This is a genomic window from Micromonospora sp. NPDC053740, from assembly GCF_040677775.1.
Classification (GTDB): Bacteria; Actinomycetota; Actinomycetes; order Mycobacteriales; family Micromonosporaceae; genus Micromonospora; species Micromonospora alfalfae.
Genome location: NZ_JBFASO010000002.1, coordinates 31,754 through 486,841, shown reverse-complemented (window position 1 = coordinate 486,841; position 455,088 = coordinate 31,754). Strand labels below are relative to the sequence as shown.

Below are 455,088 nucleotides of genomic sequence, written 5' to 3'. Positions count from 1 at the left end.
TGGGACCTGACCTGCCGAGGGCTGCGGCATGAAGCTCAAGCTGGACCTGCACGAGATCTTCAACAAGGGCCAGGACATCGACCGCGCCCTGCGCGGAATCATGGACGAGGCGGTGGCGAAGAAGGCGACCCTCGTCGAGATCATCCCCGGCAAGGGGTCCGGCCAGCTCAAGAAGCGGGTGCTGCGGTTCCTCGACCAGAAGGACGTCAAGCAGCTCTACCACCGCGTGGAGAAGGACTCGAAAAACTTCGGCCGCCTCTTCGTCCACTTCCGCTGGAAGTGACGAGGGCACGCCGTCCGTGCCAGCGGTCGGATACTGGGCTGGTGACGGAGGAGCAGGGTACCGAGCCGACGCGGTGGACGATTCACGGTGAGCGGGTGGTGGATGGCAGCCGGCGAGCGCGGTTGAGCATCGCCGACGTGGAACTGCCGGACGGGGTCCGTTTCGAGCAGTATGTGATCAGGGGCCCCCGGTCGGCCATGGTCGCGGTGCTTGACGAGCAGGAGCGCCTGCTGCTGATGCGGCGGCACCGGTTCGTGTTCGACAGGTGGGTGTGGGAGCTGCCTGGGGGTTACGTCGACGACGGTGAGCAGCCGGCGAGCTGTGCGGTCCGTGAGGTCGAGGAGGAGACCGGGTGGCGTCCGGGTGCGGTGGAGCCGATGCTGTCGTTCCAGCCGTGGGTAGCGACCGCGGACGCGGAGAATCTGTTGTTCCTTGCGCGCGAGGCGACACATATCGGTTCGCCGGTGGACGTCAACGAGGCCGAGCGGGTGGCCTGGATGCCGTTGACGGAAGCGCGGGACCTCGTGTCCCGGGGTGAGATCGTGGGCTCCGGCACGGTGATCGCGGTGTTAGAGCTGGTCGCGCGCAAAGCCCGAGGTGAGCTGTAGTCAGCGGCGTTGACCGAGAGTCACGTCGACACGGTTGATGAAGTGTCGAACGGCTGGCCGGCGGCGGTGCGCTGTGAGTTCCGTTTGCAGGTCGCGTAGGTACCGGACGGCTCGGGCTGACCGCAGTTGAGAGGTCAACGTGAGCGCTTGTGCCCCGATGGCGCTGGCGCGATCGGGTTCGCCGTGGTGGGCGTGGATGGAGGCGAGGAGAGTGAGGTTGAAGGCCTTGCCGCGTATGTAGCGTTCGTCCATGTGCAGTGAGCGGACGGTGAAGCGTTCGGCCTGCTGGTGGTGGCCGAGAGCATGGAAACAGTGGCCGAACTTGGCTGACAGGTATGCCTCGTCGAAGTAGCCGAGCCATTGCGGGTCGCTGCTGCGGTCGGCCCGGTCGAGGGTCTGTTCTGCCTGGTGCAGTGCGCTGGTGCAGGCGCGTTCGTTGCGCGCGGCGGCGTGGGCATGAGCTTCCATGACCAGCGCCTCGGCGGTCAGCACCGCGAGGCCGGCGCGTCGTGCCGTCTGCCGGGCGGCGCGGGCGAGATCGACGCCGGTGGCATTGTGGCCGAGATAGGTGGCTTGGTGGCTCATCGCGGCGAGGATTTCGGCGCCGAGCCCAGCATCGTCGGCAGCTCGGGCGAGGTCGAGGGCGTGGGTGAGGTAGCGCTGGGCGAGGCCGTGTTCGGCCGTGTCGTATGCCTGCCAACCAGCGAGCTGCGTTAGCTCGGCGACGGCGGCGAGCAGCTTTCGGCCGGTCGCCGGATCGTAGCGACCCTCGGTCAGCAGGGGCGTGACCTCGTGGTTGAGGTAGCGGGCGAGGTTTTTGCGGGCGTGGCCGCCACCGTGCTGGTTGTCGAGTCGCCGGTAGGTGGAGGTCATCTCGCGGATGGTGTCGATGTCGGGTTGACCGACTGACCGGTGACCTTTCTGCGTGACGGGTTGTGTGGTGGGGGCGGTGAACCAGCGCAACGCGGGCAGGGTGTAGCCAGCGGAGCTGAACACTGTCTGACGGAGCATGTCTCGACGGTTCACGTCGCCTTCCCACAGTTGCGTGGCGGCGCGGACGTCCTCGCGCCAGGATCGGTCGTTTGGCACATCCCCTCGAGGGCTGCCGAGGGTCGGGCGACGTGCTTGTTGGCCCGGTGCAAGGCCGAGTGACATTCGGGTCTCGTCGGGCATGCCGCAGCCGTCGGCGATCCGCTCCAGCACGTCGATGGAGGTCACCTTCCGGCCGGCGATCACCCGACTGACGTAGCCCTGTTCCAGGCCGACCACGGCCCCGATACGCGTCTGACTCGCCCCCGTATGCCGGGCAAGCAGCCGGAAGAAAGTGCCGATGTCGCGGACACGCACGGCGGTCCTGACGTCCTCCCGGGCCCAGAAGCCGTCGGGAATCCGAAGATGGTCGAGTAGCACACCGCTCCCACCGTCGTCGAGTGACTACGCATCGTGCTCAACCTGGAGCTTAAGTCTGGTGCCCGTGCAGGTCGAGCCCGCTCATGTCACCGTGACATGGCTAGCGGACATGGTCGCGAGACCGCAGCCGGCGGGACCGTCTTGGGCATGTTGTTCGATGTCGAGAACCCGCCGGTCGAGCCGCCTGACGGCTGTCGCCATCGGCTGCTGTGGCGCCTGTGCCGAGCGTTGTGGGAAGACCACCGGCCCGACCGTGCCGGCCACTACCTCATCGTCGGCTGCGTGCACGGAGACCAACTTGTGTCGTGCCGCCTGGCACGCCTCGCCGTAGAAGGGCTGCGAACCGCCAGCGGCAAGCAGGACGTCGCATCACCGCTGTGGCTCTCACTTGCCCGGAGCCGCATCGTCATGGGCGACGTCAATTTCGCGGCGGTCATGGCGGAGGCACGCTGGCACCGTAGCCGTGCAGGCCTGACGAAGTGAAGATGGCTGCTATTCACGGCCTGGAAGCCCTCATCGACCACGCCCAGGCTCAAGTCGACGCTGCCGACGAACTCCTGAACCACCACGACGAGGTCGGACTCGACCTGTGCCGGTGCGGCCGGCCCCACCCTTGTCCAGAGCGACTGCGGTGGCTCCAGAGGCGAGCGCACTTCGTACACCTAATCGGTGGCCTGCAGTGACCACCCACGGCCCGGTGATGCCGATCTGGACCTGCGGAGGCTGCAATGCGGCCTGGCCCTGCCGGACCCGACAGCAAGAATTACGCGCTGAGTACGAGGGCGCAGCCGTTTCGCTGGCGCTCTACATGGGCGCTCAACTGGTCTGTGCCTCGCAGGACCTGACCTGGGTGCCGGCAGGGGTCCTGCACCGTCGCTTTCTCGGTTGGACCCGATGAGCATCCTTCATGCGGGTGACGAGAAGTTCCACTACAGCGACGGCTCCCACAAGTGGATCCCGCCGGACCCCGACTACGATCAGGACGTCTGGAACGAGCAGATTTGCAGCACAAACATGGTCACCTGCGAAACGAGCGTCCGAAGGTCCGCATCCAGCGGCTGATCTGATGGGAGCAGCGGCGGTCAGAGGCTGGCGATGAGGAGTCCGCACACAGCCAGCGGAAGCACCGCGGACAGGCTGCCCAGCATGGCCGACGAGCGGATCCGGGTACGGGCGACGAGGACCGCGAGCATTGCCAGGCTGACCAGCAGCGCGAGGAACAGCGCGGGCGTAGCCACATAGAGCCCGAAGAGCAGCGCCCGCGACCGTTGCGAATCGCATACCTCGCCGCAGCCAGCCGGGACCGACCCGGAAAGCGTGCTGAGGAACAGGCCGAACGACACGACAACGGCGACGTACCAGCCGACCAGCACCAGGAAGGATGAGCGCGCATCAACGAGATGTGTGCGTGACGGTGCCAGAGTCATGACGGAAGTATCCGCCATTGCGCGAGCTGGATCAGCCCTCGAAGGTATGGGCGCGGGAGCCGTGGCCTGGCCGGGCGGCGGACCAGCACTGCGGTCGGCCAGCATCAACGCCAGTTGATCGTTACGCCTGCCCAGAAGTGACTTGGCTGTGGCACTACACGCGTCAGGCCCCGATCTCAGCGACCATCGTGTCCGCGTCCTCGAACGACTCGACAGTGCGAAACCCTTCAGCGGCGTACAGCCTTGCAGCGAAGTTCGCCCGCTCCACGCTCAGCGACACCGTGCGGATGCCACGCTCTCGTGCGGCCTGCAGAACGGCGCGCAGAAGTGCCCGACCCACACCTCGGCCCCGCCAGGTTTCCACCACGCCGACAGTCAGCTCGGGCACGTCGTCCCTCACGTATCCGTAGCCCGGATCGGCGGAGGTCAGGAATCGGAACCAGGCCGCCCCGACTGGACGATCAGTCGGGTCGACCGCAACCAGGCCGAAGTCGTCTGGCCGCATCCAGCCGGTGACATAGTGGGCCAGCGCAGGGTTCGCCAGGATCTGTTCGTGCGACCAGTTGCGCTCAGGCAGCCAGTTCACGGCCTCCACGAGCATGTCGACCAGGAATTCGGAATCAGCCGAGGTGGCCGCGCGGATGTCGAGGTCAGTCACCGCCGAAGCCTCGCACAGAGATCGAACAGAGCCAAGATCATGCCGTCTCCGGGCCGGCCGGCGGCAACGGAGATGCGTGGGAGCGGGCATGGGAAGCCCGATCGACCTACGAGCAGGAGGCGGCGATTGGTTGGTTCATGGCCGCAGGCGTATCAGACCGCTGTGCCGTCGCGGGCGTCGACGTGATCGTTGACCCGTAGGGTGTCCTGATGTCGACGGTGAACCTGCGGCGATCGGCGCGTGCGGTCGTCGTCGATGAGGACGACCGTGTTCTGCTGCTACGACTCGCCATTCCCGATCCCGCTGGCACGATCGCCGTGTGGATCACTCCCGGGGGTGGCGTCGAAGACGGCGAGACGCCACTGGCCGCCCTGCGGCGAGAGCTGCGCGAAGAGGTCGGCCTTGCTCTCGATGCCGACCCGCCTCAGGTCTGGCGCCAGGAGATAGTCGCCGCCGGGTTCGCACCCGGTCACGATGGCATCGTGAACGCATACTTCCTCGTTCGGACCGCCTCGTTCACGCCGCGCGGTGCGATGAGCGATGAGGAACTCGCCGCCGAGCACGTCATCGGCTGGCGTTGGTGGTCGCTGTCGGAGATCAGCGAACACCGCGGTCCGGAACTGTTCTCGCCCCCGAGACCTCGCCACGCCGTTGGCCGCATTGATCGCTGACGGAGCACCAACCCAACCCGTCCCGCTTGGCCTGTAGGCAGAGCGAAGCGGACCGGACGTGGAGACAGACTGGGATGCGGTACGAAGCCGCACACTTCGGGTGCGTAGTGCCCTGACGGACCGATCCGGTTCCCGCCTCTTGCCCGGTCATCGCCCGCCGGCTCCTCTGACCGACCGCGAACTCACCGACGCGGAGCAGCAGTTCGGTGTCACCTTGCCCGACGGATACCGGGAGTTCCTGCTGCATGTCGACTCCGGGGGGATCGGGCCGGTAAACCTCCGCCGGTTATCGCGCAGCTCCGGCTGCTGGGCATGGGAGGACGACCAGGAGACGGACCATGGGGCTCTGACGACGCCGTTTCCAGACCAGGACTCGTACGAAGGTCAGTGGGACGAGCTCGAAGCTATGAAGCCGCAGCTCTCAGACGAGGCCGGCTGGGCAGCGTGGAACCGGCGCAGCAACGACCTTGAGCGGGCACAGACCACTGGGGTGGTATATCTCAGCGACAACGGATGCGGCTTCTACACGCTGCTTGTCGTCTCCGGCACCGAACGCGGCAACATCTGGTTCGATCGGCGCGCCACGAGCGACGTGATCGTGCCTCTGCGCCACCAGGACGGCAGGCACGTCACCTTCACAGACTTCTACCTCGACTGGCTAAGCGCTGCGGACCAGACGCTGGCGGCACGTGGAGAACCTTTGCGCAGCTACGACATTGCGGCACCGATCTGGGAAGGACGCTTCGACGACTGAACCGGCCCTCATTGGTGCGGATCGGCGGGCGACGAACTCGGCGTCCAGTAGATCGACTGCTTCCTCGACATTGGTCGCGAAAGTGTCCCCCATGCCGTCATCATCAAATGGTCAGCCGAGCGCGGTCAGGGGATCGTGGCGAGGAGGCCGCACGCGACCAGCGGGAGCAGCGCGGCGAGGGTGCCCACCAGGGCCGACGAGCGGAGCTGAGTGCGGGAGATGAGGACCGCGAGCGTCGCCAGGCTGACCAGCAGTGCGAGGAACAGCGCCGGCAGGGCCACGTAGAGCCCGAAGAGCAACGTCCTCGATCGTTCGGAGTCGCACACCTCGCCGCAGCCCGTCAGGACCGACCCGGAGAGCGTGCCGAGGAACATGCCGAATGCCACGACGACGGCCACGTACCAGCCGGCGAGCACCAAGAACGAGGAGCGAGCGTCGATGCGCGGCGGTGACAGGGTCATCGCCGGAGTATCCGCTGTTGCGCGAGGAAGCGTCAGCCCGCGAGGGCGTCGGCGCGGGTGCCGTGGCCGGTGGGGCGTCGGGACCAGCACTGTGGGCGCTGTCGGACGGCGAGCTCCAGAGCCTGATGATCGGACTCGATCATTTCCCGGGCTATTCGACGCGCCATTTCCAGGCGGTCGACGTGCATGTCAAGATCCGTCGGGCCGGCGCCTGCCATCTCGAACTCCTTGTCAGCGTTCGAACTAGTCGCATCATGCGTCACGCCGAGAATCGTCACCATTCCCCGATCGGTGGAAAGCTTCCGCCGTACGGTTCGGTGCCGCGTACCCCGGTTGCGCCGATGGTAGCGGTGGCCGCGCCAGATCGCCGGGAACTGCGGATACCTCGTCTTGCCCGCGCTTTGTACATTGCACGGTGCACGGTGCGCGGGTCGGGGGGCGCGACAAGTCCGGTGAGGGATCTTCGTTACGGGAGGACCGCCGTGCAGCATTCGAGCACTACCGATCCCTTGTTCGTCGCCGTCGAATCAGAATCGATCACCCGTGCGGATGTCGCCGGGCTCATCGCGGGGCGGCTGGCCGCCGTACGGGTGCCGGGGTTGCTCTCCGCGGCCCGCTGCCAGGCGATCACCGCGGCGCTCGCGAACGCGCCGATGGACCGCTACGACGAGAGCCGGGTCTTTCCCGTCGTCGCCAAGTTCGGTCCGGCCATCAACGACCACCGGGCCGCCGGTGAACTCCGCGAGGACTACTGGGAAGCCGCCCACACGGCCGAGAAGAACTGGTCGACGCTGGGCCTGTCGGACTCCCCCCGGGACCTGTGCCTGGCCGCGTTCCGAGGTGCCTGGCCGAACGTGGCACCCGGGCGGCGGCAGGGTCGGGAGAGGCACGTCGGCATCGTCCGCGAGATCAACGCGGGGCTCCAGGTGCACTTCGACGACGCGGTACGGGAGTACGCGGGCCGGCTGCTCGACAGCGAGGTGGTGGCCCAGTTGGCGTTCAACATCTACATCCGGGTGCCACCGGCCGGTGGGGAGACGGTGCTGTGGCGGCGGCGCTGGCAGCCGGACGACGAGCCGTTGCGGGTCCCCGGCGGGTACGGCTTCCAGGAGGCGGTGGCGGCCGACACGCAGTCGCTGACGTTGCGCCCCACGCTCGGGGAGGGCTTTCTGTTTGATCCGCGGCACTATCACACGGTGCGTCCCGCGTCGGATGGCCGACGGATCTCCATAGGATGTTTCGTCGGGCTCACCGACGACGGTCGACTGGCCCTCTGGTCGTAGTGAAGGGCGTTTCCCCATGGTGGACAGAAGCGACGTCGAGGCGGCCGCGGCTCTTGTCGAGGGGCGGGTCCGGGAAACCCCGGTCATCGCCGTCGACGGCGCCGATCTGGGTGTGCCCGGGCAGCTCAGCCTCAAGTTGGAGCTGCACCAGCACACCGGCTCGTTCAAGCCGCGTGGCGCGTTCAACCGGATGCTCCAGGGGTCGTTGCCCTCGGCCGGGGTGATCGCCGCATCGGGTGGCAACCATGGCCTCGCTGTCGCGTACGCGGCCCGGTCGTTGGGCGTGCCGGCGGAGGTCTTCGTGCCGGTCACCGCCTCGCCGGTGAAGGTGCAGCGGTTGGCCGGGTTGGGCGCACAGGTGCGCCAGGTGGGCCAGCACTACGCCGAGGCGTTGGCGGCGAGCACCCAGCGGGCCGGGGAGACCGGCGCGTTGGTGGTGCACGCGTACGACCAGCCGGAGGTGGTGGCCGGTCAGGGCACCGTCGGCCGCGAGCTGGAGCGGCAGGTGGGCGGGATCGACACAGTGCTGGTGGCGGTCGGTGGCGGCGGGTTGGTGTCCGGTATCGCCAGTTGGTTCGGTGGCTCGGTACGTGTCGTGGCGGTCGAGCCGGAGCAGATCCCCACCCTGCACTCGGCGCTCAAGGCGGGTCGGCCGGTCGACATCGAGGTGGGTGGCATCGCCACCGATTCGCTGGGTGCCCGGCGGATCGGCGAGATCGCCTTCGACACCGCCCGCCGGACCGAGGTGGTGTCAGTGCTGGTCCGCGACGAGGACCTGGTGCGGGCGCGCCGGTTGCTCTGGTCGGAGCTGCGGGTCGCGGCCGAGTTGGGTGGTGCCGCCGCGTTGGCCGCGCTGGTCGGCGGCGCGTACGTGCCGCAGCCGGGGGAGCGGGTGGCAGTGATCATCTGTGGTGGCAACACCGACCCGAGCGACCTGGGCCCGGCCGCGCCGCACTGACCGGTCAGTCGCCGTCGCGCAGCCGGCGCAGCGCGTGCTCGACCTGGAGGGTGTCCAGGTGGGTGTCGCCGAGGAGTCGCCGACAGTCGGCCAGCAACCGCTCGTACACCTCGATCGCGGCGTCGACCTGCTCGTCGAGCAGCAGCACCAGGGCCAGGGTGGAGCGGATGGCGAGCACCTCGCTGCGGTCGGCGTGCCGGGGTTCCACGGTGGCCAGTGTGGCCCGCAGCTCGGCCTCCGCCTCGGCGAGCCGGCCCTGCGCCTGCATGCATCGGGCCAGCGTGTGCCGGGCCTGCCAGGTCTCCGGTTGGTTGAGCGGCCACAACCGGTAGCGGACCTCCAGGATGGCGTGCAGCATCTCCTCGGCTTCGGGCGCCCGTTGCTGGGCCAGCACCGCCAGCACTGCCGACACAGTTCTGGTGGACCTGACCTTCACCGACCACGACGGTAATCGTTGGCACCGGATCGGTGCCGGCCAACCCGAACCGGTGGGCTGACCGAATCGACGCCAGATGGCTTTCCGGTCGCGAGGAAAGGTGGTGGTCCGGCGGATGAGTCGCTCCGCCGGACCACCGGGCCGTCCGTCAGATGGGATAGGTGCGGGCGACCGCCAGCATCTCCGAGCTGTGCGACCCGACAACGCCGACGGCCGGCGGTCGGGGGCGGAAGCCGGGCAGCGCGTCCAGCCCGTCACTGGCGTCCATGACCCGCAACGCCACCTGCCCGGCGATGGGCCGCACTGTCAACGTGACCTCGATGCCCTCGGTGGGCGGGGCGTGGAACACCAGCCCGAAGCCCCACTTGCCCTCGCGGGGCTCCACCGGCACCGGCCGCCCGGCGACCTCGGCCCGCAGCACGGTGGCGGTCGACGTGTCGACGTGCAGGGTGGCGAGCCGGGCGGCCCGCTGCGGGGTGAGCCGCAGTCGCAGCGTGCGTTCTCCACCAGTCGTGGCGTCGGCCACCACGTCCAGCTTCGGGGCCGGCAGGTTCGCCGGCTGCGCCGGCCCGGTCCGCAGTTCACCGTCGCCGAGCCCGGGGAAGTCGTCGCCGACGTCGGCCGTCCCGTCCACGTAGCCGTCCGTCCACGACTGCGGGTCACTCTCGTGGCTGAGCCAGCGGGCCTGGCCGGTGCCGGCGTCCATCGCGTACATCAGGTGCGTCGGGGCGGGATGGGCGGCGTCGAAGCGGTCGACGGCCAGGCCGACCCCGGCGAGCACCACCGCCGCCACCGCGGCGGCGCCGGCCGGCAGCACCGCGAGCCGCCGGGCCCGCAGCGCGAGCAGGCCACGCTGGCCGCCGGCCTGCGGGTGCAGCAGGTCGACCACCGGCAGGGCGACCAGGCCGAGCAGCACCGCGACCAGCGCGGCCACCCCGCCCATGCCCATCCCCAGCGCGGGGAAGAGCAGCACCACTGTGGGCAGCAGGATGACCACACCCACGGCCGCTGCGGCCGTCACCGCCACCACCGGCCACGGTCCGGTCTGCCGGGTACGCAGCGCGACCAGCCCACCGAGCGCGCCGGCCAGCGCCGGCAGTGTGGTGAGGTACGCCCCACCCGGCACCGCCACGGCGAGCAGCACTCCGAGCAGCGCAAGCCAGGCCAGCCCACCGATCGCGAGCGCGGCCGGGCCGATCCGGCGGCGGGTCAGCGCGTACCAGGTGAACAGGATGGCGGTGGCGAGCGCCAGGACGGCCAGCCGGTACCAGATCGGTCGGTACGGGTCGAGCAGCTCCGCGTACCCCGGTCGGATCGTGGTGATCGCCAGCCAGAGCAGTTGGGCGGCGACCGGCGCGACCACGATCGGCACCAGGGCCAGCCCGAAGCCGGCGGCCATCCGGCCGATGCTGGCCCGGCCCTGCCGACGGGTCAGCCAGCCCAGCGCGGTCACCGCCGCCACCGCGAGCAGGGCCAGCGGCAGTGTGAGCGTGCCCGGGTAGCGGACCAGGCCGCCGGGGACCGGGAAGTAGGTCGCGTCGTGCCCGGAGCGCAGCTCGGTCAGGTCGGTGCCACCGAACTCCCGGGCCAGCCCCAACGCGTTGTCCCCGTGCTGCTGGAGGCTGCCCCGGTCCATGGCGGCCGGGGTGTCCAACGGCGTGTGGTAGATCGCGCCCCCGTCGATGTACGCCGAGTTCAGCCCGACGAACTTGTGATCGAGGAAGGCGGTGAAATCGGTGTCGTTCGGCAGCGCGCGGTAGATCTCCACAGCGAACGAGGTGCCGACCGGGTGAGGGGCGGCCCGGCCGAAGATGTCCACCAACTTCGCGTTGTTCCGGGACGTCTCAAACATGATCACCGGCCCGGTGGAGCCCCGCGCCTCCAGGTTGAGCACCACACCGCCGTCGGCGGCCAGCGGGTGGCTGGCGGCGAACGCGGCCGCGCCGCACAGGCACGCCTCCTCGGCGTCGGTCAGCACGAAGACGATGTCGTTGCGCGGCCGAGGGCCGGTGGTCAGCGCGCGGGCCACCTCCAGGATGGTCGACGTGCCGGCCGCGTCGTCGTTGCCGCCCGGCCCGGTCTGTACCGAGTCGTAGTGCGAGACCAGGAAGACCCGACCCGTCGAGTCGGTGCCGGGCAGCCGGGCCACCACGTTGCGGACCCGGGCCACTGTCGCCCCGCCCGCCGCCCCGCTGAGCTGACCGGCCTCCGGTGCCACAGTGTCCTGCACCTCGGTCTCCAGGCCCAGCCCTCGCAACCGCTGCTCCAGGTGCGCGCGGACCTGTTCGTTGGCCGGGCTGCCGGCGACGTGCGACCGGGCGGCGATCACCTGGACGTCCTCGTACGCGCGGCCGGCGCTGAACGCGTCAGCCGGCGCGTCGGCCGACTTCGGGGCCGGGGTGCGCAGGTCGAGCAGACTGCCGGCGGCGACCGCGGCCAGCGCGGCCAACGCCGCCGCGGCGGCCACGAGCCGCCGACGCGGCCGGGTCAGCGCGCGGCTGGCAGGGGGTACGCCCGGAATCGGACGGGTCGGCGTGCCCGTCGTGGCCGGGGTGGTGGGTGCGCCCACGGGGACTCCTCGGGGGGTGGTGGGGCCTGGGGTGGGATCATCCTGCCCGTCGGTGGCTGCGGATGGGATGGCCGGTACGTCCCGTGTCCGTCAGCCGCCCGGTTTGTCCACGGCCGAGCAGTGACGCGCCCCATCCCCGCCCGCGCCGCAGGCATCGTGTTGTGTGCGACCGTTGTCTAATACAGGATCAGCAGGGCACTCGGAAGGAGCCCGACATCACCAGCGAACTCCCGCGTCTCGCGGCGGTGACCCGGCCGCACCGGGGGGCCGGCTTGGCCGGTTCCCCAGTTGTGCCGTACCCGCACGGTGGCCTGGCGCGGCACGCCAACCTGCCGCCGGGTGAGCGGTTGCGGGTGCTGCTGGTGGAAGACGACGAGGGCGACGCCTTCCTGGTGGGTGAGCTGCTCGCCGAGACGAACTCGATGATCGACCTGCTGGTCGCGACCAGCCTCCGGGAGGCGCGGCAGCGGATCAGCGGCGTCGACTGCGTCCTGCTCGACCTGGGCCTGCCCGACGCGCAGGGGCTGGACGGGCTGCGCCAGGTGTTGGACATGTCCAGCGGCGCCGCGGTCTGCGTGCTGACCGGCCGCACGGACGAGCACCTGGGCGTCGTGGCGGTCGCCGAGGGCGCCCAGGACTATCTGGTCAAGGGCCAGGTCGACGGGGTGCTGCTGACCCGGGCGCTGCGCTACGCCGTGGAGCGTAAGCGCGCCGACGAGAACGCCCGCCGGTTGCGCGAGGTCGAGCTGCGCCAGGCCGAGTCGGCCCGACTCGAACGCGGCCTGCTGCCCCAACCGCTGATGACGACCGACCTGGTCGCGGTGCACACCTTCTACCGGCCGGGCCGGCACGCCGCGTTGATCGGCGGAGACTTCTTCGACGTGGTGCAGACCCACCCGGACCGCCTCGACCTGATCGTCGGCGACGTCTGTGGGCACGGGGTGGACGAGGCCGCGCTCGGGGTCGAGCTGCGGGTGGCCTGGCGGGCCCTGGTGCTCGCCCGGGTGCCGGACGACGAGGTGCTGCCCGCCCTGGAGCAGGTGCTGATGAGTGAGCGCCGCCTCCAGGAGATCTTCGCGACGGTGGCCACCGTCAGACTGGACCTGGACGCCAACCGGGCCACCGTCCGACTGGCCGGGCACCCGCCACCGCTGCTGCTCTCCGGCGGCCGGGTCGCCCCGGTGCCCGCGCCCGGCGGCCTGCTGCTGGGCGTACGACCTCGCCGGCCGATTGCCTACGACCTGGAGTTCGACACCGATGACTGGTCCCTGTTGATGTACACCGACGGCCTGATCGAGGGGCGGGTGGGCGCCGGCAACGAACGGCTCGACGTGCCGGGCCTCAGTGGCTTGCTGGGCGAGCCGGCCAACCATTCGGTGTCCCTGCCCGAGCTGCCGGCGTGGCTCGTCGGGCGGGCCGAGCGGCTCAACGGTGGCCCGCTCGCCGACGACGTGGCCATGCTGTTGGTCAGCCGGGGCGGTGGCCGGTGAAGCCGGTGGTCGGCGGCTGGAGTCTGCGCCGCCGGGTGATCACCCTGCTCGCCGTCGTGGGTTTCCTGTTGGTCGGGCTGGCCGGCGCGGAGGCGGCGATGGCCGCCCGCAACCGCACCCAGATCGACGCGGTCCTGAACGAGACCGGCCCGTTGCGGGTGCAGTCCCAGGAACTGCTCAACGCGCTGCTCGACCAGGAGACGGCGATCCGCGGGTACGCGGTCAGCGGCGACCGGGACGACCTGAACCCCTACCGGGAAGGGCTCGCCCAGGAGCAGAGCGTCGTCGCCTCGATGCGGACGCTGCTCGACGACTATCCGGAGATCAGCCAGGAGCTGCGGACCGTCGAGGAGCGTGTCACGCAGTGGCGACAGTCGGTTGCGGAGCCGGTGATCACCACTACCGAGCAGAGCGGCACCAACGCCGGCCAGGCGTTGGTCACCGAAGCGGCCCGGCAACAGTTCGACGAGGTGCGCTTGGCGGTGAACGACCTCCAGGAGGAGGTCCTGGCCGCCCGGGAGCAGACCGCCACCAACGTCCGTACCAGCAGCAACATCCTGGTTGTTCTCCTGATCGTCGCCGCGCTGGTGGTGGTCGTCGCCGGGGCGGTGCTGCTGCTCTCGCTGGACCGGATGGTGGTCCGGCCGCTGACCGGCCTCGCCACCCAGGTCCGCGAGGTCGCCGAGGGCGACTACCAGCACCGCATTGCCCCCCTCGGTCCGCCGGAGTTCATCCGGCTCGGTGAGGACGTGGACGCGATGCGGCAGAAGATCGCCGCCGACCTGGCCGAGGTCCGGGCCGCCCGCGAGCGCATCGAGTGGGTCAACAGTCAGCTCCAGAAGCAGGCCGAGGAGCTGACCCGGTCCAACCGGGACCTGGAGCAGTTCGCGTACGTGGCCTCACACGACCTGCAGGAACCGCTGCGTAAGGTCGCCAGCTTCTGCCAGCTGCTCCAGCGCCGTTACGCCGGGCAGCTCGACGAGCGGGCCGACCAGTACATCGCCTTCGCTGTGGACGGCGCGCAACGGATGCAGCGCCTGATCAACGACCTGCTGGCGTTCTCCCGGATCGGGCGGCTCACCACCGGCTTCGTCGAGGTCGACCTCAACAAGGTGATGGGCGACGTGGCCGGCCAGACCGAGGCCGCCCGGCAGTACGCGGACGCCGAGTTGACCTGGACCGATCTGCCGGTGATCTCGGGTGAGGAACCGTTGCTCACCAACCTGCTGGCCAACCTGGTCAGCAACTCGATCAAGTTCCGCCGCCCGGACGTGCCGTCGAAGGTGCACGTCTCGGCCCGCTTGGTGGGTGCCGAGTGGGAGATCACCTGCCAGGACAACGGCATCGGGATCGAGCCGGAGTTCGCCGACAAGATCTTTGTGATCTTCCAGCGGCTGCACTCGAAGGACGCGTACCCGGGCACCGGCATCGGGTTGGCGATCGTCAAGAAGATCGTCGAGTACCACGGCGGCCGCGTCTGGGTGGACACCGACGTGCCGGAGGGCACCGCGATCCGGTTCACCCTGCCGGCACTTCCCGAGGACGTCGCGGCGGCGGAAGCCGCCGACTCCGCCGGGGAGCCGAACGCCCCGACAGCGGGCGACGCGACGCCCACGACCGAGGCTCCGGCAGCGATGACGGAGCAGGCCGACGGGCCGGACCAGCCGGACCGGGCCGACGAGACGCTGGAAAGCGGTAGAACGGGTGACATGAGGGAGACGGTGGGATGACCGCGCCGGCGGATGGCAAGAGCCCGATCGAGGTCCTGCTCGTCGAGGACGACCCGGGTGACGTGCTGATGACCCAGGAAGCGTTCGAGGAACACAAGCTGCGTAACCGGCTGACCGTCGTCTCCGACGGGGCCGAGGCGCTCGCCTACCTGCGCCGGGAAGGCCAGTACACCGACGCGGTGGCGCCCGACCTGATCCTGCTCGACCTCAACCTGCCCCGGCGCGACGGCCGGGAGGTGCTGGAAGAGATCAAGAAGGACCAGGAGCTGCGCCGGATCCCGGTGGTGGTGCTCACCACCTCGCAGGCCGACGAGGACATTCTGCGCAGCTACCAACTGCACGCCAACGCCTACGTGACCAAGCCTGTGGACTTCGAGCGCTTCATCTCGGTGGTCCGTCAGATCGACGAGTTCTTCGTCAGCGTGGTCAAGCTGCCGCCGCGTGGCTGACACCCTGTTGGACGACGTCGGCGGCCTGCTCTGGGAGGCCGCCGATCAGGTCGTGCTGCCACTGTTCCGCAAGCTCGACGACGATGACGTGTCGGAGAAGGCACCCGGCGAGGTGGTCACGGTCGCCGACCGCCGGGCCGAGGAGTTGCTCTCGGCGGGGCTGCGCCGGCTGCGGCCGGGCTCGAAGGTGGTCGGCGAGGAGGGTGTCGCCGACGATCCGGGGTTGCTGCGGCACCTACGCGACAGCGGGGACGTCTGGCTGGTCGACCCGGTCGACGGAACCGCCAACTTCGCCGCCGGTCGCCGACCGTTCGCCCTGATGGTGTCGCTCCTGACCGACGGGCAGCCGACCGCCGGCTGGATCCTGGACCCGCTCGCCGGCACTCTCGCCGCCGGCTCGGCGGACGAGGGCACACTGCTCAACGGTCGACCGGTGGACGGCGCCGGCTCGGTGCCGCCGCTCGGCGAGCTGCGCGGCGCGGCGATGACCCGGTTCCTGCCGCCGGAGGCCCGCGACCGGGTCCGCGCCGGCGGGCGGCGGCTCGGTGAGCTGCTGCCCGGCCTGCACTGCGCCGGTCGGGAGTACCTGGACATCCTCACCGGCGAGCAGCAGTTCGCCCTCTTCTGGCGCACCCTGCCCTGGGACCACGCCCCGGGCACCGTGCTGGTCCGTGCCGCCGGGGGTGTCGCCCGCCGATTCGACGGCGTCGACTACCACCCCGCCGACGACGGCCGGGGTCTGCTCGTCGCGGCCAACGAGCAGGTGTGGGCCGAGGTGCGCGACGCGCTTCTGAGCACCTGATCCGCGCGCTGCGCGACCGTGTCGGGACGCTCCGTCGACATCGAGGCGGCCAGCGGGTCAGCGGGCTGGTCACCGGCCCGCGATCCGGTATCGTGACCGGCGGTCTCCGCCAGCAGGCCGCCGACCGGCGCCGCCGTGCAGTGTTCATCGGGGGCCGGCGGTCGACGGAAGGACGCTTTCGTGCCCAGGACCAGGCTCAGCCCGCGGCTCGGTCGCGGCGCTCTGTTCGCAGTGCTCGCCGCCGTCGCGTTGGTGCTCGGCGGTGCCGCCGTGCCCGCGTACGCGGAGCCTGGCGAGGGCGGCAGCAAGAAGTTGCAGGACGCGCTGGAGTTGACCGCCAAGGGTCACATCGAGGCCAAGGCCAAGCTGGACAACTCCAAACGTCGCCAGACGGCGCTGACCGGCGAGCTGGCCACGCTTGAGGGTCGGCTGGTCGGGCTCAGCAGCCAGGTGGGCGAGGTGGCCGCCCAGTCGTATCGGGTGGGTCGACTGAGCGCTGTCTCGATGCTGCTCAACACGGCCACACCGGAGGCGTTCCTGCAACGCGCGGGCGACCTCGACCTGATGGCCCAGCGGGACAGCAAGCGGCTGCGTGACCTCACCGACGCCCGGCAGCAGGCGCAGCAGGCCAAGGTCGCCATCGACGCCGAGGTCCGCGAGCAGCAGAAGCAACTCGCCGTGATGGCGAAGAAGAAGAAGGAAGCCGAGGAGGCGCTCGCCGAGGTCAGCTCCGGCGGCAGCAACGGTTTCAGCGGTGGCAGCTCCACCTCGGCGAAGCCGGCGCCGCGTAACTCCGACGGGTCCTGGCCGTCGGAGTCCTGCTCGGTGAAGGACCCGACCACCTCCGGGTGCATCACTCCGCGGACCCTCAACGCGCTCAAGCAGACCCAGGCGGCCGGCTACAAGCGGCACGTCTCCTGCAAGCGCAGTGGTGGCAGCGGCGAGCATCCGAAGGGCCGGGCCTGCGACTTCTCGGCCGCCACGAACGGCTTCGAGGACAAGAACGCGACCGGCGGCGACAAGGCGTACGGGGACAGCCTGGCCGCCTGGCACGTGCGCAACGCCGACCGGCTCGGCGTGCTCTACGTGATCTGGTACCGGCAGATCTGGCATCCCGGCACCGGTTGGCGTTCGTACAGTGGAAGCGGCTCTCCGGCGGCCTCCCACACGAACCATGTTCATCTCTCTATGTACTGACCCGAAGCACCAGCTTCGCTGCGTACCATCGCGACGATGAGCTCCCCACCGTCCGACGTAGCGGCCCTGCCGGCGCCCCCGGCTCCGCCCGTGCCGGTCACCGGCCGGGCGCTGCCCAACGGCCTGGCCGCATTCCTGGTGTTCTTCTCCAGCGGTGCCGTGCTGGTGCTGGAGACAGTCGCGCTGCGCCTGGTCGGCCCGTACGTAGGGGTGACCCTTCAGGTGACCAGCTCGGTGATCGGCATCGCGCTGGCCGCGATCGCGTACGGCGCGTGGTCCGGCGGTTGGCTGGCCGACCGGCGTAACCCGCGAGGCCTGCTGGCGCCGGCGTTGGTGCTGGCCGGCATCGCCACCGCCGTCACCCTGCCCGTCGTCCGGTACGCCGGTGAGGTGCTGCGCGGTGGCGCGGCCAGCGGCATCCTGCTGCTTGTCGCGTTGGCGGTGTTCGTGCCGGCCGCGCTGCTGGCAGCTGTCACCCCGCTGGTGGTGAAACTCCAGCTCGCCGACCTGCGCCGCACCGGCCAGGTGGTCGGTCGACTCTCCGGGATCGGCACCCTGGGCGGCATCACCGCAACCCTGCTGACCGGGTTCGTGCTGGTCGCCGCGCTTCGCAGCACCGTCATCCTGCTGGCCCTGGCGCTCGCGCTCGGGCTGGTCGGCATCGGCCTCGGCTGGTACCTGCGCCGGCAGGAGCCCACCGAGCTGCCCGGTCCGGCCCGGGCCCGAGCCGCGTTGGCCGTACTCGGCCTGGCCGGGGCGGGGCTGACCACCGTGGCGCCCAACCCGTGCGACATCGAGACGGCGTACCACTGCGCCCGGGTCACCGCGGACCCCGCCCGGCCCAGCGGGCGGACGCTGCTGCTCAACTCCGCCCAGCACTCGTACGTGGACCTCGCCGATCCGAAACACCTGGAGTACGCGTACACGAAGTGGATCGGCGCGGTCGGCGACGTCGCCGCGCCGGCCGGTCAGCGCCTGGACGCGCTGCACCTGGGCGGCGGTGGCTTCACGGTGCCGCGCTACCTGACCGCGACCCGACCGGGCACCGACAACCTGGTGTTCGAGATCGACGGCGGGCTGGTCGAGCTGGGTGAGCAGGAGCTGGGCGTACGGCCGGGGCCGGACCTGCGGGCGGTGGTGGGTGACGCCCGGATGCTCGTTGCCGGCGAGCCGACCGACAGCCGTGACCTGGTGGTCGGGGACGCGTTCGGGCACCTGGTGGTGCCCTGGCACCTGGCCACCCGGGAGATGGCCGCCGACGTCCGGCGGGTGACCCGCCCCGGCGGCGTGTACGTGCAGAACGTCATCGACTACCCGCCGCTGCGGTTCATCCGCGCCGAGTTGGCCACTGTGGCAGCCGAGTTCGGGCACGTCGCGTTGATCGCGCCGCCGGAAGCGCTCGCCCAGGAGCAGGGCTCCAACTTCCTCATCGTCGGCTCCGACGCGCCGTTGCCGCTGGAAGCTGTCCGGGCCCGGCTGGCCGAGGTGGATCCGAAGGTCAGCCTGCTGTCCGGTGCGGCGCTGACGGACTTCGTCGACGGGGCGATGGTGTTGACCGACGACTACGCCCCGGTGGATCAACTGCTGGCCACCGCCTGATCGGGTGACAATCCTGACCGAATCCGATACTCCAGGTGTAGGCGGGCCGTTCCTGGGCAACATCGCTCACCATGGGTGGTGGGGACCGGAACGGCGCGCAGTTGCTCGATGAGCGGTACCGGCTGATCGAACAACTCGGCGCGGGCGGCATGTCGGTGGTCTGGCGTGGCTACGACGAGGTGCTCGGTCGTCAGGTCGCGGTGAAGGTGTTGGCCTCCCGGCTGGCCAGCGACCGGGCCTTCCGCCACCGCATCCGGATCGAGGCGCAGGCCGCAGCGCGGCTCTGCCACCCCAACATCACCAACGTGTACGACTACGGCGAGTCCGAGCAGGTCGGTCTGACGGTGCCGTACGTGGTGATGGAGCTGGTCGACGGCGCTTCGCTGGCCAGCCGGTTGGGTCGGGAGAGCCAACTGCCGTGGCGGGAGGCGGTGACCATCGGCGCCGAGGTGAGCTCCGCGCTGGCCACCGCGCACGCCCGTGGGGTGGTGCACCGCGACGTCACCCCGGGCAACGTCATGCTCACCTCAACCGGGGTCAAGGTGGTCGACTTCGGCATCTCCGCGCTCGTCGGGGAGAGCGAGAAGGGCCCGGACGGCACGCTGTTGGGCACTCCCGCGTACCTCGCCCCGGAGCGGCTGGACAACGGCCAGGTCTCCCCGGCCACCGACGTGTACGCCGTTGGACTGCTGCTGTACCGGATGCTCACCGGTCGACTGCCGTGGCTCGCCAGCACGACCACCCAGATGCTGCGCGCCCACATGTACAACGACCCGGAGCCGATGCCCACCGTCGCGGGGCTGCCCGACGGGGTGGCCGACCTGGTCGGACGTTGCCTGGCCAAGCGGCCCGCCGACCGACCGGCCACCGCCGAGCTGACCCGGACGCTCGCCGAGGCGGCCGGCATGCTCGCGGCGGTGCCGGTGTCCCCGGCCGCCGGGCCGCTGGACGCGACCATGCTCGGCAGTGCGCGTACCACGATCCTGCCCTGGTCGGCGGCGACCGACGCGTTGCCGTTGTCGCGGACCCGCAACCGGGACCGTCGGACGCAGCAGCGGGTGACCCGGCGTCGACGGGTGGAGGCCGGAGTGGCCGCCGTCGGGCTGATCGCGGTCACCGGGGCGATGTGGGGGTTCACCTCGCGCAGCCCGGCCAGCGGAGGGGACCGGCCGACGACCGAGGCGCGGATGGGTCTGCCGGCGGCGGTGCCCTGCGAGGTGGCGTACGCGTTGCGCTCCGACTCCGGCACCGAGTTCTCCGCCGAGCTGACGTTGACCAACACCGGTGGCCGTGAGCTGCGGGACTGGGCGATGAGCTTCACCTTCCCGGGGCAGCAGAAGGTGACGAAGGCGGAGCCCGCGCCGGTGCACCAGCAGGGGAGCACAGTGCTGATCCGACCGGCGGCCCAGCGCACCACGCTGGCCGCTGGCGCGGCCGAGAAGGTGACCCTCACGGGTAGGTACAGCGGGGCGAACCCGTTGCCTGTGGAGTTCCGGCTCGGCGAGGCGACCTGCGGGGTTCGGGTTTCCGGCGTCGCCGGCAGCGCGCCGTCCACGGCCCCGCCGAGCAAGGCCGCCACGCCGAAGGCTCCGCCCAAGGCAGCGAAGGTGCGCAGCGGCTCCGGTTCGGGCGGCGGCGCGTCGAAGGCCAAGCCGCCGAAGCCGGCGAAGGCCCCGGCGAAGCCCGCGAAGGCTGCCGGTGGTGGTCCGGGAAAAGTGTGAAGGTGACCAAGGGGCCGGGTGGTCACCGGAAGTGAGCAGGCCACACCGTTTCGCCATGCTTCGGGGCCGTCGGACCAACTGGTTCGACGGCCCCGGTCGATCTCGCCCTGCGGAGCAGTTCAGCGCAACCCCGCGAATCGCTGGACCTGGTCGATCCCACCTTCGACGATGAGCACCCCGTTCTGGGGAAGCGTGGTGTCGTCGGAGGTGTACCGGAAGCGTTCGCCCGGCAGCTTGGCACCGACCACGCGTACCCCGAAGCGCTCCTCCGGTTTCAGGTCGAGCAGTGTGCGCCCGACCAGGGACTCCGGCACCCGGACGGTGGCGATGGCGAAGTCGTCGTCGAACTCGATGAAGTCGAGCAACCGGCTGACGATCAGGTGCGCGACCCGGTCCCCGGTCTCCGCCTCCGGGAAGATCACGTGGTGCGCGCCCACCGACGCCAGGATCTTGGCGTGCTTCTGCGAGGTGGCCCGCGCCCAGATCTGGGGCACACCCAGCTCGACCAGCGCCAACACGGTGAGCACACTCGCTTCCACCGAGGCCCCGATGGCCACCACCGCCCGCCCGAAACTGGTGATGCCCAGCTGCCGCAGCGCCCCCTCCTCGGTCGCGTCGGCCTGAACCACCCGGTCGAGCTGCGCCGACCAGCGCTGCACCTTCGCCGGGTTGCGGTCGATGGCCAACACCTCGCGGTTCATCCGGGTCAGCGACCCGGCCAGGTGGCAACCGAATCGACCCAGCCCGATCACCACGACGCCGCCGCTGTCCGCTCGTCTAGCCGACACCTCGGCCCTCCCTGCTCCCAAGGGCGTGGTCCCGGCGTGCGGGCCGGCCGACACTTCTGAAACACGCCCTAGCCGACAATGGGTTGCTCCTGGGGATAGCGGTAGAGGCGGCGTCGGGTGTTCAGGGCGATCGCCGACCCCAGGGTGAGAGTCCCGACGCGGCCGATGAACATCAGCACGGTCAGCACCAGTTGGCCGCCGGCCGGCAGTTCGGCGGCCAGACCGATGGTCAGACCGGTGGTGCTGAACGCCGAGGTGATCTCGAACAGGGCCGCGACGAAGCGGACGCCCTCGGTGAGCAGCAGCAACAGCATGGTCCCGGCGGTCACCAACGCGACGCTGAGCAGCGCCACGGTGACCGCCTGCCGCTGGCTCGCGGTGGCCACCCGCCGGTGCCCGATCGTCACGTCGGGCTCGCCCCGCAACTCCGCCCAGATGGTGAACGCCAGGAGGAAGAACGTGGAGACCTTGATGCCACCGGCCGTGCTGGCACTGCCGCCGCCGATGAACATCAGCACGATCAACAGGGGATAGCTCTCCTCCTGCAGGTCGGCGATGTTCAGGACGCTGTAGCCGCCGGTGCGGCTCAGCGCGATCTGGGTGAACGACGCGAGGATCTTCCCGGGTACGTCGTACTGGCCGATGGTGCTCGCGTTGGTCCACTCGGCGGCGAGCAGGCCGGCGAAGCCGACCAGCAGCAGCGCCGCGCTGCCCCAGATGGTCAACTTCGTCGCCACCGCCCAGTGCGCCGGCTGCCGCCACTCGCGGACCGCCTCGAAGAGCGCGGGAAAACCGAGACCGCCGATGATCGCGCCGATCGCCAGGGGCAGCGACACCCACGGGTCACGGCTGAAGGCCAGCAGCCCGTCGGTGTAGAGCGCGAAGCCGCCGTTGTTGAACCCCTGCACGGCGTGGAAGGCGCCCGACCAGAGGGCCCGCCCGAACGGATAGTCGTAGGCCAGCCAGAGCCGACCGGCGATCAGCACTGTCATCACCGCCTCGCAGGCGAAGACGGTCAACGCGATCCGGCGGAGCAACCGGCCCACCTCACCGATGCCGAACTCGGCCGTCTCGGCCTGCACCAGCAACCGGTTGCGCAGTCCGAGCTGGCTGGAGACCACCAGGATGACCAACGCCGCGACAGTGAGGATGCCGAGACCGCCGAGCTGGGTGAGCAGGGTGATCACCACCAGTCCCGCGCCGGACCAGTAGTTCGGCGTGTCGGTGATGGCCATGCCGGTGACCGACACGGCCGAGGTGGCGGTGAAGAGCGCTGTGACCACGGGTGGGCGTTCGTGTTCCACTGTCGCCCAGCGCGCCATGAGCAACAGGGTGCCGAGCAGTATCGGGACCAGGAACGCGAACGGCACCAGTCGCACGGGATTGCGGAAGAACTGGCGCACCAGACAATCTTCCTGTCCGCCAGCGGCCCTGGAGTGGGAACGGACATTCCGGAGATTCATCTGCCAGCCCGAATCGCCTGTCGTGGGTGCGAGATCGCGCTCGATCCAGGATGTAGTGGCGTGGCGGTGCTCCGAGGCCACTACATCCTGGATCGAGCACGATCTTGAGGGGAGGAGATGTTCGCCAGCGTCTGGGGGCCGAGGCGGCAGACCCATCGCGGGTTCCGCTGACCGAAGCGGACGAATGGCGCGGGGCGACACACGGTTCGGGTGGTCCGTGGGGGTTCGGGCCATCGAGGGCGGGCGCTTCCGGCTGGTAGTGCGGCCCGCTGTAACCTCCGGCCACCTCATTCCTGTTACTTGTGTGTTTCCGCCACATAGCTCGTGGGTGACGTCACTTCTAGCGTGAGCCGTCACGAAGAAGTTCTCTCCCTCTGAGTCCTCATGTGGAGTCGCAATGACGGTCCGGACGACGCGGCGGGCGTTCCTCTCCGCCGCCACGATGATGGCCGCGGCGCTGGCCGCCACGGCCTGTGGCAGCCCGCAGGACACCGCCACCGGCGGCGGCGACAGTGCCGCCCCGGTCAAGGTCGGCCTGGTGTACTCCCAGTCGGGAGCCCTGGCCAGCTACGGAAAGCAGTACATCGAGGGGTTCAAGGCGGGGCTGGACTTCGCCACCCAGGGCACCGGCAAGGTCGGTGACCGCAAGATCGAGTTGACCGAGGTCGACGACGCTGGCGATCCGGCCAAGGCCGTCTCCGCGGCGAAGGACCTGATCGGCAAGGGTACGAAGATCATCGCCGGCTCCACAGCCTCCGGTGTGGCGCTCCAGGTCGCGCCGATCGCGGCGCAGAACAAGGTCCTGTTCATCTCCGGCCCGGCCGCCACGGACGCGGTGACCGGCGCGAACAAGTACACCTTCCGCTCCGGTCGGCAGTCCTACCAGGACGTGGTGACCGCCAAGTCGTTCATCGGCGACCCCACCGGCAAGAAGGTGGTGGTCTTCGCCCAGGACGGCGCGTTCGGTGACGCCAACGAGGCCGCCGTCAAGGCCGTCATCGGCAGTGCGGGCGCGACGGTGAGCAGCGTCCGGGCCCCGGCCAGCGCCACCGAGTTCACCCCGTTCGCCAGCCAGATCAAGACCGCGAAGCCGGACCTGCTCTTCGTGGCGTGGGCGGGCACCACCGCCCCGGCCATGTGGCAGACCCTCGACCAGCAGGGCGTCCTCTCGTCCACCACTGTCGTCACCGGCCTGGACATCCGCGCCTCGTGGCCGACCTTCGGTGCTGCCGGCGCGAAGATCTCCTTCCTGTCGCACTACTTCGACGGTGCCAGCGACACCGAGGCCAGCAAGGCCCTGAAGGCGAAGGTCACCACCATCGACCTGTTCCACCCGGACGGCTTCGCCGCCGCGCAGATGGTGGTCCGGGCCGCGCAGGAGGGTGGCGACGACGTCGACAAGATGGTCACCGCCCTGGAGGGCTGGAGCTTCGACGGGGTCAAGGGCAAGATGACGATCCGCGCCGCCGACCACGCGCTGCTCCAGCCGATGTTCCAGGCCAAGCTGACCGGCAGCGGCACCGCGTTCACGGCGACCGCGCAGAAGAGCCTCACCGGTGACGAGACCGCGCCGCCGGCCGTGGCCATGAAGGGCTGACCATGCTCGCCACCCGCGGTCTGACCTGGCGGATCGGTGAGGTCGCCATCGTCGACAGCGTCTACCTCGACCTGGCGCCCGGGGAGTTCCTGGGCGTCATCGGGCCCAACGGCGCCGGTAAGACCTCACTGTTCAACCTGATCACTGGCCTGCGCCGGGCCACGGAGGGCCGGATAGTTCTGGACGGTCAGGACATCGGGGCGCTCCCGCCGCACCGGCGGGCCCGCCTCGGACTGGGCCGTACCTTCCAGGCGTCCTCGGTCTTCGGCTCGCTCAGCGTGCGGGAGAACGTCCGGCTCGCCGTGCAGGCGCACCGCGGGGGCTCGATGGCACTGTGGCGGCGGGCGGCGGCCGACCGGGAGGTCGCCGCCGCCGCCGACGCGGCGCTCGACCGGGTCGGCCTCGCCCACCGGGGTACGGCCCTCGCCGGCACCCTGGCCCACGGCGAGAAGCGCAAGCTGGAGATCGCCCTGCTGCTCGCCGGTGAACCGCGGGTGATGCTGCTGGACGAGCCGATGGCCGGGGTCAGCGCCGAGGACGTGCCGGAACTGGTGGCCGTCATCAAGTCGCTGACCGGCGACAGTGGCCGGGCGGTGCTGATGGTCGAACACCACATGGACGTCATCCTGGAACTGGCCGACCGCATCGCCGTCATGCACCACGGCGCGCTGCTGGCCTGCGACACCCCGGAGACGGTGATGGCCAACCCCACAGTGCAAGAGGCCTACCTGGGGGAGTCGCTGTGAACGCGAGGAGTGAGCCGGGTCTGCCAGCCCCGCAGTCGCGAACTGAGGAACCGATCCTCAGTGTGGAGGACCTGTCGGTCCGGATCTCCGGGCTGCACATCCTCCAAGGGGTGTCCTTCACTGTCGCCCCGACCGGCGTGACAGTCCTGCTCGGTCGCAACGGCGTCGGCAAGACCACCACGCTGCGCGCGATCGTCGGCCTCACCCCGCCCGCCGGGGAGGTCCGCGGCACCATCCGGATGGGCGCGCAGAGTCTGCTGGCCCGGCCGACGCACCGGCTGGTCCGCGGTGGGCTCGGCTACGTGCCCGAGGACCGCTGCGTGTTCGCCGGGCTCACCGTCGCGGAGAACCTGCGCCTCGCCGAGCGGCGCGGCACCACCCCGGCGTACGACAAGGTCTTCGCGCTCTTTCCGGAGCTGGACCGACGCGGGCGGCAACGGGCCGGTTCGCTCTCCGGCGGGCAGCAGCAGATGCTCGCCATCGGTCGGGTGCTGCTCAACGACAACCGGCTGCTGCTCGTCGACGAGCCGACCAAGGGGTTGGCGCCGAAGGTGGTGACCGAGGTGGCGGAGGTGCTGGAACGGGTCGCGGAGTCGGTGCCGGTGCTGCTGGTCGAGCAGAACCTGGCAGTCGTACGCCGACTGGCCCGCGACGCTGTCGTGCTGGCCGCCGGCAAGGTGGCGTGGACCGGCGACGCCCACGAGTTGCTGTTGGAGACCGCGTTGACGAAGTCGCTGCTCGGTGTCGGCTCGGCGGAGGTGTCCACGCCGAGCGCGAGGAGTGAGCTTGCGAGCCCCGCAGTCGCGAGGAAGGACCAGCTCTGATGGGCACCGTGATCCTGTTGGCGTTGACCGGCCTCGGCCTGGCGGCGCTGTACTTCCTGGTCGCCTCCGGCCTGTCCCTGGTCTTCGGCCTGGCCGACGTGCTCAACTTCGCGCACGGGCTGTTCCTCGGCGTCGGCGCGTACGGCACCTGGTGGGCGGCGGGCAACCTGCCGGGCGCCGGGCCGGACGGGTTCGGCTTCGTGATCGCTGTCGCCTTCGGGGTGGCCGCCGGCACGCTGGTCGCGATCCTGGTCGAGCTGGTGCTGATCCGCCCGCTGTACTCCCGCACCATCGAGCAGGTGCTCGTCACCGTCGGGCTGTCGCTGGCCGGGGTGGCGTTGCTCCAGGCCACCTGGGGTGCGGACGCCCGGCCGTTCCCGCGTCCGGACTGGACCCGGCAGGTGACCGGGATCCTCGGCGCGCAGGTGCCAAACGGTGGCCTGCTGCTGATCATCGCGGCGGTGCTGGTGCTCGGCGCGATCCTGGCGTTCCTGCGCTGGACCCGGTACGGCCTGGTGATCCGCGCCGGGGTGGAGAACCGGGAGATGGTGACAGCGCTGGGCATCGACGTCCGCAAGGCGTTCACGCTGGTCTTCGCGATCGGTGGGGCGGCCGCCGCGCTCGCTGGCGCGCTCGGCGGGGTCTACTTCGGCACCGTCTCGCCCGGGCAGGGCGGCTCGCTGCTCATCTTCGCGTTCATCGTGGTGGTGATCGGCGGGATGGGCTCGGTGGTCGGCTCCGCGTACGCGGCGGTCGTGGTCGGGCTGGTGCAGCAGTTCGTCAACTACTACGGCACGTCCGGGCTGGGCGACATCTGCGTGGTCGGGCTGCTGGCCGTGGTGCTGCTGCTGCGTCCGCAGGGCATCGCCGGAAAGGTGGCAACGGCATGACGGTGATCGACGCGCCTCGCGCACAGGTGCCCGACGAACTGAGTCCGCAGCGGGGGCGGTGGCACCGGGTCCGCCCGTTCCTGCCGCTGGTCGCGCTGGTGGTGCTGGCGATCCTGCCGTACTCGACGATGTCCCTGCCGGGGGTCTTCGAGGGGCCGGTCAACTCACCAGGCACCCTGCAACTGCTCGCCATCTGCCTGATCTTCGGTGGGTTGGCGGCCGGGTACGACCTGCTCTTCGGCCGGACCGGGATGCTCTCCTTCGGGCACGCGCTGTACTTCGCCGCCGGTGTCTACGGCACCGACATCCTGATCACCCGGGCCGGTCTGCCGCTGTGGCAGGCGGGGCTGCTGACCATCACCGGCGGCACCATCCTCGCCGCGCTGCTCGGCGCGGTGGCGCTGCGGACGGTGGGCATCGCGTTCGCCATGGTCACTTTGGCCTTCGCCCAGGTGGGCGCGATCCTGGTGGCCCGGGACTTCGGCGGGCTCACCGGTGGCGAGGAGGGCCTGCCGCTGGACGTGTCGGGGCTGCCCGCCGGACTGGTGGGGGTGACAAACACGGTCAACCTGTACTGGTTGGCGCTGGCGTACCTGACCCTTGTGGTCTTCGTGGTGCACCGGGTGAGCGGGTCACCGACCGGTCGGGTGCTCGCCGGGCTGCGTGACGACGAGCGGCGGATCGGCGTGCTCGGGTTGGACCCGTACCGCTACAAGCTGGTGGCGTTCACCCTGGCCGGCGGGTTGGCGTCGGCGGGCGGGGTGGTCTACGTCCTGATCGTCGGCGGCGCGTCGCCGCACATCACGTCCTCCGAGCTGACCCTGTCGCTGCTGGTGATGGTGGTGCTCGGCGGGCCGGGCACCCGGTGGGGTCCGGTGCTCGGTGGTGTCCTCTACATGTACCTGGACCACCGGCTCACCGCCTTCGGCACGAGCGACGCGGTGGACAACCTGCCGGCCGTCCTCAGCCGTCCGTTGAGCCAGCCGCTGTTCGTCCTGGGCACTGTCTTCATCCTGGCCGTCTACTTCTTCCCAGGTGGCCTGACCAGCCTGGCCCCCCGCCTGTCCCACCTGACCCGCGCCCTCCGCCCCCGCCCCCGCCCCCGCCGCTGACCAACGTTGACTCGGTTGATCAAGAGGTTTGCGTCAGAATCAGGCCGAATGGTGACGCAAACCTCTTGATCAACAGGGGGATGACGGACGGCGCTGGTAGAAATGCCGGGTGGAGACAGCAGAGCGGGCAGCGGTACGCGAGCGGGCCGAGGCGGTGCTGCGCCGGCTGGCCGGTGACAACGCCCGGCTGCGCGAGGATCAGTGGCGCGCCATCGAGGCGCTGGTCGTCGACCGGCGGCGGGTGCTCTGCGTCCAGCGCACCGGTTGGGGCAAGTCGGCTGTCTACTTCGTGGCCACTGCACTGCTCCGCGACCGCGAGCAGCGCCACCAGGCCGGGCCGACAGTCATCGTCTCGCCGCTGCTGGCGTTGATGCGCAACCAGGTCGAGGCCGCCGCGCGGGCCGGCATCCGGGCCCGCACGATCAACTCGGCGAACCTCGACGAGTGGGACGAGATCACCGCCGAGATCCAGACCGGCGCGGTGGACGTGCTGCTGATCAGCCCCGAACGGCTCAACAACCCGGATTTCCGCGACGGCGTCCTGCCGAAGTTGGCCGCCACCACCGGCCTGCTGGTGGTCGACGAGGCGCACTGCGTCTCCGACTGGGGGCACGACTTCCGGCCGGACTACCGGCGGCTGCGGACGTTCCTCGCCGAGCTGCCCGAGCGCACCCCCGTGCTGGCGACCACCGCCACCGCCAACGCCCGGGTCACCCAGGACGTCGCCGAGCAGCTGGGCGACGCCCTCATCCTGCGCGGCACCCTGGACCGCGAGTCGCTGCGCCTCGGGGTGCTCGACCTGCCCAGCCCGGCGCACCGGCTGGCCTGGCTCGCCGACCACCTGGACCAGCTGCCCGGCTCGGGCATCGTCTACACGCTGACCGTCGCGGCAGCGGGGGAGACCGCAGAGTTCCTGCGCTCCCGGGGCTACCCGGTCGCCTCGTACAGCGGGCAGTCCGACGACGCCGACCGGCGCGCCGCCGAACAGGACCTGCTCGACAACAAGATCAAGGCGTTGGTCGCCACCAGCGCCCTCGGCATGGGCTTCGACAAGCCCGACCTGGGCTTCGTCGTCCACCTCGGCGCGCCACCCTCGCCGATCGCGTACTACCAGCAGGTCGGCCGCGCCGGCCGCGCCGTCGAGCACGCCGAGGTGCTGCTGCTGCCCGGCGTCGAGGACGCCGCGATCTGGCGGTACTTCGCCTCGCTGGCGTTCCCGCCGGAGCAGCAGGTCCGGGCCGTGCTGGCCGCCCTGCACACCGACCGCCCGCTCTCCACCCAGGCACTCGAACCCCTCGTCGACCTGCGCCGGGCCCGGTTGGAGCTGATGCTGAAGGTGCTCGACGTGGACGGCGCGGTCCGCCGGGTGCGCGGTGGTTGGCTCGCCACCGGCGAGCAGTGGGTCTACGACGAGGCCCGGTTGCGCCGCGTCGCCGAGGCGCGCACCGTCGAGCAACAGGCAATGCGGGAGTACGCGACGACGTCCGACTGCCGGATGCGATATCTACGGGAACGCCTGGACGACACCGAGGCGGCTGACTGCGGCCGATGCGACAGGTGCGCCGACCCACTCTTCGCCGCTGACGTGTCGACCGCCGCGCTCTCCGCCGCACAGACCTTCCTGGGTCGACCCGGCGTGGAGATCGCACCGAAGAAGCTGTGGCCGACCGGGCTCGACGCGGTGGGCGTACCCCTCAAGGGCCGGATCGTCCCCGCGGAGCAGGCGCTGCCGGGCCGGGCCGTCGGGCGCCTCTCCGACCTGGGCTGGGGTGGCAGGCTGCGCGCCCTCGTCGGCCCGGAAGCGCCGGACGCGCCGGTGCCCGACGACGTCGCCGGCGCCGTCGTGGAGGTGCTGAAGGCATGGGCGCACGGTGACGACCCGTGGCCGCGCCGGCCGGTGGCGGTGGTCGCGGTCGGTTCCCGTCGGCGGCCCCGGCTGCTCGGCTCGCTGGCCGAGCGGATCGCCACAGTGGGCCGGCTGCCGCTGCTCGGCGAGGTCACCGCGTCCGGCCCCGACGGCCCGGGTGGGCCACGGGGCAACAGCGCCCAACGGGTACGCGCCCTGCACGACACCTTCACCGTGCCGACCGACCTGGCCGACGCCCTGGCCGGGCTGGACGGCCCGGTGCTGCTCGTCGACGACCTGATCGACTCGGGCTGGACGATGACGCTGGTGACCAGGGCCCTACGCCGGGCCGGCGCGACCGACGTGCTCCCGCTCGCCCTCGCCGTGGCCGGCTGACCCGCTGCCGTCCGGTCGGGTGGGAAAGTTCCCGGGCGGTGTCGAATGCGACAGTCGCCACGCTCTCCGGGCGTCGGCCAGACCCGGCCGGGCGCGGCGGTACCGTGGGCGGCATGACCGACCACCAGCCCGTCACCCGTGCGTGCGCCGTTGCGGGCACTACCGTCGGCGGCGAGGCCGGCCAGGCGCTGGGCGTCGGTAGTGGCTGACCAGGGTCCCGCCGAACTGGACCGGAGCACTCTCCGGCTGGCGCTGGTGGTCGGCGGGCTGGTGCTGGCGGTGCTGCTCGGCTTCGGCCTCGGCCGGCTGAACGCCAACGGCACCGTCACCGGCAGCCCGTCGTTGGCCGCCGAGCACACCGACCCACCGGGCGTCGCGCCGCACAACCACGGCAGTGCCGCGGCCACCGATCAGGGCGCGCCCACCGAGCCAGGTGGTCTGGCGGTCAGCTCGGCCGGGTTCACACTGGTGCCGGTGGCCACCGAGTTCGCGGCGGGTCGCCCCGATCAGCTCCGCTTCCAGGTGCGCGACGCGCAGCGCCGGCCGGTGACCCGGTTCGCCATCGTGCACGACAAGCCGATGCACCTCATCGTCGTCCGGCGGGACCTGACCGGCTACCAGCACCTGCATCCGACAATGGCGGCCGACGGCACCTGGTCGGTGCCGTTGACCCTCACGCAGCCTGGCCTCTGGCGCGCGTACGCCGATTTCACAGTGGTCGCCGACAACGGCGCGCAGACCGCTGTGACCCTCGGCACGGACCTGGTGGCGCCGGGCGACTACCGACCGCGTCCACTGCCGGGTCCGGCCACCTCGACGACGGTGGACGGCTTCACCGTCGGCTACCAGGGCACTGCGCAGGCCGGGGCGACAGTGCCGCTGACCTTCCGGGTCGACGGCGTTGGCGGCGCAGCCCCGCTGGAGCGCTACCTCGGGGCGTACGGGCACCTGGTGGCGTTGCGCGAGGGCGACCTCGGCTATCTGCACGTGCACCCGGAGACCGAGTTGGTGGACGGTCAGATCAAGTTCTGGTTGACCACCCCCGGCCCGGGCCGCTACCGCCTCTACCTCGACTTCCAGGTGAACGCCGAAGTCCGAACCGCCGAGTTCACCCTCACCGTCCCCTAACCCACCCCCACCCCCGTCCCCCCACCCCTTCCCCCGTTGATCATGAAGTTATTGCCCTTCGCTGCGGCGTGTCGTGGCAATAACTTCATGATCAACGCCCGCAGAGGGTGGGGGTGGGGTGGGGGTGGGGTGGGGTGGGGTGGGGGTTAGCTGGCTCGGCGGATGGGGCGGCGGGCCAGGTAGCGGAGCAGGTCGCGGATGTGGTGCTTCTCCTCGGCGGGGACCGTAGGGTCGGCCAGCCGGTCCAGGATGGCCCGGACATCGGCCTCGACCGGGCCGTCGTCGTGGCGTCGGCGGGGCGCGGGACCGGCGTCGGGCAGCCCGAGCGCGCGGAACGCGGCGGCGACCGGCAGATCCAGTGCGGCGCAGAAACCGCGCACCTTTGCCAACTCGGGATAGTCCTGCCAGTCGCCGGCCAGCCAGCGGAACACTGTGGAGCGGCCCACGCCCGTGTGTGAGGCAAGATCAGTCACGGTCCAGCCGCGTTCGTCGCGAGCGTCATCGATGGCGCGCCGGACGAAGCGGGCGAAGGCCATCTGCGGTGATACGTCGGCTGATCCCATCCCTGTGTGTCTTCCCCCCTGCCGGAGCACCGGGACGATGCGCCTTCCGAGGGTAGTACGCCAGGAGCCGGAAACAATTGACTGACCGCACAAACTGTCCCGTGGACGAGACTTTTCTCTGGAAGCGTGTGTGCAGAACGAAAATTGCATCGAGCGATCTTCATCGTTCTTCAATTAAGCTCGGTGCCCGTCCCGACATGGCGTCTGTCGCCTGCCGCCTCCGACCGGACCATCGCCGAGGAGCACCATGGCCGAATCGAGCCGCCCCCAGCCGTACCAGCCCGGTGCGGTGAGCCTCTTCTTCGTCGCCAAGGCAGGCGTCTTCGCCGCCGCGTTCTGGATCTGGTTGCTGGTCCTGGTGCTCCGCACCGACTCCGCGACCGGCCTCCAGGTGCTGGCCGCCACCGGCACCATCACCACCACGCTGGTCGCGGTCCTGCTCGGCGCCCGGATGACGTTGCAGCACAACGCCGCCATCCGGCACGCCGAGGTGAAGAAGCTGTTGGTCGACATCTCCTGGAACGCCTTCGCGGCGGCCGGCAACGCCGAGACCGGGGGCACTGTCGTGCCATTCCCGACCGCCCCGGCCGACGGTGATTGGGCTGGCCAGCGGACGGCCGCCGACCGGGTGTCGGTCCTCGACCGCGGTGTCAGCGAGCGCAACGGCGGCCGGGATCGGCGACGCTAGCCACCCACCCCCTAGGAGACGGACGCCTCGCCGGCGGCCAGCAGGGTCTCCAGCCGGGGAGTGACCTGCCACTGGTCTACCAGCTCGCGGTACTCCGCGCGCTGTGGGTCGGTCGCCCCGGCACCGGTACGACGGGCGCGGATCAGCAGGTTACGCGGGGTGTGCTGCGAGTCCACGAACTCCACCACCTCGGTCCGGTACCCGTGCACCCGCAGCAGCCCGGCGCGCACCGCGTCGGTGAGCACGTCGGCGAAGCGCTCGCGCAGGATGCCCTGCCGGGTCAGCAGCTCGTACGGGGCCGGGGTGGGGTGGGCGCGGAGCTGCTTCGCCAGATCGTGGTGGCAGCACGGCGCGGCCAGCACCCAGCGGGCCTCCCAGCGCACCGCGCGGGCCAGCGCCTCGTCGGTGGCGGTGTCGCAGGCGTGCAGCGCCAGCACCAGGTCGGGGGCGGGGTCGACGACGGCGTCGGCGATCGTCCCGGCCACGAAGCTGACCTGGTCGGCCCAGCCGAGCCGTTGCGCCAGCTCGGTGTTTCGTCGCCGCTGGTCCTCCCGGACGTCCACGCCGACCAGCTGGACGTCGAGCCCCCGACGTGTCAGATAGCGGTACGCGGCGAACGTCAGGTAGGCGTTGCCGCAGCCCAGGTCGACCACCCGTAGCGGACCGGTCAGGTCGTCGGGCAGGGTCGCGGCCAGGGCCCGCAGGAACGCGTCCACCTGGCGGCGCTTCGCCGCCGAGCCGCCGATCTCCGCGAAGATCGGGTCACCGGGGTCGAGCAGGTATTCCTTCGTCCGGTCGTTTCCGGTGGGCGTCGCCACCGGACGGGACGTCGCGGCCCTGTGCACCTGCGCCTCGCCGGATTTGGTCACCCGCAGTTGAAGGGTCGCGTCGGCCGTCTCGACGTGCCAGTTACCGAACGGCTCGGCGAGCAGTTCGTCGATCGCCGCAGCGGCCTCCGGACCGGAGGCGAGGTTGCGGGTGTAGGGGCGAGCACCGTCGGACGTGGTGATCTGCATCCGGGGCCCGGCCTTGAGCCGCACCGGCCGCAGTTCGGCCCGTTCGACTGTGGGGCGGCGACCGCGTCGACGTCCGGCGGCGACCGCCCGGGTCAGCGCGGGGTCGAGCAGCAGCGCCCGAACCTCGGTCAGGGCGGCGTCCAGTGGTTGCGGCATCGTTCCATCTTCGGCAGGTGGGGTGGGAGAAGGGAACATCCCCCGTACCGCGCGAGGCGGTGCGGGGGATGTCAGATGTGGCTGGTGGTCAGTCCGCTGTCGCCTCGGCCGGAGTGTCCGCGCCGGAACCGCCACCACGGCGGCGGCGTCGGCGGCGCGGCTTGGACGCCTCGCCGTCAGACGCGGTGGCCGGCTCGGAGGGGCCGGCGTCGGCGGAGATCACGGCTGTCGCCTCGGCCGCGACCACCTCGCCGGCACGGCGGCGACGCCGGCGGCGGGGGGTACGGGTGCCTTCGTTGCCTTCGTCGGCGGCGTCGGCCGCAGGTGCCTCGGCGACGGCCGGCGTGGCGGCGTCGGAGCGGTCGCGGCGGCCATCGCCCCGACCACGGCGCTCGCCGCGACCCTCACCACGGCTCTCGCCGCGTCGGGGGCCCCGACCGCCGCTGTCGCCCCGACGGGAGCGGGTCGTCCCACCCAGATCCTCTTCGATCTCGGCGGACAGCCCGGCCCGGGTGCGCTCGGCGGTGGGCAGCGTGCCGCTGACCTCGGTGGAGATGTGCAGATCGGTGTAGAGGTGCGGCGACGTGTGGTACGTCTCCGGCGGCTCCGGCATCTCCAGACCGAGGGTCTTGTCGATGATCCGCCAGCGCGGCATGTCGTCCCAGTCGACGAAGGTCACCGCGACACCCGTCGCTCCGGCCCGGCCGGTACGACCGATCCGGTGGGTGTAGGTGTCCTGGTCTTCCGGGCAGTCGTAGTTGATGACGTGGGTGACGCCGGTGACGTCCAGCCCACGCGCCGCCACGTCGGTGGCGACCAAGATGTCGATCTTTCCGGCCCGGAAGGCCCGCAGAGCCCGCTCGCGGGCACCCTGGCCGAGGTCACCATGCACCGCGGCGACCGCGAACCCGCGGAAGTCGAGGTCCTCGGCGACCCGGTCGGCGGCCCGCTTGGTACGCGTGAAGATCATGGTCAGCCCACGCCCCTCCGCCTGGAGGATGCGCGCCACCACCTCGACCTTGTTCATCGAGTGGGTGCGGTAGACCAACTGCTGGGTCTGCGGCGACGGGCCGGTCTCGGCGGTGTGCCCGGCGTGGATCGTCATCGGCTGACGCAGGAAGCGGCGCGACAATGTGACGATCGGGTCCGGCATGGTGGCCGAGAAGAGCATCGTCTGCCGGTCTTCCGGAAGCATCGCCAGGATCTTCTCGACGTCGTCGAGGAAGCCCAGGTCGAGCATCCGGTCGGCCTCGTCGAGGACGAGTGCGTGCACCCGGTCGAGCCGGAGGTGCTTCTGCTTCTGCAGGTCCATCAGTCGGCCGGGCGTGCCGACCAGGATTTCGACACCCTTGCGCAGCGCGTCGATCTGCGGCTCGTACGCCACGCCGCCGTAGATCGGCAGCACGCGGACGCCGCGCGTCCGGCCGGCGGCGGCCAGGTCCTTGGCGACCTGGATGCCCAGCTCGCGGGTGGGAACGACGACCAGGGCCTGGGGGACACCGTCGCTGCCCTCGCCCGGGGCGAAGACCCGGTCGAGCAGGGGTACGCCAAAGCCGAGGGTCTTGCCGGTGCCGGTGGGCGCCTGACCGATCAGGTCGACGCCGCGCAGCGCGATCGGGATAGCGTATTCCTGGATGGCGAAGGCGCGGGTGATGCCAGCCGAGGCCAGGGCCTCGACGGTCTCGGCGCGGGCGCCGAGTGCGGCGAACGTGGGGGCCTCCGGTCGAACCGGGGCGGTGGGGGCCAGTTCCTGGCCGTCCAGCAAATCTTGAGTCAGGTCGCTCATGTGGATGTGGGGGTGCCCTCTCGTGGGTGCGCCCGTCATGTCCTCAGGGCGCGTTCGGTATGACGCGGGCCACACGGTCGGCGGCAGATTGCCGAGCCGGACCGGGCCGCACGCGCGCCGCGGGCTGAGCTTCGATCAGATCGGCGCCCACGGCAACTGCTCCATGTTACCTGAACAGGCATGCCCCCGTCCCGATTCCCAGGCGGCCACTCGCCACGCGGGGCAAGCAAATGTGACCTAAGCCACACTCCGCGCCGCGCCCGACGTCGCGCCCCTCGCTCCCGCCGACGTCGATCATGGACTTGTGCTGGGGTACAAAGTTCGCAAAGTGGGTTAAGGCAGGCGGCATCACTCCATGATCGGCCAGGACGGCGCGGGACGCGGTCGAGGGCCGCTACGCGATAGCCTGCCGCTCGTGTCCGCCTCCGGTTCCGCGTACGCCGACCTGCTGGGTCTGGTCGCCTTCGGTGAGCTGCTCGCCTTCGAGCGGATGGCGGGCGATGCCCGGCTCGCTCCTGACCTGCGCCGCCGGGCCGCACTGAACGAGATGGCCGCGGCCGAGATCGCCAACTACCGGCGCCTCGCCGACCGGCTCAGAGTGTTGGGCGTACCGCCCGAGGACGCGATGGCGCCCTACGTCGAGCCGTTGCAGGCGTACCACGATTCGACCGAGCCACGGGACTGGGCGGAAGTGGTCACCAAGGCGTACGTGGGCGACGCGATCACCGACGACTTCGTTCGCGAGATCGCCGACGCGCTGGAGGAACCGGACCGGGCGTTGGTGCTGGACGTCCTGCACGACTCCCGGTACGCGGACTTCGCCGCGGTGGAGATCCGGGCGGCCGTCGCCGACGACCCCCGGGTGGCCGGTCGGCTCTCCATGTGGGCCCGGCGGCTGGTCGGTGAGGCGTTGTCCCAGGCCGGCCGGGTCGCCGCCGAGCGGGCCACCCTCACCGCGCTGATCGCACGCGACGGCCGGGTCGACGTGCCGGGGCTGTTCGGCAGGCTCACCACCGCGCACACCGCGCGAATGGCCGCCGCCGGGCTGAACAACTGACCACCCGGGCGGGTCGGCCGGCGCCGGCCTGCGGCAGGTGGGCCGAGTGCCGACCTGCCGCGATGGCCGGACCGGTCAGCGGACGGTGAACCCGACCGCCCGCGACGACGCCTCGGCGATCTCGACGTAGGCGACCTTCTCGACCGGAACGATGACCCGCCGGCCCTTCTCGTCGGTCAGGGAGAGCGTGCCGCCGTTGCCGGCGAAGGCGTCGGTCACGATCTGCTCGATCTCGGCCGGCGACTGCGCGCTGTCCACTACCAGCTCGCGTGGCGCGTACTGCACGCCGATCTTGACCTCCACTGTGCCTCCTCAACTGGGGCGAAAGAACCGCCCTGCGAAGGCTATCCGATCACGGGGCCAGCGGTCAGGCTGACTCACCTTGCAGCGGGAAGCTCGCGATGCCCCGCCACGACAGCGCGGCCACCAACGCCTCGGCCTCGGCCTTCGGCACCTGCCGGCCGCCCGCCAGCCAGAACTGCGCGGCCGTCTCCGCCGCGCCGACCAGCCCGGAGGCGAGCAACTCGGCGTGCGCCCGACTCACTCCGGTGTCGGAGATGATGGTGTCGGTGATCGCCGCGATGCAGCCCTGTTCGACCCGTTCCACCCGCTGGCGCACCGCCGGGTCGTTGCGCAGATCCGACTCGAAGACGAGCCGGAACGCCTCGCTCTCGTGGTCGACGAAGTCGAAGTACGCCCGTACCGACGCGCTGACCCGCTCCTTGTTGTCGCTGGTGCCGCGCATCGCATCCTGCACCTGAGCGACGATGGCGTCACAGTGCGTGTCGAGCAGCGCGAGGTAGAGATCCATCTTTCCGGGAAAGTGTTGGTAGAGCACCGGCTTCGAAACCCCGGCCCGCTCGGCGATGTCGTCCATCGCGGCGGCGTGGTAGCCCTGCGCGACGAACACCTCCTGCGCCGCAGCGAGAAGCTGCTTACGGCGCGCGGAGCGGGGCAGGCGGGTGGGCCGGCCGGCGGTCTGTGCACCGTTCCCCGCAGCGGTCATGGGATCCTCCGAGTTCTCCGTACGAGCCGGCATTTTCCCCCCAGACCGGGCGAGGCCCGTGACCTCGGTCGTGGAAATGGCCCGCCGCTGTAACTTATCGCCACTCTCGGCACACGGTAGCCTCAGCGGGGGCGACCAAGGAGCGCGCGGTGAGTGAAACAGGGCAACCCGGAGCCGCCACCCCGGGAGAGCACGGTGACGGAGCGGGTCAGCACGACGACCCGAGTCGTTCCGTCAGTGGGTGGGCGCCTCCGGCGGGTGGGTGGCCCCGAGCCGCCGACCGCGAGGACGCCCGGGATGAGGCGCCGCGCTGGCAGCCCGACCCCGCGTCGGGTTGGCGGACCTCCTCGACACGGCACGGTGACCTGCCATCGCCGCTGGTCGGGCGGTCGGGCGACCCGGAGTCGCCGGCCCGCGCCAACGGCCACCACGTCAACGGCGCGCACCACCCGGACGACGTCAACGGCGTCCCTCACCCCGGTCTCGAACCGCCCGCAGGACGCCCCACGCCGGTGAGCGCCCCGCCCGGGCTGCCCGCTGAGGGGCGTCCCGGGGCGGCCAGCGACCGGCTCGTGGTGCCCGCCCAACGTCCCGCACCGCCGACGGAGCAGAGTGCCGTCGAGCCCGACCCGGGCTCCTCCCCACAGTTCACAGTCGATCCGGCTGCCGCGCACCGTGCCCGCTGGGCCGAGCCCGGGTTGCCCACCCCGGCCCCGCCGGCCGTCCAGGTGCCGCCCGTCGGCACCGCGGCGTCGGGCTTTGAGGTGCCGCCCGGTTTCCACGCGCCGACCGGCGAGCGGCTGGCCGCCGACGAGAATCCGACCGCGCCACGCGACTGGCGGGACCCGCTCGCACCCGAGCCCGCGGCGACCGCGGGACGCACCCCGGGCCCGACCGCGTCCGCCGACGAGGGCGAGCCCGGTCGCGCTAGCGAAGGTTCCCGGCCGGCGGAGACGCATCGCGCCGGAGAGGCGCACCGCAGCGGCGACGCGCACCGCGCCGGCGAAACGCACCGGGCCGGGGAGTCGTCGGCCATCGAGCCCGACTGGTCGGGGCCGAACTGGAACCGTCCGAGCTGGGGTGGCGGGTGGGCCCCGCCCTGGTCCCGCCAGGACGACGAGCCGGCTGGCCCGGCAGCACGGGACGAGTCGGCACCGGACTGGGTCGGCGAACCCCACCAGCCGTACGAGCCGGTGCGCGCCGAGGTGCCCCGTCCGTACGAGCCGGTGCGCGCCGAACCACCCCGGGCGTACGAACCCGCCCGGGTCGAATCCGAGTCCACCCCGGAACGCCCCGCCGAACCGACCACCGTACCGCCTGTTGATCGTCCGTCGTGGGCTGGTGGTGTGACGCCGACCAGTGGTCCGCCTGTTGATCGTCCGTCGTGGGCTGGTGGTGTGACGCCGACCAGCGGTCCGCCTGCTGACCGTCCGTCCTGGGCGGGGTCCGGGGCGACCGGTGGCCCCCGGGCCGACCGCCCGTCCTGGGCTGGCGGGGCCGATCCCGACCCCACCAGCGCGTCACCCGCGCGGCCCTCCTGGGCTGGGGGGTCCGATCCGACGCCGACAAGCGTGCCGCCGGTGCGGCCGTCCTGGGCCGGCGGGTCCGAGGCGGCGACCAGCGTGCCGCCGGTGCGGCCGTCCTGGGCTGGCGGGTCCGAACCGCCTGCGACCGGCGCGGCGTCGACGCGGCAGTCAGTGACCGGTGGTGCCGATCCGGCGCCGGCCGCTTCGCCGCCGACGCGACCCTCCTGGGCCTCCAGCCCGGCACCGGCCGACCCACCCGCACCGCCCGAGGCGATGCCTCCGGCACCCGCCGGACCGCCTCCGGCTCCGGCCGGGCCACCTCCCACGCTGACCGACGCGCCACCGGCTCCGGCAGGCCCGTCGCTGGTCGCGGAGCGCTCGTCCTGGACCGGCGGTTCGCCGACGGCGAGCAGTTCCCGGGCCGAGCGGCCGGACTGGTCCGAGGGCCGGCTTCCGGCCACCCCGGTCGAGCGCCCGTCGTGGCCGGCCAGCCGGTCGGCCAGCGCTGGTGAGGGCGAGACGCCCGGCCGGTCCCGGCCCGACGTCCGACCGACAGCACCGTTCCGGCTCCGGCCGGCGACACCCGAGCCTGGTCCGTCACCCGTCGAGCCGTCCCCACCGGTCGCGCCGGTCAACGGTTCGCCATCGACTGACGCCACCCCGTCCTCCACCACAGCGGTCCCGCCCACCGCCACAAAGGGTTCCGGCCGCCGCGATCAGCCCGCACCGGCGTCCGCCTCCGCCTACGCGGCGCGCCGATCCGCTCCCGACCCGACGTCGCCGGCCGACGATGGCCGGGAGTCGACTGCGAGCGCTGTGGTGCTGCCGCAGCGCGTCCCCGCAGAACCGGACGTGCCCGTCGTGCCGGAGCCGCCAGCCGTGGAGCCACCCGCCGAAACCCCGGAACTTGCCCGCATCGCCACTCACCTGCGCCGGGACGACGAGCCAGCCCCACTGCGCGAGCGCCCCGAGGGGTTCGATGTCAACGCCATCCTGGACGCCGTCCGGGAGGTGGCCGGTGTCCGCGACGCGGCCCTGCGCCGCACGCCGGCGGGGGCGCACAGTCTGCGACTCGACCTCGCCGACGGTGCCGACCCGGCCGAGGTGAGTCGGCAGGTGGCCCGGCTGCTCCAGGAGCGGATGGGGTTGGCCGCAGCCCCGCAGAACGTGCCCGGCCTGCCCAGCACGCCGCCTCCACCGGTTCGCCGTCGCGCGGCTGAGCCCGCCGAGCGGCGTACCCCGGAGACTCGAAACGCGGCTTCGCGCGACCCAGGCGAGGTCCGGTCGGCCGACTCGCCGACGGTGGCCCGCCCGTCCGTCGGTCGGGTCGATTCCCCGCCGGCCGGGCCGGAGCAGCGGACCGGCACGGACCCGATGCGCCGCCGCCGGTCGAACGCTCCGCACCGGGGGCGCGCCACGGTGGAGGAACCCGGGTCGGTCTCGTCCGCGCCGACCGGCACCGCGACCGGTAGCCCGGCGACGCTGGGTACGTCGTACTCCGGTGGCCAGGTGACCACGACGGAGTCGGCGCCGTCCCGGCCGCTGGAGACCGGCGGTGCGCCGGGGCCCCGAGTGGTGCTCGACCACGTGCAGGTCAGCACCTTTGGCCTGGACGCGAACGTGGAGGTCCGGCTGCTGGCCGGGGGTGACAGCGCCTCCGGGTACGCCACCGGGCCGGCGGTGGACGGCTACGTGTTGCGGCTCTGCGCGGTGGCGGCGGCGGCCGCGGTGGACGAGTTGCTGCGCGGTGCCGAGAACGCCGAGCGGGGGCGCTGTTTCGTCGAACACGCTGCTGTGGTGCCGTTCGGCAATTGCGAGGTGGCCACAGTGGTGGCGCTGCTGGTCTGTGAGGGCTGGGTCGAGCAGCTCGCCGGGTCGGCCCTGGTCGCTGGTGATCCGCGTCAGGCGGTGGTCCGGGCGACGCTGGCGGCGGTCAACCGTCGGCTGGAGGCGCTGCTGTCCTGAGTGGTCCGAGGCAGACTGGAGCAATGAGACGCGCCACCCTCTGGCCGGACCACCTGCTCCCCGACGACTCCGTTCCGCCGCCATGGCCGGGCCGGGAAGTCCGCCTCGACGGACGGGTCACCTACGTGCGGGACACCCCGGCCACCGCCGCTGGCGCGGAGCCGGCGCTGTACGTGCACGGGTTGGGCGGGTCGTCGCAGAACTGGACCGACCTGGCCGGGCTGCTCGCCGACCGGCTGGACGGTCAGGCCATCGACCTGCCCGGCTTCGGCCGTAGCGAGCCGGGCCCGAGCTACACGATTCCGGCCTTCGCGGATCTGGTGGTCCGCTGGATCGAGCATTCCGGTCGAGGGCCGGTGCACCTGTTCGGCAATTCGCTGGGCGGGGCTGTGGCGGTCCAGGTCGCCGGGCTCCGGCCGGATCTGGTCCGCACCCTCACCCTGATCTCCCCGGCGCTGCCGTTCCTGGATTTCCGGCGCTCGTTGCAGGGGCGGATGCTGCCGGTGCTCGCCATTCCGCGAGGGGAGCGGCTGGTCGCCCGGCACCTCACCCAGCTCGCTCCCGAGGTGATGGCTCAGCAGGTGCTGGAGGCGTGCGTTGCCGACCTCAGCCGGATCTGCGATCAGCGCCGGGCCGAGGCGCTGGAGGAGATCCGGGTGCGGTACGAGGCCGAGCACTACGCTGCCGCGTACGTCCGGACGTTCCGTGGGCTGGTCTCCAGCTTCCTGCGGGCGTACCTGCCGGGGCCGGGGTCGCTGTGGCGCCTCGCCGAGGCGGTACGGGCTCCGACACTGGTGGTGGGCGGTCTGCAGGACCGTCTGGTCGACGTGCGGGTCGGGCCGCAGACCGCCCGGGTCATTCCGGACAGCCGATTGATGATGCTTGAGGGCGTCGGTCATGTGGCGCAGTTGGAGGTTCCCCGGCTGGTTGCCCGCGCGGTGGTCGGCCTGCTCGCCGAAACGGAGGACACCGCGGGGCGGTCTGATCTGGCAGGCTGACCTGGATGCCCAGCTCAGCCCGCCATCCTGCTCGCCGTCGGCGACGTTTCGCGCTGTTCGCCCAACTGGTGGCGGTGGTGGTGGCCGTCGGTGCGGTGGTGACCGTGATCGCCGAGGGGCCGGGTGGGCGTCCCGGCGCTGACCGGTTGGCCGCCGAGGAGATCGGCCCGCCGCCGCTGGTGGCTGGGCCGCTGCCGCCCGACCCGTCGCCCTCTGCCGCGGTTCCGTCCAGCCCGGCCCCGGTGTTGCGGGTGCCCGGCGCGGTCCCGAGCGCCGGTACTGGCGGGTTCGGCTACGACGCCCGCTCCGGCCCGGTACTGGGTCGGGCGGGTGAGCTGCGGCGTTACCGGGTCGCTGTGGAGTCGGGCAGTGCCGAGGGCGTCACCGGGTTCGCCCAGGCGGTTGAGGCGGCGCTCGCCGGGCCGGGCAGTTGGGTCGACAGCGGCAGGTTGCGGTTGCAGCAGGTGCCGGGGGCTGCGCCTCGGGACTTCACCGTCTACCTGGCGACCGCCCGTACCGCGGGTCGGATGTGCGCGAAGGGTGGGGTGGACATCCGGATCGGCGGTCGCCCGTACACGTCCTGTCGGGCACCCGGCCAGGTGATCATCAACCTGGATCGGTGGCGGTTGTCGGTGCCGCACTTCGTCTCGGCCGGTGTGCCGTTGGCTGTCTACCGGACGTACGTGGTCAACCACGAGGTGGGCCACCAGCTCGGGCATCGGCACGAGCGCTGTCCCGGCGCTGGCCGGCCCGCGCCGGTGATGATGCAGCAGACGCTCTTCCTCAACGGCTGCCGGGTCAACCCCTGGCCGTACCTGAATGGGCGTCGATACACCGGTCCGGCGCTGTGAGTGGATTGGCCCGACACGCCGACGAATGACTCCTCCATCAGGCGTCTTGCGGCAATAGCTATAAAAACGGAGAAATGCCCGAATAATCTGGCACGCTTGATCCCATGACGCCGTCGTCCCCTTACGGCCCGCCCCGGCCGCCCGAGCCCCGGTCGGCGTCGCAGGGTGTGCGTCCCGCGTTCGTCCGGATGCACAGGCGTCGTCGTCGCAGCATGCTGCTCGGCCTGCTCGTGCTCGCAACCGCCATCGGGGTGACGGTGAGCCGGGGCGGCGAGCCGTCGGTCGAGCCTCCGGCCACCACGCAGGGTGGCATGGGCCACGGAGGTGGGGTGGCCGCGCACCCCGCGCCCACCGGCTATCCGTCGGTCGGAGCGGGACGCTTCACGGCAGCCGACGGCGAGACATCAGTGCACGGCACGGACGGACCGCTGCACCGGTACCGGGTCGTCGTCGAACGAGGCGCCGGCCAGGACGCCGAGGTGTTCGCCGCCACGGTGGACGAGGTGCTGGCCGACCCGCGCAGTTGGATCGCGTCCGATGAGCTGCGGGTGCAACGGGTGGCCGACGCCCGGGCCGCCGACTTCACCATCTACCTGGCCACCCCTGTCACGTCCGAGCGGATGTGCGCCGAGGGCGGCCTGACCACCGAGCGCTACACCTCCTGTCGTCTGCCCGGTCAGGTCATCATCAACCTGGCCCGCTGGATGGAGGCGGTCCCCGACTACGGCGCCTCGCTGGACACGTACCGGACGTACGTCATCAACCACGAGGTGGGCCACGAGTTCGGCGAGGAGCACGAGGCGTGCCCCGGCCCGGGGGAGCCCGCCCCGGTGATGCAGCAGCAGACGTACGGCCTGCAAGGGTGCGTCGCCAACGCCTGGCCGTACCTCGACGGTCGTCGTTACGCGGGGGACATCGTCCCCTGATCTGGCGGGTCGTCGGTTATTCCCGCTCCCGCATAGCGGACCACGTGTCGTCCCTCATGGCCGAGGAGGGCTCCCGCGAGCAACAATGGCGCGGTTCACACCGCCGATCCCGGGGAGTCCACCGTGTCGTTGCCCCCGCTCGTCGAGCCCGCCGCCGAGCTGACCGTAGACGAGATCCGCCGCTACTCACGTCACTTGATCATTCCGGACGTCGGGGTGACCGGCCAGAAGCGGCTGAAGAACGCCCGGGTGCTCTGTGTCGGTGCCGGTGGCCTCGGGTCGCCCGCCCTCTTGTACCTCGCTGCGGCGGGCGTCGGCACGCTCGGCATCATCGACTTCGACACCGTCGACGAGTCGAACCTCCAGCGCCAGGTCATCCACGGCGTGTCCGACGTCGGCCGGTCCAAGGCCGAGTCCGCCGCCGCGTCGATCCGCGAGATCAACCCCCTGGTCAACGTGGAGATCCACAACACCGCGCTGGACCGGGAGAACGTCCGCGAGATCTTCGCCCAGTACGACCTGATCGTCGACGGCACCGACAACTTCGCCACCCGCTACATGGTGAACGATGCGGCGGTGCTGCTGGGTAAGCCGTATGTCTGGGGCTCGATCTACCGCTTCGACGGCCAGGCGTCGGTGTTCTGGGCCGAGCACGGCCCCTGCTACCGCTGCCTCTACCCGGAGCCGCCGCCGCCCGGCATGGTTCCCTCCTGCGCTGAGGGCGGCGTGCTCGGAGTGCTCTGCGCGTCGATCGGTTCGATCCAGGTGAACGAGGCGATCAAGCTGCTCGCCGGCATCGGAGAGCCGTTGGTCGGCCGCCTGATGGTCTACGACGCCCTGGAGATGGAATACCGCAAGATCAAGGTCCGCAAGGACCCGAACTGCGCGCTCTGCGGCGACAACCCGACCGTCACCGACCTGCTGGAAGACTACGAGGACTTCTGCGGCGCGGTCTCCGAGGAGGCCCAGGAGGCGACGCTCGACTCGACCATCACCGCCCTGGAGCTCAAGGAGTGGCAGGACGCCGGCAAGGACATCTTCCTCGTCGACGTACGCGAGCCGGCCGAGTACGAGATCGTCCGGATCCCCGGCGCCACCCTGATCCCCAAGGGCGACATCATCTCCGGTGAGGCCCTCGCGAAGCTGCCGCAGGACCGGCAGATCGTGCTGCACTGCAAGTCCGGCGTCCGCTCGGCGGAGGCGCTCGCCGCGCTCAAGGCGGCCGGTTTCAAGGATGCCGTGCACGTGCAGGGCGGCGTGCTCTCCTGGATCAAGCAGATCGACCCGTCGCTGCCCGCGTACTGACCGATCGAGCCGGGACGGCCCTGGCGCGGCCACGCCGCCGCGCCGGGGTGGCCCAGGCGACCGCCCCCGGCAAATCGACGCAGATGACGCCGAGCGGCCGTCCCGCCGGAGCGACGCAGCCACTCCGGGCTGGCCGATTCTCCGAGGCGGCATCGCGTCTGCGCAGGTAGCGTCTCCGCCGTGGTCGACTTGGAAGCCGCGATCGGGTTCGTCGTGGCGCATGGGGATGCGGTGGAACGCGCCCGTCTCTCCTGGCTCCGCAACGGCACCGCCGTGCCCGCCGAGTTGCTGGAGACGGCCGAGGTCGGCCAGTCGCCGGACGGCGGCTGGCCGGCCACCTGGGGCGGCGAGGTCGCCTCGATCGACGCCACCTGCTTCCGGCTCGTCGAGCTGGACGACCTGGGCGGGCTCGGGCGTCCCGCCGCCCGCCGCGCGCTGGACTGGCTGGCGTCCCGGCAGCAGGCCGACGGCGGTTGGGAAGAGGACGCGTCGCTGGCCGACTCGGCACCGGAGTGGGCCCGTCCCGGCGACCCGGAGGCCGGGTTCCTCGTGACGGCCAACGCCGGCTTCTGGCTCACTGTCGCTGGCCTGGACGCCCGGGCCTCGGGTCCGCTCGACCATCGGGTCGGTGGGGCGTACGCCGGGGTGGTGCAGGCCGCTGCCCACTCGCTCGCCGTGCGGCTGCGCCCGGACGGTAGCTGGCCGTCGTACCTCGCCGCGGGCTGGCTGAGCGCGGCCGTGCTGCACCGGCAGGAGATGTTCCAGGAGTCCGCCCGGATCCAGGTGGTGCTCGCCGAGCGGATGCCGAAGATGCCCCCCGGGGACGTGGCGTGGCTGGCTGCCACGTTGCGCCGCGCCGGCGTCGACCCACAGGACTGGATCATGGTGCGGGCGCTGCGCCGGCTGACCGAGACCCAGCGCAGCGACGGCGGGTGGGAGAGCGAGGACGGCCACCAGTTCGACGTGCACGCCACGCTGGCCGCGATCCGGGCGGCCCGCCCCGCGCCGCCGGGCTGACCCCGGGCCCCACCTCGCCGATCTTGCAGTTCCTGTCACGGATTTGCGGCCACATGCCCCTTATGTCGAGACAGCAAATGCAAGATCGCGGAAGTGGGGGTTGGCTCTAGCGCACGTGCCCGTCGCCGGTGACGACGTACTTGGTGCTGGTCAGCTCGGGCAGGCCCATCGGACCGCGAGCGTGCAGCTTCTGGGTGGAGATGCCGATCTCCGCCCCGAAGCCGAACTCGCCGCCGTCGGTGAACCGGGTCGAAGCGTTCACCATCACCGCCGCCGCGTCCACCCTCGCGACGAAGTCGCGGGCCGCGCTCGCCGAGTCGGTCACGATCGCCTCGGTGTGCCCGGTGCCGAAGCGGCGGATGTGCGCGACCGCCGCGTCCAGCGAGTCGACCACCGCCACCGAGATGTCGGCGGACAGGTACTCGGTGGCGTAGTCCTCGTCGGTCGCCGGGACCACAGCGGCGGAGTGGGCGGCCACAGCGGGAGAGCCGTGCACTGTCACCCCCGCCTCGGCGAACGCGGCCAGCACCAACGGCAGGAACGCGTCAGCGATGCCCGCGTGCACCAGCAGCGACTCGGCGGTGTTGCAGGTGGACAGGCGTTGCGTCTTGGCGTTCAGCGTCACCGCCACGGCCTTCGCCAGGTCGGCGGCGGCATCGACGTAGACGTGGCAGTTGCCCACCCCGGTCTCGATCACCGGCACTGTCGACTCCTCGACCACGGTCCGGATGAGCGACGCGCCACCGCGCGGAATGAGCACGTCGACGAGACCCCTGGCGCGCATCAGCTCCTTCACCGAGTCACGGGAGCTGGCGTCGAGCAACTGCACCGCGTCGGCGGGCAGACCGGCCCCGGCGACCGCGTCGCGCAGCACCGCGACCAGCGCGGCGTTCGAGTGCGCGGCCGACGACGACCCGCGCAGCAGCGCCGCGTTGCCGGACTTGAGGCAGATCCCGGCGGCGTCCACCGTCACGTTGGGCCGCGCCTCGTAGATGATGCCGACCACCCCGAACGGCACCCGGATCTGACGCAGCTCCAGGCCGTTGGGGAGGGTCGACCCCCGGACCACCTCGCCGACCGGGTCGGGCAACGCCGCCATCTCACGCAGCGCGTCGGCGATGCCGGCCACCCGACCCGCGTCGAGCGCGAGCCGGTCCAGCACTGCCGCGCTCAGCCCGGCCTCACGGCCAGCCGCCAGGTCCGTCTCGTTCGCGGTCAGGATCTCCGGGGTACGCGCCACCAGCGCGTCGGCCATCGCCACCAGCGCGGCGTCCTTGACCGTACGCGTGGCCACTGCCAACTCCGCGGCGGCGTCCCTCGCCCGTCGCGCCTGCTCGGTAACGCTCATGCCGGCACTCCTCAGATGGTGTGGGAAGGTCCTCGGTTCACAGCAGCACCAGGTCGTCGCGGTGGACGACCTCTCGTTCGTACGCCGGGCCGAGCGCCGCGGCGAGTTCGGACGTGGAGCGGCCGAGCAGCCCGGGTAGCTCCACCGCGTCGTAGTTGACAAGCCCTCGGGCGACCGATGCGCCGGCGGTGTCCACCAGGTCCACCGGGTCGCCGGCCGTGAACGTGCCGTCCACGGCTGTGATGCCGGCCGGGAGCAGCGACTTGCGCCGCCCGACGACGGCGGCGACCGCGCCCGGGTCGAGGTGCAGCCGCCCCCGGGGTGAGGTGGCGTGGGCCAGCCAGAACAGCCGGGCCGTCGGGCGTCGCCGCTGCGGGTGGAAGAGCGTGCCGACCGGTTCGCCGGCCAGCGCCTCCGTGGCCAGGTCGGCGGCGGTGAGCACCACCGGGATGCCGAAGCCGGTGGCGATCCTCGCGGCCTCGACCTTGGTCACCATGCCACCGGTGCCGACGCCGGACCGGCCGGCCCCGCCGATGGTGATGCCGGCGAGGTCCGCTTCGTCGCGCACCTCGGCGATCCGGGTCGAGCGCGGGTTGGCGGGGTCACCGGTCCAGAGCGCGTCCACGTCGGAGAGGAGCACCAGCAGGTCGGCGTGCACCAGCGCGGCCACCAGGGCGGCCAGCCGATCGTTGTCGCCGAACCGGATCTCCTGGGTGGCCACCGTGTCGTTCTCGTTGACGATCGGCACCGCCCGCAGGTCGAGCAGCTTGCGTAGCGTCCGGTACGCGTTGCGGTAGTGCGCTCGCCGGGTCACGTCGTCGACTGTGAGCAGCACCTGCCCGACGGTGCGGCCGTGCCGGGCGAAGCTGGCCGCGTACCTGCCGATCAGAAGCCCCTGCCCGACGCTGGCGGCGGCCTGCTGGGTGGCCAGGTCGCGCGGGCGTCGGGACAGCCCGAGCGGGGCGAGCCCGGCGGCGATGGCGCCGGAGGAGACCAGCACCACCTCGCGCCCTTCGGCGGTGAGCCGACCGAGGGTGTCGACCAAGGTGTCGACGCGCTCGTCGGCCAACCCGCCGGTGGCGGTGGTCAACGAGGAGGATCCGATCTTGACGACGACCCGCCGGGCCGTCGTGACTGCGTCGCGCACCCGACCATTCTGCGTGGTCACGGCCGCACCGCCCGGCGGCCTTCCCATATGGTGGCGGATTGTGACTCCAGACGAGTACGTCGAGGCGGTGCTCGACCTGGTCGAGCGGATCCCGGAGGGCCGGGTCATGTCGTACGGCGGGGTGGCCGACGCGCTGTCCGAGCGTTCCGGACGTGCCTCGGCCCGGTTGGTCGGCAACATCATGGCTCGGCACGGCGGCTCGGTGCCCTGGCATCGGGTGGTGACCGCGAGTGGTCGACTGCCGCCGGGGCACGAGCGCGAGGCCCGGGCCCGGCTGCGGGCCGAGGGAGTGCCGCTGCGCGGCGAGGGCGTGGACATCGGGGCGGCGGGTTGGTCGCCTGATGAGGGGATGTGACCGCCGTTCAAACGTGAGTAACATTCGGCCCCATGAAAACGCCGCCGGGCGCCGGCTCATCAGCCACCGGCTCGCTGCCCCGCTCGGTGCACGCCGGCTACGCGCTCGGTTCACTGGCGACCGGAGCGTTCGGCACAGTGCCCGGCCTGCTGCTGCTGCCGTACCTGACCGACACCCTGGGCGTGGCCGCCGGGCTGGCCGCCCTGCTGGTGTTGCTGCCCAAGGCATGGGACGTGCTGGTCAACCCGGTCGCCGGGCGGATCTCCGACCGGACCCGGTCGCGGTGGGGTGCCCGCCGGCCGTACCTGCTCGTCGCCGGCCTCGCGCTCGCCGTCCTGTTCGCGTCGATCTTCGCCGCGCCCTTCGGTAACGGTCCGGCGGCCGTGGCGTACGTGGCCTTCGCCTTCCTCGCCACCGCCACCGCGTTCGCCTTCTTCCAGGTGCCGTACGTGGCGATGCCGGCGGAGCTGACAGGCGACTACGCCGAGCGCACCCGGTTGATGACCTGGCGGATCGCGGTACTGGCGTTGGCCATCCTGGTCTCCGGCGCTGTCGCGCCGCTGGTGGTGAGCGCCGGTGGCGACGGCGTGGCCGGACACCGCTGGATGGGCCTGTTCGTGGCGGTGCTGATCGCCCTCGGCGCCCTCGGCGCGTTCCTGGGCACCCGGTCCGCGCCGACCGGCACTGTGGGCGAGAGCGAGCCGACGCTACGCGCCCAACTCGCCGTGGCCGGTGCCAACCGTCCGTTCCGGGCACTGCTGATCTGCTTCGTGGTGCAGTCCGCCGGGGTGGCCACGATCCTGGCCGGGGTCAACTACTTCGCCGGGCAGATCCTGCGCGACGAGGAGAGCGGGCCGACACTGCTCTTCGTCTGCTTCGTCGGGCCGGCGCTGCTGGTGATGCCGATCTGGAGCCGGATCGGTGCCCGGCTGGGCAAGCGCACCGCGCTGGTCGTCGCCTCGCTGATCCTCGCCGTCGGGGCGTTCGCCCTGGTCGCCGCGCCGGTGCTGCCGGCGGTGGCTGTCTATCTCGTGGTGGCGCTGATCGGCGTGGGGTACGCCGGACAGCAGGTCTTCGCACTGGCCATGTTGCCGGACTGCATCGCGCACGAGACGGCGCGTACCGGCCGACGGCAGGCGGGCGTCTTCACCGGGCTGTGGACCGCCGGGGAGACCTTCGGTCTGGCGCTCGGCCCGGGAATCTACGGACTGGTGCTCCAGCTCTCCGGCTACGTGTCCTCCGACACCGGCTCGGCGGCGGCCCAGTCGGACACGGCGAGACTGGGTGTCCTCCTCGGTTTCACGCTGATCCCGGCCCTGCTGATCGCCCCTCCGATCCTCCTGCTCCGCAGGTACACCCTCACCGCCCAGAGCGACCGGGTCGACCATGGAGTTGTGCTGGGGGACGAAAGCCGTTGACCGTCACGAGAAGGGCACCATGACTCCATGATCGACGAGAACAGGGTTGAGGCTGGGGCGCTTTCCGCCACCGGGGTTCCGGCGGAACGGGTTCTTGACGAGGTGCGGGAGCTGCGGGCGAGTGACGCGCCCACCCACGGGGGACGGCTGTTCGCGTACGTCTACGACCCGGCGGTGCCCGGGCTGGACGAGCTGGCCGCCGCCGCCCACCGGGAGAGCGCGCACGTCAACGGCTTGGACCCGACCGCGTTCCCGTCCCTGCTGGCCATGGAGAACGCGCTCGTCGCCGCCGCCGGCCGGGTGCTGGGCGCCGGCCCCGGGACCACCGCCCCGGACGTCGTCGGCAGCGTCACCAGCGGCGGCACCGAGTCGCTGATCCTCGCCGTCAAGACCGCCCGGGACGCCCACCCGGAGATCGCCGCACCCCGGATCGTGGTGCCGTCGAGCGCGCACGCGGCGTTCGCCAAGGCGGCGCACTACCTGCGGGTGGCGCTGGACGTCGTACCCGTCTCCCCAGAGACGCTGCGCCCCGACCCGACCGCGATGGCCGCCGCGATCCGCCCGGAGACGGTGCTGGTCGCCTGCTCCGCGCCGTCGTACGCGCACGGGGTGGTGGACCCCGTCATGCAGATCGCCGCCGCCGCGGCCGAGGCCGGCGTGCGCTGCCACGTGGACGCCTGCTTCGGCGGCTGGACCCTGCCGTACCTGCGCCGTCTGGGGGAGCCGGTGCCGCCGTTCGACTTCGCGGTGCCCGGGGTCACCTCCATCTCGGTCGACCTGCACAAGTACGCGTACGCCCCGAAGGGGGTGTCGGTGCTCCTGCACCGCGACGCCACGCTGCGCGCCCCGCAGTACTTCGCGTACGCCGACTGGCCCGGCTACACCATGATCAACCCGGTTATCGCGTCCACCCGCTCGGGCGGTCCGATCGCCGCCGCGTACGCCACTGTGCGGCACGTCGGCGACGACGGCTACCTGCGGCTGGCCGCGATCACCAGGGACGCGGTCGTCGGTCTGGCCGACGCGGTCCGGGCCGTCGACGGCTTGCGGCTGATGGCCGAACCGGAGTCGACTGTCGTCTGCTTCACCGCCACCGAGGGCGGCCCCGACCTGTTCGTCCTGGTCGACGAGCTGACCGCGCGCGGCTGGCACACCCAACCCCAGCTGTCGTACGACGGCCTGCCCGCCAGCGTGCACCTCACCGTGACCGCCGCTGTCGCCCCCCGGGTAGCCGAGTTCGGGCCGGACCTGGCCGAGGCGGCGGCCGCGGCCATGGCCGCCGGCCCGGTGCGGCTGCCCGCCGAGCTGGCAACCCTTGTCGGCGCGCTGACCCCCGAGGCGCTGACCCCGGACCTGATCGTCGGCCTGGCCGCCGGGCTGGGCCTGAGCGGCGAGGCGGGGTCGGACGCGGCACCGCTGCCGGAGCGGATGGCGCTGGTGAACACACTGCTCGACGCCGCGCCGTCGGCGCTGCGCGAGCGGTTGCTTGTCGAATTCGTCAGTCTGCTGCAACGCCCCAGCTGGGCGCCGAGCTGACAGTGCGGCAACGGGCCCGGCGGTCGGTACCGGCCGCCGGGCCCGTTGGCCGGATCACGGAGCCACCCGCACCTCCACGAAGTTGTTGGTGCGGGTCAGGTCCTGCCAGCGCCGGTCCTGGTCGTCGAAGTGCACCACCCGAACGCTGGGTTGGTTCAGCGCTGTCGGATCGACGAGCAGGTGGAACGTGTACGCCCGGCGCTCCCCGGCCCGCAGGCCGGCTGTGCGGCAGGTGGCCCCCGACTCGTCGCCTCCCCGCCACGGCACGCAGATCGACGAGTCGGCCTTGCTCATCGCCCCGATCTGGTCAATTCCGGCGAAGCCGATGTGCGCCACGTCCACCGGCCCCGTGTTGCTCAGGCTCAGGCTCAGGATGCCCGGACGCTTCCCGTCGGTGCCGGCCGGCCCGAGTACGAGGTCGCCACCGGTCAGCACCAGGTCGGTCAGCCGCGGGTCAGTGCCGAAGGACCTCGGCCCGTCGCTCTGGGTGAACCGGCCGTCGTGCCAGCGGTACGTCCGCCACTGGTTCTGCGCCCAGTAGCTCGGCATCGAGCAGCAGGGCTGGAGGTCGGCCACCTGAGCCCGCACCTTCCCGTCCTCTGTGACGGCGGCGTCGGTGATGTCGTCGAGCCCTTCGGCCGTGCCGATGACCCGGGCCATGGTCACGATCCGGCCGTGCCCGTCGCGGTCGAACGCCACGAGCTGTTTCGCCGAGGCCTCGCCGATCGGACAGCTGAGCAGGGCGACCGTCTCGGTCGCGCCATCGCTGTCCAGGTCGGTGTAGTTCAGGTCCAGGTCCTCCAGTGCCGGCACACCCATGGTGTGCGTCGGCGGCCGCAGCCGAACGTCCGAGGTGGCGCAGTTCCGCGCGTACGAGGGCCAGGCCGGCAGGTCGACGCGGGCGGCCAGCAGCTGGGCGCGGCTGATCCGGCCGTCCGGCGCGGCCGGACTCGTGGTCGTGGTGGTGCCGGGGGTCAACGGGGTCGACGGCGTCGGTGCGGGAGCACTCGGCGGCGGTGTGGTCGGCTCGCCGGTCTGTGCCGGCGTCGGAACCGATCCGTCATTTCGCAGGGCGGCGTTGGCGACGATCGGTGCGACCGCCAGGACGATCGCCGTCACGGCCACCGTCACAGCCTTCGCCTGCCGACGCCGACGAAGGGTACGCCGTGCCTGGTCAGGTCCCGGACCTGCGATCTGGGAGATCGTCTCGGCGCGGTACGCAGCGAACCGTTCCCGTAGCCGCGGGTCGACGTCAGACATTGCCCATCCCCTCGGTGCCCTCGTCGAGCAGCCCCGCCAACGCTGCCCGGCCGCGGTGCAGCCACGACTTGACGGTGCCCTCGGCCACCCCCTCCTGACTCGCTATCTCAGTGACCGGCAGATCGGCGAGGTAGTGCAGGATGACTGCCCGCCGGTGGTGGGCGGGCAGTTGGGCCAGCGCGGCGTCGATCGCCACCCGATCGGGCGTCGGCCCGGCCATCGTGGCCTCGGCCCGCCGCTGCCGGAGCAGGTGGTCGCGCGCCGTCCGGAGCCGCCGCCACCGGCTCCGGGCGAGGTTCCAGGCGACCTGCCGGACCCAGGCGACCGGATCGTCGTACCGGGCCAGCCGGTCCCACCGGGCCAGGGCCCGGCAGAACGCCTCCTGCGCGAGGTCCTGGGCCTGTGAGAGGTCGCCCACGTAGGCGCCCAGTTGGCTGGTCACGTTGCGAAAGTGCGCGTGGTAGAAGTCGTCGAAGCTCACAGTCGTGGTGCGCTCCCCGCCCCTCGCGGCAATCGCCCCCGGTGGCTCGTTGGCACGGGCTCCCGTCATCACTGTCACTGCCCCTCCCCCGTTCGCCGTCGGGCCCGTACCCGAGGCGGTCGTACCACTCGCTCATCGGGGTCGTTCCCGTGCTCCCCGACGTCGGCGCTCCTGCTCGGCGTGCCGTACCCCCTTAGAAGCTCCGAACGGGTCTCGGGGTTGCAGCCCGACGCTGTGGTTCGACTGTCGTATGGGGGACTGAGTGGCGAGGCGGGGTCGGACGCGGACCACCGCCGGGGCGGATGACGCCGGTGGACACGCTGCTCGACGCCGCGCCACCGACGCCGGTCAGCGGTACGTGATCACGACGGTGTTGTCGGGGTCGTAGACCTCCTCGACGAAGTCGAAGCTGGCGTCCATCGGCCGGACGTCCACCTCGGCCTTCCCGGTTCCGACGGTGGCACCCGCCGCCACCCGGAAGCCCAGCGTGAGCCGGCGTTCCTTGCCCCCTTCGAGCCGATTCAGATCACAGGTGACCGGCTCACCGGTCGATTCCGGGTCGTTGCGGCAGACCGCCCATCCGTCGCCGTCCGGGCGGATCGCCGCCGGCAGGCCGAGCCGCAACGCCACATAGGCGGCCGGACCCGTGGCTCCGTTGCGGATGCGTACTGTCACAGTGCCGGTCCGGGAGCCGTCCGATGCGTCGGTCAGCGTCAGATCAGTCGAGGTGACGACCAGGTTGACATCGTGCTTGTTGGTGCCGAAGCTCGTCGGCCCGGAGACCTGGGCGAAGGCGTCGCCCTTCCAGCGGTAGCCCCGCCACTGCCGCTGTGACCACTCGGCTGGCCAACCGCCCCCGGGAGCGATGTCACCGACCTGAACGCGGACCGTGCCGTCGCCCACCACATCCAGCGCGAACAGCCACTGCGGCTTGTCGATTGTGGTCGCTACCACCCGGCCGACAGTCGTCACCTTTCCTTCCTTGTCCCTGTCGAAGGCGACCACCTGCATCGGCCCGCGGGTGCCCAGTACGCACTGCACGAGAGCCACCGTCTCCACCGCGCCGTCCCCGTCGATGTCGCCGTGGTCGAGCGCCAGGAGCCAGTTCGCGCCTTCCCGGGCATCGGCGGTAAGCCGGGTCTGCGACGTCGGGCAGCCTCGACCGGCCCGCCACGCCGGCACTGTCACAGGCACCCCCAGCAACTGTGCCCGGCTGAACCGGCCGTCCGGCACTGTCGTGGTCGGGCTGGCACTGGTCCCGGCGGGGCTGGGGGTTGAACTCGGCGGTGGCGTCGGCGACACCGACACGCTCGGCGTCGGCTCGACCGGACCGGGCCGGTGCTCATTGCCGCTCATCGCCGCGTACCCGACGGCCGATCCGCCGAACAGGGCGAGCGCCGTCGTGGCGGTGGCAGCCAGCCGTCGTCGGCTGCGGCCTCGTACCGTCCGCCGAACGGCGGCCGGCCCCGGTGCCTCGACCTCCGGCAGCGCGCTGCGGCGGTATCGGGCGAACTCTTCGGCGAGGTCGAGAACCTCCTGCTCAGACATCTCGCACCTCCTCGTTTGTGTCGCGCAGAAGTGTGGCGAGAGCGGCCCGGCCCCGGTGCAGCCAGGACTTGACAGTCCCCTCGGCTACCTGTTCCTGGGCGGCGATCTCGGCGACCGTCAGGTCGGCGAGGTAATGCAGCACGACGGCCCGCCGCTGCTTCGGCGGCAGTTTCGCCAGGGCGGCGTCGACAGCGACCCGGTCAGGGTTCGGCTCGGCCACGTGTGTCTCCCGTTGCCGCAGCAGCCACAGTTGCGCGGTCCGCAGCCGCCGCCAGCGGTTGTGGCCGAGGTTCCAGGCGACCCGACGGACCCAGGCCAGCGGGTCCTGGTAACCGACGAGCTGGTCCCAGCGGGCGTACGCCCGACAGAACGCCTCCTGAACCAGTTCCTGCGCCTGCCCACGGTCACCCGTGTACGCGGTCAACTGCACCACCAGCCCCCGGAAGTGGGCGTGGTAGAAGTCGTCGAAGACCAGCTCCGCTGGTGTGGAGGTTGCGCCTCCCGGCAGGTCCGGCGGGCGTCCGCCCTCCCGCACATCTCGTGTCACAAGCACTCGTCCTCCCCGTGGCGGCTGCGGGCGGTGTGTTCGCCAGCACCGGTCACACAAGCGAGCGCGCCAGTAGGTTGCGCGTCAGTCGCTGCCGATCCTTGTCGGCTCCGGGACAGTTGGTGGACCCCTCGCGCCGATCACCGCCGGACCGCACGGACGTCGTCTGTGATTCACTGTCGGTGAGGAGAGGGGGCGGTCGTGCAGCTACCGGCAGTGCTCGGGGAGCCGATCCGGTTTGTGCTGAACTGGGGCCGTCGCTACTCGCTCTGGGTCTTCAACTTCGGTCTGGCCTGCTGTGCCATCGAGTTCATCGCCACCAGCATGGGACGGCACGACTTCATCCGACTCGGCGTGATCCCGTTCGCCCACGGCCCCCGCCAGGCCGACCTGATGGTGGTCTCCGGCACCGTGACCGACAAGATGGCCCCGGCGATCAAGCGGCTCTACGATCAGATGCCCGAGCCGAAGTACGTCATCTCGTTCGGCGCCTGCTCCAACTGTGGCGGCCCCTACTGGGATTCGTACTCGGTGACCAAGGGCGTCGACCAGCTCATCCCGGTCGACGTGTACGTGCCCGGCTGCCCGCCCCGGCCGGAGGCGCTGCTGCACGGCATCCTGCGCCTGCAGGAGAAGATCGCCGCCGAGCAGTCCGGCATCGGGGGTGTGCCGCAACGCGACGTGTTGGCCGCGCCGTTGGACGCTCCGCCCCGCGAGGCCGCCGCCCCGCGCTCGGTCGACTCGCTCACCGCTCCGCCGGTACGCCCACCCACCGCGACCTGACAGCGTGAGTCACCACCCTGTTGTGGACCCGCCGCACTAGCCTGCGCACTATGAGCAGCTCAGCGGACCAACGGTCCACCCACATCGTCGATGTGCTCACCGACGAGTTCGGCGCGTCGATGGCGATCGACCCGGCCGCCTTCCGCCGCAAGTTCCGCAAGATGGCGGCGTCGCCGTTCGCCTTCTACCGGGGCAGCGCCGCGCTGTTCTACGCCGACCAGCTCGGCGACTTCGCCGACGACCGGTTCTCCGACGAGCAGACCAGCCGGGTGTGGATCCACGGCGACCTGCACGCGGAGAACTTCGGCACCTACATGAACGCCTCCGGGCAGCTCGTGTTCAACGTCAACGACTTCGACGAGGCGTACGTCGGGCCGTTCACCTGGGACCTGCGCCGGCTCGCGGCCAGCGTGGCGCTGCTCGGTTACGGCAAGGCGCTCTCCGACACGGCGATCGGGGAGTTGGTGGCCGGGTTCGCCCGGTCGTACCTGACCGAGCTGCGGGCCATCGCCGCCGGTGGTGACGACGCGATCGGCTCGATCACCCTGGACAACGCCGACGGGGTGCTGCGCCGGGTGCTCCAACGGGCCCGGCTCAACACCCGCGTGGACCTGCTCGCCGCGCAGACCACAATTGACAACTACGAGCGACGTTTCTCCATCGGCGACGGGGTCTTCGAAATCGACGACGCCACCTGGGACCTGGTCAGCGCCGCCTTCCAGGACTACCTGGGCACCCTGCCAACCGCGTCGACGCAGCTGCGCCCGGTGGCGGCCCGGATCAAGGACGTGGTGCTGCGCAAGGGGGTCGGCATCGGCTCGGCCGGGCTGCCGTCGTACAACCTGCTGCTGGAGGGGCACACCCAGGCGTTGGAGAACGACGTCGTCATCTACATGAAGCAGGCGCAGGTGCCGGCGGTGGCGCGGTACGTCACCGACGAGACGGTCCGCGGCTACTTCCAACACCAGGGGCACCGGACCGCCGAGTCGCAGCGGGCGTTGCAGGCGCACGCCGACCCGTGGCTGGGCTTCACCGAGCTGAACGGGGCCGGTCAGCTGGTCGCCGAGGTCTCCCCGTACGCCGCCGATCTGGACTGGTCGGACGTGAACGAGCCGGAGGAGCTGACCGGGGTTCTCGTCGACCTTGGCCGCGCCGTCGCCCGGATGCACTCGGTCGCCGACGATGAGTCAAGCCACGACCTGGTGGACTACTCCACCGAGGAGGCGATCGTCGCGGCGGTGGACGCCGACGAGTCGGGATTCGTCGACCACCTTGTGGATTTCGCGCACGCGTACGGGGTGCGCGCCCGCCAGGACCATCAGCTCTTCGTCGACCTGTTCCGCAACGGTCGACTGCCGGGCATCTGATCGGGCGCGGCGTCGCTCAGGACGCGAACTCCAGCACCACCTTGATGTCGTCCGGTCCGGGCGTGTACGCGTCGGCGTACCTGTTCACCGGCACCCGTCGGGTGATCAGCGACTCCAGCCAGACCTGGTCGGCGCGGGCGAGCGCCTGCGCGGCCATGTTCCAGTGTCGTCGGTTGGCGTTCACCGAGCCGAACACCACGTTGTTCTCCAGCACCAGCGCCCGATTCAGCGCCCCGGCGTCGAAGTCGATGCTCCGGCCACCGCTGGACACCCCCGCCAGGCAGACGATCCCGGTGGGGGCCGCCTTGCACATGACGTCGAGGACCACTGTGGGAGCGCCGGTGCACTCGATCACCACGTCCGGCTCGAAGGGCAGGTCGTTGACCGGCACCGTGTGGTAGGTGGCGCCGAGCCCGGCGACCAGCTCCGGCTTCGGCCCCTCGGTGTTCCGGTCCAGCACGTGGACGGTGAGCCCACGCTGGGTGCCGAGCAACGCGGCCAGCAGACCGATCGGCCCGGCCCCGGTCACCAGGACGGTCTGCGGCTGCCACTCGGCCCGGTGCCCGATCCGCTCGATGTGGTCCCACGCCTTCGCCACCACACTTGTCGGCTCCAACAGCACGCCCACCTGGGCCAGCGTCGGGTCGAGCGCGACAGCGAACCGCGGCTCGACCCGCCAGCGGTCCCTGGCGAACCCGGCCAGTCCCTTGATGCCGTGCTCGGTGTACCGACCGTTGCGGCACATGTCCCACTCGCCGACCGCGCAGTTCGAGCAGGGCACCGGGTCGGGGTACCGGACGATCCCCGCCACCAGGTCACCGGGTTGCAGGGTGCCGCTGGAGTCCTCGATCACCCGGCCCAGTGACTCGTGCCCGATGACCAGGCGGTCGGCACCCGGCGGCGCCTCGCCGTACTCCCCGGCGATGATCTCGTGGTCGGTGCCGCAGATCCCCACCGCCAGCGCCTCGACCAGGACAGAGCCCTCCTCGGCAGCCGGCTCCGGCTGATCCTCGACGAGGCTCAGCGAGTTGGCGACCCCTGGTCTTACCGTCACAGCGCGCACGCCCTCATCTTTCCCCGCCGAGGCGTGCGCCGCGCCCAAAGCCGGCAGATCGCTGGGCATCGGCGGCGGCCAGGTGCGGGCCCGGCCGGCACTAGGATCAGCGGCATGACTCCCGAAGAGGTCGGCGCTCGACTGGTCGCGCTGCTCGCGCCGGTCGAGGCGACCCCGTCGGTCTCCGGCGGGCAACGTTTCGCTCGGGCCACAGTCGACGTGCCACCCGCGAGTTGGCTGACAGCGGTTTCCGCCGCCCGCGACGACACCGAACTGGCCTGCGACTTCTTCGACTGGCTCTCCGCCGTTGACGAGCTGGCCGAGGGCTTCGACGTGGTGGCGCACCTCTGGTCGACGCGACTGCGTCACGGCCTGCTGCTGCGTACCCGGTTGCCGCGCGGCGCGCCCACTGTCGCCTCGGTGGTCGACGTCTACCCCGGTGCCGCCTGGCACGAGCGGGAGACGCACGAGATGTTCGGCATCGACTTCGCCGGGCACGGGGAACTGCTGCCGCTGCTGCTGCCACCGGAGTTCGAGGGTCACCCGCTGCGTAAGGAGTTCGTGCTGGCTTCCCGGGTGGCCAAGCCCTGGCCGGGCGCGAAGGAACCGGGCGAGTCCGAGGCCGGCGGCGGACGTCGACCGATCCGCCCGCCGGGCGTTCCCGCTCCAGGCGAGTGGGGGCCCACGCCCACCCCGGCTGGCGCCGGTGGGGTGGGGGAGGGCCCGCGTGGCGGCACCCCGGCCAGGCCGGCCCGTGAGCGTCCGGCGCGGCCCGCCCCGGGGGCCCGTCCGGCGCGTACTCCCCGACCGGCCGGCGCCACCGACGGCCCGGCACCTGCCGACGAGCCTGCGCCCGACGCAGGCTCGGCCGCACCTGACCAACCCGGCGTTGGCCCGGCCGCCGAGACCGTGCCCGGTGTTGGTCCGGCTGCCGAGGCCGTGCCCGGTGTTGGTCCGGCTGCCGAGGCCGTGCCTGGCGTTGGTCCGGCTGCCGAGGCCGTGCCTGGCGTTGGTCCGGCCTCCGAGACCGTGCCCGGCGTCGACGGGGCCGACCAGATCGCGCCCGGCTCGGCCGCACCGGGCAGGCCCGGCGAGGGCTCGGCCGCGTCGGGTGGCGAGCCGATCGCGGACCCGCCGGGCCGCGACGACCGGAGCGACCACGACGGGGGTACGGCCTGATGCCGCTCTGGGTGGAGTTGGTGCTCCGGATCGGCGGCGTGGTGGTCGCGTTCCTCACCCTGCCATTGCTTGTCGGCCAGGCCGAGCACAAGGTGATGGCGCACATGCAGGGTCGGCTCGGCCCGATGTACGCGGGCGGCTTCCACGGTTGGGCGCAGCTCGTGGCCGACGGGGTCAAGTTCGTGCAGAAGGAGGACATCACTCCGCGCGAGGCGGACCGGGCGGTGTTCCGGTTGGCGCCCGCGGTGGCCCTGGTGCCCTACCTGCTGGTGTTGCTCGTCATTCCGCTCGGTCCGAACGACCTGGTCGGGCAACCGTTGGACATCGGCCTCTTCTTCGTGCTGGCCGTGGTCGGCGTCGGGGTGGTGGCGGTGCTGATGTCGGCGTGGGCGTCGGCCAACAAGTACAGCCTGCTGGGCGGGTTGCGCGGGGCGGCCCAGTTGCTCGGTTACGAGCTGCCGCTGGTGCTGGCCGCCGCGTCGGTGGCGACGGCGGCCGGCACGCTCAGCCTGTCGGGCATCGTCGAGGCGTGGCAGCCGTGGTGGCTGCTCTGGCAGGCACCCGCGATGATCATTTTCTTCGTCGCCGGGCTGGCCGAGATCCGTCGGCCACCGTTCGACATGCCGGTGGCCGACTCGGAGCTGGTCTTCGGCTACATGACCGAGTACACCGGTCTGCGGTTCGCGTTCTTCCTGCTCGCCGAGTACGTCGGCATTGTGGTGATCGCCGCGCTGACCACTGTGCTGTTCCTGGGTGGTTGGCAGGGCCCGTTCGCCGACGACCAGCTGGGCTGGCTCTGGACGCTGCTCAAGATCTTCGCGGTGTCCTTCGTGATCATCTGGCTCCGGGTTTCCTACCCCCGGCTACGCGAGGACCAACTCCAACGCCTCTGCTGGCTGGTCCTCGTACCCGCATCCCTCGCTCAACTGGTCCTAACCGCAGCCGTCCGCATAGCCCTGTAACCCAACCCCGCCCCGCAGCCCGGCCCCGCCGCGCCCCCGCCCCGCCGTGCCCCGCCGCGTCGATCAAGGAGTTGTGGTGGGTGACAAATCACCCGGACACCCGTAATTCAGGCACCACAACTCCTTGATCGACGGGGTAGGGAGGTCGCCGACCCGCGATCTTGCACTTACTGTGCCGACAAAAGGGGCGTAGTGCTCGAATCGGCAACCAAAACTGCAAGATCGGCGGGGCGGACGGGTGAGAGCGCGGGCGGGCGGGGCGCGGTTGGGCGTGCGTCGGCGGGCGGGCGCGAGTCGGCGGAGCGGACGGGTGAAAGCACGGGCGCGGGGCGGGCGGGGGGTTGTTCGTTTAGGGCAGCGGGGTGTGTTCGGGGTTGACTGGTTCAACCGGGGGTGGGGGCGGGGTGCCGTCGCCGAAGGGGCGGCCACCCAGCGCTTCCCGACCGTGTGGGGTGAGCCAGTTGGACAGGTCGGGGCCGAGCGGAACGATCCCGGTCGGGTTGATGTCGCGGTGCACCTCGTAGTAGTGCCGCTTGATGTGGTCGAAGTCGATGGTGTCGCCGAACCCGGAGGTCTGGAACAGGTCCCGGGCGTACGCCCACAGCACCGGCATCTCGCTCAGCTTCTGCCTGTTGCACTTGAAGTGGCCGTGGTAGACGGGATCGAAGCGGACCAGGGTGGTGAACAGTCGCACGTCGGCCTCGGTGATGGTGTCGCCGACCAGGTAGCGCTGGTCGGTCAACCGCTCGGTGAGCCAGTCCAGCCGGTCGAAGAGCTGGTGGTACGCCTTGTCGTACGCCTCCTGGTTGCCGGCGAACCCGCACCGGTAGACGCCGTTGTTGACGTCCCGGAACACGACGGCGTTGACCTCGTCGATCTGTTCCCGCAGGTGCTCGGGGTAGAGCTGCGGGGCGCCCTCGCGGTGGTACGCCCTCCACTGCGTGGACAGGTCAAGGCTCATCTGCGCGTAGTCGTTGGTCACCACCTGCCCGGTCGGCACGTCCACGATCGCCGGCACTGTGATGCCGCGCTCGTAGCCGGGGAAGCGCTTGAAGTACGCCTCCTGGATGCGCTCGATGCCGAGCACCGGGTCCCGGCCGTCCGGGTCGAGGTCGAAGGTCCAGCTCCGGGCGTCGTGGGTCGGGCCGGCCACCGCCATCGAGATGGCGTCCTCCAGGCCGAGCAACCGCCGCACGATGATCAGTCGGTTGGCCCACGGGCAGGCCCGGCTGACCGCCAACCGGTACCGGCCCGGCTCGACCGGGTATCCGTCGCGCCCGTCCTCGGTGATCCGGGTGGCGATGTACCGCTGGTCGCGGGTGAACTCGCCGCCCGGCTCGACGTACTTGCCGCCTTTTTCCTCGCCCACGTCGCCCTCCCGGTCTGGTCAGTGTCTCTACCCAATCCTCGCGGATCTACGGCGCACCGTGGTCCCGGTTACCCTGCCGGCATGACGGACGTGGAGGCGGCGGCCCGGCGGTTCATCGCCGATGTGTGGAATGCCCGCCAGGAGGAGTCGGCGTACGAGCTGGTCGCCGAGGAGTGCCCGGGGCTGGGCGGCACCGGGCCGGAGGCGACGTTGGCCTGGCATCGTGAGCGCCGGGCGGCCTTCCCGGACCTCCGTTACAAGATCGTCGACGTGGTCGCGGCCGGTGAGCGGGTGGCGGTGCACTGGCGGGCCGCCGGCACCCACGTCGGGCAGTTCGGGCCGGTGCCGCCGACCGGGCAGGTGGTCAGCTATTCGGGTGCGACGTTCCTTCGCTTCGACGCGGCGGGCCGGATCGTCGAGGTGTGGAGCTGCAACGAGCTGTTCCAGTTGCTGCAACAGCTCGGCGTCGAGATGCTCCCACCGGTGGTCGGCGGGCCCGCTGCGTGATTCGGCTGATCCGCAGGTGACAGTGCTCCTCGGGTAAGCCCTAGGGCCGTAGACCTGTGGGTGGTGGTCGCGCGCGCCGTGGCCACAGGGCAGGATGGTCGACATGAGTGACCCCAGCGAGCGCGGTGCCACCGGCGAACGCGGCCTTCCCGGCGCGGGCCTGGTGAAGGGGCTGGCGGTCACCCTCAAGACGATGACCAGCCGTTCGACCACCCAGCAGTACCCGGACACGGCTCCTGATCTGCCGCCGCGCTCGCGTGGTGTGATCGCGCTGTCCGAGGAGAACTGCACTGTCTGCATGCTCTGCGCCCGCGAGTGTCCGGACTGGTGCATCTACATCGACTCGCACAAGGAGGAGGTGGTGGTGCCCGGCGCCGCCCGCCCCCGCCAGCGCAACGTGCTCGACAAGTTCGACATCGACTTTTCGCTCTGCATGTACTGCGGCATCTGCATCGAGGTCTGCCCGTTCGACGCGCTCTACTGGTCACCGGAGTTCGAGTACGCCGAGTACGACATCAAGGACCTGCTGCACGACAAGGACCACCTCGGTCAGTGGATGGCCACCGTTCCGCCGCCGCCCGCGCACGACCCGAACGGCGAGCCGGCCAAGGAGGAGACGTCCGCCGCGCGCAAGGCGGCCGCCTCCCGTCCCGCTCCGCCAGCGGTACGTCCCGACGCCGACCAGGATCCGGCGTCGTGAGCGCCCGAGCCGGAAGGGCGCCGCGGTGACCGGCGCGGATGTGCTGCTGGTCGCCCTCGGCGCGGTGGCGGTGGGTGCCGGCGTGCTGGTGGTGACCACGAAGCACCTGGTCCGGGCCGGGCTCTACCTGGTGGTGTGCCTTGGCGCGTTGGCCGGTGACTTCCTGGTGCTCAGCGCCGAGCTGGTGGCCTGGGTGCAGGTGCTGATCTACGTGGGCGCGGTGGTGGTGCTGCTGTTGTTCGCGGTGATGCTGACCCGGGCCCCGATCGGCGCTTCCGACGACCTGGACCGGCCTGGCTGGCCGGCCGCGCTGATCGGTGGCGGCGCCGGGCTGGGGCTGACGGCCCTGCTTGTCGACGCGTACCGCTGGAGCACTGTCACACTGCCGCACGCCGGCACCGCCGAGCGGTTGGGCGAGCAGATCTTCCAATCCTGGGTGCTGCCGTTCGAGGTGCTCTCGGTGCTGCTGCTCGCCGCCCTGGTGGGCGCGATCGTGCTGTCCCGCCCGGACATCGGCCGAGCCGCCCCGCAACGCGACGGCCGGGCGGCCGACCTGGTCGACAGCGAGCCCGGGGGTCGCCGGTGAGGCCGGTCATCCCGTACGTCACCGCCGCGCTGCTGTTCGGCCTCGGCGTGTACGGCGTACTGCGCCGCCGCAACGCGGTGCTTGTGCTGATGTCTGTCGAGTTGATGCTCAACGCGGTCAACCTGATCCTGGTCACCGCGGACACCACGGCCCGCGCCGTGCTGCCGCACTCGGGGCAGGTCTTCGCGCTGTTCGTCATCGTCCTGGCCGCCGCCGAGATCGGGGTGGGGTTGGCGATCGTCCTTCAGCTCTACCGGCTGCGGGCGACAGTCGCGGTGGATGACGTGCCGCTGACCGAGTCGCCGGATCCCGTCGGTGGGCGCGAGCCGGCCGTCGGAGACTCGGAGGCGGTCCGGTGACCGGGCTGCTCGGGGCGCTGCTGCCCGCCGTACCGCTGGTCGCCGGGCTGCTCGGGCTGCTGCTGCCACCGGCCCCTCGGCGCGACAGCGCGACCGGCGGCGACCGCGCCCGGACGGCCGCCGTGACGCTCGGCGTCGCCGGTGCGGCCGGTGCGCTGGCGCTGGCCGTCGCGCTGCTGCTCACTGTCGACGGGCCGATGGAGACGTCGGCCACCTGGGTCGACTTCGGTGGGCTGGCGGTGACCCTCGGCGTACGGCTGGACGGGGCCGCCGCACTGGTCGCGGTGGCGGTCACCGCTGTCGCCCTGGCCGTGCAGGTCTACTCGATCGGTTACCTGCGGCGCGGTCCGCACGACGACGTCGACGTGGATCACCGCTACCCGCCCTACGCCGCCCAGATCAGCCTCTTCACCGGTGCCATGTTGCTGGTGGTGGTCGCCGGGGACCTGATCATGTTGTTGGTCGGCTGGGAGGTGATGGGCCTCTGCTCGTACCTGCTGATCGCCCACGACCGCCGACTGGCCGGCGCCCCCGCCGCGGCCATGAAGGCGTTCCTGGTGACCCGGGTCGGCGACGTGGGGTTCCTCCTCGGCATCGCGCTGCTGGGTGTGTCGACGGGCAGCTTCCGGATTGCCGACGTGCTCGCCCACGACCACTCCGGCGCGACCTTGACCGCCGCTGGCCTGCTGCTGCTCGCCGGTGTGGCGGGCAAGAGCGCTCAGTTCCCGCTGCACACCTGGCTGCCGGACGCGATGGCCGGCCCGACCCCGATCTCCGCGCTGATCCACGCCGCGACGATGGTCGCCGCCGGGGTGTACGCGGTGGCCCGGCTCTACCCGCTGTTCACTGCCGCGCCGGTGACGCTGACAGTGCTGGGGGTGCTCGGCGCGGTCACGCTGCTGCTCGGCGCGCTCGCCGCCACCGCCCAGGACGACATCAAACGCGTGCTGGCCTGGTCGACGGTGTCCCAGTTGGGTTACATGACCGGCGCGCTGGCGGTCGGTTCACCGTCGGCAGCGCTGTTCCACCTGCTCACCCATGCCGCCTTCAAGGCGCTGCTGTTCCTCGCCGCCGGCGCGGTGATCCACGCCGTCGGCACCACGCTGATGTCGGAGATGGGCGGGCTGCGGCGCAGCATGCCTGTGACGTTCTGGTGCACCGTGGTGGGCCTGGGCGCCCTGGCGGGGGTGCCGCCGTTGGCCGGTTTCTGGAGCAAGGACGGCGTGCTGACTGTCGCCGAGTCGGCCGCGCTGGAGGGCACCGGCCCGGCCCCGTCCTGGGTCGGCTGGATCGTCTGGATCGCCGGGCTGGTCGGCGTGGCGGTCACCGCCTGGTACGCAGGTCGGCTGCTGTTGCGCGCCTTCTTCGGCGCACCGCGCCTGCCCCTGGTCCAGCCGCACGACCCGCCGGCGGTGCTGCGCTGGCCGGTGCTGCTGCTGGCCGTGCCGGCCGCGCTGCTCGGTCTGGTCGGGTTCGTCGGGGCGTTCGCCGACCGTCTGCGGTTCCCCACCGTCCCGGTGGCGGGCTCCGAGGACGGCCTGGTCCACCTGGGGTCGGGGGTGCTGCTGCCGCTTGCTTTCCTGCTGTTCGGCGCCGCGCTGGTGCTGCTGGGCTGGCGGCGCGACAGGGCCGCCGACCCGGCGGCCGCGCTGGGTCCGCTGCGGCCGGTCTTCGCCCGCGCGTTCCGGCTCGACGACGTCCAGCACACCCTTGTCGTACGCCCGGTCCGCGCGCTGGCCCGTGCCGCGCGAACGGGTGACGAGGTGGTGGTGGACGGCGCTGTCGAGGGCAGCGGGCGAGCCGCGTCCGGTCTGGGCGCGGGGCTGGCCGCGCTGCACCGCGCGGCGCTGCCCCGGGCCGCCGCCGGTGTACTGGCCGGCGCGCTGCTGATCGGCCTGGCCGCCGCACTGGTGGGAGTCAACCGGTGAGCGCGAGGAGTGAGCCGGGTTTGCGAGCCCCGCAGTCGCGAACAGAGGCGGTCCGGTGAGCGCGAGGAGTGAGCCGGGTTTGCGAGCCCCGCAGTCGCGAACAGAGGCGGTCCGATGACGCTTGGGCAGGGGTTGCTGGTCGCGGTGCTGGCGGTGCCGGCGCTGGGTGCGGTTGCGGTGGCGGCGACGCCCCGGGACCGGGTGGCCCGGCTGGTCGGCACTGTCGCGGCGGCGTTGACCCTGTTGGCCGCGGTGCCGCTGGTGTTCGGCGGTCGGGGCTGGGTCGCCTGGTCGGGCAACGAGCCGGCGGTGCGCCCGTGGCACCAACTGGACCTTCAGTGGGTGCCCGGTCTGGAGTTGCGCTTCCACCTCGGCGTCGACGGCATCTCCTGGCCGCTGGTGGTGTTGACCGCGCTGCTCACGTTGCTCTGCTGCGCGTACACGATGTGGCGGGTTCCGGACGGCGGCAGCGGCCGGGCGCTCGTCGCGCTGCTGCTGGTGGTCGAGGTGGGCATCCTGGGCACCTTCCTCGCCCTGGACCTGGTGTTGTTCTTCCTCTTCTTCGAGGTCGTCCTGCTGCCGATGTACGCGATCATCGCCGGCTGGGGTGGCGCGGAGCGGCGTCGGGCGGCCCGGAAGTTCGCGCTCTACACGCTGTTCGGTTCGGTGTTGCTGCTGGTCGGCGTGTACGTGGTGGTCGCCGCCGCCGGCACCGCCGACCTGGTGACGTTGACCGGTGGCGCGGGGATGTCCCGGGGTACCCAGTTGGCAGCGTTCACACTGCTCGCGTTGGCGTTCGCGGTGAAGAGCCCGCTGTGGCCGTTGCACTCCTGGCTGCCTGATGCGCACACCCAGGCACCCACTGTGGGCAGTGTCGTGTTGGCCGGTGTGCTGCTCAAGATGGGCACGTACGGCCTGATAAGGGTCGCGGTGGGGGTGGCGCCGGAGGGCGCCCGTTGGGCGGCGCCGGTGCTCGGCGTGCTCGCCGTCGCCGCGATCCTGATCGGATCGCTGGTCTGCCTGGCCCAGTCGGAGGTGAAGCGGCTCATCGCGTACTCAAGCGTGGGGCACATGGGCTTCGTGCTGCTGGGCGTCGCCACGCTGACCGCCACCGGCATCCAGGCGGCGTTGATCGGCAACGTCGCGCACGGGGTGATCACCGGCCTGCTGTTCTTCCTGGCCGGGGCGGTGAAGGACCGTACCGGCACGGGTACCCTCGCCGAGCTGTCCGGGTTGCGGGAGACCTCGCCCCGGTTGGCGGGTCTGCTCGCGTTCGCGGCGATCGCGTCGCTGGGCCTGCCCGGGCTGGCCGGTTTCTGGGGTGAGGCGTTCGCGGTGATCGCCGCAGTGCAGGTGGGCGGTCCGCTCTGGACCACCCTCGGGGTGCTGGCGGCGGTCGGTGGGGCGCTCACCGCCGCGTACTTCCTGCGGTTGTTGCGTCAGGTCACCCACAACCGGCCGAGCCCCGCCGTCGGTCGGGTCGGCCCCGGTCTGGCCGGTGCGGAGTTGACCGCCTGGGTGCCGCTGGTGTTGCTCGCGTTGGCCATCGGGCTGGCGCCGACTCTGGTCCTCGGCGTCGCTGAGGCCCCTGTCGACGCCCTGATCGGGGTGGTCAAGCCATGAACGTCGTGCAGAGCGTGGACAGCGTCGCGCTGCTGCCGGCCTACCTGGCCGCCGGCACGGCCGTGCTCGTGCTCATCACCGACCTGCTCGTGGCCCGGCCACGGGCCACCATCGCCGTGGCCGCGCTCGGCGCGCTCGGCACCGCCGTCGGCTCCGCGCTGGTCGGGATGAGTGCCGAGCGGCGGACGTTCTGTGTGGGCGCCGACTGTTCCTGGATCTTCGGCGGTCGGGCGGCAGTGGTCGGCGTGGTGGTCGCGCTGCTGACGCTGGGCGTGCTCGGGCTGTCGGTGCCCGCGCTGCTGGCCGGACGGTCACCGACCGGGGAGTATGCCTTCCTGTTGGCGTGCTCGATGACCGGCGGTGTGGTGCTCGGCGCGGCCGGCGACCTGATCACGCTGATCGTCGCGCTGGAGACGCTGACCCTGCCGCTGTACGTGCTGGTCGGCCTGCGCCGGGGGAGCCTCGCGAGCGCCGAGGCGGCGGTGACCTTCTTCGTGGTCAGCGTGGTGGCGACCACGCTGACCCTGCTCGGCGCGGCGCTGCTGTACGCGGTGACCGGTGGGCTGCACCTGGACCGGCTCGGCGCGTTGCTCGCCGCGCAGCCGGAGCTGCGGGACCTGCCGTTGACCACAGCCGCGGTGGCGGTGCTGCTGGTCGGTCTGGCCTTCAAGGTGGCGGCGGTGCCGTTCCACGCCTGGGCGCCGGCCACCTACGACGGCGCGCCGCTGCCGGTGGCCGCGTACCTGTCCACCGCGTCGAAGCTGGGCGGCCTGGTCGCCCTGCTCGCCGTTGTGCAACGGGCGCTGCCGGCGGACCAGACCGGTCCGGTGCTGGCTCTGCTCGCCGTGCTCACCATGACCGTCGGCAACCTGGTCGCCCTGCGTCAGCGGCGGACCGTCCGGCTGCTCGCCTGGTCGTCAGTCGCGCAGGCCGGGTACATCCTCGCGCCGTTGGGAGCGTTGGCGCTGGCCGCCGGACGCACTGACGAGGCACTGTCCGCCGCGTACGCGGCCGCCCTGGCGTACGCCGTGTTCTTCGTGGTGTTGGAGCTGGCCGCGTTCGCCGGGGTGACAGCGCTGCGGCCGGCGGGTGCGGACGGGGGCACGCTGGACGACCTGCGCGGGGCAGCCCGGCGGCACCCGTGGCGGGCTGCGGCGTTCGGTCTCGCGCTGGTGGGTCTGGCTGGTCTGCCGCCGGGGCTGGCAGGCCTGTTCGCGAAGGTGACGGTGGTCCGGGCGCTGCTGGACGGTGGCGCGGCCTGGCTGGCGCTGGTGGTGGCGCTGAACGCCGTGATCGGGCTCGCCTACTACCTGCGGGTGACCGCCGCGCTCTGGGCGCCGAGCACGACGCCCGGCCCGGCCGCGGCGCTCGCCGGTGGCGGAGCGTCGGGCGTACCCGTGGTGGGTGTGGTGGCGGTGGTGCTCGCGGTGGCGACGGTGGCCGCCGTGGTGCTCGGCGTCGCCCCGCAGTTGGTGCTCGACCTGGCCGGTCGCTGACCCCACCTGGGCTTCGGTCTCAGTCAACTCTCAGCGTTGAGACGGATGGTTGGTGGGTACCGGGTTGTTACACCGGTCAGCGGATCCCGGCGATCCGTGCACCGAAGGAGACATCGTGCACCACAACCGTCTGAAGACCGCAGCGCTGCTTGGCCTGCTCAGCGCCCTGATCCTGGCGGTGGGCTACTGGTTCGGCGGCAGCGGCGGCCTGGTCATCGCCGTCGTCGTGTCTCTGGTCATGAACGGCGTCACCTACTTCTACTCCGACAAGCTCGCACTCCGCTCGATGGGGGCGCAACCGGTCACCGAGGCACAGTTCCCCGAGCTGTACCGGATGGTCCGGGAGTTGGCCACCGACGCCCGGCAGCCGATGCCGCGGCTCTACGTCAGCCCCACCGCGCAGCCCAACGCGTTCGCCACCGGTCGCAATCCGCAGCACGCGGCGGTCTGCGTGACCCAGGGCATCACCGAGATCCTCGACTACCGTGAGCTGCGCGGCGTGATCGGGCACGAACTGTCCCACGTCTACAACCGGGACATCCTGATCTCCAGCGTGGCGGCCGGCCTGGCCAGCATCATCACCCTGCTGGCGAACCTCGCCTTCTTCATTCCGCTGGGCGGCGGGGACGACGAGGACCGACCCAACCCGGCTGTGCTGCTGCTCACCCTGATCCTGGGCCCGATCGCCGCCACTGTGATCCAGTTGGCGATCAGCCGGAGCCGCGAGTTCCAGGCGGACGCCTCCGGCGCTGAGCTGAGCCGCGACCCGCTGGCCCTGGCCAGCGCGCTCCGCAAGATCGACGCGGTCGCCCGACGTCGGCCGTTGCCGGCTCAGGGCCAGCTCACCAGCACCGCCCACCTCATGATCGCCAACCCGTTCCGGGGCGGCGGCATGGCGGCGCTCTTCTCCACCCACCCGAAGATGGAGGACCGCGTCGCCCGGCTGGAGCAGATGGCCCGCAACTCGGGGCCGGTGCAGTTCCAGCGCTGACCCGCTGATCCACCGCCTCCGCCCGTACCCGGCCGCGCCGGGTACGGGCGGATCGCTGTGTCGGAGACTATTCCGCTGTCCTCCTGTCAGGCAGCGGCGTTAGGGTCATAACGGCTCACGCTCGTTACATCCTCGGGAGGTTCACGGTGTCCGCGCTGCGTCAGTACCTGGGTGTCTGGCGGATCCCCGGCGCGCCCATGCTGCTGATCACCGGCATCATTGGGCGGCTCGGAATCGGCATGACCCCGCTGGCGCTGCTCCTGGTCGTCGAGCAGGTGACCGGGCGCTACTCGCTGGCCGCCATCGCCGGTGGCATCTACGCCCTCGCCGGGGCCGCGCTCAGCCCGGTGGCCGGACGGATCGCCGACCGGATCGGCCCCAGCCCCGTCCTGCTGCTCACCGCCGTGGCCCACCCGCTGGCACTCATCGGGCTGCTGCTGGCCAGCCGCTCCGGCGACGACGCGCTCCCCGTCATCTACCTGACCGCAGGCGTGGCTGGCGCCACCTACCCGCCGCTCAGCGCCGCCATCCGAGGCGCATGGAACGACCTGACCGGTCCCAACTCCGGCCGATACCACCTCCGCAACACAGCGCTCGCCGCCGAGACCACGCTGTTCGAAATCGTCTTCGTCCTCGGCCCACTGCTCGTCGCCGGCTTCGTCCTCGTCGCCGACGCGGCGGCCGCGCTGATCGGCGCGGCAGTGGTCACACTGGTCGGCACCACCGCCGTGGCCCTCGGCCGGGTCATGCGCGGCTGGCGTCCGCACCCACAGGAACACCACGCCCGTGGGCTCGGCCCACTGAGGGTCCCCGGCTTCCCGGCCCTGCTGATCTGCGTCGCCGGCCTGGGCATTGCATTCGGGGCCGCCGGTGTGATCGTCCCGGCGTTCGCCAGCGACCACTCCACCGGCGACCCGGAGAGCCTCGCCGGCGTCCTGCTCGCGGTCTGGGGAGTCGGCAGCGCCCTCGGTGGGCTCTGGTTCGGCGTCCGCAAGCCAGCACCGAACATGACCCGGCAGTTCGCCCTGCTGCTCGCCGCGCTGGCCGCCACCTTCGCCGTGTTCGCGGTGATGCCCACCCCGCTCGCGCTGGGCGTCGCGCTGGTCGCCGGTGGGGCCACCATCGCGCCCGCGCTGACCCTGGAGAACACCCTGGTCGGCCGGATCGCCCCGACCGGCATGTTGAACGAGGCGTACACCTGGGTGGTCACCGTCGCGGTGGCGGCGAGCGCCGCCGGCGGCTCGCTGGCCGGCGTGATCGTGGACCACGCCGGCGGTGTCCGCTGGGCGTTCCTGTTCGCCGGGGCGGCGGTCGCCATCGGGGCCGCGGTCGCCGCACTACCCGCCGGGCCCATCGCCCGCGCGGAAACCGCAGCGGTACGCGCCGAACACCCCGTCCCGGTCTGACCTGCTCGCTTTTGCCTGTCTTCAGTGCGGCTTCCGGTCGGCTTGATCCACCCGGCGGCCGTGCCGCCTGATCCACCCGGCGGCCGTGCGCGCTTGATCCACGTGGCGGCCGTGCGCGCTTGATCCACTCGGGTTCCTGGAAGTCGGGGTGTCCCTGCGCGGCGGACGCCCCGACTTCCAGGAACCCGAGTGCCGTCCGCCTACCCTGGGCTCATGGCCAAGCTTCTATATTCGGCGACGGCGTCGCTCGACGGCTACATCGCCGGCCCCGGCGGCGACATGTCGTGGCTGAGCGACCACCTGGGCGGCGAAAACCCGACGGCGGAGCGCCTGCTCAACAACGTCGGCGCGATCCTGGCCGGCAACGGCACATTCGGCGGCGACGACCCGAACCGTGGCACCGACAGCGAAGGCGCGTTCGGCGGCCAGTACCACGGGCCGGTGTTCGTCCTCACCCACCGGCCACCGGCCGAGCCACCCGCGGACGTCACGTTCGTCGGTGACCTGCACACCGCCGTCGCCCAGGCCAAGGAGGCCGCCGGGGACCGGTATGTCAACATCCTCGGCGCCAACGTCGCCAAGCAGTGCATCGAGGCCGGGCTGCTCGACGAGGTCCTCATGTTCTTCGCCCCGGTCCTGCTCGGCGACGGGGTCCGCATGTTCGACCACCCCGGCGGCACCAAAGTGAGGTTGGAGTCGCTGCCCGGCGAGACCGAGCACTGGTACCGCGTCGTCTACTGAGCCCGCGTACGGATGGGGTGAGCCACATGGAACACGTCGACGACCCAGATCGAGCCTTCGGCCTGCGCATGACCACCCGGCAGTGGCGCCACCTGGATGGCGCGGTCGACAGCGAGGTCAGCGTTGCGGCGGAGAGCGGCGATCCTCACCAGCTCGTGCAGACAGGGTCAGGCATCCGCGAAGCGGGATGGGATCAGATCGCGCATTGGACCCCCGGTGTCGCCGGCTCGGGGAACTGGCCGACCGACGACGAGGAAGTCGCCGTCAAGCTGTCGCGCAGACAATGGGAGCTGGCTGCCCAGTGCGCCGCGCACTGGGCAGCTGTCGCCGGCGACGTGGGCCACGAGCAGGAAGCGGCCGTGCTGCGCTCTGTCCACGCACTCGTGGTCGACGGACTCCGTGCGGAATCAGCCTGACCAGCGGGCGAGCCGACGCGCAGGGCGACGACCACCGCGTCGACGGTGACCTCGACCGGGCCGCGCCTCCTCGGTCTGGCGGTTGTCCCGGTTCGCTTGCCAGGCGGCCGACGCCGGCCCGGGCGGTTGATGCCGGCTCGGGCGGTGACGTCGACTCGGATGGTTGATGCCGGTCTGAGGGACGGCGCCGGCCCGAGCGGATGACGTCGGCTCGGGTGAGGTCGACGCTGGCGAGCGGATGGCGCGCAAGCCGAGGTGCCCGGGCGACGGCAACCAGGCGGCCTCCGGGCATGCCGGGAGTAGGTCCGGGTACCTCCCAGGCGTGACCTTCTCGATCGCCGCACGGTGCCGGCGTACCGGCCAGCTGGGGGTGGGAGCCCTGACAGCCAGACCTGCGGTCGGCAAGCTCGTCGCACACGTCCAGTCGGGCGGCGGTGCGGTGGCGACCCAGGCCACCCCCAATCCGTTTCTGGCCTATCACGGCCTGCCGTTGCTCGACGAGGGCCGCCCGCCGCAGGAGGTCCTGACCGAGCTGCTGGCCCATGACCCGGGCCGGGAGGTGCGGCAGGTCGGCATGGTCGATCACCACGGCCGCTCGTACGCCTTCACCGGCTCCCGCACAAAGGGCTGGGCCGGACACCGCACCGGGCCGGGTTACGCGGTGCAGGGCAACCGCCTGGTAGGCCCGCAGACCCTCGCGGAGATCATCCGAGTGTTCGAGGAGAGTGCGGAACTCGACCTGGCGGAGCGGCTCGTCCTGGCCATCGGGGCCGGCGAGGAGGCCGGCGGTGACCGGCACGGCGCGCGTTCGGCGACCGTCGTGGTGATCGGGGATCAGCCGTACCCGCTCTGGGACGTGCGAGTCGACGACGCCGAGCATCCGGCGCGGGAACTGCACCGGCTGCACGGCGTCTTTCGGGAAGAGGTGCTACCGACCATCCGCGGGATGCCGACCCGCGACGATCCCATGGGCGAAGCCGCCCGGCAGGCGCTCGGGGCGCAGATGGTGGGCAGGACACCGGCAAACGCCGTCCACCAGCAGACAGCAACGCCGGGAACCGACGAAGCCCTGTGAGTAGGCGTCCGATGCATCCAGCGGTCCCCGGTCTCGCCGCACCCAGCCAGGCCCCGCGCCTGCCTGACTTCGATGTCGTAGAGCCCCGGCTGGTCGGCGACGGCTTGAGCGGCGGTCGCCGTCCTACCTGTAGTTGTTGAACTGGAGGGCGACTCCGAAGTCCTCGCCCTTGAGCAGCGAGATGACCGCCTGCAGGTCGTCGCGCTTCTTGCCGGTCACGCGCAGTTGGTCGCCCTGGATCTGCGCCTGCACGCCCTTGGGGCCCTCTTCGCGGATCTTCTTGCTGATCGCCTTGGCCTTGTCCGTCTCGATGCCCTGGATCACCTTGCAGTCAATCTTGAAGATCTTGCCCGACGGGCGCGGCTCCCCGGCATCCAGCGACTTCAGCGAGATGTTCCGCTTGACGAGCTTCTCCTTGAACACGTCCAGTGCGGCGCGGACGCGCTCCTCGGTCTCCGCCTGAAGACCGATCGCCTCCTCGCCAGACCAGGAGATCTCAGCGCCGGTGCCGCGGAAGTCGAACCGCGTCGCAAGCTCCTTCTCCGCCTGCCGAAGGGCGTTGTCGACCTCCTGACGGTCAACCTTGCTCACGATGTCGAACGACGGGTTCGCTGCCATGTTTCTGCTCCTGCTGTCCGGCGGTCTGGGCCTGCCGTCGGCCGCCGACCAGCGGCACGACCCCCTGACCGTACCCGGTTGCGTAGGTGCCGGGGGGAGCCGCTATCCTTGCTTCCGCCGCCGCGTTACGACGCGGTGGGGTGCCCTGGCGGGTTGCCCGAGCGGCCAATGGGAGCGGACTGTAAATCCGTCGCGAAAGCTTCAGAGGTTCGAATCCTCTACCCGCCACCAGGTGCAGACACAGCCCCTGACCAGCAGAGATGCTGATCAGGGGCCGTTGTCGTTTGTCCGGCCGAGTCCAGCCGTTGACGACTGGTTGTGGGCAGATGGTGGGCAGGTCGATCTTGCCGCTGGTAGCGCGTTTGAGAGATGTCCGAATGCCGCCCTACGCTCGTCGGGTGGAGACAATCGTGGCAACGGGCCACTGGATCTACGGTGGGGTCACTCCCACGGCGGTCTGCGTAGTGATGCTCGACTACGACTTCTGGCACGCCGTCGGAGAGGCTGACAACGACCTCGACGAAGATGAGTCTCCGCAGCTGAACCCGGAGGGCCGGCTCTACTACGTGAGGTATCGGCCAGGGTGGCCTGTTGGAGGGCAGTCCTTCTGGCCAGACTCTCAGGGCTTCCATACGGTTGATGATGCGATCGCTGCCGCGGAGGCCGGTGTCCCCGGCCCAATCACCTGGCGGTAGGTCAGCCATCTGTTGGACCTACTCCCCAGCATCTCGATCACGTTCTGGGCTGCGAATGCTGGTGATGCTCCGAATTGCCAGGGTGGCGCGGACCACGGGTGCAGCGACTGGCTGAGGGCTCTGCGTTGGGGCGTAGCCGGCTGAGGGAGGTAGGCCGGGGGCAAGCCAGTCCAGGGGTTGGACTGGTGCGGCAGTCGGAAGCCGCCTCCCTCGATCAGGGCGACACGTCCGGCTTCCGTACCGCCTCGCCGTGAACGTGCGCTTCCGGGATCAGCCGTGAACGTGCGCTTCCGGGATCAACACCATGAACGACAAGATCGGCGACGCGCTCGGGTGACGTTGCAGCTGGCCCGGGCAGCCTCTTGTTGAGCGTTGTTGTGGACGAGGTGCGCTAGAAGGAGGGGGTGGAGTTGCCCGCACCGCACGACTCAACCCGGTCCGAAGTCCGCGTCACGGTTGGTTCGATTCCAGCCAGTGAAGGTCGCGTGCCAGAGCTGCGCCTCTGGGGCATCCGTCGGTCAATCGCCTTGGCTGTCGCAACTGCGTTGCTGCTAGTCGGGGGACTAATAGCTGCGGCGCTCGGCTTCGCTGGTTGGCCTGGCCTTGAGCGGGGCGCAACCGTCACCGCAGCCACGCTGTTCGACCTCTTGAAGCTCGTCTTCGCCGTTGTGGCGGGCATCGGCGGTGTCGCCGCCTTAGTGGTTGCCTACCGTCGGCAACGGGTAGCGGAGCACACGAACGCGCTGGCGGAATTCGCTCATCAGCTGGCGCAGGCTGCTGATCTGCGTGCCGAAGTGACCAAGGCTCTCGCTGAGGCGGCCGATGAACGGGCAAAGATCGAGACTGACCGCAACGGCATCCGGCTGTTCAACGAACGCTTCGCCAAAGCATCCGAGCAGCTCGGGTCGGAGAAAGCGGCCGTACGCCTGGCGGGCGTTTACGCCATGGCCGGACTCGCTGATGACTGGCGAGAAGGGCGGCAGACCTGCATTGACGTCCTCTGCGCCTACCTCCGGATGCCATACATTCCACCCTCGGATGCCCCGAGCGAGATGCCGACACAGGCCGACAGTCAGGTGCCGATGGTGGATGCGGAGACGGTCCGGGCCGCTCGGGAGGAGCGGGAAGTGCGCCACACTGTCATACGCCTCGTCGGCAGACATTTACGTCCTGCCGAAGCTGACGCGACCTCATGGAGCGGCTGCGACCTCGACTTCACGGGCGCCGTCTTCGATGGCGGGGACTTTTCGGGTGTGACGTTCAGCGGCGGACGGGTGTCCTTCGTCGGGGCGACGTTCAGCGCCGGGGTTGTGGCCTTCGACGAAGCGACGTTCAGTGGCGGGCGAGTGTTCTTTGACTTTGCGACGTTCGATGGTGGGCAGGTGTCCTTCGAGGGGACGACGTTCAGTGGTGGGCGTGTGTCCTTTGACTATGCGACGTTCGATGGTGGGCAGGTGTCCTTCGAGGGGACGACGTTCAGTGGTGGGCATGTGTCCTTTGACCATGCCACGTTCGATGGTGGGCAGGTGTCTTTGGAGCGGACGACGGTCAGTGGTGGGCGCGTGTCCTTTTACGCGGGGACGTTCAGTCGTGGATGGGTGACCCTTGGTGGGGCAACCTTCAGCGGCGGGGAGGTGTCCTTTAGCGGAGCGAATTTTAGCGGTGGGGACGTGGTCTTTGATGGGGTGACGTTCAGTGGTGGGGTTGCATCGTTTGCTGGGGCGAAGGTCAGCGGTGGGGAGGTGTCCTTCGGCGTGGCGTCGTTCAGCGGTGGGGAGGTGTTCTTTGGCGGGGTGAAGTTCAGTGGTGGGTTAGTGAACTTTGACGAGGCGACATTCAGCGGTGGGAAGGTTGTCTTCGACAAAGCGACGTTCCTTGCCATGCCCGCATTCGCTCACTGGCCAGGCGGGCGTACGCCAGATGGTCTGGTCCTGCAAGAGTCGTGAGTTCTGTGGGCGTGGGCAGATGGTGGGCGATGAGTCAGCCGGCACCGGGCTGCGGGACAGAGATAGCAGTTCAGGTGCGCTGAGGCTGGCAAGATCGCCGACGCCCTGTAAGTCCGTCGCGAAGCTTCAGAGGTTCGAATCCTCTACCCGTCACCAGGTACGAAAGAGGCCCCTGAACAGCGAGAACGCCGGTCAGGGGCCTCTTTCGTGAGTCTCACTCAGTCCCGCTTCAGCCCGCTCAATCTCGCTGGCCGTGTCGTATACGTGTCGCCAGCCGACGTTGGGTTGCAGCGCGGCTGCACCATGGTCGGATGGCATGGGAGTGGTTGCCCCCGGCAGGGACAGTTGCAGCATCAATAGTCGGGACAGTCGGCCTCGTGGCCGTATCAGTGCGCGCTGCGGCTGCCGGCAGGCAAACGCAAGTCGATGTTGCCAAGGTCCAGGCTGACGCAGCGTTGACGAAAACCCTTCTTGACGAAAAGCGTGCGCTATACGCCAAGTTTCTCGGTTTGGCGGACACCGCCAGAAACAAGGTCGCTGACGAGCGTAAGCGCAAAGCCGCTCTCGTCCAGTTGGTTGGGCATGACGAGCCGGACGGTGACGAGGTTGAGCTTGAGGGTGAGACGGCTGACGTGGAGTGGTCTGCTGAACTCAACGAGCTACTCACCGAGATGTCTGGCCTACGCATGCAGATCATGATCCTTTCCGGTCCTGAGATGGCCCGCAAGGCGGGCGACCTATTCGCCGTCGTGCGCGACTTCGCAAGGCGTAAGGCCACCGAAAGCGACGTCGAGGTTGAGTTGGTCGCTGTTGGAGATGCGATGCACGTGGACGCAACCCAGCCCTAGGCTGTGCCTACTCGGTTAGGTGCTCGCCTAGGGCGGCGTCGATCCGGCGGCGAGCTGTTTCCTCCTGGCCGTAGACGCACTTCGCGTACACCCGCACCAGGACGTAGACGCTGTGTCGGCCCACTTGGCGACCGGGGTAGCTGGCACCCCTGCATTGAGCCAGAGCGACACGGCGGCGCGCTGCACGTCGTACGGTCGCCGGCCAGGGGGCGTTGCTGCGCCGGGGTGAGCACCTTTGCCCGCGCGTCGCGCCACGCCTTCCCGTAGGTGTTGTTCGGGATCGGCTGACCGTCGGTGGGCACGTACCGGCCACCGGGGGCAGCGCCGGGTTACGAACAGCCCCGTTCGATCCGGGCGGGTACTTCTTCACGTGGTGGTCGAGCAGCCGCGCGAGCGGGTGGCGCCGGCACGTCCCGCGTTGGGGCCTTCGCTCGGTGCTTCAACCCTCGTTCCTTGGCTGCGTCGCTGCCCTCGCCCCAGTCTCGGCCGCCGGCCACGGGCGAGCCGGTCAGGTGCAGTACGCCCCACCCGTCAGGCTCCGCGGGCCGCTCGTTCTCGTCTTCGCGCAGGTGAAGAACGTCTTCAGGCGTGGGGCGTTGTAAGACATTCATCCGAAGAACGCTTCCAAGCCGGGGATGGATGGCATGGGCGGCTCCCTTCGCAGCGTTGCCGGACGAACCCGGCGCACAGGGTGGGCGCATCCCGTCGCTCCGCCAGAGTGCCGTCACATGGCTGGCAGCCTCGCCGTCCTGCCCACGAACGGCACTGTTGTTCGATGGCGCTCCGACGGGCGGTCCAACGCGAGTCCCTTGTCGACACCGGGACGCTGTGGTGGCTGACCGTTGCCGTCACCTCGTTCGCCCGGTGGTGCTGGGAGTTTTCGGGCGATTTGAGGCCGCGGCCCAGGCGGTTGGCCGAGCCCCGCCGCCGGTATCGGTTCCGGTCGGCTCCACCAAACTCGCCGGTGAGGTCTGGGCCGCTTCGCGGAGCTGGCCGAGTCGGCCTACCCGGCCTCTCGTACTTCAACGAGGTTCTTCGCGGCCGCGGCGGCCACTTCGCGACCTGAGAGAAGCCGTGTGGAGTTCGCCGATCGGTCGCGAAGGCTACAGAGTCTCGAACCGTCCGTCTCCGGCGGTGATAATCGAGAGACTCCGATCCTATGGATCCGAGAGGATTGTTGTGTTCAACTGGTCACCGGTTGCGAACCCGGCCAACCGGCGCCCGTCGTCCTGGGGAGTTTCGGTGGTCGGGAAGGTCCGGTGCCGCCCATACCTGCCGGCTTTGCGTTCGCGGCGGGCTTTGCTACTGGAAGCGGCTTCCATGACGTAGATCCAAATTGTGGCTATAACTTGAACACGCATCATCTGCGCGTCTCCTGGGACCAGCCAACGACCTTGCAGGGCTTCCGTCGTTGAAGCGTTCGGGCCGGCTGGACGGGCCTGCGCCGCTCAGCCGTCTGACCGCTTTGCGGGCTGCCTCGTGTGTGGCACCATCGTGGAATCTTGCCTTCCCGACACCCCTGCCATGAGGAGCACACGATGTCTGGTCAAAGGCTGGCCCGGCGGGTCGGCATGGTGTTCGCAGCACTGGCTTTCGTTGTGATGGCAGGCGGGGCTTCCGGAAGTTTCGGGGAGTTCCAGGCTTTTGACTACGTCTGGACGGCGCCGCAGCGCTAGCCGAGGCTGGTGACACCACTGTCGTATCGGACGGTGTCGTCAGCTTCGTTTCCGGCCGTGCGTCCTTCGCAGCAGTGACCGGTAAGGAGTGGGATGGCTGGCCGCCGGTCCGCGTCGGGTGGCTCGGGGTCTCCTCGGCGCCCGGCCCAGTACGCATGGTTCATCACCGGCCCGTTGATGTTCCTGGCCGTCGTCTTCTCGATGACGATCGGGCTGGTGACCCCGAACCGGCCGCACCCCTCCGGGTCCTGGGGGCTCGCCGCCGTCCTGCTGGGCGTGATGGTGATCGCCGGCCTGCCGATGCTGAACTTCGTCATCGGGCGGCAGTCCTTCGGGGTGCGGCTCGTCGAGATCCCGCTGGTGCCGGCGTTCGTCTTTCTTCCGCCGTTGATGGTCGTCCTGGTTTACACCCTCTCCACGCTGATAACCCACCTGCGGTACCGCTTCGGGGTGGAGAAGCTGGCCTTCAACGTCGCCAACGCCGCCGCTGCCGTATCGCTGGCCGGCCTCGTGTTGCTGGCGCTGCCGCCGGTCGTGGGTGTCGGACCGCGGACGTGGGGAGTGCTCTTCGCGTCCGTCGGTACCGTCGTGGTGTCGACCCTCGCCGGCGTGGCCGGGGTGATCGCGATCATGCACGGCCGGCATGCCGCGCTGGGTGTGCTGCGTAGCGGGTTGCCGTCTCTGCTGGCCAACGGTGTCAACCTCGTAGTCGGGTTGATCGTCCTGATCGCTGTGGACAGCACCTGGTGGTCGGCCGTGTTGATCGTCGTGCTCGGGGTCGCGCTCGCGAAGGTCTACCGGTCGTACGAGCAGTTCTTCCGGCAGCACCGGACACTCGGCGACATGTACGAACTCACCCAGGCGATGACCGCCAACGGGCAGAGCGGCAACCTGGCTGACGTTCTCCTCGGTCGGATCCGGGGGTTGATGCAGGCCGAGTACGCGACGCTGTGGCTGCCGGCCCAGGGGCGTCACCCGGAGGTGATGCTGACCGCGCGGGTCGACGACGCCGGCCTGTTGGACACGTCGCCGACGCCGCTGGTCGTTCGCGAGGAGGCCCGCCGTCAGCGGCGCAGTCTGGCCATGGGTGTTCGCCTCGGCGACGAGGAGAGCCTGCGGGGGTCGCTGCGCGCCACCGGTGTGAAGGACATCATCGTGGTGCCGCTCTACTCGGGTCAGGCGGTGATCGGCACGCTCGAGGTGGTCAACCGCCTCAGCGACGTCGGTCATTTCACCCCGGGCGACATCCCCGTCTTCGAGACGGTCGCCGCTCATGCGGCCGTGGCCCTGGAGAATTCGCGGTTGGTCGACCGGCTTCGGCACGACGCCCACCACGACACGTTGACCCGACTGCCCAACCGGCGGCGGATCACCGGAGCGCTGGACGAGTCGGTCAAGATCCGCGCACCGGGCGAGGTCGTGGCGCTGCTGCTCTTCGACGTCGACGGGCTGCGCCAGGTCAACGAGTCCCTGGGGCACGCGGCCGGGGACAAGGTCCTCACCGAGGTCGCCACTCGGCTGCGGGCCAGCGCGCCGTCGTCGGCTCTGGTTGGCCGCGCCGGTGGGGACGAGTTCCTGGTGACACTGCGGTTGGAGAGCGCCGAGGCCGCGCTTGAGTTGGCCGCCCAACTGCGCGACCAGATCCGCGACGAAATGGTCTTCGACGCGCTCACCCTCGACGTGGACACTGCCGTCGGGGTGGCCGTACACCCGGATCATGGCAGCGACGCGGCGACCCTGCTGCTCCGGGTCGACCTCGCCGCCACCGCGGCCAAGTCGGTGCCGGGCAGCGTGCAGCTGTTCAATCCCGCACTGGAGTCCCGTTCACTGCGCCGGTTGGGTCTGGCCGGCGATCTGCGCCGAGCGCTGGACCAGAACGAGCTGGAGGTCTACTTCCAGCCCAAGGTGACTCTGCGGGACCGGCGCCTGGTGGGTGTGGAGTGTCTGGCCCGCTGGGAGCATCCGGCGCACGGCACTGTCGCGCCCGAGGACTTCGTGGCGGTGGCCGAGCACACCGGCCAGTTGAGCCGGCTCACCGAGGTGGTGCTCCGGGAGGGCCTTCGGCGCAGCCGGGACTGGGCGCTGGCCGACCAGCCGCTGCCCATCGCTGTCAACCTCTCGGCTCGGACGCTCATCGACAGGCACTTCCCGGACCGGGTCCAGGAGTTGTTGACCGAGTACAAGGTGCCGGCGCAGCGCCTCACCCTGGAGATCACCGAGTCGGGGGTGCTGGACGGCACGGACCGGCCGATCCCCACCCTGCAACGGCTTCGGGATCTCGGCGTACGGCTGTCGGTGGACGACTTCGGCACTGGTGACTCGTCTCTGGCGCACCTGCGCCGGCTGCCGGTGCACGAGGTGAAGGTGGACCGGTCCTTCGTGCAGGGCATGGCGACCGACCCGGGGGACCTGGCGATCGTCAACGCGGTGGTCACTCTTTCCCAGCAGTTCGGCCTGGCGGTGGTGGCCGAGGGGGTGGAGAGCGAGTTGACCCTGGAGCTTCTCCAGGACATCGGCTGCGAGATCGGGCAGGGTTTCCTGTTCAGCCGGCCGCTGCCGTACGAGCGGTTGGCCGCCTGGTTCGGTGCCCAGGTCGAGCCGGAGACGACCTCGAACGGGGAGCTGCCGCGCCTGCGTGTCGTGCCCTGAACAGGGCGCGGACGATCACCGGGGATCCGATTTCACCTGTCGACCCGGGCCGTGTACTCTTACTCCTGCGCGCCCCACGGGGAGATCGCGCAGGCCCCCTTAGCTCAGTCGGCAGAGCGTCTCCATGGTAAGGAGAAGGTCTACGGTTCGATTCCGTAAGGGGGCTCGAGGGTTCAGCTGGACCCATCGCAGCGGTGTAGCTCAGATGGTAGAGCAAGCGGCTCATAATCGCTGTGTCGCCGGTTCAAGTCCGGCCACCGCTACTCTCGTCTTCCGGGCTCGTTGCCGGTGGTCGTAAGAATGGGCGCTTCTGGCGCCCACTTTGCATGTCCGCGCTGTCAGCGTCTAGGCTGGCGCGTCGTAGTTGTTTCCGTTAGCGAGGAAGGCACTCCGCCGTGGCGAAGGCTACCGATGTCCGGCCGAAGATCACTTTGGCGTGTGTGGAGTGCAAGGAGCGCAACTACATCACGCGCAAGAACCGGCGCAACGACCCCGACCGCATCGAGCTGAAGAAGTTCTGCCCGCGTGACGGTCGGCACACGGTCCACCGCGAGACCCGCTGACTGCTGGTCGGCCTCAGGGCCGGCCGTTGTCGAAGCTTTCCGATCGCCGATCTGACCGGTTTGGTGCGGCTCCGCCGCCGCCTACCGATCAGGTCGGCGATTGGGCTTTCCGTGTAGGTTCGCGGCATGCCTCTGGACCCTTCCTTCGTCGGCCGGACGTATCCGCCGACCGCCCCCTACCAGGTGGGCCGAGAAAAGATCCGCGAGTTCGCCAGCGCCATCGGTGCCACTGACCCGGCTCACCACGACCCGGAGGCCGCGCGGGCGCTGGGTCACCCCGACGTGGTCGCCCCGCCGACCTTTCCGGTGATCGTGACGATGGCCGCGAGCAGTCAGATCATCGAGGACCCGGCCCTGGGTGTCGACTACAGCCGGCTGGTGCACGGCGACCAGCGGTTCGCGTACACCAGGCCGGTGGTCGCCGGCGACGAGCTGGTCTGCACCAACACCATCGAGGACGTCAGCACCAGGGGTGGGCACGGCTTCCTGACCACGCGCACCGACGTGAGCACCGTCGGCGGGGAACCGGTGGTCGCGGTCTGGGCCAGGTACGTCATTCGCGGGGAGGCCTGAGATGGAGTTGCCAGCACAGACGTTTCAGGTGACCCGCGCGGACCTGGTCCGCTACGCCGGCGCCTCGGGCGACTTCAACCCGATCCACTGGAGCGACCGGGTCGCCACCGCTGTGGGTCTGCCCGGGGTGATCGCCCACGGCATGTTCACCATGGCGCTGGTCGGCCGGGCGGTCACCGAGTGGGCCGGGTCGCCGGACGCGGTGGTCGAGTACGGCGTGCGTTTCACCCGGCCGGTGGTGGTCCCCGACGACGGCCAGGGGACTGAGATCGAGGTGACCGCGCGGGTCCGCGAGGTGACCGAGGACGGTCTCACCCGACTCGAGGTGACCGCGACCTGCCTGGGTGACAAGGTGTTGTCGCAGGCGCGGGCAACCATCCGGACGGCACGCTGAACCGAGCCCGCCACGCGTGGCGGAGAGACCGGTTGGGAAAGTCGGGCGGCTACCCGTACACTGGTCCGCCGTGGGGCAAGTGACCCCTGCTCGGTCGTCTGTGGCCGCGTGGGGCGAGTGTTGCCACATAGGGGTGTAGCTCAATTGGCAGAGCAGCGGTCTCCAAAACCGCAGGCTGCAGGTTCAAGTCCTGTCACCCCTGCGCCTCAGGCCTGACCGTTCCCGTGGGTCGCGCCGCCAGCTTGGCGGCGTCCGGCCCGTGGTGGTGGCATCGGCGGGGTGGCTCCGAGGCAATCGGGGCCCTCCGGGCGATCCACCGGCCGCGGCCCGTCGCGGGACGGTTGGGTCCGGCCGGCGTGACCAGCGCCGCGTACGCCACTCGGCGTGCGACCCCAGATTCCGCGACGGAGGGCGAAGTGGCCGACAACAAGCGGCGCGACGACGACGGCGACGATCGTCTGGACGACGAGATCGTCGACGACGTGGCCGACGACGACGCCTCCGGCGCGGACGAGCCGGTTTCCCGGGGGGGCACCGCCACGCGGTCCCGTGCCCGGGCGGAGTCGGCGGACAGCCGGCCGACCACGCGGTCGGAAACGGGTCGGGTGGGCGTCTTCGGCCGCATCGCCCGGTTCTTCCGCGAGGTCGTAGCTGAACTGCGTAAGGTCATCTGGCCGACCCGCAAGGAGTTGCTGACCTACACCGCCGTGGTGGTGGCGTTCGTCGCGGTGATGCTGACGATCGTGGGTGTGCTGGACTTCGGCTTCGCCAAGGTCGTGTTGTTTGTCTTTGGCAACTCGGACTGACCGGCTGCCTCCAGCCATAGTGACGGAAGTGAGCGAGCGTGCCTGAGTACGACGAGACCGCCGGACCGGTGGACGAGCAGTCCACGGTCGCGACGGCGGCTGGTGACGAGTCGGTTGAGGCCGCCAGCGAGCCGGAGTTCCCTACGACCGAGCCCGCCCCGGACGAGGACTACGACCCCGTCGCGGAGCTGAGGCAGAAGCTGCGCTACGCGCCGGGTGACTGGTACGTGGTGCACTCGTACGCCGGCTACGAGAACAAGGTCAAGACCAACCTCGAGACCCGGATCACGAGCCTCGACATGGAGGACTTCATCTACCAGGTCGAGGTGCCGACCCGGGAAGAGGTCGAGGTCAAGAACGGTAAGCGTTCGCAGATCCAGGCCAAGGTCTTCCCGGGTTACATCCTGGTTCGGATGGAGTTGACCGCCGAGTCCTACTCCTGTGTCCGGAACACTCCGGGTGTGACAGGCTTCGTCGGCGCGACCGACAGGGCCGACCGGCCTGCTCCGCTCTCGCTCGACGAGGTGCTGAAGTGGCTGGCGCCGGCTGTCGAGACCGAGCAGAAGAAGTCGAAGCCGGAGATCAAGGTCCTCGACTTCGAGGTGGGCGACTCCGTCACCGTCACCGACGGCGCGTTCGCGTCGCTGCCGGCCACGATCAGCGAGATCAACGCCGACCAGCAGAAGCTCAAGGTGCTGGTGTCGATCTTCGGTCGTGAGACTCCGGTGGAGCTCAACTTCAACCAGGTCGCCAAGATCTGATTGGTCGTCGGCGGCGGGCCCGACCCGCCGCCGACGTCGGCGTACGCGCTCTCGCTCGACCTCGGCGGACGAGTGGGCTGCGGCCTGCGCTACTCTTGAATGTCGCCGCTGTCGCACCGCGCTGACCGTGCGCGCCCGAGGGCGGCGACAGCCGCATTTTCCCAGCTCCAAGCCCCAGGAAGTGACATGCCTCCGAAGAAGAAGCTCGTCAAGACGTTCACGCTTCAGTTGCCGGCGGGCCAGGCCACGCCGGCGCCGCCGGTCGGCCCCGCGCTCGGCCAGCACGGCGTGAACATCATGGAGTTCTGCAAGTCCTACAACGCGCAGACCGAGTCTCAGCGGGGCGACATCGTCCCCGCCGAGATCAGCGTGTTCGAGGACCGGTCCTTCACGTTCGTGCTGAAGACCCCGCCCGCTGCCCGGCTGCTGATCAAGGCCGCCGGTGTGCAGAAGGGTTCGGGTGTTCCGCAGTCCGAGAAGGTCGGCTCGGTCAGCCGCGCCCAGCTGCGTGAGATCGCCGAGAAGAAGATGGCCGACCTCAACGCCAACGACATCGCCCAGGCCGAGAAGATCATCGCCGGCACCGCCCGGTCGATGGGCATCACCGTCAACGACTGACGTCGGCCCCGGCCTTCGACCCGACAGTGGGAGGGCTCGCGCCGAGCGGCCCGCCAGAGACCACAGGAGTAATCAGTAATGCAGCGCAGCAAGAGCTACCGCAAGGCCGCCGATGTCATCGACCGGTCGAAGCTCTACACCCCCACCGAGGCCGTGAAGCTGGCCAAGGAGACCACCAACGTCAAGTTCGACGCCACGGTCGAGGTCGCCATGCGCCTCGGCGTCGACCCCCGCAAGGCGGACCAGATGGTCCGCGGTGTGGTCAACCTGCCGCACGGCACCGGTAAGACCGCCCGCGTGATCGTGTTCGCCAGTGGCGCGAAGGCCGAAGAGGCCGCCGCCGCGGGTGCGGACGAGGTGGGCACCGATGAGCTGGTCGCCCGCATCCAGGGTGGTTGGCTCGACTTCGACGCGGCGATCGCCACGCCGGACCAGATGGCCAAGATCGGCCGGATCGCGCGGATCCTGGGCCCGCGCGGTCTCATGCCGAACCCGAAGACCGGCACGGTGACCATGGACGTCACCAAGGCGGTGTCGGACATCAAGGGCGGCAAGATCACCTTCCGGGTGGACAAGCACTCCAACCTGCACCTGATCATTGGCAAGGCCTCCTTCACGGAGACCCAGCTGGTGGACAACTACGCTGCGGTGCTCGACGAGGTGCTGCGCGCCAAGCCGTCCGCGGCCAAGGGCAAGTACCTCCGCAAGGTCATCCTGACCACCACGATGGGCCCGGGCGTCCCGGTCGACCCGAACCTGGTGAAGAACCTTCGGGAGGACCAGGCCGACGCCTGAGTCGACAGTTCGCTCCGCCGGGGCGCCGCCACGACCGTGGCGGCGCCCCGGCGCGTTTCAGGTGTGGCAGGCTCGACGCCATGCGGCTGGAGAATGTCTGGTTGCGGTACCACCGGCGGGGGCCGTGGGTGCTGCAAGGCATCGACGTGCGGATCGGTCCCGGCGAGGTGGCGATCGTGTTGGGTCGCAACGGGGTGGGCAAGTCGACACTGCTCCAGGTGGCCGCGGGGGTCCTCCGCCCGGGCCGGGGCCGGGTCACCGACCGTCCGACGCGGGTGGGCTGGGTGCCGGAGCGTTTCCCCGCGGACCAACCGTTCACTGTCACCCGCTATCTGACCGGGATGGCCCGGGTGGCGGGGCTGGGCAGGGCTGCGGCCGACGAGGCGGTGGCCTCCTGGACGGACCGGCTCGGGCTGTCCGCGTTCCGCTCGGTCCGGTTGCCGGAACTGTCCAAGGGCACCGCGCAGAAGGTCGGTCTCGCCCAGGCGCTGCTGCGCCCACCGGGCCTGCTGGTGCTCGACGAGCCGTGGGAGGGGCTGGACGCCGCCACCCGTGAGTTGGTGCCCGAACTGATCGCCGAGGTGCTCGCGGCCGACGGGTCGGTCCTGGTCAGCGACCACCGCGGCGAGACGGTCCGGCTCCCCGCCGCGCGCCGCTGGTTGGTGGCCGACGGCTCGCTCTGCGAGGAGACGTCGTCGACGGACGAGACGATCGCTGTGGTCGAGGTCGCGGTGCCGGCCGCGCGGGTCGCCGGCACCGTCGCCCGGTTGCGCGCCGAGGGCCACCAGGTGCTGCGGGTACGCTCCGACGCCTCCACCGCCGCATCCCAGGCCCTACCCGTCGAGCCGCCCCGGTCGGTCGGTGCCGCCCGACCCGCCGAGCCGCCCCTCGGGATGGCCGGGGAACTGGCAGCCGAGCAGCCCGACGCCGTTGACGCCGCGGTCGAGTCGGCAGCGGGGGAGACCCGGTGAGCGCCCTGGTCCGGATGCGGTTGGCCGGTTTCCTGCGGACCGGCCGGGCGTTGGCGCCGTTGCTCGCCGGCCTGATCACGCTCGGCACCCTCTACGGCGGTGGCCGCGCCCAGCCGGCGGAGGCGTACGGGGTCTCCGCGGTAGTGCTCTTTCCGGTGCTCGCCTGGCAGACCAAAATCCTGTTGGACGTCGAGCCGGACGTGCAGCGTCGGCTGGCGCAGGTGACGGTCGGGGTGGCCCGGGAGCGGTTGGCCGGGCTGCTCGCCGCCGTGGTGACGGCGCTGGTGACGGTGGCCGTCGCGCTGCTCTTTCCGTGGCTGGTCGGCGGGGTGTCCGGCCCGGTCGACCCGGGGGACCGGTCGATTCCGGTCGGGCTCGCCCTGGGATTGTGGGCGCATGTGCTGGTCGTACCCGCTGCGGTTGCTCTTGGGGCGCTGGCCAGCCGCGCGTCGGTCGGCGGCGCCGGGTACGGCGTCGCGGTGTTGGCCCTCGGAGGGGTCGGCGCTGTGGTGCTCGGTCTGACCGGCTCGGTGGCCCCCTGGCTGGCACCGCCGATCATGGCGGCCGCTCGCACCACCGCCGGCGACGCCGCCGCGCTGACAATGCTGGGGCTGAGCGGGTGGGCGCTGGCCTGGAGCGCCGCTGTCGTCGGCGGCTACCTGTGGCGTCGGCGGGCCCAGGGCTGACCGGCCCTGGCGAGGGTGACGCGGCTCACCGGACGCGATTTGGCGCTGCTGGTCGGGGCGCGTAGTCTTCAACAGTCATCCGTGTTCTCATGGATGAGGAACCACCCAGAGACCGCTGGTCACCGTGTTTCGGCACGGTCGAAGGTCCCGCGACAACGGGCGACCCGCGTAGGGCGGCAAGCGTAACTCGGCAGTGAGCATGGTCCGCCGACCATGACGATCCGCCGGCCCTCGCCCCGTGCGCCCTGCGCCGGGGCTTTTTCGTTGTCGCGCTGCCTCCGCCCCCGTTCCGGCTTCGGCCGAGACGGGGACCAGCCTCGAGTAACGAGAGAGGAGGGACATGGCGGACAAGCCGATCCGGGCCGACAAGGCCACGGCCGTCGCTGAGCTGACCGAGAGCTTCCGCAGCTCGGGCGCCACCGTGCTGACCGAGTACCGCGGTCTGACGGTTTCCCAGCTCACCCAGCTTCGGCGCTCGCTCGGCGCCGATACCAGCTACACGGTCGCGAAGAACACGCTGGCCAAGCGTGCTGCGACGGACGCGGGCATCACCGGCCTCGACGAGCTGTTCACCGGTCCTACCGCGCTGACTTTCGTTTCGGGCGACGTCGTCGAGGCGGCGAAGGGGCTTCGCGACTTCGCGAAGGCCAACCCGAAGCTCGTCATCAAGGGCGGTGTCTTCGAGGGCAAGGCCATCACCGCGGCCGAGGTCACGAAGCTCGCCGACCTTGAGTCCCGCGAGGTGCTGCTGGCCAAGCTGGCCGGCGCGATGAAGGGCAACCTGAGCAAGGCCGCGGCCCTGTTCCAGGCCCCGCTGTCGAAGACCGCCCGTCTGGCGGCTGCACTGCAGGACAAGCGCGAGAAGGAGGGCGCCGAGGCGGCCTGAGGCCCCCACGGCGCACCAGTTCTTACTTAACAGAATCAGGAAAGGACGCCAGATATGGCGAAGCTCAGCACCGACGAGCTGCTCGACGCGTTCAAGGAGATGACGCTGATCGAGCTCTCTGAGTTCGTGAAGCAGTTCGAGACGACCTTCGAGGTCACCGCTGCCGCTCCGGTCGCGATCGCCCAGGGTGGCGGCGGCGGCGGCGCTGCTGCCGAGGCCGAGCCGGAGCAGGATGAGTTCGACGTCATCCTCGAGGCTGACGGTGGCAAGAAGATCCAGGTCATCAAGGTCGTGCGTGAGCTGACCGGCCTGGGCCTCAAGGAGGCCAAGGACGCGGTCGAGTCCGCGCCGAAGGCCATCCTGGAGAAGGTCAACAAGGAGACCGCCGACAAGGCGAAGGCCAAGCTCGAGGGTGAGGGCGCCAAGGTCACCCTCAAGTGACCTGACGTTCCACCAACGCGTACCCGGCTCGTGAGCTGGGACACCATCGCGTCGCGGCGGGCGGTGATCCGACACGGATCACCGCCCGCCGTATTGGTGGATCTGGCTGCGACCGGTCCTGAGCTGGGCTCCGACAATGGGTACCCTTGACCCGAACGAGCGTGGCGGGTCGCCCTCCAGTGGGAAACAAGGGACAACCCGGATACCGGCCCTTGACGCGGCCCGGGGCTGCCAGGCACGCTGACACCAGCAAGACACCGCGCTTGCGACGGCCACGACGTGGGTATGACAGCGGCGGCACCATCAGCCGCTGTAACCCGAGCGGCCCAGTGGGGAGTTGCGTTCTGAGCGGCCCGGCAGACCCCGGTTGACGGGGGCCGAGGCGCGCTCCGCAAACAACCTGCGGGGTGGGCTGGACAGCGGTTAGCCTCTCGGCTACACTGCTAGTTTGCGCTGCCTTCCGACTTGACCCCTGCTCGGAAATGTCCGTTTACGGATATTTCTGGTGGGGTCATTGGAGTGCACGCGTACCAGCCGTTCTGCAGCACCGGTCCTCGGAAGGACGCATCTTGGCAGCTTCCCGCCCTGCGAAGACCAGTCGTACGTCGAGCGCATTCGCTCCCCGCCGAGTTTCATTCGGCAGGATCACCGAACACCTCGAGGTCCCCAACCTCCTTGCCATTCAGAACGAGTCCTTCGACTGGCTCGTCGGCAACGAGGCTTGGCAGGGCCGGTCGGCGGACGACCCGCACGCACGATCGGGTCTCGCGGAGATCCTTGAAGAGATCAGTCCCATTGAGGACTTCTCCGGCACCATGTCGCTCTCCTTCTCAGCGCCGCGCTTCGACGAGGTCAAGGCCTCGATCGAGGAGTGCAAGGAGAAGGACCTGACCTACTGCGCTCCGCTCTTCGTGACCGCGGAGTTCACCAACAACACCACTGGCGAGATCAAGAGTCAGACGGTGTTCATGGGTGACTTCCCGATGATGACGCCCAAGGGCACCTTCGTCATCAACGGCACCGAGCGCGTCGTGGTCAGCCAGCTCGTCCGGTCTCCGGGCGTGTACTTCGACAAGCAGCCGGACAAGACCTCCGACCGCGACCTCTCCAGCGTCAAGGTCATCCCGAGTCGGGGTGCCTGGCTGGAGTTCGACATCGATAAGCGCGACACGGTCGGTGTACGTATCGACCGCAAGCGTCGGCAGGCCGTCACCGTCCTGCTCAAGGCCATCGGATGGTCGGCCGAGCGGATCCGTGAGAAGTTCGGCTGGTCCGAGCTGATGATGACCACGCTCGAGAAGGACCACATCGCCGGCGCCGACGAGGCTCTGCTCGACATCTACCGCAAGCTGCGCCCTGGCGAGCCGCCGACGCGCGAGAACGCCCAGACCCTGCTCGACAACCTCTTCTTCAACCCGAAGAGGTACGACGTCGCCAAGGTCGGGCGCTACAAGTTCAACAAGAAGCTCGAAGTCGGCGTTCCGATCACCACCGGCACGCTGACCGAGGACGACATCGTCGCCACCGTGGAGTACCTGTGCCGGCTGCACGCCGGTGAGGACGGCTACGAGGCCGACGACATCGACCACTTCGGCAACCGGCGTCTCCGTACCGTTGGCGAGCTGATCCAGAACCAGGTTCGGGTCGGCCTGTCCCGGATGGAGCGGGTCGTCCGCGAGCGGATGACCACGCAGGACGTCGAGGCGATCACCCCGCAGACCCTGATCAACATCCGCCCGGTGGTGGCGGCGATCAAGGAGTTCTTCGGGACGTCCCAGCTGTCCCAGTTCATGGACCAGACCAACCCGCTGGCGGGCCTGACCCACCGGCGTCGGCTGAGCGCGCTCGGCCCGGGTGGTCTGTCCCGGGAGCGGGCCGGCTTCGAGGTCCGCGACGTGCACCCGTCCCACTACGGCCGGATGTGCCCGATCGAGACGCCGGAAGGCCCGAACATCGGCCTGATCGGCGCGCTGTCCACCTTCGCCCGGGTCAACCCGTTCGGCTTCATCGAGACGCCGTACCGGAAGGTCGTCGAGGGTCGGGTCACCGACCAGATCGACTACTTGACCGCGGACGAGGAGGACCGGTTCGTCAAGGCCCAGGCCAACGCGCGCCTGAAGGCTGACGGCACGTTCGCCGAGGAGCGGGTGCTCTGCCGTCGTAAGGGCGGCGAGACCGAGGACGTCCTCCCCGGCGCCGTCGACTACATGGACGTCTCGCCCCGGCAGATGACCTCGGTCGCGACCGCCATGATCCCGTTCCTCGAGCACGACGACGCCAACCGGGCACTGATGGGCGCGAACATGCAGCGCCAGGCGGTGCCGCTGGTCAAGGCTGAGGCGCCGCTCGTGGGTACGGGCATGGAGTACCGGGCCGCTGTCGACGCTGGCGACGTGGTGGTCGCCGAGGTCGGCGGTGTGATCGAGGATCTCTGCGCCGACTACGTCACCATCCACCAGGATGACGGCCACCGCCGGACGTACCTGCTGCACAAGTTCCGCCGCTCCAACGCCGGCTCCTGCGTCAACCAGAAGCCTGTCGTCTTCGAGGGCGACCGCGTCGAGGCCGGTCAGGTCATCGCCGACGGTCCGTGCACCGACGAGGGCGAGATGGCACTCGGACGCAACCTTCTGGTGGCGTTCATGTGCTGGGAGGGCCACAACTACGAGGACGCGATCATCCTGTCGCAGCGCCTCGTGCAGCAGGACGTGCTCACCTCGATCCACATCGAGGAGCACGAGGTCGACGCCCGGGACACCAAGCTCGGTCCGGAGGAGATCACCCGCGACATCCCGAACGTCAGCGAGGAAATGCTCGCTGACCTCGACGAGCGCGGCATCATCCGGATCGGCGCCGAGGTCGTCCCCGGTGACATCCTGGTCGGCAAGGTCACGCCCAAGGGTGAGACCGAGCTGACCCCGGAGGAGCGTCTGCTCCGCGCGATCTTCGGTGAGAAGGCGCGTGAGGTTCGGGACACCTCGCTGAAGGTGCCGCACGGCGAGACCGGCACGGTCATCGGTGTGCGCACGTTCTCCCGCGAGGACGGCGACGAGTTGCCGCCGGGTGTCAACGAGCTGGTCCGGGTTTACGTCGCCCAGAAGCGGAAGATCCAGGACGGCGACAAGCTCGCCGGCCGGCACGGCAACAAGGGTGTCATCTCGAAGATCCTGCCGATCGAGGACATGCCGTTCCTCGAGGACGGCACCCCTGTCGACATCGTGCTCAACCCGCTCGGTGTGCCGAGCCGGATGAACATCGGCCAGGTGCTGGAGACCCACCTCGGTTGGGTCGCCAAGACCGGTTGGAAGGTCGAGGGTGACGACGCCGACTGGAAGCGTCAGCTGCGCTCGATCGACGCGCACGAGTCCGAGGGCGACACCAACGTGGCCACCCCGGTCTTCGACGGTGCTCGCGAGGAGGAGATCTCCGGTCTGCTCGAGTCGACCCTGCCCAACCGGGACGGCAAGCAGCTCATCGGTCGTACCGGCAAGGCGCAGCTGTTCGACGGTCGTTCCGGTGAGCCGCTGCCGGACCCGATCGCGGTCGGCTACGTCTACATCCTGAAGCTCAACCACCTGGTCGACGACAAGATCCACGCTCGTTCGACCGGCCCGTACTCGATGATCACGCAGCAGCCGCTGGGTGGTAAGGCGCAGTTCGGTGGTCAGCGTTTCGGTGAGATGGAGTGCTGGGCGATGCAGGCGTACGGCGCTGCCTACGCCCTGCAGGAGCTGCTCACGATCAAGTCCGACGACGTGCTCGGCCGAGTGAAGGTCTACGAGGCCATCGTCAAGGGCGAGAACATCCCGGAGCCGGGCATCCCGGAGTCGTTCAAGGTGCTGCTCAAGGAGCTGCAGTCGCTGTGCCTCAACGTTGAGGTGCTCTCCAGCGACGGTGTGGCCCTGGAAATGCGCGAGACCGACGACGAGGTGTTCCGGGCCGCTGAGGAGCTGGGCATCGACCTGTCCCGGCGCGAGCCGAGCTCGGTCGAAGAGGTCTGAGGTGAGCGGTCGGGGGCCGGCTCGCCGGCCCCCGACCTCACCCGAGAATTAGCAGTACAGACGACGACATAGGGGACATAGTGCTCGACGTCAACTTCTTCGACGAGCTGCGCATTGGTCTCGCCACCGCCGACGACATCCGTCAGTGGTCGCACGGCGAGGTCAAGAAGCCTGAGACGATCAACTACCGCACCCTGAAGCCGGAAAAGGACGGGCTCTTCTGCGAGAAGATCTTCGGTCCGCAGCGGGACTGGGAGTGCTACTGCGGTAAGTACAAGCGCGTCCGGTTCAAGGGCATCATCTGTGAGCGCTGCGGCGTCGAGGTGACTCGCTCCAAGGTCCGCCGTGAGCGGATGGGGCACATCGAGCTCGCCGCTCCGGTGACCCACATCTGGTACTTCAAGGGCGTTCCGAGCCGGCTGGGTTACCTGCTGGACCTCGCTCCCAAGGACCTCGAGAAGATCATCTACTTCGCCTCGTACGTCGTGACGAGCGTGGACGCGGAGTCGCGTCACCGCGACCTCTCGACGATCGAGAACGAGATCCTGGCCGAGAAGCGGCAGTCCGAGAACAGCCGCGACTCGGAGATCGAGAAGCGGGCCGCCAAGCTCGAGGCCGACCTGGCCGAGCTGGAGGCCGAGGGTGCCAAGGCGGACGTCCGGCGCAAGGTCAAGGAGGGCGGAGAGCGCGAGATGCGCCAGATCCGCGACCGGGCCCAGCGCGAGATCGACCGCCTGGACGAGGTGCTGGACACCTTCCGCAAGCTGGAGCCGAAGCAGCTGGTCACCGACGAGCTGCTCTACCGCGAGCTGCGCGACCGGTTCGGTGAGTACTTCACCGGTTCCATGGGCGCCGAGGCGATCAAGGCGCTGGTCCAAAACATGGACCTCGACGCCGAGGCCGAGAGCCTGCGGGAGACCATCCGGTCCGGCAAGGGCCAGCGGAAGATCCGGGCGCTCAAGCGACTCAAGGTCGTCGCGGCGTTCCTGAACACCCGCAACTCGCCGCTCGGCATGGTGCTGGACTGCGTCCCGGTCATCCCGCCGGACCTGCGCCCGATGGTGCAGCTCGACGGTGGCCGCTTCGCGACCTCCGACCTGAACGACCTGTACCGCCGCGTGATCAACCGGAACAACCGCCTCAAGCGGCTGATCGACCTCGGCGCGCCCGAGATCATCGTCAACAACGAGAAGCGGATGCTCCAGGAGGCCGTCGACGCGCTGTTCGACAACGGCCGTCGCGGCCGGCCGGTCACCGGCCCGGGTAACCGCCCGCTGAAGTCGCTGTCCGACATGCTCAAGGGCAAGCAGGGCCGGTTCCGCCAGAACCTGCTGGGCAAGCGCGTCGACTACTCCGGCCGTTCGGTCATCGTGGTCGGCCCGAAGCTCAAGCTGCACCAGTGCGGTCTGCCCAAGCAGATGGCGCTGGAGCTGTTCAAGCCCTTCGTGATGAAGCGGCTGGTCGACCTCAACCACGCACAGAACATCAAGTCCGCCAAGCGGATGGTCGAGCGTCAGCGCCCGGTCGTGTGGGACGTGCTGGAAGAGGTCATCGGCGAGCACCCGGTGCTGCTCAACCGGGCGCCGACCCTGCACCGCCTGGGCATCCAGGCCTTCGAGCCGCAGCTGGTCGAGGGCAAGGCGATCCAGATCCACCCGCTGGTCTGCACCGCGTTCAACGCCGACTTCGATGGTGACCAGATGGCGGTGCACGTGCCGCTGTCCGCCGAGGCTCAGGCCGAGGCGCGGATCCTGATGCTGTCGTCGAACAACATCCTCAAGCCGGCCGACGGTAAGCCGGTCACCATGCCTACCCAGGACATGGTCATCGGTCTGTACCACCTCACCCACCTCACCGCCGGTGAGAAGGGCGAGGGCCGGGCGTTCAGCTCGGACGCCGAGGCACGGATGGCCTTCGACAACGGCGAGCTGCACCTCCAGGCGCCGGTGAAGATCCGCCTGCGCGGCGTGGTCGGTGTCGACAACGGCAACGGCTCCGAGGCGTGGAGCGCCCCGGAGGGCTGGGTCGAGGGTGACCCGCTGACCGTGGAGACCACGCTGGGTCGGGTGCTGTTCAACGAGACGCTGCCGCAGGGCTACCGCTTCGTGAACTACGAGATCCGCAAGGGTCAGCTCTCCGCGATCGTCAACGACCTCGCCGAGCGCTTCCCCAAGGTGGCGCTTGCCGCCACCCTGGACGGGCTCAAGGAGGCCGGTTTCCACTGGGCCACCTGGTCCGGCGTGACGATCGGCATGGAGGACGTCATCGCTCCGCCGCGCAAGGCGGAGATCCTGGCGCGGTACGAGAAGGACGCCGACCAGATCGACAAGCAGTACCAGCGTGGTCTGATGACCGCCGAGGAGCGTCGCGGCGAGCTCATCGAGATCTGGACCAAGGCGACCAACGAGGTCGCCAAGGAGATGGACACCGCGCTGCCGCAGGAGAACCCACTGTGGAAGATGATCAACTCGGGTGCTCGCGGTAACCTGCTCCAGCTCCGGCAGATCGCGGCGATCCGTGGTCTGGTGGCCAACCCCAAGGGCGAGATCATCCCGCGGCCGATCAAGGCCAGCTACCGGGAGGGTCTGTCCGTGCTGGAGTACTTCATCTCCACGCACGGTGCCCGTAAGGGTCTTGCCGACACCGCGCTGCGTACCGCCGACTCGGGTTACCTGACCCGTCGTCTGGTGGACGTCTCGCAGGACGTCATCATCCGCGAAGAGGACTGCGGCACCGACCGGGCGATCCCGATGCAGATCGGCGAGAAGCTGGACGGCAAGCTCGTCGTCCACACCCACGCCGAGACCAGCGTGCACGCCCGGACCCTCGCCGACGACATCAAGGGGCCGGACGGCACCGTGGTGGCCGAGCGCGGTCAGGACATCAACTCCATCGGGGTCGACAAGATCGTCGCCGCTGGTGTGGAGACGGTCCGGGTGCGCAGCGTGCTCACCTGCGAGTCGAAGCTGGGTGTCTGCGCGGCCTGCTACGGCCGGTCGCTGCCGACCGGTAAGTCGGTCGACATCGGCGAGGCGGTCGGCATCATCGCCGCCCAGTCCATCGGTGAGCCCGGTACGCAGCTGACGATGCGTACCTTCCACACCGGTGGTGTCGCGGGTGAGGACATCACCCAGGGTCTGCCGCGTGTTCAGGAAATCTTCGAGGCTCGGGTTCCGAAGGGTAAGGCGCCCATCGCCGACACCCCCGGTCGGATCCGGATCGAGGATGGCGAGCGCTCGCGCAAGATCATCGTGGTGCCGGACGACGGCAGCGAAGAGATCGTCTACGACAAGATCTCGAAGCGGGTCAAGCTCCGTACCCACGACGGCGGTCACGTCGCTGTCGGCGAGAAGCTGACCGAGGGCACCATCGACCCGCACGAGCTGCTGCGGATCATGGGTCCGCGGGCGGTCCAGGTCCACCTGACCAGTGAGGTCCAGGAGGTCTACCGCTCGCAGGGTGTGCTCATCCACGACAAGCACATCGAGATCATCATCCGCCAGATGCTCAAGCGGGTGACGGTCATCGACTCCGGCTCGACCGAGTTCCTGCCGGGTGTGCTCGTCGACCGGGCGCTGTTCGAGTCGGAGAACCGCCGACTCGTCTCGGAGGGCGGCGAGCCCGCCGCTGGCCGTCCGGTGCTGATGGGTATCACAAAGGCCTCGCTGGCCACCGACTCCTGGCTCTCGGCGGCCTCCTTCCAGGAGACCACCCGGGTGCTGACCGACGCTGCGATCAACTCGCGCAGCGACTCGCTGGTCGGCCTCAAGGAGAACGTGATCATCGGAAAGCTCATCCCGGCCGGTACGGGCATCAGCAAGTACCGCAACGTCCGGGTCGAGCCGACCGAGGAGGCCAAGGCCAAGGTCTACTCGATGACCGGTTACCCGGAGACCGACTACGGGTTCGGGCCGGCCAGCGGGCAGGCAGTGCCGCTGGACGACTTCGACTTCGGGTCGTACCGCTAAGCACCAGTCACACGACGAGGCCCCCGGTGAAAGCCGGGGGCCTCGTCGTGTCCGTGCCCACCCACCCCTGCGCCGGGTTCGGCATGATGGGGAGATGACGACAGCACCCGGGCAGGTGTCCGTCGCCCAGCAGGGCATGCGCCACCCGCTGGACCCGGACCCGGCCCGCGCCACGAAGGCACGGGCGGTCTTCGCGCTGGGCCTGCTCGGCATGTTGACCGGGCTGTTCATCGGTGGCGTGGTGCCGGCCACGGTGGCCCTGCAACTGGCCCGGCAGGCGCGCCGGGAGGCGTACGCCTCCGGGGGTTTCCTGACCGGCGGCGTCTGGCTGCGACGGGGGGAGTGGATGGCCTGGACCGGCCTGGTGCTGGTGGCGGTCAGCGTGGTGGCCGCGGTGGTCATCGGGGTGGTCCGGTTGGCCGGCGCCCCGTTCGGCCACGACTACCCGGCGAACATGGACTGAGCCACCGGTGGCCGCGCCCGGCGCGGGCGGCGGTGCTCGCGGCGGTAGCCTGGCCGGTGTCCGCCGAGTGGCGGTGGCGGCCTTTCGACAGGAGGACCTCGTGACGGAACCGGCGCGGCCCCCTGCGGACGAACCGGCCGGCCCGCCGGACCCCCCGGCTCCGCCATCCGAGCCGAGCGACTGGGCGCGACCCGGCCCGAGCGGCGAGACGCACCAACCGGTCTCCAACCCGGGCCCGCCGCCCCCTGCGGCGCCGCACCCCGGTTGGGGTCCGAACGGCTGGGGCACCACCGCGACGCCCGGCTCCGACCAGCCGTACCCGGTCTCCAGTGCACCGACCTCGACGCCGCAGGGCTGGGGTCCGTCGTCTTCTGCGCCGGCTGCGCCGTACGGCTGGGGTCCGCCGTCGTCTGGGCCTGGGGCGCCGCCCGGCTGGGGTCCGCCGTCGTCTGGGCCCGGGGTGCCGCCCGGCTGGGGTCCGCCGTCGTCTGGGCCTGGGACGCCGCCCGGCTGGGGTCCGCCGTCGTCTGGGCCCGGGGTGCCGCCCGGCTGGGGTCCACCGCCGCCGGGGCACGGCCCGGGGTGGGGTGGCCCACCGGGGCGTTCGGTACCGCCGCCCACCGACGACCAGCGTCGGCCTCCGAAGCGGGTGGAGGCGGTTTCGGGTACGCCGTTCGGCGTCGTGCACCTGGACGTGGCACCGGTCACCTCCGGGCTGGCCATCGGGGCGCTGGTGGCGGGGATCGCCTCACTTCTGGTCTCACTGCTGGTGATCTGCTTCGGAGTGGCCTTCAAGAACGACGGCGGGGCCTGGGCCTCCGGGGCGTTCGCCGCGCTGGGTGTGCTGGCCGGCGGGGCGGCGGTCGTCATCGGGCTGCTCGGCCGGCGGCAGATCGGGCGGCCCACAGCGCCCTCCGCGGTCCAGTTCACCGGCCGCGGGTTGGCGATGGCCGGGATCAGCTGCGGCGCGGCGGGGGCACTGCTCAGCCTGCTGGGCCTGGGTCTTGCCCTGCTTCTCACACTGACGTGAGGGTCGTCACCGAGAGATCCGGCACCTGACGGGGGTTTTCCGCGGAAGGCTTCCGGTCACCCCGGGGGCGATGGGTGCTTCTGCGGGGAAGCCGGTACACTTGCATTCGTAGGTGCCCATCGCGGGCGACGGGGCAGGACGAGATCCGGCCGGCGGGTGTGAGACAGTCGCCGGGCCATTCCGTTTTGACCTGGGCGGTTGTGGTAGGTACTCTTTCCCCTTGTGCCCGGGCATGCCCGGGCAACTCGTGCGTGCGCTGTTTCCGGCTTACGGGCGGCGGCACGACAAGCCAAAGATCCGGGGCGGGGCGACCCGCGTGCCGGTGACAAAACCCGGTACGAGCGCGAGAGCGTCGCAACGGGGCCGTGACGAGGGCGACACGCCCGACCGCGGGTGCCGGGGTCTCCGCAAGGCGACCCTGGTCGGAATGTAGGAGAGCCGGTCATCAGGCCGGCTAACGAGCAGACGGCGCGGCCGCGGATGCGGCCGAAGGGAGCGGAGAAACCCGGTGCCCACGATCCAGCAGCTGGTCCGAAAGGGCCGCCAGGCGAAGACGACCAAGACCAAGACCCCGGCGCTGAAGGGTTCCCCTCAGCGGCGCGGCGTGTGCACCCGCGTGTACACCACCACCCCGAAGAAGCCGAACTCGGCGCTGCGCAAGGTCGCTCGCGTGAAGCTCAGCAGCCAGATCGAGGTGACCGCCTACATCCCCGGCGTCGGTCACAACCTGCAGGAGCACTCGATCGTGCTCGTTCGCGGCGGTCGGGTGAAGGACCTCCCCGGCGTGCGTTACAAGATCGTTCGCGGCTCGCTGGACACCCAGGGTGTCCGCAACCGCAAGCAGGCGCGCAGCCGGTACGGCGCGAAGAAGGAGAAGAGCTGACATGCCGCGTAAGGGACCCGCTCCGCGGCGGCCACTGGTCGCTGACCCGGTGTACAACTCGCCGCTGGTCACCCAGCTGGTGAACAAGATCCTGCTCCGCGGCAAGCGTCAGCTCGCCGAGTCCATCGTGTACGCGGCCCTCGAGGGCTGCCGCGAGAAGTCCGGCACCGACCCGGTCGTCACCCTCAAGCGGGCGATGGACAACGTCAAGCCGACCCTCGAGGTGCGCAGCCGTCGTGTCGGTGGCGCCACCTACCAGGTTCCGGTCGAGGTCCGCCCGACCCGGGCGACCACCCTGGGCCTGCGCTGGCTGGTCACGTACTCCCGCGCCCGGCGCGAGAAGACCATGGTCGAGCGGCTGATGAACGAGCTGCTGGACGCGAGCAACGGCCTCGGTGCCGCCGTCAAGCGGCGCGAGGACACGCACAAGATGGCCGAGTCGAACAAGGCCTTCGCGCACTACCGCTGGTAACACCCTGGTTCCGGCGCCTCCGGGCGCCGGAACCGCCACCAGTTGAGTCGAGACGACGATAAGTAGGGATTGAAGTGGCCGCCGCAGACGCGCTCGCCAAGGTACGCAACATCGGCATCATGGCGCACATCGATGCCGGTAAGACCACGACCACCGAGCGAATCCTGTTCTACACCGGCATCACGTACAAGATCGGTGAGGTCCACGAGGGCGCTGCCGTCATGGACTGGATGGAGCAGGAGCAGGAGCGTGGTATCACCATCACCTCCGCTGCTACCAAGTGTGAGTGGAAAGACCACACGATCCAGATCATCGACACGCCTGGCCACGTCGACTTCACGGTCGAGGTCGAGCGGTCGTTGCGGGTCCTGGATGGTGCGGTAGCGGTCTACGACGGTGTCGCCGGCGTGGAACCGCAGACGGAGAACGTCTGGCGGCAGGCCGACAAGTACAACGTCCCGCGTATGTGCTTCGTCAACAAGCTCGACCGGACCGGCGCCGACTTCTTCCGCTGCGTGCAGATGATGATCGACCGGTTGAACGCCACCCCGCTGGTGCTCCAGATCCCGATCGGGCTCGAGGGTGACCACATCGGTGTCGTCGACCTGATCGGCATGCGCGCGCTCACCTGGCGTGGGGAGACCCAGAAGGGTGAGGACTACGCGGTTGAGGAGATCCCGGCCGAGCTGGCCGACTCCGCGGCCGAGTGGCGCGAGAAGCTGATGGAGACCCTCGCCGACGTCGACGACGCGGTGATGGAGAAGTACCTGGAGGGCGACGAGATCTCCGTCGAGGAGGTCAAGGCCGCCATCCGGCGTGCCACCATCGCCGGTAAGGCCAACCCGGTGCTCTGCGGCTCGGCGTTCAAGAACAAGGGCGTTCAGCCCATGCTCGACGCCGTTGTCGACTTCCTGCCGTCGCCGCTGGACGTTCCGGCGATCGAGGGTACGGCCACCGACGGCGAGACCCCGCTGCTGCGTAAGCCGTCCAACTCGGAGCCCTTCTCCGGCCTGGCCTTCAAGATCCAGACGGACAAGCACCTGGGCAAGCTCACCTACGTGCGGGTCTACTCCGGCACGCTCGATTCCGGTTCCCAGGTGGTCAACTCCACCAAGGACCGCAAGGAGCGGATCGGCAAGATCTACCAGATGCACGCCAACAAGCGGGAAGAGCGTCCGTCGGCGCAGGCCGGCGACATCATCGCCGTGCAGGGTCTCAAGCAGACCACGACCGGCGACACTCTCTCCGACCCGGCGAACCCGGTGATCCTGGAGTCGATGACCTTCCCGGAGCCGGTCATCTCGGTGGCGATCGAGCCGAAGACCAAGTCCGACCAGGAGAAGCTGGGCACTGCCATCCAGCGCCTGGCCGAGGAGGACCCGACCTTCCGCGTCCAGTTGGACGAGGAGACCGGTCAGACGGTCATCTCCGGCATGGGTGAGCTGCACCTGGACATCCTGGTCGACCGTATGCGCCGCGAGTTCAACGTCGAGGCGAACGTCGGCAAGCCGCAGGTGGCGTACCGCGAGACCATCCGCCGCAAGGTGGACAAGGTCGAGTACACCCACAAGAAGCAGACCGGTGGTTCCGGCCAGTACGCCCGCGTGATCGTGAGCGTCGAGCCGCTTCCGCTGGACAACGACTCGCCGACCTACGAGTTCGCCAACGCCGTCAGCGGCGGCCGCATCCCCCGGGAGTTCATCCCCTCGGTGGACGCCGGTGCGCAGGACGCGCTGCAGTACGGCATCCTGGCGGGCTTCCCGCTGGTCGGCGTGAAGCTGACCCTGCTGGACGGCCAGTACCACGAGGTCGACTCGTCGGAAATGGCATTCAAGATCGCCGGCTCGATGGTGATGAAGGACGCGGCCCGCAAGGCCGATCCGGCACTGCTCGAGCCGATGATGGCCGTTGAAGTCACCACTCCTGAGGAGAACATGGGTGACGTCATCGGTGACCTCAACTCCCGCCGCGGCATCATCCAGGCGATGGAGGAGCGCAGCGGCGCCCGCATCGTCCGGGCCCTGGTGCCGTTGTCGGAGATGTTCGGCTACGTCGGCGACCTGCGGTCGAAGACCCAGGGCCGGGCTAGCTACAGCATGCAGTTCGACTCCTACGCCGAGGTTCCGCAGAGCGTCGCGAAGGAGATCATCGCCAAGGCAACGGGCGAGTAACGCTCTGAGCAGGTGATTCGTGGTTGGTCGCGGGAGGGTTCACCCGCCCGCGGCCACCACGATCGGATCGCGTGAGACCGGGCCTGTAGGCTTCATCGCCGCAGAACCCACAAAGGCTCTCCGGCCGTCAGGCCGGAAAGGCTGTCGACAGAGTCCTAAGCGCCGACCGGCGCGCCGGGCGTACGAACCAAGAAGTCCACAGGAGGACACCAGTGGCGAAGGCTAAGTTCGAGCGGACTAAGCCGCACGTCAACATCGGCACCATTGGTCACATCGACCACGGTAAGACGACGCTGACGGCGGCCATCACCAAGGTCCTGCACGACCAGTACCCGGACCTGAACCCCTACACGCCGTTCGACGAGATCGACAAGGCGCCGGAGGAGAAGGCCCGCGGCATCACGATCTCGATCGCGCACGTCGAGTACCAGACCGAGTCGCGGCACTACGCGCACGTCGACTGCCCTGGGCACGCCGACTACATCAAGAACATGATCACCGGTGCCGCGCAGATGGACGGCGCGATCCTGGTGGTCGCGGCGACCGACGGCCCGATGCCGCAGACCCGCGAGCACGTGCTGCTGGCCCGTCAGGTCGGTGTGCCGTACATCGTCGTGGCGCTCAACAAGAGCGACATGGTCGATGACGAGGAGCTCCTGGAGCTCGTCGAGCTCGAGGTCCGTGAGCTGCTCTCCTCGCAGGAGTACCCGGGTGACGACCTGCCGGTCGTTCGGGTTTCGGCGCTGAAGGCCCTCGAGGGTGACCCCGAGTGGACCGGCAAGCTGCTGGACCTGATGACCGCTGTCGACACCTCGATCCCGCAGCCGGAGCGCGAGGTTGACAAGCCGTTCCTGATGCCGGTTGAGGACGTCTTCACGATCACTGGTCGTGGCACCGTCGTCACCGGTCGCGTGGAGCGCGGCGTTCTCCTGCCGAACGAGGATGTTGAGCTCGTCGGTATCAAGGAGAAGAGCTTCAAGACCAAGGTCACCGCGATCGAGATGTTCCGGAAGACCCTGGACGACGCCCGCGCAGGCGAGAACGTCGGCCTGCTGCTGCGTGGTACCAAGCGCGACGAGGTCGAGCGCGGCATGGTCGTCGTGAAGCCGGGCTCGAACACCCCGCACACGGAGTTCGAGGCGACGGTCTACATCCTCTCCAAGGAGGAGGGTGGCCGTCACACCCCGTTCTTCCAGAACTACCGTCCGCAGTTCTACTTCCGGACCACTGACGTCACCGGTGTCGTCACCCTCCCCGAGGGCACCGAGATGGTCATGCCGGGTGACAACACGTCCATGTCGGTGAAGCTGATCCAGCCCATCGCCATGGAGGAGAACCTCAAGTTCGCGATCCGCGAGGGTGGCCGCACCGTCGGCGCCGGGTTCGTCACCAAGATTAACAAGTGAACTAGGTAACCCCGATTAGACCCGCCGCCGGTCGTGCGGCATACTAGTCAGGTTGCGTAACGACAGTTCGTCGCCTGTGTTCGGCTTTCGCTGAACCTCCGGGTGGCGAGGCAGTCGAGCGTAGGGTGGTTGGCGGCCCAGTCGCCAACCACCCTCGTACGGCGTTCAGGTCGCGGTAATGCGATCGGCGCCTTGACCCCCCGTGCGGTCAGCACCACTCCGGTACCTAGGGGCGGAGCTCGGCCCGAGGGCGCGACACGCCCGACCGCGGGGGTCGGCGAAGTGGGCCTGTGCCAGCCGGTACAGGCGCCCGCAACACAGCGGCATCGAGAGAAGGAACAGAAGCCACCATGGCGGGACAGAAGATCCGCATCCGGCTCAAGGCCTATGACCACGAGGTCGTCGACTCCTCGGCTCGGAAGATCGTCGAGACGGTGACGCGCACCGGGGCGCAGGTCGCGGGCCCGGTGCCGCTGCCCACGGAGATCAACCGTTTCTGCGTTATCCGCTCGCCGCACAAGTACAAGGACTCGCGCGAGCACTTCGAGATGCGCACGCACAAGCGGCTGATCGACATCATCGACCCGACCCCGAAGACGGTCGACTCGCTCATGCGCCTCGACCTGCCGGCTGGCGTCGACATCGAGATCAAGCTGTAGGGACCGGACAAATGGACAGGCAAGTCAAGGGGATCCTGGGCGCCAAGCTCGGCATGACCCAGGTCTGGGAGAACAACCGTGTTGTTCCCGTGACCGTGGTCGAGGCCGGCCCGTGCGTCATCAGCCAGGTTCGTAGCGCCGAGAAGGACGGTTACTCCGCGGTCCAGCTCGCGTACGGCACCATCGACCCGCGCAAGGTCAAGAAGCCGATCAGCGGGCACTACGCCAAGGCGGACGTGGCGCCGCGCCGGCACATCGTCGAGCTGCGCACCACTGACGCTGGGGAATACTCGCTCGGCCAGGAAGTCACTGTCGAGGAGTTCCCGGCCGGCGTCACCATCGACGTCACCGGCAAGACCAAGGGCAAGGGCTACGCCGGCCCGATGAAGCGGCACGGCTTCCACGGTCTGGGCGCCGGGCACGGCGTCGAGCGCAAGCACCGCTCGCCCGGCTCCATCGGCGCCTGCGCCACTCCGGGTCGTGTCTTCAAGGGCACCCGGATGGCCGGTCGTATGGGTGGCGTGCGGTACACCGTGCAGAACCTCACCGTCCAGGCGGTCGACACCGAGAACAACCTGCTGCTCGTCCGGGGTGCCATTCCTGGTCCCAAGGGCGCGCTCGTTCTGGTCCGTACCGCGGCCAAGAGCAAGGTGAAGAAGGGCGGTGCGGCCAAGTGACCACCGTTGACGTGCGCACCGTCGAAGGCACCACCAGCGGCTCCGTGGAGCTGCCGGAGGACATCTTCGACGTGCAGGCCAACGTCGCGCTGATGCACCAGGTCGTGGTGGCCCAGCTCGCGGCGGCCCGACAGGGCACGCACAAGGCCAAGACCCGCGGCGAGGTCGCCGGTGGCGGCAAGAAGCCGTACAAGCAGAAGGGCACCGGTCGCGCCCGGCAGGGCTCGATCCGCGCGCCGCAGTTCGCCGGCGGTGGCGTCGTGCACGGTCCCGTGCCGCGCGACTACAGCCAGCGGACCCCGAAGAAGATGAAGGCCGCCGCTCTGCGGGGTGCCCTCTCCGACCGGGCCCGCGCCGGGCAGGTGCACGTCGTCGAGGCGTTCGTCTCGGGCGAGAAGCCGTCGACCAAGGCGGCCCTGGCCACGCTGACCAAGCTCACCGAGGCCCGTCGGGTCCTGGTCGTGCTGAGCAGCACCGACGAACTGAACTGGGTGTCGCTGCGCAATGAGCCGCGGGTGCACCTGATCGAGTCCGGCCAGCTGAACACGTACGACGTGCTCGTGGCCGACGACGTGGTCTTCACCAAGGACGCCCTGGACGAGTTCCTGGGCGTGCCCGCCGAGACCACCGAGGAGGGTGGCAAGTGAGCACGATCGCCGACCCGCGCGACATCATCGTGGCGCCGGTCGTCTCGGAGAAGAGCTACAGCGAGCTGAACCGGAACTGGTACACCTTCCTGGTGCACCCGGACGCGAACAAGACCGAGATCAAGATCGCTATCCAGCAGATCTTCAACGTCCGCGTCCTGACGGTCAACACGCTCAACCGCCAGGGTAAGCGCAAGCGCACCAAGACCGGTTTCGGTCAGCGCAAGGCGACCAAGCGGGCGATCGTGAAGCTGGCTGACGGTGACCGCATCGAGGCCTTCGGCGGCCCGGTCAGCTGAGGGGTGTAGACAATGGCTATCCGTAAGTACAAGCCGACGACGCCGGGCCGACGTGGCTCCAGTGTCGCTGACTTCGCCGAGATCACCCGGTCCACGCCGGAAAAGTCGCTGCTGGCTCCGTTGCCGAAGAAGGGCGGGCGTAACGCCCACGGCCGGATCACCACGCGGCACCACGGTGGCGGTCACAAGCGTCAGTACCGTCTGATCGACTTCAAGCGGGTCGACAAGGACGGCGTGCCGGCGAAGGTCGCTCACATCGAGTACGACCCGAACCGCACGGCGCGCATCGCGCTGCTGCACTACGCCGACGGCGAGAAGCGGTACATCCTCGCGCCGAAGGACATGAAGCAGGGCGACCGCGTCGAGTCCGGCCCGGGCGCCGACATCAAGCCGGGTAACAACCTGCCGCTGCGCAACATCCCGGTCGGTACCACGATCCACAACGTGGAGCTGCGTCCGGGTGGCGGGGCCAAGCTGGCCCGTTCCGCCGGCGTCGGCATCCAGCTGCTCGGCCGCGAGGGCGCGTACGCGACCCTGCGTATGCCGTCCGGCGAGATCCGGCGGGTGGACGTGCGCTGCCGCGCCAGCGTTGGCGAGATCGGCAACGCCGACCAGTCGAACATCAACTGGGGTAAGGCCGGCCGGATGCGGTGGAAGGGCAAGCGCCCGACCGTCCGTGGTGTCGCCATGAACCCGGTCGACCACCCGCACGGTGGTGGTGAGGGTAAGACCTCCGGTGGTCGCCACCCGGTCAACCCGCAGGGTAAGCCCGAGGGCCGCACCCGCCGTAAGGGCCAGCCGAGTGACCGGCTGATCGTCCGCCGCCGCTACGCCACGCGTAAGCGCGGCTGAGGGAGATAAGACATGCCTCGCAGCCTGAAGAAGGGCCCGTTCGTAGACGACCACCTGCTCAAGAAGGTGGAAGTTCAGAACGACAAGGGCTCCAAGAACGTGATCAAGACCTGGTCGCGGCGCTCGACGATCATCCCCGAGATGCTGGGGCACACGATCGCCGTGCATGACGGACGCAAGCACGTCCCGGTGTTCGTGACCGAGGCGATGGTCGGGCACAAGCTCGGCGAGTTCGCGCTGACCCGCACGTTCAAGGGTCACGAGAAGGACGACCGGAAGAGCCGTCGGCGCTGACGCCGCGGGCATACGGATAGAGGGAACAAGGGGTTACAGCGATGCCAGGAAAGGGCGACGCTCCGGTGCTTCCGGGCGCGCGGGCGGTTGCGCGGCACGTGCGCATCTCGCCGATGAAGGCGCGCCGGGTGGTCAACCTCGTCCGCGGCCTGCCCGCGAAGGAGGCGCTCACGGTGCTGCAGTTCGCGCCACAGGCTGCGAGCGAGCAGGTGTACAAGGTGCTCGCTAGCGCGATCGCCAACGCGGAGAACAACGAGCGGCTGGACCCCGACGCGCTGCTCGTCAGCGAGGCCTTCGTGGACGAGGGCCCGACGATGAAGCGGTTCCAGCCGCGGGCGCAGGGTCGGGCGTACCGAATCCGCAAGCGCACCTGCCACATCACTGTGGCGGTCGAAGCGGTCGCGCCGGCAGCGCCGAGGAAGGCCGCGGCGAAGAAGGCCGCCCCGGCCACGGAGGCCGCACCGGCCGAAGCGCAGAGCAAGACGGAGGACGCCGAGTAATGGGTCAGAAGGTTCACCCCACTGGGTTCCGGCTCGGCATCTCGACCGACTGGAAGTCCCGCTGGTTCGCGGACAAGCTCTACAAGGACTACATCGGCGAGGATGTCAAGATCCGCCGCATGATGTCCAAGGGCCTCGAGCGTGCCGGGATTTCCAAGGTCGACATCGAGCGCACCCGCGACCGGGTCCGGGTCGACATCCACACCGCCCGGCCGGGCATCGTCATCGGCCGTAAGGGTGCGGAGGCCGACCGGATCCGCGGCGAGCTTGAGAAGCTCACCGGCAAGCAGGTTCAGCTGAACATCATCGAGGTGAAGAACCCCGAGTCGGACGCTCAGCTGGTCGCGCAGGGCGTGGCCGAGCAGCTGTCCAGCCGGGTCAGCTTCCGTCGGGCGATGCGCAAGGCCATGCAGTCGGCGATGAAGAACCCGGTCTGCAAGGGCATCCGGGTTCAGGTCTCGGGTCGCCTCGGCGGCGCCGAGATGAGCCGGACCGAGTTCTACCGTGAGGGCCGGGTTCCGCTGCACACGCTGCGGGCCAACATCGAGTACGGCTTCTTCGAGGCCCGTACCACGTTCGGTCGGATCGGTGTGAAGGTCTGGATCTACAAGGGCGACGCCGTCCCGGGCCGGGAAGCTCCGGCCGAGGCCGGTCCGTCCCGCCCGCGTCGTGGTGAGCGCGGCGACCGTCCCGAGCGTCCGCGCCGTGGCCGGTCGGGTTCGTCCGGCACCACGGCTGGTGGCACCGAGGCCGGTCGGGCTGCTGCGACCACCATCGCGCAGCAGGCCGAGACGCCGAGCGGCGAGCCGGTGGACAGCGCAGCTGTCGCCGCCACTGCTGCTCCGGCAGAAACGCAGCAGGAGGGCTGACAGATGCTGATGCCGCGCAAGCCCCCGAAGGGCTTCCGCAAGCCGCACCACCCGGACCGCAGTGGCGCGTCCAAGGGTGGTAACCGGGTGGTGTTCGGCGAGTTCGGGATCCAGGCTCTCGAGCCGGCGTACGTGACGAACCGGCAGATCGAGTCGGCACGTATCGCGATGACTCGCCACATCAAGCGTGGTGGCAAGGTCTGGATCACGATCTTCCCGGACCAGGCCCTCACCAAGAAGCCTGCCGAGACCCGGATGGGTTCCGGTAAGGGTTCGCCCGAGTGGTGGGTTGCCAACGTCAAGCCGGGGCGGGTTCTCTTCGAGATGTCCTTCCCCAACGAGCAGACCGCGCGAGAGGCCATGCGTCGCGCGATCCACAAGCTCCCGATGAAGTGCCGCATTGTTACGCGCGAAGTGGGTGAATCCTGATGGCAGCGGGCGTTAAGGCGACCGAGCTGCGTGAGCTCTCCGAAGAGGAGCTGGTCACGAAGCTGCGGGAGGCCAAGGCGGAGCTGTTCAACCTCCGCGTGCAGGCCGCAACCGGGCAGCTGGACAACAACCGGCGGTTGCAGGTCATCCGTCGGGAGATCGCCCGGATCTACACGATCATGCGTGAGCGCGAGCTGGGGCTCTCGGCCGCGCCGACTGAGGTGACTGCATCATGACCGAAGAGACCGCCACCGCCGCCGCGCGGTCGCGCCGCAAGGTCCGCGAGGGCCTGGTGATCAGCGACAAGATGGACAAGACCGTCGTGGTCGAGGTCGAGGACCGGGTTCGGCACGCGCTGTACGGCAAGATCATGCGCCGCACGGCCAAGCTGAAGGTGCACGACGAGCAGAACGCCGCTGGCACCGGTGACCGGGTTCTCATCATGGAGACCCGGCCGCTGAGCGCCACCAAGCGTTGGCGGATCGTGGAAATCCTGGAAAAGGCCAAGTAGCGAAGGCTCGAGCTCGCCCGGCGTTGCGTCGGGCGTAGGTTCCGCCAGGCTCCGGCCGCTACGGCGGCCGGAGAACCGGCAGACATAGGAGATAGACGTGATTCAGCAGGAGTCGCGACTGCGCGTCGCCGACAACACGGGTGCTCGGGAGATCCTGTGCATCCGGGTTCTCGGTGGCTCGGGTCGGCGCTACGCGAGCATCGGCGACGTCATCGTGGCCACGGTCAAGGACGCGATCCCGGGTGCCGGTGTGAAGAAGGGCGACGTCGTCAAGGCTGTCGTCGTTCGCACGGCCAAGGAGAGGCGTCGTCCGGACGGCTCGTACATCCGCTTCGACGAGAACGCCGCCGTCATCATCAAGGACGGCGGGGACCCGCGTGGAACCCGTATCTTCGGCCCGGTGGGCCGGGAGCTGCGGGACAAGCGGTTCATGAAGATTATTTCCCTCGCGCCGGAGGTGTTGTGACCGTGAAGGTCAAGAAGGGCGACACGGTCGTCGTCATCGCCGGCAAGGACAAGGGTGCCAAGGGCAAGGTCATTCAGGCCTACCCGCGGCAGGACAAGGTCCTTGTCGAGGGCGTGAACCGGGTCAAGAAGCACACCCGCATCAGCACCACCCAGCGTGGCGCCAAGACCGGCGGCATCGTCACTCAGGAGGCCCCGATCCACGTCTCGAACGTGCAGGTCCTGGACTCCGACGGCAAGCCGACCCGCGTCGGTTACCGGATCGACGACAACGGCCAGAAGGTCCGCATCGCGCGTAGCACCGGTAAGGACCTGTGATGACCACGGCTACCGAAAAGACCCTGCCGCGCCTCAAGGAGCGGTACCGCAACGAGATCGTGGCCCAGCTGCGTGAGCAGCGCAGCTACGGCAACCCCATGCAGGTGCCGCGGCTGGTCAAGATCGTCGTCAACATGGGTGTCGGCGAGGCTGCTCGCGACGCCAAGCTGATCGACGGCGCGGTCCGCGACCTCGCCACGATCACCGGCCAGAAGCCGCAGGTGCGTCGGGCGACCAAGTCCATCGCGCAGTTCAAGCTCCGCGAGGGCATGCCGATCGGCGCGAAGGTCACCCTTCGCGGCGACCGGATGTGGGAGTTCATGGACCGGCTGCTCTCCATCGCGCTGCCGCGTATCCGCGACTTCCGCGGCCTGGACGGGCGCAAGCTGGACGGGCACGGCAACTACACGTTCGGCCTGACCGAGCAGTCGGTGTTCCACGAGATCGACCAGGACCGGATCGATCGCCAGCGGGGCATGGACATCACGGTGGTCACGACCGCCACGACCGACGACGAGGGCCGGGCGCTGCTCAAGCTCCTGGGCTTCCCGTTCAAGGAGAACTGAGATGGCCAAGAAGGCGCTGATCATCAAGGCGGCCGCGAAGCCGAAGTTCTCGGTTCGCGCGTACACCCGCTGCCAGCGGTGCGGGCGTCCGAAGGCGGTCTACCGCAAGTTCGGGCTCTGCCGGGTCTGCATCCGGGAGATGGCTCACCGCGGTGAGCTGCCGGGCGTGTCCAAGGCTTCCTGGTAAGGGCGACCGCGTCCCGGCCGTCGGCCGGGAACTCCTGCACCGATTAGGTATTGCTCTTCGCCGTAGGCCCGGGGCTGATGCCCCGGGAACCCCGGCGAGAAAGGCTGACGAAATCCATGACGATGACCGACCCGATCGCAGACATGCTCACGCGTCTGCGTAACGCCAACCAGGCGTACCACGATCAGGTGAAGATGCCCTACTCCAAGATCAAGGCGAACATCGCCGAGGTCCTGAAGGCCGAGGGTTACATCTCCACCTGGTCGGTCGAGGAGCCCGAGGAGGGCGCCGTCGGCAAGCGACTGGTCGTCGAGCTGAAGTACGGCCAGAGCCGCGAGCGGAGCCTGGCCGGCATCAAGCGCGTGTCCAAGCCCGGTCTCCGGGTGTACGCCAAGTCGGACGGGCTCCCGCGGGTGCTCGGTGGGCTGGGCGTGGCGATCATTTCGACGTCCCAGGGGCTGCTGACCGACCGGCAGGCCCGCAAGCGGAGTGTTGGCGGGGAAGTCCTCGCCTTCGTCTGGTAACGGGAGACAGGTAGAAATGTCGCGAATTGGACGTAAGTCGATCCCGGTGCCAGCCGGCGTCGACATCACGATCGACGGGCAGACCGTCAAGGTCAAGGGCCCCAAGGGCCAGCTCCAGCACACCCTCGCCGAGCCGATCACGGTCGAGCGGGCCGAGGATGGGCAGCTGAGCGTCAACCGGCCGAACGACGAGCGCAAGGCCAAGGAACTCCACGGCCTGAGCCGTACGCTGGTTGCCAACATGATCGTCGGGGTCACCGAGGGCTACCGCAAGAGCCTGGAGATCGCCGGCACCGGTTACCGGGTCACCGCCAAGGGTTCGGACCTCGAGTTCGCGCTCGGGTTCTCGCACCCGGTGGTCGTCCCCGCCCCGGCGGGCATCACCTTCACGGTGGAGCGGCCGACCCTGTTCCACGTGGCTGGCATCGACAAGCAGCAGGTCGGTGAGGTCGCCGCCAACATCCGGAAGATCCGCCCGCCGGAGCCCTACAAGGGCAAGGGCGTCAAGTACCAGGGCGAGGTCATCCGCCGCAAGGCTGGAAAGGCAGGTAAGAAGTGAGCGCCACGCTGCTCAAGCGCCGCCGCGGTGTCGCCGCCAAGCGCGCCGTTGGGCGTGCGCGTCGACACTTCCGCGTCCGCAAGAACGTCAGCGGTACGGCCGAGCGTCCGCGCCTGGTCGTCACCCGCTCGCTGCGGCACATGGTCGCCCAGATCGTCGACGACACCAAGGGTCACACCCTGGCGTCGGCGTCGACCCTGGACGCCTCGCTGCGCGGTGCGGAGGGCGACAAGAGCGCCCTGGCTGGCAAGGTGGGCGCGCTGCTCGCCGAGCGGGCCAAGGCCGCCGGCGTCTCCAAGGTCGTCTTCGACCGCGGCGGCAACCGGTACGCGGGGCGAGTCGCCGCGCTTGCCGACGCCGCCCGCGAAGCCGGGCTCGAGTTCTAACAACCCCGTCACGAGAGAGAAGGAAGGCTGCTGATGCCAGGTCAACAGCGCCGTGGCGGCGGGTCCGGTGGCAACGAGGGTGGTCGCCGCGACAACCGCCGTGAGGGCGGCCGCGGAAACGCGCCCGTCGAGAAGACCCCGCACCTTGAGCGGGTCGTCGCGATCAACCGCGTCGCCAAGGTCGTGAAGGGTGGTCGTCGCTTCAGCTTCACCGCCCTGGTGATCGTGGGCGACGGCGACGGCACGGTCGGCGTGGGCTACGGAAAGGCCAAGGAGGTGCCCGCGGCCATCGCCAAGGGCGTCGAGGAGGCCAAGAAGCACTTCTTCAAGGTCCCGCGGATCGGTCAGTCGATCCCGCACCCGGTGACGGGTGAGGACGCCGCTGGTGTGGTGCTGCTCAAGCCGGCCTCGGCCGGTACGGGTGTCATCGCCGGTGGACCGGTGCGTGCCGTGCTGGAGTGCGCTGGGATCCACGACGTGCTCTCCAAGAGCCTCGGTTCGTCGAACCCGATCAACATCGTGCACGCCACGGTGGCGGCCCTGAAGGGGCTTGAGTCCCCCGAGCAGGTCGCGGCGCGTCGTGGTCTGCCGGTGGAGGACGTCGCGCCGGCCGCCATGCTGGCGTCGCGTGCGGGGGTGGCGCACTGATGGCACGCCTGAAGGTCACCCAGCTCCGGTCCGGTATCGGGACCAAGCACAACCAGCGTGAGTCGCTGCGTTCGCTCGGTCTCAAGCGGATCAACGACGTGGTGGTCAAGGAGGACCGGCCCGAGATCCGCGGCATGATCTTCACTGTGAGCCACCTCGTGAAGGTCGAGGAGGTCGAGTAATGACGATCAAGGTGCATCACCTGCGCCCGGCACCCGGTTCCAAGACCGCGAAGACCCGTGTGGGTCGCGGTGAGGGTTCCAAGGGCAAGACCGCTGGTCGCGGTACCAAGGGCTCCAAGGCCCGCAAGAACATCTCGGCGGCGTTCGAGGGTGGGCAGATGCCCATCCACATGCGCCTGCCGAAGATGAAGGGCTTCAAGAACAAGTTCAAGGTGGTCTTCCAGGTGGTCAACCTGGACCGACTCGCTGAGCTGTTCCCGAATGGTGGTCAGGTCGGCCCGCTGGAGCTCGTTGAGTCCGGCGCGGTCCGCAAGGGTCACCCGGTCAAGGTCCTCGGCACCGGGGATCTCGGCGGTGTGGCGCTCCAGGTGTCCGCGCACGCGTTCAGTGCGTCGGCCAAGGAGAAGATCGCTGCTGCCGGTGGCTCCGTCACCGAGCTGTAAGGCCTACGACCATGGCGCCCGTCCAGTTGAGAGCAACTGGCGGGCGCCGTGGTCTGCCTGAGGCCTGAGCGCCCGGTAACATCGGAATCGATTTATGTAGTCGGGCGCATCTGCCCGGACCGGGGTGAGGCTGTTAGAGTCCCATCCCAGCCATGGATTGCGGGCACTCGCTCGTGATCCACCCCGACCCGCCAGGGATCACCGGCGGCCCGCCGCGCGCAGGAGGAAGAAGTTGCTGTCCGCCTTTCTCAGTGCGTTCCGTACGCCTGACCTGCGCAAGAAGCTGCTGTTCACAGTAGGCATCATCGCGGTCTACCGGCTGGGTGCAACGCTCCCCAGCCCGGGCGTCTCGTACGGCAACGTGCAGAAGTGCCTCGACACCATCCAGGGTGACACCACCGGGGTGGTGAACCTTCTCAACCTCTTCTCCGGCGGAGCGCTGCTACAGCTCTCGGTCTTCGCGCTGGGCATCATGCCCTACATCACCGCGTCGATCATCCTGCAGCTGCTGACCGTCGTGATCCCCCGCCTGGAGCAGCTCCGCAAGGAGGGCCAGGCCGGTCAGGCGAAGATCACCCAGTACACCCGCTACCTGACTCTTGGTCTCGGTGTGCTGCAGGCGTCCGCGTTCGTGGCCCTGGCCCGCTCGGGCCAGCTGTTCCAGAACAAGTGCGACCAGTTCCCGATCATCCCCACCGGCACCGGCATCCCGGACTGGCTGACCCTGGCCATCCTGGTGATGACGATGACCGCCGGCACCGGCATGGTCATGTGGCTCGGTGAGCTGATCACCGACCGCGGCGTCGGCAACGGCATGTCCGTCCTGATCTTCACCTCGATCGCGGCGCGGCTGCCCAGCGAGGGCTGGCAGATCAAGACCAGCAAGGGCTGGGACATGTTCGCCTTGGTCATCGCGCTGGTCCTGGTGGTCATCACGGCGGTCACCTTCATCGAGCAGGCGCAGCGCCGGATCCCGGTGCAGTACGCCAAGCGGATGATCGGCCGGCGGATGTACGGCGGCACGTCGACCTACATCCCGCTCAAGGTCAACCAGGCGGGTGTGATCCCGGTCATCTTCGGCTCGTCGCTGCTCTACCTGCCGCAGTTGGCGCTGCAGTTCTTCGACCAGACCGACAAGAGCAAGACGCAGATCTGGATCGAGAACAATCTGGCGGCACCAGACAGCCCAATCTACATCTCGGTCTACTTCCTGCTGATCATCTTCTTCACGTACTTCTACGTCTCCATCACGTTCAACCCGACCGAGGTCGCTGACAACATGAAGAAGTACGGCGGATTCGTGCCGGGCATCCGCCCGGGCAAGCCGACTGCCGACTACCTCGACTTCATCCTCAGCAGGATCACCCTGCCGGGCGCGCTCTACCTCGGCGTCATCTCGATCTTGCCGAACTTCTTCTTCATCTGGCTGGACAACCAGCAGTACCAGAACTTCCCGTTCGGCGGCACCGCTGTGCTCATCATGGTCGGCGTCGGTCTGGAGACCGTGAAGCAGATCGAGAGCCAACTCATGCAGCGGAACTACGAAGGGTTCCTGCGGTAGATGAGACTCGTTCTGGTTGGCCCGCCGGGCGCGGGCAAGGGCACGCAGGCCGAGTTCATCGCCGCGCACCTCTCGGTGCCGAAGATTTCGACCGGAGACATCTTCCGGTCGAACGTCACCCAGGGCACGCCGCTCGGTGTCGAGGCGAAGCGGTACATGGATGCGGGCGAGCTGGTTCCGGACGAGGTCACCATCAACATGGTCCGGGACCGGCTGGCCGAGCCCGACGCCAGCGAGGGTTTCCTGCTCGACGGCTTCCCGCGGACGACTCCGCAGGCGGCCGCTCTGGACAAGCTCCTGGCCGATCTGGGCACCGCCCTGGATCTGGTCCTGGAGCTGGTCGTCGACGACGACGAGGTGATTCGGCGGCTCTCCGGCAGGCGTACCTGCCGGGGCTGCGGCAAGATCTGGCACGTCGAGTTCGATGCCACCACCCGGCCCGGCATCTGTGACCGGTGCGGCGCCGAGCTGTTCCAGCGCGACGACGACAAGCCGGAGACCATCGCCACGCGGCTTCGTGAGTACAGCGAGAAGACCGCACCCCTGGTCGACTACTACGGCGCTCAGGGCAAGCTGGTCGGGATCGACGCCACCGGGCCGGTGGAGGACGTCACCACCCGGGCCATCGACGCGTTGCGGTCGTACGGCGGCTGAGGTCCGGCCGGGCCACGGCGGATAGAGTGCGAACAGCGGGGTACGCGTTATGTGCCCCGCTGTTCGGCAACGAAAGGTAACCGCTCCATGCGTCGTCCCCAGCTGGACATCCAGCTGAAGACCCCTGACCAGATCGAGAAGATGCGGGCCGCCGGGCTGGTGGTGGCCGAGGCGTTGCGCCGGATGCGGGAGGCTGTCGCCCCCGGTGTGAGCACCGCCGATCTGGACGCCATCGCCGAGGCGACTATCCGCGAGGCGGGCGGCGTTCCGTCGTTCAAGGGCTACCACGGTTTTCCGGCGTCGATCTGTTCCTCGGTCAACGAGCAGATCGTGCACGCCATCCCGTCGCCGAAGCAGGTGCTCCAGGCCGGTGACCTGATCTCCATCGACTGCGGCGCGGTGCTGGACGGGTGGCACGGCGACTCCGCGATCACGGTCGGGGTCGGTGACGTCGACCCGGCGCTGCTGAAGATGGCTGAGGTCGCCGAGGACGCGATGTGGGCCGGCATCGCCGCCGCCGCGCGTGGTGCGGCCAGCGGCAAGGGCCGCCTCACCGACATCTCGCACGCAGTGGAGACCGCTGTCCGCAAGGGCGGCCGGTACGGCATCGTCGACGGCTACGGCGGGCATGGCATCGGCACCGAGATGCACCAGGACCCACACGTGCTCAACCACGGTCGGCCGGGCAAGGGTCCGCGTCTGGTCCCCGGCATGGCGTTAGCCATCGAGCCGATGATCACGATGGGCTCGCCCCGCACCGTAGAATTGTCCGACGGTTGGACAGTGGTGACCAGAGACGGGTCCGTGGCTGCGCATGTCGAGCACACCCTAGCCATTCTTCATGATGGCGCCTGGGTGCTTACCGCAGCGGATGGGGGCAGGTCGAGGCTCGGGCAGTTGAGTTCCGAGGAATTCTGTGAGCGTTAAGGAACGGGGCTGTCTAACATCTTCCCGCGAATGTGGGTAAGATCGCCTGAATGGATAGAAGTCGGGTTTCGCTGAGAGGGCTCTAGGGCGCTCACTATTATCTACGGATCCGTAATCCAATGCGCGACTGCTGGGATCGTTGTTTGAGGGGCCGCCTCCGAAATACGGCCCCTCCAACAGGTCAACTTTTACGCGTAGTACCAAGACGTGCAGTCGTTGGCCTCACAGATTCGGGCCCGATCCACGGTGCCCCCGTCAAACGGATTCTCGCCGCCGCAGCCGCCAGCGCTTCCGTTTCCGTCTCCCACGCTGTCCATGCCGCCCTTGTTGGTGATGTACTCGACCCTAACGCCGTGGTTGTCGGCTTCGTTATCGCAGACGCCAATGTACGTGTGCGTTGAGGTTACCCATCCGTAATCAGTTCCGTGGTTCAGGCCGAGCTGATGGGCGTAGGCCGCGGTCGACGTCAGGGTCATTGTCGCCACTACCGCGCCTACTCCGAGGGCGGCAGTGGTCATGACCTTAGATCGCAACGAACTCATAAGATCCCCCTACATGTCATTGGCGATTACCGCCATCTTGCGCCTTACGCTATAGCTGTCTCTCAATGCGAGTCAAGGCCCAGTCGGAATTGACTGGCGGGCTGCAGGGAGATGTGCTGACACTCGTTGTAGCCAATGCAACTTACTCAAGGACTTTCTCGGTGTCTGCCCCACCTCGCAATTGCCACATACCTCCGTTGGGGGAGCCGCGGATGGTTGTTGCTGTTGAGTGCTCTCGTGCCTCCCGCCCGCTTCGAGCTCAAGTACCGGGTGAGGGGTGGTGCTGGCCGGAAGTCGCTGCTTTGCCGGGATGGATGGTCGGCCTGCTCGCTGGCCAATCCTGTAGCTGCTGGACCCGGGGTACGGTCGGCTGGTGTCGGGTGGCCGGTTTGGCAGCGACCCGCAGGCCGGCGTATACTTTCAGATCGGCGCACAGCGTCCACTCCGGCATGCCCACCCTGCGCTTCGGTGGGAGCTGGAGCCGCGGCTGGCGCGGGCTTCTGATTCTGATCAGATTTCCGTGTAAGACGTTGTGGGCCGCCCGGAGCAATCGACGTCAGGACAGCGGAGGACATGCCGAAAAAAGACGGAGCCATTGAGATCGAGGGTCGGGTCATCGAGCCCCTGCCGAACGCCATGTTCCGGGTGGAGCTCGCGAACGGCCACAAGGTGTTGGCTCACATCAGCGGCAAGATGCGGCAGCACTACATCCGCATTCTTCCGGAGGACCGGGTCGTCGTCGAACTTTCGCCGTACGACCTGACCCGCGGGCGCATCGTCTACCGCTACAAGTAGTCCTGACGACGGCCGGGAAGTCCCGTGTCCGTCTTCGACGTCCGGCGTCGCGCTGAGCGCGTAGCCGGGCCAGATGGGAAGTAAGGCAACCGTGAAGGTCAAGCCGAGCGTCAAGAGGATCTGCAACAAGTGCCGGGTTATCCGCCGGCACGGCCGGGTCATGGTCATCTGCAGCGACCCGCGCCACAAGCAGCGCCAGGGCTGACTCAGCCCGTCCGGCCGGAGCACGGCCGGGTGGCGTTGGTCCAGGCAGATCCCCAGCGACACACACATCACACATGCTCGTCCCAGCCGCGAGCGGTACGCCAGACGTACCTCTGCGTGGTTGACCCCCGGTCGGAGGCCGGGGCCCGCTCGGGCAGCGACCGATCCCGGTCGCCGGCGCTCACCGCGTCGGAAAGACGGGACGGCCGGTAGCGGGGTGGGACGGGTCCACACCTCCGCCACACATCACGAGGAGTACGCCCGCACATGGCACGTCTAGTCGGCGTGGATCTCCCCCGCGAAAAGCGGTTGGAGATCGCGCTCACCTACATCTTCGGGGTCGGTCGCACCCGCGCCCTGGAGACACTCGCCGCTACCGGCATCTCGCCGGACAAGCGCGCTCGGGACCTCACGGACGAGGAGCTCGTGCAGCTCCGCGACCACATCGAGGGCAACTACAAGGTTGAAGGCGACCTGCGCCGCGAGGTCGCCGCTGACATCCGCCGCAAGGTTGAGATCGGCTGCTACGCCGGCATCCGGCACCGCCGGGGCCTGCCCGTGCGTGGCCAGCGGACCAAGACCAACGCACGGACCCGCAAGGGCCCGAAGCGGACCGTCGCCGGCAAGAAGAAGCCCGGCAAGAAGTAGTTCTTGACCGGATGACGGGGTCGGCCGCCGCCGAGGTGGGTCAGGCCGCAACCCAATCCGGAAAGTCAACTAGGAGCGCACAGACTTATGCCACCGAAGGCTCGTGCCGGAGCCGCTGTAAAGAAGGTCCGGCGCAAGGAACGCAAGAACGTCGCCCACGGGCAGGCGCACATCAAGAGCACGTTCAACAACACCATCGTGTCCATCACGGACCCGACCGGTGCGGTCATCTCCTGGGCCTCCGCTGGCCAGGTCGGCTTCAAGGGCTCCCGCAAGTCGACTCCGTTCGCTGCGCAGCTGGCCGCCGAGGCTGCCGCGCGTCGCGCCATGGAGCACGGCATGCGCAAGGTCGACGTGTTCGTCAAGGGCCCCGGCTCCGGCCGGGAAACCGCCATCCGTTCGCTGCAGGCAGTGGGCCTTGAGGTCGGGCAGATCGCCGACGTCACCCCGCAGCCGCACAACGGGTGTCGTCCGCCGAAGCGTCGCCGGGTCTGAGAGGTAGAGAGAGATGGCTCGTTACACCGGTGCAGACTGCCGCCGTTGCCGGCGGGAGAAGATGAAGCTGTTCCTCAAGGGCAGCAAGTGCGATGGTCCGAAGTGCCCGTTCGAGTCCCGGCCGTTCCCGCCCGGGCAGCACGGCCGCGGCCGCACCAAGGAGACGGAGTACCTGCTCCAGCTCCGCGAGAAGCAGAAGGCCCGTCGGGTTTACGGCGTGCTGGAGAAGCAGTTCCGCGGTTACTACGAGGAAGCCGTTGGCAAGCAGGCCAAGACCGGTGAGGTCCTCCTGCAGATCCTCGAGTCGCGGCTGGACAACGTCGTTTACCGGGCCGGCTACGCCCACTCGCGGGACATGGCCCGCCAGCTGGTCAAGCACGGTCACTTCACTGTGAACGGCAAGAAGGTCGACATCCCGTCGTACCGCGTCAAGGAGCACGACATCATCGAGGTTCGGGGCAAGAGCAAGGAGCTCACCCCGTTCATCGTCGCGCAGGCTCAGGCCGGCTCGAAGACGGTTCCGGCGTGGCTTGAGGCCATCCCGAGCCAGATGAAGGTGCTCGTGCACTCCCTCCCGGCCCGGCAGGTCATCGACACGCAGGTCCAGGAGCAGTTGATCGTCGAGCTCTACTCCAAGTAGTCCGAGCTCGTTCGGTGGCCCGCCCTTCGGGGCGGGCCACCGGAACAGTTTGTGTCGTGGGCGTCAAATAGCGGGCGCCCCGGAAGAGAAGAGAAAAGATGCTCATCAGCCAGCGACCCTCCCTCTCCGAGGAGTCGATCAACGAGACCCGGTCCCGGTTCGCCATCGAACCGCTGGAGCCGGGCTTCGGCTACACCCTGGGTAACTCGCTGCGGCGTACGTTGCTGTCGTCGATCCCGGGCGCGGCCGTCACCTCGATCAAGATCGACGGTGTGCTGCACGAGTTCACCACGATCCCCGGTGTCAAGGAGGACGTGGTCGAGCTCGTCATGAACATCAAGGAGCTGTGCGTCAGCTCCGAGCACGACGAGCCGGTCAGCATGTACCTGCGCAAGCAGGGTCCGGGCGACGTGACCGCGGGCGACATCCAGCCCCCGGCCGGCGTCTCGGTGCACAACCCGGATCTCAAGCTCGCCACCCTGAACGGCAAGGGCCGGCTCGACATGGAGCTGACCGTCGAGCGGGGCCGGGGCTACGTGACGGCTGCGCAGAACAAGCAGTCCGGCGCCGAGATCGGCCGGATCCCGGTCGACTCGATCTACTCGCCGGTGCTGAAGGTGACCTACCGCGTCGAGGCAACCCGTGTCGAGCAGCGCACCGACTTCGACCGGCTGATCATCGACGTCGAGACCAAGCCGTCGATGGGTCCGCGTACCGCGCTGGCCTCCGCCGGTTCGACGCTGGTGGAGCTGTTCGGGCTCGCCCGGGAGCTGGACGAGACCGCCGAGGGCATCGACATCGGGCCGTCCCCGCAGGACGCCCAGCTGGCGGCGGACCTCGCTCTGCCGATCGAGGAGCTGGACCTCACCGTCCGCTCCTACAACTGCCTCAAGCGCGAGGGCATCAACTCCGTTGGTGAGCTCATCGGGCGTACCGAGGCCGACCTCCTCGACATTCGCAACTTCGGTCAGAAGTCGATCGACGAGGTCAAGATGAAGCTCGCTGGGATGGGTCTCGGGCTGAAGGACTCGGCTCCGAACTTCGACCCGGCGAACGTCGTGGACACCTTCGGCGAGGCCGACTACGACACCGACGACTACCGCGAGACCGAGCAGCTCTAGTCCGCGCTGCCGCCACAACTGAGGAGCACCAAAAATGCCCACGCCCACCAAGGGCCCCCGCCTCGGCGGCAGCCCCTCGCACGAGCGGCTGATGCTGGCCAACCTGGCGACCGCGCTGTTCCAGCACGGGAAGATCCAGACCACCGAGACGAAGGCCCGGCGGCTGCGCCCGCTGGCCGAGCAGCTCATCACGAAGGCCAAGCGCGGTGACCTCGCCTCGCGGCGTCGGGTGCTGGGTGTCGTCAAGGACAAGGACGTGGTCTACGCCCTGTTCGACCAGATCGCGCCCCGGTACTCCAACCGCCCCGGCGGTTACACCCGGATCGTGAAGACCGGTCCGCGCAAGGGTGACAACGCGCCGATGGCCATCATCGAGCTGGTGGAGGAGCTTCAGGTCGCCGAGCCGAAGGCGAACAAGAAGACCGCCGCCCGCAAGGCCGCGCAGCAGGACAAGGTCGAGGCGCTCGCCCCGGCCGACGAGGCCCCGAAGTCGGCTCCGGCCGACCAGGACTCCGAGGCGCCGGTGTCGGCGTCCGGTGACACCGACGCCGCCCGCGAGGACAGCGACGAGGCCACCGAGAACAAGGCCTGATCAAAGGGCATTGTCGGGCCCGGCACCCCATCGGGGTGTCGGGCCCGACCCGTAACGGGAGGTACGAGGTGGACGAGCGGATCCGGCTGCGGCTGGACGTCTCGTACGACGGCACCGACTTTTCCGGCTGGGCAGCCCAGCCGACCAGGCGCACCGTCGCGGGGGTGCTCGTCGAGACCCTGGACCTGGTCCTCGGCGTCGGTACGGCCACCGGGCTGACGGTGGCCGGGCGAACCGACGCGGGAGTGCACGCCACTGGGCAGGTGTGCCATGTGGACCTGCCGGTGGACGTGTGGCGGCAGCACGAGGGACGGCTGCTGCGTCGCCTGGCCCGGCTGCTCCCCACCGACGTGCGGGTACGGGCGATGACCGAGGTGCCGGCCGACTTCGACGCCCGGTTCTCGGCCACCTTCCGGCGCTACGAGTACCGGGTCACCGATGCGCCGTTCGGCGTCGAGCCGTTGCGCCGCCACGAGGTGCTGGCCTGGCCGAAGCCGTTGGAGTTGGCCGCGCTGAACGCCGCCGCGGCCGGGCTGGTGGGGGAGCACGACTTCGCCGCGTACTGCCGGCGCAAGGAGCACGCCACCACGCTGCGCGAGGTGACCCGGCTGGACTGGCGTCGCGACCCGGACGGCATCCTGGTCGCGACCGTGCAGGCCGACGCGTTCTGTCAGGCGATGGTGCGCAGCCTGGTGGGTGCGATGCTGGTGGCCGGGGACGGCCGCCGCCCGGTCGAGTGGCCGGGAACTCTGCTCACCCAGCGGGAGCGCTCCAGCGAGGTGACTGTGGCCCCCGCACGCGGGCTGACGCTGGTCGCCGTCGGCTACCCGGCAGATCCGGCCGAGTACGCCCACCGCGCCACCCTCACCCGCCGGTTGCGGGTCCCGATCGAGGGTTGACCGTCGGCGGGGTCAGTCGCCCGGCAGATCGCCCTGGTCGGCGTTGCTGCCGGTAGGTGCCGTCGTCGGTTGTGCGGCGGTGCCACCGTCGGCCCGGCTCTGCAGCACGCCCCGGCTGAGGTGCAGCTCGATCATGTCGAACAGGATCTCGCGGACCTTGGCGTCACCCGCCTTGACCGCCGCCCCGTCCTTGCGGACCACCAGCGCGTACGCCAGGTAGTGGCCACGGACCTGCCAGCCGACGCGTGCCGGAGCGTTGGCCAGGACGTCGGTGCCGTCGCCGTCGTTGGCGGTGAGGCCACGGAAACGGCCCTGCCGCTCGTCGAGCAGTTGCCGGAGCCGGTCTCGGGCTCGTTCCGCGCTGACCTTGTCGGTGAGGTTGAACAGGCCGGTGGTGACCAGGTGGCTGTCGTCGGGCGTACTCAGCGTGGCCCGGACGATCTGGTTGCAGCCGAGCCGGACCAGCAGGTCGGCGACCTCGTCGGTGGCGGCGACGGCGCAACTGCCGCTGGACTGTGTCTTGAGCACCTGGTAGCTCGGCTGGCCGTCGGTGAGCTTCAGCTCCTTGCCGGGAAAGAGTTCCTTGGCGGTGAGCGGGGCCTGGTCGGTGTCCCGGGAGTCGAGGGCCAGCCGTTCCGCCGCTGCCGACGTCGGGGCGGCGTTCGGCTGGTACGTCGGGTTGCTCTGCGGCTGCTCGTCGCGGTTGATGAGCAGCGCGGCGGCGCCGAGGCCGCAGAGGGCGAGCAGCACCAGGACGGCTGCGCCGCCGATCAGTACCTGCCACAGCCGGCCGCCGCCGCGCCGGGTGGGCGGCTCCGCAGACGTGGCCGAGGTGTAGATCTGGCTGCGCGGCGGGGCGGGCGGGATGTCGGCACGCGTCGGCAGTGGCTGCGGCGCATCGGCGCGGGCGGCCTGCCCGAGCTGCGGACGAGCCGGCGCCGGCTGCGACGAGGGCAGCGAGAGCTGGTTCGGTCGGGGCAGCGACGGCGTGGGGAAGCGCGACGGAGAGGGCCCGGCCGCTGGGGGCGGACCGGCGCCGAGCACCGACAGGTCGGACCCGGGCTCCGGGTACTCCTCGAAAGCGTCCTCATCGGACTGGTACCGATACACCATGTCGCCCAGAGTAGGAGTCATTGTCCCTTTAGGGGGTAATATCGGGGAAATGTGCGTGTGGGCCGTGTTAGGTCCGCCCCGGACCGGTGCGAGAATTGCCGGGTGACCGGCGACCACTACTTCACCGCTCAGCCCACCAGCGACGCCCCGGCGCGCGAGGTCGAGTTCTCCGTCGCCGACCGCGACTACCGGCTCACCTCGGCCGGCGGGGTCTTCTCCGCCAGCCGCCTCGACCCCGGCACCGCGGTGCTGCTGCGCAAGGCCGAGCTGCCCACCGTCGACACCACCGGCGACCTGCTCGACCTCGGCTGCGGGTTCGGGCCGATCAGCTGCGTGCTGGCCGACCTCGCGCCCGCCAGCACCGTCTGGGCCGTCGACGTCAACGCCCGGGCCCGCGAGCTGACCGCAGCCAACGCGGCTCGGGTCGGCGCCGCCGACCGGGTCCGGGTCAGCGCGCCGGACGACGTTCCGGACAGCGTCCGCTTCGCCCAGATCTGGTCGAATCCGCCCATCCGGATCGGCAAGGACGGGCTGCACGACCTGTTGCTGCGCTGGCTGCCCCGACTCGCCCCGGACGGCGTCGGCTGGTTGGTCGTCGCCCGGCACCTCGGCGGCGACTCGCTGCAACGCTGGCTCACCGAACAGAGCTGGCAGGTCGAGCGGTACGCCAGCCAAAAGGGCTTCCGGGTGCTGCGCGTCACCCGGTAATTGGATATACCCCCCGACCCTCACTGGGGCAGGATCCCGGCGTGGGATACGTGGACGTGGCAGCGGTCGGGCACATCCTGCCCGACGGTCGGGAACTCTTCGCCGACGTGTCGTTCCGGGTCGGGGAGGGCAGCAAGGTCGCCCTGGTCGGGCCGAACGGCGCGGGAAAGACGACGCTGCTGAGGATGGTCGCCGGCGACCTGCCGGTGCGCAGCGGCGTCGTCGCGCGGGCCGGCGGGCTTGGTGTGATGCGCCAGTTCATCGGCATGATCGGTGACGAGTCCACCCTCGCCGACCTGGCGTTGTCGCTGGCCCCGCCGGCGCTTCGCGATGCCGGCCGGCGGCTCGGCGAGACCGAGGCGGCCATGCGGGCGGCCGAGGCCCACGGCAAGTTCAGCAACGCCGCCGGCAAGGCCCAGCTGGCGTACGCCGACGCGCTCGGCGCCTGGGGTGAGGCCGGCGGGTACGACGCCGAGGTGCTCTTCGACACCGTCGCGACCATCGTGCTCGGCCAGCCGTGGGACGCCGTACGGGACCGTCCGGTGCGTACCCTCTCCGGCGGCCAGCAGAAGCGCTTCGCCCTGGAGTTGCTGCTGCGCGGCCCGGACGAGGTGCTGCTGCTCGACGAACCGGACAACTTCCTCGACGTGCCCGGCAAACGCTGGCTGGAGGCGCGACTGCGCGAGTCGACGAAGTCGGTGCTCTACGTCTCGCACGACCGCGAGCTGCTGGCCCAGAGCGCCGACCGGGTGGTCGCCGTCGAGGGTGGCAGTGCCTGGGTGCACCCGGGCGGCTTCGCCAGCTGGCACGAGGCTCGGGTGGCTCGGCACGCCCGCCTCGACGAGCTGCGCCGGCGCTGGGACGAGGAGCACCAGAAGCTGCGCGAGCTGATGCTGATGTACAAGCAGAAGGCCGCGTACAACGACGGGTTGGCCTCGCGTTACCAGGCCGCGCAGACCCGGTTGCGCAAGTTCGAGGAGGCCGGGCCGCCGCCCGTACCGCCGAAGGACCAGGACATCCGGATGCGCCTGGCCGGCGGACGGACCGGCAAGCGCGCTGTCGTCTGCGAGCAGCTCGAGCTCGACGGCCTGACGTTCCCCTTCGACCTGGAGATCTGGTACGGCGACCGGGTGGCGGTGCTCGGCGCCAACGGCACCGGCAAGTCGCACTTCCTGCGGCTGTTGGCCCGCGGCGGCACCGACCCGGACCCGGCGAACGGGCCGGTCGACGGCGCGGGCGCGCTCGCCCCGGTGGTGCACGAGGGCACGGCTCGCCTCGGTGCCCGAGTCCGCCCGGGGCACTTCTCCCAGACCCACGACCGGCCTGAGCTGATGTCGAAGACGCTCGTCGAGATCCTCTGGCGGGGCGACGAGCACCGCACCGGGATGGACCGGCACGCGGCGATGGGTGTGCTCAGTCGCTACGAGCTGGCCGCGCAGGGCGACCAGCGCTTCGGCACGCTCTCCGGCGGGCAGCAGGCCCGGTTCCTGGTGCTGCTGTTAGAGCTGTCCGGGGCGACTCTGCTGTTGCTCGACGAGCCCACCGACAACCTCGACCTGGCCAGCGCGGAAGCGCTCGAAGCGGGCCTGAACGCCTTCGAGGGGACGGTGATCGCTGTCACCCACGACCGCTGGTTCACCCGCTCGTTCGACCGGTTCGTGCTGTTCCGAGGTGACAGCGAGGTGGTGGAGACCCCGGAACCGGTCTGGGACGTCGGGTGATCCCCACCGGCGCAGGCGTTGCTCGGTGGCGTCGGCAGAAGTCCGGCCGAGCTGGCCGCGACCATCAACGCCGCCCGTGAGCTGGTCACCGAGGTGGTCGGCTGAGCCGCCGCCGCAGTGGCCCGCGCCGGGCCGGCATAGGGTGGATCTCGTGACTGAGATGACCTATCGCCGGCTGGGCGACTCCGGGCTCGTGGTGTCCGTGGTCGGCATCGGCTGCAACAACTTCGGCCGCAAGCTCGACCTCGACGGCACCCGGGCGGTGGTGGACGCCGCCCTGGACGTCGGGATCACGTTCTTCGACACCGCCGACATCTACGGTGAGCCGCAGGGCAGCTCCGAGGAGCTGCTCGGGCAGGCGCTCAAGGGTCGCCGGGACGACGTGGTGGTGGCCACCAAGTTCGGCATGGACATGAACGGCCTCAACGGGCCGGACTACGGCGCGCGTGGTGCACGGCGTTACATCGCCCGCGCTGTGGAGGCGTCGCTGCGCCGGCTCGGCACCGACCACATCGACCTGTACCAGATGCACGAGCCCGACCCGGGCACCCCGATCGACGAGACCCTCGCCGCCCTGGACGACCTGGTCCGCGACGGCAAGGTGCGCTACCTGGGCAACTCCAACTTCACCGGCTGGCAGATCGCCGACGCGGACTGGGTCGCCTCGTCCAACGGCCGGTCCCGCTTCATCAGCGCGCAGAACCACTACAGCCTGGTGGAGCGCTCGGTGGAGGCCGAGGTGATCCCGGCGTGTGAGCGGTTCGGCCTCGGCATGCTGCCGTTCTTCCCGCTCGCCAACGGTCTGCTCACCGGCAAGTACAGGCGTGAGGCCCAGCCGCCGGCCGGCAGTCGGCTCTCCGGCGGTGGCCGGTACGCGGAGCGGCTCGCCGCAGCCGACTGGGACACCATCGAGGCGATCGAGGCGTACGCGGCCGAGCGGGGGCTGACGATGCTCCAGGTGGCGATCGGTGGGCTGGCCGCTCAGCCGGCGGTGACCTCGGTGATCGCCGGTGCCACCACGCCCGAGCAGGTGCGCGCCAACGCCGCCGCCGGCACCTGGGAGCCCAGCGACGACGACCTGGCGGCGCTGCGCGCCATCCTCTGAGCGCGGCGGGACAGGGCTCGGCGCCTTGATCCACTCGTGTTCCCGAAAGTCGGGGTGACCCGGGGGCCGGGAAGGCGCGGCTTCATGAATGTCGAGTCGATCACGCCCGGGTCAGACGACAACGGGCCGGGCCGCTCGTCGCGGCCCGGCCCGGTCGTTGAACGCGCGTTGGTTGATCAGTCGGTGCGGCGGCGGCCGAACAGCATGGCCACCCCCATCGCCGCGGCCACCAGGACGAGACCGGCCGCCGCGAACGGCCACCAACCGGCGCCCGCCCCGCCGGCCCCGTCCGTCGCCTTGTTCACCGCGACCGGCTCGGGCACCGGCGGCGACTGCGCCGCGCGGGCCTGCACCGTGGCGGTGGCCTTGCTCTGCAACGGGGCGGGGGAGTTCACAGTCACCTTCCAGGTGCCAGTGGAGAGCACCGGACCGCTGCTGTAGAAACCCTGCCCCTCGGGCTGCGGTTCCAACTGCACAGGCCCGACCTTCTGCCCGTCGGGGCCGGTGGCGGTGAGGACCAGTCGCACCACCTGCTCCAGCCGGCGACCATCGGCGTAGCTGGCCTGGATGGTGACGCCCTGAGCCCCGTCGCCGGCCACAGCGAGCTTGAGCTTGTCGGCCTGAGCCGCCGGGGCGGCCTGAGCGGTCCGCGCCGCCGCCGGGGCGGCGGCGGACACTGTCACTGCCAGTCCGACGAGGACGGCGGCAAACACCTTGCGGATACCCGTCACGGACATCCCCTCCCTACCAAATGAGGGAAGCCCCTCCCCGACGCCGCAGCGTCGGGGAGGGGCCTCGTCGGATCAGAGCTGACGACCGGGAGCCAGCCGGGTGGCGTCGCCACCGAGCCGCCCGGTGCCCTTGACCGAGTCACCGTCGTTCGCCTTGACCCCGGCCTTGCTGGCCGCGCCGCCGAGCCGAACGATCATGGCGTCGGCGTCCCGGACCAGGACGTCCCGGACCTCCGCCTCGGGCACCAGCGTGGCGTCGCTGGCGAGCGTCCGGAACGCGGTCAGCTGCCGGACGGCAGCCTTGTCGTCGCCGGCCGCCTCGGACGCGCGAACAGCGTCGAGCTTGTTCGACAGCTGCTTGTGCGCCTTGGTCGAGAGCCGCCCCGTCGCCTTGAACCGGTCCAGCAGACTCTGCATGTCCCGGAACGAGGTGGTGACGAAGAACCGGACCGTCGAGGTGGTCTTGTTGCCCGCCTTGTCGGTTGCGGTCACTGTCAGCTCGTGCAGGCCGAGTGACAGGTCGTACATGGCCTGCAGGGTGCCACTGGTGTACGCCTGGCCGTCGAGCTGACCGACCACGCTAGCGATGCCCGAGGACGGGTCGACGGCCTGCCAGGCCACCCGGACGTCCTGGCTGTCGCCGTAGAGCTGGCCGTCGGCCAGCCCGGACACCAGCAGCGTCGGCTTGGTGCCGTCGATGCGCAGCACCGCCGACTTCAGCGTCTCGACGTTGCCCGCCTTGTCCGCCGAGCGGAACAGCAGCTCGTGCTGCCCGTCACCGGTCACCTCGATCGGCGTCGAGTACGGCGCCCACGCACCACCGTCCAGCGACCACTCCACCGTCTTGACGCCGGAACCGGCGTCGGTGGCGGCCAGCACGACCGGGATGGTCCCGTTGTGCCAACCGGCGTCGTTCGCCGGAGCGAACGTCGCCGAGGTCACCGGCGCCGTGGCGTCGATCTTGACCGAGACGGTCTTGGTCGCCTCCACGTTGCCGGCCTTGTCCGTCGAGCGGAACCGGAGCTCGTGCTCGCCGTCCCCGCTGACCGCCACCGGAGCGGTGTACGCCGCCCAGGTGGTGGCCCCGTCCAGCTGGTACTCCGTACCGGCGAGCCCGCTACCGCCGGCCTCGTCGGCACCGGTGAGCGTGATCGTCACCGGCCCGGTGTGCCACCCGTCGGTCGGGGTGCCGGAAACCGCCGCGGTCGTCACCGGCGCCGTCTCGTCGGCCACCTTCGTGCTGAGCCGGAAGTAGTCGAACGAGGCGGTCTTCGACGCCGTCTGGTTGGCGCCGAGGGTGAACAGCCCGACCTTCGGGGTTGCCCCGACCGCGCTGTTGGTCAGCGCCGTCAACGCGGTCCAGGTCGTCCCGTCGGCCGAGTACGACGCGGTGAACGTGTCGCCCGTGCGGGCCAGCCGCAGGTGCCACACCGCCGAGGTCAGGTTGCCCGCCTCGGGCTGCGGGTTCTGGACCACCCCGGCGATCTCGCTGCGGAACTCGATCCGCCGCGTCACCGCCTGGCCGGCCTGGTTGTCCGCGATGAAGTCGAGCTTCAGGTAGTTGTCGTCGTCCGCCTGCACGAGCAGACCGGCCTGCTGGTACTGCTCGTTCAGCAGGCTGCCGTCGACCTTCGTCTCCAGGGTCCAGTCGCCGGACGGCGCGGTCTGGAGGATGAAGTTCTTCGGCCCGGTGTTGTCGGTGCCGTAGATGTCACCGTTGGGCACGTCGATCCGCAGCGCGCCATCGGTGACCCGGTAACCGCTCGGGTCCTCCCGCGTCACGGCGTCCCACCGGCACTTGTCCAGCGTGCTGCCGGTGAACTCGTCCGACGGGTCGACCGGGCCGGCCGGAGCGTCCGGCGTGACCTGGAAGGAGTCGAACGCGGCGTCGACAACCGGCGCCTCGGTGCCTCCGTTGAGCGCGAAGACCCCGATCCGCGGGTTGGTGATGCCCTCGAGCGCTGCCGAACGGCCGACCGGGGTGAAGGTCTGCCCGTCGCCCGAGGCGGACGCGGTCAGGTTCGTCCCGTCGCTGGTGATCCGCAGGTACACGGTGTCACCGGCAGGTGCGGCGGTGGCGTCGGCGGCCTCGTTGCGAGGCGTCGCCGCCGTCTCCCGGATGAACTCCACCCGACGGCTGCCGTTGTACAGCAGGTCCACCTTGGCGTAGTTGTCGTCGTCGCCGTAAACCAGCAGGCCGGCCTGCTGGTAGTTGGCAGTCACCGGCAGGGTGACCTTGGTGGTCATCTCCCACGCGCCGGTCGGGGCCGCCTGGAGCACCAGGTTGGTGGCGTCGTTGCGAGCACCGTAGAGGTCACCCACGCCGGTGGGCAGCCGCAGCGCACCGCCACTGAGCGAGTAGAGCTGGTTCTCCCGGACGATGCTGGTCCAGCGCTCCTTGTCGAGGCTGTTGCCGTTGAAGTCGTCCGAACGCGCCCCGAAGCAGGACGTGTCAGGTGCGTCGACCCTTACCGGCACCGTGGCGTACGACTTGGCGCCCTTGCTGTCGGTCACCGTGAGGGTGGCCGTGAAGGTGCCCGGGCTGGTGTAGGTGTGGCTGGCGTCCAGTGTGGTCGCCGAGCCTCCGTCACCGAAGTCCCAGGCGTACGTCAACGGGGTGTCGCCCTCGGCGTCGGTGGCAGTGCCGTCGAAGGCGACGGTGACCGGTGCGGTGCCGGTGGCCGGGGTGGCCGTGGCGCTGACCACCGGCGGCCCGTTCTCGGTGACACCGCGGCCGACGAAGTCCATCCAGTTGACGTTGAACAGCGAACCCGTTCCGCCGTTCGGATCGCGGGCCACGAAGTACAGCGAGCCGCTCGCGGCACCGGTGACCGGTGCGCTCACGTCCGTGTACGTCTGCCACGCGCCGGTCGACGGTACGACGGCAGTGGCGACCACCGGTCCGTCGACAGCACCCGCGCGAACCTCGATCCGACCGCCAGCGGCGGCGGAGGCGGCCCGGAAGCGGATCTCGGTGATGTTGGTCAGGTCCGCCGGAGCGACCGACCACCAGTCACCGTCCTCGATGAACGCGATGCTCTGGCCGCCACCGGCGGTGTCGGCGCCCGCCTCCCGCTGCACGCCGGGGTCGCCACCGCCGGTGCTCACCGGGGCGCGCCCGCTGGCGGTGAAGTACTCGGCCTGCTTCTGCTTCGGCTGGAGGACCTCGATCTGCCGGCCGGTCAGGGCGCCGGCGCCGCCGGCACCACCCTCGTCGGTGTAGGTGGCCTCGAAGACCGCGAAGACGTTCGCCTCGGCGCCGTGCCCGGAGGCGAGCGACGTCTGGACGGTGCCGGTGCAGCCGGTGTGCTGCTCCAGCGGGTGGGCGTGCTCGTCGTGACCGAGCAGCACCTGAAGCTGCACCCGGTCACAGTCGATCTGCCCGTCCTCGGGGTCGGTCACCTTGATCGAGTAGCGGACCTGGTCACCCCAGTTGAAGAAACCGCCGTCCGGTGGGAACTCGATGGAGACCGTCGGCGCGGTGTTGCCCACTGTGACCGGCACGTTGGCCACAGCGGTCCGACCCTTGGGGTTGGTGACGGTGAGCTGGGCGGTGTAGTTGCCCGCCGTGGCGTACGTGTGGGTCGGGTTGGCCTCGGTCGAGGTCTGCCCGTCGCCGAACGTCCAGGCGTAGGTGAGCGTGCCACCGTCCGGGTCCCGGGAGCCGGCACTGGAGAAGGTCACCGTCAACGGCGCCGGACCCGAGGTCGGGTTGGCGGACGCCGCGGCGATCGGGGCGCGGTCACCGGCGGTGTAGTCGATCCGGTAGACGCCCGAGTTGTCGTTGTTGCCGCCGAAGCCGCTGCCCCACTCGATCAGGTACAGCGCCCCGTCCGGGCCGAACTCGAAGTCCATCGGTCGGATCATGCTCATGCCGGTGAGCAGCTGGTTGATGTCCACCAACGACTTGCCGTCGGGGGTCACCTGCATGGTGTACATCTTGTTCTGGTTCCACTCGCCGAGCAGAGCCTTGCCGTCGTAGTACGCCGGCCACTTGCGGTTCGAGTTCACGTCGGCGTCGTAGCGGTAGACCGGGCCGCCCATCGGAGCGCCACCGCCACCGATCTCCGGGTAACGCGCGTCACCGGCGTACCCGTAGTCGACAGTCGCCGGGACCACCGGCGGGAGGTTGGTCAGGCCGGTGTTGTTCGGCGAGTTGTTCACCGGCGCCGCGCAGTCGAACTTCGCGCCGCTCGGGCCGGACGGGAACGTGTAGTCGTTGTACGCCTCGTTCGTCCCGGTGCAGTACGGCCAGCCGTAGTTGCCCGGGGTGACGATGTTCCACTCGACCAGACCGCGGGGGCCCCGGTTCGGGTTGTCCGTGTTGGCGTCCGGCCCGTAGTCGCCCACGTACAGCGTGTTGGTCTTCGGGTCGGTGCCGATCCGGAACGGGTTGCGGAAGCCCATCGCGTAGATCTCGGGACGGGTCTTCTCGGTGCCCGGCGCGAAGAGGTTGCCGGTCGGAACGGTGTACGTCCCGTCGTCCTCCGGGTGGATCCGGATCACCTTGCCGCGCAGGTCGTTGGTGTTGGCGGAGGTGCGCTGCGCGTCGTAGTCCTGGCGGCCCGACCGCTCGTCCAGCGGCGAGTACGAGTTCGACTCGAACGGGTTGGTGTTGTCACCGGTGGCCAGGTAGAGGTTGCCGTCGCCGTCGAAGGTCATGCTGCCGCCGGCGTGGCAGCAGGTGTTGCGTTGGGTGTCGACCCGCAGCACCTGCTTTTCGCTGGCCAGGCTGATGGTGTCTCCGGTCACTGTGAACCGGGACAGCAGGTTGCGGGTGACCCCGTCGTTCGGGGCGTAGTACAGGTACACCCAGTTGTTTGTGGCGAAGTCCGGGTCGAGCCGGATGCCGATGAGGCCGTCCTCGTTACCGGTGAAGACGTCCAGGTCGACGGCGGTGACGGTGTTGCCGGTGTCCGGCTTCACGATCTGCACCCGACCGTCGCGCTCGATGTAGAAGACGCGCCCGTCGGGGGCGATGTCCAGCTCCATCGGGTTGCTGGTGTTGCTGTCCAGCGTGACCTTCTCGAAGTTCGAGGTCTTCGAGGCGCCGCAGTCGGCGTTCTCGACGCCGGCCGCGGTGCGGATGCCGCCGAGCAGGTGGGAGAGGAACTGGGGCTCGGCGTACGACTCCCGGGTGTGCCCCAGGCCCGTGTACCAGGAGCGGCCACCGTCGTAGTCCTGACACCAGGCGACCGGGTGGTCCGCGCCCATCGCACCGGCGCCGGGGGTGTAGCTCTTCTCGTCCAGGCTGGCCAGCACGTGCACGTCCGGCCGGGGGTTGCTCTGGTAGTTGTACCACTCGTCGAACCGGGACCACCGGTCCGGCAATCCGGCCGTGGACGGGTGGGCGTGGTCCTCCACCTTGACGGTGGCCTGCTGGTTCTGCGGGTGGTTGGCGAAGTACGCGCCGACCAGGTCGCCGTACCAGGCCCAGCTGTACTCGGTGTCCGACGCGGCGTGGATGCCGACGTAACCGCCGCCGGCCTTCACGTAGCGCTCGAACGCCGCCTGCTGGTCGGCGTTGAGCACGTCACCGGTGGTGGAGAGCCAGATCACCGCCTTGTACTTCGCCAGGTTGGCGTCGTTGAATGCGGCGCCGTCCTCGGAGTTGTCCACAGTGAATCCGTTGTCGACGCCGAGCTGCTGGATGGCGGCGATGCCGGTGGGGATGGAGTCGTGCCGGAAGCCGGCGGTCTTGGAGAAGACGAGGACGGAGAAGGGATCGGCCGCGGCCTTTGGCGCCTTCGGCGCCACCTGGCTGACCGGGGCTGCGGCTTTCGCATCCCGTGGGGGAACCTGGGCGGCCGCCTGCGCGGGCGCGCCGAACAGGGTGGTCGAGGCCATGGCCAGGGAGATCAGGGTTGCGGTGATGGGTACGCGGGCACGACGAGAACGGGACACGCCGCCTCCTGTGTCGTAGTGACAGAGCTCGAGGGAGTCGGCTCGCCGAAGGCCCTCCCTGATGGAGCCGGTGGTCACACCGTGCCAGGGTGCCCCCACCGACATTTTGTCGAATCGCTGAACAAATTAATTCGGCTGGCTCGATGTCGGGCAAGATGCGGACGGGTAACGGTTCTGCAACGGGGGGCGACATTCCGAACAGGACTGTATGAAGTGCCCCATTGGATCTCGCTTGTTTTGACGCGGCCCGGCCGGCCGGCCACCGCCGACCCCACGCCTTGGCAGGCCGGCGGATCTGTCGTACGGTGACACGCAAGTAACCCACGGGAGCCCGGTGTACCGGGCTGAGAGGGGGGCTGACAGCCCCCGACCGTCGAACCTGATCCGGGTAATGCCGGCGCAGGGAGGAGCGTTGCCGTGCCGTCCCTGGGGCGATTGCATCTCATCACCGACACCCGACCGGGTCGCGACCCACTCGCAGTGGTTCGCGCCGCCCTCACAGTGGCCCACGCCGACCTGGTGGTGCAGGTGCGGGTCGAGGATTCCGCCACCGACCGCGAGGCGTACGACCTGACCCGGCGGGTGCTGGCGCTCTGCGCGCCGTACCAGGCGACCTGCCTGGTCAACGACCGGTTGCACGTGGCGCTGGCGGCCGGCGCCGCCGGTGGACACGTCGGCGCCGACGACCTGCCGGTCGCCGCCGCCCGCCGGGTGCTAGGCCCCGCCGGTGTGCTGGGCGCCACCGCTCGCGCGCCGGGCCCGGCGCGCGAGGCCGTCGCGGCGGGCGCCAGTTACCTGGGCGTCGGGCCGTGTCACACCACAAGCACCAAGTCCGGCCTACCGGACCCCATCGGGCCCGCCGGAGTACGCGCCGTCGTCGACGCCGTCGACGTCCCGGTCATCGCGATCGGCGGAGTGACAGCCGCCCGGGTGCCGGCGCTGCGGGCCGCCGGGGCGTACGGGGTGGCGGTGGTCGGTGCCGTCTCCACCGCCGCCGACCCGGCACTGGCAACCGCCGAACTGATCGAGGCCCTGACGTGCTGACCGGCCGGTCCCCGTCACCGCCGTCGCGCGACCGGGTCCGGCCGGACGTGGCAGTGGTGGGGGCGGGGCCGATCGGGCTGGCGATCGCCTGGCGTTGCGCCGCCCGCGGGCTGCGGGTGGTGGTGCACGATCCGGCGCCCGGCTCGGGTGCGTCGGCGGTGGCCGCCGGCATGCTCTCCCCGGTCGCCGAGGCGTACTTCGGTGAGCGGGAGCTGACCGGGTTGCTGCTGGCGTCCGCCGCCCGCTGGCCGGCGTTCGCCGCCGAGTTGACCGGGACGACGGGAGTCGAGATCGGCTACCGGACCGAGGGCACAGTGATGGTCGGGCTCACCGGCGACGACCTGGCCGAGGCGCGCCGACTGTGGGCGTACCAGCAGGGGTTGGGTCTGCCCGTGACGCCGCTGCGCCCCAGCGAGCTGCGCGACCGCGAACCGGCGCTCGCCCCACGGGTGCGCGGTGGCGCGTTCGCGCCCACCGACCACCAGGTCGACCCACGGCTGCTGGTGCCGGCGCTGCGCACTGCCGCGCAGCGGGCCGGCGCGGTGCTCGTGCCGCAACCGGTCCGCTCGCTGTCCGATGTGGACGCGCCGGTCACTGTGGTCGCCGCCGGCTGCGGGGCGGCCGCGCTCACCGGCCTGCCCGTGCGGCCGGTGAAGGGCCAGATCCTCCGGCTCCGCGCGCCCGACGGCGTCGCGCCGGGCTTCCGGCACGTGATCCGGGGGTACGCCGACGGCGAGCACGTCTACCTGGTGCCCCGCGCCGACGGTGAGGTGGTGCTCGGCGCGACCGTCGAGGAGCGCGCGGACACCACTGTCACCGCCGGTGCCGTGCAACGGCTGCTGCGTGCCGGAGTCGACCTGCTTCCCGAACTGGCCGAGTACGACCTGGTCGAGGCGGTCGCCGGGCTGCGCCCGGGCACCCCGGACAACGCGCCGATCCTCGGGCCGCTGCCCGGCCGACCGGACGTCCTGGCCGCCACCGGGCACCACCGGCACGGCATCGTGCTCACCCCGATCACCGCCGACCTGATCGCCGACCTGGTGCTCGGCGGCATACCCGACCCGCTGCTCGCGCCCTTCCGGGCCGACCGCTTCGGCGCTGCCGCCGCGGTGGCCGCGTCGGGCGGCCCTGAACCGACGTTGGAGGGGGACCTGTGGAATTGACTGTGAACGGGGCCGGGCGCAGCGTCGCCGTCGGCGCGTCCGTGGCGGACCTGGTCCGCGACATCGTGGCGCACCCACGTGGGGTGGCGGTCGCGGTCAACGGCGAGGTGGTGCCCCGGACCGGCTGGCCGGCCCGAGCACTGCGCGACGGTGACCGGGTCGAGGTGCTCACCGCGGCGCAGGGCGGGTGAGCGGCGTGCCCCTCGAACTGGGTGGGAAGACCTTCACCTCACGGCTGATCCTCGGCACCGGCGGCGCCGCGAACCTGCACGTCCTGGAGCAGGCGATCCGGGCGTCCGGCACCGAGCTGGTCACGCTGGCCCTGCGCCGGGTGGGCACCGCGCCGGGCTCCACCGGTGGGCTGCTGGAGTTGCTGGACCGGTGCGGCGTACGCCTGCTGCCGAACACCGCCGGCTGCCACACCGCCACCGAGGCGGTGACAGTGGCCCGGTTGGCCCGGGACGCGTTCGACACCGACTGGGTCAAGCTGGAGGTGATCGGCGACGAGCGGACGCTGCTGCCCGACGGGGTGGAACTGCTCCGCGCCGCCGAGGAGCTGGTCGCCGATGGCTTCACGGTGCTGCCGTACACCAGCGACGACCCGGTGCTCGCCCGTCGCCTCGCCGACGTCGGCTGCGCCGCGGTGATGCCGGCCGGCTCGCCGATCGGCTCCGGGCTCGGCATCGGCAACCCGCACCACATTCGACTCATCAGGCAGGGTGTGGACGTGCCGGTGATCCTCGACGCCGGCATCGGCACCGCGTCCGATGCGGCGCTGGCAATGGAGCTGGGCTGTGACGGGGTGCTGCTGGCGAGTGCTGTCACCAGGGCGGCCGACCCGGTGGCGATGGCCACCGCGATGCGGTACGCGGTCGAGGCGGGCCGACTGGCGGCCCGGGCCGGTCGGATCGAGCGCCGCTTCCACGCGCTCGCCTCCACCCCTGACGAGGGAAGACCCGAGCTGTGACCCCGCCGTCAGGGGTTGTCGTGTTGACCGACCGGCTCGTCGCGCGGGGCGGGCTCGACCGGGTGGTGGCGGGGGCCGTGGCCGGGGGAGTGCGCTGGGTGGTGCTGCGGGAGAAGGACCTGCCGCGCGCCGAACGCGCCGCCCTCGCCGCCGACCTGCGGGCGATCCTCGCCGACGTCGGCGGAACCCTCATCGTGGCCGGCCCCGACCCGCTCGGTGGCGACGCAGTGCACCTGCCCGCCGCCGGCCCGTACCCACCGCCAACCGTCGGCCTGGTCGGCCGCTCCTGCCACCACCAACCCGAGCTGGACCGCCTGACCACCGAGCACTACGCCACCATCTCCCCGGTCTGGCCCACAAAGACAAAACCGGGCTACGGCCCACCCCTGGATGTTGCTGGGCTCGGCAGCCTGGTCCGCTCCAGCCCGGTGCCCCTGCTCGCCCTCGGCGGCGTCGAAACCCCAGAACAGGTAACCGCTTGCGTCGAGGCGGGAGCCACCGGAGTAGCAGTCCTGGGCGCACTGATGCGAGCCAACGACCCCGCCGAAACAGCGGCCACCCTGACCAGCGCTTATGTCGAGGCGGTCACCCCTGAGCTTCTTGAACCCGGCGCGGGGTCACCCAGGTCCCCACGACGAGGGCTGCGACCGACAGTGCCCACGCAGGGATCAAGCCTGACCGCCCGGAGTGGGCACTGCCGGCCGCAGCCCCAAACCGCAACCAAGGGGGAGAAGTGACACCGCGCACCGTCCTCACCATCGCCGGCTCGGACTCCGGCGGCGGCGCAGGCATCCAGGCCGACCTCAAGGTCTTCGCCGCGCTGGGCGCGTACGGCACCAGCGTCCTCACGGCGGTCACCGCGCAGAACACCCGCGGTGTCGACGCGGTGCTGCCGCTGCCCCCGCGCACTGTCACCGAGCAGTTGGACAGCGTGCTCACCGACTTCACAGTCTGCGCCGTGAAGACGGGGATGCTCGGCACCCCGGCGATCGCGGACGTGGTGGCCGAGGCCGCCCGGGACGGTCGCCTACCTCACCTCGTCGTCGACCCGGTGCTGGTCGCCACGAGTGGTCACCGGCTCGGCGTGGTGGGCGCTGTGGAGCGGCTGCTGCCGTACGCCACTGTGGCGACCCCGAACTGCGCGGAGGCCGCCGCGATCACCGGACGCCCGGTGGACGACGTGGCCGCGATGGTCGTGGCCGCCGAGGCCCTGGTGGCCGCCGGCCCGGAGTACGTGGTGGTCACGGGCGGTGACCTGGACGGGGGCGAGGCGGTCGACGTGCTGCACGGCGGCGGCGTCACCACAGTGTTGCGCGCACCCCGGGTGGCCACCCGGCACACCCACGGCACCGGGTGCTCGTTCTCGGCGGCGATCGCGGTGCGGCTCGGTCTGGGCGATGCGGTGCCGGCCGCCGTGGGGGCCGCCAAGGAGTACGTGCTCCGTGCGCTGACCGGCGCGCGGGGCTGGGAGCTGGGCGCGGGGCGCGGACCGCTGAACCACTTCGGCTGGTCCGCTTGATCACCAGGGAGGCTGTCATGCACGCACGAGGCAAGGTGTACGTCGAGGGTTCGCGGCCGGATGTCCGGGTGCCGTTCGCGGAGGTGGGGCTGACCGGGGACCTGCCGCCGGTGCGGCTCTACGACACGTCCGGACCTGGTTCGGACCCGGAGGTGGGGCTGCCGCCGCTGCGCGGGCCGTGGATCGCCGAGCGGGGTGACGTGGCCCCGGTTCGGGGTGCGGGCACGCCACTCGCCGGGGTGGACGGCCGTCGGCCCACCCAGCTCGCGTACGCACGGGCCGGTGTGGTGACACCGGAGATGGAGTTCGTGGCGATCCGGGAGAACGTCGACCCGGAACTGGTGCGGGCCGAGATCGCCGCCGGCCGGGCGGTGCTCCCGCTCAACGTCAACCACCCGGAGTGCGAGCCGGCGATCATCGGCAAGGCGTTCCTGGTCAAGGTGAACGCCAACATCGGCACCTCGGCGGTCAGCTCGTCTGTCGCCGAGGAGGTGGAGAAGCTGACCTGGGCCACCCGCTGGGGCGCGGACACAGTGATGGACCTGTCCACTGGTAAGCGGATCCACGAGACCCGTGAGGCGATCGTGCGGAACTCGCCGGTGCCGATCGGGACGGTGCCGATCTACCAGGCGTTGGAGAGGGTCGGCGGCGACCCGGTGAAGTTGAGCTGGGAGGTGTTCCGGGAGACCGTGATCGAGCAGGCCGAGCAGGGCGTGGACTACATGACAGTGCACGCCGGGGTGCTCCTGCCGTACGTGCCGCTGGCAGTGGACCGGGTCACCGGGATCGTGTCCCGCGGCGGTTCGATCATGGCGGCGTGGTGCCTGGCGCACCACGAGGAGAACTTCCTCTACACCAACTTCGAGGAGCTGTGCGCGCTGCTCGCGCGCTACGACGTGACGTTCTCCCTCGGCGACGGGCTGCGCCCCGGGTCGATCGCCGACGCCAACGACGAGGCGCAATTTGCCGAGCTGCGGACCCTCGGTGAGCTGACGAAGATCGCCTGGGCGTACGACGTCCAGGTGATGATCGAGGGCCCCGGTCACGTACCGATGCACAAGATCAAGGAGAACGTGGACCTTCAGCAGGAGTGGTGCCACGAGGCGCCCTTCTACACGCTCGGTCCGCTGACCACCGACATCGCGCCCGCGTACGACCACATCACCTCGGCGATCGGCGCCGCGATGATCGGCATGTTCGGCACCGCGATGCTCTGCTACGTCACGCCGAAGGAGCACCTCGGCCTGCCGGACCGGGACGACGTGAAGGCGGGCGTGATCGCGTACAAGATCGCGGCACACGCGGCGGACCTGGCCAAGGGGCACCCCGGCGCGCAGGCCTGGGACGACGCCCTGTCGAAGGCGCGGTTCGAGTTCCGCTGGGAGGATCAGTTCAACCTCTCGCTGGACCCGGAGACGGCGCGCTCGTACCACGACGCGACACTGCCCGCGGAGCCGGCGAAGACAGCGCACTTCTGCTCGATGTGTGGCCCGAAGTTCTGCTCCATGAAGATCACCCAAGAGCTCAAGGAGTACGCGGCGCGCGGCATGAAGGACAAGTCGGAGGAGTTCGTCTCCGGCGGAAGCCGGGTCTACCTGCCGCTCGCCTGACCCCTGCCCAGGCGGGGCTGTCCCGGTGGGTCCCGGTGTTGCGGGGGCGACGCCGGGACGGCCGGCGTGGCTTGGTGCGCATGGCCTCGCGGGGTCGGCCGGCGTGGCGCGGGCCTCGCAAGGACGGCCTGCGTGGCACGGCACGTGGGAGTGTCACAGGGGTGATCGACTCGGGTTCTTTGATCTCGGGGTGTCGGGCCGCGTGGGACAGCCCGTTATCAGTGAACCCGAGTCGATCAAGCGACCGATCGGTGCTTCTGTGCGCCGTGTGGTGCGGGTCAGCCGCTGTGGGTCAGTCGCGGTGGTGTCGACCGGTGGAGCGCAACGACCGGCGGCCGTTCTCCTGCTCGGGCTCGTTGTCCGACACCGGCTTGCTCAGACCGGCGACCCAGTCGACGAACTCCTCGTCCTGGGACGCCAGCGGCTCGGTTGCGTCCGACGTCTTCGGGCTCTCCTCGTCGGCGCGGGCCCGGTTGCGGCGGAACAGCCCACCGAGGCGCCCTCGCCGGGAGGGCTGCTCTGCCACCTTCGGGTGCGTCGGAGTTGCCGACGTGGCGTCGGTAGCCGCCACATCGCCGGTGCCGGTGGTATCGATGGTGCCGGTGGTATCGGTGGTGCTGCCGGTGGTGGCACTGGCGGTGGCAGCGGAGGGCGCGCCCACCGTGCCGGGGAACTCCGGCCGGCCCTGGGATTCGGCCGGAGCGGTCGCCTCGCCGGCTTCGGCCGGAGCTGTCCGTGCCGTTGAGCTGTCCTGCGATCCCGCCGACCCGCGGCGCCGAGAGGTGTCGAACGCATTCCAGGTGCCGGCCCGGCTCAGGTCCGGCAACGGTGCCCGATGCCGGGGCCTGGGCGTCGGCCCGGTCGGCGCGTCGGGCCTGCTCGACCCCTCCGATGCCGTCGCCTCCGGCTCGGCGGCCTGCGGTGGCACCGTCCACGTCGCGGTGACAGGCCAGGCCGACGGCGCTGGCGTCCACCGGTCGCCGTCCGGGTCATTGGCGGCGGTGGCTCCGAACAACCCGGCGACGGGAACGTCCTCGGCGGCGGCCCGCTCGCCGTCGGTGCCACGAGCGTCGGCGATTGCAGAATCACCGGTCGTAGAGGTCGTAGAGGTCGTAGAGGTCGTAGAGGTCGTAGAGGTCGCAGAGGTCGTAGAGGTCGCAGAGGTCGCGGAGGTCGCGGAGGTCGCGTCGGCCGGTGCCGCAGTGCTGCCCGTGCCGGCCTTCGGGACGCGCGAATTGGCGTCCGCGCCAACCTGGCTGGCCGCGGTGGTCGGTGCTGGTGTCGCCCCACTCCCGCTGGTCGGGGTCTGTGCGGCGTCGGTTGCCGTGGTCGGCGGCTCCCTGTCGACCGGCACCTGCGTCGTGCCGGTTTCGGCGGCTGTCGAGGCGGCCGGTGCTTGCTTCGCGGCGGTGGCGGGGGTGGCCGGTGTTCGCTTCGCACCGGTAGTGGTTGTCCGGGATGCTGCCGCGCCGGAGGTGGCAGCCGAGGTGACCTCGGAGGTCGAACTCGACAGTTCACCCACGCTTCCCCGGCTGGGCGCCGGAGTGTCGGTGCCCGCGTCCGAGGCGGTGGTGTCGGCGGACCTGCCCGGCCGGGTGCCCTTCGCGACGAGGCCGGTGGGCGTTGCGTCGGTGGTCGTCTCGCCTGTGGTTGCCGGGCCGGCAGGGGAGATGTCGTCAGCCACGTCGGAGGCGGTGGCGTCCGGCTTGGCTTTGGACTTCCGGCCGCGTCGCGGCTTGATCGTCAGCGGCGCCTCAGGCGTGCCGTGGTCGGCCGTGCCCGCACTGCTCGCCTCCGTGTTCGTGCCTGACTCCGTGCCCGTCGAGGCTGTGGCTGCGGGACTGGGAGTGTCAGTGCCAGTCGGTGCTGTGCTGGTCGCCTCGGTGCCGCTGCCCGTACTGGTCGCGGCCGCGCTGGTCGTGACAGAACCGGGTGTGCCAGTGCCGCTTGGAGTGTCGACGGACTTGCGTGTGGCGCGCCCACCGGTCGGCCTGCCACCGGTCGCCGTGCTGCCGCTCGTGTCAGTCGCTGTGCTGCTGGTCGGCTCGTCGACCGCTCGGCCGCCGGTCGGGGTCGCAGTCGCTGTGCTGCTGGTTGGCTCGTCGACCGCTCGGCCGCCCGTCGGGGTCGCGGCGTCGACGCGTCCGGCCGTTGTGCCGGTCGCTGTGGCGTCGGTGTCGATGCTGACGTCGGTGCCGGCCGAGGGCTCGGTAGTGGCCGGGACATCATCCTGGGGCGGGGACGTCTGCCCGGCGGCGGTGAACTCACCGGTCGGCGCGGTCAGCCAGGCCGCGGGCTGAGTCGGGGCGGCGGGCTTCGGTGCGGCGGGAGTCGCGGTGGCGGGCCCCGGACCGTGCTGTCCGCTCGCTGTGGTCTCCGGCCAGTCCCAGTGGGCCGGGACGGTGCGTACGGCATCGGGGTCGCCCGTCGCCCACGGACCCGCGACGACGCCGGCGGGCTTCGTGCTGGTGGCCAGCTCGGCGTTTGTCGTCTCGGTGTCGGTGCGCTCGGCGCCGTCTCTGTCGTTCGCCGCGCCGTCCCGGTCGTGCGCCGCGCTGGGCAGCGCCGGGCCGGCCGGCAGCGGGCGCAGGATGGCGGTGGGCTCGATCGCCTGCGGATCGGCGGTACGGGTGCCCGTCGGCCAGCGCAGCAGCGCGGCGGCGGCCGCGCCGAGCGCTCCGGCGAGGATCGCGATCAACGAGCCGTAGTAGGGGGCGGCCTGGTAGCGGTCCACAGCGTCACCCGGACCGGCCGTCAGGTAGGCGAACGCCAGCAGCACCGGACCGGCCACCCCGGTGGCCCCGCTGACCAGTGGAGCCTGGCCCCGCCAGCGAGCCAGCCCGGCGGTCGCCGCGCCGGCCAGCAGCGCCACGATGGGCAGCAGGAGCAGCGCCAGCCGCTGCGCGGCGGCGTCGTCGAGCCAGCTCGGCTCCAGTACGCCGAGCCGGACAGTCGGCAGTGGGCCGGCCGTGCCGAGCGACGGGAGGACGGAGATCAGCGCCAGTAGCCAGACCGCGCCGGCCACTGCCGCCATGTTCCATCCCAGCTCGGGCCGGAACAGGACGGCGATCGCCGCGCCCGCCCCGATCACCGCACCGACAATGGCGCAGATGCCCACCGCCCAGACCGGGTCAACGGAGATCAGCTCCGCGGCGCGGGCGGGCTGCATGCAGAGCGGGGCGATGACTGTGGCGCCGAGCGCTGCCGCGCCGCCGACCGCCAACTGCCGGCCGGTGCTGACCGCCGGGGCGTCGCGGCGAGCGAGGCGTCCGGTCAGGACGGCGCCGGCGACTGCTGCGTTAGCGGCGAACCAGCCCACCCAGACGAGCTGGGCCGGCCACTGGTTGACTGTCGTACCGGTGAATGCGCCGGTCAGGCGGACGATGCCGAAACCGTACGCGACGCCGAGCTGGCCGGCTCCGGCCAGCACGCTCACCCCGAGCGCCGTGAGCAGCAGTCTGCCCCAGGTCCGAAAGGCCATGTCCGGCACGTTACGCACCTGGTACACCCGATCGCCACCGGCGCGCCGCGAGGCACGCCGGTGGCCCTCGGCGGGTCTACTTGAGTTCGACCAGCCGTGCCAGGTAAGTCGTATCCCCGACATTGGTCAGCATGTGCACAGCGCCCGGGTCCCGGTAGACCACTCCGCCGGTGGGCTCGTCGGCGTCGATCCGGGTGCCGTCGATGGTCTGCACGACGTTCTTGGCGCCCTCGATCGCCACCACCAGGTAGGGGTGGTCGTGCCGGTGCAGCGGCTGCCGCTCGCCCGGCTGAAGGCGGATGTGCCAGACCCGGACCCTGTCGTTCTCGAAGACGATCTCCTGGCCGACCGGCCCGAGTTCGGTTCCGTCGATCACGTCGGTCATAGTGCTCCGTCCAGTTGGGGCAGCACCTCGGCGGCGATCAGCTCGAGGTGGTCGAGATCGTCGAAGTCGATCAGGCGCAGGTGGACCCGGGTGGTGCCGATCGCGGCGAACTCACCGAGCCGCTGCGCGAGCTGCGCGGGGGAGCCGACCACCGGGTCCTCCGGTGGCAGCGCGCTCTTCTCGTGCAGAGGCGCGGCCCGACGCTGGGCCTCCGCGTCGGTCCGGCCGATGGCGACGACGATCCCGGCGGAGAGCACCAACGGCGCACGCCCGGAAGCCGTCCGTCCGGTGCGCTCACACGTCTCGCGCACCCGGTCGTACGCCTCGGCGGTGGCGGCCACGGACTTGAACGGCATGTTGAACTCGTCGGCGTACCGGGCGGCCAGTTCGGGAGTGCGCTTGGGGCCACGCCCGCCCACGATGATCGGCGGGCCGGGCACCTGCACCGGCTTGGGCAGGGCGGGAGCGTCCACCAGCCGGTAGTGGTCGCCGGTGAAGCTGTAGGTCTCGCCGGGCGGGGTTCCCCACAATCCGGTGATCACCTCAAGCTGCTCGGCCAGCCGGTCGAAGCGCTCGCCGACAGCCGGGAACGGGATGCCGTACGAGGTGTGCTCGCGCTCGTACCAGCCGGCGCCGATGCCGAGGTCGACCCGACCACCGCTCATCTGATCGACCTGCGCGACCATCACCGCGAGCGGGCCGGGCAGGCGGAACGTGGCCGACGTCACCAGGGTGCCGAGTCGGATCCGCTCGGTCTCCCGGGCCAGCGCGGCGAGGGTCAGCCAGGCGTCAGTGGGGCCGGGCAGGCCCGGATCGGCGCCCATCGACTGGTAGTGGTCGGCGCGGAGGAAGCCCTCGTAGCCACAGGCCTCGACCAGCCGGGCGAACCGGAGCTGGGTGTCGTAGCTGGCGCCACGGTTCGGCTCGGTGAAGACCGACACCCGCATGGTCAGTGTCCTTCCGCGCCGGCGGTGGCCGGCTGTTCGCGTTCCATCAGCAGTTCGTGCAGGTCGGCGCTGACCTGGGCGACGTCGGCCAGGTGGGCGTTGCGGCCCAGGGTGCGGGGCCGGGGGATGGTCACGTCGACGACCTTGCGGATCCGGCCGGGGCGGGGGCTCAGCACGACCACCCGGTCGGCGAGCAGCACCGCCTCGTCGATCGAGTGGGTGACGAAGACAATTGTCGGCTTGTTCTCCATGTGCACCCGCTGGAGTTCGCCGGACAGTTCCTCGCGGGTGAGCGCGTCCAGTGCGGAGAACGGCTCGTCCATCAGCATCACCCGGGGCTCACCGATCAACGACCGGCACAGCGACACCCGCTGCTGCATGCCGCCGGAGAGCTCGTGGGGCAGCCGCTTCTCGAAGCCGGCCAACCCGGCGACGTCGAGCAGTTGCTGGGCCCGCTCCCGGTGCTTGGCGCGGCTCCAGCCGAAGATCTCCACGGGCAGCAGGACGTTGTCCAGCACGGTGCGCCAGGGCAGCAGCGCCGGCTTCTGGAACAGCATGGCGATGTCCTGGCGGGGGCGGGCGATCGGCGTACCGGCGACGGTGATCTCCCCGGCGCTCAGCGGGAGCAGCCCGGCGATCAGCCGCAGCAGTGTGGACTTGCCGCAGCCGGAGCGGCCTAGCACCGCGACGAACTCGCCCTCGGCGACGTCGAGGTTGATGCCGCGCAGCGCCTCCACCCGGCCGGATCGGCCCTCGAAGGTACGGGACACCCCGGACAGTCGGATCATCTCCGGCGCACCTCCGCTGAGTGGACGGTCAGGAATCCGACAAAGGCTAACCGCCCTGTCGAGGTATGGGACCGGCTGGGGTGGTCGTCAGGTTGTTTCCGTTCCGCAACCCGATGCGCCTGGCGTCGGGAGTGTGGGTTTCTCGTACGCTGTGCCCGCGAAGAGTCCCCCCACGACGGCGGAGCCGGCTTCCACCCCTCCCGCCGGCCCGTCATAACAACCCCCTCCGGTGGCCTGCCGGCCCCGGTCGGAAAGGACATGGTGCAACTGATGAGAAGGCTGACCCGTACGGTCGCTACGGCCGCGCTGGCCACCGCCCTCGCCCTTGTCTCCGCCTGCAGCAGCGGGTCGGATTCGGCCGACGATGCCAAGGGCGGCGACGGGGCGACGCTGACGAAGGTGACCTACCTCACCTCGTTCGGCAACTTCGGCCGTGACTCCTACGCCTGGGTGGCGAAGGACAAGGGCTTCTTCAAGGAAGCCGGATTCGACGTCGAGATCAAGGCCGGTCAGGGCACCGGTGGTGTGATCCAGACCGTCGTCGGCGGCCAGGCCGACTTCGGCCCGATCGACCTCACCGGCGGCCTGCTCCAGCTCGGCAACGGCCAGGCGAAGGACTTCACCGCGGTGGCCGCGATCCAGCAGCGCACCATGGCGGGCATCGCCACCGTCGAGGGCAAGAACATCAGCTCGCCGAAGGACCTGGAGGGCAAGAAGCTCGCCGACACCCCCGGGTCCGTGGTGCGCAACCTCTTCCCGACGTACGCCCGGCTCGCCGGTGTGGACGCGAGCAAGGTGACCTGGGTCAACGGTGAGGCGCAGAACCTGATCGGCACGCTGGCCGCGGGTTCGGTCGACGGCATCGGTCAGTTCGTCGTCGGTCAGCCGACCATCGAGGCGGTGGCCAAGAAGAAGGCAGTCATGCTGCCGTACAGCAACGTGATGCAGGACCTCTACGGCAACGTGCTGATCACCTCCTCGAAGATCGCCAAGGAGAAGCCCGAGATGGTGAAGAAGTTCACCGCGGCGCTGCTCAAGGGCCTGGAGTACAGCCTGGCGAACTCCAAGGAGGCCGCCGACATCCTGAAGAAGAACGTCGACGCCACCAACCCGGTCTCCGCCGCCGCCGAGCTGGAGCTGATGGCCGCGTACGTCCGTTCCGGCAACACCGGCACCGCGATCGGCACCCTGGACAGCGGTCGGGTCGCCAAGAGCATCGCCATCCTGCAGGGCGCTGGCGCGCTGAAGCAGAACATCACCCCCGAGCAGATCATCGACTTCAGCCTCGCGCCGAAGGCCTGATCGTCCGGTCGTCATCAGGGGGTACGTCCCGCCGATCCCGGTGGGGCGTACCCCCGTCGCTCGTCGGCCCCCGGCGGGCCGTGGGATTTCGAGGAGGACAGAGATGACCGACGTCCGGTCAGCGGACCCGGCGGTGGCGGAACCCCCGCCCCCGAGTGGCGGCCCTGAAGCGGGACGCGTGGGTCGAGGTGCCGGTCTTCGGGCCGGGGCCGACGCCGTGCTGCCCGCTGTCGGCATCCTGGTCGCGCTGGCGGCGTGGTGGCTGATCGCCCGGCTGGAGCTGGTCCACCCCGCCGCCCTGCCGCCGCCCGGCGACGTGCTCACCGCGTTCGTCGACAAGCCGGCGCAGCTGCTGGAGCACACCTGGGACACCACGTTGGAGATCCTGACCGGGTTCGCCCTGTCGGTGGCCGCCGGTGTGTTGATCGGGCTCTCCCTGGCCAGTTCCCGCACTGTGGAGCGGATGTTCACGCCGCTGCTGGTGGCGGTGAACGCGGTGCCGAAGATCACGCTGGGCCCGCTGCTGGTGGTGGCGCTCGGCTGGGGCCAGAAGCCGATCCTGACCATGGTGTTCCTGCTCTGCTTCTTCCCGATCGTGCTCTCCACGGCGACCGGGTTGACCACCACGCCGTCCGACCTGGCCGAGCTGGTGCGTTCCTGGAACGCCTCCCGCTGGCAGGCGTTCCGCAAGGTACGTTTCCCGGCCGCGCTGCCGCAGATCTTCGTCGGGCTCAAGGTGGCCATGCCACTGGCCGCGATCGGTGCGGTGATCGGTGAGTTCCAGGCGGGCGAGAGCGGCCTCGGCTACGTCATCACGCAGTACGCCGGCGTCGGCGACACCGCCACCGCCTGGGCGGCGATCATGCTGGTGGCGCTGGTGAGCATCCTGCTCTACTCGGCGCTCCTGCTGATCGAGCGGTTCGCCCTGCCCTGGGTACGCGAGACCACAAGCAGCCGCTGACCCACCAGCGCCAAGGCAGGATCAACACCAGGAAACGCGAAGGGCCGGCCTCCCGTTGAGGAGGCCGGCCCGTTTCATCGACACCCGACCCGGCACCCCGACGAACCCGCCAGATGCAAGGCCCGAGCGTTACCCAGCCAACCGCCAGCGACCGTTGCGGGCGACCAGCGTGGTGAGCGCCTGCGGCATCAGGCCGCTGTGGTTGTCCGGCGTCATGCGGATCGGGCCGGAGAGGCCGTCCATCTGGGACGTCTCCAGCACGTCCCGGAGGCCGTTGCGGTCCACCTTCCCGATCTCACCACCGGCGCGCAGTTCGGCGTCGGCGATCAGCTGGACGGCGTCCGCGGCGAACGACGAGGACCCGTTGTAGCCACCGAAGCGGGCCGTGTAGTCCTGGAACCACTGCCGCCGCGCCGCCTTTGCCGGCGTGGTCGCGATCACGTCATCGATCACCATGGTCTGCGTGAAGATCAGCGTGGCCTTCTCGGTCGCCTTGGCCGCCGCGCCGAGGAAGAGGTCCCCGGCCGCCGCCGCGTCGAAGTAGATCGACCCGCGGAAGATGGTCTGCTGGACGCTGGTGGCGGCGAGTGTCGCCTGCTCCGGCGGGGTCCAGAAGACCATGGCGTCGGGCTTGCCCGACGCGAGCTGCTGGACCTGCCGGCTGACGTCGGTGTCGGTGGTCTTGATCCGCTGCTGTCGGAGTGTGATGTTGGCCTTGTCCAGCTCGTTCTTGAGCGCGGTGGCGCCCTCCTGGCCATAGTCGTCGTCGCTGACCAGCATCCCCACCTTGCGGATGTTGTTGCGGCGCAGTTCGGTGGTCAGCGCGGCGGCGCTGTCCGGGGCGTTGGGGCCCAGCTTGAACACGTAGCGCCGTTCGGCGGCCGGCGCGGCGATCGCGCCGGAAGCGGCTAGCGCAATGGTGGGAATCCGCTTCTCGTTGATGGTGCCGACCGCTCCGACAGCGCATTCGTTGCAGCCGCCCATGATGATGGCGCTGACCTTCGAATCGCTGCTGAAGTCGACGATGTTGCGAAGTGACTCGGCCGAGTCGGAACGGTTGTCCTTCACCTTCAGGTCGATCTTCCGGCCGTTCAGTGCTCCGGAGGCGTTCAACTGATCGACCTTGAGTTTGAGGGCTCGCTGGTATGTCCGGCCAACAGTGGCCGCGGCGCCGGAGAGTTCGAGATCGGCAGCGATCACGATCGGACTCGTGTCCTTCTCCGCCTCGCCAAACTGGCAGCCGGTGAGCGTGGTGGCCACTACGGCCGATGCGAGCGCCGCGATGGTCGCGGAGCGGATGGGGCTCAACTCAGTCCTCCAGGTGCGGGCGCGGGCGCTGCCCGGTCACCGCCGCTAATCCGTCCTCAGTGGAGGACGGGATCTCCTCTGCCGTACGGTGTGCGCGAAGCCTGCAAAACCTTGCCAATGGCCGGCGCTGTGGTCAAGCGCGGACCCCGGCAGCATTTTCGGGACGGCCATCCCACATGCTGGGGTAACGCAATGTTTGCAAAAGCTCACTTTGCATACACGCGTGACCACTCTGGAGTTACATGCCCTGTTCAGGGGCTTGCGGAAATGAAGGTATCAGTTGCCCGGATCACGGGATGCGCTCCGTCCGACCGTTTCCTACCTCACTGCGGCTTCCCAAACACGATCATCTCTGATGAAATCGCGGCCGTGCCGCGCGTGGTCCCCTCCGCTTACGGCATGGCTCGGCGGCTCAGGCGGGGAAGAAACGACGGAGGCGATGTCGTGAGCACCGGACCGACGACCCTGCCCGCGCTCGGCGACAGCGGTCGGCCTGCGCGCCGACGGATGCCGAGACTGCGCGATGCCCGGATCCGGTCCAAGTTGGCGTTGATTCTGGTCGTCCCGGTGGCGGCGGTGATCGCGCTGGCCACGGTCCGCCTGATCTCCGTCGGCGAGGGCGCGTTCGACGCCACCCGGGCCCGGTCACTGACGGCCCTTTCGGTCGACGTCAGTGCCCTGACCCAGGACCTCCAGGCCGAACGGATGGCCGCGGCCGCCTACCTCGCCGCTCCGCAGCAGCCGGCCGACGCGTACAACCTGCGGGTCCGCCAGACGCAGCAACGGGTGGACGAGTACCGCGCCGAGCGGGGCCGGATCGGCGACGTGCCGACCGCCCTGCGGGACCGGCTGGCCGCCATCGACGACCACCTGGCCACCCTGGACGGCACCCGTCAGGAGGTGCTGGACCGCCGGCAGATGGCGGTCGCCGAGGCGGTGCTCCGCTACGGAGTCATCCTCACCGACCTGGTCTCGTACGGTGACGGCCTGGCCCAACTGCCCGGCGACGAGAGCCTGGCGGACAGCCGCCGCGCGGTCGCCGCGTTCGCCCGCGCCAAGGCTTCCGTCGCCGAGGAAGAGGCCGTCGCCTTCACCGCGCTGACGGCCGGCCAGCTCGACTCGGAGCAGTTCTCCTCCTTCGTGGCGACGTTGACTGGTCAGCAGGAGGCCCTGGTCGCCTTCTCGCTGGCCGCCGACCCGGTGCAGCGCGCCCTGGTCGACAGCACCGTCTCCGGCGACGCGGTCGGCCTGGCCGACCGGGTGGCCACCGACATCACCCGCTCGGTCGGGCAGCGTCCGCTGGTTACCGCTCAGGACGCCACCGCTGCGATCGGCGCGGTGAACGACCTGATGCGCTGGGCCGAGATCCAACTGCAGGACCGACTGTTCCAGCAGGCCGACCAGGCCCGCTCGGACGTCATCCGGCAGGCGGTGGTCGAGTCGGTCCTGGTGCTGTTGACCCTGATCATCGCCGTGTCGCTGGCAGTGGTGCTGGCCCGCTCGCTCAACCACTCGCTGCGCCGACTGCGCGAGGGCGCTCTCTCGGTGGCCAACCACGACCTGCCCGACGCCGTGCAGCGGCTGCAGAACATGGGCAGCGTGGGTGACGGCGGGGTGGACGAGATCGTCCGCCAGGTCCGGGACCCCATCCAGCTCAACACCCGCGATGAGGTCGGTCAGGTGGCGCTGGCCTTCAACGTCGTACACCGGGAGGCGGTGCGGGTCGCCGCCGAGCAGGCGGCACTGCGTACCAGCGTTTCGGCGATGTTCCTCAACCTGGCCCGCCGTAGTCAGACCCTGGTCGACCGGATGATCGGCGAGCTGGACGCGATCGAGCGCGGCGAGGAGGACCCGAAGCGGCTCGCGCAGCTCTTCGAACTGGACCACCTGGCCACCCGAATGCGCCGCAACGACGAGAACCTGCTGGTCCTGGCCGGCGCCGACTCCGCCGCACCGCGTCACGACAACGCGCTGGTGGTGGACGTGCTGCGCGCCGCCCAGTCCGAGGTGGAGCTCTACAACCGCATCGAGTTCGGCACCGTGGACACGGACATCTCGGTGGCCGCGCACGCCGTCAACGACGTGGTACGCCTCGTCGCCGAACTGCTCGACAACGCCACCCGGTTCTCGCCGCCGAACACCACGGTGGTCGCCGACGGTCGCCGGATCCGCGACTACGTGCTGATCCAGATCGAGGACCGCGGGCTCGGCCTCACCGACGACCAGCTCGACTCGCTCAACCGGCGGCTGGCAGCCCCGCCGAGCGTCGACGTCGCCGCGTTCCGACTGATGGGTCTGGCCGTCGTGAGCCGGCTCGCCTCCCGCTACGGCATCCGGGTGGAGTTGCGCCGCAACGTCGAGGGCGGCACCGTCGCCCAGGTGACGTTGCCCGCCGCCACCGTGGTGCTACCCACCAACCGGGGCCGCGAGCAGGTCCTCACCCGGCCGCGTCAGCCGATGGCAGTGGAGCAGGCGCCGCTCTCCCCGGCCGGCCACGCCGAGCAGTTCGCCGGTGCCGCCACGGCGGCGGCGACGCTGCCCGACCAGTGGCGGACCAGCACGCCGGCACCCGCCCAGTGGCAGTCGCCGCTGAACTCGCGGGACACCACCCCGGCCGTGCAGGCGGGTGGCTACACCGGTCCGCGCTCGACCATGCCACCGGCCCCCGCCGCCCCCGCACCCGCCGCCCCGCTCCCACCGGCCCAGCCGGCCTACGGCAACGGCGCGGGCGCCTCGCTGGGCAGCCCGACAGTGGCCTACCCGACCGTCGACCCGCTGCCCCGACGCGGCTCCGCCCCGGACACCGCTGACACTGCGGATGGACGCGGTGCCCAGGGCCTCCCGGTCGGACCGGTCGCCGGGCCGAGCACCGTGGCACCGCCGGCCGTTCCGTCGGTGCCCGCCGCTCCGGTCAGCACGCGGCCCGACTTCCCAGCCGAGGCGCCGATCTTCCGGGAGATGGAGGCGGTCTGGTTCCGGTCGCACGGCGACGACGCCACCGCGATCTTCACTCGGCCCAACTTCGATGAGCCGCCCGCGCCCGCCACCACCGCGGCGGCCGACGCCGGCCTGCGTACCGGCTACGGCGGCTCACCCAGCGCCGGGTCGGTGCCGGCCGCGTCGCCGGCCCGACCGAAACTGCCGACCCGTACCCCGGGCAGCTCCGGCACCGACGGGACGGCAACCCCGGGCGCCGACGGCCTCGGGGCCACAATGGACGGGTTCGGGGCACGGACGTCGGCACCGCCGACGTACACCCCGGCCCCGGCCGGCCGGACGGCTCCGCCCGCGCCCGCCCCCGCGCCCGCCCCCGACCCGGCGGCCTGGCGTACGGCGGCGGACGAGGGCTGGTCCCGGGCCAGCCGGGCTGCCGAGCCGGCTCCCGCCGGGACCACCCGCTCCGGGTTGCCCAAGCGGGTGCCGCAGCAACAGCTCGTGCCGGGTGGCATCGAACCGAAGAGTGGCCGGGACCGCAGCCGGCGGACCCCGGATGAAGTACGTGGTCTGCTGTCGGCCTACCACCGCGGTGTGCAACGCGGCCGCACGGCCGGAACGGACCTGAACAGCACCTCGACCAAGGAGAGCCGATGAACAGGCCAGCTGCCATGCAGGACATGGGTTGGCTGCTCACCAACTTCGCCGACAGCGTGGCGGGCATCGCCCACGTGGTGGCGGTGTCCGCCGACGGGCTGCTGCTCGCGTCCTCCCGGGATCTGCCGGGAGACCGGGCGGACCAGCTCGCCGCGATCACCTCCGGGGTGGTGAGCCTGACCGAGGGCGCGGCCCGGATGTTCAGCGCGGGCGGGGTGTTGCAGACAGTCATCGAGATGGACAGCGGGTATCTCTTCCTGATGTCGATCAGCGACGGCTCCTCGATGGCAGTGCTGGCCGCCCGCAGCTGCGACGTGGGCCAGGTCGGCTACGAGATGGCGCTGCTGGTCGAGCGCGTGGGTGCCGCGCTGGTGCCGCTGCCGCGCGACGCGGTGCGCTCTTAGGACCGGAAGGCGGCGCTCGTTCCGAGCGCCGGACCAGGGACGAGAGGCGGCGCAGTCCGGCTCAGCAGGGGACGAGGAGGTGATCGGGAATGGACCAACGACGCGCTGACCCGCGTGGCGCGCTGGTGCGTCCGTACGCGGTCACCCGTGGTCGTACCGAGCCCCGGCAGGACATCGCTCTCGAGGCCGTCCTGACCGCCTCTCCCACCCAGGTCGCCGAGTCCCGCTTCGCTGGGCACGACAAGCACCGCATCGCCACGGTCTGTGAGGGCCGAGCACAGTCGCTGGCGGAGATCGCCGCGTATACCCGGATGCCGCTGGGCGTCGCCCGGGTGTTGGTCGCCGACATGGTGGCCGAGAGCCTGCTGACGTTACACACTGCTGCTCCCGCCGAGGGGTTCGAGGAGCGGATGGAACTGCTTGGAAGGGTGCTAAGTGGACTTCGCAGGCTATGACCCCGCAGGGGGGCGGCCGGGCCGGGGAATCGTCTCCGCGAAGATCGTCGTCGCGGGCGGCTTCGGCGTCGGTAAGACAACACTGGTCGGGGCGATCTCCGAGATCACACCCCTGACCACCGAGGCGTTGATGACCGCGGCGGGTGTCGGCATCGACGATCCGTCCAAGGTGCCGGGCAAGGAGACCACCACGGTCGCCATGGACTTCGGCCGCATCACGATGGCCCAGGACCTGATCCTGTACCTCTTCGGTACACCGGGTCAGACTCGGTTCTGGTTCATGTGGGACGAGATCATCCGGGGGGCGGTGGGTGCCGCCGTGCTGGTGGACACCCGCCGGATCACCGACGCCTTCGCCCCGCTGGACTACTTCGAGAACCGCAACCTGCCGTACGTGGTGGCGCTGAACAAGTTCGACGGCGCACCGCAGTACGAGGCCGAGGAGGTCCGCGAAGCGCTGGCCATCTCGCCGCAGGTGCCGCTGGTGATGACCGACGCCCGGCAGCGGGACTCGGTCAAGCAGGTGCTGGTGACGGTGGTCGAGCACGCCATGCTCCGGCTCCAGTCGGAGCACGGGCGGGGCTTCCCGACGCCGGTCGGCTGAAACGTCGCGTCACGGCCGGCTCGCGACGGCCGGCCGTGACGCCTTCAGGGCGTGTGGCGAAGCCCTCTGCCGGACAGCCGTCCGGCCTCGACCGGGGACACTCCCTAGTCGACCCGGAGTCGGTAGCCGCGCTTCACCACTGTCTGCACCACGCGGGGTGCGCGCAGGCCGGCCCGTAGCCGGGCGACGGCCATCTCCACGGCGTGCTCGTCCGCGCCCCGGGGCAGCGTCCTCAGCAACGCCGTGCGGGACAACACCCGACCCGGGGTCTGGGCCAGCGCCCGCAGCACCGCCATCGGCGCGGGCGCGAGTGGCCGCAGCTCGCCGTCGATCACTGCGGCGTGCCCGCGCAACGTGAGCAGGTGCCCGCCGGCCTTGAACGTCACTGTCCGGCGGGGCAACTCGTCGACGATGGTCCGCACCAGCGCGCCCAACCGGGCCCGACCGGGCGCGCTCACCGGCACCCCGTGCCGCAGCAGCGGCTCGGCGGTCACCGCCCCGACGCAGCTGGCGAGCACGTCGCTGCGCAACGCGGACAAAACCGCGTCGGTGCGGTCCCCGGCGGCCCGCAGCAACGCCTCGGCCGCCGGCGCCGAGGTGAACGTCACCGCGTCCACCAGCCGACCGGCGATCAGGTCGATCAGCCGGTGCAGCGGCGCCGGATCGGTCGGCGGCGCCCAGCGGTAGACCGGCACCTCGATGACAGTGGCGCCCGCAGCCTCCAGCGCGAGCGTGCACTCGGGCTGCCGCTCGCCGTGCAACTGCATGGCGATGACCTGCCCGGCCACGCCGCGCCGACGCAGGTGATCGACCACCTCGTCGCAGCTTTCCGAGGCGGGCGACCACTGGTCGTGCAGCCCGGCCGCCCGGATCGCGCCGCGTGCCTTCGGGCCGCGCGCCACCACGTACGAGCTGGCCAACACGGAGCGCAGCGGCTCGGCCAGCCCCCAGCCCTCGGCCGCCTCCAACCAGCCGCGCATGCCGATGCCGGTGTTCGCCATCAGGATGTCCGGCGGCTGGTCGAGGCAGGCGCGGGTCGCCTCGCGCAGCTCGGTGTCGTCAGACAACGGCACGATCCGCAGCGCCGGGGCGAGCACCACCCGGGCGCCCCGGCGTTCGAGCAGCGCGGCCAACTCGTCGCGCCGCCGGTCGGCGGTCACCCCGATGGTGAAGCCCGCCAGTTCTTCCCGCATCAACCCTCCTGTCGCAGCCGCACCTCGACCAGCCCGTTGCGGCAACGTGCGTCGTGTCGGGCCACTGCCACCCCGGGCAGGTCGAGGCAGTGTCCGCTGCGCAGGTCGTACACCTGCTTGTGCAGCGGTGACGCCACAGTCGGCACTCCGCCACGGCTGCCGACGATGCCCCGGGACAGCACGTACGCCCCGGAGACCGGATCGCGGTTGTCGATGGCGAACAGCTCGTCGGCGGTCCGGAAGAGGGCGATCTGTACCCCGTCGACCAGGGCGGCGACGCCCCGGTCCGGTTCCAACCTGTCGAGCAGGCAGACGGTGGTCCAGGTCAGCGTGAGGGTCTGGGTCATCGCCGTACCTCCGGTAGGCCGAGGGTGACCGGTTGCCGACGGTGACCGTTGGTCGGCTCAGATCCGGTCGGGGACTGGTCGCGTAGGGGAACCGGCTGGCCGCGTTCCCGGGTGAAGGTGATCGACGGGTCCGGTACGTCGGGGGCGTTGACGAAGGAGGTGTAGCGGCGCAGCCGATCCGGGTCGTCCAGGACGTCGCGCCACTCGTCGGAGTACGACGACACGTGGTGGGCCATCGCCGCGTCGAGGTCCTCGCAGAGTCCGAGCGAGTCGTCCACGATCACCGAGCGCAGGTGGTCCAGGCCACCGTCCATCGCCTCGATCCAGCCGGCGGTGCGTTGCAGCCGGTCGGCGGTGCGGATGTAATAGATCAAAAATCTATCGATCATTCGAATCAGTGCCTCTGTCGAAAGATCAGTGGCGAACAGGTCGGCGTGCCGGGGGCGGAACCCGCCGTTGCCGCCGACGTAGAGATTCCAACCGGTCTCGGTGGCGATGATGCCGAAGTCCTTGCTGCGCGCCTCCGCGCACTCCCGGGCGCAACCGGAGACCGCCGACTTCAGCTTGTGCGGGGCGCGCAGCCCGCGATAGCGCAGCTCCAGCGCGACGGCAAGCCCCACCGAGTCCTGCACCCCGTACCGGCACCAGGTCTCGCCCACGCACGACTTCACGGTGCGCAGCGCCTTGCCGTACGCGTGCCCGGACTCGAAGCCGGCGTCGACCAGCCGCCGCCAGATCTGCGGTAGCTGCTCCACCCGTGCCCCGAACAGGTCGATCCGCTGCCCACCGGTGATCTTGGTGTAGAGCTGGAAGTCCCGGGCGACCTCGCCGATCACGATCAGCTTCTCCGGGGTGATCTCGCCGCCCGGGATCCGAGGCACCACCGAGTAGCTGCCGTCGCGTTGCAGGTTGGCCAGGAAGTGGTCGTTGGTGTCCTGCAACGACGCCTGTTCACCGTCGAGCACGTGCCCGCTGCCCAGCGAGGCGAGGATCGACGCCACCACCGGCTTGCAGATGTCGCAGCCGCGGCCCCGACCGTGCTCGGCGACCAGCCGGGAGAAGGTGCGGATGCCACGGACACGGACGATTTCGAACAGCTCCCGCCGGCTGACGTCGAAGTGCTCGCAGAGCGCGCTGGACTGCGCCACCCCGGCCGCGTCCAGGAGTTGCTTCAGCATCGGCACGCAGGAGCCGCAACTGGTGCCGGCCCTGGTGCACGCCTTCAACGCCGGCACGTCAGCGCAACCGTCGGCGATGGCGGCGTCCACGTCGCCCCGGGTCACCGCGTTGCAGGAGCAGACCTGCGCGGCGGCGGGCAGCGCCCCGGCGTCCGCGCCGCCGCCGTCGGGGGCGAGCAGCGCCAGCGGCGCGGCCGGCAGCGGGCCGCCCACACTGGCCCGCAGCGTCGGGTACGCGCTGGCGTCACCCACCAGGACCCCGCCGAGCAGGGTGTGCGCGTCGTCGGAGAGAACCAGCTTCGCGTAGACCCGGGTGGCCGGGTCGGTGAACGTGACGTCCAGGCAGCCCTCTGTCGTACCGTGGGCGTCGCCGAACGAGGCCACGTCGACGCCGAGCAGCTTGAGTTTGGTGGCGGTGTCCGCGCCCGGGAAGGTCGCCGCGCCGCCGACCAGCCGGTCGGCCACCACCTCGGCTGTCGCGTACCCCGGAGCGACCAGACCGTGGCAGGTGCCCTCGACAGCCGCGCACTCGCCGACCGCCCAGATCCGCTCGTCGGCGGTACGACAGGTCGCGTCGACAAGCACGCCGCCGCGCGGTCCCAGCGGCAGACCGGCGTCCCTGGCCAACTGGTCCCGGGGCCGGATGCCGGCGGCCACCACCACCAGCTCGGCGTCGAGGGCGGTGCCGTCGGAGAGTTCCAGGGCCGCAACGCCGCCGTCCGGGCCGGAACGGATCGCCGTGGTCGCCACCCCGAGATGCGTCCGTACGCCCAACTCGTCGACGTAGCGGCGGAGCATCGCGCCGCCGGCCTGGTCCACCTGCACCGGCATCAACCGGGGCGCGAACTCGACCACGTCGGTGCTCAGGCCGAGCAGCCGCAGGGCGTTCGCGGCCTCCAGACCGAGCAGCCCGCCACCGATCACCGCGCCGACCCGCCGGCCCCGCGCGTACGCCCGGATCGCCGCCAGATCGTCGAGGGTCCGGTAGACGAAGACCCCGGGCAGCTCCGTGCCGGCCACCGGCGGCACGAACGCGTACGACCCGGTGGCGAACACCAACGCGTCGTAGCGGTATTCGCCGACGGCTGTGGTCACCACCTGCCGGTCCCGGTCGATGGCGGTGGCCGGCTCGCCGAGTCGCAGCCGCACCCCGTCGTGCGGGGTGTGCAGGTTGAGTTCGCCCTCGCTCACCCCGTCGAAGTACGCCGAGAGCCGCACCCGGTCGTACGCCGGGCGCCCCTCCTCGGCCAGCACTGTCACCCGCCAGTTGCCGTGTGGGTCACGGGCGCGCAGCGCGTCCACGAAACGCTGCCCGACCATGCCGTTGCCGATGACGACCAGTTCGCCGCCGCTCATCGCGTCACCTCCACCGATTCCGCCTGGCTCAGCCAGTCGACAATGCCGCTCACCGCGTCCCGGCATCCGCCGCATCCGGTGCCGGCCCTGGTCGCGGCCACCACCGCATCGACAGTCCGGGCGCCGGAGCGCCAGCTTCTGACCAGTGCGCCCTTGCTCACCGTGTTGCACTGACAGACCGTTGCCGCGTCCGGCATCAGCGCCGGTGAGGCGGCCGGGGTCGCGCCGACCGCGCCCAGTGCCCGGCCGAGCAGCAGTGCCCGTCGGTCACTCGGCACCGGCTGACCACGGTCGAAGAGTTGGATCACAGTGCCGACCGCCGGGTTGTCGCCGAGCAGGATCGCGCCGATCAGCCGCTCGTCCCGGATCCGCAACCGGGCGTAGGTGCCCCGGGTCGGGTCAGCGAAGGTCAACTCCTCGCCCGGCCCGCCACTGGCAGCCTCACCCATGGAGGCAAGGTCGATCCCGGCGGCCTTCAGCCGGGTCACCACCGGCCGGGGCCGGTACCGGGCCAGTGGGTCCGTCCCGGTCAGCACGTCCGCGAGCACCTGGGCCTGGGCCCAGGCGGGCGCGACCAGCCCGGTGAGCACGCCGTCGTGCTCGGCGCAGTCGCCGATCGCAGAGATGGACCGGTCGCTGGTGCGCAGCCGGTCGTCCACCACCACGCCGCGCCGCACCGTCAGGCCGGCGGCCTGCGCGAGGGCGGTGTCCGGGCGTACGCCACAGGAGAGCACCAGCAGGTCGGCGCGGAGCGACGTGCCGTCGGCCAGGTCGAGGCGGACACCGCTGGCATCCGCGGCCACTCCGGTCGCCGACACCCCCAGTTGGACGGTGACGCCGAAACCGGCGAGCGTGCCCGCGAGCACAGCGCCGGCAGCCGGGTCCAGTTGCCGGTCCATCAGGTGCTCTTTCGGGTGCACCACAGTGGTGGCCAGCCCTCGGGTGGCCAGCCCTCGGGCGGCCTCCAGGCCGAGCAACCCGCCGCCGAGCACCAGCGCGCTGCGGGCGCCGTCCGCTGCGGCGAGGATCCGCCGGCAGTCGTCAAGGGTCCGGAAGGGGACCACCCGCTCCGGCAGGTTCGCCGGGTCGAGGCCGGGCAGTGGCGGCACCACCGCACGGGCGCCGGTGGCGAGCACCAGGTGGTCGTACCCGATTCGTTCGCCGTCGTCGGTGCGGACCTCCCGGGCGGACCTGTCGACGGCGATCACTGGTACGCCGCTGCGCAGGTCGACGCCGTGCCCGGCGGCTTCGGTCAGCTCCACGTCGGGCTCGTCGATCCGGCCGGCAAGCAGGGTGGAGAGCAGGATCCGGTTGTACGCGCGGTGCGGCTCGGCCCCGAGCACTGTGACCTTCCGGTCTCCCTCCCGGGCGTGCAGCTCACCGGCGAGGCGCGCGCCCGCCATCCCGTTGCCGACGATGACCACCCGCGCGGTCATGCCTTCTCCACCCGGACCGCACAGATCTTGAACTCGGGCATCCCGGAGATCGGGTCCACAGCGTCGTTGGTCACCGAGTTGGCGCGTCCCGCCCCGGCGTAGTGGAACGGGGCGAACACGGTGTCGGGTCGGATCCCGGCGCTGAGCCGGGCCGGCGCGCTGAACTCACCTCGGCGCGAGGTGACCCGCACCGGGTCGCCGTCGTCGATGCCCAGCCGGGTGGCCAGGTCGGGGTGCAGTTCGACGAACGCCTCCGGGGCGGCGCGCCGCAGCGCGGCCACCCGTCGGGTCTGGGTGCCCGACTGGTACTGCGCCAGCACCCGACCGGTGGTGAAGTGCAGCGGGTACGTGGCGCAGACCTCCTCGGCGGCCGGCCGATGGTCGACGGGGTGGAAGCGGGCCCGGCCGTCCGGGGTGGCGAACCGGTCGGCGAAGAGTCGGGGTGTGTCCGGCCCGTCCTCCGTCGGGCAGGGCCAGTAGACCCCGTCGTCGGCGTCGATCCGGTCCCAGCTGATGCCGGCGTAGTCGGCGGCCCCACCGGCGGAGGCGCGGCGCAGCTCGGCGAAGACGGCCGCCGGGTCGGCCGGGAACCGAGCCGCCGCGACGGCGGCCGGTCGCACGCCGGTCGGGTTGGCGTCGGTCGGGTCGGCGTCGGTCGGGGTGGCGTTCGGCGACTCGGCGTCGGCCAGCCGCGCCGCCAGGTCGGAGATGATGGCGAGGTCGGTCCGGACGCCCGGCGGGGGCGGCCGTAGCGCGCGCCGACGCAGCACCCGACCTTCCAGGTTGGTCATGGTGCCGTCCTCCTCGGCCCACTGCGCGGTGGGCAACACCACGTCCGCCAGCGCGGCCGTCTCGGAGAGCAGGAGGTCCGCGACGACCAGCAGGTCGAGGTCGCGCAGTCGGCCTTCGATCCGGGCCGCCCGGGGTGCCGAGACCACCGGGTTCGACCCGAACACCAGCAACGCGCGCGGGCCACCCGGGGTGCCGAGCGAGTCGAGCAGTTTGTAGGCGGGCACTCCCGGGCCGGGCAGTTCGTCGGCCGACACGCCCCAGACCCCGGCCACGTGCTCGCGGGCCGCCGGGTCGTCGATCCGTCGGTAGCCGGGCAGTTGGTCGGCCTTCTGCCCGTGCTCGCGCCCGCCCTGGCCGTTGCCCTGGCCGGTGAGGCAGCCGTACCCCGAACCGTCGCGGCCGGGCAGGCCGAGGGCGAGGGCGAGATTGACGTACGCGGTGACGGTGTCCACCCCCTTGGCGTGCTGCTCGGCGCCGCGCGCGGTCAGGATGATCACGCGACCGCCGGTGCCCAGCGCTCGGGCGGTCGCCTCCAGGTCGGCCACCGGCACCCCGGAGAGCTGTTCCGCGCGGGCCGGCCACCAGGCGGCGACGCCTCGGCGGACCGCGTCGAATCCGGTGGTGCGGTCGGCCACGTAGGCTCGGTCGACCCAACCTTCGGTGAGGGCGATGTGCAGCAACGCGTTGGCCACCGCGAGGTCGGTGCCGGGCAGCGGTTGCAGGTGCAGGTCGGCCTGGCGGGCGGTGGCGGTGACCCGGGGGTCGATGGCGATCAGTTTTCCGCCGTCGCGGCGCTGCTCGGTGAGCCAGCGCACCAGCGGCGGCATGGTCTCCGCCGGGTTCGCTCCGACAAGCAGCAGGGTGTCGGCCCGACCCAGGTCGGCGAGGGGGAACGGCAGCCCACGGTCGATGCCGAAGGCGCGCATCCCGGCGGCTGCCGCCGAGGACATGCAGAACCGTCCGTTGTAGTCGATGTGCCGGGTGCGCAGCCCGATCCGGGCGAACTTTCCCAACGTGTACGCCTTCTCGTTGGTCAGGCCCCCACCGCCGAAGACGGCGACCGCGTCCCGGCCGGCGTGGTCCTGGACGGCGCGGATGCCGGCGACCACCCGGTCGAGCGCGGTGTCCCAGCTCGCCGGGTGCAGTTCGCCGGTGGCCGCGTCACGCACCAGCGGGGTGGTCAGTCGCTCCGGGTGGTCGAGCAGTTCGGCGGCGGTCCAACCCTTCTGGCAGAGCCCGCCCCGGTTCGTGGGGAACTGGCGCGGGTGGACCGTCACCCCGGCGTCGTCCGCGCGCAGCGTCATCCCGCACTGCAATGCGCAGTAGGGGCAGTGCGTCGCCACTTCCCGGGGCGTCAGCCCCGGCGGAGTCGCCGACCGTGCACCGTCTGTCATGTCGGGAAAGCGTGCCGCCGGGCGGTTTCCGGTCCGGGTCCCTTCTGTTTCGGTCCTGTCAAGTGGGGCTCACACCGCACAGGGGCAGCGCGCGCGTTGGAGGGTGCGCCTCGGAGCCTTTGGAGCTGAATCGCTGACGACATCGGCGGTTGATTCGTTTGCGACATCAGCTCCAAAGGGCAGCGCACTTCCTCCTTGGAGGTGGTCAGCGCAGATCGGCCCGGCGTGGTCGGCGGGTCAGAGACAGCCAGCCCAGGAAACGGGCGTGCAGTGCTCGCGGGTCAGGACGAAGGCCCAGGGAGTACAGGTCGTCGACCGCGTCCTGCATGTTCGCTGCCAGATAGAACGCCAGGGCGATCGAGTGGCCGTAGAACTCGGTCGCGAAATGTAGCTGAGCCGGCGGGCAAGGCCAGGCAGCGGCGCAGTTACGGCAGAGCCACGCCGGGCGCATCGGAAGGTGCGGGCGAGGGCGGCGCGTCATCCGACCCTCGCCGGGCCGCGCTTGACGGTCGGGTGCGTGGTCGGGCGACGAGCCACCGGGGCGAGCAGGTCCGGCCAGATCAGGCCCGAGGGCATCACGAACAGGGACCGATGCGCGACCGCGTCACCATTCGCGGCCAGCTCGTAAGCGTCGATCCACAGCCACCCGTTGTATGTCGGCCAGTCGAGAACGCGAATCACGCGGACGAAGATCGGGCGCAGGAACTGCACACTCGCGGCGCGGGTCAGATGCAGGACGTCACCCGCTTGCGGCTTCCGCGGTGTGGGCTTCGGCGTGGGTCTCCGATCAGGCGGCTTGTCCGGCACGGTGCTCTCCCCTGGTCGTCACTGTGGGAAGGGGCCGCCCCGTGGTGCTCACCCGCTCAGATCTTGGACAGTTTCCGTTCTGACATAACGGAAACTGTCCAAGATCTGCGCAGGTCCAGGGCGGCCCCGGTACGAACGCGTCCGCCGGGCCTCGGATCCCTACCGGCCGCGCCGTCTGCCGACTACATTGCCGAGAGCGATGGGATCAGTACACGACGTAGCTCTATTCCCAGGGACGTTCGGGACGTTCATCGTGGAGGCAGGATGAATCATGCACTTCGAACGGCCATGGCCGAAGCTGGCGAGACAGCCGAGAGCCTGGCAGCTCAGACGGGTGTAGACCCGAAAACGGCAGCGCGTTGGATTAGCCCGGGACGCGTGCCGCAGCCCCGTTGACGCGCAAAGCTGGCCGCGCTCCTCGGGAGGGACGTTGGGGACCTCTGGCCGGATGTCCTCAGGCGGCGGGAGCCGCAATGGTTGCGCGAGTGGGTCGACTGGGAACGTGAAGCCCTTGCGATTCGCTGGTTCGAGCACACCTGGGTGCCCGGCCTCTTGCAGACTGAGGCGTACGCGCGGGCGACATTGGCAGGCGAAGCGTTGACGGTGAGCGAAGTTGATGATGTGGTCGCGTCCCGCATCGACCGACAGGCGATTCTCCGCCGTGAACGCCCACCCCTGCTGACCGCAGTCGTACACGAACTAGTCCTGCACCAGTCGGCATACGGCGATCGACCGCTGATGCGTGAGCAGGTTGCTCACCTCGCCGAGTGCGCGCTTCTGCCCGCTGTGCAGGTGCTCGTCGTGCCGCAGGACGTCGGGATGTATCCGGGCCTTGGCGGGGGCTTCATCGTGGCCGAGCTGCCCGACGGCGAGCAGGTCGCACATATTGACAGCCAGGTGCGAGCGCAGATCGTAAATGGAGCCGCGGACGTTGCTACGCTGAGTCGCAGATGGGAGCGCATCAGAAGCGATGTCCTTTCCCGTCAACAATCCCTCGACCTGATCAGGAAAGCAGCGGGATCATGGACATGACCGGCGCGCAGTGGCGTAAGAGCACGAAGAGCGGAAACAACGGCGGCTCGTGCGTCGAGGTTGCCGACAACCTCCCCGGCATCGTCCTTGTCCGCGACACCAAGGACCGCGACGGCGGGACGCTGACCTTCGGGCCGGCAGCGTGGGCCGGCTTCGTCGACCTGGCGAAGGCGATCGGCCCCGTCGGCTGACCAATGCAGTACGTACGGCCCCCGGTGTCCTGGAGATCCCAAGGAACCGGGGGCTTTCGTGTGTCCAGGAGCAGCGGACCGCATCTCGCAGCGCCTATAATGTGGGAAATCTGTCTCACTGGATGGGAGTCCACGATGAGCGTGACTGACGTCTTCGACGCGGTGGCCGGCACGTACGACGAGTCGCGTAGGCGGCTGATCCCGTGCTTCGACGCCTTCTACGGCACCGCCGTCCAGGTGGCCGCGCCGCCGTTGCGGGCCGCGCTCGCCGCCGGACGTACCCCGGAGGTGTTGGATCTGGGTGCCGGAACCGGCCTGCTCTCCCTGCTGCTGTCCGCAGCGGTGCCCGGGGTCCGGCTGACCCTGGTGGACGGAGCGCCGGCGATGCTCGCCCGCGCCACCGACCAGTTGGACGCGCGGTCCGTGCCACATCGAGCGGTCCACGCCGACCTGGCCGACGACCTGCCGCCGGGCCGGTACGACGCGGTGGTCAGCGCGCTGGCGATCCACCACCTGGACGACGCCGGCAAGCGTGCGCTCTACCGGCGGGCCGCCGCCGCGCTGGCACCGGGCGGGGTGTTCGTCAACGCCGAGCAGGTCGCCGGCCCGACCCCGGAGCTGGACCGCCGATACGACGAGGTGTGGCAGGAGCGGATCACCGAGCTGGGTGCGTCCCCCGACGAGATCGCGGCCTCCCGGGAGCGGATGCGCCACGACCTCCCGGCCACCGTGGCCGACCAGTGCCGGTGGCTCGCCGAGGCGGGCCTGGCCGATGTCGACTGCTACTTCAAGGAGTGGCGCTTCGCGGTGTTCGGCGGCCGGGCCGGGTAAGCCCCCCGGAATGTGCGTTTCGCCGCCCGGGGGTGAGCTGGTGAGCGCACTGATGACTGTTGGTCATACCCGTGGGTAGTCTGCTCGGCATGACTGCCAAGGTGACTCTCTCGTTCACGGACGAGACGATCGAGGAGGCGCGGCGGTTCGCCAAGCGCGAGGGGCTGTCGCTCTCCGCGTGGATGGACCAGGCCGCCCGGGAGAAGGCGCTGCGCGAGGTCTTCACCGCGCATGCCGCTGCCGTGGGCCGCGCCAGCCTGGATCTTGAGTCCGCCGCGCTCGCCGACGCCCGCGAGGTGGGCATGGTCAACGACCTGTTCTCCGGCGGACGGCCGCGTGCTGCGTAGGGGTGAGATCTGGCGCATCGAGGGCGCCCGGGAACGCCTCGGCCTCGTGATCAGCTCGGACGTCTACAACTCCACAGACGTGCCCATCGTGATCGTGGTCGAGGTGGTCGAGGAGTCGCTCCTGCGGGACTCGCCGCTCGCCGTGTCGATGGACCGGTACGTGGTGATGCCCGACCGGATCTCCTCGCCAATGAAGAAGTGGTTCACCGCGTGCGTGGACGTCGCCGACACCGACACCATGCTGAGGGTCGGCCGAGCGCTGCGCATCCTCCAGCAGCTCTGACCGCAACGGCAGCTCTGAGCACGCCGCCCCGGTGGCGTGCTCACCATCGCCACCGGGGCGTGGTGCGATCCCCGTTTCCGGCCCGACCCGCGACGGGCACTGCCAGGTAACCGGGTGTTCCTAGCGTTTCCCCTCGTCACATCGACGAGGAGGAGCCGCCGTGAGCACGCTCACCAGCACCGTAGTCACCGCCGAGCCGCCTGCCGTCACCGGTCGCCGGCAACCGCTGCACGACTGGCGCCCCGAGGACCCGGATTTCTGGCAGGCCACCGGCGCGCCGATCGCCCGGCGCAACCTCTGGGTCTCGATCTTCGCGGAGCACGTCGGCTTCTCGGTGTGGAGTCTCTGGTCGGTCACCGTGCTCTTCCTCGGCCCCGCGTACGGCATCGACCCGGCCGGGAAGTTCCTGCTCACCGCAGTGCCGGCCGCCCTGGGCGCGGTGCTGCGGCTGCCGTACACGCTTGCGGTGGCCCGCTTCGGCGGACGACGCTGGACGATGATCAGCGCACTGCTGTTGCTGGTGCCCGCGGTCCCGATGACGGTGCTGCTGGAACCCGGGGTCTCCTACACCACCCTGATGGTGCTCGCCTGCCTCACCGGCGTCGGCGGCGGCAACTTCGCCTCCTCGATGGCGAACATCAACCTGTTCTACCCCCAGCGGCTCAAGGGACGGGCGCTCGGGCTCAACGCCGGTGGCGGCAACCTGGGCGTACCCGCCGTGCAGCTGGTCGGCCTGGCGGTCCTCGCCACGGCGGGCGCCGCGTACCCCCGGTTGGTGCCGGCGGTCTACCTGCCGCTGATCGTGCTGGCCGCGCTGGCGGCGGCCCGCTGGTTGGACACGGTGCCCGGGGCGCGCAACGAGCCGGGCGCGTTGCGGGAGGCGGCCCGCGATCCGCACACCTGGGTGATGTCGCTGCTCTACATCGGCACCTTCGGCTCGTTCATCGGCTTCGGTTTCGCCTTCGGTCAGGTGCTCCAGCTCCAGTTCGCCGAGCGGTTCCCGACCCCTGTCGACGCCGCCTGGCTGACGTTCCTGGGCCCGCTCGTCGGCTCGCTGATCCGGCCGCTGGGCGGGCACCTCGCCGACCGGTTGGGCGGGGCACGGGTGACCTTCTGGAACTTCGTGGCGATGGCGGCCGGCGCGAGCACCGTGCTGTACGCGGCGCGGGAACGTTCGTTCGGGCTCTACCTCGCCGGGTTCCTCGCCCTCTTCGTCTTCTCCGGCGTCGGCAACGGCTCCACGTACAAGATGATCCCGGCGATCTTCCGGGCCCGGTCGGCGGACGCGGTGGCCAGGGGTCAGCGTGATCCGGAGGCCGCGGCGCGGTGGGCGCGGCGGATGACCGGCGCGTTGATCGGCATCGCGGGGGCGATCGGCGCCTTCGGCGGAGTGCTGGTCAACATCGCGTTCCGCCAGTCGTTCCTCAGCTCGGGCAACGCCGACGCCGCCTACCTGGCCTTCATCGGCTGGTACGCGTTGTGCTTCGCGGTCACCTGGGTGGTCTTCCGCCGTCCGAGGGCCGGTCGACTCGCCAACGTGTGAGCTGAGACACCCTCGGCGCGTCGCCGCGCGGGACCGCACCCCCGTTTTGACCTGCGGACGGGGCGCCGGGTATCGTTGCCTGCTGTTGTACGACATCCAGAGGCGTGCCCCATCAGGTACGCTTGGTCGTTCGTGCGCGCTGGTCCGGCCTGCTAGATCTGGTCACCTCGGCGCGCGACCCCAGACCGACGACGAGACAAGGTAGACCTGTGCGTACGTACAGCCCGAAGCCGGGTGAGATCGAGCGTCAGTGGCACGTCATCGACGCCTCTGATGTCGTGCTGGGCCGCCTGGCCACCCACGCCGCCACGTTGCTGCGTGGTAAGCACAAGCCGACTTTCGCGCCGCACGTCGACACGGGCGACTTTGTCGTCATCGTGAACGCGGGCAAGGTTGCGTTGACCGGCAACAAGCGCCAGACCAAGGTCGCTTACCGCCACTCCGGTTACCCGGGTGGTCTGAAGCAGATCGGCTACGACGAGCTGCTGACCAAGCGTCCCGAGCGGGCCATCGAGCTGGCCGTGAAGGGGATGCTCCCGCACAACAAGCTCGGCCGTCAGCTGATCAAGAAGCTGAAGGTCTATGCCGGTGCCGAGCACCCGCACCTCGCGCAGCAGCCGGTGCCGTTCGAGATCAAGCAGATCGCGCAGTGAGCGCGGGCGAAGGAAGCAGCATGACCGACATCATCGAGACCGAGGTCACCCCGGAAGCCACCGAGGCCCCCGAGGTCACCGAGGCACCGGCGCCCGTTGCCCGCGCGCCTCGTGGTGACCGGCCGATCCAGACCGTGGGCCGCCGCAAGGAGGCCATCGTCCGGGTTCGCCTCATCCCGGGCACCGGCAAGATCACCTGCAACGGCCAGGACCTCGAGGCGTACTTCCCGAGCAAGGTGCACCAGCAGCTCATCAAGGACCCGCTGGTCACCGCCGAGAAGCCCGAGCAGTTCGACGTCATCGCCAACCTGCGTGGCGGCGGCACCACCGGCCAGGCCGGTGCGCTCCGGCTGGGCATCGCCCGCGCGTTGATCATCAACGAGCCGGACGACCGCCCGGCCCTGAAGAAGGCCGGCTTCCTCACCCGTGACGCCCGCGTCAAGGAGAGCAAGAAGTACGGTCTCAAGAAGGCCCGTAAGGCTCCCCAGTACTCGAAGCGCTGATCTTTCCCAGCGCGTTGTACTTCTGACGGACGGCCGGTCCGCCTCCCCTCGGTGGGGGAGGTGGGTCGGCCGTTCCGCTTTCTCCTCACTGGTAGTGCTCATTCGGAGGTTGGCGGGTATGGGTCGGTTGTTCGGCACGGACGGCGTACGCGGGCGGGCGAACGCGGATCTCACCCCGGAATTGGCGCTGGCGCTCGCGGTGGCCGCCGCGCACACACTCGCCGAGACGGACCGCAGTCATCCACCGCTCGCCGTGGTTGGTCGCGACACCCGCGCCAGCGGCGAGATGCTGGAGGCCGCGGTCGTCGCCGGGCTGACCAGTGCCGGCGCCAACGTGGTGCGGGTCGGCGTGCTGCCCACCCCGGCGGTGGCGTTCCTCACCGCGGAGGCCAAGGCCGACCTGGGTGTGATGCTCTCCGCGTCGCACAACCCCATGCCGGACAACGGCATCAAGCTCTTCGCCGCCGGTGGGCACAAGTTGCCCGACGAGATCGAGATGCAGATCGAGGCGGCCGTCGAGACGAACGCCACCACCGCCTGGGACCGGCCGATCGGTGCCGGCGTCGGCCGGGTGCACGACCTTCTCGACGGTGCCGACCACTACGTCCAGCACCTGGTGGGCACCGTTGGGCACCGGCTCGAGGGGATCAAGGTAGTGGTCGACTGCGCCAACGGCGCTGCCGCCGAGGTCGCCCCCGTCGCCTACCGGGAGGCCGGCGCGGAGGTCATCGCCATCCACGCGGAGCCCGACGGGCTCAACATCAACGATGACTGTGGCTCCAACCACATCGAGGCGCTGCGCGCCGCGGTGGTCGAGCACGGTGCCCACCTGGGCATCGCCCACGACGGCGACGCCGACCGCTGCCTGGCGGTCACCGCCGACGGCGACGAGGTGGACGGCGACCAGGTCATGGCGATCCTCGCGCTGGCCATGCGGGACGCCGGCACGCTCACCCAGGACACCCTGGTGGCCACCGTGATGAGCAACCTCGGGCTGCGGCTCGCGATGTCCGCGCAGGGCATCCGCCTGATCGAGACCAAGGTCGGTGACCGGTACGTGCTGGAGGAGCTGCGCGCCTCCGGGCTGGCGCTCGGCGGTGAGCAGAGCGGCCACATCGTGATGCCAGCGCACGCCACCACCGGCGACGGGGTGCTCACCGGCCTGCACCTGATGGCTCGGATGGCGGCCACCGGCCAGTCCCTCGCCGAGTTGGCCTCGGTGGTCACCAAGCTGCCCCAGGTGCTGATCAACGTGCCGGTCGGCGACCGGACCATCGGTGCCGCCGCACCCGCCGTCCGCGCCGAGGTCGAGCGGGCCGAGGCGGAGCTGGGGGAGACCGGCCGGGTGCTGCTGCGCCCGTCGGGCACCGAGCCGTTGGTCCGGGTGATGGTCGAAGCGGCCACCGAGGCGACCGCCCGTGCGGTGGCCGAGCGGATCGCCGAGCTGGTCCGTACCGCGAGCCCGGTCGCCTAGGACAACTGGACGCTGTGGAGCTGAACCGTTCGCGGCATCAGCTCCACAGCCCCCGCAGGTGCCAAATCGACGTCAGCGGCCCGGGGTCAGGGCGCGCAGCCGGGTGACCGCCTCGGTCAGCACCTCCGGGCGTTTGCAGAAGGCGAACCTGACCAGCCGCCGGCCCGCGTCGACATCGTCGTAGAAGACCTGGGTGGGCACCGCCACCACACCGCAGCGCTCCGGCAACGAGCGGCAGAACTCCACACCGTCCCGGCCGCCGAGGGCGGTGATGTCGGCGGTGACGAAGTACGTCCCCTCCGAGTCGAGCACCTCGAACCCGGCGTCGGTCAGACCACCGACGAGCTGGTCACGCTGCTGTTGGAGACCGTCCCGGAAGCCGGTGAAGTAGTCGTCCGGCAGGGCCAGCGCCACGGCCACCGCCGGTTGCAGCGGCGCGGCGTTGACATAGGTGAGGAACTGCTTCACCCGAAGCACCGCCGAGACCAGCGCCGCGGGGCCGCTCGCCCAGCCGACCTTCCACCCGGTGCAGGAGAACGTCTTGCCGGCCGACGAGATGCGCAACGTCCGCTCCCGCATCCCGGGCAGGCTGGCCAACGGCACGTGCGGGCCCGTCGCGTCGGTGAAGACCAGGTGCTCGTACACCTCGTCGGTGACCGCGTACGCGCCGAACTCCTGGCACAACTCGGCGACCTGCGCCAACTCGGCCGGGGTGAAGACCTTGCCGGTCGGATTGTGCGGCGAGTTCAGCAGCACCAGCCGGGTGCGCGGACCGAACGCCGCACGCAGCGCCGCCGGGTCGAAGGCGTACCGACCGTCGGCCGCGGGGCGCAGTGTCACAGGTCGGCGGACCGCGCCGGCCAGCGCGATCGAGGCGGCGTACGAGTCGTAGTACGGCTCGAAGCAGACCACCTCGTCGCCCGGTTCGCAGAGCGCGAGGATGCTCGCCGCGACGGCCTCGGTGGCACCCGCCGTGATCACGATCTCGCTGTCCGGGTCGTACCCCAGGTCGTAGAACCGCCGCTGATGCGCCGCGACGGCCGCGCGGAGGGCGGGGATCCCCGGGCCGGGCGGGTACTGGTTCTGCCCGTTGCGCAGCGCCTCGGCGGCGGCGGCCAGCATCTCCGGCGGGCCGTCGGTGTCGGGAAAGCCCTGGCCGAGGTTGACCGCGCCGGTGCGTACGGCGAGGGCGGACATCTCGGCGAAGATCGTCGTGCCAAACGGCCGCATCCGGGCCACCAGCGGGTCGACATCGGTGCTCGTCGTCACCTGCGCCAGCCTACGGCCACCCGCCGCCCGAACCCCAGCCTCATTCGGGTGCGCAACTGGTCGCCCAGTACCCCCGGGTCTTGTTGACGACCGGTTTGCCGGCACCGGTGACAGTGACTGTGCAGTCGAGTGGTCTCTCACCTTCGTCGTCGGCCCATCGGGCCTCCACCAGCACCCTGGTCTTGCCGTTGGTGCGAATGGTGGTGCGCCAGGGCAGCTTCTGGCCGTCGACGTGGATGAGGTCACTCTCGGCGTCGAAGTACGCCAGGTCGACGACACCCGACCCGCTGAGCTCGTAGACGACGGTCACGGGTGCCGGACCTGAGGTCGGTCGGGTGATCGGCTTCTTGCTGGTGGTCGGAGACGCGGTGGGCGGCTGCGGCGCGGTGGGTCGCTCGGGGATTACCGGCCCAGCGGTGGGCTCCGTCCAGCCGTCGTCGTCGGGGACCACCCACGGATCCTCGGCGATCGGGTCCGGGTTGGTGGTGTCGAGCCACAGACCACCCGCGCAGAGGCAGCCACACACGAGCAGGACGAGTGCCACGACGGCCGCGACGACGATCCCGACGATCCGCCCGCTGCTCGTGGCCGGCTTACCGGGGACCTGCGGATACCCGGGGTAGGTGTACGGCGGCGGATAGCCGGGCGGCGGCCAACCGGGCGGCGGATAGCCGGGCTGCTGCCAGCCAGCGGCCGGCGGCTGCCGGTCGGGCATGGGCCACCCCGCTTGCGGTGGCGATCCGGCCGACGGCGCGCCTGGGGCGTCGGGCCACCCTGGCGGCGTCTGCGGGTCGGGTGCCCACGGCGTCGCCGACGGTTGTGGCGTCCACTGGGTGGCGGGCGGAGGCGGCGTCCACGGCGCGGCCTGCGGAGGCGGCGACCAGGGGGCCTGCGGTGCCCACGGCTGACCCGCAGCCAGCGGGTCGGGGGCCGGAAACGGAGTCGAGGACGGCGGCGCCGTCGGATCCGGCGGGGGTGCGGGGGAGGCCGGTTCCGGAGCGGATGAGGGGGTTGGGTCGGGCGACGGGGTATCGGACATGGCTGCTCCGGGCGGGAGTGGGTATGGAACGAACGGGCCGTGGACGGGAGCGCCAAACCCGCCGAGAGACTTTCGCACCCGAAGGCGTGTTGCAACCCCGCCCGTCAGAGCGGGGCGCGAGCGGCTGTGACGCTCGTCCCGTTGCGACCCCCGACCACCGATCGCTCAGATTCCGTGATTGATAACCCGACTTTCGAGCAACCATGATGAGTGAAACTGGGTTAGGCTGCGGGCCATGTGTGGAATCGTGGGATACGCGGGCGCGCGCCCCGCACTCGGCATCGTCCTCGACGGGCTGCGGCGACTGGAATACCGTGGCTACGACTCGGCAGGCGTCGCGATCGTCTGTGACGACCAGCTGCTGACCGAGAAGAAGGCCGGCAAGCTGGCCAACCTGGAGAAGGTGCTGTCCGAGCGGGCCGCCGACGACCCGACCTCCTGCGCGGCCAGCCCGATCGGCATCGGTGACGGCACCACAGGCATCGGGCACACCAGGTGGGCCACCCACGGCGGCCCGACCGACCGCAACGCCCACCCACACGTCGCCCCCGACGGGCGGGTCGCGGTGATCCACAACGGCATCATCGAGAACTTCGCCAAGCTCCGCGCCGAGCTGGAGGCCGACGGCGTCCAGTTCACCAGCGACACCGACACCGAGTGCGCCGCACACCTGCTCGCCGCCGCGCTGGCCGACCTGCGCGCCGCCGGCCAACCGGACAGCCCGCAACTGCTCGCCGCCGGCATGCGCGTGGTCTGCCAGCGACTGGAGGGCGCGTTCACGCTGCTCGCGGTTGACGCCGCAGTGCCCGGTGCGGTCGTCGGCGCCCGGCGCAACTCGCCGCTGGTGGTCGGCCGCGGCGACGGGGAAAACTACCTGGCCAGCGACGTGGCCGCGTTCATCGAGCACACCCGGGAAGCGGTCGAGCTGGGGCAGGACCAGATCGTGCTGATCACCGGCGACAGCATCGAGATCACCGACTTCGAGGGCCAGCCCGCCACCGGCAAGGACTTCCACATCGACTGGGACTCCTCGGCCGCGGAAAAGGGCGGCTACGACTGGTTCATGCTCAAGGAGATCGAGGAGCAGCCGCAGGCCATCGCCGACACGCTGCTGGGCCGGCTCACCGAGAGCGGTGAGATCGCCCTCGACGAGGTCCGCCTCAGCGACCAGGATCTGCGCGACGTCGACAAGATCTTCATCGTGGCCTGCGGCACGGCGTACCACGCCGGCATGGTCGCCAAGTACGCCATCGAGCACTGGACCCGGATCCCGTGCGAGGTGGAGCTGGCCAGCGAGTTCCGCTACCGCGACCCGGTGCTCGACCGGTCCACGCTGATCGTGGTCATCTCGCAGTCCGGCGAAACGATGGACACCCTGATGGCGCTGCGCCACGCCAAGGAGCAGAAGGCCCGGGTGCTGGCGATCTGCAACACCAACGGCTCGACGATCCCCCGCGAGTCCGACGCCGTGCTCTACACCCACGGTGGGCCGGAGATCGCCGTCGCCTCCACCAAGGCGTTCCTCACCCAGGTCGTCGCCTGCTACCTGATCGGCCTGCACCTGGCCCAGGTGCGCGGGATCAAGTTCGCCGACGAGGTGGGCGCCGTGGTCGCGCAGTTGCAGGAGATTCCCGGCAAGCTGCGTGAGCTGCTCGACCGGATCGAGCCCGTCCGCGAACTGGCCCGGGAGTTGAAGTCCGAACCGACAGTGCTGTTCATCGGCCGGCACGTCGGCTACCCGGTGGCTCTGGAGGGCGCGCTGAAGCTCAAGGAGCTGGCCTACATGCACGCCGAGGGCTTCGCCGCCGGTGAGCTGAAGCACGGCCCGATCGCCCTGATCGACAAGGGCACCCCGGTGATCTGCGTGGTGCCCTCGCCGGTGGGCCGGGGCATGCTGCACGACAAGGTCGTCTCCAACATCCAGGAGGTCCGGGCGCGCGGCGCACGGACCATCGTGATTGCGGAGGAGGGTGACGAGGCGGTCGTCCGGTACGCCGACCACCTGATCTACGTGCCGCGTACGCCCACCCTGCTGGCCCCGCTCGTCACCACCGTGCCGTTGCAGGTGCTCGCCGCCGAGATCGCCGCCGCCCGGGGGCACGACGTGGACCAGCCCCGCAACCTGGCCAAGTCGGTCACCGTCGAGTAGCCACCGCCCACGTCCGGAACCCCGCTCGCCGCACCTCGCGGCGGTCGGGGTTCCGTCGTCACCGGCCCAGCACGACCCGGGCCATCCCGTCCAGCGCCGGGTTTCCCGCTTCCCAGTAGCCGGTGTGCCCGCCTCGACCGCTCGGGAACACCCGCCCACCGAAGCCGGGGTCGGCCGGGTCATGGCCGAACCACAGCTCGTGCCCTGTTCGCCCGGGCCAACCCAGCACAGCGGCGAGTGGTGCCGCGCCGAGCAGGGCCCGTCGGCCCAGCTCCTCCGGTGACCGGGCCGCCCGGATCACGTCGTCGGGGGCGCTGCTCGCCCAGACCTCCCCGGGCGGCACACCCAGCTCGGCGGCGTGCGACGCGCCGACACCGGGGGAGCCGACGAAGACCAGCGCGTCGGCGGCCAGGCCGTGCTCCCGGGCGGCCACCCCCACCACCAGCGACCCGTAGCTGTGCCCGAGCACCGTCTGCCGGGCAGGCGGCCCGTCGTGGCTGACGCGCAGCCCCTCCTGGAAGCGGTGCAACGCCGGGCCTGCGTCCCGGGCCTGACCCGCCGAAGCGGCCTCGTTCAGCAGGTCCGGAGCGTCGTAGTCCAACCAGAGCACCGCCGCGCTGCGCTCATCCGGGGCGAGTGCGGCACACCGCTCCAGCACCCGGGCCGCTCTGCCCAGCTCGCCCGAGGCGTCGTCCAGGCCGGCGGTCATCCCCGGCACGTAGGTCAGCACCCGGTCGGCGTGGTCCGGGTCGCCGAGCGCCACCACCGCCCGGCCCTCACCCGCCGGATCCAACCCGAGCAGGTACGCCCGGGGCACCTCGCCGGCCGTCAGCCGCCCGCCCAGCGCGTCCAGACCGGCCAGCCGCCCGGCCACCCCACGCAACCGGATCAACGCGAGGGGCCCGGGCGGCACCCGGGACAGCAGCCGTCGCCGCTCGGCCAGCAGTTCGGCACGCCAGGCGTCGAGCCGTAACCGGTTGGCCTGGTCGCGGGCGGCCACCGGCAGCCCGTCCAACCGCCCGACCAGGGCCGGCTCGCGCCCGATCAGCCACCGTCGCTGCGCCGGGGTCAACCCGGACCACCAGGCGCTGACCAGCGAGGGTGCCGCGCCGAGGGTCGGTCGGCCCGGCGGGGGCGGGGACGCCCAACCGGTGCTGGCGGCCCTCGCCAGGTCATCCAACCGGTCGGCGGCGACCCGGTCCGCGGCGGCTGCCCCGTCGAGCGCGGCCCGCAGGGCCGCGGCCACCCCCGCCGCGGCGACCCCGGCCCGCTCGGTGGGCCGAAACCGGGCGGGATCGACCCGCACCCCACCCGAGCGGTCCACCAGCAGGCCGGCCGCATCGGCCTGGGCGACCGCCTGGGCGAGCCGCGCCTTCGCCACCGCCAGCCCACCCGCCAACTCGGCCAGCACCTGGTCGACCTCGATCAACGCGGGTGCGATCGAGGCCAGCTCGTCACGCAGACCGCCGAGTCGAATGTCCGCAGCCGTGGCTGCCGCACCCGACCAACCGCCCCGCAACCGCCCAGTGGCCGCGCGTAGCTCGCCGAGGCGCAGATCGAGTGGCCCGGCCAACCCCGCCCACGCCGCCCCGGCGGCCCGCCACCCGCCGGGATCGACAGCCCACAGCTGGCGGTAACCGACGCTGCTCACCGGGGTAGGGAGGCGAACCGGCCGGCGGCCCGGTCGTCCACCGTCTCGTACGCCTCGGCCGCCACCCGGACCCCGCCGGCGGTCGCCGCGACCCGGGCGCCCAGCCGGCAGAACCAGGCGTGCCCGGCCGCCTCCAACCCGGCCAACGCCGCGGCAGCTCGCCACTCGGGCGCCGCCACCACCAACCCGGGCAACCCCGCGAGGCCCGACGCCAACCGGCGCGCCTCGTCGTCGAGCAGGACGGCGACCGTCCGCAACTCCTCCGGCTGCACGGCGAACGGCTCGTCGGTCATGACCACACCCCCATGGACGACAGGCATCGACGCGCTGACGCTAGGCACGTACCGAAGGTCGTGCGGTGCCCTGTGGACAGCCGACGTCGAGGCGTACCCCGCGGTGTCCACAGGCGTTGCCCAGCGCGAGCCCGACGGCTAATCTGCGGCCTCGACCGCCGGTAGGGTGATGTGGTGATCGTCGCTGTCGGCATCGACGTGGTCCTGGTCGACCGGTTCGCCCGGGCCCTGGCACGGACGCCGCTGCTCGCCGACCGGCTCTTCACCGAGGCCGAGCGGCACACCCGCGCCGGCAGCCCGCGTTCGCCCGAGTCGCTCGCCGCCCGGTTCGCCGCCAAGGAGGCGGTGGCCAAGGCCCTCGGCGCCCCGGCCGGGCTGAGCTGGCACGACTGCGAGATCGTGCCCGACCCGGATGGCCGCCCCTGGCTGGCCGTCTCCGGCACCGTCGCGGCGGTGGCCGACGCACGCGGGGTCAACCACTGGCATCTCTCGCTGTCGCACGACGGCGGGATCGCCTCGGCAATGGTGGTCGCGGAACGATGACGTCGGCCGGGAGGGCCGGTCAGGTCCGCCCGCTAATGGAATGGGACACGGTGGCATGAGAGCGGTGTGGCGGGTGGCCGACGTACGGGCGGCCGAGGCGGGGTTGATGGGCACACTGCCGGAGGGGACGCTGATGCAGCGGGCCGCCGCCGGCCTGGCCCGCCGGGCCGCGCTCCTGCTCGCCGAGCGGGGCGGAGTCTACGGAGGCCGGGTGCTGCTGCTGGTCGGCTCCGGTGACAACGGCGGCGACGCGCTGTACGCGGGGGAGCGGTTGGCCCGCCGAGGTGTCCAGGTGTCCGCCCTGCTGCTCACCCCCGGGCGGGCGCACGCCGCCGGCCTGGCCGCGCTGCGAGCCGCCGGTGGCCGGCTGGTGCCGGAACCGGCCGGCCCTGTCGACCTGGTCCTCGACGGCATCGTCGGCATCGGTGGCACCGGCGGGCTACGGGCGAACGCGGACGAGGTGGTCCAGCGCCTCGGTGAGCTGCGCGGACGCGACGGGGGACGGGCCACAGTGCTGGCTGTCGACGTGCCCAGCGGAGTCGCTGTCGACACCGGCCACGTGCCGCTGTCCGCGTCCGGCCGGCCCACCGCGGTCCGCGCCGACGTGACTGTGGCCTTCGGCGCGCTGAAGCCCGCCCTTGTGGTCGGGCCGGCCGCCGCCCTGGCCGGGCAGGTCGAGCTGGTCGACATCGGGCTGCGGCAGTGGCTTCGCGGCACCCCGGCGCTGCGGGTCACCGAGTGGTCCGACCTGGTCGACTGGTGGCCCCGGCTGGGCCCGGCGTCGGAGAAGTACACCAGGGGCGTGGTGGGGGTGGCGACCGGCTCGGCGACCTACCCCGGTGCGGCGGTGCTCTCCGTGGGCGGCGCCCTGGCCGGGCCGACCGGCCTGGTCCGCTACGCCGGCAGCGCCCGCGCCGAGGTGCTGCACCAGCATCCGTCGGTGATCGCCAGTGGGCGGGTCGCCGACGCGGGCCGGGTGCAGGCCTGGGTCTGCGGCTCCGGGCTGGGCACCGGTGCTGACGCGGCGGCCGAGCTGCGCGCCGTACTGGCCGCACCGGTGCCTGTGGTGCTCGACGCCGACGCCCTGACTCTGCTGGTGGACGGCTCGCTCGCCGACCGGCTGCGCGGTCGGGACGCGCCCATCGTGGTCACCCCGCACGACCGGGAGTTCACCCGTCTCTGCGGGGAGGAGCCGGGCGCCGACCGGGTCGGCGCCGCGCTGCGGCTGGCGGCCTGGATGAACGCGGTGGTGCTGCTCAAGGGCGATCGCACCGTGATCGGCACGCCGGACGGTCGGGCGTACGTCAACCCGACCGGCACCCCGGCACTGGCCACCGGCGGCACCGGCGACGTGTTGGCCGGGCTGCTCGGCTCACTGCTGGCAGCCGGGGTACCCGCCGATCGGGCCGCCGCCTCGGCCGCGTACCTGCACGGGCTCGCCGGGCGAGAGGCGGCGCGGGGTGGGCCGGTGACCGCGCCCGACGTGGCGACCGCCCTGCGTCCGGTGCTGGCCCGGCTGGGCTGAACGGGGCGGTTCCGGCTGCGGTGCCCGGATCGCCGTGTCGGGACGTGCGTCGCCGCCCGCGGTGATCACGGCGGAAAGTAGGCTGGGTGCATGTGGCAGGCCGAGGTACGCGTCGATCTTGACGCCATCCGCGAGAACGTGAGCAGGCTCCGCTCCGGCACCACCGCCGAGTTGATGGCAGTGGTGAAGGCCGACGGGTACGGCCACGGCATGCTTCCGGCCGCCCGCGCGGCGCTCGACGCCGGCGCTGACTGGCTCGGTGTCTGCACCCTCGACGAGGCGCTCACCCTGCGGCGGGCCGGGGTGACAGTGCCGGTGCTGGCCTGGCTGCTCGCCCCCGGATTGCCGCTGCGCGAGGGGGTCAGCGCCGGAGTGGACCTGGGCGCGGCCAGCCTGGCGCAACTGGACGAGATGATCGAGGCGAGTCGCCTCGCCGGGCGTCCCGCCCGCCTGCACCTCAAGATCGACACGGGGTTGTCCCGGGGCGGTGCGACGGTCGCCGACTGGCCCGCGCTGCTGGACGCCGCAGCCAAGGCGCAGGCCGACGGCCTGGTCGAGGTGGTCGGCGTGTGGAGCCACTTCGTGTACGCGGACTCGCCGGGCCACCCCACCACCGACCGCCAACTGGCCGTCTTCCACGAAGGACTGGCCATGGTCGAACGGGCCGGGCTGCGGCCGCGCTGGCGGCACCTCGCCAACTCGGCCGCCACCCTCACCCGCCCGGACACCCACTTCGACCTGGTCCGCCCCGGCCTGGCCATCTACGGGCTGTCCCCGGTGGCCGGCGAGACGTACGGGCTGCGGCCGGCGATGACCGCCCGCGCCCGGGTGATGCTCACCAAGCGGGTGCCCGCCGGCACCGGTATCTCCTACGGGCACGCCTACACCACGGAAGCCGACGCGAACCTGGCAGTGGTGCCGCTCGGGTACGCCGACGGGGTTCCACGGCACGCGTCGAACACCGGCCCGGTGCAGCTCGGCGGTGCACGCCGGACGATCTCGGGGCGGGTCTGCATGGACCAGTTCGTGCTCGACTGCGGCGACGACCCGGTGGCCGACGGCGACGTGGCGACGCTCTTCGGCAGCGGCGTCGACGGCGAACCGACAGCCGACGACTGGGCCGAGGCGGTCGGCACGATCAACTACGAGATCGTCACCCGGTTCGGCGGCACGCGAGTACCCCGGGTCTACGACGGCGAGAAACCGTGAGCGTGAGGAGTGAGCCGGGGTCGCGAGCCCCGCAGTCGCGAACCAAGGTGGCGCCATGAGTTACCGCGTTCCGCGTCCGCGGACGGCCGCGGGTCGGGTCGCGGGGATCGTCGGCGCGGCGGTGGGGGTGGCCGCGGCAGGTCTGGCGGCTGGCGTCGCGACCGAGCGGACCCTGGTCCGCCGGCTCAAGGCCGACCCGGCCGACCGCTACGCGCACGAGACGTTCGACCAGCAGCGGTACGACGAGGCGTTCCGCCTGGAACTGCCGGACGGCACCGACATCCACGTCGAGGTGGTCGAGCCGACCCGGCCGGTGCCGGGGCGACCGACCGTGGTGCTGGTGCACGGCTTCTGCCTGGACATGGGGACGTTCCACTTCCAGCGCCAGATGCTCGCCGCCCGCGGTGACTACCGGATCGTGGCGTACGACCAGCCCGGTCACGGCCGGTCCGGCCGGCTGGAGACCGGGGAGTACGACCTCGCCGTGCTCGGCCGGACGCTGCGCCAGGTGATCGACCGAACCGCCCCGGACGGCCCGCTGGTGCTTGTCGGCCACTCGATGGGCGGCATGACGATCATGGCGTTCGCCGAGCTGTTTCCGGAGCTGTTCGGTGACCGGGTGGTGGGCACCGTTCTGATGGCCACGTCGGGCGGGCTCATCGCGGAGACCAAGCTGGTCGCGCCCGCGCTGCTCGGTCGGGTCGGCGGCCCGGTGCTCTACATGGTCAGCAACGCCACCCGGTACGGCGGCCCGGTGATCGACAAGGCCCGTAAGTCGACGTCGAACGTGGCCTGGCTGCTGACCCGCAGGTACGGCTTCGGTACCCGTAAGCCCAGCCCGTCGCTGGTGTCCTACGTGGAGACGATGAACTCCCGGACGTCGGCCGACACGGTGACCCGCTACCTGCGGACCCTGGCCACCCACTCGCGCTTCCCGGCGTTGGCGGCGCTGGCGGCGACTCCGGTGCTCGTGGTGGTCGGCGACAAGGACATGATCACGCCGGTGACGCACTCCGAGGAGATCGTCCGCCGGTTGCCGCACGCCGAGTTCGTGAAGATCAAGGACAGCGGCCACGTGGTGATGTTGGAGCACGCGGACGAGGTCAACGCCGCCCTGGCGCGGTTCCTGGAATCATTGCAGAGCGTGGAGGAACGGTGAGTCACGTCGTCAAGCTGCCGACCGTCGAGGACACTCGGGACTTCGGCCGGCGGCTGGCAGGGCTGCTGCGCGCCGGCGACCTGGTGCTGTTGACCGGCCCGTTGGGCGCCGGCAAGACCGCACTCACCCAGGGCATCGGCACCGGGCTCGGTGTCCTCGGAGACATCACCTCGCCGACCTTCGTGATCGCCCGGGTGCACCGCCCCGACCCGGTCCGGGGCGGCCGGGTGGCGCTCGTGCACGCCGACGCGTACCGGTTGGGTGACGCCACCGACCCGCGCGCCGAAATCGACGACCTGGACCTCGACGCGTCGGTGGACGACTCGGTGACAGTGGTGGAGTGGGGCGAGGGCCTGGTGGAGCAGTTGGTGGACGCGCACCTGCGGGTTCGCATCGACCGCCGCGACGACGACACCCGCATCGTCGAGCTGGACCCGGTCGGCGGTGACTGGGCCCGGCGGCTCGCCGACCTGGGCTAGGTCGGTGGCTGTCGTACCCGATGCCTAGAGTGCGGGAGACCGACCCGCGCTGTGAGAGGTTCCCGATGCCCGACGACGCTCCCGCCCTGGATCTGCTGGCCCTGCTGCCGGAGCAGTGGCGCACAGTGCTCACCCCGCACCTCGACCCGGCACGCACCGCCGCGCTGGGCGACTTCGTCGCCCGGGAATACGCGACGCAGACGGTCTTCCCGCCGCTGGAGGATCTGTTCTCGGCATACCGGCTCTGCCCGCCGCAGGGCACCCGGGTGCTCATCCTCGGGCAGGATCCCTACCACCGGGCTGGGCAGGCACACGGGTTGAGCTTCAGCGTCCGCGACGGTGTGACGGTGCCGCCGTCGTTGCGCAACGTCTTCAAGGAGTTGGGCGAGGACGTGGGCGTCCCCAAGCCGCGCAGCGGCAACCTCGACGGGTGGGCCGCACAGGGGGTGCTGCTGCTCAACGCGGTGCTGACCGTCCGGCAGGCCACCCCGGGCTCGCACGCCAACGCCGGCTGGGAAGAGTTCACCGACGCGACCATCCGGGCACTGGACGCGACACCGGACCGGGTGGTCTTCCTGCTCTGGGGTGGCTACGCCCGCAAGAAGGCGGCGCTGGTCACCAGTCCGCAGCACGTGGTGCTGGAGGCGGGTCACCCCAGCCCGATGAACCCGCGCGGCTTCGTCGGTAGCCGCCCGTTCAGCGCCGCCAACAAGGCACTCGCCGACGCCGGCCTGCCCACCATCGACTGGGAGCGCACCGCCGGCTGAGCCCGCTCGTCAACGTCCTGCTGCTCGCCTGGCGGCCTGAACGGGCCGTCGACGTCCGTCAGTTGGCGCTACCGGCGCTGGCTCAGCTTCCGCTGGCTGACTGCCGGCCCCGGTAGCGGCGCAACAGCTCGGCGGCGCGTGGGTCGCTCAGTTCCAACTCGACGAGCGGCACCACCTGGTAACTCCGCCCACCGTGACGCACCTCGATCGTCTCGGGCAGCTCGTCGCACATCGTGGCCCTGATCTCTCCGTACCGGGTCGACCAAAAGTGTTCGCCCGGCTCCTCAGGCTCCAACCACACGCCGCCGAACTCACCCCAGCGAGCGTCCCACCGCTGGCCGTAGTTCGTCTCCAGCCAGCGGGTGAAGAGTTTGGCGTCCTGCCAGCGCAGGGCGATCTCCAGCGCGTCCACCGGCACCGGCGCTCCCTGCAACAGCGCTGCGGCACACCCGGTGATCACCTGCGGAAAGTCGGTGAGCCGATCCAGCAGCCGATTCACATTCAGCCCGTCGATCCGCTCCGCGATCGGCCGGGCGGCCAGGTCGTCGATCCGGGCGTCGAGGTGCGCGTCCAGCGGCTCAACCCCGATGACCAACTGCACATCCATCGCGGCGAGCAACCGTTCCAGCACCGGGACGGTCGTCGCTCGTTCACCACGCTCGAACCGGGCCACCGCTGCCTGGTCGACCCCGGCGAGCGCGGCCAACTGGCGCTGGCTCAGGTCGCGCAGGTGTCGTTGATGCCGCACGACAGCGCCGAGCACTGTGACAAGGCGAGTGGATGACATCCCGGCATGGTGGACCACCGGCGGGATGTCCGCGATCCCGCTACGGCAGATCGGCGAAATGCCGCCGATCCGGACCCGGGGATCGCCAGGCCCGTGAACCGGCGGATGGTGAGCCTTACTTCAATGAGCGTGATGTCTGTGAGTCATCACGATGACTCACAGACATCACGCTCATTGGGGAATGTGGCTCCAGCGCTTGTCCGAGGGCTAGGCGGTTGGCCCGGTCGCACCCAAGGGCTACGGCGGCGGGCAAGCCCGTGGCGGGGCGAAGGCCGCGGGTGGGGTGAAGGCCGCGGGCGGTGGCGGGGCGGGGCATGACCGGGGCGGAGGGCGGGGCGGCTAGGCTGGCTTACCGTGCTCGTACTCGTGGTGGACAGCTCGACCCCCGCGGTCACCGCGGCGCTGGTGGAGGTCTCGGCAGACGGTGTGGCGTCGCGGGCGCACCGGTGCACCGTCGACGCCCGCGCGCACGGTGAGCTGCTCGCGCCCCAGGTGGATGCGGTCCTCGCCGACGCTGACGCGCGCCCGCGTGACCTGGCCGCCATCGTCGCCGGGCTCGGTCCGGGTCCGTTCACCGGGCTACGGGTCGGCCTGGTGACCGCCGCGACGATGGGTCAGGTGCTCGGCATCCCCACGTACGGCGTCTGTTCGCTGGATGCCATCGGTTACCCGGCGGCGTCCGGCGCGCCCGTCCTGGCCGCCAGCGACGCCCGCCGCAAGGAGCTCTACTGGGCCGTCTACGACGGCGCCGGCCAGCGGATCGTCGGACCCGAGGTGTCCGCGCCGGCGGTCGCCGCCGCGCGCGCCCGCGAACTGGGCGCGACGATCGCGGTCGGTGACGGCGCGCACCGGTACGCCGAGGTCCTGGACCTGCCCGTTCGGGTCGAGCCGCGCTACCCGGACGCGACAGTGCTGGCGTTGCTCGCCGCCGAGCGGATCCGGGCGGGGGCGACCAGTGAGCGGCTCACCCCGCTCTACCTGCGCCGCCCCGACGCGGTGGCGGCGACCGGCCGCAAACCGGTCCTGCCATGACGGCGGTACGGCTCGAACCGTTCCGCTGGTGGCACATCGACGACGTGCTGCCGATCGAGGCGGACCTGTTCGGCGCTGAGAAGTGGTCGCCCGCCATGTTCTGGAGCGAGCTCGCCAACGGGCACCACTACCGGCTCGCCGTCGACGCGGACGGTTCGGTGCTCGGTTACGCAGGGCTCGCCGGCCTTCCGCCGGACGAGGTGTGGGTGCAGAACATCGCCGTCCGCCGGGACGCCCAGCGGCGCGGCGTAGGGCGTGCCCTGCTGGAGGAGCTGCTCGCCGAGGTGGTCCGGCGCGACGCCCGCAGCACCCTGCTGGAGGTCGCCGTGGACAACGCCGCAGCTCAGCGGCTCTACGCGACGTACGGTTTCGAGCCGATCGGGGTGCGGCGCGGCTACTACCAACCGAGCAACACCGACGCGCTGGTCATGCGGCGCGACGCCGAGCCGACCGGGGACGGACCACACGACCATGGCTGACGAACCACTGATCCTGGGTATCGAGACCTCCTGCGACGAGACCGGTGTCGGCATCGTGCGGGGGCACACACTGCTGGCCGACGCGCTCGCCTCCAGCGTCGAGGAACACGCCCGGTTCGGGGGCGTGGTTCCGGAGGTGGCCAGCCGGGCACACCTGGAGGCCATCGTGCCGACGATGGACCGGGCACTGACCGAGGCCGGTGTCACGCTGGCCGACATCGACGCGATCGCTGTCACCTCGGGGCCGGGGCTGGCCGGTGCGTTGCTGGTCGGCGTCGCTGCCGCCAAGGGGTACGCGGTCGCCGCCGAGAAACCCATCTACGGCGTCAACCACCTCGCCGCCCACGTCGCTGTGGACACCCTTGAGCACGGCCCACTGCCCGAACCCGCCATCGCCCTCCTGGTGTCCGGCGGTCACTCGTCCCTCCTGCTCGTGGACGACCTGGCCCGGGGTGTCACCCCGCTGGGCGCCACCATCGACGACGCGGCCGGGGAAGCGTTCGACAAGGTCGCCCGGCTGCTCGGGTTGCCGTTCCCGGGCGGCCCGCCCATCGACCGGGAGGCCCGTGCCGGCGACGCCGCAGCGATCGCCTTCCCCCGCGGGCTGACCGCCGCGAAGGATCTTGCCGCCCACCGGTACGACTTCTCGTTCTCGGGTCTGAAGACCGCGGTGGCCCGGTGGGTCGAGGCCCGCCAGCGCGCCGGTGAGCCGGTTCCGGTGGCCGACGTGGCCGCGTCCTTCCAGGAGGCGGTCTGTGACGTCCTGACCAGCAAGGCGCTCGCCGCCTGCCGGGCGCAGGGCATCGAGACCCTGGTCATCGGCGGGGGAGTGGCAGCGAACTCGCGACTGCGGGCGATGGCCGAGCAGCGAGCCGAGAAGTACGGCATCCGGGTCCGGGTACCCCGGCCGAAGCTGTGCACCGACAACGGCGCGATGGTGGCCGCGCTCGGTTCGCACCTGGTCGCCGCCGGTGTCGCCCCGAGCCGACTGGACCTGCCAGCCGATTCGGCACTGCCGCTGACCACTGTCAGCGTGTGACGGGAGCGGCGAACATGATCGTGCGGATGTGGGAGGCGCGCGCCGAGGCGTACGGAGTCGCCGACCTGATCACCTGGGTGTGCGACACCGCCCTGCCCGAGTTGGAGCACGACCCGCTCCACGTCTCCAGCGAGGTCTTCTCCTCCACCGACCACCGCGTGGTGGTGATCTCCAAGTGGCGCAGCAGCCCTCGCCCGCTGCCGGACCCGCCAGCCCTGCTGGTGGCCCGCGCCCCGCACTCCTGGGACTTCACCCAGGTAGACCGGTAACGCGAGCCACCATCCAGGCCGCCGGCTGACTGGTCAGCTGCGGCGCAACATCCGGTAGGTGGCGATTCCGCCAGTGCCCAGCGCGGCCAGGAAGACCAGCCAGACGACTGTGCTGCTGACTCCGACCTGCGGGCCGGAGTTGGCGGAGGCGGCGGCCAGGAGCCCGTCCTCGCCCGGGGCGGGCAGCGCGGCCGGCGGCAGCTCCGGCCAGCGGACCAGGCCGGTGCTCTCCAACATCTGCATGTGGTGCAACACGAAGCCGTTGGAGTCGTCGCAGAGCTTGCGGACGGTGGCGTCCCGGGTGCTGGCGCGGACCGCGCCGATCACCGGGAAGATCTTGCCGTGGGCGACCCGGAGCCGGGTGACGAAGATCTGGTCGAACCGAGCGCCGGAGGCCTTCTGCATCTCGGCCAGCCAGCCCTTCTGCTCGGCGGTCGGCTCGCTGGGGATCGTCGCGCCCAACTTGTTGGCCGCGTCGACCACGAGCTGGTCGAGCTTCTGGTGCTCGCCGGCGATGCCGGCGCCGATCTCCCGGACCTTCGCCGACTGCCCCTTCTCGGCGGCCATCTGACCGGCTGGCATCTCCCAGAGCCCGGCCAGCCGCACCCCGTTGAGCAGTGTCATGTCGGCAGCGTTGAGCTGCTGGCCACCGGCGGGCGCGGCGACGGCTACGCCGGGCAGGACACCGACCCCCGCGATGACCGCGATGAGCAGCATCGCCGCTCGGTGGGTCCGGGTGCCCAGTCGGCGATGGGCGGATCTGAGCGGTGCCATGTCTGTGGTGCCTCCTCGGTCCGGACCGGAACGCGTCTGGACCGGGCAGCCGTACCCTGCCGGTTGCCCGTCCGCCCACTGGTACGGACTGATCGCGCGATCAGTTCATCGTGGAGCGCCCCGGATCAGCGGGTGACGGCGAGCAGGCCGCCGAGCAGCAGCAGGGTGATCGCCGCGGCGGCGAAGACCATCAGCAACTCCTGACGCCCCCGCGCGACCGGGCCGGCGTCGACGACCGCTGTGGGTAGGGCCGGTAGATCGCGGGTCAGCGCGGCCAGGTCACCGAGGGTGCGGGCCGTCCACACCGCACCGGCGCGATCGGAGAACTCGTCAAGCGTCAGCCGGCCCGCCGCGGTGTGCTGGTGCAGCGCGGCGACCACCCGGTTGCGGTCGTCGTCGGAAGCGCGCAGCTCGACATCCACGCCGGACAGCGTACGCGGATCAGCCCACGTCGAGGGGGTCGGCGAGGAGCCGTTCGAAGGCCAGTTCGGCGGCACCGATCAGGGGCGCGTCGGTACCCAGTTTCGGCGTGCGCAGCCGGACGTGCTCCAGGCAGGCCCCGAGCGCGTTGGAGTTGAGCCGGCTGCGGATCTGGGCCGCCGCCGCGAGGTAGAGGTCACGCATGGTCCCGCCGAAGATGACCATCTCGGGGTTGAAGACGTTCACCAGGTTGGCCACGCCGAAGCCGAGCCAGTCGCCGGCCTGGCGGACCGCTGTCTGGGCCCGGGCGTCCCCCCGGTCGGCCGCGTCGAAGACCTCCAGCAGCGCGTCGCGGCCCCGGGCGTCGGAGCGTCCGGCAGCGCGCAGGAGGCCGTGCTCACCGATCTCGGTCTCCCAACAGCCCCGGGAGCCGCACTCGCAGGGCTTGCCGTCGCGGACCACCTTCATGTGGCCGACCTCGCCGCCGTAGCCACCGTGCCCGGTCAGTCGGCGTCCACCGGCGATGATGCCGGCACCCACGCCCACGTCGCCGTACAGGTAGAGGACGTTGTCGCAGCCTGCCGCCACACCTCGTGCGTGCTCGGCGAACGCGGCGACGTCGGCCACGTTGCCCACTGTGATCGGTACGTCGATGCCCAACTCGTCGGCGAGGGCCGCGCCGATCGGCTCGTCCACCCATCCGGTGGTGGGGCCGAGTCGGACCAGACCGTCGTCCCGGCGGACCATCCCGCAGACCGCGACGCCGGCACCGACGCAGATCGCGTCCGCCGGCACCAGCTGCTGCATCTCCTTGACCGCGCCGGCCAGCAGCGGCGCGGCCTCCGCGGCCAGCAGCCCGCGCGGCCGGTCCAGATCCCGGCGGTCCAGGACCGCGCCACCCAGCCCGATCCGGGCGGCGCGCAGCCGGTCCACCTCCACTGAGTACGCGTACGCGTAGACCCGGGCCGACTCGGGCCGGACGACCAGTGACGGTCGTCCGGCCCGGCCGGTCTCTTTCGGTGCGCCTTCGCTGACCAGCCCCACCGCGGACAGGTCGGCGGTGAGTGCGCCGATGGTGCTGCGGTTGAGGCCCAGCGTGGTGGTCAGCTCGGCCCGCGTGGTCGCCCCGTGGACGTGTACGTGCCGCAGCAGGGCCCCGAGGTTCTGCCGCCGGACGTCATCCTGGCTCGGTCCTGGGCGCATGCTGGTGCTACCTCCCGCGCGGTCAGCGGGAGCCGGTGGCTGCCGCGCGGCGGCGGGAGAGCGCGTCGACGCTGGCGGCGAGTAGCAGCACGACGCCGGTGACCACGTACTTGACTCCCGCGTCGTACCCCATCAGGCCCATTCCGTTTTCGATGACAGCGACCACCGCGCCGCCGAGTACGGCGTCGAGGACGCGGCCCTTGCCACCGAAGAGGCTGGTGCCGCCGATCACCGCTGCGCCGACCGCGTAGAGCAGTACGTTACTGCCCCCGGTGTTCGGGTCGACCGAGTTGGCCCGGCTGGCCGCCACGATGCCGCCGATGGCGGCCATGGACGAGCAGATCACGAAGACCGAGATCCGGATCCGGTCGACGTCGATGCCGGCCCGACGGGCCGCTTCCCGGTTGCCGCCCACGGCGTAGATGTGCCGGCCGTAGCTGGTGCGTTGGAGCACGAAGGTCCAGATGACCAGCAGCACCGCGATGATCGGCACCACGATCGGCACGCCCTTGAGTGAGACGATGAGGACGTTGCGGCTGCGCTCCAGGTTGAGGACGTACATGGCGGTGCCGAGGATGACGGCGAGCCCGCCGATCCGCAGCGCCAGCACGGCGATCGGGTCGGTGATCAGACCGCGGGCCACCCGGTTGCGGTGGCGCAGCAGTTGCACCGCCCCGTAGCCGACGACCGCGAGGGCGGTCAGCGCCCAGCCCAGCGTTGGGGCGAGGTTGCGGTTGGCGATGGCGACCAGCACCTCGTCGCGGACGGAGATGTTGGTGCCCTCCTGCACGAGCAGCAGCACGACGCCCTGGAAGGCGAGGAAGCCGGCGAGGGTGACCACGAAGGACGGAATGCCGATCTTCGCGACGAGCATGCCGAGCGTGGTGCCGATGACCACGCCTGTGGCGACCGCGGCGAGCACCGCGACCCACCAGGGGTAGCCGAGCACTGTGACCACATTGGCCAGCACGGCCGCGCAGACGCCGCTGGCGAAGCCGGCGGAGAGGTCGATCTCGCCGAGCAGCAGCACGAAGACCAGGCCCATCGCGATCAGCGTGACCGCCGCGCCCTGGGTGAAGAGGTTGGCGAAGTTGCCGGCCGACAGGAACGACGACGGCCGCAGGATCGCGAAGACGGTGCAGAGCACGATCAGGCCGAGCACAGCCGGCAGCGCGCCGACGTCGCCACCGCGTACCCGGCTGAGGTAGTTGCGGACGTGGCCTCCGACGGTCGGCGCCGGTGTGACGGCCGCAGGGCCGTCCTTCCGCACGGCGGTGGTGGTCATCGGACGCCTCCTGAGATCGAGTCGGCCGGCTCCGGGCCGTCGCCGTTGCTGCCCGGGTCGGTGGCGAGGCCGAGCCCGCCCGAGCGCCCGGCGGTGATCAGCTCGACCACCTGGGCGTGGGTGATGTCGGTGGTCTTCACCTGGGCGACCATCTGGCCGAGGTACAGCGCGGCGATCCGGTCGGAGACGGCGAAGACGTCGTTCATGTTGTGCGAGATGAGCACCACGGCCAGGCCGTTGTCGGCGAGGCGGCGGACCAGTTCGAGCACCTGCGCGGTCTGTGCCACGCCGAGCGCCGCGGTCGGCTCGTCCAGGATGACGAGCTTGCTGTTCCACAGCACCGCCTTGGCGATGGCCACGGTCTGGCGCTGGCCGCCGGAGAGGCTGGACACGTGCTGGCGGAGTGAGGTGACGGTGCGGATGGAGAGCCCGGCCAGGGTTTCGGCGGCGAGCTGTTCCATTGTCGGCTCGTCCAGGACGATGCCGCTGCGCCTCTCCCGGCCGAGGAACATGTTCTGCACGATGTCCAGGTTGTCGCAGAGCGCGAGGTCCTGGTAGACGACCTCGATGCCGAGCGTGGCGGCGTCGCGAGGGCTGCCGATGTGCACCGGTTCACCGTTGAACAGGAACTCTCCGGCGTCGGAGGGGTGGATGCCGCTGATGCACTTCACCAGGGTCGACTTGCCGGCGCCGTTGTCGCCGACCAGTGCGGTCACTTCGCCTGGGTGGACGGTCAGGGCGACGTCGCGGAGCACCTGGACGGGACCGAAGCTCTTGTCGATCCCGCGGAGTTCCAGCAGGGGGGTCGCGGACACGGGGTCTCCTTCTTAAGGGAGGGTCGGGGCCCGTCCGGCGGGCGCCGCCCGGCACGGGAGGGTGCTCCCGTGCCGGGCGGCGGTGGTCGTTCCGGCGGGTACTGCGGCGTCGGTCAGCTGATGCCGGCTTCGGCGCAGAACTTGGCGTAGGCCCCGGTGCAGACCTGCTCCTTGGTCGCGTAGCCGTCGGCGATGACGTCCTTGACGTTGTCCTTGTAGATGGCCTTCGGGGTGAGCAGCACCGAGGGGACGTCGCGGTCACCGTCCTTCACCGACTGGCCGGTGTCCTTCTTCTCGCCCTTGGCCAGCGCGATGGCCAGGTCCGCGGCGGCCTTGGCCTCTTCCCGGACCGCCTTGTAGACGGTCATGCACTGGTCACCGGCGAGGATGTTCTGCAGGCCCTCCACGCTGGCGTCCTGGCCGGTCACCGGCACCTTGCCGTTGATCTTGTTCTTCTTCAGGATCGAGATGGCGGCGTTGCCGAGAGTGTCGTTGGCAGCCAGCACGCCGTCGATCTTGCCCTTGGTCGCGGTGAGCTGCTGCTCGAAGATGGTCGCGGCGGTGGGGCCGTCCCAGCCCGGCACGGCGTCGTCCGGGCCCTTGGTGTATTCCTTGGAGTCGAACTTCGGCTTGAGCACCGAGTCGTAGCCAGCCTTGAACAGGGTGGCGTTGTTGTCGGTGGGGGAGCCGTTCAGGTACGCCACGACGGGGTTCTTGGCGCCCTTCTCGGTCAGGCACTTCGCCAGACCCTCGCCCTGGAGCTTCCCGACGGTCTCGTTGTCGAAGCTGACGTAGTACTGGGCGGAGCCGCCGAGGGTGAGCCGGTCGTAGTCGATGGTGGCGACGCCCTGCGACTTGGCCTTGTCGAGCACTGCCTTGCCGGTGCCGGAGTCCAGGTTGACGATCATCAGGGCGGTGACGCCGCTGGTGATCATCTGGTCGGCGATGGTCTGGAAGGCGCTCTTGTCGTTCTGGGCGTTCTGGATGTCGGACTCGACGCCGGCAGCCTTGAACGCCTCCTCCAGGAAGCGGCGGTCCGCCGTCTCCCAGCGGGGGGAGGACTTGCTGTCCGGAAGGATCACGCCGATCTTGGGAGTCTTTTTGGAGTCGGCCGAGCCGGTGCCGGAGTCGTCGCTACAGGCGGTCAAACCGCCGGTCGCGAGCAGGCCCACGGCGGCGATGGTGAGGATCCCCTTACGCATGTGCAGGGTCCTTTCGGAGGTGGGGGAGGTGTTGTTTTGTTGTGTCCGGCAACGTATTTCGCGTCACACCGGCTCCACAAGACCGCGCAGGTGCATAGTTTGTTGGGAGCGATAACAATTCAGCAACGCGACTGTTACTCCCTGGGTATCCCACGGGGAAGTCGACGTAACGACTGTCGTCAGCGGGTCTGCAACGCAGCGGTGCGGGCGTCGGTCAGCGCCACCAGATCCACCGCTGCCAGTTCGAGTTGCAGACCGCGCCGACCAGCCGAGACGTAGATCGTCGGGAGATCCAGCGCGGACTCGTCCAGCACCGTGGGCAACCGTCGACGCTGCCCGAGCGGGCTGATCCCACCTCGTACGTAACCGGTGGCCCGCTCGGCGACCGCCCGGTCGGCCAACGCCGCCCGCTTGCCGCCGACCGCCGCCGCGAGCGCCTTCAGATCCAACTCGCCGGTGACCGGAACGACAGCCACTGTGAGCGCGCCGTCGACAGCGGTCACCAGCGACTTGAACACGCGCTCCGGCGCCACACCGAGCGCCACCGCCACCAACGCGCCGTAGTTCGGGGCGTCCGGCGACACCCGGTACGGATGGGTGCGATGCGCGATCCCGCGCTTGACCAACAGTGCCGTTGCCGGCGTGCCCTGTCCCGCCACAGCGACGAGGCTAGTCGAGACGGTGCTGGTCGACCGGCTGGCCGATCAGCACCGTCGGTGCGCCGTCGACCCGGGTGAGCACCAGGCTCGCCGCCGCGTCCCCGGCCAGCCGCAGGTCCCGCCGGAGCTGCTCCGGGGTGAGCGCCGAACCCCGCTTGAGGATCTCCACCCGGCCCACCCGGCGCTCGCGCAGCAGCGCCCGCAGGCGCTTGAGCGAGAACGGCAGCACGTCGGTGATCTCCAGGCAGCGCGCGTACGGGGTGCGGACCGGCTGGTCGGCGTAGAGATAGGCGATGCTCGGATCGCCGAGGGTGGCGTCCAGTTCGGTGGCCAGTTCGGCGACGAGATGCGCGCGCACCACCGCCGGGTCCGGGTCGTACAGGTAGCGACGCGGCGGCCCGACCGGTGCCTCGGCGGCACCCGAGCCGGTGAGCTGGTGACGGTGGGCCTCGACGCCCCGCTGGCGGTAGAGGGTGGCGCGACGGGGCACCTCCGCCAGCTCACCGCACCAGAGCGCGGCCTCGACCAGGTCCCCATCCACGCCGACCCACTCGGCCTCCGCGCCGGCCGGAATGAGCGCGTGGTCCACGCCCGGCGCGACCTTCACCACTGTGCGCGGCACCCGGTCGGCCAGCCCGGTGACGAAGTCCCACGGCGGCGAGTAGGCGCGCGGGTCGAAGATCCGACGCCCGGTGCCGGTCGTGCGGCGGGCCGGATCGCAGAAGACTCCGTCGACCGCTGACACGTCGAACCCGGTCGCGTCGCCGCACTCGACAGTGAACAGCTCGGCCAGCCCGGCCGCCTCGGCGTTGGCGGCGGCCATCGCCGCGGTCACCGGGTCGGCCTCCACCCCGTACACCCTGATGCCGGCGCGGGCGGCGGCCAGCGCGTCGGCCCCGAGCCCGCACCCGAGGTCGGCCAGGGTGCGCACGCCGGCCGCGTACAACCGGGCCGCCCGACTGTCGGCGACCACCCGGCGGGTGGCCTGCTCCAGGCCGGGACGGGTGAGGAACATCCCAGCGGCGGCCGGGCCGAACTTGCCGACCGCCCGGTGCCGCAGCTCGGCCTGGGTGAGCGCCGCCGCGGCCAACGTCGGCGGCACCCCGGTCGCGCGCAGCGCCGACGCCGCGACCAGTGGATCACCGCCGGCCAGGTCGGCCGCCGCTGTGAGGGCGGCCGACCCCTCAGGGGTACGCAGCGCCGCCAGCTGATCGAGATCCACCCGGCCATTGTCCCGGCCGGCAGGGAAATCCTGGTTGTCGGGGCGCGACGCGCTGGCACTCTCCTTGACGGAGTGCTAGCCACGGAATAACCTGCGATTAGCACTCTCACCCTGAGGGTGCCAGCTTCCGGGTCTCGCGACCCGGGTGCGCACGCCAGGCGGACCGGCACCCGCGACGACGGCACCGCCCGGTGGCATGAGGCAGATTGACGCTGGTCAGCCCCGCTGGCCAGCAACGAAACCAGTACCCCAGGAGGGTATGCCCGTGACTACCGCGACCAAGGTTGCGATCAAGCCGCTCGAGGACCGCATCGTGGTCCAGGCGAATGAGGCTGAGACCACCACGGCGTCGGGCATCGTGATCCCCGACACCGCCAAGGAGAAGCCGCAGGAGGGCACTGTCCTCGCTGTGGGCCCGGGGCGCGTCGACGACAACGGCAACCGGGTTCCGGTTGACGTGCAGGTCGGCGACACCGTCCTCTACTCGAAGTACGGCGGCACCGAGGTCAAGTACGCCGGCGAGGAGTACCTGGTGCTCTCCGCCCGCGACGTCCTCGCGGTCATCGAGAAGTAAGCAACCGATCAGTGCCACTGCCCCGGTCCGGCTCGCCGGGCCGGGGCAATGGCGCTTCGAAGGGACATTAATGGCGAAGATCCTGAGCTTCTCGGACGACGCCCGGCACCTGCTGGAGCACGGTGTCAACGCCCTCGCGGACGCGGTCAAGGTCACCCTCGGCCCGCGCGGGCGCAACGTCGTCCTGGACAAGAAATTCGGTGCGCCGACGATCACCAACGATGGTGTGACCATCGCCAAGGAGATCGAGCTCACCAACCCGTACGAGAACCTTGGCGCGCAGCTGGTCAAGGAGGTGGCGACCAAGACCAACGACGTCGCCGGCGACGGGACCACCACCGCGACGGTGCTGGCCCAGGCGATGGTTCGCGAGGGTTTGCGCAACGTGACCGCCGGGACCAACCCGGCCGGCCTCAAGCGGGGCATCGACGCGGCGGCCATGAAGGTCTCCGAGGCGCTGCTCGGCCGTGCCGCCGAGGTCACCAGCAAGGAGTCGATCGCGAACGTGGCGACCATCTCCGCGCAGGACTCCACGATCGGCGATCTGATCGCCGAGGCGATGGAGCGGGTCGGCCGCGACGGTGTCATCACCGTCGAGGAAGGCTCGATGCTCACCACCGAACTGGACGTGACCGAGGGTCTCCAGTTCGACAAGGGCTTCATCTCGCCGAACTTCGTCACCGACCTGGAGGGTCAGGAGTCCGTCCTTGAGGACGCGTACATCCTGGTCACCACCCAGAAGATCTCGGCGATCGAAGAGCTGCTGCCGCTGCTGGAGAAGGTCCTGCAGAACAGCAAGCCCCTGCTGATCATCGCCGAGGACGTGGACGGCCAGGCGCTCTCCACCCTGGTGGTCAACTCACTGCGCAAGACCCTCAAGGTCTGCGCGGTCAAGGCCCCGGGCTTCGGTGACCGGCGCAAGGCAATGCTCCAGGACATCGCGATCTCCACAGGCGCCGAACTCGTCGCCCCGGAGCTGGGCTACAAGCTCGACCAGGTCGGCCTGGAGGTGCTCGGCACCGCCCGGCGCGTCGTGGTCGACAAGGAGAACACCACGATCGTCGACGGCGGTGGCCAGAAGGCCGACGTCACCGACCGGGTGTCCCAGATCCGCAAGGAGATCGAGGCCTCCGACTCCGACTGGGACCGGGAGAAGCTGGCCGAGCGGCTGGCGAAGCTCTCCGGTGGCATCGCCGTCATCAAGGCTGGCGCGGCGACCGAGGTCGAGATGAAGGAGCGCAAGCACCGCATCGAGGACGCCATCGCGGCGACCAAGGCTGCGGTCGAGGAGGGCACTGTGCCCGGCGGCGGCGCCGCCCTGGTGCAGATCCTCTCGGTGCTCGACGACGACCTGGGCTTCACCGGTGACGAGAAGGTTGGCGTCTCGGTAGTGCGCAAGGCGCTCGTCGAGCCGCTGCGCTGGATCGCCCAGAACGCCGGTCACGACGGTTACGTCGTGACGCAGAAGGTCGCCGACCTCAAGTGGGGCAACGGCCTCGACGCCGCCAAGGGCGAGTACGTCGACCTGGTCAAGGCCGGCATCATCGACCCGGTGAAGGTGACCCGCAACGCGGTCACCAACGCCGCCTCGATCGCCGGTCTGCTGCTCACCACGGAGAGCCTCGTGGTGGAGAAGCCGGAGCAGGCCGAGCCGGCCGCCGCCGGTGGGCACGGCCACGGTCACGGCCACCAGCACGGCCCGGGCTTCTGATCCGGTAGCGACACCCGTTCCGGGGCGCACCGCCGTCAGGCGGTGCGCCCCGGCTCGTTCCTGCGGGCTGGCAGGTCATTACCGAACGCTGACGTTGTTGGCGACCGGGCGAGATGATCGCGCACACTGGGCCGATGAGCACCACGTCACGGCGGTACGCCGCGTTGGCCGGGATCACCGCCGCCGCCGTCGCGATCGGGATCGCCGAACCGGTCGCGGTGTTGACCGGTCCCCGGTCGGCGCCCCTGGTCGCGGTCGGCGGGGTCATCGTCGACGCCGTCCCCGAATCGCTGAAGCAACTCGCCATCGACCTCTTCGGCACCGCCGACAAGATCGCGCTGCTGGTCGGAACTGCCGTGTTGCTGGGAGGCTTCGCCGCGCTCTTCGGCGTCCTGGCGGTCCGCCGGCTGGCACTCGGCCTGGCCGGCATTGCCGCGTTCGGCGCCATCGGCGTGGCCGCCGCGCTGACCCGCTCCGGCGCCGACCTCGCCGACGCGCTGCCGTCAGTGGTCGGCGCCGGTCTTGGCGCACTGGTGCTCTGGTTGTTCATCGGCGGACCTTTCGAGCTGGACCCCTGGTCCTGGTCACCACCCACGCCGACCGCTGGTCCGGTGTCGTCCGCTGGCCCGGTGTCGCCGGCTGGTCCGGTGTCGCCGGCTGGTCCGGTGTCGCCGGCTGGTCCGGTGTCGCCGGTTGGTCCCGGGTCGTCCGCTGATCCCGGGTCGCCCGCAGAGTCGGTGCCGGTGACTCCCGCCGGGCCGACGGCCGCCGCCGAACCGGTCGGGCCCGCCGAAGTGGACCCGGAGTCGCGGCGGCGGTTCCTCACCGGCAGCGGGGTGCTGCTCGGCACCGCCGTGGTGGCCGGCCTCGGTGGGCGCTGGCTGGCAGGGCGGCGCGGCGTGTCCGCAGCCCGCGAAGCGATCCGCCTGCCCGCGCCGGTCGCCCCCGCACCGGCCGTACCGGCGGGCGCGGACCTCTCGTTGACGCAGCTCGCGCCGTACGTCACCCCGAACTTCGGGTTCTACCGGATCGACACCGCGCTGGTGGTGCCCCAGGTCGACCCGGACACCTGGCGGCTGCGGATCCACGGACGGGTCGGCAGGGAACGCACCTACAGCTACGCGGATCTGCTGGCCCGACCGCTGGTCGAGCGGTACGTCACGCTTGCCTGCGTCTCCAACGAGGTGGGCGGGGACCTGATCGGCAATGCCCTATGGCTCGGCGTACCCCTGCGAGAACTGCTGGACGAGGTCGAGCCGGACGACGACGCCGACCAGGTCGTCGGCCGGTCGGTCGACGGCTGGACCTGCGGCACCCCCACCGCCGCGCTGCGCGACGGACGGGACGCGCTGCTGGCCGTAGGGATGAACGGCGAGCCGCTGCCGGTCGAGCACGGCTTCCCGGTCCGAGTGGTGGTGCCGGGCCTCTACGGCTACGTGTCGGCCTGCAAATGGGTGACCGAACTGGAGTTGACCCGATTCGCCGACTTCGACGCGTACTGGGTGCCGCGCGGCTGGTCCCCCCAGGGGCCGATCAAGACCCAGTCGCGGATCGACACGCCCCGGAAACGTAACCGGCTGACCGCCGGCCCGGTGACCGTCGCCGGGGTGGCCTGGGCGCAGCACCGGGGCATCCGCCGAGTCGAGGTACGCGTCGACGACGGCCCGTGGCAGGAAGCCGCGCTGGCCCCGACCGTGTCGGTGGACACCTGGGTGCAATGGTCCTGGCGCTGGGACGCCACACCGGGCGAGCACCGGCTCCAGGTCCGCGCGACGGACGCGACCGGTGAAACCCAAACCGAACGTACGCAGGACGTCGTCCCGGATGGCGCCACCGGCTGGCACACGGTCACCGTCACCGTCCGCTGATCCACGCCATGGCCTCGTCGCCCGGGCTCCGTCCGCGACGTGTGTCCGCGACGTGCTCTGCGCGTTCGTGGGCTGTGCTGGCGGCCTGCCTGGCGTGCTGGTGGGCTGTGTTCGCCACTTGTTCCGCGGGTCGGCGGGCGGTGTCCGCGACCTGCTCCGTGGGGTCGGTCGGTGGGCGGTCTCCGCGACCTGCTCCTGGGTCGGATCGGTGGGTCGTCTCTGCGACCTGCCCTGCGGGTGGGCGGGCTGGTTGGCGACGTGCGTTGCCGGGTTTCCGCGACCTGCTCTGCGGGTGAGCGGGGCTGTTGGCAACCTGCGTTGCCGGGTCCCGCGACTCTCCTTCGGGCCGGCGGGCGGCTGCCTGGTTGACCGGTGGTGTCCCAGACCGTGCATGCAGATCTTGGACACTTTCCGTTCGGCGCGAACGGAAAGTGTCCAAGATCTGCGGGTTCAGGGCAAAGAAAACGCCGCTGGCCGGCACCCCGGGTCGGGGTGCCGGCCAGCGGTCGGTGTCGTGCCGTCGTCCTGCCGTGCTGTGGCGTTGCGAGCTCGTCCTGCTGTGGTGCTGGTGGTCAGCTGTTCCAGTGCTGGCCGACGAGGTCGGTGGCCTGCTGCTCCCACTGGGCGTAGGCGTCCGGGTAGGCCGACACCTGCACGGTCTGCGCGGCGTCGGTCAGGGGCATGTCCTGCCACCCGTCGACCTGCTTCAAACCCTTGAGGAAGGCGGTCGTGGAGTACTCAGGGTTGGTGATCTGCTCCGGGGTGCCCCAACCCGAGCTCGGGCGCTGCTGGAACAGTCCCAGCGAGTCGTGGTCGTTCATGTCGCCGAGGTGGCCGAGGTTCTCCAGCTTCGACTCCTGCAGGCTCGTCGCGATCGAGATCACCGCGGCCCGCTCGGGCAGGCCGGCCTTCTTCGTGGCGGCGATGATCGCCTTCACGTTCGCGGTCTGCTCATCGTTGAGGCTGATGTGGGACTGGTCGCCCTGCGGCTTCGGCGCCGACTGCACGGCCACGGCGGCGGGCTTGGCATCCACGGCCGGGGTGGCGGCGTGGGCGGCGATCGGGCCGGCGAAGACACCACCGGCGAACGCGAGACCAGCAACGGACAGCATGCTCTTACGGAAGATCGTGTTCATGAGGGGTAGCTCCTTCGGGGGTAGGACACCCAACCACCACATGGGGGGCGGCGGCGGGGTGTGAGCACCTCGTCCGGCGCTGCACAAACAAAGGGGAAAAGTCTGGGGGGTGACGTCCATCTGGGCGTCGGGTCGGCGACCTGCCGAGCGGGGGGCTCGTGGCGCCGGGACCCTGTGTAACGACCGGGGGGCCGGGGTCATTCCGGGATTGGCCCACCCGCCGGCACCCTCATCAAGGCGGTACCCGTTGGTCGTTCGTGGGGACTGCAACGACCGGGTGGAGGCTGGCATTCCAGCCTGCGTGACCAGCCCTCAGGGGCGGGCGGCGGGTCGGTGGTACTGCGATCGTCAGGGTATGTAACGACCCCGGCCCCGCCACGATTCCAACCTACGAGTGCGTCCGGTCACCGGACAAAAGCCGCGTACCTCGCAGCAGCTTAAGCCCCGCACCTGGCTCGAATGCCCCATACCCGGCAAAACTCCGCAGCGCGATCTCTCTGCTCGCCCGCGAGACCGGACACTCGGCTTGATCCACTCGGGGTCATTGAAATCGGGGTGTCCGGGCGGGCGGGATGCCCCGACATCAAGGAACCCGTGTTGATCAAGGCATTGTCGGTGGTCCTGGGAAACCGCCTGAGCGACACGAACCGCGCCGTCGGCGGTGGCGCGGGCCCTGGCCGTGGGGGAACCGCATGAACGACACGAAACCCCATGAACGACACGAAACCGCGCCCTCGCTGGGAGGGCGCGGTTCGCAGATGTTGGGGACGCGTCGGGTCAGGCGACGTTGCGTTGGGCCGGGACGGTCGACTTGTGCGGGCGGCCCAGACGGGCCTCCAGCCGCGCGACGTCGACCCGGGCGTGCCGGCGGTCTGCCAGATCCTCCCAGCCGACGGCGAGTAGTCGCAGGCGCTCCGACTCGCTGAAGCCGCCCCACACGCCGTAAGGCTCCCGTACCGACAGGGCGTGGGCGGCGCACTCGGCGCGAACCGGGCAGGCGCGGCAGACCGACTTGGCAGCGGACTCGCGACGCAACCGGGAGGAACCACGCTCACCGTCGGGGTGGAAGAACTGGGCGCTGTCGCGCCCCCGGCAGGCACCGAGTCGCTGCCAGTCCCAGAGATCGACGATGGGTCCGGGCAGTCTACGTACGTTCGACATCAGCACCCCTCCTCCCGCGCGGCTCCGCGAGAATCCTTATGGCCGGCATCCGGGCGGCGGGCCGCGCAGGCGCACCGTTCCCGGCCTGGATCTCCCGGTACCCGGGCTGTCGCCAACTCACACGTCTGTGATCGAAAACGTCCGAGAAATTGCGGCTTTTGCCCTATCTGTCGGAAAAGTTCGAAGGATTGCCGGGAACCCCCTCCCCAGCCGACCTCGTCATGGTCTGCTCGTTGGCGGAGAGGAGACCACAGTGCGTACCGTTCTTGTGTGCGTTCGGACACCACTCGCGGCCCAGCACCTTACTTCTGCTGCCGCGCGGCTGGGGTTGTCCGCGATCGTTCGTACCGCCGTCTCTGATCCAGAGGTGATGCTGCGTCTGGCCGAGCGACCGGCCGACGTGGTCCTGGCCGACACGGCCCTCACCCGGCCGGACAGCGCCGGTTTCGTCCGCCGGGTGTTGGCGCGTGCGCCCCAGGCGGCGGTGCTGCTGCTGGGCACCGAGGAGTCCGAGGCCGCGGCGGCCACCATCAGCGCCGGCGCGCGGGGGCTCATCCAGAATGTCGACCATGACCTGACCAGCGCAGTGGCAAAGGCGCTCCTGCTGCTCACCGCGCCTGGCCGAGCCTCCCGGCAGCGGATCACCGATCCGGCCCGCGACGCGGCGGCGGTGGGTGGCTCCGGCCGCTCCGGGCCGTCGCCACGCGGCTCCGGTGAACCCGGCTGGGCGGCCACAGCAGCCGACGGGCCGGCCGGGGTGGCGTCGGTGCCGGTACAGCGGGGCGACGACGAGGCGGAGGCAGGGACCGGCGAGTCGTCGACCCAGACCGAACCGGGCCGTCCCGCAGCGAACGCCCGACCCAGTCGGGCGTCGATCGGCCTCACCGAGCGTGAGCTTCAGGTGCTGCTCGGCATGGCCGAGGGCAAGAGCAACGCGGAGATCGGCCGGGAGCTGTTCGTCTCGGAGGACACCGTCAAGACGCACGCCCGCCGGTTGTTCCGCAAGCTTGGCGCCCGGGACCGGGCCCACGCGGTGGCAGCGGGTTTCCGCGCCGGTCTGGTGGCCTGACCGACGCACGCCGCGCGACGGCAGGGCAGCCCGGGCGCGCGGCAGCCCGGGTACGCCGCGCGACTAAAGGGCAGGCCGCGCGACTGCAAGGCACCGCTGCGCGACTGCTGAGCCTCCGGGGTGCGCGGCAGCCCGGGTACGCCGCGCGACCGCTGGGCACCGGGGGCGCGACTGCGAGGTACGCCGCGCGACTACAGGGCGGACAGCGCGGCAGCGGAGCATCCGGGGCGCGGGGCAGCGGGGGTGCCCGCCGCCCGGCAGGCGTTACTTGGTGGCGGTCGGGGCGTCCGGCTCGTCCTCGGTGCCCTCGGACAGGGTGTCGTGCACCCCGTCCGCGTACCCCCGGGCGTAGTCCCAGGTCACGTAGTGGTCCGGGTCCGGGTCGTAGGCGGGTTCGTGCACCCGGGGCCGGCCCGAGTTGAGCAGGTGCCGCAGGTTGCCGCGGAGCAGGTCCCAGTCGAAGTAGTGCGGCTCGCGGCAGTCCTCGCATTCGATCACCAGCCCGCGGACCCCGATCGGGGCCAGCAGAGCCTGGTAGATCTCCAGGTCAGCGAGGTCTTCCAGCACATCCTGCCGCTCGACGTCGGTCAGCGGATCCGGCGTCGCGTCATCGCCCGGGTCTTCCAGACCCGCTGTCGGATCGGCCGGGTCGCCATTGAACGGGTCGATGGGCTCGTCGTGCACCCCCTCACCGTAGACCCAACGCGGCGCGAACGTCCGCCCCCCGGCCTCCGCGCCGGCCCGGCCTGCCACGGACGGGTCGCCCAGCTCACTGGGTACGATGAGGCGACGTGCCGGCACCGTGGCGCGCTCCGGTGCCCGCCCGCGCCACCTCGCTGAAGCCCATCCGAGCAGCTCAGGGGAGCAATCGTGGAAAATTCGCCCAGCACCGATCTTCCGGCCGGCGTGGAGCACGCCGACCTGGGCGGCCACCTGCCCGAGCTGCCGGCCGGCTCCGCCCGGGTGGTTCCGCTCGGCCTCACCTTCGACGACGTGCTGCTCCAGCCGGGCGAGTCGGACGTGGTGCCCAGCCGGGTCAACACCCGGACCAAGCTCACCCGCAACATCGAGTTGTCCATTCCGCTGTTGTCCAGCGCGATGGACACGGTGACCGAGGCCCGGATGGCGATCGCCATGGCCCGCCAGGGCGGCATCGGCGTCCTGCACCGCAACCTCTCCCTGGAGGACCAGGCCCTCCAGGTCGACCTGGTGAAGCGCTCCGAGTCGGGCATGATCACCAACCCGGTGACCGCCAGCCCGGATGACACCCTGCGCGAGGTCGACGAGTTGTGCGGGCGTTACCGCATCTCCGGCGTTCCGGTGGTGGACAGCGACGGCCAGCTTGTCGGCATCGTCACCAACCGGGACATGCGTTTCGTCTCCGAGCCGGACACCCCGGTTCGGGAGATCATGACCCACACCCCGCTGGTCACCGCGCGGGTCGGGGTGAGCAAGGACGACGCCCTGGCGTTGCTGCGTCAGCACAAGGTCGAGAAGCTGCCGATCGTCGACGACTCGGGTCGGCTGCGTGGCCTGATCACCGTCAAGGACTTCACCAAGAGCGAGCAGTACCCGGATGCCAGCAAGGACGACGCCGGCCGGCTGCGGGTCGCCGCCGCGATCGGTGTGGGCGAGGACGCGTACAAGCGGGCCCGTGCCCTGGTCGACGCGGGCGTCGACGTGCTGATCGTGGACACCGCGCACGGTCACCAGCGGGCCGTGCTGGACATGGTCCGCAGGCTCAAGGCCGATGTGGCTGTCGACGTCATGGGCGGCAACGTGGCCACGTACGCCGGCGCGAAGGCGCTTGTCGACGCCGGAGCCGACGGCGTCAAGGTGGGCGTGGGGCCGGGCGCGATCTGCACCACCCGGATCGTCGCCGGGGTCGGTGTGCCGCAGGTGACCGCGATCATGGAGGCGGCCCGGGCCGCCCGCCCGGCCGGTGTGCCGGTGATCGGCGACGGCGGCATCCAATATTCTGGCGACATCGCCAAGGCCCTGGTGGCCGGCGCCGACACGGTGATGCTCGGCAGCCTGCTGGCCGGCTGCGAGGAGAGCCCCGGCGAGCTGATCTTCGTCAACGGCAAGCAGTTCAAGACGTACCGCGGGATGGGGTCGCTCGGCGCGATGCAGTCCCGTGGCCAGGCGAAGTCGTACAGCAAGGACCGTTACTTCCAGCAGGACGTGCTCAGCGACGACAAGCTGGTCCCCGAGGGCGTGGAGGGTCAGGTGCCCTACCGGGGGCCGCTGTCCCGGGTCGCCCACCAGCTGGTCGGCGGGCTGCGGCTGGCCATGGGATACGCCGGTGCGGAGAACATCCCCGATCTGCACCGCCGGGGCCAGCTCATCCGGATCACCGCGGCTGGTCTGAAGGAGAGCCACCCGCACGACATCCAGATGACCGTCGAGGCGCCCAACTACCACACCCGCTGACCCAACACCCCCAACCACCTGGAGTCCCCCATGCGTGACGTGGTCGAGATCGGGCTGGGCAAGACCGCGCAGCGCGGCTACCACCTGGACGACATCGCCATCGTGCCGAGCCGCCGCACCCGCGACGTCGACGACGTCTCGACGTCGTGGCAGCTCGACGCGTACCCGTTCGGTATTCCGTGCGTCGGCCACCCCTCCGACGCCACCATGAGCCCGGCCTCGGCGGTGCGGCTCGGTCAGCTCGGCGGCCTTGGCGTGCTCAACGTCGAGGGGCTCTGGACCCGCTACGAGAACCCGACCAAGGTGCTGGACGAGCTGGCCGGCCTCGACGAGGAGGCCCGCGCCACCAAGCGGCTCCAGGAGGTGTACGCCGAGCCGATCCGCCCGGACCTGATCGCGGAGCGGGTGCGCGAGCTGCGCGCCGGTGGCAGCACGGTGGCGGTGCGGGTCTCTCCGCAGCACACCCTCGCGCTGGCGCCGGTGATCCTGGACGCCGGGGTGGACATCCTGGTCATCCAGGGCACCATCGTCTCGGCCGAGCACGTGTCGACCACCGATGAGCCGCTGAACCTCAAGGAGTTCATCGCCGACCTGGACCTGCCGGTGATCGTCGGTGGCTGCACTGACTACAAGACGGCGCTGCACCTGATGCGTACCGGCGCGGCCGGCGTGATCGTGGGTATCGGTGGCGACGAGTGGTCGACCACCGAGTCGGTGCTGGGCATCCGGGTGCCGATGGCCACCGCGATCGCCGACGCCGCGGCGGCCCGCCGTGACTACCTGGATGAGACCGGCGGCCGGTACGTGCACCTGATCGCCGACGGTGACATCCAGACCTCGGGCGACATCGCCAAGGCGCTCGGCTGCGGTGCGGACGCGGTGATGCTCGGTGAGCCGTTGTCGCTCTGCGACGAGGCCCCGGCCGGTGGTGCCTGGTGGCACTCGGCGGCGAGTCACCCGTCGCTGCCCCGGGGTGCGTTCGAGGTCGCCGGTGAGCCGCTCGGGTCGATGGAGCAGTTGCTCTTCGGGCCTGCGGACGAGGCCGACGGCCAGCTCAACCTGTTCGGTGGGCTGCGTCGGGCGATGGCCAAGTGCGGTTACCGCGACCTGAAGGAGTTCCAGAAGGTCGGCCTGGTCCTGGACCGCTGACCGATCGTGAGACGCCGGAAGGCCGGCCCCGCCTGGTGCGGGGCCGGCCTTCGTCGCGTTCAGCGGGGAGTCACTTCTCCACGTAGATGGTCAGGTCGGACATGTTGCGGTAGCTGGTCGCCGCGAAGTCGAGCGACTGGCCTCTGTTGTCCGCGCCGCCGGGGGCGGTGTCCATCTCCCAGTTGGCGTGGTGGAAGTTGCGCTCGCCGATGGTCTGGAAGAACTGCTGGAAGTTGAGGTCGCCGTCGCCGAGCGGGGTCATCTGGTACCCGTTGGGCACGCTGGTGTCCCGGTCGCCGTCCTTGGCGTGGAAGAGCGGGAACCGGGTGGTCCGGTCGGCCACTGTGAGGATCGGGTCGAACAGGTCGGTCACCTCCTGGCCGGCCGGGTTGACGTACTTCTGGTGCTTGTAACGGGCCACGTAGGCCCAGTAGATGTCCAGCTCGAAGAAGACGTACCGCGGGTCGGTGATCTCGAAAAAGTACTCCAGTCGGCGGATGCCGGAGGACCGGGTCTGCCGGCCCTGCGCGTCGCGCGGGCCCCGGTCGATCAGGAAGCTGTACGCGGCGTCGTGGTTGTGCGTGTAGAGCCGCATGCCCCGGGCCTTGGCCTGCCGGCCCAGCTCGTTCCAGATGTCCGCGGCGGCGTCCCACTCGGCCTTGTAGGCGCTGCTGGTCGGGTCGCTGCCGGTGCCGATGTTCTTCATGCCGAGTTCCTCGGCGATGTCCAGCTGTTGCTGGAAGGTGGCTGGCTGGATCGTGGCGTGGGTGCCGTTGGCCACCAGACCGTTGTCGTCGAGGATCTTGCGGATCTCGGCGGGGGTGATCTGCCGGCCCAGGATCTCGGTGCTCTGGGTGTAGCCGGCGAACTCGATCTCCTTGTAGCCGATCTCGGCGAGTCGGGCGAGGACGCGCTCGAAGCCGTACGGCACTCCGCTGTCGTCGGGCGCGGCGGTGATCCGGTCGCGGACGCTGTAGAGGATGATGCCGCGGTTGCGGGCCGGGATCAGCGGCTCCACCCGCAGCTTGCTCGCGTTGCCGGGATTGGCGAGCGCGGGGGTGCCGGTGGCGAGGACGGGTAGGCCCGCCGCGCCGATCGCGGCGGCGGCGCCGGCGGAGGCGGCGAGCAGGGATCGGCGGCTGAGCCGGCCGGTGGGGGTGGCGTCGGGGGCGGTGTGGTCTGGCATGGTTCCACCTTTCGCGACGGTGGTCGGAGACAGACACTAACGTCGGTCTAAGTCGAAAGAAAGGTTCGATCGACGGCAGCTTTTGTTGGATTCGACGAAAGTCACTGATGATCGTCGATACCGGCCGCGCGGCCCGCGATCCTGACTACGCTCGTCCTCACCGGAACGCCGCAGACGGCCGGGTGCGGCAGGAGGGGTGGGCATGGTCCTGACCGGACGGAGACTGCGCGTCGCCGCGCTGACCTGCGCGATCGGGCTGGCCGCCACCGCTTGCACCGGCGACGACCACGACGGCTTCCGGCCCGGTGCCGCCGACGTCGGCGACCCGTACGTGCCGGGGCACGGCAACGGCGGTTACGACGTCGGGCACTACGGCCTCGACGTCCGCTACGACCCGTCAACCGACCGGCTGACCGGTCGAGCCGTCATCACGGCCACCGCCACGCAGGACCTGTCCCGGTTCAACCTGGACCTGGTCGGTCTAAAGGTCAGCGCGGTCAGCGTGGGTGACGCGGCGGCCGAGCACCGGCGCGGCGACGGCGAGCTGGTGGTGACCCCCCGCGACGGACTGCCGCGCGGCCGGCAGTTCACAGTGACCGTCGAGTACGCGGGCGTCCCCACTGCTGTCGACGACGGGGTGTTGGGCAGCGGTGGTTTCCTGCACACCGCCGACGGCGCGGTGGCGCTCGGCCAACCCGATTCGGCAGCCACCTGGTTCCCGGTCAACGACCACCCGTCGGACAAGGCCACCTACGACCTGGCGGTGACCGTCCCGGACGGCCTGGCCGCGTTGGGCAACGGCGTACCCGGGCCGAAGAGCAGCGCCGACGGCTGGACCACCTGGCGCTGGTCGGAGCGCGCCCCGATGGCCAGTTACCTGAGCACGCTCGTGATCGGTGACTACCGGGTGGTGACCGGCACGCACGCCGGCCGACCGATGGTCACGGCGGTGGCCGCGAGCCTTCCGGCGACCGGCGGCGCGGCCACCTCGCTGGCCCGCACCGGCGCGATCGTCGACTTCCTGGCCAGCCGCTTCGGCCCGTACCCGTTCGACTCGTACGGGGGGATCGTGATCGCCGACGAGCGGATCGGGTACGCGCTGGAGACCCAGTCCCGGCCGGTCTACGGGCCTGGCTTCTTCGCGGACGACCGGCCGAACCCGAGCGTCATCGCCCACGAACTGGCGCACCAGTGGTTCGGCGACAGCGTGTCGCTGACCAGGTGGAGCGACATCTGGCTCAACGAGGGCTTCGCCAGCTACGCCGAGTGGTTGTGGGAGGAGCACGACGGCGGCCGGACAGCCCAGCGCAACTTCGAGATCCAGTACGCGGCGACCGACTGGACGCAGCCGTCGGTCGAGCCGGGCCGGGAGCAGATGTTCGGCAGTGCCGTCTACAAGCGCGGGGCGCTCGCCGTGCACGCGTTGCGCCGGACCGTCGGTGACGACCTCTTCTTCCGCATCCTGCGTACCTGGACCACCGAGCGGGCGGCGGGCAACGCGACCACCGCGGACCTCGTCGCGCTGGCCGAGCGGGTCGCCGGGCGGCAACTGCGTCCGCTCTTCGACGCCTGGTTGGTGGGTGGTTCGGCCCCCACACTGCCGTGACCCGGCCCCGCTGCCCGGTCGATATGCTGCCGGCTGCGAACGGCGGGTAGGCGCCCGTTCGCGCGGGACGGCGGAGGCCGTGACCGGCCACCGTGCGGAAAGGGTGTGGGATGCGCGGGACGCGGCACAGACTGCGAGTGGCTGTCGGCCTGCTGGTGACCGGTGCGCTCGCACTGTCCGGATGTGACTCGGCGGGCCCGGAGACGGCCCCACCACCGAGCGCGTCCCCCACTCCGGCACGGACGTTCGCCGCGGGCGCCGACGGGGTCGGCGACGCCTACTTCCCGACCTACGGCAACGGCGGCTACGACGTCGGGCGGTACACGGTGAAGGTGCGCTACGACCCGGCCAGGGACCAGTTGACGGGTACGACAACGGTGCGGGCCACCGCGACCACTGACCTGTCGACGTTCAACCTCGACCTGGCCGGCCTGACCGTCAGCGCGGTCACAGTGGACGGCGCGCCGGCGACCCACAGCCGCAAGCGGAACGAGCTGGTGATCAAGCCGGCTTCCGGCCTCATCAACGGCAACGGGTTCGTCGCCGAGATCACCTACGCGGGCAAGCCGAAGCCGCTGAAGAACGAGACGCTCGGTGACGGTGGCTTCCTGCACACCGCCGACGGTGCCATCGCGCTGGGTCAGCCCGAGTCGGCCAGCACCTGGTTCCCGGTCAACGACCACCCGTCGGACAAGGCTGCCTACGACTTCGAGGTCACCGTTCCGGACGGTCTGACCGCGATCAGCAACGGCGTTCCCGGCGGGAAGACCAGCACCGGCGGTTGGACCACCTGGAAGTGGTCGGAGAAGTCGCCGATGGCCAGCTACCTGAGCACGCTGGTGATCGGCAAGTTCCGGATCACCACCGCCGAGCACAAGGGCCGCCCGGTCTACAACGCGGTCACCACCACGGTGGCCAAGGGGAACGCCGACGCGTCGATCGCGCAGACCGTCGCGGTGGCCGACTACCTGGAGAGTGTGTTCGGGCCGTACCCGTTCGACGCGTACGGCGGGGTGGTGATCTCCGACAGCCGGATCTCCTATGCCCTGGAGACGCAGAGCCGACCGGTCTACGCGGCGAGTTTCTTCCGGCAGGGCGAGAACACCGAGGTCGTCGCCCACGAGTTGGCCCACCAGTGGTTCGGCGACAGTGTCTCGCTGGCCAAGTGGGAGGACATCTGGCTCAACGAGGGCTTCGCGACGTACGCGGAGTGGCTCTGGGCCGAGCACACCGAGGCGTACACCGCCAAGGAGGCTTTCGACACCCGGTACGCCGAGATGTCCGCGCAGGTGTGGAGGACGCCGCCGGGCAAGCCGGGCGTGGACAAGCTGTTCAGCGAGTCGGTCTACCAGCGCGGTGGGATGACACTGCACGCCCTGCGGGTGGCCGTCGGCGACAAGGCGTTCTTCGAGATCGTCAAGACGTGGGCGGCGGAGAAGCGCGACGGCACCGCCACCACCGCCGAGTTCGTGGCGCTGGCCGAGCGGATCTCCGGCAAGCAGCTCGACGCGATCTTCGACGCCTGGCTCTACGGCACCGAGAAGCCCGACCTGCCCAAGCGACTCTGATTGGCGGTCAGTTCTTCACGACCAGTTTGGGATGGGCGGTCAGGTACGCGTCGGCGCGGCCGGCGCGGAGTTCGGTGAGGAACTTCCGGCCCTCGCTGGTCAGCTGTTCACCCCGGTAGGCGCTGCCCTTGCCGACACCGGAACCGGGCAGCCCGACCAGCGTGAAACGGTTCTCCGGCAGGCCACTGAGGGCGTACGCGATGTCCACGATCCGGCGCCCACCCACGTAGACCAGCGTGTCGCCCAGCGCGGAAACCACCTGGTCGACGCGCTCCGGTTGCCGGGCCAGCCCCTCGTCCAGGATCTTGCGGGTCATGGCCCGGATCAGTTGCTGCTGGTGGCGCTGCCGGGCGTAGTCACCGCCGGTGATGTAGCGCTGCCGCGCGTAGTCGAGCGCCTGCCAGCCGTTGAGGTGCCGGTCGCCCTTCTCGTAGACCTGCTGCGGCCCCTTGTAGCCGCCCGGCGCGCTCTCCCGGTACTTGCCGTCCGGTCGGCGGTGCAGCGACTCGACCCGCTGGTCGACGTAGATGTCCACCCCACCCAGGGCGTTGACCAGCCGATCGAACCCGGTGAAGGTGAGCACCGCACCCGCGTCGATGCGCAGACCGGTGTAACCGCTGACGGTGCTGCGCAGCAGCTCGTACCCCTGGGCGGTGCTGGGTTGTTTGGGTTTGCCCGGCACCCGGCTGCCGAAGCTCATCGCGTGCGTGAGTTTGGTCTTGCCACCCTTGTAGCCGGCCTTCGGGAACGCCGGGATGTCCACCACCAGGTCGCGGGGGAGCGAGAAGAGGTACGCCCGATCCAACCCCTTGGGTACGTGCAGCACCAGCACGGCGTCCGAGTGCGGCTCCCACCCGGGCACGCTGACCCGGGTGTCCACGCCGACCAGCAGCAGGTTGAGCGGGCCGGTGATGTCCGCGCCCGGCGGTGGGCCGCTGGGGCTCGGCGTCGGCGTGCCGATCGGCGACGGGGTCGGTGAGCCGGCCACCGGAGCGCCGCCCGGCTTGTCGTCGCCGGTCAACCGGGTGATCACTACCGTGCCGGCCGCGATCAGCGCGACGACGGCGAGGGCCGTCAGCCCCAGCAGCAGCCACCGTCGGCGCGGCGCCATCGACCCGAGAACCATGTTGGATTCCTTCCACCCGTCTGGTGAACAACGTTCCGACGGGTGCTCCGGGTTGCGGCCGGGAGGCGCCGGGTCGGTCGGCCGGAGCATGATCGCGCGAAAAGTGCCGCTGGCGCGAGCGCTACTCGCGAGTAATGATGCCTCCATGCGGTACGACGTGGTCGTCATCGGGTCCGGCTTCGGTGGCAGCGTCACCGCGCTCCGACTGGCCGAGAAGGGCTACTCGGTGGCCGTGCTGGAAGCCGGCCGCCGCTTCGCCGACGACGAGTTCCCGCAGACGTCCTGGCGGATCCGCCGGTTCCTCTGGGCACCGAAGATGGGCTGCTACGGCATCCAACGGCTCACCCTGCTCCGCCCGGCCGACAGACGATCCGGCGGCGGGGTGCTGGTGCTCTCCGGCGCCGGGGTGGGCGGCGGTTCGCTGGTCTACGCCAACACCCTCTACGAACCGCTGCCGGCCTTCTTCAGCGACCCGCAGTGGCGCGACATCACCGACTGGCGCGACGAGTTGGCCCGCCACTACGACCAGGCGAAACGGATGCTCGGCGTCACCACGTACCCGGTGCACACCGGCGCGGACCGCGCCATGCGCGCGGTGGCCGACCGGATGGGAGTGGGGCACACCTTCCACGCCACCCCGGTGGGCGTGCACATCGGCCGGCCCGGCCAGCGGATCGCCGACCCGTACTTCGGCGGCGCCGGCCCGGAACGCACCGGCTGCCTGCACTGCGGCTCGTGCATGACCGGCTGCCGGCACGGCGCGAAGAACACACTGGTGAAGAACTACCTCTGGCTCGCCGAACGGCTCGGGGTCACGGTCCGTCAGCTGACCACTGTGACCGCCGTCCGGCCCGCCGACGGCGGCGGGTACGAGGTGCACACCGAACGCACCGGCGCCTGGCTGCGCAAGGGACGGCAGGTCATCCACGCCGACCAGGTGGTCTTCGCCGCCGGGGCGCTCGGCACCCAGCGGCTGCTGCACGGAATGCGGGCCGATGGTGCGCTACCCGGGCTCTCGCCCCGCCTCGGCGAGCTGACCCGGACCAACTCGGAGGCGATCCTCGGCGCCTCGGTGCCCCGTCGACGGGCTCGGGCCGAGCGGTTGGACTACACCGAGGGGGTGGCCATCACCAGCTCGTTCCACCCGGACCCGCAGACCCACATCGAACCGGTCCGCTACGGGCGGGGCTCCAACGTGATGGGGCTGCTCCAGTCGCTGCTTGTCGACGGCGGCCCACACCGGGTACGCCGCTGGCTGGGCAGCATCGTGCGGCAGCCCCGGTTGGCCGCGCGGATGCTGTCGGTACGCGGCTGGTCGGAACGGACGGTGATCGCCCTGGTCATGCAGTCCGTGGACAACTCGCTGACCACCCGGTGGCGGCGTGGCCCACTCGGCAGCAGGTTGGTCACCGGGCCGGGCCACGGCACGCCGAGCCCCACCTGGATCCCGGCCGGCAACACCGCCGCCCGAATGCTCGCCGACGAGATCGGTGGCACCCCCGGCGGTGCGCTCACCGAACCCTTCGACATCCCGATGACCGCGCACATCCTGGGCGGAGCGGTCATCGGGGCCACCCCGGCCGACGGGGTGATCGACCCCTGGCACCGGGTGTACGGGCACGTCGGGCTGCACGTGGTCGACGGCGCGGCAGTCTCGGCCAACCTGGGCGTGAACCCGTCCCTGACGATCACCGCACAGGCGGAACGGGCGATGTCCTTCTGGCCCAACCGGGGCGATGAGGACCCCCGTCCGACGCTCGGGTCCCCGTACCGCCGGCTGTCGGCCGTACCCCCACGCAACCCGTCGGTCCCGCCGGGCGCCCCCGGCGCGCTGCGTCAGTGACCTCCTGCGGCGATCTTGCAGTTTCGGTCGTCGTTACACGGCTTATGTGTTTTTTGTCGGGACGGGAAGTGCAAGATCGCGGGAAAGGTGGTGTGTCGGCGAGCCGGTGCCGGCGGCGGCCGTGACTGTCGGTAGGCTTCGTGCACATGAGCCTGCCTCGCCCCGTCCTCGTGGTGGACTTCGGAGCCCAGTACGCCCAGCTCATCGCCCGCCGGGTCCGTGAGGCGAAGGTCTACTCCGAGATCGTGCCGCACTCGATGCCGATCGCCGAGATGCTGGCGAAGAACCCCGCCGCGATCATCCTGTCCGGCGGCCCGTCCAGCGTCTACGCCCCGGACGCGCCGCAGATCGACGCGGGCGTGTTCAGCGCCGACGTGCCGGTCTTCGGCATCTGCTACGGCTTCCAGGCGATGGCCCAGGCGCTCGGCGGCACTGTCACCAGGACCGGCAACCGCGAGTACGGCGGCACCCCGCTGCGCCCCCGCCTCCTCGACCCCGGTGTGCTGCTGCGTGACCTCCCGGCGGACCTGCCGGTCTGGATGAGCCACGGCGACTGCGTCACCGAGGCCCCCGAGGGCTTCACAGTCACCGCCGAGTCGGCGGGCGCGCCGGTCGCCGCATTCGAGGACCTGGCCGGTCGCCGGGCCGGCGTGCAGTTCCACCCGGAGGTCGGGCACACCGCGCACGGCCAGGAGATGCTGACCCGCTTCCTCTACGACATCGCCGGGATCGAGCCGACCTGGACTCCCGAGAACATCATCGACGAGCAGGTCGCCCGGATCCGTGCCCAGATCGGCGACAAGGAGGTCATCTGTGGCCTCTCCGGCGGGGTGGACTCGGCCGTCGCCGCGGCGCTCGTGCACAAGGCCGTCGGTGACCAGCTCACCTGCGTCTTCGTCGATCACGGCCTGCTGCGCGCCGGCGAGGCCGAGCAGGTGGAGAAGGACTACGTCAGCGCCACCGGCATCAAGTTGAAGGTGGTCGACGCCACCGACCGGTTCCTCGGCGCGCTCGCCGGGGTGATCGACCCGGAGCAGAAGCGCAAGATCATTGGTCGGGAGTTCATCAGGGTCTTCGAGGCCGCGGCCCGCGAGATCGCCGCACACGGCGATGTCGAGTTCCTGGTCCAGGGCACCCTCTACCCCGACGTGGTGGAGTCCGGCGGCGGCACCGGCACCGCCAACATCAAGAGCCACCACAACGTCGGCGGCCTCCCGGAAGACCTGAAGTTCGCGCTGGTCGAGCCGCTGCGCACCCTGTTCAAGGACGAGGTCCGGACGCTCGGTCTCCAGCTGGGCCTGCCTGAGGCGATGGTCTGGCGGCACCCGTTCCCCGGCCCCGGTCTGGCCATCCGGATCATCGGCGCGGTCGACCAGGAGCGGCTCGACCTGCTCCGCCAGGCCGACCTGATCGCCCGCGAGGAGCTGACCGCCGCCGGCCTCGACAGGGGCGTCTGGCAGTTCCCGGTGGTGCTCCTCGCCGACGTGCGCAGCGTCGGTGTGCAGGGAGACGGGCGCAGCTACGGGCACCCCGTGGTGCTGCGCCCGGTCTCCAGCGAAGACGCGATGACCGCCGACTGGTCCCGGCTGCCCTACGACGTGGTGGCCCGGATCTCCACCCGGATCACCAACGAGGTCGCCGAGGTCAACCGGGTCGTCCTGGACGTCACCAGCAAGCCGCCGGGCACCATCGAGTGGGAGTGAGCGCCGCTCAGGCAGCCGGCGGCGGGCCGGACGGGGTCGTCGGCGGGTAGGGCGGCGTCGGGGCGTACCCCTGCGGTGCCCCGCCGGGCGCGGGCCCGGCGGTGGGCGGCGGGCCGTTCTGCGGCGCGACGCCCGCGGCGTGCGGCCAGGCCGGCGCGCCGGTGGGCTCCTCCGGCATCAGGAACCACATGATCGGGTACGCGAACAGCGCGAGCCCGCCGGTGAGCAGGCCGGTGACCGCGAAGATCACCCGGACCAGTGTGGGATCGACGGCGAAGTAGCGGCCGACGCCGCTGGCGACCCCGGCGACCATGCGGTCGGTGGTGGGTCGCCGAAGCTGCTTGTACGGGGCACGGGGAGCGGTGGTCGATGTCATACCCCCACGGTCCGCGCTGGTGACCGGCCCGCCCTCGGTGACCGCCCGGATCCTTACCCTGACCGATCCCTGACCGGGGCCAGATAGTCAGGAATCCGACTCTTTTCCGTTCCGGTAACCCGGCCCGGGGAGAATTTGCTTCCGTGACCACCTTGCTCAAGCCGCTCCGCAGGATCGCGGCATACGCAGTTTGTGCTGATTCAAGCGGCCGAGTCTTGCTGGTCCGCGCATCGGAGCGCTCCGGCACCCCCGGCGCGTGGTCGCTGCCCGGAGGGGCGGTCGACCACGGCGAGGACCCGAACCACACAGTCGTCCGCGAGACCGCCGCCGAAACCGGCCTCTCCGTCGCCGTCTCCGGCCTGGCCGACGTGCTCGCCGACATGCGGGCACTCCCGGACCGGGGCATCACCATCCACACCGACCGGCTCATCTACCGGGTGGCAGTGCGCGGTGGCACCCTCGCCGACCGGGTCGGCGAGCGCCCCACCGACCTCGCCCGGTGGTACACCCTCGACGAGGCGCGCGAGCTGCCGCTGCGCTCGTTCACCGCACGCGCCCTCGGGCTGCCCGCCTCCTCAGCCGACGTGGTGCCCGACGAGGCACCCGAGTTCCCCTCCTTCTACGCCGTGCCCGGCCCCGACGGGCTGCACCGGGCCCAACGCTTCGCCGCGTACGCGGTCTGCACCGACCCCGCCGGTCGAGTGCTGCTCACCCGCATCTCCGACGGCTACCCCGGCGCCGGCTGCTGGCACCTACCCGGCGGCGGCACCGACTACGGCGAACAACCCGGCGCGGCACTCATCCGAGAGCTGATCGAGGAAACCGGCCAGGCCGGCCGCCTCGTCGAACTGCTCGGCGTCGCCAGCCACCGCGACGCCGCCTCACTCGGCCCCGAGGGTTACCCGATCGACTGGCACGGCGTACGCGCCTTCTACCGGGTCGTCGTCGACCAGCCCAACCCACTGACCGTGGCCGACGTGGGCGGCTCCACCTGCGAGGCCCGCTGGTTCGGCCGCGAGGAGTTGGGCGCCCTCCCCACCGACCGCCTCACCGAGGTGACCGCCGAAGCAGTCCAAGCCGCCCAACTCACCTGACCCTGCATCGCGCCGCCGGCCTCGGGTCTTGGGCGTCGGGTCTTTGGGCGTCGGGCCTCGGGCCTCAGACCTCGGGCCCCGGGCCTCGGGTGTCGGGTACCGGGCCTCGGGCCCCGGGTGTTTGGCCCTCGGGCCTCGGGCCTCGGGCCTCGGGCCTCGGGCCAAGATCGTGCTCGAACCAGGATGTAGTGGCTTCACCGGCGCGCCGATGCCACTACATCCTGGATGTTGCGCGATCTTGAATCCGGGACGCCTCGCTGAGGGGTGCCGCGCGGGCGTCGCGGGCAGGCAATCATCGGCGTGCCGCCACGCCCCTCGGTGATCCACTCGGATTCCTTGAAGGCGCGGTGTCCCAGGCGCTGGCATACCGCGCCTTCCGTGAACCCGAGTCGATCACCGTTCGTCTCGACTCCCGCGACGCGAATGGACAGCACAATGAGGGTTAATAGGGTGAAGCGGATCGGTCGCAAAGCAGGCTGAACGGGTCTTGGCCGGGCGAATTGGCCGTCGTCATGGGGTGTCGGGCTACGACCCCCGGAACGCGACGGAGCCCTCGGACGCGACGGAGCCCTCGGACGCGACGGAGCCCTCGGACGCGACGGAGCCCTCGGACGCGACGGAGCCCTCGGGCGCGACGGAGCCCTCGGGCGCGCCGGAGGCCCTGGACGCGATGGAGGGCCCGGACGCGTGCGACGCCCCGGCTCGCCAAGCTCTGCGGGTTCCCGTGCACTGCCTCGCGTTGATCATGAAGTTATTGTCGGAACGCGAGATGGACCGCGATAACTTCAATGATCAACAGTTGTGGGTGCGAAGCGGGGGCGAGCAAAGGTGCAGTTTACGAGGCGAGTCGGGGCCTACGGGCTGGTGCGGGACTCGGGCCGGGTCTTGATGGTTCGGGATGGGGCGGAGGGTGAGTTTCCCGGGTTCTGGCGGTTGCCGGGCGGTGCCGTAGGGCATGCCGAGGACCCGGAGCACGCCGTGGTCCGCCAGGTCGCCGAGCAGGCCGGGCTAACGATCGCTGTGGCGCGACTACTCGCGGTGGTCGCCGATGTGGCCACCTTCACGGAGGACAAGGCCGCGCTGCACACCGACCGCCTGTTGTTCGAGCTCAACATGCCCCAAGGCGCACTGTCCGACGGCGCGGGGCTTGAGGGCGCGGGGCTTGAGGGCGCGGGGCCTGGAGGCGCGGGGCCTGAGAACGCCCAGCCCCGGGGCGGGTTGCGGGCCGGCGGGGCTGCTCTGGTTGATCAAGTTGGCTGGCTTTCGCTGGCGGAGGTGGCGCAGTTGCCGCTGACCCCGTTCACCGCCGAGGCGCTCGGCCTGCCGGTCACGCCACTGCCGCCGGCAGCGCACCGTTCGCGGGACCTGTTGCCGCCGCAGCACCCTGACCGCCGGCTGCGCTTCGGGGCGTACGGGTTGGTCACCGATCCCGCCGGGCGGATCCTGCTCACCCAGATCGCGGACGGCTACCCGGGGGCCGGTCTGTGGCATCTGCCCGGCGGTGGCACCGATCACGGCGAGCAGCCGGCCACCGGGTTGCTGCGGGAGCTGGTCGAGGAGGGCGGGCAGGTGGGCAGGGTCGTGGAGCTTCTTGGCGTCAACAATCTGCACAATCCCGCCGCGCTGGGCCCGGAAGGTCGACCTCTGGACTGGCATGGCGTACGGGTGATCTATCGGGTGCTGGTGGACGTACCCACCGACGCGGTGGTCACCGAGTCCGCCGGGGGGTCGACGGCGCGGGCGGGGTGGTTCACCCGCGACGAGGCGACTGACCTGCCGTTGAGCGACATCGCTGCCGTGGCAATCGGACAGAGTGGCCGATAGCACCCCGCTCGGTGAGCCGACTTGGTGACCCTCCGGTACAGTCAAAGGCGGGAATGATGGAGGAAACGGGCGATGAAGCCCGGGATGGGAACAAGCGAGCGGTTCGAGCGGTTTAAGCCAGATATAAGTACCGCCGGCAGCTATCGCCAAGCCATGTTCCCCTATGCGATGGTGTACTCCGCAAAACGGCTGCCGGGCCATGCAAGGTCCGGCACGAGACAGCCGGACACCCGCCATTTGGCGGTCAGCAGATCCGGTGATGGAGGAAACGTGCCGAGAGCCCCATGGCGCCGGCGTCGTACTACTGACAGTCCGCGCCCCGCAGGGCGTCGCTGGGCGGGCCGGTTGCGCCGCAGCAGCACGTTCGCCCGCCAGGTGCTTTTGGTCCGGGTCGGCCGCCGCGACGGCGACCTGCACCCGACCGACCTGGCCCCGACCGAGCACCGGTACGCCGATCGGCAGCGCCGTCGCTACGGCCTGGACCGGCTCAGCCGGCCGACACTGGGCGTGGACCCGACGCTGGGCCTGGACCGAGCCGACGTCGCCGCGGTCATGCCGGTCAGCCCGGCGATGCCGCCGATGACGCAGACCGACGAGGCCCACTCGATCCCACTGCTCCCCGGCGAGCGCACCATCGCGCGTCGGATGAAGTTCGGCCTGGTCAACGCCTGCACGCTGGCCAGCCTGATGCTCGGCATGCTGGCCATCTTCCTGGCCATGCAGGGCGAGGTGCGGATGGCGGCGCTCTGCCTGATCGCGTGCGTCGGCTTCGACGGTCTGGACGGCGCACTGGCCCGGCGGCTCGGGGTGGCAAGCCCGTTCGGCGCACAGATGGACTCACTGGCCGACATGTGCTCGTTCGGTCTCGCCGCGCCAGTGGTGGTCTACGCCTCGCTCGCCGGCTCCGTCTCCACGGCGGCGGCGGCGGTGGCGTGCGCCCTGGTCGCGGCGTGTGCCGCGATTCGACTGGCCCGCTTCAACGTCTCGCCCAAGGACGGCAGGTTCTTCTGCGGGGTGCCCACCACCATGGCGGCGGCGGTGCTCGCCGTGACGGTGGCGATCGGCCTGCCGGTGCCCGGTGCCGTGCTGGTCGCCGGGGTGGCGCTGCTGGCCTTCGCGATGGTGTCGAGCTTCCCGTACGCCAAGCTCGCCCGCCTGGTGAAGCTGCCGCCGTGGCTCTGGCTGGCCCCGGTGATCGGCGCGCTGGTCGACATCCGGCTCACGTTCGCCCTGATCGTGGTGGGCTACCTGGTCAGCGGGCCGGTTCTCTGGCTGCGGCAACGTCGTACCGCCTGATCTGAGCAGAAAGAACGGGGCGCCGCGGACAGCGGCGCCCCGTTCTTTGCGTTTGTGGGTCAGCGCCAGCGGGCGATGACGGTGGACCCGCCGACCACCTTGTCGCCCGGCCCGACCAGCGGGTCCGCGGCATCGGCGGGCAGGTAGACGTCGGTCCGGGAGCCGAACCGGATCAGCCCGAAGCGCTCGCCCTTGGCCAGCAGCGCGCCGATTGGCGCGCGTTGCACGATCCGGCGGGCGATCAGCCCGGTCCGCTGCGCGACCACCACGGTGCCGCGAGCGGTGTCCAGCACGGTGTACGCGGCGACGTTGTGCTCGGCGTCCGGCTTCATCGCGTTGACGAAGCCGCCGTCGGCGACGAAGTAGTCCACCACCTTGCCGGCGACCGGGGTGCGGTTGACGTGCACGTCCAGCACCGACAGGAACACGGCGATCCGCAGCCACTCGCCGTCGCCGAAGCGCTCGTCGTGCAGCCGCTGCACCGATAGGACCTTCCCGTCCGCGCTGGCGACCACGGCGCTCGGGTCCTCCGGCACGTCCCGTTCGGGATCCCGGAAGAACGCGGCGACCGGCCCGGCGGCCAGGGCCGGCAGCAGCCACAGCTTGGACGACGGGCGTGCCACCCGGGCCAGTGCCGCGAGGCCCAGCGCGATGCCCGCCGCCGCCACGCCGTTGGAGTCGATGTGCATGCCCCGGGTCACCGGCACGCTCGACGGCCGGTAGGCGGGGGCCAGGCTGTCGGCCGTGGTCGGGCTGGCCGGGGTGAAGCGCAGTCGGTAGACACGCACCGGTGGCGAGTTACGCAGCACCAGATCGGCGCCGACGCCGTTGAGGGCGTCCTGTCGGGCCAGCTCGGCGGCGGCACCCTCGGTCCGGCCGGGGGTGGCGACGGTCGCCACGCTCAGCACCGCCCCGTCGGTCAGGTACTTGGTCAACCCCTCGACGCCGCTGCGGGTGGCCTCGGCGGTGCCGGTGAACACCTCAGCGGCGATGACGACCGCGGCGGCCTCGGCTTCGGCCAGCGAGTCGATGACGCTCACCCGGTCGGCGACCCAGCGGCCCTGGGCTGTGACGTGCTCGCGCAGCGCCGCAGCGCCGAACGGCTCGGCGGGCACCACGGTGAGCCGGTCACCGGGGAGCAGCGCATCGACAGCCGCGGCCAGCACCGCGGAGTCCGGGGTCACCCCGACCAGCAGGGCGGCCTTGGGGTCGTTGATCCGGGCCAGCTCGGCGACGAGGGTACGGGCGGCTCGCTCGCCGATGCGGACCGGACCGGACCGGCCGGTGGTACGCACGGCGGGGGACTGGGTCATGTCGGGCGGGCTCCTGACGGGGGTAGAGACGGGAATCGCGGCGGGACCGCCATGGGCGGGACGGGCCGGCCGGCGGAGGCGAGATCTCCACCAGCCAGCATATGCGTCCGTCCGCGCCGGCCGCACCGCCGTGGGGATGCGGTGGACCGACGCGGACGGGTGCCCGATGTCAGGCTTGCCTGCGCGGACTCTCGCGCTCGTCACCCGGCTGGTCGCCGGTGGCCTCGACCGGTTGGTCGGACCGGGTCGGCTCGTCCTCCTCTGCCGAGGCCGGGCGGGCGAGGTTCCCGACTGTCGGCTCGTCGTTGCCGATGCCGGGTTGGCCGGGAATGGGCTCGGTCGGCGGATGTGCCAGCCAGGCCGGGTGGATCACGTCGGTGGCCGGCACGTCCTGCGCCCGTACCTCGGTGGTCGGCGTCTCCAACGCCCGGTCCGAGACGAGCGTCGGGTCCGAGACGGGCCTCGGGTCCGAGACGGGCCTCGGGTCCGAGACGAGCGTCGGGTCCGAGACGAGCGTCGGGTCCGAGACGAGCGTCGGGTCCGAGACGAGCGTCGGGTCCGAGGAGGGAATGTCCCAGGTGGACCGTTCGGCTTCCCAGACCGGCAGGGCCGCGCCGGACGTCGACGTGGCGGCGCCGGAGACGGGTACGCCGGAGACGGACGTGCCGGAGACGGGAGCGACAGCCTCGGCGGCACCGGCACCGGCACCGGCCTCTGCAATCGGCTCCGGCTGGTTCGGTCGACCCGAGCGCAGCGCGCCGACCAGCCCGAAGACCCCGATCAGGATGAGTGCGCCGGCCAGGAACCAGCCGACCGGCGGCAGCGCGAGCCCGAGCAGTTGGGCGAGCAGCCACCAGGCGGACAGCGCCAGGAACACGAGCCCGAAGGCGAACGACACCAGATCCGTGCGGTGAGCCTTCACCGGGTCACCTCCAGGTTGCCGGCATTGACATGGATGTAGAGGCGCAGGGTCCCGCCGCCGGGCCCGTCCGCGCCGACGTCCGTGGATTCCCGCAGGCGACCGTCCAGCCCGCCGGAGCGGTTGCCGAAGATGGTGGCGTCACCCGCGTTGACGTCGGCCACCGTGGTGACGTCAACGTTCGGCGGCACGACCACCGTCGCCTGGCCGAAGTTGACTGCCACTGTCACCTGGCTGTCCCGTTTCGCGAAGTCGATCCCGCGCAGGTCGAGCACTGCGTCACCGAAGCTGTTCTCGTACCGGTCCGCCAGGTCGCGGTAGTCGGTGGGCGCCCAGGTCACCGCGCCGTCGACCCCCCGGATCCGGTCGTAGGACTCGGCGACTGTCGCAGTGCCGAGCGCCGCCGCGGTCACCAGACCGAGCGCGATGAGCCAGCGTGCCCGCCCGAACCACGTGCCGACCAGCAGGCCCAGCGCGATAGTGGCCAGAGCGGCAGCGAAGTACGCCGAGGCGCTGATGGCGAAGACGTCCAGCAGGTCGAGCAGGGCGACCAGACCGAGCACCAGGAAGATCAGCGAGAAGGTCACCGCGCCGAGCGGCGACCGCTCCTTGGGGCGCTTCGGCGGCTTCGGTGGCTTGGGCGGAGGAGGCGCGGCCGGTGTCGGCGAAGCGTACGGGCCGTGCGGCGCGAACGGTGGACGGTAACCGGAGGGTGGCGGGGCGGTCGGATAGCCGGTCGGGGCGGTGGGTGTGCTGCTCACCGGTGCCGACGGCCAGCCGGCGCTGGGCATGGCGGTGCTCGGCCAGCCGGGCTGGGCGGCCGTGGTGCCGGCCGGTTGCCCGGACACCGGGCCGACTGCCGACACAGGCTGCGTCGCGCTGGTCGTCGGCGCGTCGTACGCCGGGATGGTGGCGGTGGGCGTCGCCCCCGTCGTCGCTGTGGCGTACCCCGGACCGGTGCTGAACATCGGCGGCGTCACCGCTGGGCCGGTCGACGGCGTCGCGCCGTACGACGGTGCGGGCCAGGCCACCGGTGGGACGACCGGACCGGCCGGGTTGCCGGCCGGCGCGGCGGGCGGCGGACCACCCGGGGTGCCGGGCCGTGGATTGCGGCCGTCCCGGTTGAGCAGGAGCGCTCCGGCGACCAGGATGGCCGCGCCGAGCAGCACCGCGCGGAAGGCGTCGGTGACGATGTACGCGAAGCTGGCCGCGACCAGGATGCCCAGGACGATCACCGTCACCGGGGACATGCTGGAACGACCACGGCCGAGCATGGACTCGACGGGGGACGCGGTGTCGCCCTCGTTCGGGATGATCAGCCAGGCGGCGACGTACACCAGGATGCCGATGCCCCCGAAGAACCCGAGCACCGCGAGCAGCACCCGCCAGAGCACCGGATCGGTGTTTGTGGCGCGCCCGATCGCCGCGCAGACACCGGCCAGATACCGCCCCTCGCGCGGCCGGACCAGCCCGTACCGCGAGGTGAAGCCGGTGCCGCCCAGCGGCGGTGGCGGTGCGGACGGACCGGGACCACCCGGCCGGTGTGGCGTGCCGCCCGGGCCGTAGCCGGTGCCCGCCGCGAACCCCGGGCCTGGGCCGTAACCCGCCGTGGGTGGCGCGTAGCCGTCGGTCGGCTCGCCGGGCGCGGTGCCGGCGGTCGCGTCGGTGCCAGCGTGCGGACCGAACGTGCTGGGCTCGGTCCATTCGGTGGGCGTGGTGGTGGGCGGGGGCGGTGCTGAACCGCCCGGCTGTGCCGACCCCGGTCGGGGCGGCGGGGCAGCTTCCTCGGTCATGCTTCGATCCTGCTGCCCGGCCCACCCGAACGACCTCAGGACCCGACCCTGACCCCACCCTGAGATCCTGCGGCCGGAATGTCGGGGGCGTCCCCGTGGTCGCGGACGCCGCAGCGTGTGACGATCGAGTCACCGACCTCGACCTGTCCGCCACTGTGACCAGGGAGCCTCCGATCAGCACCGTGACCTCGCCCCCGCGCCTGTACCGCGCCCCGGAGCACCGGATGGCCGCCGGCGTCGCCGCCGGTATCGCCGACCATCTCGGCATCTCGGTGCTGCGGGTGCGCGTCGCGTTCATGGTCCTGCTCGGGCTCAGCGGGCTCGGCCTGCTGCTCTACGCCGCCTTCTGGGCGGTGGTGCCGCTGCGTCCCGGTGACACGGCGGTGCCGCCCCGGCGGGACGTCGCCCAACTCCTGCCGTTCGTGGGGATCGGGCTCGGTGTCCTGTTGATCCAGGTGATGGTTTTCGACTCGGTCGGCGCGGCGGGCACCGCCGGTTGGTTGGTGGCCATCATCGCTGTCGGCGCCGGGGTGATCTGGCATCAGTCCGCGCCCGAGCGGCGGCGACAGTGGGGCGACGCGATGCCGGTGCCCTGGCTCGGCGCGGTCGTCGAGGAGAGCGACCGGCGGGCCTTCGTGCTGCGGTTCATCGGCGGTGGAGTGCTGGTCGCGGTCGGCATCATCGGCGTCGCGGCCGTGTACTCGCCGGCACAGAACTTCGACGCGGTGATCAATGGCGTGATCTTCGCGTTGGTCGGGCTGGCGGGCGTCGGCGTGGTCGCCGCGCCGGTGCTCTGGCGGACGTACAGCCAGCTCCGCTCGGAGCGCGAGGGGCGCATCCGCGAGCAGGAGCGGGCCGAGCTGGCCGCGATGGTGCACGACCAGGTGCTGCACACGTTGGCCCTGATCCAGCGCAACGCCGGTGACGTCAAGACGGTGCAGCGGCTGGCCCGGGGGCAGGAGCGTTCGCTGCGCAACTGGCTCTACAAGCCGACCGCTTCGCCGAGCGAGCGCTTCGCCGCCGCGCTGGAGCAGGCCGCGGCTGAGGTCGAGGACACCTTCGCGATCAGCGTGGAGACGGTCGTGGTGGGGGACCGGGAGACCGACGAGAAGGTCGGGGCGCTGGTCGCGGCCGCCCGGGAGGCGTTGGTGAACGCGGCCCGGCACGCCGGTGTGCAGACCGTGTCGCTCTACGCCGAGGTGGAGCCGGATCAGGTCAGTGTCTTCGTCCGGGACCGGGGGAAGGGCTTCGATCCGGATACCGTGGAGGACCACCGGCACGGCGTACGCGGCTCGATCATCGGGCGGATGAAGCGGCACGGCGGACGGGCCGAAATACGGTCCGGCCCGGGGGAGGGGACCGAGGTCCGGTTGATCCTGCCGATCTCCCGGGACTCGTCCGCAGCGGAGAGGAACAGATGACCATGGCCGAGCAGCCGACCGAGCACCTCGACCCGGCGGAGGCCCGCCCCGAGCGGCTGCGGGTGTTCCTGGTGGACGACCACGCCATGTTCCGAGCCGGGGTGCGTGCGGAGTTGGGCGCCCACGTCGAGGTGGTGGGCGAGGCGAGCACGGTGGCCGAGGCGGTCACCCGGATCGCCGTCGTCGGCCCGGACGTGGTGCTGCTCGACGTGCACATGCCCGACGGCGGCGGTCGCGCGGTGCTGGAGGCGATGCGGCGTACGCACCCGCAGGTCAAGTTCCTCGCGTTGAGCGTCTCCGACGCGGCGGAGGACGTGATCGGGCTGATCCGTGCCGGTGCCCGCGGGTACGTCACCAAGACCATCTCCCCGGACGAGTTGGCTGCGGCGATCCGTCGCGTGGCCGACGGGGACGCGGTGTTCAGCCCACGGCTGGCCGGGTTCGTGCTGGACGCCTTCGCGGCCCGACCGGACGCGCCGGTGGCCGACCCGGAGCTGGATCAGCTCACCAACCGTGAGCGTGAGGTGCTGCGGCTGCTGGCCCGGGGGTACGCGTACAAGGAGATCGCCAAGGAGCTCTTCATCTCCATCAAGACTGTGGAGACGCACGTGTCGAACGTGCTGCGCAAGCTTCAGATGTCCAACCGCTACGAGCTCTCCCGTTGGGCGGCGGATCGCCGCCTCGTGTGACGGCTCGTCGCGCCGGCGAGGATCAGAGAAACGGCCGGCGCGCCCTCGTACACCCAGCCGATGATCGTGTCCGGGTAGCCGTAGGGGCCCTCATCCGGACGGGTCGAAACGTGAGTGGAGACGGACGTCCCGGCGGGCTCGGGTGACCTCGGCGCTCGCGCAGGGGCCGAGGCCCACTGTTCGGGTGGCGCAACGTATTTCCTGCTCAGTGCCGCCCGCGTCGGGCGTTTTATGATCATTTTTCAAGTATCGGCAACGTGGCGGGCAACTAACGGCTTGATAACGGCACCTTCACGGAAGAGGCCAGTGGGTGTCACAGTGGCAGCACCTCACCATCGGTGTGTGGCACTCCGTACGCCCCACGACCACGATTTCGCCGATCTCGGCGGCCCGTGGCTGTGTCGGTTGCGTCGTGTCAGGCCTCGTTGGTGGGGGAGCCCGGCGGATCGGAACATCAGGGGTGTCCCCAACTTCCCTGTGGTCCCGGCGACCCGCGCCCCGGGGTGGTCGGGCGGTGTCACCCCCAAACGTGCGTGAAACCCACGACGGAACCTGGTTAGAAAGAGGAGGCCCCTCGGAATGAGAGTCTCGAAGCGGGCGACGAGCGCTATCGCGCTCAGCGCGGCTGCCGCGCTTGTCGCGAGCGGTTGCTCGAGCGGCGGCGACGGCGACACTGCCGCCAGCGCGGACGGCTCGATCGTTGTTCACGGCGTCCAGCCGGAGAACCCGCTGGTCCCGTCGAACACCACGGAGACCGGTGGCGGCAAGATCATCGACTGGATGTGGACCGGCCTGGTCGAGTACCCGAACGACGGTGGGGCCCCGCGTAACGCGCTGGCGGAGTCCATCAACACCACGGACTCCAAGGTCTTCACGATCAAGATCAAGGCCGGTACCAAGTTCCACGACGGTACCGAGGTCAAGGCGAAGAACTTCGTCGACGCCTGGAACTGGGCCGCCTACTCGCCGAACGGCGCGCAGAACGGCACCTTCTTCGCGGACATCGCGGGCTTCGACCAGACCTACACCACGGACCCGGATGGCGCGGACGGCCCGAAGAAGGCCCCGACGCCGACGACCGACAAGCTGTCCGGCCTGAAGGTCATCGACGACCAGACCTTCGAGGTCACCCTGTCGGCGCCGACCGCGGTCTTCCCGACCAAGCTCGGCTACAGCGCCTTCATGCCGCTGCCGGACGTCTTCTTCACCATGAAGCCGGAAGAGTTCGGCAAGACGAAGCCGATCGGCAACGGCCCGGTGAAGTTCGTGTCCTGGGAGGACAACTCCCTCATCAAGCTGACGCGCTTCGACGACTACAACCTTCGCGACAAGATGAAGGTCAAGGACGTCGACGTCAAGCTGTACCAGGACGACAACGCCGCCTACGCCGATCTGCTGGCCAACAACCTCGACTTCATGGAGGTTGTCCCCACCTCGGCGCTCGCCGGTGACAAGTGGAAGACCGACCTCGGTGACCGGGGCCGCTCGACCGTCACGCCGTCGACCGCGTTCATCGCGTTCCCGGTCTACGACAAGCGCTTCGCGAACCCGAAGCTGCGTCGTGCGGTGTCGCTGGCCGTCAACCGGCAGGAGATCTCGGACAAGATCTTCTTCGGTACCCGCAAGCCGGCCGACAGCTGGGCGAACCCGCTGACCCCGGGCGCCAAGCCGGGCAACTGCACCGCCTGCAAGTTCGACCCGGAGACGGCCAAGACGCTGCTCGCCGAGGCCGGTGGCTTCAGTGGTGAGATGGTCTTCTACTACAACGCGGACTCCGCCCACAAGGACTGGATGGACGCCGTCGCGCAGCAGGTCAAGACCAACCTCAACATCAACGCGCGGGCCGAGGGTGTGCCGACCTTCGCGGTGTTCCGCCAGAACATCAACGCCCACAAGATGACCGGCCCGTACCGTGCTGCCTGGCAGCAGGACTACCCGGACGTCGAGAACTGGGTCAACCCGCTCTTCGTCACCAACGGCTCCTCGAACGACGGCCTCTACAGCAACACCGAGGTCGACGCCCTTGCCAAGCAGGCCAGCGGCGCGCCGAGCCTGGAGGCCTCGCACGAGGCGTTCGCCAAGGCGGTCGAGAAGGTCGACCAGGACGTCCCGAGCATCCCGGTCTACTTCTACGGTCAGCAGTCCGGCCACTCGGAGAAGATCAAGAAGCTCGAGCTGAACAACGTCGGCGAGATCGACATCACCTCGGTCGAGCTCTGATCCGAACGGTCTGACCCCGGGTCGGGCTCGCCACATCCGGTGAGCCCGACCCGGGGCCGTTCCGCGATTGGGTGTTACAACACTCCACTCGCACGTTGTCACCACCGTGTCGGCCGTCCGACGCGCCCCCTGTCTGGAGGACCACCCCATGGGCCGTTATCTGTTGAGACGGCTGCTCCAACTCGTGCCGGTCTTCATCGGTACGACGTTCCTGATCTACTGGCTCGTCTGGGCCGTTCCGGGCGATCCGTTCGCCGGCAAGTGCGGCGAGCGTCGCTGCCCGGACCAGTACATCGCCTTCATGACCGAGAAGTACCACCTCGACCAGAACGTCTTCGTGCAGTACGCCAACTACATGAAGAACCTGCTCCAGGGCGACTTCGGTCAGACGTTCTCGCAGCGCGAGATCAGCGACATCATCCTGACTTCGTACCCGAACACCCTGAAGCTGGCCCTCGTGGCTCTCGCCATCGAGGCGATCATCGGCCTCGGTGCCGGCGTCCTCAGTGGTCTGCGGCGTAACGGCTTCCTGGACAACCTGGTCCTGGTCTCCACCCTGTTCCTGATCGCGCTGCCGGTCTTCGTGGTCGGCTTCGTGCTGCAGTGGCTGCTGGGTGTGCAGTGGGGCATCATCAAGCCGACCGTCTCCTCCGAGATGCGGTGGTCCGAGTTGATCGTTCCGGGCTTCGTGCTGGGCAGCGCGTCGGTGGCGTACATCGCCCGGGTGGCACGAACGAGCATCGCCGAGAACCGTCGCGCCGACTACGTGCGGACCGCCATCGCCAAGGGCCTGCCGATGCGCCGGGTGGTCGGCGTGCACCTGCTGCGCAACTCGCTCATCCCGGTGGTGACCCTGCTCGGCACCGACCTCGGTGCCCTGATGGGTGGCGCGATCGTCACCGAGGGAATCTTCGGCATCAACGGAATCGGCCGTCAGGTCTTCCGGGCGATCATCACCAAGGAAAGCGCCACGGTGGTAGGAATCGTGGTCGTCCTGGTGCTGGTCTATCTCGTGATGAACCTGCTGGTTGACCTGCTCTACGCCGCCCTGGACCCGAGGATCCGTTATGAGTGACCCGAGTACCGCATCGATCGTCAGCACCCCTGGCGCACACCCCACCGACTCCGCCGCTCCCGCCACCGCGGGCCAGCCGCAGAGCAACGAGAAGCCGCGCGGCCTGCTCGGCGACGCCTGGCGGGATCTGCGGCGCAAGCCGCTGTTCTGGATCTCGGCCACGCTGATCGTGATCTTCCTGTTGATGGCGGCCTTCCCGGCGCTGTTCGCCCCGGGCGACGCGGTCAACGGCTCGCTGTCCCGCAGCCTCGACAAGCCGTCCGCCAATGGCTGGTTCGGCTACGACGTGCAGGGCCGCGACGTCTACGCCCGGGTCATCTACGGCGCACGGGCCTCCATCGTGGTCGCCGTGCTCTCCGTGATGGGCACCCTGCTCATCGGCGGCACCATGGGCATCATCTCCGGTTACCGCGGTGGCTGGGTGGACGCGCTGCTCAGCCGGATCGCCGACGTCTTCTTCGGCCTGCCGTTCGTGCTCGGCGCGATCGTCATCCTGACCACCTTCAACGGGTCGGGCGCCGGCAACAGCAAGGCCCAGATCATGGGCCTCGTGATCGCGTCGCTGATCGTGCTGAGCTGGCCGGTCGTGATGCGGCTGATGCGCTCCTCGGTGCTCGCCACCAAGGAGGCCGACTACATCGTGGCGGCCCGCGCGCTGGGTGCCGGCACCGGCCGGATCATCCTCAAGCACCTGCTGCCGAACTGCCTGGCCCCGCTGCTGGTCTACGGCACGATCATGGTCGGCTCGTTCATCGGCGCCGAGGCCACCCTGTCGTTCCTGGGCGTCGGTCTGAAGTCGCCGGTGGTGTCCTGGGGCATCATGATCAGTGATGGGCAGCAGTTCGTCCGGGTCGCGCCGGGGCTGGTGTTCTTCCCCGCCGCGTTCCTCGTCACCGCAGTGCTGAGCTTCGTGATGCTCGGTGAGTCGGTCCGCGAGGCCCTCGATCCGAAACTCCGCTAGGGGAGATCCAGTTGTCCGACATTCTCGTGTCCGAGCAGTCAGCGCCGGGACCCGGCGGGTCCGGGCGTCCCTCCGGCCGCCTGCTCGAGGTCGACGACCTGCGGGTGGAGTTCCGCACCCGGGACGGCGTCGCAAAGGTCATCAACGGGGTCACGTACCACGTCGACGCGGGGGAGACCCTCGCCGTGCTCGGCGAGTCCGGCTCCGGTAAGAGCGTCACCGCGCAGACCATCATGGGCATCCTCGACACGCCGCCCGGCTTCGTCACCGGTGGGCAGGTCCGCTTCCACGGCAAGGACATGCTCCGCATGTCCGACGAGGAGCGGCGCCGCATCCGCGGCGAGGGCATCGCGATGATCTTCCAGGACGCGCTCTCCGCGCTGAACCCCGTCTTCACCGTCGGGTTCCAGATCGCCGAGCAGTTCCGGGTCCGGCGGGGCATGGGCCGCGCGGAGGCCAAGAAGCGCGCGATCGACATGCTCGACCAGGTCAAGATCCCGAACGCCAAGGGCCGGTTCAACAACTACCCGCACCAGTTCTCCGGCGGTATGCGGCAGCGCGCGATGATCGCGATGTCGCTGGCGCTCGACCCCGAGGTGCTGATCGCTGACGAGCCGACCACCGCGCTCGACGTGACTGTGCAGGCCCAGATCATGGATCTGCTGGCCGAGCTTCAGCGCGAGCGGCAGATGGGCATGATCCTGATCACCCACGACCTCGGCGTGGTCGCCGACGTCGCGGACCGGATCGCTGTCATGTACGCGGGCCGGATCGTCGAGGAAGCCGACGTGTACGAGCTGTACGCCAAGCCGGCGCACCCGTACACGCTGGGTCTGATCGACTCCATCCCGCGCCTCGACGAGAAGGGGCAGCAGCTCCGGACGATCAAGGGCCTCCCGCCGAACCTGATGAACATCCCGCCGGGCTGCCCGTTCAACCCGCGGTGCCCGATGGCTCAGCCGGTGTGCCGGGAGAAGGTCCCGCCGCTGCTGCAGGTCGGCCCCGCCCGGGCCAGCGCCTGCCACTTCGCCGAGGAGCTGGTGAACCGTGTCTGAGAACATCCTCGAGGTCAATGACCTGGTCAAGCACTACCCCGTCACGCAGGGTGTGGTGTTCAAGAAGACCGTCGGTCAGGTCAAGGCGGTCGACGGGGTCTCGTTCGGGCTGCGCGCCGGTGAGACGCTCGGTGTGGTCGGCGAGTCCGGCTGCGGCAAGTCGACGCTCGCCCGGGTGCTGATGAACCTGGAGAAGCCGACCGCCGGCAACGTGGTCTACAAGGGCCAGGACATCTCCAAGCTGTCCGGTGGGGCGTTGCGGCGTCTGCGCCGGCAGATCCAGCTGGTCATGCAGGACCCGTACACCTCGCTGAACCCGCGGATGACCGTCGGCGACCTGCTCGGTGAGCCGTTCGAGATCCACCCGGAGGTGGCGCCGAAGGGCAGCCGCCGGGCCAAGGTCCGCGAGCTGCTCGACCTGGTCGGGCTCAACCCGGAGCACATCAACAGGTACCCGCACCAGTTCTCCGGCGGCCAGCGCCAGCGCATCGGCATCGCCCGCGCGCTCGCGCTGCGGCCCGAGATCATCGTCTGCGACGAGCCGGTGTCGGCGCTGGACGTCTCCATCCAGGCCCAGGTCATGAACCTGCTGGAGCAGTTGCAGGGCGAGTTCGGCCTGTCGTACGTCTTCATCGCGCACGACCTGTCGGTGGTCCGCCACCTCTCGGACCGGGTCGCGGTGATGTACCTCGGCAAGATCGTCGAGATCGGCACCGAGGACGAGATCTACGAGCGGCCGACCCACCCGTACACCCAGGCGCTGCTCTCCGCAGTGCCGGTGCCGGATCCGACCCAGCGGAACAACAAGACGATCATCCGGCTCACGGGGGACGTGCCGTCGCCGATCAGCCCGCCCTCGGGCTGCCGGTTCCGGACCCGCTGCTGGAAGGCGCAGGACGTCTGCGCCGAGCAGGTCCCGCTGCTGGAGATCCGACGGGGCTCGGACCACCCGAGCGCCTGCCACTTCGCGGAGAAGCGCGAGATCGTCGCCAGCCACGAGGTGTGAGTCACCGAAACCGCCTGCCGCCGTCACCACGACGACGGCAGGCGGTTTCGTCTGTCAGTGACCCGGATCGGCCGCGCGGCCGCCCGGCAGCCCACGCGGCGTCAGCGGGCCGTGTGTGGCCAACTCGGGCGGTGTGGCTCACCAGGTCGCCTCACCGGGGCCTGGACGGCCCGGGCGGCTCACAGCGGCCCGCGGCCCGCACGGAGCAGCAGCAGGGCAAGTTGGGTGCCGTCGGCGCCGAGCGCGACCCGGAAACGCTCCAGGATCTCCCGTTCCCGGGAGAGCACCAGGCGAGTCCCACCGGACGCCATCCGGGTCACCCCGACCTCCTGGGACAACGCGGCCCGCTCCTGCCAGAGCGTGATCAACGCGTGGTCGATCTCGTCGATCCGTTCCCTGATCTGCACGATCCGCGCCGAGGCGGACGGCTCCTGGGTGCCGGTCTGCTGCTCGGCCGGCTCGGCGTCCGCGCCGGTCGGTGGTGTGGCCACCGCCGGCTCAGCCCTCTGCGCGGCGGGCTGCCCCGGTCGGATCGGGCTGCCGCTCTGCTCCATCACGTCTGTCATCATCGGGTACCTCTCGCACTGTGGTGCCCGGTGCCCGGAACCTGGGACGGAAAAAGCCCCGGACTCCAGGAGCCCGGGGCTTTAGCAGGTCTGAATCGATCAGGCGCGACCTACGGCTGCCGGACTCCCGGTGCCATAGTAAAAGTAGAAGCGCGCAGCGATCACGTGGTCGAGTATGCCCACGTCGTTGCCGGGTGCGCAAGCATTCGGCGTCGCGAAGGGCACCTTTCCCGCCTGTGGGCGTGCCGGGTGGTGGTGCGCGCCGTCGGGCACGAGCTGCTGAGCGCCAGCGGCGCAGTGTCGGGCCGGCGGCATAGACTTGTCGGGCGATGCATCCTCTCTTCGACATCCCCGCGTCCCCGCCTGCGCCGGAGTCCGCGCCGGCCCGCCCGCACCGACCCGGGGCGGCCGCCGCGCGTCTCGATCCGCAGCAGCTGCTCGCCGGGCTGAACGGGCCGCAGCGCGACGCCGTCAGCCATGCCGGCTCGCCGCTGCTGATCGTTGCCGGCGCCGGGTCCGGCAAGACCCGGGTGCTCACGCACCGGATCGCCTACCTGCTCGCCGCTCGGGACGTGCACCCCGGCGAGATCATCGCGATCACCTTCACCAACAAGGCCGCCGGCGAGATGAAGGAGCGCGTCGCCGCGCTGGTGGGCCCCCGGGCCCGCCTGATGTGGGTGTCGACGTTCCACTCGGCCTGCGTGCGGATCCTGCGTGCCGAGCACGAGCACGCAGGCCTCAAGTCGACGTTCTCGATCTACGACGCGGACGACTCCCGCCGGCTGATGCAGTTGGTCACCCGCGAACTGGATCTCGACCCGAAGCGCTACCCGGCGCGTGGGCTGGCCGCCCAGGTCTCGAACCTCAAGAACGAGCTGGTCGACCCGGAGCAGTTCGCGGCGCGGGCCACCGGGCCCAACGAGCGGGCCCTCGCGGAGGCGTACACGCTCTACCAGCGTCGGCTGCGTGAGGCCCACGCCCTGGACTTCGACGACCTGATCATGACCACGGTGCACCTGCTCCAGTCCCACCCGCACGTCGCGGAGAGCTACCGCCGGCGGTTCCGGCACGTGCTGGTCGACGAATACCAGGACACCAACCACGCCCAGTACGTCCTGATCAAGGAGCTGGTCTCCGGCACCGACGGGCTGGAGCCCGCCGAGCTGTGCGTGGTCGGCGACGCCGACCAGTCGATCTACGCGTTCCGGGGTGCGACGATCCGCAACATCCTGGAGTTCGAACGGGACTTCACCGACGCGCGGACGATCCTGCTGGAGCAGAACTACCGCTCCACCCAGACCATCCTCAACGCGGCCAACGCGGTGATCGACCGCAACACCTCCCGCAAGCCGAAGCGACTGTGGAGCGAGGCCGGCGCCGGCGAGCAGATCGTCGGCTACGTGGCCGACACCGAGCACGCCGAGGCCGACTGGGTGGCTCGGGAGATCGACCGGCTGGTCGACGCCGACGAGACCCGCCCCGGCGACGTCGCCGTCTTCTACCGCACCAACGCCCAGTCCCGCGTCTTCGAGGAGGTGTTCATCCGGGTCGGCCTGCCCTACAAGGTGGTCGGCGGGGTGCGCTTCTACGAGCGCAAGGAGGTCCGCGACGCCCTGGCGTACCTGCGTTCGGTGGTAAACGACGACGACACGGTGAGCCTGCGGCGAGTGCTCAACACCCCGCGCCGGGGCATCGGCGACCGTGCCGAGGCGTGTGTCGAGGCGCTCTCCAGCCGCGACCGGATCTCCTTCGGCGCGGCGCTGCGCCGGGCCCGGGAGGCGCCGGGCATCTCCAGTCGGGCGGCCAACGGCATCGCGGACTTCGTGGCGTTGCTCGACGGCGCCCGCGAGCTGGCCGAGACCGGCACCCCGGAGGAGGTGCTGGAGGCGCTGCTGACCCGCTCCGGCTACCTCACCGAGCTGGAGGAGAGCCTGGACCCGCAGGACGCCGGCCGGGTGGACAACCTCCAGGAGCTGGTCAGCGTCGCCCGCGAGTACACCGAGCGGATCGAGGCACTGGGCGAGGAGGGGGAGCGGGCCACCCTGGCCGGCTTCCTGGAGCAGGTGGCGCTGGTCGCCGACGCCGACCAGATCCCCTCCGACGACCCCGACCACCAGGGTGTGGTCACCCTGATGACGCTGCACACCGCCAAGGGGCTGGAGTTCCCGGTGGTCTTCCTGACCGGGCTGGAGGACGGCGTCTTCCCGCACCTGCGCTCGCTGGGCGACACCCGCGAGTTGGAGGAGGAGCGCCGACTGGCGTACGTCGGCATCACCCGTGCCCGACAGCGGCTCAACCTGTCCCGGGCGGTGACCCGCTCGGCCTGGGGGCAGCCGTCCTACAACCCGCCGTCGCGCTTCCTGGAGGAGTTGCCGACCGAGTTGGTGCACTGGGAGCGGACCGAGGGGTCGTACACCTCGTGGGCTGGCGGGGGCGGCGGCGTCGGTGGCCGCGCGGACCGCGCGCCCGGCGCGCGTGGCAACTTCACCGGGGGTACGCCGAAGGCGGCGCAGCTGGCCCAGCGGCTCGGCGTGGACGCCAGCCGGCTGACCACGGCCAGCGAGCTGCCACAGGGGCCGAAGGTGTCAGCGGGCGACCGGGTCAACCATCAGCGGTACGGGTTGGGGCGGGTGCTCGCCGTCGAGGGGCACGGCCCGGGTGCCCGCGCGCAGATCGACTTCGGCGACCAGACCATGTGGCTGGTGCTCCGGCACGCCCCGGTCGACAAGCTCTGACCCCGGCATCCCCAAGATCGCACCAAATCAAGGAAAGAGTGGCCTCGCGTACCGCTGAGGCCACTCTTTCCTTGTTGTTGCGCCGGACCGCGCGGGGATGTCGCCTCAGCAGCCCAGGTCGACGCCGCGGGCCCGCATGAACGGGGCCGGGTCGATCTGGTTCCACATGCCCTGGTGCACCTCGAAGTGCAGGTGCGGGCCGGTGGCATCGCCGGTGGCGCCCTCGTAGCCGATGACCTGGCCGGCCTTCACCTTCTGGCCGACGGTGACCGCGATGCGGCTCTGGTGGGCGTAGTGGGTCAGGTAGCCGTTGCCGTGGTCGATGAAGACGGAGTTGCCGTATCCGTCGGAGGCGTCGCCGGCCTGGGTCACGGTGCCGGCGGCCGCCGCGTGGATCGGCGTACCGGAGGGCAGCGCCAGGTCGATACCGGCGTGCAGGGTGCCCCAGCGCTGTCCGTAGCAGGACGTGACGGCTGCGCCCGGCATCGGGTCGACCCAGGCAGGTGTGGGCCTGGTGGTCTTCTTCGGCTTCGGCTTGGCCTTCGCGGCGGCCGTCTTCGTGGGGGCCGGGCTGGCGCTGACCGCCGACGGGCTGGGCGTCGGGCTGAGCGAGGGGACGACCGGGGTGCTCGACTCACGGACCGAACGGTCGGCCCGGCTCGCGGCCTCGGCCCGGGCCTGGGCGTCGAGGGAGACGGCGGCGGGTGCCGGGTGGTCGGTGCCGCTGGTGGCGACGGCGACACCGCCGAGGCCGAGGGCTACCAGGGCGGCGGCCCCGAGCACGATGAGGCGGTTCCGTCGGCCGGTGCGCTGCGGCGCGGTCTGGCTGGTGTCGGGGGTGTTCTCGTTCTGGACGGGGCTGTCTTCCTGCACGGCGGACCTTCACAGTCGAGGGGCACTTGACCTCGAAATACTGGTGTCGGGCCGAGGTGGGGCAGGCGCGGGGACCGAACCCTCGAAGGGAGGGCTGACGGTCGGTGCCCGGATATGACCCGCTGTGCAGCGCTACATCCGGAAAAGTGATCATGTTGGTGGGTGCCTTCGGTCACATTCGACGCTGTGACCCGGGATACATCCGCCAGGACCGCACAACGCAAAACCGCCCGGATCGACAGATCCGGGCGGTCAGCGGTCGTTACGCATCGTCAGCGGTCGGCTACCTCGCTGTAGATTGCCTCGACTTGCAGCTTGATGTCCACTCCGCGCTCCTGGAGGAACGGCACCGGGTCGGTCGGCTGCCCCTTGACATGGATCTCCAGGTGCAGGTGGGTGCCGTACGCGTGGCCGGTCTGACCCACGAGGCCGAGCTGGTCGCCCGCCTTGATCTGCTGGCCCTCCTTGACGCTCACGGCGGAGGAGTGGCCGTAGATGGCCTCGCTGCCGTCGGCGTGTTGGACGATCACCGCGTTGCCGTACCCGCCGAACCAGCCGGCCTTGGTGACCAACCCGTCGTGGATCGCCACGTAGGGCGTGCCCTCGCCGGCGACCAGGTCCACGCCGGTGTGCATCTTGCCCCAGCGGACGCCGTAGGGGGAGTTGAAGTCGTAGCCCTGCAGCGGCAGCAGCCAGACCTCGGGCTCGGCGCTGTCGGTGCTGCGGCTGTCCCGGGAGGCGCGGTCGGCGTTGTCGGCACGGGCCGCGGCGTCCTGGCTGGTGACCGACGCCTGCTTGAGCTCGTCGAGAACCGTCGGGCTGACGTCCTTGGCGTCCGGCAGGGCGCTCGCGCCGAGGGCCACGATGCCGGCACCGACGAACGCGGTGGTGACGACAGCGGCGTAACGGCTGCGGGGTGGGGTGGGTACGCGGCGGCGACCGCGATATCGATCGGGCTCAGACGACAGGCGCTGGCGCACGCACACCCTCCGTTGTCGGGGTTCCGAAGCGGCCGGTGGCGTCCCCTGAAGCCTCAGTGGAACGTCCGCTGACCGCGTCGTCACCCGTCCATGGACCTGATGACAACCGTGGACACGTTAGCCAACCGCCAGGCGAGTCACAAGCTAGACCGAAAAATTGGCGTGTCGATCTGTCCGTTTGCGTCCATGATTGTCATGCATCGCGACGCCGAACGGTGCCCCCGTCGCTGCCCGTTCGTCGCCGAGCGTGACCGTTCCGGCGGAGTCGTCCGACTTGACTCCGAACCGCGCCGGGATGACGTCCCCGGCCCTGCCAGCGACGCGACCGTGGCGAAGCCGGCACGGCACCAGGCCGGACCTCTCCGGGTTGCGCGGTGGGCACGCCGGGTAACGGCCGGTGACGGAGCCCGGATTTCCCGGGCCGGGCCCGCCGGGTTACCGTTCGTTAAGGTGATGGCGGTCAAGCCGGTGAAAGGTGTGCGCTGATGAGCTCTCGGATTCGGGTCGTCGTCGCGAAGCCTGGCCTGGACGGCCACGACCGGGGCGCGAAGGTCGTCGCGCGCGCCCTGCGGGATGCCGGGATGGAGGTCGTCTACACCGGCCTGCACCAGACTCCTGAGCAGATCGTGGAGACCGCCATCCAGGAGGACGCCGACGCTGTCGGCCTGTCGGTGCTCTCCGGCGCGCACATGACGCTGTTCCGGCGGGTGCTGGAGCTGCTCGGGGAGCGGGACGCCCGCGACATCGTCGTGTTCGGCGGCGGCATCATTCCGAACGGCGACATTCCCGAGTTGGAGAAGCTGGGCGTCGCGAAGATCTTCACGCCGGGCGCCACCACCCAGGCGATTGTCGAGTGGGTCCGACAGAACGTGGCCCAGCCGGTTTCCTGAGGCACGCCGATCTGCTGCGCCACCGAATTTGGGCACGGGGGAGGGGCCGGACGCACCCCTCACACGTCCGGCCCCTCTATGCACGATGCCCCGCCGCCACCCCTCGACCGACAGGGCATCGGCCGTATCCCGTCTTTGCGCTGTTCAGCGCTCCGACATCTGACTCAACGACGCCCCCACGGCGGGGTTACGCAAGCCGGACAACATCGCCCGGACGGTGGATGCCAACCGAGTCGTGGCCGGAAACCGGCCACACCTGATGTCCGGTTGTGCATTACCGCACACCGCGCACCCGCTCGGTTGCCGGCGGTGTCGACCTCGCTAGGCTGCGGCCAATGGCCTGTTTCAACTGATGACAGGCGTCAAACTGTTTTCTGAACGCTGGTGGCGGCGCGACGGCGCGCCGCGGAGACGGGACGGGACGCGCAATCGTGGACCTGTACGAGTACCAGGGGCGGGACCTGTTCGAGCGGCACGGCTTGCCCGTGCTGGCCGGCGGCGTCGCCACTACCCCGGAAGAGGCCCGCGCGATCGCCGAACGTCTTGGCGGCCGTGTGGTCGTCAAGGCGCAGGTAAAGGTCGGCGGCCGAGGTAAGGCCGGCGGCGTCAAGCTGGCCGAGGGCCCGGATGAGGCGGTGGCTCGCGCCACCGACATCCTCGGCATGGACATCAAGGGTCACACCGTCCACAAGGTCATGATCACGGTGACCGCGGACGTGGCCGAGGAGTACTACTTCTCGTACCTGCTCGACCGGGCGAACCGCACCTTCCTCTGCATCGCCAGCGTCGCTGGCGGCATGGACATCGAGCAGGTCGCCGCCGAGACCCCCGACAAGGTCGTGAAGGCCCCGATCGACGCCGTGAAGGGCGTGGACGAGGCCAAGGCCCGCGAGATCGTGACCGCTGCCGGCTTCCCGGCCGAGGTCGCCGACCAGGTGGTCGAGATCGCCGTCGGCCTGTGGCAGGCGTTCGTCGCCGAGGACGCCACCCTGGTCGAGGTCAACCCGCTCGCCAAGAACGGCGACGGCCGGATGCTGCTGCTCGACGCCAAGATCAGCCTGGACGAGAACGCCGCGTTCCGGCACCCGGACCACGAGGCGCTTGTCGACCAGGCAGCCGTGGACCCGCTGGAGCAGGCCGCCAAGGCCAAGGACCTCAACTACGTCAAGCTCGACGGCGAGGTCGGCATCATCGGCAACGGCGCGGGTCTGGTCATGTCGACCCTCGACGTGGTCGCGTACGCCGGTGAGCGGCACGGCAACGTCAAGCCGGCCAACTTCCTCGACATCGGCGGTGGCGCGAGCGCCGCGGTGATGGCGAACGGGCTGGAGATCGTGCTCTCCGACCCGGCCGTGAAGAGCGTCTTCGTCAACGTCTTCGGCGGCATCACCGCCTGCGACGAGGTCGCCAACGGCATCATCCAGGCGCTGGCCCTGCTGGAGCAGCGCGGCGAGCAGGTCACGAAGCCGCTCGTCGTCCGTCTCGACGGCAACAACGCCGAGGCTGGCCGGGCGATCCTGGACAGCGCTAACAACCCGCTCGTGCAGCGGGTGGACACCATGGACGGTGCGGCCGAGCGGGCCGCCGAGCTGGCAGCTGCGGGGGTCTGATCATGGCTATCTGGCTGACCAAGGACTCGAAGGTCATCGTCCAGGGGATGACCGGTTCCGAGGGTTCCAAGCACACCCGGCGGATGCTGGCCGCCGGCACCAACGTGGTGGGCGGCGTCAACCCGCGCAAGGCGGGTCAGACCGTCGACTTCGACGGCACCGAGCTGCCGGTCTTCGCGTCCGTAGCGGACGCGATGGCCGAGACCGGGGCCGACGTCACAGTCATCTTCGTGCCGCCGCAGTTCACCAAGGCCGCCGTGGTCGAGGCGATCGACGCCGCGATCGGCCTGGCCGTGGTGATCACCGAGGGTGTCCCGGTGCACGACACCGCGTCGTTCTGGGCGTACAACGTGGCGCAGGGCGAGCGGACCCGGATCATCGGGCCGAACTGCCCGGGCATCGCCTCGCCGGGCGCGTCCAACGCCGGCATCATCCCGGCCGACATCACCGGCTCCGGCCGGATCGGCCTGGTCAGCAAGAGCGGCACGCTCACCTACCAGATGATGTACGAGCTGCGCGACATCGGTTTCTCCACCTGCGTCGGCATCGGCGGTGACCCGATCATCGGGACCACCCACATCGACGCCCTCGCGGCGTTCGAGGCCGACCCGGAGACCGACGCCATCGTCATGATCGGTGAGATCGGTGGCGACGCCGAGGAGCGGGCCGCCGAGTTCATCAAGACCAACGTCACCAAGCCGGTGGTCGGCTACATCGCCGGCTTCACCGCTCCGCCCGGCAAGACCATGGGTCACGCCGGTGCGATCATCTCCGGCTCGGCCGGCACCGCCGAGGCGAAGCAGGCGGCGCTGGAGGCCGTCGGCGTCAAGGTCGGCAAGACGCCGACCGAGACCGCGAAGCTGATGCGGGAGATCATGTCCGGCAGCTGAGCCGGTCAGGCAGTACGAAGGGGGTCGACCGGTCACGGGCGACCCCCTTCGGCGTACACGCGCCCTGCGCTGGTCAGTCGTTGTTCCAGAACGGGTAGTTGCCGGTCGAGCGCAGGATCGCCCCGCCGATGATGTTGATCACGCCGAACGCGATGGCGAGGTAACCGAGCAGCGGCGACTGCCCGTACCGCCGGGCGTCGCGGATGGACAGGTAGCCGAAGACGATGCCGAAGATGCCGCAGCAGATCAGCCCCAGCACGATGCCCAGCACGCCCCAGAGGGTGGTGCGGTCGCGTCCCCGGGCCGGTGGGGGTGGGGGAGGCGGGTATGGCGTCGTCACAGCGTCCTCCGAGCGGTAATGGGCGACGTGCCGGCCCGGACCGCGACCGGCGGGCCCGTCCCGGGTGGCGGCGACTCGCGCCCCCTCAGGGCCGAGGCTAGACCGGCCCGGGTGGGCAGGACGTCGGTTCGGTGAACTCGCCGACCTTAGGAGGGGTTAACGGACTGCCACCGCCCGCGCGACGTGCCAGAGTAGAGCGGATGTCCCCCGTCACCCCTGACCGTCCCAGCCGTCCCGGCGGTGTGAGCGCCGACGACCGGCCGGTCGACCGTGCCGCACCGGCCCGGCGGGTGCCCGCGCCTCGCGCGGGCGGGTCGCCGCGCGGGCGGGCGCCGTTGCCAGTCGCCGCCGGGGTGGCCGCCTGCTGGGCCGCCCTCACCTCCTACCTGCCGGTCGCCATCGTGCTCGGCCTGGTGCAGCTCGGCGCGGACGGCACCACAGTGACCGGCACCCTGCGCACCGCGCTGGCCGGCTGGCTGCTCGGGCACGGCGTGCCGCTGCACACCGAGACCGGGCCGCTCGGGCTCGCCCCGCTGGCGCTGACAGTGCTCGCGCTCTGGCGGCTGACCCGCGCCGGCGTGCACGTCAGCCGCGCGATGGGTGCCCGCGACACCCGCTCACCGCGCCGGGCACTGCTCGCCGCGGTCGCGGTCGGTGTGGCGTACGCGCTGCTCGGCGCGCTCGCGGCGGTGCTGGTCGGCACGGGTGGGCCGAATGTGTCGCTGATCCGGGCGGGCGCCACGTTCGCGGCGGTCGGCACGCTCGCCGCGCTGGTCGGCGCGGTCCGGATCACCGCCGTGACCCGGCTGCTCGTCACCCGGCTTCCGGGCCCGGTGCGCGACGGCGTTCGCACCGGCCTGGTGGCCGGGCTGCTGCTGCTCGGTGCGGGCGCGGGCGCGGCCGGCCTGGCGGTGGCCACCGGCGGCGGCGACGCGGCCGACATGATCGGGGCGTACCGGACCGGGGTCGCCGGGCAGGCCGGCATCACACTTGTCAGCGTGGCGTACGCGCCCAACGCGGCGGTCTGGTCGACCAGTTACCTGCTCGGGCCGGGGTTCGCGGTGGGGACGGACACCGCGGTCCGTACCAGCGAGGTGTCGGTCGGCGCGCTGCCGGCCGTGCCGCTGCTCGCTGGCCTGCCGCGCGGCCCGGTGGACGGCTTCGGCGCCCTGCTGCTCGCGGTGCCGGTGCTGGCCGGGATGGTCGCCGGTTGGCTGCTCGCCCGGCGGGTGGCTCGACTCGCAGTGCCGGAGCGGGCCGCGCAGCGTTGGGCCGAACTGCTGGCGCCGGCGGTGCTGGCCGGGCCGGTGGCCGGGGTGGTGCTCGGCGCGGCCGCGGCGGTCTCCGGTGGGCCGCTCGGCGCCGGTCGGCTGGCCCAGGTCGGGCCGGTGGGTTGGCAGGTCGGGGCGGTCGCGGCCGGTGTCATAGCTGTCGGCGCGCTGCTCGGCGCCGCCGCCACCCGGGCGCTGACCCGCGGTCCCGCACAGTAGAGCCGCCGCCATCCGGCGCTGACCCGCGGGCCCGCGCAGTAGAGCCGCGGCCATCCGGCGCTGACCCGCGGGCCCGCGCAGTAGAGCCGCGGCCAACCGTCCACTGACCCGCGGTCTAGCGGGTAGACGAGCGCGGGGCGCCCCGGGTGAACCCGGAGCGCCCCGTCGAATCCGAACCCGTCAGGGCTGGGCGGGCAGGTTGACGTTCAGCACCACGCTCAGGATGATCGAGATGATGCCGAGCGCGACGCCGACCGCACCACAGATCAGGCCGGCCTTGGCCTGACCGGCGTTGCTGGCCTGCCCCTGGTCAGCCTTCTGCTTGCCCAGGTAGCCGGTCACCAGGGCCCCGATGCCGACCGGGATGCCCAGGATGGCGCAGCAGGCCAGAGGGATCGACGCGATACCGAGGATCAGCGCCACCAGGCCGAGGGTGTTGTTCTGCCCCTGTGCCTGCGGGTACCCGGCGTTCGGGTAGGTCGGGCTGGCGCCGTACGGGGGCTGCTGCTGCGCGTACGGGTCCTGGTGCGGCGGCTGCTGACCGTACGGCTGCCCCGAGGTGGGCTGCTGACCGTACGGGGCCTGCGGCGCGGCGTACGGGTCCTGCGGCTGCTGACCGTACGGCTGGCCGGAGGTGGGCTGCTGGCCGTACGGGGCGGCCGGCGGCTGGGGAGCGGTCGGGTCCTGGTTGGGCTGCTGGCCGTACGGGTCCTGACCGGGGTTACCGGGCTGCATTCGAGAAGCTCCTTGGACTGGTTCCGTCAGTTGGTGCTCTTTGTTTCCATCCATGATCGCGGTCAGTCCTCCCAAAGCCCAGTACAGCAACAGGAAGACATGTCTCCCAAAGCAGGCAAAAGGGTCCTTGTCGACCGCTTCGTGTGCCGGATCAGTGGCGGTGTGTGGGCCGGCGCGGCGTTCGGCCCGAGCGAGCGGCAGCGTACCGGGTCGACGCACGTCGGCACCGTCGAAGATCGGCGCACCGCCCGGTCGAAGGGGGTCCCTGACCTGCCCGATAGGGTGGCCCGGTGACCGAGCCCGCGCCTGTCGCCCGCATCGTCGTCCTCATCTCCGGCTCCGGGAGCAACCTTCAGTCGCTGCTGGATGCCGCCGCCGACCCCGCGTACGGCGCACAGGTGGTCGCGGTCGGCGCGGACCGCGACGGCATCGCGGGCCTGGACCGGGCCGACGCGGCGGGAGTGCCGACCTTCGTCGAACGGGTCCGCGACCACGACACCCGGGAGGACTGGGACCGCGCGCTCACCGCGCACGTCGCGAAGCACCAGCCCGACCTGGTCATCTCCGCCGGTTTCCTCAAGCTTGTCGGCCCGCACTTCCTCGCCGCCTTCGGTGACCGCTACCTGAACACCCACAACACGCTGCTGCCGGCGTTTCCCGGCATCCACGGCCCGCGTGACGCCCTCGCCTACGGCGTGAAGCTCACCGGAGCCACCCTCTTCTTCGTCGACGCCGGCATGGACACCGGGCCGATCGTCGCGCAGGTAGCGGTGCCGGTGCTGGACGACGACGACGTCGACACGCTCACCGAGCGCATCAAGGAAGCCGAGCGACGCCAGCTCGTCGAGCAGGTCGGTCGGCTGGTCCGCGAAGGCTGGACCATCACCGGAAGGAAGGTCACGGTTCCGTGAGTCCCACTCAGGACGGGCGCCGCCCGATCAGGCGGGCGCTGGTCAGCGTCTACGACAAGACCGGGCTGGTCGAGCTGGCTCAGGCCCTGCACGCGGCCGGTGTGGAGATCGTGTCCACCGGCAGCACGGCGGGCACCATCGCCGCCGCCGGGGTGCCGGTGACGCCGGTGGAGACGGTGACCGGGTTCCCCGAGGTGCTCGACGGCCGGGTGAAGACCCTGCACCCGAAGGTGCACGCGGGTCTCCTGGCGGATCTGCGCAAGGACTCCCACGTCACGCAGCTCGACGAGCTGGGTGTGGCGGCGTTCGACCTGCTGGTCTCCAACCTCTACCCCTTCCAGGCGACGGTCGCCTCGGGCGCCGACGTCGAGGAGTGCGTGGAGCAGATCGACATCGGTGGCCCGGCCATGGTGCGGGCCGCCGCCAAGAACCACGCCTCGGTCGCCGTGCTCACCGACCCGGCCGGTTACCCGGCGCTGATCGGCGCGCTCAGCGAGGGTGGCTTCACGCTGGCCCAGCGTCGCGCGCTGGCCGCCCGGGCGTTCGCCGACATCGCCGAGTACGACGTCGCGGTGGCCCAGTGGTGCGCCAAGGAGCTGGCACCCGCCGACGACTCGTGGCCGCAGTTCGCGGGGCTGGCGCTGCGCAAGTCGACAGCGCTGCGCTACGGCGAGAACCCGCACCAGGCCGCCGCGCTCTACACCGACCCGGACGCCCCGGCCGGGCTGGCCCAGGCCGAGCAGTTGCACGGCAAGGAAATGTCGTACAACAACTACGTCGACGCCGACGCCGCCTGGCGGGCCGCGAACGACTTCGCCGACCAGCCGGCGGTGGCGATCATCAAGCACGCCAACCCGTGCGGCATCGCTGTCGGCGCGGACGTCGCCGAGGCGCACCGCCTGGCGCACGCCTGCGACCCGGTGTCGGCGTACGGCGGCGTCATCGCTGTCAACCGGCCGGTCTCGGTCGAGTTGGCCCGGCAGGTCGCCGAGATCTTCACCGAGGTGTTGGTCGCCCCCGGCTTCGACGAGGGTGCTGTCGACGTGTTGCAGGGCAAGAAGAACATCCGGCTGCTGCGGGCACCGGCGTGGACGCCGGCGCTGGTGGAGGTGCGGCAGGTGACCGGTGGCGTGCTGGCCCAGGTCGCCGACCGGGTGAACGCCCCCGGCGACGACCCGGCCAACTGGCAGTTGGCGACCGGCGAGGCCGCCGACGAGGAACTGCTGCGGGACCTCGCGTTCGCCTGGCGGGCGGTCCGCGCGGTGAAGAGCAACGCGATCCTGCTCGCCAAGGACGGCGCCACCGTCGGGGTCGGCATGGGTCAGGTCAACCGGGTCGACTCGGCGCAGCTCGCGGTCGCCCGCGCCGGCGCCGATCGTGCGCGCGGCTCGGTCGCCGCCTCGGACGCGTTCTTCCCGTTCGCCGACGGCCCGCAGATCCTCATCGACGCCGGCGTCCGCGCGATCGTGCAGCCCGGCGGCTCCATCCGCGACGAGGAAGTCATCGAAGCGGCCAAGAAGGCCAACGTAACCATGTACCTGACCGGCACCCGCCACTTCTTCCACTAACCCCCGGCCCCCCGGCCCCCGGCTCGACCCCGTCGATCATGAAGTTATTGCCCTGCACGTCGGCGTGTCAGGGCAATAACTTCATGATCAACCGCGGGGGGCGTTAGGCCGGGGTGGCTGGGCGGAGTTCGGCGAAGTGGCAGGCGGAGGGGTGGGGGTCCGCTGCCCTCGGGACCGTCTTGGGGTCCTCGGTGGCGCAGATGTCCTGGGCCTTCCAGCAGCGGGTCCGGAAATGGCACCCGCTCGGCGGGTCGGCCGGGCTGGGCACGTCGCCAACCAGCCGGATCATGTTGCGCTGGTCGCGGGCCTCCGGGTCCGGCACCGGCACCGCGGAGAGCAGAGCCTGGGTGTACGGGTGGGTGGCCCGCTCGTAGATCTCGTCCTCGGTGCCGATCTCGACGATCCGACCGAGGTACATCACCGCGACGCGGTCGGCGATGTGCCGCACCACCGACAGGTCGTGCGCGATGAAGATGTACGAGAGCCCCAGCTCGCCCTGTAGCTGCTTGAGCAGGTTGATCACCTGGGCCTGGATGGAGACGTCGAGCGCCGACACCGGCTCGTCGCAGACGATCACCTCGGGCTTCAGCGCGAGGGCGCGGGCGATGCCGATGCGCTGACGCTGACCGCCGGAGAACTGGTGCGGGTACCTGTTGATGTGCTCCGGGTTGAGCCCGACCAGGTCCAACAGCTCCTGGACCCGCTTGGCCTTGCTGCCCTTCGGCGCGGCATCCGGGTGGATCTCGAACGGCTCGCCGATGATGTCGCCGACCGTCATCCGCGGGTTCAACGAGGTGTACGGATCCTGCATCACCATCTGCATGTTGCGGCGCAGCCGGCGCAGCTCACCCCCGGAAGCCTTGAACAGGTCCTTGCCCTCCAGGGTGGCGCGTCCGGAGGTGGGCGTCTCCAACCGCATCAGCAGCCGGGCGAGGGTGGACTTGCCGCAGCCCGACTCGCCGACCACGCCGAGCGTCTCGCCCCGACGCAGCTCGAAGCTCACCCCGTCGACGGCCTTCACCGCCCCGATCTGTCGCTGGAACAGCACGCCCTGAGTGATTGGGAAGTGCTTCACCAGGTTGTCGACGGAGAGGATGGTCTCGCCGCGGACCTTGGTGGGGTTAGCTGGCGACGCTGTCATCACGGACCTCCTGCGCGAAGTGGCAAGCGCTGGTCCGGCCGTCGCCGAGGACCAGGTCGTGCGGCACCTCGTCCACGCAGACCTGCTGGACGTACGGGCACCGGGGGTGGAACGGGCAGCCGGACGGGATGCGCATCAGGTTCGGCGGCAACCCCTTGATCGTCGACAGTTCCTGACCGCGAACGTCCAGGCGCGGGATCGACTCCAACAACCCCTTGGTGTACGGGTGGGCGGGCGCCTTGTAGAGCGAGCGGACGTCGGCGTGTTCGACGATCCGGCCGGCGTACATGACAGCGATCCGGTCCGCGACACCGGCGACCACACCCAGGTCGTGGGTGATCAGGATCATCGCCATGTTGAGTTCCCGGCGCAGGTCGGCCAGCAGGTCCATGATCTGGGCCTGCACTGTCACGTCGAGGGCCGTGGTGGGCTCGTCGGCGATCAGCACCTTCGGGTCCAGCGCCAACGCCATGGCGATCATGACGCGCTGCCGCATGCCGCCGGAGAACTGGTGCGGGTAGTCGCCGATCCGCTTGGCGGCACCCGGGATCTTGACCAGATCCATCAGTTCGACGGCACGACGTCGAGCGTCGGCTCGGGACATGCCGGCGCGCTGGCGCAGCGTCTCACCGATCTGCCAGCCGACCGGGAACACCGGGTTGAGGGCGGAGAGCGCGTCCTGGAAGATCATCGCGATCTCCTTGCCACGTACCTGCCGCCGCTGCTCCTCGGAGCGGGTCAGCAGGTCCTCACCCTGGTAGAGGATCTGGCCGGAGCGGACGAACGCGGGCGGGGTGTCCAGGATGCCCATGATCGCCTGGGCGGTGACCGACTTGCCCGAGCCGGATTCGCCGAGCACGGCAAGGGTCTCGCCGGCGTCCAGGTGGTACGACACGCCGTTGATCACCCGGGCGACACCCTCGTTGGTGCGGAACTCGACGTGCAGGTCCCGCAACTCCAGCAGGTGACCGCCCTCTGGTGTGGCAGAGGCGGGAGTTGGATTGACGGTCATGAGGTTCTCACCGCAGCTTCGGGTCGAAGGCGTCACGGATCGCGTCGCCGAGCATGATGAACGCCAGCACGGTCAGCGCCAGGAAGGCCGACGGGACGATCAACGGGGTGGCCGCCTCCCGCATGTGGATCCGGCCGGTGTCGATGTCCTGGCCCCAGGAGATGGTGGGCGCCTTCAGGCCGATGCCCAGGAAGGAGAGCGTGGCCTCGGCCGCGATGAACGAGCCGAGCGCGATGGTCAGCACGACGATCGCCGGGGCCAGCGAGTTCGGCAGGATGTGCCGCCACATGATCCGGCTGTTGCCGGCGCCGAGCATCCGGGCCGCCGCGACGTAGTCCTGCTCCTTCGCGGTGATCACCGAGGACCGGACCACGCGGGCGGCGGTGGTCCAGCCAAGGAGAGCCAACACGAAGACGACAGCGCCGATCCGAGCCCACTGGCTGTCACTGGACACCCGCTTGAGCAGCACGATCGCGGCCAGCAGCAGCGGAATGCCGAGCACCACGTCGATCACCCGGGAGAGCACCGCGTCGACCCAGCGGCCGAAGTAACCGGCCAACATGCCGATCACCAGCGCGATGATGCCGGTGCCGAGCGCGGCGAGCGCGCCGACCAGCAGCGACGCGCGGGTGCCGTAGACCGCCCGGGAGTACGTGTCGCAGCCCTGGAAGTCGTACCCGAAGATGGCCCCGCCGGACGGCCCGGCGTGCTGCCGGGAGAGCAGGCAGTCGCTCGGGCTGTTGGCGGTGAAGACCCCCGGGAACAGCGCCATCAGGCTGAAGATGACGACCAGCGCCAGCGAGATCCAGAAGATCGGGTTGCGGCGCAGGTCACGCCAGGCGTCCCCGGCCAGGCTGCGGGGCTTCTGCGCGGCGCCGATCTGGTTGGGCGTGCCCGGCTCTCCGGAGGGGCCACGTCGCGCGGCCTGGTTCTCGGTGGCCGCCACGGTCTCAAAGTCACTCATGCCTGCACCTCGCTGCGCTCGGCGCCGGCATGAGAGCCCAAGCACGCTGCGCTGATGATTCGTTCGCTGCGCTCACTCATAGCGGATCCTCGGGTCGAGTACGGCGTACAGGACGTCCACCACCAGGTTCGAGACCAGGTAGACCACGACGAGCACGCTGACGATGCCCACCACCAGGGGGCCGTCCTCGGTGCGGATGCCGCGGAAGAGGTTGAAGCCCACGCCGGGGATGTTGAAGACGCCCTCGGTGATGATCGCGCCGCTCATCAGGTTGCCCAGTTCCACACCGAGGAAGGTGACCACCGGGATCAGCGAGTTGCGCAGCACGTGGACGACGACGATGCGCCGCTTGACCAGGCCCTTTGACCGGGCGGTCCGGACGTAGTCGGCGCGCAGGTTCTCCGCCACCGAGGCCCGGGTGAGTCGTAGGGCGGTGGCCAGCGACAGCGAGCCGAGCACGATGCCCGGCAGCAGGAGCGCGTAGAACGTCGGGTCCGAGCCGGCGGTGGGTGGGAAGAGCTGCCACTTGACGCCGAGGAAGTACTGCGCCAACGGCGCCAGCACGATGGTCGGGATGCCCAGCACCAGCAGGGTCAGCACCAGCGTCGAGTTGTCGAAGATGCTGGCCCGGCGGATGCCCGCGAGCACCCCGGCGGTGACGCCGAAGATGATCGCCACAGCGAGCGCGATGAGCGCGAGCCGCACTGTGACCGGCCAGGCCTGCTGAAGGATGTCTCCGATGTTCCGACCGGTGAGTGACTCGCCCAGGTTGCCCTGGAGCAGGTTCTTCACGTAGTCGAAGTAGCGGTAGAAGAAGCCGCCGACGCCAGTGGCATCCAGGTGGTACTTCTCGGTCAGGTAGGCCCGCTGCGCTGGCGTCACCGGCCGTTCGCCGGCGAGCGCCTGGATCGGGTCGCCCTGCCCGGCGAATGTCAGCGCGTAGACGATCAGGGTGGTCCCGAAGAACGCCAGGACCATCTGCAGTAGGCGCCGCAGGATGTAGCGGAACATGCTTAGCAGTCTCTCCGGAAATGTGCGAAAGGGTCGCAGGACGGCATCTCTGGTCGTACCCGAAATATCCGAGACGTTCCGTCCGGCCCGGGGGAGCCGGCACCACCGACGCCGGGTCCGCTGCTGCGGCCCGGCCCCGGTGGTGCGGTCCGGGCCACCCGGGCTTCGTCGCCCGGATGGCCCGCACCATGGTCAGCTCAGCTGGCTGCTTCGATCTTGACGAGGTTGACCCGCTGGAACAGGTCCATCTCCACGTTCTTGACCTTGGACGAGTGGCCGAACACGTTCTCGCCGAAGCGGAGCGGGATCACCGGCATCTCCTTGGCCAGGATGTCCTCCGCCTGCTGGTACTTGGCGATCGCCTCGTCCTGCGTCTTGGCGGCGGAACCCTCCTTGACCAGCTTGTCGAACTCCGGGTTGCTGTAGCCGTAGTAGTTCGACGAGCCGTTCGTGCTGTACAGCGGGCCGAGGTAGTCCTCCATGGTCGGGTAGTCCATGACCCAACCCATCCGGAACGCACCCACCGGCGTCTTCTTCTCGACCTTGGTCAGCAGGTCGGCGAACTTCGGCTCGACCGAGCCGACCGCGTCCACGCCCAGGTTGGCCTTGAGCTGGTTGACAGTGGCGTCGACCCAGTCCTTGTGCCCGCCGTCGCCGTTGTACGAGATGACGATCTTCGCCGGACCGCCGGCGGCCTGGTAGAGCTTCTTGGCCTCGGTCGGGTTGAACTCGGCGGCCTTGCCAGCGGTGTCCTCCCGGTAGCCCGGCAGGACCGGAGCGACGAAGGAGCGCGCCGACGTCTGCGAACCCTTGAAGACCGACTTGGTGATCTCGTCACGGTCGATCGCCATCGAGATGGCCTTGCGCACGTCCGGGTTGCTGTAGTCCTTGTCGAACGTCGGGAACGCGAGGAACTGGAACGACGACATCGGGCTGGTCTTGTACCGGTCACCCAGGTCGCTCGGCGCGGTGCTCAGGCTCTCGGTCGGGATCGTGGGCAGCACGTCCAGGTTGTCCGCCAGGACGTCCGCGTAGGCCGCGGTGAGCTGCTGGTAGATCCGGAACTCGATGTTCTTGACCTTCGGCTTCTCGCCCGGGTACGCGTCGTAGCGCTCGACGTCGATCTTGCTGTCGTGCTGCCAGGTGCCCTTCATCTTGAAGGGGCCCTGCCCGATCGGCGCCTGCTCGTAGGAGTCCTTGAGCACGCCCGGCGCCGAGAACGCGGCGTCCGGCATCGGGAAGAACGCGTTGTAGCCCAGCGTCGTCTTGAAGTCGATGTACGGCTCCGAGAGCGTCACTGTGAAGGTGAGGTCGTCGACCTTCTTCAGGCCGGACATCTCCTTGGCCTTCGGCGCCTTGTCCTGCAGGTCGGCGTAACCAGCGATCTTCTCGAAGAAGGGGTTGGTGTCCTGACCGTTCGGGGCGTACGCGCCGTAGTTCCAGGCGTTGATGTAGTTCTGGGACGTGACCTTCTCACCGTTGTGGAAGGTGAAGCCGTCCTTGATCTTGATCGTCCAGACCTTGTTGTCGGACGAGGTGATCGACTGCGCGGCGACCTCGTACGGCTTGTTCTGGGCGTCGTAGTCGACGAGCGGGCTGAACAGGCCGGCGATCACCTGCGATCCGGACGTCTCGGTGGTGTTTGTGGGAACCAGGTGCTTCGGCTCGGCGATCTGGATGCTGACCACCGAACTGTCGCTGCCACCGGATCCACCGTCTCCGCCGCTGCCGCAGGCCGCGAGGCCCAGCGTCACCGCGAGCGGGAGGGCGGTCCAGGCGGCGAGTCTACGAACTCGCATTGAGCCTCCTCATCTCCTCACGCTGCGCAGTCAGGCCCGACGCTGGGTTACGCTGCGCAACAAGCGGTAACGGTAGGTCGGCGACGGGGCTTCGACAACGACGCGGTTGCGGGTGGGTAACAGTCCGGGGTTACCTCAGTTGTCGGGAACGAGTGAACCTGCTACCCCAAACCGGGCGTATTGACGTTGAGCTGCGAAAATCCCGGCGAATGACAGTGCGTTCGGCCGTGCCTGGCCGCCTCGACACCGCCTGGGGTGGCCGTCCCATCTCCGCATTTCCGCCCCGCTCTGTCTGGTTCGACCGTGATCGAATCCACAAATCGTCACCGAAAGTGACTAGCGACACCTCACACACGGTTACTCCAGCGGCAGCCACCCCACCATGGCCCGGGCCGCCCGACGGCAACCCGGCAGCACTGGGCGGCGGACGGCCCGAGCGAGGTCGTCTGATCCGCGGGCGGTGGTCGTGAGACGATTCGGTCGTGACGGCGACGCTTCTGGACGGCAAGGCAACCGCAGCGGAGATCAAGGACGAGCTGCGCATCCGGGTGAAGGCACTCGCGGAACGCGGCATCATCCCCGGGCTCGGCACGGTCCTGGTCGGGGCGGACCCGGGCAGCCAGGCGTACGTCAACGGCAAGCACCGCGACTGCGCCGAGGTGGGCATCGCCTCGATCCGCCGCGAACTGCCGGCCGACGCCACCCAACAGCAGGTCGACGACGTACTGGCCGAGCTGAACGCCGACCCGGCGTGCCACGGCTACATCGTCCAACTGCCGCTGCCGGGCCACCTCGACACCCAGCGGGTGCTGGAGTTGATCGACCCGGACAAGGACGCCGACGGCCTGCACCCGGTCAACCTGGGTCGGCTCGTGCTCGGCTACGACGGTCCGCTGCCGTGCACGCCGCGCGGCATCGTCGAGCTGCTCCGCCGGCACGACGTGGCGCTGCGCGGGGCCACCGTCGCTGTGGTCGGTCGCGGCAACACTGTTGGCCGACCGCTCGGCCTGCTGCTCACCAGGCGCAGCGAGAACGCCACTGTCACCCTCTGCCACACCGGCACCCTCGATTTGGCCTCGCACACCCGGGCCGCCGACATCGTCATCGTCGCGGCCGGCGTACCGGGTCTGCTCACCGCCGACATGATCAACCCCGGTGCGGTGGTGGTGGACGTCGGCATCACCCGCGTGATCGGCGCGGACGGCAAGGGCCGCTACACCGGCGACGTGGACCCGGAGGTGGCCGAGACGGCTGGCGCGCTGGTCCCCATGCCCGGCGGCGTGGGCCCGATGACCCGGGCCATGCTGCTCACCAACGTCGTCGAGCGCGCCGAGCGCGGCTGACCCGCGCCTCGGCGACGCCGAACCAGACGGCGGTGACGTTCGCCCCATCCCGGCGATGGCCGCCGCCCCTGGCCTGATCGGTGCCAGGATGACTGATACGGTCCGGAAAACCGACTGGTATCAGGGAGTGGGACGACCATGGGTAAGAAGGTCACTGTCGTCGGGGCTGGCTTCTACGGCTCCACCACCGCACAGCGCCTGGCCGAGTACGACGTCTTCGACACCGTAGTGATCACTGACATCGTGGAGGGCAAGCCCGCGGGCCTCGCGCTCGACCTCAACCAGTCCCGGGCCATCGAGGGCTTCGAGACCAAGGTGGTCGGCGTGACCACCGGCCCCAACGGTGAGGGCTACGAGAGCATCGAGGGCTCCGACGTCGTCGTGATCACCGCTGGTCTGCCGCGCAAGCCCGGCATGAGCCGGATGGACCTGCTGGAGACCAACGCCAAGATCGTCCGCCAGGTCGCCGAGAACGTCGCCAAGTACGCCCCGAACGCCGTCGTCATCGTGGTCTCCAACCCGCTGGACGAGATGACCGCGCTGGCCCAGCTCGCCACCCAGTTCCCGAAGAACCGGGTGCTCGGCCAGGCCGGCATGCTCGACACCGCCCGGTTCAGCAACTTTGTCGCCGAGGCGCTGAACGTGCCGGTGGCCTCGGTACGCACGCTGACCCTCGGCTCGCACGGCGACACGATGGTCCCGGTGCCGTCGAAGAGCACCGTCAACGGCAAGCCGCTGCGCGACGCCATGCCGGCCGAGCAGATCGAGGAGCTGGTCGTCAAGACCCGCAACGGTGGCGCCGAGGTCGTCGCGCTGCTCAAGACCGGTTCGGCCTACTACGCCCCGTCCGCCGCCGCGGCCCGGATGGCGAAGGCCGTCGCGGAGGACTCCGGCGAGGTCATGCCGGTCTGCGCCTGGGTCGACGGCGAGTACGGCATCTCCGGCGTCTACCTGGGTGTCGAGGCCGAGATCGGCGCCGAGGGCGTCAAGCGGGTCGTCGAGACCGACCTCGACGCCGACGAGCGCGCCAGCCTCCTGGAGGCTGCCGAAGCCGTCCGCGCCAAGCAGGGCGACATCTCCAGCATGTAGTTCCCGAAACACAGCATCAGCGAAGGGCGCGCCGGCAAACCCGGCGCGCCCTTCGCCGTCCAGCCCCCCACCCGCCCCACCCCACCCAGCCCCACCCGCCCCGGTTGATCAAGAGGTTTGCGTCAGGAATCGCGGTTGTGGTGACGCAAACCTCTTGATCAACGAGGGCTGGGATGGGTGGTGAAGGGGGTGCCGAGGTGGGGGGTGGCCAGGACGGTGGGGGAGTGGGTACGTAGGGCGGTCAGCCGCGAGGTGCGGGCGACTTCCGGGTCTTCCTCGTGGGCGTACGCCAGGTCGGGGTCGACGAGTTGCAGAACGTGCACCAGCAGGTCCCCGGTGAGCAGCATCCGTTCGTCGGCCGAGGTCAGGAGCACGCACTGGTGACCGGGCGTGTGGCCCGGGGTGGGCAGCAGACGTACCGCTGGGGTGAGGGCGGTCTCGCCGTCGACCACCCGGAGCTGGCCGGCGGCGCGCAGGGGCGCGATGAGGCCGGCCGGGAGCCCCGGGTTGAGCGTCTCCGCCGCGTCGAGTTCGGCGCGTTGCAGCAGGTAGCTCGCGTTCGGGAAGTACGGCCGCCCCGGCGTGCCGGTGACCGCCCAGCCGATGTGGTCGCTGTGCAGGTGGGTCAGGACGACAGTGTCGACATCGGCGGGGTCGATGCCCGCTGCGGCCAGCTCGGCGGGCAGTCGCCCGGGCACGGGCGCCCAGCTCGCGGCGGGTGCGTCGGCTGGGCCGATCCCGGCGTCGACAAGCGTGACAGGCCCGTCGCCGGCGCGGATCGCGAAGCTGCGGAATGGCAGCCACCACTGCCCGTCGGCGGTCACCGAGCCGGGGTCGCGCCGGTCGGCCTCCGCCCAGTGTGCCGCTGTGGCCTGCGGAAACGCTTCCGCGCGAGGCTGGAAGAAGGCACCCTCACCGTCGGTGAGCGCGGTGACCGTGATAGACCCGAGGGTGCGGTTCAGTGGCATCGGACGATGATTCCAGGGCATTCCTGTTCCGCGCAGCCCGGTTCCGCCGGCCGGTAGAGGCCGGCTGGGGGCTGCCGGCCCAATTGCAGTACGCTCGTACTGCTTGAGCACGTGTCCCCCGAGAGGAGCGCCGGCCGATGGCGAAGATCAAGGTAAACAACCCGGTCGTAGAACTCGACGGCGACGAGATGACCCGGATCATCTGGAAGCAGATCCGGGAGCAGCTGATCCTGCCCTACCTCGACGTCGACCTGCACTACTACGACCTGTCGATCCAGCACCGCGACGAGACCGACGACCAGGTCACGATCGACGCCGCCAACGCCATCAAGGAGCACGGCGTCGGCGTCAAGTGCGCGACCATCACTCCGGACGAGGCCCGGGTCGAGGAGTTCGGCCTGAAGAAGATGTGGCGGTCGCCCAACGGCACCATCCGCAACATCCTCGGCGGCGTCGTCTTCCGTGAGCCGATCATCATGTCCAACGTGCCGCGGCTGGTCCCCGGCTGGACCAAGCCGATCATCATCGGCCGGCACGCCCACGGTGACCAGTACAAGGCCACCGACTTCGTCGTCCCCGGCCCGGGCACGGTGACCATCACCTACACCCCGGCCGACGGCGGCGCGCCGATGGAGATGGAGGTCGCCAACTTCCCCGGCGGCGGCATCGCCATGGGCATGTACAACTACGACGAGTCGATCCGGGACTTCGCCCGGGCGTCTTTCCGGTACGGGCTGGACCGCAACTACCCGGTCTACCTGTCCACCAAGAACACCATCCTCAAGGCGTACGACGGTCGGTTCAAGGACCTCTTCGCCGAGGTGTTCGAGAACGAGTTCAAGGCCGAGTTCGACGCCGCCGGCATCACCTACGAGCACCGGCTGATCGACGACATGGTCGCCGCCGCGCTCAAGTGGGAGGGCGGCTACGTCTGGGCCTGCAAGAACTACGACGGTGACGTGCAGTCCGACACCGTCGCGCAGGGCTTCGGCTCGCTGGGTCTGATGACCTCCGTCCTGCTCTCCCCGGACGGTCGTACCGTCGAGGCCGAGGCCGCCCACGGCACCGTCACCCGGCACTACCGGCAGTACCAGAAGGGTGAGAAGACGTCGACCAACCCGATCGCGTCGATCTACGCCTGGACCCGGGGCCTGGCCCACCGGGGCAAGCTGGACGGCACGCCGGCGGTCACCGAGTTCGCCAACACCCTGGAGCAGGTCATCGTCGACACCGTCGAAGGCGGCCAGATGACCAAGGACCTCTCGCTGCTCATCTCGCGCGACGCCCCGTGGCTGACCACCGACGAGTTCATGAACGCGCTCGACGAGAACCTGGCCCGCAAGATCGCTGCCTGATCCAGGCGTACCGCGTCATCGAAGCCCGCCGGCACCTCAGCCGGCGGGCTTCGGCGTGTCAAGCGCCGCCGCGCCGATCGGCGTCACTGCGGCCGGCGCGCCTCGTTGACCAGGATGGACGAGATGCCAGTCGCGTCCAGGAAGGTTGACCACGGTCGACCCGCGGCACCCGTGCGCCGATCAGCCAGCCTTCCCGGCTGTGCCGTGCACAGCCAGCCGTCCCTTCCCTGCGGGGGGCCCTGTCCCGGGCCCCCCGCGCCCTGTTTCCCGCCACGCTCAGGCTGCGCGCCACGCTCAGGCGGCGCGCAGCAGGTCGGCGGCGCGTTCCGGAGCGATGTCGTTGATGAAGACGCCCATCCCGGACTCGGAGCCCGCCAGGTATTTCAGCTTGTCCGTGGCCCGTCGGATGCTGAACAGCTGTAGGTGCAGGTGGCCCAGTTCGCGGTCGACCCGCACGGGAGCCTGGTGCCAGGCCGAGATGTACGGCATCGGCATGTCGAACAGGCCGTCGAAGCGGCGCAGTAGATCCAGGTAGAGCGACCCGAAGGCGTCCCGCTCGCTGTCGCTGAGCGCCGGGATGTCCGGTACCACGCGGTGCGGTGCGACGTGCACCTCGAACGGCCAGCGGGCGGCCGCCGGGACGAACGCCGTCCAGTGTTCGTTCTCCGTGACCACCCGGTCGCCGGTGGCGCGCTCGGCGGCCAGCACGTCCGCGTACAGGTTGCCCCCGCCGGTCCGCTCGGCGTGCCGGCGCGCCGCGGCCAGCAGCGCGCGGGTGCGCGGCGTCACGAAGGGGTACGCGTAGATCTGGCCGTGCGGATGGTGCAGCGTGACACCGATTTCAACGCCCCGGTTCTCGAAGCAGAAGATCTGCTCGACGCCGGGCAGCGCGCCGAGCACCTCGGTCCGGTCGGCGAGGGCGTCCAGCACCGTGCGGACCCGGCGCGGCGGCAGGCTGGCGAAGGAGGCGTCGTGATCCGACGTGAAGCAGACCACCTCGCACCTGCCGAGGCCCGGCCGGACCGGTGTGAACGGGGTGATCTCCCCGGGCTCCTCGGCCACCCGACCGCTCAGCGACGGGAACCGGTTCTCGAAGACCACCACGTCGTAGTCGGGTGCGGGGATCTCGGTCAGCCGGTCGCCCACCGAAGGGTCGAGAGGGCACTCGTTCGCCGGCGGGAGGAAGATGCGGGTCTGCCGGTGCACGGCGACCGCCACCCACTCGTCGGTCAACGGGTCGTAGCGCAGCTGCGACGCGGGGGGAGGTGGCGGCAGGTCCCTGCGGTCCGGCTGGTCGCGGACCGCGTCGTCGCGCTCGTCGAAGTAGATCAGCTCCCGGCCGTCGGCCAGGTTGATCGCGGTGCGCTTCACGGCGCCGTCCCCTCAGTTGTCGGCGTGCGCGTCACGCGGCCCGCCCCCTGTTGCCTTCACCATGATCAATTCGCCCACGTGTTCGCCGAGTACCCGTCGTGCGGGTGGAGGCAACCGGTCGTCGCTGACCAGTACGTGGGCCGCCGCCAACCCGACGATCGAGGAGATGCCGACGGTGCCCCACTTGGTGTGGTCGGCGAGCACCACAAGCTGGTCCGCCGCCGCCACGAGCGCCCGATCGGTCTCCGCCTCCATCAGGTTCGGGGTGGTGAAGCCGGCCCGCTCGGTGATGCCGTGGACGCCCAGGAAGAGCAGGTCCAGGTGCAGTGACCGGACGGCCCCGACCGCGAGCGGACCGACCAGCGCGTCCGACGGTGTGCGTACGCCGCCGGTGAGCACCACCGTCTGGTCCGGGCGGCCACCGGCGTGCATGATCTCGGCCACCGGCAGCGAGTTGGTCACCACTGTCAGCTCGGGCACGTCCACCAGCCGGCGGGCCAGCTCGGCCGTGGTGGTGCCGGCGGAGAGCGCGACCGCCGCTCCCGGGCGGACCAGCTGAGCGGCCCGGTCGGCGATGGCGGCCTTCTCGGGCAGTTGGCGGACCGACTTGGCGCGGAAGCCCGGCTCGTCGGTCGAGCTTGGCCCGGTCGTGGTGGCGCCGCCGTGCACCTTGGCCAGCAGGCCGCGCTCGTGCAGCGCATCGAGGTCGCGCCGGATGGTCATGTCGGACACGCCGAACTCGGCTGCCAACTCGCTGACCCGGACGCCGCCGGTCGAGCGGACCCGCTCCAGGATGGCAGCCTGCCGCTGCTGAGCGAGCATCCGCCGTGCCTCCCCGAGCCTCCACGTACCCTCACGCGGTCAAACGTGTTCCAACAAAGATGAACACTAGCGCGTGCCGCTCAGCTGTGGAAGGAACGGGTACGGCGACGCCTCAGGCGGTGGCGATCTTCAGCTCCACCCAGCCGGTCTCGGTCAGATGGTGCAGCACTGCCTGCACCGCGTCCGCCACGCTCAGGTCGGTGGTGTCGAGCACGAGATCGGCGTCGGTCGGCTCCTCGTACGGGTCGTCGATGCCAGTCATCCCGGTGAGCAGGCCGGCCCGCGCTCGCGCGTACAGGCCCTTGCGGTCCCGCCGCTCGCACACCTCCAGTGGCGTGGCCACGTGCACCAGCACAAAACCCGATCCGGCGGCGAGGGCCATCTCCCGGGCGGTAGCCCGGGCCGCCGCGTACGGGGCGATCGGACAACAGATGCCCACCCCACGGTGCCGGGCGATCTCGGCGGCAACCCAGCCGATCCGCCGGACGTTGAGATCCCGGTCGGTCTTGCTGAAGCCCAGCCCGGCGGAGAGTTCCCGGCGCACCACGTCCCCGTCGAGCAGGGTCACCGTGCGGTCGCCGCTCTCCCGTAACGCGTCCGCCAGCCCTCGGGCGATCGTCGACTTGCCGGAGCCGGAGAGACCGGTCAGGAAAACCACCAGCCCGCGCTGCCGACGCGGCGGCCGGGCCCGGGCCAACTCCCGTGCCACAGCGGGCGGGGTGTGCCACTCCGGCAGCGGGAAACCCCGGTCGAGCAGGTCGTCGATCTCCGGCTGGGTCAGCGCGAGCCGGCGGTTGCGCGGTGGGATGTCCTCCCGCCAACGCCACTGCCCGTCCCGGTTGTCGTAGGCGAGTTCGCGCGGCACCAGCACCCGCAGCCCGGCGCCGGAGAGCATCTCCCCGGTGGAGAGCAGATGGGTGACCCCGTACGCGGCCGAGACCCGGGCGCGCAGCAGCGCGTCGCTGATCTCCTCGCGTCGGTGCGACAGCGGCACCGCGACCAGGGTGGCGGGTGGCATCCGGTCCCGCGCGGCGAAGATCGTGCGGACCAGCGCCTCCGGCGGAAGCCCGTCTGCGCCGCCCTCGCCGACCGGGATCATCACGAGCAGGTGAGCGGCCAGGGTGCGGGCGGCGTGGGCGATCTGGGCGAGCTGTGGACGATGCAGCGGCCGGTCGGCGATCACCCCGAGCACCCGCCCCGGGGGCAGCAGCGCACGGACCTCCTCCGGGTTACGCCGCAGGCGCTGGAACGGACCGTGCCCCCCGTCGCCCAGCCGCCGAACCTGGCCGCCCACTCCCGCCACGCCCTCGCGGACCGGCCAGACGTCGGCCACGTCCAGGGCGGCCGTCGGTGCGCCCTCCCCGTCGGTCAGCACGAGCGCCCGGCGGGCCGGGTCGCGCGGATCGAAGCTCTGCGCCAGGGCGGCCGGCACCTGGAGGACGACAGCGACCTGCCACGGTGTGCCGTCGGCCAGCCGGCCGCGTCGGCTGACCGAGACCAGGTCGGCGCGGGTCATGAAACCGGTCAGAGGGGCGTACGCGCCGGTCAGCAGCAGCTCCAGATCCGCGAGCTCACCGGGACGTGGCGTGTACGCCGGTGCGTCCCGTAGCACCTCGTCGGGCAGCACCCAGCCGTTGCTCATCCACACCCCCCACTCGCTGACCGGCACACAGTTTCGCAGCCGACCGCCCATCGGTCGAGGGCGCCACTCCAAGACCCCCGCGGGCGGATCAGCGCTTGATCCGTCGGCCTACCGCGGACCGCACCCGGTTCCACACCTTCCGCTCGTCGCGGATCCGGGGTCGCGAGCCGTCGGCCCGGCAGATGAACACCAACGGCAGCCGCGCGTCCTCGGTCCAGCCCACGTTGGTGATCCGGGCCTTGAGCTGCCAGCTGCCCCTGGTCCGGCCGCCGTTGAGGGCGGCGAAGTCGATGGTGGCGGTGGCCCGGTGCACCAGGTGGACGGTGTCCGCTCCGGTCGTACCGGTGATCCGCTCGGTCTGGAAAGTGTTCGGAATGAAGATCTCGGCGCCGGTCTCCCGGTGGCGGGCCACCAGGTCCAGGCGGGCCTTGCGCACCTGCGCGGTGGCGTCGAGCACCTCGGGGGTGACCTCCTCCATCGGGAGCATCAGCACGTCGCGGCCATCGTCGGCGCGGAACCCGACAGGCTGGTCCGCGGCGCGCAGCTCGGCGGCGACGGTCACCGTGACGGCGTGGTCGACACGTTGGAATTCATCGACAGTGCCGTGTGCGGCGATGCCCGCCTCCCAGCGGGCAAGCCTGCGCAGGTCCGCGACGCGCCCCTGCTCGGCCAGGTACGCCACGGCTCGCAGCAGGGGCGGCAGACCACCGGCGACGCCCGGAGCGAAGCGGTCCTGGATGATCTTCTGGATCTCCAGCGCGACCTGCTCCAGCCACGCCTCGGGAGCGTTCAGCAGCCGCTTGCCGCGCAGCCGGCTGAGCATCTCGTTGCGCATCCAGCGCCGGTGCAGCCGGTCCCGCAGCGGGCCCGGCTCGGTGTTGGCGTCCACCACGTCCAGCGCCTCCCGCACGCTGGCGAAGTAGCTCGCCGGGTCCAGCTCGCCCGCTGTGACGTTGCGCGCGTCGCCCCGCTGGACGTGGTGGTAGCAGACGTAGTCGGACAGCACTGAGGTGCGCCGGGACAGGAAGTAGGCCCGGATGACCATCGAGTGGTCCTCCAGCCGACGCTTGCCGCCCTCCGGGAACCGCAGATCATGCTCGTTGAGGAACGACCGCCGGAACAACTTGTGACAGGTCAGGCTGTCGACAAGGGGGGAGTTGCCGAGGGTGGCGTCGAAGCGGTTCTTGCGGAACAGCTCCCGCGGCACCGGGCGTCCGTACCCGGCCATCTTCCCCACCACGATGTCGGCGTCGTTCGCCTTCGCGCAGGCGTAGAGCCGCTCCAGTGCCTCGTCGGCGAACCAGTCGTCGTCGTCGGCGAAGAAGACGTACTCGCCGCGGGCGTGCTCGACGCCGAGGTTGCGCGGCCGCGACGGCCAGCCGGAGTTCTCGATGTGCAGCACCCTGATGTGCGGGTGCTCGGCGGCCAGCCGGTCCAGCCGCTTCGCGGTGCCGTCGGTCGAGCCGTCGTCGACGAAGATGGCTTCGAACTCGTCGGCGGGCAGTGACTGGCGCAGCAGCGAGGCAGCGAGCTTCTCGATGTGTGAACCGCAGTTGTACGCCGGCACCACGACGCTCACCTTGGGGACGCCCACCTCGGCCATCAGGATCCCTCCCGCGTCGTCGGTCGATCACCGGGCGGGTCGAGCCGCCTGGTGAACGGGAGGTGAATGGTGTCACCTTGGACGGGTCTTTCCCAAGGCGGGGTCGGGTCGAGTGCGGGACCGGCGGAAACGTGGCGTGAGCCGCAGCGGGGGACCTTAGGGGTCCGGCGGGGAAAGGATCAGGGGAGTGCCGGGGGCGTGCCGGTGTCCCTGCCGGGCATCGACTCCCTACGCTGGACGCGTGACACTGATCGCGACCCAGTCGCTCACCAAGACGTACGGAGGTCGGGTCACCGCGTTGGCCGACCTCACCGTCGCCGTCGAGCCCGGGATCATCGGCCTGGTGGGCGCGAACGGCGCCGGTAAATCCACCTTGATCAAGATTCTGCTCGGCCTGATCGCACCGACCAGCGGTCAGGTCTCGGTGCTCGGCATCGACCCGACCGCAGACCCGGCGGCTGTCCGCAGCCGGGTCGGCTACATGCCGGAACACGACTGCCTCCCACCGGACCTGTCCGCCGCCGAACTGGTCACCCACCTCGGTCGGATGAGCGGGCTGCCCCGCACCGCGGCTCGCGAGCGGGCCTCGGAGGCGTTGCGGCACGTGGGGCTCTACGAGGAGCGCTATCGCCCGGTCGGTGGCTACTCGACCGGCATGAAGCAGCGCGTCAAGCTGGCCCAGGCGCTGGTGCACGACCCCGACCTGCTGTTGCTGGACGAACCGACGAACGGCCTCGACCCGGCCGGCCGCGACGCCATGCTGGCCCTGGTACACCGGATCGGCACCGAGTTCGGCATCTCCGTGCTGGTCTGTTCGCACCTGCTCGGCGAGGTGGAGCGGATCTGCGACACGCTGATCGCCATCGACGGCGGCCGGTTGCTGCGCGCCGACAACATCTCCGCGATGACCTCTGCCACCGACGTGCTCGCCGTGGAGGTCAGCGAGGGCACCGAGGAACTGGCCGCCCGGCTCGCCGAGCTGAAACTGCCTGTCGCCCGGGACGGGCGACTGCTGCTCGTGCCGCTCGCCGACGACGACACCTACGACCTGATCCTCGGTGCGGTCGCCGAACTGGACCTGCCACTGCACCGACTCGACCAGCGCCGGCACCGGGTGGCCGAACTCTTCGCCACGAGGGAGCTCACTCATGCCTGAGCCGTCCACCACCGCCGTGCGCGCCACGCCGACAGGCGTCATCCACGACATCGGCTACCAACGCTACGAAGGTCCGAGGCTCGGCCGCCGGCAGGTCTTCGGCGCGCTCTACCTGCACGGTCTGCGGACCGCGTTCGGTCTCGGGCGCAGCGCCAAGGCCAAGATCTTCCCGTGGCTGGTGGTCGGCATCGTCGCCCTGGTCGCGGTGGCCCTGGCCGCGGTACGCAGCCAGATCGGCGAGCCGGTCGCCACGTACGCCCAGTTCGCCGACGCGATGAGCTGGCTTGTCATCTTCTTCGTCGCGGTCGTCGCCCCGGAGCTGGTCTCCCGGGACCTGCGCAGCGGTGTGCTGCCGCTGTACTTCTCCCGGCCGCTGCCGCGCTCCGACTACGCGCTGGCCAAGCTGCTGGCGCTGGTCACCGCCCTCTGGCTGTTGCTCGGCGGGCCGCAGCTGCTGATGTTCCTGGGTGCCGCCTTCACCACCAAGCAGGGCATGCGCGGGGTGTGGAACGAGCTGCTCGACCTGCTGCCCGGGCTGCTCTACGCCGGGCTGTGGGCTGTGGTCTTCGCCTCGGTCGGGCTGCTGGTCGCCTCGCTGACCGGCAAGCGTGCCTTCGCCGCCGGTGGGGTGGTGGCGGTCTTCCTGATGACCACCCCGATCGTCGGGGTGCTGAGCATCCTGCCGTCGCGCGCCGCCAACGAGCTGGCCGGGCTCGCCTCGCCCTCCACGCTGGTGCAGGGGGTGGGCATCTGGTCGCTGGGTGACCTGCTGGTCGAGGGCGATCCGGGCGAGATGATGATCGGCGGGTTCGGCCCGGTCTACGCCCTGGCCGCGGTGCTGTTGGTCGCCGGCGCGACAGCCCTCCTGCTGGCCCGCTACCGGAAGGTCGCCTCCTGATGAGCACGCTGAGCCTGACCGGGGTGTCCCGGTGGTACGGCAACGTGGTCGCGGTCAACGACATCAGCATGGCCCTGGGGCCTGGCGTGACCGGGCTGCTCGGCCCGAACGGCGCCGGCAAGACCACCCTGCTGCACATGATGGCCGGGTTCCTCGCCCCGTCGCGCGGCACTGTCACCCTCGACGACGAGCCGACCTGGCGCAACCCTGACGTCTACCGGCGGCTGGGGCTGGTCAGCGAACGGGAGGCGGTGCAGGGTTTCCTCACCGCGTACGAGTTCGTGCTGGCCAGCGCGAAGCTGCACCGACTGCCCGACCCGGCGGCCGCGGCCCGACGGGCGATCGACCTGGTGGAGCTGGAGTCGGCGCAGGACCGCCGGATCGGCACGTACTCCAAGGGCATGCGTCAGCGTGCCCGGGTGGCCGCCGCGCTGGTGCACGACCCGCAGGTGCTGCTGCTCGACGAGCCGTTCAACGGCATGGACCCGCGCCAGCGGCTGCACATGATGCAGCTGCTGCACACCCTGGGTGACGCCGGCCGGACGATCCTGTTCAGCTCGCACATCCTGGAGGAGGTCGAACAGGTCTCCGGAACGGTGCAGGTGATGGTGGCCGGCCGGTTGGCCGCCTCCGGCGACTTCCGGACCATCCGCCGGTTGATGACCAACCGCCCGCACGTCTTCGCGGTGCGCTCCACCGACGACCGGGCGCTGGCCGTCGCGCTGATCGCGGAGGCGTCGGTGAGCGGGGTCGAGTTGGACCCGACCGGCTTGACAGTGCGGGCCGGTGACTACGGCGCGTTCACCCGGGCGCTGCCTCGGATCGCGCTGAGCAAGGGCATCCGGGTACGCCAGCTGGTGCCGTCCGACGAGTCCCTGGAGAGCGTCTTCTCCTACCTGGTGGAGGCCTGACATGTCGACAGTTACCTGGATCACCGCGCGCGGTTTGTTCGGCCGACGTCGGTTCCTGCTGCTGCTACCGCTGCCGTTGGTGCTGCTCGGGCTGGCCGTGCTGTGCCGGTCGCTGGGGGTGGACCCGGGCGAGTGGGGGCCGCCGGTGCTTGTCGGTCTAGGGCTGGCCGTGGTGCTGCCGGTGGTTGCGCTGATCATCGGCACGGGCGTGTTGGGCGCCGAGATCGACGACGGCACCGTGGTGCACATCCTGACCAAGCCGCTGCCGCGCTGGCAGATCGTGCTGCCGAAGCTCGCTGTGGCCGCCGGGGTCAGCGCGGCCACCGTCGCGGTGCCGCTCTACGTCGCGGGCGTGCTCGCCGACTCGGTACGCCTCGGGCTGGCGCTGGCGGTCGCGGCGGCGCTCGGCGCGCTCGCGTACTCGGCGTTGTTCCTCGCGCTCAGCCTGGTCACCAGGCGGCCGGTGCTGCTCGGGCTGGTCTACGTGCTGATCTGGGAGGGGCTGCTGGGCAACTTCGTCAGCGGCACCAAGGTGCTCTCCATCCAGCAGTACGTGATCGCCCTCGCCGACCGGATCGCCCCCACCGGGCTGCTGGAGACGAGCGTGTCGGTGCCGGTGGCGTCGGTGATGACCGCGCTGGTCAGCGTCGGCTTCACAGTGCTCGCCATCGACCGCCTGCGCTCGTTCAGCGTGGCCGGCGAGACGAGCTGACAGCGGTGCGAGACGCCGTTCCGGCCAGCCCCCGCGTGGCGGTAGGGCTGGCCGGATGGACCGGGCGGGCCACCTCGGGCCAGGCTGGTGGGCGTGAGCGTCGAAGCGGAGCGGACGTCGTTGGCTGAGCCATACTCCCGGAGCAGCCGGCCGTGGCTGACCAGCCTGGCCGTTGCCGGGCTGGCCTGTGCCACTGTCGCCACTGCGGCTCAGGGCAGCGGCCAGTTCCACTGGTGGGCGGTGTTCATCCTGATCCCGGCCGCGTTGATCGCGGCCAGCGGTGGGCCGTTGCTGGCTCGCGGCGGCGGCCGGGCCTTCGGCGGGTACATGCTCGCCTGCGTCGGCACGATGGTGTTCGCGGTCGGCGCGCTGCTGATGTTCGGCGTGATGGGGCGAGGTTGGCCGCTCATGGTGGTGCTGCCCTGCCTGGCGGTGGCCGGCACCTACGGCTGGCGTGCGGCCCACCCGCTGGCCCGGGGCCTGCACCGGGCGGTGGCCCTGCTCGCACTGACCGGAGCGCTGCTCGGCGTGACCCTGCAACTGATCCGGGTGGACCTGATCCACCTGGAGACCGGTTGGTGGGGCGCGTTCCTGATGCTGGCCGGGGCCATCGTGCTGGGCAACGCGGGCGAGTTGACCCGACACCGGATGCCGTACCGCCTCCAGGCGATCACCCTGCTGGTGGGGCCCTCCGTGATCGCGTTCCTGCTCGGGCTGCGTTTCCTGCGCGGCTGGTGAGCCGCCGGTCCGCCGCCGCCCGCTCGGGCGGCGGCGGACCCGGGTCAGAAGGCGCAGGCGATGACCAACTCCGGGGTACGGTCCGGGAGCAGGTCGAGTTTGCCGATCCGGCCGGCCGCCCGTAGGTCGTCGGCGACCAGTGTGAGCTGCTCCAGCAGCGCCGCCGGGCCGAGCGCCTCCGCCAACGGCACCTCCGCCTTCATCGACAGCTTCCGCTCCGACTTGGCCCGTCGCACCTGGCTCAACGCGTCACCGGCGAGCCGCAGTAGCGCCGGCTCACCCGAGCCCTCGATCGTGCGGGCCACCTCGTAGGTGGTGGGCCACGGCGCCTGGTGCACCGAGCCGTACCGCCACCACGACCAGACCTCCTCGGTCACGTACGGCAGCACCGGGGCGAACAACCGCAGCTGGACCGACAGCGCCGAGGCCAGCGCGGCCCGTGCGGAGTCGGCCGCCGCGCCGGTGCCGTAGGCCCGTTCCTTGACCAGCTCGATGTAGTCGTCGCAGAACCGCCAGAAGAACGCCTCGGTGACCTGCAGGGCCGCCGTGTGGTCGTACGAGTCGAAGGCGGTGCCCGCTGCGGTGACCACTGTTGCCAGCTCGGCGAGCATGGCCCGGTCCAGTGGTGTTGTCGCCGGGGCGCGCAGCGCGTCCGCCGCGCCCAGCCCGAGCGCGAACTTGGACGCGTTGAGCAGTTTGGTGGCCAGTCGCCGGCCGACCTTGATCTGCGCCGGGTCGAAGGCCAGGTCCATGCCGGGTTTGCCGCTGGCCGCCCAGTAGCGCACCGCGTCCGAGCCGTGCTGCTCCAGCAGGGCCAGCGGGGTGACCACGTTCCCCTTGGACTTGGCCATCTTCTTGTGGTCCGGGTCGAGGATCCAGCCCGAGAGCACCGTGTCCCGCCAGGGCAGCACCCCGTGCTCGAAGTGCGAACGGACCACGCTGTCGAAGAGCCAGGTCCGGATGATCTCCTGCCCCTGCGGGCGGAGGTCCATCGGGAAGACCCTGGCGAACAGGTCCGGGTCGGTCTCCCAGCCACCGACGATCTGCGGGGTCACCGAGGACGTGGCCCAGGTGTCCAGCACGTCCGGGTCGCCGATGAAGCCGCCCGGTCGGCCGCGTTGCGACTCGTCGTAACCGGGTGCCGGATCGCTGGATGGATCGACCGGCAGCGCCGACTCGTCCGGCGTGAGAGGGTGGGACCAGTCCGGCTCGCCAGTGTCGTCGAGCCGGTACCACACGGGCACCGGCACGCCGAAGAAGCGTTGACGGCTTACCAGCCAGTCCCCGTTGAGGCCGCCCACCCAGTTGTCGTAGCGGTGTTTCATGTGCGCCGGCACCCAGTGCAGCTGCTCGCCCCTGCCCAGCAGCGTGGCTCGCAGCGCCTCGTCCCGGCCGCCGTTGCGCAGATACCACTGTCGAGTCGAGACGATCTCCAGTGGGCGATCGCCGCGTTCGTAGAACTTGACCGGGTGGGTGATCGGACGCGGCTCGCCGATCAGGTCACCGGTGTCGGCCAGCATCCCGACGATCTCCCGGCGGGCGCCGTTGACGGTCTGCCCGGCCAGCGCCGCGTACGGCTGGGTCGGCACCCCGTGCGGCGGCTCGGGGAGCAACCGACCGTCCCGGCCGATCACCACCCGGGTGTCCAACCCCAGCTCACGCCACCAGGTCACGTCGGTCAGGTCACCGAAGGTGCAGACCATCGCGACGCCGGTGCCCTTGCCGGGTTCGGCGAGGGGATGGGCGTACACCGGCACCTCGACGTTGAACAGCGGGCTGCGCACGGTGCCGCCCACCAGGTCGGCGTACCGCTCGTCGTCGGGGTGACAGACCAGCGCCACACAGGCCGGCAGCAGCTCGGGCCGGGTGGTGTCGATGAGCACCTCACGCCCGTCGGCCGCGGTGAACCGCAGCCGGTGGTAGGCGCCGGGGCGCTCCCGGTCCTCCAACTCCGCCTGGGCGACAGCGGTGGCGAAGCCGACATCCCAGAGGGTCGGCGCCTCCGACTGGTACGCCTCGCCGCGGCGCAGGTTGCGGACGAACGCCCGTTGGCTGGTGGTCCGGGCGATCCGGCCGATCGTCGTGTACGTCAGGGACCAGTCCACCGAGAGCCCGAGCCGCCGCCACAGCGCCTCGAAGGCCTGCTCGTCGGTGACCGTCAGCCGTTCGCACAGCTCGATGAAGTTGCGCCGGGAGATCGGGGTGGGGTTGCGGCGGGCCGCGTCGTCGACCGGAGCCGCCGGTGGCCGCCACACCGGGTCGTACGGCAGCGCCGGATCGCAGCGCACCCCGTACACGTTCTGCGCCCGACGCTCGGTGGGCAGGCCGTTGTCGTCCCAGCCCATCGGGTAGAAGACGGCCTTGCCGCGCATCCGCTGGTACCGGGCTGTGGTGTCGGTGTGCGTGTACGAGAAGACGTGCCCCATGTGCAACTCGCCCGATACGGTCGGCGGCGGGGTGTCGATCGAGAACACGTCGCTGCGCTGCTTCGAGCGGTCGAACGCGTACGTGCCTTCCTCCTGCCAGCGGCGTGCCCAGCTCTCCTCGAGCCCGTCCAGTGTCGGACGCTCGGGAACGCCGGCGCGGGCCGTCCTCGCCGTGTCGGTCATCTTGCGATCGTAGGCACCTGCCGGGTGCGGGGCGACGTAGTTGCGACGGAACACACCGGCCGGCGGTTGTGGCCGCGACGGGGCGACCCGGCTAGATCAGCGAGTCACGCCACTGGCGGTGCAGGGCGGCGTACCTGCCGTCGGCCTCGGCAAGAACAGCGGGTGGGCCATCCTCGACGACAGTTCCGCCGTCGAGGACGAGCACCCGGTCGGCCGTCTCCACCGTGGAGAGTCGGTGGGCGATCACCAGTGCCGTGCGGTCGCGCAGGATGGTGCCGAGTGCCCGCTGCACAAGGCGTTCCGTCGGCACGTCCAGCGACGACGTCGCCTCGTCCAGGATGAGCACTGTCGGGTCGGCCAGGAACGCGCGGGCGAACGCGACCAGTTGCCGCTGCCCGGCGGAGAGCCGGCCGCCGCGCCGGTGCACCTGAGTGGCGTACCCCTCGGGTAGTGCGGCGATGAAGTCGTGCGCGCCGATCGCCCGCGCGGCGGCCTGGACGGCGTCGTCGTCGGCCCCCGGGCGACCGAACCGGATGTTCTCCGCGACGGTCCCGCTGAAGAGGTGGTTCTCCTGCGTCACCAGCACCACCGCGCGGCGCAGGTCCGCGTCGCGTACGTCGCGCAGGTCGACCCCGTCCAGCCGGACCGTGCCGGTGTCGGGGTCGTGGAACCGGGCGACCAGCTTCGCGATAGTCGACTTGCCCGCCCCGGTGGGGCCGATCAGCGCCACTGTCTGCCCGGCCGGCACTGTCAACTCCAGCCGGCAGAGGATCGGGGTGTCGGCCCGGTAGCCGAAGCCGACCGCGCAGAAGACCAGTTCCCCACGGCCGGGACCGGTCGGCAGCGGTGTGGGCCGGGCCGGTTCGGCGACGGCCGGTCGTTCGTCGAGCACCCCGGCCAGCTTCTCGAGTGCGGCGGTGGCCGACTGCAACGAGTTGTAGAACTGGCTCAGCTCCTGCATCGGCTCGAAGAAGCGGCGCAGGTAGAGCAGGAACGCGGCGAGCACACCGATCTCGGTCTGCCCGCCGAGCACCCGCCAGCCGCCGTAGCAGAGCACCACCGCCACTGTGACGTTGCCGATCAGCTTGATCGCGGGCGAGTACGTGGCGATCAGCCGGAACGCGTGCAGACTGCTCCGCCGGTAGTCGTCGCCGAGCGCCACGAAGATTCGTTGGTTGCGAGGCTCCCGGCGGAACGCCTGCACCGCCCGGATGCCCCGCATCGACTCGACGAAGTGCACGATGACCAGCGCGACCGCGTCCCGGGTCCGTCGGTATGCGCTGGCCGACGACCTGGCGAACCAGCGGGAGAGCCAGAACAGGAAAGGGAAGGCGAACAGCGTCACGGCAGCCAGCGGCAGGTCCAGCCAGAGCAGGATGGCGGCCACCGACAGGATCGAGAGCCCGGCCAGCACCAGGCTGTCGATCCCCCCGTCGACCAGCTCGGCGATCGAGTCCAGGTCGCTGGTGAGCCGGGAGACCATCCGGCCGGACGTGTACCGCTCGTGGAAGCCCACCGACAGCCGCAGGAAGTGCCCGAACACCCGCTGCCGCAGGTCGAGCAGGACGGCCTGGCCGATCCGGGCGGAGAGGGTGAGGAAGCCGCGGCGGGCCGCGTACTCGGTCACCGCGGCCACCGCGAACGCCCCGGCGACGGCGACCAGCGGGCCAGCGTCGCCGGCGCGCAACGGCGGTATGGTCCGGTCGATGCCGATCATGACCAGGTACGGGCCGGCCATCGCGGCGGCGTTCTGGGCCAGCAGCAGGGCGACCGCCGCGGCGAGACGCTTCCGATGCGGGCGGAGCAGGTCGCGCAGCAGGGCGCGGCTGAGCCGGCGTAGCCGGGCCACCGCCTCGGGGCTGGTGTCCTCGGCTCGACTCCGGTCGGCCTCCGGGTCGGTGGCTGTTCCGCGCCAGCGGGTGAGCTCGGGTTCCTCCTCGGGAGGTGGGTCGGCTTGCTCCGGCACGCTCACGAGCGCACCAGCCCCCACCCGTCCGAAGGGGACGAACTGGGGTCGCTGGCCCCAGCCGTTGGTGGATGCCCGGCGGGCGGCTCGGCGGCGAGCAGTGCCCGGTACGCCGGGACGGTGGCCAGCAGGTCGGAGTGCCGGCCGGTCGCGGTGATCCGTCCGTCCTCCAGCAGGGCGACCCGGTCGGCCAGCGCGATCGTCGACGGCCGGTGCACCACCAGCAGCGCGGTGCTGTCGCGCAGGACCCGCCGTAGCGCCGCTTCGACGAGGGCCTCGGTGTGCACGTCGAGAGCGGAGAGCGGGTCGTCCAGCACCAGCACCGCCGGTCGGCCGAGCACGGCCCTCGCCAGCGCGAGCCGTTGTCGTTGGCCGCCGGAGAGGGACAACCCCTGCTCGCCGACCCGGGTCGCCAACCCCCACGGCAGGTCGTACGCGAAGTCGGCCTGGGCCAGCGCGAGGGCTGCGCGGATCTCGTCGTCACCGGCGTCCGGGCGACCCAGTGTGAGGTTCTCCCGCACCGACATGGAGAAGAGTGTCGGCTCCTCGAACGCCACCCCGACCAGCCGGCGCAGCGAGGCCAGCCGCAGCTCGCGCAGGTCGTGCCCGTCGAGGGTGATCCGGCCGGTGGTCACCTCGTGCAGCCGGGGCACCAGGGAGAGCAGCGTGCTCTTGCCCGAGCCGGTGGCGCCGACCAGTGCCAGCGTCTCGCCCGGCTCGATGGTCAGGTCGATCTCGCGCAGCACCCCAGTGGTGGCACCCGGGTAGCTGAAGCCGACCCGCTCGAAGCGCAGCCGACCGTGCACCGCGTCACGTGTCAACGCGACAGCGCCGGGAGAATCCACTATCTGCGGTGGAGTGTCCAGCACCTCCTGGATCCGGTCGGCGGCGGTGGCCGCCTCCTGACCGTTGGCGATGATCCAACCGAGCGACTGCACCGGCCAGATGAGCATCAGTTGGAGGCTGACGAACGCGACAAGCTCGCCGATGGTGAGCGCGCCGTGCGCGACGGCGGCCGCCCCGGCCGCCAGCACCACGCCCAGTGTCACGTTGGGCACCAGGTCGAGCAGCGCCGACGTGTTCGCCAGCAGCCGCCCCTTGCCGACGCCCGTGTCGTGCAGCCGCCGGGCCGCACCGGCGAAGCGAGCGGCCAGCTCGGGCCCCCGCCCGTGCGCCTTCATGGTGCGCAGGCCCTGCGCGGTCTCCTCGACCAGCGTCGCCACGTCGCCCTGCTGATCCTGCATCCGGCGGGACGCGGCGTGGTAGTGCCGGCCGAACCGGCGACTGATCAGCAGCAGCGGCACCGCGCTGGCCGCGACCAGCACCCCGAGCGCCGGGTGCAGGTTGATCAGCAGCAGCACCACCACCACGTACGTGGTCAGGTTGAGCACCAGGAAGAAGACGCCGAAGGAGAGGAACCGGCGGATCACCGACAGGTCACTGGTGATCCGGGAGAGCAACTGGCCGGACTGCCAGCGGTCGTGGAAGCTGGTTGGCAGCCGTTGCAGGTGGGCGTAGACGTCGGCGCGCAGCGCCGCCTCCATGCCCACCGCCGACGACGACTGCACCCACCGTCGGATGAAGATGAGCACCGCCTCGACGACGCCGAGCAGCAGGGCCAGGCCGCCGAGCTGGAGCAGCCCGGCCGGTTCGTGTCGGGCCACCGGCCCGTCCACGACCCGCTGCACGACAAGTGGTACGGCGATCCCGGCCGCGGTGCCGGCGAGCCCCGCGACGAGCAGCCAGGCGAACTCGGCGGCGTACGGGCGCAGGTAGGGGCGCAGCCGCCAGAGGTTGTGCACGGGGTGGGTGCCCGCGGCGGCCCGGGCGGCCGGGTCGCCGTCGCTCTCCACAGGCACTACCAGACGGTAGCGTCAATGACTGTCGATGTTCCTGTCAGCTTGTTGTCAAGCGCCGCTCATGACCGAGAAGCCACTTCTTCACGTCCAGCCCCCAGCGGTAGCCACCGAGCGTGCCGTCGGTGCGAAGAACCCGGTGGCAGGGCACGAAGAGGGCTGCCGCGTTCCGGGCGCAGGCGGCCGCTGCGGCTCGGACCGCCGGTGGGCGACCGGCCAGCGCGGCGTACCCGGTGTAGGTGACCGGGGTGCCGGGCGGCACCTCGCGCAGCACCTGCCAGGCGTGCGCCATGAACTCTCCACCGGTGCGTTGACGGACCGGCACCGCGTCGATGGCGGCGAGGTCACCGTCCAGGTAGGAGTGGACGGCCGCACTGACCGGGCCGAGGTCGGCCCGCTCCCGTAGCGGTGCCCGCAGGGCCGGGTGGATCAGGGGCGGCAGCGCCGCCGGGTCCGCTGTGAAGCCGGCCGCCAGTACGTCACCGTCGGGGCCGGCGAGGATGCTCAGTGGGCCGGCCGGTGTGCTCAGTACGGTGCTGTCGATGTTCATGCCGCTCTCCAGAGTCTGATCGTGGCGTAGGACCGCCAGGGACGCCACCGTTCGGCGTACCTGTCGAGGGTTGGCGGGGTGTCGGGCAGGCCGAGCGCGGCGGCGCCGCGCCGGACCGCGAGGTCGGAGCTGAGGAGGACATCCGGGTCGCCGTAGGCGCGCATGGCCAGGTAGTTGGCGGTCCATGGGCCGATGCCGGGCAGCGCGAGCAGCCGCCGGACGGCGTCCTCCCGATCCACCCCGGGAGCGAGGTCCACCGTCCCGTCGCTGACGGCCCGAGCCAGCCCTCGCAGCGCCTCCCGCCGCCCCACCGGCATCCCGAACGCTGAATCCGGCAGGCCCAAAAGCTCCTCCGCCCCCAGAAACCCCCGCAGCTCGCCCGGTTGATCATGAAGTTGTTGCTCCGACACGCCGGTGCCGGTGGCAACAACTTCATGATCAACGCGAGCGTGCGCGGTGAGGAGGCGGTTGAGGGTTGTTCTTGCGGAGGTGACCGAGACCTGTTGGCCGATGATGGCGCGGACGGCCTGCTCGAAGCCGTCGACGGCGCGGGGGACGCGGATGCCGGGTTCGGCGGCGATCGCCGGGGCCAGCGCCGGGTCGGCGGCCAGCGTGGCGTCGATGGCCACCGGGTCCGCGTCCAGATCGAGCAACCGGCGGCAGCGGGCCACCGCCGGCGCCAGGTCGCGCAGGTCGGCGAGCCGCAACGTCGCCGCCACGTGCCCGTCCGTCGGGGTCAGCGCCACCTGGCCGGTGCCGTGTGGCAACCGCAGACCCCTGTGGTACGTCCCGTCGTGGACCGCCTCCACACCGGGCAACGCCCGTACCGCGAGGAAGTCCAGCAGAGCCCGGGCGTGCAGCGGCGGGCGGTACGCCAGCCGGAGCGCGATGGTCCCCGCCCCGGCCGGTGCCTGCTGGCGGCCACGGGCCGTGCGCAGGTCCGACGGGGCGCTCGCGTACACCTCGCGAAGCGTGTCGTTGAACTGCCGCACGCTGCCGAATCCGGCGGCGAACGCGATCTCGGCCATCGCCAGGTCGGTCGTCTCGATCAGGATCCGGGCGGTCTGGGCGCGCTGGGCCCGGGCCAGCGCGAGCGGCCCGGCGCCCATCTCGGCGCTCAGCATCCGGTGCAGGTGCCGTTCGGTGTAGCCCAGCCGGGAGGCCAACCCCGGTACGCCGTCCCTGTCGACGACCCCGTCGGCGATCAGCCGCATCGCCCGACCCACCACGTCAGCGCGGACGTCCCAGAGCGGTGAGCCGGGCGCGGCGTCCGGCCGGCAGCGGCGGCAGGCGCGCAGCCCGGCGCCCTGCGCGGCGGCGGCGGACGGGAAGAACCGGACGTTGTGCCGCTTCGGTGTGATCGCCGGGCAGGACGGCCGGCAGTAGATCCCGGTGGACGTCACACCGGTGTAGAACCAGCCGTCGAACCGCTGGTCACGGCTGTCCACGGCCCGGTAACACCGCTCGAAGTCCATCTCCATGTCACCGATGATGCCCCGCGCGGCCGGTCATCGGCTGGCGGGAATCGGACCTGGGTGTGCGGGCTCGAAGAGGCTGGGTCAACGGGGGCGTCGACGGCGCCGGTGTGGCTGGCCGGATCGGCTGGGCTGTGCGACGCGGTTTGGCTGTGCGGCGCGGTTCGGCTGTGGGGCGCGGTTCGGCTGACCGGTCAGCAGGGCCGATCGGAACACACCGTCCGGGTCGTACCGCTTCCACAGCCGCCGGACCCGGGCCCCGGTCTCGCCCGGGTAGATCCGGGCGAACGCGGCCGGATCGGGCCGGCTCTCGAAGTTGACGTACGCGCCGTCGGCGCGTGCCCCGGCGGCCCGCCACGCGGCGTTCAACGCGGCGTCGGCCTGCGGCGGAAACACCGAGGCCACGATCAGCGTCTCCTGGTGGCGATGCGGGTACGCGGTGGCGTCGGAGGCGACGTCGTTGACCGCCCCGCCCAACGAGCGGAGCTGGATCACCGCCCGCCCCGGCCCGGTCACCGCTCGCGTCACCGCCCGTGCCCCGGCGTCGTCCAGCGTGGTGAACAGGCCGTTTGTGGTAGTGCCACGCTGTTGCCCGACGTTGGGGTTGAGGTGCGCGGTCGGCACCAGCGTCGGGTACGGCAGCAGGTCGGTCCGGTGTTCGAGCACCTTGCCGATGGCGAGCAGCGGTTCCACCGCCGGCCGGCCCCGGCGCAGGCTCTCGGCGGCGACCACGGCCGTGATGGACATGAGGACCGATCGACCCTCGGCGTACACCACGGCGGCTGCGGACAGTTCCCGTGGCGCCTGGGCGAGGTAGCTCGTCCACTCCCGGACGGTGCGACCGTCCGGATGCGCCTCGACGACCAGCTGCGCGACGCCCACGTTGCGCTGCTCGACCGCCTCGATCTCGAAGGCCACCACGATGCCCGCGCCGGCACCGGCGCCACGGACCAGCCAGAACAGCTCCGGCTCGTGGTCGGCGTCGGCGCGTACCAGCGTCCCGTCCGCCAGCACCACCTCGACGGCGCGGACCCGGTCGATGGTGAGGCCGTGGGCGCGGACCAGCCAGCCCACACCACCGCCGGTGGCCAGGCCGCCGACGCCGACGCCGCCGTAGTCACCCGAGCTGATCACCAGGCCGTACGGCGCGAGCGCCTTCGCCACGTTCGCCCAGCGCGCGCCGGCCTCGACCCGGACCAGCCCGGCCCGCTCGTCGATCACCTGGACCCGGTCGAGCATGGACAGGTCGATGACCACCCCGCCGTTGTTGGACGAGGCTCCGGAGAGGCCGTGCCCGCCGCTGCGGACCGCGATGGGTAGCCGCTGCTCCCGCGCGTAGAGCAGCGCGTCGACCACCTGCGCGGTGGTCTTCGGCAGCAGGACCGCGGCCGGTGACGCCGACCTGGTGTACGTCGAGCGCAGTTGCGCGTACCGGCGGTCGCCGGGGGTGACGATCTGCCCCCGGAGGGAGTCGGGCACCCGGGCCATGGCGGTGCTCATCGTTGCCCCCGCAGCTCGCACCTCGGGTGTCCGGGATCGGTCATGGCCCAAGAATGAGCGGGCAGGCCGGCCTCGACAAATTCGGTGGAGCGGTGCCCGCCGGTCGCCGCGGGGCGCGACGCTCCCCGGTACCGGGGAGCGTCGCGGGAGAGTGACCGGAATCTCCGACCGGTTGCCCGCCTCCGGCTCGGGAGGCCAGTGGCGTGTCGGTGCCACAGAGGCCGGCGATGACAGTGGGACGGCCGGTCCGGCCGACGCGAGGAAACCGCCGACCGGACCGGTCCTGCTCAGCGCAACGGGGTCGGCGACGCCGTCGGTCGGCCCGGCACACCGGGCGGGCCCAGCGAACTCGACGGGCTTGGTGAGGCGGTCGGCCCGGCCGGCACACCCGGTGCCCCCGGCTTGCCTGGCACGCCCGGCGGAGTCAACGGGGTCGGCGAGACCGTCGGCCGTTCCGGTACGCCGGGCGGGCCCGACGGACTCGCGACCCCGCCACCGGGCCGGGGCTCGACAGTGGGCACCGTGGTGGGCGCGGACGGGGTGGGCACGGGTGGGCTGGGCACGGCCGCTGGTCCGGCCGGGCTGGGCACGGCCGGGGGAGGCTCGTCCGACCCGGTAGCGGCCAGGGCGAGCGGGGTGGCGATCAGGATCGCCGCGAGGGTGCTCACCGCCCCCACCGTCACCGTGGCGCGACGTCTGTTGCGCACCCGCCGTTCCGCTCGGCTCAACTGGTCATGCACGATCGGTGCCTCCTCGGCCAGGTCGGTGAGGGTGGAGCGGATGAGGTGCTCGAAGGGTTCGGTCATCGCCGTACCTCCAGCCTGTCGACGTCCGGCAGCAGGTCGCGCAGTCGTTTCACCGCTCGGTGGGTACGGCTGCGTACGGTCCCCACCGAGCAGCCCAGCAACTCGGCCACCCGGGCTTCGGGCAGGTCCTCGTAGTAGCGGAGGACCACCACCGCCCGCTGGGTCGGTGGCAGGTGGCGTAGCGCGGCACGCATCGCCAACCGCACGTCGGTGCCGCTGCTCGGGTCGCCGCCGACCGGTTCGTCGGCCGGGTTCAGCGGTGTCTCCCGCCACCGGCGGAGTCGCCGCCACCAGCTGATCTGCTCGCGGTACATCACCACCCGCAGGTAGCCCTCGGGGTCGGCGTGCCGAATGGTTCCCCACTTCGGGATGGCCCGCGCCAACGCCGACTGGAACAGGTCCTCGGCGGCGTTGCGGTCCCCGGTCAACAGATAGGCGACCCGCATCAGCGCCGGAGTCCGGCTGCCGACGAACTCGGCCAGCCGCGCGCGCTCGTCCTCGTCCACCCACCACCCCCGTTTCGTTGTCACAGATACAGACGCCCCAGGTCATCGTCGCTATCCACCATCGGTGAGGTTTTTCGGCCCGAAAGTGTCGGTCGTGCCGGGTAGCGTCCGGCCACCAACTGAAGAAGGGGTGCGGCGGATGACGAGCGTGGCGGGTTGGGCGGCGGCGTCGACACCGGGTGCGTTCCCGCCGCTGCCCCGCGCGGTGGCGCAGTCCTTCTACCGCCGGATGCGAGCCGTCGCGCCGGCCGCCGTGGGCGCCATCGAACGGGACCGGGCGGGCGACCCCGAGCAGAGTTTCCCCGGCACGGCCTGCGGCCGGTTGGCCGGCTCCCTGGACGACGCTGGCCTGCGGGCGCTTGGGATGTGGACGCACCACTGGTGCATGCGTTTCTACGACGACGACACGAGCGTCGGCCGGCGGTTGATCCGCGAGATCGCCGCGCGGCCGGGGCTGGGCTGGACGGCCGACGAGGTGCGTTGGATGCTGCGCGAGTCGGTCTCGGTCGGGCCGGCCGCCGCCGACCGGTTCACCCTGCCACGCGCCGCCGCCGGGCAACTGCCGCCGGTCGACCGTCGGGCCCTGGGTCATTGGCCCGAGGTCGAGGTGCCCCGCCAACGGCGGCCCGACCAGGGTAGTTGATCATGAGGCTGGCGGGGTCCGACCACCACCCGCGGGTGGCGGTCGGACCCCGCACCGAGCGAACCGGAGACCGGCTGCGGCAGGATGGACGCCGCACCGCCCCCGACGGAAGGACGCCTCGATGCCGGCCAGCGAACCGACCATCATCGCCACCAGCATGGGCTTCCTCCGGGGCGACCGGGGGCCCTACGACCTGCGCCCCAGCCCGGTCTTCGAGCTGGCAGCCGAGTTGGCCGAGGCCGGTCCGCAGCCGCGGGTCTGCTACCTCGGGCAGGCCGTCGGCGACCAGCCCACCTCGCTGACCGCCGTCTACGGCGGGTTCGCCGACACCCGGTTCCGGCTGTCACACCTCGCCCTGTTCCCGATGCCGAACGTCGAGGACGTCCGCGCCCACCTGCTCGCCCAGGACGTGCTCTGGGTCGGCGGCGGCAGCGTTGCCAACCTGGTAGCGGTGTGGCGGGTGCACGGGCTCGACGAGATCCTGCACGAGTGCTGGCAGGCCGGCGTGGTGCTGGCCGGCGTCTCCGCCGGCTCGATCTGCTGGCATGTCGGCGGTGCCACCGACAGCTTCGGCCCCCGGCTGCGCGGCTTCACTGAGGGCCTGGCCTGGCTGCCGTACGGCAACGGGGTGCACTACGACAGCGAGGGCCAGCGCCGCCCGCTCATGCACGAGCTGGTCGGTGACGGCACGCTCCCCACCAGCCACTGCACCGACGACGGCGTCGGTCTGGTCTACCGGGGCACCCAGCTGGTCGAGGCAGTCGCGGACCGCGACGGCGTCTCGGCGTACGAGATCAGCCGCGGCGCGGACGGCAGCGTCCGGGAGGCGGTCATCGCCCCCCGCCGGCTCGGCTGAGCGTCACGCCTCCTCGACCGGCTGTCGGCGGCGCAGCACCGCGTCGAAGACCTGGGCCAGCTCGGCGGCGTCCTCCCCGGCGTGATGCGTGTGCGGCATGTCGTGCAGGCCCAGCTCGTGCTTGATCGTGTCCTGGCGGGTCTGGGCCCACTTGCTGCCGGTCAACCCCATCCAGTAGCTGCGGAGATCAACGCCGGAGCCGGTCGCGCCGAACGGGCTGTGCCCGACGAAGCGGACGAAGTACCAGTGCACGAACATGCCGTCCCAGACGGCCGGGGCGGCGAGGAAGACCGGACGGCCGACCCCGCGCAGGCCGTCGACCCAGGCCGCCGCGGCGGACATCGCCTCCTGCGCGGTGGGTGCCTCCCGCAGCAGCCGGTCCCGGTCCAGGCCGGAGACGGCCAACGCCGCCGGGACGAACTCGTCGGAGATGGGACGCAGCTCGGTGTAGAAGATCAGGTCCGGGCGGCCGGCCACTGCCATGCCCAGCGAGATCATGCTGTACGGCCCGGGGATCGGCCCGTCCGCCTCCACATCGACGGCGATGTACAGGTCAGGCAATGTCGAGGTCATCCCACCTCCAGCAGCGGAACATCGAACCGGGAGATTAGCAACGTCCGACAGGGCCCGGTGGGAGCGACGATCGACCACCGGCGCGGCGGCGAATCGGAGCCGCCTGGACCGTCCCGGCCGGGACCGGCGTAAGCTGGCCCGTCGTGAGTCTCACCATCGGCATCGTCGGCCTGCCCAACGTCGGCAAGAGCACGCTTTTCAACGCGTTGACCAAGAACGACGTGCTGGCGGCGAACTACCCGTTCGCCACCATCGAGCCCAACGTCGGCGTGGTCGGGCTTCCCGACGAGCGGCTGGGCAAGCTGGCCGAGATCTTCTCCTCGCAGAAGGTGCTGCCGGCGCCGGTGTCGTTCGTCGACATCGCCGGCCTGGTCCGCGGCGCGTCGAAGGGGCAGGGCCGGGGCAACGCCTTCCTGGCCAACATCCGGGACGCCTCGGCGATCTGCCAGGTCGTCCGGGCCTTCTCCGACCCGAACGTGGTGCACGTCGACGGCAAGATCTCCCCGGCCGACGACATCGAGACGATCAACACCGAGCTGATCCTCGCCGACCTGCAGACCCTGGACAAGGCGCTGCCCCGGTTGGAGAAGGAGGCCAAGCTCCGCAAGGACCGGGCCGCCGCTGTCGCCGCAGCGAAGGCCGCTATCGAGGTGCTCGACGGTGGCACCACCCTCTACTCCGGGGCCGCCGCCGCCAAGATCGAGCTGGAGCACCTGCGCGAGCTGCACCTGCTCACCACCAAGCCCTTCCTGTACGTCTTCAACGTCGACGAGGCCGAGCTGGCCAACGAGACGTTCCTCGACGAGCTGCGCGCCCTGGTCGCCCCCGCCGAGGCCATCTTCATGGACGCCAAGATCGAATCTGAGCTGGTGGACCTGCCCGAGGAGGAGGCCCGCGAGCTGCTGGAGTCGATCGGGCAGAACGAGCCCGGCCTCAACCAGCTCGTCCGGGTCGGCTTCCGCACCCTCGGCCTCCAGACGTACCTCACGGCCGGCCCCAAGGAAGCGCGCGCCTGGACCGTCCCGGTCGGCGCCACCGCCCCGGAGGCCGCGGGCGTCATCCACAGCGACTTCCAGCGCGGCTTCATCAAGGCCGAGGTGGTCTCGTACCACGACCTGGTCGAGCACGGTTCGATGTCGGCGGCCAAGGCGGCGGGCAAGGTCCGCATCGAGGGCAAGGAGTACGTCATGCAGGACGGCGACGTCGTGGAGTTCCGCTTCAACGTCTGAGCCAACCTGTTCGCCGTCGGGTCGGGTGGAGGGAACGGGCCTCCGGCACGATCCAGTACCGCTGCACGTGGCCATCGTCGTCACCTGCCGGGCCGACACCCAAGGGGTCAGGGTGACGAGGTCGGGTGTCCGGTAGGACGCCACACCCTGTCGCCCTGGCCCCTTCACCAACGACGTGTGTGGCTAGTCGCTGGGGGAGTGTTCCCTATTGCCTGAGTGAGGTCCGCGATGACGCGGAGCAGGCTTTCAGTTGTAGTGGGCGAACTCCGTATAGTCGTTCCAGATCCAGCCCTTTACGCCAGTGCAGCAGTCCGAGTGCCACCACAGGTTTCCGGCATCGTTCACGCAACGCTTGTCGATACGGAAAAGCGTCTTCGACTTCCAGTGGGCTATCACCGTAGACGACCCCGAATAGCTGGTGTGCACCGCGGCGCTGCCGACGATGACCCGCCTGATGTGCGGCGTCCAGTCCGAGCAGGAGGCCAGTGTTCCGACTTCCGCCGGCACAGCGCCCAGCTCGTCCATCATGGCGGCCGGGACGGGCTGGGCCGCCGCAGATGCCGGTGCGGCGATCGGAAGAATGCCGGCAAATGCGAGCGTGAGTGCGCCACCCGCCGCTGCGAGTTTCCTCGACGTTGCTTTCCTCATAATTCCTCCATATCTCCAGGTGCTTTGGTTTGGACCGTATAGCTACCGCCAATGCCGTGAAGTCCGGTGTTGGTAACGGATAGATAAACGTGGCTTGACCAGGGGCGCGACTCGTAGATCCAGGTAAATGGGCGCAGTGATTATCGCCTTTGCGTGGCGAACCGGTCTCGGCGAGTCAGCGGTGCCGCCGGGCTCGACCTGTGTTCGCTCCGGTCCGGGCCTGCCTGAGGCACTCGCGGCGCTCCTACTGCTGGCCGTGGTGGCGGCTCGGCTTGCGTTTCGTTCCGGCCCTGGCGTTCGTGAGCTGTCGTTTGCGTTGGTCCCGCTGCTGCCGCTGCCAGTCCTGCCGCCGGCGGTCGCGTCGTGTCTCGTAGCCGCGGCCGAGGACGGCCAGCGCCATCCACCCGGACAGAACCAGGCCTGCCGCTCCGACCACCCCTTGCAGCCGGCCCCGGTGCCCGCTGAGGATGCCGAAATCGGTGACGAAATCCTCCGGATCGTTGGGGTTGACCCAGATTCGCACCGCACTGCCGGCCGGCAGGCAGACCTCCCAACAGCCGACTTCGGCCTGACGCTGAGCGCCGGCGAATTCGTAGCGCAGGTGCATCGTGTTCCGCCGCTTGTGCACTAGCTCATCGACGACTGCCTGCTCTGGCACACCGTCGACCCGCAGTCGACTTGCCCAGGCGTCGTTGTCCTCAAAGGTCTTGAACGGAAGCCACATCATGACCAGCCCGACCACGAGGCCGAGTGTGTAGAGGGGGTAGCGGGCACGCCACCAGCTCCGCAGGATCTGCACGGTGGCCATGGTCGCAGTCGATGTCGACAAGCGGCGGTACGTTGACCGGATGACGGAACAGATGCTCCGATCGTCGTTTGGCGCGGCGGCGACCGCGTACGCCCAGCACCGCCCGGACTACGCGCAGGCCGCAGTGCGGTGGGCGCTGGAGCCCGCCCCTGGCCTGCGCGTGCTCGACCTGGGTGCCGGCACCGGCAAGCTGTCGGCGACGCTGGCGGCGGTGGGCGCGGACGTCGTGGCCGTAGAACCCGACCCGGCCATGCTTGCCGAGCTGCGCCGTACGCAGCCGGGCGTCAATGCCCTGCCGGGTAGCGCCGAGGCCATCCCGTTGCCGGACGCCTCCGTCGATGCCGTGCTCGCCGGCAACGCCCTGCACTGGTTCGACATGGCCGTGGCCGGGGCGGAAATCGCCAGGGTCCTCGCCCCCGGCGGCATCCTGGCCGGTCTGTGGAACATCATGGACGACCGGATCGACTGGGTTGCCGGGCTCGAACGGGTCAGCGGGAGTGCGGCCATCGGCCCACGTGACACGTTGAGCAGTTGGCGCGCCGCGACGGCGGGCATGCTCGTTCCGAGCACCGGCCTGACCGCCCGGTTCGGGTCCGCGGAGCAGGTCGAGTTCCCGCACGGGCAGCGCCGTACCGCCGACTCGCTCGTCGCGACGCTCGCGACGCGGGCCGGGATGCTGGTCATGCCGGACGAGGAGCGAGAGGCCACCCTCGGCCGGATCCGCTCCTTCCTCGGCAGCCGATCCGAAACCGCCCACGGCGAGTTCACGCTGCCGATGCTGACCGGCGTGCTGCGCGCCCGCCGGAGCTGACGGTCGGCGACCCGGTGAACCGGCATCGCCCGGGGGCGTTGAAGGCTGCGCTGGCAGGCGTCGAGGTGGCGCTGGTGGGCCTGTTCTCGGCGAAGGACAAGGAGTTCGACAGCAAGCTCAATCTGCTGGCCAGTGTGGTGGCAGCCCACGGTGGCCAGGTCGTGAGCCGGCACGTGCAGCGGCGGGGAGTCTCTTCCGGCGGAGCGGACAAGATGGACGACCCGTTCTCGCGGCGGACGTTGCTCAGCCCCGGTAGGGCACGCGAAGTCGCCGATGCCTGCCGGCAGCGCGGGGTCGGCGTCGCGGTCTTCGCGAACCCCTTGACCGACCACCAGCGGGCCGTCCTCGGTGACATGTTCGGCTGTCCCGTCCTGACTGGCGAGGACCTCCGACAGGTCAGTGACGGACGGCTTTCTCGCCGTGTACGACTGCGTACTCCACGGCGAGCCAGGGTCCAAGGTCGTCGATGAGTTCGCGGAGCACACCCGGAACCGGCGAGGGCGTCCGGCCGATGACGGCAGCTCTACGCATCTGCTCCGCGCGTTCCGGATAGTGGAGCCCGAACGCCTCGGCGGACTGGGTGAGGTCGCTCGTCCAGCCTCCCCACCGCGGCATGACCAGCGTGAACCCCGTCCTGACGATGCGCCGAGCGACGAGCCGGCTGAGGGCCTTGCGTTGCTGGTCGGTGGTCGCTTCGGCTGCCTGGCGGCGCCAGCCCCGAAGGGCAAGCGACAGGTCGCCGTTCGTCTCGCGGGCGAGCAGGGGAGTGGGCCGATAACGGGGAAGCTGGTCGGCGAGGTCGTCGCCCAGCAGGGGAGTGCACAGGCAGGCGACGAAGAAGCCGAGGTCGTGCCGCTCAAGCTCGCTGAGCAGCGTACGTGCACTGAACAGCAGGATGCCCACGCCGTCGATCTGCGTAAAGGACCGGTCGAGGTCCTGCTCGATCCTGGTGGCAGCCGCCCGGTCGGCCTCGGTTGGTTCGCCGTGCAGGGCGAGGAGCAGGTCGAGATCGGAGAGACCGGGGATGGCGGTGCCACGCGGAATGCTGCCGTAGATGTAGGCGCTGTGCAGCCGACGACAGTCGAACGACTCGGCTATCCGAGCGCGTGCCGCGTCGACAACACCGGCGAACGCGACCGGGACCCGGCTCAGGGCACCCTCACGCGCAATCCATCCCTCGCCGTCGAGTCCGCTTCCGGGCATGGCGAGAGTCTGCCGGCCTACTGCTCGGCCCAGGCGCCCAGTTCGTTGCCGCTGGGGTCGGTGAAGTGGAACCGCCGGCCACCGGGGAACTCGTACGGCCCGTTCACCACCTGGCCGCCGGCCTCCTTGACGGCCTGCACGGACCGGTCCAGGTCGCTTGAGTAGAGCAGCACCAGTGGGCCGCCCGCCCGAACCTCGGTGTCCAGACGGAGACCGCCGACCTCGGGCGCGGCGTCGCCGTGTGGGTTGCGGATGCCGGCGTACTCCGGCCCGTAGTCGTTGAACTGCCAACCGAACGCGTCGGCGTAGAACCGCTTGGACACGGCGAGGTCGGTCACCGTGAGCTCGACGTAGTCGATGGTGTGGTGGCGGTGCGGCGATGACTCAGACATGCGCCGATCATGCATCAGGGGTACGACCAAACCACGACGCGCAACGAAAGGTTGCGCGATGGGTGCGGGCTGTCGTAGGTTCAGTGCAACCAAAGGTTGCGAAAGGTTGTGGGCATGGAACAGGGAACTATCGAACGCGACATCCACGTCAACGCGTCCCCCGAGGTCGTCTTCGAGGTGGTCAGCCAACCCGAGCACATGCGGGAGTGGTGGCCCGATGACGCGCGGTTCGAGTCCGTCGCCGGCGCGCCCGGCGAGCTGGTCTGGCGCGACGCCGACACCGGCGAGACGAAGACCGTGGCGCTCGCCGTCGTCGAGGTCGACCCGCCGAAGCGGTTCTCCTTCCGGTGGTGCTTCACCGAGCCGGACCGGAGCGGGCAGGCACTGTTCGTCACCTTCGACCTGGTGCCCAGCGGCGCGGGAACGCTGATCCGGATGACCGAGACCGGGTTCCGCGAGCTGGGTTGGGAGGTCGCTGCCCTGGAAGAGCAGTACCGCGACCACGAGAACGGTTGGGACCACTACATGCCCCGGCTGGGCGAGTACGTCGCTCGGCTGGTCGCGACCCCATGAGCGCGGTGGTCGACGACGAGCTGTGGTCGGCGATCGGCGACCCGATTCGGCGTACGATGATCGATCTTCTTCTCGCCGACGGGCCCGGCACGGCCACCTCGTTGAGCAGACGGCTACCCGTCACCCGTCAGGCCGTCTCGAAGCACCTGGCGGTCCTCGACCGGGTTGGGCTGATTCACGCCGAGCCAGCCGGTCGCGAGCGTCACTACCAGGTGGACGAGGCGCAACTCGCCCGCGCGGTCGCCCAGTTGTCGACGGTCGGCGCCACCTGGGACGCCCGGCTCCGCCGGATCAAGCGCATCGCCGAGACGATCGAACGCCACCGCACCAACACCCAGGGAGGCTGAGAATGGTCGACATTCTGCACCAGGTCGGCGTCGTCGCTCCGCTTGCCGACGTCTACCGTGCGGTGGCAACCCCCGAGGGCGTCGCCGGCTGGTGGTCGGTCGACACGACAGGCAGGAGCGAGGTCGGCGGACAGTTGACCGTCCACTTCGGGGACGAGGGCGGTTTCGACCTGGAGATCCTTGAGCTGAACCCGGCTGGCCGGGTGCGGTGGCGGGTCGTCGGTGGCCCCGAGGAGTGGATCGGCACCGAGATCGGCTGGCGTCTCGGCCAGCGAGGCCGGTACACGATCGTCGACTTCACGCACTCGGCCTGGCGCGAGCCGACCGAACTCATGCACGAGTGCAGCACCAAGTGGGCGATCTTCCTGATGAGCCTCAAGGAGCTGGTCGAGACGGGGCGCGGCCGGCCGGCGCCGGACGACGTGCAGATCAGCGACGGGCACTGACCTCGGTGCCGGTTGGGCCGCCGGGGGACCGCACGCTTCGCCGCAACATCGCGATCCCCCCGGCGGTCAGGCCGAGAGCAGCTATCGCCACCGCACAGAGCAGCAGCGTCGGGCGTGCGCCGATGGCGCTCACCAACGGCCCGCCCAGCATGGTGCCCAGGGGCACCGCCAGCACGAGGATGGCACCGTTCGCGGCGAGCACCGCCGGGAGTTGCTCGGTCGACGTGCTGCGCTGGAACAGCGCCATCGACGTGGACATGTACGGCGCCCAGATGAGGCCCGCCAGGGCGAACGCCGGCAACGACACACCGACGGGTGCGCCCAGGCCGAGTGGCAGCATGGCGACGCCGAACGCCACGACGATGGCGATGGTGGTGGTTCGCAGTGGCCAGCCGCGAAGGTAACCGGCGACCAGACCTCCGGCGAGGCCGCCGATGCCGAACGCGGCGTAGTTCGCGCCGAACAGCGTCGCGGAGGCGTGCAGGTCGTCGGTGATATGGATCGGCATCGCCACGTACACCGGTCCGAAGAGGAAGAAGAACCCGAGACTCAGCACCAGCAGGCCCAGCAGGGCCGGGTTCTGGCGGATGACCGCGAAGCCGGCCGTTCGCGAAGCGCCGCTCTCGGACCGTGCGGGTCCGTCGTTGGCGGGAAGGGCGAGACGGTACGTGAGGGCCAACACGGCGAAGGTGGCGGCGTCGATGGCGATGACCCACACCGGCCCCGCCCAGCCGATCAGGATGCCCGCCAGCGGTGGGCCGACGATTGTGGCGAACCCGCCGATGGTGGTGAGTACGGCATTGGCCGGCAGATGGTGTCGCTGCGGCAGCAGTTCGGCGATCAGGGTGAATCGGCCGGCGGAACCCCACGAGTGCAGCAGCGCCGACGCGGCCAGCAGAACCACGTACAGCCCGATGGTGAGCAGGCCGGCGAGGTGGGCGAGGGGGATCGCCCCGAGCGCGCTGGCTCGCAGAATCGCGTCCCACCCGGCGAGTTGCGCCCCGCTGCGCCCACGCAGCAGCCGACCGAAGACGACAGTCCCGGCCGCGCTGGGCAGTGTGTACGCCGCCACGGCCAGCGCGATCCAGGTGCGATTGTGCGGGGCGAGTTGGATGGCGAGCCAGATCACCGCGACCAACGCCAGGCCGTCGCCCAACGCGGAGACGGCCAGCCCAGGTAGGACCCGTCGGAGCTGAGGGTGACTGACCACCGGCCAGTACGGAGAGGAGCGCGGGAATCGGGAGGCGTCTGACGGCATGGTGTCAGCTCACCCGGCGCGGGCCCTACGGATCAACAACTACTGCCACCAGCAGAATCAGCCGAGGGCGAAAGGCTGGCTCACCGGTCCGGGCTCTTGTTTCCGCGGGCAGCGCGGGAGGACGAGCCGATGCTCGCCACGATCGAACCCACCGAGGCGAGCGACACCGCCACAGTGCCGGCCGTGTCGTCCCCGCCGTCCCCGGTCACCTTGAGGATGATGCCGGTGACCATCAGGACGACCGACAGCGCCAGGACCACATGGATGGCTCGTCTGCTCATGGCGGCAGCTCACTCTCGGTCGGCGGGAGATCGACTCGGGTTCCTTGAAGTCGGGGCGTTGACACCTCGGCTTTCCGGAACCCGAGCCGATCAAACCGTTACTCCGCCCGGTAGACGGAGATGTGCGACGGGCTGTCGGCCTGGAACGGCCGTCGGTGCCAGTCGGCGTACCGCTCGGTGAGCCGGAGCCCGGCCTGCTGCGCCATCTCATCGATCTGGTGCGGCCAGGCGTACCGCATGGCGAACGGCTTCAGGTGCACACCGTCCGCGTCGAACGTGATCGTCTGCCGGATGAACCGCTGCGCCGGTCGGTCGTACCGGTGCAGTCGGATCGTCGCGGAGTCCTCGGTGACCTCACGGACCTGTATCTGCTCGTCCGAGTCGAAGCCGCGCGGGTCGGGCACGAACGTCTCGATGACGAACGCGCCGCCGGGCGACAGCACCCGGGCGACGTTGCGGAAGCAGTCCGCCTGCCGCTCGGCGTCCACCAGGTTGAACAGGGTGTTGAAGACCAGGTACGCGAGCCGGAACTCACCGGCCACCGGCACGTCCGCCATGTCGGCGACGACCACCGGGATCTGGTCGCCGCCGGGTTTCGCCCGCAGCTGCGCGAGCATCTCCTCGGACGCCTCGACGCCGTGCACGGCGAGGCCACGTTCGGCCAGCGGCAGCGCGACCCGCCCGGTGCCGATCGCCAGTTCGAGAACCGGACCCCCGTCGGCCAGGTCGGCCAGGAAGTCCACCGCCGGCGCGGGGTCGGGGTTTCCTGGGCTGTCGTAGTCGGAGGCCCAGAGCCGGCCGAAGAGGCCGGGATCGTCGAAGACCGACATCAGCGGCCTCCGGGGTTGGTGTCAGTGGCGCCCAGCAGCGCCAGGGGAACAGTCCTGCTCACGAAGTCTCGATTCCTCGGGTCGGATGACGGTTGGTTCGGGGGACTTCGTTGTGTTCGGCATGGTGGCTGCTCCCTTCGCGTGGCTGTCGACCGAGGACACCAGAAACGTCGTGGGCCCGGCAAGGCAATTACGCCACCCGGGCCCACGACCGCACATCCGGTCAGGAGATGTGGTGCAGGATCACGTTGTGCACGTGGTGGCTCTTCTGCGCGCCACGGAACTCCACCTCGTACGTGTGCGTGCCGACGTGGATGGCGATGGCGCCGGTGGAGAAGAACGAACCACCCCACGACTTGTTGCTGACCACGCTCACGCTGGTGATCTTCGAGTACGGGATGCTGGTGATCGCGAACCGCTTCCCGACGAAGGACCGGTCCTGGATGATCACGCGGCGGTCGGTCAGCCCGATGAACCCGGTGCCGGTGCCGACGGCGTCGTAGACGGCGATGATCTGCTCGCCTTCGAGGAGGCCACTCTCAATCTGCTGGACCTGCTCTTTGCGGTCGTACGCGATGTTCGCCATGTGCTCCAGGCTAGAAAACCGGTGCCAGGGTGCCCGCCCGGGCGATGACCACGAACTCGCCGTCGCCGTGGCCGACGGGCTCCCCGTGCCAGCCCCCGTGGACGCGGTCCACAATAAAGCCCGCGCTGGTCAGAGACGTGCGCAGCTCGGCCTCGGTGCGGAAGCGCAGGCTCGCCGAGCTGAGGAGTTCTTCCCCGCCGTCGAAGTGGTAGTGGTGGGTGAAGTCGACCACTGCGTCGCGTACCCCGGTGACCTCGGTCCACGCGCGGACCTCGCCGCCAGCGGGCAGCGTTACCAGCCGGTGCGAATCCACAGGATTCCACCGCTCCCAGCGACGGTCCGCCGGGTCGCGGGCGTCGAACACCAGCCGGCCGCCGGGCACGAGCGCCCGGGCCAGGTCGGCGAGGGTACGCGCCCACTCCGCATCGTCCACGAAGAACTGCGCGACGTGGCTGGTCAGCACCGCCACGTCGAACGCCCGCTCGGGCAGCAGCGCCGAGGTGCCTCAAGCCAGGTCACCCGATCGCCACCCGGCCTGACGCGGGCGGCGGCCAGGGAAGCGCCGGCCGGGTCCACACCGGTGACGGTGTGCCCGGCGGCGGCGAGGGCAACCGTCAGCCGGCCGGTGCCGCAGCCGAGATCCAACACCCGGGCGGCCGGCGTCTCGTCGACAACCGTCTGGAAGAAGTCGTCGTCAGGCCCCCACCGGCACTCCGCGTCGTACACCTGGACCAGCCGGTGGTGGCGGAACTCGGCGTGCCTCATCGGGGGTTCGCGTCCGTCGCGGCGCTGACGAACTCGCGTACCCGGGTGGTGGTGTTGCTGGGCAGCCAGACCGGCCCTCGTTCGATCGGTGGCGCGTCGTGGATGGGCACGTACGCCACGTCGGGGCGCGGGTAGTAGCGCCGGGTGTGCTCGCCCACCGGCAGGACTCCCCGGCCCAACGCGACCAGGGACAGCATCTCGGAGAAGGTGTTCCCGGCGGGCCCCTTCGGCACCGCCCGGCCGGACGGGGTGCGCTCGGGGGTGCGGTCGCGCTTGAACTCCACCGAGGTCACCGTCGGGTACTGCACCACCGGGTGGTCGGCGAGCACCTCCAACGACACCGACCGCTCCCGGGTGAGCCTGTGACCCGCCGCGACCGCCAGCACCCGGCCCTCGGAGATCAGCGCCGGGCCGGTGGCCATCCCGTCGAACGGGTACGAGGCGATCAACACGTCTGTCGAGCCGTCGAGCAGCCCGGATCGGGTGGTGGACAACTGCGCCTCGTGCACCTCCACCCGGCAGTCGGGGTGCCGTTCCCCGAACACTGCCACCGCCCGGAGCAGCACCGGCGCGGTCCACTCGCCGAGGAACGCCACCCGTAGCGTCCCGGTCACGCCCCGGGCGGCGTCCGTCGCCCGGCGGACGGCCTCGTCCATGCCTGCCACCAGGGGAGCCAGCTCGTCGGCGAGCTGCCGGCCGATCGGGGTGAGCCGGACGACCCGACTGGTACGGGCGAACAGCGGTGCGCCGATCCGGCGCTCCAGCTTCTTCACCACATGGCTGACCCGGCCGGTGCTGACTGTCAACCGCTCGGCCGTCCGGCCGAAGTGCAGTTCCTCCGCGAGGGTCAGGAACGTCTCGACCTCGTAGCGCTCCAGCACACAGTTCCCATCGTTGACCTGTGGGCAACGATCGTAGCGGCATCGGGTCTTGGTCGGCGGCCCTCGCCCGGCGATCGTGAACGCGGCAGGGAAAACCGAGCGAAGGGCTCTGACATGAGCGTTGACGACTACCTGGCCGGCCTCGCCGGCCCACTGCGCGAGATCGGCGAGAAGCTGACACCGGTCATCGCGGGGGCCCTTCCCGGGGCGACCGGGGCGATGTGGCACGGGCACCCGGTCTGGAGCCTGGGCGACCGGCCCGGCCAGCGCCCGCTCTGCCTGATCAAGGCGTACGGGTCGTACGTCACCTTCGGGCTGTGGCGCGGACAGGAGATCACCGACCCGTCGGGGCGGCTGATCCCCGGTGCGCGGGCGATGGCGGCGGTGACGTTGCGCAACGTCGCCGACATCGACCCGGCCCTGTTCAGCGACTGGCTGCGCGCGGCGGCCCACCTGGAGGAGGGGTGAGCGCGGTGCGGGTAACCGGATTCGACCACCTGGTGCTGACAGTCGTCGACGTGGAACGGTCCCTGGACTTCTACTGCGGCCGGCTCGGGCTGGCGCCGGTACGCGTCGACGAGTGGCGTGCGGCCAGCGTCCCGTTCCCGTCGGTGCGGATCAGCCCCGACAGCATCATCGACCTCGTCCGCGGTGAGCCGCAGGGCGCGAACGTGGACCACTTCTGCCTGGTGGTGGCACCACTGGACTGGGCGCAGGTGATCGAGTCGAAGGTCTTCACGGTGCTGACCGGCCCGGTCAGCCGGTTCGGCGCCCGCGGTTCGGCGACCTCGATCTACGTGCGGGACCCGGACGGCAACTCGGTGGAGTTGCGCTGGTACCCGCAGGACGCGGGGTCGGATTCGGGTCCGGTCGTCAGGCCTCGGTGACCGCCCGGTAGGCGTCCTCGATGCGGGCGGCCAACAGCACCTCGCCCTCGGTCAGCGGCTCGCCGCTGCCGTGCCCCACCCGGATCTGGGTGCTGTCGGCCCGGCGGCTGATCTCGGGTCGCAGATGCAGCGCATCCGCGACGACCTTGACCCGCTCAGTGAGTGCGGCGTGTTGGGTATCGTCGATCACGAGCGTCCGTCGGATCTGCTCGCCCTCGCGCGTCCAACCAGATAGCAAGGTCAACGCGTCGGACAGGTAGTCGTGCTTGGCCCTGCTGTTGAACAGCACGCGCATCACCGCACCCCCCAAGCGCCGTTGCCGGCTTGTGGCCAAGTCGTCGCCATCCCGTGTCTTGTCGGTGCCTCCTAGTCTCCCGCTGCTCGGAGGGGGTGTCCACGCCCACACTTCCGTGTCTTGTTGGCCTAGCGGACGGCTACGGTACCCAAACCGCCGATTGATCTGGCACCCTGGACGCCCGTGCGGACCGAACGGGCGAATGATGGCGGGCAGGCCGAACGACGGGACCTGAAGGTGATCGTCGGTGCGGCGATCATCCGGGATGGGCGGGTGCTCGCCTGTGCGCGTTCCGCCCCACCCGAGGTAGCGGGCATGTGGGAGTTTCCGGGCGGAAAGGTCGAGCCGGGGGAGGCCGAGACCGACGCGTTGATCCGGGAGTGCGCCGAGGAGTTGGCCGTACGCGTCGAGATCGGCGACCGGGTCGGCCGCAACGTACGGATGGCGCACGGCCGGTCGGTGCTCAAGGTGTACGCGGCCCGCCTGCTCGGCGACGACCAGCCACAGGCGCTGGAGCACGAGGCGCTGCGCTGGCTCACCGCCGACGAACTGGACTCGGTCACCTGGCTCCCCGCCGACGCCCCCATCGTGGCCGCCCTCCGCCCCCTCCTGCGCAGCTCTCGTTGATCATGAAGTTATTGCCACCGCGCGCGGCGTGTCGTGGCAATAACTTCATGATCAACGGGGGTGGGGCGGGGGGTTGGGGTGGGGCGTGGAACGGGGGCCGTGGCAACTGCCACGGCCCCCGTTGTTGTTCAGGTGATCAGTGCTTGTTGTCCTGCTCCGGGTGAGCGAAGTTGAGGTGCTCCGGAGGCAGCGGGAAGGTCACGTCGTCGCCGAACGGCGACGGCGCGGCGGCCCGGTCGAAGGTGAGCTCGGTCAGCGGCAGCTTGCCCCGGTCGTCGACCGCCGGAGCGGTCGGGTGCGGCACCTCCCGGTCCCAGTTGACGCCACTCTGCGCCTGCGCCTCGGCCCGCTTGTCGTGCGAGCCGCCCGCGTGCGAGTGGACCCCGGCCCTGGTCGCGCCCGACGAACTCGCCGAGCCCTGACGGGCGGTGGTCACGCTGGTCTGGGGCGTCTCGCCCCGACGGAAGATCTTGCTACCAAGCCACACAAGGGGATCGTACCTGCGGTCGACGACCCGTTCCTTCATGGGGATGATCCCGTTGTCAGTGATCTTGATGTGCTCGGGGCAGACCTCGGTGCAGCACTTGGTGATGTTGCAGAAGCCGAGGCCCTGTTCGGCCTGCGCGTACTCCTTGCGGTCGGTCCGGGCGTCCAGCGGGTGCATGTCCAGCTCGGCCGCCCGGATGAAGTACCGCGGGCCGGAGAACGCCTGCTTGTTCTCCTCGTGATCGCGGATCACGTGGCAGACCGTCTGGCACAGGAAGCACTCGATGCACTTGCGGAACTCCTGCGAGCGCTCCACGTCGACCTGCTGCATCCGGTAGTCACCCGGAGCCACGTCCGCCGGAGGGGCGAACGCAGGGGTCTCCCGTGCCTTCTCGTAGTTGAACGAGACGTCGGTGACCAGATCCCGGATGACCGGGAAGGTGCGCAGCGGGGTGACCGTGACCGTCTCGTCGTCGCCGAAGGTCGACATCCGCGTCATGCAACCCAGCCGCGGCTTGCCGTTGATCTCCATCGAGCAGGAGCCGCACTTGCCGGCCTTGCAGTTCCACCGGCAGGCCAGGTCGGGCGCGTCGGTGGCCTGCAGGCGGTGGATGACGTCGAGGACTACCTCGCCCTCGTTCACCTCCACCATGTAGTCCTGGAGGTCACCGCCGCTCTCGTCGCCCCGCCAGATCCGGAACTGACGCTTCCCGCTCATCGGTTGTCCGCCTCTCCAGCGTCGGCGACGAGGGCGTCGAAGTCGGCGAGCTCCTCGTCGGTGAGGTACTTGGCCAGCTCGGCCCGGTCGAAGAGGCCGATCAGCTCCGGCCGCATCTTCGGCAGCGGCTTGCGGGTCAGTTGCACCGTGTCGCCGTCCAGCGCGCAGACCAGGTTGACCTGCCGCCACTTCGGCTCCATCGCCGGGTAGTCCTCCCGGGTGTGCCCGCCGCGCGACTCCTGCCGCTCCAGCGCCGCCTTCGCCGTGCACTCCGAGACCACCAGCATGTTGCGCAGATCCAGGGCCAGGTGCCAACCCGGGTTGTAGCGTCGGCCGCCGGCAGCGCTCACCTTGGCCACCCGCTCACGCAGCTCGGCGAGCCGGACCAGCGCGTCGGCCAGCTCACCCTCCCGGCGGATGATGCCCACCAGGTCACCCATGACCGCCTGGAGGTCCTGCTGAAGGGTGTACGGGTTCTCGCCGGTGTCCCGTTGCAGCGGCGCGAGGGCCGTCTCCACTGCCGCCTCGACCTCGTCCACCGCCACCTTCGGCCGGGCGGTCAGCCCGTCGGCGTAGCTGGCCGCGTGCCCGCCCGCCCGCTTGCCGAAGACCAGCAGGTCGGACAGGGAGTTGCCACCGAGTCGGTTCGAGCCGTGCATGCCACCGGAGACCTCACCGGCGGCGAACAGCCCGCGTACGTGGCCGAAGGCGGCACCCGAATCCGGGTCAACCTCGACGCCGCCCATCACGTAGTGGCAGGTCGGGCCGACCTCCATCGGCTCGGCAGTGATGTCGACGTCGGCCAGCTCCTTGAACTGGTGGTACATCGACGGCAGCCGGCGGCGGATCTCGTCGGCCGACCGTCGGCTCGCGATGTCCAGGAAGACGCCACCGGCGGGGGAGCCCCGGCCGGCCTTGACCTCGCTGTTGATGGCGCGGGCGACCTCGTCGCGGGGCAGCAGCTCCGGCGGGCGTCGGTTGTTGTCCGGGTCGGTGTACCAGCGGTCCGCCTCCTCCTCGGTCTCCGCGTACTGCTTGCGGAAGACATCGGGGACGTAGTCGAACATGAACCGCTTGCCGTCGGAGTTCTTCAGGACGCCGCCGTCACCACGCACCGACTCGGTGACCAGGATGCCCTTCACCGAGGGCGGCCAGACCATGCCGGTCGGGTGGAACTGGAGGAACTCCATGTTGATCAGCGTCGCCCCGGCCCGCAGCGCCAGCGCGTGCCCGTCCCCGGTGTACTCCCAGGAGTTCGAGGTGACCTTGTAGGAGCGCCCGACGCCGCCGGTGGCCAGCACGACCGCCGGCGCCTCGAAGAGGATGAACTCGCCCGACTCGCGGTAGTAGCCGAACGCGCCGGCCACCCGGTCACCGTCGAGCAGCAGCTCGGTGATTGTCGTCTCGGAGAACACCCTGATCCGGGCGTCGTACGAGCCGAACTCCCGCTGGTCCTCCTGCTGGAGCGAGACGATCTTCTGCTGGAGGGTGCGGATCAGCTCCAGGCCGGTCCGGTCGCCCACGTGCGCCAGGCGCGGGTACTCGTGGCCACCGAAGTTGCGCTGCGAGATCTTGCCGTCCTTGGTGCGGTCGAAGAGCGCACCGTACGTCTCCAGCTCCCAGATCCGCTGCGGCGACTCCTTCGCGTGCAGCTCGGCCATCCGGAAGTTGTTGAGGAACTTGCCGCCGCGCATGGTGTCGCGGAAGTGCACCTGCCAGTTGTCCCGGCTGTTCACATTGCCCATCGCGGCGGCGGCGCCGCCCTCGGCCATCACCGTGTGCGCCTTGCCGAACAGCGACTTGGAGATGATCGCGGTCTTCTTGCCGGCCAGCCGGGCCTCGATCGCCGCGCGCAGACCGGCGCCGCCGGCCCCGATGACGACGACGTCGTAGTGGTGTCGTTCGATGCGAGTGGTTGTGGTCATGTCAGGGGCCCTTTAGTTGATGAACCGCAGGTCGGAGAACCAGCCGGCCGCAAGCGCCATGATGTAGAAGTCGGCCAGCGCCAGGGTGCCGAGGGTGATCCAGGCGAGCTGCATGTGCCGGACGTTCAACGCCGAGACGAACGTCCAGGCCTTGTACCGCACCGGGTGTTTGGAGAAGTGCTTGAGCCGGCCGCCGATGATGTGCCGGCAGGAGTGGCAGGAGATCGTGTACGCCCAGAGCATCACCACGTTGAGCAGCAGGATGATGTTGCCCAGCCCGAAGCCGAAGCCCTTCGGCGAGTGGAAGGCGAGTATCGCGTCCCAGGTGTTGATCAGCGAGATGATCGCGGCGGCGTAGAAGAAGTAGCGGTGCAGGTTCTGCCCGAGCAGCGGGAAACGGGTCTCACCGCCGTACTCCTTGTGCCCGTCCGGGACGGCGCAGGCCGGCGGCGACAGCCAGAACGACCGGTAGTACGCCTTGCGGTAGTAGTAGCAGGTGAGCCGGAACAGCAGCAGGAACGGCAGGGTCAGCGCGGCGTCCGGGATGATCCACCAGCCGGGCAGGAACCGGCCGAAGTGCGAGGCTTCCTCGACACACCGGTCGGTCACGCACGGGGAGTAGAACGGGGTCAGGTAGTGGAACTGGTCCACCCAGTACCACTTGTGCATGAAGACCCGGACCGTCGCGTACGCGACCCAGGCGCTGAGCCCGATCACGGTGATCAGTGGGGCGAACCACCATCGGTCGGTACGCAACGTCTTCGCCGCGATGGCGGCGCGCGCCCGCGCCCCCCTCGGCCTCGTTGCCGTTGAAGTCATTCGAGTCGTCTCCTCGACGGGCCCGTACGGGCGGGCTGGTCTCTCTCCGGTCGGCACGCGGACCGGCGAACCCGCACCCGCTGCCACGTCATGCGCACACCAACGACCACGCCGGATCGACCGACGCAGCTAAGTGACACACGTTACGCCGATCTCCGCGAGCCGTCCGCGCAAGGGAGTGTCCCGTGTGTCTGGCCTGCGGAAAAGCCCTCGACGCGCCGGTTGGCGCGCAGAATCGGGAACGTCAGCCGGAGGCTCCTCCGGTGAAGTGCCAGGAAGCCAGCCGCAGCGACGGCGCCGCCCACCAGGCACCGTCCACCCGGTCCGGTTGGCGCACCGCCCGCGCCCCCAGCCCGAGCACCGCCCCCGGCCCGAGCGCCCGCGGGTACGACTCGGTGAACCGCAGGTCACGGACCGCCCGGACCACAGTGCCGTCCTCGATCAACCAGACGCCGTTGCGGGTCAACCCGGTGACGACGAGGCTCTTCGGGTCGAGCACACGCGTGTACCAGAGGTCGGTGACCAGCAGGCCCCGGCGCACGCCGGCCACCAACGCGGCGTTGTCCGCGTCGACGACCGCCCCGGCCGCCGCGCCGGTGGTGCTCCGGGCCACCGCGCTGGCCGGACCCGCCGCCGCGCCGGTCAGCCGCAGGTTGCGGGGCATCGGGCCCCAGGTGGCACCGCCCGCTACCGCGTGCCCGGTGGACTCCGCACCCGCCTCGGCGGCGGTCCGGCGGTCGTGCGCCACCGCCCGGGTGGTGCCCGCCTCGACCAGCGTCAGCGCCCCTCGGCCGGTGCCCTCCGCGTCGAACGGCAACCCGGACCCGCCCAGCGGGTCGTCCACCACCGTCACCGCCCTGTCGAACTGGGCCGCGCCCGGCTCGGCGAACGACTGCCGCTCGGCGTACCGCTTGCCGTTGAAGCCGTAGAAGGACAGGTTTTGCAGAAGGTCCGCCACGGCGGCCGGCTCGAACACCACCTCGTAGTGCCCCGGCGGCAACTCGACCGGGTCGGCCGCCGCCTGCGCCTTCGCGGCCGCCTGCGCGCCCAACTCGGCGCCGTCGAGGTCGGACAGCCGGTCGGCGCTGCGCCGGGCCACCCCGTCCACGCCGTCGCGGCGGGCGATGCCGTCCATCGCCGCCTCCACCGAGCGGCCGTACGCCGAGTGCCCGGCCGAGTTCGCGAACGCCGACGAGCGGTGCGCGGTGCGGCAGTAACCGGCGGTGCTGAGGCCCCCGGCGGCGGCCACGAACGCCCCCACCCGATCGGCCCGCTGATCCGGCTCCGCGTGCGCGGTGGCCTCGTCGACGGGCGGGGCGTCCGGCGTGGGCATGGGCGGGGTCAGCCCCGGCCAACCCGCGTCGGGCGGGCAGAGCCGGGCCGCGGCCAGGGTGCGCTCCACCAGGGCGGACAACCCGTCGGCGGTGACCACGCTGCCGCCACCGGCGGCCGTCCGACCATCGACGTGAACCCGCAGCCGAACCCCGACAGTGGACTCGGAGACGTTCTGGTGGATGCCCGAGTTGGCGAACCGGGTCAGAGCCAGGTCCGCCCGCGTCACCACCGCCTCGGCCTGCGCGGCCGGCCCGCCGAGACGGCGAACCAACTCCACGACCTGCCCCGCCAGCTCCAACTCCGTCGGCCCACTCATGCCGAGCCACCTTCCGTTCGCGACTGCGGGGCTCGCAAAACCGGCTCACTCCTCGCGCTCACGCTGAAACCCCCACGCGGACGTTGCGGAACCGGGCCGGCGCGGCCGGGTGGCCTGTGTGCCCGACCTGGCCGGGTTGGCCCTTGCCGCAGTTGGGTGTCCCCCAGGAGACCGTCTCGCCGGAGAGCATGTCCATCGAGCGCCAGAACAACGGGCCGATCCCGGTGTACGTGGGGTTGCGCAACATCCGCCCCCGCCGCCCCTTCTTGATCTCCCAGCCGACCTCGCAGCCGAACTGGAAGTTGAGCCGCTTGTCGTCGATCGACCAGGACCGGTTGAGGTCCATCAGCACGCCGTCGTCGGTGGCCGCGATGATCTCCTCCAGCGTGTGTGGGCCGGGTTCCAGGCCGACGTTCGTCATCCGCACCATCGGCAGCCGGGCCCACCCGTCGGCCCGTACGCTGCCGCCGTAGTCGAGGCTGGCCATCGCTGCGGAATCCCGGCCGGCGAGTACACCCACCCAGCGGCCGTCCCGGACCGCGTCCCGCTTGACCGCCGGGGAGCCCTCGTCGTCGAAGCCGAAGCTGCCCAGCGCTCCCGGGATGGTCGGGTCGATGGTGATGTTCATCAGCTCCGAGCCGTAGCGCAGCGAGCCGAGCTGGGCCAGGTCCAGCCAGGACGTGCCGGCGAACGCCGCCTCCCAGCCGAGGATCCGGTCCAGCTCGATGGCGTGTCCGACCGACTCGTGAATCTGCAGGGCCAACTGCTCGCCACCGAGGATCAGATCCGTCTCGCCGGCCGGACAGAGCGGCGCGGTGAGCAGCGCCCGGGACTCCTCGGCGATCTGCGCGGCGTGCGCGGCCAGGTCCAGCGACTCGACAAGCTCCCACCCGGTGGTGCCGTACTGGCCCCGGTAGCTCGGCCAGGACCGGCGCTGCGTCTCGCCGTCACCGATCGAGGTGGCCGAGATGCCGCCGCCGCACTCGCGGATGCGCTGGTCGATCCGGTGACCCTCGCTGGAGACGAACCACTTCGCGGTGTCCCAGATCTGGTACAGGCCCTCGGCCAGGTCCGCGCCGTGCTCGGCCATCGTGCGGGTCGCGTCGACAAGCAGATCGCCCTTGTCCGACAGGGGCACCCCGAGCGGGTCGATCTGGCAGCCGGAGGCCCAGCTCGCGGTGACCGCCTCGACCGGCACCAGGTCGACCGAAGGGCCCGGCACCCGCGCGCTCGCCATGGCGGTCCGCGTCGCGCGCCGGCCGGCGTCGCGGGCGGCGGCGTCCGACAGATCGGGTACGGCGTGGAAACCCCAGCTCGCCCCCACCAACGCGCGGACGCCCAGCCCGATGCTCTCGTCCTGCGTCAGCTCCTCCACGTCACCGTTGCGTGCGGTCATCGACTCGTAGCGGCGGTGCATCACCCGGGCGTCGGCGTACCGGGCGCCCGCGTCGAGGGCGGCCTGGACGGCGGCGGTGGCCGCGTCGAACTCGGTCATGGACCGACCCTAGGCCAGCCGACCGACACCCGTCAGGGAAGCAGTTCCTCCGGCCGAATGGCGGCCTTGACCGGCTCGGTGAGCACAAGCAGGTCTCCCGGCCTGGTCACGGACTGCTCGATGTAGTGGCCGCCCTGCCGCCGATAAAGGTGCAGCGTGCCATTCGTCTGCTCCACCAGCAGGTACCACTCGATCCCGGCCGAGGCGTAGTAGTGCATCTTGAGCACCTTGTCGGTGGACGCGTTGCTCGGCGAAATGATTTCGCAAACCAGCCGTACGTCACCTGCCTCGACGTTGAGTTCGTCGAAGTCGATCGGGCCGGTGACCACGAGGTCGGGGATGGGAATCCGGCCGGGCCTGAGCCGGACGTTCACCGCTTCCAGCACGTGCAGACCGGCCTCGCGAGCCGGAGCCCGTAGGGCCGCACGCAGTTCGCCGGAGATGTTCTGGTGTCGGGGGGTGGGCGCTGGGGTCACGTGGAGGCTCCCGTCGAAGAGTTCGACGCGTTGCTGCGTCTCGCCGAGGGCGAGGTACTCCTCTTCGGTCCACGGGCCTTCGTGGTTGAACACCGCCGCGGTCATCGTCACCTCCACCTCGTGCCACGGGCGTCCTCTGCTGGTTGCTCTCGCCATGGTCGCACCTGAAGTGCGGTAACGGCATGAACAGCCGTGGATGGCGAGGTGACGGGGGTGCGGGGCCGATGCCGACTCGTTACGCTCGGGCCCGCTGACACGTGCCGGCTTTGTAGCTTATTTTCACCCTCGGGACTTTGCTGTAAGTTCTCTTCGTCACTGAGGGAGGTGGCCGTGGACAGCTCGGAACCCTCGCCGTCCGGGGACCCGGACGACCGTCCCGCCGTGCCGGCGCAGCGCTCCGACCAGGACGCCTACCTGCGGGTGCATGATCTTCGGGTTCGGTTCGACACCGAGGACGGCGTGGTGCGCGCGGTCGACGGGGTGTCGTTCGCCGTCGAGCGGGGCCGCACCCTCGGCATCGTCGGTGAGTCCGGCTCCGGCAAGAGCGTGACCTCGCTGGCCATCCTCGGCCTGCACGACCCCAAGCGGACCACCATCACCGGGGAGATCTCGGTGGGTGGCCGGCAGGTGGTCGGCCTTCCAGACGAGGAGGTACGCCGGCTGCGCGGCCGGGACATGGCGATGATCTTCCAGGATCCACTGTCGGCGCTGCACCCGTACTACACGGTGGGCCGGCAGATCGCCGAGGCGTACCGGGTGCATCACCCGAAGGCCAACCGGCGCGAGGCCCGCCAGCGGGCGGTCGACATGCTGGACCGGGTCGGCATTCCGCAGCCGGCGCGTCGCTTCGACCAGTACCCGCACGAGTTCTCCGGCGGCATGCGCCAGCGGGCGATGATCGCGATGTCCCTGGTCAACGATCCGGCACTGCTGATCGCCGACGAGCCGACCACCGCGCTGGACGTCACCGTCCAGGCGCAGATCCTGGACCTGCTCGCCGACCTTCAGGCCGAGTTCCACTCCGCGATCATCCTGATCACCCATGACCTCGGCGTGGTCGGCCAGGTCGCCGACGACGTGCTGGTCATGTACGGCGGGCGGGCCGTCGAGCGGGGCAGCGTCGAGCAGGTGCTCCGGGCGCCGCAGCATCCGTACACCTGGGGGTTGCTCTCCAGCGTGCCGTCACTGCACGGCGACGCGGACGCGGACCTGCTGCCCATTCCCGGCAACCCGCCCAGCCTGATCAACCTGCCGCCGGGCTGCGCGTTCCACCCCCGCTGCCGGTACGCGGACCGCGCGGGCAGCCGCTCCCGCACCGAGGTGCCCGAGCTGCGAGCGGCCGGGGCCGACGGCCACCTGGTCGCCTGTCACCTGAGCGCTGAGGAGCGCGCGGCGTTCTACGCCGAGGACGTCGCATCCGTGGGGGTGGCCCGATGACCGATGAACCACTGCTGCGGGTACGCGGCCTGACCAAGCACTTCCCGGTACGCCAGGGGCTGCGCGCCACCGGTCTGGTGCGGGCGGTGGACGGGCTCGACTTCGACGTGCGCCCGGGTGAGACGCTCGGCCTGGTGGGGGAGTCGGGCTGCGGCAAGACCACCACCGGTCGGATGCTGGTGCGGCTGCTGGAGCCGACGAGCGGCAGCATCGAGTTCGACGGGCGGGACATCACCCACGCCGGCCGCCGGGAGCTGCGCCCGCTGCGCCAGGAACTTCAGATCATCTTCCAGGACCCGTACGCCTCGCTGAACCCTCGGCACACAGTGGGCCGGATCGTGGCGATGCCGCTACAGGTCAACGGGATCAAGCCGCCGGGGGGGATCAAGGCCCGGGTGCAGGAGTTGCTGGAACTGGTCGGGTTGAACCCGGAGCACTACAACCGGTACCCGCACGAGTTCTCCGGCGGTCAACGTCAGCGCATCGGCATCGCCCGCGCGCTGGCCCTTCGGCCCAAGCTGATCGTCGCCGACGAGCCGGTCTCCGCGCTGGACGTCTCGATCCAGGCGCAGGTGGTCAACCTGCTGCGCAACCTGCAACGGGAGCTGGGCCTGGCGTTCGTGTTCATCGCGCACGACCTGGCGGTGATCCGGCACTTCAGCCAGCGGGTCGCGGTCATGTACCTGGGTCGGATCGTGGAGATCGGCGACCGGGCGGACATCTACGAACGACCCCAGCACCCGTACACCCGGGCGTTGCTCTCGGCGATCCCGGACGTCACCCAGCTCGGCCCGGCGGGCCGGATCCGGCTGACCGGTGACGTGCCCACTCCGCTCGACCCGCCCTCGGGCTGCCGGTTCCGTACCCGTTGCTGGAAGGCGCAGGACATCTGCGCCACCGAGGAGCCGGCGCTGGTGCCGCGCGACGGTGGTCGGCAGGCCACGGCGTGTCACTTCCCCGAGGTGGCGGCTCCGATCTTCGAGGAGGTGCCGTCGTGAGCCTGTCCCCGGTGGAGGGTGTGGCGCTGGCCGAGATCGAGTCCGACCCGGACGCGACCATGCCCGCCGCGAAGGGCGTCGTCGGCCGCTCACCCGGTCAGCTCGCCTGGATGCGACTGCGTCGCGACCGGACGGCAGTGGTCAGCGGCGTACTCCTGGTGTTCTTCCTGTTGTTGGGGTTGGCCGCCCCGCTGATCGAGATGGCCTACGGGATCGGGCCGCGGGAGCAGTTCCAGAACCTGCTGGACGGTTTCGGCATGCCGCTGGGCTACGCCGGCGGTGTCACCGGGGACCACTGGTTCGGTCTGGAGCCGAACCTGGGTCGGGACATCTTCATCCGGTTGATCTACGGCTTGCGGACGTCACTGTTCATCGCGTTCGCGGCGGCGCTGATAACCGCGACGATCGGGGTCGTGCTGGGCGCGCTCGCCGGCTACCTCGGCGGCTGGCTCGACGCGGTGATCAACTGGATCACCGATCTGACCCTGGCCATGCCCTTCCTGATCATCGCGCTGGCGCTCACCCCGACCATCACGCTGCGCTTCTACGGTGAGCGGGGGCAGGTGTCGTCCGCCTTCGGGGTGGGCGTGCTGATCGCCGTCTTCGCCATCTTCGGCTGGACCAGCACGGCCCGGCTGGTTCGCGGGCAGGTGATCGCACTGCGCGAGCGGGAGTTCGTGGAGGCGGCCAGGGCCAGTGGGGCCGGGCTGGGGCACATGCTCTTCCGGCAGCTGCTGCCCAACATCTGGGCGCCGATCCTGGTGTCGTTCTCCCTGGCGGTGCCGCAGTTCATCACCAGCGAGGCCGCGCTGTCATTCATCGGTGTCGGTCTCAGCGATGAGACCCCGAGCTTCGGCCGGATGATCTACGACAGTCTGGACTTCCTCCAGACCGACCCGGCGTACGTGTTCTTCCCGGGCATCACGATCTTCGCGCTGGTGTTCGCCTTCAACCTCTTCGGCGACGCGTTGCGGGACGCGCTCGACCCGAAGTCGTCCCGGTAGGGGTGGACTCATGTCACGGTTTCTGATCAAGCGGCTGTTCTCCGCCACGCTGACCCTGTTCGCGGTGAGCGTGTTGACCTTCCTGATGTTCTTCGCTCTGCCGCGTGACCCGGTCAGCAGCATCTGCTCGAAGAACTGCAACCCCGAGCGGCTGGAGCGGGTCCGCGACGACCTGGGTCTGAACGACCCGCTGATCAGCCAGTACGCCGGTTACATGAAGGGAATCGTGACCGGTCGTGACCTGGGCAGCGCCCAGGGCGGCCGGTGCGACGCGCCCTGCCTGGGCTGGTCGTACGTCACCAACGAGGCGGTCTCGGACACCATCGCCCGGGTGCTGCCGGTGACGTTGAGCATCGTGATCCCGGCGGCGATCCTCTGGTTGCTGCTCGGGGTCGGCCTCGGAATGGTGTCCGCGTTGCGGCGAGGCACCTGGCTGGACCGCCTGGCGATCGGCTTCTCGCTGACCGGGGCCTCGTTGCAGCTCTACTTCGTGGGCGCGGTGCTGCTGTTGGTGTTCGTCTACAACCTGCGGCTGTTGCCGGTGCCCAGCTACACGTCCCTCTTCGACAATCCGGCGAAGTGGGCCAGTGGGCTGGTGCTCGCCTGGGTGGCGCTGGCCTTCCTCTTCTCGGCGATCTACGCCCGGTTGTCCCGGGCGCAGATGTTGGAAACGCTGTCGGAGGACTTCGTCCGGACCGCGCGGGCCAAGGGCCTGGCCAAACCCACTGTGTACGGAAGGCACGCGCTGCGTGCGGCGATCACTCCGGTGGTGACCATCGCCGGCCTGGATGTGGGCGGGGCGCTCGGCGGCACGGTGATCACCGAGACGACGTTCGGCATCCAGGGCTTGGGGCGTACGGCGGTGGACGCGGTGCGCTCGGGTGATCTGCCCACCATCATGGCCACCGTGCTGATCGCCGCGGTCTTCGTGGTGTTGGCGAACGTGCTGGTGGACCTGCTCTACGCGGCCATCGACCCGCGGGTGCGGCTGCGCTGACCTGTCGATGTCCAGCGTGTGGCTGGTGGCTGGGCTGTGGCGGAAGTTATCGACAACTGTTACACAACTCGAAGGTTTTCTTCCTTACGATCCTCGGGACGTCGGCGGTTCTCGCCCCGACGAAATCGCACGGCACATGGGTGAAGGGGGTACTTCATGAGACCACGCGTGGTGGCTGCCGCAGGCGGCGCGATCGCTCTGGTTGTGGCATTGGGTGCGTGCTCGAAGAACACGGGCGAGGGCACCACCGTGAACACCGAGCGGCAGCAGACCGGGGTCATCGCGACCGACCCCAAGGACTCGCAGGGCCCGGCCGCCGAGGTGAGTGGGGCGCAGAAGGGCGGCACCTTCACCATCATCCGGGAGTCGCCGATCTCCCACCTCGACCCGCAGCGGACGTACTCGTTCGCCGGTCTGATGGCCAACCCGCTCTTCGCCCGCTATCTGACCACCTGGAAGGACGACGGCAAGGGCGGCCTGGTCCTGGTGGGTGACCTGGCCGAGACGCCGGGCAAGAACGTCAACAACGACTGCAAGGTCTGGGAATTCACCGTCAAGGACGGGGTGAAGTTCGAGGACGGCCGACCGATCACCTCCAAGGAGATCGCGTACGGCATCGCCCGGTCCTTCGACCCGGACCTCTCCGGTGGCCCGACCTACATCCAGGAGTGGCTGGCCGACACCCCGCAATTCGACACCAAGTGGGACTTCAAGAAGAACAAGACGTCGCTGCCGCCGGGCCTCAGCACGCCGGACGCGAAGACGCTGCGCTTCGAGTTCGCCAAGCCCCGCTGTGACCTGCCGTTCGCGGTCTCGCTGCCGACCACCGCGCCACTGCCCGCCGACAAGGACACCGGCGTCGACCTGGACAAGCAACCGTTCTCGTCCGGCCCGTACAAGATCGCCAAGAACCAGGTCGGCGTGTCGATCACCCTGGACCGCAACCCCAACTGGGACCCGAAGACCGACGCCGTCCGGCACCAGTACCCGGACCAGTTCGTGTGGACCTTCGGCCCGACCGCGGACGCCGCCAGCAACCGGGTGATCGCCGACAACGGCGCCGACCAGAGCGCGCTCGCCTTCAACACCGTGCCGGCCTCGCTGGTCGCCAAGGTCGCCGGGGACGCCGCGCTCAAGTCGCGGACGATCCTCTCCCCGACCCCGAGTGCCAACCAGCTCGTCATCAACAACCAGCGGGTCACCGACCTGAAGGTCCGGCAGGCGCTCAACTACGCCGTCGACCGCGAGGGCATGATCAAGGCGCTCGGCGGCCAAACCGTCGCCGCGCCGCTGACCACGCTGATGCCGCCGGCCACCATCGGCTACAAGGCGTACGAGGCGTACCCGGCCGGCCCCAACGGCAACGTCGACAAGGCCAAGGAACTGCTCGGCGGCAAGACGCCGGAGCTGGTCCTCGGTGTCGCCGACAACTCCACCGAGCAGCAGCAGGGCGCGCAGCTCAAGGCCAACCTGGAGCGCGCCGGCTTCAAGATCACGCTGCGGAACATCTCGGACGACGCGAAGCTCGACGAGATCAAGAAGAAGGACAACCCCTGGGACCTGTACATCGGTAACTGGGCGGCGGACTGGCCGAGCGGGGCCTCGATCCTGCCGGTGCTCTACGACGGTCGCACCATCAAGGCCGAGGGCAACAGCAACCAGTCCTACTTCAACGACCCGGCGGTCAACGCCGAGATGGACCGCATCCTCGCGCTGGCCCCGGCCGAACAGGGCCCGGAGTGGGCCAAGCTCGACGAGCGGATCATGAAGGAGCACGCGCCGGTGGTGCCGTTCTACGTCGACGTGGCCTACAACGTGCACGGTTCCAAGGCCGGCGGGATCTTCATCTCCAGCGTCTTCGGCTACCCGTCGTTCGTGAACGCGCACGTCAAGCCGTAAGGCACACCGCAAGCCAGAAGGGCCCCCTCCCGACAACGTCGTCGGGAGGGGGCCCTTCTGTTCCTGCCGATCCACTGCGACCTTCAGCACGGCGTGGAGTGAGCACCGGGCAGAACTCGCACCCACAGATCGAACGTAACCTTGTGGGTACGTAACCGAGCGGTTACATTCGTGGTCATGGACGCCGTGTTGCACGCGCTGGCAGACGAGAGCCGGCGCACGGTTCTCGATATTCTCCGCGACCGCCCGGCGAGTGCAGGAGAGCTGGCCGAGGTTCTCCCGATCGCTCGCCCGGGCGTGTCCCGGCATCTCCGCGTGCTGCGGGAAGCCGGGCTTGTCGACGTACGCCAGGACGCGCAGCGCCGGATCTACACACTCCGCCCGGAGGCGCTCGTCGAGGTCGACGAGTGGCTGGGGGAGTACCGCCGGCTCTGGGAGAACCGGCTCGACGCTCTTCACACCGAGATCGCACGAGGAAAGAGGGCGCAACGATGACCACGATCGCGACGATGCGAACGCTCGACGAGACCCGCGGAGCAGTCCGGGTCGAGAACCTCTATGACACGGACATCGGCGACCTCTGGCAGGCGTGTACGACACCCGAGCGGCTGGCCCGCTGGATGGCCCGGGTCGATGGCGACATGCGGGTCGGCAGCACGATCCAGGCCGTCTTCACGAGCAGCTGGACCGGTCCGGCGCGCATCGAGGTGTGCGATGCGCCCCACCACCTGCTGCTGACGACGAAGCCGGGTACGGACGACGAGGGGCAGATCGAGGCGTGGCTGACCGAGGAGGGCTCCAAGACCCGGCTGGTGGTCGAGGAGCGCGGTCTGCCGATAGGGCATCTCCCGTTTCACGCCTCTGGTTGGCGGGTCCACCTTGATGATCTCGGTCGGTCGCTGGAGGTCGACGGCCCGGTCCATCCGGAGGGCTGGAGCTCCGATGTCAGAGCGCGCGGATGGGAGGAACGCTGGGAAGAGCTCACGCCGGCATACCAACAGATGGAGATTGTTCGATGACGGACCTGATCAGGCTCAGCTTGACGACTGTCAATGCGCCCGACGCAATCGCGCTCGCGCGGTTCTACGCCGAGATCACCGGCGGGGTGGCGAAGGGTGACGAGTCCTGGGCGCTTGTAGAAGGGCCGAACGGTGACATCGGGTTCCAGCAGATCGACGACTACCGGCCACCCACCTGGCCGGATGGCGAGGTGGGGATGCAGATGCACCTCGAGTTCCTCGTCGACGACCTGGAGGCGACCGGAGCGCGTGTGCTGGCGGCCGGCGCTACCCGATTCGAGCATCAGCCCAACGCGGACCACTGCTTCGTCTACGCCGACCCGGCCGGGCATCCGTTCTGCCTGTCCACGTGGGGGACCCCGAGAGTCGGCGACTGACTCAGCTCGTTCGGGCACCTGTTGGTCAGGCGCGGACCAACGTGCCGGTCCCGGAACGGGCCGAGCGTGGATTCGGGCGTGTCAGGCGATGACGAGACCGCGCGGTATGGAGAGGGCGTATCCACTATGAAATTCCGCGGGGTTGAATGATGGACTGGTATCCGCCCGTCGAGCCGTACGACTCCGGGATGCTCGACGTCGGCCACGGCAATGAGCTCTACTGGGAACTGTGCGGAAATCCCGACGGCAAACCCGCGGTGTTCCTGCACGGCGGTCCCGGCGGTGGCCTGCTCCCGGACAATCGGCGGTACTTCGACCCGTCCGGTTACCGGGTCGTGCTGTTCGACCAGCGAAACTGCGGTCGTAGCCGGCCCTTCGCGGGCGACCCGAAGACGTCACTGGAACACAACACCACCCCGCACCTGGTGGCGGACATCGAGCGGCTACGCGAGCACTTGGGGATCGAGCGTTGGCTCGTCTTCGGCGGCAGCTGGGGCAGCACCCTCGGCCTGGCCTACGCCCAGGCCCATGCCGAGCGGGTCACCGAACTCGTGCTCCGCGGCCTGTGGCTGGTTCGCAGGTCGGACGAGGCATGGTCGTTCACCCCGGCGGGTGCGGCGCACCTGTTTCCCGCCGAGTGGGCGGCCTTCTGTGCCGCGATCCCCGTGACGGAACAGGACGACCTTGTCGCCGCCTATGGCCGCCGCATTTCCGACCCCGATCCCGCGGTCCACGGCCCGGCGGCCCGCGCCTGGATGAGCTGGGAGCTCTCGGCCAACACCCTGCTGCCGATGACGCCGCCCGTCATCGACGACACCAGCCTGCTGGCGTTCGCCCGCATCACACACCACTACATCAGCAACGGCGGCTTCCTCCCGCCGGAAGGTCTCCTGGCGGGCGTCGACCGCATTCGACACATCCCGACGGTCATCGTGAACGGCCGTTACGACATCAAGACGCCGCCGAACCAGGCCTGGGACCTGCATCGGGTCTGGCCTGAGGCGAAGTTCCACATCGTGGAGGACGCCGGCCACAGCGGCTCCGAACCTGGCACCCGCAGCCTGCTCATCGAAGCCACCAACCAGTTCCTCGCGCCGATGTGATCTTGAGCCGACGTAATAGCCTGTTGAGGGCGAATCCGTACTACGCCATCCGCAAAGCCAACTGCGGATCAGTCGGCGAAACTTCTACTCGGGCGAGGTGTTGTACTGGTCGAGTGTCGCCTTGAACGTGGACGCATCCCGGAATGTCAGCTCCCAGGGGCCTGTGTTGACGTCCATGTCCTTGCCGAACCCGACCCATTTCCCGGCCATCCGCCGGCCGGTGGGCTCCACCAGTAGCTGGATTGCGCCGTGGTACCGGGCTCCCCGGTAGTAGCCAGCGGGATCGGTCTGCTCCACCCAGGTGCCGGTGACCACGGCACCGTCCACGGTGAGATCCATTGACAGCGACGATGCCGCCGAACCGGGCAGACTGCGCACGGTCAGTCGGTCGCCGTGCTGGAGCACGACCACGAAGTGCTGCCCGGCGAATGATTCTCCCCGGCCGCTGGAGTGGTATTGGTAGCGGCTGAGCCAGACGCCCTCGTACGACGCGTGGACCGCGAGTGGCTTGGGCGTTGGCGTGGCCAGGCTGGACATGGGCGAGGTCAGGTCGTGGCCGCCGTGCTGGTCATCGACGACCTGGCCATTGGGTATCGCGGCGAAGCCGAGCAGCGAGACCGGCAGGCCGGTGACGACCTCCAGGGCGCGGGCGTACACGGGCCGCGGTGCGGCGATCGCGCCGGACTCCCAGCGCTGGACGAGTCTCTTGTTGGCGTCGTTGGGCTCGCCGACGCGGCGGCCGGCGGCCTGGAGCGCGCGGGCGAAGTCGTCCTGGCGCATGCGCATCCCCGTGTGGACCATGCGCAGAGCGGTGTTCGGGGCACTCATATCAGCAACGATAGCGTTGGGTCACCCCAATGCCACCCTGAGTGCACCCGAAGGTGTCACGCCGGTGCAGTGAGTGATGAGAAGCCACGCAGATGTCCTTGCGGCGGCGACAACGGGAGCGTCCAATCAGCATGACGCCGTGTTTGCTCGACGCACTGTCCGTAGCAGTAGTTCGCCGATCCGGTCTGAGCTGTCCTGCCTTCGATTAGGGGCCTCTCGTGTCGCAGGTCGATCCACGCTTCGGTGCCCAACTTCGCGCACTGCGGACCAGCAAAGGACTGTCTCTGCGGGCGCTCGGTCAGCTCGCCCATCGGGGCAAGAGCCACCTGCACGATCTGGAGACCGGGGCGAAGGCCCCCACCCCTGACACGGCTCGGCACCTCGACGAAGTGTTGCGAGCCGACGGGGCGCTCGTCCGTCTGGTGGACCAGCCCGTCGACCACGACGCCGAGGCCGGTGAGCTGCTGGCTCGGGTACGGGCCAGCGATGTCAGCGCCGAGACGCTCGTGCGGATCGAGGCCGGAGTAGACGACCTGGCGAGCGCGTACGCGCTCTCGCGGCCGTTCGAGCTACTTCCGAGGGTGCGTCGGCAGTTGGCATATGTGGAACGGCTGCTCGATGGGCGTGGCACTTTGGCGCAGCGCCGGCGGCTCGTCATTGCCGGTGGCTGGCTGACGGTGCTGCGGGCGACGGTGCACATCGATCTGCTGCAACAGCCTGCCGCAGGCGCTCATCTGCGTACGGCCATGGCTCTTGCCGAGCATGCGGAGCATCCGGAGATCCAGGCGTGGTGTCTGGAGACGCAGGCGTGGGACTGGCTCACCCGGGGTGACTGCCGGCGGGCGATGAACCTTTCGCGGCAGGCGCAGCGGGTCGCGCCTCAGGGTAGTTCCGCGTACATCCAGGCGACCGCCCAGGAAGCGCGGGTGTGGGCGCGCTTCGGTGATGTGCGGGGGACGCGTGATGCGCTGGATCGTCTGGAACTGTTGACAGCGAACTTGCCGGTGCCCGAGCGGGCCGAGCACCACTACCGGTACGACCCGACGAAGGCGTTGGCGTACACGGCGACCACGCTGTCGTGGGTGGGCGACCCGGCCGCCGAGCAGATGGCCCGGACTGCCTTGGCGGAATTGGACCCGCGCGGCGATGGTGGGGAGCGGCCACGGCGCTCCGCTTCCGCCCGTCTGGATCTCGCGATGGCACTGGTGGCCGGCGACCAGCCGGATGAGGCGAGTGTCGTCGCCGCCGATGCGGTCCGCTCGGGGCGAGTGGTGTCCTCGAACTGGTGGCGGGCGCGGGAAGTGCTCCGAAAGGTCGAGGGCACCGGGACGGCGGAAGCGGCCGCGTTCCGTGAGGTCTACGAGGCGTACCGGCCCGTGGCCCGATAGCGGACGGCACGCGCGACCAGCGGACACCCGCTAGCTTTCTGTCACTCACCGTTCACCAGATGCTGAGTGAGGGCGGGATCAGTACGAACAGGTCGCCAAGGCGAGACCACCTGCCCCTGTCAGCGGAGGTGGGAATGAGCGGCAAGGACGACGCCGGCACGCCGTACACGGGCGAGCAGATCGACGCGGCCGAACGGGACGAAGCCAAACGCCGGTTGCTCGCGCAGGCCGAGGCCGAACGGATACCGGTGCAGGAGACGACTCGGGCGGTGCCGGATCGGCGGTGGCGGGGTGAGCCGTGATCCGGTGCCGATCGGCCGACGGGTCGCGTACCTGCGGGTGCGGCGGAGGTTGTCGCAGCAGTCGTTCGCGGATCGGTTGGGGAAGTCAAAGAGCTGGGTGGACAAGGTCGAGCGTGGGGTCCGTTCCCTGGAGCGGGTGTCGACCATCCGGGAGATCGCAGCGGTGCTGCGGGTCGATCCCGCAGCCCTGCTTGGCCGTGATGTCCAGCCCGCCGGGGTTGTCGAGCGTCGCGAGGGCGTCGCGCGGATTCGGGCGGCGCTGTCGGCGTACCCAATGGCTTTTGGTCGTCTGGCGGACCGTGACGTGATGTCGCCCGATCGGTTGGCTCGGGAGGTGCGTCATGCATGGATGACCTTCCAGCACGCCCGGTACCCGCGTCTGATCGAGCTGCTGCCCACTGTGGTGACCGAGGTGCGTCGCGCCCACGCGCAGGACCCGGAGGCCGGACGGGCGGCGGTGGTCGAGGCGTATCGGGTGACGGCGGCGCTCCTGGTCAAGCTGGACGAGGGGAGCCTCGCCTGGTTGGCGGCTGATCGGGCGATGTCCGCCGCCGCTGGTGACCGGGTCTTGTTGGCCTGCGCGGCGGTGCAGCTTGGCCAGGTGTTGCGGGCATCGGCTCGTGCAGGGCCGGTGATGCTCGCCGCCGCTTCCCAGATCGCTTCGGGCACGCCGGAGGAGATGTCGCTACGGGGATCGCTGCTCGTGCAGGCCGCGCTGATCGCGGCCAGGGCCGGTGATGATCGGATGTTCGGTGAGCTGTTGGGCGAGGCCGCCGAGTTGGCCGCTCAGGTGGGCGACGGTCAGGACCATTACCGGACGGCGTTCGGGCCGACTGCCGTCGAACTGGCATGGGTCGCTGCCGCCGTGGAACTGGGCGACGGGCCCCAGGCGGTCGCCCGGCACGAGAAGGCGATCGGGCGGGACGGGTGGCGGTGGCTGCCGGTCGAGCACCGCGCCGCGCACCTGATCGATGCGGCGCGCGCATACCTCCACACGGATGACCTCGCCAACGCGGCGCGGGTCCTGTTGCGGGCCGAGCGCATGGCGCCCGCTGAGGTCCGCGACCGGCCAGCCGTGCGGGACGTGGTCGCCCAGGTCGCCCGCGACCCGGGTGCCCCACCGACGATCACGCAGCTCGCCATCGGCCTCGGGGTGCTGTGAGTCGACAAACCGCTGGGGCGCCTCAGCGCGCCGCGTTCAGGTAGCGCAGCACGGCGAGCACTCGCCGGTGGTCGGTCCGCGCCTGGGGTAGGTCCAGCTTGGTGAAGATGGCTGTCACGTGCTTCTCCACGCTGCGTGCGGCGAGGTGCAGCGACTCGCAGATGGCAGCGTTGGACCGGCCCTCGGCCAGCATCCCCAGGACCTCTCGTTCCCGCTCGCTGAGGCGGGCGACGCCCGCGTCCACCGCCGGGGCCGCCAGCAACTGCCGCACCACCTCCGGGTCCAGTGCTGTCCCGCCGTCGGCCACCCTGCGCAGCGCGTCGACGAAGTCGTCGGTGCTGACGATGCGGTCCTTCAACAGGTACCCGACCCGCCCGGGGTGCTCGGCGATCAGTTGTCGCGCGTACCGGGTCTCCACCCACTGTGAGAAGACCAGCACGCTGATCTCCGGGTACGTCGCCCGGATCGCCAGTGCCGCCCGCAGGCCTTCGTCGGTGAAGGTCGGTGGCATCCGCACGTCGACCACCGCCGCGTCCGGCCGATGCTCGCCGATCGCCGCCAGCAGGTCGTCTCCGTTGTCCACAGTCGACACCACTGTGATGCCGTGATCCGTCAGCAACAATCTGATCCCGTCGCGCAGCAACGGGTTGTCCTCGGCGATCACCACTCGCACGGCAGCTCCACTGTGATAGTCGTCGGCCCGCCGGGCGGGCTGTCCACCCGCAGCGCGCCGTCCAGCGACTCGGCCCGCCGGGCCAGCCCTGCCAGACCCGTACCCTTGCTCCCCGGCGCTGCCCCGCCGCGCCCGTCGTCGGTGACGGTCAGGCGGAGCACGCCACCCAGCGCCCGAAGGTCCAGCCGGATCCGGCTGGATCCGGCGTGCTTCGCCACGTTGGTGAGCAGTTCGGCGGCGCTGAAATAGAGCGCGGACTCCATGTCGGGCGTTGGCCGCCGGGGCAGGTGCACGTTTACGTCGACGGGCACCGCGCTGCGCGCGGCCAGCGTCTCGATAGCGGTGCCCAGGCCGGCGTCCAGCGCGGGCGGGTGAATGCCCCGCACGATGTCCCGCAGCTCGGTAAGCGCCTCCACCACCGCGCCCTGGGCCTGCGCCACCATCGTCCGCAGCTCCGGTTCGCCGGCTCGCCGCTCGATGCGCGACAGCGCCACGCCCAGCGCGACCAGCCGGGCCTGGGTGCCGTCGTGCAGGTCCCGCTCCACCCGCCGCAGCAGCGCCGCCGCGTCCGCCCGCAACGCGTCCCGGCTGGCTTCCAACGCCGCTATCCGGGCTCGCTCCGGGCCCGGCTCCAGCAGCGCCCCCACCAACCGCCGGTCCAGCCACACGATGAGCCTGAAGTACCACGGAAACACCAGCAGCGCGGCCAACCCCTGCGCGGCCAGACCCCAGGGACCGCCCCACGGCGGATCCTGCGGAAACCAGTGCATCCACACGGGATAGGTGATCCCTAGCAGCCCTCCGACGATGAGGACCCCGCCGAGGTAGCCGGCCGCTGCCATCAGCGGCAGCCGGGCGAAGCAGTACGCGAGGGCCTTCCAACCGCTGGCGTCGGTCAGCACCGCAGCGGCCCAACGCACCGGGCCCGACCCGCCGCGGCGTACGGGCGGCGGGTTCGGCCAACTCCAGCCGAGGAAGAGCCGGGCCGGCCCACGGAAGTACCGCACTGTCAGCCGGGCCAGCACCAGCACACCGGTCAGGAGCGGCAGCCCGATCGTCAGCAGCGACAGCGCGGAGAACACCAACCCCAGCAGCGCGAGCGCGAACGTCGGCACGGCCAGCACCGCGCCGGTGACCGCGTATCCGACCTCACGCCAGGTACGGGCGGCCAGCGGCGCGCGCAGGACCGTGCCGACGACCGATCTCACGGGTCCACCGCCAGCGACTCGACCGCCGGGCGGCGCATCGCGACCACCGCCGGCACCACGGTGCCCAGCAGGACCAGACCGATCACCGCGGCCAGGCCGACGATCAGCTGCCCGCTCGGCAGGTACGGCATCCACGTGCCCAGCATGCCGTGCAGCATCGGCACCACTGTGACCATCGCGACCACCGTACCCACCGCCATCGCTGTCACCGTCACCGTCAGGGCTTCGCAGACGACCACGGCCAGCGCCCGCATCCTGCTCGCGCCGACCAGCCGGGTCACCGCAAGCTCCCGGCGCCGGGCCAACAACACGGTCACCAGCGTGTTCACAGCGGCTACCGCGGCGAAGGCCACGTAGACGGCAGTGCCGGAGTACTCCGTCCACACCTGCGCCGGTGGGTCGGGCACTGCGCGCACATGTACGGACGTGGTGTGCGTGACCACCTTCACCATGGCGAACGCGATTGCCAGAACCAGCGGTACCAGGGCACCGGACAGCGCCTTGGATCGCACCGCGAGATTGTCCGCGGCCAGCGCCCCGGTGCCCCCGAACAGTCGCGCCAGCGGTGCGACCAGCCGCAGCAGTACCGGGCCGAGGAAGCCGGCCCCGACGCACATCGCCAGCATCGTGAAGAAGCTCGACCCGTCGGCCTTGGCCGGGTCGCCCTTCGCGATCAGGATCGACAGCACCACGCCGCCAGCCACCAGTACCACCCCGATCGCGGTACGCACGAAGCTGACCTGACGCCGCGCGACGGCCGTCTCGGTCAGTGCGGCGGCGGGGCGTACTCGCGCCGGGCGCACCGCCGCGACCAGCGCACCAACCAGCGACGCCCCGACGGTGATGCCCAACGCGGCGGGCAACGCCGCGGCCGAACTGTGGAACGTCACGCCGGGCGGAATCACCCCGTGCCCCGTGAGCCCCGCCAACCAGGTGTGGGCGAGCAGGGCGCCGAGCGGCACCCCGAGCACTGTCGCCGGCACTGCCACCGCAGCGGCCTGGACAGCCACCGCGCGGCGCACCAGCGCGGGAGTGGCACCGATCGCCCGCACCAGCGCGATGTCCCGACCCTGCCGGGCGATCGACGACGTCATGGTCAACCCAACGATCAACGTGGTCAGGTACACCGACACCACCACGAACAGCACCGCCATCTCGGGGATCCCGCTATCGGTCAGCGCCTGCCGCGCGGCCGGGTCCAACCGCGCGTCGGATATCGAGGAACTGGCGCCGAGCGCTCCGGACACCAGCGCGGCGGCCAGGCACTGCGTGACGAATGGTCCAGCGAAGGCCCACGGCTGCTTGCGCAACGCCTGCCTGGTCAGCCCCGCGTTCACCGGGCCACCACCGGGTCAGACACGGTGGCGGCCAGCCGCTGCGCGATGCTCGTCGGATCGGGCGTCGGGCCGTCCGCCACCACCTCGCCGTCGCGCAGCAGGATGAGCCTGTCGCTCCACGCCGCTGCCATCGGGTCGTGGGTGACCATCACCACAGTCACCCCGGCCCGGTCCACCCCGTTGCGAAACAACTGCAGAACCTGCCCACCGGTCGTCGGGTCCAACGCCCCGGTCGGCTCATCCGCGAACACCACGGCGGGACGGCCAGCCAACGCACGGGCAATGGCGACCCGCTGACGCTGGCCACCGGACAACTCACCGACCGAACGGCCAGCAAGCCCGGACAGCCCGACCTCGGCCAGCACCTCGTCGAGCGGACGCGGACGCGGACCACCCAACCGACGGGGCAGCAGCACGTTCTGCCGCACCGTCAGCTCGGACAGCAGGTTGTACGACTGGAAGACGAAACCCACCCGGTCGCGGCGCAGCCGGGTCAGGGCGCCTTCGCGCATCCGCGTGACGTCCCGGCCGACCAGCCGCACCCGGCCTGACGTCGGCCGGTCCAGCCCGGCCGCGCACTGCAACAGCGTGCTCTTGCCCGATCCGGTGGCGCCCATCACCGCCACGAACGTGCCGGCCGCCACCGCGACTGAGACGGTGCGAAGAGCGGCGACCGGCCGGCGGCGCGAGCCGTAGCTGCGGGTCACCCCGTCGAGTTCCACCACGTTGTCCATGCGTTCCAGCCTCGGCGGCGGCGGGGGCACGGACATCCGGGTGGCCCGCACGGTGTGGGTGCGGTTATCCGTACCGTCCCGTGAGTCTGTCCACGACGCCCACCACGCGATCTCAACCGGCGTGAGATGCAAGAGGCGCTGATCAGGGAACGATCACCACGCCGCCGCGCACGCCGCCCTGGGCCAGCCGCTCGTGGGCGGCCGCCGCGTCGGCGAAGGGGTACACGTCGGCGATCCGGAGCGGGATGTCGCCGCTGGTGACGAGTTTGACCAGTTCGCCCAGCCGGGTTCCGTCCGGTAGCACCTCCAGCGCGACGGACCGGATCCCGCGCACCGGCTCCGGGCGAAGCGGGGGTGACGCGGCCACGTAGCCGCCGCCGTCCCGAACGAGGTCCAGCAGCGAGGAGCCGATCACCGCCAGGTCGACGACCGCGTCGAACGTCCCCGTCGGATCGTCGTCGCGCGACAGGAACGCCGCGCCCAGCGACTCGACGAACTCGCTGTCGTCGGCCCCGGCCAGTCCGGTGGCGTGCAGACCGGCCGCCCGGGCCAGCGCCAGGACGAACCCACCGACCTGCCCGGCGGCGCCGGTGACGAGCACCGTCGAACCTGCCGGGAGCGCGAGCAGGTCGAGTGCCTGGGCGGCGGCGAGGCCATTGGTCGGCAGGGTCGCCGCCTCGGTGGCGGGGACGCCGGCGGGCGCGGAGGTCAGCCAGGCGGCGTCGAGGACCACGTACTCGGCGTGGGCGCCGACAGTGGTCTGCAGCCAGGGCGAGAAGCCGATGACCTCGTCGCCGATCGTGAACTCGTCGACCGACGGGCCGACCGCGTCGACGCTGCCGGCAACGTCCCAACCGGGCGTGTACGGCAGACCGGTCGGCAGCGGAGCCGGGAACCGACCGGAGCGGACCATCAGATCAACCGGATGGACAACCGAGGCCGCGACCCGCACCCGCACCTGCCCGGGCCCCGGCTCGGGCACCGGCGCCTCGGCCACGTGCAGGACCTCCGGCCCTCCGAACTCTGCATAGCTGACTGCGCGCATCGCCGTCTCCTTCGTGGGATTTCGTGATCACCACGACCGTACGAATCAGAGGCACTGTGAGAAAGTAGGTACCTTAAAGTGCCTAGGGCACCAAGGAGGCAAGAGGATGGCGACGTCGACCGCAGCGCAACGCCGCGAACAGGCCAAACGCGACTACGACGCGTTCCTGGAGCAGTGCCCGACCCGTGAGCTGCTGAGCAGGCTCACCGACAAGTGGGTCGCCCTGGTGATCCCAGCGCTCGTCAACGGCCCGCAGCGGCACGGCGAACTCGCCCAGCGCATCGCCGGCGTCAGCCAGAAAATGCTCACCCAGACCCTGCGCACCCTGGAGCGCGACGGCCTGGTCACCCGCACTGTCACCGCCTCGGTGCCGGTCCGCGTCGACTACGAGCTCACCCCACTCGGCCATGAGCTGTTCCCGGTCATGATCGCGATCAAGAACTGGGCGGAGACGCACATGGACCGCGTTTTCGATGCCCGGACCCAATACGACGCACGCCCCTGAGTGCATCGACCAGAGCGGCCATCAGACGCTGCCCCTCAAGGCCGACCAGAGGGTTTGCGTCGCGGCGGGCTCGCGTTTGCGTTCGCGCGCGCTCAAAGCCATAGCTTTGCCGCCATGACGACACAGACCTGGATCATCACCGGTGCGTCCCGCGGTTTCGGGCGAGCACTGGCGGAGTCGGCGCTCGCTGCGGGCGATCAGGTGGTGGCGGCGGTGCGCCGGCCGGACAGCGTGGCCGACCTGGCGGCCAGATACCCCGACAACGTTCTGGTCGCGAACTTCGACGCCCGGGACACCGCTGCGTCGGCGTCGCTCGTGCGGGCCACCCTCGACCGCTTCGGTCAGCTTGACGTTCTCGTCAACAACGCGGGCCGGGCCGTGGTCGGAGCGGTCGAGGAGGTCAGCGACGCGCAGCTGCGCGAATTGATGGATCTGCACCTGTTCGGTCCGGCCGCGCTCGTGCGGGCGGCGTTGCCCGCGATGCGTAGCCGGGGCGCCGGGATGATCGTGCAGATGAGCAGCCAGGGCGGGAGGATGGCGTTTCCCGGCGTATCGGCCTACTCCGCGTCGAAGTTCGCCCTCGAAGGCTGGTCCGAGGCGCTGGCCGGGGAGGTCGCACCGTTCGGGATCCGCGTGATGATCATTGAACCGAGCCGGTTCCGGACCGACTTCAACGCCGCCGACGTACTCGAATTCACTGAGGCGTCCGAAACGTACAGTGATCTGCTCGCCGCCGTCCGCGCGGACATGGCCGGGACCGACGGCCGCCAGGAAGGTGACCCAACACGGGCGGCCGAGATCATCGTGTCCCTCGCACACAGCAACGAGGTGCCGCTGCGTCTGCCGCTCGGGCGCGAAGCGGTCGAGCGCATCTCGGGCGCGTACCGGCGTGGTCTGGACGAGGTCGAGCGGTGGGCCGAGACTGCCCGCAGCGCCGACTTCGACGGCGTCCCGGCGTCGGTCCGGCCGATCTAGGGTGATGTCGTGGCCACCGACGATCTGATGACCAGGGCCTTGGAAATGGTCGGGGATGACGGCCCGCTGTCGGTCGAGGTGATCCACAGCCTCACCGACCTGGCCGACGTCCACGAGTCGATGACGATCGCCGAGGTCGCCGACCTCCTCGACATCACGCCTCACACGCTGCGCTACTACGAGCGGGCCGGGCTGGTCGAGGTGGCCCGTGACAGCCAGGGTCATCGCGTCTACGACGCCGCAGCGGTGCGGCGCCTGGTGTTCCTCACCAGGATGCGGCTGTCCGGGATGCCGATGCGCGACCTGCAGCACTACATTGCGCTCGTGGACGCCGGGCAGGACACGGTGCCCGAGCGGCTCGACATGCTGCTTGAACATCGCGACATCATCCGTCGCCGGATTCGTGAGCTGACCCTCTCCCTCGCGGCGACCGAATACAAGATCGCCACGTATGGCGGCTCGACCGGACCGGACGTTGCGGCCCTCGACACTGCCGCCGACCTGTAGGCCCCCTACAGCAGGTGGGTGCGGAGGAAGTCCAGCTCCAGAGGCAGCAGACGCTCGGCGGTGCCGTTCGCGGCCAGATGGGTGGCCCCGGTCAGCGGCAGCACGGCGTGCGGGCGGCCGGCGCTCAGCAGGGCTGCGGAGAGCCGGAGCGTGTGCGCGGCCACCACGTTGTCGTCGGCCATGCCGTGCACCAGCAGCAACGGGCGGGCCTGGTCCGGGCCGGTGACCGGTTCGGCGGCCATCTCGACGAGCGAGTGGTGCGCGTAGATGTCCTGGCCGTCCTCCGGCAACCCCAGATAACGCTCGGTGTACGCAGTGTCGTACAGCGCCCAGTCGGTCACCGGGGCGCCCGCGATCCCGCAGCGGAACAGCTCCGGGTGGCGCAGCACCGCCAAGCCGGCCAGCCACCCGCCGAACGACCAACCGCGCACCCCGACCCGCCCCAGGTCCAGGTCCGGGTGCTTGCCGGCGAGCGCGGTGAGCGCGTCGATCTGGTCGGTCAGGATCACGTCGGCGACCCGCCGGTGGATCGCCTTCTCGAACGACGGCGCCACTCCCGGCGTACCCCGGTTGTCGATGGTGACCACCGCGAACCCGGCGTCGGCCCACCACTGCCGCTCCAACCACGCGGCCCGCGCCGCCACCACCTCCTGGTGCCCCGGGCCGCCGTAGATGTCCAGCAGCACCGGCAGCCGCCGGCCCGTCACGTGGTTGTCCGGGTAGAGCACCGCCGCCGGCAGCCGCCGGTCGGTCACCCGTTCCAGCAGCGGCAGAGGGGAATACGGCGGGGCGGCGGCGAACGAACGCAGCTCGGCGATCTCCTGATCGCCGCGGCGGACAGTCCAGCGCACCCCGGCGTGGTCCAGCGACGCGCCGCCGACGGCCAGCACGTCCCCGCCCACGGCGGCGGTGTACCAGCCGGAGTCGGTGGTGAGGCGGCGGGCGTCCACCCCACCGCCGATGGTGGTGCGGACCCGGAACAGGTGCCGCTCGCTCGGCTCGCCGTCGCTCGCCTCCACCAGCAGGTCGGCCGGGCCGGCGGCGGCCGGCAGCCGACCCACCACCCGTCGTACGTACAGCGACGGCGGGGTGAGCAGGGTGCCGTCCGCGAAGAGGCACCGGGCGTCGTACCCGTCGTGGGCCAACTCCCCACCGACAAGCACCCGGCCGTCCGGCAGGTGCGCGGGGGTGCCGGCGATCGGCTCGACCCAGCGCGGATCGGCCAGCTCGGCGTGCACCTGCGTCTCACCGGTGCGCGGGTCCACCGCCAGCACCAGCCCGTGCTGCTGCGAGCGGCGCAGCACGGTGATCAACGGACTGCCCTCACCCCAGCTGACCCCGGTCAGGTACGGGTAGGTCTCCCGGTCCCAGTGCACGTCGACCCAACCGTCGTCCAGGTCCAGCAGGTGCAGGCTGACCTCAGCGTTCGGGCCACCGGCCCGGGGGTACGCGACGGCGGTCGGGGGGCTCGCCGGCTCGGCCGGGTCGTGCAGGTGCCACCGCTCCAGGCGGGACTCGTCGACCCGGGCGGCGAGCACCGAGCGGCCGTCGGGCGCCCACCAGTACCCCCGGTACCGGCCGAACTCCTCCGCCGCGATGTGCTCGGCCAACCCCCAGCTCACCCCGGCGTCCTCGCCGGCCAGCAGGGTGTCGGTGCCGTCCGGGTCGATCACCCGCAGTTCACCCCGGCGCACGCCCTCGGCCGCGTCCGTCACGTACGCCAGCCGCTGCCCGGTCGGGTCGGGACGTGGGTCCAGCACCGGGCCGACGGCCGCCACCTCCACCACGTCGCCGTGCACCAGATCGGCTCGGAACAACCGCCCGGCCAGCGCGAACACCGCAACCCGACCGGCCGCGTCCAACGCGTACGAGCCGATGCCGGCGGCGCTGAGCCGCAGTCGCTCGCGTAGCGCGCGTTCGCCGGGGGAGAGGGAGCGGACATCCCCGCCTTCGCCCAGCAGGGTCGCCGGATCGGCGACCAGCCGCTCCTCGCCGGTGCCCACGTCCAGCAACCAGAGCGCGTCCGCCGGGTCCTCGGGGCCGGCGGAGCGCAGGAAGATCACCCGGGAGCCGTCCTCAGCCACCGAGACAGCGCGTGGCGCGCCGTGGCTGAACCGGCGGGTGCGGGCGGCCAGCTCCGGAAAGTCCACAGCCCAAATCGTAGAGCGGGAGCGGGGGTGATGTGGCCGACCTGGGCGGACGCGTCAGCGTTGGCCGGGCCGAACTGCCAGTTAGAGTGACCGTCGTGACGATGCTGCCCGACCGCCGCCTGCTGCTGGTCCACGCGCACCCCGACGACGAGTCGATCGGCACCGGCTCGACGATGGCCCACTACGCCGCCGACGGCGCGCACGTCACGCTGGTGACCTGCACACTCGGCGAGGAGGGCGAGATCCACGTGCCCGCGCTGGCGCAGCTCGCCGCCGCCGAGGCCGACCAGCTCGGCGGGTACCGCGTGGCCGAGCTGGCCGCCGCGTGCGCCGCGCTCGGCGTCAGCGACCACCGCTTCCTCGGCGGCGCTGGCCGCTACCGTGACTCCGGGATGATGGGGCTCGCGACCAACGAGCACCCCAGGGCTTTCTGGCAGGCCGACCTCGACGAGGCCGCCGGGCACCTCGTGGAGATCATGCGAGAGGTACGCCCGCAGGTGCTCGTCACGTACGACCCGAACGGCTTCTACGGCCACCCCGACCACATCCAGGCGCACCGGGTGGCCATGCGTGCCGTCGAGTTGGCCACCGCCGAGGGCTGCGCCCCGCTCAAGGTCTACTGGACGGCCATGCCGCTCAGCGTCCTGGAGGCCGGCATGACGCATTTCGCCGAGTCGTCCGACAACCCGTTCGGCGGCATCGAGGACATCGCCGACCTGCCCTTCGGCACCCCGGACGCCCAGATCGCCGCCCGGATCGACGGCACCGACCAGCACACTGCCAAGGAGGCCGCGATGCGGGCACACGCCACCCAGATCCCGGCCAACTCGTGGCTCTACTCGATCGCCGGCAACTTCGGTGGCGAGTTCATGGGCGTGGAGTTCTTCACCCTCGCGGTCGGTGCGAAGGGTCCGGGCACCGGGCCGTACGGCTGGGAGGACGACCTCTTCGCCGGCCTGCCCGCGGAGACCGCCCCGGACCGGTCCCCGGTCGCGGCGGCGGGTCTCCGGTGACAGTGCCGGCCGCACAGATGACGGTCGTGGAGGACCAGGAAGCCCCGCCCCCGGCGGGGCCGCCGCCGCGACTGCTGGATCTGGGCGTCCGGCTGGTCGGTGGGATCGTCGTGGTCCTCGCCGGTGTGCTGACCGGCGTACTGGAGCTGCTGCTCGCCACGCTCCGCGTCGGCGGGCAACTGGTCGGCGTGTCGGTGCTCCTCGCCATCGGCGCCAACATCCTGCTGAGCTGGTTCGCGTACGAGGCGGTGGGCCGTCGCTGGGCGGTGGCGCTGCCGGCGGTGCCGTGGTTCGCGCTGATGGCGGTCGCCGCCATCCGGACCAACGAGGGGGACCTGTTGCTGGCCGGCGACAACTGGGTCGGGCTGGCCATGATCGTGGCCGGCGCGATGACCTTCGCGGTGATGGGCTTCCGGCAGATTCTCGCGCCGCAGCCGGCCATGCTGGACGGCTGACGCCGGGCCGGTTCTGGTTGCTGCCGGGTGATGACGGCTCCCAGGTAAGGGTGGTAGATATTCCTGCCAGGGATGCGAGCCCGCGACGGGCGTACGGCAGGAGGGTCCGGCGATGGACAAGCGGTGGCGTGACCTCGGGGTGCTCGTAGCGGCGCTGTTCGCGGTCAACGTGGTCGCCCGACTGATCACCCGGTTCGGTTTCGACGGTGACGACACCGCCGCCGACCGGGTGTCGCTGACGATGTTCACGGTGATCGGCCTGATCCTCGCCGTGGTCGCCTTCCGCTGGGGCCGACGCCGGCCGCTGGCGGGCTGGGCCGCCGACATGGCCCTCGTGGTGCCGGTGGCGCTGCTGCTGACAGTGCTGGTCGGGCCGCTGCTGGTCGGTGACAACCCGTTCGCCGGTGGCGCGGCGACGTTCTTCGCCCAGATCTGGCTCTACCTGCTCGCGACTGGTGCCGGGTTGCTGATCGGCTATCTGGTGCTCACCGCGCTCGGCCGTGACTACCGCTCTCAGCAGCTCAAGCGGTACGCCGAGGTCAAGGCCGCCAAGCCCCGCCGAGTCGTCCGCCGCTGACCACCGCTCTTGATCGACTCGGCTTCCTTGAAGTCGGGGGGTCCCGGGCGTCCGGATGCCGCGACTTCCTGAAAGCCGAGTGGATCAAGCTGTGTTCGGGGCTACCCGGGTCAGGTAGGTGTGGTGGGTGACGAGGCCGAGTCGCTGGTAGAGCGCGACAGCCGCCGCGTTGCGCTGCTCGACCTGGAGGAACGCGTGCGTCGCGCCGCCCGCCACCCCCCAGTTGGCCAGCTCGTGGATCACGCGGCGGGCCAACCCATGGCGGCGGGCCGCCGGCAGGACCTCGATCAGGCTGAGGCCCAACCAGCGTCCCTGGCCGGTCACAGTGCCACGGCCGATGGCCACCAGGGCGTTGTCGGCGTACACGTGGGCGAAGCGAACCTGGTCCACGGCGGTGAGGACGTGCCGGGCGGCGTCCGGCAGGCCGCCCTTACGGCCGGCGGCGATGGCCAGCCACTCGTCGCTCGGCGCGGTGGCCAGCTCGACGACAGCGCTGCCCCACCCGTCGGCCTGGCCGCTGGCGGGCGTCGACGCCGGTAGGGGCAGCGGCGCGGTCTGCACCAGCGTCGGCGGACGGGTGCCCCAGCCACGGGCGTCCAGCTCGGCGCCGACCGGTGCGGCGAGCGGCAGCGGCGTGTTGATCAACGCGGGTTGGCCCAGGTCGGCGTACCAGCGCTCCACCGCGTCGACAGCGGCGGCCAGTGGTCGGTCCGGGTCGCCGATCGGCAGCGCGGAGTTGGCGCGCCCGGTCCAGCCCTCGGCCGACCGGAGCAGCCAGTCACCGAGTAGGCCCCGGGTCGGCGCCGGCCAGGCCTCGTCGGCGGCCCGCTCCAGCGCCACGACCGCCGCGGCGGTCGGCCGCCGGGTCGGCGGAACGCGCTTGGCGCGGTGGACCTGCGCCACCGGTACCCGGAGCGGCCCCTGGGCGGTGGCCAGAGTGAGATGAGTCTCGCTCAGCTCGACCAGCTCGCCGAGGGCATCGGAAAATAGTGGGCGGCCCTCGCGAATCCCCACAATCCGGCGGACCACGATCCGGTGTCCCACATCCTGCTGTCGGAGCACGATCGACCCCCTCCCCGGCGAGATACTAGGCTCTTAGCGTCGCGGGAGATCGCGGCGAGTCTTGCGGAGGAGAAGACCGGTGACCTACATCATCGCCGAGCCGTGCGTAGATGTGCTCGACAAGGCATGCATCGAGGAGTGCCCGGTCGACTGCATTTACGAGGGCAATCGGATGCTCTACATCCACCCCGACGAGTGCGTCGACTGTGGTGCCTGTGAGCCCGTCTGCCCCGTGGAGGCGATCTTCTACGAGGACGACGTCCCGGAGCAGTGGAAGGACTACACCGGCGCGAACTACGAGTTCTTCGAGGACCTGGGCTCGCCCGGTGGCGCCTCGAAGGTCGGCAAGGTGGAGAAGGACGCCACCTTCGTCGCCGCGCAGCCGCCGCGCGGCGAGGGCAACTGAACCGGCCCGCGCCGGTCTCGTCGCGGCTGCCCGAGTTCACCTGGGACACCCTGGACGCCGCGGCCACGTTGGCCGCGGCGCATCCGGAGGGCCTGATCAACCTCTCCATGGGTACGCCGGTCGACCCGGTGCCCGAGGTGATCCGGCGGGCGTTGGCTGACGCGTCCGATGCTCCCGGTTACCCGCTGACCGCCGGCACCCCGGCGTTGCGGGCCGCCATCGCGGCGTGGGTGTCCCGAGCCTGCGGCGCTGGCGTCGACGGTCTCGGTGTGCTGCCGACCATCGGCTCGAAGGAGCTGGTGGCCTGGCTGCCCACGCTGCTCGGCATCGGCCCGGGTGACGTGGTGGTGGTGCCGTCGATCGCGTACCCCACCTATGAGGACGGGGCCCGGCTGGCCGGTGCCACAGTCGTTCGTACCGACTCGCTCACGGCGGTCGGGCCGACCTCGCGGGTTCGGTTGGTCTGGGTCAACTCGCCAGGCAACCCGACCGGCCGGGTGCTGCCCGCGGCGCACCTGCGCAAGGTGGTCGACTGGGCCCGCGAGCGTGGCGCGGTGGTCGCCAGTGACGAGTGCTACCTGCCCCTGGGCTGGTCGGCCGACCCGGTTTCGGTGCTGTCTCCGCAGGTCAGCGGGGGTAGCTACGCCGGGGTGCTGGCCGTGCACTCGCTCTCCAAGCGGTCCAACCTCGCCGGCTACCGGGCCGGCTTCGTCGCCGGAGACCCGGCGCTCGTCGCGGAGCTGCTCAAGGTCCGCAAGCATGCCGGCATGATCGTGCCCGCGCCGGTGCAGGCGGCAATGGTGGCCGCGCTGGAGGACGAGCGACACGCCGAGGAGCAGCGGGAGCGTTACCGGGCCCGGCGGGAGGTGCTCACCGCGGCGTTCACCGGTGCCGGGTTCACCGTCGAGCACTCCGAGGCGGGCCTGTACCTCTGGCTGACCAGGGGTGAGGACTGCTGGCAGACCGTCGACTGGCTGGCCCGACGCGGCATCCTGGTCGCCGCCGGCGTCTTCTACGGCCCGACGGCCGGGCAGCATGTCCGGGTCGCGCTGACCGAGTCCGACGAGCACATCGCCGGCGTCGCGGCGCGCCTCACCTGATCGCGGATCCGGGCGGTCGAGCATGGTGGACAGGCCAGGTGCGCGGGTACGGGCGGCGGTCGTCGGCACCGGTCTGATCGGTGGCTCGGTGCTGCTCCGGATGGCCGCCGCCGGCATCGACGTGGTCGGGTGGGACCCGGACGAGGCCACCCGGCGGGAGACTCGCCGGGTGGGCGTACCCGCTCCGGACGACCTGGTCGAGGCGGTGACCGATCGGGACGTGGTCTTCCTGTGCGGGCCGTTGCCCACCCTGCCGGCGACGCTGGTCGAGGTGGCGGCGATGACCGGCGAGCGTTGTGTGCTCACCGACGTCGGTAGCACCAAGGAGCAGGTGGCGGCGTTCGCCGCCGCGCAGGGGCTGACGCACCGGTTCGTGCCCGGCCACCCGATGGCGGGCACCGACCGGGCTGGCCTGACGGCCGCGCGCCCGGACCTGCTCACCGGCGCGGCCTGGGTGCTCTGTCCGGCACCCGGCCCGGGCACCACCGCGTTCCGTTGGCTGGCCGAGCTGCTGGTGGAGGTCTTCGAGGCCCGGGTGGTGCCGATGTCCGCCACGGAGCACGACTCGGCCGCCGCGCTCGCCTCCCACGTGCCGCACCTGCTCGCCGGCGCGCTGGCCGGCGCCGTGCAACGCGCACCGCTGCGCGACGCGATCCTCGCGCTCGCCGCCGGCAGCTTCTCCGACGGCACCCGGGTCGCCGGAACCCCTGCCGACCGTACCGCCAACATGCTGCTCGGCAACCGGGACCGGGTGCTGCGTGAGCTGGCCGAGGTCACCGCGTTCCTGGACGACCTGACCGTCGCGCTGCGCGCCGATGACGCGTCGGCGCTCACTGCACGCTACGACGAGGCGAGGGCCTCCCGGGTGGCGCTGCGCGACCGGCGGTTCGACGCGGACGACAGGCAGTTCCCGGCCGGTGGTGACCACGTCGCAGAGGTGTCCTGGTTGCGCGAGCTGGGGGTGGCCGGCGGCTACCTGACCGCCCTGCGCGCCGACGCGAACACTGTTTCCTACGCGGCGCGTCGCCCCATCGCTGACTAGGCTGAGGGGTATGGCGGCGGACGGTCCGGTGGTGCAGGTGCGCGGTGAGGCGTACCGGGAGGTGCCTCCCGAGCTGGCCCGGTTCGCGGTCACCGCGACAGCCCGCGACCGGGACCGGGAGGCGACGCTGACCCGGTTGGCCGAGCGGGCCGCGGCGGTCCGGGTGCTGCTGGACGGCTCCGGGCCGGTGGTGGCGCGGCGGGAGACCGGCGACCTGCGGGTGCGGCCGGAGACCCGGCGCTCGGGTGAACGGGTGGTCGCCTGGCACGGCAGTGTCACCACCACGGTCACCGTCACCGACTTCACAGCGCTGGGCGAGCTGATGCTCCGGCTCGCCGACCAGGACCAGGTCGAGGTAACCGGCCCGTGGTGGGAGCTTCGTCCGGACAGCCCCGCCCATCGTGCGGCCCGGCACGCCGCGATCAGCGACGCGCTGCTGCGGGCCCGGGAGTACGCGGAGGCGCTGGGCGCCCGGGTCACCTCGTTGATCGAGCTTGCCGACGCGGGCCCCGCCGACCGGCCGATGTTCGCCCGTGCGGCCTTCGCCGGGGCTGGTGGCACGGGCGGTGGTCCACCGGAGCTCGAGTTGGACCCGCAGCCGCAGACCGTGCAGGCGGCGGTGCAGGCCCGGTTCACCATCAGCGACCCGGTTCTGGGCTGATGCCGCCGGCCCGGGTGCTGTCCACCGAAGAGTTGGTGGCGCGGGCGTCGGTGCTCGCCGAGGCCGGTCCGCGACAACTGCTCGGCATCGCCGGTGCACCGGGCGCCGGGAAGTCCACCCTGGCGGAACGGATCGTCGCCGAGATCGGGTCGGCCGCCTGCCTGGTGCCGATGGACGGCTTCCACCTGGCGCAGTCGCAACTGGTTCGCCTGGGCCGCGCCGACCGCAAGGGCGCCGTGGACACCTTCGACGCCAACGGGTACGTCTCGCTGCTGCGCCGGCTGCACCGGTTGGAGCCGACGGCGGTCTACGCGCCGGAGTTCCGCCGCGAGTTGGAGGAGCCGGTGGCCGGGGCGATCGAGGTGCTGCCGTCGGTCCGGTTGGTGGTGACCGAGGGCAACTACCTGCTGTTGCCGGATTTCCCCTGGCAGGAGATCCGACCGCTGCTGCACGAGGCGTGGTTTCTCGACCTGGACGCCGAGGTGCGGCACCGCCGGCTGACCGCCCGGCATGAGGCGTTCGGTCGATCTCCGGAGCAGGCGCGGGCGTGGGCGCTGGGCAGCGACGAGTCGAACGCCGCGCTCATCACCCCCACCGCCGACCGGGCTGACCTGGTGGTCCGCCTGGCGGAGCCCCCGCCGGTCTAGCCGATTTCGCGGACCGGCCGGGCCGGGTTGCCGACCGCCACGACGTTGGCGGGCAGGTCCCGGGTGACCACAGCGCCCGCGCCGACGACTGTGTTCGCGCCGATCGTCACGCCGGCCAACACGATGGCGCCGCCGCCGAGCCACACGTTGTCGCCGATGGTGATCGGCTTGGCCGCCTCCCACTTGTCCCGTCGCGGGCCGGGCTCGACCGGGTGTGTCGGGGTGAGCAGCTGCACGTTCGGGCCGACCTGGACGTCCGCGCCGAGGGTGATCCGAGCGACGTCGAGGAAGACCGCGTTGTAGTTGACGAAGCTGCGCGGGCCGATGCGGATCTGCCAGCCGTAGTCGCAGTAGAACGGTGGGCGGATCCAGGTGTCCTCGCCCAGTTCGCCGAGGAGTTCCCGCAGTGCCGTGATCCGGGCCTGCGGATCGGCCGCCGGACTGGTGTTGAAGCGCTCCATCAGCCGGGCGGCCCGGTCCAGATCGGCGATGATTTCGGGATCGTCGGCGATGTATGGCTCGCCGGCGAGCATCTTGTCCTTCGTGGAGGTCACCGCCCGATCATGCCGGCCCGGTTCGTCGGCTCGTGGCGGGTCCGTCATTTTTTGGCCTTCATTATGCATACCCAGTATGCAATTCTGGGTTGTCAATGTGACTCCATCCATCAAGACGCTTGACGAGGAGGATCCGTTGCACCAGGGAAGAAGATTGGCCGCCCTCGGCCTCGTGTTCGCGCTGGCGCTCTCCGCGCCGGCTCCCGCCTCAGCCGCTGCCACAGTGCCCGCCACACCGGGCGGCACCGGCCCACAGTCCACTTCGAGTGGACCCGTCGCCAACCGCTCGGCCATCGTCACGCTGATCACCGGTGACCGGGTCACCATCACCGCCTCCGGCACCTCGGCCCGGCCCGGCGTCGGCCGCGAGGACGTGCAGTTCCTGGTCCAGCGCGAGCGCGGACGCCTCACCGTGACGCCGACTGACGCGCTGCCGTTGCTGCGCTCCGGCCGGGTGGACCGGCGACTCTTCGACGTCACCGGGCTGATCGAGGCAGGTTACGACGACGCCCACCGCAACACCCTGCCGCTGCTGGTGTCGTACGGCTCGACGGGGTCCGCCCGGCGTACGTCGGCCGCACTGCCCGGCACGCGGGTGACCCGTGACCTGCCGCTGATCCGCGGTGCCGCCCTGAGCAGCGACAAGTCCTCCCTCGGCGCGGTGTGGGCGGCGGTCGCCACCGGTCCCGCTGGGGCCCGGCTCGACGCGGCGGGGGGCGTCGAGCGGATCTGGCTGGACGGCCGTCGACGGGTGACCCTCGACCACAGCGTGCCGCAGATCGGCGCGCCCGCCGCCTGGGCGGCCGGGTTCACCGGCGCGGGGGTGTCCGTCGCGGTGCTGGACACCGGCGTCGACGCCACCCACCCGGACCTGGCCGGCAAGGTGGCCGAGGCGCGCAACTTCACCGAGGTCGCCGACGCTCGGGACACTGTCGGCCACGGCACCCACGTGGCGTCGACCATCGCGGGCACCGGCGCCGCCTCCGGTGGTAAGTACCGAGGTGTGGCGCCGGACGCGACGCTGCTGGACGGCAAGGTCTGTGAGGACGCGGGCTGCACCGACTCGGCGATCCTCGCCGGCATGCAGTGGGCGGCTGTGGAGAAGAAGGCCGCCGTGGTCAACATGAGCCTCAGCGGCTGGGACACCCCGGAGGTCGACCCGGTCGAGGAGGCCGTGCAGACCCTCACCGCGCAGACCGGGACGCTGTTCGTCCTCGCCGCCGGCAACGACGGTGCTGACGGCTCGGTCGGCTCCCCGGCCAGCGCCGACGCCGGGCTCGCCGTGGGCGCGGTGGACCGCGACGACGAACTGGCCGACTTCTCCAGCCGGGGCCCGCGAGTCGGCGACGATGCGCTGAAGCCGGACATCACAGCGCCCGGCGTCGACATCGTCGCCGCACGGTCCGCCAACGGCGTCATCGGCGACCCGGTGGGGGACCGCTACGTCGCCCTCTCCGGCACCTCGATGGCCACCCCGCACGTCGCCGGATCGGCCGCGCTGCTGGCACAGCAGCACCCCGGATGGCGGGCCGACCGGCTCAAGGCCACCCTGATGGCCGCCGCCAAGCCGCACCCGGACCAGACCGCCTACCAGCAGGGCGCCGGGCGGGTCGACGTCGCACACGCGATCACCCAGCAGCTCACCACCGACCCGGTGAGCGTCTCGTTCGGGCGTACGCTCTGGCCGCACGCCGACGACGCCCCGATCACCCGTACGGTGACCTGGCGTAACGACGGTACGGCCCCGGTCACAGTGGACCTGAGCGTCGAGGGCGCTGGCCCCGGCGGTCGGGCGCTACCGGCCGGCCTGTTCGTCCTGGGCGCCAACCAACTCACAGTGCCGGCTGGCGGCACGGCCGCCACGACCGTCACCACTGACACCCGCCTCGGCGACGCCGACGGTTACTGGACCGGGCGGATCGTGGCCCGGTCCGGTGCTGCGGTCGCTGTCACCCCGCTGGCAGTGAACCGGGAGGTGGAGAGCTACACGCTCACCGTGGAGCACCTGAACCGCGCCGGCGCGCGTACCGCTGACCACTGGAGCTTCCTGCTCGGGATGGACAGCTACGGATCCTGGGACCTCGTCAGTTCCGACGGGGTGGCCACCGTGCGGGTGCCCAAGGGGCACTACGGCCTGGCCGGCCTCGTCTTCGAGCCCGGTCCGGAGGATGAGCAGCGCGGGATGTCGCTGTTGATGCAGCCCGAACTGACGATCGAGCGGGACACCCGGATCGTCGTGGACGCCCGCCGGGCCAAGCCGGTGCGGACTACCGTTCCGGACCGGACCGCCGTCCCGCAACTGATCGACCTCAGCGGCAACTTCACCGCCGACGACGGCAGTGGGTACGGCGTCGGGCTCTGGGCGGAGACGTTCACCGGCCTGACCAGCGGTCAGCTCGGCAAGCCGACCTCCGCCGACAAGTTCGTCGGCACCGTCAGCAGCCAGTGGACCGCTCCAGACCCGGCCAACAGCCCGTACCTGTACGCGCTGGCCGAGGCGGTACCTGGCCGGATGCCCACCGGGTTCGTCCGCGACTACACCCGGCGGGACCTGGCCACCGTCGTGCACCGGTTCCGGGGTGGCTACCCGGGCATGGCGGCCGAGCGGGTCGTGATCCCCGAGCTGGAGTACAACGTCGGCTACTCCGCGCTGATCCTGCCCACCGTCGTGCCCGGCCAGCGGGTGGAGCACTACAACACCAAGAACGTGAAGTGGGAGTCCGAGGTCTACTTCGGAACTGTGGACGACGACGGCTGGTTGAATCCGAAGGCGGCGCTCTTCTCCACCCCCACCGCGTACCGGGCCGGACGGACGGTCCAGGAGATCTGGAACCAGGCGCCGTACGCACCGTCCTTCCCGAACCCGCGCTGGCCGTACCAGAGCGTCAGCCGGGTCGGCGACACCATCCTTGTCGACGTGCCGATGTTCAGCGACGCGGCCGGGCACCCGGGCGCCTCGTTGAGCGACAGTGAGCACACCAAGCTCTGGCGCAACGGCAAGCTGGTCGGCGAGAGCGAGTACGCCGGCTACGGCGAGTTCGCGGTTCCACCGGGTGCGGCCGACTACCGGCTCGTCATGTCGTCGAAGCGAAGCTTCACCGACCTGAGCACCGCCGTGGAGTCGAGCTGGACCTTCCGATCGAGGCACGTCGCCGGTGAGACGCCGGCCCGACTGCCCCTGTCGGCGGTGCGCTTCGCGCCGCCGCTGCGGGTCGACAACAGCGCTCCGGCCGGTCAGGGCTTCGTCGTACCGGTACGGGTGCAGCGGCAGCCCGGCTCACCGGCCACCCGGGTGGAGAAGCTCGCCGTCGACGTCTCGTACGACGGCGGGAAGACCTGGGGCAGGGCGAAGCTGGTCCGCACCTCGGCCGACGGCTGGTCGGCAGTGTTGCGGCATCCGGGCGGACCCGGCCACGTGTCGCTGCGGGCCACCGCCCGGGACACCGCCGGCAACACGGTGACCCAACGGATCATCCAGGCGTACCGGTTGCGCTGAGGCGTACCCCGTCCGGGTCCGCGGCCGAACGCCGCGGACCCGGACGGGGCCGTCAGTCGTTGGCGTGCAGGGCGGCGTTCAGCTCGATGCCCCGGCCGGTGCGCGGTCGGGCCTCCAGCCCGCCGGTGACCGAGTTGCGCCAGAACAGCAGGCCGTCGACGCCGGACAGCTCCCGAGCCTTGACCACCCGGCCGTCAGGGAGCGTGATCTTCGACGCGGCGGTGATGTAGCAGCCGGCCTCGACCACACAGTCGTCGCCGAGGGAGATCCCGACGCCGGCGTTCGCGCCCACCAGGCTCCGCTCACCGATGCTGATCTTGTCGGTGCCGCCGCCGGAGAGGGTGCCCATGATGGAAGCCCCGCCGCCGATGTCGGAGCTGTCGCCGACCAGCACGCCCTGCACGATCCGCCCCTCGACCATCGAGGTGCCGACGGTGCCGGCGTTGAAGTTCACGAAGCCCTCGTGCATCACAGTGGTGCCGGCGGCCAGGTACGCGCCGAGACGGACCCGGTCGGCGTCGGCGATCCGCACACCGGAGGGCACCACGTAGTCGGTCATCCGGGGGAACTTGTCGACCCCGTACACCGCCAGGTGCCGACCGGCGGCTCGCTCGATCACCCGCAGCTCGTCCACCCGCTCCGGGGGGCACGGCCCGGCGGACGTCCAGGCCACGTTGGCCAGCTTGCCGAAGATGCCGTCCAGGTTGAGCTGGTTGGGTCGGACCAGGCGGTGCGAGAGCAGGTGCAACCGGAGGTACGCGTCGGACGCGTCCTTGATCGGGTCGTCCAACGAGCCGATCACGGTCACCACCTGCACGGTACGCAGGCCGGGCAGGGACCGGTCACCGAGCGCGGCGGGCGGCAGGTCGAGCACGTCCGCCTTGTCCTCGCCGGCGACCAGCGGCAGCTCGCCCAGGCCCAGCTTGCCGGTCGGGTACCAGGTATCGAGCACCTGCTCGTCTGCGGTGACCGTAGCCAGGCCGATGCCCCAGGCGGAATCTGCGGACGTCACTGTTACACCTCTCGGTCACGGCCAAGCTGACCTCGGCTCGCTCCTCGCGCTGACAGACCTGAAGGTACCGTGCGAACCATGGAGAACCCGCTGACCCCCGAGGTCCTCGCCGATCCGGTGCAGCTGACCCGCGCTCTGGTCGACATAGAGTCCGTGTCCCTCAACGAGAAGGCGATCGCCGACTGTGTCGAAGAGGTGCTGCGGGGCGTACCGCACCTGACCACCCACCGGCACGGCAACACGGTGATGGCCCGTACCGACCTCGGTCGGTCGCAGCGTGTCGTGCTGGCCGGGCACCTCGACACGGTGCCGTTGAACAACAACTTCCCGTCGACCATGCGCGGCGACCTGATGTACGGCTGCGGCACCTCCGACATGAAGTCGGGCACCGCGTACGCGCTGCACCTGGCGGTGACGCTGCCCGAGCCGCGCTACGACGTGACGTACTTCTTCTACGAGGCCGAGGAGATCGAGTCGCGGTACAACGGGCTCAACCTCGTCGCCCAGGCGTTCCCGGAGTGGTTGCAGGCGGACTTCGCGGTGCTGCTGGAGCCGACGTACGGCATCGTCGAGGCGGGCTGTCAGGGCACCATGCGCTCGGTGGTCACCACGACCGGCGTACGCGCCCACTCGGCGCGCTCCTGGCACGGGGTCAACGCCATCCACGCCGCCGGCGAGGTGCTGCGACGTCTCCAGACGTACGAGGCGCGCCGGGTCACCATTGACGGCTGCGACTACCGCGAGGGTATGAACGCGGTGCGGATCAACGGTGGGGTGGCCGGCAACGTGGTTCCCGACCTCTGTGAGGTCGAGGTCAACTACCGGTTCGCCCCGGACCGCACCCCGGCCGAGGCGGAGGCGCACCTGCGTGAGGTGTTCACCGGCTTCGAGGTGACAGTCACCGACACTGCTGCCGGTGCCGCGCCCGGGCTCGACGCGGCCCCCGCGAAGGAGTTCCTGGCGGCGGTCGGCGCCGCACCGATCGGCAAGCTGGGCTGGACGGACGTGGCCCGGTTCGCGGCGATGGGCATTCCCGCGCTGAACTTCGGCCCGGGCGACCCGAACCTCGCCCACCACCCCGACGAGCACGTCGAGATCAGCAAGATCCGTGACGGCGCGGCAACCCTGCACCGCTGGCTGGCCCCGGTCTGACCCGGCCCCGGCCCCGGCCCCGGCTCCGGCCTCGCGCCGGAGCCCACCGGTGATCAAGAGGTTTGCGTCAGCCTGGCCCGTTGTCGGCGACGCAAACCTCTTGATCGGTTCCGGAGGGTGTGGGGGAGGTGGGGGTTGGGTTCTGCTGGCGGGTGCGGCGGCGTTCGGCCACCACGTCTCGGATCCGTCGCTGCATCTGGCGACGGATCCGGATCATCTCGCTGTTACTGATCACGCTGTCTCCTCCCCCGAAGGCGCGCGCCGGGGCATACCCGGTATGTGAATAGTAAGACGTACGGGAGCGCCGAATAGTTGCCCATGATCCCGAACAATTTCTCGGCGTCCCCGCCCCGCGCACCCGGCCGGTGCTGCTCCACTACGGTTGCCCCATGAGCCAGAGCAACGGGCGGGAGGCCGGTCGCGGTCCGGGACAGGAGCGGCATCGCGGTGCGGTCACCCTGCGCAGAGGGGCGATCCCGAGCAGCACCGCCGACCAGCGACTGCTGGATTCACGGGGGCGCGGCGACTGGAAGACCAAGGACGCCTGGCGCGCGCTACGCATCCTCGCCGAGTTCGTCGAGGGTTTCGACACCCTCGCCGACGTGCCGTCAGCGGTCAGCGTCTTCGGCTCCGCGCGCAGCGCACCGGACAGCGCCGAGTGCCAGTTGGCCGAGGAGTTGGGCGGCGCGCTGGCCCGAGCCGGCTACGCGGTGATCACCGGAGGTGGGCCCGGCGTGATGGAGGCCGCCAACCGGGGCGCCAGCGAGGCCGGTGGGCTCTCCGTGGGTCTCGGCATCGAGCTTCCGTTCGAGCAGGGCATCAACGACTGGGTCGACCTGGCCATCGACTTCCGCTACTTCTTCGCCCGCAAGACGATGTTCGTCAAGTACGCCCAGGCGTTCGTCGTGCTGCCCGGCGGGTTCGGCACCATGGACGAGTTGTTCGAGGCGCTCACCCTGGTGCAGACCGGCAAGGTCACCCGGTTCCCGGTGGTGCTCATGGGAGTCGCCTACTGGCAGGGCCTGCTGGACTGGCTGCGCGACACGATGGCCGCCACCGGCAAGATCGGGCCGGTCGACCTGGACCTGATCTGCCTCACCGACGACGTCAACGAGGCGGTCCGGTACATCGTCGCGTCGGAGGCCGCGCTCTCCGCCGAGCAGGAGGCGGTCCGCGAGGAGGCCGTCGCGCGCACCGGCGCAGACCAGCAGGCCGCCGCCGAGCAGGCGCGGGACCACGACTGATGGCGGCGATCTGCGTCTTCTGCGCCTCCTCTCGTACCCTTGATCAGCGCTGGTTGGACCTGGCCGCCGAGACCGGCGCGGAGCTGGCCCGGCGCGGGCACACGCTGGTCAGCGGTGGTGGCTGCGTCGGCATGATGGGCGCGCTGGCGGACGGCGCCCGATCCGCCGGTGGCCGCACCGTCGGCGTGATCCCGCAGTCGCTGGTCGACCTGGAGGTCGCCGACCTGGCCTCGGACGAGCTGCTGGTGACCGACTCGATGGCCAGCCGCAAGACCCTGATGATCGACAAGTCGGATGCCTTCCTCACCCTGCCCGGCGGGCTGGGCACCCTGGACGAGTTGTTCGAGGTCTGGACCACCGCCACCCTCGCCCTGCACACCAAGCCGATGGTGCTGATCGACACCGACGGGTTCTACCGTCCCCTGCTGGACTGGCTCGACGCGCTGGCCGACCAGACGTTCCTCAAGCCCGCCGGCCGCGACCTTCTGACGGTCACCACCACCGTCACCGAGGCCCTCGACGTTCTGGAATCCCACCTGACCTGACCGCCCCAACCCCACCCAGGCCGCGGTGATCATGAAGTTGTCGACGTCGCCGTCGACGTGTCGCGCAGCTAACGTCATGATCGACGAGGCTGGATGGGGTGCGGTGTGGAGTGGGGTTTGGGTGGGTGGGTGTCGTATGGGTCTGATGGGATGAGCTGATGCAGGCGTACCGGTTGGTGCGGCGGCCCGGAGGGCCGGCGCGGGGGGACGGGACGACGCCTGACGGCGCTTCCGTGCTCGCCAGCGGCGGCACGTCAGTGGGCGGTGTCGGCACGTCGGAAGGGCCCGATCGCGTGGCCGGGCCCGAGCTGGCCTCCGGCGACGGCTGGCGGGCCGATCCGGTGCAGGCCGAGGTGGTCGGGCACACCGACGGGCCGATGCTGGTGCTCGGCGGCCCGGGCACCGGCAAGACCAGCACGCTGGTCGAGGCGGTCGCCGCCCGGGTGGCAGAGGGGGCCGACCCCGAACGGATCCTGGTGCTGACCTTCGGCCGCCGAGGCGCCACCGCGCTGCGACAGCGCATCGAGGCCCGGATCGCGCAGGACGGCCACCGGGTGCTGCGCGAGCCGTTGGTGCGCACCTTCCCGGCGTACGCCTTCGGGCTGCTCCGCCGCGCCGCCGCCGAGCGGGGCGAACCGTCGCCCCGGCTGCTCACCGGCCCCGAGCAGGATCTGATCATCCGTGAGCTGCTGGACGTGGTGGGCGAGGAGCCCGAGGACGACCCGGTCGGCTGGCCCACAGACCTGCGCCCCGCCCTGCGCACCCGGGCGTTCGCCGGCCAACTGCGCGACCTGCTCATGCGCGCCGCCGAGCGCGGCGTGGGCCCGATCGACCTGGCCCGGCTGGGTGAAAAGCTCGGCCGCGCCGACTGGCCGGCCGCCGCCCGCTTCCTGCGGGAGTACGTCGCAGTGCTCGCGTTGCGTGACGTCAGCAACCGGGGCTCCATCGCGTACGACCCGGCGGAGCTGGTCCGGGCGGCCACCGGGCTGCTGCGCGACGACGAGGAGTTGCTGGCCGCCGAGCGCCGTCGCCTCGCCCACGTCTACCTCGACGAGCTGGCCGACACCGACCCCGCCCAACTGGAGCTGCTCTCGGTGATCGCCGGCGGTGGCAAGTCGCTTGTCGCGTTCGCCGACCCGGATTCCTCCACGTACGCCTTCCGGGGCGCCGACCCGGCCGGGGTGGCGACGTTCCCGCACCGGTTCCGGACGGCATCCGGTGCGCCGGCCGCGCAGGTGCTGCTGACCACGTCGTACCGGGCCGGGCCGGGTCTGCTCGCGGCGATCGCCCGGCTGGGCCGCCGGCTGCGGGGTCCGGCCGCGCACCGCCGGCTGCACCCGGTGCCGGGCGCGCCGCCCGGCGTGGTCGAGGTGCACACCTTCCGCTCGGCGACCAGCGAGGCCGCCTGGCTGGCCCACGCGCTGCGCTCGGCTCACCTGCTCGACGGCGTCCCGTGGTCACGGATGGCGGTGGTGGTGCGGTCCACCGCGTTGCAACTGCCCACCCTGCGACGGGCGCTGCACGCCGCCGGGGTGCCCACAGTGGTGCACGGTGAGGATCTGCCGTTGCACCTGCAACCGGCGGTCGCGCCGCTGCTGCTCCTGCTGCGCTGCGCGCTGGAGCCGGATCGACTCGACGAGGAGGCGGCCGTCGCGCTGCTGCACTCGCCGCTCGGCGGGGCCGACCCGCTGGCCGAGCGGCGGCTGCGGCAGGGCCTGCGTGCGCTCGCGTTGGCCGGCGGCGACCGACGTCCCTCCGGGGAGCTGATCGTCGAGGCGTTGCAGGACCCGGAGGAGCTGGCCGGCATCGAGCGGCTCTGGGCGGAGCCGGCGCAGGCGGTGGCCGGGCTGCTTGCCATCGCACGCGAGGCCGCCGCCCGCCCGGGTGCGACCGCCGAGGACGTGCTCTGGGCCGTCTGGCACGCCAGTGGTCTCGCCGAGCGGTGGGCCGGCGCGATCAACCAGGGTCGTCCGGAGGCTGGCGAGGGCGACCTGGCCCGGCGTCGGCGGGCCGAGGCTGCCGACCGCGACCTGGACGCCGTGCTGGTCCTCTTCGACGCGGCGGCCCGGTTCACCGACCGGCTGCCCGGTGCCCGCACCGAGGTCTTCCTCGACCACGTGCTCGCCCAGGACCTGCCGGCTGACACCATCGCCCCGACCGCCGACCGGGGTGCGGCGGTACGCCTGCTCACCGCGCACGCCGCGAAGGGCCTGGAATGGGATCTGGTGGCGGTGGCCGGCGTGCAGGAGGGCATCTGGCCGGACCTGCGGCTGCGCGGCAGCCTGCTCGGCTCCGAGCGACTGGTCGACGTGCTGGCCGGCCGGTCGGTCGACGGGGCGACCGCGGCGAACGTGGTGGGTCAGACCTCGGCGCTGCTGGACGAGGAGCGTCGGCTCTTCCACGTCGCCATCAGTCGGGCCCGGCACCGGCTGCTGGTCAGCGCCGTGGCGTCGGCCGCCGTCGGCGGCGACGACCACGAGGAGCAACCCAGCCGGTTCCTGCACGAGCTGGGCCCGAGCACACCGCCACCGACCCCGCCGGACACACCGCCGCCGACCCCGCCGACAGCGCCCGGCCCGCCGCCCGGTCCCCGCACCGAGCCGTCCTCCGGCGGCGGCAGAGGGGGCGCCGCGGTGGGCGAGACCAGCGACGAGGAGCCGGACCGCCCCGGGGCGCTGCCGGTGACCCGTCCACCCCGGGCGCTGACCCTGCCGGCGTTGGTAGCTGAACTGCGTACCGCCATCACCGACCCGGCCGCCCCGGCGGCCCGGCGGCGCGCCGCGGCGGCCGAACTGGCCCGGCTCGCCGCCGCCGGGGTGCCCGGCGCGCACCCCGACGACTGGTGGGGGTTGCGGGTGCTCTCCGACGACCGGCCGCTCGTCGACGACGGCGACCCGGTGCGGGTCACCCCGTCGGCCATGGAGAGCGCGCTGCGGTGCAGCCTGCGCTGGCTGCTGGAACGGCACGGCGGTAGCGGCCCGACCAGCACCGCGCAGGGAGTGGGCAACCTGGTCCACGCCGCCGCGATGCTCGCCGAGGACGCCAGCGCCGACCGGGGCGCGCTGCTCGACTACGTGGCCGCCCGGTTCGACGCGATCGAGCTGGCGGCCCGGTGGATGGCCGGGCCGGAGCGGGAACGCGCCGAGGCGATGGTCGACAAACTGCTGCGCTGGCTGGCCACCAATCCACGCCGGTTGCTCGCCATCGAGCACGAGTTCGCCGTCCGCCTGGACGACCCGAACCGGCCCATCGACCTGGCCGGCCGGGTCGACCGGCTGGAGGTCGACGAGGCCGGGCGGCTCGTGGTGATCGACCTGAAGACCGGCAAGTCCACAGCTGTCACCGGCACCGACCTTGCCGAGCACCCGCAGCTCGGCGCCTACCAGGCGGCGGTGGAGGCGGGGGCGTTCGCCGAGTTCGGTGACGAGTCCGGAGGTGCCGCGCTGGTGCAGCTCGGGACCTCCGCCAAGGACGCCAGGGAGCAGAATCAGCCGGCCGCCAGCGAGGGGCCGGCCGCCGGCTGGGCGACAGCGCTGGTCCGGCGGACCGCCGATACGATGGCAGCCGCCACGTTCGCCGCGGTGGCCAACTCGAAGTGCCGGGTCTGCCCGGTGCGCACCAGCTGCCCGGTCTCCGGGCAGGGTCGCCAGGTCGTCGAGCCGCCCACCGTGCGACGCACAGGTGAGGGCGAGGAATGAGCGTGCGAGCCCGGTCACGACCTGGGACGGCACCCGTGAGGGCGAGGAGCGCGCCGGTGTTGGGAACCGAGACGGCACGGTGAGTCAGCCCACCCTGTTCGGCGCGGGCCCCGCGCCGACGCCCCGACTCGCGGACTCCGGCCCCCGCTACACACCGGTGGAGCTGGCCAAGCTGCTGCGGTTGCCGGCACCCACCCGGGAACAGGCCGCGATCATCGCCGCCCCGGTGGAGCCGCTGCTGGTGGTAGCGGGCGCCGGGTCGGGCAAGACCGAGACGATGGCCGCCCGGGTGGTCTGGCTGGTGGCCAACTCGTACGTGCGGCCGGAGCAGATCCTCGGCCTGACCTTCACCCGCAAGGCGGCCGGCGAGCTGGCCCATCGGGTACGCACCCGGCTCGACCAGCTGATCCGCCGACTCGGCCGGCAGGGACGGGACCCGCTGGACGACCCGATCGCGGGTGAGCCCACCGTCTCCACCTACCACTCGTACGCGGGGCGGATCGTCACCGAGCACGGGCTGCGGGCCGGCTACGAGCCGTCCACCAGGCTGCTCACCGAGGCGTCCCGCTGGCAGTTGGTGGACCTGCTGGTGCGCAACTACGACGGCGACATGTCCGAGGTGGACCGGATGCCGAGCACCATCACCGATGCGGTGCTGGCGCTCGCCGGGGAGCTGGACGAGCATCTGGTCGCGCCGGACGACCTGGCGGCCTGGACCGGTCGGTTCTTTGCCGAGGTGCAGTCCCGGCCGGGTCGGGTGTACGCCGACGTGCGCAAGGCGCTCACCCTCCAGCAGACCCGGTTGCGCCTGTTGCCGCTGGTGCGGGCGTACGCCCGGCGCAAGGAGGACTTCGAGGCGATGGACTTCGCCGACCAGCTCGCCCGGGCGGCCCGGGTGGCCCGGGACCACCCGGGGGTCGGCGTGATCGAGCGGGACCGCTTCCGGGTGGTGCTGCTCGACGAGTACCAGGACACCAGCCACGCCCAGGTGGTGTTGCTCAACGCGCTGTTCGGTGGCGGGCACCCGGTGACCGCTGTGGGCGACCCGTGCCAGTCGATCTACGGCTGGCGGGGGGCCAGCGCGGGCACCCTGGACCGGTTCCCCACCGAGTTCGCCCGCGCCAACGGTGAGCCGGCCCCGGCGCTGGGGCTCACCACGAGTTGGCGCAACCGCCCGGAGATCCTCCGGGTGGCGAACGCCCTCTCCACCCCGCTGCGGGCGGCGGGTGCCCGGGTGCCGGAGCTGCGCTCCGCGCTGACCGTCCGGGACCCGATTCCGCACCGCAGCCCGGGCGGCGCGGCCGGCGGCACTGTGCACTGCGCGATGCTGCCCACGTACGCCGACGAGGCCGACTGGATCGCCGACAGCGTGCTCGCCGCCTGGCGTGGGGCGGCCGGGATGCCGGGCGCGGCCCCGGAACACATCCCGGTGGAGCGCCGTCCGACGACCGCCGTGCTGGTCCGGGTACGCAGCCAGATCCCGGCGATCGAGTCGGCTCTGCGGGAGCGGGGCCTACCGGTCGAGGTGGTCGGGCTGGGCGGCCTGCTGGACACCCCAGAGGTACGCGACGTGGTCTGCACGCTGCGGGTCCTTGCCGACCCGACCGATGGTGCCGCGCTGCTGCGGTTGCTCACCGGCGCCCGTTGGCGGATCGGGCCACGTGACCTGGTGGCGTTGCACCGGCGGGCCCGGGCCATCGCGAACGCCCGGCGACAGGTGGCCGCCGACGAGGCCGCGGAGATCAGCCCCGACCTGTTGGACGAGGCGACTCTGGTGGAGGCGTTGGCCGACCTCGGGCCCGCGCAGGCGTACTCGGCTGAGGGGTTCGCACGGCTGCGCGCGTACGGCCGGGAACTGGCGCTGCTGCGCTACCGGCTGGACCAGGCGCTGCCGGATCTCATCGCGGACATCGAGCGGACCATCGGCCTGGACGTGGAGGTCGCGGTGCGGGCCGGCCGGGACGGCGCCGGCGATGCGGGCCTGGCCCGGGGGCATCTGGACGCGCTCGGTGACGTGGCGGCCCGGTTCAGCGGGGAGACGCCCGGCGCGACCCTGTCCGGGTTCCTGTCCTACCTGGCCGCCGCCGAGGATGAGGAGCGCGGTCTGGCGCCGGGCGAGGTCGAGGTGGTGGAGGGCGCGGTGCAGGTGGTCACCGCGCACGCCGCCAAGGGCCTGGAGTGGGACGTCGTTGCGGTGGCCGGGCTCAGTCGTGGTCTGTGGCCGGGGCCGGTCCGCAACTCCGACCACTGGCTGGGTGGGCTGGGCGTGCTGCCGTTCCCGCTGCGCGGCGATGCCGACGGCCTGCCCGAGTTGGCACTCGACGAGGCGGGGGACCAGCGGGCCGTGGCGCGGGCGGTGACCGACTTCACCGACGCGTGGCGGGCCCACGACGAACGGGAGGAACGCCGGCTGACGTACGTCGCTGTCACCCGGCCGCGCCGGCTGCTGCTCTGCTCCGGTTACTGGTGGGGGGAGGGCACGAAGCGACCGCGAGGTCCCTCGGTCTTCCTGCGTGAGGTGTACGACGCCTGCCTCGACGGCGGGCCCGGGCATTTGATCGACGCGTGGGCGCCGGAGCCGACTCCCGACGCGACGAACCCCACGGCCGAGGTGGTGCTCCGCGCGGAGTGGCCGGCAGACCCGCTGGGCGGTCGCCGGCCGGCGTTGGCCGAGGCGGCCGGGCTGGTGCGTCGCCTGATGGCCGACGGTCCGGCGGCGGCGCTCCCCGGGCCGGTCGGGCCGGTGCTCGCCGGGCCGGTCACGCCGATCGGATCGCCGGTCGAGCAGGTCGGGCCGGCCGAGCCGGTCGAGCAGGTCGAGCCGGAGGTGGATCCGGAGGTGGCGCGCTGGCAGCGTGAGGCGGACCTGCTGTTGGCGGAGCGCGCCGAGCTGACCCGGCTCTCCGGTGCGGTCGAGGTGGCGCTACCCGGCGCGTTGAGCGTCACCCAGCTGGTCGCGCTGCGGCGCGATCCAGCGGCCCTGGCCCGTACGCTGCGTCGCCCGGTGCCGTCCGAACCCAACCCGTACGCCCGTCGAGGCACCGCCTTCCACGCCTGGTTGGAGCAGCGCTTCGGCGCCGACCGCCTGTTGGATCTGGACGAGCTGCCCGGCGCGGCCGACGCCGATGCCGCGCCCGACGAGGCGCTGGTCGAGCTTCAGGAGCGGTTCCTGGCCAGCGAGTGGGCCGACAGGTCACCGGTGGAGGTGGAGGTGCCCTTCGCCACTGTGATCGCCGGGGTGGTGGTGCGGGGCCGGATGGACGCTGTCTTCGCCCGGCCGGGTGGCCGGTTCGACGTGGTCGACTGGAAGACCGGCGCGCAGCCCACCGGGCCGGCGGCCGACGTGGCCGCCGTGCAACTGGCCGTTTACCGGCTGGCCTGGGCGGAACTGGCCGGCGTGCCGGTCGACACTGTGGGCGCGGCGTTCCACTACGTCCGGCACGGGGTGACCGTCCGGCCCGCCGACCTGCTGGATGTGACCGGCCTCACGGCCATGATCGCGCAGTTGCCCGAGGATTCTGCCCAACATTGACCATGGCGGGGAAAACCGTGGTAGGTTGACCGGGTTGCAGTTTTGGTTACCAGAGACTCTGTGTGCGCCTGGCGGGATTGTGGCCCCAGGCGCTCTTTGTTGTGTCCGGAGTTCTCCGGGCGGGGCGACCAGAAGCGACAGGCGATTCGCGCATCCCCGCGCGGAGCGCTCCTCTTCGGGCACGCAACAAGTGCGTGTCCGACGTTCCGTCAAGGAGACGAAACACATGGCTATTGGCACCGTGAAGTGGTTCAACGCTGACAAGGGCTTCGGCTTCATCACCCCGGACGGCGGCGGCGCTGACGTCTTCGCCCACTTCTCGGCGATCCAGTCCTCCGGCTACCGGAGCCTGGACGAGAACCAGCGGGTCGAGTTCGAGGTGACCCAGGGCCAGAAGGGCCCGCAGGCGGAGAACATCCGCCCGCTCTGATCTTCGGATCGGTCAGCATTACCTGTCGCGCCCTCCGGGTGTGACGGTGACGGGACCGGCCCGCCCCGCTGCCGCCTGCGCATGCAGGCGGCGGCCCGGCGGCGGGCCGGCCCGTACTCCAATCGGTTCGTGCTTGTGAGTCCTGGCTGCCTTGCGCCGCCGGTTGACAGCGCCGACTTCGGCGCCCTCCCTCGACACGTTCCGCGTCGAGGAAGGCTTTCGCATGACCACAGTTATTCCGTCGTTCGCTCATACCGGTCTGGCACCGGCGCTGCTCACCGCGCTGACCGCGCAGGGCATCACCGAGCCGTTCCCGATCCAGACGGCGACGCTGCCCGACTCGCTCGCCGGCCGGGACGTGCTGGGCCGCGGTCGTACCGGCTCCGGCAAGACCCTCGCCTTCGGGCTTCCGCTGCTGTCCCGCACCGCCGGCCGTAAGGCTCGGCCGGGCCGCCCGCTGGCCCTGGTGCTGGTGCCGACCCGTGAGCTGGCCCAGCAGGTCACCACAGCGCTGGCCCCGTACGCCCGCGCCGTCGGGCTGCGCTGCACCACAGTCGTCGGCGGGCTGTCGTTGCAACGGCAGGCGGACGCTCTGCGCGCCGGCGCCGAGGTTGTCGTCGCCACCCCGGGCCGGCTGCACGACCTGATCAACCGCGGCGACGCCCGGCTCGACCAGGTCGAGATCACAGTGCTCGACGAGGCCGACCAGATGGCCGACATGGGCTTCCTGCCGCAGGTCACCAAGCTGCTGGAGCAGGTCGCGCCGCAGGGGCAGCGGATGCTCTTCTCCGCCACCCTGGACGGTGGCGTGGACCGGCTGGTCCGCCGCTTCCTGAGCAACCCGGTCACCCACTCGGTCGACCCGGGCACCGCCACCGTCACTGCGATGACCCACCACGTGCTGCACGTCGACGCGCTGGACAAGCCCGACGCGTTGACCCGGATCGCCGCCCGTGAGGGCCGCACCATCCTGTTCATGGGCACCAAGCACCGCGCCGACCGGCTGGCCCGCCAACTGCTCTCCAAGGGCGTACGCGCGGCCGCGCTGCACGGTGGCAAGTCCCAGCCGCAGCGCACCCGGATCCTTGAGCAGTTCCGCAACGGTCAGGTGACCGCCCTGGTCGCCACCGACGTGGCGGCCCGTGGCATCCACGTGGACGGCCTGGACATGGTGGTCAACGTTGACCCGCCGACCGAGGCGAAGGACTACCTGCACCGGGGCGGCCGTACCGCCCGGGCCGGCGAGTCCGGTTCCGTGGTCACCCTGGTCCTGCCGGAGCAGCGTCGGGACGTGTCCCGGCTGATGGCCACCGCCGGTATCCGGCCCGAGTCGGTCCAGGTGCGCGCGGGTGACGGAGCGCTGGCCCGGGTGACCGGTGCCCGCGAGCCGTCCGGTGTGCCGGTGACCATCGTCGCTCCGCCGGCGCCCGCAACTCGGGCCCGTACCTCCGGGGGCTCGGCCGCCGACGGGGGCGCCCGTCCGGCGCACCGCGCGTCGGGCCGGTCCCGTCGGCCGCGTCGTCCCCGTACCGTCTGATCTTCTGCGCGTAGACCGACCCGTCCCGCTTCGGCGAGGCGGGTCGGTTTTGTCTGCGCGGTGTTCCGGGCCGGTCGGCTTCGGCGAGGCGGGTCGGTTTGGTCTGCGCGGTGTTCCGGCCGGTCGGCTGTCAGTGCGGCCCGACCGGTCAGCCGACCGCGCCGGGTGGCCCCCTCTGCTGAGTCGGTAATCAGCCTCCGCTGGGTCGGCTGGCCGACTGCGCCCCGGCCGCTGGTGGTCGAGGCTGACCGACGGGGGAAGCCGGGCGGGGGGCCCGGCACGGGAGGGGTGACCATGGCGGGCGAAGCCGGCTCGGGCGCACTGCGTGAACTGATCCTGGTGGTCGCGGTCGCGCTCGCCGGGTTGCTGCTCGCCATGGTTGCGGCCTTCGCGCCCTGGCATGCCACCCCGGCGGGTAACGCTCCCGCCAGTCTGGTGGAGCTGCACAGTCCTGGCGATCCGGGCGTCAGCCCGGCGACCGCACACGTGGGCTGAGCAGCGACCGGCCTACCGGTGCCGGCGGAGGGGCAGGCCCGGTCAGGATCGGTACGAGATGTGGTCGGGTCGGCGGGGCACCGGCCCGACCACATCGCCTCCACGTCCTCCCGGCTCGCGCCGAGGGCGTCGCCGGCCGAGGGCGTCGCTGCCCGAGGGCGTCGCTGCCCGAGGGGGCCGCTGCCCGAGGGGGGCGCTGCCCGAGGGGGCCGCTGCCCGAGGGGGGCGCTGGCCGAGGGGGCCGTGAACGCGCATAATCGCGCTCGATCCAGGAAATAGGCCCCTCGCCAAGCGGGCGAGGCCACTACATCAATGATCGAGCGCGATCATGCGAGCGGTGCGTCGGTGCTGACCGCCGGAGCGTGGGTGAGCAGGTCGGTCAGAGTGGTGCTGTCGACCACAGTGGCGATCGCCCCGTGCACCGCCAGCCAGACGTCGGTGAGCCCGGCGGCCACTCCGTGATAACCGGCCCGCTCGGCCGGCAGACCGCGCACCGTGGTGAGCGAGCCGCCGACCGCGCGCAGTACGTCGCCGACGGTGATCTCGTCGGCTGGGCGGGTCAGCGCGTACCCGCCGTCGGCGCCGCGATGGCTGTGCAGCAGACCGGCCCGGCGCAGGTCGAGCAGGATGCCCTGTAGGAAGCTGAGCGGGATGTCCTGCACCTCGGCCAGGCTGGCCGCCTTCACCAACTCGCCGACCCGGTCGCCGTCGCCACCACCATCACCACCGGCGGCGACGGCGAGCATCGCCCGGAGCGCGTAGTCGCTGCGCGCGGAGACGAACACGTCACTGACCAGCCTGGTCCAGTACGCCCCAGCGCCGCCGGATCGCCTTGTCCGCGGCGCCGAACGCGGCGTCCACGACGAGGCCGACGACGAGGATGACGATCATCGTGGAGAGCAGCCAGGGTGAGTCGGACAACTCGCGGGAGTAGGTGAGCTGGGCGCCGAGCGAGGTCTGCGAGATGCCGACCACGAGCAGCTCACCTGCCATCAGGCTGCGCCAGGAGAAGGCCCAGCCCTGTTTGAGCCCGGCGACGATCGCCGGGAGGGCGGCCGGCGCGATGACGTACCGGTAGAGGTTGAGCCCTCGGGCGCCGAGGTTACGGCCGGCGCGTATCAGCAGCGGCGGCACGTAGTCCACCCCGGAGATCACCCCGTTGGCGATGGACGGCGCCGCACCGAGCACCACCACGAAGAAGATCGCCTTCTCGCTCAGCTCGAAGAGCAGGATGGCCAGCGGGAACCAGGCGATCGACGGCATCGTCTGCAACGCCGTGATCATCGAGCCGATGGCGGCGCGCAGCACAGTGGACCGGGCCACCGCGAGACCCAGGAGCAGGCCGACGGCGACCGAGAAGACGTACCCGACGGCGGCCCGGCGCAACGTGGTGAGCAGGCCGTCCCACAACTGCGGACCCTGGGCCTGGGTCATCAGCTCACGGCCGACCTCCAGCGGACCCGGCAGCGAGTACGGGGGCTTCCAACCCGAAAGGACCACGAGTTGCCAGGCGGCGATGGCGATGGCCAGGGCGGCGAGCTTGGGCCAGGTGGCCGCCCAGATCCGGGCGCCCCGGGAGACCTCCTTGTCCCGACCGGCGATCTCCAGCGCGTCGAGGCCGGTGATCTCCGCGTCGGTACGCGCCGAACTGGTGAGGGTGTCACTGGCCATGGCGGCCCACCTCCGTACGGAGCCGCTCGGTGACCTCGGCGGCGATGGCGGCGACCTCGGGGGAGTCGATCCGGCGAGGGCGCGGAATGGTCACCTCGGTGGAGTAGATGATCCGGCCGGGTCGGCTGGAGAGCAGGATGATCCGGTCGGCCAGGCGGGCCGCCTCGCGCACGTTGTGCGTCACGAAGAGCACCGAGAGTTTGCGCTCGGACCAGATCCGTTCCAGCTCGTCGTGCAGGATGTCCCGGGTCATCGCGTCCAGCGCGCCGAACGGCTCGTCCATCAGCAGCACCGGAGTGTCCAGGGCAAGCGTCCGGGCGAGCGCGACCCGCTGCCGCATTCCGCCGGAGAGCTCGTGCGGGCGCTTACGGCCGAAGTCGGCGAGGTGCACAGTTCGCAGCAGTTCGGCGACCCGCTCGCGACGCTGGGCCCGGGGCAGCCGGCGCAGCTTGAGGGGCACCTCCACGTTCCCGTCGACGGTCAGCCACGGAAGGAGCGCCGGCTCCTGGAACATCAGGCCCGGGTTGGCGTCGCCGGCCAGTGTGATCTGCCCACCGCTGACCCGGTCCAGCCCGGCCACCAGGTTGAGCAGTGTGCTCTTCCCGCAGCCGGACGCGCCGACCAGGCAGACGAACTCGCCGGGCGCGACGTCCAGCGACACACCGTCCAGGGCCAGGACGGCGTTCGCCCCGCGCCCGTACACCTTTGTCACGCCGGAGAGCGCCACGGCTGTGGTCGCGCTCCGCGGCGTCGTCGTTGTCGACGTCATGGCTGGATGACCTCGGGCTCGCCCTGCGCCTTGAGCGCGTTGTTGAGGTACTTGAGGTCGTACAGGCCCTTGAGGTCGACCGGCTCGGTCAGGCCGACGTCGACGGCGTGGTCGAGCCCGGCCTTCAGTGAGGACGAGATCGGGTCGTTGGTGAACTCCAACGTCGGCCACGCCTGCTTGATGAGCTTCAGGTCCAGCGGCTTGCCGGTGATCTTGCCGATCGCTTCGGAGATGGCCTGCTGCGCCTCGTCCGGCTTGGTGTTGACGAACTCGTTGGCGGCCACCTGACCGTCGACAAGCCTCTGCACCACGTCCGGGTGCGCCTTGAGGAACTTGGTGCTCACCAGCAGGTTGGTGATGACGAACTTCTTGTCCGGCCACAGGTCGCGCTCGTCGACGAGGACCTTGCCGCCGGCGTTGACCAGGCGGGAGACGAACGGTTCGGGCACCCAGGCGCCGTCGATCGCGCCGCTGGTGAACGTTTCGACGGTCTGGGCGTTCTCCTGCGGCACGATCTTGACGTCGCCACCACCTTCCTTGGTGGTGGTGAGGCCCTGCTGCTTGAGCCAGTACCGGATCGCCACGTCCTGGGTGTTGCCCAGCTGCGGGGTGGCGATCTTCTTGCCCTTCAGGTCCGGCGCGCCGGTGATGTCGGGCTTGACGACCAGCGCCACGCCGCCGGAGGCCGCGCCGGAGATGACCCGGACGGCCTCACCCTTGGACTTCGAGAAGGCGTTCACTGTCGGGTTCGGACCGATGTAGGTGGCGTCCAGCGCGCCGGAGAAGACCGCCTCGATGGCGGCAGGGCCGGCGTTGAAGGTCTTCGGGTCCAGCTTGACGTTGGTGCCGAGCTTCTCCGCGAAGATGCCCTTCTCCACCCCGACGACCGCCGGCGCGTGGGTGATGTTGGGGAAGTAGCCGAGGCGCAGCGTCACCGGGCCGGAGCTGCCGCCCGCGCCCTCGCTGTCGTCGCCGCACGCGGCGGTGCTGCCCAGGGTCGCCGCGCCCAGGGCGGCGAGGGTGGCCAGGGTGACCAACCGGCGCAGGGGAAGCCGTCTCATCGTCCATCCAATCCGCAGTATTCCTACTTAGTTGGTAGGAAGAGTGGGCCGGGCTGCGGCCAGCGTCAAGGCCCATCCACATGGCGGGATGGCGCGTCTCGGTCATGTCGGTAATTCCTACCAGCTTTATAGGGGGTGAGCGGCGTCGTGCTGATCGCGGTCCGGGCCGGGTTCGCGCCAGTGCGGTGTCGCCGGCAACATCGTGACCGGGGGCGACCCGGCCGGGCAGCGCGCGTACCGCGACCTGCTCGGGCACGACCACGGCTGGAGCGCACCGACGAGTTCAGCCTCTCCGGCTGGCCGCACCGTGCCGAGGCAGAGCAGGTCGGCACCGACGTGCCGCCCCTGGTGACGGCCCCGGTCGCGGCGGCTCCGGGAAGGTCGCGGGTGGCGGAGGTGTCGACGCGCTAGGGTCGACTCCGTGGCGGCGCGGAGATCCAGAATTCCAGCGACGAAGTATCCGGTCGAGCGGTTCACCCTCGACAACGGCCTGCGGGTGGTGCTCACCCCCGATCGCAGTGCCCCGGTGATCGGGGTGGCTGTGGTCTACGACGTCGGCATCCGCTCGGAGCCGGAGGGGCGTACGGGCTTCGCCCACCTCTTCGAGCACCTGATGTTCCAGGGCTCGGAGAACCTGGAGAAGCTGGCCCACTTCCGGCACGTGCAGGGCGCGGGTGGCACCTTCAACGGCTCCACCCACCTGGACTACACCGACTACTTCGAGACGCTGCCGAGCAACGCGCTGGAGCGCGCGCTGTTCCTGGAAGCGGACCGGATGCGTGGACCCCGGCTGACCGAGGAGAACCTGCGCAACCAGGTCGACGTGGTCAAGGAGGAGATCCGGGTCAACGTCCTCAACCGGCCGTACGGTGGCTTTCCCTGGCTCACTCTGCCGCCGGTCATGTTCGACACCTTCCCGAACGCCCACGACGGCTACGGCTCCTTCGACGACCTGGAGTCGGCGACCGTCGCCGACGCCGCGGACTTCTTCCGCCGCTACTACGCCAGCGGCAACGCCGTGCTGGCCGTCAGCGGGGACATCGACGTGGCCGAGGCGACCGAGTTGGTCACCCGGCACTTCGGCGACGTCCCGGCCCGGCCGGCACCGCAACGGCCCGACTTCACCGAGCCTGACCTGAGCGCCGAGCGGCGTACCTCGTACACCGATGCCCTGGCGCCGCTGCCGGCGGTGGCCGGCGCCTGGCGCGTGCCCGACCCGGTCACCGACTTCGCCGGCTACCTGCCGTACGTGGTGCTGGCCGAGGTGCTCACCGACGGCGACGCGTCGCGGCTGGTGGAACGGCTGGTGCAGCGGGACCGCACTGTGACCAGCCTCGGCGGATACCTCGGTTTCATGGGCGACCCGTTCGACGTCCGCGACCCCACCGCGCTGCTGTTGCAGGCGCACCTGCCGCCCGGCGGCGACGTCGACAAGGTGCTGCGCACCATCGACGAGGAGTTGGACCGGCTGGCCACCGACGGCCTGACCGACGGTGAGCTGGCCCGCACCCAGGCCCGGATGGCGACCCACCTGCTGCGGGACACCGACGCGGTGCTCGGTCGGGCGCTGCGGATGGCCGTGCTGGAACAGCAACGCGGTGAACCGGGTCTGCTCAACGAACTGCCCCGGCTGGTCGGCGAGGTCACCGAGGAACAGGTCCGGTCCGCCGCGGCCACCCTGCGCCCGGAGCGCCGGGCCGCCATCGAGGTCATCGCCGGAGGCGCCCGATGAGTGTCACCACCGCCCCCGCCGGCCCGCGTACGCTGCCGCCGCTCGGGCCGACCCGCAAGCTCAAGGTGCCCAAGCAGGCCGAGCGCACACTGCGCAACGGGCTCACCGTGATCGCCGTACGCCGGCCCGCCGTACCCCTTGTCGAGCTGCGGCTCTGGGTGCCGTTCGGCCGGGTCCACCTGGCCCGCGGCGCGATGCTCTCGCAGACCATGCTCTCCGGCACCGAGTCGATGACCAGCGTGCAGATCGCCGCCGAGTTGCAGAAGGTGGGCGGCGGGCTGTCCGCGGGCGTCGACCCGGACCGGCTGATGCTCTCCGGCGCCGGCCTGGTCACCGGTCTGGACCGGATGCTGGAGCTGCTGGCCGAGGTGCTGACCGGCGCCAGTTACCCCAGTGACGAGGTGGCCACCGAACGGGACCGGCTGGTCGACCGGATCCAGGTGGCGCAGAGCCAGCCTTCGCACCTGGCCCGGGAGGCGCTGCTCAAGCGGATCTACGGCCGGCACCCGTACGCGACGCAGACGCCGGAGCCCGGCCAGATCCGTGCCGTCCGACCGGCGGCGCTGCGCACCCTGCACGCGGAGCGGGTCCACCCGACCGGCGCGCAGTTGGTGCTGGTCGGTGACGTGCAGCCGGAGAAGGCACTGGACGCGGCCGAGCGGGCGCTCGGCGGCTGGTCGGGTGCCGGTCGGGTGGCCGAACTGCCGGCGACCCCGCCGCTGGAGCCGGGGCCACTGCTGCTTGTCGACCGGCCGGGCTCGGTGCAGTCCTCGCTGCGGATCGCGCTGCCGGCGGTGTCGCGCACCGACCCGGACCACGCCCCGCTGCAACTGGCCAACCTGATCTTCGGCGGCTACTTCTCCTCCCGGTGGGTGGAGAACATCCGTGAGGACAAGGGCTACACGTACGGCCCGCACTCCGTGATCGAGCATTCCGTCGCGGGGTCGGTGCTGGTCGCCGCCGCCGACGTGGCCACCGAGGTCACCGGGCCGGCGCTGCTGGAGACGACGTACGAGCTGGGTCGGTTGGCGTCGCTGCCGCCGAAGCCCGAGGAGTTGGAGCAGGCCCGGCAGTACGCCCTGGGCACCCTCCAGCTCGGCATGTCCACCCAGGCCGGGTTGGCGGCGTTGACCAGCGCGTACGCCGGCAATGGTCTGCGCCTGGACTTCCTCGCCGAGTACGCGGCGAGGTTGGCGAAGGCGAGCATCGACGACGTCGCGCAGGCGGCGGCCCGCTACCTGGCCCCGGCTCGTGCGGCGATCGTGGTGCTCGGCGACGCGGAGCGGGTCACCCCGGGGTTGGCCGCGCTGACCACGGTGCAGACCGAGCAACAGGCGTGAGCGAGCGGAGCGAGCGAGCCGTGGGGTTCAGTGGCGGGCCGTCTCGCGGCGGCGTGCGGCGAAGCGGAGCGCTGGCGTGAGCGGGGAGGCGGCGCCGCCGTTGGCGCGGTCCACGCTGGATCGGGCCGCACACCGGCGGGGCGACTCGCAGTGGTTGACCGAGGCGTGGTTGCGTGCCCGGGTGCTGCTGCTCGACTCGACCGACGAGGGTCGGACGCTGGCCCGCACCGAGACGTCGCCTCCGACGTTGGTGCTGTTCGGGGCGGCCGATGTGCCCGCCGGGTCGGAGTCGATGGCGATGTTCCTGGGTGTCGAGCCGGACGGGGTGCCGGTCTTCGCTGTCGACGCGCCGCTTCCGGCGATCCCGGGGACCAGGGCGGTCCATCTCCGGGAGGTGGGTCACCTGCTCGCCGACCGGGAGGCCGGCATCTTCACCACCGCGTTGGCGCTGGTCAACTGGCACACCCGACACGGCTATTCGACGAGCACCGGCGCGCCGACCGCTATGGACGAGGCGGGTTGGTCCCGGGTGGACCGCAATGGCGGGCGGATCTGGCCTCGTACCGACCCGGCGATGATCGTGCTCGTTCACGACGGCGTGGACGGCCCGGACGGCCGCTGCCTGCTCGGCAACAATGCCGGCTGGCAGGGCACCCCGGGTGGTCGCCGCTACTCCTGTCTGGCCGGCTACGTGGAGCCAGGGGAGTCGGCGGAGGCGGCCGTGCTGCGCGAGGTCCGCGAGGAGGTGGGCATCGGGGTCGAGCGCATCGGGTACGTGGGCAGCCAGGCATGGCCGTTCCCCGGCTCGCTGATGTTGGGCTTCCTGGCCACCGCGAACCCGACCGAGCCGGTGCGGGTCGACCCGTCCGAGATCGCGTACGCCCGGTGGTTCTCTCGCCGGGAGATCGGGGCGGCGCTGGCCGGGCAGACGGTGGACGTGGGCGACGGGGCCCGGCTGATCCTGCCGCCTCCGTCGTCGATCGCGCTGTTCCTCATCCACCGGTGGCTGGACGGCTGGATGGACGCCGACCGCTGAGCACGGTCCCGACCCGTGGCCGCCGTTGCCGCGGCGGTCACGGGCCGGGAACACGGGCCGTCGTGGTCAGCGGGTGCGTAACGCGGCGGGGGAGCCGGTCCGACCACGACGGACGACCTGTGGAATCAGGTGCCGGTGCGGCCCGGTCTGTGTCGGAAGGCGGGCCGCGACTCGATCAGCGGGAGGACCTTGACCCGTTGCTTGCCGGCGCGGACCGCGCCGACGGTGGCCAGGGCGCGGGCCAGTAGCAGCGCGGCGTCCCGGTCCTCGGCGTGCACGATCTGCCGGCGCGGCTCGGGCGTCGTCGTCTCGTCGCGAAGTCGGTGGCCGTCCGCCCAGGCGGCGGCGATGTCCCCGTCAGCGACGGCGCGGATGTCGGTGCGAACGATCAGGAACCGCATGAGGGTCTCCGGATGAACCGCGACGGATGAGCCAGTGTGGAAGTTCCACGTACTCGAGGGCCATGTTACGCCCCGTGTTCGTCTCAGCAACTGAAACGCGCCTATCGGTTTCGAGCCTCGTCCGATCGGCGGATGGCTGCTCAGCGGGGTTGCCGGGCCGCCGAACTACCGAGCCGGCCGGGTACGACGCGACGGGGCCGCCGGCAGTGCGCCGACGGCCCCGTAACAGTCACCGAATCAGTTCAGATCGAACTGGCCCTTCTTCGCCCCGGTGATGAAACCGAGCCATCCCGCGCGGTTGAACAGCAGCACCGGGCCGCCCCGGTCCTTGCTGTCGCGCAGGGCGACGGCCGACGGGCCGGTGGCCAGTGGGGCGACCTCCACGCAGTTGGAGGTCTGGCTGCGTGTGCTGGTACGCCACGGGGCGTCCGCCAACGAGTGGGCGGAAACGGACGGCGTGTTGCGGATTTCGTTCATGGTTCTGCTCCTGATGTGCAGCGATCCGATGGGACGAGTGGTGCCGCACGTCCCGACGGAGGGTCCCCCGTGGATCACCGGTCCGTCAGTCGCCCCGATTCCCGGCGGCGTTGGGTCGGCGCCGTTGCCGGCCCGAACGCCACTGTGGATGGGGGCGTCGCCTCGGTCAGCCGTCCCGTCGCCTCGATCAGCCAGGAGAGGGTGTCCGAGGCGTTAAGTGCCGCCGTGCATAGCCACTCGAACACCACTTTATAGCGATTTAGCGTGATTGCCTCGGTCGACATGACGTCGGTGAAGCCACCTTCGATGGCCAATGTCTCCGGATCGAGGGGATCGGCGAACCGATAGACCGAGAAGGCGGTCGGCGGAAGGAACCAATTGCCGATCTGGGTGTCCCGGGGCAGCACGTGCAGGGCCACATTGGGCAGCAGCGCCAACTCGCAGAGCTGGAGCAGTTGTTCGTGCAGCACCTCCGGCGGCCCGGCCCGGCGGCCGAGAGCCGCCTCCTCCAGCACCGCCGTGTAGCGGGGAGCGTGCGGCTCCCGGGTCAGCAGCGACTGGCGGGCCAGCCGCGCCTGCACCTCGGTCTCCGGCTCGTCGCCGGGCTCCGGCTCGCCAGCGCCCGCGTTCACCTGCCGGGCCGACACGATCCGGAGCTGGGCGTACCCGGGCGTCTGCAGCAGGCCCGGCACCAGCACCGGGTTGTACTCGGAGATCTCCGCGCAGCCCGCCTCCAACTCGGCCCAGCCGCGCTGTTGCTGCGTCATCACCGGGAAGTTCTTCAACCAGCCGCGCATGTCGCCGGCCTCGTTGGTGATGCCCAGCAGCTCGTCGTGAAGCGCCTGGTCGGCGCCGTAGAGGTCGAGCAGGTCGCCGACGTCCTGCGGGTCCGGTCGGCTGCGGCCGTTCTCCAAGCGGGACAGTTTGGACGCGGAGGCCCAACCGATACGCTCGATGACCTGATCGCCGGTGAGGCCCGCGGCCTCACGTAGGCGGCGCAGCTCGATGCCCAACCGGCGACGACGCAGGATCGGGCTGGGTGCGGCAGGAGGCACAGTGTCCTCTTTCCCGTCGACCGCCGCAGACGCGACGGTAACTGTATGAAATTCGCCCCCCACGGTCAGTATGGACGGCGCGACCGGTGTCGGAGGTTCCGGCGAGGGCGTGTCTTGCGAAAATCGCACCACGGGAATGCCGGATGACGACGGACCCGCGGTCGCGGCCCGTCGACCTCGCCCACCCGGGCATGCCATCCCGCCGGAGGGACCCATGCGCACGATCCTGCGCCGACCCGACTTCCGCCTGCTCTTCGGCGGTCTGCTGGCCAGCATGACCGCCGAGTCGATCCTGCTGCTCGCACTCGCCATCTGGGTCAAGGATCTGACTGGCTCGAACGGGTTGGCCGGTGCCACGATCTTCGCGGTCATCGCGCCGATGACGCTTGCGCCGCTGGTCGGCTGGGTCGTCGACCGCTACCCGCGCCGACCGTTCTTCGTGGCCGCGAACGTGCTGACCGCAGCCCTGCTCGCCCCGTTGTTCACCGTCCACGACGCGGGCGACGTGTGGGTCGTCTATCTGGTGGCCGCCCTGTACGGACTCTCGTCCATCACGCTCGGCGCGGCGCTCAGTGGGCTCATCCGCGAGATGGTGCCGATCGACCTGCTGGCCGACGCGAACGGCGTGCTCCAGACCGTACGTCAGGGGATCCGACTGGTCGGCCCGCTGGTGGGCGCGGCGCTCTACGCGGCGCTCGGCGGGTGGGCGCTGACCGGAATCGGCATGGTCGGATTTCTGACCGCGGCGGCGGTGGTCACCGCGCTGCCCACCCCGCAACAGCTGCCGCCCGCCGTACGGCTGCGGTGGCCGGCCGAACTGGGCGCCGGCCTGCGGCACCTGGCCGGCGAGCCGGCCCTGCGGCGGGCCCTGCTCGGCTACGGACTCGGGTCACTGGTGATGGGCTTCAGCGAGTCGCTCATCTTCGCCTACGTCGACCAGGGGCTGAACCGGGATGCCGCGTTCGTGGGGGTGCTCGTCACAGTGCAGGGCGTCGGTGGGTTGCTCGGTGGACTCTGCTCACCGACGCTGGTCCGCCGGCTCGGAGAGGTCGGCACGCTGGCCGCCGGTGTCGCCTTCTTCTCTCCGGCCGCGCTCGCGCTCGCCTTTCCCGATCTGTGGCTCGGGTTCGCGGCGGTGCTGCTGGCCGGGGTCTCACTCCCGCTGACGATGGTGGGTCTGCACACGCTGATCCAGCGCCGCACGCCGCCTACGCTTGTCGGCCGGGTCGCCGCAGCCACCCAGGCGGTGGTCAGCGGGCCGCAGGCGATCTCCATCGGGGCGGGTGCCCTGCTGGTCGGGTTCCTGGACTACCGGCTGCTGTTCGCGCTGGTCGGAGTGGCCACCCTGGCCGCCGGTGGCTACCTGTGGCGGGGCCGGCACCTGAGCGCGCCGGCCGGGGCCCGCCCGCCGACGCCGCCCACCAGCCCAACGCTTCCGGCACCCCGCTGTCCGGCGGAGGACGCCGACCGGCCAGTGCTTCCGGCGCCCCGCCGTCCGGCCGAGGACGCCGACCGACCGGTGCTTCCGGCGCCCACCGACCGTGGCCCGTTCCCGAACACGACGAGCGGCCGCCCCGGACGGGGCGGCCGCGCACCGAGAATGAACCGGCAGATCAGGCGTTGAGCGTCTCCAGGTGCTGCTTCACCTGGGTGATCGAGGGATTCGTCAGGGCACTGCCGTCGGCGAAGCGCAGCGTCGGCACCGTCTGGTTGCCGCCGTTGACGCTCATCACGAACTCCGCGGACTTCGGGTCCTGCTCGATGTCGACCACCTCGTACCCGATGCCCTCCCGGTCGAGCTGCGACTTCAGCCGGTGGCAATAGCCGCACCAGGGGGTGGAATACATCGTCAGCATCCTCGGATCCTCCAACTCCTCCGGCCGCGGCTTGCGGATCAAGCCGAGGCTGTTCGCTGCAACGCTGGGAGGAGCTGAGATGATTCCTGGTTGTGGTGGTTCACTCAGCGTCGGAACAGGTGCTCGCCGGGCTGGACCCGGAGCAACGCTCCGCCGTGACCGCACCTGCCGGCCCCGTCTGCATCCTGGCCGGCGCCGGCACCGGCAAGACCCGGGCGATCACCTCCCGAATCGCCCACCGGGCGCTCTCCGGGGAAATCTCCCCGCGGCACGTGCTCGCTGTCACCTTCACCGCCCGCGCCGCCGCCGAGATGCGACACCGTCTCACTCTGCTCGGTGCGCACGGTGTCCAGGCGCGGACATTTCACGCTGCCGCGCTGCGCCAGGTGCGGTACTTCGCGCCCCGGCTGCTGTCCGGCCGTGCCATGCCCGAACTGCTGGACAGCAAGGTACGACTGGTCACCCTCGCCGCGGCCCGGGTCGGCCTGCGTACCGACCGGGCCGCCGCCCGCGACCTGGCCGGCGAGATCGAGTGGGCGAAGTCGTCGCTGGTCGAGCCGACGGACTACGTGGTGGCCGCGGCGCGGGCGCTGCGCGACACACCGCACGAGCCGACGAAGGTCGCCGACGTGTTCACCGCGTACGAGCAGCTCAAGCGGTCGAACGGCGTGATCGACTTCGAGGACATGCTGCGGGCGGCGGTGTGGGGCATCGAGGAGCACCCGGACGTCGGCGAGCAGATCCGCGGCCAGTACCGGCACTTCGTGGTCGACGAGTACCAGGACGTCAACCCACTCCAGCAGCGGTTGCTGGACGCCTGGCTGGCCGGCCGCAACGACCTGACAGTGGTCGGCGACGCCAGCCAGACGATCTACTCGTTCACCGGGGCGACCTCGGCGTACCTCGTCGACTTTCCCCGGCGGCACCGCAACGCCACTGTGGTACGACTGGTCCGTGACTACCGCTCCACCCCGCAGGTGGTCGGGCTGGCCAATGCGGTGATCTCCCAGGCCCGGGGCACCGAGGCGCGCCTGCGGCTGGAGTTGAGCGGGCAACGCCCACCCGGCCCCGAGCCGGACCTGCGGATCTTCACCGACGAGCCGGCCGAGGCGAACGCGGTGGCCGCGCGCTGCCGGTCGCTGATCGACGCGGGCACGCCGGCGAAGGAGATCGCCGTGCTGTTCCGCGTCAACGCGCAGTCCGAGGCGTACGAGAAGGCGCTCACCGAGGCCGCGGTGCCGTACGTGGTGCAGGGAGCGGAGCGGTTCTTCGAACGGACCGAGGTGCGTCAGGCGATGGTCGCGCTGCGTGCAGCGACCCGCTCGATCCCGGGCGAGACACCGCTGCCGGCCGCCGTCGTCGAGGCGCTCACCGCCGTCGGCTGGGCCCCGGACGCGCCCCCGGCCGGCGGCGCCGCCCGCGAGCGATGGGAGGCGCTGTCCGCGCTGGTCCAGCTCGCCGAGGAGTACGCGGCCACCCCCGAGGTCGTGCCGATCGGCGAGGCCGCCTCGGTGGAGCGCCCGGTCACCCTCACGGACTTCACCGAGGAGTTGGCGCGCCGGGCCGCCCAGCAACACGTGCCGACTGTGGACGGCGTGACGCTTGCGTCCCTGCACTCGGCCAAGGGGTTGGAGTGGGACGCGGTCTTCCTGGTCGGCCTCGCCGAGGGCACCCTGCCCACCACGTACGCCAAGACCGTCGAGCAGGTCGAGGAGGAGCGCCGACTGCTCTACGTCGGCATCACCCGCGCCCGGGAGTGGCTCTGGCTGTCGTACGCCACCGCGCGCTCGCCGGGCGGACGGGCCCGGCGGCCGTCGCGGTTCCTGCCCCAACTGGATCGCTCCGGCGGCACCGAACGGGCGACCGGCGGCACCGGTCCGGCCCGCAGTCCCGAACGACGGCGAACCCAGATCGTCTCCTGCCGGATCTGCGGCGCCACCCTGCTCGCCGGTCCGGACCGCAAGCTCGGCCGCTGCCCGACCTGCCCGTCCGACATAGACGATGAGCTGCACGAACGGCTGCGCGAGTGGCGGCAGCGGGTGGCCGGTGCGCAGAAGGTCCCGGCGTACGTGGTCTTCACCGACGCGACGCTTGTCGCGTTGGCCGAGCGGCGACCGGGCCGGTCGGAGGAGTTGATCGCCATCGCCGGTATCGGCCCTCGCAAGCTGGGTCTCTACGGGGAGTCCGTGCTGGCCCTCGTGGCCGGCGCCGGGGTGGACGACGTCTGCCCGGAGAAAACTTTCGAAATCTCGTCGTAAATTCGTTTGCCCTCGCCCCGGCGCGAGGAATAGCCTCAGAACACACCACGCGAGCGGCGCCATTCCGGCTGCTCACGAGGTCGGTCCAGTCGATTCGAGGAACGTGAGGGAGGTGGCACCCGTGAAGATCTTCACCTATGAGCGTCTGGCGGCGATGCCGTCTGTCTGCGCTCCGATGTCGGCTGTCCGGGTGGCCCTCGCGGCTGCACGACCGTCGGTTCCACAGGTGCACCAGGTTCAGGCCGAGCTGACCCTGACCGTCGCGCCCGCTGGAGTCGAGGGGACCAGTGGCTTCACGGGCAATGGCATCCAGGTCGCCAAGAAGCGCACGGATGTCCGCGGCGTTCCACCTCGAGGTAAACCGGTCTGACCATCAGACTCCGGCTCACCTCGAGGCCGCGGAACCCGCTTACCGGGATCCGCGGCCTCAGTTTTTTGCCCGCCGTAAGTACGTCGGAATGCGATCCACGAGATCGAAGTGAGAGAGAGGTGACCGGGAGATGAGTCTGGCGTTGGCCCCCCTCGACATGAGCGTCGAGATGGAGGCGAACCTGCCCTGCCGGAAGTTCGACCCCGACCTGTGGTTCTCCGACTCGCCCACCGAGCTCGAGCTGGCCAAGTCACTCTGCGGGGACTGCCCGCTGCGTGTCGAATGCCTGGCCGGAGCCGTTGAGCGAGCGGAGCCGTGGGGCGTCTGGGGCGGCGAGATCTTCGAGCGTGGCGCGGTTGTCCCGCGTAAGCGGCCCCGTGGCCGTCCGCGTAAGGAGGACGTCGCCCGTGACGCCGAGCTTCGGGTCGAGGCCGAGGCGCGCCTGGCAGCCAGTGGGCTGTCCGAGGTGCGTGGTGCGGTCCGGCTGGCAGCCTGACATGTTCCCGACCCGTTCCAACTACGCCGGTGTCACACCGGCAGTGAGTGAGAAAACGATGTTGAACGTTCCGAGTGGAGCCTTCGAGATGCAACTACTCCACGAAGCGTTGACCCGGGCTCGAATGCGCCGGCCTCAGGCCGGTCGTACCACCACGAGCACTGAGGCAACCCGATCCGCCCGTACCGTCGCCATGACCAGCCGCAATCAGGCGGCTCGCGACCTGGGCGTTCTCTAGTACCACCTCACACAGAAGGGCGGGTGCCGACCGGCACCCGCCCTTCCCCATGTCGTCAGGCGACCGGGGCGAAGCCGGGCAGCCAGCGCTCCAGGATGCTCCGGTAGGGGGCCTTCGCCTCCAACTGGCAGAGCACCCCGATCGACCCGAGCGTCACCCGGTGGATCAGCAGGTACGACGGTGGCAGGTTGAGCTGCCTGCTCAGCTGGTACGTGGGGGAACGCGGGCTGGCCAGTCGGCCCGCCTCGGCCCGTAGCCAGGCCCGGGTGAACCGGAAGCCGTCCGCCGCGATGGGCTCCAGCATGGGGCGGATGAAGTCGAGCACCCCTTCGGCGTCGATCTCCTCGGCTGAACCGATGAACCCCTCCGACCGCAGCCCCGCCACCACCTCGTCGGCATCGCCGCGCAGGGCCGTCGCGGCGATACGACCGATCGGCTCCGGGGTGCCCTCCGGCATCCGGGCCACCGCACCGAAGTCGATCACCCCGAGCCGACCGTCGGGCAGCAACCGGAAGTTTCCCGGGTGCGGATCGGCGTGCAGCAGCCCGGCCCGCTGCGGCGCGGAGAGGTGCAGGGTGGCCATCAACCGACCCGCCTCGTCCCGATCCTCCTCGGTGCCCTCGCGGATGATGTCGGCCAGCGGGGTGCCAGTCACCCATTCGGTGACCAGCACCCGGGGCGAGGCATTGACCACCTCCGGGATGTAGATCTCCGGGTCGTCGGCGTACGCGGCGGCGAAGGTGCGCTGCGACTCGGCCTCCAACTCGTAGTCCAACTCCTCGGTGATCCGTTCGCGCAGCTCGGCCAGGAGCGGCTTGACGTCCAGGCCGGGCTGGATGGCCCGGAACATTCCGCCCAGTCGGGAGAGCTGCTTGAGGTCGGCGAGCAGGGCGTCGCCGGCCCCCGGATATTGGATCTTGACCGCCACGTCGCGGCTGTTCGGTTCGCCCGACTCGTCGAAGCCCGGCTCGCGCCAGCGCGCCCGGTGCACCTGGCCGATGCTCGCGGCGGCGGCCGGAACGTCGTTGAACTCGACGAACAGGTCCCGCCAGTCGGGGCCGAGCTGCTCGGCCAGAACCTTGTGCACGCTGGCGACCGGCAGCGGTGGCGCCGCCTCCTGCAACTTCGTCAGCGCCTGCCGGTAGGGCGCGGCGATCTCCTCCGGCAACGCGGCCTCGAAGACCGACAGTGCCTGGCCGAACTTCATCGCCCCGCCCTTGAGCTGGCCCAGCACGCTGAACAGCTGTTCGGCGGTGCGCTGCTGAATCTCCGCGGAGATCACGTCGGAGGCCAGCCCGGTGACGCGCTTTCCCATCCCGAGAACGGTCCGGCCGGCGAAGCCGAGCGGCAGGGCGGCGAGCTTGGCGGTGCGGGACACGGCGCGGCGCGGGATGTCGGTCACCCGGTCATTGTTACCGACCGGAGGGCCCCGCTGCTGCTCTGCGGCCGGGCTGGTGCGGACACTCGGCCTCGCGAGCACCCACACGCCGGGTGTGGCGGCCAACCCCGACGACGGAAACAGCCGGCACCGGTGATCTCCATGGCACTACCCAGCGTCTCCGGCTGGCCGCCGTCCAGCTGCGTCAGCGCCTCGGCCAGGGCGTACCCGCAGGCGACGAGCAGCGTGCCTGTCGTTGCGGCGGCCATCGGGTCGGCGGCGGCGAGTTGCGCGGCGAGCCGGGGCCAGTCCGGGTCGCGGTCGGCCCGGTGCAGCTCGACGCAGTGCAGGCAGGGCCCGGCGGGTGGGCGGACCAACGGCCCGATCACCGGTACGCCCTCGCGCAGCGTGACCAGCAGGTGTGGCTGCCGGCGCTGGGCGAGACCGGCGGCGAGCAGCGCCGGAGGCCGGTCCGTGCCGAGCTGGATCACCAGGTCGATCCGGCCGGCGCGGCTCGGATGGGTGCCGGTGCCCGGTGCGACGCGGTTGACAGCAGCCCGCACCGCCGGTGCCAGCGGCCGACCGAGTTCGGCGGCGGGGATGCCGGTGCCGATCAGGTCGACGGGGCGTACCGGGCCGGTGAGCTGGGGAATCACCTGCCCCACACCGGACTGGGCCAACGCCACCGTCAGCGGCCCGCCGAGCGCCCCGGCGCCGGTGAGCAGGACGCGGGCCGCCCGCCGCCTCCGCAGGACCTGCGCGGGGGTGCCGGGCAGCCGGGCGGCGGCCAGGGCCAGCGCGCCGGCCTCCGCCGCGAGCCGGGCGCGGACCGGGCCGGTCAGGTCGCGGGGGAGCAGGCTGTGCGCGGCCACCAACAGGCCGGCGGCCCGCAGGGTGTCGAGCAGGGTACGCGCGTCGTCGGCGCTGACCTGGGCGGACGCCGCCTCGATCAGCACGGTCCGCTCGCTGCGGGTGCCGTCGAGCAGGTCGAGCAGGTGGGCGGCGCGGGGGTTGGCCAACTCCAGTAGGGCGGCCGGCCCAGGGCCGACGCCGAGTTGGAGGGTGTGCCGGTCCCGCCAGAGCCGGTTGAGGCCGGGCAGCAGGGTGGGGCGGGCTAATACGGTGCGGCTCATGGTCACGAATCGTGACCGCATCTTCGCGTTCAGTCGATCGTTGTCCACAGGCGGTCAGGCCGCTGTCCAGCGCTATCCACAGGATTTGACAGGTTTTCCACAGCCCCTCGCGCCCGTTGTCGGTCACCCGACAGGGCTACCGCAGCGGTGGCACGTACTCCCGATCCGGCAACGGGGGTGGGGTGGCCACTCGGCCACCCCACCCCCGTTCACCCGTACGGGTCAGACCTTGGCCTTGCCCAGGATGCGGTTCACTGTTGTACCGCATACCGGACACTTGCCCTTGGCCATGTTCATTCCGGTCTTCGAGACCTCGACGTGCCCCTCGAAGTCCCGCTTCTCCTTGCACTTCACGCAGTAACCGTTGTAGGTCGTCTGGGCCTGGTCGGCCACGGTGCCCTCCTCGTCTCGTCCGCCGGTCAATGCCGTCCCGGCGGGGTGCCCGGCGGCGGGCCACACGGGGCGCCGGCGCTGGGTCTCACTCCGCGGCCACCTTCGTGACCGCTGGTCCGCGGACCCTACCCAGGTCTGGGCAGTTCCATGTCAGCTGTGCATCGGCCTGTGAGCAAGTCGACGTCGAGAGTGTGCATGGCGAAATAGGTCGGATAAGTCAGTTTGGCGGGGACACGCCGACCAAACCCTGACAGCCACCCGTGCGAGTGCCCCTGCGGCGGCATTCGGGGCGGTGATCACCTACGGTGGAGACGTGCCGCGCACCGGCGCCATCGGCGTTCACCAAGGGTGACGAGATGGCGCGATGGCGCTACGGTCAAGAAATTTTCGGGACGCCTGGCGACCAATCACCATTTTCTGGGCGCGTGTCGTGCGGTTGACTCTTGCGGACCCCTGGTCAGTGGGCATTAGCTTTCCTTCGTGACACGTAGTCGAGGCTGCGCGGGCCAGTGATGGCGGGGACGCGCAAGCCGGTCGTCGAGGTGCGGCGCAGCCAGCGTCGACGACGCACGGTGTCCGCGTACCGTGACGGTGAGCGAGTGGTCGTCCTCATCCCCGACCAGTTCTCCCGTGCCGAGGAGAGCGAGTGGGTCGACCGGATGCTCGCCCGGCTCGCCGCCCGGGAGGGGCGCCTCGCCCGGTCTGACACCGAGCTGCTGGAACGCGCCAATCGGCTCATCGACCTCTACCTCGCCGGATATGCCACGAAAGCGGTGCCGGCCAGCGTCCGATGGGTCACCAACCAGAACGGCCGGTGGGGCTCCTGCACGCCGGCGGACCGCAGCATCCGAATCTCGCACCGCGTCCAGGAGATGCCCGAATGGGTGATCGACTACGTGTTGCTGCACGAGTTGGCGCACCTCATCGTGCCCAGCCACAACGCCCGGTTCTGGGCGCTGGTCGGTCGCTACCCCAAGTCGGAACGCGCCCGCGGCTACCTCGAAGGTGTCGCCGCCGCCTCCTCCTGCGCACCGCTCCCCACCTGACCCACACACCCGCCGAGGCGCTGGCGCAGCCCGTCGAACCTTCGGACACGTGTCGCGTTCTTCGGGCCCCGTGTTCTTCGGGTGCCGCGCTCTTCGGGCGTCGGGCTTTTCGGGCCCCGCGTTCTTCGGGTGCTGCGTTCTTCGGACCCTGCGTTCGTCGGGCCCTGCGTTCGTCGGGCCCTGCGTTCTTCGGACCCTGCGTTCTTCGGGCCCTGCGTTCTTCGGGCCCTGCGTTCTTCGGACCCTGTGTTCTTCGGACCCTGTGTTCTTCGGACCCCGCGCTCTTCGGGCCCTGCGCGCTTCGGGCCCTGCGTTCTTCAGGCGTCGCGCGTCGAGCCCCTGGGCGCCGCGCCGAGCGCCGACTGCTGTCTGACGCGCGATCGGCCTAGATCCACTCGCCTTCCTGAAAACCGCGCTGTCTAGGCCGCCGGGACACCGCGACTTCCATGAAGCCGAGTCGATCATGACGCCGAGCCGCACCGGGCCGCTCCGGGGTAGGGCCGAATTGTCCGGGTCAGATGGCTTGCGTCGGGTTGATCGGCCCCGGGTGGGTGGGCCGGCGGGTTGATCGCCCTCGGGCGGGTGGGCCCGCGGGTTGGTTGGCCCCACCTAGGTGGCCGGCGGGTTGGTTGATCTCGGGTGGGGTGGACCGGCAGGTTGGTTGGTCTCGCGTGGGTGGGTCGGAGGGTTGGTTGGTCTCAGCTACGTGGGTCGGGCCGGGTGGGTGGATGGCTGGGTGGGTGGCCGGGTTGGGTGGCCGGGTTGGGCGGGGCGCTAGGGTCGGGGGATGGCGCGACGGGTGGTGGTGGCGATGCTCGGGCCGGTGCACTGGTCGCCGCCCGGCGTCGACCTGGCGCAATGGCGAGCGGCGCTCGCGGAAGACGTCATCGACCTGTTCGCCACGCTCAACGAGGTGGAGGTCGCGGTCGCGGTGACCCCGGCCGACCGGGCCCTGGCCGATGCGCTGGTGTGGCCCGGTACGGCGGTGTACGAGGTGGCCGAGCCGACGCCGAATGCCGTGTTCGCCGCGTTGGAGGGGTACGACCAGGCGGCAGTGCTGGTCGGGGACGTGCCGGACCTGCCCGCTCTGACCGTCGGCAAGCTGCTCCGCCCACTCAGCAGTAGGCCGGTAGCTGTGGCTCCGGTCGAGGGAGGCGGCAGGGGTCTGCTCGGGGTCGCGGTGCGACTGCCCGCGCCGGAGTGGCTGCCGACGCTGGAGCTGGACACGGCGACGCCGGCCGAGGCGCGCGCCAACGCCCCGCGCCCGGGTGACGTGGCGGTCACCACCGGCTGGCGACGACTGCGCGGCCCGGCTGACCTGGCCACGCTGGACCCGGCCTTCGAGGGTTGGGAAGCGACCCGCGCCCTGCTCTCCGGGTCGGGCCGACCCACCTGAACGGTCGGCACCGCCCGAACGCCGAACTGTCGGCGTCGCCCGAACGCCGAACTGTCGGCACCGCTGAACCGTCGGCATCGCCGAACGCGCCGCGGGTGCCCGCTGTGGATCTGTGGGCACCCGCGGCGTGGGCAGTCGATGGGCGGGGGTCAGGACTTGGCGTCGCCCTCGCCGTCGGTCTCGTCGGACGGACCCGTCTGACCCGTCTGACCCGACGGACCGGACTGACCCGACGGACCCGACGGACCGGGCTGATCGGACTGGCCGGGGGCCTTCTCCTCCACCCCGCCGGGGGCGGTGAAGTCGAAGCTGTCCAGCTCGCTGAGGTCCATGTCGTTCATCGCGAAGGCGACCGGGTCGGCGAAGTCGTCGTCAGACGGGAGCAGGTCCGGGTGTCCCCAGACGGCGTCGCGGCCCTCGATGCCACGGTGCTGAGTGAGCGCGGCCCAGAGCGCGGCGGCCTCGCGCAGTCGGCGGGGGCGCAGTTCCAGACCGACCAGCGCGGCGAAGGTCTGCTCAGCGGGACCGCCGGCGGCCCGGCGACGGCGGAACGCCTCACCCAGCCGGACGACGTTGGGCAGCCGGTCGCTGGCGGCGCTGTCCACGACGTGGCACACCCAGCCCTCGACCAGGGCGAGTGCGGTCTCCAGGCGGGCCAGCGAGGCCTTCTGCGCCGGGGTGTCCTCCGGGGTGAAGATGCCCTCCAGGGCGATCGCCTGCATCGACTCGGGGTCGGTCGGGTCGACCCGGCCCATCGCCTCCTCGATCGCCTCCCGGTTGACCCGGATGCCCGAGGCGTACATCTCGACGGCGCTGAGCACGTGCCCACGCAGCCACGGGACGTGCTGGAACAGCCGCTGGTGAGCGGCCTCGCGCAGCGCCACGTAGAGGCGGACCTCGTCCTCGGGCAGCTCCAGGCCCTCGCCGTACGCCCGGATGTTGGCCGGGATCAGCGCGGCCGTGCCGGCCGGGCCGAGCGGCAGCCCGATGTCGCCGGCGGAGAGCACCTCGGCGGCGAGCGAACCGAGGGCCTGGCCCAGCTGACCGCCGAAGAGCGCGCCACCGAGGGAGGCCACCATCGACTGCATCGGGCCGAGCTGGGCGCGCGCCTCCGGTGGCACCAGGTCGCCCATGGCACCGACCATCCGGCTGGCGACGGGGTCGCACAGCTTGCGCCACACGTCCAGCGTCTTGAAGATCCACTCGTTGCGGTTCCACGCAACGGGGTTCTGGATGCCGGAGGGCCACGCCGAGGCGGGCTCCAGCCACAGGTCGGCGAGGCGCAGCGCCTCCTCGACCGCGTTGCGCTCGTAGATTGAGACTGCCGGGTCACCGGCGGCCGCGAGCTGGCTGGCTGCTACCTGCCGGGCCAGGTCCCAGTTGACCGGCCCGCTGCCCGGCGCGGAGAGCAGGTGCTGCAACTGCGACATGAACTGCTGCATCTGCGCGGGATCGTTGGGGTCTGGTGGCTGCCCACCCGGGAGCGCGAAACCGAACGGAATATCAGGCACGACATCTACGGTACGCGGACCGCGCCCCAGGTAGCCGCCGCTGGCGTTGCGCTGAGGGCGAAGTCGCGCGGCGCATCCGGCGGGTGACCCGCAGCTGGTCGGTACGCTCTGCGGCATGAGACGTCGTGGCCTGACGGTCCTGCTCGGTGCCCTGTTCACCGCCCTGCTGAGCATCGGGGTGCTCCGGGTGCCGATTCCGTACGTGGTGCTGGGCCCAGGGCCGACGGTGAACACCCTCGGCACGACCGACGGTAAGGAGGTCATCCAGGTCTCCGGTCGGGAGACCTCGACCTCGGCCGGCCAGTTGCGGCTGACCACGGTGGGGGTGCAACCCACTGTGCGGTTGCGGGGGGCGATCGCGGGCTGGTTCTCCGACGACGAGGCGGTGGTGCCGCGTGAGCTGGTCTACCCGCCGGGGGAGTCGACGGAGCAGGTCGAGCAGCGCAACGCCGAGGACTTCAAGGCGTCGCAGACCAGCGCGGAGACCGCCGCGCTGCGGGAGTTGGGCTTTCCGGTGCAGGTGGTGATCAAGACGGTGGCCGGGGACGGCCCGGCGGCCGGTGCGCTGAAGGCCGGCGATCTGATCACCTCGGTCGACGGCCAGCCGGTGCCGGTGGCGGCGAAGGTCACCGAGCTGGTCCGGGCCAAGCCGGCGGGCACGGCGTTGAGCATCGGCTACACCCGTGACGGTGTGCCGGCCACCGCGACGGTGACCAGCCAGGAGCAGGACGGCCGACCGCGGATCGGTGTCGAGATCGATCAGCAGCAGCCGCACCCGTTCACGCTCGGCATCGACCTGGGCGACATCGGTGGGCCGAGCGCCGGTCTGATGTTCGCCCTGGGGATCGTGGACAAGTTGACCCCGGCCGACCTCACCGGCGGCCAGGTCATCGCCGGCACCGGCACCATCGACGACGAGGGCGCCGTCGGCCCGATCGGCGGGATCGCCCAGAAGCTGGTGGGCGCCAAGCGCGCCGGGGCGAAGGTCTTCCTGGTGCCGGCGGACAACTGCGCGGAGGCGGTCCGCAATCCGCAGCCCGATCTGCCGCTGTTGCGGGTGGGCTCGTTGGACGAGGCGATGACCGCTCTGGAGACGTTGCGTACGGGTGGTCAGCCGACGCGTTGCTGACCGGTGTGACCGTGCCCCGACACGCTCAGGAACACCCCGTACTCTGGGTGCCTGGTCGGAGCCGATCATATCGAGCGTGCGGAGCCAACAGTGGTCATGCGTAGCAGCAGCCCCCTCCCGAGGATGAGCCGGCGCGGGCGCGTCACCATCGCGGTCCTGGTCGGGGTGTTCGTGCTCTTCACCCTGCTCGGCTGGGGCGTCCAGGCGTGGACCGACTGGCTCTGGTTCGACGAGGTCCGCTACACCGAGGTCTTCACCGGCGTCCTGCTCACCCGGCTGGTGCTCTTCCTCGCCATCGGCCTCGGCATGGCGGTGATCGTCGGTGGCAACCTCTGGCTGGCCTACCGGTTGCGCCCGCGACTGCGTCCGCACTCGGTGGAGCAGGCGACCCTGGAGCGCTACCGGATGGTGCTCAGCCCGCGGCTCGGCACCTGGATCTCGCTGACCGCAGCGGTGGTCGGGCTCTTCGCCGGTCTCTCCGCACAGAACCGGTGGAACCAGTGGCTGCTCTTCCGCAACGGCGGTGACTTCGGCATCAAGGACCCGGAGTTCGGGGTCGACATCGGCTTCTACGTCTTCCAACTACCGTTCTGGCGTTACCTGCTCGGGGTCGCCTTCACCGCTGTGGTGCTGGCCGTGATCGGCGCGCTGGCGGTGCACTACCTCTTCGGCGGGGTCCGCCTGCAGGGCGTCGGCGACCGGATGAGCAACGCGGCCCGCGCGCACCTGAGCACCCTGGTCGCGGTCTTCGTGCTGTTGAAGGCGATCGCGTACGTGTTGGACCGGCGGGCCATGCTGCTGGAGTACAACGAGGGCGCCAAGTTGTACGGCGCCGGTTACGCGGACGTCAACGCGTTGCTGCCGGCGAAGGAGATCCTCGCCTACATCTCGATCGTGGTGGCCATCGCGATCCTCGTGTTCTCCAACGCCTGGATGCGGAACCTGGTCTGGCCGGGGATCTCGCTGGCGCTGCTCGGCGTGTCGGCGGTTGCCATCGGCGGCATCTACCCCTGGGCGGTGCAGACCTTCGAGGTCAAGCCGAGCGCCAAGGACAAGGAAGCGCCGTACATCCAGCGCAGCATCGACGCGACGCGCGCGGCGTTCGGGTTGGGGGCCACCGAGACGACCGCGTACGCGGCGAACAACCTCACCCCACCGGGGAACCTGGCCACCGACACCGCTGTGGTGTCGAACGTGCGGCTGCTCGACCCGCAACTGGTCAGCGAGACGTACACCCAGCTCCAGCAGGTGCGTGGCTTCTACGACTTCGGTCCGAAGCTGGACATCGACCGGTACGGGGTGAACGGCAAGGTCTCCGACTACGTGGTCGGCGTCCGGGAGATCAACTACGGCGAGCTGACCGACCAGCAGAACACCTGGATCAACCGGCACACCGTCTACACCCACGGGTACGGGCTGGTGGCCGCCCCGGCCAACCAGGTGGTCTGCGGCGGGCAGCCGTTCTTCGTCTCCGGGTTCCTCGGCGAGAAGACCCAGGAGGCGTGCTCCTCGCAGACCGAGCAGATTCCGGCCAAGCAGCCGCGCATCTACTACGGCGAGCGGATGGCGGCCGACGACTACGCCATCGTCGGGCAGTCCGACCCGAACAAGAAGGCCGAGTTCGACAGGCCGGTCGGTGAGGGCGGCGGCGAGTCCTACACCTACACCGGTGAGGGCGGTGTGGAGATCGGCTCCTTCACCCGGCGGCTGCTGTACGCCATCAAGGAGCAGGAGTCGAACTTCCTGCTCTCCGAGGCGGTCAACAAGGACTCCAAGCTGCTCTACGTGCGCAACCCGCGCGACCGGGTGGAAAAGGTAGCGCCGTTCCTCACACTGGACGGCGACCCGTACCCGGCGGTGGTCGACGGTCGGGTGCAGTGGATCGTGGACGGCTACACCACGGCGGCCTCCTACCCGTACGCGGAGAAGGTCAACCTGCAGACCGAGACCACCGACGAGTTGACCAACCGGGGCACCTTCCAGCTGGCCCGGGAAGACGTCAACTACATGCGCAACTCGGTGAAGGCCACTGTCGACGCGTACGACGGCACTGTGAAGCTCTACGAGTACGACGACACCGACCCGGTGCTCAAGGCGTGGAACAAGGCGTTCGGCGGTGACCTGGTGCTGCCGAAGGCGGAGATCCCGGTCGAGTTGAGCGAGCACCTGCGCTACCCGGCGGACATGTTCAAGGTGCAGCGCAACCTGCTGACCAAGTTCCACGTGACGAACCCGGGTGACTTCTACTCCGCACAGGACTTCTGGCAGGTGCCCAACGTGCCGGACGCCCCGGACAGCGGTCAGAAGCAGCCTCCGTACTACCTGTTCACCCAGTTCCCGGGGCAGGAGAGCCCCCGGTTCCAGCTCACCTCGGCGGTCACCCCGAACGGCCGGCAGAACCTCGCGGCGCTGATCTCCGGGTCGTACGTCGACGGGCAGCCTCGGCTGGAGGTGCTGGAGTTGCCGGATCAGACCCGGATCTCCGGCCCGGTGCAGGTGCACCAGCAGATGACGAACAACGCGAACATCCGTCAGCAGCTCAACCTGCTCTCCAGCAACCAGGCGCAGGTGCAGTACGGCAACCTGCTCTCGTTGCCGTTCGCCGACGGGATGCTCTACGTCGAGCCGGTCTACGTGAAGAGCAACCAGCAGGACGCGTACCCGCTGTTGCAGAAGGTGCTGCTCTCGTACGGTGACGGCGGCTCCTTCGTGGCTCTCGCCGACAACATCAACGATGGCATCAAGCAGTTGGTCGAGCAGGGGAAGAAGGCCGGGCAGGGCACGTCGCCGCCGCCGACGACAGGGGGCAACCCGACGACGCCCACGCCCACGCCGACGCCTTCGGGCTCGGCGACGCCGACGCCCACCCCGAGCGCCGGCACCCCGCCGCCGGCAGGTGACCTGGCTGCCGCCGCGGACCGGGTGCAGACCGCGATCACCGAGGTCCGGGCCGCGCAGACGTCGGGTGACTTCGAGCGGTACGGGCGTGCGCTGAAGGCCCTCGACGAGGCGCTCACCGCGTTCCAGCAGGCGCAGCAGGCTGCCGGTGCGCCTGGTGCCAGCCCGAGTGCTGGCGGCTGACCCGGCACCGCACGCAGTTCCTCCCCGAGCCCTCGTCGCTCGGACCGCATCAGGTCCGAGCGGCGGGGGCTCGGCCGTTGTCCTGATCTGTCGGTATCTGTCACGTCACCGACAGCACCGCCCAGGCCCGCAACCTGCGGCGCCGGTCCGCCGTCCTCATTGCAACGGGGTGGGGACGAGGGGGAACAGTCGTGCGGGACGCGCAGAGCTTCGATGACTTCTACCGCAGCACCGCCCGGCGGACGCTGCGGTACGGCTATGCGGTCGCCGGCGACCACAGCGAGGCGCAGGACCTGGTGCAGGAGGCGTACACCCGGGCCTGGCGGCAGTGGGGGCGACTGTCGTCGCATCCGGCGCCGGAGGCGTGGCTGCGGCTCGTGGTGGCCCGGCTGGCGACCGACCGCTGGCGGCGCCTGCACCGTTGGCGGGTGGTGCTGAGCCGCACCGGACCGCCGGAGATGGCACCCCCGCCCAGCGAGGACGGGGTGCTCCTGGCCGGAGCGCTCCGGCAGTTGCCCGCCACGCACCGGCAGGCGCTGGCCCTGCACTACCTCTTCGACATGTCCGTCGAGGAGATCGCCCGGGAGACCGACGTCCCGGTCGGCACCGTGAAGTCCTGGCTGTCCCGAGGCCGGTCCCGGCTGGCCGCGCTGCTGCCCGACCTCAGCGCAGTGGAGTTGGAGGCGAACGATGTCAGTTGAACTCTCTGACCTGTACCGGTCGCTCAGCACCGTCGCGGACGGGCACGAGCTGACCCATCCCGAGTCGCTTCGGCGGTTCGCCGACCGGCGGGCCCGAGCCCGGGTTGCCGGCTCGACGCTCGCGGTGGCCCTGCTCGTGGGCGGGGTTGCCGTCGGTGGCCGACTGGCGTACCCGGCGGACGGCTCCGCACCGCTGCCGCCGCCCGCCGACACCCCGGGCCCGCCGCCGACCGGGGCGACCGCGACCTCCCGGCCGTCACCCACGCCGACCCCGGCGTCGACGCAGTCGTCCCCGCCGCCGTCGCGGACCACCCCGAGCGGTACGCCGTCGCAGCCGGCCACCGGACCGGCGGTGCCTCGGCCGCCCACCTCGATCCCGGACCGCGCCTTCTTCCTGCTGGCGGCCCCGAATCGGACCGGACTGGAATCCTCGGGGGAGGGCCCGGCACTGCCGACGCTGTGCGGCGCGCGCCTGCCCAGCGACTCGGCAATGGTCCACCGCCGTGGTCGCTACCTGGCCTACAAGTTTTCGGAGACGCCGACGGGGCACGTGCCGGACGGCAGCTACCGGCACACCATCACCATCTACCGGGCGGGCCGTGCCGACGACGCGTTGCGGGAGTTGCGGCAGGCAGTGCGCGGCTGCCCCGACCAGAAGCTGCCCGACGACAACAGGACGTGGCGACAGCGGCTGCTGGCCTCTGAGGTGTACGGGGACGCGTCGGTGCTGTTCGAGATGCGGGCCCCGATGCCGGACGGGATGGGCGAGCCGGGTACGGAGGAGGTTCGGCTGGTCCGGGCGGTCCGGGTCGGCGACGTGGTGACTGTGCTCTGGGAGCAGGGTTGGGAGCACACGGCGGCCGTTCGGTCCCAGGTCGATGCCGACAGTCGCCGGGCGGTCGCGGCGATCGAGAGCTGGCTCGACTGACAACGCCCAGGTCAGAGCTGTCCGTGTCGGCGGTATCGGAGTCGCTTTGCGGTGTCCCGGGTCGGTGCGCTACGGTTATCGAACCGACGCGGGGTGGAGCAGCTCGGTAGCTCGCTGGGCTCATAACCCAGAGGTCGCAGGTTCAAATCCTGTCCCCGCTACGAGAGAAACACCAGTTCGAAGCCCGTCTCCGGTTCGCCGGAGGCGGGCTTTCGACATTCCGGGATGCCGGCCACAGCGGATGCCGACCCCACTGATCATCGCCCGGAACGGGTGAGTTAGTCTTAACCAGTCGACGCGGGGTGGAGCAGCTCGGTAGCTCGCTGGGCTCATAACCCAGAGGTCGCAGGTTCAAATCCTGTCCCCGCTACCACTGAAAGTGATATGAGTCCGGCCCCCACAGTGTGGGGGCCGGACTTGTTTGGTGCCGCTGTCGTGATGAGGGGCCCGCAGGGGCCGGCACCTCGTCGGCGCCGACCCCCGGCGGGTTCTACCGCAGGCCGAAGGCCCGGGTGACGGTCTGGGTGACGCCGCCGCCGTTGCGCTGCTCGGCGGTGACCCGGATCGACACGAAGTCGGCAGAGTGTGGTGCGTTCAGCGACGCCTGCCAGGTTCCCTTCTTCTCCCGCAGGTCCTGCCGCCGCCAGGTCGCCCCGTCGTCGTAGGAGATCTCCAACTGGAGTGACGACACGCCGTCGCGGGCAGCGGTGCTGCCCACCACCACCGGCGTGATCGAGAAGTCGGTTCGGCGCTTCGTCCGACCCGCGACGTCCACGTCCGTTCCGTAGTCCAGTTGGACCAGCGGGATGGCCTGCACCTCAGTGCTGCCGCCGGAGACGAAGCTCCACTCGGTGTGCGTGGCGGTCGAGTACGGGCTGAACTCGGGCTTGCCCGTGGTCTCGACGACCAGTCGGTACGGCAGCTTCTCCGGCGACAGGTCACCCGCGCCGACCTCCGGCCAGCCGTTGAACTGGGTCAGCTGCTTGTCGCCCTGATAGAACGTGGCGATCTGCGACATGCTGGCCCCGCCGCTGTGGGCGGCGCCCGCGTCGCCGAACCCCTGGATGTAGGCGCTCATGGCGGTCTCACCCCGGAACGGGATCTCGGTGCTGAGCAGCCGCGGCCGGGTGATGGGTCCGAACCAGCGGTCCTTCTGGACGCTGCCCGGCCGGTAAGCGATGGCCTCCGTGTTGGAGCGCGCCCAGTCGGCGACGTCGGCGTACTGCATCCACTTGATGCCGCCGCCCGCGGAGACCCAGTCGGTGCGTGGTCCCGGCGCGACCGGCTCGAACGGGAACGGCCGTGCCGCCCCGTACTCGTACGGCGGGAAGTCCATCCGGGTCTCGCTGGACTGCTTCCCCGGGGGCGGGGAGAAGGTGAGATCGATCCGGGCGAGGTTGCGCGGGTCGGTCTTGGCGGACGGGTCCTTCGGCACCCCGCCACTGTGGTAGTCCACCAGGTCGTACAGGTACTTCGCCCTGGGGTGGGCGACGACGACCAGTCGTAGCGGCGTGCGGCCGGCAGCGCTGATCTTCTGGATCAACGCCTCGCCCTCGTCCATGGTCACCGAGGCCACCGGGACCGGTCCGGTCGTCACGGCGTCGGGGTTGCCGTACCAGTCGCTCTTGCGGCCCGCGCGGTCGTTGACCACGACGAGCATCGCCGCACCGGCGGTGTGCGCCGCCGCTGCCTGGTCCGTGGGAGGCACCGATTCGTTGCTGCGGACGACCACTGCCCTGCCGCGGGCGGAGACACCGGCGTAGTCGGCGTCGCCGCCGGCTCCCGCGAAGACGGCGTCCAGGCGTGAGGTGCCGTCGGGCAGCGGCAGGGCACCGGGCTGCGCGAGCGGGGCGCTGAGGTGCCGACCGTGGTAGCTGATCGCCAGCGGCGTCTGCTCGGCACGGATCCGGGTGGTGAAGACGAAGCTCCCCTTGCGCACCTTGCCACTGGTCGGCAGGGCCCACAGGCTGTCGTAGGCGGCGCCCGGCCAGAACGTCTCGCGCAGTGCGCTCCAGTCGGTGGGTGTCGGCTCGCTCGAGGTGAAGGAGCGGTAGACGTCGATTCTGCTGTTGACGACGGCGGTCGGCTGGGGTGTCGCCACCTTCACCTGGCGGGCCCGTGCGGCGTCGAGTTCCACGACCCGGTTGGTGGTCAGGTCGACCTCGGGGGCCGTCAGCATCGCGAGTCCGAGAGAGTGGGGCCCGTGCAGACCCTCCACGTCCGCCCCCGTGACGACTGTGTAGGAGCCGGGCGCCAGGCGGGCGGTGAGCTTTCCGTCCGGCACCCACATGAAGGCGGAGCCCGTCTCGGCGTTGACGACCTCGACCTCGCCGCTCATGGGCCGGCCGGCGCGGTCCTTCAGGTGGATGGTGAGGTCGTACTTCTTGGACTCGACGGCGACCCCGACGGCCGTGTGCACCTCGCCGGCGGCGAAGCGGGCCGTGACCTGGGCGGAGTACCTGCCGGCGGGAAGGCCGGCCGGGGCCACCACGACGTCGACCGTCGCGCTCGCCCGAGCGGGCACCGTGACACGGTCGGCGGTTGCCGTGAACGTCTGCGCGGGGGCGGTGCCGTGGTCGACGGAGAGCTCCACCGCGATCGGGCTGTCAGTGGTGTTCGTGTAGGTGATCGTCCGCTTGATCGGCTGTGGTGCGGTGCCCCAGCCGACGAGCCCGGCGTCCACCGACCCGGACGCGATGACCTGGTCCTGGTGGTAGGCGGCGGCGACGTTCAACCGACCGCTACCGGCCTGGTAGGCGTCGTAGTCGGGCGTACGGGCGCTGGTGCTCATCAGCGCGTCCTTGATCTGCCGCGCGCTCCAGGTCGGGTGCTTCTGCACCAGCAGGGCGGCCGCCCCGGCGACGTGCGGCGCTGCCATCGAGGTGCCACTGTCGACGTAGTAGTAGCCCTCACCCCAGGAGATGTGCTGCGAGCGTGCCGCCAGCACGTCCACCCCGGGAGCGGTCATGTCGGGCTTGAGGGCCTCGTCGTTCATTCGGGGCCCGACGCTGGAGAAGCCCGCCAGGTGGTCGGAGGTGTCCACCGCGCCGATTGTCAGCGCGGCGTCAGCGGTACCGGGCGCACCGAGCGTGTACGGGTCTGGTCCGCTGTTGCCGGCGGCCACGACGAAGAGGGCACCCGTCTCGGCGGTCAGCTGGTTGACGGCCTGGCTCAGCGGGTCGTCCTGGGTGTGCCACGCGCTCACGCCGAGGCTCATGTTGATCACTTTGGCGTGTTCGGCCCGCGCAGCCCACTCCATGCCCGCGATGATCCCCGAGATGGACCCGCTGCCGTACTCGTCGAGGACCTTGCCGATCACCAGGTCGGCGTCGGGGGCCACACCCCGTTCCCTGCCGCCGGAGGCGGCGCCCGTCCCGGCGACTGTGGACGCGGTGTGAGTGCCGTGCCCGTTGCGGTCGATCACGTCCTGACCGGGGATGAAGCTCCGGGAGGCCACCACCTGATCGGCGAGATCCGGGTGGGTGGTGTCCACCCCGCTGTCCAGGACGGCGACCCGGACACCGCTGCCGGTGCCACCCGCGGCCCACGCGGCGGGCGCGCCGATCTGGGCGGTGGTATCGGCCAGGGCGGCCTTCGCCTTGCCGTCGAGCCACACCTTGTCGATGCCGGCCGCGAAGGAGGGTGCCGGGGTGGCAGCGCTGCGGCCGGTCGTCGACTGTCCATGGGTGAGGGCCGACCAGAAGTCCGCGGCCTGCGATCGGCGGGTGCGGATCGCCTCACCACTGACGGAGGGAAGCTCCAGCGTGGTCTGCGCGCCCGGCAGCGTGGTGCCGGCCCTGAGCTTCGCCGCGCCCGCCGTGCGGGTGACGATCAGGGGGAGTTCGGCGGTACGGGCGTCGTCGTAGCCCTGGGCGATGAGCTGGGTGACGTCGAACAGTTGCTTGTCGAGTCGACCGGTGGCGAGGTACGGCAACGCCTCGTCCGGGTACACGTAGGTGTCCCGACCCTCAGTGGAGACGCGTACGGCGCCGGTGGCGCCCGGGGCGCGCTTGACGTCCACCGAGGGGGTTGCGTCGTGGACGCCCGGGGTCACCGTCACCCGGTCGCCGGTGATCAGTGTGACAGTGACGGGTGCGCGGTCCGCGTTGCCGCTCGGGGCGGGTCCCGTCGGCGGCGGTGGGGGCGGTGGGGCGCCGTGCGCCGCCGTGGGGGTGAGGAGAGCGGCGACGATTGTGACGCCTACCGCTGCCGCCGCAGATCTTCGGGTGCGAGAGATCCGCGCACTGTCTACAGAGTTGGGCATGAGGCGAATCCGATCACCTCGAGAGATTCATGTAAAGATCATCATCTTTGCCGGGACGTTGCGAGCGCGTTGCGCGTCGGCCGGAGAGCTTCCGGACCATCCGGTCCCGTGATTCGGCGTGGACCGACGTGCCGAGGTTGCGCCCTTCGGCGAGGATGGGCACATGTCTTCATTCGGTAAGTGGTGGGGCCGCCTGAGCGCGGTCTTCGGTGCGGTCGTACTGGCGGTCTTCGTGCCCGTCGCGGCCTGGGCGTCCACGGGCACCGGCGAACTCGTGGTGGAGGCCGCCCGGCGGCGAGGCCGCAGCGGCTTCGGGGTGCTCCCGCTGCTCTGCTGCCTGGTGGTCGTCGCGATCGTCGTGTTCCTGGTGCTGCGGCTGATGCGCAACCGGCGAGGTGGCCCGCCGCGCTGACCGGGCCCGAGGCGCCGGCGGGTCACCAGCGGCCGGCTCCGGGCTGGCCGCCGGTGCTCCCAGCCGCCAGGGCCGCGATGGCCTGGGACAGGAAGCGCGCGGTGGCCTCGCGGGTGCCATCGCGCTTGACGCGGATGCGCTCGGCGGCGGTGACCAGCAGGGTGCGTACCTTGGCGTGCCCCTGGGGCGGCGGCGCCGGCGCCGGTCCGAGCAGGTCGGCGATGCTGGCGCCGAACTCGGCCGCACGTCGCTGGGCCGGGTCGGTGATGCTGCCCTCGGTGTAGCGGCGGACCGCGGCGCTGGCGTTCAGCCCACGTTCGTGGCCGAGAACGGCGCCGACCTCACCATTGGTGGTCAAAAAGTTGATCACGTCGGCGACCGCGGCCGGGTGGCGGGTGCCCCGGAACGCCGCCCAGTACATCGACGCTCGCGCCCACTGAGCCCCCGTCGGGCCGGGTAAGCCGACGATGCCCAACTCGGACTCGGTGAGTCGTTGCAGCTCCGGCAGCTGGTGCGACCAGGCGAAGGACGCCGCCGTCACCCCGTTCACCACGAGTTGCCGGGCCGGCTCGCCGCTGTCGGCCTGCTCGACCAGGGCCGCGCTCGGCGTGGCTCGGCCCCGGCGGGCCCGCTGCCACAACTCGAACCAGGCAATCAGCTCGTCGGCGCCGAAGCCGAGCTGGTTGCCCCGGTAGAACTCGCCGCCCTGCGACCGCAACCAGAGCCAGAGCGCCCGGTAGTCGCCCGACCCGTCCATGGTGCCGGCCACCCGGCGGTCGCTGGCCTCGGTGACCTGCGTGGCCCAGGAGATGTAGTCGGCCCAGGTCATCCCGGCGCGGGGCTCCGGCATCTCCAGCTCCCGCAGCAGGTCCCGGTTGAACACCACCACCGCGTGGGTCTGCCCGGCGGCCACCGCCATCGTCCGCCCCTCCACGGTGCCGTAGCGGATCAGACCCTCCGGCAGGCCCCGAAGATCCAGGTGGTGGTCGGTGAGATCGAGGATGACCTGACGTTGGGTGTACTCGGTCAGCATGGCGTCGTCGATCTGGATCAGGTCCGGTACGTTCCCGCCGCCCGCCTGGGTGGCCAGCCGGTCGTAGTAACCTTCGGCGCCCTGCCAGGTGACCCGGAAGGTGACCCGGGGGTTGCGATGCGAGTAGAGCCGCAGCGCCTTCTCGGTGAGCTCGGCCCGCTTGGCGCCACCCCACCAGAAGACCGACAGCTCGACGGGCCCGTCCTGGGTCGAGGTGGCGGCGCCGTCGCTGCACCCCGCCAACCCGCCGGACGCGAGCAGAGGCGCGCCGAGCAACGCGCCGAGCAGTCGGCGTCGGCCCGGGTCCGCGCCGAGGCGGTCGATCGGGGGTCGAACAACGGGCACGGCGCTCTCCTGGACCTACGGCGGTGGCGGTCGGACCATTCACGCAGGCAGCGCACGAAGGTGTCAACGTCCGTCCGGTCACCCTCGGCCGGGTGGTCGAATCAGGCCCTCCCATCTCGCGTGGTGTACTAGGGCGCGTGGAACTTCTGCACTCGGGCAAGGTCCGGGACGTCTACGCCGACGGCGACGACCTGATCCTGGTGGCCTCGGATCGCATCTCGATCTACGACGTGGCGCTGCCGACGCCGATCCCGGACAAGGGTCGCCTGCTCACCGCGCTCTCGCTCTGGTGGTTCGAGCAGCTCGCCGACCTGGTGCCGAACCACGTCATCTCGGCCACCGACGTGCCCGTCGAGTTCGCCGGGCGGGCAATCCGCTGCCAGCGGCTGGACATGGTCCCGGTCGAATGCGTCGCCCGCGGTTACCTGACCGGCGGCGGCCTGCGGGAGTACGAGCAGACCGGCGCGGTCTCCGGCGTGCCGCTGCCCCGCGGGCTCGGTGAGGCGTCGATTCTGCCCGAGCCGATCTTCACGCCGTCGAGCAAGGCGCCGGCCGGCGAGCACGACGAGCCCATCACGTACGACGACGTGGTGGCCAAGGTGGGCCAGGCCACCGCCGAGCGGCTGCGGCAGATCACCCTCGACGTCTACCGGCGCGGCGCCGAGCTGGCCGCCGACCGGGGCATCCTGATCGCCGACACCAAGATCGAGCTGGGTTGGGCGCCGGACGGCACCCTGGTCCTCGCCGACGAGCTGCTCACCTCCGACTCGTCACGGTTCTGGCCCGCCGAGTCGTACCAGCCGGGGCGGGTGCAGTTCTCCTACGACAAGCAGTACGTGCGGGACTGGGCCACCGGCAGCGGATGGAACAAGCAGGAGCCGGCACCGGACGTGCCCGTCGAGGTCGTCGAGGCGACCCGGGCCCGCTACGTCGACGTCTACGAGAAGCTCACCGGCAACCGCTGGAGCTGAGCGGGCCGCCAGCGATCCACCGGGTCAGCACCGCGCTGCGCGCGCCCTTTGCTCTGCTTCAACCGGCGCAACACTCACGGCCCCTTTCCGTTGCGTCCGTTGAAGCAGAGCAAAGGAGGCGCACGTAGGTGCATGGCCGGGACGGGTGGGCGTCCGGCGCCGGGCCGGCGTCACTCCACCCAGTCGAGGGTGCGCTGCACCGCCTTGCGCCACTGGCGCAGCTCCTGATCGCGTAGCTCCGGTGCCATCGTCGACTCCCACTGCGCGTCGGAGCGCCACTGCGCACGCAGGGTGGCCAGGTCCGGCCAGAAGCCGACCGCCAGACCGGCCGCGTACGCCGCGCCGAGGCAGGTGGTCTCGGTGATCCGGGAGCGGACCACCGGCACGTCGAGCACATCGGCGAGGAACTGCATGAGCAGGCCGTTGGCGGTCATCCCGCCGTCCACCCGGAGACGGCGCAGCGCCACGTCCGAGTCCGCGTCCATCGCGTCGACCACCTCGCGGGTCTGCCACGCCGACGCCTCCAGCACCGCCCGCGCCAGGTGCCCCTTGGTGATGTAGCCGGTCAACCCGGCGATCACCCCGCGGGCGTCACTGCGCCAGTGCGGGGCGAACAGCCCCGAGAACGCCGGCACCACGTAGCAGCCGCCGTTGTCGTCGACGGTTCGGGCCAACTCCTCCACCTCGGCGGCCGTGGAGATCAACCCGAGGTTGTCGCGCAACCACTGCACCAGCGAGCCGGTGACCGCGATGGCGCCTTCGAGGGCGTACGCCGGTGGTTGGTCCTTGATCCGGTAGGCGACAGTGGTGAGCAGCCCGTGCGTCGACGGGACAGCTGTGGCGCCGGTGTTGAGCAGCAGGAAGCTGCCGGTGCCGTAGGTGCACTTCGCCTCACCCGGCTGGAAGCAGGTCTGCCCGAACAGGGCGGCCTGCTGGTCGCCGAGCGCACTCGCCACCGGCACTCCGGCGAGCACCCCGCCGGCCGTGCCGTACACCTCGGCGGAGCAGCGGATCTCCGGCAGCATGGCCGCCGGGACACCCATCGCGTCCAGCAGCTCCGGGGCCCAGTTCAGGCTCGTGAGGTCCATCAGCATGGTCCGGCTGGCGTTCGTCACATCGGTAACGTGCTCGCCGGTCAGCTTCCAGATCAGCCAGCTGTCCATGGTGCCGAAGAGCACCTCGCCGCGCTCGGCGCGCTCGCGCAGGCCGTCGACCTCGTCGAGCAGCCAGCGCAGCTTCGGCCCGGCGAAGTAGGTGGCCAACGGCAGGCCCGTGCGGGCCCGGAACCGCTCCTCGCCGTACGCCGACGCGAGCTCGCGCAGCAGCGGCCCGGTCCGGGTGTCCTGCCAGACGATGGCGTTGGCCACCGGGCGACCGGTGGCCCGGTCCCAGACGACAGTGGTCTCCCGTTGGTTGGTGATGCCGACGGCGGCCAGCCCGGACGCGTCGGTGCCGGCGGCCCGCAGCGCCTCGGCGACCACCTGCTCGACGTTGTCCCAGATCTCCTCGGCGTCGTGCTCCACCCACCCCGGTCGGGGGAAGATCTGCCGGTGCTCACGCTGGGCCACGGCGACGATGTCTCCGGCGGAGTCGAAGACGATGCACCGCGAGGAGGTGGTGCCCTGATCGATGGCGGCGACGTACTGGGGGGTCACCGCAGCACCGTACCCGGACGGCGGTGCGGCGCGACAGGCGTTCACTGCGGGTTCCGGCCCGCCGCCGTCGGCGGCCGTCGACTTCCCCTACGATGTGCGAACGTGCGCGACATCGCAGTTTTCAGTGGAACCGCCCATCCCGACCTGGCTGCCGAGATCTGCGCCCACCTGGGGGTGCCGCTGCACCCGGTGCGGGTCTCCCGGTTCGCGAACGACTGCCTGGAAGTCCAGTTGCAGGCCAACTGCCGGGAGCGGGACGTCTTCCTGATCCAGCCGTTGGTGCCGCCGGTGCAGGAGCACCTGGTCGAGCTGCTGCTGATGATCGACGCCGCCCGGGGCGCCTCCGCCGGCCGGATCACTGTGGTACTGCCGCACTACGCGTACGCCAGGTCGGACAAGAAGGACGCGCCACGGATCTCGATCGGCGCTCGGCTCGTCGCTGACCTGCTCACCTCGGCCGGGGCAGACCGGGTGCTCGCGATGACCCTGCACTCGCCGCAGGTGCACGGCTTCTTCAGCGTCCCGGTGGATCACCTGCACGCGCTGCGGGAGCTGGCCACCCACTTCCGGCGCTACGACCTCAGCAACACTGTGGTGGTCTCGCCCGACCTGGGCAACGCCAAGGAGGCCGCGGCCTTCGCCCGGCTGCTCGGCACGCCGGTGGCGGCCGGGGCGAAGCAGCGGTTCAGCGACGACCTGGTCAAGATCAGCGCAGTGATCGGCGACGTGACCGACCGGGATGTCATAGTGCTGGACGACGAGATCGCCAAGGGCAGCACCGTGGTCGAGCTGATGGAGCACCTGCGCGGCCTGAAGGTCCGGTCGATCCGGCTCGCCTGCACGCACGGCCTCTTCTCCGGCGACGCGTTGCAGCGGCTCAGCGACCAGGATGGCGTCCTGGAGATCGTCTGCACCAACACGGTGCCCATCCCGGCCGCCAAGCGGGTCCCCAAGTTGCAGGTCCTGTCGGTGGCCCCCGCCCTGGCCGAGGCGACGCGCCGAATCCACAACGGAGAATCCGTCTCCGCCCTCTTCGCCTGACCCGCCCTACCCTCGCCCTCGCTCCGCCCCGCCCCCCGCGCGATCTTGCAGTTCGTGTCGCCGGTATGAGTGGTTTTGAACGATTCGTCGGGACAGTAAGTGCAAGATCGCGCAGAAAGGGCGGGTTGGGGCGGCGCGAGGGGGGTTAGCGGGGGGTGTGGTTGCGGGTCGTCAGGCCGGTGGAGATGCGGACTGTGGTGCCGGCGGTGCCGGTTGCGACCTCCATCGCGTCGGTCAGCTCGCGGGCCAGCCAGAGACCCCAGCCGCCGGCGGTGTCCGGGGCGGGCCGACTGCGGTCGCGCAGCCGTTGCGGGGTGATCCCGTGCCCGTGATCGGCGACCTCGCAGACCAGCGCACCCGACTCGCGCCAGAGCCGCAGCCAGCCGCGCCCACCGCCGTGTCGCACCGCGTTGGTGATCAATTCGTTGATCGCGAGCACGAAGTCGTCAAGCCGTTGGCCGCTGAGACCCGAGGCATGCGCGCAGGAGGTGACCGAGTGTCGAATCTCGGTCACCTGGGCCTGGTCAAAGGCTTCGGCGATCAGGAGGGCAGGTTCGATGGGCACAACCGTACGCGGTGCGTGCGGGTCTGCGTTCGTCATGGGCCCGTCCCGGCGGCGCATCTCGGAGTATTTCGCGGCTTTTCCACCGTACGTCAGGGTTTCCCGAACCGCACTCGCTGCTCGCCGTGCGTCGGCCCGGTTGTGGCATCCTGACCGCCATGCCGTCGCCACCGGGTGGGTTCGAGGTGCCGCTGTGGCGTGCGCTCACCGTGTTCAGGCTGGCCTCCCTGGCGTACGTCTGCGCGCTCGCGGTGCGCGACGCCGACCGGTACGCCCACCCGTACGCCGTCGGCGCCCTGATCGTTCTGATGATCGCCTGGACCGGCGCGACAGCGATCGCGTACGCCCGACCGGCCTGGCGGCGCTGGCCGCTGCTGCTGGCCGACCTCGGGGTGGTGGTGGCCATCGTGCTGGCCACCCCGTGGGTGGTCGGCCGGACGGCGCTCACCCACGGCGTACCCACCCTGGGTGTGGCCTGGATGGCCGGCCCGGTGCTGGCCTGGGCCGTCTCCGGTGGCCGGCGGCGGGGCACTGTCGCCGCGTTGCTGGTCGCCGGCGCGGACCTGGCCACCCGGGAGCGGATCGGCCAGTCCTCGTTCACCGGGGTGATCCTGATGCTGCTCGCCGGAGTGGTGGTCGGGCACGTGGCCCGGCTCGCGGTGAGCGCCGAGGAGCGGTTGCAACGCGCTGTGGAGCTGGAGGCCGCCACCCGGGAGCGGGAGCGGCTGGCCCGGGACATTCACGACTCGGTGCTCCAGGTGCTGGCGCTTGTGCAGCGGCGCGGCGCCGACCTGCCCGGGGAGGGCGGCGAGCTGGCCCGGCTGGCCGGCGAGCAGGAGGTTGCCCTGCGGGCGCTGATCGCCGGCGCCGGCCCGGCCGCCGCGAGCCTCCCGGACGGCGGCGAGGCGGTGGACCTGCGGACCCTGCTCGGCCGGTACGCCTCGGCGGCGGTGGCGCTCTCCGCCCCGGCCACCCCGGTGCCGCTGCCCCGACGGGTGGCCGGAGAGTTGGCCGCCGCGACCGGCGCGGCCCTCGACAACGTGGGGCGGCACGCCGGCGGGCGGGCCTGGGTGCTGATCGAGGATGAGGGGGCGACGGTGACCGTGTCGATCCGCGACGAGGGGCCGGGCATCCCGGCCGGACGGCTGGACGAGGCGGCCGCCCAGGGTCGGCTCGGCGTGACCCAGTCGATCCGGGGCCGGGTGGCCGACGTGGGCGGCACGGTTCGGATCGTGTCCGCCCCCGAGGCGGGCACCGAGATCGAGCTGAGCGTGCCGAGGTGACAGCGGTGGACCCGATCCGGGTGATGGTGGTGGACGACCATCCGATGTGGCGGGAGGGCGTGGCCCGCGACCTGACCGAGGCCGGTTTCCTGGTGGTGGCGACCAGCGGCGAGGGACGACAGGCCATCCGGGTGGCCGCGGCCGCCCGGCCCGATGTCGTCGTCCTCGATCTGCAACTACCCGACATCTCCGGCGTCGAGGTGATCCTGGGGTTGCGCGCGGCTCTGCCCGCCGTACGGGTGCTGATGCTCAGCGCCAGCGGCGAACAGCAGAGCGTGCTGGACGCGGTCAAGGCCGGGGCCACCGGTTACCTGGTGAAGTCGACAGCGCCCGCCGAGTTCCTGGCCGCGGTGCACCGCACCGCGGCCGGCGACGCGGTCTTCACCCCAGGCCTGGCCGGGCTGGTGCTCGGCGAGTACCGCCGGCTGGCCGCCGGACCGGGGAGGGGGCCTGGCCCGGCCGACGCTGCCGAACCCGCGACGCCCCAGCTCACCGAACGGGAGACGGAGGTGCTGCGGCTGGTGGCGAAGGGGATGTCGTACAAGCAGATCGCCCAGCGGCTCGGCCTGTCGCACCGCACCGTGCAGAACCACGTGCAGAACACCCTGGGCAAGCTGCAACTGCACAACCGGGTCGAACTGACCCGGTACGCCACCGAACGCGGTCTGGACGACTGAGCGGGCGTCAGACCGAGCGCGGCGGCTCCGTCTCGTGGATGGCCAGCTCCTCGGCTGTCGCTCCGCCCCCGGCCGATCCGGCGTCGTACGCCACCGAGTCGGTCTCCTGGTCGGTGTGCGACCCCTCGTCCGGTTCCACCAGCCGGCCCACTGTGGCGTCGGCCACTGTGCCGAGCTGACCGTGGTCGTAGAGGGAGACCGGTGAGTTCGGGTCCGAGGTCGGCCCGGGATCCATCACGTCGGCGTCCAGTTGGGCCTCCGCCGCGGCTTCCAGGTTGTCCGCCTCGAAGGCGATCTTCGGGTCGATGGTGCCGGCCAGCGGGTCGTCCGCCGGGCGCTCGTAGACCTCGCGGTCGAGCTTGTAGTCCAACGACTCACCGTCGAGCTGCTCCTCGGCGGTCGTTCCGAACCGGTCCACCGCCACCGGCGTCCGATCGCCGGGCAGTTGGGCCGGGTCCGGGCCGTCCGCCTCGCGCCCGGTGAGGACGTCGTCGTTGGCGGTCGAGTCGTCATCGGCGGTGTCGGGCAGCCCTTGCGCCTCGGTGTCGGACACGGGGGTCGGGTACTCGTTGTCGCGCATGTCTGATCACTACCCGCTGCCCTGCCGCCGTAACCGGGCGGCCTCCGGCGGTACGCCGCCGAACCGGTCGCCGATGGCGAAAGCTCCGTCAGGCGGCCTCGTCGTCGGGGTGCAGCACACACCAGACGACCTTGCCGTCCGGTACGGCGCTGCTGCCCCAGCGACGGGTCACCGTGTCGATCAGCAGCAGGCCCCGGCCGCCGGCACGGTTCGGCGGGGAGATCCCGGCGAAGGTCGGATGACGCGGGGAGTGGTCGTGAACCGCCAGGTGCAGGGTGGTGTCCTGCGGCGCCAGCCGGACCGTCATCGGGGTCCGGGCGTGGGCCACCACGTTGTTGACCATCTCGGTGATCGCGATGCACGCCGGGTCGGTGAGCGTCGACATGCCCCAGCGCTCGCAACCGGTGGTGACCAGCTCGCGCGCCTGCCGGGCGGCTCCCACCGCCGGAGCCAGTTCGGCGGTGAGCACCGCCGCCAGTGGTGTCGCCGCCACAGCGGCCAGCGCCCCGTCGAGCGTCGGCCAGGCCGGCACCCCGGCGAGCGCGGCGTCCGGATGGGCGGGGCCGTCGACCGCCGGGTCACACAGCAGCAGGTCCGCTGCGGGCCAGTCGGCGACCTCCCGGCGTACGTCGGCGAAGACGCCGCGCCCGACCGGGTCGACGACCCGCAGGCCGGTCACGTCGGCCACCACCGGGCCGGGCCGGGCCAGCAGGCGGGCGAGCAGCGCGCCGCGTACCGCCTCGGCACCAGCGGCATCGAGCACACCGGTCAGCCGAACCACCGCTGACGACTCGTCGATTTCCACGAGACAGCTCGACATGATCGCCCCATTGTGCGCGCCGGTGACGGTCAGCGCATTCGGGCGCTCGACATCGGCCATCAGCGGTCCGACCGGGAGCGGCGGTTGATGGCCGCCAGGGTGCCGACGGCGGTGCCGGCGGCGGCCAGACCGAACGCTGCGGTCATCCGCACCAACTGTCGCCGCCGACCGTGCCAACCACCGTCCTGGCGCGCCTGAGCATCGCTGTGGAACACGTTGCCGCTGCTGTCCACCCGGGCGCCCGGACCGAACTGGGTGCGGTGGGCGTACCAACCGAGGGTGCGCTCCACCAGTGCCGGCGCCAACCGCCACTGCAGGCCGATCAGCCGGGCCGCGCCGCCGGCGTACGCCTCGCGGCGGGGCCTGCGCAGCAGCCGGACGATGGTCTCGGCGACCACCTCCGGCGGGTAGATCGGAGGGGGCGGCACGAGTTCCCGGCCGCTGTGGTTGCCGGTGTGCCGGAAGAACGGGGTGTCGATGGTGGCCGGCAGCACGGTGCAGACGGAGATGTGACCGCGACCGGTGACCCGCAGCTCCTGTCGGACGGTGTCGGCCAGCCCGCGGATGCCGTGCTTGGTCGCGTTGTACGCCGACTGGTACGGCATTGCCACCTCGGCCAGCACCGAGGCGTTGTTGACAAGCACCCCGCCACCGGCGGCACCAAGGTAGGGCAGGGCCGCCTTGATGCCGTGCACCGCCCCGAGCAGGTTGACCTCCAGCACCCGGCGGAACTCGGCGACCGGGATCTCGTCGAACAGCCCCACGGCGCTCACCGCGGCGTTGTTCACCCAGGCGTCGATCCGGCCGAACTCGGCCGCCGCCTGATCGGCCAGCCGCCGCACCGACTCCAACTCGGTGACGTCGGTCGGTACGACAAGCGCCCGGCCGCCCAACTCCCGGCAGCGCTGCGCGACCTGCAGCAGGGCGGGCTCGCTGCGGGCGGCCAGCACGACGGCGGCTCCCCGGCGGGCCAGTGCGTACGCGGTCGCCGTGCCGATCCCGCTGGACGCGCCGGTGATCACCACGGTCGAATCGTCGAGACTGCGGGTCAGCGGCATTCCTGAGCGGTACCCCCGGCCGGCCCTGGTCACACCGACGACGGCTTGTCGATCATCGTCGAACCGCAGTGTGTGCGCCGCGTGTGCTTGCCGTGGCGCAAGTGTCGGTGGCACTCGCGCGGAGTCTTCCTGATCTGCCAGGTTTCGGCTCAGCGTCGCGGGGTTAATGGGACGCTCTGACCGGGAGGACCACCGCCGAGGAAAGATCGCAGGGAGGTGACCCATGCGCGTCGGCCTCGTCTGCGCGCACGCCAGTTCCTACCGCCACGCCGATGGGCCGCCGGTCGGCACCCGCCAGCACACCGCGCGGGTCGCCGCCGAGCTGGCCGAGCGAGGCCATGACGTCCGGCTCTACGTGCGCCGGGACGACCCGACGTTGCCGGCGACGATGAACGTCGACGGCTACCAGGTGCACCAGGTGCCCGCCGGCCCGCCCAACCCACTACCCACCGTCGAGCTGATCCCGTACGTGACGGAGGTCGGCCGCTGGCTGGCCGACGAGTGGTCGGGTGCCTGGCGGCCCGAGGTGGTGCACGGGCACTACTGGGTCGGTGGCCTGGCCGCCGCGCACGCCGTTCGGGAGACCGACATTCCGGTGGTGCAGACGTTCCACTCGCTCGGCATCGAGCAACTGCGTCACCTGGGTGGCCACTACGACGGGCCGGGCCAGCGGATCACGCTGGAGCGCGCATTGACCCGGGCGGTCGACATCGCCGTGGCCCAGTCCAACGACGAGGTCGACGAGCTGACCCGGATGGGTCTGCAACGCAGCTCGGTCGCGTTGGTGCCGGCCGGCGTCGACATCGACCTGTTCCACCCCGACGGCGAGGCGGCACCCCGCGAACAGCGGCCCCGCATCCTCTCGGTGGGTTCGCTGGCCGCCGGGCACGGCCAGGAGGACCTGATCCGGGCGATGCGGCTGGTCGGTGACGCCGAGCTGGTGATCGCCGGTGGGCCACCGGCCGATCAGTTGGCCAACCACACCGAGGCGCGACGGCTGCGCGAGCTGGCCGAACAGCTCGGCGTCGTCGACCAGGTACGGCTCGTCGGAGCGGTGCCGCACGACCAGATGGCCACCTGGTACCGCTCGGCGGACGTGGTCGCCTGCACTCCGCACTACTCCTCGGCCGGGCGGGTCTCGCTGGAGGCGATGGCCTGCGGGGTGCCGGTGATCGGCTACGCGATGGGCGGCCTGGCGGACGCCGTCGTCGACGAGGTCACCGGCCGCCTGGTGCCCCCCGGTGACGTACGGGCACTCGGAGTGTCGATGCGCCGGCTGCTCGCCGACAACGCCGGCCGCTTCGCGTACGGGCACGCCGCCGTGGACCGGGTGCGCAGCAGTTACACCTGGGAGCGGACCGCCGGTGCGTTGGAGCGCCTCTACGAACGGGTGGTGAGCCGCCGCAAGCCGGTCGAGGCCTGAGTCGGCGGTACTGCGACACCTCTGGCGGTGGTGCGGTGCCGGGTGGTCAGCCCGGCCGACCGGCACCGACCATGGCGGGGTCCCGACGGCGTGCCACCGAACGGTGTTGCTGCGGTTCGGCGTACCGGGTCAGGCCGATCACCGCGGCCAGGGTCACCAGGAAGCCGACAGCGGCCAGCCACTCCCGCCCCGGCCAGATCTTGTCGTTGAGCAGCAGCAGGCCGACGATCGCGGCCGGCACCGCGCCGGCGGCGTCCATCGCGGCCACCGCGGCGGTCGTCGAGCCACGCTGCATGGCCAGACCGAGCAGCAGCTGACCCACTATCGAGTGGGCGATCAACAGGTAGAACAGCGGGTCGCCGAGGAACGCCTCAGCGGACGGCGCGGACGCCAGTGGCCGGGCGGCGACCGCGGCCGAGCTGAACGCCAGCCCGGCCAGTGAGCCGAGGGCCACCGAACCCGGCGCCCCGTGCAGCCGGACGGCGAAGAAACCGAGCACCGCTATGACGCCCAGCGCGATCAGCAGGGCGATCGAGCCGGCGGTGCCGAGCTGCTTCGACGGCGCCGGCCGGGCGGACAGCACCAGCGCGGTGATCCCCGCGAAGAGCAGCGCCAGCAGCACCACCTCAGCCGCCGGCAGCCGCCACTTCAGCACCAGCACCCCGAGGATGGCGGTCACCCCGAGCCCGGCGGCCACGCTGGCCTGCACGAGGAACAGCGGCAGGTCCCGTCGGGCCAGGAAGGCGAGCACGAAACCGCCGATCTGACAGCCGAGACCGACCAGATACGTCCGGTGCCCGGCGAGGCGCAGCAGCAGGCCCGGATCGAAGGTGTGGTGGACAGTGGTGCGGGCCGCCGCCACCGACTGGAGCAGGTTGGCGAAGCCGTACGCGACGATCATCGCCGCGAGGAAGCACCAACCGGAGGAGACCACCTGGCGAGGATAGAGGTTGCCGGGGGTCAGCGCTCGGCTGGTCGATTGAGGCGGGCGAGGATGTCGGCGTGCAGCACACCGTTGGTGGCCACCACGCTGCTGTCGGTGCCCGGAGCGCCCGCGGGGGCCGGTTGTCCGGCCAGATCCGTGACCGTCCCACCCGCCTCCGTGATGATCGGCACCAGCGCCGCCACGTCCCACACTGACAACTCCGGCTCGACCATCACGTCCAGTGCCCCCTCGGCCAACAGCATGTAGCCGTAGAAGTCGCCGTACGCCCGGTTGCGCCAGCTGTCCCGCATCAGGTCGAGCACCGCGTCGAGCCGCCCGGCTTCCTCCCACCCGTTCAGGGACGAGTAGCAGAAGCTGGCATCCGCGACCCCACGCACCGCTGACACGCCGATCCGCTCGCCGGCCGCGGGGCCCGGCCCGGCGTACGCGCCTGCGCCCGCGCTGGCCCACCAGCGTCGTCCGAGCGCTGGTGCGGACACCACGCCGACCGCAGGCCGGTCGCCGTCGTAGAGCGCGATCAGGGTGGCCCAGATCGGCACGCCACGGACGAAGTTCTTGGTGCCGTCGATCGGATCGATGATCCACCGGCGGCCGTTCGGGTGGACCGGCGACTGTGCGCCGTACTCCTCACCGAGCAGCCCGTCCGCCGGTCGGTGCTCGGCCAGCAGGGCGCGGATCTCCCGCTCCACAGCGGTGTCCGCGTCGGAGACCGGGGTCAGGTCGGGCTTCGCCTCGACGCGCAGGTCGAGTGCGCGGAACCGGGCCGTGGCGATGGCGTCGGCCCGGTCGGCGAGCAGGTGGGCGAGGGAGAGGTCGTCGGCGTACCCGGTCATGCCGGCAACCTAGCCCACGCCCGTCGGGTCACTCGTCCGGGCCGCGCCGGTCACCCTCGCCCGGGCCGCGCTGGTCGCTGTCGCCGCGCGAGTCACCCTCGCCGGCCCGGGAGGCGAGCAACCGACGGTACGAGGCCAGCCGGCGCGGGTCGGCCTTACCGGCGGCCACCCAGGCGTCCAGCCCACACTCGGCCTCGTCGGCCGTGTGGGGGCAGTTCGGTGGGCAGTCGACGGTGCCCTCGACCAGGTCCGGAAAGCCGTGCAGCAGGCTGTCGGCCGAGACGTGCGCCAACCCGAAGCTGCGGATCCCGGGGGTGTCGATGATCCAGCCCGGGTCGGTGTCGATCCCCGGCACCGGTGGCAGCCGCAGCGCCACCGCGCTGGTCGAGGTGTGCCGGCCCCGGCCGATCGCGCTGACCACGCCGACAGCGCGCAGCGCGTCCGGAACGAGGCGGTTGACGAGCGTCGACTTGCCCACCCCGGAGTGCCCGACCAGCACCGACACCTTGCCGCTCAGCAGCGCACGGAGCGCGTCGAGGTCGGAGTCGGGGCGGTTGAGCACGTAGGGCAGCTCCAGCTCGGTGTAGTAGCCGAGCACCTCCTCCGGCCCGGCCAGATCGGCCTTCGTGAGGCAGAGCAGCGGCTCGACGTCCGCGTCGTACGCGGCCACCAGGCAGCGGTCGATGAACCCGGTGCGCGGCGGTGGATCGGCCAACGCGCTCACGATCACCAACTGGTCCGCGTTGGCCACCACGACCCGTTCCAGCCGACCCTCGGCGGTGGTCTCGTCGTCGTCGGCTGTGCGGCGCAGCACCGAGCGGCGTTCCGCGATCCGGACGATGCGGGCAAGAGCGCCCTCCGCGCCGGACGTGTCACCGACCAGGCTGACCCGGTCACCGACCACCACCGACTTGCGACCCAACTCGCGGGCCCGCATCGCGGTGACAGTGGGCAGCTCGGCGCCGACCACGCCGCGTTCGGCCCCGGAGAGCACACAGGTGTAGCGCCCCCTGTCGACGGCGATGACGAACCCGTCGACAGCGTCGGCGTGCTGCGGGCGGGTGCGCGTACGCGGGCGCGACGACTTTCCGGGCCGGACCCGCACGTCGTCCTCGTCGTACTCCCGCCGTTTGGTCGCCAGGACCTGTCCTCTTCTCGTCAGCTCCAGTGAGCGTCCGGAAACCCCGCAGCGGCTGCGGCGGGCCCAGCCGACGACCGGCGGCGTTGGAGTTTGGTCCGCATACAACACCGGTATCCGGACCAAACTCCGCCTTGCCGAATCGCCGCCTGGACTCCGCCTCGCTCGCTACGGGGTTTCCGGACGCTCACTTGCCCGTCACCATCGCTGACCATAGTGCCGGGAACTCGGGCATGGTCTTGGAGGTACACCCCACGTCGTCCACCTCGATGCCCGGGACGGCGAGCCCTGCCACCGCGGCGGCGTGCGCCATCCGGTGGTCGTGGTAGGTGCGGAAGGTCCCGCCGCGCAGTGGGCGGGGTCGGATCTCCAGCCCGTCCGGCGCTTCGGTGATGTCCGCCCCGAGGGCGGTGAACTCGCGCGTGAGCGCGGCGAGCCGGTCGGTCTCGTGGCCACGGATGTGCCCGACGCCGGTGAACACCGACGGCGAGTCGGCCAGCATGGCCAGCGCGGTCAGCGCCGGGGTCAGCTCGCTGACGTCGGAGAGGTCGGCGGTCAGACCGTGCACCACGCCGGTGCCCCGCACCGTCAGCCCGGCGGTGGAGAGGGTGACCTCGCCGCCCATCCGCTGTAGCAACGAGCGGAGTTGCTCGACCGGTTGGGCGCTGCTGTGCGGCCAGCCCTGCAAGGTCACCTCACCGCCGGTGACCAGGGCGGCGGCGAAGAACGGCACCGCGCCGGACAGGTCCGGCTCGATCTCCCAGCCGCGCCCGGTGAGCGGGCCGGGCTCGACGGTCCACACGTCGGGGGTGCTGTCGTCGACGGCCGCGCCAGCGGCCCGCAGCATCCGCACTGTCATCCGCAGGTGCGGCGCGGAGGGGACCGGGGGGCCGACGTGCCGCACCACGACGCCCCTGTCGAAGCGCGGGGCGGCCAGCAACAACGCGGAGACGAACTGGCTGGACACGGACGCGTCGAGCACCACCTCGCCGCCGGTGACCCCACCGGTGCCGAACACTGTCAGCGGCAGGCTGCCGGTGCCGGTGACGTCGATCCGGACGCCCAGCGAGCGCAGCGCGCCGACCAGCGGGCCGAGTGGGCGGGTGCGCACGTACGGGTCACCGTCGAAGGTGACCTGCCCGTCGGCCAGGCCAGCCACCGGCGGCACGAACCGCATCACGGTGCCGGCCAGCCCGACGTCGACGTGGGCGGGGCCGGCCAGCGGGTGCGGTCGGACCAGCCAGCGCTCGTCGTCGCTGATCGAGACGTGCGCGCCCATCGCCCGCAGGCCGGCGGCCATCAACTCGGTGTCGCGGGCGCGCAGTGGCCGGGCCAGCGTCGACGGGCCGGCGGCCAGCGCGCTGAGCACCAGGGCCCGGGCGGTCATCGATTTGGAACCGGGCAGGCGCAGCGTCGCCGCCACCGGGTCGGATGCGGTCGGTGCGGTCCACGGCTGCGGCGGCCGGGTCGCGGTCAGGTTGCCCACCGTTACATTCTGCCGTGTCGGCGGGCGGGCGGCGTTGCCCGGCGTTCGAACTCCCGGTTGGCGGGACAGCCGACGGCCCTCCGACGCGTTAGCGTGTGCCCCATGTGCGGGAGGTACGCGACGACCCGGAGCTCCGGCGAGTTGAGCGCGCTGTTCGAGTCGTCAGACGACTCCGACGGCCTGGTCCGGGCGGACCACAACGTCGCGCCGACCGACAGGGTGCCGCTGGTCCGGGTCAGCCCGGAGGGGCACCGCAGCCTCTGTGTCGGTCGCTGGGGTCTGCTGCCGCACTGGTCCCGGTCCGCCTCCGGCGCAGCCCGGATGATCAACGCGCGGGCGGAGACGGTGGCCACCAGCCGGGCGTACGCCGGTTCCTTCTCCCGTCGGCGTTGTCTGGTCCCGGCCGACGGCTGGTACGAGTGGGTGCGGCTGCCCGACGGCGGGCGACAGGCGTACTTCATGACTCCCCGGGACGGCTCGGTGCTCGCGCTGGCCGGCATCTGGTCGGTCTGGGAGTCCGACGCCGAGACCCGGCTCACCTTCAGCGTGCTGACCACCGCGGCGCTCGGCGACCTGGCCGAGGTGCACGACCGGATGCCGGTGCTGCTGCCACCCGAGCGGTGGTCGTCGTGGCTCGCGCCGACCGACGAGCCGGAGCGGCTGCTCACTCCGGCGTCCGCGGAGCAGTTGGCGGGGTTGGAGATCCGCCCGGTGGGTGCGGCGGTGGGAGACGTTCGTAACGACGGGCCACAGCTGACCGCGCGGGTGGCGGTGACGCCGCCGGTGTCACAGCAGGAGCTGACCCTGTTCTGACGCCGCGGTGCATCGTCGGCCACCGATTTGCCAGGGTTCAGCGCGATTCGTCTCCTGGCTGTTCAGTCATGTTCCCGGCAGACCCTTGTCCCGGTGTTGCGAAGTGCGATAGAACACAGCGCCGGTAGTGGCTGTCGGTCCGCACGGGGCGGACGACGTCCACAGATTTTGCCGGTCCCACGGGGGAGGTGGGTGGATGACACGGGCACGTATGCCGCGTCCGCACGAGGTGGCAGCGGCGCGGCGAGATCCGCGACTGCTGCGGGCGGTGCGAGAACGGCGACAGGACGACGCATGGCGCACCAGAGGAACCTGCCAGAGCGTCGATCCGGAGACATTCTTTCCGGCACCGAACGAGCCGGCGGACGCCGCCGTCGCGCTGTGTCGCAGTTGTGACGTGCAGGGGTCCTGCCTGGCCTGGGCCCTCGACGTCGGTGACTGCCACGGCGTGTGGGGCGGCACCACGCCGCGGGAACGCCGGGCGATGCTGGTCGCCTGGCGCGGCGAGGTCGAACCCGATCCGGACGCCATCGACGACGCCGGCCCGCCGGTGCGCGATCGCCTGCTGGTCCTGGTCCCGCTGAGCTGATCGGCGGCCCGGTTCGCACCCGACGCCCGTCCGGCGGCGCAGAATAGGCCGGTGCCAGCCAGCAACGAGATCGACACCCCGCGCGGTCCGGCGTGGATCGACACCGACCTGCCGGTCCGCCCGGCCACCGCCCTGCTCGTTCTCGGGCACGGCGCGGGTGGCAGCGTCGACGCGCCCGACCTGCTCGCGGTCCGGGACGCGTCGGTGGCGGCCGGGCTGGCGGTGGTCCGGGTGACGCAGCCCTACCGGGTCGCCGGTCGGCGTGCGCCGGCACCGGCAGGTCACCTCGACGAGGCCTGGACAGCGGTGCTCGCCGAGCTGCGCGACCGGCACGCCGACGTGCCGACGGTGGTGGTCGGTGGGCGTTCCAGCGGCGCACGGGTGGCCTGCCGGACGGCCCGTGCGGTGGGCGCGATGGGCGTGGTCGCGTTGGCCTTCCCACTGCACCCGCCCGGCCGGCCGGAACGCTCGCGCGCCGCCGAACTGGGCACCGGCCTGCCGACGTTGGTGGTCAACGGCGATCGGGATCCGTTCGGGACGCCGGAGCCGGGACCGGCCGTGCAGGTGGTGAGCCGTCCCGGTGAGACGCACGACCTGCGCCGCGATCCGGCCGGCACCGCCGCCGCCGTGCGCGACTGGCTGTCCGCCCAGGGCTGGGCGGCCAGCTGATCCGTCGCGGCCGGCTCGCCGGGGCGACCGTTTCCGGCGCGGGCACGGGTCGTTGCATCCGTTGGTGCCGCCGGCCCGAGCAGGGCCGGTGACACCAGTCCTCCCAGGCCCTTCCTGGTCCCAGCGCCGGCCGCCGTCGGGGCCGGGACCAGGAACGGGGAGGGTCGGCCGGAATGCCCCAGTGGTCATCTCGCGTTACTACCCCCGGACGACTTTTCTGCGAGGGGGGTGACCGGTGCCAACCGAGACACGAAGCCTGGAACGGGACGAGCGGGACGCCCGGCAGCTGAAGCGGCTGCTGGATGGCCCGGAGTGGCCCGCGACGGCGGGACCGGGCGGGGTGGGTGCGGTGAGCACGGGCACACCGGCCGGAAGTGAATCTGCGGGCAGGTCCGTGCGCGTATCCTCGGCGGGAAAGCATCCGACGCGAGGGGATGTGCGGTTGACCACCGAGAAGACGGACGAGCGCAGGGCCCGATTCGAGCGGGACGCGATGCCATTCGTCGATCAGCTCTACGCTGCTGGGCTGCGGATGACACGCAACCCGGCGGATGCCGAGGATCTGGTCCAGGAGACGTACCTGAAGGCCTACGCGGCCTTCCACCAGTTTGAGCAGGGCACGAACCTCAAGGCCTGGCTCTACCGGATCCTGACCAACACCTACATCAACTCCTACCGTAAGCGGCAGCGCCAGCCGATTCAGGCGCCCACCGAGGAGATCACCGACTGGCAGCTCGCCGAGGCCGAGTCGCACACCTCCAGCGGGTTGCGCTCGGCCGAGACGGAGGCACTGGACCGGCTGCCGGACAGTGACGTCAAGGAGGCCCTCCAGCAGTTGCCGGAGGAGTTCCGCCTGGCCGTCTACCTCACCGATGTCGAGGGCTTCTCCTACAAGGAGGTCGCGGACATCATGGGCACGCCGATCGGCACCGTGATGTCGCGTCTGCACCGGGGCCGTCGTAATCTGCGCAAGCTGCTCGAGCGTTACGCGGGCGAGCGGGGCTTCAGTGCGGCCCGCTCGGCGAAGGGCTCGACCGCCGCTGCCGGCCGGGAGGTGTGACGTGAGCTGTGGGGAGCCGCACGAGACGGACTGCCGCGAAGTGCTCGCGGAGGTGTATCTCTACCTGGATCTGGAGTGCGCCGACGAGCGTCGCTCGCTGATCCGGCACCACCTGGACGAGTGCGGGCCCTGCCTGCGCGAGTACGGGCTGGAGCAGGAGGTGCGGGCGCTGGTGGCGCGTTGCTGTGGCAACGAGACCGCGCCGGATGAGCTGCGTGAGCGGCTGCGGGTCAAGCTCACCGAGTTGGTGGTCTTCGAGACCAGCGACTCCCGTGAGCTGGCCGACTGAGCGTCTGAGCTGGCCGACCGAGCGTCGGCACCAGCTGGCAAGACCGGTGGCCCGGGTCGATGTCGACCCGGGCCACCGGTGTACCCGGCCTCGGCCGGCTGAGCGGCGACGGGCAGTCGGCCCGTCGACCCGTTCAGGAGTTGGGACGCTTGCCGTGGTTCGCGGCGTTCTTCTTACGAGCCTTCTTCTTCCGGGACTTCTTCGCCATGCTGACCTCCTCGTGATGGGTCGGATCCGTCCTGCGCACGACCTCGGCGCGGATGCGGCCACCGGCGGTCCGGCGTCGGGTCCGACCCGCTGATGGTAGTGCTGTCGACACCCGCCGCCTTCCCCAGGGCGGGCCTGTCATCCCGGCTGCGCCGCTGCCCGCCCATCGCCGGTCGACGCATGATTGGATACATCGGCAGGCACGTCGCGAAGAGGGAGGGCCTGGACATGGCCGAGGAGATCCGCGCCGAGATGGTGGCCAACGTCTGGAAGGTCGTCGCCACGGCGGGTGACACGGTGACCGAGGGCGACACCCTGGTGATCCTCGAGTCGATGAAGATGGAGATCCCGGTCGTCGCCGAGTCCGATGGTGTGCTCCAGCAGCTCGTCGTCAACGAGGGCGACGTCGTGCAGGACGGTGACCTGATCGCCGTGATCGCTTGACCGGGTTGCGGGTCCGTCCGGCCGAGTCGGTCGACTTCCCGGCGGTGGCCCGGCTGACGGTGGCCGCGTACGAGGCGGACGGCCAGCTCAAGGGCGAACACGGGTACGGCGAGGTGCTGGCCGACGTGTCGACCCGAGCCGCCAGCGGTGAGGTGCTGGTCGCTGTCGACGAGGTGACCGGGGCGGTGCTCGGCTCGGTCACGTTCGTGCTGCCGGGCACCCCGTTCGCCGAGCTGGCCGGGCCGGGCGAGGCGGAGTTCCGGATGCTCGCTGTCGACCCGGGCGCTCAGGGGCGGGGTGTTGGTGCCGCGCTGGTCGAGGCGTGTGTAGACCGGGCGACCGGGTCGGGTTGCACGGCGGTGATGATCTGCGTCCGGGCTGGGATGGCCGATGCGGCGCACCGGCTCTACTCGCGGCGTGGTTTCGTCCGTTCGCCGGAGAAGGACTGGTCACCGGCGCCGGGTGTTGATCTGCTCGGCCTGCGGTTGGAGCTGACGCGCGGCTGAGGCCGGCGACCGACGAGCCTGGGCCGGCGCGATCATGCCCGGTCAGGCGTCGGGCTGCGTGCCGATGGCGGCCAGCAGTTCGTCGGCCACCTCCAGGGCGAGCTTGCGGCGTTCGTCGTCGCTGATGTGCGGCGCGCGGACCGCGAACCAGCTGGTGTGCACCGCGAACAGCGACAGCGCGGCGCGTAGCTGGGCGGCGGGGGAGTCGTCTCCCCGGCAGAGCGCCTCGGCCAGCTCCATCATCCGACCGCGCATCTTCTGCCCGGAGGAGAGGCTCTTGAGCGCTGTCTGGTTCTGCTCGAAGAAACGCATCACCGACGGCTGGGTGCCGTCGAACATCGTGTCGGCGTACCGGGAGATCAGCTCGCGTCGGGTGGCCAGGGTGGCGGGTTGGGTGGCGGCCCAGGCGGTCAGCGCGTCCATCCGCTCCAGCCGGTCCTCGACGAAGCTGGCGACGATGTCGTCCTTGCTCTTGAAGTGGTAGTAGAGCGCGGCCTTTGTGACGTTGAGGCGCTCGGCGATTTCCCGGAGCGAGGTCTTCTCGTACCCCTGCTCGGTGAAGAGTTCGAGCGCGACGGCCTTGATCCGTTCCCGCGTTCCGCCGCCTGTGCTCTCGCTCACGCACACCCTCCAAATGGCTTGACCGTTGCTTGTACCCAACTTACCGTGCGGCTAGTAAGGTGACTAGCCGGGCGGCAAGTAAGTACGGCAATCTTCGGGGGGAGCTTACCCATGACTCAGGCAACCCAGGCCGGCACGAGACCCAACAACATCCGGGTCGTGCTGTTCGGGCTGATGATCGCGATGATGCTCGCGATGCTCGACAATATGATCGTCAGCACCGCGTTACCGCGGATCGTTGGCGAGTTCGGCGGGCTCAACCACTTCACCTGGGTGGTTACCGCGTACGTCCTGGGCACCACCGTCTCCACCCCGATCTGGGGCAAGCTCGGTGACCTCTACGGCCGCAAGTCGGTCTTCCTGACCTCGGTCGTCGTCTTCCTGGTCGGTTCCGCCCTCTGTGGCATGGCCGGCTCCGGGATGCTCGGCGGCCCAGAGGACGGCATGGTCCAGCTCATCGCCTTCCGGGCCGTGCAGGGCCTCGGCGCCGGCGGCCTCATGGTCGGCGTGATGGCGATCATCGGTGACCTGGTCCCGCCCCGCGAGCGCGGTCGTTACCAGGGCATGATCGCCGGCATCATGGCCATTGCCATGGTCGCCGGTCCGCTGGCCGGCGGATTCATCACCGACCACCTCTCCTGGCGCTGGGCGTTCTACGTGAACCTGCCGCTGGGCGGAATCGCGTTGCTCGTCCTGATCACCACCATGCACCTGCCGAAGTACCGCACCGAGCACCGGATCGACTGGCTCGGCGCCGGGCTGCTCTCGGTCGGCATCACCGCGATCGTGCTCATCACCACCTGGGGTGGCAACGAGTACGACTGGACCTCGCCGCAGATCCTCGGCCTGGCCGTGCTGGCCGTCGTCGCGTTGGTGGCGTTCGGCCTGGTGGAACGCCGGGTCCAGGAGCCGATCCTGCCGCTGGCGCTCTTCGCCAACCGCAACTTCGCGCTGATCTCGGTGATCGGCTTCCTGCTCGGCTTCGCGATGTTCGGCGCGATGAACTTCCTGCCGCTCTACCAGCAGACAGTGCAGGGGGCGTCGGCCACCAACAGTGGGCTGCTGCTGCTGCCCCTGATGTTCGGCATGCTTGTCGTCTCGCTGGTCATCGGCCGGGCGATCACCCGCAACGGCAGATACCGGGCGTACCCGATCATCGGTGGCGTGGTGATGACAGCGGGCATGGCGCTGCTGTCCATGCTCGACACGGACACCAGCAAGCTGATGTCCTCGATCTACATGATCGTGCTCGGCGTCGGCATGGGCTTCCTCATGCAGACGTCGATGCTGATCGCGCAGAACAGCGTGGAGCAGAAGGACCTCGGCGCGGCCAGCGGCGCGGCCACCTTCTTCCGGTCGATCGGCGGTTCGTTCGGCATCTCGCTGTTCGGAGCGATCTTCGCCAACCGGCTGGCCAGCTCCGAGGGTGGTCGGGCCTTCGGTGGCGGCGAGGCCGGCGCCGGGATGGACCTGGAGAAGCTCAAGGAACTGCCCGCTCAGGCGCGCGAGGCGGTGCTCGGCGGTCTCTCCGACGCCATCTCGCACGTCTTCCTCTGGGCGGTGCTGTTCACCATCGTGATCCCGGTGCTCGCCTGGTTCATCAAGGAGATCCCGCTGCGCACCGCGAACGAGGCGCCGCCGCAGGCCACCCCGGAGGAGGACGCCGAGGTCGCCCTCGGCAAGGCCCCCGTCGCCTGACCCAACCCCAACCCCCAACCCCCGCGATCTTGCACTTTGGGCGCGTGCATAAACCCTGTTTCCGACAAAACGGCGACAGTAAGTGCAAGATCGCGGGGGTGGCGGGGTTCGCGGATTCGCGGGGGGAGTTAGCGGCGGCTCAGGCGTTGCCAGAGGCGGCGCAGGGGGTTGCGGGGGCGGGGAAGCCTGGGTGAGTGGGCGGCCAGCAGTTCGGTGGCCAGTGCCGCCGTCGCCGGATCCAACTGCGGGGCGGCGAGTGCCAGGTGAGCCAGCGAGGCGGCGATCGGGACCGGTCGGCTCCGCGCCACGGCAGCCGCGTCGGCCAACCGCTCCGCCACCACCCGGGCCACATCCGACCGCACCGAGGGGTCCACCCAGGCGGCGGTGACCAGGGCGAACAGCGCCGCCTCGGTGACCCAGTCCTCGACGCCCCAGATCAGGTCGAGCAGCACCCGGCGCCGGGTGCTGCCCTCCCACGGCTCGTCGGTGCGGTGGTGCAGCAGACCCAGACAGGCCCACACCTGCACTCCACGGACCCAGACCGACGGGTCGTGGGCCGCCAGCAGCCGACCCACCGCGTTGGCCGGCGCCGCCGGTGGATGCACCAGCAGGCCGAGCAGGTCGCCCAGGTCGAGGCCGGCCAGACCGACCGCCGCGTCGTACGCCGCCGGTGGGTGTGCCCACGCCGGGTGGGCGATCTGCCCGATCCGTTCGACAGCCGTCGCCGAGGGCGCCGCCAGCGCGGGCGTCGGGACCGTGTCCGCGTAGTGCCACAACCGCTGAGCGGACTCCCGCCGGGGCTCGCGCGGGTCGGGCTCCGGCGTGCCGACGACCTCGATCCGTAGCCCGGGGGCGGTGGAGATGGCCGTCCCGACCGCGCTCGGCGGGGCTGCGGCCGGTAGGCGTACGGCACCGCCGAGACCATTGTCGTCATCGGCCACCGCCTGGCGCATCGCGTCGACCAGGGGCCCACCGGCCGGGGTGAGTTGGCCGAGCCAGGGTCGACCTCGGCAGCACTGGGCCAGGTCGCCGTGCTCGTGGCTGTCGTCCGGGTGATCCCGCACGAAGTCGGCGAGCGCGACAAGGTGGGCGAGGTCACCGTCGCGCAGGTGCCGCAGGCGGTGGGCGGTGTGCACCGCGCAGTCGAACGACGGATCGCGCGCCAGCGCCCGCTCGGTCCACTCCAACGCCTCGTCCAGCCGGCCGATCTCGGCCAGGGTGCCGGCGATGTCCGCGTAGATCGCCAGGTCGTCGGGGTCCAGCTCGACGGCCCGACCGAGGGCCGCGAGGCCGTCGCGGGTCCGGCCCGAGCTGCGGTACGCGTACCCGAGCCACACCTCGCCCATCTTCGAGGGCTGTGCGCGTACCCCTCGGGTGGCCCAGCGGACCGCCAGCTCGACCTCGCCGAGGCGCCGGGCCAGCGCGGACGCCGCGCCCAGCAGCAGGCCGTGTTCGGGGTGCACGGTGGCCGCGTTGCGGGCGAGCGTGAGGTACGGGGTCAGCGGGGGCCGTCCGATCCGCGGCACCGGGTCGGGCAGTGCGGCGCAGACCTGCATGAGGACGCGGGCGATGTGCTCCGGTTCCAGTCGTTCGGCCAGCTCGGGCGCGGTGACCCAGGGCACGCCGGCCCACTCGGTGCCGGGCGCGTACGACGTCGCGGCGGCCAGCAGCTCCAGCCCTTCGGCGGGGCGTCCGGCGGTGGCGAGGAGGTGGGCGCGGGCGACGACAGCACCGACGAAGGTGTGGTGGTTGATCGGGAAGAGGTCGAGGCCGCCGCCGCTCGTCGCGGCGAGCCGGGCCAGCGTCTCGTGCACCTCCGGCAGGGTGGGGGCCTGCGCCAACGCGCCGGCGAGGTGGCCGGCGGCGTGGTGCAGGTCGCCCTCGTCGAGTGCCAGCCGGGCCAGCGCCAGCTCCTCCGTCGCGGAGAGCGCGGGATCGTCCGTTCCCTCGGGCACGTCGTCCTCTCGTGGCAGTTAGACCGGGTGCAACGGGTAAAGCTTAGTTGATATTGAGATCAACTGGTGATCATCTGCGCAGTCCTGCTCGTTCAATTGCTGAGATACGCTCAAAAGTGCAAGACTGAGCAAGAATCGCGCGGCAACCGCGCAGGGGAGGGGTTTCCGTGACACGTGCAGGGGCTGGAATGGCCGCCGACATCGACGAGCAGCCGGCTGGCTACGCGCGCCTGCTCTCCGCCGCCAACGCCGCCGAGATCGCCCGGGTGGCGGCGGTCATCGCGGAGCGTCGGCCACGGCACGTGGTCTTCACCGCACGGGGCACCTCCGATCACGCGGCGCTCTACGGGGCCTACCTGACCGAGATCCGGCTCGGCCTTCCCGCCGGGCTGGCCTCGCCCAGCGTCGTCACCCTGTTCGGGGCCCGCCCCGACCTCTCCGACGCGCTCGTCGTCGGGGTCAGCCAGAGCGGCGGATCGCCCGACCTGGCCGAGGTGCTGCGCGCAGCCCGAGCCTCCGGCGCGCTGACCCTCGCGGTGACCAACGCCCCCGACTCGCCGCTTGTCGACGTGGCCGAGCTGAGCGTCGACATCGCCGCCGGGCACGAGCGGGCGGTGGCCGCCACCAAGACGTACACCGCCGAGCTGCTGGCCCTGCTGATGCTGGTGGAGGGGATCCGGGCCGGCGACGGCGTGCTCCCGAAGGCCGAACGGGACGCGCTCGACGCACTTCCCGAACTGGCCGCCCGCACCCTGGCCGACGGCACCCCGGCCCAGCTCGCCCCGCGTTACCGGTTCGCCCGTCAGCTGGTCACCACCGGCCGGGGCTACGCCTACCCCACCGCCCGGGAGGCAGCGCTGAAGCTGATGGAAACCTCGTACCTGCCGGCGCTCGCCTTCTCCGGCGCCGACCTGCTGCACGGCCCGCTCGCGATGACCGACCCGGAGGTCCCGGTGCTCGCCGTTGTCGGCTCCGGCCCCGGCGGCCGGTCGATGGGTGAGGTGCTGCCCCGCCTCGGCGAACGCCGCGCCGACGTCGTGGTGGTCGGCTCCGCCGACGTGCCGGGCGCCACCCGGCTGGCCGTCCCCGAGGTCGACGAGCGGTACGCCCCGCTGCTGGACATCCTGCCGATGCAACGGTTGGCCCTGGCCCTGGCGCTGACCCGAGGCGAGGACCCGGACGCGCCGCGCGGGTTGAAGAAGGTCACCGCGACGATGTGAGGCGCGGCGTGGCACCCTGGTCACCGTGTCCACGCTGCGCGACCTCGCCGAGGAGCACACCCATCTCCGTCCGGCCGACATCGACCACCTGCACCGGATCGCCGGCGACTGGCAACTGCTCTCCGATCTGTCCTTCGCTGACCTGCTGCTCTGGGTGCCGGTCGACGCCGACGGCACGTTCCTCTGTGTCGCCCAGGTGCGCCCGACCACCGCACCGACCGCCTATCAGGACGACCAGGTGGGTCGGATCGTCGGCGGGCCGGAGGTGGCCCACCTGGGGGTGGCGTACTCCCAGGGTCGGATCTGGCGCGAGGGCGACCCGGTCTGGTACGGCGACGTGCCGGCCCGACACGAGGCGATCCCGGTTCGGCTGCGTACCGTCGAGGGGGAGGCCGGCGAGGTGATCGCCGTGGTCGGGCGGGACACCAACCTCTCCACCGCGCGTACGCCCAGCCAACTGGAGCTCAACTACCTCACCACCGCCGACGACCTGGCGCAGATGATCGCCGACGGCACCTTCCCGCCGCCGCGGCATCCGGGCGAGACCACCTCCGCGCCCCGGGTCGGCGACGGCCTGGTCCGGCTCGACGCCGGCGGCAAGGTCACCTACGCCAGCCCGAACGCCCAGTCCGCGTACCGCCGACTGGGCTACGCCTCGCACCTGGTGGGGGAGGACCTGGCCGCGTTGCACCGCCGGTTGGCCGGTGACCCGCTGGACGGCACCGAGGCCTCGAACGGCATCCTGGCCGCGCTGCGCGGTGAGGCGCCACCCCGCCGGGAGATCGACGCACGAGGTGCCACGATGCTCACCCGGGCGCTGCCGCTGATGCCGGCCGGGGTGCCGATCGGAGCGTTGGTGCTGGTCCGCGACATCACCGAGGTCCGTCGCCGGGACCGGGCGCTGATCACCAAGGACGCCACCATCCGGGAGATCCACCACCGGGTGAAGAACAATCTCCAGACGGTGGCCGCGCTGCTGCGGTTGCAGGCCCGCCGGGTGGCGATGCCGGAGGCCCGGGTCGCCCTTGAGGAATCGGTCCGTCGGGTCGCCTCGATCGCCCTGGTGCACGAGACGCTCTCGATGTCCAGCGACGAGGCGGTGGAGTTCGACGGCATCGTCGACCGGGTGGCCAGCGCGGCGACCGAGGTCGCGGCGACCGAGGTGAGCGTCGGCATGCGTCGGCGGGGCAGCTTCGGCGTACTGCCGGCGGAGATCGCCACCTCGTTGGTGATGGTCCTCAACGAGTTGCTGCTCAACGCCGTCGAGCACGGCTTCCCGCCGGCCGACGAGACGGAGGAGACCCCGGTGGCCTCCGCCTCCGGCATGGTGCCGGTCGCCGCTCCCGAGGTGGACCCGTCGCTGCGGCCCGAGGTGGTGGTCTCCGCGCACCGGTTCCGCAAGATGCTGCACGTCTCGGTGACCGACAACGGTCGCGGCCTGCCGCCGGACTTCGACGCCGAACGCGGCAGCCGGCTCGGCCTCCAGATCGTTCGGGCCCTGATCACCGGGGAGCTGCGCGGCACCATCGAACTGCGCGCCGGCGCCAACGGCGGCACCGAGGCCATGCTGGTCATCCCGCTGGCCCGCAACACCCACGACGGCCGCTCGCAGCCCTGACCGCCGCGCGCGGCCACCTCGCCGTCCGCCTACTGAGGTCTGACGGCTGGCGGGGTGTCCGGGCTGTCGCGCCGGGCAGGGGAGGCGGAGCGAACTGTGGTGCCGGGCGGGCGGCGCGCGACCGAGGTGGGTCAGCGGTCGGGGCGGCTGGTCAGCAGGGCGACGGTGAGACCGGGGCGCTGCCAGACCTGGGTGACTGTGAAGTCCGTGCGCAGCGCGTCGCCCTTGGCGCCGGGCACGGCGGCCAGCGGCTCGGGGTGCCGGCCGGAGACGACGAGCCAGACCCGCGTCGTACCGGCCAGGCACTGCGCCGGCTGGGGGCACTCGGCGGCCCACAGGTCGCCGCGGCGCACCTCGTCCTCGGTGACCAGCACGTCACGTGGTGGGTCGCCGAGGTGGTACTCGATACCGAGGTCGAGGAAGAGCCAGCTGTGCCGGGGCGAGTAGACCACCGCGTCCCCCGGGCGTTGGCCGTCGGCGATCACCCGCGCCGCCCCGGCGTAGTCCACCGGCGCGCTGCGTGGCCACTCGTGGGTCCGGCGCAGCGCGGCCTGGTCGGGTAGGCCGAGCAGCCCGGCCAGCACCACCACGACGAGCGCGGCCGGTGCGGCCACGGCAGCCAGCGCCGCGCCGGCCAGCAGGCACGCGAAGGGCACCACGAAGACCAGGTACCGGGGCACCCACAGCGGTACGACGGTGCCCGCGGCGAAGAGCAGCAGTACGGGCAGCAGCACCGCGCCGACCGGCAGCAGGGCGCGTCGCCCGAGCCGGGCCGCGCCGAGCGCCGCCACCCCGAGCAGCAGGCCACCGACCACACTGCTCTGGGTGACGCCGCCGGGCAGCGCGGTGAGGTCGTCCAGTCGGGCCAGGTGGACCCAGTCCAACTGCCGGGACTGCTGGCTCCGGGCCTTGACCAGCAGCGGGCCGGCCAGCAGCGCGACCGGCACCACGGCGACCAGCCATCGCCACACCCGCCGGTCCCGTTCGGTGTCGGGCTGGGCCGGGGTGGCGACGCCGGCCGCGGCTGGGCCGCGCCACCAGGCGATGAGGACGACCAGGGCGTGGGCGGCGAGAAGTGTGAGTGCGATCAGGTGGATGAGCCCGAGGGCGACGACGGCGACGGCGTAACCGGCCCAACGGGCCCAGCTCGGTCGACGCAGCGCGGTCACCAGCAGCAGTGTGGCGAGCACGGCGAGCATGGTGGCCAGCGCGTACGGGCGAGCCTCCTGCCCGTAGCGAGACGTGCCGGGGAGCACCGCGAACAGCAGCCCGGCGAAGAGGCCGCCGCGCCGGTCGACGAGCCGTGCCCCGAGCACGGCGAGCAGCCCGGCGGCCACTGTCATCGCCAGCACCGCAGGCACGCGCAGGGCGATCGTGGAGTCGCCGAAGACCCTCGTCCAGATGTGCATCAGCAGGTAGTACGGCCCGGTGGCGGCGTCGATGGTGCCGGCCAGCCGGAGCAGGTCGCCGGGCGAACGGGTGGCCGCGCTCCACGTCGCCAGCTCGTCGCGCCAGAGCTGGGCGGAGCCCAGCCCGGTCACCGTCACCGCCAGTGTCAACAGTGCCGGGGGGAGCCAGACCGGCAGGCGGCGCAGGTGCTCCCACGCCGCCCCGGCCGACCTCTCGGACAATTGCCCCACGGTCCGAGCCTGCCACGGCCACCCCCTGCGCGGGCGTCAGCCGGCCGCAGGTGGTGGGCGCCAGGCGGACATCACGTCGTTCGGGCGGGCGGTCTTCGCCGGATCACGCTCCACCAGTTCGTCGAGCACGGCGTCGATCCGGGCCATCAGCTCGTCGTCGAGCCGTACCGTGGCGGCCTTGGCCGTCTCGGTGAGCTGCTCGGGCCGGGACGCGCCGACGATCGCGCCGGCCACCGTCGGCCGGCGCAGCACCCAGGCCACCGCCAACTGGGCCATCGTGCAGCCGGCGGCCTCGGCGACCGGTCGGAGCTGGCGTACCCGGGAGAGCAGCAGATCCGAGGAGTAGCGGGCGATGAACGAGCCACCGAAACCGTCGGTGGCCCGGGAGCCGGCGGGCGGACGTCGGCCCGGCTCGTACCGACCGGTCAGCACGCCCATCGCGAGCGGCGACCAGGCGAGCTGGCCCAGGCCGAGGTCGGCGCAGGCGGGCGACACCTCGGCCTCCACGACCCGCCACAGCATGGAGTACTGCGGCTGGTTGGCGATGAACGGGATGTGCAGCTCGGCGGCGAGTCGCAGGCCCGCGCGCAGCTGCGGGGCGGTCCACTCGGAGGCGCCGACGTAGAGCACCTTGCCCTGGCGGACCAGGTCGGCGAAGGCGAGCATCGTCTCCTCCAGCGGCACGCTGTCGTCGTACCGGTGTGCCTGGTAGAGGTCGAGGTAGTCGGTGCCCAGCCGGCTCAGCGAGGCGTGGCAGCCCTCGATGACGTGCTTGCGGGACAGCCCGGCGTCGTTGGCTCCCGGCCCGACCGGCAGGCACACCTTCGTGCACAGCTCGATCGAGCTGCGCCGGACGCCGCTCAGCGCCTTGCCCAACGCCTCCTCGGCCCGCCCCTGGGCGTACCGGTCGGCGGTGTCGAACGTGGTGATGCCCGCATCCAGGGCGGCGGTCACGCACGCGGCCGCCGCGTCGTCGTCGAGCTGGTTGCCGTGGGTGACCCAGTTGCCGTACGCGACCGCGCTGACGCGCAGGCCCGACCGGCCCAGTTGCCTGTACTCCATGACGAGAATCGTCGGGCCGCCCCGCGCTGTCGCCGAACCGTTCGAACGTGGTCGAATCCGTGGGTGATCGAGGTTCGGTTCTCGCCCGACGACCTGAGCCGGGTCCGGTTCGTGCACTCGCCCCTGGCCGAGCTGGTGGCCAGCTCCTGGGCGTTACGCAAGCCGGAGAAGTACTGGATGCACCGTCCGTGGCGGCAACGCGCGGAGCGGCTGCTGCCGGACGCCGGCCTGGAACCGCTGTTGGCGGTGCTCAGGCCGTCCAACGGTTACGTGCCGGATTTCCTCACCCCGATCGGAGTGGCACCGAACCTGGCCGCCGAGCTGCGGGCGGTCGCCGGCACCGACCCGTCCCGGATGCGCCGGCAACTGGAGCGGGCCGGCGCACCCCGGCTGACCTCGGACGAGTTGGTCGCCCAACTCCACAGGTACTTCACAGTGCTGATCGCACCGGACTGGCCCCGGCTGCGGGCGCTCGCGCTGGCCGACATCCGGCGGCGGACGCTGCTCGCCGCCGAGCAGGGCGGGCGCACCCTGCTGCGCGAGGTGCACCCGTTGATCCGCTGGGACGGCGCGGCGCTGCGGGTCGCCGTCGGCACGACAGTGCCGGCCGATCTGGACGGGCGCCCGTGGACGCTGCTGCCCACCGCGTTCTCCGGGCCGACTGTGCACGCGATCATGGAGGGCGACGGCGGGCCCGCCCTCTGCTATCCGCCGACCGGGCTGGGCGGGCTGTGGGATTCGCCCCCGCCCAGCGCGGCGCTGGGCGCCCTGCTCGGCGGTACCCGGGCGGCGGCGCTGTCCCTGCTGGACTCGCCGCTGAGCACCGGCGAGGTGGCCGCGATGCTGGGTCTCGCGCCGGCGACGGCGTCGCACCACCTCACCACGTTGCGGGACAACGGCCTGATCGCCGGCGTACGACAGGGGCGGGTGGTGCGTTATGCCCGAACTATCCTCGGTGACCAGCTGGTCGGCTGAGCCTCGGCCCGTGATGTGGGATCCAGCACGTGGACATTGGCCGGCCCCCTTGGGGTGTGGCAGCATGGGCCCATGACCGCCGCAGTCGTCCGCCGCTTCGTGGCACGTCGCCACGTCGATTACGGCCGCGTGCGCAGCGCGATCTGTCCGGCCTACTGACGACGCCCGACCAATCTGTCTCGGGCGCGCTCCGCGCCGGCTGTCTCAGACACCGTTGTCCCGCCCGCTTCGCCGGGCCGGCCGCCGCGCCCCGCGTATCCCGAGGCACAGCAGACAACGGAGGACGCCGCGATGGCGGTCAGCAGCATCCCGGCCCGTTCCGAGGACCCGACGGCTCGCCCGACCCGAGCGCCGCGCCGGCCACGGGGTGAGGGTCAGTGGGCGCTCGGCCACCGCGAGCCGCTCAACCCCAACGAGCGGATCAAGAAGGACGACGACCCGCTCAACGTCCGGGCCCGCATCGAGAACATCTACGCGCACGGCGGCTTCGCCTCCATCGACCCGCAGGACCTGCGGGGCCGGTTCCGCTGGTGGGGCCTCTACACCCAGCGCAAGGCGGGCATCGACGGCGGACGCACCGCCGTGCTGGAGCCGCACGAGCTGGAGGACGAGTTCTTCATGCTCCGGGTCCGCATCGACGGCGGCCAGCTCAGCCTGGCCCAGCTGCGGGTGATCGCGGACATCTCCCGGGAGTTCGCGCGGGACACCGCCGACATCACCGACCGGCAGAACATCCAGTACCACTGGATCCGGGTCGAGGACATGCCGGAGATCTGGCGTCGGTTGGAATCGGTAGGCCTGCAGACCACCGAGGCGTGCGGCGACTGCCCACGGATCGTGCTGGGCAGCCCGGTCGCCGGGGTGGCCCGCGACGAGCTGCTCGACCCGACCCCGGCGATCGACGAGATCGTCTCCCGGTACATCGGCGACAAGCAGTTCTCCAACCTGCCCCGCAAGTTCAAGACGTCGATCTCCTGGCTGGTGGACACCCCGTACGAGTCGAACGACATCGCCTTCCTCGGCGTCGACCACCCCGAGCACGGCCCCGGCTTCGACGTCTGGGTCGGCGGAGGCCTTGCCACCAACCCGATGCTCGCCAAGCGGCTCGGCGTCTGGGTGCCGCTGTCCGAGGTGCCGGACGTGTGGGCCGGGGTGGTCGGGATCTTCCGCGACTACGGCTACCGCCGACTGCGCAACCGCGCCCGGCTGAAGTTCCTGGTGGCCGACTGGGGCGTGGAGCGCTTCCGTGAGGTCCTGGAGAAGGACTACCTCGGTCGTACGCTGCTCGACGGCCCGGCGCCGAGCCTGCCGTCGAAGCCGATCGACCACGTGGGCGTGCACGAGCAGGCCGACGGGCGGCACTACGTGGGCGCGGCCCCGGTGGTCGGGCGGGTCTCTGGCGCGCAGCTCAGCCAGTTGGCCGACGTGGTCGAGGCGCACGGCAGCGACCGGGTGCGGCTCACCCCGTACCAGAAGCTGCTGGTGCTCGACGTGCCGTCGGAGCGGACGGAGTCGCTTGTCGACGCGCTACGCGGGATCGGTCTGGAGGCCCGGCCGTCGGCCTGGCGGCGCGGCACGATGGCGTGCACCGGCATCGAGTACTGCAAGCTCGCCATCGTCGAGACGAAAGCCCGCGGCGAGGAGTTGGTGGCCCGGCTGGAGCAGCGGCTGCGCGACTTCGACGCGGACATCTCGATCCACATCAACGGCTGCCCGAACGCGTGCGCACGCACCCAGGTGGCCGACATCGGGCTCAAGGGTCAACTGGTGGTCGGACCGGACGGCCAACAGGTCGAGGGCTTCCAGGTGCACCTGGGCGGCGGGTTGGGCATGGCCCAGGGGCAGACCGCCGGTTTCGGCCGCAAGCTTCGCGGCCTGAAGACCACCGCCGACGAACTTCCGGAGTACGTGGAACGGCTGGCCCGTCGCTACCTGGCCGGTCGGAGCGAGGGCGAGACGTTCGCCAACTGGGTGATCAGAGTCGACGAGGAGGAACTGCGGTGAGCAGCGAGAACCGAGCGGCACCTCTGTACTGCCCGTACTGCGGCGAGGAGGACCTGCGGCCGCACGAGGCGGGTCACGGCGCCTGGGAGTGCCACGCCTGCACCCGGGTCTTCTCGGTGAAGTTCACCGGGTTGCTGAGTCGGGCGGTGACCTCATGAGTCTCGTCTCGGCCGCGAGCCTGCGCCTGGTGGGCCCGGGCGGCTCGACGCCGGCCGACCCGGCCCGGCGCGACCCGGACGAGCTGCGGTCCCTGGCCGAGCAGGCCGCTCGGGACCTGGAAGGCGCCCCGGCACTGGAGATCGCCCGCTGGGCGGCGCAGACCTTCGGTGAGCGGTTCTGCGTGACCAGCTCGATGGCCGACGCCGTGCTGGCGCACCTGGTCTCCCGGGTGGCCCCCGGGGTGGACGTGGTCTTCCTCGACACCGGCCTGCACTTCCCCGAGACGCTGCGGGTACGCGACGAGGTCGCCCGGACGCTGCCGGTGAACGTCCGGTCCATCCGGCCCCGGCTCACCGTCGGCCAGCAGGACGGCCAGTACGGCCCCCGGCTGTTCAACAAGTCGCCGGACGACTGCTGCCAGTTGCGCAAGGTGGAGCCGCTGGAGCGGGCGCTGACCGGGTACGACGCCTGGGCTGCCGGTCTGCGCCGGGACGAGTCGCCGAGCCGGGCCAACACACCGGTGGTGACCTTCGACGCGCGTCGGGGCAAGGTCAAGGTCAACCCGATCGCGGCCTGGTCGCAGAAGGACGTGGACTCCTACATCGCCCGGTTCAACGTGCCCGTCAACGAGCTGTTCAAGCAGGGTTACGGGTCGATCGGCTGCTGGCCGTGCACCCGCCGTACGAAGGCCGGCGAGGACGCGCGGGCCGGCCGGTGGGCCATGTTCGAGAAGACCGAGTGCGGGCTGCACGTCTGACCTCCCCGGCGACGCACCTGACCGGCCTCGGTGCGGCTGGCGGGGCGGACCCGGTGGTGCTGGTCGCGCACGGCAGCCGTGACCCACGGGCGGCCGATGCCACCCGGGCGCTGGCTCGGGCGGTGTCGGCGGCCCGGCCGGGCACACCGGTGTGGGCGAGTTGGCTGGACCACACCGAGCCGGGGCCGACCGAGGTGCTGCGCGACCTGGCCGTGGCCGGTCACCGTCGGGCGGTGCTGGTGCCGTTGCTGCTGACCGCCGCGTACCACCATCGGGTGGACATTCCGGCGGCGGTCGCCGCGGCGGCGCGGTCCGGGCCACAGCTGTCGGTACGGGTGACCGATGTGCTCGGCCCGGCGGACGACACGCCCGATCCGGGGCTGCTGGCCGGGCTGTGTCGACGGCTGGGTGAGACGCGTCCGGGTCGTTTCGACGCGTTGGTGCTGGCTGCGGCGGGCACCAGGGACGCGCGGGCGCGGCGATCGGTGGGCCGGGTCGCCGACGCGCTCGGTGTGGAGTTCGGGGTGCCCTGCCGGGTGGCGTACGCGTCGGCGGCTCCACCGGCTGCCGGTGTGGCGGTGTCCCGGTTGCGGGCGTCCGGCGCGCGCCGGGTCGCGGTGTCCGCGTACTTCCTGGCGCCGGGGCTGTTCCACGACGCGGTGACCGAGGCGGCCGGGGCGGCGGGTGCGGTGGCGGTGGCCGCGCCGTTGACCGACGCGCCGGAGTTGGTCGAGTTGGTGCTGCGTCGGGTCGACGGCCGGCCGGTGCTGGCGTCCACCGGCTGACCCGTGCCGGCACTGCTGATCCGGTGCCGGACAGCAGGACGCCCCGGCGGGCGGACCCACCGGGGCGTACGGCTGTGTGTTGGGAATCAGGCGGAGTGAGCGCGCAACACCCGGAGACCGCCGCGCCGCTTGACGGCGCGCCGCTCCTCTTCGCTCATTCCACCCCAGACGCCAGCGTCCTGACCTGACTCGAGTGCCCACTGCAGGCACTGGTCGGTCACGGAGCAGCGCCTGCAGACGGCCTTGGCCTGCTCGACCTGCAGGAGAGCCGGACCGGACGTCCCGATCGGGAAGAACAGCTCCGGGTCCTCGTCACGGCAGACACTATGGTGACGCCAGTCCATGGCGGCAACACTCCTCATTCTGGATGGGTGGCAACAATTGCTTGGTCGTGCTTTTCCTATATGCATCCGCGTGCCGATGGTGACAGTTAGCGTCTGTCCATTCGGCAGTGCGTGAGCAGGCAGTTAGTGCCGGGGACCTGCTGGAACAGCTCAACCTGCCGAGCATATCCAGGCACTGTCCCGGTAACTCAAGTTCGCTTGTGAATACTTTCACGAACAGTCGTGATGTCAAGGGTGACGCTCGGAAAAACTCCGGGCGGTGAGCAAGACCACAACCCATTTGTCCGGATACCAGTGCTTTCCTGGTTACCCGCCGTGCCACAGTCGAGGATCAATATAGTACAGTCCGCGTGACATTGCTGACATTTCCGGCACCTGTCCTCGGTGTGGCGGCGACCGTGTCGGCCGGTTGTGGCCACCGCTTCGACCAAGGGCAGTACCCGAGACCTAGCAGATTACTCTCAGTGCGGCCGGAACGGAGGTGAATCTGACTTTCTCCCGCTCGCCGAGATAGTCCCCGTCGAGCTGGAACGCCTGCGGACGGCTGGAGACCAGCGTGAACTCCGCCGCGTCATGGAGTCGTAACACCTGCCGGCCGCGTGGATCCGGTTGCCGGGACAGGAACTGCGTCACTGTCCGTGTTGTGCTAGCCACCCGGAGCTGACGCAACGCCAGCACATCCAGCCCGAGATCGAACGACGCCGCCGGGTTCGGGTTGACCTCCCGGTCGCCCAGGTACGTCCACGGTGCCGTGTTCTGGATGATGACGGTGGCCAGCTCGGCCTCCGCCGGCTCACCCGGACGCTCCAGGACGATCGCCGGGTGCCGCCGGTCCGAGGCGAAGAAGTACTGATTCATGATCGAACGCAGATAGAGCGACGGCGTGGAGACCCGCCCCTTCCGCCGGGCCTGCTCCACCCGGTGGATCACCGCGGCGTCCAGGCCGAAGCCGGCGCAGAAGGTGAAGTAGCGGTCGTCGGCGAGGCCCAGCCCCACCGTCCGGCTCCGGCCCAGCCGCAGCCCTTCCAGGATCATGCTGGTCGCCTCCGGCCACTCCCGGGGCAGACCCACAGCGCGGGCGAACACGTTCGTCGAGCCACCGGGGACGGTCGCCAACGCGGGCAGTCGCTCGGCCATCGGCGCGTCGCCGCCGCGAGTCGGCGGTTCGGCAGTCATCAGGCCGTTCACCACCTCGTTCACAGTGCCGTCGCCACCCAGGGTGACGACCAGGTCGACGCCCTCAGCGGCTGCCTCCCGGGCCAACGCCACGGCGTGTCCACGGCGACGGGTGTAGCGCACACTGAGATCGACTTCGCTGCGCAGCGCCCGGACGAGCACGTCCCGGCTGCGTTCGCTGGTGGTGGTGGCCTTCGGATTGACCACCAGGACGGCCCGCATGGGCGGCACTGTACCTTCCGGCAGCCCGGGTATCGTGGCGCGCGTGACCATCGACTCGGACCCGATCCCCGTCACGCTCCGCTGGGCGGTCCGGCTGCTGTGGGCGGAGGCGGCCGTCGTCGGGCTGATCGCCGTCTGGCTGGTCTGGGCCGATCTCACTGCCACCCGCACCGACCTGCTGGCGGCATTGCTGGTGACCGTGTTCGCCATCGGGGCGGCCGTCGTGCTCTGGGCCCTGGGTCGCGCGCTGCTACGCCGTCAGGCGGGCGCACGAGCCCCCGCGATAGTGCTTCAGCTGATGCTGCTGCCGATCGGGTGGTTCATGATCCAGGCCGGCCTGGGCTGGCTGGGCGTGCCGCTGATGGCGCTCGGCCTGGGCGTGGCCTGGCTGCTGATCTGCCCTCCGACGACCCGCGCCCTCGGCTTCGAGTGACAGCGCCGGTGGGTCGGATCGGTCAGTAGCCGCCGGAGCGGCGGGTGAGCAGCGCGATCGTGGCCCGATCGCCGGCGGAGGTGGCGGACGCCGAGGTGGTCAGCGCGGTGAGCACCTTCCAGGCGAAGGACGACTCGGCGGGCAGCGTGGCACCGCGCACTGTCGGCACCGTCACCTCGACGGTCAGCGCATCCTCGGTGACCGCGAAGCGGCACTCCAACTCGGCGTCGCGGGTGGCGATGGCGAGCAGCATGGCGCACGCCTCGTCGACAGCGATCCGTAGATCCTCGATCTCGTCGAGCGCGAACTGCAACCGGGCCGCGAGACCGGCGGTGGCGGTGCGGAGCACGCCGAGGTAACCGCCGTCGGCAGGCACAGTGAGGTGCACCACGTCGTCGTCGGTCGCTGGCTGGCCAGTCAGTTGAGTCACGCCTCATCCCCCCGGTCGGGGACTCTACCCGGTCAGTCGCCCATACGCGTGCCGGCGGTGGTGGCGTGCTCGGCCAGCTCGCGGAGCGCGGCGTCGCTGAGCCGGTAGGGAACCCACTCGCTCATCTGTTCGGCGCCGACCGAGGCGTAGAAGCCGGCGGCCGGATTCCAGTCGATCATCGACCACTCGAGCCGCTGGTAGCCGCGTCGTACGCAGATGTCGGCCAGCGCGGCGAGCAGCAGTCGACCGGCGCCGGTGCCCCGTGCGGCCGGCCGGACGTAGAGGTCCTCCAGGTGGATGCCGTGCACGCCGGCCCAGGTGGAGAAGTTGAGGAACCACAGCGCGAAGCCGACCGGCTCGTCGTGCTCGTCCACCGCGACGTGACCGAAGAGCGCCGGGGCGGTCGTACCACCGCTCCAGCTCGGCGCGTCCGACCGCAGGTCACGACCTGGGGGAGCAGTGGCGAACAGGGCCGAGGTCAGCTGCTCCGTGGTGAGGTGGCACTGCTCCGGGGCGCGCTCGTACTCGGCCAACTCGTGCACCATGGCGACGACGGCCGGCACGTCCTCGGGACGTGCCGGCCGGATCGTCGGGATGACCGGAGAGGTCACGCCTTCTTGGTCTCCCAGAAGATCTTCGAGATCTCGTCGATCTTCGCGAGCAGCTTGTCGGCGGTGGCCGGGTCGAGGCTGCCCTTGACGCCACCGGCGCCGGCGAGCTTGGTGGCCTCGTTGAACAGGCTGTGCAGGTTCGGGTACTTCTCGAAGTGCGGCGGCTTGAAGTAGTCGGTCCACAGCACCCAGAGGTGGTGCTTGACCAGCTCGGCGCGCTGCTCCTTGATGATGACGGCGCGGGTGCGGAACTCCGGGTCGGTGTTCGACTGGTACTTCTCGCAGATCATTTTGACCGACTCGGCCTCGATCCGGGCCTGAGCCGGGTCGTAGACACCGCACGGCAGGTCGCAGTGAGCGCTCGCGGTGACGCGGGGCGCAAGGATGCGCGGAAGTCGCATCGGGATCCTCCATGGGAAGTTTGCGATGATCAAAGGCGACATTACTCCTGGGGATGCTCCCCGAACCGGGTGGAGGTGAAACCAGTGGTCGCCGATCACCCGGCTGAGGTGCCCCGGTTGCGGGGGCCACTGACCGCCGTTCTGGTGACCGGCCCGTCCATGGCCCCGACCCTGCGACACGGCGACGCGGTGTTGGTCCGTCCCGGCGGCCGCCCGATCCGAGCCGGCGACGTGGTGGTCGCGGTCTTCCGGACCCGGCCCGATCTGCTGGTGGTGAAGCGTGCGGTCCGGCCGCAGGACGGCGGCTGGTGGCTGCGCGGCGACAACGACCTGATCACCGACGACTCCCGGGCGTACGGGGTGGCCGACGTACGCGGACGGGTGGTGGCCCGCTACTGGCCGCGCCCCGGACGGGTACCTCGTCGTCAGTTATGACCCTGCTCACATCCGGGGGGTGGTGCCGACACTATGCTCGGAAAGTGCCCGGGTGACCCCCCGCACCGCGTGCCACAGCTCGCCGCCCACCTCGCGGCGGGGCCGGCCGCCTCACATCTGCTCGACAGATCCTGGAGTCACCACCATGTCTTCGTCCACCGTGGACCCCGCTGATCCCGTCTTCCTGCTGCACCGGGGCGGCAAGATGGCCGTCACCTCGACAGTGCCGCTCACCAGCCGGGAGGACCTCTCCCTGGCGTACACCCCGGGGGTGGCCCGGGTGTGTGAGGCGATCGCCGCCGACCCTGCCCTGGTTGACGAGTACACCTGGGTGTCGCACACGGTCGCGGTGGTCACCGACGGCTCGGCGGTGCTCGGGCTGGGCAACATCGGTCCCCGGGCCGCGCTGCCGGTGATGGAGGGCAAGGCGGTGCTGTTCAAGCAGTTCGCCGGGGTGGACGCGGTGCCGGTCTGCCTGGACACCCAGGACGTGGACGAGATCGTCGCTGTGGTGCGGGCGCTGGCCCCCTCGTTCGGTGGGATCAACCTGGAGGACATCAGCGCGCCGCGCTGCTTCGAGATCGAGCGTCGGCTCGACGAGGCGCTGGACATCCCGGTCTTCCACGACGACCAGCACGGCACTGCGATAGTGGTGCTGGCCGCGCTGCGCAACGCCGCGATGTTGCTCGACCGCAAGCTCGGCGACCTGCGGGTGGCGGTGAGTGGCGCGGGCGCGGCCGGCGTGGCCGTGACGAAGATGCTGATCGCCGGGGGCGTCAACCCCGACCAGGTGGTGGTCTGTGACTCCAAGGGGATCATCGGCCGGCACCGCACCGAGCTGACCGGCACCAAGGCCGAGCTGGCGGCGAGCACGAACGCCGACGGCCGCCACGGCGACATCACCGAGGCGTTGCGCGACGCGGACGTGCTGGTCGGGGTCTCCGGCGGGCAGATCCCCGAGGCCGCGGTGGCCGGGATGGCACCCGGCGGGATCGTGTTCGCGCTGGCGAACCCGACCCCCGAGGTGCACCCCGAGGTGGCCGCCCGGCACGTCGCGGTGGTCGCCACCGGGCGCAGCGACTACCCCAACCAGATCAACAACGTGCTGGCCTTCCCCGGGGTGTTCCGCGGCGCGCTGGATGCCGGTGCCACCCGGATCACCGAGGCGATGAAGGTCGCCGCCGCGGACGCCATCGCCGGTGTGGTGGCGGAGTCCCTGACCGCCGACGCGATCGTCCCGTCCCCGCTCGACCCGCGCGTCGCGCCGGCCGTGGCCGAGGCGGTCGCCGAAGCCGCCCGCCGCGACGGCGTCGCCCGACGGTAGGCGCACGCGTCGACCGGGGCGCTCCGGCGCCGCCGGTGAGCGCACGCGTGAGCTGGCGGGTGATCCGGCGCAGTATGCGCCGCCGGCCTGCGCGCACGCGTGGGCCAGGGGCGCTCCGGCGCAGCATGCGCCGCTGGCCTACGCGCACAGCTTCTTAACGAGCGCTCAGCTTGTTACCGTGCCGATCATGCGTGCTGCCTTTGCCTCCCGTTTCGACGACGCCGACCCGCTCGCCGCGCTCACCGTCGGCGAGCGGCCCGAGCCGACCCCTCCGGCCGACGACTGGGTGACCGTGCAGTTGCGGGCCACCTCGCTCAACCACCACGACCTCTGGTCGCTGCGCGGGGTGGGTCTCACCGAGGCCCAGCTGCCGATGATCCTCGGCTGCGACGCGGTCGGGTTGGACCCGGAGGGCCGCCCGGTGGTCGTGTACCCGGTGGTCGTCACACCGGGTGACCCGCGTGGGGTTTCCATCCTCTCCGAGCACTTCGCCGGGACGCTCGCCGAGCGGGTGGCCGTACCCCGATCGAATCTGATTCCGCTGCCCGACGGCATGGCGGCGACCGACGCGGCGTGCCTGCCCACGGCCTGGCTGACCGCGTGGCGGATGCTGACCACCAAGGGCCGCGTCGCGGACGCCGACAGCGTGCTGGTCCAGGGGGCGGGCGGCGGCGTGGCCACCGCGGCCGTCGCGCTCGCCGTCGCGATGGGCAAGCGGGTGTACGCGACCAGCCGCGACGCCGTCAAGCGGGACCGGATCTCGGCCCTCGGCGCCATCGCCGTGGAGCCCGGCGCCCGGCTGCCGGAGCGGGTGGACGTGGTGATCGAGACGGTCGGCGCGGCCACCTTCGACCACTCGCTGAAGTCGGCAGCGCCGATGGCCCGGATCGTGGTCTCCGGCGCGACCGCCGGGCACGAGCCGTCGGTCAACCTGCGCCGGGTCTTCGCCATGCAACTGGAGATCCTGGGCACCTCGATGGGCACGCCCGGCGAGCTGTACGAGCTGCTGGCGTTCTGCTCCGACAACGAGGTGCGCCCGGTGGTGGACAGCGTCATCCCGTTCAGCCGGGTCGAGGACGCCTTCGCTCGACTGCACTCCGGGGACGCCTTCGGCAAGGTCGTCATCGACCACACCGCCTGACGCGCGGCCCGCGCGCCCGGCCCCGCCCCGCCCGGCCCCGCCCCGCCCCGCCCGGCCCCGCCCCGCCCCGCAAGATCGCACAACATCATGGAAATAGTGGTCTCCGCGTCGTCGGAGGCCACTATTTCCTGGTTACTGGGTGATCTTCAGGGGTCGGAGCGCCCGGGGGTGGCGGCGTGGGCGGGACGTCAGAGGTGGTCGTCGAAGGTGGCGATGTCGCCGCGCGTCGCGTCGGTGGGGATGCGCTTCCTGGCGTCCGCGTCGCCGTAGAGCGACCAGCGCAGGAACTCGACAGACGTGTCCGAGACGACCCGCAGCGTCGCGCCGTCACTGAGCAGCGCCCGCCCGTGGTCGCCCTTGGGCAGGCTCAGCATCGCCTTCGGCCAGGGCACCTTGTCGTACGCGGCCTTGCCCGCCGCGTACTCGACCACCTCGTCCAACTCACCGTGCACGAACAGCTGCGGTGCTGCCGCACCGGCGAACGCGGTGCCCACGCCGAGCGCCGTGCCGGCGAACACCACACCCGCGTCCAGCCGCTCGTCCCGGCTCGCGGTGAACAGGCCGATGGTGGTCACCCCACCCGCCGAGTGCCCGGCTGCGGCCACCCGCTCGCCGTCCAACCGGCCACGCAACGCGTCTCCGGCAGTGCCGTCCAACGCCAGCACCTGGTCCAACGCGTACGACACGTCGGCGGGTTGGTTGAGCACGTCGAGGACGTTGTTGTCAGCGCCCCGCGAGGTGTGCGGGAACGTCGGCGCGGCCACCACGAAACCCGCCGCCGCCCAGCGGGTCAGCAGCGTGGCGTAGTCGTCCGGCCGCCCACCCAGGCCGTGACTGAACATCACCACCGGGAAGCGGCCCTCCGCCGCCGTCGCCGACCGCTTGGCCTTGCCGCCGGACTGCCCGGCCGCCGGGTACCAGAGCGTCGTCGGCAGCGCACGGCCGTCCCGGTCCAGCTTGAGCTGGCGTACGCCGACCGCGAAGGCGCGCTGCGGGGCCTTGCCGGCGGGCACCTGCGGTGTCGGCGTGGCGGCGGGCGGTGGTTCGACGGGTGCCTGCTGGCCCTCGGTCTTCCTGGCGTCCGCCGAGCAGCCGACCAGACCGGCCACGAGGACGGCGCTGGCCATCAGTGCGGGAGCGATGCGACGCGACATGAATCCGATTGTGCCTTGCCACGCAGACGTGCCCGGCCGGGTTCGGCGTGGCGTGCCCATCCGCTCACCCACAGTTCAACCGGTAGCGCAGGCCGGGCCGAGTGCGCGCAGTCGGGCCAGGTCGTGGGCGTCCTTCGGGCGGCGGGGGCGTTCCGGCATCCAGACCGGGTACATCTGCTTGAACTCGATCTGGGCCGCCACCGAGATGGTCGGCACTCTGAGCGGGCCGATTCGGCCGGGTGGGGCGTCCAGCATCCCGGCTGGCAGCGGGGTGCCGGCCCAGGGCCCGGCACCCACCGTCGGTCGGCCGGAGGCATCGCGACCCAGGTACGCGAAGCTGACCTCCACGTCGGCGGCGAACAGGTCGAGCTGCGACTCCACCGGGACCCGCGGGTCGGGAAGCCAACCCCGGGCCAGCAGCAGGTTGGCCAGCCGATCGGCGTCGTCGCGCCAGCAGTACCAGTCGATGTCGACGTGCGGGCGGGTCACCGCGCCGAACTGGAAGTCCATCGCCCAGCCGCCGCGCAGCCAGACCGGGATGCCGTCCGCCCCGGTCACCGCGATGACCTCGGCGATGCTCGCCAACTGCCGGCGCGCAAGCTCGTCCACCAGACGACCGTACCGGTGCCGGTCGGGCCGGCAGGGGGCGCGCGACCCGCCCCCATCGTTCAACGGTAGGTGCCCGGGCGGGCGTGACGGCCCCGCCGCCCGGACCGGGTACGCCCGCCACCCGGTCGGGTCACCTCCGCCGGCCGGGCCCACCCCTGGGACGCAGCGGGCCGGGGACGGTGCCGCGTGGCCAGCTTCGCTACTGTCACCGACATGCCTGAGAACTACACGGACCCCAGCGGCAACACCGAGGCGTTCCGCGCCTTCAACCAGACGCCGGAGACCGCGGCGCCGACGGAGGCCCCGTCCCGCCTGCCGCTGATCATCGGTGCGGCAGTGGTCGTCGTGGTGCTGGTGGCACTCGTCGCCTGGCTGGCGACCGGCTGACCGGGTCGCCTGGCTGGCGCTGGCGCCGGCACTGAACGGGCTCTACCGACACGCGCGCACCCTCGGGCCTCCCGGGGGTGCGCGCCTCAGTGGCGTCAGGCCGCCCCGACCACGTCCCGGGTCTGCCGGGCGATTTCCCGCTCCTCGTCGGTGCGGATGACGCAGACGCTCACCTCGGCGCCGTCGGGCGAGATCAACCGGTCGCCCGTGCCGTCGTTGCGGGCGTCGTCCACGGCGATGCCGAGCCGGCCCAGGCCGGCCAGCGCGGCGGCCCGCACCGGCGCGGCGTGCTCGCCGACCCCGGCGGTGAAGGCGATCGCGTCGACCCGACCGAGCAGCGCGTAGTACGCCCCGACGTACTCGGTGATGCGCCGGCAGTACACGTCGAAGGCCAACGCCGCCGCCCGGTCACCGGACGCCCGGCGTTCGAGCACCTCGCGCATGTCGTTGACACCGGTCAGCCCGAGCAGGCCGCTGCGGTGGTTGAGCAGGTCGTCGATGTCGTCCACCGACAGCCCACCCTCCCGGCGCAGGTGGAAGATCACTGTGGGGTCCACGTCGCCGCTGCGGGTCCCCATCACCAGCCCCTGCAACGGGGACATCCCCATCGAGGTGGCGACGCTGCGACCGTTCGCCACCGCGCAGGCGCTGGCCCCGTTACCCAGGTGCAGGGTGATCGTGTTGACCTGCTCGTACGGACGGCCCAGCAGCTCGGCGGTGCGCCGGGACACGTACGCGTGTGAGGTGCCGTGGAAGCCGTACCGACGGATGTCGTACCGCTCGGCGGTGTCCCGGTCGATCGCGTACGTCGCGGCGGCCTCCGGCAGGGTGTGGTGGAACGCGGTGTCGAAGACGGCGACCTGCGGGACGTCCGGCAGCGCCGCACGGGCCACTTCGATGCCGGCCAGGTTGGCCGGGTTGTGCAGCGGGGCGAGCGGCACCAGATCCTTGATCGCGGCCAGCACCGCGTCGTCGACAAGCACCGGCGCGCTGAACGTCCGGCCACCGTGCACCACCCGGTGTCCGACCGCCGCCAGCCCGGTCAGGTCCAGTCCGTCCAGGATCTGCCGGACCGCCTCGGTGTGGTCCGCCGGGCCGCCACCGGGCTCACCGACCCGCTCCACAGTGCCCTGGTCGAGCACCCGGTCCCCGTCGTAGTGGCGCCACTTCACCGACGACGACCCACAGTTGAGCACCAGCACCCGACTCACGACGCCTCCTTGGTGGCCGCCTGGATGGCGGTGATCGCCACAGTGTTGACGATGTCCGGCACCGTGGCGCCCCGCGACAGGTCGTTGACCGGCCGCCGCAGGCCCTGCATGACCGGGCCGACGGCGACCGCCCCGGCCGAGCGCTGCACCGCCTTGTACGTGTTGTTGCCGGTGTTCAGGTCCGGGAAGATGAAGACAGTGGCGTGCCCTGCGACGGGGCTGTCGGGCAGCTTCGTGGCCGCCACCGCCGGGTCGATCGCCGCGTCGTACTGGATGGGCCCCTCGACCAGCAGGTCGGGCCGGCGCTCCCGGACCAGCGCGGTGGCCGCGGCGACCTTCTCCACGTCCGCGCCCGCCCCGGAGCTGCCTGTCGAGTACGACAGCATCGCCACGCGGGGTTCGATGCCGAACCGGGCGGCGGTGTCGGCCGACGAGATCGCGATGTCGGCGAGCTGGGCCGCGTCCGGGTCGCGGTTGACAGCGCAGTCGCCGTAGACCAGCACCCGGTCGGCGAGCAGCATGAAGAAGACGCTGGAGGCCACCGAGACGTCCGGCAGCGTACGGATGATCTCGAACGCCGGTCGGATGGTCGCGGCGGTGGTGTGCGTAGCGCCGGAGACCATGCCGTCGGCTCGGCCGGTGGCCACCATCAGCGTGCCGAAGTAGTTGGGCTGCGCGACGAGGTCGTGCGCCAACTCGGCGGTGACGCCCCGGTGGGCGCGCAGCCGGGCGTACTCGGCGGCGAAGTCGTCACGCCACTCGCTGGTGCCCGGGTCGACCACCTGCACGTCGCCGAGGTCGATGCCCAACTCCCGGGTGCGTCGGGCGATGTCGTCCGGCCGGCCGAGCACCGTCAGCTCGGCCACCCCACGGCGTAGCAGGATCTCCGCCGCGCGCAGGATCCGCTCGTCGGTGCCCTCCGGCAACACCAGGTGCCGGGGCTTCGAGCGGGCACGGTCGATCAGCTCGTTCTCGAACATCAGTGGCGTGACCCGCGCCGACCGGCTGACCCGCAGCCGACGGGCCAGGTCGTCGGTGTCCACACAGCGCTCGAACGCGCCGAGCGCGGCCTCCACCTTGCGGGGATTGGTCGCGCTGGGTCGGCCCTCGATGCGACTGGACGCGGCCACCGTGTCGTAGCTGTCGCTGCGTACTGAGAGCACCGCCAACCCGGTGTTGAGTCCCTCCACCAGCCGCATGACCCTGGGGTCGGGCTGCTCGCCGAGGGTGAGTACCAGCCCGGACACCGACACCTGCCCGGCCACGTGCGCGGCGCTCGCGGCGACGAGCAGGTCGGCCCGGTCCCCGGGCGTGATCACCAGGGCGCCCTCGGTGAGGTGGCCCAGCAGGGTCGGCACGTGCGCCGCGCCGACCACGAAGTCCAGCACGTCGCGACCGAGCGCGGTGTCATCCCCGGCCAGCAGGGTGGCGTCGAGCGCCGCCGCCACCTCCGCCACCGTCGGCGCTGACACGCTCGGCACCTCCGGGATGGCGTACGCGGGGACCGGCAGATCGGGCAGCGTCATCGGCTCGGTGACCCGGTTGGCGATCACCGCGAGCACCGTTGCGCCGAGGTCGGCCAGATCGTGGTACGCCCCCCGCATCGCCGACGCGACCGCGGCCGGCTCCTGCCCGAAGCCGTCCACCACCGGCACCACCACGCTGCCGAACTCGGTGGCCAGCCGGGCGTTGAAGGCCAGTTCCCGGGGGTGGGCCGGGTCGCCCGGCTCGTCGAAGTCACTGCCCACCACCACCACGGCCGGGCACTGCCGTTCCACCGCCCGGTAGCGCTCGACGATGGCGGAGATGAGCTGCTCCCGTCGGCCGTCGGCGACCAGCGCCGACGCCTCGGCGTAGCTCGCCCCGGCCAGTTCAGACAACGGCACCTCGACCCGGTAGCGCTCGCTCAGCAGGGCGAGGATCGGGTCCTGGCCGCTGTCGGCCACCAACGGCCGGAACACGCCGATCCGCCCGACCTGGCGGGACAGCAACTCCGCCAACCCGAGGGCGATCGTCGACTTGCCCCCGCCGGACCCCACGCTCGTCAGATACACACTTCGGGCCACAGCCCCACCCTAGAAGATCGCAAGGCCCACCACCCGGGCCCTCCGGCCCTGCCGGCCCCACCCTTCACCCCGGTGATCATGAAGCTATCGCCCGACACGCCGACGACACGCGCGGACAACTTCATGATCACCCGGGTGGGGGGCGGGGGCAGGGGGCTAGGCGTCTTCGTCGTCGGGGTCGTCCAGGCGGGCCAGGTAGGTGGCCAGGCGCTCGATGGGGGTTTCGAAGTCGGGGTTGAGGTCGACGAAGTCGCGCAGGCGCTCGCCGAGCCACTCAAGGGTCACCTGCTCTTCGCCCCGGCGCTCGACCAGCTCCTCGATGCCACGGTCGGTGAAGTACATGGGTACGTCCTTGTGCTCGGCCCGGCTCGGGCCGGGCGGGTGCTGGGTGGATGGTCAAACGGCCGGCGGGTGGACCGGCGGGACCTACGAGAGCCGGGGCAGGACCGTGGTGAAACGGCCCTACCCCGGCATCCGTGCTCAGGTCAGGTCACGGGCGGGGGAGAGCCGCCTCGATCAGCGCGTTCTGCTCGACCTCGTGGGTCTTGGCCGAGCCGACCGCCGGGGCGGCCGCGGCCGGGCGGGAGATCCGCCGCAGCCGAACGTCAGTGAGGTGCTCCAGCAGGTTGAGCGCGACGAACGACCAGCCGCCCTGGTTGGCCGGCTCCTCCTGCACCCAGGCGAAGTCCTCGGCGTTCGGGAACTGCGCGAGGGCGGCCCGGATCTCCTCCACCGGCAGCGGGTACAGCTGCTCCAGCCGGAGGATCGCGGTGTCGGTGACGCCACGCTCCTGCCGGGCCTGGAACAGGTCGTAGTAGACCTTGCCGGAGCAGAGCAGCACCCGCTTCACCGCCTCCGGCGCCGGGGCGGCAGTGTCGCGCAGCACCGGCTGGAAGGTGCCGGTGGTGAAGTCCTCCACCGACGAGACGCAGAGCTTGTGCCGCAGCAGCGACTTCGGCGTGAACACCACCAGTGGCTTGCGCTTGGGCGACAGGGCCTGGCGGCGCAGCAGATGGAAGTAGTTCGCCGGGGTCGTCGGGATGGACACCCGCATGTTGTCCTCGGCGCACATCTGCAGGAACCGCTCCGGCCGACCGGAGGTGTGGTCCGGGCCCTGACCCTCGTGGCCGTGCGGCAGCAGCAGGGTGATGGCGGAGCGCTGGCCCCACTTCACCTCACCGGACGAGATGAACTCGTCGATCACCGACTGGGCGCCGTTGACGAAGTCGCCGAACTGGGCCTCCCAGGCGACGAGGGCGTTGATGTTCTCCACCGAGTAGCCGTACTCGAAGCCCATCGCCGCGTACTCGCTGAGCAGCGAGTCGTGTACGAAGAACCGGGAGCGGTCGCCGTCGCCGGTGAGCGACTTCAGCGGCAGGTAGTCGTCGCCGGTGCGGGAGTCGACGACGGAGGCGTGCCGCTGGACGAACGTGCCGCGACGAGAGTCCTGTCCGGCGAGCCGGACGGTGACCCCGTCGTGCAGAAGCGCCCCGAGCGCGATGATCTCGCCGAAGCCCCAGTCGATGTTGCCCTCGACTGACATCTTGGCCCGCCGGTCCAGCAGCTGCTGGATCCGCTTGTGCGGTGTGAAGCCCTCCGGCAGGTTGATGTGCGCCTCGCCGATGGCCTTGACCACCGACGCGTCGGTGGCGGTGTCGACCTGCGGCTCCGGCTCCTCCTCGCGGCGCGGCCGGTTGAGCTGGCGCGGTGCCGAGGCGGCGTCCCGGGTGGCCTTGAAGACCTTCTCCAGCTGCGCCTGGTAGTCGCGCAGCAGCTCCTCCGCGTCTTCCACCGTGATGTCGCCGCGACCGATCAGCTCCTCGGTGTAGAGCTTGCGGACCGAGCGCTTCGAGTCAATGATCTTGTACATCTGGGGGTTGGACATCGACGGGTCGTCGCCCTCGTTGTGCCCGCGCCGGCGGTAGCAGACCATGTCGATCACGACGTCCTTGTTGAACGTCTGCCGGTATTCGAAGGCCAGCCGGGCCACCCGGACCACTGCCTCCGGGTCGTCGCCGTTGACGTGGAAGATCGGGGCCTGGATCATCCGGGCCACGTCGGTGCTGTAGAGGCTGGACCGGCTGTACTCCGGGGCGGTGGTGAAGCCGACCTGGTTGTTGACCACCACGTGCACGGTGCCGCCGGTGCGGTAGCCGCGCAGCTGCGACAGGTTGAGCGTCTCGGCGACCACGCCCTGTCCGGCGAAGGCGGCGTCACCGTGCACCGCCAGCGGCAGCACGGTGTAGCCCTCCAGCTTGAGGTCGATCCGGTCCTGCTTGGCCCGGACGATGCCCTCCAGCACCGGGTCGACGGCCTCCAGGTGCGACGGGTTGGCCACCACCGACACCTTGACCGCGTGCTCGCCGTCGGGGGTGGTGAACTTGCCGTTCTGACCCAGGTGGTACTTCACGTCGCCGGAACCCTGCGTCGAGCGCGGGTCCAGGTGGCCTTCGAACTCCGAGAAGATCTTCTCGTACGGCTTGCCGACGATGTTGGCCAGCACGTTGAGCCGACCCCGGTGGGCCATGCCGATGACGACCTCGTCCAGCCCGTTCTCGGCGGAGGACTCCAGCACCTCACCGAGCAGCGGGATCAGCGACTCGCCGCCCTCCAGCGAGAAGCGCTTCTGGCCGACGTACTTCGTCTGCAGGAAGGTCTCGAACGCCTCGGCGGCGTTGAGCCGGTTGAGCACGTGCTTCTGCTCGTCGGCGGACGGCTTCTCGTACTTGCGCTCGATCCGTTCCTGGACCCAGCGCCGCTCCTCCGGGTCCTGGATGTGCATGTACTCGATGCCGACCCGGCGGCAGTACGAGTCGCGCAGCACGCCGAGGATCTCGCGCAGCTTCATCCGCTGCCGGCCGGCGAAGCCGTTGACCGGGAACTCGCGGTCCAGGTCCCACAGGGTGAGCCCGTGCTGGAGGACGTCCAGGTCGGGGTGCTTGCGGATCTTGAATTCCAGCGGGTCGGTGTCGGCCATCAGGTGACCGCGCACCCGGTACGCGTGGATCAGCTCGTGCACCCGGGCGGTCTTGTTGATCTGACCCTCGGAGTTGACAGCGACGTCGCGCATCCAGCGCACCGGCTCGTACGGGATGCGCAGCGCGGTGAAGATCTGGTCGTAGAAGCCGTGCTCGCCCAGGATCAGCTCGTGCATCACCTTGAGGAACTCGCCGGACTGCGCGCCCTGGATGATCCGGTGGTCGTACGTGCTGGTCAGCGTGATGATCTTGCTGACCGCCAGCTCGGCGAGGGTGGCCTCGGACATCCCCTGGTAGGGGGCCGGGTACTCCATCGCGCCGACGCCGATGATCGCGCTCTGCCCCTGCATGAGCCGCGGCATCGAGTGCACGGTGCCGATGCCGCCCGGGTTGGTCAGCGAGATCGTGGTGCCGGAGTAGTCCTCCATGGTCAGCTCGTTGCGCCGCGCCCGTCGGACCACGTCCTCGTACGCCTGCCAGAACTGCCGGAAGTCCATCTGCTCGCAGCCCTTGATGGAGGGGACCACCAGGTTGCGGCTGCCGTCGGGCTTGGCGAGGTCGATCGCGATGCCGAGGTTGACGTGTGCCGGGCGGAGCACCGCCGGCTTGCCGTTGGCCTCGGTGAAGGAGTTGTTCATCTCGGGGTGCTGGACCAGCGCGCGCACCAACGCGTAGCCGACCAGGTGGGTGAAGCTGACCTTGCCGCCCCGCCCACGGGCGAGGTGGTTGTTGATCACGATGCGGTTGTCCACCAGCAGCTTGGCCGGGACCGCGCGCACGCTGGTCGCGGTGGGCACGCTCAGCGAGGCGTCCATGTTCTGGACGATCTTCGCCGCGACGCCCCGCAACGGCGTGGTCTGCGGGCCGTCGGCACTCGGCGCGGCGGCCTTGGCGGCCGGCTTGGCCGCAGCGGCCTTCTCCGGCGCGGCCTTCGGCGTGGCCGGGGCGGCGGACTTGGCCGACGCCGGCTGGGCGGCGGCCGGCTTGCTCGCGGTCGCCGGCTTGGCCGGGGCCTTCGGCTGGGTGACGGTGGCGGCTGCCTCCGGCTGACCGTCCGGTTCCGGGGCGGCGGCCGGCTTGTCCGATGATTCGACGCCGCGCGGGGTGCCCGCTCCCGGTGCCGGTCGGTAGTCGGCGAAGAAGTCGTGCCAGGCCGAATCGACGCTCGATGGGTCGGCGAGGTAACGCTGGTACATCTCCTCGACGATCCACTCATTCGGGCCGAAACCCGCCAGTGGGTTCTCCTGCGAAGTCTGCTGGGTCGACACGGCCGGTAATCGCCTCTTTCACGCGGGTTTGTGTGGCACGCGGTGGGTCCGTCGCGCCCGATTAGGAGCACGGACTAGACGGCTCCCAGGCTACGCCGTACCGATCCCACAGGCATTTCCGCCTCGGTCCCGTGGCCGGTTTCACAGAAGATGCCAGAAGTTCGGCAACGCCTGCGCGCACCGTGCCGAACTGGTAACACTCGGCCCTCGTGCGGCCGGTCGTCGAGCGTGACGCCCGACCCCGGAGCGGCCAGCCGCCCCGGGGTCGCGGACGCCGTCAGGCGATGTCGCGCCGCCGGGTGAGCAGGACTCCGGCGATTCCGCTGACCAGCGCGTAGCCGATCAGCACCAGGGCCCCGACCCACCAGGACGGGGTGAACTCCGAGGTGCCCTCCGTGATCATGACCTGGGATGCCACGGCGGGCCAGATCACCTGCCACTTGAGCACCGCCTGGCTGTCGAGCACGTTCGACAGGAGCAGGAACAGCAGACCCACCACCTGGGTGCCGATCAGATAGAGCACCGCCGCCGTGATCACCGCTCCGAGCTGGTTGGTGATCAGCGTGCCGATGCCCACCCCGAGGATCGTCCAGATGGCGTAGGCCAGCAGGTTGAACAGCAGCGCCCGCTGCACCGGCCACTCACCGAGCTGGGTGCCGTAATCATTCGCGGACAGGAAGATCGCGCCGGCTGCCAGGTCGATGAGCGTGGTCGCCAGCCAGAACATGAAGCCGAGCAGGCTGGCGGCGACGAGCTTGCTGACGATGACCGACGTTCGCCGGGGAGTCGTCAGGAACGTCGTGGTCGCGGTCTGGTGGAAGAACTCGTTGGTGACCATCAGGATGCCGATGAGCATCACGAACATCAGCCCGAGGTACTGACCCGAGGTGTAGAGGTTCGCCGCCTGCGCCGGGGCGGTGGCCTGCTCGGCGCTGACGCCGATCTCCTCGGCGTCGCCACCGAGCGTCGTGACGGCCAACCACGCGTTGATCGCGAACGCCAGGGCGATCGAGAGGAACGCGCCGAGGGCCAGCCACCACCAGGTGCTGGTGGTACGGATCTTGAGTAGCTCGGATCGGACCAGGTTCATCGGATGCCCGCCTTTCCGGCCGTCAGCTCCAGGAAGACCCGTTCCAGATCGGGCCGTTCGGTGGTCAGTTCGTGCAGCTCGACCCCTGCCGCGAGGGCGGACCGGCCGATCGTCGGGGCGTCCACCCCGCCAACGAGCAGCACACCCTGCTCGTCGGTCTCGATGGTCGCCGACTGCGCCTTGAGGGCGGCGGCCAGCACCTCGGCCTGCGGGGTGCGGACCCGGACCCGGGCGCCCTGGGCCATCGAGCCGAGCACCTGGTCGACCGGACCCTGCCGGACCAACTGCCCGGCCGCGATGATCACCACGTCGTCGGCGAGCAGCTGCATCTCCGACAGCAGGTGGCTGGAGACCAGCACCGTACGACCCTCGTGGGCGAGGTTCTTGAGGAACCCACGCATCCACCGGATGCCCTCCGGGTCCAGCCCGTTCGCCGGCTCGTCGAGGATCAGCACACGGGGGTCACCGAGCATCGCGGCGGCGATACCGAGCCGCTGCTTCATGCCCAGCGAGTAACCCTTGAACTTGCGCTTCGCCGCCGGGGTCAGCCCGACCAGGGCCAACGCCTCGTCGGCCCGCTGCTTGGGCAGCCCGGCCGCCGCGCAGATGACCCGGAGGTGGTTGATGCCGGTGCGGCCCTTGTGTGCGCTGGACGCCTCCAGCACCGCGCCCACCTGCCGCAGCGGGGTGGCGAGGTCGGCGTACCGCTGGCCGCTGATGGTGGCCGTGCCGGCGGTCGGCGTGACCAGATTCAGCAGCATGCGCAGCGTGGTTGTCTTGCCTGCGCCGTTCGGGCCGAGGAAGCCGGTCACCCGTCCCGGCGCCACAGTGAAGGACAGGTTGTTCACCGCCCGGACGTTCTTGTACTGCTTCGTCAGACCGGACACCACGATCTGACCGTCGTTGGTGGGGCTTCGCTGCCCGTCAGTCATCGTTCTCCTCCCGTGTGTGGCGTAGAGGTACGCCGTGGCACAGCGTGACGGCCCGGGGCAACAAGGTCAATCAGGCGCGGTCAGTACGTCTGCCTCCGTCGCGGGGCGGAGGAGACTCATCCCTGCGGACTACGGCCCGGATTCAACAGGCGATCCAGGTTGCCCGCGCCGCGCCGAGCAAGGACCCGTCCGGGCCGTACAGGCTCGTGTGCACGAGCGCCTTGCGCCCATCGACGCGCAGCAACGCCCCGGTCACCACGCACTCGTCGCCCGCCCCGGGCAGCGCCTCGACCACTGCGGCGATCCGACCCAGCAGGTACGGGCGACCCGGCGTGAGCACCGCCCAGCCACCAGGGCAGTCCAGCGCAGCCCAGACCGTTGCCGCGCTGACCTGTGCGGGCGCGCGGAACGGCGCGGCGGTCCGGCCATCGGGCAGCCGGCCGGGGAAGATCCGCAGCCCGTCGGCCCGCTGCGGGCCGCAGACGTAACAGCTGGGGAACGGGTGCTCGACCAGACCGGGGTAGCGGGCCGCGGCGGCCACCGCCGTCTCCAGGTCGACCGGGGGGACCACGGCATCGATCACCCCGGCCGGGCGCACCTCGGCCACCAGCTCGCCGGCCGGGTCCCGGACCTCGCCGCCGACCACTGTCAGCTCGGTCTCCAGCGGCGGTGGCCGGCGCAGTGTCACCTCGACCGGCCCGCTGCCGTCCGCCTCGGCGGCGAAGATCCCCGCGCTCCAGCCGCCGTTGCCGGAACCGGCGGGCCCGTTGTAGCGGCTTTCGATGCGCATCGTCGACCTCCGGTGGGGCGTGCCGGCGTCGTCGCCGGACCGTTCCGCAGCCTCGCACGGCCGAGGTGGGAGCCATCTGCCGGCCGGCGTTCATCCTGCCGACACCAGTGGTCCCCGTGAATGGCAACCCGGGCCCTTACACAGATCCCATGGCCGTTCTGCATGCCGCTGGCGCACCCCTGAAGACCAGCGGATACACAGTGCTGATCGCCGACGACCCCACCCAGGTCGCGGCCGCGCAACGCCTGCGCCACGAGGTGTTCGCCACCGAGCTCGGCGCCACCCTCCTTCCTGGCGAGGCCGGATTGGACGTGGACCCCTTCGACGCGTACTGCGACCACCTGATCGTCCGCGAGGACAGCTCCGGCGAGGTGGTCGGCACGTACCGGCTGCTGCCGCCGGGGCGCACCAGCCGGCGTTACGCCGAGGACGAATTCGATCTGAGGCCGCTCGACCCGCTCCGCGACGACCTGGTCGAGGCGGGCCGGTCCTGCGTGCATCCGGACCACCGCTCCGGCGCGGTGATCAACCTGATGTGGGCCGGCATCATCAGGTACCTGCACCTGCGCGGCTCCCGCTGGCTCGGCGGGTGCGCGTCGGTGCCGGTGGCTGACGGCGGGCGGACGGTGGCCGAGGTGTGGACCCAGGCCCGGGCCCGGCACCTGGCGCCGCCGCCGCTGCGGGTACGACCGTTGCGGCACTGGTTCGCCGAGGCGGCTGCCGCCGGCCCGGTCGCCGCTGCCCCGACCGGGCGGGTGGCGGTGCCGCCGCTGCTACGCGGCTACTTCCGGCTCGGCGCGTGGATCTGCGGCGAGCCGGCCTACGACAGCGACTTCGGGTGCGCGGACTTCTACATCCTCTTCTCCCTGGACCGGATGAACCCGCGCTACCTGCGGCACTTCCTCGGCGGTGAGCAGCGGTGACCGCCGTGCCGCGCGACCTGTGGCGGCCCTCCTCGGGCTGCGACGACGACTGCCTGCCGGCGGCCGGCGAGGTGCCCACGGTCCCGGTGGCCCGCCGGGTGCTCCGGCTGGTCGCCGCGCTCGGCATGCTGCTGGCCGGGATCCCGGTGGTGGCGCTGCTGCCGGTGCTCCCCACCCGGGAACGGCAGGCGCTGGTCAGCGGCTGGGCGCGGGCCACCGCTCGCGCGTTCGGCGTCCGCCTCGTGGTCCGGGGTCGGTTGCCCCGGCGGCGCGCGCTGCTGGTCGCGAACCATGTCTCCTGGCTGGACATCCTCGCGGTGCTGGCGGTGGCGCCCACCCGGATGGTGGCGAAGCGGGAGATCCGCTCCTGGCCGGTGGTCGGTCTGCTGGCCTCGGTGGCGGGCACTGTCTTCGTGGACCGCGCCCGGCCGCTGGCGCTGCCGAGGACCGTCGCCCGGGTCGCCGACGCGCTGCGCGCCGGGCGGTCGGTGGCGGTCTTTCCGGAGGGTACGACGTGGTGTGCCCGCAACGGTGCCACCGACTGCCGCCCCGGCGGTGGGTTCCGGCCCGCGACGTTCCAGGCGGCGATCGACACGGGCAGCCCGGTGGTTCCGCTGCGGCTCACCTACCGCTGTGCGGCCACCGGGTCGACCACCACGGCAGCCGCCTTCCTCGGTGCGGACACCCTGCTGCGTTCGGTGGCACGGGTGGTCGCGGCGCGGGAGCTGGTGGTCTCGGTGACGATCGCCGCTGCGCTGCACCCGGCCCGTGACGCCGACCGGCGGTTGCTCGCCCGGGCCGCCGAGTCGGCCGTACACCTGGTGCCGGCGGCGGGTGCCGTGGCGCGGGCCCGGCTGCGGCCGGTGCCGACGGTGACCCCGGGCGTTCCCGTGCCGGCTCCGCTCGTGGATCGGGAGCTGGACCTGGCGGCCTGAGGGAGCACGTCGAACGCCGAACCGGCGACCACCTCGCGACCTGTCTTGTGGTATCGCGATGTATCGCGTTACATTCTCCTCCTGTTCGGCGCGCCTCCCGCGCGTCGTCGAGAGGGGGACGCCATGGCCGGCTGGACGGTCGAGAGCCCGCAACGGCTCACACTGGACGCTCCGGTCGTCCGGCTGGACGTTCGACTGATCAGTGGGCGGCTCAACGTGGTCGCCACCGACGGGCCGACCCGGATCGACGTGACCCAGGTCGGCCGTCGGCCGGTCCTGATCGACCACACCGACGGTCGGCTCAGCATCCGCCAGGAGCGCGGTCGGGGCTGGTCGGACGTCCTGCGCTGGTTCCGGATGATCCACCGCTACCCCCGGGTGGACGTCTCCATCGCCGTGCCCGCCGACGTCCTCGCCGATCTGGGCCTGGTCGCGGGCTCGCTGGTCGCCTCCGGCCTGCGCCGGCAGACCATCGCCAACGTCGTCGCCGGCCAGATCACCCTGATGGGGCTGCGCGGCAGCACCTCCGCGAAGCTCACCTCGGGGCCGGTGGAGGCGCTCGGCGTCCGCGGCGACCTCACTGTGGAGACGGTCTCCGGGGAGGTGATCCTCGCCGACAGCGCCGCCGACCGGGTCCGGGCGCAGACCGTCTCAGGTCCGATCACCTGTGATTTGGACAACCCGCGGCGCAGCGAGATCCGGTTGAGCACCATCTCGGGCAGCATCACCGTCCGGGTCCGCGCGGACAGCGACCTCGCCGTCCAGCTGAGCACCGCCTCCGGCCGGATCACCAGCGGCTTTCCACAGCTGCGCACCTCGACGTTCCCACTGCCCAGCAGCGAGGGGGTGCTCGGCGCCGGCGACGGTAAGCTCTGGGCTTCCGCGACCTCGGGGAGCATCGCCCTGCTCGCCCGAGCCGTCGACGACGACGAAGAGGAGCTGCCGTGACCGCCGTGTTCAGCCACGGGCGGCTCCGGCTCTACCTGCTCAAGCTCCTCGACGACGGCCCGAAGCACGGCTACGAGCTGATCCGCCTGCTGGAGGACCGCTTCCTCGGGCTGTACGCGCCCAGCGCCGGCACCATCTACCCCCGCCTGCAACGGCTGGAGGTCGAGGGTCTGGTCAGCCACACCGCAGCCGGCGGCCGCAAGACGTACGACATCACCGACGCCGGCCGGGCGGAGCTGCGCCAGCGGGCCGGTGAGTTGACAGCGTTGGAAACGGACATCGCGGCATCCGTGGCGGATCTCTCCAGCCTGGCCGGCGAGATCCGCAGCGAGGTACGCGGATCGGCACGCGACCTCAAGCGCGAGTTGAGCGAGGCCACCCGGCAGACCCGGCGGGCCCGGTGGGAAGCGCCCGCACCCGAACCACAGCCCAGGCCGGCATCGACCGCCGGGCCGCAGGCCGAGTTGCTCGACGAACTCGACAAGCGGCTGGCCGCGTTCACCGTCGAGGTGGGCCGGCTGATGCGCGCCCGACAGTTCAGCGACACCCAGCTGCGCACCGCTATCCGGCTGCTCGACGGCGCCCTGGACGGGCTGCGTCGCCTGCTGCGCTGACCGGCGTCGCCGGACGGTCGGCGACTCACAGCCTTTTTGCAGGAAGCGTCCAGCGCTGGCGCAGTGACGTCACCGATGATGGGCGCATGCCCGCTACCCAGACCGAGGCGCGACTGCTCGTCGTCGAGGACGACCCCAACATCCTCGAACTGCTCTCCGCGAGCCTGCGGTTCGCGGGCTTCGACGTGGCAACCGCGACAAGTGGAAGCGCGGCGCTCAACGCCGCCAAGGACCACCGGCCCGACCTGGTGGTACTCGACGTGATGCTCCCCGACCTGGACGGCTTCGAGGTCATCCGGATGCTCCGCGAGGGCGGCACGCGTACCCCCGTGGTGTTCCTGACCGCCCGGGACGCCACCGACGACAAGATCCGTGGGCTGACCCTGGGCGGCGACGACTACGTCACGAAGCCGTTCAGCCTGGAGGAGTTGACCGCCCGGATCCGCGCCGTGCTGCGCCGCACCACCACCGGCGAGCAGGCCCCGTCCCGGCTCACCTTCGCCGACCTGGAGTTGGACGAGGAAACCCACGAGGTGCACCGTGCCGGCCAGCGGGTGCAGCTCTCGCCGACCGAGTTCAAGTTGCTGCGGTACCTGATGCTCAACGCCAACCGGGTGCTGTCCAAGGCGCAGATCCTCGACCACGTCTGGAACTACGACTTCCGGGGCGACGACAACATCGTCGAGTCCTACATCTCGTACCTGCGGCGCAAGGTCGACACCACCCAACCCCGGCTGATCCACACTCTTCGCGGCGTCGGCTACGTCCTGCGCAAGCCGGCGGCGTGAACGCGGTCCAGCAGGCGAAAGGGCGGGTCCGCAGCGTTCCGCTGCGGGTGAAGCTGGTCACCTCGGTGCTCGCGCTGGTCGCCGTCGCGCTTCTGGTGATCAGCTCGCTGACCGCGTACTTCCTCCGCAACTACCTGGAGGGCCAGGTCGACGGCCAGGTCCGGTCGACCGCCCAGGGCCTCGGCCAGGTGCTTCTGAAGCTGCGCACCGGTGAGGTCGGCGCGTTGCTGCCCAGCGACTACGTCGTGATCGTGGCCGACGAACGGCAGGTGTACGACCCCCTGTACGACAAGCGCAACTTCGACCCCGATCAGCTACCCACGTTTCCTGCCAGCCGCAAGGACTTCGAGGCGGCGGAGGGCGAGCCGCGGACTGTCATCTCACACGATCGCCTCACCCGGTGGCGGGTCTACTACGCGGCTCAACCGGACGGCTCGGTGCTGGCAGTGGGTCAGCCGCTGACCGAGGTGGACCGGGCGGTGAAGCAGCTCGTCTGGATAGACCTCCTGGTCGGTGGCGCAGTGCTGATCATGCTGGCCTCGGTCGGCGCGGCGATCGTCCGGACCAGCCTCAAGCCCCTCGTCGAGATCGAACAGACCGCCGCCGCGATCGCCGGCGGTGACCTGACCCGCCGGGTGCCCGACCCGGAGGAGGGCCAGGCCGAGCCGACCTCGGAGCTGGGCCGGCTCTCCCGTGCGCTGAACGCGATGCTCACCCAGATCGAGGCGGCGTTCACCGCGCGTGCCGCGTCGGAGACCTCGGCCCGCTGGGCGGAGAGCGCTGCCCGGGACGCCGCCGCCGCAGCTCAGGCGTCCGAGGCGCGGGCCATCCGCTCCGAGGAGCGGATGCGGCAGTTCGTCGCCGACGCCTCGCACGAGCTACGGACTCCGCTCACCACGATCCGTGGCTTCGCCGAGCTGTACCGGCAGGGTGCGGCCCGTGCGCCGGAACAGACCGCCGGGCTGCTGCGCCGGATCGAGGACGAGGCGGCCCGGATGGGGCTGCTGGTGGAGGATCTGCTGCTGCTCGCCCGGTTGGACATGGAACGGCCGCTCTCGCTGACCCCGGTGGAGCTGCCGGTGCTCGCCACCGACGCGGTGCAGGCCGCGCGGGCGATGGCACCGGACCGCCGGATCGAGCTGGAGATCAGGCCCGAATCCGGCCCGCTCGTCGTCTCCGCCGACGACGCGCGGCTGCGGCAGGTGATCGGCAACCTGGTCACCAACGCGCTCACCCACACCCCGGCGGAGGCCGAGGTCCTCGTACGGCTGCGCGCCGAACCCGGTGGCTTCGCCGTCGTGGAGGTCGCCGACACCGGCCCCGGCCTCTCGGCCGAGCAGGCCGAACGCGTCTTCGAGCGGTTCTACCGGGCGGACGCGGCCCGTACCCGGCGGGCCGACGGCAACACCGGCACCGGCCTCGGCCTGGCCATCGTGGCGGCGCTGGTCGCCGCCCACCACGGCTCGGTCGAGGTGGCCGAGACGCCCGGCGGCGGGGCCACCTTCCGGGTTCGGCTGCCGCTGCTGGCGCAGATCGACGGAGCGGGCGAGTGACTTTCAGCCAACTTCCAGGACGGTTCCAGGTTGATTGCAGTGCCGGAGGAGAAGGTAGTGCCATGACCGAGTTCGAGTCCGACCCGCAGCGCCGGCCGGCCCCCACCGACGCCGAGCCGTCGCACCCCACCGCCGAGCTGCCGCGCGACGAGCGCGTGCAGTCCGACTCCCCGACCACTCCCGTACCGGTCGTCTCGACCGGCGGCGACCCGACTGTCGCCTCCACCACCGTTGACGCGGAGACGACCGCTGCCACCCCGGCCGCCGCGCCGGTCGGATACGCCGCGCCAGCCGGTCAGCCGGCAGCCGCCGCGCCGACCGGGTACGAGCCGTCGACCGGCTACGAGCGCCCGGCCGCCACTGCGTCAGCGCCGCCGTACCCGGTCTCCGGTCACCCGGCGCCCGGCCAGCCCGGCTACCCGCAGCCGGCCGCCGGCCACTACCCCGGTGCCCCCTGGTACCCGGGCCAGCAGTCCGGCTGGGCCGGCGGGGGCCAGCCGGGTATGCCGTACGCCCAGCACCAGCAGCACCCCGGGCAGCACGCCCAGCACCCGCAGCACCCGGGCCAGCCGGTCCCACCGTGGGGCCCGCAGGTCGCGCCGCCCGTCAGCGGCCCCCGGCCGGGTCGGATCGCGAAGTTCGCCGGCGCCGGCGTCGCGGTGTTCGCCCTGATGCTCGGTTCCGGCGTGGCCGGCGGGGCACTCGCGCTCGCCCTCGACGGTGACAGTGGCGGTATCACCCGCACCTACTCCGCGGCGCCCGTGATCAATGGCGCCGACCTGCCGAAGATCGCCGCGTCGGTGCAGGACAGCGTCGTCTCGATCACCACCGGCAGCGGTGAGGGCTCCGGCGTGGTGCTCAGCGCCGACGGGTACGTGCTGACCAACAACCACGTGGTCGCGTCAGCCGCCGGCGACGCCGTACGGGTGGTCTTCGCCGACGGCAAGACCGCCGACGCGAAGATCATCGGCACCGACCCGAAGACCGACCTGGCCGTGGTGAAGGCCAACGGGGTGAGCGACCTCAAGCCGGCCAAGTTCGGCGACAGCGACGCCATGCAGGTCGGCGACCAGGTGCTCGCCCTGGGCAGCCCGCTCGGTCTGCAGGGTTCGGTGACCTCGGGCATCCTCAGCGCCCGGGACCGCACCATCCGGGCCGGCGAGGGCCAGCAGCAGGACCCGACCCAGCAGAGCCAGCCGGTCAGCTCGATCTCCGGCCTGCTCCAGACGGACGCGCCGATCAACCCCGGTAACTCCGGTGGCGCGCTGGTCAACACCCGCGGTGAGGTGATCGGCGTCAACACCGCCATCGCGACCTCCGGGCAGAGCACCGGCAACATCGGTGTCGGGTTCGCCATCCCCAGCAACAAGGCCAAGGACGTCGCGGGCAAACTCCAGCGTGGCGAGAAGGTCAGCCACCCGTCGCTCGGAGTCGGCGTCAACCAGGCCGAGGGCGGCGGCGCGCTCGTCGCGTCGGTCACCCCGGGCAGCCCGGCGGAGAAGGCCGGCTTCCAGCGCGGCGACGTCGTCACCCGGTTCGGCGACAAGCCGGTAAACGACTCTGACGACCTGGTCGGCGCGGTGCAGGCCGGCAAGGTCGGCGACCGGGTCGAGGTGCAGTTCAAGCGCAACGGTGTCGAGAAGTCGGCGACCGTGACGCTCGCCGAGACGTCCTGACCAGCTGTCTGAACCTGCTTCCACCCTCCGGCGGCGGGTGGCGGGGCCGAGGGGGTCGGCTCCGTCACCCGCCGCTTCTTTCCGCCCCGACGGCGGTTCACCCGGATCGGGTGAACCGCCGTCACCCGTCCGCCCGGCAGGTTCGGAGGGCGACGACCGGAACCGGGGGTGGGGTGCCGTGACCGAGGTGATGGATGTCCGCGACGACCAGCGGATCCAACGCGACGTTCTGGCCGAACTGGCGTGGGACGCCCAGCTGCAACCGAACGAGATCGGGGTGACCGTCGACCAGGGTGTGGTCACCCTGACCGGATTCGTGGACGGTGCCGCCCGTGGCTGGGCCGCGACCCGATCCGCACAACGGGTTCGCGGCGTACGGGCGGTGGCCGACGAGATGGAGGTGCGGCTGCCGGGCACTCCGGGGCGTACCGACGCCGAGGTCGCCAACGCCGCCACCCGTGCCCTGGAGTGGGACAGCTTCGTGCCCGACGAGCGGCTGGACGTGACAGTGGCCAACGGCTGGTTGATGCTGCGCGGCGAGGTCGAGTTCGGGTGGCAGCGGCGGGCCGCGGAGGGCGAGGTGCGTCGACTCGACGGCGTACGAGGGATCACCAACCTGATCGAGGTACGACCTCCGGCGCCACCGGCCGGCGAGCAACTGCGTCTGGACGTCCAGCGGGCGTTGCGGCGCACGCTCGGCGGCGAGCGGGTGACCGTCGAGGTGGACGGCGACACGCTGGTCCTCGCCGGCGTGGTCCGTTCCTGGTGGGAACGCGACCAGGTCGAGCGGGTGGCGTGGTCCGCGCCCGGGGTGCGGGTGGTCCACGACCAACTCCTGGTGGGCGGGTGATCGTCCGCCATGTCCGGTTTACCTGGGACGCCACCGGGAAATCGCCGCCGACCGGCGGTGCCGCCGCACCGGGGAACAACGGGGAGGACTCGTGGCCGTGAACCACTCGCCTGCGGGCCGCCCAGAGGAGCGGTCGTTGCGCATCGCGATGGTGGTTCCGCCGTGGTTGTCCGTACCGCCGCCCGGCTACGGCGGCCTTGAACAGGTCGTCGCCGCCCTGGTGGACGCGCTCTGCCAACAGGGGCACACAGTGACCCTGTTCGGTGCCGGAGGTGACCACGGCACGGCCGCCGACGGCTTCGTCTCCACAGTGGCCGAGGTCCAGTACGAGCGGCTCGGCGAGTCACTGCCCGAGCTGGCACACCTGGCCCGGGTGAATCGGCTGATCAGCCCGGCCGACTTCGACGTGATCCACGACCACACCACCATCGGTCCGCTGGTCGCCGGTCGCCGGGCAGTGCCGACTGTCGCGACAGTGCACGGCAACCCCGTGGGGGAGTACGGCGACGTGCTGAGCGACATCGACGCGGGGGTCGCACTGGTGGCCATCTCGCACGCCCAGCGCCGGCTGAATCCGAACCTGCCCTGGGCCGGCACCGTGCACAACGCGCTCGACATCCGCGGCTTCCCGCGAAAGCACACGCCCGGCGCGGGGCCGGTGCTGTGGCTGGCCCGGTTCAGCCCGGACAAGGGCCCGGACACCGCCATCCGGGAGTGCCGGGCGGCCGGACTGCCCCTGCTGCTGGCCGGGAAGTGCAACGAACCGGCCGAGCGCCGCTACTACGAGCAGGTCGTCGCGCCGATGGTCGACGAGGACGTGACAGTAGTGTTCAACGCGGACCGCGCGACGACGCTGCGGATGCTCGTCGAGGCCCGCTGCCTGATCATGCCGATCCAGTGGGACGAGCCGTTCGGCATGGTGATGCTGGAGGCGATGGCCACCGGCACGCCGGTGGTGGCGCTCAACCGGGGTGCGGTGCCGGAGCTGGTGCGGCCAGGGCTGACCGGGCTCGTCGTCGAGCGGTCGGAGGAGCTACCCGCGGCGTTGCTCGCGGCGGAGCGAATCGACCCGGAGGACTGCGTGGCACACGTCGCCCGGAACTTCTCGGTCGAGCGGATGGCGAGCGGCTACGCCGAGGTCTATCGGCGTTTCGCCCTCGGCCGGCACGACGTCCGTGAACCGGCCCGGGTGCCGGTGCGCTGACCCACCGGTGTCGCCGGCTCAGGCCCCGGTCGCGCCCAGCTCGGCGATGGCGGCGTCGAGCTGAGAGGCGTACGCCGGGCTGATGCCGCCCTCACCGAGACGGACGGCGACCTTGGCGCGCAGCCGGGCCACCGGCGGTGCCAGCTCTTCGCGGCCGGAGCTGACCGCGACTCTCAGGTTGCGCAGCTCGTTGCGCAGGTCGAGGGCCACGTCGTCGCGGATCTCTCCGACGCTGAGCCCTGCGCCGATCAACCCGTCGACCCGGTTCGCGACCTCGGTGAGGGTGCCCGGGTTCGAGGTGGGCGCCCCGGTGGTCGGCTTCGTCGAGGGTGCCGGGGTCGGCGGGGTGGACGTGATCGGCGCGGACGGCTCGGGGGCCGGCGGGTCGCTCGACGGGGTCGTCACCGGCCCGGCGGAAGGCTGCGCCCGGCGGGACGGCTGCTGCTCGGGCAGCAGGGCCACCCCCGCCATCGTCACGCCGACGGCCAGCACCAGCAGCAACACCAGCCGCCGCCGCGACCAGCCCGACCCGGTCGCCGGCTCGCCCCCGCTGGCAGCGGCCCCGCCGTCCGAAGTGTCTCCATCCGGTCGTGCCGCCGCCGGGACGCTGGCCGTCGTGACGGCGGGGGACTGTGGTGGCAGGGGCTGGGTGGGCACCCGGATGGTCGCCGTCGGGGGCTCGGCGGGCAGCGCGTGGTCGCGGAGCGCTGTGGCGACCTGCCGGGCGGTCGGCCGATCGGCCGGGTTGCGGGCGAGGCTGCGCAGGCAGATCTGGGCCACCGGTGCGGGCAGGTCCGGTAGGTCGGCCAGCGTCGGCGGCGGACCACTGGCCAGCGCGGCGCTGAGCTGCTCCCACGTGTCCGCCGGGTACGGGACCCGGCCGGTGAGCGCCTCGTGCAGCAGCACACCGAGCGAGTAGACGTCGGTGGACGGTTGGGCCGGCGCGCCGTCGAGACGTTCCGGGGCGACGTACGCCGGGGTGCCGAAGGTTTCGCCGTCCTCGTCCTCGTCGGGCGCGCCGATCCGGGTGGCGATGCCGAAGTCGAGCACCTTGACGCCCGTCCCGGTCATCATCACGTTGGCCGGGGTGATGTCCCGGTGCACGATGCCGAGCCGGTGCGCGGCGGCCAGCGCGTCCGCGACCTGCGCCCCCACCTGGACCGCCTCGGTCCACGGCAGCGGCCCCTCGGTGAGCCGAAGCTTCAACTCCTCACCGGTGAGCAACTCCATCACCACGAACGAGGTGATCGAGCCGTCCGGGTCGACAGTCTCGCCGTAGTCGTGCACGGAGGTCAGGTGCGGGTGCACCAACTGGGCGGCAGCTCGTGCCTCCTCGCGCACCATCCCCCGGAACCGTGCGTCCGCTGCGAGTGACGGGGCGAGCACCTTGAGCGCGACAACCCGGTCCAGCACCTCGTCCCGGGCACGCCAGATGACCGACATGCCACCGGCGCCGATCTGGTCCAGAAGTCGGTATCTGCGAGCCAGCAAACGGCCCGGATGCAGCGCTGCCTTCACGGATCGCACCTGCCTCAGGGGTGGGAGCGGTATCAGGTTGCGCGAATGCGTCCTGCCTGTCAACGCCGTTGCCACCGACCAGCGACGGACGGTGCCTGCCGTGCGCCGACCGCCGGTCGACAGCGGCCCGCCGGTGGGCGGCGGCCCCGTGCCAGGATGGACGACATGGCGGGGGGACCGGTGGCGTTCGTGCTCGGCGGCGGGGGAGTGCTCGGCGCGGTCGAGGTCGGCATGTTGCGCGCCCTGTTCCGGGCCGGCATCCAACCCGACATGGTCCTCGGCACCTCGATCGGCGCGGTCAACGGCGCGCTGGTCGCCGCCGACCCGTCCGAGGCGGTCACCGACCGGCTGGTCCGGCTCTGGGCCTCACCGGAGGCGAGCGAGGTGTACGGCGACTCGGTCGCCCGGCAACTGCGCCGCTTCGCCGCCCGCACCCACCTGCACTCACCCCGGCCGCTGCGCCGCCTGTTGGAGTCCGAGCTGGGGGTGGACACCACCTTCGCCGACCTGCGGGTGCCGTTCCGGTGCTGCGCCGCCCACATCGAGCGGGCCGCCGAGCACTGGTTCGACAGCGGTCCGGTGGTGCCGGCGGTGATGGCGTCGGCCTCGGTGCCGGGCCTGCTTCCGCCGATGGAGATCGACGGCGCGCACTACGTGGACGGCGGGATCGTGAACTCCATCCCCATCGGCGAGGCGGTGGCCGTCGGCGCCCGCCGGATCTACGTCCTGCAGGTGGGTCGGATCGAACGGGAGCTGACTCCGCCCCGCCGGCCATGGGAGATCGCGCAGGTCGCGTTCGAGATCTCCCGCCGGCACCGCTTCTTCCGCGAGATGGCGGCGCTGCCGGAGGGGGTGGAGGTGCACGTCCTGCCGACCGGCGGGCTCAACCCGCGCGACGACACGCCGTGGGCGTACCGGGACATGGCGGCGGTGGGACGGCGGATCAGCCGCGCGTACACCGCCTCCCGGCGCTACCTCGCCACCCACCTGGAGCGTTGATGCCGCTGCCTCCCCGGTGGTTGCGTCGGCTGTTGCTCGCGCCCGCCGTCGTGCTGCTCGCCTTCCTCGTGGTCACCACGTTGCCGATCTGGGCGCTGCTCGCGGCGGCCGCGTCGCCGCTGGTCCCGGGCCGGTTGCGCCCGCTGCGACTGCTCTGGATCGGCTGCTTCTACCTGGTCTGGGACGCCGCCGCGCTGCTCGCGCTCTTCCTGCTCTGGGTCGTCTCCGGCTTCGGCTGGCGGACCCGGTCGCCGGCCTTCCAGCGCGCGCACTACGTGCTGGCCGGCTGGTTCCTGCGGGTGCTGTTCTGGCAGGCACAGTGGACACTGCGGTTACGCATCGACGTGGTCGGCACCGACCCGGACACTGCGCTGCCCGGCCGACCCGAGCTGGTGCTCTGTCGCCACGCCGGGCCGGGTGACTCGTTCATCCTGATCCACGGGCTGGTCAACTGGTTCCACCGGGAACCCCGGATCGTCCTGAAGGACAGCCTCCAGTGGGATCCGGCGATCGACGTGCTGCTCAACAGGCTGCCCAACCGGTTCATCGCGCCGACCCCGGAGCGCGGCGAGGAGACGCTACGCCAGGTCGGGCACCTCGCCACCGGCCTGGACGACAACGACGCGTTCGTGATCTTCCCGGAGGGCGGCAACTTCACCCCCGGGCGACGGCTGCGCGCCATTGCCCGGCTGCGCTCCCTCGGCCTGGAAAGGATGGCACTGCGCGCCGAGCGGATGCGCCACGTGCTCGCCCCGCAGCCCGGTGGGATGCTCGCCGCGCTGGACGCCGCACCGGACGCCGGGGTCATCTTCGTCGCCCACACCGGCCTGGACCGGATGCTCACCGTCGCCGACGTGTGGCGGGAACTGCCGATGGACAAGCGGATCGTGATGCGGTTCTGGTCCGTGCCGCCGGAGGACGTGCCGACCGGACGGCAGGAACGCATCGACTGGCTCTTCGATTGGTGGGCGCAGATTGATGCCTGGATCGCCGCTAATCGGTAGATGTCCGCGTAGGGTGCGGGCGTGGACGAGATCTGCGTGGTGACAACGGTGGTGGATGCGCGTTCGGTCGCCGACGTGCTGGCGGCTGCGGCCGTCGCCGGCAGGCTCGCCGCCTGCGCCCAGGTGGGTGGTCAGGTGGACAGCACCTACTGGTGGCGGTCCGGGATGGAGACGAGCACCGAGTGGTCGGTGCAGTTCAAGACCGCACCGGATCGGCTCACCGCGTTGCTGGACCAGATCCGGGTCAGCCACCCGTACGAGGTGCCGGAGATCCTGGTGTCCAGGGTGGAGAGCGGCAACCCCGACTACGCCACCTGGGTGTACGAGCACACCCGATCCTGAGTACGCGCACTCTGGGTCGCACCACGGCCGGTTGTCGATGATGACCGGGTGGACGACACCCGTTACCCCTGCCCCGCCTGCGGTGCGCCGGCCGACCTGAGCGCCGGTTGCTCCGGCTGCCGGCGTGCGCCCGACCCGATAGCCGCCGAGGTGGTTCGGCTGAGCCGGGAGGTCGCCGAGCTTGAGCCGCAGGTGGAGCGGGCTCGCCGCGCGTACACCGAGCTGGCCGGACGGCTGGCGACAGTGTCCGGGCGGCGGGCCGAACTGGCAGCGGTCGTCCGCGCGGGGTTGGCGGCCTCGGTCGTGGCGCGCCCGGCGCCTGTCGTCGGCCCGACGCCGTTCATCGGCCCGGGCCCCGGGGTTGCGACGGGTTCGCGGCCGGGTGCGGCGGAGACCTCGACTCGGACGGTCCAGGGTCTGCTCTTCGTCCTCGGTGGACTGCTGCTGGGCACCGCGGCTGTGGTGTTCACAGCTGTCGCCTGGGCGGCGGTGGGGGTCGCCGGGCGGGCGTTGATCCTGGTGGCGTTCACCGCGCTCGCGCTGGGCGTACCGCTGCTGGCGGTTCGCCGAGGGCTGCGCGGTACGGCGGAGACGTTCGCCGCGGTGGGGTTGCTGCTGGTGGTGCTGGACGGTTACGCGGCCTGGTCGGTGGACCTGGCCGGTGTGACCGGCTGGCCGGGCAGCCGGTACGCCGCGCTGGTCGGGGGGGCCAGCGCGGCGGTCGCCGTGGCGTACGGCCGGTGGAGCGGGTTGACGGGGCCCTGGTTCGCCGCCCTGGTGGCCGCCCAGCCGGCGTTGCCACTGCTCGCCGCCGAGGCCGGGCTGGGTGCGGCGGGGTGGGCGGTGGTCCTGCTCGGGGTGGCGTCGCTGAACCTGGCAGTGCTGGCCGCGCTGCGTGGCCGGGGCGGGGCCGCGCAGCTGGTCGGCCGGGTGTTGGCCGGCGCCGGTCACGTCGCCGCGCTGGTGGGCGCCGCGGCGTGCGCGATGGTGCCGCTGGTCGGCGGGCGGGCGGGGGGCTCGCCACTGCTGGCCGGGGTGCCGCTGGTGCTGGTCGCGCTGACCGGGTTCGGCGCGGCCTGGCTCGTCGGGGGGCGGGCGCTGCGGGCGGTGGCGGCCGGACTGCTGGTGCCGGTGCTCGCCGCCGCAGTGCTGCGTCCGGTGGCGGAGCTGCGGCCGTCGGTGCTGCTGCTCGCGACGGCGGCGGTGGCACTGGGGATGGTCGCCGCGGTGCGGCTCCTGCCGACGGTGGCGGCTGACGATGGCGGCGGTTGGCGGACCGGGCCGAGGGCCGGCGCGCTGTTCGTCGCGGCGGGCACGGCGCAGGTCACCGTGTTGATCACCATCGGGCTGGCGGTCGCCGCCGTCGGCCGGTCGCTGCCGCCCTGGGACGGGGCTGGGACGGGGCCGGACCTGAGCTGGGGTTGGCAGCTGGCACCCGCGGTGGCGATGGCGATCGGCGCCACTGTGCTGCTGCTCCCTCGCAGCACGCGGGCGGTGCTCGCCACGGCGGGCGCGGTGGCGGTGCTGTTCGCCGTGCCCGCCGGCTGGACGGCCTCCTGGCCTCAGGTGGTGGCCATCGACCTCGTGGGTGGGGTCGCGCTGCTGCTCGCCGTGCTGGTCCGCCCGAGCGCCCCACCGGTCGCGCTGCGCTTCCGTGCGCTCGGCGGTTCCGTTCTGCTCGGGCACGGGCTGCTGGTCGCCCTGGCCGCCCCGACCGGTGCCCTGGTGGCGCTCTGCGTGCTCGCCGTGGTCGGGTTGGCACTGGCCGTCCGACGGGGGGCCGGCGCGTATCGGGAGGTGGCCGGCGCGGGTCTGCTGGTCGGGCAGCTCGCGCTGCCCGGGATCGCGGCGGTGGCGACGTTCGCCGCCGGCGGGCCGCCCTGGTGGCAGGCCCGGCTCGCGCTGGCGGCCGCCGGGTTGTCGCTGGTCGCGGCGCTCGTGGCCCGCCGCCACCGGGTGGAGCTGGTCGGGTACGCGGTGACCGGCGCCGTCGCGGCGGTGACAGTGCCCGGCCTCGCGCCGCTGATCGGTGCGGGTGCCGAGCCGCTCGCGCCGTACGCGGCGCTGGCCGCGCTGGGTGTCGCGTTCGTCGCCTGCTGGCTGCCGTCGGCGGGCGCCCCCGACCAGGCGGCCCTCGGGGCCCGGCCGGCGGCCGACGGGCGCGAGTCGGCGCGGTCGGCGTTGGTGCTGGCGGCCGGCGGAACGCTTGCGGTGGTCGCCGTCCTGGCGGCCCTGCCGACCGTGCTGACCGCGCTCGGGTCGCCCTACGGCGGCTGGAACCGGCCGTGGTCGGGGGTGCCCACTGTCGTCGCCGACCCGACTGTGCTCCCGGTCGGGTTCGCGCTGGTGGTGCTGGCGCTGGCCGGCGCGCTGGCCGGTCGGCGGGTCGGCCTGCCGGTGCCGTCAGCGCTGCCGTTCGTCGCAGCGGCGCTGCCGGTGCTGCTCGTCGCGATCGGCGCGCCGTGGCCGGTGCTGCCGGCCGCCGTTCTGCTCGCCGGCCTGGCGGCGCTGCTGTTCACCGCGCTGGCCGCCGCCCGCCCGGCGCTCACACCGGTCGCCGTGCCGGTGGGCGTGGTGCTGGTGGCCTCCGGTGTGCTCGGTCTGCTGGCCACCCGGGCCGGGACGCTTGCCGCCGAGGGGGCGCTGCTGGTGGCGGCGGTCGCCGTCGCCGCCGGGGCGCGCCGGTTCGAGGTACGGGTCGCCGGCTGTCTCGCCGCCGTGGGCGCGGCGTCCGCGTTGGCGGTGACCGCACCGCTCGCCGGTGGACTGCCCTTGCGGGCCGCCGCGTACCCACTGCTGGCGGTGGCCGCGTTGGTGCTGGCCGCCGCGGCTGTCACACCGGCGCGGATCCGGCTGGGACGGGTGCTGGACGCCGCCGCGCAGGCCGTCGCGCTGGTGGCGGCGGTGCTCGCCGTCGAGGCGGCGCGGCACCTCGCCGCCATCTGCGTGCTCTGGGGCGTCGCCGTCGCGCTGCGGCTGCTGCGCCGGGGTGAACCGGCCGGTCGGCGGTGGGCGTTCGCCGGGATCGCCGCCGGCAGTGAGTTGCTCGGGGCCTGGGTGTTGCTGGCCGCCGGAGGGGTGACAGTGCCGGAGGCGTACACAGTGCCGGCCGCGGCGCTCGCTGTCGGAGCGGGTCTGTTGGCGCTGCGCACCCGGCCAGGGCTGACCAGCTGGCCGGCCCTCGGTCCGGGGCTGGTCGCGGCGTTGCTGCCCAGCCTCGTGTCGGTGCTGGCCGGGGCGGACCCGCAGCCGTGGCGGCGACTGCTCCTCGGCGTGGCGGCGACCGGCGCGGTGCTGGCCGGCGCGACCCGTCGGTGGCAGGCGCCGGTGCTGCTCGGCGGCGCGGCGCTGACGCTGCTGGCGCTGCACGAACTGGCCCGGGGATGGGATCTGCTGCCCCGGTGGATCTACCTGGGCATCGGCGGGCTGGCGCTGGTCGGGCTCGCCGCCACCTACGAACGGCGTCGACGTGACCTGGCTCGACTGCGCGCCGCGGTCGGCCGACTGAGCTGAGTCGAACCAGTAGGGGTAGGGCCTGCCCTACCCCCCATTCGGGGGTTGTCGGGGTTACTCACCGCTACCGCGATCGGGAGACTTGACATTAAGCCCGAACCACCCCGGTACGGGCGCAAGCGGAACGGGAGCAGCGATGACGCTCGGAGCGGTGGCGGAACCGCCGGTACGACGGCGAGGTAGTGACTACGCACAGTTGTCCCGACGGATCAGCCAGGCGGGCCTGCTGGAGCGGCGCCCCGGCTGGTATGTCACCCGCATCGTGCTCACCCTCGGTGCCTTCGTGGCCGGCTGGGTGGCAGTGTTCCTGCTCGGCGACTCCTGGTGGCAGCTTCCGCTCGCCGCCCTGATGGCCGTGGCCACGACCCAGGTCGCGTTCCTCGGTCACGACGCCGGGCACCGCCAGATGTTCCGTCGGCGTGGTCCCAGCGAGTTGGTGGGGCTGCTCGCCGGCAACGCGGCGGTCGGGCTCAGCTACGGCTGGTGGGTCGACAAGCACAACCGGCACCACGCCAACCCGAACCACGAGGACGAAGACCCGGACGTCGGCGCGGGGGCCCTGGTGTGGACGCCCGAGCAGGCGTTGGAGACCCGTGGGTTCGGCCGTTGGATGGCTCAGCGGCAGGCGTACTTCTTCTTCCCGATGCTGCTGCTTGAGGGCCTGAGCCTGCACGTGGCGAGCATCCGGGCGATCGTCGGCCGGGAGGACGGCAGGTACGCCGTCCCGATGCGGCACCGGGCGGTCGAGGCGGCGTTGCTCGTCGCGCACACCGCCGCCTACGTGGCGCTGCTGTTGGCTGTCATGTCCCCGGTCAAGGCGCTGCTCTTCGCCGTCGTGCACCAGGCGCTGTGGGGTCTCTACATGGGCTGCGCGTTCGCCCCGAACCACAAGGGCATGCCGATGCCGACCGCCGAGGACGAGTTGGACTTCCTGCGTAAGCAGGTGCTGACCTCCCGCAACGTGCGCGGCAGCCGACTGGTGGACACCGCGCTCGGCGGTCTCAACTACCAGATCGAGCACCACCTCTTCCCGAACATGCCCCGCGCCAACCTGCGCCGGGCCCAGCCGATCGTTCGCGCCTACTGCGTCGAGCAGGGCATCCCGTACGCGGAGACTGGGCTGGTCGAGTCGTACCGGCAGGCGCTCGGTCACCTGCACGAGGTGGGGCGGCCGCTGCGCGGCTGAACACACCAGGGGGAAGGCGGGGGCGGTGCCAAACGGCACCGCCCCCGCCTGCGCGTATCGGGCCGATCAACACCCCGCTACCACTGGTCCATGCCGGGCGTCGTCCCCGGTAGGGTCGGCCCATGGCAGACCTGCTCACCGCGGACGCGGTGCGAGAAGAGCTGAGCCGGTTGCCCGACTGGTCGGGCGACCCGACCGGCATCGGTCGTACCGCCCAGCTCGGCAGTTTCCCGGCGGCCATCGCGGTCGTGGACCGGGTGGCGACGGTGGCCGAGGAGCTCGACCACCATCCCGACATCGACATCCGGTGGCGGACCCTGACCTTCCGCTGTGTCACGCACTCGGCCGGTGGGGTCACCCACCGGGACTTCGAGCTGGCCCGGCGAATTGACGACATCGTCCGGAGTGCGGCATGAGATTTGAGATCAGCAAGGTGTTGGACGCCATCGAGGGTCGTGTCTGCACGGACCCGTCGCTGGCCCGAGCCGTTATCGACCTGGCCGAGGTGATCCGCTACCAGGACATCGACGGTGGCCGGCCGGCCAGCCTGCTCCGCCTCGGCATGGTCATCGACGCGCTCTCCCGCGAACTGGAGGAGGACAGCGTCCAGGTCTACGCGGTGGTGCACCGGGCGTTGCTCTCCGACGCCGACCTCACCTCGAACGAGCGGATGGTCGTCCGCCGCTGGGCCGACGACGGCCTCGTCGAGGTGCTCGACAACCCGGGTGACCGGATGTTGGAGGTCGCCGACCTGCTCGGTCTGCCGGTGCTCAGCCGGGTCCGCTTCGACGGGTTGCGCGGTCGGTTCCCGTGGCTGGTCGAGCAGCCCGGTCGGGTGGTCGCGCCGGTGCCGGGCGCCGGCGGGCCGGTGTTCATCGCGCACGTCGGTGGTGGCCACTCGCCGGTGGCCGGCAAGCGGTCGCCGACCGGTGTCAAGCTGCTGGCCCGCCAGTGGCGCTGCCCGGAGTCGGGCTGCGCGCTGTTCGGCGGCGGTGGTGGCGGTGGCGCGTTCGCCGACCTGGCCGGGGGTGCCGACCGCAGCCCCGCAGCGCAGCCGCCGCCCGCGCTGCGCAACGGCGTGCCGACCTGCCCCCGACACGGCGCGCGGCTCGGTGACGGCGGCCCTCGTCCGCGTACCGAAGTGCTCGCGGTGCGCGTCGGCGGCCTGGTCCGGCGGCGGTTCGTGCTCAGCGAGGAGCAGCCGATCGTGGCCGGTCGTGCTCCCGAGCAGGACGGCGGGATCATGCTCGGGCAGTGGCTCAACGACGAGGCCCGGCGCTGGATCAGCCGTGGTCACGTCCGCTTCGAGCTGCGGGTCGGCGAGGTCATCGTGACCGACGTCAGCACCAACGGCTCCGGCATCCGCCCGGCCGGTTCGATGACCGAGTCCGACCGGATCCCGCTGGCTCCCCAGCAGTCCCGGGTGCTGGGCGAGAACGACATGATCGAGCTGTACCCCGGCGTGCAGATCGGTCGCGCCGAGGAACTGCCGACCGGTGCCCCGTTCACCCCCACCTCGGTGATGGCAGAGGCCCCCACAATGGCCATGCGCCTACCCCGCCCCTAACCCCACCCCATCCCACCGCCCCACCCCCACCCTCACCGCCGGGAGGGACCCTGACGCGGAAGGCGGGCGCCGGAAACCCCGACGCCCGCCTTCCACCACGTTCCTGTTTCAGCCGGCCAGCACCTCGGCCAGCGCGGTGACCGCCAGGTCGATCTCCTCCTCGGTGATCACCAGAGGTGGGGCGAGCCGGATGGTGGAGCCGTGGGTGTCCTTGGCCAGCACGCCACGCTCCATCAGGCGCTCGCACGCCTCCCGACCGCTCATCAGCGCCGGGTCGATGTCCAGACCGGCCCACAGGCCACGGACGCGTACCCCGACGAGACCCTTGCCGAGCAGCCCTTCCAGGCCGGCCCGCAGCCGCTCACCCAGCTCGGCCGAGCGGCGCTGGAACTCGCCGGTGGCCAGCAGCCGGACCACCTCGATCGCCACCGCGCAGGCGAGCGGGTTGCCGCCGAAGGTGGAGCCGTGCTGGCCGGGCTTGAGCACCCCGAGCACGTCGGCGTTCGCGGCCACCGCGGAGACCGGCACGATGCCGCCGCCGAGCGCCTTGCCGAGCAGGTACATGTCGGGCACGACGCCCTCGTGGTCACAGGCGAAGGTCGCGCCGGTACGCCCCAGACCCGACTGGATCTCGTCGGCGATGAACAGCACGTTGCGTTCGGTGCAGACCTGGCGTACGCCCGGCAGGTAACCCTCCGGCGGCACCACCACACCCTGCTCACCCTGGATCGGTTCCAGCAGCACTGCCACTGTGTTCTCGTCGATCGCGGCGGTCAGCGCCTCCAGGTCGCCGTACGGCACGACGGTGAACCCCGGGGTGTACGGCCCGAAGTCGGCGCGGGCGTCCTCGTCGGTGGAGAAGCTCACGATGGTGGTGGTCCGCCCGTGGAAGTTGCCCTCGGCGACCACGATGTTGGCCTGCCCGGCGGCCACGCCCTTGACCTGGTAGCCCCACTTGCGGGCCACCTTGATCCCGGTCTCCACCGCCTCGGCGCCGGTGTTCATCGGCAGCACGAGGTCCTTGCCGCACAGCTCGGCCAGCTCCCGGCAGAAGTCGGCGAACTGGTCGTGGATGAACGCGCGGCTGGTCAGCGTCAGCCGGTCCAGTTGGGCGTGCGCTGCGGCGATCAACTGGGGGTGCCGGTGACCGAAGTTCAGCGCGGAGTAGCCGGCCAGGCAGTCCAGGTAGCGGCGGCCGTCCACATCGGTGAGCCAGGCGCCCTCGGCGGACGAGATCACCACCGGCAACGGGTGGTAGTTGTGCGCTGTCCAGCGCTCGGCGTCCCGGACCGCTCCCGGCGTACGCAGCTTGTCATCCACTATCACTTACTTGCCTTTCCCTGACGGAGTCGCAGCGTGCAGCACTTCGGTCCGCCGCCGGCCTTACGTAGCTCGGACAGGTCGACCCCGATGGTTTCGTAGCCCCGGTCGCGCAGCTTGGCGGCCAGGTCGGTGGCCTGCGCGGGCAGCACCACGTGCCGCCCGTCGCTGACCGCGTTCAGCCCCAGCACCTCGGCGTCGGCCATCGTGGCGTGCACGGCGTCGGGGAAGAGCCGGCGCAGCACAGCCTGGCTGCCCGCCGAGAACGCCTCCGGCAGGTACGCCACGGTCCGCTCGTCGAGCACCGTCAACGCGGTGTCCAGGTGGTAGAAGCGCGGGTCGACAAGTTGCATGGTGATCACCGGGTAACCGAAGACCTCCTGCAACTGGGCGTGTGCGGCGTGTGCCGTGCGGAAGCCGGTGCCGGCCAGCAGGTGGTCACCGGCCAGCAGGACGTCGCCCTCGCCCTCGTTGACGTGCTTCGGGTCGTACATCTCGAAGCCGGCGGCCTCGAACCAGGCCCGGTACGCCGGCGCCTCGTCGGCGCGCTGCGGGTCCCGGAACTGCACTGCCATCGCCTTGCCGTCGATCACGGTGCCGCCGTTGGCGGCGAAGACCATGTCGGGCAGGCCGGGCACCGGAGTGATCTCCTCGACGGTGTGGCCCAGGTCAAGGTACGTCTGGCGCAACTGCTCCCACTGCCGGATGGCCAGCGCGGCGTCGACCGGCGCGCTCGGGTCCATCCAGGGGTTGATCGCGTAATCGACGGCGAAGTACGTCGGCCGGCACATCAACAGGCGCTGGCTGGTGGCGTCCATCGTCATTGTCCTGCTCCCAGGGGTCGGGCGCGCCCGGCCACCGTGGCCCACGGGCTGGCGCCGTGGCTCAACGGTATGCGGCGTCAGCGGCAGGATCCACCACTGAGAGTTGCGCAGACCGAAGATTCGTTGCGTCTGGGCGGTCTGCTCCTGCGAATCGTTGTGTCGAAGGCGGCGTGGGTCGGGATTCGTGTTTCGGGCCACCTACCGCAGGCCTTTCGCGCAGCCTTTGCTCTGCTTCACCGGGCGCAACAGTCAACGTCCGGATACCGGACATGCGGTGTCGCCTGGAGTGAAGCAGAGCAAAGGGGCGTGGCGGGGAGGTCGGGCCGTCGCTCGCCCGGCACCCGGCGCTCACGTTGTCGGGCCGGGCCCCGGAAACACTTCAGGGGCGGCGAACCGCCGCCCCTGAAAGGGTGTCGCCCGGCCGGTGAACCACCGGACTGATCGGGCTGCCGGCGAACCGCCGGCTGTTCGCCGGTGCATCACCGGCGAGCGGAACAGTGCCCGCTAGAAACGATCCACAAACTGTGAGTCAAGCCACTCACGGAGGCGCTGCACCCAGTCGCCGTCGGTGGTCGGCCAGTCGAACTGACCGGTCATCGCGAGCACCCCGATCACGACCGCGGCCAGCCCGATCAGCACGCCGAAGAGCGCGTCGGTCTTGCCGGCGACGTGCCGGCGACGGGTGGCCATCAGGCCGAGCACCGCGAGCACCGCACCAAACGCGCCGAGCCCGATGCCGTACCCGGCCAGGGTCCCAGTCAGCACGAACATCGCGCCGACGACCGAGACGATCAGGCCGAGGGTGGCGAGCAGGCTGGCCCGCGGCTTCGGGCCACGCGTCACCGGCGACTCGGGCGTGCTGACGCCCGTGCTCGGGTCGACCGGGCGGTCCGTGGTGACCCGGTCGGTGGTGTCGGGCCGACGAGTGGTGCTGTCGAGGTCGGCGTCCCGCTCGGCGGTGCGCGCCGTGGCCGGAGCGACGGGCCGGGACTCGGTCTCCACCTTGCTCGCGGTGCCGGTGCGGGGCTCGGGCGTGACCGGGCTGGTCGTGCCGTTCACCGGCTCGGGTGCGACAGGGCGGGTAGTGCCGTTCACGGGCTCGGGCGCGACCTGGCGGGCGCTGCCCCGGGAATCGGTCTCCGCCGGTCGCGCGGTGGCGGCTCGGGCCACCGCCGCCCGCTCGTTGGCCCGCCGCTCGGCCTCGCTGGTCTGGCCGCCGGTCGCGCTGGCGCTGCCGTACGCCGTCTGGTTGGCGTCCCGGTCGGTGACCGGCCGGCCGGCGCTGTCGTCGGACTGGCCGGTCTCGGTGACCGGGGTGTCGCGGCCGTCCACGCGGCCGTCGAGGTTCTCGTCCCGCGTCGGTGCCGGCTCGGACCGGCGGGACAGCGAAGGAATCCTGACCACTACACACCTCCTGTTGAATGCGTGGTGGCCGACGGAAAGGGTGGCACCCACGCGGTGTCGGCCCCCAAATACCCACCTGGGCGTTTCCTGACACCAATCCTGGGTACGGACGCCGAAACCGGCCTTGGCCGTCCTCATCCCCGCGGTGATCGACTCGGTTTCCTGGAAGTCGCGGTGTCCGGGCCGGGGGGGCCCCCCACGAAATTAAAAACCCATAGAGAAAAGGCGGGGGGGGGCCGGACCCGGCCCCCCGGGGACGGGGGGGGGCCCC

General features: G+C 70.9%; 424 protein-coding genes, 6 tRNA genes, 6 pseudogenes and 1 riboswitch. Of the genes and pseudogenes, 278 read left to right on the top strand and 158 right to left on the bottom strand.

Annotated features, from left to right (window positions below):
- Positions 1 to 28: 28 nt before the first annotated feature.
- On the top strand, positions 29 to 283 hold the full coding sequence (locus tag AB0K35_RS06860; protein ID WP_007465523.1) for a Smr/MutS family protein: 255 nt from the start codon (positions 29 to 31) through the stop codon (positions 281 to 283).
- Positions 284 to 324: 41 nt separating this feature from the next.
- Positions 325 to 891 (top strand): NUDIX hydrolase, encoded by a 567-nt coding sequence (locus AB0K35_RS06855; protein ID WP_238666915.1) that lies wholly within the window; start codon positions 325 to 327, stop codon positions 889 to 891.
- Here the strand turns inward: AB0K35_RS06855 and AB0K35_RS06850 are convergent, their stop codons facing one another.
- Entirely contained in the window at positions 892 to 2,301 is a 1,410-nt protein-coding gene (locus tag AB0K35_RS06850) for a helix-turn-helix transcriptional regulator (protein ID WP_238666914.1), read from the bottom strand. It abuts the gene before it with no gap.
- Positions 2,302 to 2,448: 147 nt separating this feature from the next.
- Here AB0K35_RS06850 and AB0K35_RS06845 point away from each other — a divergent pair, with 147 nt between their 5' ends.
- The gene (locus AB0K35_RS06845) at positions 2,449 to 2,784 is read left to right on the top strand and encodes a hypothetical protein (RefSeq protein ID WP_238666913.1); all 336 of its coding nucleotides are present in this window, start codon (positions 2,449 to 2,451) and stop codon (positions 2,782 to 2,784) included.
- A 599-nt stretch (positions 2,785 to 3,383) separates the two neighbouring features.
- On the opposite strand, the gene AB0K35_RS06840 is transcribed toward AB0K35_RS06845, so the two are convergent.
- Both AB0K35_RS06840 and AB0K35_RS06835 read right to left on the bottom strand, forming a co-directional pair.
- Entirely contained in the window at positions 3,384 to 3,728 is a 345-nt protein-coding gene (locus tag AB0K35_RS06840) for a hypothetical protein (protein WP_238666911.1), read from the bottom strand.
- 163 nt (positions 3,729 to 3,891) lie between these two features.
- A complete protein-coding gene (locus AB0K35_RS06835) occupies positions 3,892 to 4,386 on the bottom strand; it encodes a GNAT family N-acetyltransferase (protein WP_363884125.1) in 495 nt (164 codons plus the stop codon).
- Between the two features lie 209 nt (positions 4,387 to 4,595).
- Here AB0K35_RS06835 and AB0K35_RS06830 point away from each other — a divergent pair, with 209 nt between their 5' ends.
- Positions 4,596 to 5,057, top strand: a complete 462-nt coding sequence (locus tag AB0K35_RS06830; RefSeq protein ID WP_363884123.1) for an NUDIX domain-containing protein — start codon at positions 4,596 to 4,598, stop codon at positions 5,055 to 5,057.
- A 100-nt stretch (positions 5,058 to 5,157) separates the two neighbouring features.
- Positions 5,158 to 5,811, top strand: coding sequence for an SMI1/KNR4 family protein (locus tag AB0K35_RS06825; RefSeq protein WP_363884121.1), 654 nt, complete (start codon positions 5,158 to 5,160; stop codon positions 5,809 to 5,811).
- A 125-nt stretch (positions 5,812 to 5,936) separates the two neighbouring features.
- On the opposite strand, the gene AB0K35_RS06820 is transcribed toward AB0K35_RS06825, so the two are convergent.
- Both AB0K35_RS06820 and AB0K35_RS06815 read right to left on the bottom strand, forming a co-directional pair.
- Positions 5,937 to 6,272: a hypothetical protein gene (locus AB0K35_RS06820; protein WP_238666907.1), complete on the bottom strand. Its 336-nt coding sequence runs from the start codon at positions 6,270 to 6,272 to the stop codon at positions 5,937 to 5,939.
- A 32-nt stretch (positions 6,273 to 6,304) separates the two neighbouring features.
- Entirely contained in the window at positions 6,305 to 6,553 is a 249-nt protein-coding gene (locus AB0K35_RS06815; protein WP_363884119.1) for a hypothetical protein, read from the bottom strand.
- 201 nt (positions 6,554 to 6,754) lie between these two features.
- Between AB0K35_RS06815 and AB0K35_RS06810 the strand changes: the two genes are divergently transcribed.
- Entirely contained in the window at positions 6,755 to 7,555 is an 801-nt protein-coding gene (locus AB0K35_RS06810) for a proline hydroxylase (RefSeq protein WP_363884117.1), read from the top strand.
- Between the two features lie 16 nt (positions 7,556 to 7,571).
- The gene (locus tag AB0K35_RS06805; RefSeq protein WP_266304376.1) at positions 7,572 to 8,513 is read left to right on the top strand and encodes a threonine/serine dehydratase; all 942 of its coding nucleotides are present in this window, start codon (positions 7,572 to 7,574) and stop codon (positions 8,511 to 8,513) included.
- A gap of 4 nt (positions 8,514 to 8,517) precedes the next feature.
- Here AB0K35_RS06805 and AB0K35_RS06800 read toward each other — a convergent pair whose 3' ends face one another.
- A complete protein-coding gene (locus AB0K35_RS06800; RefSeq protein ID WP_363884112.1) occupies positions 8,518 to 8,925 on the bottom strand; it encodes a tetratricopeptide repeat protein in 408 nt (135 codons plus the stop codon).
- A gap of 172 nt (positions 8,926 to 9,097) precedes the next feature.
- Positions 9,098 to 11,470 (bottom strand): M28 family peptidase, encoded by a 2,373-nt coding sequence (locus tag AB0K35_RS06795; RefSeq protein WP_363884496.1) that lies wholly within the window; start codon positions 11,468 to 11,470, stop codon positions 9,098 to 9,100.
- 338 nt (positions 11,471 to 11,808) lie between these two features.
- Between AB0K35_RS06795 and AB0K35_RS06790 the strand changes: the two genes are divergently transcribed.
- The 7 genes from AB0K35_RS06790 to AB0K35_RS06760 all read left to right on the top strand — a co-directional run bounded on the left by AB0K35_RS06790 (position 11,809) and on the right by AB0K35_RS06760 (position 20,506).
- On the top strand, positions 11,809 to 13,008 hold the full coding sequence (locus tag AB0K35_RS06790; RefSeq protein ID WP_238667156.1) for a fused response regulator/phosphatase: 1,200 nt from the start codon (positions 11,809 to 11,811) through the stop codon (positions 13,006 to 13,008).
- Positions 13,005 to 14,738: an ATP-binding protein gene (locus AB0K35_RS06785; protein WP_363884110.1), complete on the top strand. Its 1,734-nt coding sequence runs from the start codon at positions 13,005 to 13,007 to the stop codon at positions 14,736 to 14,738. Before AB0K35_RS06790 ends, AB0K35_RS06785 begins: the two co-directional genes overlap by 4 nt.
- Positions 14,735 to 15,187 carry a response regulator gene (locus AB0K35_RS06780; protein WP_363884108.1) on the top strand — a complete coding sequence of 151 codons (453 nt, stop codon included), beginning with the start codon at positions 14,735 to 14,737 and terminating at the stop codon, positions 15,185 to 15,187. The genes AB0K35_RS06785 and AB0K35_RS06780 overlap by 4 nt, the downstream gene beginning before the upstream one ends.
- Entirely contained in the window at positions 15,180 to 15,989 is an 810-nt protein-coding gene (locus AB0K35_RS06775; RefSeq protein ID WP_238666901.1) for an inositol monophosphatase, read from the top strand. The genes AB0K35_RS06780 and AB0K35_RS06775 overlap by 8 nt, the downstream gene beginning before the upstream one ends.
- Positions 15,990 to 16,169: 180 nt before the next feature.
- Positions 16,170 to 17,186 carry a hypothetical protein gene (locus AB0K35_RS06770; protein WP_238666900.1) on the top strand — a complete coding sequence of 339 codons (1,017 nt, stop codon included), beginning with the start codon at positions 16,170 to 16,172 and terminating at the stop codon, positions 17,184 to 17,186.
- 36 nt (positions 17,187 to 17,222) lie between these two features.
- Positions 17,223 to 18,785: a fused MFS/spermidine synthase gene (locus tag AB0K35_RS06765; protein ID WP_357279459.1), complete on the top strand. Its 1,563-nt coding sequence runs from the start codon at positions 17,223 to 17,225 to the stop codon at positions 18,783 to 18,785.
- A 71-nt stretch (positions 18,786 to 18,856) separates the two neighbouring features.
- Positions 18,857 to 20,506: a serine/threonine-protein kinase gene (locus AB0K35_RS06760; protein WP_238666898.1), complete on the top strand. Its 1,650-nt coding sequence runs from the start codon at positions 18,857 to 18,859 to the stop codon at positions 20,504 to 20,506.
- A gap of 119 nt (positions 20,507 to 20,625) precedes the next feature.
- Here the strand turns inward: AB0K35_RS06760 and AB0K35_RS06755 are convergent, their stop codons facing one another.
- Positions 20,626 to 21,294: a TrkA family potassium uptake protein gene (locus AB0K35_RS06755; protein WP_238666897.1), complete on the bottom strand. Its 669-nt coding sequence runs from the start codon at positions 21,292 to 21,294 to the stop codon at positions 20,626 to 20,628.
- Between the two features lie 68 nt (positions 21,295 to 21,362).
- Positions 21,363 to 22,697, bottom strand: coding sequence for a potassium transporter TrkG (locus AB0K35_RS06750; RefSeq protein ID WP_363884105.1), 1,335 nt, complete (start codon positions 22,695 to 22,697; stop codon positions 21,363 to 21,365).
- 457 nt (positions 22,698 to 23,154) lie between these two features.
- On the opposite strand from AB0K35_RS06750, the gene AB0K35_RS06745 reads away from it, so the two are divergent.
- The 7 genes from AB0K35_RS06745 to AB0K35_RS06715 all read left to right on the top strand — a co-directional run bounded on the left by AB0K35_RS06745 (position 23,155) and on the right by AB0K35_RS06715 (position 31,296).
- On the top strand, positions 23,155 to 24,354 hold the full coding sequence (locus AB0K35_RS06745) for a substrate-binding domain-containing protein (protein WP_363884103.1): 1,200 nt from the start codon (positions 23,155 to 23,157) through the stop codon (positions 24,352 to 24,354).
- A 2-nt stretch (positions 24,355 to 24,356) separates the two neighbouring features.
- Entirely contained in the window at positions 24,357 to 25,100 is a 744-nt protein-coding gene (locus AB0K35_RS06740) for an ABC transporter ATP-binding protein (RefSeq protein ID WP_112584733.1), read from the top strand.
- Entirely contained in the window at positions 25,097 to 25,924 is an 828-nt protein-coding gene (locus AB0K35_RS06735; RefSeq protein ID WP_363884101.1) for an ABC transporter ATP-binding protein, read from the top strand. Before AB0K35_RS06740 ends, AB0K35_RS06735 begins: the two co-directional genes overlap by 4 nt.
- Positions 25,924 to 26,814: a branched-chain amino acid ABC transporter permease gene (locus AB0K35_RS06730; RefSeq protein ID WP_238666892.1), complete on the top strand. Its 891-nt coding sequence runs from the start codon at positions 25,924 to 25,926 to the stop codon at positions 26,812 to 26,814. Before AB0K35_RS06735 ends, AB0K35_RS06730 begins: the two co-directional genes overlap by 1 nt.
- A complete protein-coding gene (locus AB0K35_RS06725; RefSeq protein ID WP_363884099.1) occupies positions 26,811 to 27,926 on the top strand; it encodes a branched-chain amino acid ABC transporter permease in 1,116 nt (371 codons plus the stop codon). The genes AB0K35_RS06730 and AB0K35_RS06725 overlap by 4 nt, the downstream gene beginning before the upstream one ends.
- A 109-nt stretch (positions 27,927 to 28,035) precedes the next feature.
- On the top strand, positions 28,036 to 30,168 hold the full coding sequence (locus AB0K35_RS06720) for a DEAD/DEAH box helicase (RefSeq protein WP_363884097.1): 2,133 nt from the start codon (positions 28,036 to 28,038) through the stop codon (positions 30,166 to 30,168).
- A gap of 201 nt (positions 30,169 to 30,369) precedes the next feature.
- Positions 30,370 to 31,296: a hypothetical protein gene (locus AB0K35_RS06715; protein ID WP_363884095.1), complete on the top strand. Its 927-nt coding sequence runs from the start codon at positions 30,370 to 30,372 to the stop codon at positions 31,294 to 31,296.
- A gap of 146 nt (positions 31,297 to 31,442) precedes the next feature.
- On the opposite strand, the gene AB0K35_RS06710 is transcribed toward AB0K35_RS06715, so the two are convergent.
- On the bottom strand, positions 31,443 to 31,859 hold the full coding sequence (locus AB0K35_RS06710) for a helix-turn-helix domain-containing protein (protein ID WP_210785506.1): 417 nt from the start codon (positions 31,857 to 31,859) through the stop codon (positions 31,443 to 31,445).
- A 247-nt stretch (positions 31,860 to 32,106) separates the two neighbouring features.
- On the opposite strand from AB0K35_RS06710, the gene AB0K35_RS06705 reads away from it, so the two are divergent.
- Entirely contained in the window at positions 32,107 to 32,547 is a 441-nt protein-coding gene (locus tag AB0K35_RS06705; protein WP_363884093.1) for a hypothetical protein, read from the top strand.
- 11 nt (positions 32,548 to 32,558) lie between these two features.
- Here AB0K35_RS06705 and AB0K35_RS06700 read toward each other — a convergent pair whose 3' ends face one another.
- Both AB0K35_RS06700 and AB0K35_RS06695 read right to left on the bottom strand, forming a co-directional pair.
- The gene (locus AB0K35_RS06700; protein WP_238666887.1) at positions 32,559 to 33,719 is read right to left on the bottom strand and encodes an SAM-dependent methyltransferase; all 1,161 of its coding nucleotides are present in this window, start codon (positions 33,717 to 33,719) and stop codon (positions 32,559 to 32,561) included.
- Positions 33,720 to 33,807: 88 nt separating this feature from the next.
- Complete coding sequence (locus AB0K35_RS06695; RefSeq protein ID WP_363884090.1) at positions 33,808 to 35,505, bottom strand: DEAD/DEAH box helicase; 1,698 nt, start codon at positions 35,503 to 35,505, stop codon at positions 33,808 to 33,810.
- A gap of 415 nt (positions 35,506 to 35,920) precedes the next feature.
- On the opposite strand from AB0K35_RS06695, the gene AB0K35_RS06690 reads away from it, so the two are divergent.
- On the top strand, positions 35,921 to 36,562 hold the full coding sequence (locus AB0K35_RS06690) for a ferritin-like fold-containing protein (protein ID WP_238666885.1): 642 nt from the start codon (positions 35,921 to 35,923) through the stop codon (positions 36,560 to 36,562).
- A 75-nt stretch (positions 36,563 to 36,637) separates the two neighbouring features.
- Here AB0K35_RS06690 and AB0K35_RS06685 read toward each other — a convergent pair whose 3' ends face one another.
- Together AB0K35_RS06685 and AB0K35_RS06680 are read right to left on the bottom strand one after the other, a co-directional pair.
- Entirely contained in the window at positions 36,638 to 36,865 is a 228-nt protein-coding gene (locus AB0K35_RS06685; protein ID WP_088950288.1) for a DUF3107 domain-containing protein, read from the bottom strand.
- 64 nt (positions 36,866 to 36,929) lie between these two features.
- Complete coding sequence (locus AB0K35_RS06680; protein WP_030489514.1) at positions 36,930 to 37,568, bottom strand: TetR/AcrR family transcriptional regulator; 639 nt, start codon at positions 37,566 to 37,568, stop codon at positions 36,930 to 36,932.
- Between the two features lie 2,270 nt (positions 37,569 to 39,838).
- On the opposite strand from AB0K35_RS06680, the pseudogene AB0K35_RS06675 reads away from it, so the two are divergent.
- The 6 genes and pseudogenes from AB0K35_RS06675 to AB0K35_RS06650 all read left to right on the top strand — a co-directional run.
- Positions 39,839 to 41,059: pseudogene (locus AB0K35_RS06675) on the top strand (hypothetical protein); the annotation flags it as partial.
- Positions 41,060 to 41,082: 23 nt separating this feature from the next.
- Positions 41,083 to 42,057: an alpha/beta hydrolase gene (locus AB0K35_RS06670; protein WP_363884088.1), complete on the top strand. Its 975-nt coding sequence runs from the start codon at positions 41,083 to 41,085 to the stop codon at positions 42,055 to 42,057.
- 5 nt (positions 42,058 to 42,062) lie between these two features.
- The gene (locus AB0K35_RS06665) at positions 42,063 to 42,908 is read left to right on the top strand and encodes a DUF3152 domain-containing protein (protein ID WP_357364418.1); all 846 of its coding nucleotides are present in this window, start codon (positions 42,063 to 42,065) and stop codon (positions 42,906 to 42,908) included.
- 104 nt (positions 42,909 to 43,012) lie between these two features.
- Positions 43,013 to 43,834: a DUF3152 domain-containing protein gene (locus AB0K35_RS06660; RefSeq protein WP_238666882.1), complete on the top strand. Its 822-nt coding sequence runs from the start codon at positions 43,013 to 43,015 to the stop codon at positions 43,832 to 43,834.
- Positions 43,835 to 43,890: 56 nt separating this feature from the next.
- Positions 43,891 to 45,139: pseudogene (gene moeZ, locus AB0K35_RS06655) on the top strand (adenylyltransferase/sulfurtransferase MoeZ).
- Between the two features lie 129 nt (positions 45,140 to 45,268).
- The gene (locus AB0K35_RS06650; protein ID WP_238667155.1) at positions 45,269 to 46,156 is read left to right on the top strand and encodes a prenyltransferase/squalene oxidase repeat-containing protein; all 888 of its coding nucleotides are present in this window, start codon (positions 45,269 to 45,271) and stop codon (positions 46,154 to 46,156) included.
- A gap of 106 nt (positions 46,157 to 46,262) precedes the next feature.
- On the opposite strand, the gene AB0K35_RS06645 is transcribed toward AB0K35_RS06650, so the two are convergent.
- Together AB0K35_RS06645 and proB are read right to left on the bottom strand one after the other, a co-directional pair.
- Positions 46,263 to 47,504 (bottom strand): glutamate-5-semialdehyde dehydrogenase, encoded by a 1,242-nt coding sequence (locus AB0K35_RS06645; RefSeq protein WP_238666880.1) that lies wholly within the window; start codon positions 47,502 to 47,504, stop codon positions 46,263 to 46,265.
- A gap of 37 nt (positions 47,505 to 47,541) precedes the next feature.
- Complete coding sequence (gene proB / locus AB0K35_RS06640) at positions 47,542 to 48,651, bottom strand: glutamate 5-kinase (RefSeq protein WP_238666879.1); 1,110 nt, start codon at positions 48,649 to 48,651, stop codon at positions 47,542 to 47,544.
- A gap of 61 nt (positions 48,652 to 48,712) precedes the next feature.
- Here proB and AB0K35_RS06635 point away from each other — a divergent pair, with 61 nt between their 5' ends.
- From AB0K35_RS06635 to AB0K35_RS06625, 3 genes are read left to right on the top strand one after another with little or no spacing between them, the layout of a single operon-like run.
- Positions 48,713 to 49,027 (top strand): MGMT family protein, encoded by a 315-nt coding sequence (locus tag AB0K35_RS06635; protein ID WP_238666878.1) that lies wholly within the window; start codon positions 48,713 to 48,715, stop codon positions 49,025 to 49,027.
- A gap of 32 nt (positions 49,028 to 49,059) precedes the next feature.
- Positions 49,060 to 50,445, top strand: coding sequence for an MFS transporter (locus AB0K35_RS06630; RefSeq protein ID WP_238666877.1), 1,386 nt, complete (start codon positions 49,060 to 49,062; stop codon positions 50,443 to 50,445).
- Between the two features lie 27 nt (positions 50,446 to 50,472).
- Entirely contained in the window at positions 50,473 to 51,981 is a 1,509-nt protein-coding gene (locus tag AB0K35_RS06625; RefSeq protein ID WP_363884084.1) for an aminotransferase class V-fold PLP-dependent enzyme, read from the top strand.
- A 54-nt stretch (positions 51,982 to 52,035) separates the two neighbouring features.
- Here the strand turns inward: AB0K35_RS06625 and AB0K35_RS06620 are convergent, their stop codons facing one another.
- The 4 genes from AB0K35_RS06620 to AB0K35_RS06605 all read right to left on the bottom strand — a co-directional run bounded on the left by AB0K35_RS06620 (position 52,036) and on the right by AB0K35_RS06605 (position 55,778).
- Positions 52,036 to 53,241, bottom strand: coding sequence for a hypothetical protein (locus AB0K35_RS06620; protein ID WP_363884082.1), 1,206 nt, complete (start codon positions 53,239 to 53,241; stop codon positions 52,036 to 52,038).
- Positions 53,234 to 53,800 (bottom strand): SigE family RNA polymerase sigma factor, encoded by a 567-nt coding sequence (locus tag AB0K35_RS06615; RefSeq protein ID WP_357364430.1) that lies wholly within the window; start codon positions 53,798 to 53,800, stop codon positions 53,234 to 53,236. The genes AB0K35_RS06620 and AB0K35_RS06615 overlap by 8 nt, the downstream gene beginning before the upstream one ends.
- 270 nt (positions 53,801 to 54,070) lie before the next feature.
- The gene (locus AB0K35_RS06610) at positions 54,071 to 55,270 is read right to left on the bottom strand and encodes a hypothetical protein (RefSeq protein ID WP_363884080.1); all 1,200 of its coding nucleotides are present in this window, start codon (positions 55,268 to 55,270) and stop codon (positions 54,071 to 54,073) included.
- Positions 55,263 to 55,778: a SigE family RNA polymerase sigma factor gene (locus tag AB0K35_RS06605; protein ID WP_238667154.1), complete on the bottom strand. Its 516-nt coding sequence runs from the start codon at positions 55,776 to 55,778 to the stop codon at positions 55,263 to 55,265. Before AB0K35_RS06605 ends, AB0K35_RS06610 begins: the two co-directional genes overlap by 8 nt.
- Positions 55,779 to 56,018: 240 nt before the next feature.
- Between AB0K35_RS06605 and AB0K35_RS06600 the strand changes: the two genes are divergently transcribed.
- Together AB0K35_RS06600 and AB0K35_RS06595 are read left to right on the top strand one after the other, a co-directional pair.
- Positions 56,019 to 56,600, top strand: a complete 582-nt coding sequence (locus AB0K35_RS06600) for an NADH-quinone oxidoreductase subunit B (RefSeq protein ID WP_112620697.1) — start codon at positions 56,019 to 56,021, stop codon at positions 56,598 to 56,600.
- Positions 56,601 to 56,650: 50 nt separating this feature from the next.
- Positions 56,651 to 57,967 carry a DUF2252 domain-containing protein gene (locus AB0K35_RS06595; RefSeq protein ID WP_363884078.1) on the top strand — a complete coding sequence of 439 codons (1,317 nt, stop codon included), beginning with the start codon at positions 56,651 to 56,653 and terminating at the stop codon, positions 57,965 to 57,967.
- Positions 57,968 to 57,983: 16 nt separating this feature from the next.
- Here AB0K35_RS06595 and AB0K35_RS06590 read toward each other — a convergent pair whose 3' ends face one another.
- Positions 57,984 to 59,030 carry a glucose 1-dehydrogenase gene (locus AB0K35_RS06590; protein ID WP_238666871.1) on the bottom strand — a complete coding sequence of 349 codons (1,047 nt, stop codon included), beginning with the start codon at positions 59,028 to 59,030 and terminating at the stop codon, positions 57,984 to 57,986.
- A 105-nt stretch (positions 59,031 to 59,135) separates the two neighbouring features.
- On the opposite strand from AB0K35_RS06590, the pseudogene AB0K35_RS06585 reads away from it, so the two are divergent.
- Both AB0K35_RS06585 and AB0K35_RS06580 read left to right on the top strand, forming a co-directional pair.
- A pseudogene (locus tag AB0K35_RS06585) lies at positions 59,136 to 59,714 on the top strand (NADH-quinone oxidoreductase subunit C); the annotation flags it as partial.
- A 485-nt stretch (positions 59,715 to 60,199) separates the two neighbouring features.
- On the top strand, positions 60,200 to 61,162 hold the full coding sequence (locus AB0K35_RS06580; protein WP_363884076.1) for a complex I subunit 1 family protein: 963 nt from the start codon (positions 60,200 to 60,202) through the stop codon (positions 61,160 to 61,162).
- A 349-nt stretch (positions 61,163 to 61,511) separates the two neighbouring features.
- Here the strand turns inward: AB0K35_RS06580 and AB0K35_RS06575 are convergent, their stop codons facing one another.
- Positions 61,512 to 62,531 (bottom strand): glutathione S-transferase C-terminal domain-containing protein, encoded by a 1,020-nt coding sequence (locus AB0K35_RS06575; RefSeq protein WP_238667493.1) that lies wholly within the window; start codon positions 62,529 to 62,531, stop codon positions 61,512 to 61,514.
- An 81-nt stretch (positions 62,532 to 62,612) separates the two neighbouring features.
- On the opposite strand from AB0K35_RS06575, the gene AB0K35_RS06570 reads away from it, so the two are divergent.
- From AB0K35_RS06570 to AB0K35_RS06515, 12 genes are all read left to right on the top strand, one after another.
- Complete coding sequence (locus tag AB0K35_RS06570; RefSeq protein WP_238667494.1) at positions 62,613 to 63,038, top strand: ester cyclase; 426 nt, start codon at positions 62,613 to 62,615, stop codon at positions 63,036 to 63,038.
- 103 nt (positions 63,039 to 63,141) lie between these two features.
- The gene (locus tag AB0K35_RS06565) at positions 63,142 to 63,738 is read left to right on the top strand and encodes an NADH-quinone oxidoreductase subunit I (RefSeq protein WP_238667495.1); all 597 of its coding nucleotides are present in this window, start codon (positions 63,142 to 63,144) and stop codon (positions 63,736 to 63,738) included.
- A 25-nt stretch (positions 63,739 to 63,763) separates the two neighbouring features.
- On the top strand, positions 63,764 to 64,324 hold the full coding sequence (locus tag AB0K35_RS06560) for an NADH-quinone oxidoreductase subunit J (protein WP_238667496.1): 561 nt from the start codon (positions 63,764 to 63,766) through the stop codon (positions 64,322 to 64,324).
- Positions 64,321 to 64,683: an NADH-quinone oxidoreductase subunit NuoK gene (gene nuoK / locus AB0K35_RS06555; RefSeq protein ID WP_238667497.1), complete on the top strand. Its 363-nt coding sequence runs from the start codon at positions 64,321 to 64,323 to the stop codon at positions 64,681 to 64,683. Before AB0K35_RS06560 ends, nuoK begins: the two co-directional genes overlap by 4 nt.
- The gene (locus AB0K35_RS06550) at positions 64,680 to 66,611 is read left to right on the top strand and encodes an NADH-quinone oxidoreductase subunit L (RefSeq protein ID WP_363884073.1); all 1,932 of its coding nucleotides are present in this window, start codon (positions 64,680 to 64,682) and stop codon (positions 66,609 to 66,611) included. Before nuoK ends, AB0K35_RS06550 begins: the two co-directional genes overlap by 4 nt.
- Before the next feature lie 114 nt (positions 66,612 to 66,725).
- Positions 66,726 to 68,234, top strand: a complete 1,509-nt coding sequence (locus tag AB0K35_RS06545; protein WP_238667499.1) for an NADH-quinone oxidoreductase subunit M — start codon at positions 66,726 to 66,728, stop codon at positions 68,232 to 68,234.
- Complete coding sequence (locus AB0K35_RS06540) at positions 68,231 to 69,730, top strand: proton-conducting transporter membrane subunit (protein WP_238667500.1); 1,500 nt, start codon at positions 68,231 to 68,233, stop codon at positions 69,728 to 69,730. Before AB0K35_RS06545 ends, AB0K35_RS06540 begins: the two co-directional genes overlap by 4 nt.
- A 115-nt stretch (positions 69,731 to 69,845) precedes the next feature.
- Positions 69,846 to 70,721: a zinc metalloprotease HtpX gene (htpX, locus tag AB0K35_RS06535; protein ID WP_124858758.1), complete on the top strand. Its 876-nt coding sequence runs from the start codon at positions 69,846 to 69,848 to the stop codon at positions 70,719 to 70,721.
- Between the two features lie 146 nt (positions 70,722 to 70,867).
- Entirely contained in the window at positions 70,868 to 72,127 is a 1,260-nt protein-coding gene (locus AB0K35_RS06530; RefSeq protein ID WP_363884070.1) for an MFS transporter, read from the top strand.
- A 213-nt stretch (positions 72,128 to 72,340) separates the two neighbouring features.
- Entirely contained in the window at positions 72,341 to 72,868 is a 528-nt protein-coding gene (locus tag AB0K35_RS06525; protein ID WP_363884068.1) for a dihydrofolate reductase family protein, read from the top strand.
- A 26-nt stretch (positions 72,869 to 72,894) separates the two neighbouring features.
- Positions 72,895 to 73,284, top strand: a complete 390-nt coding sequence (locus AB0K35_RS06520; RefSeq protein WP_238667503.1) for a hypothetical protein — start codon at positions 72,895 to 72,897, stop codon at positions 73,282 to 73,284.
- Between the two features lie 322 nt (positions 73,285 to 73,606).
- Positions 73,607 to 74,359: a DUF1028 domain-containing protein gene (locus tag AB0K35_RS06515; protein WP_363884066.1), complete on the top strand. Its 753-nt coding sequence runs from the start codon at positions 73,607 to 73,609 to the stop codon at positions 74,357 to 74,359.
- 123 nt (positions 74,360 to 74,482) lie between these two features.
- Here the strand turns inward: AB0K35_RS06515 and AB0K35_RS06510 are convergent, their stop codons facing one another.
- Positions 74,483 to 74,977 carry a YajQ family cyclic di-GMP-binding protein gene (locus AB0K35_RS06510; protein WP_091402478.1) on the bottom strand — a complete coding sequence of 165 codons (495 nt, stop codon included), beginning with the start codon at positions 74,975 to 74,977 and terminating at the stop codon, positions 74,483 to 74,485.
- Between the two features lie 147 nt (positions 74,978 to 75,124).
- On the opposite strand from AB0K35_RS06510, the gene AB0K35_RS06505 reads away from it, so the two are divergent.
- From AB0K35_RS06505 to truA, 59 genes are all read left to right on the top strand, one after another.
- Positions 75,125 to 75,208: transfer RNA gene (locus AB0K35_RS06505), tRNA-Tyr, on the top strand.
- A gap of 167 nt (positions 75,209 to 75,375) precedes the next feature.
- Positions 75,376 to 75,672 carry a hypothetical protein gene (locus AB0K35_RS06500; protein ID WP_363884064.1) on the top strand — a complete coding sequence of 99 codons (297 nt, stop codon included), beginning with the start codon at positions 75,376 to 75,378 and terminating at the stop codon, positions 75,670 to 75,672.
- Between the two features lie 404 nt (positions 75,673 to 76,076).
- Positions 76,077 to 77,618 (top strand): pentapeptide repeat-containing protein, encoded by a 1,542-nt coding sequence (locus AB0K35_RS06495; RefSeq protein WP_363884062.1) that lies wholly within the window; start codon positions 76,077 to 76,079, stop codon positions 77,616 to 77,618.
- A gap of 311 nt (positions 77,619 to 77,929) precedes the next feature.
- Positions 77,930 to 78,466 carry a hypothetical protein gene (locus tag AB0K35_RS06490; protein WP_363884060.1) on the top strand — a complete coding sequence of 179 codons (537 nt, stop codon included), beginning with the start codon at positions 77,930 to 77,932 and terminating at the stop codon, positions 78,464 to 78,466.
- Positions 78,467 to 80,319: 1,853 nt separating this feature from the next.
- Positions 80,320 to 82,791, top strand: a complete 2,472-nt coding sequence (locus AB0K35_RS06485; RefSeq protein WP_363884493.1) for an EAL domain-containing protein — start codon at positions 80,320 to 80,322, stop codon at positions 82,789 to 82,791.
- Positions 82,792 to 82,884: 93 nt separating this feature from the next.
- Positions 82,885 to 82,957, top strand: a tRNA-Thr gene (locus AB0K35_RS06480).
- A 24-nt stretch (positions 82,958 to 82,981) separates the two neighbouring features.
- Positions 82,982 to 83,054 (top strand) — tRNA-Met (locus tag AB0K35_RS06475).
- Positions 83,055 to 83,186: 132 nt separating this feature from the next.
- Positions 83,187 to 83,354, top strand: a complete 168-nt coding sequence (rpmG, locus tag AB0K35_RS06470) for a 50S ribosomal protein L33 (protein WP_007073056.1) — start codon at positions 83,187 to 83,189, stop codon at positions 83,352 to 83,354.
- 126 nt (positions 83,355 to 83,480) lie between these two features.
- Complete coding sequence (locus tag AB0K35_RS06465) at positions 83,481 to 83,927, top strand: MaoC family dehydratase N-terminal domain-containing protein (RefSeq protein ID WP_091402433.1); 447 nt, start codon at positions 83,481 to 83,483, stop codon at positions 83,925 to 83,927.
- A 1-nt stretch (position 83,928) separates the two neighbouring features.
- Complete coding sequence (locus AB0K35_RS06460; protein WP_363884058.1) at positions 83,929 to 84,321, top strand: MaoC family dehydratase; 393 nt, start codon at positions 83,929 to 83,931, stop codon at positions 84,319 to 84,321.
- A 129-nt stretch (positions 84,322 to 84,450) separates the two neighbouring features.
- Positions 84,451 to 84,523: transfer RNA gene (locus AB0K35_RS06455), tRNA-Trp, on the top strand.
- Between the two features lie 214 nt (positions 84,524 to 84,737).
- Complete coding sequence (secE, locus tag AB0K35_RS06450) at positions 84,738 to 85,127, top strand: preprotein translocase subunit SecE (protein WP_030329860.1); 390 nt, start codon at positions 84,738 to 84,740, stop codon at positions 85,125 to 85,127.
- A gap of 38 nt (positions 85,128 to 85,165) precedes the next feature.
- A complete protein-coding gene (nusG, locus tag AB0K35_RS06445; protein ID WP_238667527.1) occupies positions 85,166 to 85,888 on the top strand; it encodes a transcription termination/antitermination protein NusG in 723 nt (240 codons plus the stop codon).
- A 186-nt stretch (positions 85,889 to 86,074) separates the two neighbouring features.
- Positions 86,075 to 86,506: a 50S ribosomal protein L11 gene (gene rplK, locus AB0K35_RS06440; RefSeq protein WP_091402426.1), complete on the top strand. Its 432-nt coding sequence runs from the start codon at positions 86,075 to 86,077 to the stop codon at positions 86,504 to 86,506.
- A 78-nt stretch (positions 86,507 to 86,584) separates the two neighbouring features.
- On the top strand, positions 86,585 to 87,301 hold the full coding sequence (gene rplA / locus AB0K35_RS06435) for a 50S ribosomal protein L1 (protein ID WP_238667528.1): 717 nt from the start codon (positions 86,585 to 86,587) through the stop codon (positions 87,299 to 87,301).
- An 80-nt stretch (positions 87,302 to 87,381) separates the two neighbouring features.
- Entirely contained in the window at positions 87,382 to 88,272 is an 891-nt protein-coding gene (locus AB0K35_RS06430; protein ID WP_238667529.1) for an ATP-binding cassette domain-containing protein, read from the top strand.
- Positions 88,269 to 88,958: a hypothetical protein gene (locus AB0K35_RS06425; protein WP_357366634.1), complete on the top strand. Its 690-nt coding sequence runs from the start codon at positions 88,269 to 88,271 to the stop codon at positions 88,956 to 88,958. Before AB0K35_RS06430 ends, AB0K35_RS06425 begins: the two co-directional genes overlap by 4 nt.
- A gap of 340 nt (positions 88,959 to 89,298) precedes the next feature.
- Positions 89,299 to 89,844: a 50S ribosomal protein L10 gene (gene rplJ / locus AB0K35_RS06420; RefSeq protein ID WP_112584808.1), complete on the top strand. Its 546-nt coding sequence runs from the start codon at positions 89,299 to 89,301 to the stop codon at positions 89,842 to 89,844.
- A 54-nt stretch (positions 89,845 to 89,898) separates the two neighbouring features.
- Complete coding sequence (rplL, locus tag AB0K35_RS06415) at positions 89,899 to 90,285, top strand: 50S ribosomal protein L7/L12 (protein WP_091402415.1); 387 nt, start codon at positions 89,899 to 89,901, stop codon at positions 90,283 to 90,285.
- A 569-nt stretch (positions 90,286 to 90,854) separates the two neighbouring features.
- The gene (locus AB0K35_RS06410; RefSeq protein ID WP_238660443.1) at positions 90,855 to 94,286 is read left to right on the top strand and encodes a DNA-directed RNA polymerase subunit beta; all 3,432 of its coding nucleotides are present in this window, start codon (positions 90,855 to 90,857) and stop codon (positions 94,284 to 94,286) included.
- Positions 94,287 to 94,366: 80 nt separating this feature from the next.
- Complete coding sequence (locus tag AB0K35_RS06405) at positions 94,367 to 98,254, top strand: DNA-directed RNA polymerase subunit beta' (RefSeq protein WP_124858781.1); 3,888 nt, start codon at positions 94,367 to 94,369, stop codon at positions 98,252 to 98,254.
- Between the two features lie 94 nt (positions 98,255 to 98,348).
- The gene (locus AB0K35_RS06400) at positions 98,349 to 98,717 is read left to right on the top strand and encodes a hypothetical protein (protein ID WP_238667531.1); all 369 of its coding nucleotides are present in this window, start codon (positions 98,349 to 98,351) and stop codon (positions 98,715 to 98,717) included.
- 649 nt (positions 98,718 to 99,366) lie between these two features.
- Positions 99,367 to 99,747 (top strand): hypothetical protein, encoded by a 381-nt coding sequence (locus AB0K35_RS06395; protein ID WP_357366631.1) that lies wholly within the window; start codon positions 99,367 to 99,369, stop codon positions 99,745 to 99,747.
- Between the two features lie 508 nt (positions 99,748 to 100,255).
- Entirely contained in the window at positions 100,256 to 100,630 is a 375-nt protein-coding gene (gene rpsL / locus AB0K35_RS06390; RefSeq protein ID WP_007465318.1) for a 30S ribosomal protein S12, read from the top strand.
- Position 100,631: 1 nt separating this feature from the next.
- Positions 100,632 to 101,102, top strand: a complete 471-nt coding sequence (rpsG, locus tag AB0K35_RS06385) for a 30S ribosomal protein S7 (RefSeq protein ID WP_007465317.1) — start codon at positions 100,632 to 100,634, stop codon at positions 101,100 to 101,102.
- A 74-nt stretch (positions 101,103 to 101,176) separates the two neighbouring features.
- Positions 101,177 to 103,273 (top strand): elongation factor G, encoded by a 2,097-nt coding sequence (gene fusA / locus AB0K35_RS06380; RefSeq protein ID WP_357366629.1) that lies wholly within the window; start codon positions 101,177 to 101,179, stop codon positions 103,271 to 103,273.
- A gap of 212 nt (positions 103,274 to 103,485) precedes the next feature.
- A complete protein-coding gene (tuf, locus tag AB0K35_RS06375; RefSeq protein WP_030489585.1) occupies positions 103,486 to 104,679 on the top strand; it encodes an elongation factor Tu in 1,194 nt (397 codons plus the stop codon).
- A gap of 350 nt (positions 104,680 to 105,029) precedes the next feature.
- Positions 105,030 to 105,338 carry a 30S ribosomal protein S10 gene (gene rpsJ / locus AB0K35_RS06370; RefSeq protein WP_007073037.1) on the top strand — a complete coding sequence of 103 codons (309 nt, stop codon included), beginning with the start codon at positions 105,030 to 105,032 and terminating at the stop codon, positions 105,336 to 105,338.
- An 11-nt stretch (positions 105,339 to 105,349) separates the two neighbouring features.
- Entirely contained in the window at positions 105,350 to 106,015 is a 666-nt protein-coding gene (rplC, locus tag AB0K35_RS06365; protein WP_091402403.1) for a 50S ribosomal protein L3, read from the top strand.
- Positions 106,012 to 106,662: a 50S ribosomal protein L4 gene (rplD, locus tag AB0K35_RS06360; RefSeq protein WP_030489587.1), complete on the top strand. Its 651-nt coding sequence runs from the start codon at positions 106,012 to 106,014 to the stop codon at positions 106,660 to 106,662. The genes rplC and rplD overlap by 4 nt, the downstream gene beginning before the upstream one ends.
- Positions 106,659 to 106,961, top strand: a complete 303-nt coding sequence (gene rplW, locus AB0K35_RS06355; RefSeq protein WP_007465304.1) for a 50S ribosomal protein L23 — start codon at positions 106,659 to 106,661, stop codon at positions 106,959 to 106,961. Before rplD ends, rplW begins: the two co-directional genes overlap by 4 nt.
- A gap of 12 nt (positions 106,962 to 106,973) precedes the next feature.
- Positions 106,974 to 107,813: a 50S ribosomal protein L2 gene (rplB, locus tag AB0K35_RS06350; protein WP_053653944.1), complete on the top strand. Its 840-nt coding sequence runs from the start codon at positions 106,974 to 106,976 to the stop codon at positions 107,811 to 107,813.
- Positions 107,814 to 107,825: 12 nt separating this feature from the next.
- Complete coding sequence (rpsS, locus tag AB0K35_RS06345; RefSeq protein ID WP_007465299.1) at positions 107,826 to 108,107, top strand: 30S ribosomal protein S19; 282 nt, start codon at positions 107,826 to 107,828, stop codon at positions 108,105 to 108,107.
- 41 nt (positions 108,108 to 108,148) lie between these two features.
- Complete coding sequence (rplV, locus tag AB0K35_RS06340; RefSeq protein WP_007465297.1) at positions 108,149 to 108,607, top strand: 50S ribosomal protein L22; 459 nt, start codon at positions 108,149 to 108,151, stop codon at positions 108,605 to 108,607.
- Positions 108,607 to 109,476, top strand: coding sequence for a 30S ribosomal protein S3 (gene rpsC / locus AB0K35_RS06335; protein ID WP_091402401.1), 870 nt, complete (start codon positions 108,607 to 108,609; stop codon positions 109,474 to 109,476). The genes rplV and rpsC overlap by 1 nt, the downstream gene beginning before the upstream one ends.
- A gap of 3 nt (positions 109,477 to 109,479) precedes the next feature.
- On the top strand, positions 109,480 to 109,905 hold the full coding sequence (gene rplP, locus AB0K35_RS06330) for a 50S ribosomal protein L16 (protein ID WP_053653940.1): 426 nt from the start codon (positions 109,480 to 109,482) through the stop codon (positions 109,903 to 109,905).
- Complete coding sequence (rpmC, locus tag AB0K35_RS06325) at positions 109,905 to 110,141, top strand: 50S ribosomal protein L29 (protein WP_007465283.1); 237 nt, start codon at positions 109,905 to 109,907, stop codon at positions 110,139 to 110,141. Before rplP ends, rpmC begins: the two co-directional genes overlap by 1 nt.
- Positions 110,138 to 110,416 (top strand): 30S ribosomal protein S17, encoded by a 279-nt coding sequence (rpsQ, locus tag AB0K35_RS06320; protein WP_030489590.1) that lies wholly within the window; start codon positions 110,138 to 110,140, stop codon positions 110,414 to 110,416. The genes rpmC and rpsQ overlap by 4 nt, the downstream gene beginning before the upstream one ends.
- Before the next feature lie 97 nt (positions 110,417 to 110,513).
- Entirely contained in the window at positions 110,514 to 110,882 is a 369-nt protein-coding gene (gene rplN, locus AB0K35_RS06315; RefSeq protein ID WP_007465279.1) for a 50S ribosomal protein L14, read from the top strand.
- A complete protein-coding gene (gene rplX / locus AB0K35_RS06310; RefSeq protein WP_172899047.1) occupies positions 110,879 to 111,199 on the top strand; it encodes a 50S ribosomal protein L24 in 321 nt (106 codons plus the stop codon). The genes rplN and rplX overlap by 4 nt, the downstream gene beginning before the upstream one ends.
- Positions 111,199 to 111,765, top strand: coding sequence for a 50S ribosomal protein L5 (gene rplE / locus AB0K35_RS06305; RefSeq protein WP_091402385.1), 567 nt, complete (start codon positions 111,199 to 111,201; stop codon positions 111,763 to 111,765). The genes rplX and rplE overlap by 1 nt, the downstream gene beginning before the upstream one ends.
- A 1-nt stretch (position 111,766) precedes the next feature.
- Positions 111,767 to 111,952 carry a type Z 30S ribosomal protein S14 gene (locus tag AB0K35_RS06300; protein ID WP_007465272.1) on the top strand — a complete coding sequence of 62 codons (186 nt, stop codon included), beginning with the start codon at positions 111,767 to 111,769 and terminating at the stop codon, positions 111,950 to 111,952.
- Positions 111,953 to 112,068: 116 nt separating this feature from the next.
- Entirely contained in the window at positions 112,069 to 112,476 is a 408-nt protein-coding gene (rpsH, locus tag AB0K35_RS06295) for a 30S ribosomal protein S8 (protein ID WP_124816396.1), read from the top strand.
- 16 nt (positions 112,477 to 112,492) lie between these two features.
- On the top strand, positions 112,493 to 113,035 hold the full coding sequence (gene rplF, locus AB0K35_RS06290; RefSeq protein ID WP_091402383.1) for a 50S ribosomal protein L6: 543 nt from the start codon (positions 112,493 to 112,495) through the stop codon (positions 113,033 to 113,035).
- On the top strand, positions 113,032 to 113,421 hold the full coding sequence (rplR, locus tag AB0K35_RS06285) for a 50S ribosomal protein L18 (protein WP_030329901.1): 390 nt from the start codon (positions 113,032 to 113,034) through the stop codon (positions 113,419 to 113,421). Before rplF ends, rplR begins: the two co-directional genes overlap by 4 nt.
- Positions 113,422 to 113,454: 33 nt before the next feature.
- A complete protein-coding gene (gene rpsE / locus AB0K35_RS06280) occupies positions 113,455 to 114,069 on the top strand; it encodes a 30S ribosomal protein S5 (RefSeq protein ID WP_074314587.1) in 615 nt (204 codons plus the stop codon).
- Positions 114,069 to 114,251 carry a 50S ribosomal protein L30 gene (gene rpmD, locus AB0K35_RS06275; RefSeq protein ID WP_007465262.1) on the top strand — a complete coding sequence of 61 codons (183 nt, stop codon included), beginning with the start codon at positions 114,069 to 114,071 and terminating at the stop codon, positions 114,249 to 114,251. The genes rpsE and rpmD overlap by 1 nt, the downstream gene beginning before the upstream one ends.
- Positions 114,251 to 114,694 carry a 50S ribosomal protein L15 gene (gene rplO, locus AB0K35_RS06270; protein WP_030329906.1) on the top strand — a complete coding sequence of 148 codons (444 nt, stop codon included), beginning with the start codon at positions 114,251 to 114,253 and terminating at the stop codon, positions 114,692 to 114,694. Before rpmD ends, rplO begins: the two co-directional genes overlap by 1 nt.
- Positions 114,695 to 114,926: 232 nt before the next feature.
- Positions 114,927 to 116,255 carry a preprotein translocase subunit SecY gene (gene secY, locus AB0K35_RS06265; protein ID WP_238667533.1) on the top strand — a complete coding sequence of 443 codons (1,329 nt, stop codon included), beginning with the start codon at positions 114,927 to 114,929 and terminating at the stop codon, positions 116,253 to 116,255.
- Entirely contained in the window at positions 116,256 to 116,909 is a 654-nt protein-coding gene (locus tag AB0K35_RS06260; protein WP_088950228.1) for an adenylate kinase, read from the top strand. It begins immediately after the preceding gene.
- Positions 116,910 to 116,996: 87 nt separating this feature from the next.
- A complete protein-coding gene (map, locus tag AB0K35_RS06255) occupies positions 116,997 to 117,836 on the top strand; it encodes a type I methionyl aminopeptidase (RefSeq protein ID WP_363884052.1) in 840 nt (279 codons plus the stop codon).
- Between the two features lie 1,115 nt (positions 117,837 to 118,951).
- Positions 118,952 to 119,173: a translation initiation factor IF-1 gene (infA, locus tag AB0K35_RS06250; protein ID WP_007073013.1), complete on the top strand. Its 222-nt coding sequence runs from the start codon at positions 118,952 to 118,954 to the stop codon at positions 119,171 to 119,173.
- A 91-nt stretch (positions 119,174 to 119,264) separates the two neighbouring features.
- On the top strand, positions 119,265 to 119,378 hold the full coding sequence (gene rpmJ, locus AB0K35_RS06245; RefSeq protein WP_043965539.1) for a 50S ribosomal protein L36: 114 nt from the start codon (positions 119,265 to 119,267) through the stop codon (positions 119,376 to 119,378).
- Positions 119,379 to 119,644: 266 nt separating this feature from the next.
- Entirely contained in the window at positions 119,645 to 120,025 is a 381-nt protein-coding gene (rpsM, locus tag AB0K35_RS06240) for a 30S ribosomal protein S13 (RefSeq protein ID WP_030329917.1), read from the top strand.
- Between the two features lie 87 nt (positions 120,026 to 120,112).
- A complete protein-coding gene (rpsK, locus tag AB0K35_RS06235) occupies positions 120,113 to 120,520 on the top strand; it encodes a 30S ribosomal protein S11 (protein ID WP_030329919.1) in 408 nt (135 codons plus the stop codon).
- A 13-nt stretch (positions 120,521 to 120,533) separates the two neighbouring features.
- The gene (gene rpsD / locus AB0K35_RS06230) at positions 120,534 to 121,160 is read left to right on the top strand and encodes a 30S ribosomal protein S4 (RefSeq protein ID WP_030489600.1); all 627 of its coding nucleotides are present in this window, start codon (positions 120,534 to 120,536) and stop codon (positions 121,158 to 121,160) included.
- A 98-nt stretch (positions 121,161 to 121,258) separates the two neighbouring features.
- Complete coding sequence (locus AB0K35_RS06225; protein WP_053653923.1) at positions 121,259 to 122,281, top strand: DNA-directed RNA polymerase subunit alpha; 1,023 nt, start codon at positions 121,259 to 121,261, stop codon at positions 122,279 to 122,281.
- Positions 122,282 to 122,315: 34 nt separating this feature from the next.
- Positions 122,316 to 122,873, top strand: a complete 558-nt coding sequence (gene rplQ, locus AB0K35_RS06220) for a 50S ribosomal protein L17 (RefSeq protein ID WP_091402374.1) — start codon at positions 122,316 to 122,318, stop codon at positions 122,871 to 122,873.
- 68 nt (positions 122,874 to 122,941) lie between these two features.
- The gene (gene truA, locus AB0K35_RS06215; RefSeq protein ID WP_363884049.1) at positions 122,942 to 123,772 is read left to right on the top strand and encodes a tRNA pseudouridine(38-40) synthase TruA; all 831 of its coding nucleotides are present in this window, start codon (positions 122,942 to 122,944) and stop codon (positions 123,770 to 123,772) included.
- Positions 123,773 to 123,784: 12 nt separating this feature from the next.
- Here truA and AB0K35_RS06210 read toward each other — a convergent pair whose 3' ends face one another.
- Entirely contained in the window at positions 123,785 to 124,885 is a 1,101-nt protein-coding gene (locus AB0K35_RS06210) for a hypothetical protein (RefSeq protein ID WP_238667536.1), read from the bottom strand.
- Between the two features lie 102 nt (positions 124,886 to 124,987).
- Between AB0K35_RS06210 and AB0K35_RS06205 the strand changes: the two genes are divergently transcribed.
- From AB0K35_RS06205 to AB0K35_RS06195, 3 genes are all read left to right on the top strand, one after another.
- The gene (locus AB0K35_RS06205; protein ID WP_238667537.1) at positions 124,988 to 125,593 is read left to right on the top strand and encodes a methyltransferase; all 606 of its coding nucleotides are present in this window, start codon (positions 124,988 to 124,990) and stop codon (positions 125,591 to 125,593) included.
- Between the two features lie 41 nt (positions 125,594 to 125,634).
- The gene (locus tag AB0K35_RS06200; RefSeq protein WP_238667538.1) at positions 125,635 to 127,314 is read left to right on the top strand and encodes an ATP-binding cassette domain-containing protein; all 1,680 of its coding nucleotides are present in this window, start codon (positions 125,635 to 125,637) and stop codon (positions 127,312 to 127,314) included.
- 142 nt (positions 127,315 to 127,456) lie between these two features.
- Complete coding sequence (locus AB0K35_RS06195) at positions 127,457 to 128,419, top strand: aldo/keto reductase (RefSeq protein WP_238667539.1); 963 nt, start codon at positions 127,457 to 127,459, stop codon at positions 128,417 to 128,419.
- Between the two features lie 176 nt (positions 128,420 to 128,595).
- Here AB0K35_RS06195 and AB0K35_RS06190 read toward each other — a convergent pair whose 3' ends face one another.
- Positions 128,596 to 129,150: a hypothetical protein gene (locus AB0K35_RS06190; RefSeq protein ID WP_363884046.1), complete on the bottom strand. Its 555-nt coding sequence runs from the start codon at positions 129,148 to 129,150 to the stop codon at positions 128,596 to 128,598.
- Positions 129,151 to 129,222: 72 nt separating this feature from the next.
- Entirely contained in the window at positions 129,223 to 135,054 is a 5,832-nt protein-coding gene (locus AB0K35_RS06185; RefSeq protein ID WP_363884044.1) for a ThuA domain-containing protein, read from the bottom strand.
- 313 nt (positions 135,055 to 135,367) lie between these two features.
- Positions 135,368 to 135,477, top strand: a riboswitch (TPP riboswitch).
- Here AB0K35_RS06185 and thiE point away from each other — a divergent pair.
- From thiE to thiC, 7 genes are all read left to right on the top strand, one after another.
- Positions 135,472 to 136,098, top strand: a complete 627-nt coding sequence (thiE, locus tag AB0K35_RS06180) for a thiamine phosphate synthase (RefSeq protein WP_363884042.1) — start codon at positions 135,472 to 135,474, stop codon at positions 136,096 to 136,098. Its footprint overlaps the riboswitch before it by 6 nt.
- Positions 136,095 to 137,261: a glycine oxidase ThiO gene (gene thiO, locus AB0K35_RS06175; RefSeq protein WP_363884491.1), complete on the top strand. Its 1,167-nt coding sequence runs from the start codon at positions 136,095 to 136,097 to the stop codon at positions 137,259 to 137,261. Before thiE ends, thiO begins: the two co-directional genes overlap by 4 nt.
- Entirely contained in the window at positions 137,252 to 137,452 is a 201-nt protein-coding gene (gene thiS, locus AB0K35_RS06170) for a sulfur carrier protein ThiS (RefSeq protein ID WP_363884040.1), read from the top strand. Before thiO ends, thiS begins: the two co-directional genes overlap by 10 nt.
- Entirely contained in the window at positions 137,449 to 138,228 is a 780-nt protein-coding gene (locus AB0K35_RS06165) for a thiazole synthase (RefSeq protein WP_238667544.1), read from the top strand. Before thiS ends, AB0K35_RS06165 begins: the two co-directional genes overlap by 4 nt.
- Entirely contained in the window at positions 138,225 to 138,965 is a 741-nt protein-coding gene (locus AB0K35_RS06160; RefSeq protein ID WP_363884038.1) for a thiamine phosphate synthase, read from the top strand. The genes AB0K35_RS06165 and AB0K35_RS06160 overlap by 4 nt, the downstream gene beginning before the upstream one ends.
- On the top strand, positions 138,962 to 139,747 hold the full coding sequence (thiD, locus tag AB0K35_RS06155; protein ID WP_363884036.1) for a bifunctional hydroxymethylpyrimidine kinase/phosphomethylpyrimidine kinase: 786 nt from the start codon (positions 138,962 to 138,964) through the stop codon (positions 139,745 to 139,747). Before AB0K35_RS06160 ends, thiD begins: the two co-directional genes overlap by 4 nt.
- 17 nt (positions 139,748 to 139,764) lie before the next feature.
- A complete protein-coding gene (gene thiC / locus AB0K35_RS06150) occupies positions 139,765 to 141,357 on the top strand; it encodes a phosphomethylpyrimidine synthase ThiC (protein WP_363884034.1) in 1,593 nt (530 codons plus the stop codon).
- 292 nt (positions 141,358 to 141,649) lie between these two features.
- Here thiC and AB0K35_RS06145 read toward each other — a convergent pair whose 3' ends face one another.
- From AB0K35_RS06145 to AB0K35_RS06130, 4 genes are all read right to left on the bottom strand, one after another.
- Positions 141,650 to 144,838: a hypothetical protein gene (locus tag AB0K35_RS06145; protein WP_363884032.1), complete on the bottom strand. Its 3,189-nt coding sequence runs from the start codon at positions 144,836 to 144,838 to the stop codon at positions 141,650 to 141,652.
- Between the two features lie 76 nt (positions 144,839 to 144,914).
- A complete protein-coding gene (locus AB0K35_RS06140) occupies positions 144,915 to 145,223 on the bottom strand; it encodes a cupin (protein WP_363884031.1) in 309 nt (102 codons plus the stop codon).
- Positions 145,220 to 146,170, bottom strand: a complete 951-nt coding sequence (locus AB0K35_RS06135) for an LLM class F420-dependent oxidoreductase (RefSeq protein WP_238667548.1) — start codon at positions 146,168 to 146,170, stop codon at positions 145,220 to 145,222. The genes AB0K35_RS06140 and AB0K35_RS06135 overlap by 4 nt, the downstream gene beginning before the upstream one ends.
- A 2-nt stretch (positions 146,171 to 146,172) precedes the next feature.
- Positions 146,173 to 146,958 carry an ABC transporter ATP-binding protein gene (locus tag AB0K35_RS06130; RefSeq protein ID WP_238667549.1) on the bottom strand — a complete coding sequence of 262 codons (786 nt, stop codon included), beginning with the start codon at positions 146,956 to 146,958 and terminating at the stop codon, positions 146,173 to 146,175.
- 270 nt (positions 146,959 to 147,228) lie between these two features.
- Between AB0K35_RS06130 and AB0K35_RS06125 the strand changes: the two genes are divergently transcribed.
- Both AB0K35_RS06125 and AB0K35_RS06120 read left to right on the top strand, forming a co-directional pair.
- Positions 147,229 to 148,260, top strand: a complete 1,032-nt coding sequence (locus AB0K35_RS06125; protein ID WP_238667550.1) for an ABC transporter substrate-binding protein — start codon at positions 147,229 to 147,231, stop codon at positions 148,258 to 148,260.
- Positions 148,261 to 148,363: 103 nt separating this feature from the next.
- Positions 148,364 to 149,221 carry an ABC transporter permease gene (locus tag AB0K35_RS06120; RefSeq protein WP_238667551.1) on the top strand — a complete coding sequence of 286 codons (858 nt, stop codon included), beginning with the start codon at positions 148,364 to 148,366 and terminating at the stop codon, positions 149,219 to 149,221.
- A 129-nt stretch (positions 149,222 to 149,350) separates the two neighbouring features.
- On the opposite strand, the gene AB0K35_RS06115 is transcribed toward AB0K35_RS06120, so the two are convergent.
- Positions 149,351 to 150,529: an ABC transporter substrate-binding protein gene (locus AB0K35_RS06115; RefSeq protein ID WP_238667552.1), complete on the bottom strand. Its 1,179-nt coding sequence runs from the start codon at positions 150,527 to 150,529 to the stop codon at positions 149,351 to 149,353.
- A gap of 444 nt (positions 150,530 to 150,973) precedes the next feature.
- Here AB0K35_RS06115 and AB0K35_RS06110 point away from each other — a divergent pair, with 444 nt between their 5' ends.
- The 4 genes from AB0K35_RS06110 to AB0K35_RS06095 all read left to right on the top strand — a co-directional run bounded on the left by AB0K35_RS06110 (position 150,974) and on the right by AB0K35_RS06095 (position 155,583).
- The gene (locus AB0K35_RS06110; RefSeq protein ID WP_363884027.1) at positions 150,974 to 154,120 is read left to right on the top strand and encodes a nitrate- and nitrite sensing domain-containing protein; all 3,147 of its coding nucleotides are present in this window, start codon (positions 150,974 to 150,976) and stop codon (positions 154,118 to 154,120) included.
- Positions 154,117 to 154,524, top strand: coding sequence for a roadblock/LC7 domain-containing protein (locus AB0K35_RS06105; protein ID WP_007465177.1), 408 nt, complete (start codon positions 154,117 to 154,119; stop codon positions 154,522 to 154,524). The genes AB0K35_RS06110 and AB0K35_RS06105 overlap by 4 nt, the downstream gene beginning before the upstream one ends.
- An 89-nt stretch (positions 154,525 to 154,613) precedes the next feature.
- Entirely contained in the window at positions 154,614 to 154,979 is a 366-nt protein-coding gene (locus AB0K35_RS06100) for a DUF742 domain-containing protein (RefSeq protein WP_007465174.1), read from the top strand.
- Positions 154,960 to 155,583 (top strand): ATP/GTP-binding protein, encoded by a 624-nt coding sequence (locus AB0K35_RS06095; protein WP_030329978.1) that lies wholly within the window; start codon positions 154,960 to 154,962, stop codon positions 155,581 to 155,583. Before AB0K35_RS06100 ends, AB0K35_RS06095 begins: the two co-directional genes overlap by 20 nt.
- Positions 155,584 to 155,687: 104 nt before the next feature.
- Here AB0K35_RS06095 and AB0K35_RS06090 read toward each other — a convergent pair whose 3' ends face one another.
- The 7 genes from AB0K35_RS06090 to AB0K35_RS06060 form a co-directional block, all read right to left on the bottom strand.
- On the bottom strand, positions 155,688 to 156,776 hold the full coding sequence (locus AB0K35_RS06090) for a uroporphyrinogen-III synthase (protein WP_238667554.1): 1,089 nt from the start codon (positions 156,774 to 156,776) through the stop codon (positions 155,688 to 155,690).
- Entirely contained in the window at positions 156,776 to 157,123 is a 348-nt protein-coding gene (gene nirD, locus AB0K35_RS06085) for a nitrite reductase small subunit NirD (protein WP_091402335.1), read from the bottom strand. Before nirD ends, AB0K35_RS06090 begins: the two co-directional genes overlap by 1 nt.
- Positions 157,120 to 159,657, bottom strand: a complete 2,538-nt coding sequence (gene nirB, locus AB0K35_RS06080) for a nitrite reductase large subunit NirB (protein ID WP_363884025.1) — start codon at positions 159,655 to 159,657, stop codon at positions 157,120 to 157,122. Before nirB ends, nirD begins: the two co-directional genes overlap by 4 nt.
- Positions 159,654 to 161,093: an FAD-dependent oxidoreductase gene (locus AB0K35_RS06075; protein WP_238667556.1), complete on the bottom strand. Its 1,440-nt coding sequence runs from the start codon at positions 161,091 to 161,093 to the stop codon at positions 159,654 to 159,656. Before AB0K35_RS06075 ends, nirB begins: the two co-directional genes overlap by 4 nt.
- Entirely contained in the window at positions 161,090 to 163,279 is a 2,190-nt protein-coding gene (locus AB0K35_RS06070) for a molybdopterin oxidoreductase family protein (RefSeq protein WP_363884023.1), read from the bottom strand. Before AB0K35_RS06070 ends, AB0K35_RS06075 begins: the two co-directional genes overlap by 4 nt.
- Positions 163,280 to 163,484: 205 nt before the next feature.
- Positions 163,485 to 163,760 carry a hypothetical protein gene (locus AB0K35_RS06065; RefSeq protein ID WP_363884021.1) on the bottom strand — a complete coding sequence of 92 codons (276 nt, stop codon included), beginning with the start codon at positions 163,758 to 163,760 and terminating at the stop codon, positions 163,485 to 163,487.
- A complete protein-coding gene (locus AB0K35_RS06060) occupies positions 163,757 to 164,086 on the bottom strand; it encodes a hypothetical protein (protein ID WP_363884019.1) in 330 nt (109 codons plus the stop codon). The genes AB0K35_RS06065 and AB0K35_RS06060 overlap by 4 nt, the downstream gene beginning before the upstream one ends.
- 264 nt (positions 164,087 to 164,350) lie before the next feature.
- Between AB0K35_RS06060 and AB0K35_RS06055 the strand changes: the two are divergent.
- The 9 genes and pseudogenes from AB0K35_RS06055 to glmM all read left to right on the top strand — a co-directional run bounded on the left by AB0K35_RS06055 (position 164,351) and on the right by glmM (position 170,943).
- A pseudogene (locus tag AB0K35_RS06055) lies at positions 164,351 to 165,118 on the top strand (helix-turn-helix transcriptional regulator).
- Positions 165,115 to 165,309: a DUF397 domain-containing protein gene (locus AB0K35_RS06050; RefSeq protein ID WP_238667621.1), complete on the top strand. Its 195-nt coding sequence runs from the start codon at positions 165,115 to 165,117 to the stop codon at positions 165,307 to 165,309. The pseudogene AB0K35_RS06055 and the gene AB0K35_RS06050 overlap by 4 nt, the downstream one beginning before the upstream one ends.
- A 135-nt stretch (positions 165,310 to 165,444) precedes the next feature.
- Complete coding sequence (locus tag AB0K35_RS06045) at positions 165,445 to 166,140, top strand: methyltransferase domain-containing protein (protein WP_363884017.1); 696 nt, start codon at positions 165,445 to 165,447, stop codon at positions 166,138 to 166,140.
- Between the two features lie 89 nt (positions 166,141 to 166,229).
- Complete coding sequence (locus tag AB0K35_RS06040; RefSeq protein WP_091403518.1) at positions 166,230 to 166,487, top strand: DUF6364 family protein; 258 nt, start codon at positions 166,230 to 166,232, stop codon at positions 166,485 to 166,487.
- On the top strand, positions 166,477 to 166,770 hold the full coding sequence (locus AB0K35_RS06035; RefSeq protein WP_238667563.1) for a hypothetical protein: 294 nt from the start codon (positions 166,477 to 166,479) through the stop codon (positions 166,768 to 166,770). Before AB0K35_RS06040 ends, AB0K35_RS06035 begins: the two co-directional genes overlap by 11 nt.
- Positions 166,771 to 166,930: 160 nt before the next feature.
- On the top strand, positions 166,931 to 168,313 hold the full coding sequence (locus AB0K35_RS06030) for a nitrate/nitrite transporter (RefSeq protein ID WP_238667564.1): 1,383 nt from the start codon (positions 166,931 to 166,933) through the stop codon (positions 168,311 to 168,313).
- A gap of 209 nt (positions 168,314 to 168,522) precedes the next feature.
- A complete protein-coding gene (rplM, locus tag AB0K35_RS06025) occupies positions 168,523 to 168,966 on the top strand; it encodes a 50S ribosomal protein L13 (RefSeq protein WP_053653864.1) in 444 nt (147 codons plus the stop codon).
- A gap of 20 nt (positions 168,967 to 168,986) precedes the next feature.
- On the top strand, positions 168,987 to 169,469 hold the full coding sequence (rpsI, locus tag AB0K35_RS06020; protein ID WP_238667566.1) for a 30S ribosomal protein S9: 483 nt from the start codon (positions 168,987 to 168,989) through the stop codon (positions 169,467 to 169,469).
- Between the two features lie 118 nt (positions 169,470 to 169,587).
- Complete coding sequence (glmM, locus tag AB0K35_RS06015) at positions 169,588 to 170,943, top strand: phosphoglucosamine mutase (RefSeq protein ID WP_238667568.1); 1,356 nt, start codon at positions 169,588 to 169,590, stop codon at positions 170,941 to 170,943.
- Between the two features lie 72 nt (positions 170,944 to 171,015).
- Here the strand turns inward: glmM and AB0K35_RS06010 are convergent, their stop codons facing one another.
- Positions 171,016 to 172,212, bottom strand: a complete 1,197-nt coding sequence (locus AB0K35_RS06010; protein ID WP_363884013.1) for a pyridoxal phosphate-dependent aminotransferase — start codon at positions 172,210 to 172,212, stop codon at positions 171,016 to 171,018.
- 40 nt (positions 172,213 to 172,252) lie between these two features.
- Entirely contained in the window at positions 172,253 to 172,927 is a 675-nt protein-coding gene (locus AB0K35_RS06005) for an MmpS family transport accessory protein (protein WP_363884011.1), read from the bottom strand.
- Between the two features lie 559 nt (positions 172,928 to 173,486).
- Here AB0K35_RS06005 and glmS point away from each other — a divergent pair.
- Positions 173,487 to 175,400, top strand: coding sequence for a glutamine--fructose-6-phosphate transaminase (isomerizing) (gene glmS / locus AB0K35_RS06000; protein ID WP_238667571.1), 1,914 nt, complete (start codon positions 173,487 to 173,489; stop codon positions 175,398 to 175,400).
- A gap of 58 nt (positions 175,401 to 175,458) precedes the next feature.
- Here the strand turns inward: glmS and AB0K35_RS05995 are convergent, their stop codons facing one another.
- Positions 175,459 to 177,051 (bottom strand): alpha/beta hydrolase, encoded by a 1,593-nt coding sequence (locus tag AB0K35_RS05995; RefSeq protein WP_363884009.1) that lies wholly within the window; start codon positions 177,049 to 177,051, stop codon positions 175,459 to 175,461.
- Positions 177,048 to 177,344: a type VII secretion target gene (locus AB0K35_RS05990; RefSeq protein ID WP_363884007.1), complete on the bottom strand. Its 297-nt coding sequence runs from the start codon at positions 177,342 to 177,344 to the stop codon at positions 177,048 to 177,050. The genes AB0K35_RS05995 and AB0K35_RS05990 overlap by 4 nt, the downstream gene beginning before the upstream one ends.
- Positions 177,345 to 177,518: 174 nt before the next feature.
- Between AB0K35_RS05990 and AB0K35_RS05985 the strand changes: the two genes are divergently transcribed.
- From AB0K35_RS05985 to AB0K35_RS05960, 6 genes are all read left to right on the top strand, one after another.
- A complete protein-coding gene (locus AB0K35_RS05985; protein ID WP_238667575.1) occupies positions 177,519 to 177,887 on the top strand; it encodes a holo-ACP synthase in 369 nt (122 codons plus the stop codon).
- A gap of 55 nt (positions 177,888 to 177,942) precedes the next feature.
- Positions 177,943 to 179,412 (top strand): NAD(P)H-hydrate dehydratase, encoded by a 1,470-nt coding sequence (locus AB0K35_RS05980; RefSeq protein ID WP_238667576.1) that lies wholly within the window; start codon positions 177,943 to 177,945, stop codon positions 179,410 to 179,412.
- Between the two features lie 90 nt (positions 179,413 to 179,502).
- On the top strand, positions 179,503 to 180,621 hold the full coding sequence (alr, locus tag AB0K35_RS05975; protein WP_363884005.1) for an alanine racemase: 1,119 nt from the start codon (positions 179,503 to 179,505) through the stop codon (positions 180,619 to 180,621).
- Positions 180,622 to 180,676: 55 nt separating this feature from the next.
- On the top strand, positions 180,677 to 181,780 hold the full coding sequence (locus tag AB0K35_RS05970) for an alpha/beta hydrolase (protein ID WP_238667578.1): 1,104 nt from the start codon (positions 180,677 to 180,679) through the stop codon (positions 181,778 to 181,780).
- A complete protein-coding gene (gene tsaE / locus AB0K35_RS05965) occupies positions 181,777 to 182,259 on the top strand; it encodes a tRNA (adenosine(37)-N6)-threonylcarbamoyltransferase complex ATPase subunit type 1 TsaE (RefSeq protein WP_238667579.1) in 483 nt (160 codons plus the stop codon). The genes AB0K35_RS05970 and tsaE overlap by 4 nt, the downstream gene beginning before the upstream one ends.
- 65 nt (positions 182,260 to 182,324) lie before the next feature.
- Positions 182,325 to 183,026 (top strand): uracil-DNA glycosylase, encoded by a 702-nt coding sequence (locus tag AB0K35_RS05960; protein WP_363884002.1) that lies wholly within the window; start codon positions 182,325 to 182,327, stop codon positions 183,024 to 183,026.
- Between the two features lie 82 nt (positions 183,027 to 183,108).
- Here the strand turns inward: AB0K35_RS05960 and AB0K35_RS05955 are convergent, their stop codons facing one another.
- Positions 183,109 to 183,813 (bottom strand): helix-turn-helix transcriptional regulator, encoded by a 705-nt coding sequence (locus AB0K35_RS05955; protein ID WP_363884000.1) that lies wholly within the window; start codon positions 183,811 to 183,813, stop codon positions 183,109 to 183,111.
- Positions 183,814 to 184,167: 354 nt separating this feature from the next.
- Between AB0K35_RS05955 and tsaB the strand changes: the two genes are divergently transcribed.
- Genes tsaB through AB0K35_RS05935 form a run of 4 tightly spaced genes read left to right on the top strand, consistent with a single transcriptional unit; the run spans position 184,168 to position 186,632 of the window.
- Entirely contained in the window at positions 184,168 to 184,845 is a 678-nt protein-coding gene (gene tsaB, locus AB0K35_RS05950; RefSeq protein WP_357278916.1) for a tRNA (adenosine(37)-N6)-threonylcarbamoyltransferase complex dimerization subunit type 1 TsaB, read from the top strand.
- A complete protein-coding gene (gene rimI / locus AB0K35_RS05945; protein ID WP_363883997.1) occupies positions 184,842 to 185,324 on the top strand; it encodes a ribosomal protein S18-alanine N-acetyltransferase in 483 nt (160 codons plus the stop codon). Before tsaB ends, rimI begins: the two co-directional genes overlap by 4 nt.
- Positions 185,317 to 186,363 carry a tRNA (adenosine(37)-N6)-threonylcarbamoyltransferase complex transferase subunit TsaD gene (tsaD, locus tag AB0K35_RS05940; protein WP_238667586.1) on the top strand — a complete coding sequence of 349 codons (1,047 nt, stop codon included), beginning with the start codon at positions 185,317 to 185,319 and terminating at the stop codon, positions 186,361 to 186,363. The genes rimI and tsaD overlap by 8 nt, the downstream gene beginning before the upstream one ends.
- 14 nt (positions 186,364 to 186,377) lie before the next feature.
- On the top strand, positions 186,378 to 186,632 hold the full coding sequence (locus AB0K35_RS05935; protein WP_039906914.1) for a hypothetical protein: 255 nt from the start codon (positions 186,378 to 186,380) through the stop codon (positions 186,630 to 186,632).
- Positions 186,633 to 186,665: 33 nt separating this feature from the next.
- Here the strand turns inward: AB0K35_RS05935 and AB0K35_RS05930 are convergent, their stop codons facing one another.
- The 8 genes from AB0K35_RS05930 to AB0K35_RS05895 all read right to left on the bottom strand — a co-directional run bounded on the left by AB0K35_RS05930 (position 186,666) and on the right by AB0K35_RS05895 (position 194,212).
- A complete protein-coding gene (locus AB0K35_RS05930) occupies positions 186,666 to 187,406 on the bottom strand; it encodes a DUF4142 domain-containing protein (protein WP_363883995.1) in 741 nt (246 codons plus the stop codon).
- A 125-nt stretch (positions 187,407 to 187,531) separates the two neighbouring features.
- Entirely contained in the window at positions 187,532 to 187,828 is a 297-nt protein-coding gene (locus AB0K35_RS05925) for a DUF1707 domain-containing protein (protein ID WP_238667589.1), read from the bottom strand.
- A 19-nt stretch (positions 187,829 to 187,847) separates the two neighbouring features.
- Positions 187,848 to 189,029: an ROK family protein gene (locus AB0K35_RS05920; protein WP_112676899.1), complete on the bottom strand. Its 1,182-nt coding sequence runs from the start codon at positions 189,027 to 189,029 to the stop codon at positions 187,848 to 187,850.
- Between the two features lie 22 nt (positions 189,030 to 189,051).
- Positions 189,052 to 190,314, bottom strand: a complete 1,263-nt coding sequence (locus AB0K35_RS05915; RefSeq protein ID WP_238667590.1) for an ABC transporter permease — start codon at positions 190,312 to 190,314, stop codon at positions 189,052 to 189,054.
- Positions 190,311 to 191,129: an ATP-binding cassette domain-containing protein gene (locus AB0K35_RS05910; RefSeq protein WP_238667592.1), complete on the bottom strand. Its 819-nt coding sequence runs from the start codon at positions 191,127 to 191,129 to the stop codon at positions 190,311 to 190,313. Before AB0K35_RS05910 ends, AB0K35_RS05915 begins: the two co-directional genes overlap by 4 nt.
- A gap of 113 nt (positions 191,130 to 191,242) precedes the next feature.
- Positions 191,243 to 192,331, bottom strand: coding sequence for a substrate-binding domain-containing protein (locus AB0K35_RS05905; protein WP_238667594.1), 1,089 nt, complete (start codon positions 192,329 to 192,331; stop codon positions 191,243 to 191,245).
- A 179-nt stretch (positions 192,332 to 192,510) separates the two neighbouring features.
- The gene (ybaK, locus tag AB0K35_RS05900) at positions 192,511 to 192,990 is read right to left on the bottom strand and encodes a Cys-tRNA(Pro) deacylase (RefSeq protein WP_238667595.1); all 480 of its coding nucleotides are present in this window, start codon (positions 192,988 to 192,990) and stop codon (positions 192,511 to 192,513) included.
- A gap of 10 nt (positions 192,991 to 193,000) precedes the next feature.
- The gene (locus AB0K35_RS05895; RefSeq protein ID WP_238667596.1) at positions 193,001 to 194,212 is read right to left on the bottom strand and encodes a methyltransferase domain-containing protein; all 1,212 of its coding nucleotides are present in this window, start codon (positions 194,210 to 194,212) and stop codon (positions 193,001 to 193,003) included.
- Positions 194,213 to 194,471: 259 nt separating this feature from the next.
- On the opposite strand from AB0K35_RS05895, the gene groES reads away from it, so the two are divergent.
- From groES to AB0K35_RS05880, 3 genes are all read left to right on the top strand, one after another.
- The gene (gene groES / locus AB0K35_RS05890) at positions 194,472 to 194,786 is read left to right on the top strand and encodes a co-chaperone GroES (protein WP_030330046.1); all 315 of its coding nucleotides are present in this window, start codon (positions 194,472 to 194,474) and stop codon (positions 194,784 to 194,786) included.
- A 70-nt stretch (positions 194,787 to 194,856) separates the two neighbouring features.
- Positions 194,857 to 196,497, top strand: coding sequence for a chaperonin GroEL (groL, locus tag AB0K35_RS05885; protein ID WP_238667598.1), 1,641 nt, complete (start codon positions 194,857 to 194,859; stop codon positions 196,495 to 196,497).
- Positions 196,498 to 196,631: 134 nt separating this feature from the next.
- The gene (locus tag AB0K35_RS05880) at positions 196,632 to 198,365 is read left to right on the top strand and encodes a molybdopterin-dependent oxidoreductase (RefSeq protein WP_363883990.1); all 1,734 of its coding nucleotides are present in this window, start codon (positions 196,632 to 196,634) and stop codon (positions 198,363 to 198,365) included.
- A gap of 572 nt (positions 198,366 to 198,937) precedes the next feature.
- On the opposite strand, the gene AB0K35_RS05875 is transcribed toward AB0K35_RS05880, so the two are convergent.
- Positions 198,938 to 199,501, bottom strand: coding sequence for a hypothetical protein (locus tag AB0K35_RS05875; protein ID WP_238671723.1), 564 nt, complete (start codon positions 199,499 to 199,501; stop codon positions 198,938 to 198,940).
- Between the two features lie 777 nt (positions 199,502 to 200,278).
- Positions 200,279 to 200,662, bottom strand: coding sequence for a WhiB family transcriptional regulator (locus AB0K35_RS05870; RefSeq protein WP_091406539.1), 384 nt, complete (start codon positions 200,660 to 200,662; stop codon positions 200,279 to 200,281).
- A 253-nt stretch (positions 200,663 to 200,915) separates the two neighbouring features.
- On the opposite strand from AB0K35_RS05870, the gene AB0K35_RS05865 reads away from it, so the two are divergent.
- Positions 200,916 to 201,731, top strand: a complete 816-nt coding sequence (locus tag AB0K35_RS05865; protein WP_238667601.1) for a response regulator transcription factor — start codon at positions 200,916 to 200,918, stop codon at positions 201,729 to 201,731.
- Between the two features lie 264 nt (positions 201,732 to 201,995).
- On the opposite strand, the gene AB0K35_RS05860 is transcribed toward AB0K35_RS05865, so the two are convergent.
- Positions 201,996 to 202,415, bottom strand: coding sequence for a DUF5319 domain-containing protein (locus tag AB0K35_RS05860; protein ID WP_238667602.1), 420 nt, complete (start codon positions 202,413 to 202,415; stop codon positions 201,996 to 201,998).
- A 186-nt stretch (positions 202,416 to 202,601) separates the two neighbouring features.
- Between AB0K35_RS05860 and guaB the strand changes: the two genes are divergently transcribed.
- Positions 202,602 to 204,164 carry an IMP dehydrogenase gene (gene guaB, locus AB0K35_RS05855; protein WP_363883987.1) on the top strand — a complete coding sequence of 521 codons (1,563 nt, stop codon included), beginning with the start codon at positions 202,602 to 202,604 and terminating at the stop codon, positions 204,162 to 204,164.
- A 30-nt stretch (positions 204,165 to 204,194) separates the two neighbouring features.
- Positions 204,195 to 205,313: a GuaB3 family IMP dehydrogenase-related protein gene (locus AB0K35_RS05850; RefSeq protein WP_238667606.1), complete on the top strand. Its 1,119-nt coding sequence runs from the start codon at positions 204,195 to 204,197 to the stop codon at positions 205,311 to 205,313.
- A gap of 70 nt (positions 205,314 to 205,383) precedes the next feature.
- Here AB0K35_RS05850 and AB0K35_RS05845 read toward each other — a convergent pair whose 3' ends face one another.
- Entirely contained in the window at positions 205,384 to 206,499 is a 1,116-nt protein-coding gene (locus tag AB0K35_RS05845; protein WP_363883985.1) for a sugar phosphate isomerase/epimerase, read from the bottom strand.
- A gap of 202 nt (positions 206,500 to 206,701) precedes the next feature.
- Here AB0K35_RS05845 and AB0K35_RS05840 point away from each other — a divergent pair, with 202 nt between their 5' ends.
- Together AB0K35_RS05840 and AB0K35_RS05835 are read left to right on the top strand one after the other, a co-directional pair.
- On the top strand, positions 206,702 to 208,105 hold the full coding sequence (locus AB0K35_RS05840) for a M1 family metallopeptidase (RefSeq protein ID WP_363883983.1): 1,404 nt from the start codon (positions 206,702 to 206,704) through the stop codon (positions 208,103 to 208,105).
- Between the two features lie 110 nt (positions 208,106 to 208,215).
- Positions 208,216 to 209,673 (top strand): M1 family metallopeptidase, encoded by a 1,458-nt coding sequence (locus tag AB0K35_RS05835; protein ID WP_363883981.1) that lies wholly within the window; start codon positions 208,216 to 208,218, stop codon positions 209,671 to 209,673.
- Between the two features lie 7 nt (positions 209,674 to 209,680).
- Here AB0K35_RS05835 and AB0K35_RS05830 read toward each other — a convergent pair whose 3' ends face one another.
- Positions 209,681 to 210,799 carry an LCP family protein gene (locus AB0K35_RS05830; RefSeq protein ID WP_363883979.1) on the bottom strand — a complete coding sequence of 373 codons (1,119 nt, stop codon included), beginning with the start codon at positions 210,797 to 210,799 and terminating at the stop codon, positions 209,681 to 209,683.
- 145 nt (positions 210,800 to 210,944) lie between these two features.
- Here AB0K35_RS05830 and AB0K35_RS05825 point away from each other — a divergent pair, with 145 nt between their 5' ends.
- Both AB0K35_RS05825 and guaA read left to right on the top strand, forming a co-directional pair.
- Complete coding sequence (locus AB0K35_RS05825) at positions 210,945 to 212,642, top strand: GMC family oxidoreductase (RefSeq protein WP_363883977.1); 1,698 nt, start codon at positions 210,945 to 210,947, stop codon at positions 212,640 to 212,642.
- 146 nt (positions 212,643 to 212,788) lie between these two features.
- Positions 212,789 to 214,345, top strand: a complete 1,557-nt coding sequence (gene guaA / locus AB0K35_RS05820; RefSeq protein ID WP_238667613.1) for a glutamine-hydrolyzing GMP synthase — start codon at positions 212,789 to 212,791, stop codon at positions 214,343 to 214,345.
- Between the two features lie 7 nt (positions 214,346 to 214,352).
- On the opposite strand, the gene AB0K35_RS05815 is transcribed toward guaA, so the two are convergent.
- Positions 214,353 to 214,721 carry a PspC domain-containing protein gene (locus tag AB0K35_RS05815; RefSeq protein WP_238667614.1) on the bottom strand — a complete coding sequence of 123 codons (369 nt, stop codon included), beginning with the start codon at positions 214,719 to 214,721 and terminating at the stop codon, positions 214,353 to 214,355.
- Positions 214,722 to 214,864: 143 nt separating this feature from the next.
- Between AB0K35_RS05815 and AB0K35_RS05810 the strand changes: the two genes are divergently transcribed.
- The 3 genes from AB0K35_RS05810 to AB0K35_RS05800 all read left to right on the top strand — a co-directional run bounded on the left by AB0K35_RS05810 (position 214,865) and on the right by AB0K35_RS05800 (position 218,935).
- Positions 214,865 to 215,815, top strand: a complete 951-nt coding sequence (locus AB0K35_RS05810) for an NUDIX domain-containing protein (protein ID WP_210783350.1) — start codon at positions 214,865 to 214,867, stop codon at positions 215,813 to 215,815.
- An 828-nt stretch (positions 215,816 to 216,643) separates the two neighbouring features.
- The gene (locus AB0K35_RS05805) at positions 216,644 to 217,639 is read left to right on the top strand and encodes an NUDIX domain-containing protein (RefSeq protein ID WP_363883974.1); all 996 of its coding nucleotides are present in this window, start codon (positions 216,644 to 216,646) and stop codon (positions 217,637 to 217,639) included.
- Positions 217,640 to 217,984: 345 nt separating this feature from the next.
- Positions 217,985 to 218,935 carry a CDP-alcohol phosphatidyltransferase family protein gene (locus AB0K35_RS05800; protein ID WP_238668356.1) on the top strand — a complete coding sequence of 317 codons (951 nt, stop codon included), beginning with the start codon at positions 217,985 to 217,987 and terminating at the stop codon, positions 218,933 to 218,935.
- A gap of 59 nt (positions 218,936 to 218,994) precedes the next feature.
- Here AB0K35_RS05800 and AB0K35_RS05795 read toward each other — a convergent pair whose 3' ends face one another.
- The 3 genes and pseudogenes from AB0K35_RS05795 to AB0K35_RS05785 form a co-directional block, all read right to left on the bottom strand.
- Entirely contained in the window at positions 218,995 to 220,248 is a 1,254-nt protein-coding gene (locus AB0K35_RS05795) for a phosphatidylserine decarboxylase (RefSeq protein ID WP_238668341.1), read from the bottom strand.
- Between the two features lie 739 nt (positions 220,249 to 220,987).
- Positions 220,988 to 221,170: pseudogene (locus AB0K35_RS05790) on the bottom strand (hypothetical protein); the annotation flags it as partial.
- The gene (locus AB0K35_RS05785; protein ID WP_238668340.1) at positions 221,167 to 222,960 is read right to left on the bottom strand and encodes a PspC domain-containing protein; all 1,794 of its coding nucleotides are present in this window, start codon (positions 222,958 to 222,960) and stop codon (positions 221,167 to 221,169) included. The pseudogene AB0K35_RS05790 and the gene AB0K35_RS05785, both read right to left, overlap by 4 nt.
- Before the next feature lie 155 nt (positions 222,961 to 223,115).
- On the opposite strand from AB0K35_RS05785, the gene AB0K35_RS05780 reads away from it, so the two are divergent.
- The 7 genes from AB0K35_RS05780 (at position 223,116) to AB0K35_RS05750 (ending at position 231,387) form a co-directional block, all read left to right on the top strand.
- A complete protein-coding gene (locus AB0K35_RS05780) occupies positions 223,116 to 224,381 on the top strand; it encodes an ATP-binding protein (RefSeq protein WP_112622580.1) in 1,266 nt (421 codons plus the stop codon).
- A gap of 2 nt (positions 224,382 to 224,383) precedes the next feature.
- A complete protein-coding gene (locus AB0K35_RS05775) occupies positions 224,384 to 225,070 on the top strand; it encodes a response regulator transcription factor (protein WP_238668355.1) in 687 nt (228 codons plus the stop codon).
- A gap of 579 nt (positions 225,071 to 225,649) precedes the next feature.
- Positions 225,650 to 227,290, top strand: a complete 1,641-nt coding sequence (locus AB0K35_RS05770; RefSeq protein ID WP_238668339.1) for an ABC transporter substrate-binding protein — start codon at positions 225,650 to 225,652, stop codon at positions 227,288 to 227,290.
- A 148-nt stretch (positions 227,291 to 227,438) separates the two neighbouring features.
- Positions 227,439 to 228,365 (top strand): ABC transporter permease, encoded by a 927-nt coding sequence (locus AB0K35_RS05765; protein ID WP_091406376.1) that lies wholly within the window; start codon positions 227,439 to 227,441, stop codon positions 228,363 to 228,365.
- Positions 228,358 to 229,326 carry an ABC transporter permease gene (locus AB0K35_RS05760; RefSeq protein ID WP_238668338.1) on the top strand — a complete coding sequence of 323 codons (969 nt, stop codon included), beginning with the start codon at positions 228,358 to 228,360 and terminating at the stop codon, positions 229,324 to 229,326. Before AB0K35_RS05765 ends, AB0K35_RS05760 begins: the two co-directional genes overlap by 8 nt.
- A 26-nt stretch (positions 229,327 to 229,352) precedes the next feature.
- Entirely contained in the window at positions 229,353 to 230,381 is a 1,029-nt protein-coding gene (locus tag AB0K35_RS05755) for an ABC transporter ATP-binding protein (RefSeq protein ID WP_091406372.1), read from the top strand.
- Positions 230,374 to 231,387, top strand: coding sequence for a dipeptide ABC transporter ATP-binding protein (locus tag AB0K35_RS05750; RefSeq protein ID WP_308193446.1), 1,014 nt, complete (start codon positions 230,374 to 230,376; stop codon positions 231,385 to 231,387). The genes AB0K35_RS05755 and AB0K35_RS05750 overlap by 8 nt, the downstream gene beginning before the upstream one ends.
- A 179-nt stretch (positions 231,388 to 231,566) precedes the next feature.
- Here AB0K35_RS05750 and AB0K35_RS05745 read toward each other — a convergent pair whose 3' ends face one another.
- Positions 231,567 to 231,956 (bottom strand): chorismate mutase, encoded by a 390-nt coding sequence (locus tag AB0K35_RS05745; RefSeq protein WP_363883970.1) that lies wholly within the window; start codon positions 231,954 to 231,956, stop codon positions 231,567 to 231,569.
- Between the two features lie 326 nt (positions 231,957 to 232,282).
- Here AB0K35_RS05745 and pcrA point away from each other — a divergent pair, with 326 nt between their 5' ends.
- A complete protein-coding gene (gene pcrA / locus AB0K35_RS05740) occupies positions 232,283 to 234,688 on the top strand; it encodes a DNA helicase PcrA (protein WP_363883968.1) in 2,406 nt (801 codons plus the stop codon).
- A gap of 105 nt (positions 234,689 to 234,793) precedes the next feature.
- Here pcrA and AB0K35_RS05735 read toward each other — a convergent pair whose 3' ends face one another.
- Together AB0K35_RS05735 and AB0K35_RS05730 are read right to left on the bottom strand one after the other, a co-directional pair.
- Positions 234,794 to 235,561, bottom strand: a complete 768-nt coding sequence (locus tag AB0K35_RS05735; RefSeq protein ID WP_357367153.1) for a M23 family metallopeptidase — start codon at positions 235,559 to 235,561, stop codon at positions 234,794 to 234,796.
- Between the two features lie 272 nt (positions 235,562 to 235,833).
- Positions 235,834 to 236,541 (bottom strand): M23 family metallopeptidase, encoded by a 708-nt coding sequence (locus tag AB0K35_RS05730; RefSeq protein ID WP_238668334.1) that lies wholly within the window; start codon positions 236,539 to 236,541, stop codon positions 235,834 to 235,836.
- Between the two features lie 485 nt (positions 236,542 to 237,026).
- Between AB0K35_RS05730 and AB0K35_RS05725 the strand changes: the two genes are divergently transcribed.
- The 3 genes from AB0K35_RS05725 (at position 237,027) to sucD (ending at position 239,931) form a co-directional block, all read left to right on the top strand.
- Positions 237,027 to 237,431 carry a cobalamin B12-binding domain-containing protein gene (locus AB0K35_RS05725; RefSeq protein WP_030491849.1) on the top strand — a complete coding sequence of 135 codons (405 nt, stop codon included), beginning with the start codon at positions 237,027 to 237,029 and terminating at the stop codon, positions 237,429 to 237,431.
- A 431-nt stretch (positions 237,432 to 237,862) separates the two neighbouring features.
- Positions 237,863 to 239,041 carry an ADP-forming succinate--CoA ligase subunit beta gene (gene sucC, locus AB0K35_RS05720; RefSeq protein ID WP_091406357.1) on the top strand — a complete coding sequence of 393 codons (1,179 nt, stop codon included), beginning with the start codon at positions 237,863 to 237,865 and terminating at the stop codon, positions 239,039 to 239,041.
- Between the two features lie 2 nt (positions 239,042 to 239,043).
- Positions 239,044 to 239,931 (top strand): succinate--CoA ligase subunit alpha, encoded by an 888-nt coding sequence (gene sucD / locus AB0K35_RS05715; protein ID WP_238668331.1) that lies wholly within the window; start codon positions 239,044 to 239,046, stop codon positions 239,929 to 239,931.
- Between the two features lie 73 nt (positions 239,932 to 240,004).
- Here sucD and AB0K35_RS05710 read toward each other — a convergent pair whose 3' ends face one another.
- Positions 240,005 to 240,271: a DUF4190 domain-containing protein gene (locus AB0K35_RS05710; RefSeq protein ID WP_196919730.1), complete on the bottom strand. Its 267-nt coding sequence runs from the start codon at positions 240,269 to 240,271 to the stop codon at positions 240,005 to 240,007.
- Positions 240,272 to 240,471: 200 nt separating this feature from the next.
- Here AB0K35_RS05710 and AB0K35_RS05705 point away from each other — a divergent pair, with 200 nt between their 5' ends.
- Positions 240,472 to 241,761, top strand: coding sequence for a DUF6350 family protein (locus AB0K35_RS05705; protein ID WP_238668330.1), 1,290 nt, complete (start codon positions 240,472 to 240,474; stop codon positions 241,759 to 241,761).
- A gap of 180 nt (positions 241,762 to 241,941) precedes the next feature.
- Here the strand turns inward: AB0K35_RS05705 and AB0K35_RS05700 are convergent, their stop codons facing one another.
- Positions 241,942 to 242,496 carry a DUF4190 domain-containing protein gene (locus AB0K35_RS05700; RefSeq protein ID WP_238668329.1) on the bottom strand — a complete coding sequence of 185 codons (555 nt, stop codon included), beginning with the start codon at positions 242,494 to 242,496 and terminating at the stop codon, positions 241,942 to 241,944.
- A 290-nt stretch (positions 242,497 to 242,786) separates the two neighbouring features.
- Here AB0K35_RS05700 and purN point away from each other — a divergent pair, with 290 nt between their 5' ends.
- Entirely contained in the window at positions 242,787 to 243,407 is a 621-nt protein-coding gene (gene purN / locus AB0K35_RS05695; protein WP_091406347.1) for a phosphoribosylglycinamide formyltransferase, read from the top strand.
- The gene (purH, locus tag AB0K35_RS05690) at positions 243,404 to 244,975 is read left to right on the top strand and encodes a bifunctional phosphoribosylaminoimidazolecarboxamide formyltransferase/IMP cyclohydrolase (protein ID WP_238668328.1); all 1,572 of its coding nucleotides are present in this window, start codon (positions 243,404 to 243,406) and stop codon (positions 244,973 to 244,975) included. The genes purN and purH overlap by 4 nt, the downstream gene beginning before the upstream one ends.
- A gap of 103 nt (positions 244,976 to 245,078) precedes the next feature.
- Here the strand turns inward: purH and AB0K35_RS05685 are convergent, their stop codons facing one another.
- The 5 genes from AB0K35_RS05685 to AB0K35_RS05665 form a co-directional block, all read right to left on the bottom strand.
- Complete coding sequence (locus AB0K35_RS05685) at positions 245,079 to 246,116, bottom strand: dipeptide ABC transporter ATP-binding protein (RefSeq protein WP_238668327.1); 1,038 nt, start codon at positions 246,114 to 246,116, stop codon at positions 245,079 to 245,081.
- Positions 246,097 to 247,128: an ABC transporter ATP-binding protein gene (locus AB0K35_RS05680; protein ID WP_238668326.1), complete on the bottom strand. Its 1,032-nt coding sequence runs from the start codon at positions 247,126 to 247,128 to the stop codon at positions 246,097 to 246,099. The genes AB0K35_RS05685 and AB0K35_RS05680 overlap by 20 nt, the downstream gene beginning before the upstream one ends.
- Positions 247,129 to 247,135: 7 nt before the next feature.
- Complete coding sequence (locus AB0K35_RS05675) at positions 247,136 to 248,092, bottom strand: ABC transporter permease (RefSeq protein WP_238668325.1); 957 nt, start codon at positions 248,090 to 248,092, stop codon at positions 247,136 to 247,138.
- A 72-nt stretch (positions 248,093 to 248,164) separates the two neighbouring features.
- Complete coding sequence (locus tag AB0K35_RS05670; RefSeq protein ID WP_238658631.1) at positions 248,165 to 249,103, bottom strand: ABC transporter permease; 939 nt, start codon at positions 249,101 to 249,103, stop codon at positions 248,165 to 248,167.
- Between the two features lie 197 nt (positions 249,104 to 249,300).
- Complete coding sequence (locus tag AB0K35_RS05665; RefSeq protein ID WP_238668324.1) at positions 249,301 to 250,902, bottom strand: ABC transporter substrate-binding protein; 1,602 nt, start codon at positions 250,900 to 250,902, stop codon at positions 249,301 to 249,303.
- A 482-nt stretch (positions 250,903 to 251,384) separates the two neighbouring features.
- Between AB0K35_RS05665 and AB0K35_RS05660 the strand changes: the two genes are divergently transcribed.
- Together AB0K35_RS05660 and AB0K35_RS05655 are read left to right on the top strand one after the other, a co-directional pair.
- Entirely contained in the window at positions 251,385 to 252,245 is an 861-nt protein-coding gene (locus AB0K35_RS05660; RefSeq protein ID WP_363883962.1) for a bifunctional methylenetetrahydrofolate dehydrogenase/methenyltetrahydrofolate cyclohydrolase, read from the top strand.
- A gap of 138 nt (positions 252,246 to 252,383) precedes the next feature.
- Positions 252,384 to 253,334: a malate dehydrogenase gene (locus AB0K35_RS05655; protein WP_112583765.1), complete on the top strand. Its 951-nt coding sequence runs from the start codon at positions 252,384 to 252,386 to the stop codon at positions 253,332 to 253,334.
- A gap of 158 nt (positions 253,335 to 253,492) precedes the next feature.
- Here AB0K35_RS05655 and AB0K35_RS05650 read toward each other — a convergent pair whose 3' ends face one another.
- A complete protein-coding gene (locus AB0K35_RS05650; protein WP_363883960.1) occupies positions 253,493 to 254,302 on the bottom strand; it encodes an MBL fold metallo-hydrolase in 810 nt (269 codons plus the stop codon).
- A 137-nt stretch (positions 254,303 to 254,439) separates the two neighbouring features.
- Here AB0K35_RS05650 and AB0K35_RS05645 point away from each other — a divergent pair, with 137 nt between their 5' ends.
- Positions 254,440 to 255,657 (top strand): NADP-dependent isocitrate dehydrogenase, encoded by a 1,218-nt coding sequence (locus AB0K35_RS05645; protein WP_238668321.1) that lies wholly within the window; start codon positions 254,440 to 254,442, stop codon positions 255,655 to 255,657.
- A gap of 294 nt (positions 255,658 to 255,951) precedes the next feature.
- Here AB0K35_RS05645 and galT read toward each other — a convergent pair whose 3' ends face one another.
- The 4 genes from galT to AB0K35_RS05625 all read right to left on the bottom strand — a co-directional run bounded on the left by galT (position 255,952) and on the right by AB0K35_RS05625 (position 261,095).
- Positions 255,952 to 257,028: a galactose-1-phosphate uridylyltransferase gene (galT, locus tag AB0K35_RS05640; RefSeq protein WP_363883958.1), complete on the bottom strand. Its 1,077-nt coding sequence runs from the start codon at positions 257,026 to 257,028 to the stop codon at positions 255,952 to 255,954.
- 12 nt (positions 257,029 to 257,040) lie between these two features.
- Entirely contained in the window at positions 257,041 to 257,850 is an 810-nt protein-coding gene (locus tag AB0K35_RS05635) for a DeoR/GlpR family DNA-binding transcription regulator (RefSeq protein WP_363883956.1), read from the bottom strand.
- A gap of 112 nt (positions 257,851 to 257,962) precedes the next feature.
- Positions 257,963 to 259,492 (bottom strand): adenylyl-sulfate kinase, encoded by a 1,530-nt coding sequence (gene cysC / locus AB0K35_RS05630; RefSeq protein WP_238668318.1) that lies wholly within the window; start codon positions 259,490 to 259,492, stop codon positions 257,963 to 257,965.
- Between the two features lie 88 nt (positions 259,493 to 259,580).
- Positions 259,581 to 261,095 carry a glycosyltransferase family 2 protein gene (locus AB0K35_RS05625; protein ID WP_363883954.1) on the bottom strand — a complete coding sequence of 505 codons (1,515 nt, stop codon included), beginning with the start codon at positions 261,093 to 261,095 and terminating at the stop codon, positions 259,581 to 259,583.
- Positions 261,096 to 261,336: 241 nt separating this feature from the next.
- Between AB0K35_RS05625 and AB0K35_RS05620 the strand changes: the two genes are divergently transcribed.
- From AB0K35_RS05620 to AB0K35_RS05600, 5 genes are all read left to right on the top strand, one after another.
- Complete coding sequence (locus AB0K35_RS05620; protein ID WP_238668316.1) at positions 261,337 to 262,251, top strand: ABC transporter ATP-binding protein; 915 nt, start codon at positions 261,337 to 261,339, stop codon at positions 262,249 to 262,251.
- The gene (locus AB0K35_RS05615) at positions 262,244 to 263,149 is read left to right on the top strand and encodes an ABC transporter permease (protein WP_238668315.1); all 906 of its coding nucleotides are present in this window, start codon (positions 262,244 to 262,246) and stop codon (positions 263,147 to 263,149) included. Before AB0K35_RS05620 ends, AB0K35_RS05615 begins: the two co-directional genes overlap by 8 nt.
- Positions 263,149 to 264,060 (top strand): ABC transporter ATP-binding protein, encoded by a 912-nt coding sequence (locus AB0K35_RS05610; RefSeq protein WP_350858020.1) that lies wholly within the window; start codon positions 263,149 to 263,151, stop codon positions 264,058 to 264,060. The genes AB0K35_RS05615 and AB0K35_RS05610 overlap by 1 nt, the downstream gene beginning before the upstream one ends.
- Position 264,061: 1 nt before the next feature.
- Complete coding sequence (locus tag AB0K35_RS05605) at positions 264,062 to 264,772, top strand: ABC transporter permease subunit (RefSeq protein WP_238668314.1); 711 nt, start codon at positions 264,062 to 264,064, stop codon at positions 264,770 to 264,772.
- 93 nt (positions 264,773 to 264,865) lie between these two features.
- Entirely contained in the window at positions 264,866 to 265,510 is a 645-nt protein-coding gene (locus tag AB0K35_RS05600; protein WP_238668313.1) for a hypothetical protein, read from the top strand.
- Between the two features lie 44 nt (positions 265,511 to 265,554).
- Here the strand turns inward: AB0K35_RS05600 and valS are convergent, their stop codons facing one another.
- The 8 genes from valS to AB0K35_RS05560 form a co-directional block, all read right to left on the bottom strand.
- Positions 265,555 to 268,119 (bottom strand): valine--tRNA ligase, encoded by a 2,565-nt coding sequence (valS, locus tag AB0K35_RS05595; RefSeq protein WP_363883951.1) that lies wholly within the window; start codon positions 268,117 to 268,119, stop codon positions 265,555 to 265,557.
- Positions 268,120 to 268,210: 91 nt separating this feature from the next.
- Positions 268,211 to 270,091 (bottom strand): ABC transporter ATP-binding protein, encoded by a 1,881-nt coding sequence (locus tag AB0K35_RS05590; RefSeq protein WP_363883949.1) that lies wholly within the window; start codon positions 270,089 to 270,091, stop codon positions 268,211 to 268,213.
- Entirely contained in the window at positions 270,088 to 271,944 is a 1,857-nt protein-coding gene (locus AB0K35_RS05585) for an ABC transporter ATP-binding protein (RefSeq protein ID WP_238668310.1), read from the bottom strand. The genes AB0K35_RS05590 and AB0K35_RS05585 overlap by 4 nt, the downstream gene beginning before the upstream one ends.
- A gap of 37 nt (positions 271,945 to 271,981) precedes the next feature.
- Positions 271,982 to 272,491, bottom strand: coding sequence for a methylated-DNA--[protein]-cysteine S-methyltransferase (locus AB0K35_RS05580; RefSeq protein WP_238668309.1), 510 nt, complete (start codon positions 272,489 to 272,491; stop codon positions 271,982 to 271,984).
- On the bottom strand, positions 272,488 to 273,972 hold the full coding sequence (locus tag AB0K35_RS05575; RefSeq protein ID WP_238668308.1) for an AlkA N-terminal domain-containing protein: 1,485 nt from the start codon (positions 273,970 to 273,972) through the stop codon (positions 272,488 to 272,490). Before AB0K35_RS05575 ends, AB0K35_RS05580 begins: the two co-directional genes overlap by 4 nt.
- Positions 273,973 to 274,050: 78 nt before the next feature.
- Positions 274,051 to 275,466 carry an FAD-dependent oxidoreductase gene (locus AB0K35_RS05570; RefSeq protein ID WP_363883946.1) on the bottom strand — a complete coding sequence of 472 codons (1,416 nt, stop codon included), beginning with the start codon at positions 275,464 to 275,466 and terminating at the stop codon, positions 274,051 to 274,053.
- 287 nt (positions 275,467 to 275,753) lie between these two features.
- Complete coding sequence (locus AB0K35_RS05565) at positions 275,754 to 276,272, bottom strand: hypothetical protein (RefSeq protein ID WP_238668306.1); 519 nt, start codon at positions 276,270 to 276,272, stop codon at positions 275,754 to 275,756.
- Positions 276,269 to 276,778: a SigE family RNA polymerase sigma factor gene (locus AB0K35_RS05560; RefSeq protein ID WP_238668305.1), complete on the bottom strand. Its 510-nt coding sequence runs from the start codon at positions 276,776 to 276,778 to the stop codon at positions 276,269 to 276,271. Before AB0K35_RS05560 ends, AB0K35_RS05565 begins: the two co-directional genes overlap by 4 nt.
- 139 nt (positions 276,779 to 276,917) lie before the next feature.
- On the opposite strand from AB0K35_RS05560, the gene AB0K35_RS05555 reads away from it, so the two are divergent.
- Complete coding sequence (locus tag AB0K35_RS05555; protein WP_238668304.1) at positions 276,918 to 277,421, top strand: hypothetical protein; 504 nt, start codon at positions 276,918 to 276,920, stop codon at positions 277,419 to 277,421.
- A gap of 121 nt (positions 277,422 to 277,542) precedes the next feature.
- On the top strand, positions 277,543 to 278,277 hold the full coding sequence (locus AB0K35_RS05550; RefSeq protein ID WP_238668303.1) for a peptidase E: 735 nt from the start codon (positions 277,543 to 277,545) through the stop codon (positions 278,275 to 278,277).
- Positions 278,278 to 278,280: 3 nt separating this feature from the next.
- Here the strand turns inward: AB0K35_RS05550 and AB0K35_RS05545 are convergent, their stop codons facing one another.
- Positions 278,281 to 278,850, bottom strand: coding sequence for an exonuclease (locus AB0K35_RS05545; protein WP_363883942.1), 570 nt, complete (start codon positions 278,848 to 278,850; stop codon positions 278,281 to 278,283).
- 143 nt (positions 278,851 to 278,993) lie between these two features.
- Between AB0K35_RS05545 and ychF the strand changes: the two genes are divergently transcribed.
- Entirely contained in the window at positions 278,994 to 280,079 is a 1,086-nt protein-coding gene (gene ychF / locus AB0K35_RS05540; protein WP_238668301.1) for a redox-regulated ATPase YchF, read from the top strand.
- Positions 280,080 to 280,325: 246 nt separating this feature from the next.
- Here ychF and AB0K35_RS05535 read toward each other — a convergent pair whose 3' ends face one another.
- Both AB0K35_RS05535 and AB0K35_RS05530 read right to left on the bottom strand, forming a co-directional pair.
- Positions 280,326 to 280,727 carry a hypothetical protein gene (locus tag AB0K35_RS05535; RefSeq protein ID WP_238668285.1) on the bottom strand — a complete coding sequence of 134 codons (402 nt, stop codon included), beginning with the start codon at positions 280,725 to 280,727 and terminating at the stop codon, positions 280,326 to 280,328.
- 244 nt (positions 280,728 to 280,971) lie between these two features.
- A complete protein-coding gene (locus AB0K35_RS05530; RefSeq protein WP_363883939.1) occupies positions 280,972 to 281,535 on the bottom strand; it encodes a DUF3592 domain-containing protein in 564 nt (187 codons plus the stop codon).
- 40 nt (positions 281,536 to 281,575) lie between these two features.
- On the opposite strand from AB0K35_RS05530, the gene AB0K35_RS05525 reads away from it, so the two are divergent.
- Positions 281,576 to 282,346 carry a class I SAM-dependent methyltransferase gene (locus AB0K35_RS05525; protein ID WP_238668283.1) on the top strand — a complete coding sequence of 257 codons (771 nt, stop codon included), beginning with the start codon at positions 281,576 to 281,578 and terminating at the stop codon, positions 282,344 to 282,346.
- A 396-nt stretch (positions 282,347 to 282,742) separates the two neighbouring features.
- On the opposite strand, the gene AB0K35_RS05520 is transcribed toward AB0K35_RS05525, so the two are convergent.
- Together AB0K35_RS05520 and AB0K35_RS05515 are read right to left on the bottom strand one after the other, a co-directional pair.
- Positions 282,743 to 283,549: a hypothetical protein gene (locus AB0K35_RS05520; protein ID WP_238668282.1), complete on the bottom strand. Its 807-nt coding sequence runs from the start codon at positions 283,547 to 283,549 to the stop codon at positions 282,743 to 282,745.
- Between the two features lie 17 nt (positions 283,550 to 283,566).
- The gene (locus AB0K35_RS05515; RefSeq protein ID WP_238668281.1) at positions 283,567 to 283,941 is read right to left on the bottom strand and encodes a VOC family protein; all 375 of its coding nucleotides are present in this window, start codon (positions 283,939 to 283,941) and stop codon (positions 283,567 to 283,569) included.
- A gap of 114 nt (positions 283,942 to 284,055) precedes the next feature.
- Between AB0K35_RS05515 and AB0K35_RS05510 the strand changes: the two genes are divergently transcribed.
- The 3 genes from AB0K35_RS05510 to AB0K35_RS05500 are packed head-to-tail and all read left to right on the top strand — an operon-like array spanning position 284,056 to position 285,307.
- A complete protein-coding gene (locus AB0K35_RS05510) occupies positions 284,056 to 284,514 on the top strand; it encodes an SRPBCC domain-containing protein (protein ID WP_238668280.1) in 459 nt (152 codons plus the stop codon).
- The gene (locus AB0K35_RS05505; protein WP_238668279.1) at positions 284,511 to 284,861 is read left to right on the top strand and encodes a metalloregulator ArsR/SmtB family transcription factor; all 351 of its coding nucleotides are present in this window, start codon (positions 284,511 to 284,513) and stop codon (positions 284,859 to 284,861) included. The genes AB0K35_RS05510 and AB0K35_RS05505 overlap by 4 nt, the downstream gene beginning before the upstream one ends.
- Before the next feature lie 2 nt (positions 284,862 to 284,863).
- Positions 284,864 to 285,307 (top strand): SRPBCC domain-containing protein, encoded by a 444-nt coding sequence (locus tag AB0K35_RS05500; RefSeq protein WP_363883936.1) that lies wholly within the window; start codon positions 284,864 to 284,866, stop codon positions 285,305 to 285,307.
- Here the strand turns inward: AB0K35_RS05500 and AB0K35_RS05495 are convergent.
- From AB0K35_RS05495 to AB0K35_RS05465, 7 genes are all read right to left on the bottom strand, one after another.
- Positions 285,291 to 286,565, bottom strand: coding sequence for an MFS transporter (locus tag AB0K35_RS05495; protein ID WP_363883934.1), 1,275 nt, complete (start codon positions 286,563 to 286,565; stop codon positions 285,291 to 285,293). The genes AB0K35_RS05500 and AB0K35_RS05495 overlap by 17 nt on opposite strands.
- 80 nt (positions 286,566 to 286,645) lie before the next feature.
- Complete coding sequence (locus AB0K35_RS05490) at positions 286,646 to 286,846, bottom strand: hypothetical protein (protein WP_238668276.1); 201 nt, start codon at positions 286,844 to 286,846, stop codon at positions 286,646 to 286,648.
- A gap of 98 nt (positions 286,847 to 286,944) precedes the next feature.
- Positions 286,945 to 287,676 (bottom strand): class I SAM-dependent methyltransferase, encoded by a 732-nt coding sequence (locus AB0K35_RS05485; RefSeq protein WP_238668275.1) that lies wholly within the window; start codon positions 287,674 to 287,676, stop codon positions 286,945 to 286,947.
- 223 nt (positions 287,677 to 287,899) lie between these two features.
- Complete coding sequence (locus AB0K35_RS05480) at positions 287,900 to 288,262, bottom strand: PH domain-containing protein (RefSeq protein WP_030337500.1); 363 nt, start codon at positions 288,260 to 288,262, stop codon at positions 287,900 to 287,902.
- Between the two features lie 10 nt (positions 288,263 to 288,272).
- The gene (locus AB0K35_RS05475; protein ID WP_363883931.1) at positions 288,273 to 288,731 is read right to left on the bottom strand and encodes a hypothetical protein; all 459 of its coding nucleotides are present in this window, start codon (positions 288,729 to 288,731) and stop codon (positions 288,273 to 288,275) included.
- Positions 288,719 to 289,027 carry a class I SAM-dependent methyltransferase gene (locus AB0K35_RS05470; RefSeq protein WP_363883929.1) on the bottom strand — a complete coding sequence of 103 codons (309 nt, stop codon included), beginning with the start codon at positions 289,025 to 289,027 and terminating at the stop codon, positions 288,719 to 288,721. The genes AB0K35_RS05475 and AB0K35_RS05470 overlap by 13 nt, the downstream gene beginning before the upstream one ends.
- On the bottom strand, positions 289,024 to 289,908 hold the full coding sequence (locus tag AB0K35_RS05465) for a LysR family transcriptional regulator (RefSeq protein ID WP_238668273.1): 885 nt from the start codon (positions 289,906 to 289,908) through the stop codon (positions 289,024 to 289,026). Before AB0K35_RS05465 ends, AB0K35_RS05470 begins: the two co-directional genes overlap by 4 nt.
- 114 nt (positions 289,909 to 290,022) lie before the next feature.
- Between AB0K35_RS05465 and AB0K35_RS05460 the strand changes: the two genes are divergently transcribed.
- Positions 290,023 to 290,376 carry a DUF1801 domain-containing protein gene (locus AB0K35_RS05460; RefSeq protein WP_363883927.1) on the top strand — a complete coding sequence of 118 codons (354 nt, stop codon included), beginning with the start codon at positions 290,023 to 290,025 and terminating at the stop codon, positions 290,374 to 290,376.
- A gap of 5 nt (positions 290,377 to 290,381) precedes the next feature.
- Positions 290,382 to 290,795: a VOC family protein gene (locus AB0K35_RS05455; RefSeq protein WP_363883925.1), complete on the top strand. Its 414-nt coding sequence runs from the start codon at positions 290,382 to 290,384 to the stop codon at positions 290,793 to 290,795.
- Here the strand turns inward: AB0K35_RS05455 and AB0K35_RS05450 are convergent.
- Entirely contained in the window at positions 290,782 to 291,090 is a 309-nt protein-coding gene (locus AB0K35_RS05450; RefSeq protein ID WP_112604995.1) for a 4a-hydroxytetrahydrobiopterin dehydratase, read from the bottom strand. The genes AB0K35_RS05455 and AB0K35_RS05450 overlap by 14 nt on opposite strands.
- 183 nt (positions 291,091 to 291,273) lie before the next feature.
- On the opposite strand from AB0K35_RS05450, the gene AB0K35_RS05445 reads away from it, so the two are divergent.
- Positions 291,274 to 291,717: a (deoxy)nucleoside triphosphate pyrophosphohydrolase gene (locus AB0K35_RS05445; RefSeq protein WP_238668270.1), complete on the top strand. Its 444-nt coding sequence runs from the start codon at positions 291,274 to 291,276 to the stop codon at positions 291,715 to 291,717.
- 136 nt (positions 291,718 to 291,853) lie between these two features.
- On the opposite strand, the gene AB0K35_RS05440 is transcribed toward AB0K35_RS05445, so the two are convergent.
- From AB0K35_RS05440 to AB0K35_RS05415, 6 genes are all read right to left on the bottom strand, one after another.
- Positions 291,854 to 292,921: a succinate dehydrogenase/fumarate reductase iron-sulfur subunit gene (locus AB0K35_RS05440; protein ID WP_238668269.1), complete on the bottom strand. Its 1,068-nt coding sequence runs from the start codon at positions 292,919 to 292,921 to the stop codon at positions 291,854 to 291,856.
- A complete protein-coding gene (locus AB0K35_RS05435; RefSeq protein ID WP_238668268.1) occupies positions 292,918 to 294,846 on the bottom strand; it encodes a fumarate reductase/succinate dehydrogenase flavoprotein subunit in 1,929 nt (642 codons plus the stop codon). The genes AB0K35_RS05440 and AB0K35_RS05435 overlap by 4 nt, the downstream gene beginning before the upstream one ends.
- 12 nt (positions 294,847 to 294,858) lie before the next feature.
- The gene (locus AB0K35_RS05430) at positions 294,859 to 295,665 is read right to left on the bottom strand and encodes a hypothetical protein (RefSeq protein WP_112583731.1); all 807 of its coding nucleotides are present in this window, start codon (positions 295,663 to 295,665) and stop codon (positions 294,859 to 294,861) included.
- A gap of 244 nt (positions 295,666 to 295,909) precedes the next feature.
- Positions 295,910 to 297,316: a metallopeptidase TldD-related protein gene (locus AB0K35_RS05425; protein WP_238668267.1), complete on the bottom strand. Its 1,407-nt coding sequence runs from the start codon at positions 297,314 to 297,316 to the stop codon at positions 295,910 to 295,912.
- Between the two features lie 58 nt (positions 297,317 to 297,374).
- On the bottom strand, positions 297,375 to 298,811 hold the full coding sequence (locus tag AB0K35_RS05420; protein WP_238668266.1) for a TldD/PmbA family protein: 1,437 nt from the start codon (positions 298,809 to 298,811) through the stop codon (positions 297,375 to 297,377).
- Positions 298,812 to 298,843: 32 nt separating this feature from the next.
- Complete coding sequence (locus AB0K35_RS05415) at positions 298,844 to 299,392, bottom strand: Uma2 family endonuclease (protein ID WP_238668353.1); 549 nt, start codon at positions 299,390 to 299,392, stop codon at positions 298,844 to 298,846.
- 276 nt (positions 299,393 to 299,668) lie between these two features.
- Here AB0K35_RS05415 and AB0K35_RS05410 point away from each other — a divergent pair, with 276 nt between their 5' ends.
- From AB0K35_RS05410 to pip, 9 genes are all read left to right on the top strand, one after another.
- Entirely contained in the window at positions 299,669 to 300,724 is a 1,056-nt protein-coding gene (locus tag AB0K35_RS05410; RefSeq protein ID WP_238668352.1) for an ABC transporter ATP-binding protein, read from the top strand.
- Positions 300,721 to 301,722, top strand: coding sequence for a dipeptide ABC transporter ATP-binding protein (locus tag AB0K35_RS05405; protein ID WP_238668265.1), 1,002 nt, complete (start codon positions 300,721 to 300,723; stop codon positions 301,720 to 301,722). Before AB0K35_RS05410 ends, AB0K35_RS05405 begins: the two co-directional genes overlap by 4 nt.
- Positions 301,719 to 302,726, top strand: a complete 1,008-nt coding sequence (locus tag AB0K35_RS05400) for an ABC transporter permease (RefSeq protein ID WP_238668264.1) — start codon at positions 301,719 to 301,721, stop codon at positions 302,724 to 302,726. The genes AB0K35_RS05405 and AB0K35_RS05400 overlap by 4 nt, the downstream gene beginning before the upstream one ends.
- A gap of 10 nt (positions 302,727 to 302,736) precedes the next feature.
- Positions 302,737 to 303,723: an ABC transporter permease gene (locus AB0K35_RS05395; RefSeq protein WP_238668263.1), complete on the top strand. Its 987-nt coding sequence runs from the start codon at positions 302,737 to 302,739 to the stop codon at positions 303,721 to 303,723.
- 156 nt (positions 303,724 to 303,879) lie between these two features.
- A complete protein-coding gene (locus AB0K35_RS05390) occupies positions 303,880 to 305,622 on the top strand; it encodes an ABC transporter substrate-binding protein (RefSeq protein ID WP_363883920.1) in 1,743 nt (580 codons plus the stop codon).
- A gap of 177 nt (positions 305,623 to 305,799) precedes the next feature.
- Positions 305,800 to 306,117 (top strand): metalloregulator ArsR/SmtB family transcription factor, encoded by a 318-nt coding sequence (locus AB0K35_RS05385; protein ID WP_363883918.1) that lies wholly within the window; start codon positions 305,800 to 305,802, stop codon positions 306,115 to 306,117.
- Positions 306,114 to 306,641: an SRPBCC domain-containing protein gene (locus AB0K35_RS05380; RefSeq protein ID WP_238668260.1), complete on the top strand. Its 528-nt coding sequence runs from the start codon at positions 306,114 to 306,116 to the stop codon at positions 306,639 to 306,641. The genes AB0K35_RS05385 and AB0K35_RS05380 overlap by 4 nt, the downstream gene beginning before the upstream one ends.
- Positions 306,638 to 307,018 carry a VOC family protein gene (locus AB0K35_RS05375; protein ID WP_238668259.1) on the top strand — a complete coding sequence of 127 codons (381 nt, stop codon included), beginning with the start codon at positions 306,638 to 306,640 and terminating at the stop codon, positions 307,016 to 307,018. The genes AB0K35_RS05380 and AB0K35_RS05375 overlap by 4 nt, the downstream gene beginning before the upstream one ends.
- A gap of 149 nt (positions 307,019 to 307,167) precedes the next feature.
- Complete coding sequence (gene pip, locus AB0K35_RS05370; protein ID WP_238668258.1) at positions 307,168 to 308,121, top strand: prolyl aminopeptidase; 954 nt, start codon at positions 307,168 to 307,170, stop codon at positions 308,119 to 308,121.
- An 84-nt stretch (positions 308,122 to 308,205) separates the two neighbouring features.
- Here the strand turns inward: pip and AB0K35_RS05365 are convergent, their stop codons facing one another.
- Positions 308,206 to 308,949: an XRE family transcriptional regulator gene (locus AB0K35_RS05365; protein WP_363883915.1), complete on the bottom strand. Its 744-nt coding sequence runs from the start codon at positions 308,947 to 308,949 to the stop codon at positions 308,206 to 308,208.
- Positions 308,950 to 309,167: 218 nt separating this feature from the next.
- Here AB0K35_RS05365 and AB0K35_RS05360 point away from each other — a divergent pair, with 218 nt between their 5' ends.
- The 3 genes from AB0K35_RS05360 to AB0K35_RS05350 all read left to right on the top strand — a co-directional run bounded on the left by AB0K35_RS05360 (position 309,168) and on the right by AB0K35_RS05350 (position 311,801).
- A complete protein-coding gene (locus AB0K35_RS05360) occupies positions 309,168 to 310,337 on the top strand; it encodes a helix-turn-helix transcriptional regulator (RefSeq protein ID WP_363883913.1) in 1,170 nt (389 codons plus the stop codon).
- 134 nt (positions 310,338 to 310,471) lie between these two features.
- A complete protein-coding gene (locus tag AB0K35_RS05355) occupies positions 310,472 to 310,639 on the top strand; it encodes a hypothetical protein (RefSeq protein WP_238668255.1) in 168 nt (55 codons plus the stop codon).
- The gene (locus tag AB0K35_RS05350; protein ID WP_363883911.1) at positions 310,629 to 311,801 is read left to right on the top strand and encodes a helix-turn-helix domain-containing protein; all 1,173 of its coding nucleotides are present in this window, start codon (positions 310,629 to 310,631) and stop codon (positions 311,799 to 311,801) included. Before AB0K35_RS05355 ends, AB0K35_RS05350 begins: the two co-directional genes overlap by 11 nt.
- Positions 311,802 to 311,823: 22 nt before the next feature.
- Here the strand turns inward: AB0K35_RS05350 and AB0K35_RS05345 are convergent, their stop codons facing one another.
- The 5 genes from AB0K35_RS05345 to AB0K35_RS05325 form a co-directional block, all read right to left on the bottom strand.
- Positions 311,824 to 312,474: a response regulator transcription factor gene (locus tag AB0K35_RS05345; protein WP_238668253.1), complete on the bottom strand. Its 651-nt coding sequence runs from the start codon at positions 312,472 to 312,474 to the stop codon at positions 311,824 to 311,826.
- Positions 312,462 to 313,682, bottom strand: a complete 1,221-nt coding sequence (locus AB0K35_RS05340) for a sensor histidine kinase (RefSeq protein WP_238668252.1) — start codon at positions 313,680 to 313,682, stop codon at positions 312,462 to 312,464. The genes AB0K35_RS05345 and AB0K35_RS05340 overlap by 13 nt, the downstream gene beginning before the upstream one ends.
- Positions 313,679 to 315,019 (bottom strand): FtsX-like permease family protein, encoded by a 1,341-nt coding sequence (locus AB0K35_RS05335; RefSeq protein WP_238668251.1) that lies wholly within the window; start codon positions 315,017 to 315,019, stop codon positions 313,679 to 313,681. The genes AB0K35_RS05340 and AB0K35_RS05335 overlap by 4 nt, the downstream gene beginning before the upstream one ends.
- Positions 315,016 to 315,753, bottom strand: a complete 738-nt coding sequence (locus tag AB0K35_RS05330) for an ABC transporter ATP-binding protein (RefSeq protein ID WP_145789191.1) — start codon at positions 315,751 to 315,753, stop codon at positions 315,016 to 315,018. Before AB0K35_RS05330 ends, AB0K35_RS05335 begins: the two co-directional genes overlap by 4 nt.
- Before the next feature lie 142 nt (positions 315,754 to 315,895).
- Positions 315,896 to 316,798 carry an NADP-dependent oxidoreductase gene (locus AB0K35_RS05325; RefSeq protein WP_238668250.1) on the bottom strand — a complete coding sequence of 301 codons (903 nt, stop codon included), beginning with the start codon at positions 316,796 to 316,798 and terminating at the stop codon, positions 315,896 to 315,898.
- Between the two features lie 106 nt (positions 316,799 to 316,904).
- Here AB0K35_RS05325 and AB0K35_RS05320 point away from each other — a divergent pair, with 106 nt between their 5' ends.
- From AB0K35_RS05320 to AB0K35_RS05310, 3 genes are read left to right on the top strand one after another with little or no spacing between them, the layout of a single operon-like run.
- Positions 316,905 to 317,303, top strand: coding sequence for a helix-turn-helix domain-containing protein (locus tag AB0K35_RS05320; RefSeq protein WP_238668249.1), 399 nt, complete (start codon positions 316,905 to 316,907; stop codon positions 317,301 to 317,303).
- 54 nt (positions 317,304 to 317,357) lie between these two features.
- Positions 317,358 to 318,278, top strand: a complete 921-nt coding sequence (locus tag AB0K35_RS05315; protein ID WP_238668248.1) for an SDR family NAD(P)-dependent oxidoreductase — start codon at positions 317,358 to 317,360, stop codon at positions 318,276 to 318,278.
- Between the two features lie 9 nt (positions 318,279 to 318,287).
- Positions 318,288 to 318,785 carry a MerR family transcriptional regulator gene (locus AB0K35_RS05310; RefSeq protein ID WP_238668247.1) on the top strand — a complete coding sequence of 166 codons (498 nt, stop codon included), beginning with the start codon at positions 318,288 to 318,290 and terminating at the stop codon, positions 318,783 to 318,785.
- A gap of 5 nt (positions 318,786 to 318,790) precedes the next feature.
- Here AB0K35_RS05310 and AB0K35_RS05305 read toward each other — a convergent pair whose 3' ends face one another.
- Positions 318,791 to 320,935: a prolyl oligopeptidase family serine peptidase gene (locus AB0K35_RS05305; protein ID WP_363883906.1), complete on the bottom strand. Its 2,145-nt coding sequence runs from the start codon at positions 320,933 to 320,935 to the stop codon at positions 318,791 to 318,793.
- 86 nt (positions 320,936 to 321,021) lie between these two features.
- Here AB0K35_RS05305 and mshB point away from each other — a divergent pair, with 86 nt between their 5' ends.
- The 3 genes from mshB (at position 321,022) to AB0K35_RS05290 (ending at position 322,980) form a co-directional block, all read left to right on the top strand.
- A complete protein-coding gene (gene mshB / locus AB0K35_RS05300) occupies positions 321,022 to 321,948 on the top strand; it encodes an N-acetyl-1-D-myo-inositol-2-amino-2-deoxy-alpha-D-glucopyranoside deacetylase (protein ID WP_363883904.1) in 927 nt (308 codons plus the stop codon).
- Positions 321,949 to 321,965: 17 nt separating this feature from the next.
- The gene (locus tag AB0K35_RS05295) at positions 321,966 to 322,403 is read left to right on the top strand and encodes a hypothetical protein (protein WP_238668244.1); all 438 of its coding nucleotides are present in this window, start codon (positions 321,966 to 321,968) and stop codon (positions 322,401 to 322,403) included.
- Between the two features lie 112 nt (positions 322,404 to 322,515).
- Positions 322,516 to 322,980, top strand: a complete 465-nt coding sequence (locus AB0K35_RS05290; protein ID WP_238668243.1) for a hypothetical protein — start codon at positions 322,516 to 322,518, stop codon at positions 322,978 to 322,980.
- A gap of 84 nt (positions 322,981 to 323,064) precedes the next feature.
- Here the strand turns inward: AB0K35_RS05290 and AB0K35_RS05285 are convergent, their stop codons facing one another.
- Positions 323,065 to 324,042, bottom strand: coding sequence for a GNAT family N-acetyltransferase (locus AB0K35_RS05285; protein WP_238668242.1), 978 nt, complete (start codon positions 324,040 to 324,042; stop codon positions 323,065 to 323,067).
- A gap of 79 nt (positions 324,043 to 324,121) precedes the next feature.
- Between AB0K35_RS05285 and fdxA the strand changes: the two genes are divergently transcribed.
- Genes fdxA through AB0K35_RS05260 form a run of 5 tightly spaced genes read left to right on the top strand, consistent with a single transcriptional unit; the run spans position 324,122 to position 327,898 of the window.
- Complete coding sequence (gene fdxA / locus AB0K35_RS05280; protein WP_167492961.1) at positions 324,122 to 324,448, top strand: ferredoxin; 327 nt, start codon at positions 324,122 to 324,124, stop codon at positions 324,446 to 324,448.
- Positions 324,445 to 325,548, top strand: a complete 1,104-nt coding sequence (dapC, locus tag AB0K35_RS05275) for a succinyldiaminopimelate transaminase (RefSeq protein WP_274525533.1) — start codon at positions 324,445 to 324,447, stop codon at positions 325,546 to 325,548. Before fdxA ends, dapC begins: the two co-directional genes overlap by 4 nt.
- A gap of 22 nt (positions 325,549 to 325,570) precedes the next feature.
- Positions 325,571 to 326,590 carry a prephenate dehydrogenase/arogenate dehydrogenase family protein gene (locus AB0K35_RS05270; protein ID WP_238668241.1) on the top strand — a complete coding sequence of 340 codons (1,020 nt, stop codon included), beginning with the start codon at positions 325,571 to 325,573 and terminating at the stop codon, positions 326,588 to 326,590.
- A gap of 10 nt (positions 326,591 to 326,600) precedes the next feature.
- Positions 326,601 to 327,251 (top strand): SIMPL domain-containing protein, encoded by a 651-nt coding sequence (locus AB0K35_RS05265; protein WP_363883901.1) that lies wholly within the window; start codon positions 326,601 to 326,603, stop codon positions 327,249 to 327,251.
- Positions 327,251 to 327,898, top strand: a complete 648-nt coding sequence (locus tag AB0K35_RS05260; RefSeq protein ID WP_363883899.1) for a nucleoside/nucleotide kinase family protein — start codon at positions 327,251 to 327,253, stop codon at positions 327,896 to 327,898. Before AB0K35_RS05265 ends, AB0K35_RS05260 begins: the two co-directional genes overlap by 1 nt.
- On the opposite strand, the gene AB0K35_RS05255 is transcribed toward AB0K35_RS05260, so the two are convergent.
- Positions 327,895 to 328,452 carry a sugar O-acetyltransferase gene (locus AB0K35_RS05255; protein ID WP_238668238.1) on the bottom strand — a complete coding sequence of 186 codons (558 nt, stop codon included), beginning with the start codon at positions 328,450 to 328,452 and terminating at the stop codon, positions 327,895 to 327,897. The genes AB0K35_RS05260 and AB0K35_RS05255 overlap by 4 nt on opposite strands.
- A 76-nt stretch (positions 328,453 to 328,528) precedes the next feature.
- Between AB0K35_RS05255 and AB0K35_RS05250 the strand changes: the two genes are divergently transcribed.
- Positions 328,529 to 331,948: a S8 family serine peptidase gene (locus AB0K35_RS05250; RefSeq protein WP_363883896.1), complete on the top strand. Its 3,420-nt coding sequence runs from the start codon at positions 328,529 to 328,531 to the stop codon at positions 331,946 to 331,948.
- Positions 331,949 to 332,000: 52 nt separating this feature from the next.
- Here the strand turns inward: AB0K35_RS05250 and dapD are convergent, their stop codons facing one another.
- Positions 332,001 to 332,960: a 2,3,4,5-tetrahydropyridine-2,6-dicarboxylate N-succinyltransferase gene (dapD, locus tag AB0K35_RS05245; protein ID WP_363883894.1), complete on the bottom strand. Its 960-nt coding sequence runs from the start codon at positions 332,958 to 332,960 to the stop codon at positions 332,001 to 332,003.
- Positions 332,961 to 333,038: 78 nt separating this feature from the next.
- Between dapD and dapE the strand changes: the two genes are divergently transcribed.
- On the top strand, positions 333,039 to 334,112 hold the full coding sequence (gene dapE, locus AB0K35_RS05240) for a succinyl-diaminopimelate desuccinylase (protein WP_238668235.1): 1,074 nt from the start codon (positions 333,039 to 333,041) through the stop codon (positions 334,110 to 334,112).
- A 67-nt stretch (positions 334,113 to 334,179) separates the two neighbouring features.
- Here dapE and AB0K35_RS05235 read toward each other — a convergent pair whose 3' ends face one another.
- A complete protein-coding gene (locus AB0K35_RS05235) occupies positions 334,180 to 334,347 on the bottom strand; it encodes a hypothetical protein (RefSeq protein WP_238668234.1) in 168 nt (55 codons plus the stop codon).
- 154 nt (positions 334,348 to 334,501) lie between these two features.
- Here AB0K35_RS05235 and AB0K35_RS05230 point away from each other — a divergent pair, with 154 nt between their 5' ends.
- The 7 genes from AB0K35_RS05230 (at position 334,502) to AB0K35_RS05200 (ending at position 345,593) form a co-directional block, all read left to right on the top strand.
- The gene (locus tag AB0K35_RS05230; RefSeq protein ID WP_238668233.1) at positions 334,502 to 335,356 is read left to right on the top strand and encodes a TIGR00730 family Rossman fold protein; all 855 of its coding nucleotides are present in this window, start codon (positions 334,502 to 334,504) and stop codon (positions 335,354 to 335,356) included.
- Positions 335,356 to 335,901 carry a TIGR00730 family Rossman fold protein gene (locus AB0K35_RS05225; protein ID WP_112675715.1) on the top strand — a complete coding sequence of 182 codons (546 nt, stop codon included), beginning with the start codon at positions 335,356 to 335,358 and terminating at the stop codon, positions 335,899 to 335,901. Before AB0K35_RS05230 ends, AB0K35_RS05225 begins: the two co-directional genes overlap by 1 nt.
- A gap of 158 nt (positions 335,902 to 336,059) precedes the next feature.
- Positions 336,060 to 339,599, top strand: coding sequence for an ATP-dependent DNA helicase (locus AB0K35_RS05220; RefSeq protein ID WP_363883891.1), 3,540 nt, complete (start codon positions 336,060 to 336,062; stop codon positions 339,597 to 339,599).
- A gap of 79 nt (positions 339,600 to 339,678) precedes the next feature.
- Positions 339,679 to 343,131, top strand: coding sequence for a UvrD-helicase domain-containing protein (locus AB0K35_RS05215; protein ID WP_363883889.1), 3,453 nt, complete (start codon positions 339,679 to 339,681; stop codon positions 343,129 to 343,131).
- Positions 343,132 to 343,357: 226 nt separating this feature from the next.
- A complete protein-coding gene (locus AB0K35_RS05210; protein ID WP_007464836.1) occupies positions 343,358 to 343,561 on the top strand; it encodes a cold-shock protein in 204 nt (67 codons plus the stop codon).
- A 223-nt stretch (positions 343,562 to 343,784) separates the two neighbouring features.
- Positions 343,785 to 345,098 (top strand): DEAD/DEAH box helicase, encoded by a 1,314-nt coding sequence (locus tag AB0K35_RS05205; RefSeq protein ID WP_238668230.1) that lies wholly within the window; start codon positions 343,785 to 343,787, stop codon positions 345,096 to 345,098.
- Between the two features lie 294 nt (positions 345,099 to 345,392).
- Entirely contained in the window at positions 345,393 to 345,593 is a 201-nt protein-coding gene (locus AB0K35_RS05200; protein WP_238668229.1) for a hypothetical protein, read from the top strand.
- Positions 345,594 to 345,919: 326 nt separating this feature from the next.
- Here AB0K35_RS05200 and AB0K35_RS05195 read toward each other — a convergent pair whose 3' ends face one another.
- From AB0K35_RS05195 to AB0K35_RS05180, 4 genes are read right to left on the bottom strand one after another with little or no spacing between them, the layout of a single operon-like run.
- A complete protein-coding gene (locus AB0K35_RS05195) occupies positions 345,920 to 346,378 on the bottom strand; it encodes an Rrf2 family transcriptional regulator (protein ID WP_238668228.1) in 459 nt (152 codons plus the stop codon).
- Between the two features lies 1 nt (position 346,379).
- Positions 346,380 to 347,264, bottom strand: coding sequence for an ABC transporter permease (locus AB0K35_RS05190; protein WP_238668227.1), 885 nt, complete (start codon positions 347,262 to 347,264; stop codon positions 346,380 to 346,382).
- Complete coding sequence (locus AB0K35_RS05185) at positions 347,254 to 348,033, bottom strand: ABC transporter ATP-binding protein (RefSeq protein WP_238668226.1); 780 nt, start codon at positions 348,031 to 348,033, stop codon at positions 347,254 to 347,256. Before AB0K35_RS05185 ends, AB0K35_RS05190 begins: the two co-directional genes overlap by 11 nt.
- Positions 348,030 to 349,094, bottom strand: coding sequence for an ABC transporter substrate-binding protein (locus AB0K35_RS05180; RefSeq protein WP_363883885.1), 1,065 nt, complete (start codon positions 349,092 to 349,094; stop codon positions 348,030 to 348,032). The genes AB0K35_RS05185 and AB0K35_RS05180 overlap by 4 nt, the downstream gene beginning before the upstream one ends.
- A 421-nt stretch (positions 349,095 to 349,515) precedes the next feature.
- Between AB0K35_RS05180 and AB0K35_RS05175 the strand changes: the two genes are divergently transcribed.
- The 3 genes from AB0K35_RS05175 to nudC all read left to right on the top strand — a co-directional run bounded on the left by AB0K35_RS05175 (position 349,516) and on the right by nudC (position 353,202).
- Positions 349,516 to 350,826: a pitrilysin family protein gene (locus AB0K35_RS05175; RefSeq protein ID WP_238668224.1), complete on the top strand. Its 1,311-nt coding sequence runs from the start codon at positions 349,516 to 349,518 to the stop codon at positions 350,824 to 350,826.
- Positions 350,823 to 352,166 carry a pitrilysin family protein gene (locus AB0K35_RS05170; RefSeq protein ID WP_363883883.1) on the top strand — a complete coding sequence of 448 codons (1,344 nt, stop codon included), beginning with the start codon at positions 350,823 to 350,825 and terminating at the stop codon, positions 352,164 to 352,166. The genes AB0K35_RS05175 and AB0K35_RS05170 overlap by 4 nt, the downstream gene beginning before the upstream one ends.
- Positions 352,167 to 352,242: 76 nt before the next feature.
- Positions 352,243 to 353,202: an NAD(+) diphosphatase gene (gene nudC, locus AB0K35_RS05165; RefSeq protein ID WP_238668222.1), complete on the top strand. Its 960-nt coding sequence runs from the start codon at positions 352,243 to 352,245 to the stop codon at positions 353,200 to 353,202.
- 125 nt (positions 353,203 to 353,327) lie between these two features.
- On the opposite strand, the gene AB0K35_RS05160 is transcribed toward nudC, so the two are convergent.
- The 3 genes from AB0K35_RS05160 to AB0K35_RS05150 all read right to left on the bottom strand — a co-directional run bounded on the left by AB0K35_RS05160 (position 353,328) and on the right by AB0K35_RS05150 (position 355,135).
- Positions 353,328 to 353,603 (bottom strand): hypothetical protein, encoded by a 276-nt coding sequence (locus AB0K35_RS05160; RefSeq protein ID WP_091406149.1) that lies wholly within the window; start codon positions 353,601 to 353,603, stop codon positions 353,328 to 353,330.
- A gap of 237 nt (positions 353,604 to 353,840) precedes the next feature.
- Positions 353,841 to 354,080: a DUF397 domain-containing protein gene (locus tag AB0K35_RS05155; protein WP_112583698.1), complete on the bottom strand. Its 240-nt coding sequence runs from the start codon at positions 354,078 to 354,080 to the stop codon at positions 353,841 to 353,843.
- A 74-nt stretch (positions 354,081 to 354,154) separates the two neighbouring features.
- Entirely contained in the window at positions 354,155 to 355,135 is a 981-nt protein-coding gene (locus AB0K35_RS05150; protein WP_238668220.1) for a helix-turn-helix transcriptional regulator, read from the bottom strand.
- A 214-nt stretch (positions 355,136 to 355,349) separates the two neighbouring features.
- On the opposite strand from AB0K35_RS05150, the pseudogene AB0K35_RS05145 reads away from it, so the two are divergent.
- Positions 355,350 to 356,528 (top strand): annotated as a pseudogene (locus AB0K35_RS05145) (MFS transporter); the annotation flags it as partial.
- 220 nt (positions 356,529 to 356,748) lie between these two features.
- Here the strand turns inward: AB0K35_RS05145 and AB0K35_RS05140 are convergent.
- On the bottom strand, positions 356,749 to 356,991 hold the full coding sequence (locus AB0K35_RS05140; protein ID WP_363883881.1) for a mycoredoxin: 243 nt from the start codon (positions 356,989 to 356,991) through the stop codon (positions 356,749 to 356,751).
- A gap of 92 nt (positions 356,992 to 357,083) precedes the next feature.
- Between AB0K35_RS05140 and AB0K35_RS05135 the strand changes: the two genes are divergently transcribed.
- The 3 genes from AB0K35_RS05135 to AB0K35_RS05125 all read left to right on the top strand — a co-directional run bounded on the left by AB0K35_RS05135 (position 357,084) and on the right by AB0K35_RS05125 (position 360,115).
- Positions 357,084 to 359,249, top strand: a complete 2,166-nt coding sequence (locus AB0K35_RS05135) for an ATP-dependent DNA helicase UvrD2 (protein WP_238668219.1) — start codon at positions 357,084 to 357,086, stop codon at positions 359,247 to 359,249.
- A 121-nt stretch (positions 359,250 to 359,370) separates the two neighbouring features.
- The gene (locus AB0K35_RS05130) at positions 359,371 to 359,619 is read left to right on the top strand and encodes a hypothetical protein (protein WP_238668218.1); all 249 of its coding nucleotides are present in this window, start codon (positions 359,371 to 359,373) and stop codon (positions 359,617 to 359,619) included.
- A 130-nt stretch (positions 359,620 to 359,749) separates the two neighbouring features.
- Positions 359,750 to 360,115 (top strand): WhiB family transcriptional regulator, encoded by a 366-nt coding sequence (locus tag AB0K35_RS05125; protein ID WP_030490434.1) that lies wholly within the window; start codon positions 359,750 to 359,752, stop codon positions 360,113 to 360,115.
- 293 nt (positions 360,116 to 360,408) lie between these two features.
- Here AB0K35_RS05125 and AB0K35_RS05120 read toward each other — a convergent pair whose 3' ends face one another.
- From AB0K35_RS05120 to AB0K35_RS05110, 3 genes are all read right to left on the bottom strand, one after another.
- Positions 360,409 to 361,755, bottom strand: a complete 1,347-nt coding sequence (locus tag AB0K35_RS05120) for an AarF/ABC1/UbiB kinase family protein (protein WP_238668217.1) — start codon at positions 361,753 to 361,755, stop codon at positions 360,409 to 360,411.
- Positions 361,752 to 362,864 (bottom strand): hypothetical protein, encoded by a 1,113-nt coding sequence (locus tag AB0K35_RS05115; RefSeq protein WP_363883878.1) that lies wholly within the window; start codon positions 362,862 to 362,864, stop codon positions 361,752 to 361,754. Before AB0K35_RS05115 ends, AB0K35_RS05120 begins: the two co-directional genes overlap by 4 nt.
- Before the next feature lie 222 nt (positions 362,865 to 363,086).
- The gene (locus tag AB0K35_RS05110) at positions 363,087 to 363,257 is read right to left on the bottom strand and encodes a DUF5679 domain-containing protein (RefSeq protein WP_167457767.1); all 171 of its coding nucleotides are present in this window, start codon (positions 363,255 to 363,257) and stop codon (positions 363,087 to 363,089) included.
- A 512-nt stretch (positions 363,258 to 363,769) separates the two neighbouring features.
- Between AB0K35_RS05110 and AB0K35_RS05105 the strand changes: the two genes are divergently transcribed.
- Positions 363,770 to 364,303, top strand: coding sequence for a M48 family metallopeptidase (locus AB0K35_RS05105; protein ID WP_363883876.1), 534 nt, complete (start codon positions 363,770 to 363,772; stop codon positions 364,301 to 364,303).
- 787 nt (positions 364,304 to 365,090) lie between these two features.
- Positions 365,091 to 365,699 carry a hypothetical protein gene (locus AB0K35_RS05100; RefSeq protein WP_238668214.1) on the top strand — a complete coding sequence of 203 codons (609 nt, stop codon included), beginning with the start codon at positions 365,091 to 365,093 and terminating at the stop codon, positions 365,697 to 365,699.
- A 149-nt stretch (positions 365,700 to 365,848) separates the two neighbouring features.
- Here AB0K35_RS05100 and AB0K35_RS05095 read toward each other — a convergent pair whose 3' ends face one another.
- On the bottom strand, positions 365,849 to 367,210 hold the full coding sequence (locus tag AB0K35_RS05095) for a zinc-dependent metalloprotease (protein WP_363883874.1): 1,362 nt from the start codon (positions 367,208 to 367,210) through the stop codon (positions 365,849 to 365,851).
- A gap of 115 nt (positions 367,211 to 367,325) precedes the next feature.
- Here AB0K35_RS05095 and AB0K35_RS05090 point away from each other — a divergent pair, with 115 nt between their 5' ends.
- From AB0K35_RS05090 to AB0K35_RS05065, 6 genes are all read left to right on the top strand, one after another.
- On the top strand, positions 367,326 to 368,339 hold the full coding sequence (locus tag AB0K35_RS05090) for a PDZ domain-containing protein (protein ID WP_238668212.1): 1,014 nt from the start codon (positions 367,326 to 367,328) through the stop codon (positions 368,337 to 368,339).
- Between the two features lie 96 nt (positions 368,340 to 368,435).
- A complete protein-coding gene (locus tag AB0K35_RS05085; RefSeq protein ID WP_238668211.1) occupies positions 368,436 to 371,420 on the top strand; it encodes a UPF0182 family protein in 2,985 nt (994 codons plus the stop codon).
- Positions 371,421 to 371,611: 191 nt separating this feature from the next.
- Positions 371,612 to 372,121 carry a SigE family RNA polymerase sigma factor gene (locus tag AB0K35_RS05080; RefSeq protein WP_363883871.1) on the top strand — a complete coding sequence of 170 codons (510 nt, stop codon included), beginning with the start codon at positions 371,612 to 371,614 and terminating at the stop codon, positions 372,119 to 372,121.
- A complete protein-coding gene (locus tag AB0K35_RS05075) occupies positions 372,111 to 373,049 on the top strand; it encodes a hypothetical protein (RefSeq protein WP_363883869.1) in 939 nt (312 codons plus the stop codon). Before AB0K35_RS05080 ends, AB0K35_RS05075 begins: the two co-directional genes overlap by 11 nt.
- 87 nt (positions 373,050 to 373,136) lie before the next feature.
- Positions 373,137 to 373,210 (top strand) — tRNA-Met (locus AB0K35_RS05070).
- Between the two features lie 135 nt (positions 373,211 to 373,345).
- Positions 373,346 to 373,422 (top strand) — tRNA-Met (locus AB0K35_RS05065).
- Positions 373,423 to 373,539: 117 nt separating this feature from the next.
- On the opposite strand, the gene AB0K35_RS05060 is transcribed toward AB0K35_RS05065, so the two are convergent.
- On the bottom strand, positions 373,540 to 377,313 hold the full coding sequence (locus AB0K35_RS05060) for a S8 family serine peptidase (RefSeq protein WP_363883867.1): 3,774 nt from the start codon (positions 377,311 to 377,313) through the stop codon (positions 373,540 to 373,542).
- 163 nt (positions 377,314 to 377,476) lie between these two features.
- Between AB0K35_RS05060 and AB0K35_RS05055 the strand changes: the two genes are divergently transcribed.
- A complete protein-coding gene (locus AB0K35_RS05055; protein ID WP_030336617.1) occupies positions 377,477 to 377,725 on the top strand; it encodes a hypothetical protein in 249 nt (82 codons plus the stop codon).
- A gap of 22 nt (positions 377,726 to 377,747) precedes the next feature.
- Here the strand turns inward: AB0K35_RS05055 and AB0K35_RS05050 are convergent, their stop codons facing one another.
- Positions 377,748 to 379,103 (bottom strand): extracellular solute-binding protein, encoded by a 1,356-nt coding sequence (locus AB0K35_RS05050; protein ID WP_238668207.1) that lies wholly within the window; start codon positions 379,101 to 379,103, stop codon positions 377,748 to 377,750.
- A 137-nt stretch (positions 379,104 to 379,240) separates the two neighbouring features.
- Between AB0K35_RS05050 and AB0K35_RS05045 the strand changes: the two genes are divergently transcribed.
- Positions 379,241 to 380,074, top strand: coding sequence for a phosphoribosylaminoimidazolesuccinocarboxamide synthase (locus AB0K35_RS05045; protein ID WP_363883865.1), 834 nt, complete (start codon positions 379,241 to 379,243; stop codon positions 380,072 to 380,074).
- Between the two features lie 170 nt (positions 380,075 to 380,244).
- Here the strand turns inward: AB0K35_RS05045 and glpK are convergent, their stop codons facing one another.
- Positions 380,245 to 381,729, bottom strand: coding sequence for a glycerol kinase GlpK (glpK, locus tag AB0K35_RS05040; RefSeq protein WP_238668205.1), 1,485 nt, complete (start codon positions 381,727 to 381,729; stop codon positions 380,245 to 380,247).
- A gap of 102 nt (positions 381,730 to 381,831) precedes the next feature.
- Between glpK and AB0K35_RS05035 the strand changes: the two genes are divergently transcribed.
- On the top strand, positions 381,832 to 382,770 hold the full coding sequence (locus AB0K35_RS05035; RefSeq protein WP_091406120.1) for a ribose-phosphate pyrophosphokinase: 939 nt from the start codon (positions 381,832 to 381,834) through the stop codon (positions 382,768 to 382,770).
- A 145-nt stretch (positions 382,771 to 382,915) separates the two neighbouring features.
- Here the strand turns inward: AB0K35_RS05035 and AB0K35_RS05030 are convergent, their stop codons facing one another.
- Positions 382,916 to 383,371 carry an ATP-binding protein gene (locus AB0K35_RS05030; protein WP_238668204.1) on the bottom strand — a complete coding sequence of 152 codons (456 nt, stop codon included), beginning with the start codon at positions 383,369 to 383,371 and terminating at the stop codon, positions 382,916 to 382,918.
- Positions 383,372 to 383,490: 119 nt separating this feature from the next.
- On the opposite strand from AB0K35_RS05030, the gene AB0K35_RS05025 reads away from it, so the two are divergent.
- Positions 383,491 to 384,615, top strand: coding sequence for a DUF5931 domain-containing protein (locus tag AB0K35_RS05025; RefSeq protein WP_363883862.1), 1,125 nt, complete (start codon positions 383,491 to 383,493; stop codon positions 384,613 to 384,615).
- 23 nt (positions 384,616 to 384,638) lie between these two features.
- Positions 384,639 to 385,292 (top strand): response regulator transcription factor, encoded by a 654-nt coding sequence (locus AB0K35_RS05020; protein ID WP_363884487.1) that lies wholly within the window; start codon positions 384,639 to 384,641, stop codon positions 385,290 to 385,292.
- Between the two features lie 7 nt (positions 385,293 to 385,299).
- Here AB0K35_RS05020 and AB0K35_RS05015 read toward each other — a convergent pair whose 3' ends face one another.
- From AB0K35_RS05015 to AB0K35_RS05005, 3 genes are all read right to left on the bottom strand, one after another.
- Entirely contained in the window at positions 385,300 to 385,872 is a 573-nt protein-coding gene (locus tag AB0K35_RS05015; RefSeq protein WP_112583682.1) for a DUF5709 domain-containing protein, read from the bottom strand.
- Between the two features lie 88 nt (positions 385,873 to 385,960).
- Positions 385,961 to 386,752, bottom strand: coding sequence for an ATP-binding protein (locus tag AB0K35_RS05010; protein WP_363883860.1), 792 nt, complete (start codon positions 386,750 to 386,752; stop codon positions 385,961 to 385,963).
- On the bottom strand, positions 386,752 to 387,750 hold the full coding sequence (locus tag AB0K35_RS05005; protein WP_238668201.1) for an SDR family oxidoreductase: 999 nt from the start codon (positions 387,748 to 387,750) through the stop codon (positions 386,752 to 386,754). Before AB0K35_RS05005 ends, AB0K35_RS05010 begins: the two co-directional genes overlap by 1 nt.
- A 223-nt stretch (positions 387,751 to 387,973) precedes the next feature.
- On the opposite strand from AB0K35_RS05005, the gene AB0K35_RS05000 reads away from it, so the two are divergent.
- A complete protein-coding gene (locus AB0K35_RS05000; protein ID WP_238668200.1) occupies positions 387,974 to 389,173 on the top strand; it encodes a glycosyltransferase in 1,200 nt (399 codons plus the stop codon).
- A 46-nt stretch (positions 389,174 to 389,219) separates the two neighbouring features.
- Here AB0K35_RS05000 and AB0K35_RS04995 read toward each other — a convergent pair whose 3' ends face one another.
- The 4 genes from AB0K35_RS04995 to aroA form a co-directional block, all read right to left on the bottom strand.
- Positions 389,220 to 390,074, bottom strand: coding sequence for a hypothetical protein (locus AB0K35_RS04995; protein ID WP_238668349.1), 855 nt, complete (start codon positions 390,072 to 390,074; stop codon positions 389,220 to 389,222).
- Positions 390,075 to 390,133: 59 nt separating this feature from the next.
- Entirely contained in the window at positions 390,134 to 390,952 is an 819-nt protein-coding gene (gene hisN, locus AB0K35_RS04990) for a histidinol-phosphatase (protein ID WP_357288044.1), read from the bottom strand.
- Between the two features lie 28 nt (positions 390,953 to 390,980).
- Entirely contained in the window at positions 390,981 to 392,057 is a 1,077-nt protein-coding gene (gene rsgA / locus AB0K35_RS04985; protein WP_091406102.1) for a ribosome small subunit-dependent GTPase A, read from the bottom strand.
- Positions 392,058 to 392,277: 220 nt separating this feature from the next.
- Positions 392,278 to 393,576 carry a 3-phosphoshikimate 1-carboxyvinyltransferase gene (aroA, locus tag AB0K35_RS04980; protein ID WP_363883857.1) on the bottom strand — a complete coding sequence of 433 codons (1,299 nt, stop codon included), beginning with the start codon at positions 393,574 to 393,576 and terminating at the stop codon, positions 392,278 to 392,280.
- A gap of 102 nt (positions 393,577 to 393,678) precedes the next feature.
- Between aroA and AB0K35_RS04975 the strand changes: the two genes are divergently transcribed.
- From AB0K35_RS04975 to AB0K35_RS04940, 8 genes are all read left to right on the top strand, one after another.
- Positions 393,679 to 394,389, top strand: coding sequence for an SOS response-associated peptidase (locus AB0K35_RS04975; protein WP_357365479.1), 711 nt, complete (start codon positions 393,679 to 393,681; stop codon positions 394,387 to 394,389).
- 196 nt (positions 394,390 to 394,585) lie between these two features.
- Positions 394,586 to 394,978 (top strand): WhiB family transcriptional regulator, encoded by a 393-nt coding sequence (locus AB0K35_RS04970; protein WP_238668196.1) that lies wholly within the window; start codon positions 394,586 to 394,588, stop codon positions 394,976 to 394,978.
- Between the two features lie 51 nt (positions 394,979 to 395,029).
- On the top strand, positions 395,030 to 395,647 hold the full coding sequence (locus tag AB0K35_RS04965) for an alpha/beta family hydrolase (RefSeq protein ID WP_363883854.1): 618 nt from the start codon (positions 395,030 to 395,032) through the stop codon (positions 395,645 to 395,647).
- Between the two features lie 235 nt (positions 395,648 to 395,882).
- On the top strand, positions 395,883 to 396,707 hold the full coding sequence (locus AB0K35_RS04960) for a sigma-70 family RNA polymerase sigma factor (protein ID WP_112583674.1): 825 nt from the start codon (positions 395,883 to 395,885) through the stop codon (positions 396,705 to 396,707).
- 1 nt (position 396,708) lies between these two features.
- Complete coding sequence (gene rsrA, locus AB0K35_RS04955; protein ID WP_030336658.1) at positions 396,709 to 396,996, top strand: mycothiol system anti-sigma-R factor; 288 nt, start codon at positions 396,709 to 396,711, stop codon at positions 396,994 to 396,996.
- Positions 396,997 to 397,055: 59 nt separating this feature from the next.
- Positions 397,056 to 397,220: a hypothetical protein gene (locus tag AB0K35_RS04950; RefSeq protein WP_238668194.1), complete on the top strand. Its 165-nt coding sequence runs from the start codon at positions 397,056 to 397,058 to the stop codon at positions 397,218 to 397,220.
- A gap of 205 nt (positions 397,221 to 397,425) precedes the next feature.
- The gene (locus AB0K35_RS04945) at positions 397,426 to 397,647 is read left to right on the top strand and encodes a biotin/lipoyl-binding carrier protein (RefSeq protein ID WP_181518367.1); all 222 of its coding nucleotides are present in this window, start codon (positions 397,426 to 397,428) and stop codon (positions 397,645 to 397,647) included.
- On the top strand, positions 397,644 to 398,153 hold the full coding sequence (locus tag AB0K35_RS04940; protein ID WP_357288021.1) for a GNAT family N-acetyltransferase: 510 nt from the start codon (positions 397,644 to 397,646) through the stop codon (positions 398,151 to 398,153). The genes AB0K35_RS04945 and AB0K35_RS04940 overlap by 4 nt, the downstream gene beginning before the upstream one ends.
- Before the next feature lie 42 nt (positions 398,154 to 398,195).
- On the opposite strand, the gene AB0K35_RS04935 is transcribed toward AB0K35_RS04940, so the two are convergent.
- Positions 398,196 to 398,780 (bottom strand): TetR/AcrR family transcriptional regulator, encoded by a 585-nt coding sequence (locus AB0K35_RS04935; protein ID WP_238668192.1) that lies wholly within the window; start codon positions 398,778 to 398,780, stop codon positions 398,196 to 398,198.
- 105 nt (positions 398,781 to 398,885) lie between these two features.
- On the opposite strand from AB0K35_RS04935, the gene AB0K35_RS04930 reads away from it, so the two are divergent.
- Positions 398,886 to 400,472: an MDR family MFS transporter gene (locus AB0K35_RS04930; protein WP_238668191.1), complete on the top strand. Its 1,587-nt coding sequence runs from the start codon at positions 398,886 to 398,888 to the stop codon at positions 400,470 to 400,472.
- 128 nt (positions 400,473 to 400,600) lie between these two features.
- On the opposite strand, the gene AB0K35_RS04925 is transcribed toward AB0K35_RS04930, so the two are convergent.
- Positions 400,601 to 402,427 carry a tetratricopeptide repeat protein gene (locus tag AB0K35_RS04925; RefSeq protein WP_363883851.1) on the bottom strand — a complete coding sequence of 609 codons (1,827 nt, stop codon included), beginning with the start codon at positions 402,425 to 402,427 and terminating at the stop codon, positions 400,601 to 400,603.
- Between the two features lie 188 nt (positions 402,428 to 402,615).
- Here AB0K35_RS04925 and AB0K35_RS04920 point away from each other — a divergent pair, with 188 nt between their 5' ends.
- Both AB0K35_RS04920 and AB0K35_RS04915 read left to right on the top strand, forming a co-directional pair.
- Positions 402,616 to 403,647, top strand: coding sequence for an SIS domain-containing protein (locus AB0K35_RS04920; protein WP_238668348.1), 1,032 nt, complete (start codon positions 402,616 to 402,618; stop codon positions 403,645 to 403,647).
- Positions 403,648 to 403,672: 25 nt separating this feature from the next.
- A complete protein-coding gene (locus tag AB0K35_RS04915) occupies positions 403,673 to 405,265 on the top strand; it encodes a PAS domain-containing sensor histidine kinase (RefSeq protein ID WP_238668189.1) in 1,593 nt (530 codons plus the stop codon).
- Between the two features lie 131 nt (positions 405,266 to 405,396).
- On the opposite strand, the gene AB0K35_RS04910 is transcribed toward AB0K35_RS04915, so the two are convergent.
- Both AB0K35_RS04910 and AB0K35_RS04905 read right to left on the bottom strand, forming a co-directional pair.
- A complete protein-coding gene (locus AB0K35_RS04910) occupies positions 405,397 to 406,905 on the bottom strand; it encodes a glycosyltransferase family 39 protein (RefSeq protein WP_363883849.1) in 1,509 nt (502 codons plus the stop codon).
- A gap of 36 nt (positions 406,906 to 406,941) precedes the next feature.
- Entirely contained in the window at positions 406,942 to 407,967 is a 1,026-nt protein-coding gene (locus AB0K35_RS04905) for an aldo/keto reductase family protein (RefSeq protein ID WP_238668187.1), read from the bottom strand.
- Between the two features lie 63 nt (positions 407,968 to 408,030).
- On the opposite strand from AB0K35_RS04905, the gene AB0K35_RS04900 reads away from it, so the two are divergent.
- From AB0K35_RS04900 to AB0K35_RS04880, 5 genes are all read left to right on the top strand, one after another.
- On the top strand, positions 408,031 to 408,942 hold the full coding sequence (locus AB0K35_RS04900) for an ArsR family transcriptional regulator (RefSeq protein WP_363883847.1): 912 nt from the start codon (positions 408,031 to 408,033) through the stop codon (positions 408,940 to 408,942).
- Between the two features lie 291 nt (positions 408,943 to 409,233).
- Positions 409,234 to 410,946, top strand: coding sequence for a nitrite/sulfite reductase (locus AB0K35_RS04895; protein WP_363883845.1), 1,713 nt, complete (start codon positions 409,234 to 409,236; stop codon positions 410,944 to 410,946).
- Positions 410,943 to 411,104: a hypothetical protein gene (locus AB0K35_RS04890; protein WP_165435836.1), complete on the top strand. Its 162-nt coding sequence runs from the start codon at positions 410,943 to 410,945 to the stop codon at positions 411,102 to 411,104. The genes AB0K35_RS04895 and AB0K35_RS04890 overlap by 4 nt, the downstream gene beginning before the upstream one ends.
- Positions 411,101 to 411,862, top strand: a complete 762-nt coding sequence (locus AB0K35_RS04885; protein WP_238668184.1) for a phosphoadenylyl-sulfate reductase — start codon at positions 411,101 to 411,103, stop codon at positions 411,860 to 411,862. The genes AB0K35_RS04890 and AB0K35_RS04885 overlap by 4 nt, the downstream gene beginning before the upstream one ends.
- 17 nt (positions 411,863 to 411,879) lie before the next feature.
- The gene (locus tag AB0K35_RS04880) at positions 411,880 to 412,647 is read left to right on the top strand and encodes a CbiX/SirB N-terminal domain-containing protein (RefSeq protein ID WP_363884484.1); all 768 of its coding nucleotides are present in this window, start codon (positions 411,880 to 411,882) and stop codon (positions 412,645 to 412,647) included.
- A gap of 86 nt (positions 412,648 to 412,733) precedes the next feature.
- Here the strand turns inward: AB0K35_RS04880 and AB0K35_RS04875 are convergent, their stop codons facing one another.
- Together AB0K35_RS04875 and AB0K35_RS04870 are read right to left on the bottom strand one after the other, a co-directional pair.
- Positions 412,734 to 412,991 (bottom strand): WhiB family transcriptional regulator, encoded by a 258-nt coding sequence (locus AB0K35_RS04875; protein ID WP_088950012.1) that lies wholly within the window; start codon positions 412,989 to 412,991, stop codon positions 412,734 to 412,736.
- A gap of 447 nt (positions 412,992 to 413,438) precedes the next feature.
- On the bottom strand, positions 413,439 to 414,389 hold the full coding sequence (locus AB0K35_RS04870) for a diacylglycerol kinase family protein (protein WP_238668183.1): 951 nt from the start codon (positions 414,387 to 414,389) through the stop codon (positions 413,439 to 413,441).
- 43 nt (positions 414,390 to 414,432) lie between these two features.
- Here AB0K35_RS04870 and AB0K35_RS04865 point away from each other — a divergent pair, with 43 nt between their 5' ends.
- Positions 414,433 to 414,822 carry a hypothetical protein gene (locus AB0K35_RS04865; protein ID WP_238659528.1) on the top strand — a complete coding sequence of 130 codons (390 nt, stop codon included), beginning with the start codon at positions 414,433 to 414,435 and terminating at the stop codon, positions 414,820 to 414,822.
- A gap of 22 nt (positions 414,823 to 414,844) precedes the next feature.
- On the opposite strand, the gene AB0K35_RS04860 is transcribed toward AB0K35_RS04865, so the two are convergent.
- From AB0K35_RS04860 to sodN, 3 genes are read right to left on the bottom strand one after another with little or no spacing between them, the layout of a single operon-like run.
- Complete coding sequence (locus tag AB0K35_RS04860) at positions 414,845 to 415,252, bottom strand: ATP-binding protein (protein WP_238668182.1); 408 nt, start codon at positions 415,250 to 415,252, stop codon at positions 414,845 to 414,847.
- A 32-nt stretch (positions 415,253 to 415,284) separates the two neighbouring features.
- Positions 415,285 to 415,863 carry a GNAT family N-acetyltransferase gene (locus AB0K35_RS04855; RefSeq protein ID WP_238668181.1) on the bottom strand — a complete coding sequence of 193 codons (579 nt, stop codon included), beginning with the start codon at positions 415,861 to 415,863 and terminating at the stop codon, positions 415,285 to 415,287.
- Positions 415,860 to 416,264 carry a superoxide dismutase, Ni gene (sodN, locus tag AB0K35_RS04850; protein WP_030490383.1) on the bottom strand — a complete coding sequence of 135 codons (405 nt, stop codon included), beginning with the start codon at positions 416,262 to 416,264 and terminating at the stop codon, positions 415,860 to 415,862. Before sodN ends, AB0K35_RS04855 begins: the two co-directional genes overlap by 4 nt.
- A gap of 84 nt (positions 416,265 to 416,348) precedes the next feature.
- Between sodN and AB0K35_RS04845 the strand changes: the two genes are divergently transcribed.
- The 3 genes from AB0K35_RS04845 to AB0K35_RS04835 all read left to right on the top strand — a co-directional run bounded on the left by AB0K35_RS04845 (position 416,349) and on the right by AB0K35_RS04835 (position 419,164).
- Positions 416,349 to 416,699: a S24/S26 family peptidase gene (locus AB0K35_RS04845; protein WP_238668180.1), complete on the top strand. Its 351-nt coding sequence runs from the start codon at positions 416,349 to 416,351 to the stop codon at positions 416,697 to 416,699.
- Between the two features lie 145 nt (positions 416,700 to 416,844).
- Complete coding sequence (locus AB0K35_RS04840; protein WP_238668179.1) at positions 416,845 to 418,023, top strand: NADP-dependent malic enzyme; 1,179 nt, start codon at positions 416,845 to 416,847, stop codon at positions 418,021 to 418,023.
- A 178-nt stretch (positions 418,024 to 418,201) separates the two neighbouring features.
- A complete protein-coding gene (locus tag AB0K35_RS04835; protein WP_112583659.1) occupies positions 418,202 to 419,164 on the top strand; it encodes a zinc-binding dehydrogenase in 963 nt (320 codons plus the stop codon).
- Positions 419,165 to 419,352: 188 nt separating this feature from the next.
- Here AB0K35_RS04835 and AB0K35_RS04830 read toward each other — a convergent pair whose 3' ends face one another.
- Together AB0K35_RS04830 and AB0K35_RS04825 are read right to left on the bottom strand one after the other, a co-directional pair.
- Positions 419,353 to 420,318, bottom strand: a complete 966-nt coding sequence (locus tag AB0K35_RS04830; RefSeq protein ID WP_363883840.1) for a chlorophyllase — start codon at positions 420,316 to 420,318, stop codon at positions 419,353 to 419,355.
- A gap of 75 nt (positions 420,319 to 420,393) precedes the next feature.
- Entirely contained in the window at positions 420,394 to 420,927 is a 534-nt protein-coding gene (locus AB0K35_RS04825) for an aminoglycoside adenylyltransferase (RefSeq protein ID WP_363883838.1), read from the bottom strand.
- Positions 420,928 to 421,140: 213 nt separating this feature from the next.
- On the opposite strand from AB0K35_RS04825, the gene AB0K35_RS04820 reads away from it, so the two are divergent.
- A complete protein-coding gene (locus tag AB0K35_RS04820; protein WP_167362491.1) occupies positions 421,141 to 421,314 on the top strand; it encodes a hypothetical protein in 174 nt (57 codons plus the stop codon).
- 95 nt (positions 421,315 to 421,409) lie between these two features.
- Here the strand turns inward: AB0K35_RS04820 and AB0K35_RS04815 are convergent, their stop codons facing one another.
- From AB0K35_RS04815 to AB0K35_RS04785, 7 genes are all read right to left on the bottom strand, one after another.
- The gene (locus tag AB0K35_RS04815) at positions 421,410 to 422,525 is read right to left on the bottom strand and encodes an acetate kinase (protein WP_363883836.1); all 1,116 of its coding nucleotides are present in this window, start codon (positions 422,523 to 422,525) and stop codon (positions 421,410 to 421,412) included.
- Positions 422,522 to 424,591, bottom strand: a complete 2,070-nt coding sequence (pta, locus tag AB0K35_RS04810; protein ID WP_363883834.1) for a phosphate acetyltransferase — start codon at positions 424,589 to 424,591, stop codon at positions 422,522 to 422,524. The genes AB0K35_RS04815 and pta overlap by 4 nt, the downstream gene beginning before the upstream one ends.
- 156 nt (positions 424,592 to 424,747) lie before the next feature.
- The gene (locus AB0K35_RS04805; RefSeq protein WP_030490374.1) at positions 424,748 to 424,933 is read right to left on the bottom strand and encodes a DUF6104 family protein; all 186 of its coding nucleotides are present in this window, start codon (positions 424,931 to 424,933) and stop codon (positions 424,748 to 424,750) included.
- 148 nt (positions 424,934 to 425,081) lie between these two features.
- Entirely contained in the window at positions 425,082 to 428,837 is a 3,756-nt protein-coding gene (locus AB0K35_RS04800; RefSeq protein WP_363883832.1) for a multifunctional oxoglutarate decarboxylase/oxoglutarate dehydrogenase thiamine pyrophosphate-binding subunit/dihydrolipoyllysine-residue succinyltransferase subunit, read from the bottom strand.
- A gap of 277 nt (positions 428,838 to 429,114) precedes the next feature.
- Positions 429,115 to 429,927 (bottom strand): ABC transporter permease, encoded by an 813-nt coding sequence (locus AB0K35_RS04795; protein ID WP_203121789.1) that lies wholly within the window; start codon positions 429,925 to 429,927, stop codon positions 429,115 to 429,117.
- Complete coding sequence (locus tag AB0K35_RS04790; protein ID WP_238668173.1) at positions 429,924 to 430,859, bottom strand: ATP-binding cassette domain-containing protein; 936 nt, start codon at positions 430,857 to 430,859, stop codon at positions 429,924 to 429,926. Before AB0K35_RS04790 ends, AB0K35_RS04795 begins: the two co-directional genes overlap by 4 nt.
- A gap of 142 nt (positions 430,860 to 431,001) precedes the next feature.
- Positions 431,002 to 431,649, bottom strand: coding sequence for a hypothetical protein (locus AB0K35_RS04785; RefSeq protein ID WP_363883829.1), 648 nt, complete (start codon positions 431,647 to 431,649; stop codon positions 431,002 to 431,004).
- A 149-nt stretch (positions 431,650 to 431,798) separates the two neighbouring features.
- On the opposite strand from AB0K35_RS04785, the gene AB0K35_RS04780 reads away from it, so the two are divergent.
- From AB0K35_RS04780 to AB0K35_RS04740, 9 genes are all read left to right on the top strand, one after another.
- Positions 431,799 to 432,572, top strand: coding sequence for a GNAT family N-acyltransferase (locus AB0K35_RS04780; RefSeq protein ID WP_363883827.1), 774 nt, complete (start codon positions 431,799 to 431,801; stop codon positions 432,570 to 432,572).
- Positions 432,569 to 433,507: a lysophospholipid acyltransferase family protein gene (locus tag AB0K35_RS04775; protein WP_238668170.1), complete on the top strand. Its 939-nt coding sequence runs from the start codon at positions 432,569 to 432,571 to the stop codon at positions 433,505 to 433,507. Before AB0K35_RS04780 ends, AB0K35_RS04775 begins: the two co-directional genes overlap by 4 nt.
- Before the next feature lie 123 nt (positions 433,508 to 433,630).
- Positions 433,631 to 434,455, top strand: coding sequence for a DUF4097 family beta strand repeat-containing protein (locus AB0K35_RS04770; RefSeq protein WP_238668169.1), 825 nt, complete (start codon positions 433,631 to 433,633; stop codon positions 434,453 to 434,455).
- Positions 434,452 to 435,069, top strand: coding sequence for a PadR family transcriptional regulator (locus AB0K35_RS04765; RefSeq protein ID WP_238668168.1), 618 nt, complete (start codon positions 434,452 to 434,454; stop codon positions 435,067 to 435,069). The genes AB0K35_RS04770 and AB0K35_RS04765 overlap by 4 nt, the downstream gene beginning before the upstream one ends.
- Before the next feature lie 86 nt (positions 435,070 to 435,155).
- Entirely contained in the window at positions 435,156 to 435,857 is a 702-nt protein-coding gene (locus AB0K35_RS04760; protein WP_030336721.1) for a response regulator transcription factor, read from the top strand.
- Complete coding sequence (locus AB0K35_RS04755; RefSeq protein WP_238668167.1) at positions 435,854 to 437,410, top strand: HAMP domain-containing sensor histidine kinase; 1,557 nt, start codon at positions 435,854 to 435,856, stop codon at positions 437,408 to 437,410. The genes AB0K35_RS04760 and AB0K35_RS04755 overlap by 4 nt, the downstream gene beginning before the upstream one ends.
- A 62-nt stretch (positions 437,411 to 437,472) precedes the next feature.
- Positions 437,473 to 439,086 (top strand): trypsin-like peptidase domain-containing protein, encoded by a 1,614-nt coding sequence (locus tag AB0K35_RS04750; protein WP_363883824.1) that lies wholly within the window; start codon positions 437,473 to 437,475, stop codon positions 439,084 to 439,086.
- A 190-nt stretch (positions 439,087 to 439,276) separates the two neighbouring features.
- Positions 439,277 to 439,936 (top strand): BON domain-containing protein, encoded by a 660-nt coding sequence (locus tag AB0K35_RS04745; RefSeq protein WP_357365630.1) that lies wholly within the window; start codon positions 439,277 to 439,279, stop codon positions 439,934 to 439,936.
- Between the two features lie 148 nt (positions 439,937 to 440,084).
- Positions 440,085 to 441,140, top strand: coding sequence for a glycosyltransferase family 4 protein (locus AB0K35_RS04740; protein ID WP_238668345.1), 1,056 nt, complete (start codon positions 440,085 to 440,087; stop codon positions 441,138 to 441,140).
- Positions 441,141 to 441,158: 18 nt separating this feature from the next.
- Here AB0K35_RS04740 and AB0K35_RS04735 read toward each other — a convergent pair whose 3' ends face one another.
- On the bottom strand, positions 441,159 to 442,658 hold the full coding sequence (locus AB0K35_RS04735) for a protein kinase (protein WP_363883822.1): 1,500 nt from the start codon (positions 442,656 to 442,658) through the stop codon (positions 441,159 to 441,161).
- 165 nt (positions 442,659 to 442,823) lie between these two features.
- On the opposite strand from AB0K35_RS04735, the gene AB0K35_RS04730 reads away from it, so the two are divergent.
- From AB0K35_RS04730 to AB0K35_RS04700, 7 genes are all read left to right on the top strand, one after another.
- Positions 442,824 to 443,657 (top strand): patatin-like phospholipase family protein, encoded by an 834-nt coding sequence (locus tag AB0K35_RS04730; protein WP_238668164.1) that lies wholly within the window; start codon positions 442,824 to 442,826, stop codon positions 443,655 to 443,657.
- Positions 443,657 to 444,661 (top strand): 1-acyl-sn-glycerol-3-phosphate acyltransferase, encoded by a 1,005-nt coding sequence (locus tag AB0K35_RS04725; protein ID WP_238668163.1) that lies wholly within the window; start codon positions 443,657 to 443,659, stop codon positions 444,659 to 444,661. The genes AB0K35_RS04730 and AB0K35_RS04725 overlap by 1 nt, the downstream gene beginning before the upstream one ends.
- A gap of 21 nt (positions 444,662 to 444,682) precedes the next feature.
- On the top strand, positions 444,683 to 445,003 hold the full coding sequence (gene cutA, locus AB0K35_RS04720; RefSeq protein ID WP_091406014.1) for a divalent-cation tolerance protein CutA: 321 nt from the start codon (positions 444,683 to 444,685) through the stop codon (positions 445,001 to 445,003).
- Positions 445,004 to 445,051: 48 nt separating this feature from the next.
- Positions 445,052 to 448,516, top strand: a complete 3,465-nt coding sequence (locus AB0K35_RS04715) for a hypothetical protein (protein ID WP_363883819.1) — start codon at positions 445,052 to 445,054, stop codon at positions 448,514 to 448,516.
- A 136-nt stretch (positions 448,517 to 448,652) separates the two neighbouring features.
- Positions 448,653 to 449,702, top strand: coding sequence for an acyl-CoA desaturase (locus AB0K35_RS04710; protein WP_238668161.1), 1,050 nt, complete (start codon positions 448,653 to 448,655; stop codon positions 449,700 to 449,702).
- A gap of 122 nt (positions 449,703 to 449,824) precedes the next feature.
- Entirely contained in the window at positions 449,825 to 450,118 is a 294-nt protein-coding gene (locus tag AB0K35_RS04705; RefSeq protein ID WP_238668160.1) for a 4a-hydroxytetrahydrobiopterin dehydratase, read from the top strand.
- A complete protein-coding gene (locus AB0K35_RS04700) occupies positions 450,115 to 451,269 on the top strand; it encodes an FHA domain-containing protein (RefSeq protein WP_238668159.1) in 1,155 nt (384 codons plus the stop codon). The genes AB0K35_RS04705 and AB0K35_RS04700 overlap by 4 nt, the downstream gene beginning before the upstream one ends.
- A gap of 108 nt (positions 451,270 to 451,377) precedes the next feature.
- Here AB0K35_RS04700 and rocD read toward each other — a convergent pair whose 3' ends face one another.
- From rocD to AB0K35_RS04685, 3 genes are all read right to left on the bottom strand, one after another.
- Positions 451,378 to 452,592: an ornithine--oxo-acid transaminase gene (gene rocD / locus AB0K35_RS04695; RefSeq protein ID WP_363884481.1), complete on the bottom strand. Its 1,215-nt coding sequence runs from the start codon at positions 452,590 to 452,592 to the stop codon at positions 451,378 to 451,380.
- Positions 452,592 to 453,407, bottom strand: a complete 816-nt coding sequence (gene ddaH / locus AB0K35_RS04690) for a dimethylargininase (protein ID WP_238668343.1) — start codon at positions 453,405 to 453,407, stop codon at positions 452,592 to 452,594. The genes rocD and ddaH overlap by 1 nt, the downstream gene beginning before the upstream one ends.
- A 510-nt stretch (positions 453,408 to 453,917) precedes the next feature.
- Positions 453,918 to 454,817: a thrombospondin gene (locus AB0K35_RS04685; RefSeq protein WP_363883816.1), complete on the bottom strand. Its 900-nt coding sequence runs from the start codon at positions 454,815 to 454,817 to the stop codon at positions 453,918 to 453,920.
- Between the last annotated feature and the right edge of the window lie 271 nt (positions 454,818 to 455,088).

Coding starts and splice junctions, on each gene's coding strand:
- AB0K35_RS06860 (WP_007465523.1), top strand. CDS start 29: ATGAAGCTCAAGCTGGACCTGCACGAGATCTTCAACAAGGGCCAGGAC.
- AB0K35_RS06845 (WP_238666913.1), top strand. CDS start 2,449: ATGTTGTTCGATGTCGAGAACCCGCCGGTCGAGCCGCCTGACGGCTGT.
- AB0K35_RS06840 (WP_238666911.1), bottom strand. CDS start 3,728: ATGACTCTGGCACCGTCACGCACACATCTCGTTGATGCGCGCTCATCC.
- AB0K35_RS06830 (WP_363884123.1), top strand. CDS start 4,596: ATGTCGACGGTGAACCTGCGGCGATCGGCGCGTGCGGTCGTCGTCGAT.
- AB0K35_RS06820 (WP_238666907.1), bottom strand. CDS start 6,272: ATGACCCTGTCACCGCCGCGCATCGACGCTCGCTCCTCGTTCTTGGTG.
- AB0K35_RS06815 (WP_363884119.1), bottom strand. CDS start 6,553: ATGGTGACGATTCTCGGCGTGACGCATGATGCGACTAGTTCGAACGCT.
- AB0K35_RS06805 (WP_266304376.1), top strand. CDS start 7,572: ATGGTGGACAGAAGCGACGTCGAGGCGGCCGCGGCTCTTGTCGAGGGG.
- AB0K35_RS06780 (WP_363884108.1), top strand. CDS start 14,735: ATGACCGCGCCGGCGGATGGCAAGAGCCCGATCGAGGTCCTGCTCGTC.
- AB0K35_RS06765 (WP_357279459.1), top strand. CDS start 17,223: ATGAGCTCCCCACCGTCCGACGTAGCGGCCCTGCCGGCGCCCCCGGCT.
- AB0K35_RS06760 (WP_238666898.1), top strand. CDS start 18,857: ATGGGTGGTGGGGACCGGAACGGCGCGCAGTTGCTCGATGAGCGGTAC.
- AB0K35_RS06745 (WP_363884103.1), top strand. CDS start 23,155: ATGACGGTCCGGACGACGCGGCGGGCGTTCCTCTCCGCCGCCACGATG.
- AB0K35_RS06740 (WP_112584733.1), top strand. CDS start 24,357: ATGCTCGCCACCCGCGGTCTGACCTGGCGGATCGGTGAGGTCGCCATC.
- AB0K35_RS06730 (WP_238666892.1), top strand. CDS start 25,924: ATGGGCACCGTGATCCTGTTGGCGTTGACCGGCCTCGGCCTGGCGGCG.
- AB0K35_RS06725 (WP_363884099.1), top strand. CDS start 26,811: ATGACGGTGATCGACGCGCCTCGCGCACAGGTGCCCGACGAACTGAGT.
- AB0K35_RS06710 (WP_210785506.1), bottom strand. CDS start 31,859: ATGGGATCAGCCGACGTATCACCGCAGATGGCCTTCGCCCGCTTCGTC.
- AB0K35_RS06705 (WP_363884093.1), top strand. CDS start 32,107: ATGGCCGAATCGAGCCGCCCCCAGCCGTACCAGCCCGGTGCGGTGAGC.
- AB0K35_RS06700 (WP_238666887.1), bottom strand. CDS start 33,719: ATGCCGCAACCACTGGACGCCGCCCTGACCGAGGTTCGGGCGCTGCTG.
- AB0K35_RS06695 (WP_363884090.1), bottom strand. CDS start 35,505: ATGAGCGACCTGACTCAAGATTTGCTGGACGGCCAGGAACTGGCCCCC.
- AB0K35_RS06680 (WP_030489514.1), bottom strand. CDS start 37,568: ATGACCGCTGCGGGGAACGGTGCACAGACCGCCGGCCGGCCCACCCGC.
- AB0K35_RS06670 (WP_363884088.1), top strand. CDS start 41,083: ATGAGACGCGCCACCCTCTGGCCGGACCACCTGCTCCCCGACGACTCC.
- AB0K35_RS06665 (WP_357364418.1), top strand. CDS start 42,063: ATGCCCAGCTCAGCCCGCCATCCTGCTCGCCGTCGGCGACGTTTCGCG.
- AB0K35_RS06660 (WP_238666882.1), top strand. CDS start 43,013: ATGACGCCGTCGTCCCCTTACGGCCCGCCCCGGCCGCCCGAGCCCCGG.
- AB0K35_RS06645 (WP_238666880.1), bottom strand. CDS start 47,504: ATGAGCGTTACCGAGCAGGCGCGACGGGCGAGGGACGCCGCCGCGGAG.
- AB0K35_RS06630 (WP_238666877.1), top strand. CDS start 49,060: ATGAAAACGCCGCCGGGCGCCGGCTCATCAGCCACCGGCTCGCTGCCC.
- AB0K35_RS06625 (WP_363884084.1), top strand. CDS start 50,473: ATGATCGACGAGAACAGGGTTGAGGCTGGGGCGCTTTCCGCCACCGGG.
- AB0K35_RS06620 (WP_363884082.1), bottom strand. CDS start 53,241: ATGTCTGACGTCGACCCGCGGCTACGGGAACGGTTCGCTGCGTACCGC.
- AB0K35_RS06610 (WP_363884080.1), bottom strand. CDS start 55,270: ATGTCTGAGCAGGAGGTTCTCGACCTCGCCGAAGAGTTCGCCCGATAC.
- AB0K35_RS06595 (WP_363884078.1), top strand. CDS start 56,651: ATGAGCAGCTCAGCGGACCAACGGTCCACCCACATCGTCGATGTGCTC.
- AB0K35_RS06580 (WP_363884076.1), top strand. CDS start 60,200: ATGCCGCTCTGGGTGGAGTTGGTGCTCCGGATCGGCGGCGTGGTGGTC.
- AB0K35_RS06570 (WP_238667494.1), top strand. CDS start 62,613: ATGACGGACGTGGAGGCGGCGGCCCGGCGGTTCATCGCCGATGTGTGG.
- AB0K35_RS06565 (WP_238667495.1), top strand. CDS start 63,142: ATGAGTGACCCCAGCGAGCGCGGTGCCACCGGCGAACGCGGCCTTCCC.
- AB0K35_RS06545 (WP_238667499.1), top strand. CDS start 66,726: ATGACGCTTGGGCAGGGGTTGCTGGTCGCGGTGCTGGCGGTGCCGGCG.
- AB0K35_RS06540 (WP_238667500.1), top strand. CDS start 68,231: ATGAACGTCGTGCAGAGCGTGGACAGCGTCGCGCTGCTGCCGGCCTAC.
- AB0K35_RS06525 (WP_363884068.1), top strand. CDS start 72,341: ATGGCCAAGCTTCTATATTCGGCGACGGCGTCGCTCGACGGCTACATC.
- AB0K35_RS06520 (WP_238667503.1), top strand. CDS start 72,895: ATGGAACACGTCGACGACCCAGATCGAGCCTTCGGCCTGCGCATGACC.
- AB0K35_RS06510 (WP_091402478.1), bottom strand. CDS start 74,977: ATGGCAGCGAACCCGTCGTTCGACATCGTGAGCAAGGTTGACCGTCAG.
- AB0K35_RS06490 (WP_363884060.1), top strand. CDS start 77,930: ATGGCATGGGAGTGGTTGCCCCCGGCAGGGACAGTTGCAGCATCAATA.
- AB0K35_RS06485 (WP_363884493.1), top strand. CDS start 80,320: ATGTTCCTGGCCGTCGTCTTCTCGATGACGATCGGGCTGGTGACCCCG.
- AB0K35_RS06465 (WP_091402433.1), top strand. CDS start 83,481: ATGCCTCTGGACCCTTCCTTCGTCGGCCGGACGTATCCGCCGACCGCC.
- AB0K35_RS06460 (WP_363884058.1), top strand. CDS start 83,929: ATGGAGTTGCCAGCACAGACGTTTCAGGTGACCCGCGCGGACCTGGTC.
- rplK (WP_091402426.1), top strand. CDS start 86,075: ATGCCTCCGAAGAAGAAGCTCGTCAAGACGTTCACGCTTCAGTTGCCG.
- rplA (WP_238667528.1), top strand. CDS start 86,585: ATGCAGCGCAGCAAGAGCTACCGCAAGGCCGCCGATGTCATCGACCGG.
- AB0K35_RS06430 (WP_238667529.1), top strand. CDS start 87,382: ATGCGGCTGGAGAATGTCTGGTTGCGGTACCACCGGCGGGGGCCGTGG.
- rplJ (WP_112584808.1), top strand. CDS start 89,299: ATGGCGGACAAGCCGATCCGGGCCGACAAGGCCACGGCCGTCGCTGAG.
- rplL (WP_091402415.1), top strand. CDS start 89,899: ATGGCGAAGCTCAGCACCGACGAGCTGCTCGACGCGTTCAAGGAGATG.
- AB0K35_RS06400 (WP_238667531.1), top strand. CDS start 98,349: ATGACGACAGCACCCGGGCAGGTGTCCGTCGCCCAGCAGGGCATGCGC.
- rpsG (WP_007465317.1), top strand. CDS start 100,632: ATGCCGCGTAAGGGACCCGCTCCGCGGCGGCCACTGGTCGCTGACCCG.
- rpsJ (WP_007073037.1), top strand. CDS start 105,030: ATGGCGGGACAGAAGATCCGCATCCGGCTCAAGGCCTATGACCACGAG.
- rplC (WP_091402403.1), top strand. CDS start 105,350: ATGGACAGGCAAGTCAAGGGGATCCTGGGCGCCAAGCTCGGCATGACC.
- rplB (WP_053653944.1), top strand. CDS start 106,974: ATGGCTATCCGTAAGTACAAGCCGACGACGCCGGGCCGACGTGGCTCC.
- rpsS (WP_007465299.1), top strand. CDS start 107,826: ATGCCTCGCAGCCTGAAGAAGGGCCCGTTCGTAGACGACCACCTGCTC.
- rplV (WP_007465297.1), top strand. CDS start 108,149: ATGCCAGGAAAGGGCGACGCTCCGGTGCTTCCGGGCGCGCGGGCGGTT.
- rpsC (WP_091402401.1), top strand. CDS start 108,607: ATGGGTCAGAAGGTTCACCCCACTGGGTTCCGGCTCGGCATCTCGACC.
- rplP (WP_053653940.1), top strand. CDS start 109,480: ATGCTGATGCCGCGCAAGCCCCCGAAGGGCTTCCGCAAGCCGCACCAC.
- rpmC (WP_007465283.1), top strand. CDS start 109,905: ATGGCAGCGGGCGTTAAGGCGACCGAGCTGCGTGAGCTCTCCGAAGAG.
- rpsQ (WP_030489590.1), top strand. CDS start 110,138: ATGACCGAAGAGACCGCCACCGCCGCCGCGCGGTCGCGCCGCAAGGTC.
- rplE (WP_091402385.1), top strand. CDS start 111,199: ATGACCACGGCTACCGAAAAGACCCTGCCGCGCCTCAAGGAGCGGTAC.
- AB0K35_RS06300 (WP_007465272.1), top strand. CDS start 111,767: ATGGCCAAGAAGGCGCTGATCATCAAGGCGGCCGCGAAGCCGAAGTTC.
- rpsH (WP_124816396.1), top strand. CDS start 112,069: ATGACGATGACCGACCCGATCGCAGACATGCTCACGCGTCTGCGTAAC.
- rplF (WP_091402383.1), top strand. CDS start 112,493: ATGTCGCGAATTGGACGTAAGTCGATCCCGGTGCCAGCCGGCGTCGAC.
- rpsE (WP_074314587.1), top strand. CDS start 113,455: ATGCCAGGTCAACAGCGCCGTGGCGGCGGGTCCGGTGGCAACGAGGGT.
- rpmD (WP_007465262.1), top strand. CDS start 114,069: ATGGCACGCCTGAAGGTCACCCAGCTCCGGTCCGGTATCGGGACCAAG.
- rplO (WP_030329906.1), top strand. CDS start 114,251: ATGACGATCAAGGTGCATCACCTGCGCCCGGCACCCGGTTCCAAGACC.
- AB0K35_RS06260 (WP_088950228.1), top strand. CDS start 116,256: ATGAGACTCGTTCTGGTTGGCCCGCCGGGCGCGGGCAAGGGCACGCAG.
- map (WP_363884052.1), top strand. CDS start 116,997: ATGCGTCGTCCCCAGCTGGACATCCAGCTGAAGACCCCTGACCAGATC.
- infA (WP_007073013.1), top strand. CDS start 118,952: ATGCCGAAAAAAGACGGAGCCATTGAGATCGAGGGTCGGGTCATCGAG.
- rpsM (WP_030329917.1), top strand. CDS start 119,645: ATGGCACGTCTAGTCGGCGTGGATCTCCCCCGCGAAAAGCGGTTGGAG.
- rpsK (WP_030329919.1), top strand. CDS start 120,113: ATGCCACCGAAGGCTCGTGCCGGAGCCGCTGTAAAGAAGGTCCGGCGC.
- rpsD (WP_030489600.1), top strand. CDS start 120,534: ATGGCTCGTTACACCGGTGCAGACTGCCGCCGTTGCCGGCGGGAGAAG.
- AB0K35_RS06225 (WP_053653923.1), top strand. CDS start 121,259: ATGCTCATCAGCCAGCGACCCTCCCTCTCCGAGGAGTCGATCAACGAG.
- rplQ (WP_091402374.1), top strand. CDS start 122,316: ATGCCCACGCCCACCAAGGGCCCCCGCCTCGGCGGCAGCCCCTCGCAC.
- AB0K35_RS06210 (WP_238667536.1), bottom strand. CDS start 124,885: ATGGTGTATCGGTACCAGTCCGATGAGGACGCTTTCGAGGAGTACCCG.
- thiC (WP_363884034.1), top strand. CDS start 139,765: ATGCACGCACGAGGCAAGGTGTACGTCGAGGGTTCGCGGCCGGATGTC.
- AB0K35_RS06145 (WP_363884032.1), bottom strand. CDS start 144,838: ATGGCCTTTCGGACCTGGGGCAGACTGCTGCTCACGGCGCTCGGGGTG.
- AB0K35_RS06140 (WP_363884031.1), bottom strand. CDS start 145,223: ATGACCGACGTGATCGACGGAACCGAACTCGGGCCGGTCGGCCAGGAG.
- AB0K35_RS06135 (WP_238667548.1), bottom strand. CDS start 146,170: ATGCGGGTGTCGGTCTTCACCGAGCCGAACCGTGGCGCCAGCTACGAC.
- AB0K35_RS06130 (WP_238667549.1), bottom strand. CDS start 146,958: ATGATCCGACTGTCCGGGGTGTCCCGTACCTTCGAGGGCCGATCCGGC.
- AB0K35_RS06125 (WP_238667550.1), top strand. CDS start 147,229: ATGAGAAGGCTGACCCGTACGGTCGCTACGGCCGCGCTGGCCACCGCC.
- AB0K35_RS06120 (WP_238667551.1), top strand. CDS start 148,364: ATGACCGACGTCCGGTCAGCGGACCCGGCGGTGGCGGAACCCCCGCCC.
- AB0K35_RS06105 (WP_007465177.1), top strand. CDS start 154,117: ATGAACAGGCCAGCTGCCATGCAGGACATGGGTTGGCTGCTCACCAAC.
- AB0K35_RS06100 (WP_007465174.1), top strand. CDS start 154,614: ATGGACCAACGACGCGCTGACCCGCGTGGCGCGCTGGTGCGTCCGTAC.
- AB0K35_RS06090 (WP_238667554.1), bottom strand. CDS start 156,776: ATGCGGGAAGAACTGGCGGGCTTCACCATCGGGGTGACCGCCGACCGG.
- nirD (WP_091402335.1), bottom strand. CDS start 157,123: ATGACCCAGACCCTCACGCTGACCTGGACCACCGTCTGCCTGCTCGAC.
- nirB (WP_363884025.1), bottom strand. CDS start 159,657: ATGAGCGGCGGCGAACTGGTCGTCATCGGCAACGGCATGGTCGGGCAG.
- AB0K35_RS06075 (WP_238667556.1), bottom strand. CDS start 161,093: ATGACCGCGCGGGTGGTCATCGTCGGCAACGGGATGGCGGGCGCGCGC.
- AB0K35_RS06070 (WP_363884023.1), bottom strand. CDS start 163,279: ATGACAGACGGTGCACGGTCGGCGACTCCGCCGGGGCTGACGCCCCGG.
- AB0K35_RS06065 (WP_363884021.1), bottom strand. CDS start 163,760: ATGACGCGCCGCCCTCGCCCGCACCTTCCGATGCGCCCGGCGTGGCTC.
- AB0K35_RS06050 (WP_238667621.1), top strand. CDS start 165,115: ATGACCGGCGCGCAGTGGCGTAAGAGCACGAAGAGCGGAAACAACGGC.
- AB0K35_RS06045 (WP_363884017.1), top strand. CDS start 165,445: ATGAGCGTGACTGACGTCTTCGACGCGGTGGCCGGCACGTACGACGAG.
- AB0K35_RS06040 (WP_091403518.1), top strand. CDS start 166,230: ATGACTGCCAAGGTGACTCTCTCGTTCACGGACGAGACGATCGAGGAG.
- rpsI (WP_238667566.1), top strand. CDS start 168,987: ATGACCGACATCATCGAGACCGAGGTCACCCCGGAAGCCACCGAGGCC.
- glmM (WP_238667568.1), top strand. CDS start 169,588: ATGGGTCGGTTGTTCGGCACGGACGGCGTACGCGGGCGGGCGAACGCG.
- AB0K35_RS06005 (WP_363884011.1), bottom strand. CDS start 172,927: ATGCCCGACCGGCAGCCGCCGGCCGCTGGCTGGCAGCAGCCCGGCTAT.
- glmS (WP_238667571.1), top strand. CDS start 173,487: ATGTGTGGAATCGTGGGATACGCGGGCGCGCGCCCCGCACTCGGCATC.
- AB0K35_RS05990 (WP_363884007.1), bottom strand. CDS start 177,344: ATGACCGACGAGCCGTTCGCCGTGCAGCCGGAGGAGTTGCGGACGGTC.
- AB0K35_RS05980 (WP_238667576.1), top strand. CDS start 177,943: ATGAGAGCGGTGTGGCGGGTGGCCGACGTACGGGCGGCCGAGGCGGGG.
- alr (WP_363884005.1), top strand. CDS start 179,503: ATGTGGCAGGCCGAGGTACGCGTCGATCTTGACGCCATCCGCGAGAAC.
- AB0K35_RS05970 (WP_238667578.1), top strand. CDS start 180,677: ATGAGTTACCGCGTTCCGCGTCCGCGGACGGCCGCGGGTCGGGTCGCG.
- AB0K35_RS05960 (WP_363884002.1), top strand. CDS start 182,325: ATGCCCGACGACGCTCCCGCCCTGGATCTGCTGGCCCTGCTGCCGGAG.
- AB0K35_RS05955 (WP_363884000.1), bottom strand. CDS start 183,813: ATGTCATCCACTCGCCTTGTCACAGTGCTCGGCGCTGTCGTGCGGCAT.
- rimI (WP_363883997.1), top strand. CDS start 184,842: ATGACGGCGGTACGGCTCGAACCGTTCCGCTGGTGGCACATCGACGAC.
- tsaD (WP_238667586.1), top strand. CDS start 185,317: ATGGCTGACGAACCACTGATCCTGGGTATCGAGACCTCCTGCGACGAG.
- AB0K35_RS05935 (WP_039906914.1), top strand. CDS start 186,378: ATGATCGTGCGGATGTGGGAGGCGCGCGCCGAGGCGTACGGAGTCGCC.
- AB0K35_RS05930 (WP_363883995.1), bottom strand. CDS start 187,406: ATGGCACCGCTCAGATCCGCCCATCGCCGACTGGGCACCCGGACCCAC.
- AB0K35_RS05920 (WP_112676899.1), bottom strand. CDS start 189,029: ATGCGCCCAGGACCGAGCCAGGATGACGTCCGGCGGCAGAACCTCGGG.
- AB0K35_RS05915 (WP_238667590.1), bottom strand. CDS start 190,314: ATGACCACCACCGCCGTGCGGAAGGACGGCCCTGCGGCCGTCACACCG.
- AB0K35_RS05905 (WP_238667594.1), bottom strand. CDS start 192,331: ATGCGTAAGGGGATCCTCACCATCGCCGCCGTGGGCCTGCTCGCGACC.
- groES (WP_030330046.1), top strand. CDS start 194,472: ATGCCCGTGACTACCGCGACCAAGGTTGCGATCAAGCCGCTCGAGGAC.
- groL (WP_238667598.1), top strand. CDS start 194,857: ATGGCGAAGATCCTGAGCTTCTCGGACGACGCCCGGCACCTGCTGGAG.
- AB0K35_RS05880 (WP_363883990.1), top strand. CDS start 196,632: ATGAGCACCACGTCACGGCGGTACGCCGCGTTGGCCGGGATCACCGCC.
- AB0K35_RS05875 (WP_238671723.1), bottom strand. CDS start 199,501: ATGAACACGATCTTCCGTAAGAGCATGCTGTCCGTTGCTGGTCTCGCG.
- AB0K35_RS05870 (WP_091406539.1), bottom strand. CDS start 200,662: ATGTCGAACGTACGTAGACTGCCCGGACCCATCGTCGATCTCTGGGAC.
- AB0K35_RS05850 (WP_238667606.1), top strand. CDS start 204,195: ATGCGTGACGTGGTCGAGATCGGGCTGGGCAAGACCGCGCAGCGCGGC.
- AB0K35_RS05845 (WP_363883985.1), bottom strand. CDS start 206,499: ATGCCAGACCACACCGCCCCCGACGCCACCCCCACCGGCCGGCTCAGC.
- AB0K35_RS05840 (WP_363883983.1), top strand. CDS start 206,702: ATGGTCCTGACCGGACGGAGACTGCGCGTCGCCGCGCTGACCTGCGCG.
- AB0K35_RS05835 (WP_363883981.1), top strand. CDS start 208,216: ATGCGCGGGACGCGGCACAGACTGCGAGTGGCTGTCGGCCTGCTGGTG.
- AB0K35_RS05830 (WP_363883979.1), bottom strand. CDS start 210,799: ATGGTTCTCGGGTCGATGGCGCCGCGCCGACGGTGGCTGCTGCTGGGG.
- AB0K35_RS05825 (WP_363883977.1), top strand. CDS start 210,945: ATGCGGTACGACGTGGTCGTCATCGGGTCCGGCTTCGGTGGCAGCGTC.
- guaA (WP_238667613.1), top strand. CDS start 212,789: ATGAGCCTGCCTCGCCCCGTCCTCGTGGTGGACTTCGGAGCCCAGTAC.
- AB0K35_RS05815 (WP_238667614.1), bottom strand. CDS start 214,721: ATGACATCGACCACCGCTCCCCGTGCCCCGTACAAGCAGCTTCGGCGA.
- AB0K35_RS05795 (WP_238668341.1), bottom strand. CDS start 220,248: ATGACCCAGTCCCCCGCCGTGCGTACCACCGGCCGGTCCGGTCCGGTC.
- AB0K35_RS05785 (WP_238668340.1), bottom strand. CDS start 222,960: ATGACCGAGGAAGCTGCCCCGCCGCCCCGACCGGGGTCGGCACAGCCG.
- AB0K35_RS05775 (WP_238668355.1), top strand. CDS start 224,384: ATGGCCGAGCAGCCGACCGAGCACCTCGACCCGGCGGAGGCCCGCCCC.
- AB0K35_RS05770 (WP_238668339.1), top strand. CDS start 225,650: ATGAGAGTCTCGAAGCGGGCGACGAGCGCTATCGCGCTCAGCGCGGCT.
- AB0K35_RS05765 (WP_091406376.1), top strand. CDS start 227,439: ATGGGCCGTTATCTGTTGAGACGGCTGCTCCAACTCGTGCCGGTCTTC.
- AB0K35_RS05760 (WP_238668338.1), top strand. CDS start 228,358: ATGAGTGACCCGAGTACCGCATCGATCGTCAGCACCCCTGGCGCACAC.
- AB0K35_RS05745 (WP_363883970.1), bottom strand. CDS start 231,956: ATGATGACAGACGTGATGGAGCAGAGCGGCAGCCCGATCCGACCGGGG.
- pcrA (WP_363883968.1), top strand. CDS start 232,283: ATGCATCCTCTCTTCGACATCCCCGCGTCCCCGCCTGCGCCGGAGTCC.
- AB0K35_RS05725 (WP_030491849.1), top strand. CDS start 237,027: ATGAGCTCTCGGATTCGGGTCGTCGTCGCGAAGCCTGGCCTGGACGGC.
- sucD (WP_238668331.1), top strand. CDS start 239,044: ATGGCTATCTGGCTGACCAAGGACTCGAAGGTCATCGTCCAGGGGATG.
- AB0K35_RS05705 (WP_238668330.1), top strand. CDS start 240,472: ATGTCCCCCGTCACCCCTGACCGTCCCAGCCGTCCCGGCGGTGTGAGC.
- AB0K35_RS05700 (WP_238668329.1), bottom strand. CDS start 242,496: ATGCAGCCCGGTAACCCCGGTCAGGACCCGTACGGCCAGCAGCCCAAC.
- AB0K35_RS05685 (WP_238668327.1), bottom strand. CDS start 246,116: ATGACAGCGTCGCCAGCTAACCCCACCAAGGTCCGCGGCGAGACCATC.
- AB0K35_RS05680 (WP_238668326.1), bottom strand. CDS start 247,128: ATGACCGTCAATCCAACTCCCGCCTCTGCCACACCAGAGGGCGGTCAC.
- AB0K35_RS05675 (WP_238668325.1), bottom strand. CDS start 248,092: ATGAGTGACTTTGAGACCGTGGCGGCCACCGAGAACCAGGCCGCGCGA.
- AB0K35_RS05670 (WP_238658631.1), bottom strand. CDS start 249,103: ATGTTCCGCTACATCCTGCGGCGCCTACTGCAGATGGTCCTGGCGTTC.
- AB0K35_RS05665 (WP_238668324.1), bottom strand. CDS start 250,902: ATGCGAGTTCGTAGACTCGCCGCCTGGACCGCCCTCCCGCTCGCGGTG.
- AB0K35_RS05655 (WP_112583765.1), top strand. CDS start 252,384: ATGGGTAAGAAGGTCACTGTCGTCGGGGCTGGCTTCTACGGCTCCACC.
- AB0K35_RS05650 (WP_363883960.1), bottom strand. CDS start 254,302: ATGCCACTGAACCGCACCCTCGGGTCTATCACGGTCACCGCGCTCACC.
- AB0K35_RS05645 (WP_238668321.1), top strand. CDS start 254,440: ATGGCGAAGATCAAGGTAAACAACCCGGTCGTAGAACTCGACGGCGAC.
- AB0K35_RS05635 (WP_363883956.1), bottom strand. CDS start 257,850: ATGCTCGCTCAGCAGCGGCAGGCTGCCATCCTGGAGCGGGTCCGCTCG.
- cysC (WP_238668318.1), bottom strand. CDS start 259,492: ATGAGCAACGGCTGGGTGCTGCCCGACGAGGTGCTACGGGACGCACCG.
- AB0K35_RS05625 (WP_363883954.1), bottom strand. CDS start 261,095: ATGGCCGAGGTGGGCGTCCCCAAGGTGAGCGTCGTGGTGCCGGCGTAC.
- AB0K35_RS05615 (WP_238668315.1), top strand. CDS start 262,244: ATGCCTGAGCCGTCCACCACCGCCGTGCGCGCCACGCCGACAGGCGTC.
- AB0K35_RS05610 (WP_350858020.1), top strand. CDS start 263,149: ATGAGCACGCTGAGCCTGACCGGGGTGTCCCGGTGGTACGGCAACGTG.
- AB0K35_RS05605 (WP_238668314.1), top strand. CDS start 264,062: ATGTCGACAGTTACCTGGATCACCGCGCGCGGTTTGTTCGGCCGACGT.
- valS (WP_363883951.1), bottom strand. CDS start 268,119: ATGACCGACACGGCGAGGACGGCCCGCGCCGGCGTTCCCGAGCGTCCG.
- AB0K35_RS05580 (WP_238668309.1), bottom strand. CDS start 272,491: ATGAACATCGACAGCACCGTACTGAGCACACCGGCCGGCCCACTGAGC.
- AB0K35_RS05575 (WP_238668308.1), bottom strand. CDS start 273,972: ATGGAGATGGACTTCGAGCGGTGTTACCGGGCCGTGGACAGCCGTGAC.
- AB0K35_RS05570 (WP_363883946.1), bottom strand. CDS start 275,466: ATGAGCACCGCCATGGCCCGGGTGCCCGACTCCCTCCGGGGGCAGATC.
- AB0K35_RS05565 (WP_238668306.1), bottom strand. CDS start 276,272: ATGACCGAACCCTTCGAGCACCTCATCCGCTCCACCCTCACCGACCTG.
- AB0K35_RS05555 (WP_238668304.1), top strand. CDS start 276,918: ATGACGAGCGTGGCGGGTTGGGCGGCGGCGTCGACACCGGGTGCGTTC.
- AB0K35_RS05550 (WP_238668303.1), top strand. CDS start 277,543: ATGCCGGCCAGCGAACCGACCATCATCGCCACCAGCATGGGCTTCCTC.
- AB0K35_RS05545 (WP_363883942.1), bottom strand. CDS start 278,850: ATGACCTCGACATTGCCTGACCTGTACATCGCCGTCGATGTGGAGGCG.
- AB0K35_RS05535 (WP_238668285.1), bottom strand. CDS start 280,727: ATGAGGAAAGCAACGTCGAGGAAACTCGCAGCGGCGGGTGGCGCACTC.
- AB0K35_RS05530 (WP_363883939.1), bottom strand. CDS start 281,535: ATGGCCACCGTGCAGATCCTGCGGAGCTGGTGGCGTGCCCGCTACCCC.
- AB0K35_RS05525 (WP_238668283.1), top strand. CDS start 281,576: ATGACGGAACAGATGCTCCGATCGTCGTTTGGCGCGGCGGCGACCGCG.
- AB0K35_RS05520 (WP_238668282.1), bottom strand. CDS start 283,549: ATGCCCGGAAGCGGACTCGACGGCGAGGGATGGATTGCGCGTGAGGGT.
- AB0K35_RS05515 (WP_238668281.1), bottom strand. CDS start 283,941: ATGTCTGAGTCATCGCCGCACCGCCACCACACCATCGACTACGTCGAG.
- AB0K35_RS05510 (WP_238668280.1), top strand. CDS start 284,056: ATGGAACAGGGAACTATCGAACGCGACATCCACGTCAACGCGTCCCCC.
- AB0K35_RS05505 (WP_238668279.1), top strand. CDS start 284,511: ATGAGCGCGGTGGTCGACGACGAGCTGTGGTCGGCGATCGGCGACCCG.
- AB0K35_RS05500 (WP_363883936.1), top strand. CDS start 284,864: ATGGTCGACATTCTGCACCAGGTCGGCGTCGTCGCTCCGCTTGCCGAC.
- AB0K35_RS05495 (WP_363883934.1), bottom strand. CDS start 286,565: ATGCCGTCAGACGCCTCCCGATTCCCGCGCTCCTCTCCGTACTGGCCG.
- AB0K35_RS05490 (WP_238668276.1), bottom strand. CDS start 286,846: ATGAGCAGACGAGCCATCCATGTGGTCCTGGCGCTGTCGGTCGTCCTG.
- AB0K35_RS05485 (WP_238668275.1), bottom strand. CDS start 287,676: ATGTCGGTCTTCGACGATCCCGGCCTCTTCGGCCGGCTCTGGGCCTCC.
- AB0K35_RS05480 (WP_030337500.1), bottom strand. CDS start 288,262: ATGGCGAACATCGCGTACGACCGCAAAGAGCAGGTCCAGCAGATTGAG.
- AB0K35_RS05470 (WP_363883929.1), bottom strand. CDS start 289,027: ATGAGGCACGCCGAGTTCCGCCACCACCGGCTGGTCCAGGTGTACGAC.
- AB0K35_RS05460 (WP_363883927.1), top strand. CDS start 290,023: ATGAGCGTTGACGACTACCTGGCCGGCCTCGCCGGCCCACTGCGCGAG.
- AB0K35_RS05450 (WP_112604995.1), bottom strand. CDS start 291,090: ATGCGCGTGCTGTTCAACAGCAGGGCCAAGCACGACTACCTGTCCGAC.
- AB0K35_RS05440 (WP_238668269.1), bottom strand. CDS start 292,921: ATGAGCGGGAAGCGTCAGTTCCGGATCTGGCGGGGCGACGAGAGCGGC.
- AB0K35_RS05435 (WP_238668268.1), bottom strand. CDS start 294,846: ATGACCACAACCACTCGCATCGAACGACACCACTACGACGTCGTCGTC.
- AB0K35_RS05430 (WP_112583731.1), bottom strand. CDS start 295,665: ATGACTTCAACGGCAACGAGGCCGAGGGGGGCGCGGGCGCGCGCCGCC.
- AB0K35_RS05425 (WP_238668267.1), bottom strand. CDS start 297,316: ATGAGTGGGCCGACGGAGTTGGAGCTGGCGGGGCAGGTCGTGGAGTTG.
- AB0K35_RS05420 (WP_238668266.1), bottom strand. CDS start 298,811: ATGACCGAGTTCGACGCGGCCACCGCCGCCGTCCAGGCCGCCCTCGAC.
- AB0K35_RS05415 (WP_238668353.1), bottom strand. CDS start 299,392: ATGACCGCGGCGGTGTTCAACCACGAAGGCCCGTGGACCGAAGAGGAG.
- AB0K35_RS05405 (WP_238668265.1), top strand. CDS start 300,721: ATGACCGATGAACCACTGCTGCGGGTACGCGGCCTGACCAAGCACTTC.
- AB0K35_RS05395 (WP_238668263.1), top strand. CDS start 302,737: ATGTCACGGTTTCTGATCAAGCGGCTGTTCTCCGCCACGCTGACCCTG.
- AB0K35_RS05390 (WP_363883920.1), top strand. CDS start 303,880: ATGAGACCACGCGTGGTGGCTGCCGCAGGCGGCGCGATCGCTCTGGTT.
- AB0K35_RS05385 (WP_363883918.1), top strand. CDS start 305,800: ATGGACGCCGTGTTGCACGCGCTGGCAGACGAGAGCCGGCGCACGGTT.
- AB0K35_RS05380 (WP_238668260.1), top strand. CDS start 306,114: ATGACCACGATCGCGACGATGCGAACGCTCGACGAGACCCGCGGAGCA.
- AB0K35_RS05375 (WP_238668259.1), top strand. CDS start 306,638: ATGACGGACCTGATCAGGCTCAGCTTGACGACTGTCAATGCGCCCGAC.
- pip (WP_238668258.1), top strand. CDS start 307,168: ATGGACTGGTATCCGCCCGTCGAGCCGTACGACTCCGGGATGCTCGAC.
- AB0K35_RS05365 (WP_363883915.1), bottom strand. CDS start 308,949: ATGAGTGCCCCGAACACCGCTCTGCGCATGGTCCACACGGGGATGCGC.
- AB0K35_RS05355 (WP_238668255.1), top strand. CDS start 310,472: ATGAGCGGCAAGGACGACGCCGGCACGCCGTACACGGGCGAGCAGATC.
- AB0K35_RS05330 (WP_145789191.1), bottom strand. CDS start 315,753: ATGGACAACGTGGTGGAACTCGACGGGGTGACCCGCAGCTACGGCTCG.
- AB0K35_RS05325 (WP_238668250.1), bottom strand. CDS start 316,798: ATGCGCGCAGTCAGCTATGCAGAGTTCGGAGGGCCGGAGGTCCTGCAC.
- AB0K35_RS05320 (WP_238668249.1), top strand. CDS start 316,905: ATGGCGACGTCGACCGCAGCGCAACGCCGCGAACAGGCCAAACGCGAC.
- AB0K35_RS05295 (WP_238668244.1), top strand. CDS start 321,966: ATGACGGTCGTGGAGGACCAGGAAGCCCCGCCCCCGGCGGGGCCGCCG.
- AB0K35_RS05290 (WP_238668243.1), top strand. CDS start 322,516: ATGGACAAGCGGTGGCGTGACCTCGGGGTGCTCGTAGCGGCGCTGTTC.
- AB0K35_RS05270 (WP_238668241.1), top strand. CDS start 325,571: ATGGTGGACAGGCCAGGTGCGCGGGTACGGGCGGCGGTCGTCGGCACC.
- AB0K35_RS05265 (WP_363883901.1), top strand. CDS start 326,601: ATGGCGGCGGACGGTCCGGTGGTGCAGGTGCGCGGTGAGGCGTACCGG.
- AB0K35_RS05260 (WP_363883899.1), top strand. CDS start 327,251: ATGCCGCCGGCCCGGGTGCTGTCCACCGAAGAGTTGGTGGCGCGGGCG.
- AB0K35_RS05250 (WP_363883896.1), top strand. CDS start 328,529: ATGCAATTCTGGGTTGTCAATGTGACTCCATCCATCAAGACGCTTGAC.
- dapE (WP_238668235.1), top strand. CDS start 333,039: ATGGAGAACCCGCTGACCCCCGAGGTCCTCGCCGATCCGGTGCAGCTG.
- AB0K35_RS05230 (WP_238668233.1), top strand. CDS start 334,502: ATGAGCCAGAGCAACGGGCGGGAGGCCGGTCGCGGTCCGGGACAGGAG.
- AB0K35_RS05225 (WP_112675715.1), top strand. CDS start 335,356: ATGGCGGCGATCTGCGTCTTCTGCGCCTCCTCTCGTACCCTTGATCAG.
- AB0K35_RS05220 (WP_363883891.1), top strand. CDS start 336,060: ATGCAGGCGTACCGGTTGGTGCGGCGGCCCGGAGGGCCGGCGCGGGGG.
- AB0K35_RS05210 (WP_007464836.1), top strand. CDS start 343,358: ATGGCTATTGGCACCGTGAAGTGGTTCAACGCTGACAAGGGCTTCGGC.
- AB0K35_RS05205 (WP_238668230.1), top strand. CDS start 343,785: ATGACCACAGTTATTCCGTCGTTCGCTCATACCGGTCTGGCACCGGCG.
- AB0K35_RS05200 (WP_238668229.1), top strand. CDS start 345,393: ATGGCGGGCGAAGCCGGCTCGGGCGCACTGCGTGAACTGATCCTGGTG.
- AB0K35_RS05190 (WP_238668227.1), bottom strand. CDS start 347,264: ATGGCCAGTGACACCCTCACCAGTTCGGCGCGTACCGACGCGGAGATC.
- AB0K35_RS05185 (WP_238668226.1), bottom strand. CDS start 348,033: ATGACGTCGACAACGACGACGCCGCGGAGCGCGACCACAGCCGTGGCG.
- AB0K35_RS05180 (WP_363883885.1), bottom strand. CDS start 349,094: ATGAGACGGCTTCCCCTGCGCCGGTTGGTCACCCTGGCCACCCTCGCC.
- AB0K35_RS05170 (WP_363883883.1), top strand. CDS start 350,823: ATGAGTGTCACCACCGCCCCCGCCGGCCCGCGTACGCTGCCGCCGCTC.
- AB0K35_RS05160 (WP_091406149.1), bottom strand. CDS start 353,603: ATGCGGTTCCTGATCGTTCGCACCGACATCCGCGCCGTCGCTGACGGG.
- AB0K35_RS05155 (WP_112583698.1), bottom strand. CDS start 354,080: ATGAACGAAATCCGCAACACGCCGTCCGTTTCCGCCCACTCGTTGGCG.
- AB0K35_RS05140 (WP_363883881.1), bottom strand. CDS start 356,991: ATGCTGACGATGTATTCCACCCCCTGGTGCGGCTATTGCCACCGGCTG.
- AB0K35_RS05125 (WP_030490434.1), top strand. CDS start 359,750: ATGAGTCTGGCGTTGGCCCCCCTCGACATGAGCGTCGAGATGGAGGCG.
- AB0K35_RS05115 (WP_363883878.1), bottom strand. CDS start 362,864: ATGAGCCGCACCGTATTAGCCCGCCCCACCCTGCTGCCCGGCCTCAAC.
- AB0K35_RS05105 (WP_363883876.1), top strand. CDS start 363,770: ATGGCGGGGACGCGCAAGCCGGTCGTCGAGGTGCGGCGCAGCCAGCGT.
- AB0K35_RS05100 (WP_238668214.1), top strand. CDS start 365,091: ATGGCGCGACGGGTGGTGGTGGCGATGCTCGGGCCGGTGCACTGGTCG.
- AB0K35_RS05090 (WP_238668212.1), top strand. CDS start 367,326: ATGAGACGTCGTGGCCTGACGGTCCTGCTCGGTGCCCTGTTCACCGCC.
- AB0K35_RS05085 (WP_238668211.1), top strand. CDS start 368,436: ATGCGTAGCAGCAGCCCCCTCCCGAGGATGAGCCGGCGCGGGCGCGTC.
- AB0K35_RS05075 (WP_363883869.1), top strand. CDS start 372,111: ATGTCAGTTGAACTCTCTGACCTGTACCGGTCGCTCAGCACCGTCGCG.
- AB0K35_RS05060 (WP_363883867.1), bottom strand. CDS start 377,313: ATGCCCAACTCTGTAGACAGTGCGCGGATCTCTCGCACCCGAAGATCT.
- AB0K35_RS05055 (WP_030336617.1), top strand. CDS start 377,477: ATGTCTTCATTCGGTAAGTGGTGGGGCCGCCTGAGCGCGGTCTTCGGT.
- AB0K35_RS05030 (WP_238668204.1), bottom strand. CDS start 383,371: ATGACGAACGCAGACCCGCACGCACCGCGTACGGTTGTGCCCATCGAA.
- AB0K35_RS05025 (WP_363883862.1), top strand. CDS start 383,491: ATGCCGTCGCCACCGGGTGGGTTCGAGGTGCCGCTGTGGCGTGCGCTC.
- AB0K35_RS05020 (WP_363884487.1), top strand. CDS start 384,639: ATGGTGGTGGACGACCATCCGATGTGGCGGGAGGGCGTGGCCCGCGAC.
- AB0K35_RS05015 (WP_112583682.1), bottom strand. CDS start 385,872: ATGCGCGACAACGAGTACCCGACCCCCGTGTCCGACACCGAGGCGCAA.
- AB0K35_RS05010 (WP_363883860.1), bottom strand. CDS start 386,752: ATGGCCGATGTCGAGCGCCCGAATGCGCTGACCGTCACCGGCGCGCAC.
- AB0K35_RS05005 (WP_238668201.1), bottom strand. CDS start 387,750: ATGCCGCTGACCCGCAGTCTCGACGATTCGACCGTGGTGATCACCGGC.
- AB0K35_RS05000 (WP_238668200.1), top strand. CDS start 387,974: ATGCGCGTCGGCCTCGTCTGCGCGCACGCCAGTTCCTACCGCCACGCC.
- AB0K35_RS04995 (WP_238668349.1), bottom strand. CDS start 390,074: ATGATCGTCGCGTACGGCTTCGCCAACCTGCTCCAGTCGGTGGCGGCG.
- hisN (WP_357288044.1), bottom strand. CDS start 390,952: ATGACCGGGTACGCCGACGACCTCTCCCTCGCCCACCTGCTCGCCGAC.
- AB0K35_RS04975 (WP_357365479.1), top strand. CDS start 393,679: ATGTGCGGGAGGTACGCGACGACCCGGAGCTCCGGCGAGTTGAGCGCG.
- AB0K35_RS04970 (WP_238668196.1), top strand. CDS start 394,586: ATGACACGGGCACGTATGCCGCGTCCGCACGAGGTGGCAGCGGCGCGG.
- AB0K35_RS04950 (WP_238668194.1), top strand. CDS start 397,056: ATGTCGACCCGGGCCACCGGTGTACCCGGCCTCGGCCGGCTGAGCGGC.
- AB0K35_RS04930 (WP_238668191.1), top strand. CDS start 398,886: ATGACTCAGGCAACCCAGGCCGGCACGAGACCCAACAACATCCGGGTC.
- AB0K35_RS04920 (WP_238668348.1), top strand. CDS start 402,616: ATGGCCGCCGACATCGACGAGCAGCCGGCTGGCTACGCGCGCCTGCTC.
- AB0K35_RS04905 (WP_238668187.1), bottom strand. CDS start 407,967: ATGGAGTACAGGCAACTGGGCCGGTCGGGCCTGCGCGTCAGCGCGGTC.
- AB0K35_RS04895 (WP_363883845.1), top strand. CDS start 409,234: ATGGCGGTCAGCAGCATCCCGGCCCGTTCCGAGGACCCGACGGCTCGC.
- AB0K35_RS04885 (WP_238668184.1), top strand. CDS start 411,101: ATGAGTCTCGTCTCGGCCGCGAGCCTGCGCCTGGTGGGCCCGGGCGGC.
- AB0K35_RS04875 (WP_088950012.1), bottom strand. CDS start 412,991: ATGGACTGGCGTCACCATAGTGTCTGCCGTGACGAGGACCCGGAGCTG.
- AB0K35_RS04870 (WP_238668183.1), bottom strand. CDS start 414,389: ATGCGGGCCGTCCTGGTGGTCAATCCGAAGGCCACCACCACCAGCGAA.
- sodN (WP_030490383.1), bottom strand. CDS start 416,264: ATGCGACTTCCGCGCATCCTTGCGCCCCGCGTCACCGCGAGCGCTCAC.
- AB0K35_RS04840 (WP_238668179.1), top strand. CDS start 416,845: ATGTCTTCGTCCACCGTGGACCCCGCTGATCCCGTCTTCCTGCTGCAC.
- AB0K35_RS04830 (WP_363883840.1), bottom strand. CDS start 420,318: ATGTCGCGTCGCATCGCTCCCGCACTGATGGCCAGCGCCGTCCTCGTG.
- AB0K35_RS04820 (WP_167362491.1), top strand. CDS start 421,141: ATGCCTGAGAACTACACGGACCCCAGCGGCAACACCGAGGCGTTCCGC.
- AB0K35_RS04805 (WP_030490374.1), bottom strand. CDS start 424,933: ATGTACTTCACCGACCGTGGCATCGAGGAGCTGGTCGAGCGCCGGGGC.
- AB0K35_RS04795 (WP_203121789.1), bottom strand. CDS start 429,927: ATGAACCTGGTCCGATCCGAGCTACTCAAGATCCGTACCACCAGCACC.
- AB0K35_RS04790 (WP_238668173.1), bottom strand. CDS start 430,859: ATGACTGACGGGCAGCGAAGCCCCACCAACGACGGTCAGATCGTGGTG.
- AB0K35_RS04785 (WP_363883829.1), bottom strand. CDS start 431,649: ATGCGCATCGAAAGCCGCTACAACGGGCCCGCCGGTTCCGGCAACGGC.
- AB0K35_RS04780 (WP_363883827.1), top strand. CDS start 431,799: ATGGCCGTTCTGCATGCCGCTGGCGCACCCCTGAAGACCAGCGGATAC.
- AB0K35_RS04770 (WP_238668169.1), top strand. CDS start 433,631: ATGGCCGGCTGGACGGTCGAGAGCCCGCAACGGCTCACACTGGACGCT.
- AB0K35_RS04760 (WP_030336721.1), top strand. CDS start 435,156: ATGCCCGCTACCCAGACCGAGGCGCGACTGCTCGTCGTCGAGGACGAC.
- AB0K35_RS04750 (WP_363883824.1), top strand. CDS start 437,473: ATGACCGAGTTCGAGTCCGACCCGCAGCGCCGGCCGGCCCCCACCGAC.
- AB0K35_RS04745 (WP_357365630.1), top strand. CDS start 439,277: ATGGATGTCCGCGACGACCAGCGGATCCAACGCGACGTTCTGGCCGAA.
- AB0K35_RS04740 (WP_238668345.1), top strand. CDS start 440,085: ATGGTGGTTCCGCCGTGGTTGTCCGTACCGCCGCCCGGCTACGGCGGC.
- AB0K35_RS04730 (WP_238668164.1), top strand. CDS start 442,824: ATGGCGGGGGGACCGGTGGCGTTCGTGCTCGGCGGCGGGGGAGTGCTC.
- AB0K35_RS04725 (WP_238668163.1), top strand. CDS start 443,657: ATGCCGCTGCCTCCCCGGTGGTTGCGTCGGCTGTTGCTCGCGCCCGCC.
- AB0K35_RS04710 (WP_238668161.1), top strand. CDS start 448,653: ATGACGCTCGGAGCGGTGGCGGAACCGCCGGTACGACGGCGAGGTAGT.
- AB0K35_RS04705 (WP_238668160.1), top strand. CDS start 449,825: ATGGCAGACCTGCTCACCGCGGACGCGGTGCGAGAAGAGCTGAGCCGG.
- AB0K35_RS04700 (WP_238668159.1), top strand. CDS start 450,115: ATGAGATTTGAGATCAGCAAGGTGTTGGACGCCATCGAGGGTCGTGTC.
- ddaH (WP_238668343.1), bottom strand. CDS start 453,407: ATGGACGCCACCAGCCAGCGCCTGTTGATGTGCCGGCCGACGTACTTC.